Origin of the sequence: Xanthomonas citri pv. citri (genome assembly GCF_000961215.1) — a bacterium.
Lineage (GTDB): Bacteria > Pseudomonadota > Gammaproteobacteria > Xanthomonadales > Xanthomonadaceae > Xanthomonas > Xanthomonas cissicola.
Window position 1 is genome coordinate 3,857,351 of the sequence record NZ_CP008998.1, and the last position, 461,373, is coordinate 4,318,723.

The 461,373-nt window shown below is 64.8% G+C and carries 339 protein-coding genes, 3 other RNA genes, 15 pseudogenes and 1 riboswitch (2 of these 358 only partly in view); of the genes and pseudogenes, 160 read left to right on the forward strand and 197 right to left on the reverse strand.

Going from position 1 to position 461,373, the window contains the following annotated elements; all coding sequences use genetic code 11:
• The 3 genes from AMD14_RS17125 to AMD14_RS17135 all read left to right on the forward strand — a co-directional run.
• Window positions 1-185, forward strand: the 3' portion of a protein-coding gene (locus AMD14_RS17125) for a thiazole synthase (RefSeq protein WP_003487184.1). It extends 610 nt beyond the left edge of the window; only the last 185 of its 795 coding nucleotides appear in the window; its start codon lies off the left edge, out of view; the stop codon is at window positions 183-185.
• Window positions 186-423: 238 nt separating this feature from the next.
• Complete coding sequence (gene trmB / locus AMD14_RS17130; RefSeq protein ID WP_011052179.1) at window positions 424-1,209, forward strand: tRNA (guanosine(46)-N7)-methyltransferase TrmB; 786 nt, start codon at window positions 424-426, stop codon at window positions 1,207-1,209.
• Window positions 1,210-1,277: 68 nt separating this feature from the next.
• Window positions 1,278-3,140 (forward strand): SLC13 family permease, encoded by a 1,863-nt coding sequence (locus tag AMD14_RS17135; protein ID WP_005914542.1) that lies wholly within the window; start codon window positions 1,278-1,280, stop codon window positions 3,138-3,140.
• A gap of 60 nt (window positions 3,141-3,200) precedes the next feature.
• Here the strand turns inward: AMD14_RS17135 and AMD14_RS17140 are convergent, their stop codons facing one another.
• Complete coding sequence (locus AMD14_RS17140; RefSeq protein ID WP_005929932.1) at window positions 3,201-3,542, reverse strand: Rieske (2Fe-2S) protein; 342 nt, start codon at window positions 3,540-3,542, stop codon at window positions 3,201-3,203.
• A gap of 265 nt (window positions 3,543-3,807) precedes the next feature.
• Here AMD14_RS17140 and AMD14_RS17145 point away from each other — a divergent pair, with 265 nt between their 5' ends.
• From AMD14_RS17145 to AMD14_RS17170, 6 genes and pseudogenes are all read left to right on the forward strand, one after another.
• Window positions 3,808-4,083, forward strand: coding sequence for a hypothetical protein (locus AMD14_RS17145; protein WP_011052180.1), 276 nt, complete (start codon window positions 3,808-3,810; stop codon window positions 4,081-4,083).
• Between the two features lie 155 nt (window positions 4,084-4,238).
• Window positions 4,239-4,517 (forward strand): annotated as a pseudogene (locus tag AMD14_RS25715) (hypothetical protein).
• A gap of 31 nt (window positions 4,518-4,548) precedes the next feature.
• Entirely contained in the window at window positions 4,549-5,262 is a 714-nt protein-coding gene (locus AMD14_RS17150) for a fumarylacetoacetate hydrolase family protein (protein ID WP_011052181.1), read from the forward strand.
• Window positions 5,263-5,322: 60 nt separating this feature from the next.
• Window positions 5,323-5,754, forward strand: coding sequence for a large-conductance mechanosensitive channel protein MscL (gene mscL / locus AMD14_RS17155; RefSeq protein ID WP_003487203.1), 432 nt, complete (start codon window positions 5,323-5,325; stop codon window positions 5,752-5,754).
• 123 nt (window positions 5,755-5,877) lie between these two features.
• Complete coding sequence (locus tag AMD14_RS17160; RefSeq protein ID WP_011052182.1) at window positions 5,878-7,296, forward strand: M20/M25/M40 family metallo-hydrolase; 1,419 nt, start codon at window positions 5,878-5,880, stop codon at window positions 7,294-7,296.
• Window positions 7,297-7,648: 352 nt separating this feature from the next.
• A complete protein-coding gene (locus AMD14_RS17170; protein ID WP_011052183.1) occupies window positions 7,649-8,701 on the forward strand; it encodes a LacI family DNA-binding transcriptional regulator in 1,053 nt (350 codons plus the stop codon).
• 369 nt (window positions 8,702-9,070) lie between these two features.
• Here AMD14_RS17170 and AMD14_RS17175 read toward each other — a convergent pair whose 3' ends face one another.
• Together AMD14_RS17175 and AMD14_RS17180 are read right to left on the reverse strand one after the other, a co-directional pair.
• Window positions 9,071-12,007 (reverse strand): TonB-dependent receptor, encoded by a 2,937-nt coding sequence (locus AMD14_RS17175; RefSeq protein ID WP_011052184.1) that lies wholly within the window; start codon window positions 12,005-12,007, stop codon window positions 9,071-9,073.
• A 139-nt stretch (window positions 12,008-12,146) separates the two neighbouring features.
• Window positions 12,147-15,614, reverse strand: a complete 3,468-nt coding sequence (locus AMD14_RS17180; RefSeq protein WP_015471689.1) for a glycosyl hydrolase 2 galactose-binding domain-containing protein — start codon at window positions 15,612-15,614, stop codon at window positions 12,147-12,149.
• 217 nt (window positions 15,615-15,831) lie between these two features.
• Between AMD14_RS17180 and AMD14_RS17185 the strand changes: the two genes are divergently transcribed.
• Together AMD14_RS17185 and AMD14_RS17190 are read left to right on the forward strand one after the other, a co-directional pair.
• Window positions 15,832-17,796 (forward strand): glycoside hydrolase family 97 protein, encoded by a 1,965-nt coding sequence (locus AMD14_RS17185; RefSeq protein ID WP_011052186.1) that lies wholly within the window; start codon window positions 15,832-15,834, stop codon window positions 17,794-17,796.
• A 301-nt stretch (window positions 17,797-18,097) separates the two neighbouring features.
• Window positions 18,098-19,585, forward strand: a complete 1,488-nt coding sequence (locus tag AMD14_RS17190) for a neprosin family prolyl endopeptidase (protein ID WP_174577919.1) — start codon at window positions 18,098-18,100, stop codon at window positions 19,583-19,585.
• 50 nt (window positions 19,586-19,635) lie between these two features.
• Here AMD14_RS17190 and AMD14_RS17195 read toward each other — a convergent pair whose 3' ends face one another.
• The 4 genes from AMD14_RS17195 to AMD14_RS17210 form a co-directional block, all read right to left on the reverse strand.
• Entirely contained in the window at window positions 19,636-21,141 is a 1,506-nt protein-coding gene (locus tag AMD14_RS17195; protein ID WP_011052187.1) for a carboxylesterase/lipase family protein, read from the reverse strand.
• Window positions 21,141-22,058: a TrmH family RNA methyltransferase gene (locus tag AMD14_RS17200; RefSeq protein ID WP_011052188.1), complete on the reverse strand. Its 918-nt coding sequence runs from the start codon at window positions 22,056-22,058 to the stop codon at window positions 21,141-21,143. Before AMD14_RS17200 ends, AMD14_RS17195 begins: the two co-directional genes overlap by 1 nt.
• A 290-nt stretch (window positions 22,059-22,348) precedes the next feature.
• Window positions 22,349-22,918 (reverse strand): GNAT family N-acetyltransferase, encoded by a 570-nt coding sequence (locus AMD14_RS17205; protein WP_015471687.1) that lies wholly within the window; start codon window positions 22,916-22,918, stop codon window positions 22,349-22,351.
• Between the two features lie 67 nt (window positions 22,919-22,985).
• Window positions 22,986-25,667 (reverse strand): M1 family metallopeptidase, encoded by a 2,682-nt coding sequence (locus tag AMD14_RS17210; protein ID WP_015463553.1) that lies wholly within the window; start codon window positions 25,665-25,667, stop codon window positions 22,986-22,988.
• Window positions 25,668-25,828: 161 nt separating this feature from the next.
• Between AMD14_RS17210 and AMD14_RS17215 the strand changes: the two are divergent.
• A pseudogene (locus AMD14_RS17215) lies at window positions 25,829-26,203 on the forward strand (DUF1629 domain-containing protein); the annotation flags it as partial.
• 25 nt (window positions 26,204-26,228) lie between these two features.
• Here AMD14_RS17215 and AMD14_RS23900 read toward each other — a convergent pair.
• Window positions 26,229-27,396, reverse strand: a pseudogene (locus AMD14_RS23900) (IS3 family transposase).
• Between the two features lie 176 nt (window positions 27,397-27,572).
• Between AMD14_RS23900 and AMD14_RS17235 the strand changes: the two are divergent.
• The 4 genes from AMD14_RS17235 to AMD14_RS17255 all read left to right on the forward strand — a co-directional run bounded on the left by AMD14_RS17235 (window position 27,573) and on the right by AMD14_RS17255 (window position 34,481).
• Window positions 27,573-28,211 (forward strand): DUF1629 domain-containing protein, encoded by a 639-nt coding sequence (locus AMD14_RS17235; RefSeq protein WP_014090882.1) that lies wholly within the window; start codon window positions 27,573-27,575, stop codon window positions 28,209-28,211.
• A 37-nt stretch (window positions 28,212-28,248) separates the two neighbouring features.
• Window positions 28,249-32,253: a hypothetical protein gene (locus AMD14_RS17245; RefSeq protein WP_011052193.1), complete on the forward strand. Its 4,005-nt coding sequence runs from the start codon at window positions 28,249-28,251 to the stop codon at window positions 32,251-32,253.
• Window positions 32,254-32,292: 39 nt separating this feature from the next.
• Complete coding sequence (locus AMD14_RS17250; RefSeq protein ID WP_011052194.1) at window positions 32,293-32,943, forward strand: hypothetical protein; 651 nt, start codon at window positions 32,293-32,295, stop codon at window positions 32,941-32,943.
• Window positions 32,944-33,167: 224 nt separating this feature from the next.
• Entirely contained in the window at window positions 33,168-34,481 is a 1,314-nt protein-coding gene (locus AMD14_RS17255; protein WP_011052195.1) for a hypothetical protein, read from the forward strand.
• A 166-nt stretch (window positions 34,482-34,647) separates the two neighbouring features.
• Here AMD14_RS17255 and AMD14_RS17260 read toward each other — a convergent pair whose 3' ends face one another.
• Together AMD14_RS17260 and AMD14_RS17265 are read right to left on the reverse strand one after the other, a co-directional pair.
• Entirely contained in the window at window positions 34,648-37,773 is a 3,126-nt protein-coding gene (locus tag AMD14_RS17260; protein WP_003487222.1) for an efflux RND transporter permease subunit, read from the reverse strand.
• On the reverse strand, window positions 37,770-38,840 hold the full coding sequence (locus AMD14_RS17265; RefSeq protein ID WP_011052196.1) for an efflux RND transporter periplasmic adaptor subunit: 1,071 nt from the start codon (window positions 38,838-38,840) through the stop codon (window positions 37,770-37,772). Before AMD14_RS17265 ends, AMD14_RS17260 begins: the two co-directional genes overlap by 4 nt.
• A gap of 78 nt (window positions 38,841-38,918) precedes the next feature.
• Between AMD14_RS17265 and AMD14_RS25105 the strand changes: the two genes are divergently transcribed.
• Window positions 38,919-39,071 carry a hypothetical protein gene (locus AMD14_RS25105; protein ID WP_003487226.1) on the forward strand — a complete coding sequence of 51 codons (153 nt, stop codon included), beginning with the start codon at window positions 38,919-38,921 and terminating at the stop codon, window positions 39,069-39,071.
• Between the two features lie 30 nt (window positions 39,072-39,101).
• On the opposite strand, the gene cysN is transcribed toward AMD14_RS25105, so the two are convergent.
• Both cysN and cysD read right to left on the reverse strand, forming a co-directional pair.
• Window positions 39,102-41,078: a sulfate adenylyltransferase subunit CysN gene (gene cysN, locus AMD14_RS17270; RefSeq protein WP_011052197.1), complete on the reverse strand. Its 1,977-nt coding sequence runs from the start codon at window positions 41,076-41,078 to the stop codon at window positions 39,102-39,104.
• Window positions 41,078-41,986: a sulfate adenylyltransferase subunit CysD gene (cysD, locus tag AMD14_RS17275; RefSeq protein WP_011052198.1), complete on the reverse strand. Its 909-nt coding sequence runs from the start codon at window positions 41,984-41,986 to the stop codon at window positions 41,078-41,080. The genes cysN and cysD overlap by 1 nt, the downstream gene beginning before the upstream one ends.
• Before the next feature lie 180 nt (window positions 41,987-42,166).
• Here cysD and AMD14_RS17280 point away from each other — a divergent pair, with 180 nt between their 5' ends.
• The 3 genes from AMD14_RS17280 (at window position 42,167) to AMD14_RS17290 (ending at window position 46,551) form a co-directional block, all read left to right on the forward strand.
• Window positions 42,167-44,014 (forward strand): assimilatory sulfite reductase (NADPH) flavoprotein subunit, encoded by a 1,848-nt coding sequence (locus AMD14_RS17280; RefSeq protein WP_011052199.1) that lies wholly within the window; start codon window positions 42,167-42,169, stop codon window positions 44,012-44,014.
• Between the two features lie 108 nt (window positions 44,015-44,122).
• Complete coding sequence (cysI, locus tag AMD14_RS17285) at window positions 44,123-45,829, forward strand: assimilatory sulfite reductase (NADPH) hemoprotein subunit (RefSeq protein ID WP_011052200.1); 1,707 nt, start codon at window positions 44,123-44,125, stop codon at window positions 45,827-45,829.
• Window positions 45,826-46,551, forward strand: a complete 726-nt coding sequence (locus tag AMD14_RS17290; RefSeq protein ID WP_011052201.1) for a phosphoadenylyl-sulfate reductase — start codon at window positions 45,826-45,828, stop codon at window positions 46,549-46,551. The genes cysI and AMD14_RS17290 overlap by 4 nt, the downstream gene beginning before the upstream one ends.
• 133 nt (window positions 46,552-46,684) lie before the next feature.
• On the opposite strand, the gene AMD14_RS17295 is transcribed toward AMD14_RS17290, so the two are convergent.
• From AMD14_RS17295 to AMD14_RS17305, 3 genes are all read right to left on the reverse strand, one after another.
• Entirely contained in the window at window positions 46,685-48,283 is a 1,599-nt protein-coding gene (locus AMD14_RS17295; RefSeq protein ID WP_011052202.1) for a PepSY-associated TM helix domain-containing protein, read from the reverse strand.
• Entirely contained in the window at window positions 48,283-50,286 is a 2,004-nt protein-coding gene (locus tag AMD14_RS17300) for a TonB-dependent receptor (protein ID WP_015472635.1), read from the reverse strand. The genes AMD14_RS17295 and AMD14_RS17300 overlap by 1 nt, the downstream gene beginning before the upstream one ends.
• Window positions 50,287-50,481: 195 nt before the next feature.
• The gene (locus tag AMD14_RS17305) at window positions 50,482-50,919 is read right to left on the reverse strand and encodes a DUF2946 family protein (RefSeq protein WP_015472636.1); all 438 of its coding nucleotides are present in this window, start codon (window positions 50,917-50,919) and stop codon (window positions 50,482-50,484) included.
• Window positions 50,920-51,222: 303 nt separating this feature from the next.
• On the opposite strand from AMD14_RS17305, the gene AMD14_RS17310 reads away from it, so the two are divergent.
• A complete protein-coding gene (locus AMD14_RS17310; RefSeq protein ID WP_005922378.1) occupies window positions 51,223-52,419 on the forward strand; it encodes a sensor histidine kinase in 1,197 nt (398 codons plus the stop codon).
• A gap of 843 nt (window positions 52,420-53,262) precedes the next feature.
• On the opposite strand, the gene AMD14_RS17320 is transcribed toward AMD14_RS17310, so the two are convergent.
• The gene (locus AMD14_RS17320) at window positions 53,263-53,544 is read right to left on the reverse strand and encodes a hypothetical protein (protein WP_003487247.1); all 282 of its coding nucleotides are present in this window, start codon (window positions 53,542-53,544) and stop codon (window positions 53,263-53,265) included.
• 8 nt (window positions 53,545-53,552) lie between these two features.
• Window positions 53,553-54,536 carry a LysR family transcriptional regulator gene (locus AMD14_RS17325; RefSeq protein ID WP_003487249.1) on the reverse strand — a complete coding sequence of 328 codons (984 nt, stop codon included), beginning with the start codon at window positions 54,534-54,536 and terminating at the stop codon, window positions 53,553-53,555.
• Window positions 54,537-54,700: 164 nt separating this feature from the next.
• Here AMD14_RS17325 and cobA point away from each other — a divergent pair, with 164 nt between their 5' ends.
• The 4 genes from cobA to AMD14_RS17345 all read left to right on the forward strand — a co-directional run bounded on the left by cobA (window position 54,701) and on the right by AMD14_RS17345 (window position 58,418).
• The gene (cobA, locus tag AMD14_RS17330; protein ID WP_015463560.1) at window positions 54,701-55,903 is read left to right on the forward strand and encodes a uroporphyrinogen-III C-methyltransferase; all 1,203 of its coding nucleotides are present in this window, start codon (window positions 54,701-54,703) and stop codon (window positions 55,901-55,903) included.
• A gap of 16 nt (window positions 55,904-55,919) precedes the next feature.
• On the forward strand, window positions 55,920-56,879 hold the full coding sequence (gene cysK / locus AMD14_RS17335) for a cysteine synthase A (protein WP_005914507.1): 960 nt from the start codon (window positions 55,920-55,922) through the stop codon (window positions 56,877-56,879).
• A gap of 296 nt (window positions 56,880-57,175) precedes the next feature.
• A complete protein-coding gene (locus AMD14_RS17340; protein WP_005922383.1) occupies window positions 57,176-57,682 on the forward strand; it encodes a methyltransferase family protein in 507 nt (168 codons plus the stop codon).
• A gap of 196 nt (window positions 57,683-57,878) precedes the next feature.
• Window positions 57,879-58,418, forward strand: coding sequence for an O-acetyl-ADP-ribose deacetylase (locus AMD14_RS17345; RefSeq protein ID WP_005930441.1), 540 nt, complete (start codon window positions 57,879-57,881; stop codon window positions 58,416-58,418).
• Between the two features lie 205 nt (window positions 58,419-58,623).
• On the opposite strand, the gene AMD14_RS17350 is transcribed toward AMD14_RS17345, so the two are convergent.
• The 8 genes and pseudogenes from AMD14_RS17350 to gap all read right to left on the reverse strand — a co-directional run bounded on the left by AMD14_RS17350 (window position 58,624) and on the right by gap (window position 70,160).
• Window positions 58,624-59,628, reverse strand: a complete 1,005-nt coding sequence (locus AMD14_RS17350) for a class I fructose-bisphosphate aldolase (RefSeq protein ID WP_003487259.1) — start codon at window positions 59,626-59,628, stop codon at window positions 58,624-58,626.
• A 616-nt stretch (window positions 59,629-60,244) separates the two neighbouring features.
• Window positions 60,245-61,711, reverse strand: a complete 1,467-nt coding sequence (gene pyk / locus AMD14_RS17355) for a pyruvate kinase (RefSeq protein ID WP_003487265.1) — start codon at window positions 61,709-61,711, stop codon at window positions 60,245-60,247.
• Window positions 61,712-61,969: 258 nt separating this feature from the next.
• A complete protein-coding gene (locus AMD14_RS17360) occupies window positions 61,970-62,614 on the reverse strand; it encodes an HAD family hydrolase (protein ID WP_011052210.1) in 645 nt (214 codons plus the stop codon).
• A complete protein-coding gene (locus AMD14_RS17365; protein ID WP_005922388.1) occupies window positions 62,611-63,786 on the reverse strand; it encodes a phosphoglycerate kinase in 1,176 nt (391 codons plus the stop codon). The genes AMD14_RS17360 and AMD14_RS17365 overlap by 4 nt, the downstream gene beginning before the upstream one ends.
• 316 nt (window positions 63,787-64,102) lie before the next feature.
• Window positions 64,103-65,457: pseudogene (locus AMD14_RS17370) on the reverse strand (DUF3999 domain-containing protein).
• Window positions 65,454-68,300, reverse strand: a complete 2,847-nt coding sequence (locus tag AMD14_RS17375) for a DUF2339 domain-containing protein (RefSeq protein ID WP_011052213.1) — start codon at window positions 68,298-68,300, stop codon at window positions 65,454-65,456. The pseudogene AMD14_RS17370 and the gene AMD14_RS17375 overlap by 4 nt, the downstream one beginning before the upstream one ends.
• A 179-nt stretch (window positions 68,301-68,479) precedes the next feature.
• Window positions 68,480-68,950, reverse strand: a complete 471-nt coding sequence (locus AMD14_RS17380) for a hypothetical protein (RefSeq protein WP_015463563.1) — start codon at window positions 68,948-68,950, stop codon at window positions 68,480-68,482.
• A gap of 208 nt (window positions 68,951-69,158) precedes the next feature.
• Window positions 69,159-70,160: a type I glyceraldehyde-3-phosphate dehydrogenase gene (gap, locus tag AMD14_RS17385; protein ID WP_003490161.1), complete on the reverse strand. Its 1,002-nt coding sequence runs from the start codon at window positions 70,158-70,160 to the stop codon at window positions 69,159-69,161.
• A 449-nt stretch (window positions 70,161-70,609) separates the two neighbouring features.
• On the opposite strand from gap, the gene AMD14_RS17390 reads away from it, so the two are divergent.
• The 8 genes from AMD14_RS17390 to modC all read left to right on the forward strand — a co-directional run bounded on the left by AMD14_RS17390 (window position 70,610) and on the right by modC (window position 76,813).
• Window positions 70,610-71,122 (forward strand): SgcJ/EcaC family oxidoreductase, encoded by a 513-nt coding sequence (locus tag AMD14_RS17390; RefSeq protein WP_011052215.1) that lies wholly within the window; start codon window positions 70,610-70,612, stop codon window positions 71,120-71,122.
• Between the two features lie 286 nt (window positions 71,123-71,408).
• On the forward strand, window positions 71,409-72,029 hold the full coding sequence (locus tag AMD14_RS17395) for an OmpW/AlkL family protein (protein ID WP_015463564.1): 621 nt from the start codon (window positions 71,409-71,411) through the stop codon (window positions 72,027-72,029).
• Window positions 72,030-72,145: 116 nt separating this feature from the next.
• A complete protein-coding gene (locus tag AMD14_RS17400; RefSeq protein WP_011052217.1) occupies window positions 72,146-72,760 on the forward strand; it encodes an OmpW/AlkL family protein in 615 nt (204 codons plus the stop codon).
• Between the two features lie 272 nt (window positions 72,761-73,032).
• Window positions 73,033-73,806, forward strand: a complete 774-nt coding sequence (locus tag AMD14_RS17405; RefSeq protein ID WP_003490168.1) for a S1/P1 nuclease — start codon at window positions 73,033-73,035, stop codon at window positions 73,804-73,806.
• 13 nt (window positions 73,807-73,819) lie between these two features.
• Complete coding sequence (locus tag AMD14_RS17410) at window positions 73,820-74,644, forward strand: MBL fold metallo-hydrolase (RefSeq protein ID WP_003490170.1); 825 nt, start codon at window positions 73,820-73,822, stop codon at window positions 74,642-74,644.
• A 75-nt stretch (window positions 74,645-74,719) separates the two neighbouring features.
• Window positions 74,720-75,496 carry a molybdate ABC transporter substrate-binding protein gene (modA, locus tag AMD14_RS17415; RefSeq protein ID WP_011052220.1) on the forward strand — a complete coding sequence of 259 codons (777 nt, stop codon included), beginning with the start codon at window positions 74,720-74,722 and terminating at the stop codon, window positions 75,494-75,496.
• Window positions 75,497-75,512: 16 nt separating this feature from the next.
• Window positions 75,513-76,199, forward strand: coding sequence for a molybdate ABC transporter permease subunit (gene modB, locus AMD14_RS17420; protein ID WP_015472643.1), 687 nt, complete (start codon window positions 75,513-75,515; stop codon window positions 76,197-76,199).
• Window positions 76,199-76,813, forward strand: coding sequence for a molybdenum ABC transporter ATP-binding protein (gene modC, locus AMD14_RS17425; protein ID WP_011052222.1), 615 nt, complete (start codon window positions 76,199-76,201; stop codon window positions 76,811-76,813). Before modB ends, modC begins: the two co-directional genes overlap by 1 nt.
• A gap of 97 nt (window positions 76,814-76,910) precedes the next feature.
• On the opposite strand, the gene AMD14_RS17430 is transcribed toward modC, so the two are convergent.
• The 3 genes from AMD14_RS17430 to AMD14_RS17440 are packed head-to-tail and all read right to left on the reverse strand — an operon-like array spanning window position 76,911 to window position 79,142.
• Window positions 76,911-77,492 carry a hypothetical protein gene (locus tag AMD14_RS17430; protein WP_005917492.1) on the reverse strand — a complete coding sequence of 194 codons (582 nt, stop codon included), beginning with the start codon at window positions 77,490-77,492 and terminating at the stop codon, window positions 76,911-76,913.
• Window positions 77,489-78,787 (reverse strand): TonB family protein, encoded by a 1,299-nt coding sequence (locus AMD14_RS17435; RefSeq protein ID WP_011052224.1) that lies wholly within the window; start codon window positions 78,785-78,787, stop codon window positions 77,489-77,491. The genes AMD14_RS17430 and AMD14_RS17435 overlap by 4 nt, the downstream gene beginning before the upstream one ends.
• Window positions 78,777-79,142: a BlaI/MecI/CopY family transcriptional regulator gene (locus tag AMD14_RS17440; protein ID WP_005933045.1), complete on the reverse strand. Its 366-nt coding sequence runs from the start codon at window positions 79,140-79,142 to the stop codon at window positions 78,777-78,779. The genes AMD14_RS17435 and AMD14_RS17440 overlap by 11 nt, the downstream gene beginning before the upstream one ends.
• Before the next feature lie 163 nt (window positions 79,143-79,305).
• Between AMD14_RS17440 and AMD14_RS17445 the strand changes: the two genes are divergently transcribed.
• The 5 genes from AMD14_RS17445 (at window position 79,306) to AMD14_RS17465 (ending at window position 87,475) form a co-directional block, all read left to right on the forward strand.
• Window positions 79,306-81,264, forward strand: a complete 1,959-nt coding sequence (locus AMD14_RS17445) for an acetyl-CoA hydrolase/transferase C-terminal domain-containing protein (RefSeq protein ID WP_040107796.1) — start codon at window positions 79,306-79,308, stop codon at window positions 81,262-81,264.
• A gap of 132 nt (window positions 81,265-81,396) precedes the next feature.
• Window positions 81,397-82,572, forward strand: coding sequence for a phosphatidylinositol-specific phospholipase C1-like protein (locus AMD14_RS17450; RefSeq protein ID WP_011052226.1), 1,176 nt, complete (start codon window positions 81,397-81,399; stop codon window positions 82,570-82,572).
• Window positions 82,573-82,699: 127 nt separating this feature from the next.
• Window positions 82,700-85,414, forward strand: coding sequence for a TonB-dependent receptor (locus AMD14_RS17455; RefSeq protein WP_011052227.1), 2,715 nt, complete (start codon window positions 82,700-82,702; stop codon window positions 85,412-85,414).
• 409 nt (window positions 85,415-85,823) lie between these two features.
• Window positions 85,824-86,753 (forward strand): L,D-transpeptidase family protein, encoded by a 930-nt coding sequence (locus AMD14_RS17460; protein WP_040107797.1) that lies wholly within the window; start codon window positions 85,824-85,826, stop codon window positions 86,751-86,753.
• 2 nt (window positions 86,754-86,755) lie between these two features.
• Window positions 86,756-87,475 (forward strand): M23 family metallopeptidase, encoded by a 720-nt coding sequence (locus AMD14_RS17465; protein WP_011052229.1) that lies wholly within the window; start codon window positions 86,756-86,758, stop codon window positions 87,473-87,475.
• A 168-nt stretch (window positions 87,476-87,643) separates the two neighbouring features.
• Here AMD14_RS17465 and AMD14_RS17470 read toward each other — a convergent pair whose 3' ends face one another.
• Together AMD14_RS17470 and fhuE are read right to left on the reverse strand one after the other, a co-directional pair.
• The gene (locus tag AMD14_RS17470) at window positions 87,644-88,129 is read right to left on the reverse strand and encodes a hypothetical protein (RefSeq protein WP_011052230.1); all 486 of its coding nucleotides are present in this window, start codon (window positions 88,127-88,129) and stop codon (window positions 87,644-87,646) included.
• Window positions 88,130-88,596: 467 nt separating this feature from the next.
• Window positions 88,597-90,783: a ferric-rhodotorulic acid/ferric-coprogen receptor FhuE gene (gene fhuE / locus AMD14_RS17475; RefSeq protein WP_011052231.1), complete on the reverse strand. Its 2,187-nt coding sequence runs from the start codon at window positions 90,781-90,783 to the stop codon at window positions 88,597-88,599.
• A gap of 315 nt (window positions 90,784-91,098) precedes the next feature.
• On the opposite strand from fhuE, the pseudogene AMD14_RS23925 reads away from it, so the two are divergent.
• A pseudogene (locus AMD14_RS23925) lies at window positions 91,099-92,031 on the forward strand (alpha/beta fold hydrolase); the annotation flags it as partial.
• Window positions 92,032-92,278: 247 nt separating this feature from the next.
• Here AMD14_RS23925 and tkt read toward each other — a convergent pair.
• From tkt to AMD14_RS17555, 14 genes are all read right to left on the reverse strand, one after another.
• Complete coding sequence (tkt, locus tag AMD14_RS17495) at window positions 92,279-94,279, reverse strand: transketolase (RefSeq protein ID WP_011052233.1); 2,001 nt, start codon at window positions 94,277-94,279, stop codon at window positions 92,279-92,281.
• Between the two features lie 218 nt (window positions 94,280-94,497).
• Window positions 94,498-95,778, reverse strand: coding sequence for a dicarboxylate/amino acid:cation symporter (locus AMD14_RS17500; RefSeq protein ID WP_075150063.1), 1,281 nt, complete (start codon window positions 95,776-95,778; stop codon window positions 94,498-94,500).
• Between the two features lie 882 nt (window positions 95,779-96,660).
• On the reverse strand, window positions 96,661-98,409 hold the full coding sequence (locus tag AMD14_RS17505) for a BatD family protein (protein WP_003486198.1): 1,749 nt from the start codon (window positions 98,407-98,409) through the stop codon (window positions 96,661-96,663).
• Window positions 98,406-100,211, reverse strand: a complete 1,806-nt coding sequence (locus AMD14_RS17510) for a VWA domain-containing protein (protein ID WP_011052235.1) — start codon at window positions 100,209-100,211, stop codon at window positions 98,406-98,408. Before AMD14_RS17510 ends, AMD14_RS17505 begins: the two co-directional genes overlap by 4 nt.
• The gene (locus AMD14_RS17515; protein WP_015463569.1) at window positions 100,208-101,215 is read right to left on the reverse strand and encodes a vWA domain-containing protein; all 1,008 of its coding nucleotides are present in this window, start codon (window positions 101,213-101,215) and stop codon (window positions 100,208-100,210) included. The genes AMD14_RS17510 and AMD14_RS17515 overlap by 4 nt, the downstream gene beginning before the upstream one ends.
• Window positions 101,212-101,673: a DUF4381 domain-containing protein gene (locus AMD14_RS17520; protein WP_011052237.1), complete on the reverse strand. Its 462-nt coding sequence runs from the start codon at window positions 101,671-101,673 to the stop codon at window positions 101,212-101,214. The genes AMD14_RS17515 and AMD14_RS17520 overlap by 4 nt, the downstream gene beginning before the upstream one ends.
• Window positions 101,674-101,675: 2 nt before the next feature.
• Window positions 101,676-102,638 (reverse strand): DUF58 domain-containing protein, encoded by a 963-nt coding sequence (locus tag AMD14_RS17525; RefSeq protein WP_040107665.1) that lies wholly within the window; start codon window positions 102,636-102,638, stop codon window positions 101,676-101,678.
• Between the two features lie 20 nt (window positions 102,639-102,658).
• The gene (locus tag AMD14_RS17530; RefSeq protein ID WP_003486186.1) at window positions 102,659-103,678 is read right to left on the reverse strand and encodes an AAA family ATPase; all 1,020 of its coding nucleotides are present in this window, start codon (window positions 103,676-103,678) and stop codon (window positions 102,659-102,661) included.
• Window positions 103,679-103,831: 153 nt separating this feature from the next.
• The gene (locus AMD14_RS23935) at window positions 103,832-104,608 is read right to left on the reverse strand and encodes a hypothetical protein (protein ID WP_011052239.1); all 777 of its coding nucleotides are present in this window, start codon (window positions 104,606-104,608) and stop codon (window positions 103,832-103,834) included.
• 61 nt (window positions 104,609-104,669) lie between these two features.
• Window positions 104,670-106,571 carry a type IV pilus secretin PilQ gene (locus AMD14_RS17535; RefSeq protein ID WP_005911884.1) on the reverse strand — a complete coding sequence of 634 codons (1,902 nt, stop codon included), beginning with the start codon at window positions 106,569-106,571 and terminating at the stop codon, window positions 104,670-104,672.
• Window positions 106,572-106,590: 19 nt separating this feature from the next.
• Window positions 106,591-107,124 carry a pilus assembly protein PilP gene (locus AMD14_RS17540; protein ID WP_003486179.1) on the reverse strand — a complete coding sequence of 178 codons (534 nt, stop codon included), beginning with the start codon at window positions 107,122-107,124 and terminating at the stop codon, window positions 106,591-106,593.
• Window positions 107,121-107,786, reverse strand: coding sequence for a type IV pilus inner membrane component PilO (locus tag AMD14_RS17545; RefSeq protein WP_003486177.1), 666 nt, complete (start codon window positions 107,784-107,786; stop codon window positions 107,121-107,123). Before AMD14_RS17545 ends, AMD14_RS17540 begins: the two co-directional genes overlap by 4 nt.
• The gene (locus AMD14_RS17550) at window positions 107,783-108,565 is read right to left on the reverse strand and encodes a PilN domain-containing protein (RefSeq protein ID WP_011052240.1); all 783 of its coding nucleotides are present in this window, start codon (window positions 108,563-108,565) and stop codon (window positions 107,783-107,785) included. Before AMD14_RS17550 ends, AMD14_RS17545 begins: the two co-directional genes overlap by 4 nt.
• On the reverse strand, window positions 108,565-109,623 hold the full coding sequence (locus AMD14_RS17555) for a pilus assembly protein PilM (RefSeq protein ID WP_005911892.1): 1,059 nt from the start codon (window positions 109,621-109,623) through the stop codon (window positions 108,565-108,567). Before AMD14_RS17555 ends, AMD14_RS17550 begins: the two co-directional genes overlap by 1 nt.
• Window positions 109,624-109,835: 212 nt before the next feature.
• Here AMD14_RS17555 and AMD14_RS17560 point away from each other — a divergent pair, with 212 nt between their 5' ends.
• Both AMD14_RS17560 and AMD14_RS17565 read left to right on the forward strand, forming a co-directional pair.
• Window positions 109,836-112,262, forward strand: a complete 2,427-nt coding sequence (locus AMD14_RS17560; protein WP_015463570.1) for a penicillin-binding protein 1A — start codon at window positions 109,836-109,838, stop codon at window positions 112,260-112,262.
• Window positions 112,263-112,631: 369 nt separating this feature from the next.
• On the forward strand, window positions 112,632-113,282 hold the full coding sequence (locus tag AMD14_RS17565; RefSeq protein WP_011052243.1) for a hypothetical protein: 651 nt from the start codon (window positions 112,632-112,634) through the stop codon (window positions 113,280-113,282).
• 256 nt (window positions 113,283-113,538) lie between these two features.
• Here AMD14_RS17565 and AMD14_RS17570 read toward each other — a convergent pair whose 3' ends face one another.
• The 9 genes from AMD14_RS17570 to AMD14_RS17610 form a co-directional block, all read right to left on the reverse strand.
• Window positions 113,539-114,828, reverse strand: a complete 1,290-nt coding sequence (locus tag AMD14_RS17570) for a citrate synthase (protein ID WP_003486167.1) — start codon at window positions 114,826-114,828, stop codon at window positions 113,539-113,541.
• Between the two features lie 227 nt (window positions 114,829-115,055).
• A complete protein-coding gene (locus AMD14_RS17575) occupies window positions 115,056-115,298 on the reverse strand; it encodes a type B 50S ribosomal protein L31 (protein WP_005911911.1) in 243 nt (80 codons plus the stop codon).
• Window positions 115,299-115,369: 71 nt separating this feature from the next.
• Entirely contained in the window at window positions 115,370-116,308 is a 939-nt protein-coding gene (locus AMD14_RS17580) for a nucleoside hydrolase (protein ID WP_011052244.1), read from the reverse strand.
• A gap of 129 nt (window positions 116,309-116,437) precedes the next feature.
• Window positions 116,438-118,591 carry an ATP-dependent DNA helicase RecG gene (gene recG / locus AMD14_RS17585; protein ID WP_003486161.1) on the reverse strand — a complete coding sequence of 718 codons (2,154 nt, stop codon included), beginning with the start codon at window positions 118,589-118,591 and terminating at the stop codon, window positions 116,438-116,440.
• Window positions 118,592-118,611: 20 nt separating this feature from the next.
• Window positions 118,612-118,992, reverse strand: coding sequence for a RidA family protein (locus AMD14_RS17590; RefSeq protein WP_003486159.1), 381 nt, complete (start codon window positions 118,990-118,992; stop codon window positions 118,612-118,614).
• Window positions 118,993-119,071: 79 nt separating this feature from the next.
• Complete coding sequence (locus tag AMD14_RS17595) at window positions 119,072-121,243, reverse strand: RelA/SpoT family protein (protein ID WP_011052245.1); 2,172 nt, start codon at window positions 121,241-121,243, stop codon at window positions 119,072-119,074.
• Window positions 121,244-121,371: 128 nt separating this feature from the next.
• The gene (rpoZ, locus tag AMD14_RS17600; RefSeq protein WP_002812428.1) at window positions 121,372-121,671 is read right to left on the reverse strand and encodes a DNA-directed RNA polymerase subunit omega; all 300 of its coding nucleotides are present in this window, start codon (window positions 121,669-121,671) and stop codon (window positions 121,372-121,374) included.
• 260 nt (window positions 121,672-121,931) lie between these two features.
• A complete protein-coding gene (gene gmk / locus AMD14_RS17605) occupies window positions 121,932-122,543 on the reverse strand; it encodes a guanylate kinase (RefSeq protein ID WP_005911919.1) in 612 nt (203 codons plus the stop codon).
• A 115-nt stretch (window positions 122,544-122,658) separates the two neighbouring features.
• Window positions 122,659-123,519, reverse strand: a complete 861-nt coding sequence (locus tag AMD14_RS17610; protein WP_003486147.1) for a YicC/YloC family endoribonuclease — start codon at window positions 123,517-123,519, stop codon at window positions 122,659-122,661.
• Between the two features lie 109 nt (window positions 123,520-123,628).
• Here AMD14_RS17610 and rph point away from each other — a divergent pair, with 109 nt between their 5' ends.
• The 8 genes from rph (at window position 123,629) to AMD14_RS17650 (ending at window position 131,653) form a co-directional block, all read left to right on the forward strand.
• A complete protein-coding gene (gene rph, locus AMD14_RS17615; protein WP_005926909.1) occupies window positions 123,629-124,354 on the forward strand; it encodes a ribonuclease PH in 726 nt (241 codons plus the stop codon).
• Window positions 124,351-124,743 carry a VOC family protein gene (locus tag AMD14_RS17620; RefSeq protein ID WP_011052246.1) on the forward strand — a complete coding sequence of 131 codons (393 nt, stop codon included), beginning with the start codon at window positions 124,351-124,353 and terminating at the stop codon, window positions 124,741-124,743. Before rph ends, AMD14_RS17620 begins: the two co-directional genes overlap by 4 nt.
• Window positions 124,740-125,339 (forward strand): RdgB/HAM1 family non-canonical purine NTP pyrophosphatase, encoded by a 600-nt coding sequence (gene rdgB, locus AMD14_RS17625; RefSeq protein ID WP_003486138.1) that lies wholly within the window; start codon window positions 124,740-124,742, stop codon window positions 125,337-125,339. Before AMD14_RS17620 ends, rdgB begins: the two co-directional genes overlap by 4 nt.
• A gap of 15 nt (window positions 125,340-125,354) precedes the next feature.
• The gene (gene hemW / locus AMD14_RS17630; RefSeq protein WP_011052248.1) at window positions 125,355-126,512 is read left to right on the forward strand and encodes a radical SAM family heme chaperone HemW; all 1,158 of its coding nucleotides are present in this window, start codon (window positions 125,355-125,357) and stop codon (window positions 126,510-126,512) included.
• Between the two features lie 306 nt (window positions 126,513-126,818).
• Window positions 126,819-129,242: a DUF1631 domain-containing protein gene (locus AMD14_RS17635; RefSeq protein ID WP_011052249.1), complete on the forward strand. Its 2,424-nt coding sequence runs from the start codon at window positions 126,819-126,821 to the stop codon at window positions 129,240-129,242.
• Window positions 129,239-129,586: a PilZ domain-containing protein gene (locus AMD14_RS17640; protein WP_011052250.1), complete on the forward strand. Its 348-nt coding sequence runs from the start codon at window positions 129,239-129,241 to the stop codon at window positions 129,584-129,586. Before AMD14_RS17635 ends, AMD14_RS17640 begins: the two co-directional genes overlap by 4 nt.
• A gap of 206 nt (window positions 129,587-129,792) precedes the next feature.
• The gene (gene pepQ / locus AMD14_RS17645; RefSeq protein ID WP_003486129.1) at window positions 129,793-131,118 is read left to right on the forward strand and encodes a Xaa-Pro dipeptidase; all 1,326 of its coding nucleotides are present in this window, start codon (window positions 129,793-129,795) and stop codon (window positions 131,116-131,118) included.
• Window positions 131,119-131,254: 136 nt separating this feature from the next.
• Window positions 131,255-131,653, forward strand: coding sequence for an XVIPCD domain-containing protein (locus AMD14_RS17650; RefSeq protein ID WP_011052251.1), 399 nt, complete (start codon window positions 131,255-131,257; stop codon window positions 131,651-131,653).
• A 160-nt stretch (window positions 131,654-131,813) separates the two neighbouring features.
• Here AMD14_RS17650 and AMD14_RS17655 read toward each other — a convergent pair.
• Together AMD14_RS17655 and AMD14_RS17660 are read right to left on the reverse strand one after the other, a co-directional pair.
• Window positions 131,814-133,142: pseudogene (locus tag AMD14_RS17655) on the reverse strand (aminopeptidase P N-terminal domain-containing protein).
• 8 nt (window positions 133,143-133,150) lie between these two features.
• Window positions 133,151-133,693 carry a YecA/YgfB family protein gene (locus AMD14_RS17660; protein WP_007967665.1) on the reverse strand — a complete coding sequence of 181 codons (543 nt, stop codon included), beginning with the start codon at window positions 133,691-133,693 and terminating at the stop codon, window positions 133,151-133,153.
• Window positions 133,694-133,928: 235 nt separating this feature from the next.
• On the opposite strand from AMD14_RS17660, the gene AMD14_RS17665 reads away from it, so the two are divergent.
• From AMD14_RS17665 to AMD14_RS17695, 8 genes are all read left to right on the forward strand, one after another.
• Window positions 133,929-134,150, forward strand: coding sequence for a TIGR02449 family protein (locus AMD14_RS17665; protein WP_003486122.1), 222 nt, complete (start codon window positions 133,929-133,931; stop codon window positions 134,148-134,150).
• On the forward strand, window positions 134,147-134,446 hold the full coding sequence (locus AMD14_RS17670) for a cell division protein ZapA (RefSeq protein ID WP_003486119.1): 300 nt from the start codon (window positions 134,147-134,149) through the stop codon (window positions 134,444-134,446). Before AMD14_RS17665 ends, AMD14_RS17670 begins: the two co-directional genes overlap by 4 nt.
• Window positions 134,447-134,541: 95 nt before the next feature.
• Window positions 134,542-134,725: non-coding RNA, 6S RNA (gene ssrS / locus AMD14_RS23940), on the forward strand.
• Between the two features lie 331 nt (window positions 134,726-135,056).
• Complete coding sequence (locus AMD14_RS17675; protein ID WP_005911939.1) at window positions 135,057-135,647, forward strand: 5-formyltetrahydrofolate cyclo-ligase; 591 nt, start codon at window positions 135,057-135,059, stop codon at window positions 135,645-135,647.
• Complete coding sequence (locus tag AMD14_RS17680) at window positions 135,644-136,114, forward strand: EVE domain-containing protein (RefSeq protein ID WP_005911942.1); 471 nt, start codon at window positions 135,644-135,646, stop codon at window positions 136,112-136,114. Before AMD14_RS17675 ends, AMD14_RS17680 begins: the two co-directional genes overlap by 4 nt.
• A gap of 102 nt (window positions 136,115-136,216) precedes the next feature.
• Window positions 136,217-136,864, forward strand: coding sequence for a ribose-5-phosphate isomerase RpiA (gene rpiA, locus AMD14_RS17685; protein WP_011052255.1), 648 nt, complete (start codon window positions 136,217-136,219; stop codon window positions 136,862-136,864).
• A gap of 162 nt (window positions 136,865-137,026) precedes the next feature.
• Window positions 137,027-137,476: a DUF192 domain-containing protein gene (locus tag AMD14_RS17690; protein WP_011052256.1), complete on the forward strand. Its 450-nt coding sequence runs from the start codon at window positions 137,027-137,029 to the stop codon at window positions 137,474-137,476.
• A gap of 169 nt (window positions 137,477-137,645) precedes the next feature.
• On the forward strand, window positions 137,646-138,527 hold the full coding sequence (locus AMD14_RS17695) for a SirB1 family protein (protein ID WP_011052257.1): 882 nt from the start codon (window positions 137,646-137,648) through the stop codon (window positions 138,525-138,527).
• A gap of 145 nt (window positions 138,528-138,672) precedes the next feature.
• On the opposite strand, the gene AMD14_RS17700 is transcribed toward AMD14_RS17695, so the two are convergent.
• A complete protein-coding gene (locus AMD14_RS17700; protein ID WP_015472658.1) occupies window positions 138,673-138,912 on the reverse strand; it encodes a rubredoxin in 240 nt (79 codons plus the stop codon).
• Window positions 138,913-138,935: 23 nt separating this feature from the next.
• Between AMD14_RS17700 and thiE the strand changes: the two genes are divergently transcribed.
• Entirely contained in the window at window positions 138,936-139,574 is a 639-nt protein-coding gene (gene thiE, locus AMD14_RS17705; RefSeq protein WP_011052259.1) for a thiamine phosphate synthase, read from the forward strand.
• Between the two features lie 832 nt (window positions 139,575-140,406).
• Here the strand turns inward: thiE and AMD14_RS24905 are convergent.
• Window positions 140,407-143,586: pseudogene (locus AMD14_RS24905) on the reverse strand (TonB-dependent receptor domain-containing protein).
• Window positions 143,587-143,887: 301 nt separating this feature from the next.
• On the opposite strand from AMD14_RS24905, the gene hemL reads away from it, so the two are divergent.
• Both hemL and AMD14_RS17725 read left to right on the forward strand, forming a co-directional pair.
• On the forward strand, window positions 143,888-145,177 hold the full coding sequence (hemL, locus tag AMD14_RS17720; protein ID WP_011052264.1) for a glutamate-1-semialdehyde 2,1-aminomutase: 1,290 nt from the start codon (window positions 143,888-143,890) through the stop codon (window positions 145,175-145,177).
• Window positions 145,178-145,708: 531 nt separating this feature from the next.
• Window positions 145,709-148,480 carry a winged helix-turn-helix domain-containing protein gene (locus AMD14_RS17725; protein ID WP_011052265.1) on the forward strand — a complete coding sequence of 924 codons (2,772 nt, stop codon included), beginning with the start codon at window positions 145,709-145,711 and terminating at the stop codon, window positions 148,478-148,480.
• A gap of 83 nt (window positions 148,481-148,563) precedes the next feature.
• Here AMD14_RS17725 and azu read toward each other — a convergent pair whose 3' ends face one another.
• The 6 genes from azu to AMD14_RS17755 all read right to left on the reverse strand — a co-directional run bounded on the left by azu (window position 148,564) and on the right by AMD14_RS17755 (window position 155,426).
• Window positions 148,564-149,013 (reverse strand): azurin, encoded by a 450-nt coding sequence (gene azu, locus AMD14_RS17730; protein WP_011052266.1) that lies wholly within the window; start codon window positions 149,011-149,013, stop codon window positions 148,564-148,566.
• A 270-nt stretch (window positions 149,014-149,283) separates the two neighbouring features.
• On the reverse strand, window positions 149,284-150,486 hold the full coding sequence (locus AMD14_RS17735; protein ID WP_011052267.1) for a pyridoxal phosphate-dependent aminotransferase: 1,203 nt from the start codon (window positions 150,484-150,486) through the stop codon (window positions 149,284-149,286).
• A 30-nt stretch (window positions 150,487-150,516) separates the two neighbouring features.
• Window positions 150,517-151,020, reverse strand: a complete 504-nt coding sequence (locus AMD14_RS17740; RefSeq protein WP_005911968.1) for a RidA family protein — start codon at window positions 151,018-151,020, stop codon at window positions 150,517-150,519.
• Window positions 151,021-151,044: 24 nt separating this feature from the next.
• Window positions 151,045-151,470 (reverse strand): c-type cytochrome, encoded by a 426-nt coding sequence (locus tag AMD14_RS17745; RefSeq protein WP_003486090.1) that lies wholly within the window; start codon window positions 151,468-151,470, stop codon window positions 151,045-151,047.
• Entirely contained in the window at window positions 151,467-153,074 is a 1,608-nt protein-coding gene (locus tag AMD14_RS17750) for a flavin monoamine oxidase family protein (RefSeq protein WP_040107666.1), read from the reverse strand. Before AMD14_RS17750 ends, AMD14_RS17745 begins: the two co-directional genes overlap by 4 nt.
• A gap of 69 nt (window positions 153,075-153,143) precedes the next feature.
• Window positions 153,144-155,426 (reverse strand): TonB-dependent receptor, encoded by a 2,283-nt coding sequence (locus tag AMD14_RS17755; RefSeq protein ID WP_015463573.1) that lies wholly within the window; start codon window positions 155,424-155,426, stop codon window positions 153,144-153,146.
• A 297-nt stretch (window positions 155,427-155,723) separates the two neighbouring features.
• Here AMD14_RS17755 and AMD14_RS17760 point away from each other — a divergent pair, with 297 nt between their 5' ends.
• Window positions 155,724-156,341, forward strand: a complete 618-nt coding sequence (locus AMD14_RS17760) for an HAD-IA family hydrolase (protein WP_011052270.1) — start codon at window positions 155,724-155,726, stop codon at window positions 156,339-156,341.
• 183 nt (window positions 156,342-156,524) lie between these two features.
• Here the strand turns inward: AMD14_RS17760 and AMD14_RS17765 are convergent, their stop codons facing one another.
• Window positions 156,525-157,751, reverse strand: coding sequence for an acetylornithine transaminase (locus tag AMD14_RS17765; RefSeq protein ID WP_011052271.1), 1,227 nt, complete (start codon window positions 157,749-157,751; stop codon window positions 156,525-156,527).
• A gap of 72 nt (window positions 157,752-157,823) precedes the next feature.
• On the opposite strand from AMD14_RS17765, the gene AMD14_RS17770 reads away from it, so the two are divergent.
• Complete coding sequence (locus tag AMD14_RS17770; protein ID WP_011052272.1) at window positions 157,824-158,696, forward strand: ion transporter; 873 nt, start codon at window positions 157,824-157,826, stop codon at window positions 158,694-158,696.
• 64 nt (window positions 158,697-158,760) lie between these two features.
• Window positions 158,761-158,832: non-coding RNA, sX9 sRNA (locus AMD14_RS23955), on the forward strand.
• Window positions 158,833-158,836: 4 nt separating this feature from the next.
• Here the strand turns inward: AMD14_RS23955 and AMD14_RS17775 are convergent.
• Both AMD14_RS17775 and AMD14_RS17780 read right to left on the reverse strand, forming a co-directional pair.
• The gene (locus AMD14_RS17775; protein WP_011052273.1) at window positions 158,837-159,652 is read right to left on the reverse strand and encodes an SDR family oxidoreductase; all 816 of its coding nucleotides are present in this window, start codon (window positions 159,650-159,652) and stop codon (window positions 158,837-158,839) included.
• Window positions 159,653-159,779: 127 nt separating this feature from the next.
• Window positions 159,780-160,439: a serine/threonine-protein kinase gene (locus AMD14_RS17780; protein WP_003486076.1), complete on the reverse strand. Its 660-nt coding sequence runs from the start codon at window positions 160,437-160,439 to the stop codon at window positions 159,780-159,782.
• Window positions 160,440-160,590: 151 nt separating this feature from the next.
• Here AMD14_RS17780 and AMD14_RS17785 point away from each other — a divergent pair, with 151 nt between their 5' ends.
• Entirely contained in the window at window positions 160,591-162,678 is a 2,088-nt protein-coding gene (locus AMD14_RS17785; RefSeq protein ID WP_015463574.1) for a bifunctional DedA family/phosphatase PAP2 family protein, read from the forward strand.
• Between the two features lie 583 nt (window positions 162,679-163,261).
• On the opposite strand, the gene AMD14_RS17790 is transcribed toward AMD14_RS17785, so the two are convergent.
• The 4 genes from AMD14_RS17790 to AMD14_RS17805 form a co-directional block, all read right to left on the reverse strand.
• Entirely contained in the window at window positions 163,262-164,146 is an 885-nt protein-coding gene (locus AMD14_RS17790; RefSeq protein WP_015463575.1) for a bestrophin family protein, read from the reverse strand.
• A 288-nt stretch (window positions 164,147-164,434) separates the two neighbouring features.
• Window positions 164,435-165,031 carry an LON peptidase substrate-binding domain-containing protein gene (locus AMD14_RS17795; protein ID WP_015463576.1) on the reverse strand — a complete coding sequence of 199 codons (597 nt, stop codon included), beginning with the start codon at window positions 165,029-165,031 and terminating at the stop codon, window positions 164,435-164,437.
• Entirely contained in the window at window positions 165,031-166,398 is a 1,368-nt protein-coding gene (gene mpl / locus AMD14_RS17800) for a UDP-N-acetylmuramate:L-alanyl-gamma-D-glutamyl-meso-diaminopimelate ligase (RefSeq protein ID WP_171843863.1), read from the reverse strand. Before mpl ends, AMD14_RS17795 begins: the two co-directional genes overlap by 1 nt.
• 359 nt (window positions 166,399-166,757) lie before the next feature.
• The gene (locus AMD14_RS17805; protein WP_003483308.1) at window positions 166,758-167,321 is read right to left on the reverse strand and encodes an adenylate kinase; all 564 of its coding nucleotides are present in this window, start codon (window positions 167,319-167,321) and stop codon (window positions 166,758-166,760) included.
• Between the two features lie 160 nt (window positions 167,322-167,481).
• Between AMD14_RS17805 and AMD14_RS17810 the strand changes: the two genes are divergently transcribed.
• Window positions 167,482-168,738 (forward strand): 6-phosphofructokinase, encoded by a 1,257-nt coding sequence (locus tag AMD14_RS17810; protein WP_011052278.1) that lies wholly within the window; start codon window positions 167,482-167,484, stop codon window positions 168,736-168,738.
• Between the two features lie 248 nt (window positions 168,739-168,986).
• Here AMD14_RS17810 and AMD14_RS17815 read toward each other — a convergent pair whose 3' ends face one another.
• A complete protein-coding gene (locus AMD14_RS17815; RefSeq protein ID WP_005921697.1) occupies window positions 168,987-169,511 on the reverse strand; it encodes a hypothetical protein in 525 nt (174 codons plus the stop codon).
• 250 nt (window positions 169,512-169,761) lie between these two features.
• Here AMD14_RS17815 and AMD14_RS17820 point away from each other — a divergent pair, with 250 nt between their 5' ends.
• Entirely contained in the window at window positions 169,762-171,789 is a 2,028-nt protein-coding gene (locus AMD14_RS17820; protein WP_011052280.1) for a sodium-translocating pyrophosphatase, read from the forward strand.
• A 280-nt stretch (window positions 171,790-172,069) separates the two neighbouring features.
• On the opposite strand, the gene AMD14_RS17825 is transcribed toward AMD14_RS17820, so the two are convergent.
• Window positions 172,070-172,549 carry a hypothetical protein gene (locus AMD14_RS17825; RefSeq protein ID WP_011052281.1) on the reverse strand — a complete coding sequence of 160 codons (480 nt, stop codon included), beginning with the start codon at window positions 172,547-172,549 and terminating at the stop codon, window positions 172,070-172,072.
• 197 nt (window positions 172,550-172,746) lie between these two features.
• Between AMD14_RS17825 and ppa the strand changes: the two genes are divergently transcribed.
• Both ppa and AMD14_RS17835 read left to right on the forward strand, forming a co-directional pair.
• The gene (gene ppa, locus AMD14_RS17830; RefSeq protein WP_005911986.1) at window positions 172,747-173,283 is read left to right on the forward strand and encodes an inorganic diphosphatase; all 537 of its coding nucleotides are present in this window, start codon (window positions 172,747-172,749) and stop codon (window positions 173,281-173,283) included.
• A 115-nt stretch (window positions 173,284-173,398) separates the two neighbouring features.
• Window positions 173,399-174,547, forward strand: a complete 1,149-nt coding sequence (locus AMD14_RS17835; RefSeq protein ID WP_011052282.1) for an HDOD domain-containing protein — start codon at window positions 173,399-173,401, stop codon at window positions 174,545-174,547.
• Between the two features lie 417 nt (window positions 174,548-174,964).
• Here the strand turns inward: AMD14_RS17835 and AMD14_RS17840 are convergent, their stop codons facing one another.
• From AMD14_RS17840 to thiC, 4 genes are all read right to left on the reverse strand, one after another.
• The gene (locus AMD14_RS17840) at window positions 174,965-177,808 is read right to left on the reverse strand and encodes a TonB-dependent receptor plug domain-containing protein (protein ID WP_003483322.1); all 2,844 of its coding nucleotides are present in this window, start codon (window positions 177,806-177,808) and stop codon (window positions 174,965-174,967) included.
• Window positions 177,809-177,856: 48 nt separating this feature from the next.
• A complete protein-coding gene (locus AMD14_RS17845) occupies window positions 177,857-178,750 on the reverse strand; it encodes a helix-turn-helix domain-containing protein (RefSeq protein WP_003483324.1) in 894 nt (297 codons plus the stop codon).
• Between the two features lie 110 nt (window positions 178,751-178,860).
• Window positions 178,861-181,215: a winged helix-turn-helix transcriptional regulator gene (locus AMD14_RS17850; protein ID WP_011052284.1), complete on the reverse strand. Its 2,355-nt coding sequence runs from the start codon at window positions 181,213-181,215 to the stop codon at window positions 178,861-178,863.
• Window positions 181,216-181,638: 423 nt separating this feature from the next.
• Window positions 181,639-183,516, reverse strand: a complete 1,878-nt coding sequence (thiC, locus tag AMD14_RS17855) for a phosphomethylpyrimidine synthase ThiC (RefSeq protein ID WP_011052285.1) — start codon at window positions 183,514-183,516, stop codon at window positions 181,639-181,641.
• A 91-nt stretch (window positions 183,517-183,607) separates the two neighbouring features.
• A riboswitch (TPP riboswitch) is annotated at window positions 183,608-183,705 on the reverse strand.
• A gap of 431 nt (window positions 183,706-184,136) precedes the next feature.
• Here thiC and AMD14_RS17860 point away from each other — a divergent pair.
• Entirely contained in the window at window positions 184,137-186,908 is a 2,772-nt protein-coding gene (locus AMD14_RS17860; RefSeq protein ID WP_015463577.1) for a TonB-dependent receptor, read from the forward strand.
• Between the two features lie 258 nt (window positions 186,909-187,166).
• Here the strand turns inward: AMD14_RS17860 and AMD14_RS17865 are convergent, their stop codons facing one another.
• The gene (locus AMD14_RS17865) at window positions 187,167-189,023 is read right to left on the reverse strand and encodes a methyl-accepting chemotaxis protein (protein ID WP_170912701.1); all 1,857 of its coding nucleotides are present in this window, start codon (window positions 189,021-189,023) and stop codon (window positions 187,167-187,169) included.
• Between the two features lie 59 nt (window positions 189,024-189,082).
• Window positions 189,083-190,792 (reverse strand): gamma-glutamyltransferase, encoded by a 1,710-nt coding sequence (gene ggt / locus AMD14_RS17870; RefSeq protein WP_011052288.1) that lies wholly within the window; start codon window positions 190,790-190,792, stop codon window positions 189,083-189,085.
• A gap of 652 nt (window positions 190,793-191,444) precedes the next feature.
• Here ggt and ilvC point away from each other — a divergent pair.
• The 5 genes from ilvC (at window position 191,445) to AMD14_RS17895 (ending at window position 197,202) form a co-directional block, all read left to right on the forward strand.
• Window positions 191,445-192,446 carry a ketol-acid reductoisomerase gene (ilvC, locus tag AMD14_RS17875; protein ID WP_003483339.1) on the forward strand — a complete coding sequence of 334 codons (1,002 nt, stop codon included), beginning with the start codon at window positions 191,445-191,447 and terminating at the stop codon, window positions 192,444-192,446.
• Between the two features lie 40 nt (window positions 192,447-192,486).
• Complete coding sequence (gene ilvG, locus AMD14_RS17880) at window positions 192,487-194,208, forward strand: acetolactate synthase 2 catalytic subunit (protein WP_011052289.1); 1,722 nt, start codon at window positions 192,487-192,489, stop codon at window positions 194,206-194,208.
• Window positions 194,192-194,449, forward strand: a complete 258-nt coding sequence (locus AMD14_RS17885) for an ACT domain-containing protein (RefSeq protein ID WP_003483347.1) — start codon at window positions 194,192-194,194, stop codon at window positions 194,447-194,449. The genes ilvG and AMD14_RS17885 overlap by 17 nt, the downstream gene beginning before the upstream one ends.
• 123 nt (window positions 194,450-194,572) lie before the next feature.
• The gene (locus AMD14_RS17890) at window positions 194,573-195,643 is read left to right on the forward strand and encodes a threonine dehydratase (RefSeq protein WP_015463579.1); all 1,071 of its coding nucleotides are present in this window, start codon (window positions 194,573-194,575) and stop codon (window positions 195,641-195,643) included.
• Window positions 195,640-197,202, forward strand: a complete 1,563-nt coding sequence (locus tag AMD14_RS17895) for a 2-isopropylmalate synthase (RefSeq protein WP_005912016.1) — start codon at window positions 195,640-195,642, stop codon at window positions 197,200-197,202. The genes AMD14_RS17890 and AMD14_RS17895 overlap by 4 nt, the downstream gene beginning before the upstream one ends.
• Window positions 197,203-197,559: 357 nt before the next feature.
• On the opposite strand, the gene leuB is transcribed toward AMD14_RS17895, so the two are convergent.
• From leuB to leuC, 3 genes are all read right to left on the reverse strand, one after another.
• Window positions 197,560-198,633, reverse strand: coding sequence for a 3-isopropylmalate dehydrogenase (leuB, locus tag AMD14_RS17900; RefSeq protein WP_011052291.1), 1,074 nt, complete (start codon window positions 198,631-198,633; stop codon window positions 197,560-197,562).
• A 93-nt stretch (window positions 198,634-198,726) separates the two neighbouring features.
• Window positions 198,727-199,374: a 3-isopropylmalate dehydratase small subunit gene (gene leuD / locus AMD14_RS17905; protein ID WP_011052292.1), complete on the reverse strand. Its 648-nt coding sequence runs from the start codon at window positions 199,372-199,374 to the stop codon at window positions 198,727-198,729.
• A 71-nt stretch (window positions 199,375-199,445) separates the two neighbouring features.
• Window positions 199,446-200,885, reverse strand: a complete 1,440-nt coding sequence (leuC, locus tag AMD14_RS17910; protein WP_011052293.1) for a 3-isopropylmalate dehydratase large subunit — start codon at window positions 200,883-200,885, stop codon at window positions 199,446-199,448.
• Window positions 200,886-201,005: 120 nt separating this feature from the next.
• Between leuC and AMD14_RS17915 the strand changes: the two genes are divergently transcribed.
• Window positions 201,006-201,890, forward strand: coding sequence for a LysR family transcriptional regulator (locus tag AMD14_RS17915; protein ID WP_015463581.1), 885 nt, complete (start codon window positions 201,006-201,008; stop codon window positions 201,888-201,890).
• A gap of 241 nt (window positions 201,891-202,131) precedes the next feature.
• On the opposite strand, the gene AMD14_RS17920 is transcribed toward AMD14_RS17915, so the two are convergent.
• Window positions 202,132-205,134, reverse strand: coding sequence for a ligand-binding sensor domain-containing diguanylate cyclase (locus tag AMD14_RS17920; protein ID WP_011052295.1), 3,003 nt, complete (start codon window positions 205,132-205,134; stop codon window positions 202,132-202,134).
• 216 nt (window positions 205,135-205,350) lie between these two features.
• On the opposite strand from AMD14_RS17920, the gene AMD14_RS17925 reads away from it, so the two are divergent.
• The 3 genes from AMD14_RS17925 (at window position 205,351) to AMD14_RS17935 (ending at window position 208,192) form a co-directional block, all read left to right on the forward strand.
• Window positions 205,351-206,004 (forward strand): TetR/AcrR family transcriptional regulator, encoded by a 654-nt coding sequence (locus AMD14_RS17925; RefSeq protein WP_003483364.1) that lies wholly within the window; start codon window positions 205,351-205,353, stop codon window positions 206,002-206,004.
• Between the two features lie 128 nt (window positions 206,005-206,132).
• Window positions 206,133-206,789, forward strand: coding sequence for a protein-L-isoaspartate O-methyltransferase family protein (locus AMD14_RS17930; protein ID WP_003483366.1), 657 nt, complete (start codon window positions 206,133-206,135; stop codon window positions 206,787-206,789).
• Window positions 206,790-206,809: 20 nt separating this feature from the next.
• Entirely contained in the window at window positions 206,810-208,192 is a 1,383-nt protein-coding gene (locus tag AMD14_RS17935; RefSeq protein WP_007967744.1) for a TolC family outer membrane protein, read from the forward strand.
• 267 nt (window positions 208,193-208,459) lie between these two features.
• Here the strand turns inward: AMD14_RS17935 and waaA are convergent, their stop codons facing one another.
• Window positions 208,460-209,776 (reverse strand): lipid IV(A) 3-deoxy-D-manno-octulosonic acid transferase, encoded by a 1,317-nt coding sequence (waaA, locus tag AMD14_RS17940; protein WP_003483369.1) that lies wholly within the window; start codon window positions 209,774-209,776, stop codon window positions 208,460-208,462.
• A 292-nt stretch (window positions 209,777-210,068) separates the two neighbouring features.
• Between waaA and AMD14_RS17945 the strand changes: the two genes are divergently transcribed.
• Window positions 210,069-210,989, forward strand: a complete 921-nt coding sequence (locus tag AMD14_RS17945) for an LpxL/LpxP family Kdo(2)-lipid IV(A) lauroyl/palmitoleoyl acyltransferase (protein WP_011052296.1) — start codon at window positions 210,069-210,071, stop codon at window positions 210,987-210,989.
• Window positions 210,990-211,079: 90 nt separating this feature from the next.
• Here AMD14_RS17945 and AMD14_RS17950 read toward each other — a convergent pair whose 3' ends face one another.
• The 3 genes from AMD14_RS17950 to AMD14_RS17960 are packed head-to-tail and all read right to left on the reverse strand — an operon-like array spanning window position 211,080 to window position 213,712.
• A complete protein-coding gene (locus AMD14_RS17950) occupies window positions 211,080-212,411 on the reverse strand; it encodes an O-antigen ligase family protein (protein WP_011052297.1) in 1,332 nt (443 codons plus the stop codon).
• A complete protein-coding gene (locus AMD14_RS17955; protein WP_011052298.1) occupies window positions 212,392-213,504 on the reverse strand; it encodes a glycosyltransferase in 1,113 nt (370 codons plus the stop codon). Before AMD14_RS17955 ends, AMD14_RS17950 begins: the two co-directional genes overlap by 20 nt.
• 10 nt (window positions 213,505-213,514) lie before the next feature.
• Window positions 213,515-213,712 carry a zinc-finger domain-containing protein gene (locus tag AMD14_RS17960; protein WP_003483377.1) on the reverse strand — a complete coding sequence of 66 codons (198 nt, stop codon included), beginning with the start codon at window positions 213,710-213,712 and terminating at the stop codon, window positions 213,515-213,517.
• Between the two features lie 310 nt (window positions 213,713-214,022).
• On the opposite strand from AMD14_RS17960, the gene AMD14_RS17965 reads away from it, so the two are divergent.
• Window positions 214,023-217,370: a GH92 family glycosyl hydrolase gene (locus AMD14_RS17965; RefSeq protein ID WP_045714611.1), complete on the forward strand. Its 3,348-nt coding sequence runs from the start codon at window positions 214,023-214,025 to the stop codon at window positions 217,368-217,370.
• Between the two features lie 337 nt (window positions 217,371-217,707).
• Here AMD14_RS17965 and AMD14_RS17970 read toward each other — a convergent pair whose 3' ends face one another.
• Together AMD14_RS17970 and AMD14_RS17975 are read right to left on the reverse strand one after the other, a co-directional pair.
• The gene (locus AMD14_RS17970) at window positions 217,708-220,017 is read right to left on the reverse strand and encodes an NADP-dependent malic enzyme (RefSeq protein WP_003483381.1); all 2,310 of its coding nucleotides are present in this window, start codon (window positions 220,015-220,017) and stop codon (window positions 217,708-217,710) included.
• 196 nt (window positions 220,018-220,213) lie between these two features.
• On the reverse strand, window positions 220,214-221,587 hold the full coding sequence (locus tag AMD14_RS17975; protein WP_003483384.1) for a dicarboxylate/amino acid:cation symporter: 1,374 nt from the start codon (window positions 221,585-221,587) through the stop codon (window positions 220,214-220,216).
• Window positions 221,588-221,870: 283 nt separating this feature from the next.
• Here AMD14_RS17975 and AMD14_RS17980 point away from each other — a divergent pair, with 283 nt between their 5' ends.
• From AMD14_RS17980 to AMD14_RS17995, 4 genes are all read left to right on the forward strand, one after another.
• Window positions 221,871-223,043, forward strand: coding sequence for an OprO/OprP family phosphate-selective porin (locus AMD14_RS17980; RefSeq protein ID WP_003483386.1), 1,173 nt, complete (start codon window positions 221,871-221,873; stop codon window positions 223,041-223,043).
• A gap of 385 nt (window positions 223,044-223,428) precedes the next feature.
• Window positions 223,429-226,074, forward strand: coding sequence for a hybrid sensor histidine kinase/response regulator (locus tag AMD14_RS17985; protein WP_015463583.1), 2,646 nt, complete (start codon window positions 223,429-223,431; stop codon window positions 226,072-226,074).
• Window positions 226,075-226,367: 293 nt separating this feature from the next.
• Entirely contained in the window at window positions 226,368-227,717 is a 1,350-nt protein-coding gene (gene tcuC, locus AMD14_RS17990) for an MFS transporter (protein ID WP_011052301.1), read from the forward strand.
• A gap of 8 nt (window positions 227,718-227,725) precedes the next feature.
• Complete coding sequence (locus AMD14_RS17995) at window positions 227,726-228,493, forward strand: substrate-binding domain-containing protein (RefSeq protein ID WP_033482323.1); 768 nt, start codon at window positions 227,726-227,728, stop codon at window positions 228,491-228,493.
• Here the strand turns inward: AMD14_RS17995 and AMD14_RS18000 are convergent.
• Window positions 228,485-229,387: a LysR family transcriptional regulator gene (locus tag AMD14_RS18000; RefSeq protein ID WP_011052303.1), complete on the reverse strand. Its 903-nt coding sequence runs from the start codon at window positions 229,385-229,387 to the stop codon at window positions 228,485-228,487. The two genes, AMD14_RS17995 and AMD14_RS18000, sit on opposite strands and share 9 nt — an antisense overlap.
• Window positions 229,388-229,702: 315 nt before the next feature.
• On the opposite strand from AMD14_RS18000, the gene AMD14_RS18005 reads away from it, so the two are divergent.
• The 3 genes from AMD14_RS18005 to AMD14_RS18015 are packed head-to-tail and all read left to right on the forward strand — an operon-like array spanning window position 229,703 to window position 231,715.
• Window positions 229,703-230,773, forward strand: coding sequence for an aldo/keto reductase (locus AMD14_RS18005; protein WP_011052304.1), 1,071 nt, complete (start codon window positions 229,703-229,705; stop codon window positions 230,771-230,773).
• 16 nt (window positions 230,774-230,789) lie between these two features.
• Window positions 230,790-231,335 (forward strand): nuclear transport factor 2 family protein, encoded by a 546-nt coding sequence (locus tag AMD14_RS18010; RefSeq protein WP_005921661.1) that lies wholly within the window; start codon window positions 230,790-230,792, stop codon window positions 231,333-231,335.
• Window positions 231,336-231,346: 11 nt separating this feature from the next.
• Complete coding sequence (locus AMD14_RS18015; RefSeq protein ID WP_015463585.1) at window positions 231,347-231,715, forward strand: Atu4866 domain-containing protein; 369 nt, start codon at window positions 231,347-231,349, stop codon at window positions 231,713-231,715.
• 127 nt (window positions 231,716-231,842) lie between these two features.
• Here the strand turns inward: AMD14_RS18015 and AMD14_RS18020 are convergent, their stop codons facing one another.
• The 4 genes from AMD14_RS18020 to AMD14_RS18035 all read right to left on the reverse strand — a co-directional run bounded on the left by AMD14_RS18020 (window position 231,843) and on the right by AMD14_RS18035 (window position 235,919).
• Complete coding sequence (locus AMD14_RS18020) at window positions 231,843-232,481, reverse strand: response regulator (RefSeq protein ID WP_003483405.1); 639 nt, start codon at window positions 232,479-232,481, stop codon at window positions 231,843-231,845.
• 309 nt (window positions 232,482-232,790) lie between these two features.
• A complete protein-coding gene (locus AMD14_RS18025; protein WP_005920681.1) occupies window positions 232,791-233,840 on the reverse strand; it encodes an ABC transporter substrate-binding protein in 1,050 nt (349 codons plus the stop codon).
• Window positions 233,840-235,225 carry a sensor histidine kinase gene (locus tag AMD14_RS18030; RefSeq protein ID WP_003483410.1) on the reverse strand — a complete coding sequence of 462 codons (1,386 nt, stop codon included), beginning with the start codon at window positions 235,223-235,225 and terminating at the stop codon, window positions 233,840-233,842. Before AMD14_RS18030 ends, AMD14_RS18025 begins: the two co-directional genes overlap by 1 nt.
• The gene (locus AMD14_RS18035) at window positions 235,218-235,919 is read right to left on the reverse strand and encodes a response regulator transcription factor (protein ID WP_003483413.1); all 702 of its coding nucleotides are present in this window, start codon (window positions 235,917-235,919) and stop codon (window positions 235,218-235,220) included. The genes AMD14_RS18030 and AMD14_RS18035 overlap by 8 nt, the downstream gene beginning before the upstream one ends.
• Window positions 235,920-236,182: 263 nt before the next feature.
• Between AMD14_RS18035 and AMD14_RS18040 the strand changes: the two genes are divergently transcribed.
• The 4 genes from AMD14_RS18040 (at window position 236,183) to AMD14_RS18055 (ending at window position 241,115) form a co-directional block, all read left to right on the forward strand.
• Window positions 236,183-237,376, forward strand: coding sequence for an OprO/OprP family phosphate-selective porin (locus AMD14_RS18040; protein ID WP_011052306.1), 1,194 nt, complete (start codon window positions 236,183-236,185; stop codon window positions 237,374-237,376).
• A 226-nt stretch (window positions 237,377-237,602) separates the two neighbouring features.
• Complete coding sequence (locus AMD14_RS18045) at window positions 237,603-238,931, forward strand: CitMHS family transporter (protein WP_011052307.1); 1,329 nt, start codon at window positions 237,603-237,605, stop codon at window positions 238,929-238,931.
• A gap of 171 nt (window positions 238,932-239,102) precedes the next feature.
• Window positions 239,103-239,843 (forward strand): acetoacetyl-CoA reductase, encoded by a 741-nt coding sequence (gene phbB / locus AMD14_RS18050; RefSeq protein ID WP_005920685.1) that lies wholly within the window; start codon window positions 239,103-239,105, stop codon window positions 239,841-239,843.
• Window positions 239,844-240,083: 240 nt separating this feature from the next.
• Window positions 240,084-241,115, forward strand: coding sequence for a LacI family DNA-binding transcriptional regulator (locus tag AMD14_RS18055; RefSeq protein ID WP_011052308.1), 1,032 nt, complete (start codon window positions 240,084-240,086; stop codon window positions 241,113-241,115).
• 153 nt (window positions 241,116-241,268) lie between these two features.
• On the opposite strand, the gene AMD14_RS18060 is transcribed toward AMD14_RS18055, so the two are convergent.
• Complete coding sequence (locus tag AMD14_RS18060; RefSeq protein ID WP_011052309.1) at window positions 241,269-242,588, reverse strand: MFS transporter; 1,320 nt, start codon at window positions 242,586-242,588, stop codon at window positions 241,269-241,271.
• Between the two features lie 266 nt (window positions 242,589-242,854).
• On the opposite strand from AMD14_RS18060, the gene AMD14_RS18065 reads away from it, so the two are divergent.
• Window positions 242,855-245,311 (forward strand): TonB-dependent receptor, encoded by a 2,457-nt coding sequence (locus tag AMD14_RS18065; protein WP_015463587.1) that lies wholly within the window; start codon window positions 242,855-242,857, stop codon window positions 245,309-245,311.
• A 34-nt stretch (window positions 245,312-245,345) separates the two neighbouring features.
• Entirely contained in the window at window positions 245,346-247,280 is a 1,935-nt protein-coding gene (locus tag AMD14_RS18070; RefSeq protein ID WP_011052311.1) for an amylosucrase, read from the forward strand.
• 173 nt (window positions 247,281-247,453) lie between these two features.
• Here the strand turns inward: AMD14_RS18070 and AMD14_RS18075 are convergent, their stop codons facing one another.
• The 3 genes from AMD14_RS18075 to rsgA form a co-directional block, all read right to left on the reverse strand.
• The gene (locus tag AMD14_RS18075; protein ID WP_003483431.1) at window positions 247,454-248,134 is read right to left on the reverse strand and encodes a type 1 glutamine amidotransferase domain-containing protein; all 681 of its coding nucleotides are present in this window, start codon (window positions 248,132-248,134) and stop codon (window positions 247,454-247,456) included.
• A gap of 288 nt (window positions 248,135-248,422) precedes the next feature.
• Window positions 248,423-249,685 carry a flavohemoglobin expression-modulating QEGLA motif protein gene (locus AMD14_RS18080; RefSeq protein ID WP_003483433.1) on the reverse strand — a complete coding sequence of 421 codons (1,263 nt, stop codon included), beginning with the start codon at window positions 249,683-249,685 and terminating at the stop codon, window positions 248,423-248,425.
• Window positions 249,685-250,776, reverse strand: a complete 1,092-nt coding sequence (rsgA, locus tag AMD14_RS18085; protein WP_011052312.1) for a ribosome small subunit-dependent GTPase A — start codon at window positions 250,774-250,776, stop codon at window positions 249,685-249,687. Before rsgA ends, AMD14_RS18080 begins: the two co-directional genes overlap by 1 nt.
• Before the next feature lie 152 nt (window positions 250,777-250,928).
• Between rsgA and AMD14_RS18090 the strand changes: the two genes are divergently transcribed.
• The 3 genes from AMD14_RS18090 (at window position 250,929) to AMD14_RS18100 (ending at window position 253,621) form a co-directional block, all read left to right on the forward strand.
• Window positions 250,929-252,200: a pyridoxal phosphate-dependent aminotransferase gene (locus tag AMD14_RS18090; RefSeq protein WP_011052313.1), complete on the forward strand. Its 1,272-nt coding sequence runs from the start codon at window positions 250,929-250,931 to the stop codon at window positions 252,198-252,200.
• Complete coding sequence (locus tag AMD14_RS18095) at window positions 252,200-252,877, forward strand: SGNH/GDSL hydrolase family protein (RefSeq protein ID WP_005934136.1); 678 nt, start codon at window positions 252,200-252,202, stop codon at window positions 252,875-252,877. Before AMD14_RS18090 ends, AMD14_RS18095 begins: the two co-directional genes overlap by 1 nt.
• A gap of 72 nt (window positions 252,878-252,949) precedes the next feature.
• On the forward strand, window positions 252,950-253,621 hold the full coding sequence (locus AMD14_RS18100) for a methyltransferase (RefSeq protein WP_003483442.1): 672 nt from the start codon (window positions 252,950-252,952) through the stop codon (window positions 253,619-253,621).
• Window positions 253,622-254,855: 1,234 nt separating this feature from the next.
• Here the strand turns inward: AMD14_RS18100 and AMD14_RS18105 are convergent.
• Both AMD14_RS18105 and AMD14_RS18110 read right to left on the reverse strand, forming a co-directional pair.
• The gene (locus tag AMD14_RS18105) at window positions 254,856-257,051 is read right to left on the reverse strand and encodes a TonB-dependent siderophore receptor (RefSeq protein WP_011052315.1); all 2,196 of its coding nucleotides are present in this window, start codon (window positions 257,049-257,051) and stop codon (window positions 254,856-254,858) included.
• Between the two features lie 290 nt (window positions 257,052-257,341).
• Window positions 257,342-258,133, reverse strand: a complete 792-nt coding sequence (locus tag AMD14_RS18110; RefSeq protein ID WP_016849114.1) for a polysaccharide deacetylase family protein — start codon at window positions 258,131-258,133, stop codon at window positions 257,342-257,344.
• Between the two features lie 45 nt (window positions 258,134-258,178).
• On the opposite strand from AMD14_RS18110, the gene grxD reads away from it, so the two are divergent.
• Both grxD and AMD14_RS18120 read left to right on the forward strand, forming a co-directional pair.
• Window positions 258,179-259,105: a Grx4 family monothiol glutaredoxin gene (grxD, locus tag AMD14_RS18115; protein ID WP_005913558.1), complete on the forward strand. Its 927-nt coding sequence runs from the start codon at window positions 258,179-258,181 to the stop codon at window positions 259,103-259,105.
• A gap of 197 nt (window positions 259,106-259,302) precedes the next feature.
• The gene (locus tag AMD14_RS18120; protein WP_011052316.1) at window positions 259,303-260,172 is read left to right on the forward strand and encodes a hypothetical protein; all 870 of its coding nucleotides are present in this window, start codon (window positions 259,303-259,305) and stop codon (window positions 260,170-260,172) included.
• A gap of 153 nt (window positions 260,173-260,325) precedes the next feature.
• Here AMD14_RS18120 and AMD14_RS18125 read toward each other — a convergent pair whose 3' ends face one another.
• Entirely contained in the window at window positions 260,326-260,892 is a 567-nt protein-coding gene (locus AMD14_RS18125; RefSeq protein WP_170912702.1) for a DUF924 family protein, read from the reverse strand.
• Window positions 260,893-260,989: 97 nt separating this feature from the next.
• On the opposite strand from AMD14_RS18125, the gene AMD14_RS23990 reads away from it, so the two are divergent.
• Window positions 260,990-262,122, forward strand: a protein-coding gene (locus AMD14_RS23990; protein WP_223293138.1) for an IS3 family transposase whose coding sequence is annotated in 2 segments (ribosomal slippage) — window positions 260,990-261,269 and window positions 261,269-262,122 — 1,134 coding nt in all. Because the reading frame shifts where the segments join, the coding sequence is not laid out codon by codon here.
• 847 nt (window positions 262,123-262,969) lie between these two features.
• Window positions 262,970-264,598, forward strand: a complete 1,629-nt coding sequence (locus AMD14_RS18140) for a rhamnogalacturonan lyase B N-terminal domain-containing protein (protein ID WP_040107667.1) — start codon at window positions 262,970-262,972, stop codon at window positions 264,596-264,598.
• A gap of 391 nt (window positions 264,599-264,989) precedes the next feature.
• Here AMD14_RS18140 and AMD14_RS18145 read toward each other — a convergent pair.
• A pseudogene (locus AMD14_RS18145) lies at window positions 264,990-265,805 on the reverse strand (GH12 family glycosyl hydrolase domain-containing protein).
• Between the two features lie 481 nt (window positions 265,806-266,286).
• Here AMD14_RS18145 and AMD14_RS18150 point away from each other — a divergent pair.
• A complete protein-coding gene (locus tag AMD14_RS18150) occupies window positions 266,287-267,231 on the forward strand; it encodes a DegV family protein (protein WP_003483469.1) in 945 nt (314 codons plus the stop codon).
• Window positions 267,232-267,445: 214 nt separating this feature from the next.
• Here AMD14_RS18150 and def read toward each other — a convergent pair whose 3' ends face one another.
• Together def and arsC are read right to left on the reverse strand one after the other, a co-directional pair.
• Entirely contained in the window at window positions 267,446-267,961 is a 516-nt protein-coding gene (gene def, locus AMD14_RS18155; protein ID WP_003483472.1) for a peptide deformylase, read from the reverse strand.
• A 335-nt stretch (window positions 267,962-268,296) separates the two neighbouring features.
• On the reverse strand, window positions 268,297-268,719 hold the full coding sequence (gene arsC / locus AMD14_RS18160) for an arsenate reductase (glutaredoxin) (protein WP_011052324.1): 423 nt from the start codon (window positions 268,717-268,719) through the stop codon (window positions 268,297-268,299).
• Window positions 268,720-269,066: 347 nt separating this feature from the next.
• On the opposite strand from arsC, the gene AMD14_RS18165 reads away from it, so the two are divergent.
• On the forward strand, window positions 269,067-269,492 hold the full coding sequence (locus AMD14_RS18165; RefSeq protein WP_015472679.1) for a post-PEP-CTERM-1 domain-containing protein: 426 nt from the start codon (window positions 269,067-269,069) through the stop codon (window positions 269,490-269,492).
• Window positions 269,485-271,143, forward strand: a complete 1,659-nt coding sequence (locus AMD14_RS18170; RefSeq protein ID WP_015463589.1) for a PA domain-containing protein — start codon at window positions 269,485-269,487, stop codon at window positions 271,141-271,143. Before AMD14_RS18165 ends, AMD14_RS18170 begins: the two co-directional genes overlap by 8 nt.
• A 233-nt stretch (window positions 271,144-271,376) precedes the next feature.
• Here the strand turns inward: AMD14_RS18170 and AMD14_RS18175 are convergent, their stop codons facing one another.
• The 12 genes from AMD14_RS18175 to AMD14_RS18235 form a co-directional block, all read right to left on the reverse strand.
• Window positions 271,377-275,903 carry a cellulose biosynthesis protein BcsC gene (locus AMD14_RS18175; protein WP_011052327.1) on the reverse strand — a complete coding sequence of 1,509 codons (4,527 nt, stop codon included), beginning with the start codon at window positions 275,901-275,903 and terminating at the stop codon, window positions 271,377-271,379.
• Complete coding sequence (bcsZ, locus tag AMD14_RS18180; RefSeq protein WP_011052328.1) at window positions 275,885-277,066, reverse strand: cellulose synthase complex periplasmic endoglucanase BcsZ; 1,182 nt, start codon at window positions 277,064-277,066, stop codon at window positions 275,885-275,887. The genes AMD14_RS18175 and bcsZ overlap by 19 nt, the downstream gene beginning before the upstream one ends.
• Window positions 277,063-279,390, reverse strand: coding sequence for a cellulose biosynthesis cyclic di-GMP-binding regulatory protein BcsB (gene bcsB / locus AMD14_RS18185; RefSeq protein ID WP_015472682.1), 2,328 nt, complete (start codon window positions 279,388-279,390; stop codon window positions 277,063-277,065). Before bcsB ends, bcsZ begins: the two co-directional genes overlap by 4 nt.
• A gap of 44 nt (window positions 279,391-279,434) precedes the next feature.
• A complete protein-coding gene (bcsA, locus tag AMD14_RS18190; protein ID WP_015463592.1) occupies window positions 279,435-281,579 on the reverse strand; it encodes a UDP-forming cellulose synthase catalytic subunit in 2,145 nt (714 codons plus the stop codon).
• A gap of 84 nt (window positions 281,580-281,663) precedes the next feature.
• Window positions 281,664-282,140, reverse strand: coding sequence for a hypothetical protein (locus tag AMD14_RS18195; protein ID WP_005920716.1), 477 nt, complete (start codon window positions 282,138-282,140; stop codon window positions 281,664-281,666).
• Between the two features lie 28 nt (window positions 282,141-282,168).
• Window positions 282,169-282,624 carry a cellulose biosynthesis protein BcsD gene (gene bcsD, locus AMD14_RS18200; RefSeq protein ID WP_015463593.1) on the reverse strand — a complete coding sequence of 152 codons (456 nt, stop codon included), beginning with the start codon at window positions 282,622-282,624 and terminating at the stop codon, window positions 282,169-282,171.
• Between the two features lie 200 nt (window positions 282,625-282,824).
• Window positions 282,825-284,003 (reverse strand): nicotinate phosphoribosyltransferase, encoded by a 1,179-nt coding sequence (pncB, locus tag AMD14_RS18205; protein WP_003490746.1) that lies wholly within the window; start codon window positions 284,001-284,003, stop codon window positions 282,825-282,827.
• 381 nt (window positions 284,004-284,384) lie between these two features.
• Window positions 284,385-285,353 (reverse strand): glycoside hydrolase family 113, encoded by a 969-nt coding sequence (locus tag AMD14_RS18215; RefSeq protein ID WP_015472685.1) that lies wholly within the window; start codon window positions 285,351-285,353, stop codon window positions 284,385-284,387.
• Window positions 285,335-286,630: a hypothetical protein gene (locus AMD14_RS18220; protein WP_029829415.1), complete on the reverse strand. Its 1,296-nt coding sequence runs from the start codon at window positions 286,628-286,630 to the stop codon at window positions 285,335-285,337. Before AMD14_RS18220 ends, AMD14_RS18215 begins: the two co-directional genes overlap by 19 nt.
• Before the next feature lie 49 nt (window positions 286,631-286,679).
• Window positions 286,680-288,587 carry a glycosyltransferase family 2 protein gene (locus AMD14_RS18225; protein WP_005920720.1) on the reverse strand — a complete coding sequence of 636 codons (1,908 nt, stop codon included), beginning with the start codon at window positions 288,585-288,587 and terminating at the stop codon, window positions 286,680-286,682.
• Window positions 288,588-288,597: 10 nt separating this feature from the next.
• On the reverse strand, window positions 288,598-289,632 hold the full coding sequence (locus tag AMD14_RS18230; protein ID WP_015472686.1) for a hypothetical protein: 1,035 nt from the start codon (window positions 289,630-289,632) through the stop codon (window positions 288,598-288,600).
• Between the two features lie 128 nt (window positions 289,633-289,760).
• The gene (locus AMD14_RS18235) at window positions 289,761-290,600 is read right to left on the reverse strand and encodes a glycosyltransferase family 2 protein (protein WP_011052336.1); all 840 of its coding nucleotides are present in this window, start codon (window positions 290,598-290,600) and stop codon (window positions 289,761-289,763) included.
• A gap of 602 nt (window positions 290,601-291,202) precedes the next feature.
• Here AMD14_RS18235 and AMD14_RS18245 point away from each other — a divergent pair.
• From AMD14_RS18245 to AMD14_RS18260, 4 genes are all read left to right on the forward strand, one after another.
• On the forward strand, window positions 291,203-292,360 hold the full coding sequence (locus AMD14_RS18245; RefSeq protein ID WP_015463596.1) for a phosphotransferase enzyme family protein: 1,158 nt from the start codon (window positions 291,203-291,205) through the stop codon (window positions 292,358-292,360).
• Between the two features lie 31 nt (window positions 292,361-292,391).
• On the forward strand, window positions 292,392-294,554 hold the full coding sequence (locus AMD14_RS18250) for a TonB-dependent receptor (RefSeq protein ID WP_015463597.1): 2,163 nt from the start codon (window positions 292,392-292,394) through the stop codon (window positions 294,552-294,554).
• Between the two features lie 225 nt (window positions 294,555-294,779).
• A complete protein-coding gene (gene pnuC, locus AMD14_RS18255) occupies window positions 294,780-295,355 on the forward strand; it encodes a nicotinamide riboside transporter PnuC (RefSeq protein WP_004429152.1) in 576 nt (191 codons plus the stop codon).
• A 105-nt stretch (window positions 295,356-295,460) separates the two neighbouring features.
• Window positions 295,461-296,189: a UTRA domain-containing protein gene (locus AMD14_RS18260; RefSeq protein WP_005933565.1), complete on the forward strand. Its 729-nt coding sequence runs from the start codon at window positions 295,461-295,463 to the stop codon at window positions 296,187-296,189.
• 406 nt (window positions 296,190-296,595) lie between these two features.
• Here AMD14_RS18260 and AMD14_RS18265 read toward each other — a convergent pair whose 3' ends face one another.
• The 20 genes from AMD14_RS18265 to xerD all read right to left on the reverse strand — a co-directional run bounded on the left by AMD14_RS18265 (window position 296,596) and on the right by xerD (window position 330,878).
• Window positions 296,596-297,426, reverse strand: a complete 831-nt coding sequence (locus tag AMD14_RS18265) for a glycosyltransferase family 2 protein (protein WP_015463598.1) — start codon at window positions 297,424-297,426, stop codon at window positions 296,596-296,598.
• A gap of 53 nt (window positions 297,427-297,479) precedes the next feature.
• Window positions 297,480-297,830 carry a hypothetical protein gene (locus AMD14_RS24760; protein WP_015472687.1) on the reverse strand — a complete coding sequence of 117 codons (351 nt, stop codon included), beginning with the start codon at window positions 297,828-297,830 and terminating at the stop codon, window positions 297,480-297,482.
• The gene (gene gspD, locus AMD14_RS18270) at window positions 297,820-300,111 is read right to left on the reverse strand and encodes a type II secretion system secretin GspD (protein ID WP_011052342.1); all 2,292 of its coding nucleotides are present in this window, start codon (window positions 300,109-300,111) and stop codon (window positions 297,820-297,822) included. Before gspD ends, AMD14_RS24760 begins: the two co-directional genes overlap by 11 nt.
• Window positions 300,108-300,899, reverse strand: a complete 792-nt coding sequence (gene xpsN, locus AMD14_RS18275) for a type II secretion system protein XpsN (protein ID WP_011052343.1) — start codon at window positions 300,897-300,899, stop codon at window positions 300,108-300,110. Before xpsN ends, gspD begins: the two co-directional genes overlap by 4 nt.
• Window positions 300,889-301,542, reverse strand: coding sequence for a type II secretion system protein GspM (gene gspM, locus AMD14_RS18280; protein ID WP_015463600.1), 654 nt, complete (start codon window positions 301,540-301,542; stop codon window positions 300,889-300,891). The genes xpsN and gspM overlap by 11 nt, the downstream gene beginning before the upstream one ends.
• A complete protein-coding gene (locus AMD14_RS18285; protein WP_003490492.1) occupies window positions 301,526-302,647 on the reverse strand; it encodes a PilN domain-containing protein in 1,122 nt (373 codons plus the stop codon). Before AMD14_RS18285 ends, gspM begins: the two co-directional genes overlap by 17 nt.
• A complete protein-coding gene (locus AMD14_RS18290; RefSeq protein ID WP_003490495.1) occupies window positions 302,644-303,495 on the reverse strand; it encodes a type II secretion system minor pseudopilin in 852 nt (283 codons plus the stop codon). The genes AMD14_RS18285 and AMD14_RS18290 overlap by 4 nt, the downstream gene beginning before the upstream one ends.
• Entirely contained in the window at window positions 303,492-304,127 is a 636-nt protein-coding gene (locus tag AMD14_RS18295) for a type II secretion system protein J (protein ID WP_011052345.1), read from the reverse strand. The genes AMD14_RS18290 and AMD14_RS18295 overlap by 4 nt, the downstream gene beginning before the upstream one ends.
• Window positions 304,124-304,540: a type II secretion system protein XpsI gene (gene xpsI, locus AMD14_RS18300; protein ID WP_003490498.1), complete on the reverse strand. Its 417-nt coding sequence runs from the start codon at window positions 304,538-304,540 to the stop codon at window positions 304,124-304,126. Before xpsI ends, AMD14_RS18295 begins: the two co-directional genes overlap by 4 nt.
• Window positions 304,537-305,046 (reverse strand): type II secretion system protein XpsH, encoded by a 510-nt coding sequence (xpsH, locus tag AMD14_RS18305; RefSeq protein WP_005920744.1) that lies wholly within the window; start codon window positions 305,044-305,046, stop codon window positions 304,537-304,539. The genes xpsI and xpsH overlap by 4 nt, the downstream gene beginning before the upstream one ends.
• Before the next feature lie 9 nt (window positions 305,047-305,055).
• A complete protein-coding gene (gene gspG, locus AMD14_RS18310) occupies window positions 305,056-305,487 on the reverse strand; it encodes a type II secretion system major pseudopilin GspG (protein ID WP_011052346.1) in 432 nt (143 codons plus the stop codon).
• Between the two features lie 249 nt (window positions 305,488-305,736).
• Window positions 305,737-306,954, reverse strand: coding sequence for a type II secretion system protein XpsF (gene xpsF / locus AMD14_RS18315; protein WP_003490504.1), 1,218 nt, complete (start codon window positions 306,952-306,954; stop codon window positions 305,737-305,739).
• A 175-nt stretch (window positions 306,955-307,129) separates the two neighbouring features.
• Complete coding sequence (gspE, locus tag AMD14_RS18320; RefSeq protein WP_040107669.1) at window positions 307,130-308,857, reverse strand: type II secretion system ATPase GspE; 1,728 nt, start codon at window positions 308,855-308,857, stop codon at window positions 307,130-307,132.
• Between the two features lie 129 nt (window positions 308,858-308,986).
• Window positions 308,987-310,870 carry a diffusible signal factor-regulated S8 family serine peptidase gene (locus AMD14_RS18325; protein WP_011052349.1) on the reverse strand — a complete coding sequence of 628 codons (1,884 nt, stop codon included), beginning with the start codon at window positions 310,868-310,870 and terminating at the stop codon, window positions 308,987-308,989.
• Window positions 310,871-311,093: 223 nt separating this feature from the next.
• The gene (locus tag AMD14_RS18330) at window positions 311,094-317,666 is read right to left on the reverse strand and encodes an ESPR-type extended signal peptide-containing protein (RefSeq protein WP_011052350.1); all 6,573 of its coding nucleotides are present in this window, start codon (window positions 317,664-317,666) and stop codon (window positions 311,094-311,096) included.
• A gap of 538 nt (window positions 317,667-318,204) precedes the next feature.
• A complete protein-coding gene (locus AMD14_RS18335) occupies window positions 318,205-320,076 on the reverse strand; it encodes a S8 family peptidase (protein ID WP_040148448.1) in 1,872 nt (623 codons plus the stop codon).
• Window positions 320,077-320,178: 102 nt separating this feature from the next.
• Window positions 320,179-323,376, reverse strand: a complete 3,198-nt coding sequence (locus AMD14_RS18340; RefSeq protein WP_040107670.1) for a YadA-like family protein — start codon at window positions 323,374-323,376, stop codon at window positions 320,179-320,181.
• A gap of 660 nt (window positions 323,377-324,036) precedes the next feature.
• On the reverse strand, window positions 324,037-328,083 hold the full coding sequence (purL, locus tag AMD14_RS18350; protein WP_011052353.1) for a phosphoribosylformylglycinamidine synthase: 4,047 nt from the start codon (window positions 328,081-328,083) through the stop codon (window positions 324,037-324,039).
• A gap of 539 nt (window positions 328,084-328,622) precedes the next feature.
• On the reverse strand, window positions 328,623-329,426 hold the full coding sequence (locus AMD14_RS18355) for a DsbC family protein (protein ID WP_011052354.1): 804 nt from the start codon (window positions 329,424-329,426) through the stop codon (window positions 328,623-328,625).
• 480 nt (window positions 329,427-329,906) lie between these two features.
• Complete coding sequence (gene xerD, locus AMD14_RS18360; RefSeq protein ID WP_003490213.1) at window positions 329,907-330,878, reverse strand: site-specific tyrosine recombinase XerD; 972 nt, start codon at window positions 330,876-330,878, stop codon at window positions 329,907-329,909.
• A gap of 357 nt (window positions 330,879-331,235) precedes the next feature.
• On the opposite strand from xerD, the gene AMD14_RS18365 reads away from it, so the two are divergent.
• Window positions 331,236-331,703, forward strand: coding sequence for an RDD family protein (locus tag AMD14_RS18365; RefSeq protein ID WP_005913488.1), 468 nt, complete (start codon window positions 331,236-331,238; stop codon window positions 331,701-331,703).
• Between the two features lie 109 nt (window positions 331,704-331,812).
• Here AMD14_RS18365 and AMD14_RS18370 read toward each other — a convergent pair whose 3' ends face one another.
• The 3 genes from AMD14_RS18370 to lptF are packed head-to-tail and all read right to left on the reverse strand — an operon-like array spanning window position 331,813 to window position 334,302.
• A complete protein-coding gene (locus AMD14_RS18370) occupies window positions 331,813-332,112 on the reverse strand; it encodes a hypothetical protein (protein WP_005920760.1) in 300 nt (99 codons plus the stop codon).
• A 4-nt stretch (window positions 332,113-332,116) separates the two neighbouring features.
• Window positions 332,117-333,271, reverse strand: coding sequence for an LPS export ABC transporter permease LptG (gene lptG, locus AMD14_RS18375; protein ID WP_171843864.1), 1,155 nt, complete (start codon window positions 333,269-333,271; stop codon window positions 332,117-332,119).
• Window positions 333,220-334,302 (reverse strand): LPS export ABC transporter permease LptF, encoded by a 1,083-nt coding sequence (gene lptF, locus AMD14_RS18380; protein WP_011052356.1) that lies wholly within the window; start codon window positions 334,300-334,302, stop codon window positions 333,220-333,222. Before lptF ends, lptG begins: the two co-directional genes overlap by 52 nt.
• Before the next feature lie 107 nt (window positions 334,303-334,409).
• On the opposite strand from lptF, the gene AMD14_RS18385 reads away from it, so the two are divergent.
• The 4 genes from AMD14_RS18385 to AMD14_RS18400 all read left to right on the forward strand — a co-directional run bounded on the left by AMD14_RS18385 (window position 334,410) and on the right by AMD14_RS18400 (window position 339,638).
• On the forward strand, window positions 334,410-335,882 hold the full coding sequence (locus tag AMD14_RS18385; protein ID WP_003490206.1) for a leucyl aminopeptidase: 1,473 nt from the start codon (window positions 334,410-334,412) through the stop codon (window positions 335,880-335,882).
• Entirely contained in the window at window positions 335,882-336,244 is a 363-nt protein-coding gene (locus tag AMD14_RS18390; RefSeq protein WP_003490204.1) for a hypothetical protein, read from the forward strand. The genes AMD14_RS18385 and AMD14_RS18390 overlap by 1 nt, the downstream gene beginning before the upstream one ends.
• A 7-nt stretch (window positions 336,245-336,251) precedes the next feature.
• Window positions 336,252-336,677 (forward strand): DNA polymerase III subunit chi, encoded by a 426-nt coding sequence (locus tag AMD14_RS18395; protein ID WP_003490202.1) that lies wholly within the window; start codon window positions 336,252-336,254, stop codon window positions 336,675-336,677.
• Between the two features lie 126 nt (window positions 336,678-336,803).
• A complete protein-coding gene (locus tag AMD14_RS18400; RefSeq protein ID WP_011052357.1) occupies window positions 336,804-339,638 on the forward strand; it encodes a valine--tRNA ligase in 2,835 nt (944 codons plus the stop codon).
• A 255-nt stretch (window positions 339,639-339,893) separates the two neighbouring features.
• Here the strand turns inward: AMD14_RS18400 and AMD14_RS18405 are convergent, their stop codons facing one another.
• Window positions 339,894-342,773 (reverse strand): TonB-dependent receptor, encoded by a 2,880-nt coding sequence (locus tag AMD14_RS18405; protein WP_011052358.1) that lies wholly within the window; start codon window positions 342,771-342,773, stop codon window positions 339,894-339,896.
• Window positions 342,774-343,033: 260 nt separating this feature from the next.
• On the opposite strand from AMD14_RS18405, the gene AMD14_RS18410 reads away from it, so the two are divergent.
• Window positions 343,034-345,007: a transglycosylase SLT domain-containing protein gene (locus AMD14_RS18410; protein ID WP_015463604.1), complete on the forward strand. Its 1,974-nt coding sequence runs from the start codon at window positions 343,034-343,036 to the stop codon at window positions 345,005-345,007.
• Between the two features lie 300 nt (window positions 345,008-345,307).
• On the opposite strand, the gene AMD14_RS18415 is transcribed toward AMD14_RS18410, so the two are convergent.
• The 5 genes from AMD14_RS18415 to pssA all read right to left on the reverse strand — a co-directional run bounded on the left by AMD14_RS18415 (window position 345,308) and on the right by pssA (window position 348,976).
• Window positions 345,308-346,441 (reverse strand): pectate lyase family protein, encoded by a 1,134-nt coding sequence (locus tag AMD14_RS18415; protein WP_011052360.1) that lies wholly within the window; start codon window positions 346,439-346,441, stop codon window positions 345,308-345,310.
• Window positions 346,442-347,069: 628 nt separating this feature from the next.
• Window positions 347,070-347,213, reverse strand: coding sequence for a hypothetical protein (locus AMD14_RS24765; RefSeq protein ID WP_155400525.1), 144 nt, complete (start codon window positions 347,211-347,213; stop codon window positions 347,070-347,072).
• 32 nt (window positions 347,214-347,245) lie between these two features.
• Window positions 347,246-347,728 (reverse strand): ribosomal protein S18-alanine N-acetyltransferase, encoded by a 483-nt coding sequence (rimI, locus tag AMD14_RS18420; protein WP_003491004.1) that lies wholly within the window; start codon window positions 347,726-347,728, stop codon window positions 347,246-347,248.
• The gene (locus AMD14_RS18425) at window positions 347,725-348,180 is read right to left on the reverse strand and encodes a hypothetical protein (protein WP_015463605.1); all 456 of its coding nucleotides are present in this window, start codon (window positions 348,178-348,180) and stop codon (window positions 347,725-347,727) included. Before AMD14_RS18425 ends, rimI begins: the two co-directional genes overlap by 4 nt.
• Before the next feature lie 22 nt (window positions 348,181-348,202).
• A complete protein-coding gene (gene pssA / locus AMD14_RS18430) occupies window positions 348,203-348,976 on the reverse strand; it encodes a CDP-diacylglycerol--serine O-phosphatidyltransferase (RefSeq protein WP_005913472.1) in 774 nt (257 codons plus the stop codon).
• 131 nt (window positions 348,977-349,107) lie between these two features.
• Here pssA and AMD14_RS18435 point away from each other — a divergent pair, with 131 nt between their 5' ends.
• The 3 genes from AMD14_RS18435 (at window position 349,108) to AMD14_RS18445 (ending at window position 352,149) form a co-directional block, all read left to right on the forward strand.
• Entirely contained in the window at window positions 349,108-349,506 is a 399-nt protein-coding gene (locus tag AMD14_RS18435) for a DUF4124 domain-containing protein (RefSeq protein ID WP_005913471.1), read from the forward strand.
• Window positions 349,507-349,849: 343 nt separating this feature from the next.
• Window positions 349,850-351,544 (forward strand): proline--tRNA ligase, encoded by a 1,695-nt coding sequence (locus AMD14_RS18440; protein ID WP_003491014.1) that lies wholly within the window; start codon window positions 349,850-349,852, stop codon window positions 351,542-351,544.
• Between the two features lie 143 nt (window positions 351,545-351,687).
• Window positions 351,688-352,149: an H-NS histone family protein gene (locus AMD14_RS18445; protein WP_003491017.1), complete on the forward strand. Its 462-nt coding sequence runs from the start codon at window positions 351,688-351,690 to the stop codon at window positions 352,147-352,149.
• 56 nt (window positions 352,150-352,205) lie between these two features.
• Here AMD14_RS18445 and AMD14_RS18450 read toward each other — a convergent pair whose 3' ends face one another.
• On the reverse strand, window positions 352,206-353,465 hold the full coding sequence (locus tag AMD14_RS18450; protein ID WP_011052364.1) for a threonine/serine exporter family protein: 1,260 nt from the start codon (window positions 353,463-353,465) through the stop codon (window positions 352,206-352,208).
• 51 nt (window positions 353,466-353,516) lie between these two features.
• Here AMD14_RS18450 and AMD14_RS18455 point away from each other — a divergent pair, with 51 nt between their 5' ends.
• From AMD14_RS18455 to AMD14_RS18470, 4 genes are all read left to right on the forward strand, one after another.
• Window positions 353,517-354,746, forward strand: coding sequence for an MlaE family ABC transporter permease (locus AMD14_RS18455; protein WP_016850205.1), 1,230 nt, complete (start codon window positions 353,517-353,519; stop codon window positions 354,744-354,746).
• Between the two features lie 85 nt (window positions 354,747-354,831).
• A complete protein-coding gene (locus AMD14_RS18460; RefSeq protein ID WP_005920778.1) occupies window positions 354,832-355,674 on the forward strand; it encodes an ABC transporter ATP-binding protein in 843 nt (280 codons plus the stop codon).
• 2 nt (window positions 355,675-355,676) lie between these two features.
• Window positions 355,677-356,603, forward strand: coding sequence for an MlaD family protein (locus AMD14_RS18465; RefSeq protein WP_003484185.1), 927 nt, complete (start codon window positions 355,677-355,679; stop codon window positions 356,601-356,603).
• Complete coding sequence (locus AMD14_RS18470) at window positions 356,600-357,244, forward strand: ABC-type transport auxiliary lipoprotein family protein (protein WP_015463607.1); 645 nt, start codon at window positions 356,600-356,602, stop codon at window positions 357,242-357,244. The genes AMD14_RS18465 and AMD14_RS18470 overlap by 4 nt, the downstream gene beginning before the upstream one ends.
• A 207-nt stretch (window positions 357,245-357,451) precedes the next feature.
• Here AMD14_RS18470 and AMD14_RS18475 read toward each other — a convergent pair whose 3' ends face one another.
• The gene (locus AMD14_RS18475; protein ID WP_015472701.1) at window positions 357,452-358,054 is read right to left on the reverse strand and encodes an alpha-ketoglutarate-dependent dioxygenase AlkB family protein; all 603 of its coding nucleotides are present in this window, start codon (window positions 358,052-358,054) and stop codon (window positions 357,452-357,454) included.
• A gap of 115 nt (window positions 358,055-358,169) precedes the next feature.
• On the opposite strand from AMD14_RS18475, the gene AMD14_RS18480 reads away from it, so the two are divergent.
• Both AMD14_RS18480 and AMD14_RS18485 read left to right on the forward strand, forming a co-directional pair.
• Window positions 358,170-359,819 (forward strand): electron transfer flavoprotein-ubiquinone oxidoreductase, encoded by a 1,650-nt coding sequence (locus AMD14_RS18480; RefSeq protein ID WP_005913458.1) that lies wholly within the window; start codon window positions 358,170-358,172, stop codon window positions 359,817-359,819.
• Entirely contained in the window at window positions 359,816-361,903 is a 2,088-nt protein-coding gene (locus tag AMD14_RS18485; RefSeq protein ID WP_015463609.1) for a glycoside hydrolase family 99-like domain-containing protein, read from the forward strand. The genes AMD14_RS18480 and AMD14_RS18485 overlap by 4 nt, the downstream gene beginning before the upstream one ends.
• A gap of 57 nt (window positions 361,904-361,960) precedes the next feature.
• Here the strand turns inward: AMD14_RS18485 and AMD14_RS18490 are convergent, their stop codons facing one another.
• Both AMD14_RS18490 and AMD14_RS18495 read right to left on the reverse strand, forming a co-directional pair.
• Window positions 361,961-362,590: a CoA transferase subunit B gene (locus AMD14_RS18490; protein WP_015463610.1), complete on the reverse strand. Its 630-nt coding sequence runs from the start codon at window positions 362,588-362,590 to the stop codon at window positions 361,961-361,963.
• Window positions 362,590-363,321: a CoA transferase subunit A gene (locus tag AMD14_RS18495; protein WP_003484175.1), complete on the reverse strand. Its 732-nt coding sequence runs from the start codon at window positions 363,319-363,321 to the stop codon at window positions 362,590-362,592. The genes AMD14_RS18490 and AMD14_RS18495 overlap by 1 nt, the downstream gene beginning before the upstream one ends.
• A gap of 134 nt (window positions 363,322-363,455) precedes the next feature.
• Here AMD14_RS18495 and AMD14_RS18500 point away from each other — a divergent pair, with 134 nt between their 5' ends.
• Both AMD14_RS18500 and AMD14_RS18505 read left to right on the forward strand, forming a co-directional pair.
• Window positions 363,456-364,802, forward strand: coding sequence for a phosphohexomutase domain-containing protein (locus AMD14_RS18500; protein ID WP_005913455.1), 1,347 nt, complete (start codon window positions 363,456-363,458; stop codon window positions 364,800-364,802).
• Window positions 364,803-364,849: 47 nt separating this feature from the next.
• The gene (locus AMD14_RS18505; RefSeq protein WP_011052370.1) at window positions 364,850-366,253 is read left to right on the forward strand and encodes a mannose-1-phosphate guanylyltransferase/mannose-6-phosphate isomerase; all 1,404 of its coding nucleotides are present in this window, start codon (window positions 364,850-364,852) and stop codon (window positions 366,251-366,253) included.
• Window positions 366,254-366,530: 277 nt separating this feature from the next.
• Here the strand turns inward: AMD14_RS18505 and AMD14_RS18510 are convergent, their stop codons facing one another.
• The 5 genes from AMD14_RS18510 to rfbB form a co-directional block, all read right to left on the reverse strand.
• Window positions 366,531-367,697: a nucleotide sugar dehydrogenase gene (locus AMD14_RS18510; RefSeq protein WP_011052371.1), complete on the reverse strand. Its 1,167-nt coding sequence runs from the start codon at window positions 367,695-367,697 to the stop codon at window positions 366,531-366,533.
• Between the two features lie 339 nt (window positions 367,698-368,036).
• The gene (rfbD, locus tag AMD14_RS18515) at window positions 368,037-368,936 is read right to left on the reverse strand and encodes a dTDP-4-dehydrorhamnose reductase (protein ID WP_005929612.1); all 900 of its coding nucleotides are present in this window, start codon (window positions 368,934-368,936) and stop codon (window positions 368,037-368,039) included.
• Window positions 368,933-369,490: a dTDP-4-dehydrorhamnose 3,5-epimerase gene (gene rfbC, locus AMD14_RS18520; protein WP_011052372.1), complete on the reverse strand. Its 558-nt coding sequence runs from the start codon at window positions 369,488-369,490 to the stop codon at window positions 368,933-368,935. The genes rfbD and rfbC overlap by 4 nt, the downstream gene beginning before the upstream one ends.
• Complete coding sequence (rfbA, locus tag AMD14_RS18525; protein ID WP_005929617.1) at window positions 369,487-370,374, reverse strand: glucose-1-phosphate thymidylyltransferase RfbA; 888 nt, start codon at window positions 370,372-370,374, stop codon at window positions 369,487-369,489. Before rfbA ends, rfbC begins: the two co-directional genes overlap by 4 nt.
• 63 nt (window positions 370,375-370,437) lie before the next feature.
• Window positions 370,438-371,493 (reverse strand): dTDP-glucose 4,6-dehydratase, encoded by a 1,056-nt coding sequence (rfbB, locus tag AMD14_RS18530; protein ID WP_011052374.1) that lies wholly within the window; start codon window positions 371,491-371,493, stop codon window positions 370,438-370,440.
• A 228-nt stretch (window positions 371,494-371,721) separates the two neighbouring features.
• Between rfbB and AMD14_RS18535 the strand changes: the two genes are divergently transcribed.
• The 11 genes from AMD14_RS18535 (at window position 371,722) to AMD14_RS18585 (ending at window position 384,875) form a co-directional block, all read left to right on the forward strand.
• The gene (locus tag AMD14_RS18535; protein WP_011052375.1) at window positions 371,722-372,468 is read left to right on the forward strand and encodes an electron transfer flavoprotein subunit beta/FixA family protein; all 747 of its coding nucleotides are present in this window, start codon (window positions 371,722-371,724) and stop codon (window positions 372,466-372,468) included.
• Entirely contained in the window at window positions 372,468-373,412 is a 945-nt protein-coding gene (locus tag AMD14_RS18540) for an electron transfer flavoprotein subunit alpha/FixB family protein (protein WP_011052376.1), read from the forward strand. Before AMD14_RS18535 ends, AMD14_RS18540 begins: the two co-directional genes overlap by 1 nt.
• Window positions 373,413-373,427: 15 nt before the next feature.
• Entirely contained in the window at window positions 373,428-374,414 is a 987-nt protein-coding gene (locus AMD14_RS18545; protein ID WP_015472704.1) for a lysylphosphatidylglycerol synthase transmembrane domain-containing protein, read from the forward strand.
• A gap of 102 nt (window positions 374,415-374,516) precedes the next feature.
• Complete coding sequence (locus AMD14_RS18550; RefSeq protein WP_011052378.1) at window positions 374,517-375,905, forward strand: UbiA family prenyltransferase; 1,389 nt, start codon at window positions 374,517-374,519, stop codon at window positions 375,903-375,905.
• Window positions 375,905-377,206 (forward strand): FAD-binding oxidoreductase, encoded by a 1,302-nt coding sequence (locus tag AMD14_RS18555; RefSeq protein ID WP_011052379.1) that lies wholly within the window; start codon window positions 375,905-375,907, stop codon window positions 377,204-377,206. The genes AMD14_RS18550 and AMD14_RS18555 overlap by 1 nt, the downstream gene beginning before the upstream one ends.
• Window positions 377,207-377,208: 2 nt before the next feature.
• Window positions 377,209-377,937 carry an SDR family oxidoreductase gene (locus AMD14_RS18560; protein WP_011052380.1) on the forward strand — a complete coding sequence of 243 codons (729 nt, stop codon included), beginning with the start codon at window positions 377,209-377,211 and terminating at the stop codon, window positions 377,935-377,937.
• Between the two features lie 115 nt (window positions 377,938-378,052).
• Entirely contained in the window at window positions 378,053-380,293 is a 2,241-nt protein-coding gene (locus AMD14_RS18565) for a glycosyltransferase family protein (RefSeq protein WP_011052381.1), read from the forward strand.
• Between the two features lie 191 nt (window positions 380,294-380,484).
• Complete coding sequence (locus tag AMD14_RS18570) at window positions 380,485-381,429, forward strand: NAD-dependent epimerase/dehydratase family protein (RefSeq protein ID WP_011052382.1); 945 nt, start codon at window positions 380,485-380,487, stop codon at window positions 381,427-381,429.
• 22 nt (window positions 381,430-381,451) lie between these two features.
• Window positions 381,452-382,738, forward strand: a complete 1,287-nt coding sequence (locus AMD14_RS18575) for an NAD(P)/FAD-dependent oxidoreductase (RefSeq protein WP_011052383.1) — start codon at window positions 381,452-381,454, stop codon at window positions 382,736-382,738.
• Window positions 382,735-383,133: a GtrA family protein gene (locus AMD14_RS18580; RefSeq protein WP_011052384.1), complete on the forward strand. Its 399-nt coding sequence runs from the start codon at window positions 382,735-382,737 to the stop codon at window positions 383,131-383,133. Before AMD14_RS18575 ends, AMD14_RS18580 begins: the two co-directional genes overlap by 4 nt.
• A 65-nt stretch (window positions 383,134-383,198) precedes the next feature.
• A complete protein-coding gene (locus tag AMD14_RS18585; RefSeq protein WP_171843865.1) occupies window positions 383,199-384,875 on the forward strand; it encodes a hypothetical protein in 1,677 nt (558 codons plus the stop codon).
• A 311-nt stretch (window positions 384,876-385,186) separates the two neighbouring features.
• Here the strand turns inward: AMD14_RS18585 and AMD14_RS18590 are convergent, their stop codons facing one another.
• The 12 genes and pseudogenes from AMD14_RS18590 to AMD14_RS18640 all read right to left on the reverse strand — a co-directional run bounded on the left by AMD14_RS18590 (window position 385,187) and on the right by AMD14_RS18640 (window position 397,680).
• Complete coding sequence (locus AMD14_RS18590; RefSeq protein ID WP_040107799.1) at window positions 385,187-386,038, reverse strand: phytanoyl-CoA dioxygenase family protein; 852 nt, start codon at window positions 386,036-386,038, stop codon at window positions 385,187-385,189.
• Between the two features lie 60 nt (window positions 386,039-386,098).
• Window positions 386,099-387,292 carry a rhamnosyltransferase WsaF family glycosyltransferase gene (locus AMD14_RS18595; RefSeq protein ID WP_015463614.1) on the reverse strand — a complete coding sequence of 398 codons (1,194 nt, stop codon included), beginning with the start codon at window positions 387,290-387,292 and terminating at the stop codon, window positions 386,099-386,101.
• A gap of 58 nt (window positions 387,293-387,350) precedes the next feature.
• Complete coding sequence (locus tag AMD14_RS18600) at window positions 387,351-389,003, reverse strand: glycosyltransferase family 2 protein (protein WP_040107671.1); 1,653 nt, start codon at window positions 389,001-389,003, stop codon at window positions 387,351-387,353.
• 311 nt (window positions 389,004-389,314) lie between these two features.
• A complete protein-coding gene (locus tag AMD14_RS18605; RefSeq protein ID WP_015463616.1) occupies window positions 389,315-390,937 on the reverse strand; it encodes a class I SAM-dependent methyltransferase in 1,623 nt (540 codons plus the stop codon).
• Window positions 390,927-391,304 (reverse strand): annotated as a pseudogene (locus AMD14_RS25730) (Wzt carbohydrate-binding domain-containing protein); the annotation flags it as partial. The pseudogene AMD14_RS25730 and the gene AMD14_RS18605, both read right to left, overlap by 11 nt.
• 86 nt (window positions 391,305-391,390) lie before the next feature.
• Window positions 391,391-392,156, reverse strand: a pseudogene (locus AMD14_RS25735) (ABC transporter ATP-binding protein); the annotation flags it as partial.
• Window positions 392,153-392,935: an ABC transporter permease gene (locus AMD14_RS18615; RefSeq protein ID WP_010377747.1), complete on the reverse strand. Its 783-nt coding sequence runs from the start codon at window positions 392,933-392,935 to the stop codon at window positions 392,153-392,155. The pseudogene AMD14_RS25735 and the gene AMD14_RS18615, both read right to left, overlap by 4 nt.
• A complete protein-coding gene (locus AMD14_RS18620; protein WP_011052390.1) occupies window positions 392,935-394,131 on the reverse strand; it encodes a cystathionine gamma-synthase in 1,197 nt (398 codons plus the stop codon). Before AMD14_RS18620 ends, AMD14_RS18615 begins: the two co-directional genes overlap by 1 nt.
• A 99-nt stretch (window positions 394,132-394,230) precedes the next feature.
• The gene (locus AMD14_RS18625) at window positions 394,231-395,601 is read right to left on the reverse strand and encodes a pyridoxal-phosphate dependent enzyme (RefSeq protein ID WP_011052391.1); all 1,371 of its coding nucleotides are present in this window, start codon (window positions 395,599-395,601) and stop codon (window positions 394,231-394,233) included.
• Between the two features lie 238 nt (window positions 395,602-395,839).
• Window positions 395,840-396,058, reverse strand: a complete 219-nt coding sequence (locus AMD14_RS18630) for an HP1242/YdcH family protein (RefSeq protein ID WP_003484103.1) — start codon at window positions 396,056-396,058, stop codon at window positions 395,840-395,842.
• 351 nt (window positions 396,059-396,409) lie between these two features.
• Window positions 396,410-397,300 carry an OmpA family protein gene (locus AMD14_RS18635; RefSeq protein WP_011052392.1) on the reverse strand — a complete coding sequence of 297 codons (891 nt, stop codon included), beginning with the start codon at window positions 397,298-397,300 and terminating at the stop codon, window positions 396,410-396,412.
• Window positions 397,297-397,680: a DUF4398 domain-containing protein gene (locus tag AMD14_RS18640; protein WP_005914753.1), complete on the reverse strand. Its 384-nt coding sequence runs from the start codon at window positions 397,678-397,680 to the stop codon at window positions 397,297-397,299. The genes AMD14_RS18635 and AMD14_RS18640 overlap by 4 nt, the downstream gene beginning before the upstream one ends.
• 98 nt (window positions 397,681-397,778) lie before the next feature.
• On the opposite strand from AMD14_RS18640, the gene AMD14_RS18645 reads away from it, so the two are divergent.
• Entirely contained in the window at window positions 397,779-398,912 is a 1,134-nt protein-coding gene (locus tag AMD14_RS18645) for a PilT/PilU family type 4a pilus ATPase (RefSeq protein WP_003484093.1), read from the forward strand.
• A 365-nt stretch (window positions 398,913-399,277) separates the two neighbouring features.
• Here the strand turns inward: AMD14_RS18645 and maiA are convergent, their stop codons facing one another.
• Together maiA and AMD14_RS18660 are read right to left on the reverse strand one after the other, a co-directional pair.
• Entirely contained in the window at window positions 399,278-399,940 is a 663-nt protein-coding gene (gene maiA, locus AMD14_RS18655) for a maleylacetoacetate isomerase (RefSeq protein ID WP_011052393.1), read from the reverse strand.
• 31 nt (window positions 399,941-399,971) lie between these two features.
• Entirely contained in the window at window positions 399,972-400,961 is a 990-nt protein-coding gene (locus tag AMD14_RS18660; RefSeq protein ID WP_005920827.1) for a fumarylacetoacetate hydrolase family protein, read from the reverse strand.
• Between the two features lie 382 nt (window positions 400,962-401,343).
• Here AMD14_RS18660 and AMD14_RS18665 point away from each other — a divergent pair, with 382 nt between their 5' ends.
• The gene (locus AMD14_RS18665; protein ID WP_011052394.1) at window positions 401,344-402,726 is read left to right on the forward strand and encodes a DEAD/DEAH box helicase; all 1,383 of its coding nucleotides are present in this window, start codon (window positions 401,344-401,346) and stop codon (window positions 402,724-402,726) included.
• 201 nt (window positions 402,727-402,927) lie between these two features.
• On the opposite strand, the pseudogene AMD14_RS25590 reads toward AMD14_RS18665, so the two are convergent.
• Both AMD14_RS25590 and AMD14_RS18675 read right to left on the reverse strand, forming a co-directional pair.
• Window positions 402,928-405,223, reverse strand: a pseudogene (locus AMD14_RS25590) (transferrin receptor-like dimerization domain-containing protein).
• A 174-nt stretch (window positions 405,224-405,397) separates the two neighbouring features.
• On the reverse strand, window positions 405,398-408,019 hold the full coding sequence (locus tag AMD14_RS18675) for a TonB-dependent receptor (protein ID WP_015463620.1): 2,622 nt from the start codon (window positions 408,017-408,019) through the stop codon (window positions 405,398-405,400).
• Between the two features lie 268 nt (window positions 408,020-408,287).
• Between AMD14_RS18675 and queD the strand changes: the two genes are divergently transcribed.
• Both queD and AMD14_RS18685 read left to right on the forward strand, forming a co-directional pair.
• Window positions 408,288-408,641, forward strand: coding sequence for a 6-carboxytetrahydropterin synthase QueD (queD, locus tag AMD14_RS18680; RefSeq protein ID WP_003484074.1), 354 nt, complete (start codon window positions 408,288-408,290; stop codon window positions 408,639-408,641).
• A 193-nt stretch (window positions 408,642-408,834) separates the two neighbouring features.
• Complete coding sequence (locus AMD14_RS18685) at window positions 408,835-409,170, forward strand: phasin family protein (protein WP_011052398.1); 336 nt, start codon at window positions 408,835-408,837, stop codon at window positions 409,168-409,170.
• A gap of 113 nt (window positions 409,171-409,283) precedes the next feature.
• Here the strand turns inward: AMD14_RS18685 and bioD are convergent, their stop codons facing one another.
• Window positions 409,284-409,958, reverse strand: a complete 675-nt coding sequence (bioD, locus tag AMD14_RS18690; protein ID WP_005926566.1) for a dethiobiotin synthase — start codon at window positions 409,956-409,958, stop codon at window positions 409,284-409,286.
• Window positions 409,959-410,025: 67 nt separating this feature from the next.
• Here bioD and AMD14_RS25380 point away from each other — a divergent pair.
• The 3 genes and pseudogenes from AMD14_RS25380 to AMD14_RS18705 form a co-directional block, all read left to right on the forward strand.
• Window positions 410,026-410,308, forward strand: a pseudogene (locus tag AMD14_RS25380) (hypothetical protein).
• Between the two features lie 9 nt (window positions 410,309-410,317).
• The gene (locus AMD14_RS18700; protein WP_003484068.1) at window positions 410,318-410,800 is read left to right on the forward strand and encodes a free L-methionine (R)-S-oxide reductase MsrC; all 483 of its coding nucleotides are present in this window, start codon (window positions 410,318-410,320) and stop codon (window positions 410,798-410,800) included.
• Window positions 410,797-411,162: pseudogene (locus AMD14_RS18705) on the forward strand (TfoX/Sxy family protein); the annotation flags it as partial. The gene AMD14_RS18700 and the pseudogene AMD14_RS18705, both read left to right, overlap by 4 nt.
• Before the next feature lie 56 nt (window positions 411,163-411,218).
• Here AMD14_RS18705 and AMD14_RS18710 read toward each other — a convergent pair.
• From AMD14_RS18710 to dinB, 4 genes are all read right to left on the reverse strand, one after another.
• Window positions 411,219-412,181, reverse strand: a complete 963-nt coding sequence (locus AMD14_RS18710; protein ID WP_011052401.1) for an alpha/beta hydrolase — start codon at window positions 412,179-412,181, stop codon at window positions 411,219-411,221.
• A gap of 59 nt (window positions 412,182-412,240) precedes the next feature.
• Complete coding sequence (locus tag AMD14_RS18715) at window positions 412,241-414,457, reverse strand: TonB-dependent siderophore receptor (protein ID WP_157860653.1); 2,217 nt, start codon at window positions 414,455-414,457, stop codon at window positions 412,241-412,243.
• A gap of 432 nt (window positions 414,458-414,889) precedes the next feature.
• On the reverse strand, window positions 414,890-415,540 hold the full coding sequence (gph, locus tag AMD14_RS18720) for a phosphoglycolate phosphatase (RefSeq protein ID WP_015463621.1): 651 nt from the start codon (window positions 415,538-415,540) through the stop codon (window positions 414,890-414,892).
• 142 nt (window positions 415,541-415,682) lie between these two features.
• A complete protein-coding gene (gene dinB / locus AMD14_RS18725; protein WP_011052404.1) occupies window positions 415,683-416,762 on the reverse strand; it encodes a DNA polymerase IV in 1,080 nt (359 codons plus the stop codon).
• A 346-nt stretch (window positions 416,763-417,108) separates the two neighbouring features.
• On the opposite strand from dinB, the gene fabA reads away from it, so the two are divergent.
• A complete protein-coding gene (gene fabA / locus AMD14_RS18730) occupies window positions 417,109-417,624 on the forward strand; it encodes a 3-hydroxyacyl-[acyl-carrier-protein] dehydratase FabA (protein WP_011052406.1) in 516 nt (171 codons plus the stop codon).
• A complete protein-coding gene (fabB, locus tag AMD14_RS18735; protein ID WP_011052407.1) occupies window positions 417,624-418,832 on the forward strand; it encodes a beta-ketoacyl-ACP synthase I in 1,209 nt (402 codons plus the stop codon). Before fabA ends, fabB begins: the two co-directional genes overlap by 1 nt.
• Window positions 418,833-418,921: 89 nt before the next feature.
• Here the strand turns inward: fabB and AMD14_RS18740 are convergent.
• The 3 genes and pseudogenes from AMD14_RS18740 to AMD14_RS18750 form a co-directional block, all read right to left on the reverse strand.
• Window positions 418,922-419,747, reverse strand: a pseudogene (locus AMD14_RS18740) (hypothetical protein).
• 159 nt (window positions 419,748-419,906) lie between these two features.
• The gene (locus AMD14_RS18745; RefSeq protein WP_045714614.1) at window positions 419,907-421,931 is read right to left on the reverse strand and encodes a M3 family metallopeptidase; all 2,025 of its coding nucleotides are present in this window, start codon (window positions 421,929-421,931) and stop codon (window positions 419,907-419,909) included.
• 199 nt (window positions 421,932-422,130) lie between these two features.
• Window positions 422,131-423,234, reverse strand: a complete 1,104-nt coding sequence (locus AMD14_RS18750; RefSeq protein ID WP_003484047.1) for a PLP-dependent cysteine synthase family protein — start codon at window positions 423,232-423,234, stop codon at window positions 422,131-422,133.
• A 90-nt stretch (window positions 423,235-423,324) separates the two neighbouring features.
• Here AMD14_RS18750 and AMD14_RS18755 point away from each other — a divergent pair, with 90 nt between their 5' ends.
• The 6 genes from AMD14_RS18755 to AMD14_RS24770 all read left to right on the forward strand — a co-directional run bounded on the left by AMD14_RS18755 (window position 423,325) and on the right by AMD14_RS24770 (window position 430,511).
• Window positions 423,325-423,780, forward strand: coding sequence for a CopL family metal-binding regulatory protein (locus AMD14_RS18755; RefSeq protein WP_015463624.1), 456 nt, complete (start codon window positions 423,325-423,327; stop codon window positions 423,778-423,780).
• An 87-nt stretch (window positions 423,781-423,867) separates the two neighbouring features.
• Window positions 423,868-425,670, forward strand: coding sequence for a copper resistance system multicopper oxidase (locus tag AMD14_RS18760; RefSeq protein WP_040107673.1), 1,803 nt, complete (start codon window positions 423,868-423,870; stop codon window positions 425,668-425,670).
• Entirely contained in the window at window positions 425,667-426,761 is a 1,095-nt protein-coding gene (locus tag AMD14_RS18765) for a copper resistance protein B (RefSeq protein WP_011052413.1), read from the forward strand. The genes AMD14_RS18760 and AMD14_RS18765 overlap by 4 nt, the downstream gene beginning before the upstream one ends.
• 150 nt (window positions 426,762-426,911) lie before the next feature.
• Entirely contained in the window at window positions 426,912-427,436 is a 525-nt protein-coding gene (gene gloA, locus AMD14_RS18770; protein WP_011052414.1) for a lactoylglutathione lyase, read from the forward strand.
• A gap of 344 nt (window positions 427,437-427,780) precedes the next feature.
• Window positions 427,781-428,539 carry a hypothetical protein gene (locus AMD14_RS18775; RefSeq protein WP_005926598.1) on the forward strand — a complete coding sequence of 253 codons (759 nt, stop codon included), beginning with the start codon at window positions 427,781-427,783 and terminating at the stop codon, window positions 428,537-428,539.
• Between the two features lie 106 nt (window positions 428,540-428,645).
• On the forward strand, window positions 428,646-430,511 hold the full coding sequence (locus tag AMD14_RS24770) for an XVIPCD domain-containing protein (protein WP_015463625.1): 1,866 nt from the start codon (window positions 428,646-428,648) through the stop codon (window positions 430,509-430,511).
• 127 nt (window positions 430,512-430,638) lie between these two features.
• Here the strand turns inward: AMD14_RS24770 and AMD14_RS18785 are convergent, their stop codons facing one another.
• A complete protein-coding gene (locus AMD14_RS18785) occupies window positions 430,639-431,778 on the reverse strand; it encodes a hypothetical protein (protein ID WP_011052417.1) in 1,140 nt (379 codons plus the stop codon).
• 282 nt (window positions 431,779-432,060) lie between these two features.
• Between AMD14_RS18785 and AMD14_RS24070 the strand changes: the two genes are divergently transcribed.
• A non-coding RNA gene (locus AMD14_RS24070) (sX9 sRNA) lies at window positions 432,061-432,137 on the forward strand.
• 19 nt (window positions 432,138-432,156) lie between these two features.
• Here AMD14_RS24070 and AMD14_RS18790 read toward each other — a convergent pair.
• A complete protein-coding gene (locus tag AMD14_RS18790; protein ID WP_003484033.1) occupies window positions 432,157-432,630 on the reverse strand; it encodes a hypothetical protein in 474 nt (157 codons plus the stop codon).
• 336 nt (window positions 432,631-432,966) lie between these two features.
• Window positions 432,967-434,796, reverse strand: a complete 1,830-nt coding sequence (gene glmS / locus AMD14_RS18795) for a glutamine--fructose-6-phosphate transaminase (isomerizing) (RefSeq protein WP_011052419.1) — start codon at window positions 434,794-434,796, stop codon at window positions 432,967-432,969.
• 205 nt (window positions 434,797-435,001) lie between these two features.
• Here glmS and AMD14_RS18800 point away from each other — a divergent pair, with 205 nt between their 5' ends.
• The 7 genes and pseudogenes from AMD14_RS18800 (at window position 435,002) to AMD14_RS18830 (ending at window position 443,030) form a co-directional block, all read left to right on the forward strand.
• Window positions 435,002-436,273 (forward strand): efflux RND transporter periplasmic adaptor subunit, encoded by a 1,272-nt coding sequence (locus tag AMD14_RS18800; RefSeq protein ID WP_005920864.1) that lies wholly within the window; start codon window positions 435,002-435,004, stop codon window positions 436,271-436,273.
• 48 nt (window positions 436,274-436,321) lie between these two features.
• A complete protein-coding gene (locus AMD14_RS18805) occupies window positions 436,322-437,041 on the forward strand; it encodes an ABC transporter ATP-binding protein (RefSeq protein ID WP_005920866.1) in 720 nt (239 codons plus the stop codon).
• Between the two features lie 11 nt (window positions 437,042-437,052).
• Complete coding sequence (locus AMD14_RS18810) at window positions 437,053-438,354, forward strand: ABC transporter permease (RefSeq protein ID WP_040259873.1); 1,302 nt, start codon at window positions 437,053-437,055, stop codon at window positions 438,352-438,354.
• 55 nt (window positions 438,355-438,409) lie between these two features.
• Window positions 438,410-439,636, forward strand: coding sequence for an ABC transporter permease (locus AMD14_RS18815; RefSeq protein WP_011052420.1), 1,227 nt, complete (start codon window positions 438,410-438,412; stop codon window positions 439,634-439,636).
• A 216-nt stretch (window positions 439,637-439,852) separates the two neighbouring features.
• A complete protein-coding gene (locus tag AMD14_RS18820; RefSeq protein WP_015463627.1) occupies window positions 439,853-440,167 on the forward strand; it encodes a hypothetical protein in 315 nt (104 codons plus the stop codon).
• A 163-nt stretch (window positions 440,168-440,330) separates the two neighbouring features.
• Window positions 440,331-441,675 (forward strand): annotated as a pseudogene (locus AMD14_RS18825) (sigma-54-dependent transcriptional regulator).
• A gap of 8 nt (window positions 441,676-441,683) precedes the next feature.
• Window positions 441,684-443,030, forward strand: coding sequence for a sensor histidine kinase (locus AMD14_RS18830; protein ID WP_040107674.1), 1,347 nt, complete (start codon window positions 441,684-441,686; stop codon window positions 443,028-443,030).
• A 102-nt stretch (window positions 443,031-443,132) separates the two neighbouring features.
• On the opposite strand, the gene glmU is transcribed toward AMD14_RS18830, so the two are convergent.
• Complete coding sequence (gene glmU / locus AMD14_RS18835; RefSeq protein ID WP_015463628.1) at window positions 443,133-444,503, reverse strand: bifunctional UDP-N-acetylglucosamine diphosphorylase/glucosamine-1-phosphate N-acetyltransferase GlmU; 1,371 nt, start codon at window positions 444,501-444,503, stop codon at window positions 443,133-443,135.
• 144 nt (window positions 444,504-444,647) lie between these two features.
• Here glmU and AMD14_RS18840 point away from each other — a divergent pair, with 144 nt between their 5' ends.
• Window positions 444,648-445,031 carry a GtrA family protein gene (locus tag AMD14_RS18840; RefSeq protein ID WP_003484015.1) on the forward strand — a complete coding sequence of 128 codons (384 nt, stop codon included), beginning with the start codon at window positions 444,648-444,650 and terminating at the stop codon, window positions 445,029-445,031.
• A 519-nt stretch (window positions 445,032-445,550) separates the two neighbouring features.
• On the opposite strand, the gene AMD14_RS18845 is transcribed toward AMD14_RS18840, so the two are convergent.
• The 10 genes from AMD14_RS18845 to AMD14_RS18890 form a co-directional block, all read right to left on the reverse strand.
• The gene (locus AMD14_RS18845; RefSeq protein ID WP_003484013.1) at window positions 445,551-446,120 is read right to left on the reverse strand and encodes a chorismate mutase; all 570 of its coding nucleotides are present in this window, start codon (window positions 446,118-446,120) and stop codon (window positions 445,551-445,553) included.
• A gap of 231 nt (window positions 446,121-446,351) precedes the next feature.
• Window positions 446,352-446,774 (reverse strand): F0F1 ATP synthase subunit epsilon, encoded by a 423-nt coding sequence (locus tag AMD14_RS18850; RefSeq protein ID WP_003484011.1) that lies wholly within the window; start codon window positions 446,772-446,774, stop codon window positions 446,352-446,354.
• A gap of 143 nt (window positions 446,775-446,917) precedes the next feature.
• Window positions 446,918-448,324, reverse strand: coding sequence for a F0F1 ATP synthase subunit beta (gene atpD, locus AMD14_RS18855; protein WP_003484008.1), 1,407 nt, complete (start codon window positions 448,322-448,324; stop codon window positions 446,918-446,920).
• A gap of 144 nt (window positions 448,325-448,468) precedes the next feature.
• A complete protein-coding gene (gene atpG, locus AMD14_RS18860; RefSeq protein ID WP_011052425.1) occupies window positions 448,469-449,332 on the reverse strand; it encodes a F0F1 ATP synthase subunit gamma in 864 nt (287 codons plus the stop codon).
• Window positions 449,333-449,445: 113 nt separating this feature from the next.
• The gene (gene atpA / locus AMD14_RS18865; RefSeq protein ID WP_003484004.1) at window positions 449,446-450,993 is read right to left on the reverse strand and encodes a F0F1 ATP synthase subunit alpha; all 1,548 of its coding nucleotides are present in this window, start codon (window positions 450,991-450,993) and stop codon (window positions 449,446-449,448) included.
• Between the two features lie 47 nt (window positions 450,994-451,040).
• Window positions 451,041-451,568: a F0F1 ATP synthase subunit delta gene (locus AMD14_RS18870; protein ID WP_003484001.1), complete on the reverse strand. Its 528-nt coding sequence runs from the start codon at window positions 451,566-451,568 to the stop codon at window positions 451,041-451,043.
• A gap of 3 nt (window positions 451,569-451,571) precedes the next feature.
• Window positions 451,572-452,042 carry a F0F1 ATP synthase subunit B gene (locus AMD14_RS18875; protein WP_003483999.1) on the reverse strand — a complete coding sequence of 157 codons (471 nt, stop codon included), beginning with the start codon at window positions 452,040-452,042 and terminating at the stop codon, window positions 451,572-451,574.
• Between the two features lie 113 nt (window positions 452,043-452,155).
• Complete coding sequence (gene atpE, locus AMD14_RS18880) at window positions 452,156-452,458, reverse strand: F0F1 ATP synthase subunit C (protein ID WP_002814105.1); 303 nt, start codon at window positions 452,456-452,458, stop codon at window positions 452,156-452,158.
• Between the two features lie 72 nt (window positions 452,459-452,530).
• Window positions 452,531-453,331: a F0F1 ATP synthase subunit A gene (gene atpB / locus AMD14_RS18885; RefSeq protein WP_005914709.1), complete on the reverse strand. Its 801-nt coding sequence runs from the start codon at window positions 453,329-453,331 to the stop codon at window positions 452,531-452,533.
• Window positions 453,332-453,356: 25 nt separating this feature from the next.
• Entirely contained in the window at window positions 453,357-453,722 is a 366-nt protein-coding gene (locus AMD14_RS18890) for a hypothetical protein (protein WP_005920882.1), read from the reverse strand.
• A 522-nt stretch (window positions 453,723-454,244) separates the two neighbouring features.
• On the opposite strand from AMD14_RS18890, the gene AMD14_RS18895 reads away from it, so the two are divergent.
• The gene (locus AMD14_RS18895; RefSeq protein WP_011052426.1) at window positions 454,245-455,057 is read left to right on the forward strand and encodes a hypothetical protein; all 813 of its coding nucleotides are present in this window, start codon (window positions 454,245-454,247) and stop codon (window positions 455,055-455,057) included.
• Between the two features lie 136 nt (window positions 455,058-455,193).
• Here AMD14_RS18895 and AMD14_RS18900 read toward each other — a convergent pair whose 3' ends face one another.
• From AMD14_RS18900 to AMD14_RS18925, 6 genes are all read right to left on the reverse strand, one after another.
• Window positions 455,194-455,481: a hypothetical protein gene (locus tag AMD14_RS18900; RefSeq protein ID WP_015463629.1), complete on the reverse strand. Its 288-nt coding sequence runs from the start codon at window positions 455,479-455,481 to the stop codon at window positions 455,194-455,196.
• A 61-nt stretch (window positions 455,482-455,542) separates the two neighbouring features.
• Complete coding sequence (gene lpdA, locus AMD14_RS18905) at window positions 455,543-457,366, reverse strand: dihydrolipoyl dehydrogenase (RefSeq protein WP_003483969.1); 1,824 nt, start codon at window positions 457,364-457,366, stop codon at window positions 455,543-455,545.
• A gap of 16 nt (window positions 457,367-457,382) precedes the next feature.
• Window positions 457,383-458,030, reverse strand: coding sequence for a hypothetical protein (locus tag AMD14_RS18910; protein ID WP_003483967.1), 648 nt, complete (start codon window positions 458,028-458,030; stop codon window positions 457,383-457,385).
• Window positions 458,027-459,805 carry a dihydrolipoyllysine-residue acetyltransferase gene (locus tag AMD14_RS18915; RefSeq protein ID WP_011052428.1) on the reverse strand — a complete coding sequence of 593 codons (1,779 nt, stop codon included), beginning with the start codon at window positions 459,803-459,805 and terminating at the stop codon, window positions 458,027-458,029. The genes AMD14_RS18910 and AMD14_RS18915 overlap by 4 nt, the downstream gene beginning before the upstream one ends.
• Window positions 459,806-459,934: 129 nt before the next feature.
• Window positions 459,935-460,699 (reverse strand): DUF2884 family protein, encoded by a 765-nt coding sequence (locus AMD14_RS18920; protein WP_011052429.1) that lies wholly within the window; start codon window positions 460,697-460,699, stop codon window positions 459,935-459,937.
• A 224-nt stretch (window positions 460,700-460,923) separates the two neighbouring features.
• Window positions 460,924-461,373: the 3' portion of a DNA-deoxyinosine glycosylase gene (locus AMD14_RS18925; protein ID WP_015463631.1), read on the reverse strand. 111 nt of this gene lie beyond the right edge of the window; only the last 450 of its 561 coding nucleotides appear in the window; its start codon lies off the right edge, out of view; its stop codon occupies window positions 460,924-460,926.

Sequence of the window (461,373 nt, forward strand, 5' to 3'; positions counted from 1 at the left end):
CCATGGAGCTGGGCTGCGATGGCGTGCTGATGAATACCGCCATTGCCGGTGCGCGCGACCCGATCCTGATGGCCAGCGCGATGCGCAAGGCGATCGAGGCCGGACGCGAGGCGTTCCTGGCCGGGCGGATTCCACGCAAGCGCTATGCATCGGCGTCGAGCCCGGTGGATGGTGTGATTGGATGATGGGGCGGTCTGCGTTGACATTGCGGCCGAGGCGCAATGATTGGCAGTGCGGCGTGCGGAATATGACCGCTGCCAGATCGCGCGTTGCTACGAGCGCCCCCTCACGCCATACCCTCACCCCAACCCCCAGCCCGCGCCTGCGTCGCGGGCGCTCCCAGGCACGCGCGCCCATGGCGCGCAAACCGTGCCTCCTCGCCCCGGTCGGAGAGGGGCTTTCGTTTCGCTGATGACCTAATTCATGACTGATCCTTTCACAAGCGACGGCGCCAAGATGCCGCCCAAGCCCTTCACCATCGAAGAGGGGCGCCGGCAGGTGCGCAGCTTCGTGCTGCGCCAGGGCCGCTTCACGCCGGCGCAGCAACGTACGTTCGATGCGCTATGGCCACGTTTCGGGCTGGATTACCTCGGTGCGCCACGCGATCTGGCTGCCACCTTCGGACGCGATGCGCACAAGGTGCTGGAAATCGGCTTCGGCAATGGCGCTGCGTTGCGCTTTGCCGCGCAGCAGGACCCAAGCCGCGATTACATCGGCATCGAGGTGCATGCCCCCGGCGTAGGCCGCCTGCTCAACGCGCTGGAGGAAGACGGCAGCACCCATGTGCGCCTGTATCACCACGATGCGGTGGAAGTGCTGGAACACGAGATCGCCGACGGTGCGCTGGACGAAGTGCGTATCTATTTCCCCGATCCATGGCACAAGAAGCGGCACAACAAGCGCCGCCTGATCCAGCCGGCGTTCGCGCAGTTGCTGGTACGCAAGCTGCGCGAGGGCGGCCGCTTGCATGCGGCCACCGACTGGGCCGATTACGCCGAACAGATGTGGGACGTGCTCGATGCCACCCCGGGCCTGGTCAATCGCGCCGGCCCCCGCGGCCACGTCGAACGCCCCACCTGGCGCCCGCAAACCCACTTCGAGACGCGCGGCCAGAAACTCGGCCACGGCGTGTGGGATCTGCTGTACGACCGGGATTCGGGAATCGGGAATCGGGAATCGCAAGAGCAACTGCCTTCGGCATCCGGATAGCGTCTCCTTGCGTCGGCATTACCCGCTTTTCCCATTCTCCATTCCCGACTCCCTATTCCCGGCCCCCAATGGACACCGCGCTGACGCTGACCAACGATATGAAGCTCGTCCTCGGGCTGGTCGGTTTCACGATGGCGATGTTCCTGTTCGAGCGCATTCGCGCCGACGTGGTGGCGTTGATCGTGCTGGTGGTCTTGGGCGTCACCGGGCTGGTGGCGCCGGAAGAACTGTTCGGTGGTTTCTCCGGTAATGCGGTGATGAGCATCATCGCCACCACCATTCTGGGCGCGGGGCTGGAGCGCACCGGCGCGTTGAACCGGTTGGCCACCTGGTTGTTGCGGCGTTCGCACGGCAGCGAGCAGCGCCTGATGATGATGACGCTGGCCATCTCCGGCTTGAACTCGTCGTTCATGCAGAACCCGTCGGTGATGGCCTTGTACCTGCCGGTCGCCTCGCGCCTGGCCGCACGCACCGGGCTCACCTTGCAGCGCATGCTGCTGCCGATCGCCGCTGCCATCGTGATGGGCGGCGCGCTCACCATGGTGGGCAATTCGCCGCTGATCCTGCTCAACGACCTGCTGGTCTCGGCCAACAACAACCTGCCCTCGGGTATGGCCAGCATCGAGCCGTTGACGATGTTCGCGCCGCTGCCGATCGGCGTGGCGCTGCTGATCGCCGCACTGCTGTACTTCCGCTTTTACGGCGACCGCAAGCTGATCGAAGAAGAACGCCTGATCAACGAAGGCGTGACGCCCTCCCGCACCGAAAGCTATTTCGCCAAGACCTATGGCATCGACGGCGATGTGTTCGAGCTGACCGTCACCGCCGAAAGCCCGCTGGTGGGCATGACCCTGGGCGAGGCCGAAGCCTTGCACGATGCGCCGTTGCTGCTGGCGCTCAAGACCGGTAACGACACCCGCCTGGCACCGCCGGCCGATATGCGCATCTGGGTCGGCAGCGTGCTCGGCGCGATGGGCCCGCGCCAGGAAGTGGCCGACTTTGCGCAAAACCAGTTCCTGCGCATGTCCTCGCGCCTGCGCAACCTGGGCGATTTGTTCAATCCCAGCCTGGCCGGTATTTCCGAAGCGTTGATTCCGCCGAACTCACGGTTGATCGGCAAGAGCGCCGGCGAATTGCGCCTGCGCAAGCAGGCAGGCATCAGCCTGCTGGCGATCAACCGCGACAAGCAGGTCATCCGCGAAGACGTGCGCAACGTGCCGCTGCGCGCCGGCGACATGCTGGTCTTCCACAGCATCTGGCAGGACTTGGTGCAGGCGGCGGAAAGCCGCGATTTCGTGCCGGTGACCGACTTCCCCAAAGGCGAGCAGCGCCCGCACAAGTTCAAGATCGCGATGGCGATCTTCGCCTTCACCATCCTGATTGCGCTGACCTCGCGCCTGCCGGTGGCCCTGACGCTGATGACCGGCGTGGCCTGCATGCTGGTCAGCGGCGTGCTGCGCATGGACGAGGCCTACGCGTCGATCAACTGGAAGACCATCTTCATGATGGCCGGGCTGATTCCGCTGGGCTGGGCAATGGACAGCAGCGGCACCGCGGCCTGGGTGGCCGGCCACACCATCGACCGCCTGCCCGAAGGCATCCCGGTGTGGGCGCTGGAAATCAGCCTGGCCTTGTTGACCACCGCCTTCTCGCTGGTGATCAGCCACGTCGGCGCCACCATCGTGATGGTGCCGATCGCGGTCAATCTGGCGTTGGCGGCCAACGGCAACCCGACCGCGTTCGCGCTGATCGTGGCGTTGTCGGCGTCCAACAATCTGATGACCGCGTCCAATCCGGTCATCTCGATGGTGGCCGGCCCCGCCAATTATCAACCGCGCGAATTGTGGCGCGTGGGCGCGCCACTGTCGCTGATCTACATCGTGGTGATGGTGTCGATGATCAACCTGATGTTCTGGTGGGCGGCGCGCTGATTCGGCGTTGCGCTTTTTTCGAGCGGCTGACAAAGCGCCATCAGCAATCGTTCCTGGCGCTTACCCCAGCAGCACCTGCTCATCTTCAACCCGAACCGGCACCGCAAACAGCGATTGACCACGACACGGGCCGCTGACGCATTCGCCACCGCTCAATTCGAATGCCGCACCGTGCGCGGCGCAGACCAACTGCCCTTCCTTGGTCTTGAGGAATTGCCCCGGCGCCCAATCCAGCCGGCGGCCGGCATGCGGGCAGATGTTCAACCAGGCACGGACCTGGGCGCCTTCGCGATACAGCACCAGCGATTCGGTACCGCTCTCCAGGAGTGCTTCGACTTCCAGAAACCCGGCATCGGGAATCTGCGTCAACGTGGCAAGCGTGGTGGGCGATGGCAACGACATGCAGGCGACCGGAAACGATGGGCGATGGGGCCTGGATTGTGGCATGCGGGCCTTGCAGCACTGGCAGCCTTAGGCAGCCCCGGGGTGAGCGCGGACAACGCGATTCCTCGGACAACAGGCCACAACCGGCCGTATGAGCTCCCATCCGCGCATGCCGCACGTGATCCTCTTCGCAAATTGCAGCACCGATTAACGAACTTTTCACTCAATGACATGAAACCGCAACGATACTGCGCGCTCGTTTCCTGCCCGGCAGCCCACCGCCATGCCCGCACGCATCTTCCAATTCGGCAACTTCCACCACCTGTTTGCGCCGCGCAAGCCGCGTCACCCGTTGGTGCGCGTTGCCGCCGGCCTGGCTGGTCTGGCGATCCTTGCGGTGCTGATCTTCTTCAGCGTGTTCGTTGGCGCAGCGATGATCCTGGGTGGCATCGCCTGGAAGCTGTTGAGCAAGTCGAACCGCCGCACGCCGCAGCAGGCACGCGTGGTCGACGTCGAGTACCACGTGGTGCGCAAGCCGGCGTTGCCGTTGTCGCACTGACACCTGGCTGCCTGCATTGCTGCGCCGCCGTCTAGGCCTGCGCAGCAGGTGCCGGGGTTTGCTCGATGCCTGCATCGATGATGATGTGATTCCAGCAAGCCACACGTGGCGTCTGATGGCTTGCCACGCGTTGAGCAGTGCCATGTCGCCGGGTGATGCGCTGCGCTGATGGCCAGACGCGCATTTGGTGCTGCATCGAGCACCAGTTCATCGATCTGCGCGCACTGCTTCTCAATGCCGCATCAATGCGCACCGCGCCCGCATCGGACGCCAGCGGCGCGCTGCCAGCCCTGTAGTGGGTTCGCAATCGTCTGGTACGCGTTGTCATCACGCGTCGATACGGCTGTCTGCCGTCTTGCACGCGCTGCCAGCCCGGCCGTGTCGTGCGCTGGATGCACGCGTCATGGTTCCGTCGTACACAGGCGAACCGCTAGACTCACCTGCCCGTATGTTGAGGATGCGCGCATGACCCACGATGTGATTCCCGCCGCCGATGTTCCGCGCATTCCTGTGGTGGGTGGTGGCAGTTTTCCGGTGCATCGCATCTACTGCGTGGGGCGCAACTTTGCCGACCATGCGCGCGAGATGGGCGCCACCGCACCAGCCTCCAAGGCCGAGCGTGGCCAGCCGACTTTTTTCATGAAGCCTGCCGATGCCATCGTGGTCGGCCACGGCGACCACATCCCCTACCCGCCTGGCACCAAGGAACTGCACCATGAAGTGGAACTGGTGGTGGCGCTGGGCAGCGATGCGCCGGCCGGCGAGTTGCCGGTGGCACAGGCCGAACGCCTGATCTACGGCTACGGCGTGGGCCTGGATCTGACCCGTCGCGACTTGCAGGCCGCTGCCAAGGCCAAGGGCTTGCCGTGGGATATCGCGAAGGGCTTCGATCACTCCGCACCGATCAGCGAGCTGGTGCATGCCGGCGAAGTCGGCGCGCTGGAGGCGCTGAATCTGTCGCTGGAGGTCAACGGCCAGGTCCGTCAGCAGTCGTTGCTGGATCAAATGATCTGGAACGTGCCGGAGATCCTGCACGAGCTTTCCAAACTGTATGCACTGCGCGCAGGCGATCTGATTTTCATGGGCACGCCGGCCGGCGTCGGCCCGTTGCTGCCAGGCGACCAGTTCAGTGCGCGCCTGGAGAACGTCGCCGAGCGCCACGGCATCATCGCGGGCTGACATCGCACCGGCTACGATCGGGCTGCGGCAGTTGGTCCGCGACCGCAGTTGGAGTGCACTATGGGAATGGTCAGCGAATTCAAGCAATTCGCAATGCGCGGCAATGTCATCGACCTGGCGGTCGGTGTGGTCATTGGTGCGGCGTTCGGCAAGATCGTCACCGCGCTGGTGGAGAAAATCATCATGCCGCCGATCGGTTGGGCCATCGGCAATGTGGATTTTTCGCGCCTGGCGTGGGTGCTCAAGCCGGCCGGCGTCGATGCCACCGGCAAGGAGATCCCAGCCGTTGCCATTGGCTACGGCGATTTCATCAACACCGTCGTGCAGTTCCTGATCATCGCCTTCGCAATCTTTCTGGTGGTCAAGTTGATCAACCGCGTGACCCATCGCAAGCCGGACGCGCCGAAAGGCCCGAGCGAAGAAGTGCTGTTGCTGCGCGAGATTCGCGACGCGCTCAAGAACGACACGCTCAAGCCGCCGGGCGCGCTATAAGCGGGCACAACCAACTGGCGCATCCTGTGGCGCTTCTTCGCGCAGAACAATGACCTTTCGCACGCAGACGAGGGACCTCGCGCTGATAAGCTCGGGGTCCCCTTGTCGCTGGAGCCGCCCTGCATGCGTCGTCTCGCTGTTGCCATCTCTGCCCTACTCGCCTGCTCCTGCGCACTCGCCGCGCAGACAAGCATCCCCGACAGCGCATTGCGTACCGCAGCGCAGTTGCGCGAGCAGGCGCTGGCCGACGACACCGGCTTTGCGGTGGTCCAATCGTTGACCACCGAAGTGGGCCCGCGCATTGCCGGCGGCGAAGCAGACCCGCGTGCGGTAGCCTGGGCCAAGGCGAAATTCGCTTCACTGGGTTTCGACAAGGTATGGACCGAGCCGGTGACCTTTCCGAAATGGGAGCGTCGCAGCGAACACGCTGCCGTGATCGGCGCGCATGCGCAGCCGCTGACCATCACCGCATTGGGCGGCAGCCCGGGCGGAACCGTCGAGGGCGAAGTGGTGCGTTTCGAAACGTTGGCTGCGTTGCAGGCCGCGCCAGCCGGCTCGCTGGCCGGCAAGATCGCCTTCGTCGATTACCAGATGGTCAAGGCGCGCGACGGCAAGGACTACGGCAATGGCGGCGCTGTGCGCAGCAAGGGACCGTCCGAAGCGATACGCAAGGGGGCCATTGGATTTGTGATGCGCTCGGCCGGCACCGATTCGCACCGCGTGCCGCATACCGGCATCACCCGTTTCGACGAGGGCCTGACGCCGGTGCCGGCTGCAGCGCTGTCGGTACCCGATGCCAACCAGCTCGCGCGGCTCACCGCACTGGGCAGCGCGCGCGTGCGTCTGGCGCTGGATTGCGGCTGGGACGGTACGGCCACCTCCTACAACGTGATCGGCGAAATCACCGGGCGCAGCAAGCCCAAGGAAGTGGTGGTGATCGGCGGGCATCTGGATTCGTGGGATCTGGGCACCGGCGCCATCGACGACGGCGCTGGCGTGGCGATCACGATGGCTGCCGGCCACCTGATCGGCCAACTCAAGCAACCACCCAAGCGCACCATCCGCGTGGTGGCCTTCGCCAACGAGGAGCAGGGTCTGCACGGCGGCAAGGCGTATGCCGCCGCGCACGGCAACGATGCCAAGGACATGGCGCTGCATCAGATTGGCGCGGAAAGCGACTTCGGCGCCGGGCGCATCTATGCGTTCAACACCGGCGCGGCGGCGCCGGACGACTCGCGCGCGGCGACCAAGCAGATTGCCGAGGTGCTGGCACCGCTGGGCATCGCGTATGAACCGAGCAAGGGCGGCCCCGGCCCGGATGTCGGGCCGATTTCCGCCAAGGGTGGAGCCTGGGGGTGGCTGGCGCAGGATGGCACCGACTACTTCGACCTGCACCACACCGCCGACGACACGCTGGACAAGATCGACCCGAAGGCGCTCGCGCAGAACGTGGCCGCCTACACCGTGTTCGCATATCTGGCCGCAGAAGCAGACGGCGATTTCGGCAGCCGCGCCAAGAGCGTGCAACCGCCGAACGAGTGATTGCGAGGACGATGTGGTGCATGCGCCGAACGCTGGATGCGGCAGTGATTTGCTCATTTTCAGGCGGGAGGCGCATGCAGGAATCGCACGATGCCTGGCGCTGCTGCTTGCGTAGATCGGCGCGTTCGTCTGGCGAGTGCGCAGTTGCGATGAAGCGGCTGCCGCTGACCGCGCGTTGTGCCGGGTAGACCCACATCACTTGCTCGGCAGCGGTGCGTACGCGTTGTATTCAGTGGTGACCTGCAGCTGCCGCTGGTACTGCGTGATGTGATTGGTCGGTTGCTTTTCGTTGTCGCTTCACACCTCGAACCTATAGCGCGCATTCGCTCTTACCCCAGGATGAGCACACACAATGGTGGCCAAGCGGCAACGCAGTGCGAACAATGCGGCGACGTTGTTGGATGTCGCCAAACATGCCGGCGTCTCGCCGATGACCGCTTCGCGTGTGATCAACCGTCACCCGCATGTGGGCGAAGCGATGCGCGCGCGCGTGGAGGCCTCGGTACAGGCATTGGGCTACCGGCCCAATCTCGCCGGCCGTTCGTTGCGGACCAGCGGGCTGCTGCGTATCGGCGTGCTGTACAGCAACCCGAGCGCCGCGTACCTCAATCAATTCATGCTCGGCCTGCTCGAGCAGAGCAGCCTCACCGGCAGCCAGGTCATGGTGGAGAAGTGCGGCGCCATCCGCAGCCAGCGAGCAGCCACCGAGCGCCTGCTCGCTGCCGGCGTCGACGGGGTGATCCTGCCACCGCCGTTATGCGACTCGCGTCAGACCATCACCGAACTCGATGCGCGCGGCATTCCGGTCGTGGCGGTGGCCAGTGGCGCACCGATGGCGCAAATCAGCTCGGTGCGGATCGACGACTACCAGGCTGCGCGCGCCATCGTCGACCACCTGATCGAGCTCGGGCATCGCCGTATTGCGTTGATCAAGGGCGACCCGAAACACACCCCGAGCGTACTGCGCGCAAATGGCTATCTCGACAGCCTGCGCGCTGCCGGCTTATCGGTCGCAGATGGCTTGATCGCCGAGGGCTTGTTCACCTATCACTCCGGGCTCCTCGCCGCGCGCAGCCTGTTGACGCAGCCGCAGCCAGCCACTGCGATCTTCTGCAGCAACGACGACATGGCGGCCGCAGCGGTCGCGGTCGCGCATGGATTGGGCTTGCGCGTGCCCGAAGATGTCTCCATCGCCGGCTTCGACGATACGCCGGTGGCCACCACCATCTGGCCCGAGCTCACCACCGTGCATCAACCGGTCACCGCCATGGGGCGCGCTGCTGTGTCACTGCTGGCCGACGCGGTGCGTCAACGCCGCAAGGGCGACACCGCACCCGGCGTGCATCAGGTGATGAAATACACGCTGGTCAAGCGTGGCTCGACGGCAGGGCCGTCGAAGACATAGCGCGACAGCGCACCATCGCCATCCCGGTTCGGCACAGGCGCACCATCTCCATCTGCGCGCACGCTGCGCCGTCGCAGCCAACCGCCGCCCTTTCAACAGCAATCAGACCGACAGTTGCAGCATTCCATTGCCGGCATGAAGCACAGACGCCCACGCAATCACGCAAAAAAACGGCCACATCGCTTCCCGACGATGTAGCCGAATGGGAGGGTATTCGACGTCACCGCCGAACGTACTGCAGCGCCGTATAGAACGGCGACGGGAAGAACGCGCAATGACCGCTTGGAGAGGAACGAGGAGAACCCCAGTTGCGGCACCGTGCGGGGATGCGCCGTGCCGCACATCAGTGTCTTGCATCAGCGCATGGCATCAGAAGCGCAAACGCAGACCCGCGTAGTAGCGACGCTCGAAGATGTTCTGGTCGAAATAATGATTGGTCCACTGCGCATAACGGCGCTCGCTTTCGCCGGTGAGGTTGGTGGCTTGGGCGTACAAGGTCAGGTGGTCGTTGACGTCATAGCTCAACGACGCGTCCAGATAGCCGACGTCGTCGTTCCAGATCGCCAGCTCGTCGCCCCATGCGGAACTGTTGACCTGACTGAAGCGCTTGCTGCGCCAGTTGTAGGCAACGCGTGCCTGCAGCTTGTCCTTCTGATACCACAGCACCGCGTTGGCCTGATGCTTGGAGTTGTCGCCGATCGGCAGCGTGTTGCCGTCGATATCGGTGTTATCGGTATCGGCATCGGAGAAGGTGTAGTTGATGTTGGTCCCGAAGCCGCTTAGCCAGCCCGGCAGGAAATCGAAAGCCTGCTGGTAGCCGATTTCGAAGCCCTTGATCTTGCCGCCGCCGCCATTGACGATGCGCTCCACCGGGCCGCCCGCACGCACGACGCCATCGGCATCGGGCAAGGGCTCGATGTTGGTAACGGTGGTGGGGAACGACTTCACGTCGATCAGGAACGCACCCACGCTGATCAACGAGGCGTCGGCGAAATACCATTCCCACGAGGCGTTGTAGTTGGTGGCGCGATACGGATCCAGATCCGGATTGCCCGAACGGCCATTGAGGAACAGCACCGCATCCGATGGCAGCGACGGATTACGCGGCGGCGTGCCATTCACGGCGTAGAAGCTCACCAGACCACGGCCCAGATCGGGTAGATCCTGACGCGCAACCGCCTTGTTGTAGGCGAAACGCAGCTTCTGCGCATCGGTGATGTCCAGCGACAGGTTCGCGCTAGGCAGCACATCGGTGTACTGGCGATTGAGACGGTTGGTGCCGATCGCAGGACTGACGCCATTCCACTCGACATTGCCGATATAGACATTGCCGCTGCTCAAATACTGGTCGATCGCCAGCTTGGTCTGAACGATGCGTGCACCGATGTTGGCCGTCCACGGCACGCGCGTGCCGGTGCCGCCCTCCAGGTTGGCCATAAAATAGGCCGAGCTGGTTTTTTCGGTGACTTGGTAGGAATCGGCTGCCTGCTGATACGCCACGTTGCCCGGATACAGGCTATTGAGATAAGCAACCGGGTCCTTCATCGCCTGCGGGTTGATGGCAGGCAGCCCCTGGCTGCTAAGGCCGGTGACCTTGAGCGGATCGAAGTCGTTGAAATACGCCCAATAGCCGGGAATCGAATTGAATGGCAGCAATCGCGCCTCGGACACGCCGCTGCAGGTATCCACGATCAGCGGATCCTTGTAGTAGTACAGCGAACGGTTCGGGTCGGCACAGCTGGACGACACCGGCGACAGATAACGATAGGTATCGAGCTTGAAATCGCGCTCGCCATAGCGAATGCCGAACTGGAAGCCGCGCACCACGCCCTCGTCGAACTCGAAGGTGCCATCGGCGCGGAATGCGTCCATCTTGGCCTCGATCTTGTTGCCCTGCGCCCAGGTGGACATCAGCTGCCAATTGTCTGGATTGGACACATCGGTCGCGAGGTTGACCGCCGGGTAGGTGCCGCGGAAATCCACCGATGCATCCACGGTGGGCAGGCCATTGACGTTGGCCCACTGGGTCACGCCGCCGGCCCGTGGAATCTGGTCGCCGCGCGTCACCGCTGCATCGGCACGCGCTTCGTCGTAGGTGCGCTGCGCATCGCCGTGCACCCAGCGGAACGAGGCACGGAATGGACCACCATCGTCGTAACGCAATTCCAGATTGGTGTTGAGCGCATCCGAATCCGCCACCCCGGCCATCGAATGCGCCTGAAAGCGGTTGTAACGGAAATTGCCGTACTCCAATACGCCGTTGGGATCGACCACCGACCCCGGCTGCAACTGGTTGGTCGCCCAACCGGTATGCAATTGTGCGGCCACCGAGGTGTCATGGTCTTCGAGCTTGGTGTAGGCGGCGTCCGCCAGCACCGTCCACGAATCGTTGATGTTGAACTGGAACGAGCCGTTGACGCCGGTGCGCTGGCGATCGGTGCTGCGGTTATCCAGTTCGGTGGCCACCCAATTGTAGAAGTAGTCGCGTGGCAGATTGCCTGGGTCGGTATTGCTGCCGATACGTCCATCGCCGTTGAAGTCGAAGCCGACGTTCTGTTCGGTGGATTTCTGTGCGCCGTTGGAATACACGCTGGGATGCTTGTTTTCCAGCGTGGCATCCGAATACGACACCGCCAGCAACGCGCCCCAACGCGCGGTGCGAAAGCTGGCCAGCCCCGAGTACAGCTCGTTGGCCTTCTGCACGCGATCGCCGTACGAGCCTTCGGCCTGGCCGCTGAAGGTCCAGCCTTCCGGCAGGTCGAACGGGCGCCGCGTCTTCAGCGAGACCGTGCCGCTGATGCCGCCATCCAGATCGGCGGCAGTGGGCGACTTGATCACATCCACGCCACTGAACAGCGTGGGCGGGATATCCACGAAATCCGGCTGCGCGCGGCCGATGTTCGGCTGACCATATTGATCGCCGCCGCCGGCACTCAAGTACAACTCGCCGTTCATGGTGGTCTGCACCTGCGGCATGCCACGGATATTGAGCTGCGAACCTTCGCCGGCCGAGCGCCGGATCTGCACCCCAGGCACGCGCTGCAGCGAATCGGTGATGGTGACGTCGGGCAATTTGCCGATGTCTTCGGCAGAGATCGAATCGATGATCTGCGCGGCGCTGCGCTTGTTTTCGATGGCTTCGGCCTGCGCGCCTCGCACGCCCTTGACCATCACCTTGTCCAGTTCGGTGACGCCTGGAGTGGTGGCGGTGTCCTGCGCGCTTGCGCCGCCGGCAAGCAGGGTGAGCGCAGCCGCAAGCGCGGCCGCCAATGGGGTGCGACGGGTGTTCGAATGCAGCTTGTTCATGGTCCCCTCCCAGGGATGACAAATCCACGACCGTTTCGACTGGCATTACCGGCACGGCAACGCAGTATTGGCTGACGCACCAGGCGGTGCGTCAGTGAGAGCGTCGTGCACGGCACGGCGCGGCAACACGCAGACGTCGCTACGGAGCCCCGTTGGCGACGCCTGTCGATGGTTCGGCATTCCAGCCACGCAGTTGCAGCGTGGCGTTGCGCAAGGTGGCTGCGGACGGGCCGCGAATGTCCACCACGCGCTCTTCGCCTGGTACCAGGCTCAGATAGTTGTCGCTGTAATAGGCCGGCAGGATGCGTTGGCCTTGCGCATCCACCAGGGTCAACTTGGTGTTGAGGGCCACCTGCTGCGACGGGTTGCGGACAGTGGCGCGCAGCACGGCCTCGTTGCCCTGCTGCAATTGCGTGGTGAGCTGCAGCGGCACTTTTGCGAGCGCATCCAGCCCGCGCATCGCCACCGCATCGCGCGCTACCCAATAGAAGTTGCGCGAACGCACTATCGCGTCGCGATCGAGCAACTGCAGCCGCACAAAGCCCAACCCGTTGGTGTCCTTCAGCGATGGTGCCAACTGCAGCACTGGCGCCGACACTGCCACCGCAGCGGCGTCCAGCGCCTGTTCACGCTGTTGCAGCAGCTTGCCGTCACTGGCGTACACCTGCGCACGCACGCGCAATCCACGCGCCGGCGTGGCAGCGTTGTTGACCACGACCACTTCGTACCCCGGCAGATTCATCTGCACATGCAGGATCTCGGCTGCATTGCGCACGCCGTAATACGCGGCGTGGGTGTCGTAATCGTGGCTATACACCTGCCACATGTTGCTCGGCCACGCCGGGTGGCTCATCCACAGCAGGCGACCGCTGTTCTTGCTCCACAGTTGCGCGTTGAAGCCTTCGAAGATGGCGCGATGGGTTTCGTAATTGAGCAGCTGCGCCTTGCGCTCGAAATCGGCCAGGCCGGTCGGTGCGCCCAGCTTGTCGGTCAGCGTGCGCATGAAACTATTGGTATCGCCATTCCCGGACTGGTGCCAATCGTGGTAGGCCCAGGCGTCGCTGATTGGCCATTGGTCGCCAACCGCCGGCACCGAGGCCGTGAACGACTCCAGCGTGGAGAACGATGGCGTGCCCACTTCCACCGAGAAGCCCTGCGCCAGCTTGTTGAAGTAGGCCGCCGGCTCGCGATAGTTGTACGGCCCACTGCCCTGCAAATTGATCTCGTTGGAACTGCCGGTGTACCAGCGCGTGCCGTCGAGTTCGGCGACCAGCTTGTCCAGGCCTTCGTTGAGGATGGGGGCCGGCACGCCTTCGTTGCGCCCGAACCACAATACGATGGACGGATGATTGCGGAAGCGTTTGATCACCTCGGCCGCGTTGTCCAGGAACAACGCCGCGTCTGCCGGTTCCATGTTGTAGTTCTGCGTGGACTGCCAGAAATCGTTGAGCACCAACATGCCGTATTCGTCGGCCAGCTCGAAGAAGCTTGCTTCGGTGTTCTGCCCGACCCAGTTGCGCACCACATTGAAGTGCGCCTCGCGTTGCAGGCGGAAGTACGGCTCCAGCCGCTCACGCGACACGCGCTTGCGCCAATCGTCCATGCCCCAGTTACCGCCCTTCACCGCAACGCGTACACCGTTGATGCGGATGACCAGATGCGGGGCCAGCGTGGAATCGTCCAGCTGCTGAACTGCCGGCGAGCCCAGCGCACCGGGATACAGCGACTGCGCGTTGCCGCCGGGTACCGGCCGGATCGCGGCATGGCGTACATCGACGATACGTTCGCCACGCTGGCGGGCCTGGTTGAGATCGACCAGCACACGGCGCAATGCGCCATCGTCGTCGAATAACGACAGCTCGTAGGTCACCTCGCGAATACCGAAGCGCAGCTGCTGCGCATCCGAGCGCGCGCCTGCCACATCGACACTGGTGTGCAATGTATACAGCGCAGGCTCGCCGTAGCCGTTGGGCCACCACAGCCGCGGGTTGACGAGGCGCAACTGTGGCGTATCGCCCGCAGTGAACTTCAGCGTACTGCCGCCGGCCGGCACCGTGACCTGGCGCTGGATGGTCACATCGCCGAAGGCCAACTGCACGCTGCCCTGCACTGCGGCCGGCGTGTCATTGCGCAGCGGCACGTTGATTTCCAGTTCGGCACGTTGATGATCCGGCGCCAAGCGCGCGGTCAGCACCTGGATGTCGCCAAGCGCGAGCGGGCCGCTGGCGTGCAACTGCACGTCCTGCCACAGACCGGCATTACGGTCGCGTACCGCGGGAATCCAGTCCCAACCCTCGCTGGCGATGAAGGTCGGCCCATCCAGGGCCTGCATGCCGCCGTTTTCGCCGACGCCTGCGCTCATCGATTGTTCGTGCGCAATGCCCGGATGCGGTGGCGGCGACACCCGTACCGCAATGACGTTGCGACCTGGCTTGAGCTGCGTGCTGACATCGAAACGACCGCGTGCGAATGCGCCGCGCGTGCGCCCGACCTGCACGCCGTTGACCCAGACTTCGCCGGCATAGTTGATGCCGTTGAACAGCAGTTCCAGACGCTTGCCTTGCGCGGCGGCAGGCAGATCGAAGCTGCTGCGGTACCACCAGTCCTGACGGCTCAGCGCTTCGGGTATGGCCATGTTGTTCAGACCGATATCCGGATCCGGATACACGCCACGGTCGACCAGCGTGGTGAGCACGGTGCCGGGCACGGTCGCCGCACGCCATGACGCACTGCCGGTGGTGTCATCGCGGCGCGACAGCGTGGCGCCGGTCGCTTGACCAAGCTCCGGTGCTGCGGCCAGTTGCCACGCACCCACACGCCAGGATGCGGCATCCAGCGATTGCAGCGCAGGCGCATCCGGTACTGGCTGTGCGACCGGCGCCGGGAACGCTGCGCTGCTGCGCGGCAACGTTGCAGCCGGCTGCGGCGCAAGCTGGCCGGCCATCTGCTTGACCTGCACGCGCCAGCCTGGCGATGCGTCTTCGAAGCGTTGCAGTGCCGGATCCGGCGCGTTTGCGGCAAGCCGTGCAATGGCCTGTGCATCCAGCGCGCCCGCCTGTGCGGTAAAGCCCGCGATATCGCCGCCGAAGTGTTGCGTATACGCCGCCGGCTGCTGGCGTGGACCGAAGACGAGCGTCGGCGCGATGGCGTTCCGCTGCACACGACCGCTGGCGACCTTGCGGCCATTGGCGTACAGGGTCAGGCGAGCGCCTTGGGCAACTGCGGCCACTTGCGTCCAGCTGTCTGCACGCAGGGTTTGCGTACTGCGCAGCACATTGTCGGCGCCCTGCGCAAAGCCGAGTGTGCCGCCATCGATCACGAAGTAGCGGCCTGTGCCTTGCGGATCGCCGATGCCTGCAATCAATGCAGGACCTGTGATCGACCGTGATGGGCGTACCCATCCAGAGACGCTCCAGTCCGCATCCGCGGACAACCACGGCGTCTGGGCGGGGAGCTTCTTGGTCAGCGCAACGCCACCGGCAAGTACGCGCACGTCATACGGACCGGGCGGATCGTCGGCAGGCGCTGCCTCCACTGCAGTCCAACCCATGCAAGCACACAACACCCACAGCGCTCCGCGGCGGAACGCCCTGCGAACCATCAGCATTAGAGGCCTCTCCCAAGCTCTACTGCCACACAACGGTGCACATCGCTTCGATGCAATCGGCAACCCGTCGTGCAGACGTCTGCGTCATGACCTCCGTGATGCCGCCCGTGGCTGCCGCCCCTGTTTCAGCGGCCATGGTGCGAGGTAACGTTACCCCAGCTGGATATCGACAACAACCTTTCTGCGCTAGGGTTGGCAATCCCAGGAGGAGGGAATCATGCGAAACCTGATCCAGTCCGCAGTCCCCACGGCATGCGCGTTGTTGTGTTTGATCGCTGCACCCGCTGCAGCACAGAGCTTGCGCGTGCAATCGCCCGATGCACGCACGCAGGTGGAATTCACGCTACGCGCCGGTGGCGTGCCCAGCTATCGCGTGCTGTATCGCAACACGTTGGTGCTCGACGATGCGTCGCTCGGGCTGGATCTGGGCCGAGGCAACAAGCTCGGCCGTGACATGACGCTACAAAGCAGCACGACCGGACTGCACGACAGCCGCTTCACCTTGGCGGTCGGAAAGACGCGACAGGCACGCGACCATTATCGAGAACTGCGCGTGCAACTGGCCGATACGCAACATCGCAAGCTCAGCATCGAACTGCGTGCGTATGACGACGGCGTTGCGTTTCGTTACGTCCTGCCGGATGCGGGCCAGGTGCGCATTCGCGATGAACTCACCAGCTTCGCGTTTCCGCACGATTACCGCTGCTGGAACTTGAATCTGGGCCGTTTCGGAACCAGCCACGAGGGCGAATACGATGCAATCGCTGCATCCAGATTGCGCGCGCATCATTTGATCGAGTTACCGCTGGTGTGCCAGACCGACGCCAACGGCACCACGCTTGCGATCGGCGAGGCGAACCTGCGCGATTACGCCGGGTTGTATCTCACCGGTCGTTCCGATGGCGGTCTGGGCGTGTCGGCAAAACTGTCGCCGCGCCTGGACGACCCCACGGTGGCGGTCAACATCGATGCCAAGGGCCGCGATTTCGCCACGCCATGGCGGGTGATCATGCTGGCCGACAACCCCGCGAGCCTGATCGAATCCAACCTGATTTCCGCGCTGAATCCGCCGCCCGCCTTCGATGCGAGTTGGGTGCGCTCGGGCAAGTCGGCGTGGGATTGGTGGTCGGGCAGCCTGGCCGGCGGGGTAGCCAACCCGGGCATGAATACCGCCACCATCCAGCGCTATATCGATCACGCGCAGCAGTTGAAACTGCAATACATGCTGATCGACGACGGCTGGTACTACGGCAGCACCGGCGATGGCCAGTACAACGCCGATGCGGATATTCGCCGGCCCGTCGCGCAACTCGACCTGCCCGGCCTGGTGAACTACGCACGCAAGCGCGACGTAGGGCTATGGCTCTGGGCGCACTGGCGCGCGCTCGATGCGCACATGGACGAAGCGCTCACCTGGTATCAGCAACTGGGCATCAAGGGCATCAAGGTCGATTTCATGGACCGCGACGATCAGCAGATGGTGGACTTCTATCACCGCCTGCTGAGCAAGGCTGCCGAGCACAAGTTGTTGGTGGATCTGCACGGTGCGTATCACCCGACCGGGCTGACCCGCACTTATCCGAACTATCTCACCCAAGAGGGCGTGCTCGGCGCCGAGTACAACAAGTGGAGCGCACGCATCACCGCGACCCACAACCTCACCTTGCCGTTTACGCGCATGTTGCTTGGGCCGATGGATTACACCCCTGGCGGCTTCCGCAATGTCCGCCCGGCCGACTTCAAGCCACAGCACTTCGGGCCGCAGGTGATGACCACGCGCGCGCAGCAATTGGCGATGTACGTGGTCTACGAGAGTCCGTTTGCGGTGGTTGCCGACAGTCCCGAGCAATACGAAAACGTGCCTGCCGCGCAGTTCCTGCGTGATGTACCTGCAAGCTGGGACCAGACGCGTGCGCTGGATGGCGCCATCGGAGAGCACATCGCGCTGGCGCGGCGTAGCGGCAAGGACTGGTATGTGGGTGCGATGACCAACGAGCAGGCGCGCACGCTGACCCTGCCGCTCTCCTTCCTGGGCAAAGGCAGCTGGACCGCCACCATTTATACCGATGGAGAGACCCCGAGCGACGTACGCATCGACACACGCAGGCTCACACGTAACGACACGTTGCAGCTTGCGCTTGCTGCAGGCGGCGGCGCTGCAGTGAGGCTGCAAAAAAAGTAAGAGCAGCCATGCTGATAGTGAAGTGAACTGGCACACCTTTGCGCAATAGCAAGACGCCGTACGCAAAGGTGTGCATGACCATTGACATGGCATCCGCTTAGCGCATCGCGCTTGCTTCGTGCCTGATGTCGCGCAATGCATCGTTGCCCATCCAGTTGTTTCTTGCACAGCTAGACTGCGCACGCCTTCAACGCAGGCATGCGCCCCGAACGGACCTCGGAATGCACCTGCGGACTGAAGCTGCTGTCCTGCATGGTACGCCGCGTGCAGGCAGTTTCATTCCGGCGCCAAGGGACAACACATGACCTTCCGTTCTCATCGGCCGATATCGATCAGCCACGCGATTGCTGCGCTTTGCGTTTTTGCACTGGCTCCCACAGCCGGCGCCGCCACGCTGCTATCGCCATCGATCTCGACGACCAGCGACCGCAGCATCGATACACTGATGCCACCCTTGCTTCGCACACCGGCCACCGTAAGCGTCGCACCCACCCAACGCGACGCGCTTGGCGCGTCGCTGGCTGCATCGCGGGCATTCCCGCAGGTCACGCGCGACTTCAAGGCGTTTCTGGATGCGCAGGCGCAGCTCAGTTACGCCACACGTGGTGCTGCGGCCAAGGTCAGCGACCCCACCGCCTTCGCCGAAATGCAGCGTTATCTGTTCAATCGTTACAACGGTCTGACCGTGCTGCGCAGCGTGCAACAGGACGGCAAGGTGTTCGATTGCATTCCAAGTGCGCAGCAACCTGCCTTGCGCGATGGCAGCACGCCGGCGGCACCACCCTCCCTCTCAAGTAACAAGGGTACGGTGGCGCCGGTCAACCTGGGTCAACGTTGCGACACCGGCAGCGTGCCGTTCGAACGCATCGGCTTGGCCGAGATGAGCAAGCATGCGAATCTGCGTAGCTTTCTACGCGGCACGACCCCGCGCGCGATCGCTCCCAGGCAGGCTGACGCCGTGCCGGCGGTGCAGGAAGCAGCGCCGGTAACGCATTACTACTCCAGCGTCTTTCTGGATACCGCCGGCACATCGGTCACAGGCGCCGGAGCCGACATCAATCTTTGGGCACCCACGTTACGCTCCACCAACGAGAAACAAACCATCAGTCAGATATGGATCGTTGGTGAAAGCGCAAGCGAGCAAGTGCAAACACTTGAAGTGGGCTGGGAGATCCAGCCAGACGCAGGCTGGGGCAACAAGCCCATCGTTTTCATTTATTCCACCCAGGACGGTTACGTCACTACAGGTTGTCATAATCTGGATTGCAGCGATTTCGTGCAGACCAGCACGCGACATGTCCTGGGCGCTCAGCCGGCCGCAGGATTCAGTATTGCAGGCGGCAAGCAGACCATGCTGGGTGTCGAATTCCAGAAGAATACCGACGGCAACTGGTGGCTGCGCCTGGACGGCGAATGGATCGGTTACTACAAGGCATCACTGTATTCGGGCGATCTCGCCAATGGACGCGTTGCGTACGTGAGCGCGGGCGGCGAAGTCTCGACCAACAGCGGTGTAGCCAGCACACGCATGGGGAGCGGTCAGTTCGCAGCGGCCGGCTATCGCCAGGCCGCATTCCAGGCCAACCACTTCTACCGCGATGCGGCGATGGTCACCCACCCCGTGCAGCGCCTGTCGTCGCTGAGCGTGGAGCATCCGTCCTGCTACACGCTGGCGATGGCCGGTTACAGCTATCCGTATGCCTTGGATGCCGGCGTCACCCGCACCGGCTTGTCGCCAGAAATGCAGAATGGTGGTTTCTATTTCGGTGGGCCAGGCTGCGAACGCTGAATCGAGTTGCGTTGGGTCGATCGCGCGCACCGTTGCGCGCGCGCGATCGATTAGGGCAACTCCACGCCTGCACACACCGCCGGGCGCGCATCCCTGATGGGTTGCACGCCACGTGCATCGAACTGCAGCCCTGCATGCGCCGGCGTGAATGCCGGCCAGGCCGGCAGGCCCTTGGCATTCGGATTGCCACGCTGCACGAACGCAGCCCAATAGCGCTGCAGGGACACCGGCGGTTGGCCAATCGGCAGGTTCTTGAACAGGAACGGCAATTCTGCGCTATGCGTCACCTGCCCACCGGGCACGGCGGTATCGAACACGTAATGCCATACCGGCACGCCCAGCGCAGCCTGGCGTTGCGCCACGGTCACCGCCGGGCAGCGGAAGGTGAGATCGGTGGACAATTGCATGGATGCATTGCCTTGCCGTTCGGCGCGCTGCGCGACAACGGCGCGATGCGTTTGCAGGATGGCGCCCGCGTGGTCGGGATAGTCGCGGCGCACCCGCTTCTCGGCGCCTTCCTCGCCGCCATAGCGCAGTTCCTGCACCACGTAACCGATCAACAGCGGCACCTTTGCCTGCGCGCCGGCAGCGAGCATCTGCGCCGGCGCACGCGGCAGCACACGCCCGTCGACCACCGCCTGCAACCAGATATAGCCGTCGTCATCCAAGGCCGGCACATCCACGCCCTGCGCGGCCTTGAGCAGTTGGTCGACCGGCAACGCGCGTAGTTGCGTCAGGCGCGTGGCCGAATCATCGATGCCGGCACGTTTGGCAATGCTCACGCCCAGCGCGCGATTGTCTTCCAGGCTGCGCGCCGGCAGGCCGAAGCCGGCAGTGCCGCTCTGTTCGATGGCTGCCGAGAACAGGCCGCGTGCGAGCGGGCTGAGCATCAGCAAGCCCACGTCCTGGCCGCCGGCCGACTGCCCGGCAATCGTGACTCGCGCGGGGTCGCCGCCGAACTGCGCGATGTTGTCGCGCACCCATTGCAGCGCGGCGATCTGATCGAGCAAGGCGTAATTGCCGGCAGCGTCGTTGTCGCCATCGGCCAGCTCCGGCAACGACAGGAACCCCAGCGCGCCCAGCCGGTATTGCAGCGTCACCACCAGCATGCCCTGCGCCACCAGGTTGGTGGGCAGATGTCCATCGGCGCCGCCCGCCACGTTCGCGCCACCGTGGATCCACACGAACACCGGCAGCGGCTTGGACGGATGCAGCTGCGGTGTCTGCACTTCGACATAGAGGCAATCTTCGGTGCCGCGCCTGGCCATGGCGTTGTTCCAGCCCAGCGCCGGCTGCACGCACGGCGTGGCGGCCTGAGTGGCGTCGCGCACCTGGGTCCATGCGGCGACCGGTTGCGGCGGGCGCCAGCGCAGCGCACCCAATGGCGGCGCAGCGAAGGGGATCGCGCGAAAGACCGCACTGCCATCGTCCTGCCATTGGCCACGCACCGCACCATGATCGGTACGCACCTCGGGTGGTGCCGCCGTCGTGGTGGCAGACGCGTTTGCACTGAAGAAGCAACCGGTCGCAAGCAACAACGCAGAAAAACGCAACATCAGTGTTCTCCGGTGAGCATGCGCGCGTGCCAGGCGGCCTGGAAGACCGCGGTGGCCGAGGCAACGTTGAGACTTTCCACCTTGCCGCTGCCGCGGATCGACAACTGCAGATCGCAATCGCGCGCAAATGCGCGGTCCATACCGTCGCTTTCTGCGCCCATCACGTATACCAGGCGTTGCGGCAACGCGGCGGCGAAGACATCCTGGCCACCGTCGACCAGTGTGGCAGCAATCGCAAAACCGGCCTGACGCAGCTGCGCCAACGCCGTTGCGGTGTCGGGCAATTGCACCAGCGGTACCGCTTCGGCGCCGCCTTCGGCCACGCGTGCGGCCGCGCCCGACAGGCCCAGCGTGGAGCCGGCCGGCAGCAACAGACCGGCCACGCCGAAGTGCGCCGACGAGCGCAAGATCGCCCCGAAGTTATGCGGGTTGCCCACCCCGTCCAGCCATAGCGCCAGCACCGGGCCCTGCGGCAACGCGGCCAGCCATTCCTGCAAGGGGTGCGGGGTGACGCGCAGCACCTCGGCCACCACTCCCTCATGGTGCGCACTGGCAGCGAGCTTGCTCAGATCGGCCTCTTCCACCACGCGATAACCGATGCGCTGGGTCACGCACCAGGCCAGCAGCGCCTTGAATTGCGGAATGCGCGCCTCGCTCAGGTACAGCTTGCGCAGCGCCTCCGGGCGCGTCTTGAACACGGCCTGGACGGCATTGATGCCGTACAGCCGCACCTCACGCGCGTTGCCGCTCGCTGCAGCGGCAGATGGCGTGGCGGCTGGAGCGTGCTGCGCTGGAGCACGGGGTGCGGCGCTGCGCGGCGCCGGTGTGCGCGGCGCAGCGCGGCCCCACGGATTGTGCGAGGGGCCGGAGCCGCCATCGCGTGGCGGCCGTCCGCCGCGTCCATCATGCTGTGTCATTGTCGGATCCAGAAGCTCGTGTTGCTTGCAGTGCCAAACGGCTGTTTCCGGCCGTTTCGCCGTATGCGTGTCGATCGTGTTGCAGCACCCGCAGGGCCGCCGCCGCACAAGCAGTGACGACGATGGTAAGCCACTGGCGCGATGGTCCGTCTACGGCGGCCGGGCCGAAGCCTGTCGAACCTCGTGCCGCCCTGCCGGGGCGAGGTTGAAGTGACCGACTGCGCGCAGCATCTGCGAGACTCCTGCGGCGGCTATTTCACGTTCCGCAGCTCGCACTCATGGGCGTGCAATCACGCAGGGGCGGATGCGCAGACGGGCACGCAAACCGCAGCGGGTGGATTCACCCGCGCGAACACACGCAGATCGTGCAGCCCATCCGGCTTGAGCAGCGCACAGCGGCTGACGCCCTCTTCGACGAAGCCATTGCGCAGCAACACCGTGGCCGATGCAGGATTGGTATCGAGCACGGTGGCCTGCACGCGATATAGCGGCAGGGTCTGCATCGCCCAGGCGACATACGTGCCCACGATGCGTGTCATCCAGCCGCGGCCCCAGTACGTGCGACCGATCCAATACCCCAGTTCGGCCGAGTAGCGCCGTTCGCCCTGCCCTGGGCGTACGGCGATCGAGCCGCAGGCCTGGCCATCGATCTCGATGGCCAGCACCGGGTCCCGCACATCGACAACCCTGCCCTCCAGGAACGCTTCGCCGTCGGCACGGGTATATGGGTGAGGGAATCGCTCGCTCAATCCGCGCGGCACCAGCGGGTCGTTGGCATGCCGCAGCAAGGCACCCAGGTCGTCCGGGCGCCAGCGGCGCAGCACGAAGCCTTCCCCGTGCACGATCAGCGACTCGTCCATTGCGGTGGTCATGGCATGCGTAGCAGCGACTCCCGCGATACTGCGCACACTGGCCGCACGCAGCAACTCAGCGCTGGGCGGTTTGCGCCTGTTCCAACGCAGCGCACAGGCGGATGGTCTCGCCGGTCTGGGCCAGGCCACGGTCGGCGCCACTGAGCTTGGCCAGGCGCGGCTTGAAGAACGCATCCAGGCGGTCGGCCTCCTCCACGCTGCAGCCACCGGATGCACCCAGCGCCGGCAACCCGCCGCCATCGAACGAGCCACTGCGTTGCACGATGCGGTCGAAGTTGGCGGTGAACCAGGCCCACATCGAATCATGCGAACGCTCGTCGCTGTGCCCGCGCATCAGCAGGCTCTTCATCTCGCCCACCTTGATCGCATCGGTCAACGCAAAATCGCGCACCTGCTTCAGCAGCGCCGGGTCCTGCACTGCACCCAGTGCGGCGATCATGGCGTTGCGCTGGGCCGGGTCGGCATGCGTGCGCAGTGCATCGATCAGCGCCTGCACTGCCGGCGCGCCGCGTTCCTGGGCAGTGACGGCCAGTACGGTGCCGAGCAGGTCCGGGTTGGCGGCGGAGAAATCCAGCGCACCCTTGCCGCCGGCCAGCACCGCATCGCCTTGCGCCAGCAGGGCCTTGCGTACCTCAGCGTTCTGCAGACGCAAGGCGAACACACTGGCCAGCGACGTGCGCAGCGCAGTGTCGTCGATCGACTCACCGCTGCGCCGTGCGTAACCCAGCGCACGCAGACGCGGCAGATACGCCTGTTCGGCAGCCTTGCGCAATGCGCCGCGCTGCGCCTCGGTGGTGGCCTGGTAACGCCAGATCCACCCGAAACGGTCCAGCAGCGCGGTGGACACATCTGCCGATGCCGACGGCGCCAGCTGCGCGAGCGCCGCCAGCACGGCCGCGTTGTCGGCATCGCCGTGACGGTACGCCGCATTGATCGCATCGGCGTAGGCGAGCTGCTCGTTATCGTCCAGCTGGCCGACCTGCTTGCCCAGCGCCGCCAATTGCTTCTTGGGCAGCGAGAAGCGGTAATAGCCGGCGCCACGCGCATTCGGGAACACCCAGGTGTTCTTGCCGGCGCCTTCCAGCACGATGCTGCCGCTGCCGTCTTCAAGCAACTGGCAGGCGGTACCGACCTGGTTCTTGCCCTTGCCGTACTTCACGCACACCGGCACGCCCCATTGCTGCGCGGCAGACCCGGTGGACCCCAGCGGCAGGTAGCGCTGCTGCTGCAGTTTGACCACGGTCTTGCCGCCTTCGCGCGCCACCTGGGTCTGCAGATACGGCACGCCCGGCTGGTTGAGGAAGCTGCGGAATGCGGCCTTGAAATCATCGCCCTTGCCGGCCGCTTGTGCGACCGCATCGACCAGGTCGTCGGCAGTCGCGTTCCCGAACTTGTGCTTGGCGATATAGGCGCGCATGCCCTCGCGGAACACGTCTTCGCCGACGAAGGCTTCGAACATCGCCAGCACCGCCGCGCCCTTCTGGTAGGTGATGCCATCGAAGGCGGTTTCGATATCGCCATTGCCGGTGATCGGCTGGCGAATCTTGCGTGCGCTCACCAGGCTGTCGTTCTCCATCGCATGCTGTGCACCGCCGATACGGTCCAGATTGGCGTGGTATTCCGGATGCAGTTGCATGGTGATCTTCTGCTGCATCCAGGTGGCGAACGCTTCGTTGAGCCACAGGTCGTCCCACCACGCCATGGTCACGGTGTCGCCGGTCCACTGATGCGCCAGTTCGTGCGCATTGACGTTGAAGGAGCGCTGCACGTTCTCGGCCGGCGAATCCTTGTCCAGCAACAGCAGCCAATCGCGGAAGGTCACAAACCCAGGGTTTTCCATCGCGCCGGCGCTGAAGTCCGGCGCAGCGACCAGATCGAGCTTGTCGAACGGGTAGCCGAAGGCGTAGTAGTCCTCCAGCGCGGCGATGATGGCCGGGGTCTGGTCCAGCGCAGGGGTGATGCGCGGGCCCTGGCCCTTGGCGGCAATGCCGCGCAATGGCGTGGCGTTCGGACGCTGCGGGGTGGCCGGCATCGGTGCCACATCCACCACGTCCCATGGGCCGGCGGCGTAGGCGACCAGGTAGGTCGGCAGCGGCACGGTCGGGGCGAAGGTCACCGTCTTCCAGCCCTTGCCGGCCGGCTTGGTCGAGGTCGCGATGGTGTTGGCCAGCGCCTGGTCATTGCTGGGCACGGTCAGGCTGATGTCGAACGGCGTCTTGAACGCCGGCTCGTCGAAGCCCGGGAACGCGTAGCGCGCACTGATCGGCTCCATCTGCGTCATCGCATACGCCTTGCCCTGGTATTTCACCTGGTACAGGCCCTGCAGCTGTTGGTTGAGCGGCGCGCTGTAGGCGATCTCCACGGTAAGCGTCTGCGGCGAGAGCGTGCGGCCGAAATCCAGCCTTGCCACGCCGGTTTGCGCATCGGCTTCCACGTAGCGTGCAGTCAGCGCCTTGCCCTTGCCCTTACCGGGCTTGACGGTGACCTTGCTGACCTTCAATGCCTTGCCATGCAGCCAGAGATGGTCGGACGCCTGCTTGAGCTGCACGCGAATGGTGGTGCGGCCGCTGAATTGCGTTTGCTCCGGGTCGATCTTGAGCGCGAGGCTGTAGCGCTCCGGTACTGCCCAGGTCGGCAGACGACCATTGGGAACCGGCTCGCCGGACGACTGTGCCAGGGCAGTACCACAGCACAGCGCAAGAAGAGAGGGAGCAATCAGGCAGGTGAGACGACGCATTGGCAATTCCGGTCAAGGTAACCGCCGAAGTCCACCACAGCAGGGCATGACTGTCATGTGACCTTCGTCATTGCCCGGACTGGCTGGGTACGAAAGCGTCGACTAAACGGCGGCAGCAGAGGGGTATGCTCTGGGGCAAACCCGCGCTAGGCGCCTACTACATGTTCGAGCCGGACGTGGAGAGCAACCGCTCGGCCTGCGGGGTGCAGTTCACCAACAAGCGCCAGCTTCTTTCACCGCCACGGTTGATCTTGCGCCCGGACGAAGGTGGCTTCCCGCCGTTGCGAGAACTCCCGCTGCTAACTCTTGAGCCCAGCGCAGGCCCCGAGCCACGAGACCTGGAGGCAGGGTTCAGTGGCTATTGGCTGATATCCGCGCGCCTCCATGACGTGCGGGCGTCGGTGGATCCCGAGGCGTTTGCCTTTGCGGAGGTGGATTACCGCATGGCCGATGGAACTCCAGGTGCACGCCACTACCTTTGCGACGTGGTGTGCGAGCGAGATGCGCTCGATGAGGCTGGATCGCGGTTGAAGATTGATACGCCCAGGGTTCCGTAGACACTCAAGACCCTCGTTGCGCGTAGCGCCGTTCAAACTCTACAGGGGACAGGTCGCCAGTTGAACCATGACGGCGTTGTGGGTTGTAGAACATCTCGATGTAGTCGAACACCTCGGCGCGTGCGGCGTCCTTGGTGGGGTAGATCCGCCGCCTGATCCGCTCGCGTTTGAGCAGACCAAAGAAGCTCTCCACCGGTGCGTTGTGCCCCAAGGGCAGGCTTCGCGCTCGTGGCAGTTGCCACGCCGACTCATGCTGCACACCAAGCCATGGGACGCCAGGAAACTGCGCCAGTCATCGCTGGTGTAGACAGACCCCTGGTCCGAATGAACCAGGCAACCAGCGCTGGGTTTGCGCCGCCACACCGCCGACAGCAAGGCCTGCACGACCAACTCGGTATCGGCTCGATCGCGCATCGCCCAGCCGACGACCTGCCTGGAAAACAGATCGATCACCACAGCCAGGTACATCCAGCCTTCATGCGTACGGATGAAGGTGAAGTCGCTCGCCCAGGCCGTGTCCGGCTCGGTCACGTCGAACTGTCGATCCAGCAGGTTGGCTGCCGCCTTGCACGGCGTTCCGCCATGGAAGCGCGGCTTGCGGCCATAGCCCACCTGGGCACGCAGTCCCTCGGTGCGCATCAATCGATGCACCCGATGGCGACTGCAACGCTCACCCAGATCGCGTAGATCCTTGGCAATCTTGCGATGCCCATAGACACTGCCGCTGGCCAACCAGTGGTGCTTGATCAGCCCCAGCAGGCGTTCGTCTTCCTTGGCGCGTTCACTGTCGGGCGACTTTAGCCACGCGTAGTATCCAGCCCGGTTCACCCGCAAAACCCGGCACATCGCGCACACCCTGAATTCTTCGCGGTGGACTTGCATGAAGAGGTACTTTGCCTTTACCCCTTGGCAAAGTACGCGGCGGCCTTTTTTAGGATGTCGCGCTCCTCCGTCACCCGGCGCAACTCGATCTTCAGCCGCCGGACTTCGGCGCTCTGGTCCGCCTCAGCGCGCTGTACTACGCCGGGCTTGCCGAACTTGCGCAGCCAAGCGTACAGGCTGTGCGTGGTGACACCCAGTCGCTCGGCGACCTCTGCCACCTTGAACCCACGATCGGTCACTTGCCGGACCGCCTCGATCTTGAACTCATCCGTATACCGCTTACTGCTCATGGACACCTCCGAATCAGCCATTTTCCATGGCCTTGAGATGTCTAGGAAATCCTGGGCGTATCACCCTTAGCATCTGCGAACATCAGCCGGAGCTTTCAGCTAAAGTCCAGATTGGCTGACAGGAGTGATTGAAGGTAAGCTTTTCAGCCAGCCGAGAGGCGGATGGAATGTTTCGTATGGAATCGACAAACGCCGGTCAGCCCAAGCCTGGGGAGTTTTTCATCCTTGAGGCGGGCAAGATAAACGGGCCGACCAACGGCGTGGTCTTCGAAAATTTAGACCGGCTGCTTTCGCCACCGCGGTTGATTCTGCTCCCCGAAGGCGGCGGCTTCCCACCCCTTCGCGAGACCCCGCGCTTGGTCTACAACCCCAGCAAAGGCCCGCCACCTTTGGACCTAGAACCTGGGTTCAGCGGCTACTGGCTGGTGTCTGAGCGGCTCCAGCAAGTCATGGCAACGGTCGATCCCCACGCGTTTGCATTCGCAGAAGTGGACTACCGCCTTGCCGACGGTAGTGCTGGTCCGCGACATTTCCTTTGCGACGTGGTCCAACAAATCGACGCGTTGGATGAGGTGGCCTCACAACTCTTTGTTGACACCACAGAGCCGTTCGTTAACGGCAAGTTCTACGATCTGACGGGCGGGGCCAGCGTTACCTTTGACCGCCAGCGTTTGGGCGACGCTCACGTGTTCAAGACCCCTTACACCGGTGCAGTCTTCTGCGATCGGGTGTTCAAGGACGCCGTGACGGCGGCCGGAATGGCGACCGATACTGACGCCGACGGCCTTTGGCTGATCGACGCTTCGGACATCTAGTCGCGCAAGCCCGACGGTTTAGGAAGGAACCCGACCCATGCCTCGCAGCAGGCCTGTTTTCCAAGACCACCACGCCATCGAGCAACAGACGCTGGATCGAAGCCCCTTGCTCAAAGCGTTGTCGAACGCGGGGCATTTTGATATTCACGCGCCGGAGAACCGACTGTTCCTGCCATCGAACCCCGCGTTTGCGCAGACCCTGGGCATCACCCCGCATAGCGGGGGGCCTATCGCTGACTACCAAGTCGGGCTACGGCAGAGGTTATGGCGCTTGGAGCAGACCCCAGACGGAGTGGGAGCGCTAGCGGGCGATGCGGATGCTCTGGAGCGCATCGCCGGGCGTGTGGAAACGCTGCGCGATACCGTCCGTGTGGGCCTCATTCGAGGCGACCTGCACACCAACGCTCCATTGGGGTTGAGGCCTGACGACATCCGTCCAGGCGTGCAGAACTTCTTTCGCAACGAAGTCGCTTATGGGCAAGCCCATGCCGTGCAACTTCATAGTCTGAAGGGCTATGCGGCGGTGGATAACGGCTGGGCGGCGGTGACGCATACCGAAGCCCGTGTGGCGAGCACGCTCCAGCATATCCAGAGTGTCCCCAACCCTCTGACCCGTGGTGGCGCGGCCGAGCTTCAGCGACATGGTCTGTCTCAAGCCATCTCAAACGCTTACCACGGCGGACGCTTGACCATATCGCCGGGGGGCGTGGCCCTGGTTGAGAACACCTTGGGCGAGGAAGCCGCCAGACCTTTGCGAGTTCCTCGCGGTCAAAGCGGCGCGGCGTCCATGGAAGTATTGCTGGGTAACGCGTCGGCCAGCACTTTGGTGCGTTCGGGCGGCTTGCTGGCCACCGGCGCAGACGCAGTGCTGACTGCTCGCCGTTCCGCCGAGTTGCTAGAACAGGGCAATGCCACGGCCGCGCAGTCCGAGGTCACCCATGCCTTGGCCCGTAATGTCGGCGGCTGGGCTGGAGGTGCATCCACGGCCGCCGCGCTGGGCGGCAGCGGCTTCGTGCCCGCGGCGTTGGTGGTCGGCGATGCGCTGTTGATGAGCAAGGCGTTCGACAAAGGCGCCGATCTGCTGGACAACCGCGCCATCTACCACCAGACCGACAAGGCTGGCGTGGAGTGGCAGTTCAACGGCCGCGACTGGCAGCGCGAAGCGGCCATCGAGCTCGCCCAGGATGGTGGCCGCACATCGGGCGAGCAGCCCGTGGTGGCGAGCTATGAGAAATCACAGGAACTGGGCGCGCTGGCCAACGCCAAGGCAGCGGAGCTGGCATTGAGCAAGGTGCCTGCGCCCCAAGACCCGTTCAACCTCCCGGCCCAAGCAAGCGACCAAGTGGGATTGGACAACCAGAACTGGCACCGCAATCCCGAGAGCCAGGCATGGGAGCGCCAAGTCAAAACCGCCGTGTCCGGTGCCAACGACCGGGGCAGCTACGAGCACCAGACCGCCTCCCCGGAACGCGCTCAGCAGCTCAACCAGGAAGCCCTTGGCCGCATCGAAAGCAACATTGCCACCGGGCGCGAAGCCATCGCCGCCGCTTACCTGGAAAACCATGCTGCCCAGCGCGCCCAGGCCTATGGAGTGGAGGTGCCGGCAGCCGTGGAAAGCGCCCTCGCCAAGCAAGGTCTCGTGCTGGGACACGACGGGCAGGTCTACCAGCGGAACGAGGCTGGGCAGTGGGCCGGCAGGGATGGGGAGGCCACTGGCAACCTGGCGGTCGAACTGGAACTGACGAATCAAATGCGCCAGCCGTCGTTGGAGCGTGCCCAGGAGACCCTGGCAGCGCTCCAGGCGCTTCCCGCGCCCACGGCGGCGCAGATGGAGCAGAACGAGCTGCTGCACCGTTATCGGGCCGCAGGCGTCGATTTGAACGTCAACCCTCAGACCCAGCAGGCCGTGGAGCTGGCCGCGCAGCGGACTAGGGACGCCAATGGCATCACTGGGCCGACCATGCAGCAGCTACAACGCAATGTGTTGGGGCAATACGGGTATGACAGCCCCATCGCGCACCTTCAGCGCGGCAGCGATGGGGTGACTCGCGTGGTGGCCGTCACCAGCAGCGAAGACATCCGGCAGGCGTTGAGTGAGGTGCAAGGCAGTCGGCGTGAGGTGCCAAGCCTTGGAGGGGCGCCCGAAGCGAAAGGGGAAACAGATAGCTCTACTTCTGACTCTTCCAATCCGCAGCAGGTGCTGGATATCCAGGCGCGCATGCAAGCCTCTGTCGCGGCGCAGGCGCGGCAAGAACGCGAACAGCAAGATCGTCTTGCGCAAGAGCAACACGCTGCGCAGGTGCGCGAGCATCTCCAGCAGGCACAGCCTGAGCGCGAAGATCATTCGCAGAGCGAACAAGCAGTCCAGGCGCACGCGCTATTGGAAGGTCAACGCCAAGCCGCGCAGCAGCGCGAACAGGAAGAGCGCCAACTACAGGACCGGCAAGCACAGACCAGCCAGCAACGCGAGCTGCAGGAGCGTGAGGAAAGGGATGTCCAGGAACGTCAGGCGCAGGAGCGCCAAGCCCAAGACAACCAGCAGCGGGAGCAGCAAGAGCGCCAGGCTCAAGAAGCCACGCGGGGTGAAGTCCAGGAACGTCAGGCTCAGCAAGCGCAGCAGCAAGACCCCAGCCAGCACGCCTCGGAGCAAGCCGACCCTCAGCCGCACGCTCCGACTGCGGCGCTGGCTCAGCAAACGCCGCAGCCCGAGTTGCAGCAGCCAGACGCCTACCAGCAGTTCGAGACGAATAACCAACCGGTAGGCGAACGCGCGGCTCACACTACGCTTGAGCCACGGACGCCGGCGCCTGGTCCAGGCGACGCGCAGCCGCATCAAGCAAGAGAAGCGGGACGCGCGCTGGAAATGCAGGCAGTGGAAAGCCGCGATGCCTCGCGCCTGCCGATTCCTGCACCCGAGGGCCAGGAATCCGGCAACCAACCTTCGCAAAGCGCGGAGGCCGATGCGGTGCCGCCAGCACTGCATCCCCAGGTGCAAACGCAGCAAGCAGAGATGGAGCCAGCGTCGGTCCGTGAGCAAGACGTGGCACGTGAGCGGGAGGTGGAGCCGGTTCGCGTCATATCCGCAACAACGCCTGCGTCAGAACCGATGATTGCATCGCAGTCCGCGCGGTCTTCCACTTCTGAACGAGATGCGGGGGCAGATCAGCCCCGTCCTTCAGACGCGCCGCATGCCTATAAGGAAGCGGCTTTGCTGCCAGCAGCGCACCTCGCGCAAGCACACGAGCAGTCCCTGGAAGCCAGTGCGGTGAGCCGCTCTTCCGTGAGTGCACAAGACGCGGAAAACCAACGCACTCAATCGACCCCAGCACAGGAACGCAGCGCCGCAGACCCGGGTGGTGCCCTGTTCCTGGAAGAGACCATGTGCTCGCTGCGCCAGCTGCAACAGGAAATCGAGGCGGCGGATCGGGAGGACGAACGCTTCCACCAGGAATGGAGGGAGTATCGCGAGCGAGGAGAACCTTATCCCTTCGCTCAAAAGAGGGCGCTAGACCAGGAGGGTGGCAGCATGGATGCATTCAGCGCGCACCAACCAAGTCGCCGCTCGCCCAGTGAAGTGGCTGAGCAAGCCGATGCCGTCCCATCTCCAGTTCAGCGCTTTGCCGGTCCAGGGGAAGGGAATGCGCCAAACGACTCGTCGAAAGCTGAGCGCAAATCCATCACGGGCGACCCTGACGTGGACGAAGTGCTCTACGCGCTCGACAGCAAGAACGAGTTGGCGATCGAGCAAGCGCTGAACCGGGTCGCCAACAGCGCAGCAACGCAGGCGCTCATCAAAAGAGGCAACGAGTTCCTGGAGGCGCAGGCCCAGCAGGAGGCCCAGGAGCTCGCCGCCACACGCCAGGCGCTGGGGATGGATGTCTCAGCGGAGATCAACACCAGCCGCGGGCCGGTCATGGTGATGACGCTGCCGGAGTTCGCCAAGGGACCGATGCAGAGCGGTCCCCAAGGGGACGGCGGTGGAGGTGGAGACGGCGGTGGCGGCGGGGGAGGAGGCGGTGGTGGTGGAGGGGGCGGAGGTTAGTCAAAATCGCTCCCTGACCAGCCGAGCTCAGGAAACCTCATGGACAGGCAAGACGCCGCCGCAATGGCGGAAATGATGGCGATTTTGAACGCGTCGAACGCCTCGCTGCAGGAAACGGTCAAAGTGCTGACGACGCTGGTGGCATCCATGCAGCAGCGCGAACAACGGTTGCGCGATGTGGTCGCCGAGCAACTTCAGGTAGTCCAACACGCGGCCAGCAGCGCCGATGCCAAGGTCAATCGGGTGCTGGAGAATGCGTTGCCGCGGTTGACGCAGCTGACCAATCAAGCGTTGACGCAGACGTTGGAGCCGGCCGCCAAGCGGTTCAACAAAGAGATGGCCACTGCGGATGAGACATTGCAGCAAGCCACTCGCCGTTACGCGCAGGCCCAGCAGTCCTTGGAAACAAAGATCACGCGACGCATGGGCATTGCATCCGCCACGATGCTCGTGGCCGGCGTGTTGGGCCTGGGTGCGGTGGCCTACTCGGTTGGCATGATCACCGAAAAGCGAACCGAACTCGCACAGCTTCGGGCGTCCATCGACTACCTGGATCGCGTGTCCCGTGCCGACCTAGCTCCCTGTGGCGAAGACCGGCTCTGCGCCACCCTCGAAAAAAACGGGCCGCGTTACGGCAACCAGAGGCAGTACAGAGCGATCAACCTGCGCACTGCACCTGCTGCGCACTGATCCCCTTGGCCCCGCTGATTTTCGCTAGGTCATAAACGTCGGCTCGGTTAGCGGTCGGCAACCGAGGTCTGCTTAATCTACTTCGCAACGTTCTTCTGAGTGTGTCGTAGCCCTTGGCATAGCACTCTTGAGTTCTCGTGACTACGTTATCGCTCGACGGATCGCTACCTTCGTAGGAAACTCATGTACCGAACCTAGCCCATAGTGCGTCCTTCCATTCGAGGATGAAGAGTACGCGATCAAACCTGGGATCAAATATTCAAGGGTCTCAACGGGAAGCGGTTTTACAATCAGGCCAGACATTTCTCGCAGCGGTAAATCAATCAATTCAAAAGGCCCATATGACAGATCTGGAAGAAAAATTGTCGGAGCAGAGCCATTTCGGATCGCGGCTAAGGCAAGGTGAGCCTATCCTGCTGGCGGGGGATTACACTTCCCGACTTGTCGGATTCTCAATGAATAGCGTGTCCGAAGGTGAGATAGCACATGTCCGCGCAAGAGCGGCGCTGACCTCAGATGCGCAGCTCTTTCATAAGGTTGTTGAAAGTCTGGAGGGAGTGATCACGCATGCAGCAAGCAAGCAGGGCGTCGCGATCAATCTTCGGCAAGCGAGTACGATTCTTATGATCGTCAAACCAGATAACTCTTTTGAGCTCTGGGTTGACGCAGCAGCCGTTGCACTTAACTGCAGAATAAAGCGCTCCCTGGCGGCGGAGTCTGCAGTCTTCGAGCAGGATATCGCCGACATCACTCATATGCAGTTCCCGCTTGTGGAGATTGGTGAGAGGGACGGAGTTCTTTGCTTGTTTAGAGAGGCATGGGCCTTTGGACTTGCGTTTGACTTCAACGTTGGGGGCGCATTGGACCGCGAGCAGTTCGAGCGCGACCTGGGAAGTCTATATCGCGTGCTGCGGTATCGACATATATACGAGGTCATGGACAACCCGGCCACCATGGCTGCCCTTAGATCCAAGGGCTGGTTTCCGTTCGCTGAGATCATCACCTCTGAGTTCCGACAACTTGCGTCGTACGTCGCATCGGGATTTGATATTACGAAAATTGAAGCCGATATCGTGGAGGCGTTCGATGATGAACGCCTGAACTGGCTGCTTGAGCGCTGGAACGCCAAGCCGCACTTCGTTGCCAAGCAGGCGTTGCTGGAAGAAGCAATTCAAGCATTCAAGCAACGAAGGCCTGTAGCCGTGATCAAGATCCTTCTGACTGAAATTGAAGGTATTTTGCGGGATGCCTACCGCGCGAAAAATGAAGGGAAAAATGCCAAAGTGAATACTCTGCTGGAGTTCGCACGAGAAGCGGGCGAGAGGAGCGCAGGGGCACCTGACACGCTACTTTTTGCCCATGCCTTCCGTGAGTACATGCACGAATACATCTTTGCGAACTTCGATCCCATGGAGCAGTCAGGAGAGGCTGGCTCACGTCATGCAGTGGGACATGGAGCAGCAACGCAAGAGAGCTACACCATGACTCGAGCTCTGCAGGCTATTTTGACTTTGGATCAGCTGGCCTTCTACACCTGAGTCTTTCAGGCTTAGCAAAACGTGGCGTAGATATCCTAAGCGGTACAATATGCTGTGTTTGAGGTTCAACCTGCTGTAAAGACTTACGTTGATGGGGATTCGGAAGCTCTCCAACATGCTGTGGGCTCTTGGGGAATAAGCTAAGCCGTTGCGCCACCGACCGCGTTCACGCATGCCCACCCACCGACGGCGTCTGCGCTTCCAGGGTTTCCAGCTGGCGTGCCACCGCTTCGGGCGACTTGGTAAACGGCGCGATCAGGCTATAGAACGCCGGCACCACGTACAGCGACAACAACGTGGACAGCGAGACGCCGAAGATCACCACAACGCCGATGGTGGCGCGGCTGGCCGAGCCGGGTCCGCCGGCCACCACCAGCGGAATCGCGCCGACCACCGTCGCAATCGAGGTCATCAGGATCGGGCGCAAACGCACCGATGCCGATTCCACGATGGCCGCATGCACACTGCGCCCCTCATCGCGCAACTGGTTGGCGAATTCCACGATCAGGATGCCGTTCTTGGCCGCCAGGCCCACCAGCATCACGATGCCGATCTGACTGAACAGGTTGAGCGTGCCGCCGGTCAGCCACAGCCCCACCAGCGCGCCCAGCACCGCCAATGGCACCGTCAGCATGATCACCAACGGGTGCGCGAAGCTTTCGAACTGCGCGGCCAGCACCAGATACACCACCAGCAGCGCCATGCCGAAGGTCAGCAACACCGCACTGCCCGATTGCTGGTACTCGCGCGACTCGCCTTTCCAGTCCACCTGCGCATATTCGGGAAGCTCTTCCTGCGCGGCCTGCTGCGCCCAGGCAATGGCATCGCCAAGCGGATAACCCGGCGCCAGGCCGGCGGTGATCGTGATCGCGCGCAGGCGATTGAAGCGGTTCAAGGTGCCGGCTTCGGCCACTTCGCTCAAGGTCACCAGGTTGGAGAGCGGGATCAGCTCGCCACGGTTGGAACGCACGCGAATGGCAGTGAGGTCTTCCGGCGACATGCGGCCCTCGCGCCCAGCCTGCAGCATCACGTCGTATTCCTCGCCGTTGTCGACGAAGGTGGTGACGCGGCGCGAGCCCATCAGCGCTTCCAGCGCGCCGCCGATGGCAGTGACCGGCACGCCCAGATCGGCTGCGCGCAGGCGGTCGATATTGACGCGCATCTGCGGGCGGGTTTCCTTGTAATCCGAGTCCGGGCCGACCAAGCCGGGGTTGGCTTCCATGCGCTGCAGGATGCGATCGCGCCACTGCGCGATCTCCGCGTAATCCGGCCCGCCCAGCACCAACTGAAACGGCTGGCCGCGGCTACGCACCAACCCGCCGCTCACCTGCGTGCGCGCACGCACGCCGCTGAGCACGTTGAGTTTCTGCTGCACCTCATCGGCCACTTCGGTGGTCGGGCGGGTGCGCTTTTCCCAATCCTGCAAGAACACGCTGACCCGGCCGGTGTGCATTTCCTCGCTGCTGCCAAAGCCACCGGGCACGCGCGGGTTGGCGCGCACGATGGGTTTGTCCGGCCCCACGTAGGGGCGCAGGATGTCTTCCACCTGATGCATCTGCCCCACCGTGTAATCGAAGCCGGCACCTTCCGGTCCGTCGATCATGATCTGGAAATTGCCGCGGTCTTCGGCCGGCGCCAGTTCGGAGGGAATGCGGCCCATCAGCCATGCGCTGGCGCCCAGCGCCAACAGCATCAGCAGCGCAAAGATCCAGGTGCGGTGCACATGCCGCTCCAGCGAGCGCCCATACGCACCGGACACCGCCTGCATGCGCCCATCGAACCAGTGGTGGAAGCGATTGGGCTTGGCCTGCCCATGCGCGCGCAACAACTTGGACGACATCATCGGCGTCAGCGTCAGCGCCACGAAGGCCGAGATCGCCACTGCCGCCGCCAGCGCCACCGCCAACTCGCGGAACAGCCGCCCGGTATTGCCTTCCAGAAAACCGACCGGCAGAAACACCGCCACCAGCACGGCCGTGGTCGCAATCACGGCGAACGCCACCTGCCCGGTGCCGCGCTTGGCGGCTACCAGCGGCGGTTCGCCCAGATCGATCCGGCGCTGGATGTTTTCCACCACCACGATGGCGTCGTCCACCACCAAGCCGATACACAACACCAAGGCCAGCAGGGTGAGCAGGTTGATCGAAAAATCGAAGGCGTATAGCGCAATGAACGCGGCAATCAAACACACCGGCACCGTCACCGCAGGAATCAGCGCGGCGCGCGCGCTGCCCAGAAACACCCAGATCACCACCAGCACCAGCACCACCGCTTCCACCAGCGTGTGATACACGCGCTCCACCGCCGCATCGATGAAGGTGGTGGTATCGAAGGCAACGAAGATGTTGGTGCCCTTCGGTAGCGACTTCTGCACTTCTTCGGCTTGCGCGCGCGCTTCGCGCGCCACGTCCAGCGCATTGGCGGTGGAGTTGCGCACGATGCCCAGCCCCACGTTGGGCACGCCATTGCTCTGGAAATAGGCGCGCCGCTCGGCCGAGGTCAGCTCCACCCTGGCCACATCGCCCAGCCGTACCACGTAACCGCCCTCGCCCTTGTTCAACGGCAACTTGGCGAAGTCTTCGGGCTTGAGATAACTGCGCTCCACGCGCAAGGTGAAATCGCGCTGCGCCGATTCGATGCTGCCGGCCGGCAACTCCACGTTTTCATTTTGCAGCGCCGCTTCCACATCGGCCACGGTGAGCTCGCGTGCGGCCAGCTGGTCGCGGTCCAGCCAGATGCGCATCGCATAGCGCTGGCGCCCGCCGATCCGTACCTGCGCCACGCCGTCCAGGCTGGAAAAACGATCCACCACGTAGCGCTCGGCGTAGTCGGACAGCTGCAGCGTGTCCATCGTGCTGGAGCTCATGTTGAGCCACAGGATGGGGTCGGCGTCGGCTTCGACCTTGGAAATCTCCGGTGGGCGCGCCTGGTCGGGCATGCGGTCGGACACGCGGCTGACCGCGTCGCGCACATCGTTGGCGGCCGCCTCCACATCGCGCGATTGCACGAATTCGATGCTGATATCGGACGAGCCATTGCGGCTGCGCGCCTCGATGGTGGAGATGCCCTCGATGCCGGCCAGCGCGTCTTCCAGCACCTGGGTGATGCGGCTTTCCACCACTGCCGCCGAGGCGCCGGTGTATTCCACATCCACCGACACGATGGGCGGATCGATGGCCGGCAATTCGCGCAGCGTAAGGCGGGTGAACGACATCACCCCCAACACGATCAGCAGCAAACTCATCACCACCGCCATCACCGGGCGGGTGATCGACAGGTCGGAGAGTTTCATTGTGCGGCCGCCTGCGGGCGGGGTGCTGCGGGTGGCGCCTGATCGGCAACCTTCACGCCCGGGCGCAGCTTGCCGGTGCCATCCACCACGATGCGCTCACCGGCCCTGACGCCTTCGAGAATTTCCACCTTGCCATCGCGGCGCTCGCCCAGCCGTACATCGGCGCGCTCCACGGTGCTGTCGGGCTTGACCCGGAACACATACGATTCGCGCCCCACCTGCACCACCGCAATTTCCGGGATCACCACCGCCTGCCGCGCCGGCTGGAACAACCGCACATCCAGCAACATGCCCGGGCGCAGCCGGCGATCGTCGTTGGGAAAGTCAGCACGCACCGTCACCGAGCGCGTGGTTTCGTCGATCCGCGAATCGATGGTCACCACTTCGCCCTGGAACTGCGCGCCCGGATACGCCGCCGCGCTACCGCTCACGGCATTACCGAGTTGCACCAGGCCGAACTGCGATTCCGGCACCTGGAAATCCACGTACATACGCGCCACATCGTCCAGCGTGGCGATCACCGTGCTGGAGGTGATCAGCGAACCAGGACTGATCTGGCGGATGCCCAGCACGCCGGAAAACGGCGCACGCACTTCGCGGTCGGTGATTTCCGCGCGCATCTGCTGCACGCGCGCATGCGCGGCATCGCGTAAGGCGCGTTGCGTGTCCACGGTGGATTTGGCCACCAATTGCTGGCCAACCAGACTCAACTGGCGGCGGTACAGCTGGTCGGTTTCTTCGAAGGTGGCCTGTGCGGCAGTCAACGCCGCCTGCTGCGAATTGCCGCGCAGACGCAGCAGCAATTGCCCGGCCTTGACCTCGTCGCCGCTGTCGAAATACACCTGTTCCACCACATCGCTGACTGCAGCGGTGAGCGCCACCGATTCGCGCGCGCGCACGGTAGCGATCGACTGCACGGTCGAGTTCCAGGGTTGGGTGGCCACCGCCTGCACAGAGACCGGAATGGGTTTGGCAGCGGCCGGCGTGCTGGCCTGACGGCTACAACCGACCAGCACAACGGCCAACAAGAGCGCGGCGCAAACGCGCGCGCTGGGCAGAACAAGCATCAGGACATCCTGGCGGGGTACGTCGAAAGTTTACCGACCTAGCCGCCATGAATTGACAGAAAGGGCGCGCTTTGCACCATGACCAAAGACCCTTGCCGTCCTTGGCACGATGCGCTGGTCAGCGCGACCAAGACCCGGCTGCGCATTCGCCAGACGGGCGCAACCGGTCTGCAGCAACGGCATGTATGGGGTCATACACCGCCGCTGCGCACACTTACCGCGCTTGCCTGAGGACCGCCTGCCCTGCGGTGTTAGCCGTGCTTAGCGTTCCAGCCCCAGATATTCGAGCACATGGTGCGCCAGCGCCTCTACATTCTCACCATCGGCGTGAAGATGGATCTCCGGCGTCTGGGGTGCCTCGTACGGCGAGTCGATCCCGGTGAAATTGGGAATCTGGCCGGCACGCGCCTTGCGGTACAGCCCTTTCACGTCGCGCGCCTCGGCGACCGCCAGCGGCACGTCCACGAAGACCTCGATAAACTCGCCCTGGTCGAAGCGCTCGCGTGCCAGTTGCCGCTCGGCGCGGAACGGCGAAATGAAACTCACCAGCACGATCAGGCCGGCATCGGCCATCAGGCGGGCCACTTCGGCCACGCGACGGATGTTTTCCACGCGGTCTTCGTCGGTGAAGCCCAGATCGCGGTTGAGCCCGTGGCGCACGTTGTCGCCGTCCAGGATGAAGGTGTGATAGCCCAGCGCGTGCAGGCGCTTGTCCACCAGGTTGGCGACAGTGGACTTGCCGGCACCCGACAGCCCGGTAAACCACAACACGCGTGGCGCCTGGCCCTTGATGCGCGCACGCGCGCCGCGATCCACGTCCAGATGCTGCCAGTGCACGTTGCCGGCGCGGCGCAACGCGAATTCCAGCGTGCCGGCGGCCACCGTGGCATTGCTCTGCCGGTCGATCAGGATGAAACCGCCGAGCACGCGGTTGCGCGCATAGGGCGAGAACGCGATGGGCTCGTCCAGCGCCAGGTTGCAGTAGCCCACTTCGTTGAGCTCCAGCCGTTTGGCGGCCAGCCGCTCCTGCGTGTTCACATCGACCTTGTGCTTGATGTCGCTGACGCTTACGGCGACCGTGCGGGTGCCGATCTTGAGCCAGTACGGACGGCCGGGCAGCGACGCAGCATCGTCCATCCACAGCAGATGCGCGGCGAACTGGTCGGCCACTTCCGGCGGGTCGTCGATGGCGGCAATGATGTCGCCACGGCTGATGTCGATCTCATCGCGCAAGGTCAGCGTCACCGCCTGCCCGGCGCGCGCGCTGTCGACCTCGCCATTGGCATCGCGCACGCTTGCCACCTGCGTGCGGCGTCCGGACGGCACCACCACCACCGCATCGCCCGCACGCACCTGGCCGGCGGCAATCGTGCCCGCATAGCCACGGAACTGCGCGTTGGGGCGGTTGACCCATTGCACCGGCAGGCGCAGGCCGCTGGCGGCGTCCGGCGGCTCCAACTGCACGGTGTCCAGGTGCTGCAGCAGATGCGGGCCGCTGTACCACGGCATCCGCATCGAAGCGCTGGACAGATTTTCGCCCGCCAGCGCCGACAGCGGAATGCACTGCACCTGGCCGATGCCCAGCTGCGCGGCGAGCGCGGCGTAGCCTTCTGCGATGTCGGCGAACACCTGCGCGTCGTAGTCCACCAGGTCCATCTTGTTGACCGCCAGCACCACATGCCCGATGCCCAGCAACGACACGATGTAGCTATGCCTGCGGGTCTGCGTCAGCAGGCCCTTGCGCGCATCCACCAGCACCACCGCCACATCGGCAGTCGACGCGCCGGTGGCCATGTTGCGCGTGTACTGCTCGTGCCCGGGGCAATCGGCCACGATGAATTTCCGCCGGTCTGTATCGAAATAGCGGTAGGCCACATCGATGGTGATGCCCTGCTCGCGTTCGGCCGCCAGCCCATCCATCAGCAGTGCATAGTCGATGCGCCCGCCCTGGGTGCCATGCCGTCGGCTGTCGCTTTCCAGCGCGGCAAGTTGATCGTCGAACAGGCGCTTGCTGTCGTACAGCAACCGCCCGATCAGCGTGCTCTTGCCGTCGTCCACACTGCCGCAGGTGATGAAGCGCAGCAGCGGCTTGGATTCGTGTTGATGGAGGTAGGCACCGATGGTGCCGGGAATCGGGAATCGGGAATCGGGAATCGCAACGGTGGTGCCCTCCCTCACTGCATCCGCGGCAATCTGCTGTTCCGATTCTCCATTCCCGATTCCCCATTCGCTGCCCATCAGAAATACCCCTCAAGCTTCTTCTGTTCCATCGAGGCGCCCGGGGCGTGGTCGATCATGCGGCCCTGGCGCTCGGAGCTGGTGTTGACCAGCATTTCGGCGATGACCGCTTCCAGCGTGTCGGCGTTGGAGTCGATGGCGCCGGTGAGCGGGTAGCAGCCCAGCGTGCGGAAGCGCACCGAGCGCAGTTGCGGGGTTTCGCCCGGGTGCAGCGGCAGGCGCGCGTCGTCGACCATGATCCAGGCACCATCGCGCTCCACCACCGGGCGCGGGGCGGCGAAGTACAGCGGCACCACCGGAATCTTCTCGCGGTAGATGTACAGCCAGATGTCCAGCTCGGTCCAGTTGGAGAGCGGAAACACACGCACGCTTTCGCCCGGACCGGTGCGCGCGTTGTACAGATTCCACAACTCCGGGCGCTGGTTCTTCGGATCCCAGCGGTGGCGCGCAGTGCGAAACGAAAAGACGCGCTCCTTGGCGCGCGATTTCTCTTCGTCGCGGCGTGCCCCGCCGATCGCCGCATCGAAGCCGCCGTGCTCCAGGGCCTGCTTCAGGCCCTGGGTTTTCATGATGTCGGTGTGCACGGCGGCACCGTGGCTGATCGGGCCAACGTCCTGCATAACGCCGTCGGGGTTGATGTGCACGCGCAGGTCCACCCCGGTCTCGGCCGCGCGGCGGTCGCGGAAGGCGATCATCTCGCGGAACTTCCAGCGTGTGTCGATATGCAGCAGCGGGATCGGCGGCCGCGACGGCGCGAACGCCTTGAGCAGCAGGTGCAGCAGCACCGAGCTGTCCTTGCCCACCGAATACAGCATGACCGGAACCCGGAACTCGGCGGCGACTTCGCGCAGGATGTGGATGCTTTCGGCTTCGAGCCGGTCGAGATGGGACAGCGGCGGCAGAGTCATCGGGATATCGTGGATGTCGGCGGGCAGACCAGCCGATGGTAGGGCAAGGCGCCGCAGTGTGTGCCGCCCTGATGACTGCACGAAATAAGCGCCCGGCATAACGCGATAACGGCAATTCCTTTCTGGTGGGCGCAACGCTTCCCTAACATCGTCACTCTCATCACCCCCCCCCGGATCCGAATGACCGCCGCCAGTTCCGCGCTACCGCCCAGCCCCTTGCCCGACGAGCGCAAGGTGCTGCTGGACCGGTTGGTCGACGGCCTGGACACCGCATCGCTGTGGTGGCTGTCCGGCTACGCTGCCGGGCTGGCGCAGGGCCATCCGCCGCGCTCGCTGGCGGTGTTGCCGGGCGGACAGGCGCACCCACTCGCCCAGGAAGGCCAACGCCTGACCGTGGTGTACGGCAGCCAGACCGGCAATGCCCGTCGCGAGGCAGAGCACCTAGCCGCCGAGGCCGAAGCCGCGGGTCTGAGCGTGCGCCTGGTGCGCGCCGACGCCTACCCCACCCGCGAGCTGGCCAGTGAGCGGCTGTTGTATGTGGTGATCAGCACCCAGGGCGAAGGTGACCCGCCAGACGATGCGATCGGCCTGGTGGAATTCCTGAGCAGCCGGCGCGCGCCTAAGGTGCCCGAGCTCAAGTACGCGGTCCTGGGCCTGGGCGATTCCAGTTATGCCGATTTCTGCGGTATTGCCCGGCGCATCGACGAGCGCCTGGCCGAACTGGGCGGCAGCCGCGTGCAGCCGCGCGGCGAAGCCGATCTGGACATCGACAGCGTTGCCCTGCCGTGGCGCGCACAGGCGCTCACGCATGCGCGCGAGCAGCTCAAGGGCGGCCTGCACTCGGCCACGGTCACGCCGCTGCGCAGCAGCCCGGCCACGCCGGTGTGGTCGCACCAGCAGCCGTTCGCCGCCGAGTTGTTGTCCAATCAGATCATCAGCGGACGCGACTTCAAGGGCCCGGGATTTCGCGTCTATGCGGCGCCCGGCAAGCGCGTGCGGCATCTGGAATTTTCGCTGCAAGGCAGCGGCCTGAGCTATGAGCCGGGCGACGCGCTGGGCATCCGCCACCGCAATCCGCCCGCATTGGTCGATGCGGTGCTGCAGACCTTGCGGTTGGACGGCGATGCCGCGGTCACCATCGGCGAGCAGACATTGGAATTGCATGCATGGCTCGCCACCCAGCGCGAACTGACCAAGCTGTCGCGGCCGTTCCTCACCGCACATGCCGAGCGCGCAGGCGCGCAAGAACTGCAAGCGCTGCTCGCCCCCACCCAGACTGCCGGCCTGGCGTCGCTGCTCGCCGATCATCAAGTGATCGACGTGCTGCGCCGCTGGCCGGCGGATTGGGACCACGCCGGCCTGCTCGCCGCGCTGCGTCCCCTCACCCCGCGGCTGTACTCCGTCGCCTCCAGCCGCAAGCGCGTGGGCGATGAAGTGCATCTGACCGTGGACGAGGTCACCTACCAGGCGCATGGGCATGCGCATCTGGGTGCGGCCAGCGGCTTTCTGGCCGCGCTTGGCGAAGGCGACACCGCGCCGGTCTACATCGAACCGAACGAGCGCTTCCGGGTACCGGCCGATGCCGATCGCGACATCCTGATGATCGGCCCGGGCACCGGCGTGGCGCCGTTCCGCGGCTTCGTGCAGGAGCGCGCGGAAACCGGCGCCAAGGGCCGTAACTGGCTGTTCTTCGGCGCCCAGCATTTCAATACCGATTTCCTGTACCAGGCCGAATGGCAGCTGGCCCTGCGACGCGGCGAGTTGCACGCGCTGGATCTGGCGTTCTCGCGCGACCAGGCCGAAAAGCTCTACGTGCAACATCGCCTGCGCGCGCGTGGCGCCGAGGTCTATGCCTGGCTGCAGGGCGGCGCGCACGTGTATGTGTGCGGCGCCACCAGCATGGGCAAGGACGTGCATGCGGCCCTGCTCGACATCGTCGCCACCCACGGCGCCCAGGATGCCGAGGCCGCCGCCGCGTATCTCACCCAACTGCAGGTGGAGGGACGCTATGCACGGGATGTCTATTAGTGCCGGGAATCGCGAGTGGGGAATCGGGAATGGGAAGAGCCCATGTCCGAGTTCTTCCGACCAACTGCGCCGCTTTTCACGATTCCCCATTCCCGATTCTCGATTCTCATGAGCCACTCCGTCGAAGACATCAAATCCGAGAGCCGCCGTCTGCGTGGGTCGCTGGAACAGAGCCTGGCCGATGCGGTGACCGGTGCGTTGCGTGAGGACGATCAGACCTTGATCAAGTACCACGGCAGCTACCAGCAGGACGACCGCGATATTCGCGACGAGCGGCGGCGGCAGAAGCTGGAGCCGGCGTACCAGTTCATGATCCGCACGCGCACGCCGGGCGGGGTGATCACGCCCACGCAATGGCTGGCACTGGATGGCATCGCCACCCGCTACGCCAATCATTCGCTACGCATCACCACGCGCCAGGCATTCCAGTTTCATGGCGTGATCAAGCGCGAATTGAAGGCCACCATGCAGGCCATCAATGCCACTCTGATCGATACGCTGGCCGCCTGCGGCGATGTGAATCGCAACGTGCAGGTGGCCGCGAATCCGCTGCTGTCGCAGGCGCATGCCACGCTGTATGCCGATGCCGCGCGCGTTTCCGAACACCTGTTGCCCAACACGCGGGCGTACTACGAAATCTGGCTGGACGAAGAGCGCGTGTCCGGCTCCGGCAGCGAGGACGAGCCGATCTATGGCGAGCGCTATCTACCGCGCAAATTCAAGATCGGTTTCGCCGCACCGCCGCTCAACGATGTGGACGTGTTCGCCAACGATCTGGGCTTTATCGCTATCCTGCGCGATGGGCAGTTGCTGGGCTACAACGTCAGCATCGGTGGCGGCATGGGCGCCTCGCACGGCGATGCCGAGACCTGGCCGCGCGTGGCCAACGTGATCGGCTTCGTGACCCGCGAACAGTTGCTGGATATCGCCACTGCGGTGGTCACCACGCAACGCGACTTCGGCAACCGTGCGGTGCGCAAGCGCGCACGCTTCAAGTACACCATCGACGACCACGGGCTGGACACCATCGTGGCCGAGATCGCACGCCGCGCCGGCTTCGCACTGCAACCGGCGCAGCCGTTCGCGTTCGACCACAACGGCGACCGCTATGGCTGGGTCGAAGGCGAAGACGGGCTATGGCATCTGACCCTGTCGCTGCCGGCCGGCCGCATTGCCGACACCGATACCGCAGCGCATCTGAGTGGGTTGCGCGCAATCGCGCAGTTGAACGTTGGCGAGTTCCGCATGACGCCCAACCAGAACCTGGTGATCGCCGGCGTACTGGCCAGCGAGCGCGCACGCGTCGATGCGCTGGTGGCGCACTACGGGCTGGACGCCGGCAACCAGTCCGCCACTGCCTTGGCGCGCGGCGCAATGGCCTGCGTGGCACTGCCGACCTGTGGCCTGGCAATGGCCGAGGCCGAGCGCTATCTGCCCGATTTCGGCGCGGCGCTGCAGCCGCTGCTGCAACAGCACGGCCTGGCCGAGACGCCGATCGTGCTGCGCTTGTCCGGCTGCCCGAACGGCTGCTCGCGCCCGTATCTTGCCGAGATTGCGCTGGTCGGCAAGGCGCCCGGGCGCTACAACCTGATGCTGGGTGGCGACCGTCGCGGGCAGCGGCTCAATACGCTGTATCGCGAAAACATCACCGAGCCGGAGATCCTGGCCGCGTTGGAACCGCTGTTGGCGCGCTATGCCGCCGAACGCGACCACGCCAACGATGAAGGCTTCGGCGATTTCCTGCATCGCGCCGGGGTGATCGCATTGCCGCCCTACCCCACGCACCGTCGCCTCGACCTGGAATTGCTCGCATGACCGCGCTGCCTGCTGCATCGATCACTTCTTCCGCGTTCGACGATCTGGACGCGCTCAATGCGCAGCTGGAAGGGCTGCGTGCCGATCAACGCGTGGCCTGGGCGCTGCAGCACGGCCCGCAGAACGCGGCCTTGTCGTCCAGCTTCGGCGCGCAATCGGCGGTTACCTTGCATCTGCTCAGTCAGCAACGTCCGGACATCCCGGTAATCCTGATCGACACCGGTTATCTGTTTCCGGAAACCTACCGTTTTGCCGATGCCTTGACCGAGCGACTCAAGCTCAATCTCAAGGTCTATCGCCCGCTGGTCAGCCGCGCCTGGATGGAAGCGCGCCACGGCCGCCTGTGGGAGCAAGGCATGGTCGGCATCGATCAATACAACAATCTGCGCAAGGTCGAACCGATGCGCCGGGCCTTGAACGAACTCGACGTGGGCACCTGGTTTACCGGCCTGCGCCGCAGCCAGTCCGGCGGCCGCGCGCAGACGCCGATCATGCAGAAGCGCGGCGAGCGTTACAAAATCAGCCCGATCGCCGACTGGACCGATCGCGATGTGTGGCAATACCTGCAAGCGCACGACCTGCCGTATCACCCGCTCTGGGAACAAGGCTACGTGTCCATCGGCGATTTCCACACCACGCGTCGCTGGGAGCCCGGCATGCGCGAAGAAGACACGCGCTTTTACGGTCTCAAGCGCGAGTGCGGCATCCACGAAGATATCTAGCGTCAGCGGTCCATTGCCAGTTGCGCTTGTACGAGTGACGCTTCACCCGCATGTGCGGCAGCTGCATGCGCATGCTGCATCCAGGATGCAACGGCAGTGCGCTGCGAGCTGCACTCATGCACCGGCGCACGCATCACCCCGCCGACGCATCGGCGTGAGCGCGCCGCATCCAGTAACGATCGAACGCCCACATCAGCAACAACGACAGGCCGACCAGCGGGAAGATCAGCCCGCACAGCACCAGCAACGCCATCAGGCCGCGTAGCGTGCGCGGGTCGGCAGGCAACGGCGGTACGCCCAAGCCACCGCTGGGGCAGCGCTTCCACCACATCACCGCCGCGCTGACGCACAACAGCACGATGGCGATGCAGACGAACAACAGGATCAACTGATTGGCAGTGCCGTATTGCTGCCCCAGGTGCACGTTGATGCCCCATTCCAACAGCTTGGCCAGCGGCCCGTAGTCGCGATAGCGCATGTCCAGCAGTACCGCACCGCTGTACTGATCCAAATGGATCACCCGCTGCCGCTGCAGATCGGCCGGGTACACCGACGCGGTATAGACCCCGGTCGCACCACGCGGCGGCGCCACGCTATATCCCGGCAGGATGCCGCGTGCCTCGAAACGCGCCATCGCTGCGTCCAGACCGATCGCGCCGCGTCCCGGCGCAGCGAATCCAGCGGAATCGCCGTGATCGGCATGTGCGTTGTCTGCCGAGTGCGCGTGCTCCGACTGGCCAGGGTGCGCTGCGTGTTCTTCGTGGCCTGCATGCGCTGCGTTCGCTGGGAGCGCTCCGTGCCCGGAGTGCCCGGAGTGCTCAAAATGCTCGTCGCCCATCTGCAACGCACGTGCTTGCTGACCATGCGCGTGCTCATCCACCGCGCCAGTTCGCTGTGCAGGCACCACAGATTCCGGCAGGCGCGCCTGCCGCAACGACCACGCTGGCTCGCCACTGTCGGCCAAGCGCTGCTGCGACATCGGCTGCTGCACGCGCAGCCCGGCCGGATAGCCGAAATCATGCCCATTGGCCCAGCGATTGACCTGCGCGCCCCATAGCCACGACCACGGCATGCCGGTCAGCGCCAGAAACAGCAGGATCGCACCGACCCCGGCACCGGTCACTGCGTGCAGGTCGCGCCAGAACAGCCGCTGTTTCGGTTTGCCACGCACACTGATCACGCCGCCGCGTCGCCCGCGCGGCCACCACAGATACACCCCCGTGAGCACCAGCACGATGGCCCATCCGCCGGCCATTTCGATCAGGCCGCGGGCATATGGCCCCACCAGCGCAAGACTATGCAGCCGGCGGATCGTCCAGCTGAGCGTGCCGTGCTCGGGCAGGGCGCCCAACACCCGCGCACGGTACGGATCGACATACGCCACCCGCCGCATGCCGTGCGCATCCACCAGCCCGATCTCGGCGCTCGCATCGGCGCGTTTGGGCGTGGTGTACACAAACAAGCTGCCGCCGTAGCGCCCTTGTGCAGCGGCAACCAACTGCTGTGCGGGCAGGCGCGCATCGCCTATCGGCACCACCTTCAACCCGTGGTGCACGCTGCGGTCGATGGCGTCCTGGTACAGGAACGCAGCCCCGGTCACCGCCAGCCAGATGATGAAAGGCAGCACGAGCAGCCCGGCATAAAAATGCCAGCGCCACACCGCGCGATAGAAGCGCCAGCGGCTACCCTGGCGTGCCTCGGCGACGCCTCCCCGATCGTTGATTGCAGACATCAGAAGCTCCAATCCCACGACACCGACAACGCACGCCCATCGCCGGGTGAGTAACCGGAGCTGCCACTGTCGTACCAGGCGTACACATACGCACGATCGGTGACGTTGCGTAGCTGCAGGCTGAGCGCATTGCGCGCATCCACGGCCCAGCGCGCGCCCAGATTGAGCAAGGCGTAGCCACCGGTGCGGCCCAGCGTGTTGGTGCGTTCCAGGTAGTAATCGCCTTGCGCATTGCCCCAGGCGCTCACCTGCACCGATGAACCGACCTGCCACTCCAGCCCGGCGGTGGCCAACCAGTGCGGCACGTTTTCGATTTCCTTGCCGCGCGTGGCCGGGGCGCTCGGATCGGGCGTGGCGATGCTGGCCTTCTGCCGCGAATACGAGACCCACGCGCGCCAATGCTCAGCCGGCTGCACGTTGAGCTGGGCATCCCACCCGCGCCGCAGCGTACGGCCGACATTGGCCACATCGCCGATGCCTACCACGCCATTGACACCGAAAACAGTCGCCACCTCCCCGGATGCGCGCTGCTCCCAATACGCCAGGCGCCCGTCCACCAGGGCCGACGGCGCGAACTTGAAGCCGGTCTCCCAACCGTCGTTGATCGAGGGCCCCAGGTTGCCGGGCTGGCGACGGTAGGCGCCATCGCCGCTGCCGATCTGGAACGTACGTCCCCAGTTCGCATACACGCTGCTCTGCTCGCCCACGCGGTAGCTCGCACTGAACTTGGGTTGCTTGATGGTGCCGTAGTCGTAGGTTGGCGCAATGCTGCCGGCCAGCACGTCATGCAGGTGTCCATCGACACGATCGATGCGATACCCCGGCACCAGCTGCAAGCGCGCAATGGGGGTCAGCACGGCCTGCACATACGCGCCACGCGTGCGCAGATCGTAGTCCCAATCGCGCAGCTTTGCCCCGCGCACACGGGCCACGGTGCGATACCGCTGCGACTGGTTGTCCTGCCACTGCGCATCCACCCCGGCTTCCAGGTTGGCCTGCAGCGCGCCCCAGTCCGGCTGCCAGTTGCTACGCAGCAACAGCCCGCGATGGGTTTCGTCGGTATCGCGTTCCTGCTGCAGCCCGGCCGCAGAAAACCGCACCCAGCGTTGGTTGCGGTAGTCGTTCTGGTAGGCCTTGGCGCTCCATTGCGCCTGCTCGCCGAGCGCACCGTCCGCATGCAACGCAGTCTGGCGCACACGACGCTCGCTGCGGTCGTTCTGCGCATAGTCCGGCGAGCTGCGCGGCGCCGCACGCGCGGTGGCGGCGTCCAGATAGCCGGCTTCCAATGCGTGGTTGTCGTAGTACCGCGTGGTGAGCCCTGCGCGGAATGCACCGTCCGGGTCGGTGTAGAACCACTTGCCCGCCACGCTGCGTTTGCGTGCGTCGGCATGATCGCGATACCCGTCCGAGTCGCGCCAGGCCAGCACATAGTTCTGGCTCCAGGCGCCCTGTTCGAACCCTTTGCTGAGTTGCACCTCGCGCGCATCGAAGCTGCCGGCCGTCACGCTCAAGCGGCCGTCGTTGCCGCCGGTACGGGTGAGCACGTCCACGCTGCCGGCAATGGCATTCAAGCCATAGCGCGCGTCGTTGGTGCCGCGCACGATCTCGATGGCGCTGATGTCCTGCGCAAACACCGCGTCCAGGTACGGCATGGCGCCGGCATTGTCGTTGCTGGGGATGCCGTCGATCAGCAGTTTCACCGCATTGATGCGTCCCTCGCCATTGAATCCGCGGAACGAAAAGCGCCCCGCATCGGTGCCCATGCGGAACTGGGTGACCTGCACCCCGGGCGCGCGCATCAGCAGTTCCCAGCTGTAGTCCACATGTTGATCGTGCAGCAGCTCGCCGCCGATCACATCCACCGAGCTCAGCACGCGCGCCGTGCTCGGGCTGCGCTGCGCGTGTTCGCTCACCTGCACCTTGCCCAGCGTGAGTGCCGCGTCTTGCGCCTGCACATCGCATGCAGGCCCCCACACCAGCGCCAACGACGGCGCATACCACATCGTTTTCAACAACCGCAGACGCATGACCAACCCTTCGCCGTGACTGCACGGCCGCACAGCCGTACGCTGCCACCGTCGCGGCGCGCATCGGCATCATTCGATAAGACGCGAGTCGCCCGCACTGCCCGGCAGGGACGCCGAACACCTCAGGCGCGCACGGGGCATCGCTGCGTGGACGCCCGCACAGGGGCCACCTTATGCGGCCAGCGGTGGTCCACGTGCGCCGAGTGCGGCCCATCGAAAGACCGAGCGTGCGCCTGCCTGGGTGAGCACCGGAGCCGGCGCCGGCCGCGGTTGCAGCAGGCACAGCAACGCCACGATCAGCAATGGCAGCAACCGTGCGGCCAAGACGCAGTAATCGCAGGCGTGCCCATGCGTCGCTGCGTCGTGGGTGCGGGCGTGCTGCATGTTCGCTACGGCGCCGGAGTGCGCGTCCGCAGCCAGACCGGCCGGCTGGGTTCGATGACCGGCATGCAGCGCGCGCGCTGCAGACAACGCTGGAACACCCATGCACATCGGCTCGATCGGCTGCGCCTGGCTCCAGCGGCTGATCAGCGGTGCGACCAGCATTAGCGCCACCGCCAGACAGGCAAGCAGGGGCAACAACCGATGGCGACGGGACAAACGCAGCATGCGTCGAAGTGTAAGCCGCCACGCAAGCCGGGGCGATGGTCGCGGCCGATGCGCGACCGCATGTCGCACCCGGCTGGCCCGGTCACACCCGGATGACCCGCGCCCAGGCATGCGCCGGAGCCGGCACGCCAGAACCGGATGGGCCAGCCGCTGCAGCCCCAAGCCCGTTTACCGCACGCCGGCCTCGTCCACGCGCCGCCGTCCTGGTCGGCAGTCACAGTTTCGTCCGACCTCTGTGACCGCAGACACATGAAGGGCCTTGGCATGCCCTATGCTTGCCGCTTCCACCCTGTAGCTACGCGCATGAGTACCGTCCTGTCCGATCGAGCGGCCGAGCCGCTTCCCTGCGCACCCAAGCCCCCCAGCGAAGCATTGCGTCTGCAGGCGCTGCGCAGCTACGGCATTCTCGACACCCCGCGCGAAGCGGCCTTCGAAGACATCACCCGGCTTGCCTCGATCATTTGCCAGACGCCGATCGCGCTGATCAGCCTGGTCGATGCGGACCGCCAGTGGTTCAAGAGCGAGCTGGGGATGGGCGAGCGCGAGACCCCGCTGTTCAAGTCGATGTGCGCGCATGCGCTGCTCGACAACGATGTGCTGGTGGTGCCCGACACGCGCGAAGACATCCGCTTTGCGCGCAACCCACTGGTCACCGGCGAGGCGCCGCTGCATTTCTATGCAGGTGCCTTGTTGAAGACACCAGACGGCCTGCCGCTTGGCACGGTCTGCGTGCTCGACCGGAAACCGCGCCAGCTCACCGACGAGCAGGTGGAAGCCCTGCGCGCATTGGCACGCCAGACCATGGCGCAGCTGGAATTTCGGCGCGCACTGGCAATCGCAGAGGAATCCGATCGCTACCGCAGCCGCCTGATGGCCATCGCCGGGCACGATCTGAAGACCCCATTGCGCACTGCCGCCTACGCCATCGACAAGATGCGCCGGCACGCCGACGTCGACGCCGTTCCCAACCTGGTCGCTGCGCGCGATGCGATCAGCCTGGTCGGCCGCAGCCTGGACGAGCTGGCCACGCTGGCGGCCGCGAGCAAGGCCGCCATGCCGGACCTGCAGCCACTGCAGCTGGAAGACGTGCTGCATTCGATCCTCGGCGTGTGGCGTCAACCAGCCATCGACAAGTACCTGGCCCTTCGCTATGTGCACACCTCGCTGCGCGTGCGCAGCCACCCCACGCTGCTGACCACCTTGATCGGCAACCTGGTCGGCAATGCCATCAAGTACACCGAACGCGGCCGCGTGCTGGTCGGCACCCGCCGCCGTCCCGGTTTTGCGGAAGTGAACATCATCGACAGCGGCATCGGCTTGAACATGGACCAACCCGAGCAGGTCTTCCAGGCGTTCCGCCAGGCCGACCCGCGCAGCGACGGTTTGGGCATCGGCCTGTGGATCGTGCATCGCACTGCCGAGACATTGGGCTGCGAAGTGGACGTGCGTCCGCGCCCGCAGGGCGGCACCTGTTTTTCGGTGCGGATTCCATTGGCCTAAAGATGTGTGGCCCGCAGCGTGTTCGGGCTGCGCGGCGAACGCCTGGGGTTTACCGGTTGGGGCAGCGGTCTGCGGCCAGACCAGAACGCGCGGCCACTCCATCCCGTCGCGCCGACGTCGCAGCAGCCGACACCACATGCCACGCGAAAGCCCGCGTCAGCGGCGATCGCGGAGACCCGGCGGCTCGCCGCAGGCATGGAAACCAGCGCCGGCCCGGATCGCGCACTGTCTGCAGTGGCATGGCACGTCTGAGCGGTGTTCCATCTTCAACCGAGGTGCCGCTGCGGTACAAAAAAGGCGGACCCGGGCTCCCGACCCGGGTCCGCCGCCAAGCACGCCAGGCCTCTCCCCAGGGACCCGGATGCGCCAGCCGCTCTGTGCACAGCCTCGCGCAACAGCGATGCGACAGCGCTAGCAACCTTCGACGACACCGCGAAACACACCGGCGATGCGATCACCTGCATCGCCAGCTCTGCGCCGTCCACCCCTAGACGTCCGAGAGTGTCGCGTCATGGTTGCTATAAGGGTTTTCGACAACGCAGCACGCAACTTGATGCGCCCGGTAGACGCCAACTGCATCGCCCTGACACGGGTAGGGAAAATCACCCACAGCACACGCTGCGGCGCAGTTGGGCACATGCGCATCGCCTTGATCCTATAGACATTTTTTCGGGGCAGTTGCGCTGCAGCCCAGCACCGGCGTCATCGCGAACGCACCGATCGCACCGCCAGGCAGCCAGTACCTGGAACGGATATGCACACACGTCCAGTCCCACTCCTGTGCGCTGTCTACACCGCCTGACGACTGCTCGCGAGAGTGTGCTAGCCGCCCATATCGCAGCGTCAGACGTCGGACGCAGCCGCATCCTGGCGCGCGAACCACTCCGCCGAATGCACATCCTCGGCCGCAACGTCCAGCGCCTTGCGCAGCACCGCCAGCGGGATCTGCACACGCGTGCTGCCCGCCTGCACGGCCACCCATAACGCTTCGTCGCGCGGGTCGGCCAGCACCGTCAGTACCTCATGCTCGCGGCCCTCGATGCTGGCCGATAGTTGCAGCGACATGCCGCCGTCCGGCTCGGACGACCACAGTCTGCTCAGTGCCGGACGCAGTGGCTCGGTCATCGTGCCGCTCAGCTGGTGATGGTCTGGGTCAGCGATTCCCAGGTCGGCGGCAGGGGCCAGTTCGGTGCCTGATTGCCGTCCAGCACCCGGCGCAGATCGCGCTTGTCGATTTGCGGCGCGAGCACATGCACCAGATCCAGGGCGTAGTCGCGCAGGACGCGGTCGCGCGGCAGCACCGCCCAGGCGATGCACTCGGCAATCGGCGCGGGCGCCGGCCAGGCGCGCAGATCCTCGTCGAAGGCGTTGACCGCCATTTCCGCGACCAATCCCACGCCAAGCCCTGCGCGCACATAGGTCTTGATCAGGTCGGCATCCAGCGCGGTCAGCGCGATGCTCGGCTCCAGTCCCACCTGCGCAAACGCGCGCTGCAGCGAGGAGCCCGGCCGGGTGGAGGATTCGTAACTGATCAGCGGATGTTCGGCCAGCGCATGCATGTCCGGCGCCGTGCGTGGGTGATCCAATGCATGCCCCCGCGGCACCACCACCAGCCGCCGCCAGCGGTATAGCGGCACTGCGATGCCGGCGCTCGGCTCGCCACCGGCGGTGCTGACCACCGCGATGTCCGCATCGCCCTGGCTCAGCAGATCCAGGGCCGCACTTTCGGCGGCCTGCTGCAGATGCACGCTCACTTGCGGGTAGGCATTCTTGATCTGCGCCACCGCCGGCGGCAGCACGAAGCGGGCCTGGGTATGGGTGGTGGTCAGGGTCAGCTGGCCCTGGCTTTCGCGGCGCTGGTTGGCGGCATAGGTGCGGATGTTGTTGGCCTCCGACAGCACTGCACGCGCGCGCTCGATCACTTCCACACCGGCCGGCGTCACGGCATCCAGGCTGCGCCCCTTGCGCACGAACAGCAGAAAGCCGAGTTCGTCCTCCAACTGCTTGAGCTGCTTGGACAGGCCAGGCTGGGTCGCATGCACGCGCGCGGCGGCCAGGGTGATGTTCAGCTCGGCATCGGCGATGGCCACCAGATAGCGAAGTTGGGTCAGCGTCATGGCTTATATCCAAAAAAGCGCGAGGCGCTACAAGGGATTCGACTGTAGAGGAGTTCTGCGGGCCAGCTTATAACCGAACGCTATTTTTAGGATGTATGAAGTCATTTCCGACGGCTATAAGCCGGCGTTACGGTCTGGCCCTCCCCCAACGATGCTGCCGAACCGTGACTCCTGCGTTCCCGCTGCTTGCCGACCTGCGTGGCCGTGCCGTCCTGGTGGTCGGCGGCGGCGCCGACGCCGAGCGCGCCACTGGCCAGTTGCTGCAGGCCGGTGCGCTGCCGCTGGTCGGCGCGCCCGAGCTCACGGCGCAGTTGCGGCACTGGGCGCAGGCAGGCCGGCTGCGCTGGTTGGCCGGTCGGTTCGACCCGGCATGGCTGGCGCAGTCCGACCAACCGCTATGGCTCACCATCGCCGCCAGCGAATCGGCAGCGCTCAACGACGCCCTGCGCCAAGCAGCAAGTGCCCATCGGCTGCTGACCCACGCCGCAGCGCCTGCGGCGTCCGCAACGGTTCCTGCGCGCTCCACAGGACCGCGCAGCGCGATCGGCACGCTGGCGCCCGGCAACGTGAGCCTGGTCGGCGCCGGCCCCGGCGATCCGGGCCTGCTCACCCGGCATGCGCTGCGCGCACTGCGTCAGGCCGAGGTGGTGCTGCACGACCGCCTGGTCAGCCCGCAGATCCTGCGCCTGGCTCGGCACGGCGCGCACCTCATCGAGGTCGGCAAGTCGGCGCAAGGCCATAGCACCCGGCAGGAACAGATTCACGGCCTGATGCTGGAACACGCCCGGGCCGGTCGCCGCGTGGTACGGCTGAAGGGCGGCGACCCATTCGTGTTCGGCCGCGGCGGCGAAGAGCTGGAATTCCTGCGCGCGCACGGCATCGGCTTCCAGGTGATTCCCGGCATCACCGCCGCCATCGCCTGCGCCGCCTATGCCGGCATTCCGCTCACCCACCGCGACCATGCGCAATCGCTGCGGCTGATCACCGCGCACTGCAAGGATTCGCTGGACACGCTGGATTGGCAGGCGCTTGGCCAGGAACGCCAGACCCTGGCGTTCTACATGGGCGTGGCCGGTCTGGACGCCATCCAGCAACGTCTGCTGCAGGCCGGCCGCGCACCCACCACCCCGTTCGCGCTGGTCGAAAACGGCTCGCGCCCGCAGCAACGGGTAATCACCGGTACGCTCGCCAGCCTGGCCGCCAGCGCCCGGCAGCACGCCGTGACCGCACCGGCGCTGCTGATCCTGGGCGAGGTAACGGCACTGGCGCAGACGCTGCATTGGTTCGGCAGCGCGCCGCTGAGCGCCTCGCCGCCGCACTCACCCGGCGCAACGCCCCACACGCCCACACTGGCCCACGCAGCCTGATTCCGACGGAGACCCCATGGCCCTGTACGACAACATTCTCGACACCATCGGCCGCACCCCGGTGGTCAAGCTCCAACGCCTCGCCCCGGATAACGTGACCTTGTACGTCAAGGTCGAATCGTTCAATCCCGGCGGCTCGGTCAAGGACCGGCTGGCGCTGGCGATCATCCTGGACGCCGAACAGCGCGGCCTGCTCAAGCCCGGCGACACCATCGTCGAAGCCACCTCCGGCAACACCGGCGTGGCACTGGCCATGGTGGCCGCAGCACGCGGCTACAAGTTCGTCGCCACCATGGTGGAAACCTTCTCCATCGAACGCCGCAAGCTGATGCGTGCCTATGGCGCCAAGGTCATCCTGACGCCGGCTGCCGAGCGCGGCAGCGGCATGGTGCGCAAAGCGAAGGAGCTGGCCGAACAGCACGGCTGGTTCCTGGCCAGCCAGTTCGCCAATCCGGCCAACCCGGCCTACCACCGCAACACCACCGCTGCCGAGATCCTGCGCGATTTCGCCGGCCACCGGCTGGACCATTTCGTCACCGGCTGGGGCACCGGCGGCACCCTCACCGGCGTGGGCGAGGTCCTGAGCGTTGCGCGCCCGGAAGTGCGCATCACCGCCTCGGAGCCGGCTGGCGCCGCCTTGCTGCAAGGCCAGGACTGGAAACCGCACAAGATCCAGGGCTGGACCCCGGACTTCATACCCGAGGTGCTCAACCGCGAGGTCGCCCATGAGGTGCTGAGCGTGGAAGACACCGACGCCATCACCGTGGCGCGGCGCCTGGCCGCCGAAGAAGGCATCTTCACCGGCATCTCCGGCGGTGCCACCGTCGCCACCGCGCTGCGCGTGGCAGAAGGCGCGGTGCCTGGCGCCGTCATCCTGGCGATGCTGCCCGACACTGGCGAGCGCTACTTCTCGACCCCGCTCTTCGCCGACATCAACGAAGGCTCCGACGACGACTGGCTGGCCGGGCTGCCCTGATCGGGCGCAGTTGATGACCAGACCTGAAGCCGCGCAATGCGCGGCTTTTTGGCCACGGCTGAACAGTGTATTTGCGCCGGAAGACGCCGCGTCGCGGCGGGCACCTCATGCTCGCGATCCGTGACCGCCTCGAGGCGAAAGCGCACGCGGTATTGCCGAAACCAAGGACGTGGCAGCGCGCCCGGCACGCCTTGCGCTAGGCGCAGCTCCGTTCTGTTTCCAGCTACAGACACGCCCGCACTCCCGCCCATGTCAAGGAAACGTTAGGATGGCGGCCGCGATGTAGGGAGAGATGTGTGAGCAACCAGCCGTATGGACACAGCGAGACCCGCGCCGCGCGGGCGCCATGGCTGGTAAAAATGACCTCCCCGGTCCACTTCGCGCTCGCCCTGGGGCTGGGCGCATGGCTGCAAGAGGCGCTGGATCTGCCGCTCCCCCCTCCCACGCCACTGGCCTGGATCGAAGTGGCTGGCGGCGGCATCGCCTGTCTCGGCCTGGCGCTGGCGGTGAGCTGCTTCATCCTGTTTGCGCGTCGGCGCACCACCATCATGCCCAGCGGTCATCCCTCGCGCCTGGTGCTGGACGGCCCGTATCGCGTCACCCGCAACCCGATGTACCTGGCCTTGGTGCTGAGCTACGTCGGCCTATGCCTGCAACTTGGCCTGCTGTGGGCGGTTGTGTTGGTGCCGCTGCCGTGGCTTGCGCTGCAGCGCTATGTCATCCCGTTCGAAGAGGCGCGTCTACGCGCCGAATTCGGCCGCCACTACAACGACTACTGCGTAAGCGTCCGCCGCTGGTTGTAGCCGCAACACGCATCACCTCGCGCGTGACAATGATTGCTGCCGATCGCTCCAAGAGAGCGCCCGGCCCGACACGGGACGGCATGCATTCACCCCGTCAGACAGTCGCAGCAGGTGAGATGAATGGCCGATAGCGTGCCGATTCCGCAGCGTGCTCCCCATCACGCGCCCATCATGCAATTCGCATAATTATCGCGCTATGAGAATCGAAGTCTGGCAAGGCGACATCACCGAACTCGACGTCGACGTCATCGTCAACGCCGCCAACGAATCCCTGCTCGGCGGTGGTGGCGTCGATGGCGCCATCCACCGTGCCGCCGGCCCGCGCTTGCTGGAAGCCTGCGAAGCACTGCCGCAAGTGCGTCCAGGCGTGCGTTGTCCCACCGGCGAAATCCGCATCACCGACGGCTTCGATCTGAAGGCACGCCACATCTTTCATACCGTTGGCCCGGTGTGGCGCGACGGCAGGCATAACGAGCCCGAACAGCTGGCCAATTGCTATTGGCAATCGCTGAAACTCGCCGAACAGATGATGCTGCACTCGATTGCGTTCCCGGCGATCAGCTGCGGGATTTACGGCTACCCGCTGCATCAGGCGGCCCGCATCGCCGTGACCGAAACGCGCGATTGGCAGCGCTCGCACAAGGTGCCCAAGCACATCGTCTTGGTGGCCTATAACGAGGCGACCTATAAGGCCTACCAGCAAGCGTTGGCGACGCAGGAAACTGCGGCGGCCTGAGATTGGATTGACGTGGGCAGCATGTCGCATCGACCGGCTGGATGAGCAATCCATGGAGCGATGTTGATTGAGCAAAGGGCGCCGAGCGGCGCCCTTTGCGTTTTCGCGCGGCATCGAACCCGTGGATGCAGCAAACAAAAACGCCGGCATGCTGCCGGCGTTTTTGTTCTATCGATGCGGCGGCCTTGCAGCCCTCATCAATCGATCAACCCTTCCACTTACCCAGCGCGGCCAGGCCGTTTTCCTTCGCGCGCTCGTAGATGACCTGCTGCGCCTTGGCGAAGTTGCCGGTCATGTCCTTGGCCCACAGCTTCAGCGCGGCCTGCTGCATGGCGCGGCCGTAGGAGAAGCTCAGCGGCCAGGGCAGATTGCCGAGCTGGTGCATTTCGTTGAGGTGGGCGGTGGACTGCTCGTCGGTCTGGCCGCCGGACAGGAACACGATGCCCGGCAGGATCGCCGGCACGGTGGACTTCAGGCACATCACGGTGGATTCGGCCACCTCTTCGATACTGGCCTGCTCTTCGCAGCTCTTGCCGGAGATCACCATCGAGGCCTTCAGGATGGTGCCCTCGAGCACGACGTTCTGCTCATACAGCGCACCGAACAGCGAGCGCAGCGTGGCTTCGGTCACTTCGTAGCAGGTTTCGATGTCGTGGCTGCCGTCCATGATCACTTCCGGCTCGACCATCGGCACCAAGCCTTGTTCCTGGCACAGCGCAGCGTAACGCGCCAGCGCATGCGAGTTGGCCTCGATGCAGGTGCCGGACGGAATGTCTTCGCCGATATTGATGACCGCACGCCACTTGGCGAAGCGCGCACCCAGCGTGTAGTACTCCTCCAGACGCGCACGCAGGCCGTCCAGGCCTTCGGTCACCAGCTCGCCCGGCATGCCGGCCAGCGGCTGCGCGCCCTTGTCGACCTTGATGCCCGGGATGATGCCGTGGGCGGTCATGTACTCGGCGAACGGCACGCCATCCTTGGTCTTCTGACGGATGGTCTCGTCGAACAGGATGGCGCCGGAGATGTAGTCGCTCAGCTTGGGCGTGGTCAGCAACAGTTCGCGATAGGCGCGACGGTTCTCTTCGATGTTCTCGATGCCGACGCTGGCAAAACGCTTGGCGATCGTGCTGGTCGATTCGTCGATGGCGATGATGCCCTTACCCGGGGCGACCATCGCCTGGGCGGTTTCGGCAAGCTGTTCGATGCTCATGTAGTTCCTGTGGCAGCTGCGGGGGAGAACGAAAGTATAGCGACGAAAGTCGTACACATTCCTTCACGGAATGCCTGCAACCGATTACACGTGCGTGCGTGACAGGATGTGTGGTGCTGCTCGCACGCGGGAATCGGGAATCGGCAAAGCCGAGCATGGTGCGCGGCGTGGCGCGTGCGCTGCTGGGATGCACATGGCTGCAGTGACTGCGCTGGCGCGTTGATACCGAGCCATGCGTGAGTTAGCTGGCACCTTGAGGGTTGGCCGCGTTGCTGCTTCGTCTGTCGCCACAGAGCTGCGCCTGCGGCATGACTTACATCGTGGACAGCGTCTTGTTCCGCCATCACCAGCACCGTTGCAACAGCGCGCGTGTGAGGTGGTGGGCATTGGGTACTCGCCGGATCCGGCCGTTGACCAACGATCCGGCGACGCCCGGGCGCACCCGGGCGCGACGGGCATGCCCGATACAGCCCGTCGCGCCCGGGTGCGCTCCTACGTGTTGCTGGCGCGCGCCCAGCGGCCAGGTCGCCACATCGCACGACGGCGGCCCTGGGGCCGCCGTCGTGTGGCGCGTCTGTTCCGGCTCAGGTCATGCGCCGGATGCGGTCGACAGGCGTTACAGCTCGCCCAGACCGGTGGCGCGGCCGTCTTCGCCCACTTCCAGCAGGCGCAGCGTGTTGGTGGCGCCGTGGGTTTCCATGTGCTCGCCACTGGTAAAGACCACGCGGTCGCCAGGCCCCATGCGCTCGTTCTCCACCAGCAGGCGGATCGCCGCACGTGCGGCCTCGCGCGGGGTCAGGCCGCGGCTGTCGAAGCTGATCGGGAACACGCCACGCATCATCGCCATCTGGCGGCGTGCGCCATCGTGACGGGTGAAGGCGTAGATCGGCATATTGGAGCGGAAGCGCGACAGGAAGCGCGGCGTGCCGCCGGATTCGGTCAACGCCACCACGCCGCCCAGGCCGATGTGCTCGGACAGGAACATGGTCGCCATCGCAATCGCCTGGTCGGCGCGCTGCAGATTGCGTTGCGCCGCTTCGAAGTCGGTATCGAACTCGAACTGGTGTTCGGCCCCCAGACAGATGCGCGCCATCGCTTCCACCGCACGCACCGGGTAGGCGCCGGCGGCGGTCTCGGCCGAGAGCATCACCGCGTCGGTGCCGTCGATGACCGCGTTGGCCACGTCCAGCACTTCGGCGCGGGTGGGGATCGGGCTTTCGACCATCGACTGCAGCATCTGCGTGGCGGTGATCACCACCTTGTTCTGCGCCAGCGATTCGCGAATGATCTTCTTCTGCAGGCCCGGCAATTCGGCGTCGCCGATTTCAACGCCCAGGTCGCCACGCGCCACCATCACCACATCGGAGGCTTCGACGATCTCGACCAGGTTTTCGATCGCCTCGGTGCGCTCGATCTTGGACACCAGTTGCGCATCGCAGCCATGCTGCTGGGCGATCTGACGTGCGTCGTGCATGTCCTGCGCGTTACGACAGAACGACACCGCGATGAAGTCCACGCCGATCTTGGCAACGATGCCGATCAGTTCCTTGTCGCGTTCGGTCAACGCGCCCAGCGACAGACCACCGCCCTGCTTGTTGAGGCCCTTGCGGTCGGACAGCACGCCATCGTTCAACACCTTGGTGACGATGCGCGCGCCCTGCACATCGGTGACCTGCAACTGCATCAGGCCATCGTCGAGCAGCAGGACGTCGCCGGCGGTCACGTCCTGCGGCAGACCCAGATAGCTGACGCCAACCTGTGTCTGGTCGCCAGCCGGCGCGTTGGCATCGGCCACCAGGTCGAAGCGATCGCCCATGGTCAGCTTGATCTTGCCTTCGGCAAAACGTTCGATACGGATCTTCGGGCCCGGCAAGTCGGCCAGGATGCCGACTTCGGCACCGACGCGGGCCGCAGCGGCACGCACTTCGGCGGCACGCTTGGCCTGGCCGGAGGGGTCGCCATGGCTGAAGTTGAGGCGCACCACGTTGACGCCCGCCTTGAACAGCGTATCCAGCACACCGGGCGCATCCGTTGCCGGTCCGAGGGTGGCGAGGATCTTGGTGCGGCGTTGACGTTCTTTCATGATGGCCTCCCTGTAAAAGCCGCGAAACTTAACACACACGTCACGTACCGAGGATGGCATTGCGGCATAGCCTTCCTCCGATTCCGGCATGTCTTACAGACAGTGCGGGACAGTACGTACGCCTGCGCCCGCGCTGCCATGAGCAAGGCGAACGGTCGCCACCCTAACCCGGCAGCGGTGAAGCGTGTTCTGCGCGCTGCGAACCGCATTTGCAGGCGCGTCGACCAAGCGAACGCAACGGCCGACGCGCACTGCTCATCACTGAAGCAACGCCGCCAGTTCAGCCGGCGTGCGTGCCAGCGCACCGGCGCCGGCGGTGCGCAGTTCGCCCTCGTCGCCAAAGCCCCACAACACGCCGATGCTGTGGATGCCGTGGTGCTTGGCGCCATCGATATCCATGCGCCGGTCGCCGATCATCACGCAGCCGGTCTTGTCGATCTGCAAACGGCGCAGCGCTTCGGCAATGAGGTCCGGCTTGAAGCGACGTTCGCCGTCTTCGCTGGCACCGATCACCTCCTCGAAGCACGCGCCGAAGGGCAGATGCTCGACGATGCGCCGCGCATAGCGCTCATTCTTCGAGGTCACCACGGCCAGGCGATGACCGGCGCGCTGCAGGCCGGTGACAACCTCGCCGATGCCGTCGAACACGCTGAGTTCTGTCCAGCCCACCGCGTCGTAGCGTGCGCGGTAGAGCCCGAGCGCGCGCTGCACCAACTCCGGGTCGTCCGTAAAACACTCGGTGAAGCTATCGCGCAACGGCGGGCCGATCCAGGCGCGCAAGGTCTGCGCCGACGGCCGCGGCTGGCCGAGTTCGTCGAAGGCATGCACGATGCTGGCAACGATGCCCGGCTCAGAATCGACCAGCGTGCCGTCCAGATCGAAAAACAGCGTGGCTGCACTCACTGACCGCGGGCCTGGAGTGCGGCCACCGCCGGCAAGGTCTTGCCTTCCAGAAACTCCAGGAACGCACCGCCGCCCGTGGAAATGTAGGTGACGTCCTGGGCGATGTCGTATTTGTCCACTGCGGCCAGGGTGTCGCCACCGCCAGCGATCGAGAACGCCTTGGAGCTGGCGATCGCGCGCGCCAGGGTTTCGGTGCCGTGGCTGAAGGACTCGAATTCGAACACGCCCACCGGACCGTTCCACACCACGGTACCGGCACTGGCGATCAGTTCGGCGTAGCGCTGCGCGGTTTGCGGGCCGATATCCAGGATCAGATCGTCCGCGTCGACCGCGTCCAACGACTTCACGCTGGCTTGCGCATCGGGCAGGAACTGCTTGGCAACGACCACATCGGTGGGCAGCGGGATCTCGGCGCCACGCGCCTTGGCATCGGCCACGATCCGGTTGGCGGTCGGGATCAAATCCGGCTCGTTCAACGACTTGCCCACGGCATGCCCGGCCGCGGCGATGAAGGTGTTGGCGATGCCGCCGCCGACGATCAGCTGGTCGACCTTGTTGACCAGGTTGGACAGCAGCTCCAGCTTGGTGGACACCTTGCTGCCGGCCACGATCGCCAGCAAGGGCTTGGCGGGGTTGTCCAGCGCCTTGGCCAGGGCGTCGAGTTCGGCCATCAACAGCGGGCCGCCTGCGGCGACCGGCGCGAAACGGATCACGCCATGCGTGGAGGCCTGCGCGCGGTGCGCGGTGCCGAAGGCATCCATCACGAACACGTCGCACAACGCGGCGTACTTGCGCGCCAGCGTCTCATCGTCCTTGCCCTCGCCGACATTCATGCGGCAGTTTTCCAGCAGCACCACCTGGCCCGGCGCGACCTCCACGCCATCGACCCAGTCGCGCACCAGCGGCACGTCCACGCCCAGCAATGCGGCCAGACGCGTGGCAACCGGCGCCAGCGAATCTTCTTCGGTCCAGCTGCCTTCCTTGGGGCGGCCCAGGTGCGAGGTCACCATGACGGCCGCACCTTTTTCCAGCGCTAGCTTGATGGTGGGCACCGAGGCGGTGATGCGCTGTTCGGAGGTGATCTGGCCGTTGTCGATCGGCACGTTGAGATCCTGGCGGATCAGCACGCGCTTGCCGGAGAGATCGAGGTCGGTCATGCGGACAATGGACATGGGCTCAGCTCGTTCGGTCTAGGAAGGGGGAGTGGGGAATGGTCATGCAGAAGCACCCAGCAGACGCGCCGGTGCAAACATGTGAGCGCTTTGCCTCAGCGGCAACTGGCTGTGGATGGCCATCGCGATGTCGTTGCGCCAGCGGGCGGATCGCGTGGCGCCCTTTACCCACCATGCGCGGGGCCGCCAAGGCGGTTGGCGAGGCGCGGGATGCTTGGTCGAACACGACGGGCAAGACGGCTGCCTTGGTCACGGGGGACGCCCATTGTCCGACCTTCGCGCCGCAGCGGCAAACCGCCGTGCGAAGCGGTCGCAGTCAGCCGTTGCGATCGGCCGACGCACTACGCAATAGGCTCACCGCGAAACCGCCTACCAGCAAGGCGCCACCGACCAACAGCCCCCACAGCAGCCAACGCTTCCAGTCGCGCGGCGTGGCAGCCGGCTGCAGCGCGGCCTCGCCTGCCAGCGGCTGTGCCTGCGCAGCCAGACGGGCCTGCGCCGGCTGCCACTGTGCGCCGCGTTCGCGCCGCAGTGCCTGCAGCATTGCGCCCAATGGTGCGTCGGTGCGCTGCGCACGCGCACTGCCGGCCACCAGCGCATACGGCGGCTGGCCCTGCGCAAGAAACATCAGCCGCTCCGGCTGGTACCCGACGCGCAGCATCGGCACGGCGGTGCTGCGCCCCTGCGCGGCGACCAACCGCCATTGGCGATCGCGCACGGGCGCAGACAGCAGTTGCGGCGGCGACGCGGCGGCCGTGCCCTGGCCCAGCGATACGCCAACCATGGGCCGGCACGCTGCAGCCACGGCGCATCGTCGGTATCGCGACTTGCCACGATCCACTCGACCGCCTCGGCCTGACTGCCGCCGACATCCAGTTGGCTGATCGGAAAACGACCGGGCAAGGCATACACCAGCGCTGCATCTTTTGCGGTGCCTGGCAAGTCCAGCCACTGTTGCGGCGTGGACATGGCGATGCCATCCAGCTCCGCCTCGACCACGCGCAATGCCGGCAGCTCGCCCGATGCAGTGACCAGGCGCAAGTAACGCGCACCATCGTCCAGGGCGATACGACGCTGCTGCAGTCGCTGCGCCTGATTGTCCAGCGCCATGACCGTGGCGTTGGAGGCGAGCACGCGCCAGTCGCGCAGATCGTCGCTGCCTTCCACGCGCACCTGGGCCTGCACCGGCATGTCGCCCTCCCAATCCAGCAACAGGGCACGCGGGCGATCGCGCAGCGCGCTGGCATCGATCAACCAGCTGACACCGTGGCCCGCCGCGACAGCCCCGGTCGCAAAGCGGCCTTCCAGGCGGCGCACCGCACCACTGGCATCGCGCTCGGCAATCAACTGCAGGTCGCCACTGGCCGGCGCCGCACCAGCCGGTAGCGCAAACAGGGGCAGGCGCTGACGGCGTACCGCAGCAGCCGGCGCTGCATCCATCGGCAGCCAGGCGGTGGGCAGCTCTTGTCCATGCGCGTCGATCACCGTGACATCGCGCAGCGCCGCGTCGTGCGCGGCGCGATACACCGCCGCATTCAAGGTCACCTGATAGAGGCCGGCATCCGAGCCGGTCATCTGCAGCGGCCACTGCTGGCGGTAGTCCTGCCGCACATCGCTGGCCTGCGCCAACATCGGCACCATCAGCAGCAGCGCCCATCGCATCGCTTTCATTCCCGATCCTTTTCGACGCCGTTCTCTTGGACAGCATGACCTTCGGTCGCAACCGCACGCGGCGGTGCCGGCGCCAGATAGCCCACCACGGTGCACAACAGGCCATAGGCCATGAACGAGCCGATGCCGAGTAAGTTGCCCAGATGCTGGCGGTCGACCAACACCACCTTCGCCAGGACCAGTCCCATCAGCAACGCGCCGCCCAGCCACAGCCCGCGTTGCCCACGACGCGAGCCGATCACCCAGCCCAGCACGCCGAGCACGCTCCAGACGATGGTGAGGCTGGTCTGCGACAAGGTGGCGCCGATCAGCGCCGAATCCCACGGCACACCGCCCCAGTGATGCACGCTGTGCAAGGTACTGCCGGTGCTCAACGCCCAACCCAGCACACCCAGCGCACTTACGCGCCAATGCTGCAGCAATGTCGGCGCGGGTGCCGACCAGGCCCAGCGCGCAAGCAAGGCCAGGACCGCCAATTGCGCCAGCTCGGCGGGATTGAGCAACGGCAGCCATGGCAACGGTGCAGCGCTCACCGGATCCAGCAATGCGAGCAGCCAGCCGAGCCCCAATACCGCGAACACGCAACTCAGCAACGCGTTGCGTGCAGGATCGAAGCCGGTTCCCTGCGGCCAGGCCAGCCATGGCCAACGCAACAGCCCCAGCGTCGCCACCAGCAACCACGGCGCCGCCAGCAAGGCGCAACGCCAGCCATTGGCCAACAAGAACGCATCGGCCAGCCAGGCCGCGCCCAACGAGACGACCAACGGCCACAGCAGCCACCAGATGAACTGCGCCGCCATCGCGCCAGCGCCTTGCTGCGTGCGCAAGCACCACAACGCGCGCGCGCCCGCCACCGCAAACACACCCCATGCCAACGCGCCCCAATGCGCGAATGGCTGGGTGTGCGCTGCGCCTTGCCACAGCGCCAATGGCGCCGCCAGCGCCAGACCGGACATCGCCGTCCATACCAGCGCCCCAGCAGGACGGCGCCGATGCACTTCGGCCGCCAGCCATACACTGAGTGCGACCAAGCCCAGCAGCAGATCCGGCTCGCTGCGCAGATCGGCAAAACGCAGGATCTCGTGCACGCCGCACAGCGTCCACCAGCCCAGTCCCCACAGATATGCCAGCAGCGCACGCCGCCGATGTCCTGCATCGCGCAGGAACCAGGCACTGGCCCAGCCGGCCAGCGCCAGCAGTACGGTACTCATGCAGGTTGCGTTGGCCACCGCGACCGCATCGTGGCGCCAGGCATCCACACCGAACGCGACACCCACCGCCGCAAACACCTGCAGCGCGACACCGCTGACCTGCGAGATCCACCGTTGTTGGCGAAGCGCCAGCCACAGCAAACCGACGCCTTCCAGCGCAAACACGCTCGCAGTGGCACGTGCCGACAACGCCAGCGGTACGGCCAGGGTTGCGAACCCGACCGCCAGCATCGCGTGCGCCTGGCCCAGCAAGCGCGTGGATGCGCGGCGCAGCAGCCAACTGCCCAGGCCCGCGTACAACGCGGCCACCGCCACCGCGCACAACGCCAGTGGCAGCCGATCGCCCTCGAGCAGGCGCGCCTGTAACGCGAAGGCCACCAGCGGCGTTCCGAACAACAGGCTGCCATCGATGAGCCTGCCGGCACTAACGTCGCCGCGGCGCGCATGCAGGACCGGAATCGCCACGTACATGGCGAAGAACAGCAACAGGAACGGCTCGGTCGTGGCGAATTTTGCCGGGGAGTACTGCAGCGCTCCCCACGCGGTGCCGATGCCGAAGGTGAAAGCAAACCCCAGCAGGTTCAGCACGCGCCACGGGCGTGTCCATGCAATCGCCACGATACCGGCGTTGAGTACGGCGTAGTACGAGAACAGCGCGACATGGTTGCCGCTGCCGGTAGACAACCAGATCGGCGCAAGAAAACCGGCCAGCACGCCCAGCACCGCCAATGTGCGCGAATCCTGCAGCACCGCCAGCACGCACATACCTGCGATCAGCACCACGCTGATGCCCAGCGCCGTTCCGGCATCGAGCAAGCCGTACAACTTGAAGGCCGCGAACACCGTCAACAACAGGCCACCGATGGCGCCGCCCTGCAACGCCAACGCAAACCCCGGCCGCTGCGCGCGCTGCGTCCAACCGAAGATCAGACCGGCCAATGCCAGAACGCTGATGCCGGCCAAGCGCAGCTCGGTCGGCATGCGCATCCAGCCCTGATCGCTGGCGTACTTCAACAGCGACGCCACGCCCGCCAACAAGACCAGCATGCCGACCTTGACCGGCACATTGCCCTCGGTGAACCAACGCTTCAAGGCGCTGGCCGCGCGCGCGATGGCGCTGGGCGCGGCCGGAAGCCGAGGCGGTTGCGGTTGTGCGGATTGCAGTTGCGCCGACTGGGCGCGCGTCGCCTGCGCTTGCGCGCTGGGACGTTCCGACGTCGCGCTTGCACTGCCCGCCATCGCATCTGCAGGTGCCTGCGCCGGCAATGGCGGCGGCACCGCCGAGGCAGACCCACCAACCGCCTGGTGATCCGCAGCCGGCGCATGCGAGCCAACGTCCTGACCCGCTGCAACGGACGTGCGGTACCCAGGTAGATCGCTGTCGGCGACGGCGCCCGGACCAGCGCCTACATCGGACGCCACGTCCGGTTGCTCCCACGCCCTGCCCTGCGCGTCCGTGGGTGCTTGCGCCGGCGCATCCGCAGGCCCGGCACCACTGCTCTGCCACTGCGCAAGCCGCTGCTCCAGCGCCGCCACCCGTCGCCGCAGCCCGGCAATCCACACCAGCGCGATCACCACACCCACCGGCACGGCGAGTAGCACCAGGGCCACCAACACGATTATCGTTTCCAACGCAGCAATCCCCGAGCCGGCGTCCAGCCGAATGCGCGCACCATACAGCCTCGGGCTGCGGCTGGGCAGACAGTCTCTCGCTCAGACGATGGATGAAGCGTCGGGAAGCTGCAGTCGCATGCGTGCTTGCGCCATGCCTCACACAAGAAAACGCCCGGAGAACCGGGCGCTTTGAACGGTTATTCGCGGTAACCGCTATCGTTCTTGTTATGGATGATCCAGATCAGGTTGCCGCCGGTCCCCATCGACTTGCCAGCGAACACCAGACGTCCCTGGCCCTTGTAGGCCATTTCGTAACGGTAGCGGTCGCCACCGAAGAAGAACGGGATAAATGCCTTGCCGGTCACGTAAGCACCCTGGTCGTCCGGCTGACCAATCAGGTCGGTGACCTGCTTCATCGGCATGCCGATTTTCAGCTGGGTGAACTTGCTGCCAGGCGCTGGCTTGCCGGTGATTTCGCCTTCGTAATCGTTGATTCCCTTGACGGTCTCGCCGTAGCCCGCCTCGACATCGGACGACTTGATCACCTCACCATCGGCATTCATCCAGGCCGGCGTACCGGTCTGCTTTGTTGCAGCCCAACTGTTGGACGGCACGGAAAACGCAACAACCACACTCAGCGCCAAGGCGCCTGCCAAAAACTTATTCATCACTCTTCTCTCGATCCATGGAGTTCCCCGATCCTTCGTACACGACACGGGAACGGCCGCCGTGCGCGCGAATTAGCGCACGTGAGTCCAGCAAAGTCCACTTCCGGGCAGCCACCGAAGGCGCCGCAGTGCAAGAAACGCAACATCCATTGCCGACAAATGAAAAGCCCCGGCATGCCGGGGCCTGTTTCATCACTGCGCCAGAAACTTACTTGGCGACAACCCGCACCATCTCCAGGCACTTGTTGGAATAGCCCCACTCGTTGTCGTACCAGGACACCAGCTTGACGAAGGTGGAGTCCAGCGCGATGCCGGCGTCGGCGTCGAACACCGAGGTGCAGGTTTCGCCGCGGAAATCGGTGGCCACCACCTTGTCTTCGGTATACCCCAGCACACCCTTCAGTGCGCCTTCGCTCTGTGCCTTCACTTCGGCGCAGATTTCGGCGTAGGTGGCCGGCTTTTCCAGCTCGACAGTGAGGTCGACCACCGACACGTCGGAGGTCGGCACGCGGAAGCTCATGCCGGTGAGCTTTTTGTTGAGCTCGGGGATCACCACGCCCACGGCTTTGGCGGCGCCGGTGGAGGACGGGATGATGTTCTCCAGGATGCCGCGGCCGCCGCGCCAATCCTTGTTGGACGGGCCGTCCACGGTCTTCTGCGTCGCAGTGGCCGCATGCACGGTGGTCATCAGGCCGCGCTTGATGCCCCACTTGTCGTTGATCACCTTGGCCAACGGCGCCAGGCAGTTGGTGGTGCACGAGGCGTTGGAGATGATCGCTTCGCCCTTGTAGGTCTTGTCGTTGACGCCGTAGACGAACATCGGGGTGTCGTCCTTGGACGGCGCCGACAGGATCACTTTCTTGGCACCTGCATCGATGTGCTTCTGTGCGGTTTCCTTGGTCAGGAACAGGCCGGTGGACTCGATCACCACGTCGGCGCCGACGGCATCCCACTTGAGGTTGGCCGGGTCGCGTTCCTGGGTCAGGCGGATCTTCTTGCCGTTGACGATCAGCGTGTTGCCGTCGACCGAGACGTCGGCCTTGAAGCGGCCATGCACCGAGTCGTACTGCAGCATGTAGGCCAGGTAATCGGGCTCGAGCAGGTCATTGATGGCCACGATCTCGATGTCATTGGCGAAGTTCTGCACCGCAGAGCGCAGCACATTGCGTCCGATGCGACCGAATCCGTTGATGCCAACCTTGATTGCCATGTTCACTAGCTCCTGCGACCGCGACAGCGCGGCGGATGGAAAGGGGCTGTCATTCTAGCAGCGTCACTTGTTCGCAGCCGTGTTGCGGGCGGCGCGGATTCGGGATTCGGGATTCGGTAGCGGGTAGCGGGGCTCTGCGCCACGCTCTACGAGGAACCAACCCGCAGATGCGTTCGGTCCATCGGAGTGAGCGCGCATGAACGGTCACCGCGCACGTTACAGCATCGATGGTCGATCAATCACCGAGGACCTCATGCCTGATCGCATGCAGCGCCGTCATCCAACACACTGAAAGCCACCACACTCTATATATTTCAGCCACTTAAATTAAAGCAGATACGCTGAAAGGCATATTCAGCGCTATGCCGGACAGCAGCATTTCGGCATCCCGTGGATTTCGATACTGGCCCTGCCTGCTGAGGCCCCCATCGATCACACGGAGATTCCCCATGCGTCGCACACTCTTCTCTCTGGTTCTGGCTCTGGCTGCCACCCCGGCGCTGGCTGGAGGCGTGATGCATTACACCGACAAGGCCAAGCTGCCGGCCGGCGGCGAAGAGCGCGAAGTCGCTGCGCTGTTCGACACCTGGAATGCGGCGCTGGCCACCGGCAACCCGCACAAGGTGGCCGATCTGTACGCACCGGACGGCGTGTTGCTGCCGACGGTCTCCAACGAAGTGCGCGCCTCGCGCGAACAGATCGAAAACTACTTCGAGATGTTCCTGACCAAGAAGCCGCAGGGCGTGGTCAATTACCGCACCGTGCGCGTGCTCGATGACGACAGCGCCGTGGATGCCGGCGTGTACACCTTCACGCTGACCGACAAGGCCGGCAACAAGAGCAACGTGCAGGCCCGCTACACCTTCGTGTACGAAAAGCGCGACGGCAAGTGGCTGATCATCAACCACCACAGCTCGGCGATGCCGGAAGTGGATGCACCCAAGGTCGCCAAGGTCAAGTAAGCGGTACATCGCACCGGCGAGCGATCGCTGTCGACGCCACTACGCACGCAACCGTCGGCGCCCCTCCCACGCCGACGGCTGTGCCAAGCGCATCGCACGATGCCACGCGCACGATGCGCCGCTACGAGCACCCGCACGGCGCGCAACGCCGCCGTCTGCGCGGAGTGTGACTGCAGCCATTGCAGGCACGCACATCTGAGCGCACGGCCGAATTGATCAGGATCAAGGCAGCGGCGACGCCAAGCGCCAAGACTTCCCACATCCATTGCACCCCACGAGACTTCCCATGCGTATGCACTCTACCCTCTTGTTCGCCGTCCTGGCTCCTTTCGTCAGCCTCCCCGCACTGGCGCAATCCAAAGGCGACTGGACCGTTGCCGTCGGCGCCCATCAGGTCGCTCCCAAATCCGACAACGGCAGCCTGGTCGGCGGCACGCTCGACGTGGACGTGGGTAAAGACATCAAACCCACGTTTACAGCCGAATATTTCGTCGCAGACAACCTGGGCATCGAGGTGCTGGCTGCGCTGCCGTTCGAGCACGACATTGCGATACGCGGCCTGGGCCGGGTGGGCAGCACCAAGCATCTGCCGCCGGTGATCTCACTGCAGTACCACTTCAATGCCCAAGGCACGTTCTCGCCGTTCGTTGGCGCCGGTATCAACTACACGCGCTTCTTCGGCACCGACACCCGCGGTGACCTGGCCGGCAGCAAGCTGGAGCTGGACGATTCCTGGGGCCTGGCACTGCATGCAGGCGTGGACTACACGCTCAGCGACCGCGGCGCACTGCGGGTCAACCTGCGCTGGATCGATATCGATCCCCAAGCGCGCCTGGACGGCAACCATATCGGCACGGTCAATATCGACCCGCTGGTCTACGGCGTGGCCTACGTGCACCGGTTCTGATCCCCCGCGGCGTGGGCGCATCTCTGGCACACTTGCCGCCCAGGGACGTGCATCCACCGCCGGAGTTGCGGACAGGTCGGTCACGTCGCCCGTCTGTCCGACCTACCGGGGATTCCATGAACACGCTGACTCGCACCGCCCTCGCCATCGCACTGGCCGCCTCGGCCGCACCCGCCCTTGCACAGTCGGCCGGTCATTGGACGACCGGTTACGGTGCCGGCTATGTCTCGCCCAAGTCCAATAGCGGCACCGTCGGCGGCACCCAGGCCGAGATCAAGGGCGCGCCGGCACTGTCGTTCACCTACGAATACTTCCTGCGCAACAACCTGGGTGTCGAAGTGCATGCGGCAGTTGCAGGCAAGCACGACCTCGAACTGCAGGGCATCGGCAAGGTGGGCAGCTATTGGTCGGTGCCACCGAGCGTGTTGTTGCAGTACCACATCAACGGCTATGGCACGGTGTCGCCTTTCGTGGGAGTGGGCATCAACTACACCACCTTCCTGGGCGAAGACACCGAGCCGACGATCGGCAGTGGCGATCTGCGCTTCGACGATTCGATCGGCGCCACCGCGCATGTCGGCGTGGACTTCATCTTCAACGACCGCAGCGGTCTGCGCGTGGATGCGCGTTGGACCGATTCGCGCAGCAACGTCGACCTCAATGGCACGCGACTGGGCAAGGCGCGGATCGATCCGTTGACCTTCGGTGTGTCGTACCTGGTGTATTACTAAGAGCGCCTGGCAACGCGACTGCGCTCACCGCCAGATGGGCACGGCCACTGCCCGGTGCGGCATGACCCCACGCGGATGCTGCGGTTGCCGCATTTCGCGCAAACCCGCCCGACAATTGCTTGCCACATCCGGGCGTGCTCCAGGCACGTGTCGGCACCATGCTGAGGCGTGCCTGTCGCAGCTCCGGGATGGCCATCAAACCGTCCCGGAGCGATGCGTACAATCGCCGGATGAAGACACTTTCCCTCTCTGCATTCGTTGCTGCGACGGCAATGGCCGCCGCGATCCACCCCACCACCGCCCTGGCCTGGGGCCCGCAAGGCCACCGCCTGGTGGCGCGCATCGCCGAAACCGAACTGAGCACGCAGGCACGCACGCAAGTAGCGCAATTGCTGGCCGGCGAGCCGGACCCGACACTGCACGGCGTGGCCACGTGGGCCGATGAGTTGCGCGAGCACGACCCCGACCTTGGCAAACGCTCCGGGCCGTGGCACTACGTCAACCTGGGCGAACACGACTGCGCGTACTCGCCGCCGCGCGACTGCCCGGACGGCAACTGCGTGATCGCCGCGCTCGACCAGCAAGCCGCCCTGCTCGCAGATCGCACCCAGCCGTTGGACGTACGCCGCCAGGCCTTGAAGTTCGTGGTGCATTTCGTCGGCGACATCCATCAGCCGATGCACGCCGGCTATGCGCACGACAAGGGCGGCAACGACTTCCAGCTGCAGATCGACGGCAAGGGCAGCAACCTGCATGCGCTGTGGGACAGCGGCATGCTCAACGACCGCCATCTGAGCGACGATGCGTACCTGCAACGCTTGCTGGCATTGCCGGCCGCCACTGCGGTGTCTGCGGCCCTGCCACCACCGGCTGCGGCATGGGCGCAGGCGTCGTGCAAGATCGCCGTCACGCCGCGCGTCTATCCGAGCGCGCACGTGCTACCCGCCACCTACATCGCCACCTATCGCCCGATCGCCGAAACCCAGCTACGCATCGCAGGTGACCGGCTAGCCGCCATCCTCAACGCGGCACTGGCCAGCCCCTGACGTGGAGACGCCGATGCAGCCCCAGGTACTTGCCTTCTTTCATGCCGACAGCAACACCTTCACCTATGTGGTCGCCGATGCGGCCACCGGTGCGGCGGCGGTGATCGACCCGGCGCTGGACTACGCGGCCGAGAGCGGCATCATCGGCAGCCAGGCGGCGCAGGGCATCCTTACCGCCATCGAGCAACACGGATGGCAGTTGCAGTGGCTGCTGGAAACCCATGCGCATGCCGATCACCTGTCTGCGGCGCAGTGGCTGAAGCAGCACTGGCCGCAGGCGCGCATCGGCATCGGCGAGGGAATTTGCCAAGTGCAACGAACCCTTGCCCCGCAGTACGCATTGCCGGACGACTTCCGTGCCGATGGCTCGCAATTCGATCATCTGTTCGCCGATGACGAGCGCTTCAAGCTTGGCGGTATCGAAGCACGCGTCATCGCGGTGCCCGGCCACACCAGCGACAGCATTGCGTATCTGATCGGCGATGCGCTGTTTCCTGGCGACTCGTTGTTCATGCCGGATGCGGGCACGGCGCGTTGCGATTTCCCGGGCGGCAATGCCCGCCAGCTGTTTGCGTCGATCCAGCGCCTGTACGCGCTGCCGGAGAGCACCCGCGTGTTCGTCTGCCACGACTATGGCCCGGGCGGGCGCGCGGTGGCGCATCAAACCAGTATCGGCGCGCAGCGGCGAAGCAACATCCACGTACGCGACGGCGTGGACGTGGAGACCTTCGTGGCGCAGCGGCAGGCGCGCGATGCCACCTTGCCCGAACCCAAGTTGATCCGCCCGGCCCTGCAAACCAATCTTCAGGCCGGGCGCTGGGCCGGAGTGGTCCTGTAGCGCGCGCCGGCTCGCCACGCGGTGCGCATCGCGTAGCCGCTATGATCGGGGCCCTGTCCTGGTGAGGAGCCTTCGATGCGCATGATCGGTTTCTGGCAGCGCGCCTTGTGCGTGCTGATGCTGACGTTGCCTGTGCTGGCGAGTGCGCAGACCGCCCCGGTGACGGTGTTTGCGGCCGCAAGCCTGAAAGAATCGATGGACGAAGCCGCCACCGCGTACGAAAAAGCGACCGGCACGCCGGTACGGGTGTCGTATGCAGCGAGTTCTGCGCTGGCACGCCAGATCGAACAAGGCGCACCGGCGGACGTGTTCTTTTCGGCCGACCTGGAGTGGATGGACTATCTGCAACAGCACGGCCTGGTACTGCCCGCGCAGCGCCACAACCTGCTCGGCAATACGCTGGTGTTGGTTGCGCCGGCGAGCAGCAAGCTGCGCGTGGATCCACGCGCGCCCGGCGCCATCGCCAAGGCGCTTGGCGAGAACGGGCGCCTGGCCGTTGGTCAGACCGCCAGCGTGCCGGCCGGTAAATACGCCGCCGCTGCGCTGCGCAAGCTCGGCCAATGGGATAGCGTCAGCAACCGTCTTGCCGAATCGGAAAGTGTGCGCGCGGCATTGATGCTGGTCTCGCGTGGCGAAGCGCCGCTGGGCATCGTGTATGGCTCGGACGCGCGCGCCGATGCCAAGGTGCGCGTGGTCGCCACCTTCCCCGACGACAGCCATGACGCCATCGTGTATCCGGTCGCTGCATTGAAGAACAGCAACAACCCCGCCACCGCCGCATTCGTGAGCTGGCTGGGAAGCAAGCCGGCCAAGGCGATCTTTGCGCGCCGTGGTTTTTCGCTGAAGGATTGAGGCGCACCGTTTGTCGATGTTCACCCCGGAAGAGCTGACCGCGATCGGCTTGAGTCTCAAGGTCGCGATCGTGGCAGCGCTCGCCAGCCTGCCGCCGGGCATTGCCTGCGGCTGGCTGCTGGCGCGGCGCCGCTTCCCCGGCAAGGCCCTGCTGGACGCGCTGCTGCATCTGCCCTTGGTGATGCCGCCGGTGGTCACCGGCTATGCGCTCTTGGTGGTATTGGGCACGCAGGGCCCGGTGGGCAGCTGGTTGCTGGAACACCTCGGGATCCAGTTCGCCTTCCGCTGGACCGGCGCGGCGCTGGCGTGCGCGGTCATGGGATTTCCGTTGATGGTGCGCGCGATTCGTCTGTCCATCGAAGCCACCGATCGTCGCCTGGAAGCGGCCGCCGCCACGCTGGGCGCCGGGCCGTGGCGGGTGTTTTTCAGCATCACCTTGCCGCTGGCCTGGCCAGGCCTGGTCGCCGGCGTGGTGCTCGCGTTCGCCAAGGCGCTCGGCGAGTTCGGCGCCACCATCACCTTCGTGTCGAATATCCCCGGCGAAACGCAAACCTTGTCGTCGGCCATCTACGGGCTGATGCAGGTCCCGGGGATGGAATCGGGCATCTGGCGGCTGGCCGGGGTGGCGCTGGCGATTTCGCTGGCCGCGTTGCTGCTGTCCGAATGGCTGGTGCGCAGGCCGCATCCGCGCGAGGAGGACTGATGCTGGATATCGATCTGCAGCTGCACCGCGGTACATTCGAGCGCCGCATCCGCATCCGGGACGACGCGCGCGTCGTGGCGCTGGTGGGCCCCTCCGGCGCGGGCAAGACCACGGTGCTCAACGCAATCGCCGGCCTGGTGCGCCCGCAGGCCGGACATATCCGTATCGATGGGCGCTGCCTGTACGACGCCGGGCAAGGCATCGATCTGCCCACGCACCAGCGCCGGATCGGTTATGTGTTCCAGGATGCGCGGCTGTTCCCGCATCTGGATGTGCGGCGCAACCTGCGCTACGGCCGGCATGCGCGCAGCACGGCGCTCTTCGGCTTCGACGATGTGGTGGCCTTGCTCGGCATTGCACCGCTGCTGCAACGCCGGCCACGCAACCTCTCAGGCGGCGAAGCGCAGCGCGTGGCGATTGGCCGCGCGTTGCTGGCGCAACCGGCGATTCTGCTGTTCGACGAACCGCTGTCGGCCCTGGATCAGGCGCGCCGCGAAGAATTGATTCCCTACCTGCAGCGCATGCGCGACGAGATTCGCCTGCCGATGCTCTACATCAGCCACAACCCCGATGAAGTACAGCGCATTGCCGACAGCGTGCATGTGCTGGATTGACGGTGGTGTGGGCGTGGATAGGGCGCTTGCGTCGACGCGTTGCAAGACGGCCCAGCGTTGGTTGTGACTGGGACACGCTGCGCAACGGCTGCAGCAGCTATCGCACCACCTTCCCGGTCCGCACACTCACCCTGCCTTGCCGCACCTCGAAGGTGAACGCGAACGACAGCGTCACCGGTACCGGCTCGATCTGGGTGGCGTCGGTGCAGTCGTCCGGTGCTGCCGGCTGGGTAACCCCTGGTGCATAGGTGCATATCGTGGCTGGAACGAACTGCCATCGCAGCGCGGTAGTACGCACCGCTTGCATGAGGTCGGCGTTGTCCGGCAGCAACCCGGCGGCGCATTCGTCGCGGTCGGACATCGGATCCACGCGCTGCACCGTACCCTCTGCGCTCAGAATGAGATGCGCGCAGACGGTGGTGGGCGCCAGGCTCTGGCGCGGCGAATCGGCAGGTAGCACCGGGGCCTCGCTGCGCACCGCGCGTGGCATGCGAAAGCGTTGCGTCGGCGCCAGTGTGTAGGGTTGGACACCCGTAGCGCCGCCGTCCGGCTGTGAAGGCAACATGCGTTGATCCACCGAATCCTCGCGCTGGCTGCGTTGCCGTTCCGCGAGCTGGCGCGTGGCGCAACTACTCATGGCCAGCATCAGGGCGAGGCTGCCGATCAGGCAGCGGTTCATTGCAACCCTCCGCGTGGGGCGCATCCCGCAGGCGCACAGCGGGCAACACGTTCGGACCGGTCGGCAGCGTGTGGGCGTGCAGCAGCTTCGGTACCGGAATGGATATCCGCAACCGCCGGTGCCGCATCTGGTGGATCCAGTTCGAATCTCACCGGCACGCGTACCTCGGACGCGACCGCCTTGCCATCCTCCAGCGCAGGTGTGAAGCGCCAGTGGCGTGCTGCGTCGAGCACGGTCTGATCGAACACGCCCGCCGGCGTGCTGCGCACGATGGCGATATGCTCGGGTGTTCCAGTCGGGCTCACTGCGATCTGCAGTTCGACAAATCCCGCCAGGCCTGCAGCGACCGCGTCAGGCGGATACCTGGGCGGCTGCATGGTGCGGAAATCCAGCGCATTGCCGGGTACGCGCATACCCTGCAATCGTGCAGGTTGGAACGCCCAGCAGGCGCCATTGAGCATCACCGCCATCGCCACCACGACGCGCAGGTTCCATCGCGCGCGGCGCATCTCCACCGCAGGCTTCAGCAATGCAGCCACGCGTTGGGTGAGCGCGTGCGGCGCATTCCAACGGCAGGCCGTCGGCGTCCAGCCGGCACCACCGTGGGTCTTGAGCATCGCGGTGGCGTAACTGCGGCGCTTGCCTGGGTAACGCGTCAGCACCTCTGCGTCGCAGGCCAGTTCCTGATCCAGCCGAAACGCGCGCCATGCCAGGTGCATCAACGGATTGCACCAGCCGATGCACAGCAACAGTGCCGCCAGCAGATTGGCATACAGATCGCCGCGCCGCAGATGCAGGCGCTCGTGGGCCAGGATCAAGGTACGTTCGGCGGCGCTGTAGCGCGTATCGAAATCCATCGGCAGCACGATGCGTGGGCGCCAGAGACCCACAGACACCGGCAGGCCGACATCGCGCGTTGCCGCCCATATTTCGCGGTCGAGCGCATGCAATACACCCAGGCGGCGCACGAAACGGTGCTGTCGCCACCAGAGCGCACCGGCCATCGCGACCGCACCGGTTACCCACACAGCGAGCAGTTGTCCCGCCCATGCATATTCGCTGCTTTGCAGGTTGAGCGGCATCGCGACCATCGCCGGCATCTTCGGCAACGCTGCCGATATCGGCGGCCCCGGTATTGCAGCTGCCAATACGGCGAGCGGCACAGCGGCCCAGATCGCATACGCCGCTGTTGCGCCCAGCCAGCCACGCAGTGCGCGCCGCAGCACCAGACAGGCCAGCACTGCGGCGCTGCCATACAGCGTGATGCGCAACAGCAAAGGCAAGTCAAGGTGCATCGTCCAACTCCTGGAGCAGGCGCTTCAGTTCGGCTATGTCGGACGCGCTGAGTTTCCCGCGTTCGCTGAAATGCGCCACCAGTGGCGCAACGCGCCCGCCGAATAGCCGCTGCAGCAAGCCCTCGCTCTGCTGCTGCACCCACTGTTCGCGCGCCATCAGGGGCGCGTAGTGATATTTGCGGCCGTGTTTTTCTGCCGCGACCGCGCCCTTGGTGAGCAGCCGATTCAGCAAGGTCTTGATGGTGGGTTCGGCCCAGCCGGTATGCGCCAACGCGGCGATCACCTCTTCTGCCGTGCGCGGCGCATCCTCCCAGAGCACGTGCATCACTACCGCTTCTGCGTCGCTGATCGGCATGCGATTACACCCGTAATTTTTACCGATTACGCGCGTAAACGGATTGATTGTCAAGCACGTGATCGAACGGGCTCCCAACACCTGCCCGCATTGATGGCGGCCAAGCATGGCGCACGAGTATGAGATGCAGGCAGCACGCGACCGGCTCGGCTACTCTGCGCGGATGACCGAGCATCTCACCGATCTAAGCGCCGCCGTGGAGCGGATCCTGCAACGCATCGACGGCCCGCTGCGCGTGGGCGCGCCGCTGGGCATCGGCAAGCCGCACCGCCTGTTGAACGCGCTCTACGCACAGCTCAAGGACACGCCGTCGCGGCCACTGGCAATTTACACGGCGCTCTCGCTCAATCCCCCCAGGCCGGATGCCGGACTCCAGGCGCGCTTTGCCGCACCGTTCATCGCGCGCCATTTTGGCGAGGATTTCCCTCGCCTTGCCTATGTCGACGCCATGCTGCGCGATGCCTTGCCCACGCATGTGCAGGTGGAAGAGTTCTACATGCAGTCCGGCGGGCTATTGCATTCCGCCCAGGCCCAGGCCGACTACACGAGCCTCAACTACACGCATGCCGCCGCAGCGGTGGCGCAACGCGCGCCCAACCTGATCGTGCAAAAAGTGGCGCGCGAACCGGGCGGCACGCGGCTGTCGTTGTCGTGCAACAACGACATCACCCAGGACACGCTGGATGCGGTGCAGGCACTCGGCTTGCCGCGCCCGATGCTGGTGGCGGAAGTCGATCCGCAGTTGCCATGGATGGGAGGCGCCGCAGCGGTAGATGCCGCGTTCTTCGATCTGATCATCGATTTGCCAGGCCCGTTTCCACAGCTGTTCGGCTTGCCGCGGCAAGCGGTGAACAGCGTCGACTACGCCATCGGCTTGTATGCCAGTGCCCTGGTGCGCGATGGCGGCACCTTGCAGATTGGCATCGGCACGCTGGCCGATGCGCTGAGCCATGCGCTGGTGCTGCGGCATACCGACAACGCGACCTATCGCCGCGTGCTGCATGCGCTGGATCCGGCACTGGAGCAGCACCCGGCCGTGCAGTCCAGCGGCGGCCTGGAACCGTTCGCCATCGGCTTGTACGGCTGCAGCGAAATGCTCAACGAAGGCTTCAAGCAATTGGTGGACAGCGGCGTGATCCGTCGCAAGGTGCATGACGACCTGCCGCTGATGCAGCGCATTGCCGATGGCAGCGCCGACGCCGCCGACCACGCACGGCTTGCTGCCGAAGGCGAGTTCCTGCATGGCGCCTTCTACCTCGGCTCGCCCGCGTTCTATCAATGGTTGCGCGATCTGGATGCATCGACACGCGCGGCGATCGGCATGCGCCGCATCAGCGAGATCAATCAGCTCTATGGCGGCAACGAGACGTTAAACCGGTTGAAACGCAAGGATGCACGCTTCTTCAACTCCTGCATGATGGCGACCGCGCTGGGTGCGGCAGTCTCCGACGGGCTGGAAGATGGCCGCATCGTGTCCGGGGTTGGCGGGCAGTACAACTTCGTGGCGATGGCGCATGCACTGCCGCAGGCACGTAGCGCCCTGATGCTGCGCGCCACCCGCGAGGCTGGCGCACACACCGCCAGCAACCTGCGCTGGAACTACGGCCACACTACCATTCCACGCCATCTGCGCGATCTCTACATCACCGAATACGGCATCGCCGACCTGCGCCACAAGACCGATCAGGACTGTGTATTGGAAATGGCCGCCATCTGCGACGCCCGCTTCCAGGATGAACTGCTTGCCCAGGCGGAACGGTCTCGCAAGCTGCGTATCGCACCGGAATTGCCGCCACGCGCGCAGCGCAACACACCACGGGCACTGGAACAGGCGCTGGCGCCATTTCGACGCGACGGCAGCTTGCCCGATTACCCGCTTGGCAGCGACTTCACCAAGATCGAACAGCGTCTGCTGCCCGCATTGGGCTGGCTCAAAGGCGCAACCGCCAGCACTGGCGGAAAGATCGCCACGGTGGCCCGCGCACTGCTCACGCGCGAAGCGTCGGACGCTAACGAGATCGACTGCCTTCAACGCATGGCGCTGGATGCGCCAAACAGTCTTGGCGATCGCCTGCAGGCGCGGCTGCTGACCTATGCATTGCGGCGGACTGCCACTTCTTAAAAAAATGTCGCGATTTACAAACGGCACGAGCACACGGTAACAAGCACTGACGCATCACGGACACACAGCGGAAAGATATGCGTCAAACTGGGCCGTGATGATGGCGACCTCGTCGCTTTCCGGCTGTGCTGCATGCACCTTTTTCACGCATTTACTGCTTTTACCTCAGGCATCGATCGCAAAACGAAGTTGATGCGCCAAAAGCGAAGAACAACTTCGCGAGCCGCCATTTTTACCGCCTTGTTGCTGAGCAGTCTTGTCGCGCAAGCCGCGCCGCGCTTGACCGACCTGCAGTACATCGGCAGCCACAACAGCTACCACGCAGGCTTTGCGCCCAGCGAAGCGGCGTTATTGAAGCAACTGGACCCGGCGCTGTTTACCGCGCTGGATTACCGCCATCCCGCATTGACGCAGCAACTTAACGATGGCGTGCGCCAACTCGAACTGGACGTCTTCGCCGATGCACAGGGCGGGCGCTACGCACACCCGGCCATCGTTGCGCAGATCGCCAAGGCCGGTCTGCCGACCGCACCGGCAAGCGCACCCACTGGGGTGATGGACCGACCCGGATTCAAGGTCATGCACGTGCAGGACCTGGACCAGCGCAGCAACTGCCAACCCTTGATTGCCTGCCTGCAGGAAATCCGCGCATGGTCGAAGCAGCATCCGGACCACGTCCCCATCTTCATCCTGCTCGAAACCAAGCAGGCGCCGATCCAATTGGCGTTTCCCAGCGTGCAACCCGAACCCTTCGATGCAAAAGCGATGGATGCGCTGGATGCCGAAGTGCGTTCGGTCTTCCAAGCCGGCGAATACATCAGTCCCGATCAGGTACGCGGCCGCGCGCCCACGCTCAACGCGGCGGTGCTCGCGCACGGCTGGCCATCGTTGGCCCAGGCGCGCGGCAAGGTGGTGTTTCTGCTCGACCAACGCGTTGCCGGCGCCAGCTACCTGCCCGGACACCCGTCGCTGCGCGGCCGGGTCTGTTTCACCAATGCGGTGCCGGGCGAAGACGATGCAGCCTTCGTCGAGCTCAACGACGGACCTGCCGATGACATCAAGAAGCTGGTCAAGGCCGGCTATCTGGTGCGTACGCGTACCGATGCGGACTTGAAAGAAGCGCAGCACAACGACACCGCGCGGCGCGACGCCATGCTGGCCAGCGGCGCGCAATTGCTCAGCACCGACTTCCCGATCAACGAGCCGGCCGATAACGGCTACGTGGTTCGCTTCGACGGCGACGCCGTGGCGCGTTGCAATCCGCAGCGAACAAGTGCGCATTGCGACGGCACCGACCTGCATCACTGAGCGCACCACCGCGCGCAGGCGCAAGCCACCCACGCAGCAGACCTCTCGCAATGGAGGGCGTCGGCAATCTATCACCGCACCCGTTTATCGGACGCGGGTTTCCCCTTCTAATCACGCGAGCCCCAACATGCAGTCTTTCCGGCCCTTCCATCGTTTGAGCTGCGCCATTGCCGCGGTGCTTTGCGCACCGTCGCTTGCGTACGCTGCAGAGATGACCACCACCACGTTGGACTCGGTCAACGTGCAAGCCACCCACGCCGCGGCGCCAGGCTCGCTCAACGAACAGCGCCTGTCCAATAGCGTCAACAGCGTGATGAGCAAGCAGCAGATCGATGCGATTCCTTCCGGCGGCATTGCCGATGTGGTGGCGCACATGCCGGGGTTGTCGTCCTACAGCGACATGCATCTTGGCCAGGCCACCACCGGCGAGAACGCTTACGTCAGCATCCGCGGCATGGACGCCAGCTATAACGCATACACGCTCAACGGGTTCGGCATGCCGGAAACCGACTCCTCGACGCGCGCCATCTCCTTGAACATGCTGGCGCCGTTCGGCATCCAGTCGGTGCAGGTCTCCAAATCGCCCACGCCCGACATGCCCGGCGATTCGATCGGCGGTGCGATCGACATGCGCACTCCCAGTGCGTTTGATTTCGACCAGGACGTCTATGCCAAGAGCACCGCGCAAGGCCAGTTCAACGCATTGGCCAACCACCTGGGCGGCAAGGACAGCGGCGGCACCTTCCAGCAGGAGCTGGCCTGGAAGTTCGGGCAAGGCGATGCCTTCGGCATCTACGCATCGGCCTACTACGGCAAGAACAACAACATGGCGCAGGCACCGGCGCCCAACAGCAAATACGTGCCCGCCGACCCTGCGCTCGCCGCGGCCACCGATTTGCGCGATGTTGGCCCGTTGATCAGCACCCGCTACAAATACAGCCTGTACGCCAGCCAGATCGAACGCTATGGCGGCAACCTGTCGCTGGATTGGCAGGGCGACACCAGCGCGCTGTATGCACATGCCATCTACGGCAGCTACGGCGTGACCGGCACGCAGGACCAGTCCAGTGCGCGCCTGGAGACCTATCGCAACCAGCCCACGGCGGTGCGCGGCGGGTACTTCAATACGCACGATATCGACGAGACCCTGGCCACCTTGCAACTGGGCGGGCAGACCACGCTCGATCGGTTGCACGTCGACTACGGCACCTCGTTCGGCCGCGGCACCCGCAGCCGGCCGGATTATGTGTCGGCCAGCTTGTACGGGTTTACTCCGGGCAGCTTCGCCTTCGACCTCAGCGACCCCACCTACCCGAGCATCGGCCCGAGCTCGCCGGCGCTGAAGGACTTCTTCTACAACCTGGATTCTTCGCTGTTGTGGAAGGTGCAGGGCCACGACGCCGGCAGCCACGATAACCGTTTCAACGCGCATACCGATATCGCGTATCAGGTCGATGGCGCTGTGCTGGACAGCGTCAAACTTGGCCTGTCGGCCGATCACTCCGAGCGCGATGCCTATGACCACCCGTTCTTCCACAAGGATGGCAACTTCGTCACCAACGGCCCGTACTTTGGCGGCCCCAATTATGCGTTTCCCACCGCCGGCGGCCCGCCGCTGAGCGCGATTCCCGGCCGCATCACTTACAACGCATTCGACGGTCATTACGCGGGGCCGTTCAAACTGCTGGATCGCGGCTGGATGCGCGCGCAGGCGCTGCCTTACAAATACGTCGACGACCCGAACGGCGCAGGCATCTATACCGCCAACGACTACAACGCCAACACCACCTCCAGCACCGAGGCGCTCTATTCTGGCTATGCGATGGCCGCGCTGCATCTCGGCAAGGTGAGCATCCTGCCCGGCGTGCGTTACGAACTGACCCAGTATTCGGCCGACTCCTGGCAATCCAGCGGCGATGGCAGCACCGGCCGTTTCGTCGGCAGCGGCAGTACCTACGGTAAGGTCTTGCCGGGCATCAGCGTCAACTATCGGCCGGACGATCTCACCGTGTATCGCGCGTCGTTGCGCCGCAGTTTCAGCCGCCCGGCGTTCGGGCTGGTTTCCGGCGAGACGGTGTATTCGATCGACGACACCCAAAAGGTGGTCGGCATCTCCAAGCCCAACCCCAACCTGCAGGCGAGCACCGCCGACAACGCCGACCTGTCTGCCGAATTCTACGACCACGAGGGCGGTGTGCTCAGCGCCTCGACGTACTACAAGCGCATCAATGGCTTCATCTATACCTCGCAATCGGCCACCAGCAACGACAGCACTCTGGGCGGCCTGGTGCCAACCGGCACCACCTTCGAAAATGGCGTGCCTGTGACCATGCCGCAGAATGGCGGCACCGCAAAGCTCTATGGGCTGGAGCTGGCAGCGAGCAAGCGGCTGCAACAGCTGCCCGGCCTCTGGAGCAATTTCGGTGTTACCGCCAACCTCACGCTGCAGCACAGCCAGGCAGATAGCAAACGCAGCGACCAGCCGGAAAAGACCTGGCTGCCGCGTGCGCCGGAGCGCATCTACAACCTGGACCTGTTCTACGACGACACCCATCTGCGCACGGACCTGAGCTACAACTACACCGGCCTGCAACTGCTGGGGCTCACCACCGACCGCCTCAATTACTACCTGCAGCCGGTGAAGTCGCTGGATTTCAACGCGACCTATCACTTGCCACACCATATCGATGTCGGCGTGTCGGCAAAGAACCTGCTCAATGCCGCCACGTTCTACGAAACGCAGGGCAAGTCCAAGCGCTACATGGCCTACGATCCCGGCGCCGACGGTGCCTATGTGCAAACCGGGCGCACCTACATGCTGACCTTGGGCTACACGTACTGATCCAAAGACCGGCACGCTGCAGCGGCGATCTTTCAACGCAAAGGACGCCGCTGCGGCGATTGCCACGTGCTATTTAGCGGCTGGCGCAGCGCCATTGCTCGACACGCGAGTGCGCTGCGGCCGCATCATCGCACCGCGGTATCGGCATCGGCATCGGCATCGGCATCGGCATCGGCATCGGCTGGTGAGGCTCCATCACAACGGTGTGCTGCGTCCGTCGATTGCGCCGGCGGCAATGCCCACCGCAATGCCGCATCTCACCGCTTGGCCAGTCAGTACCGGTGCAGCGATTTCACGCAGAAAACGCAGGCGGCTGCGGCAAGGTGCGCGCATGCCTCTTTCGGACCTGCACATGCCACCACGCTCCTACGCTCGCGCCTGCTTGCTTGCCCTTGCACTGGGCACCTCCCTGTCTGCGCTGGCGCAAGCGCAGCAGTCTGCGCCTGCCGCTGCGCCTGCATCGGCCGCGACTCCCGCGGCCAAGGATGTCGCCACCGGCGCGCGCTCGGATCTGCACGCGCAGGTGTTGCTGGATCGCGCGCATTTTTCGCCGGGCCAGATCGACGGCGAGCGCGGCTCCAATCAAAAGCGCGCAGTGTCCGGGTTCCAGGCCGCCCACAACATCAAGGCCACCGGCGAGCTGGATGACGCTACCTGGCAGGCCTTGCAGGCCGATACCACGCCGGTCCTGGTGCAGTACACGCTTACCGACGCCGATGTCGCCGGCCCGTTCCAGCCCATTCCCAAAGGGCCTGCCGAACAGGCCAAGCTGACTGCGCTTGGCTACGCCTCCGTCGACGAAGCGCTGGGCGAACGTTTCCACGCAGACCCCGCGCTGCTGCGCCAACTCAATCCTGGCGTGGATCTGAGCAAGGCCGGCAGCGTGATTGAAGTACCCAACATCGACGGCGTGCCGCCGCTGGCCAAACCGGCCAAGCTGGTAGTGGACAAATCCGATTCCACGCTGCGGCTATTCGACGCCGACGGCAAGGTCTATGCGCAATTCCCGGTGTCTTCCGGCAGCAAGCACGACCCGCTGCCGATTGGCCGCTGGAAAATTCTCGGCATCTCGCGCGACCCGGTGTTCAAGTACAACCCCAAACTGTTCTGGGACGCGAAGAAGGGCGAGCAGAAAGCCACCTTGCCGGCGGGTCCGAACAATCCGGTTGGCCGCGTCTGGATCGATCTGTCCAAGCCGCATTACGGTTTGCATGGCACGCCGGAGCCCGGCCATGTCGGCAAGACCGAATCGCATGGCTGCGTGCGGCTGACCAACTGGGACGTGGTCGCCCTCGCCAGCGTGGTCGGCCCGTCGGTGCCGGTGGTGATGCAGGAGTAAACATGAAACTGCTGATGACTTTGGTGGTGGGCGTCGTGTTGGGTGCGGCCGGCTATTGGTGGCTGGAACGCACCGCGCCGGAAGCAAAAGTAGAGCCGTCATCCAGCGCTGCTCCCGTCGCAACAGACCGCAGCTCAGCGAGTGCCGCGCCGATGGCAGCCCCTGCAGCGACCGCCGCGGCAGCACCGATGGCTGCCTCGGCACCACTGGCCGATGCCGCGCCCGCCGGCATGCCCGTAGCAACGACGCCAGCGCAGTCGCCTGCCGCTGCGGCACCGGGCAGCGGCTTGCTGATCCCGGTACAGGGCATCAGCGCCAGCCAGTTGCAAGACACCTTCACCGATGCGCGCAGCGAAGGCCGCGTGCACGATGCCATCGACATCCTCGCTCCCACCGGCACACCGGTCGTGGCAGTTGCCGACGGCACGGTGGAGAAACTGTTCACCAGCGACCGGGGCGGCCTGACCGTCTACCAGTTCGAGCCCAGCGGCAAATACTGCTATTACTACGCGCACCTGGAGCGCTATGCCGACGGCTTGGCGGAGAAACAATCGATCAAGCGCGGCCAGGTCATTGGCTATGTCGGCAGCACCGGCAACGCCAATCCCGCCGCACCGCATCTGCATTTCGAGATCCACCGCCTGGGACCTGAAAAACAATGGTGGAAGGGGGACGCATTGAATCCTTACCCCGTCTTGCACGGCGATCAGATGTTGCAGTGACAGCGAGGCAAGTTCCGCACCAACATCTCTTCTTTCAGCAGATCTGGCAGCCCGATACAGACTTATTCAGCACCTCGCCTCAACACTAAAGCGCCCGGATTTACCGGGCGTTTGAAAGAAAAATCATCACATCGATACAAGTTTGATCGACGCTTATAAGCCACGCCTTCATTTTTCATGAGTCGTTTGCTTATTGATGGTCACGATCTGAATATATTCGCCGTTCGCTCCATAAATGACCACGATACGGACATAGGGATCATCATAGACGACCTGACTGCTCCAGGGGCACGTTGCGGCTGCCGTCACCATGCCGAGCGGCTTGGCATTCTCATCATTGACAATTGCCATGGGGACTTGTGCGGCAGACCCAACCGGCAGTTGTTGCTGCGCGCCCGGAGTCACGATCATGACCGTCAAGACTTCGTCCCTTAACGAATTGATCTGGACATACTTCAGTCCATCTTTCTCGAAAGAGTAAACCTTGAACAACCGTGACAGGCTGATATTTTTTGCACCGGCCGGAACACTTTCGCCCAGGCCACGGATCACATTGGCAGAAGTAGGCTTCTGCTCGGCGCCACTGACATAGCCTGAGGCTCCGATCATCGCGAATAACGTAATGCTCAGCAGAGATTTTGGCTGGATCGACATTGCGTATCCTTACTGAAGGCCGAGCTAGTCAGCAGAATCTACTCTTGCAATTGGGATGGTACAAGAGTGCAAAGCCCTCCTTCGAGACGCATGACATCAGGTACCATCCAGAATTTCCAAGCGTATCTCCCTTTACTTTCTGGCATGGCAATACTGATTTCTTGAAGATACATCTACGATACCCACAGTCCGCCAAAGCTCCCTGATCCCCTGCACATAGATCCAACCAGTGCCGCGCATCGGCAGCGTGTCACCAAGCGGGCGGCATCGCCGGACAAACCGTGAACGGTGCAGTGTATTGATCGAGGATCACCAGCGCGTAACCCTCTTAGTCAGACAACCGGACCAAACTTGCAAGTTGCCAGAAATCCAGCCGCTACAAAAAACACAGGCGCCTTTCGCAAGGTGCCTGTGCGGTTTGACGGCAACGATCCGGGCACTGAGATCGTGCCCGGCGCCGCCTGTGATCAGAACGTGTAATTGAAAGTCAGCATGCCGTTACGCGATGCGCCCCATGCGCCATAACCGCCGTTGAACTGCGCGTAATAGCGCTTGTCGAGCAAGTTGTCCACGTTGAGCTGCACCGAGAACTGCGGCGACAGGCGATAGCGCGCGAACGCGCTGACCAGGGCGTAGGCACTCTGCTGGAAGTTGCCGTACACCGGGTCCACGTAGTACGAACGGTTCTGCCAGTTGACGCCACCGCCTACGGTCAGATCGCTCCATGCGCCCTGCGGGGTGTAGCTGCTGAACAACTTGATGGTGGTGCGTGGCAGGTGCGTATTGATCGAGGTGCCGCTGTCGTCGCGCGCAGTGTAGTGGGAAGCGCCGAAGGTGGCATTCCAGCCCTGGGTGAGGCGGCCGGACAGCTCGAAATCGAAGCCTTCGCTGACGACGCCGTTGGCCGCTTCGTACGCCGATTCGCTGCTGCCCGGAACGAAGCCGCCGGTCGTCACCCCGAGGTTGTCCTGCTCGATACGGAACAACGCAAGCGAAGCGTTGAGCTGATCGTCGAACCACGCTGCCTTGACGCCGGCTTCGTAGCCCTTGCCGCTCAGCGGATCCAGGTAGCCGCCGTTGGCATCGCGCAAGGTCTGCGGGTTGAAGATCTCGGTGTAGCTGACGTAGGTCGACCACACATCGTCGATGTCGTACACCAGTCCGGCGTACGGAGTGACTTCGGTCTGGGTGTCGGCGAACGGCAGCAGCTGCTGGGTGGTGAAATCAAAGTTGCGGCCATCGATCTGCCAGTCGGTATAGCGGGCCCCCACCAGCAGGGTCAGCGGCTCGGCCAGCGAGAAACGCGCAGCCACATAGGCGGCTTTCTGCGTGATGGTGCCTTCGCTCTGTACCGTGCGCGGGCTCCAATTGGGCTCCGGATACGCGCCGTTCCAGCCGAGGTAGCTGTCCAGCGGCGCGGGGAAATCGTAGGTGCCGTTGTTGACGTACTCGCGTCGGTTGTAGCTGGCGCCGGCGACCAACTGATGTTCGCGACCGAACAGCCGGAACGGGCCCTCCGCATAGACGTCGGCGCCATCGGCCTTGCGCTCTGTCTGGTAGTTGCCCGAATACGGCACCACGCCGGCACCGGTACTGCGATCGAATCCGAAAATGGTGTAGTACGGATAAAACAGATGATTCGCCGCTTCGGTCTTTTCGTGGCTCACATTGGCCTTGAGGGTCCAACCGTTGTCGAAGCTCTGCTGCAGGCTGGCGAAGGTGCGCTGCAGACGCGTGTCCCAGAACGTCCAGTCGGCCGCCGGATTGAACGAACGCTTGTAGTCGGTACGCGTGCCGTCGCTGTAGAACAGCGGGAAGCCACCCCAGGTGACATCATCCGATTCCTTCTTCTGGTATTCGTAGCCCACGCTCAGCAACGTGCTGTCGGTGAGGTCGGCATCGATGATCGCCGAGCCGATCTTCTTGCGCAGGCTGTAGCGGTCCATGTCCGATTCGCCGTCCTGGTATACGCCCACCACACGCGCGCGCACGGTACCTTCAGGGCTCAACGGCACCGTGACGTCGGCCACGCTGCGGGTCTTGTTGAAGTCGCCGCCGCCCACCGATACGGTGCCGGTGAAATCGCGGCTGACCGCATGCTTGCGCACCAGGTTGATCGAGGCCGACGGATTACCCGAACCGGTCAACAGGCCGGTCGCGCCGCGCACCACTTCCACGCGGTCGTACAGCGCCACGTCCAGCGCCGAATCGCCGTAGCTCCAGGCCTGCTCCATGTAGGCCGGAATGCCGTCGAACTGGTAATTGTCGATGTAGAACCCGCGCGCATAGAACTCAAGCCGCTCGCTATCGCTCTGCGCAACCGAAATGCCGGTAACGTTGTTGAGCACATCGGTGATGCTCTGCAGGTTCTGGTCGTCCATGCGATCGCGCGTGACCACCGTGACCGACTGCGGAATCTCGCGCAGCGACAGGTTCATCCGAGTGCCGGCGGTGGTCTTTTCCACCGTGTAGCCCTTGACCTGCTCGCCCTGCACATTGAGCCGATCCAGGGTGGTGACCTCCGCGTCGCCGGCCGGCGTTTCGGCCAACGCCTGCCCTGCCGACAGGGTGCACAGCGCGGCAAACACCGCATGCGACAGCGCGCGCGGGCGCAGCGCAATGGGAAGGAGACGCATTACGGTAGGACGATTCATCACAGCTCCGGCACAGACAGTCGAGGGCACCCATCACGGCAGTGCCGGACGGCGAACAAAGGGGAGGACGCGCCGCGCAGCCGCGGCAGCGCGCCATTTTAATGGGAATGATTCACATTTTAAATAGCCGGATTGGCATTTATTTGGTACCCCTCGATCCAAGCGAGCGCTACCTCAGATGGAAGCGCATTTTTGCAACTCCCGGTCCAACCGCAGCCATTGCAGCCGAACTCGCATAGGCGCGACACTCGGAGCGGGAGCTGCTGCTGAACAGGCGGCTGATGCAATGACGGAACGCGCTACGACGCGAATCACATGACAAAATGCTGGGTAGCTATCGCTCTACTGCTGGTGTGCGCGCCGGCAGTGAGTGCTGCGGCGTCTGGAAAAACGCCCTTGAATGACGCTTGCCGGGTACCCGGCAGTGCCGTACACGAGGCAGGTCTTGTGCAGATCGGAGGCATCCAGCAATGGGTCACGATCGAGGGCCAGGACTGCCGCAATCCAGTGGTGCTGATCGTCCATGGCGGGCCGGGCAACCCCAACACGCCGTTCGCGCATCGCCTGTTCGGCAGCTGGACGCGCGATTTCACCATCGTGCAGTGGGACCAACGCGGCTCCGGCAAGACCTACGCGGCAAGCAAGCCTGCCGACGGAGAGCGGCTGACCATGCGGCGGCTGACCCTGGACGGCAGCGAGGTCGCACGCTATGCCTCGCAACGGCTGGGCAAACCCAAGCTCATCCTGATGGGCGGATCGTGGGGCTCGGCACTGTCCGTCACTATCGCCAAGGCAAATCCGAACCTGTTCCACGCTTATGTCGGCACGGCGCAACTGGTCAATTACCAGGACGACATGGCGTCGAGCTACGCCAAGACGCTGAGCCTGGCCCGCGCAGCCAGCGATGCGGATGCGCTCGGCAAGCTGGAGAAGATCGGCCCGCCGCCATGGACAAACCCACGCAACTTCGGAGTCCTGAGACGCCTGACGCGCAAATACGAAGCCTTGAGTACCGACCCGGCGCCGGAAGACTGGTTTACCTTCGCGGCGGAGTACGACACGCCCGACTACCGCGCAGCCTATGAAGCCGGGGAAGACTATTCCTTCCTGCAGTTCGTCGGGCTGGCAGGCGACGGCATGGGCCCGCAGATCGATCTGCGCACACTCGGGCCGCAGTTCGCCATGCCGGTCTATCTGATTCAGGGCGAACAGGATCTGGTGACTCCGGCGCAAATCAGCAAAGCCTATTTCGATGGTCTTTCTGCACGGAGCAAGGAATTTCTCCTGCTGCCACGCACAGGACACGATCCCAATCCGCCAATGATGGCCGCACAGCTGAAGGTGCTGACCAGGATCCGTGCGGCGGCGCTGGCCAACGACGCGCACTGAAACACGCAAGGCGTCCGTTGAACGATGACGGACCGCGCATCGCTCACGAAATCCAACAAAAAAGCCGGCTTTCGCCGGCTTTTTCTTTCAAGCACCACGCAAGGCGTTACAGCGCCTTGGCTGCGGCCACCACGTGCTCTGCGGTGATCTTGAAGTACGCATACAACTGGTCGGCCGGCGCCGAGGCACCGAAGGTGTCCATGCCGACGACATCGCCATCCAGGCCCACGTACTTGCGCCAGAAGCCGGTCACCCCCGCTTCCACCGCCACGCGCTTGCGCACGGCGTTCGGCAGCACCGACTCACGGTACGCCGCGTCCTGGCGATCGAACACATCGGTCGACGGCATCGACACCACGCGCGTCTTGAGGCCGGCCGCATCCAGCGTCTTTTTGGCTTCCACTGCCAGACCGACTTCCGAACCGGTGGCGATCAGGATCACGTCCGGCGTACCGCCTTCGGCGTCGGCCAGCACGTAGCCACCGCGCTCGATCAGCTTGAGCTGCTCGGCGCTGCGCGGCTGATGCTGCAGGTTCTGGCGGCTGAAGATCAGGCAGCTTGGGCCGTCCTTGCGGGTAATGGCCGCCTTCCAGCTCACTGCCGATTCCACCGCATCGCCCGGGCGCCACACATCGTTGTTGGGGATGTAGCGCAGCGAGGCCAGGTGTTCCACCGGCTGATGGGTCGGGCCGTCTTCGCCCAGGCCGATCGAGTCATGCGTGTACACATGAATCGCATGCGCCGGGTTCAACGCGCTCATGCGCACGCCGTTGCGTGCGTAGTCGCTGAACACCAGGAAGGTGGCGTCGAACGGAATGAACCCGCCATGCAGCGCCAGACCGTTGGCAATGGCGGTCATGCCGAACTCGCGCACGCCGTAATACACGTAGTTGGCGTCCGGGTCGTCGGTGGCGACCGACTTGCTGGCCTTCCACAAGGTCAGGTTGGAGTGCGCCAGGTCGGCCGAGCCACCGATCAATTCCGGCAACAGCGGCGCGAACGCTTCGATCGCCAGCTGCGAGGCCTTGCGCGAGGCAATGGTCTGGCCCTCTTCCTGCGCCTTGGCGATGTAGGCATCGGCCTTGGCGATGAAGTCGGCCGGCAGTTCGCCATGCGAACGACGGGTCAGCTCGTCGGCCTGCGCGCCGTACTGCTTGGCGTACTTGTCGAACAGCTGTTCCCATTCGGCCTGACGCAAGGTACCGGTGCCGCCGGCACGCCAGCCGGCGTAGATCTCTTCGGGAATTTCGAACGGGCCGTACGGCCACTCCAACGCCTTGCGCGCGCCTTCCAGCTCGTCCTTGCCCAACGGAGCGCCATGCGAGGACTCCTTGCCGGCCTTGGTCGGCGCACCGAAACCGATCTTGGTACGGCAGCAGATCAGCGTGGGCTTGTCGGTGTTTTCCAGCGCTGTCTCGATGGCGGCCTTGATCTTGTCGGCGTCATGCCCGTCCACATCGCGGATCACGTGCCAGCCATAGGCCTCGAAACGCGCCGGGGTGTCGTCGCTGAACCAGCCGGCCGTATTGCCGTCGATGGAAATCTGGTTGTTGTCCCAGAACGCCACCAGCTTGCCCAGGCCCCAGGTACCGGCCAGCGACGCCGCTTCGTGCGAAATGCCTTCCATCAGGCAGCCGTCGCCCATGAACACCCAGGTGCGGTGATCGACGATTTCCAGCTCCGGGCGGTTGTAGCGCTGCGCCAGCAACTTCTCGGCCAGTGCAAAGCCCACCGCATTGGCAAAGCCCTGCCCGAGGGGGCCGGTGGTGGTCTCAACGCCGGGAGTTTCGCTGCGCTCGGGGTGACCGGCGGTCTTGCTGTGCAGCTGGCGGAACTGCTTGAGCTGTTCGATCGGCAGGTCGTAGCCGGACAGGTGCAGCAGGGCGTACTGCAACATCGATCCATGCCCGTTGGACAGCACGAAACGGTCGCGGTTGAACCACTGCGGATTGTTCGGGTTGTGCCGGTAGAAGTCGTTCCACAGCACTTCGGCGATATCGGCCATGCCCATCGGCATGCCGGGATGACCGGACTTGGCGGCTTCGACCGCATCTGCGGCAAGAAAACGGATGGCGTTGGCCAGCTGGCGGCGGGTGGGCTGGGTCATGGGCGTCTATGGAAGCGGAGGGGAACACCGCTGGAAGCGGAGACCCCTATTCTCCCACACAGCGCGTTAGGGGAATCGGGAATGGAGAGTCGGATGCAGCGTTGCCGATTGGTCGATGCAATCACCCGAGCGCCTAATCACCGTCGCCAGACGTGAAGCTCACCGTCACACCCCAGGCTCGCACCAGCCCGCTTCACCCATTCCCTATTCACTAGTCCCTATTCCTCGCCCTTGGCCACCAAGGTCGTCAGAGCCAAATCCCCGGTCACGTTCAGCGCCGTGCGGCACATGTCCAGGAAGTGGTTGACGCCCAGGATCATGCCGATACCCACCGGGTTGACCCCGACCATCGCGCAGATCAGCGCCACCACCGGCAGCGAGCCGGACGGCACGCCGGCCGTGCCGATCCCGCCCAGGATGCAGACCAGCATCACCATGAACTGCTGGCCCAGGCTCAGGTCCACGTTGAAGAACTGCGCCAGAAAGATCACCGTGACGCCTTCGAAGAGTGCGGTGCCGTTCTGGTTGGCGGTGGCGCCCACGGTCAGCACGAAACGCGACACGCGCGGCGGCAGGCCCATCTCGTCGGCCACGCGTAGCGCCGTTGGCAGGGTCGCGTTGCTGGAGGCGGTCGAGAACGCCATCACCGTCGCTTCCTGGGTCTGGCGGAAAAAGCTCAGCGGCGAGCGTCCGGCGAATTTCACCGCAATGCCGTAACTGACCACCATGTGCAGGCCCAGCGCCAGCACCACCACGCCCACATAGGCGCCCAGACGGATCAGCAGATCGAAGCCGAACAGCGCGGCCAGGTTGAACATGAAACACGCCACCGCATACGGCGCCAGACGGATCACCAGCCCGATCAAGGTCATCGAAATCTCGAAGACCCCCTCGATGCCGCGCCGCAACGTGGCGACCTTTTCGTCTTCGGTCAGCACCATGCCCACGCCGAACATCACCGCAAAAAACATCAGCGACAGAATCGCGCCGTTGCTCGACGCCGCGGCGATCACGTTGCTGGGCACGATCGACAGCAGCATGTCCAAGCCCTGCGGCTGCGTGCCGGAGCTGGAAATGATCTCGCGGGTGCGCTCGGCGTTTTCCTGGATCAGCTGATTGGCCAGTTGCGGGTCCACGCCCGCGCCGGGCTTGAGCACGTTGACCAGCACCAACCCCAGCAACACCGCCACACCGGACAGCACCACGGTATAGCCCAGGGTGCGCCACCCCACCCGCCCCAGCGCGCGGATGTCGCCCATTTCGGAAATGCCCATGACCAGCGCCGAGAACAGCAGCGGCACGATCAGCATGAAGATCAGATTGAGGAAGACCTGCGAAAACGGCGTGGTGACGTACTTGGTCGCCAGACGCACCCACTCGGCGTCGCTGCCGGCCAGGTAGTAGACAGCCAGACCCAACAACAGGCCAACGGCAAAGCCAATGCCCATCTTCCAATGCAGGGGCAGGACCGGGCGGCGCGTGGCTGGGGATGCTGTCATCTGGTCAGGCCTTGGTGGACACAAAGACCGGAGCTTAACAAACGCCATGGATGCGGCCACCTACCCGGGAGTCGCCTAGGCATCTGCCTGCGGGTAGGGGTCTTTCGATGTTGGGTGATGCAGGCGTTGGAACTGACAATCCGCCTGGCTGTTCGGCACCTGCGTGCGGCAACGGAATCTCGTAGCGGCGCTTATACGTCCTCAGATGCTCCAGGTCGAAAGCCTGGCGCGGCGGGTGCGCGGTGCCTCGCCGCTCGCGGGACACGCCGTGAAGCCGTCCCTGGGGGACCGTTGGCGGCATCCATGTCGCCAACGGTCCCGCAAGCGGCGAGGACGCCGCACCAGCACGCTGTTCGCTGACTCAATAGAAGGCCTAGCATCTGGTAAGCGCAGGGCTTAGTGGTGCGGGTCGCAGAAGGGCATGCGCACTAGCGAACCAGCAACACGTAATGCAGTGCTTGCACCATACATACCGACTACCGCGACTGTTCCTTGCCCGCTCACCGTCGCGGGACCCTTGGCGACATGGATGCCGCCAAGGAGCTTACAAGGACGTACTTGCAGCGTGTCCTGCGAGGGTGGGCGAGCAAGGGCCCTGCAGCAACGCCGAAGCGCCAACGCTCTTCGCTCTCTTCCGCACAGTCGGCAGATCACGCGCATCCAGAATCAATGCCTTATCAGCGCTGCAAGGCAGCGTCGCCGCTCAAAGCGAGTAATAGCGGCCAACGAAATCTAACGAGCCACTGTTGCGTGAGCGCAGATTCCCCACCAGGAATCGAAGCACCGTTGTTGCAGACCATCCTCGCACCGACTGCAACCGCGCGGAAACTGCGCAGCCAGTATCTCAGTCGTTCCAAGCCGCCACCAATGCAACGCCGTCGATCAAGGCGCAGGCGGATACAACGGCGCCAGCACCTCCGGTTCGGCTGCGCTTGCATGGTGCCACCGTGGCCCCTTGGCGAATGCCTCGCGCAAGGCGGCGCGCGCGCCGGTCACATCGCCATCGCCGCCCCAGCGTGCGCGCTGCATGCGCGCCACCGCTGCCTGCTGCGCCGGGTCTGCCAACGCCGCCACCACTGCGTCGATATCGGCAACGCCAGCCATGCCGCAGAGCACCGCCGCCACATCGTCCATGCCGCCGGTGTCGAGCGCGCGGCGCAACTCGGCCACGCCGTGGGTCGCGCGCCCAACCTCAGCTGGTCCATTGCTGCCGTCACCACCAGTGCCGCCTGATGCACCGCGCTGAGCACCGCGCCGACGCACTAACGCCCACACCAGCGTGGCGATCCACAAAAGCGCAAATCCGATCGCCGCCGCGATCCACCCCCACGGCGGTTGCGCGGGCGATGGTGCTTGCAGGGTGAGCGTGCGATCGGGTGTCGACGCCGATTGATCGGGTGTCGGATGCGGCGTGGGTGCCGGCGCAGGTGTCGCAAACGCGCCGCTACCTGCCGCGACATCGAGCGTCAGATCGGGCAGTGAAGCCGTCTTGGCTGCCCCTGGCCCCACATCCCACCACGCCATCTGCAGCCCAGGCACCACCAACGGACCGGCGCGGTTGGGCACGATCGAATAGCGCCGGGTCAGTCGCAGTTGCGGCGAGCCGTCCACGAAGCGCTCCTCGAATTGCGGCGGCTCGGCGAACACCTGCGCGTCGGGCACGCTGGGCGTCGGCAATTCGGGAAACTGCGCCTGGGTCGCACCGCGCGCACTGGCTTCCACCACGAATTGGGCCGCCTCACCGGCGGTCGCCCGCTGTGGCGTGGTCGTGTAGCGCAACTGCAGGCTGCGCAACGGCAACCACGGCTGCGGCGCATTGGCCGGCTGCGCGCGCACCTGCAACGGAATGCTCGCACTGCGCGCACTCAGCTCACCGTTTCCGCGCCCGAAGTAGTCGTCGAAAAACCCGCCCACCGAACGCCCGTTGAAACGTGCCGGCGGCAGCAGCAGGCGACCGCTGCGCTCGGGGACCAGCAGGTAGCGCCGCTCCACCACGTTGTATTGGCGTCCGTTGACGACCTTGACCGAGCTGACGTCGTCGCCGACGCGCTGCATCGATGCCCCATCCGGGGCCTCAAGATCCAACTCGCCCGATGCCAGCTGGGTGGCGAAGTACAACCGCACCACCACGCCCACGCTTTGCTGCACGTAGGGTTGCGGGTCGTCCACCTGGGTTTGGACGAAGGCTTCTTCATTGCCCTGCGCTGCACTCGGCACGCCGGCAGCGTTGCCGGAGCTGCTTGCGGGATCGTTCGCCGCCCCAACCACCTGCAGGCGCAGCGGTTCGGTGCGTTCATTGCCCACGCGTATCGCCGGCACGATCAGTTCGCCGCTCTTGCGCGGCGTCAGCACCACACCGAACAAGGCACGCACCGTCACCGAACCATTGGCCACCTGCATCTGCTGATTGGCGCTCTTGGCGCCCAGCAAGAAGTCGGTGCGCAGTGGCGTGTAATCCGGGTCGACGCCGCGTTGGTCGGTTTCGATATTCAACATCGCCACATCGCCGGCATTGACGCTGTCGCGGTCCAGCCACGCGCGCGTGACTGCACCCACCGGCGCGCACGCCAACAGTGCCACGCTGGCCAGCATGCCGATTGCCGCGCGACGTAAGTGCTGTCTGCCGATCATCGTCCGTCCCGTTGCCTGCGTTCGTATTCCAGCCTGAATTTGGTACGCAGCAGGCTGCCCGGATCGTCCGGCACCCGCCGCAGCCATGCGTCCACCGCCTGACGTTGCTCGCGTTTTTCCGGCGTCTCGCCGGCGACGGCGGCCTCCTGCTTGCCGCTGGCATCGGCCTGCTTGTCGCCCGCCTGCGCCATGGCCTGCTGCATCTTGCGACGCTGTGCCTCATCGGCCTGCTGCTGCGCCTTGGCATCGGCAGATTGGGGCGGGGTGTCTGGCTTGCGTTGCTCGCCCTGCCCGTCCTTGGCCTGCGCATCTTGCGACTTGCCGTCCTGTGGCGGCTGCGCCTGGGAGGGCTGGTTCTTGCTGTCCTGCTGGTTCTGCCCATCCTGGCCGGCCTGCTGTTGCCCCTTCCCATCCTGACCGGATGGCTTCTGGTCCTTGGACTGGCCTTTGCCGTCCTGGCCCTTGCCATCCTTGTTGTTCTGCTGCTGACGCTTGCGCGCCGCATCGACCGCCGCGCGATTAGCGATGGCATCCTGCTGATTCGGGTGTTGCTTGAGCGCACGGTCGTAGGCCGCGATCGCGGCGTCGTACTGGCCTTGTCGCGCCAGCGCATTGCCGAGGTTGTACAGCCCCTCATCGGTTGGCACCGCTTCGAACGCCTTCTGTGCCGCTGCGAAATCGCCCTTGCGATATGCCTGCACGCCGGCGTCCAGGCGCTGTTGTTGCACCTGATCGGCCCGCTGCCACAAGGTGCCATCGGCCGCGTGCGCGGGCTGCGCCAGCGGCAGCACGCAGACCATCGCCAGTACGGCCACCACCGCGCGGCGGCGAAACGCCAGCAGGGACAGCAGCATCACCGGCAGCACCAGCCAATAGCCTTCATCGAGCCAGGTCTTGCCGCCATCGGACTCGGCGGTTTCATCGGCCAACGGCTGTTGCGACGGATCGAGCACGCCCAAGGCGCGCAGGTCCACATCGTCCGGCGCGATGCGTGCATACCGCCCGCCGCCCTGCGCAGTCAGGGTGCGCAGACTGCCTTCGTCGAGCTTGGCCTGCGCAATCTCGCCGCTGGCCATGCGATACGCTGCGCCGCGTTCGCTGCCCACGCCAAGCGCAGAGACACTGAAACCGCGCGAACGTGCCACCCGTGCCGAACTCTCGGCGGAGCTATCTGCGCCATCGCTGACAAGCAGGATCTCGCCTTGCTTGAAGCCGGCCTGCTGCAACAGCTGCGCGGCCGCATCGATCGCCCGGTCTGCACGCTTGCCATCGACCGGCATCACCGACGGCGACAGCGCATCCAGAAACAAGGCCACGTTGGCGCTGTCCTCGGTCAATGGCGCAACCGTGAAACTCTCGCCTGCATAGACCAGCAATGCCACCTCGCCACCGGCACGTTTGCGCAGCAGCGTCGCCAGCTTGGCGCGCGCCTGCAGCAGGCGCGAAGGCGGCAGGTCGGTTGCATTGGCACTGGACGACAGATCCAGCACCACCACCAGCGGCATGCTCGATTGAAACACCGGACGCTCGGTCTGCCGCCAACTCGGCCCGCTCATCGCAATCACTGCCAACGCATAGGTCAGCGCAGCCAGCACGAATCCCAGCCATCCGCGCCGACCGCCGGCGGCCAATAGCTCCGGCAACAGATGCGCATCCACACTCTGCCGCCAGACATCGGCATCGCGGCGACGCCAGTGCCACAGCGCTGCCGCCGGTACGATCGCCAGTAGCGCCCACAACACCATCGGGCGCAACAGATGTAGCGACTGCAGCGGCTCTGCCAGTTCGGCCAGCGCGTTCATCGCCACCTCCGCGGCAGTACATAGGCCAGCAGGGCAATGACGATTGCCGCACCCAATGGCCAGTAGTAACGCTCCACGCGCGGCTGCACCGAAGGCCCGAGCCCCTTGACTGGCTCCAGCCGATCCAGCTCGGCATAGATGCCGGCAAGCTCGTCGGTATCGCGGGCGCGGAAGAAGCGTCCGCCGGTCTGCTGGGCAATCTTGCGCAGCCCGTCTTCGTCGATGTCGTCGTCGCCGCCGGCCGGAATCGGCACCCCGAACAAGGAATAGCCGCCACTGCCGCCGAACGCAATGGTGTGCACGCGCACGCCTTCGGCCTTGGCCAGTTCCGCAGCCTTCAACGGATTGAGCACGCCAGCGGTGTTGACGCCATCGGTAAGCAACACCACCACGCGCTGGCCCTGCTTCTGTTCGCGCAGGCGTTTGACCGACAAGGCGATCGCATCGCCAATCGCGGTTTCGCGCCCGGCCAAGCCCACCACGCTATCGCGCAACTGATCGCGCACGGAAGTCAGATCCGCGGTCAACGGTGTCAGCGCATACGCGCGTTGGCCGAACACCAGCAAGCCGACGCGGTCGCCGTCGCGCCGATCCAGAAAGTCCGACAGCACGGCCTTGGCGGCGGTGAGCCGGTCCACCACCTTGCCGCCGAGCACCATGTCGGGTTCGCTCATGCTGCCCGAAAGATCCACCGCCAACATCATCTGGCGCGCCTCGCGCGGCGGTTGAATCACCTCGCCCAGTTGCTGCGGACGTGCCAGCGCGGCGCACAGCAAAAACCAAGCCAGCCACGCCAGCCAACGCGGCATCCGCAGCACCGGCGCGCTTGTCGCCTGTGCCACTGCCTGCAACTGCTCCGCGTAAGGCACACGGAGCGCGACCGTATCGGCGCGGCGTTGCGGCCAGAACCACATCAGCAACGGCAAGGGCATCAACCACCACGCCCATGGCCAGGCGCAGTGCGCCAACGCATCCTGCCATTGCGACCACTGCAACCAGTTCATCGCCGGCCCCGCATCAGCGCCACAAAGCGCTGCCGCGCCAAGGCTTCTAACGCCGGCAGATCGCTGACTGTGGGTGCGCGCTGGAAACCGCCTTCCAGCACAGCCCTGCCCGGCCCCTGCGAAAACACGGGGTCCTTGCGCTTGCGCCCGTCCAGGAACTGCAACCACGCCTCGCCCTGCAAGCGGTCGGCCTGCGGATCGACGCGCCGCGCCGCACGTCGCAGCAGCACCGACACGGCCGCCAGGCGCTGCGCAGGCGTCGTGGCGCGCGCCAGTTCCGCATCGAAAGCAGCCAGCCAGCGGCGCTGACGCCAGCGCCGGCGCCACCACCAGACCCATGCGCTCCCCACCACCAGCACGACCACCGCGATCACCAGCCACCAGCCCGGTGCCAGCGGCCACCACGACGGCGGCGGCGGCAGATGCACATCACGCAGCGGCAGCGACTGCGGGGACATTCTCAGCGACTCCGCGCGGCGGGGCTGCCGCCCAGCCAGGCATCGCTGGCATCGTCGGTGGACAGGCGATGCAAGCGCACGCCGCGTGCCTGCAGGAGCGAGCCCAAGTGCTCCAGCGGCGCGACGAATTCGGCCTGCCAGCGCGCACGCCCGGCCTGCGTAGACAGATCGATCGCGATGCGCTCGCCACGCACGTCGAAGGTGACTGCACGTGCCGGTGGCGCCAATTCCAGCGGATCGACCAGCACGATCACCACCACCTCGTGATGCAAGGCCAAGCCCGACCAGCGCGTGGCAGAAATCCGGCCGGCGCCGCGCGCATCGGCCAGCACGGTCAGGCGCGCGCCAGGGCGCAACAGGCGCGCCGCATGATCCAGCGCCACCTCCAGCCCCGCGTCGCCGGGCGGCGGCTGGGCATACCAACGCGCCAAGGCATCCAGCACCGGCAGCACACCACGCTGGCCGGACCGCGGCGCAATCGGCGCCTCGCTCGCGGTGCCGCGCAATGCTGCAATTCGGTCGCCCTGGCGCTGCGCCAGCCATGCGGCAACGGCGCCGGCGCGTGCGGCCTGCACCGATTTGTAGCGCACGCGCGTACCGAAGAAGAGCGCAGGCGAGGTATCGGCCACGATCAGACTCAAACGCTCGCGCTCAGCCTGAAACAACTTGGTGTGCGCCCGTCCGGTTCGCGCGGTGACGCGCCAGTCGATATGCCGCGCATCGTCGCCAGCCACGTACTCGCGCGACTCGGCATATTCCATGCCGCGCCCGCGCGTGGCGGCAGGCACCGGCCCCACCACCCCATACCGGCCACGTCCTGGTTGACCGCGATGGATCGCGGTACCGCGCAGCGCGATCAGTTCTGCCAGCGTTGGGCACACCCCATCGCCAGCGACTGGCGAGGGGATGGTTGCAGGGGACGAGAACGGCATCGAAGACATGGGCGTCTGGCGAGAGTGCGGCATACCTCAGCGACGCTGCCCGATCAGGGCAGCGGAATCTTTTCGAGCAACGCAGCGACCAGGCGTTCGCCGTCCCAGCCTTCGGCGGTGGCCTCGTAGCTGGGCAGCACGCGATGCCGCAACACGTCCGGGGCAATGGCGCGGATATCGTCCGGCGTCACGTAGTCGCGCCCGGCCAGCCACGCGCGTGCGCGTGCGCACCGTTCCAGCGCAATCGAGCCACGCGGGCTGGCGCCCCAGGCGATCCGTCGCGCCAATGCCGGGTCGTAACGCTTGGCATCGCGCGAGGCCAGCACGATTTCGATCAGATAGCGTTCCAGCTGCGGCGCCAGATGCACATCCAGCACCACACGGCGCGCGGCGAAGACATCTTCCAACGGAATCTTGTCGGGCACGGTCTCGTGCTTTTCCAGCGTATCGCGGGCGGCCTCGCGTGCCAGGCGCAGGATTTCCGCCTCGGCGTCCGCCTGCGGATAGCCGATGCGCACATGCATCAGGAAACGGTCCAGCTGGGCTTCGGGCAGCGGGAACGTGCCCTCCTGCTCGATCGGGTTCTGCGTCGCCATCACAAGGAACAACTCCGGCAGCGCATAGGTGTGCCGGCCAACCGTCACCTGCCGCTCGCCCATCGCCTCCAGCAGCGCGGATTGCACCTTGGCGGGTGCGCGGTTGATTTCATCGGCCAGCAGGATCGGGTGGAAGATCGGCCCGGGCATGAACTCGAACCGGCTGTCCTGCGGGCGCCAGATCTCGGTACCGGTCAGGTCGGCAGGCAGCAGGTCCGGGGTGAACTGCACCCGTGCAAAATCCGCTTCCAGCCGCGAAGCCAGCGCACGGATGGCGGTGGTCTTGGCCAACCCGGGGGCGCCCTCGACCAGCAGATGACCATCGGCCAGCAAGGCAATCAACAGTCGCTCCACGAGCGCTGCCTGGCCAACGATGCGCTGCGCAAGCGATTCGCGCAGCGAGGTGAATTGACGGTGCAGCCGGTCCTCGGCGGGCGCGGCAACGGCTTCGGGGGGGAGCAGTGGCGGTGCGTTCATAGGTCCAGTGTGACCGATTCGAACGCGATTGGTTCATTCGCCGGCGGCTGGTGTTCAGTCCGGGATACAAAATCTCAAATGCAATACGTCTAAGATGGATTTCATGCTTCACGTACAAAGACCGAGGCCAACTTCGGCCTCGGTCGCAAAAAGTTAGTTGCGAGTAAGGATCAATGCCTGTGGAAAATTGTTTCCGCAAGAATTCGTGCTTACCGAACCACTACTACGCCATCCTGCTGGAATTGGGGAAATTGGGCAAACAGCGATTGCCTGTGTGGGGAGTTGAATGTAACGCTGACCAAAAGTACACGTCTGCCCATTGTTATCATAGGCTTGCGTTACTACATAACCGTCAGGAATAGATGAATCGGCACAAACTAACATGCCATTGCGAGCGATTTCGAAACGGCGTTGTCCATAAGTATTTCCGCACACGGAAGATTGGCCGTTCCATGTAAAGACATAACCCGGGGGCACTGGGCTATTACCGCACGCCAATATGCCGTTAGTTGCTTGCCTTATGTAGTACTGCCCAACCAAGCACCCCCGGGGAGTTGAATCTATATTAGTTATGACATAGCCGCTGGGGATAGGCGATCCAGCACATATTTGAAGATTTTCGCGAGCATTGCCGATCCGCAACCTAACCTCGCCGCAGGCGGTTGTGTTGTTATCACCAAAAGGGACCACGACATACGGAGATGGCACAGGAGAGCTTCTACATACAAGTTGGTTTTCATACGGCAACTCAATCTGCCAACCTTGCCCGCTATTACAAGCAGGCCGATTAGTCAAAGCCGTCTTAACGTATCCGGCAGGTATAGCGTCATTACTGCAAACAACAGTCTGTGCAAAAACGCCAAATGCAGAAAACGCACTTAAAACTATTGCTGCACCTAAATAATTTTTTACACTAAATAATGCTTTCACAAAAATTCCCTCTTTGATGAAATATGAATCAAGTTACTACCCATCAAAAATTCAGGACTATTTATTTAGTAGCACCAGCAACACGCAACACCTTCGGCGTCACGAAGACCAGCAATTCAGCCTTCTCCTTGCTGCGCCCACGCTTTTTGAACAGATTGCCAAGGAAAGGAATGTCGCCCAAGAACGGAACCTTGGCCACGCTCTCGCGATCGTTGAATTCGTAGACACCGCCGATCACCACCGTCTCGCCATCACCGACAAGCACAGCGGTATTGACTTCGCGGCGATTGATTTCAGGCACCGTTCCATACAGTGGCAAATTAATAAATCGTGCAACCTCGTCCTTCTTTACATTCATGTTCAAGAAAACACGATTGTCATTTGTAATAGTGGGCGTAACCTTAAGTTCCAAGAGCACTTCCTTGAACTGTACGTTCGCCTGCGATTGGCCACCAGTACCACCGCCACTTATCGTCACATATCCAATCTCACGACCCTGCTTGATCACGCCTTCGCGCTGGTTGGCAGTAACGATGCGCGGGTTGGAGACGACCTCACCACGTCCCTCTTCCTGCATTGCCGATAGTTCCATGTCCAACGCGAAATTGCGTCCAAGCAGTGTATAAGCAATCGAGCCTGCCGTATTGGTGGTGAATGTTCCGGCAGGAAGATTGAAGTTCAGTCCGGACGGGACGTTATGCAAGCCATCGTTTATGACAGAAACATTGTTGGTGGAACTACCGCTGATCACCGCCGTGTTGTCGCCGTACTGCCGCCGACCTGCGATACCGAAGCGCGCACCCAAGTCGCGGGCAAACGTATCGGTCGCAATCACGATACGGCTCTCGATCAACACCTGATCCACCGGGCGGTCGATATGCGAGATCAGTTCGCGCATCTGCGCGACCTTCTTCGGGATATCGCTGATCATCAAGGTGTTGGTGCGTTCGTCAGCCACCAGGCGACCGCGCGGCGACAGGAACCCGTTGTCCTGCTGCCCTGCGCCACCTTGACCACCGCCCTGACCGCCACCACCACCGCCGATGCCTTTCGCTTCGGTCAACGCTTTGAAGATCACCGCAGCGTTGTGGTAGTTGATCTGCACATAATCGGTGATCAAGTCCTCGCGGTTCTCGATCGCGATGCGGGCGTCTTCCTTGTCCTGCTCGAACTTGGCCAGCTCCGGTTGCGGGGCGACCCACACCACGCCGCCATCGCGTCGCTTGTCCAGGCCCTTGGCACGCAGCACGATGTCCAACGCCTGGTCCCACGGCACATTCATCAGGCGCAGCGTGACATTGCCCTGCACGGTGTCGGACGCGACGATGTTGAGGTTGGACTCTTCGGCGATCAGCTGCAGCACGGTGCGCACCGGCACGTCCTGGAAGTTGAACGTCACCGGGCGGCCGCTATAGCCGCGCGCGGCGATCTGCGCGGCAGCCTGCGTGACCGCCGCCGGGCTCACACCGCCAACCGCCGGCTGGCCCTTGCGCGGGGTGATTTCCACCACGTATTCGTTGCCGGTCTGGTAGGCCAGCGAATCGAAGGCACCCTTGGTCGATAGCACCAGCTGCGAACCGGAACCGGACGGCTTCACTTCAACGCGCTGCACCGGCGTGGCGAAGTCGGTGACATTGAGCGGGCGTTGCAGCTCGGCAGGTAGCTTGGCATTGCTGATGTCCACCAGCACGTTGTCGCCCTGCGTCCGCAGGTCCGGGCTGGCGCCCTGGCCGTCGAACTGCAGGATCAGACGGCCAGCGCCGTCTTCGCCGCGCTTGAAATCGATTTTGGACACCGCCAGGCTGGCCGGAGCGACCTTGGCCGGATCCTGCGCGGGCTGAGTCAGCGCCGCGGCGGCGAATGCGCTGCCGCTCGCCAGCGCCAGCGCGAACCCCAACGCGCAGGCCTGGAAGATCGCGTGGCGTCGTACCGGACGCAGCCGCTGGGCATTGGAAAACGTCATCGTGCTATCCCCTATCACTTTATTGATCATCCAATGCGAGTGCGGCCGGCCGTTCAAGCCATCCACCCGCACCGTCCGGCACAAGTTCAATCAGCTCGATGCGGTCTTCGTAGACCCCGGTCACCCGGCCATCGCTCTGTCCCAGATACACACCAGGCCGCACCCGGTAGGTCACCTTGTCAGGCGCCATCACCAGAGCGATCAGGCCCGAACCGCCGCCAATGGTCCCCACCATGTCGAGGGCGTCGAGCGGAAAGGCTTCCAACGGCTCCTTACGCCGGTTCGGATCCGGACGCGTGCCGTTGCCACCTTCCGCGCTGACCCAGGCATCGCTGAACGGGTCGCGCATCGCCTGCGCTGCATATTCGAAGGTCTCGAATTGCTGCATCACCGGCAACGGCTCCAGCGGCGGCGCAGGACGCGCGCGCACCTCGGCAACCCAGGCTTCCAGATTCGGCGCATCGCCCGGTGTGCTGGTCACACCGCGCGTGCACGCCGGCAATACTGCAATTAACGCCGCACAGGACAGGATCTTGAGCAATTTCATGGTCATTGGCCGCCCTTCTTCGCAGCGTTGGCCGCAGCCTTTTCCTGTTCGGCCATTTCCTCATCGTCCAGATAACGATAGGTCTTGACCGTCCCGGACAGCTCAAGCGCACCGCGCGGGCCAATGCCGGCCTTGGGATCCTTGGGCTTGAGGTTGATGTCGTGCATGGTCAGGATCACCACGCGCGGCAGCGAGGCCACACCGCTGACGAAGGCACCGAACTGGTGGTAGCTACCCACCATGCGCAGAGCGATTGGCTTTTCGGCGTAGAACTCCTTCGGCGATTCCGGACCGGGCTGGAACAGCTCGTTGGACAAGCCGCTGGACAACGCGGTCTGCGAGATGTCGATGATCAGATCCGGCATTTCGGTCTTGCTGGGCAGCTGACGCAGCATCTGCTGCAGCACCTGTTCCATCTGCGCGAGCTGCTGCTTAAGCGGCTCCAGGTTCACCGCGCGGCCCTGTTGGGTCTCGAACTCGGTGCGCAGCTGCGATTCGGTGCTTTCCAGGCCTTCCAGTTCTTCGCGCTTGCTGCTGATCAACAGGAACCAGGCCAGCACCATGATGAACAAGCCGACCACCACGCAGAACACAATGCGTGCTTGCTGCGGCCAACCGCCGATATTGTTGAAATCCAGATCGCTGAGCTTGAATGATTTCTTACTCATGACGCCGCCCCCTCCTGCGGCCGATTGGCTGGCGCCGGTGCTGCCTGCGTCGGTGCAGGAGCAGCGGCCGGCGGCGTTGCCGGCGCGGGCGCCGCTGCCGGAGCAGCAGGCGTCGCATCGGCAGGCGCTGCACCCGGTGCTGCGGTGCCCGGCGCGACCGGATCCACTGCGCCCGGCGCAATGCCGTTCTTGTCAGCCTCGTTCGGATTGGCCAGCTTGACCTTGAGCGTGAACACGTATGGCAGCGTCTTGGTGTCCATCGACGACCCGGCAGGTTGCCCCGCCTTGTCCTGACTCTTGGCCTCGATGATCGACAGGTCCGGATTGGTCATCCAGCCCGAGCTTTCAAGGTTGCGCATGTACGCACTGACGCGCGCATTCGATTGCGAGCGACCTTCCAGCGTGAGGATGTCGCCATCCTGCTTGATGTTGGTCAGCGCCACACCATCGGGAATGGTGCGCACCAGCGAATCGAACAGGTGCACCATCTGCGAGCGATTGGCTTGCAGCTCCTCGATCACCTTCTTGCGCGCAAGCAGGCGGTCCTTCTTCTTGTCGAGTTCCTTGATCTCCTCGTTCTGCGCCTTGACCTTGTCGATCTCGGTGGTCAGAAACGCATTGCGCTCGGTCTGGCCGCTGATCTGCGCGTCGTAATAGAACCAGATCAGTGCCGACAACAGCACGCCGCCCAATGCGGCGAAGCCCAGCATCGAGTAGAACTCGCGCTCGCGCGCCTTTCGGCGCTCCGCGCGCCAGGGCAATAGATTGATTCTTGCCATCAGTCGAAGCTCCTCAGGGCCAGGCCGGTGGCGATCATCAGTGCAGGCGCATCCAGCGCCAGCGCATGGGCCTGAACCTTCGGGCCAAGCGTCATCTGGGCAAGCGGATTTGCAACGACCGTGGTCACACCGAGCTGCTCTTCGACCATCTCCGGCAGGCGCGCCAGCGCGGCGCAACCGCCGGCCAGCACGATGCAGTCGACGCGATTGAACTCACTGCCCGCATAGAAGAACTGCAGCAGACGGCTGATCTGCTGCACCGTGGCTTCCTTGAACGGCTCCAGCACTTCGACCTCGTAGCTTTCCGGCAGGCCGCCCTGACGCTTGGCAAGGCCAGCCTCTTCATAGGTCAGCCCGTAACGGCGCATCACTTCGTCAGTGAGCTGCTTGCCGCCGAACACCTGCTCGCGGCTATACAGACTGCGACCGGAGCGCAGCACGCTCAGCGTGGTCATGGTCGCGCCGATATCCACCAGCGCCACCACCGCATCGGCGGCTACCGGCAATTCGCTGGCAACCAGGGCGAAGGCGTTTTCGACCGCAAAGGCCTCCACGTCCATTACCTTGGCGGTCAGGCCGCCGAGTTCCAGCGCCGACTGGCGCAGTTCCACATTCTCCGAACGCGAGGCGGCCAGCAGCACCTGCACCATGTCCGGGCTATTGGGCATCGGGCCCAGCACCTCGAAATCGAGATTCACTTCCTCGATCGGGTACGGAATGTAATTGGTGGCTTCCAGTTCGACCTGGGCTTCCAGGTCGCTATCGTCCAGATCAGCCGGCATCGGGATCAACTTGGTGATCACCGCCGACCCTGCCACGGCAGCTGCCGCGTTCTTGGCCTTGCTGCCGGAACGGTTGATGGCGCGGCGAATGGCTTCGCCCACCGCTTCCACTTCGACGATGTTCTTTTCCACGACCGCATTCGGCGGCAATGGTTCCACCGCGTAATGTTCCACGCGGAAACGGCTCCCGCTGCGCGATAGCTGCAAGAGCTTCACGGCAGTCGAACTAATGTCGACACCAATCAGTGGCGACTGACTCTTGGGTAAAAGCCCCACGGTAACTCCCCTGCCGACGGGCACTTGGACGCATGTGCGCCCTCGTATTAATAATCAAATTTTAACAGTTGACAAGCCCTTCACGCGCCAGGCAATGACCCGGCGACGCTACCCCAGTGCCGTCTTCTGCGATCCCCAGAGTTCGGCCCCAGCCAAACTCGGCGTCATCTATACTCTGTGACCAAGAAATCTGCAATCGGAATCTCTCTTACATGCCCCGTATTCGCCGTTGGCTGGGCTGGATCCTGGCCACGACCGTCGTGCTCGCACTGCTTGGCGCTATTGCTGCCGGCGGCCTGTATTACGCCATTTCCTCGAAGTTGCCAGACGTTCAATCGCTCAAGCAGGTAGAGCTGCAGGAGCCGATGTACGTCTATTCCAGCGATGGCCGGCTCATGGCCGTCTATGGCGAGACGCGGCGCTATCCCATCCAGATGAAGGACGTGCCGCTGCGCCTGAAGCAGGCCTTCCTGGCCACCGAGGACGCGCGCTTCTACGAGCACGGCGGCGTGGACTACAAGGGCATTGCCCGCGCGGTATGGTTGCTCACAACCACCGATGCCAAGCGCGTGCCGGGTGGTTCGACCATCACCCAGCAGGTGGCGCGGCAGTTCTTCCTGAGTTCGGAATACAGCTACACCCGCAAGCTGGCGGAGATCCTGCTGGCGCGCAAGATTGAAAGTGAGCTGAGCAAGGACGAGATCTTCGAGCTGTATCTCAACAAGAGTTTCTTCGGCAACCGCGCCTACGGCGTCGGGGCCGCTGCCGAGTACTACTACGGCAAGAAGATGAGCGAATTGAGCCTGGACGAGATGGCCTCGCTGGCCGGCATCCCCAAGTTCCCATCCAGCGGCAACCCGATCAGCAACCCTGAGCGTGCGCAGGAGCGTCGCGACTATTACGTCCTGCAGCGCATGGCCGACCTGGGCTTTGTCAGCCAGGCCGAAGCCGACGCCGCCAAGGCCGTGCCGATGCACGCCAAGCCGCATGAGCCGCCGGTGGAGGTGTACGCCCCTTACGTGGCCGAGCTGGTGCGTCAGGAAATGATCGCCAAGTACGGCGGCGATGTGCTCAACAAGGGCTACCACGTCACCACGACCATCGATGCGACCCTGCAGACCGGTGCGGATGTGGCGGTCGCCGACGGCTTGCGGGTCTACGATCATCGCCATGGCTGGCACGGCGTAGAGCAGCACTTCGACGTGGCCGCCGATGCGGACGCGCCCGCACTGGCCAAGCACCTGGCAGGCGCATTCACCCAGGGCGGACTGCGTGCGGTGATCGTGGCGCGCACCAATCCCGATGGCGGGGTCACGGTCGTGCAGAGCGACAAGACCGAACTGACCCTGCCCGCCACTGCCAGCCGCTGGACCGGCAAGACCCCGGCCAAGCTGCTGACCCGCGGCGACCTGACCCGCATCCGCACCGGCGAGAAGGACGGCGAGTGGCTCATCGACCAGTTGCCGCGTGGCCAGGCGGCGTTGGTCTCGCTGGACGCCAATAGCGGCGCGCTGCGTGCGCTGGTCGGCGGCTTCAGCTTTGCGGGGAACAAGTTCAACCGCGCCACCCAGGCACGGCGCCAGCCAGGATCGAGCTTCAAGCCGTTCGTCTACGCGGCCGCGTTCGAAAAGGGCTTCAACCCGGCCTCGATCGTGCTGGACGCGCCGGTGGTGTTCCGCGACCGGCGCGGCAAGACCTGGTCGCCGCAGAACGACGGCGGCGGCTTCCGCGGGCCGATGCGCCTGCGCGAAGCGCTGGTGCAGTCGCGCAACCTGGTGTCGGTGCGCCTGCTGGACGCGATCAGCGTCGATTTCGCACGCAAATACATCAGCCAGTTCGGTTTCCAGGAGGCCGAGTTGCCGCCTAACCTGTCGATGTCGCTGGGCACCGCTTCGCTGACGCCGCTGTCTGTGGCACGCGGTTATGCGGTGTTCGCCAATGGCGGCTCACGGGTGGACACCTGGATCGTGGACGAGGTCAAAGACCGCGAGGGCAATGTCATCTTCAAAGAAGTGCCGGCCGTGGCCTGCCGCACCTGCGCCCTGCAGGGCGGCACCGCCGCGCCCGTGAGCCAGGTCGTGGATGGCTTCAACTTCGGCGCCCAGGCACCTGAAACCCCGCCCGCTGCGCCTGCCACGGCCACGCCGGTGCCGGCACAGACCGCCCCTGCGGCAACCGCAGAGACCAAAATCGCGCCACGCGCGATCGACGAGCGCACCGCCTACCAGCTGGTGTCGATGATGCGCGACGTGGTCCAGCGCGGCACCGGCACCGCGGCCAAGGTACTCGGCCGCGAGGACGTGGGCGGCAAGACCGGCTCCACCAACGAGCACCGCGACGCCTGGTTCTCCGGCTTTGGCGGCCCCTACGTCACCACCGTATGGGTGGGCCGCGACGACTTCCGCTCGCTCGGCTATCGCGAATACGGCGGCAAGGCGGCGCTGCCGATCTGGATCGACTACATGCGCGTAGCGCTCAAGGACAAGCCGATCGCCGCCAACGACCCGCCCGATGGCATGACCCAGGCCACCATCAATGGCGCCGTCGAATGGGTAAAGAACGAAGATCTGGACCGCCTGCAGGATTACGACTACGGCCTGCAGGAACAGCAGGACGAGAAGGCGTTCGATATTTTCTGAGGAGCTGGGATTCGGGAATCGGGATTGGGGAATCGAACGCGGCGTGGCTGTTCGGTTCCCCAATTTCTTGGCCCCCGATTGGATAAGCGCAGGCCGTTGCCAGCCTGGTGGATCGCTGGCGGGGGGGATCGCTGGCGGGATCGCTGGCGGGATCGCTGGCGGGATCGTTGCCGGTTCGGCGCAGCGCTCGCCTGCCCGCCACTGATATTGCACGCGCATTGCGCATTGCGCCTTGCCCGTGCATAGCCGTACCCGGACCATCGCCAGGTCACCGCTGCGTGATCGTCTTTTGCCATGGCATGACGCATTCGCCATGTCTTCATGCAGCTGTTGTAGAGTCCAGATCAGGTTCATTAGGGGAGCCCGGTCATGCATCACGCACGCGCGCACGCCGATACACGAACCCGGGAACGTCGCCATCGCCTGGCACACGAAGCCGCACGCCTGATGGCCGAAGGCGGCATCCGCGATTTCCATCAAGCCAAGCTCAAGGCTGCCAGCCGGCTCGGCATTCATGACGATGCTTCGCTGCCACGCAATCGCGAGATCGAAGATGCGTTGCGCGAGTACCAGCGCCTGTTCGCCGGACCTGCGCACGGTGCGCGTCTGCGCCAACGTCGCGAAGCCGCGTTGCGGGCGCTTGAATTTCTCAGCCCCTTCCAGCCACGGTTGACCGGCCCGGTGCTGGACGGCACCGCCGATGCCAACGCGCCGGTGCAATTGCAGCTGCACAGCGACGATGCCGATGCCGTGCGGCGGTTTCTGGAAGAACACCGCATTCCGGCCGAGTCGCGCACGCGCCGGCTGCGCCTGGATCGCGAGCGCAACGGCGAGTTTCCCGTCTGGCTGTTCAGCGCCGAAGACCTGACCTTCGATCTCACCGTGCTGCCCTACGACGCACTGCGGCAGGCGCCACTCTCGCAGCTGGACGAAAAGCCGATGCCGCGTGCATCGGCCGCGCAGGTGCGACAGTTACTGACGGACGGCGACGGTTCCGGCGGCTCACCACTGCTGCGCTGAGGTCGACCATATGATGCGGCTTGCCGATGTGGACGAGCTCCGCACCTCTCTAAGCCGGCGTCGCAACGCCACTGCGGCAATGCTCGTTTTATTCGGCCCAGCACTACTGGACGAACCGTCGTGCCATGCGCCGCCGGTCGCCGGTTTGCACTCGCCACGACAGCGTCCCGCTTTGTTGGAAGATCGACTGCCACGCAACCGTCCAAATGCAAACGCCCCGCAATGCGGGGCGTTCTTTTAGGTACGCGTGGACCGATCAGCGCTTGGCGCTGTCGGTGTAATCGCGCTTGTCGTAGCCGGTGTAGATCTGGCGCGGACGGCCGATCTTCATTTCCGGGTCGACCTGCTGTTCCAGCCAATGCGACACCCAGCCTGCGGTGCGTGCGATGGCGAACATCACGGTGAACATTTCCACCGGGATATTGAGCGCCTTGTAGATGATGCCCGAGTAGAAGTCGACGTTCGGGTACAGCTTGCGCTGCACGAAGTAGTCGTCCTTCAGCGCGGCCTCTTCCAGCTTCAGCGCCACTTCCAGCAGCGGGTCGTTGACGCCCAGCTCGCCCAGCACCTTGTGGGTCATCTCACGGATGATCTTGGCGCGCGGGTCGAAGTTCTTGTAGACGCGGTGACCGAAGCCCATCAGACGGAACGAGGAATTCTTGTCCTTGGCCTTGGCCACGGCGGATTCGACGTTGTCGGCGGTGCCGATCTCTTCCAACATCTTCAGCACGGCTTCGTTGGCGCCACCATGTGCCGGGCCCCACAGCGCGGTGATGCCCGCTGCGACCGAGGCGTACGGGTTGGCACCGGTCGAACCGACCAGACGCACGGTCGAGGTCGAGGCGTTCTGCTCGTGGTCGGCGTGCAGGATGAACAGCAGATCCAGGGCCTTGGCAACGACCGGATTGATCTCCAGCGGCTCGCTCGGCACTTCGAACATCATGTGCAGGAAGCGATCGACGTAGTTCAGGTTGTTGCGCGGGTAGCGGATCGGCCAGCCGATCGAATAACGGTACGCGGCAGCCGCCAGGGTCGGCACCTTGGCGATCAGACGGATGGCGGCCTGACGACGCTGCTCCGGATCGTTGAGGTCCAGGGTGTCATGGTAGAACGCAGACAGCGAGGCGACCGAGCCGGCCAGCATGGCCATCGGGTGTGCGTCATGACGGAAACCACCGAGGAAGTTCTTCAGCGACTCGTGCATCATGGTGTGATGCGTCACTTCGTGGTCGAACTTCTTGAATTCGTCCGCCGTCGGCAGTTCGCCGTTCATCAGCAGGTACGAGACCTCGAGGAAGCTGGACTTTTCGGCCAGCTGTTCGATCGGGTAGCCGCGATACAGCAACACGCCATTGTCGCCATCGATGTAGGTGATGGCCGACTTGCAGCTGGCGGTGGCGGTGAAGCCCGAATCGTAGGTGAACAGACCGGTTTCTTTGGTCAGCTTGGAGATATCGACGCAATCATTGCCAAGCGTGGGCTTGAGAACCGGCAGAACGACCGACTTGTCGCCGGCGTTGAGCGTGACCTGATCAAGATCGGACACTGTGTACGCTCCTTCAGTGGAAGGCGCCTGATCCCACATGGGCAGGCACGTGATGGAAGTCCAAGGCATCGCCTCGGATCAGGCCATTATCGCACAGCAGCATTTTGGCCGTCGCTTGGACAGAAGTCGTAGACGCGTCGCGCCAGGCATAGGCGAAGCGTTCAGTGCCGTAAAAAGCAACGGCCGCGCAATGCGCGGCCGCTGCCGGTACAGCCCGTCCTGCAAGTTCAGCGCGCGTAGCGCTTCTGGAACTTGTCGATACGGCCGCCGGTGTCGATCACCTTGTGCTTGCCGGTATAGAACGGGTGCGAGGACGAGGAAATTTCCACCTTGATTAGCGGATATTCCTGGCCGTCTTCCCACTTCACGGTCTCTTTCGAGGTCATGGTGGAACGGGTCAGAATCTTGAAATCGGACGTCACGTCGTGAAAGACGACGTCTTTGTAGTTGGGATGAACGTTATCTTTCATGGACTTGGCGCCGGGCTGCCTGGATAAGCCGAGCATTATAGCTGCGCCCAGGCAGCCGGTGCAAGATCGCCTCAGTTCGCCGCCAGGGCCGCCCCTACCAGCCGGTAGAACTGCTGGATGTCATAGGCCAGCAGCAGATTGGCATTGTCGGGCGCCCCGCCCTGCCGGTTCCAGTCCACCAGGGTCATGCCACGGGTATGCGCACCGGACAGTTCGATGTGTACCGGGCGCTGCTCCAGCCGCTGCGCGCCTTCCGGGTGCAAGGCGAAAGCCATCGCCAGCGCGTCGGCGGCATACCAGTACTCGCCGCGGCTGTCTTCGGACCACAGCCGGGTCTTGCGCGAGATATCCTCGTAGAACCGGGCGCGGGCAGAATCGGCCGCCAGCCAGTGCTCCACGTCCCGGTGCAGTAGCCCGTGCGCAATGGTGGCTTCCCAATCGGCCACGTCGAACTGCGGAAAACCTCGGAACACGATATGCGCCGCTTCCGGGTCGAACCCGATGTTGAACTCGGCCGCGGCGGTGATATTGCCGTGCCCGGTCAACGCCCCGCCCATCACCACCAGCCGCGCCACGCGTTGCGGGAGGGTCGGGTCCAGAGTGAGTGCCAGGGCAAGATTGGTCAGTGGACCGAGCGCCACCAGCAGCAGCTTGCCGGCGTGTTCGTGCGACAGACGCAGGATGGCGAGCGCGGCGTGTTCGGCCTCGGCGGTGCGCTTGGCCGGTGCCAGGCCCACATCGCCGAATCCGTCGAGACCGTGCACGTGTGCCGCATCCACCGACGGGTGCAGCAATGGCTGCGGGCAGCCGGCGTAGACCGGCACATCGGGACGGCCAGCGATCTCGCAGACCTTCAAGGCGTTGCGCACGGTGTGCTCCAAGCCCACGTTGCCGGCGGCGATGGTCAGGCCGACGACCTCATGGCGGTTGTCGTTGAAGGCCATCAGCAGCGCCAAGGCGTCGTCCACGCCGGGGTCCGTGTCGATCAGCAGCGGTATCTTTTTTGTCATGGGATTCGGGAACGGGCATTCGGGATTCGTTGCCGCATCTTCGCAAGGATCGGCCGGTCACGCGAACGCCCAGGTTGCACAGGGGCAGCAGCCTTTGCTTTTAAGATTCCCCAATCCGATTCCCGCCGCTCACGCGGCCGCGTAACGCACCGCGCCGCCGATCCAGCGTTCGACCACGCGGTCGGCAATGTCTGGCGCTTCGTCCAGCAGCCGCTCGGCCAGTAACTGCACGCGCGGCAACAGCCCTGCATCGCGCGCCAGATCGGCGATGCGGAAACTGGCCAGACCGGTTTGCCGGGTGCCCAGCAATTCGCCCGGGCCACGCAATTGGAGATCCTTCTCCGCGATCACGAAACCGTCGTTGGTCTGGCGCATGGTCTCCAGACGCTGACGCGCCATCATCGACAACGGCGCCTGGTACAGCAACACGCAACTGGAAGCGGCCGCACCGCGACCGACCCGGCCGCGCAACTGGTGCAACTGGGCCAGGCCAAGCCGCTCGGCATTTTCGATGATCATCAACGATGCATTGGGCACGTCCACGCCGACTTCGATCACGGTGGTGGCCACCAACAGGTCGCTACGGCCTTGCTTGAAATCCAGCATGGCCTTCTGCTTCTCGGCCGGCTTCATGCGGCCGTGCACCAGCGCCACCCGCACGCCCGGCAACTGCGCCGACAAGGTCTCGAAGGTGACTTCGGCCGCCTGCGCTTCGATGCGTGGCGGGCCGCCTTGCTGGCCTTGCGCGCCTTTCCCGGGCTCTTCGCTTTCTTCGATCAGCGTGCACACCCAATACGCCTGCCGCCCTTCGGCACAGGCGGCGCGGATACGTTCGACCAACTCGGGCCGGCGCTCCGCGCTCAGCACGATCGTCTGCACCGGCGTGCGGCCAGGCGGCAATTCGTCGATGGCCGAAACATCCAGATCTGCGTAAGCAGACATCGCCAATGTGCGCGGGATGGGCGTGGCGGTCATCACCAGTTGATGCGGCACGCTGCCCGCCGCCGCCCCCTTGTCGCGCAGCGCAAGGCGCTGATGCACGCCGAAGCGGTGTTGCTCGTCGATGATGGCCAACGCCAGATCGTGGAAGACCACTGCTTCCTGCATCAACGCATGCGTGCCGACCACGACCTGCGCCTGACCGGAGGCGACCTCGGCCATCGCTGCAGCGCGCGCCTTGCCGGTGACCTTGCCAGCCAGCCAGACGATGCGGATGCCCAAGGGTTCCAACCAGCCACGCAGATTGGTGAGGTGCTGCTCGGCCAGCAATTCGGTGGGCGCGGCAAGTGCGACCTGTTTGCCCTGCTCCACCGCCAACATTGCCGCCAGTGCGGCCACCACGGTCTTGCCGCTGCCGACATCGCCCTGTACCAGCCGAAGCATCGGCGAGGGCTGCGCAAGGTCATGCGCAATCTGCTCGAACACCCGTTGTTGCGCACCGGTCAGCTGGAACGGCAGCGCCTTGCGCAATTGCTGCACCAATGTGCCGTTGCCGGGCAGGCTGGGCGCGTGCAGACGTTGCAATGCGATGCGTTGCCGGCGCAGGCTGAGTTGGTGTGCCAGCAATTCCTCGATCGCCAGGCGCTGCTGGGCCGGGTGGCCTCCGGCGAGCAGTTGCTGTGGATCAGTACCGACCGGCGGGCGATGCATGGTGAGCAACGCCGCGCGCAATGAGGGCAGTCGCTCGTCCTGCAGCCAATGCGGTGGCAACAATTCCAGCGCACTTTCGGGCGGCAGACGCTCCAGCGCCTGACCGATGAGCTTGCGCAACGTCGCCGGGCCAACGCCTTCGAGCACCGGATACACCGGATCCAGACTGTCGCCCAACCCGGCATCTTCGTCCGGCGCGAGCACGCGGTAACTGGGGTGCACGATCTCCCAGCCGTGCTGGCCGGGCTTGGGTGTGCCGAACACCCGCACACGTGTGCCGACGGCGAACTGCGCCACCTGTGCGGCGCGGAAATGAAAGAAGCGCAGCACCAGCGTGCCATACGACGCGTCGGACACTGCCACGCGCAGCACCGGCCGGAAACGGAAGCCACGTTCCACCGCGTCCACACGCCCTTCGATCTGGGCCGGCACGCCACCTTGCAGCTGCGCGATGGTGGTCAAGCGCGTGCGGTCTTCGTAACGCAGCGGCAGATGCAGCCACAGGTCCTGCACGCTCAGGATGCCGCGCGCAGCGAACCTGTCGGCCACTTTCGGGCCGACACCGGGCAGGCTGGACAGCCGAGCCTGGCCGGCGACGGCCAGGCTCGGTGTGACGACGCGCGTGCGCGACACGGCCGATCAGCGGTGCAGGATCACTCGATCACCATCACTGCATCGACCTCGAAGCCGGCACCCTTGGGCAGGCCGGAGACTTCTATGGTCGAACGCGCCGGGAACGGCGCCTGGAAATACTCCTGCATCACCGCGTTGACGGCAGCGAACTGCCCCAGGTCGGTGATATACAGGCCCAGGCGCACGATCTTGTCGAGCGAGCCGCCGGCCGCTTCGGCCACTGCCTTGAGGTTGTCGAACGCACGCCGCGCCTGCGCACCGATGTCGCCTGGCACGATCTCGCCGGTGGCGGGATCCAACGGGATCTGGCCGGAGAAATACACGGTGTTGCCGGCACGCACGGCCTGCGAATACGGGCCGATGGCGGCAGGCGCCTGGTCGGTATGGATGATCTGGGACATGGCAACTCCACTGCAAAGGGTTGCCGCAGTTTAGGCCTTTGTGCGGATTTGCTCGACTGTTGCGCGAGCGCGCCAGGCGCTACTGGCGCCCGACGCTCTGCACCACGTGCAGGCGCCGCAGCCGGCGCATCACTTCAGCCAGGTGGCGGCGGTCGCGCACCTGGATGTTGAAGCGCAGCACGGCTGCGTTGAAGTCGCGGTCCAGGTAGTCCACGCGCTCGATATTGGACTGACTCTGCGCGATGGCTGCCGCCAACTGCGCCAGCACGCCGGTGCGGTTTTCCACTTCGACCACCAGCGCGGTGTCGTAATCGCCGGTCACGTTGGAGTCCCAGTCGATCGGCACCCAACGCTCGGGCGATTTGCGCAGTTCCGCCAGGTTCGGGCAGTCCAGGCGGTGCACCACGATGCCCTTGCCGGCGGTGTGGTAGCCCATGATCTCATCGCCGGGAATCGGCTGGCAGCAATTGGCGAAACTGATCACGCCGCGCTCGCTGCCGTCGATCAGGATCTTTTCGTGCGAATGCTTGGACAGGCCGCCGCCACGCAATTCCGCGTAAGCCATCAGCGCCTGCGCGGCCTGATTGGGCATCCAGTTGCCAAGCGCCACATCGGCCAGCAGCGCTTCCAGACGCGGGTAGCGGTGCTCGCTGAGGAAGGCGTCCAGGCGCCCCTTGGGCAGCCGCTCCAGCGAGGAGTCCATCGCTTCCAGCGCGCGGTCCAGCATGCGGTGGCCCAACTGCACGGCATCTTCGTGCTCGAGTTGCTTGAGCTGGTGACGAATCGCCGTGCGCGCCTTGCTGCTGACCACGAATTCCAGCCACTGCGGTTTGGGCGTGGCCGAGCGTGCGGTGATGATCTCCACCGCCTGACCGCTGACCAGCTTGGTGCGCAACGGCACCAGCTTCTTGTCCACGCGCGAGGCCACGGCGCGATTGCCCACGTCGGTATGCACCGCGTAGGCAAAATCCAGTGCGGTGGAATTGCGCGGCAACGCCAGGATCTTGCCCTTGGGCGTGAACAGATAGACCTCGTCCGGAAACAGGTCGACCTTGACGTTGTCCAGGAATTCCAGCGACGAGCCGGCGGCGCGCTGCGAATCGATCAGTTCCACGATCCAGTCGTGCGCGCGACTCTGCGCGCTGTTGGGCGAAGCCGAGCCGACCTTGTATGTCCAGTGCGCCGCCACGCCACGTTCGGCGATCAGGTCCATCTCTTCGGTGCGGATCTGTACTTCGATCGGCGAGCCGTACGGTCCGAACAACACGGTGTGCAGCGACTGGTAGCCATTGGCCTTAGGGATTGCGATGAAATCGCGGAAGCGCCCATCCAGCGGCTTGAAGCTGGCATGCACTGCGCCCAGCGCGTGATAGCAATCGGCCACCGAACGCACTACCAGCCGGAAACCGAACACGTCCATCACCTGGTCGAAGGATTTGTTCTCTTCGTGCATCTTGGAATAGATGCTCCACGGCGTCTTGATGCGGCTGACCAGCCGATGCTCCAGCCCTTCCTTGGCCAGCCGCTGCGACAGCTGCACTTCCACCTGCGCCATCGATTCGCGCCGCACCACCGGCTGGCTGCGGATGTGCTTTTCGATGATGGCGTGGCGCCAGGGATACAACGCGCGAAAGCCCAGATTCTGCAATTCGGACTTGATCAGGCTCATGCCCAAGCGCTGCGCGATGGGTGCGTAGATCTCCAGCGTCTCGCGTGCGATGCGGCCGCGCGCCTCGGTGCTCTGCGCGCCGAGCGTGCGCATGTTGTGCAGGCGGTCGGCCAGCTTGATCATGATCACGCGCAGATCGCGCGACATCGCCAGCAGCATCTTGCGGAAACTTTCCGCCGCCGCTTCCTGACGGTCGCGGAACTTGAGCTTGTCCAGCTTGGTGACGCCATCGACCAGCTCGGCCACTGCTTCGCCGAACTCGGACGCCAGTTCTTCGCGCGTCAGCGGCGTATCTTCAATGGTGTCGTGCAGGATCGCGGCGATCAGCGATTCCATGTCCAGGCCCAGCTCGGCCAGCACGCCAGCCACCGCCACCGGGTGGGTGATGTACGGCTCGCCCGACTTGCGGGTCTGCCCGGCATGCGCGGTGGCACCCACTTCCCAGGCACGCCGCAGGATCGGCAGCTGCTCCTTGGGCAGGTAGCTGGCCGCGCGTTCGAGATGCAGGACGTAGTCGGGGATGGCCTGGTCGGAAGACGGAGACGTCACGACGGTCGCCTGGGCAGTGGGGCCTGGGTTCATGCCGGAAGACTATGCCAGCCGTGCAGTCTCGGCAAACATTTGCACACGCAGGCGTATTGCCGGGACCGAAAACGAAAACAGCCCGCGTCGAGGCGGGCTGTTCTGATCGATCGCAGCGATGCCGGAAATCAATCGTCGTTCTTGGACATGTCTTCGTCGGCGACCACTTCGGCGGCGGCCCATTCCAGCGCTTCGCGTTCGGCACGCTCGCGTTCGGCCTTCTCGACTTCATCGATCAGCGCGTTGTCGATCCGGCGTGCGGCGATCTCGCGCAGTGCCATCACGGTGGGCTTGTCGCTGGCGTCGGCATTCTCGATCAGCGGCTGCACGCCGTTGGCGAGCTGACGGGCGCGCTTGGAGGCCATCATGACCAGCTCAAAACGGTTGTTCACGACTTCCAGGCAATCTTCTACGGTAATGCGGGCCATGCGGGCTCCCGGCGACCAGCGACGGCCGCGCATCGAATGAGGGAAAGGGGGCGGAGTGTACGCTCCGGCCGGCGTCGCAGCAACCGCCACCCATTCAGTTTCCTTTGGAATCAGCAGTTTGAGCCGTTTGGAGCCACGAGGAAACCGTCCTGAGCCGTCGCTGTGCGGCGGGCGCGTTCTGAACGCAGTGCAAGCGCATAGATGTCGCCTCGCGCGGCGGCTGCGCCCGTCGGTGATCAGCGCAGCCTTGCCAGCGGCGCTTAATCCAGCAGCGCCCGGATCAATCCGGCGTGCCGCTGCTGTTGCGCCTGCCGACGCAGCCGGCTGGCGGTGAAGATCGCGCACATCTCCGAAACCGCCGTATCGAAGGTCTCGTTGATGATCACGTAATCGAACTCTTCGAAATGCAGCATCTCTTCGCGGGCGGCGGCCAGGCGTTGCGCCATGACGACCTCGCTGTCCTGCCCGCGCTTGCGCATGCGCTCGTCCAGCGCCTGGCGCGAGGGCGGCAGGATGAAGACGCTGACCGCATCGGGCACCTTCTGGCGCACCTGGCGTGCGCCCTGCCAGTCGATTTCCAGCAAGACGTCGTGGCCGGCGGCCAGCTGCGGCTCCACCGACTGCCGCGCAGTGCCCTTCCAGTCGCCATGCACCAGCGCGTATTCGAAGAAATCGCCCGCTTCGATCATGCCCTGGAACTCGTCGGCGGAGACGAAATGGTAGTGCTCGGCATGGCGTTCGCCCGGCCGCGGCGCGCGCGAGGTGAACGAGATCGACAGGGCGATCTTCGGGTCGCGTGCCAGGGTGGCGTTGACGATGCTGCTCTTGCCGGCGCCCGAGGGGGCCGCAACGATATAGAGAGTGCCGCGCATTTTTAGGGAATAGAGAGTCGGGAATAGGGAATGTGGCACCGCGCCAAGCAAGCAGGCCGAGGGGATGCATCGTACCCGCTTTGACGATTCCCCATTCCCGATTGCCTATTCCCGGCTATTCGATGTTCTGCACCTGCTCGCGGATCTGGTCGATCAACACCTTCAGATCCACGGCGGCATTGGAGGTGCGGCTGTCCACCGACTTGGAGCCCAACGTATTGGCCTCGCGGTTGAACTCCTGCAGCAGGAAGTCCAGGCGGCGACCGACCGGCTCGCGCTGCTTGAGCACCCGGCGGATTTCGGCGATGTGGCTGGACAGGCGGTCCAGCTCCTCGTCCACATCGAGCTTCTGCAGCCACAGCACCAATTCCTGCTCGGCACGGCCCGGGTCGACCGGATGCGGCAGGTCGGCCAGGCGGGCGGCCAGCTTGGCGCGCTGACCTTCGCGAATCACCGGAATCAGGATGCGCACCTCCGCTGCGATGCGTTCGATGGCATCCACCCGTTCGCTGATCGCCTCGGCCAGCTTGGCGCCTTCGCGCTCGCGCGCGATCACGAAGCTGCCCACCACTTCCTCCAGCAACGCCACCGCCTGCGCCTGCAACGCGGGGGCGTCCACGTCCTGCACCTGCAGCACGCCGGGCAGCTGCAGCAGGTCGGTGAAGCCGACCTGCAATTTGGGGAACACGCCATCCAGCCGCGTGGCCAGCGCACCCAGTTGCTGTAGCAGCGATTCGTTGACCGCCAGCGTCTGCGCATTGTCGGGCGCGCGCAGGCGCAGGGTCAGATCCAGCTTGCCACGGCTGTTTTTTGCCGCCACGCGCTCGCGCAGCAGCGGTTCCAGCGCACGCAATTCCTCGGGCAGACGCACACCCACTTCCAGAAAGCGGTGGTTGACCGAGCGCAGCTCGCAACCGAGCGTGCCCCAGGGTGTGATGCGTTCGCTGCCAGCAAACGCAGTCATGCTTCGGATCATCGTCAATCCCGTGCCGTCAAAGCGCGAATGGTACCCTAGCCGCCCTCGCCGGCTGCCTGCACGCTGCGCAGTGGCGCCAGACCCACCTCCCGACTTCCGGACTCATCGCATGACCTTTTCCCGTCCCAGCGGCCGCACGGCCGACCAGCTGCGCCCGGTGCGCATCGAACGCTCCTTCACCCGCCATGCCGAAGGCTCGGTGCTGGTCAGCTTCGGCGACACCCGCGTGCTGTGCACCGCCAGCGTGGAAAACCGCGTGCCGGGTTTCCTGCGCGGCAAGGGCGAAGGCTGGGTCACCGCCGAATACGGCATGTTGCCGCGCTCCACCCACACCCGTTCCGACCGCGAGGCCGCGCGCGGCAAGCAGGGCGGCCGCACGCTGGAAATCCAGCGTCTGATCGGCCGCGCGCTGCGCGCCTGCGTGGACCGCAATGCACTTGGCGAGCGCACCATCACCCTGGACTGCGACGTGCTGCAGGCCGATGGCGGCACCCGCACCGCGGCCATCACCGGCGCGTACGTGGCGCTGGCCGATGCGGTGAACCTGCTGATCAAGCGCGGCGACATCAAGAAGCACCCGCTGATCGGCGCGGTGGCTGCGGTGTCGGTCGGCATCTATCGTGGTGAGCCGGTGCTGGATCTGGATTACCCGGAAGACAGCGACTGCGATACCGACATGAATGTGGTGATGAACGACGGCGGCGGCTTCATCGAACTGCAGGGCACGGCCGAAGGCCACGCCTTCCGTCGCGACGAACTCAACGCGCTGCTCGCCCTGGCCGAAAAAGGCATGGGCGAGTTGTTCGCACTGCAACGCGCTGCGCTGGCCGGATGAGCCGTCGTATCGCCCTGACCACCTTGCTGGTTGCCGATTACGATGCGGCCATTGCCTGGTACACCGGCGCGCTGGGTTTCGGCGTGCTGCAGGATCGCCCGCTCGATGACGGCAAGCGCTGGGTCGTGATCGGACCGGGCGGCGCAGACGATGCTGCCTTGCTGCTGGCGCAGCCGGCCAATGCCGCGCAACGCTCGCGCATCGGCGACCAGACCGGTGGACGGGTGGATCATTTCCTCTACACCGATAACTTCTGGCGCGACCACGCGGCCATGCAGGCGTTCGGCGTGGAATTTCTGGAAACCCCGCGCGAAGAGCCGTACGGCACGGTCGTGGTCTTCCGCGATCTGTACGGCACCAAGTGGGATCTACTGGAGCCAAAGCAATGAAACAACTGGTCCTGGCCAGCGGCAACGCCGGCAAGCTGGAAGAACTGCGCGCCATGCTGGCCGGCCTGCCGCTGCGCGTCGTCGCGCAAGGCGAGCTCGGCGTGGAAGATGTTCCGGAAACCGGCCTGACCTTCGTCGAGAACGCCCTGATCAAGGCGCGCCATGCCAGCGCAGTGACCGGCTTGCCGGCGCTGGCCGATGATTCGGGGCTGATCGTGGATGCATTGGATGGCGCACCCGGTCTGTACAGCGCGCGCTATGCCGGCAGCCCGACCAACGCGTTGGCCAACAACGCCAAGTTGCTCGACGCGATGCGCGAGGTTCCGAGCGATCGCCGCAGCGCGCGGTTTTATGCGGTGATCGTGTTGCTGCGGCATCCGGAAGATCCGCAGCCGCTGATCGCCGAAGGCAGCTGGGAAGGGGTGATCACCACGCAACCGCGCGGCGATGGCGGCTTCGGCTACAACCCGGTGTTTCTGGATCCGGTGTATGGCCTGACCGCGGCGGAGATGGACACCGCGTTGAAGAACCGCCTGAGCCATCGTGCGGTCGCCCTGGCCACGCTGCAGCACAAGCTGCATGCGATGTCGCTGTAAGGCACGCCTCGCGCAATGCCCCAGCTGATTCCACCGCCGCTGTCGCTCTACGTGCACCTGCCCTGGTGCGTGCGCAAATGCCCGTACTGCGATTTCAACTCGCATGCGGCAAAGGGCGCATTGCCGTTCGAGGCGTACGTGGACGCGCTGATCCGCGACCTGGATGCGGACCTGCCGTTGGTCTGGGGCCGCGTGGTGCATTCGGTGTTCTTCGGCGGCGGCACGCCCAGCCTGTTTCCGCCGCAGGCGATCGACCGCTTTCTGCAGGCAGCAGCGGCGCGGCTGCGTTTTGCCCCGAATCTTGAGATCACCCTGGAAACCAATCCCGGTACCGCCGAGCATGGCCGTTTCGAGCATTACCGCGCTGCTGGCGTGAATCGCCTGAGCTTCGGTGTGCAGACCTTCGACGATGTGGCGCTGCAGCGACTCGGCCGTATTCACGACAGCGCCGAAGCCGAGCGCGCGATCAAACTGGCGCAGGACGCCGGCTACGATAATTTCAACATCGACCTGATGTACGCACTGCCCGAGCAGACGCTGATGCAGGCCGAGCACGATCTGGAGCGCGCCTTCGCGCTGCAGCCGGCGCACCTGTCGCATTACCAGCTCACGCTGGAGCCGAACACGGTGTTCTTCGCGCGGCCGCCCAAGGGCATTCCCGACGACGATGCCGCCTGGGATATCCAGGAACACTGCCAAGGCCTGCTGGCCGACGCCGGCTACGCCCAGTACGAAGTCAGCGCATATGCCAAGCCGGGGCGGCAGTGCGCGCACAACCTCAACTACTGGCGGTTCGGCGATTACCTGGGCATCGGCGCGGGCGCGCACGGCAAGATCAGCTCCGGTGCCGAAGCGCACGTGCTGCGGCGCTGGAAGCACAAGCATCCGCAGAGCTATCTGGCCAGCGCCGGCACTGCTGCATCCATCGGCGGCGATGAAATCGTACCGGGCGAACGGCTGCCGTTCGAATACATGCTCAATCTGCTGCGCCTGCATGAGGGCTTCCGGCTAAGCGATTTCGAGGCGTCGACTGGCCTTGCGGCCTGCGCCATCGAGGCGCCGCTGGCGCGCGCAGTGGCAAAGGGCTGGATGAGGCAGCAAGACGGGCGCGTGGTGCCGACCGAGCTGGGACGGCGTTTCACCAATGATGTGGTCGAGTTGTTCCTGGTCTAGGCGCAGCGAGCGACTGCGCTCACTGCCAGGTCGGCGTGGCCGGGCGCTTGGCATCGGCATGTACCGCCTGCGCACAGTGCGTCCAGTGCGCCATCCACGCCTGGCTGACGACCGTGCGCGACGTGCGAGCGGTCTGGGCGCCCCGGCATCGCCGGTGGATCGGCCGTACGGCCGGGGCGCATACCCGCATGACCGCCGGCTGAGACAGCGCGGGCAGGATGCGCCGGCGCGCGCCGGTGCCGCGCGGTCAGCGAAAAAACATGCTACATAGCTCACGCTTTGAACCGAGCCAGCCTCCCCCCCCGGATGTCCATGCACGTGTCTCCCATACAACCTGCAGTTAGCGGCCCGATTGCCGATGCGCCGGTGTCCGCGCGCGGCCGGCGATTGCTCGGCATGCTGCACGCGCAGTGCGTGCAGGCGCTGGGCGGACCGCTGCGGCTGACCGTGGTCGAGCTGGAACGCGAGCTATTGCATCAGGCCGAGCATGCGCGCAATAGCCAGATCCAGGCTGAAACCTACGCGCAGATGCGCGGCCTGCGCGATCACATCGATCGCTTCCCGCAGGCATTCCTGCAGGAATTGGCGCAAGCGCTGGCCAGCCTGCGTGAACGCCCGGTACTGACACCATCGACCGATACGTCTGCGCAAACACAGATGCTGACCCTGGTCGAAGACACCGATATCGACCGCGACATCGTGCTGAGCGACATCGCACGTCGCGAGACATCGCGGCGCGCCAATGCACTGCTCTTGCTGGCGCAGCGCCTGGCGGTGATCGGTACGGTACCCGAATTCGAACTGGAAGAATTGCCGCTTGGCCCGTACGCGCTATGCCGCATCGTGCGTCGGTGCGGGGAAACGCTGGGGCTGAGCCTGGATGGACAGCTGACCCTGTACAAGGTGTTCGAGCGCCAGGTGATGGACCGACTGGGCGACCTGTTCGAAAGTGCAAACAGCGCGCTGGCCCAGGAAGGCATCCTGCCGGGGCTGGTCTATCACCCGTATCTGGTCAAGCCCACGCAGGTGCAGACGCGGCGTGCGCCGCCGGCAGCGGCGCCTGGGTCGAAAGACGCTGCCGCAATGAACAAGCCCGGTGCGGGCCCGCGCATGCCGCGGCCGGCCACCGGCTGGGCAGGCCAAGCCGCACCGACGGCGTGGCAGAGCGCCTTGCTGGATCCCGCTGCCGCGCCACCAGCACTGGCAATCGCCCCACCCGCGCTGTCGCCGGCGCTCAGCGATGCAGTGCAGGCGCTGGGCGGCTTGATGGCATCGGCACGGCAATCGCAGGCAGCGGTGCACGCAAGCCACGCAGGCGCGGGGGCGCTCGCCCATCACGAGGTCACGGCGCCCTCTCCCACCTCGCTTGCCGCTGTCGCCCAGGCATCGCAGCACAGCGCCGCCGCTGCGGTACCCAAGGCGGCGCTTGGCGATGCCTTGGCCAGCCTGCAAGGTGCGCTGGCCACGCAGGCGGCAGCAACGCCACAGGCATCCGGCATCGATGCGGTGCAGCGGCAGGTGCTGGAGGTGCTGCGCCGCCAGCACGGCCCCGATGCCGCGCTATCGCCGCAGGACAACGACACCTTCGACCTGCTCGGCCTGCTCTATGCGCAAATGCAGCGCGAAGTGCGCGAGCAAGCTCCCGCCCAGGCGTTGCTGGCCAAGTTGCAGGTGCCGGTGGTGCGCGCGGCGCTAGCCGACGCGCACTTTTTCGTGCGCGACCAGCACCCGGTGCGCGAATTGCTCAACACCGTGGCCGAGTCCGGTGCCGTGTGGCTGGGCGAGGACGATGCCGACCCGCACCTGCTGCACAAGCTGGGCAGCGCGGTCGACAAGATCGTCAACGACTATCAAGGCGACGAGGCTGTTTTCGCCGCGGCCAATGACGATATTCAGGCGCATCTGCGCACCCTCGCGCGCAAGGCCGAGGTGGCCGAGCGACGGCATGTGGATGCTGCGCGCGGAAAGGAGCGGCTGGAATCTGCCAAGCAGCAGGCCGAATCGCGCATCGAGCAGCTGTGCGAACAAAGCGCGCCGCCGCGCTTCGTGCAATCGCTGCTGCGCCAGGCCTGGTCGGACGTGCTCACGCTGACCTTGCTGCGGCAGGGCGAGCAGTCGCCCGAATGGGACGAACGCCAGGCGCTGACCGCACGCATTGGCGAGGTCACCTGTCGCAGCAAGGGCCAGCCCATCGACATCGCGCTGGGCACCGAGGTGGAAACCGCGTTGCTGCAGGTGGGGTATCACCACGATGAAGCAGCGGCGATCGCACGGCGCTTGTCCACGCCCGGTGGCGAGGACGAGGTGACCTCGCGCACCGAGCTCGCCGCCAAACTCAAGGCACGCGCGCGGCTTGGCGACCAGGGCGACAGCGCTCCGCGCAAGCAGGCGGCCACGCCGCGCACGCCTGCCGAAGAGGAGTGCTACCTGCAGGTGCGCAGCTTGCCGTTCGGCACCTGGTTCGAATTCGTGGTCAACCAGCAAGGTGACCTGCGCCGGCAACGCCTGTCCTGGTACAGCCCGATGACCGGCAACGCGCTGTTCGTGAATCAGCGTGGGCAGAAGGTGGGCGAGCACTCGCTGGACAGCCTGGCACGGCTGATGGCCGGTGGGCAGGCACGTTTGGTGGTGGAAGAAAAATCGCGTCTGATCGATCGCGCCTGGCATGCCACCGTGCGCACGCTGCGCAGCCTGGCCGGCCAGTCGCCTGTCGCCGAGGCCCAGCCATGATCCAGGACACCCGCCGCGCACCGCGCCGCCAGCCGACCGACCTGCTGCCGGTCATCGACACGCTCAGCGAGGTGCAGATCGGCCGGGTCGGCAATGTGTCCGAAACCGGCATGCTGTTGTTGGCCTCGGTGCCCCTGCACGACGATGCCTTGTACCAGTTGCGCTTTTCGCTGCCCGAGCGGGTCGGCCGCGCGACCGAGATCGATGTCGGCGTGCATCTGCTGTGGTCCGAAGCCGCACACGCCCCCGGACAGGCCTGGGCGGGCTTCCGCTTCCTGACCATGTCCGAGCCGCACCGGCAGCGTCTGCGCGCCTGGATCGCCGAAGAACATCTGGCCGGGTAAGCGCGGCCGGCACACGGCTGCGCAATGGCCAAGCGGGCGCTGCCGATACGTGGCGCAGCAGGCACGATGCGCCCACCGTTGTGCCTTCGGGCCAGCCGCCGCCCTTTGACGATTGCACCTTGGTTGTCGGCCATGCAAGGACACAGCGCCATTGCAGGGATTGCGGCAAACTGCGCATCGCCTTTGCATTGCCGATCGAGCCCCGCATGCCCCAGCCCTCCCTGAGCAGCCTGTACTCCGACCACCTGCGCACCCTCACCGCGCGCGCCGACGAAGCGCTGCAACGCGGCGGTTTCGAGCATCTGGTGGTTCCCAGCGGCAGCACGCATTACCAGCTGTTCGACGACCGCGATTACCCCTACGCGGTGAACCCGCAGTTCAAGGCCTGGGTACCGCTGACACGGGTCCCCGACAGCTGGCTGGTCTACACGCCGGGCAAGCGCCCGACGGTGATCTTCTATCAGCCGTTCGACTACTGGCATGTGGTGCCCGACGCGCCCAGCGGCTGGTGGGTCGATCACTGCGACATCCACATCATCCGCACCCCGGACCAGGCGCTGGCGCTGCTGCCCAAACACGCTGAGCGCTGCGCGATTCTCGGCGAGCCACACAGCACGCTCGGTGCGTATGTGCCGAACAACCCGCAGCCGGTGCTCGATTACCTGGAATACCAGCGCGCGTTCAAGACGCCCTACGAGCTGGCATTGCTGCGCATCGCCCAGCAACTGGCGGTGCGCGGCCATCGCGCTGCGGAAGCAGCGTTCCGCGCCGGACAGAGCGAATTCGGCATCCACATGGCGTATTGCGCGGCAGTGGGCCAGGACGCCAATGACTTGCCGTACGGCAACATCATCGCGCTCAACGAACACGGCGCGGTGCTGCACTACACCGAACTGGGCCAGCAGCCGCCGCAACCGCTGCGTAGCTTCCTGATCGACGCCGGCGCTTCCGCATACGGCTACGCCAGCGACATCACCCGCACCTACGCGGCCGACCCCGACAGCGACTTTCAGGCGCTGATCGATGCAGTGGATGCCGCCCAGCTGCGCATGGGCCAGAACGTGCGCGCCGGCGTGGACTACAAGCAGCTGCACATCGACGCGCATCTGGCGTTGATGGGCATCCTCAAGGAGTTCGGCATCCTGACCGTCTCGCCGGAAGCGGCCTTGGCCACCGGCGTCAGCGCTGCGTTCTTCCCGCACGGCCTGGGCCATCTGATCGGCCTGCAAGTGCACGATGTGGCCGGTTTTGCCGCCAGCGACCGCGGCGGCCGCATCGAACGCCCGCCCGGCCACCCGTATTTGCGCCTGACCCGCGTGCTGGAGCCCGGCATGGTGGTCACGATCGAGCCTGGCGTGTACTTCATCGACATGCTGCTGGACGAAGTGAAGAAGAACGGCCACGCCGCCAGCGTCGACTGGCAGCGCGTGGAAGCGTTCAAGCCATACGGCGGCATTCGCATCGAAGATGAGGTGGTGTGCACCGACGGCAGCGCGGAAAATCTGACCCGCCCGGTCTTCGCCGCCGCATGAGCATCAGGCGCGCCTGACCACGCCACGGTTGGAGTCCCGGGCCGGCATGGCCAACGCCTGAAGGGGCTATCAGCCGCGCCATCCACCACCCGATCACGCCCCGCAACGTTCGGACACCACCACACGGAACACCGCCATGAACGACCCCCGCCAGAGCTCGCACCCGGACCACCCGATGTATCAACAGATCCAACGCGGCGTGCATGCGATCGATGCGGCGCACGGCCGCGCCCCCGACCAGACCAGCGCACGCCTCACCGCCGCCTTGTTGCCACTGGCCAAGGAAGGTGGGCTGTCGCGCGTGGATCATGTACTGATGAGCGAAGCGAACAATCGCGGCGTGCACGGCGGCGAGAACGTGTTCGTGGTGCAGGGCGATCCGGCCAACCCGGCGCATCTGCGCGCGCACATGAAAACCGAACAGGCGCTGGCCACGCCGGAAGAGCAATCGTTCGAGCGCGCGCGTCAACTCGGCGGGCCGAGCGAGCCAGTGCGACAGCCCGAACGCACGCAGGCGCCGCAGCTGGGCCAATAACTGCAGCCAACATAGGCCTGCGCAGCCGCCAGGCACGTGCAGCCGATGCCGGGAATCGGCGTGCACCACGGCACGACTGCCGCAATTGCGCTGCGCCTGCGGCTTACGTCATGACGCCCGCCACGTCGTGTCGGTCCTTGCCACCTACCCGCGCCGGCGCTCACGCGCCGCCGGCCATCTCCGCTTCGATCTCGTCGGCACTGCGCGCCAGCGCATCGGTCAGTACGCGATGGCCATCGGCAGTGATCAGCACATTGTCTTCGGTGCGAATGCCGATGCCGCGCCACTTGGCCTCTACCGAAGTGTCGTCGGCCGATACGTAAAGCCCCGGCTCGATGGTGAACACCATGCCGGGCTCGAGCAGCCGCGAATCGCCGGCCAGCCGGTAGTCGCCCACATCGTGCACATCCAGGCCCAGCCAGTGGCCGGTCTTGTGCCGATAAAAGCGCCTCTAGTGTCCATCGTCGATGTTGCGCTCGAGCTTGCCCTTGAGCAGCCCCAGGCGCAGCAGGCCTTCGGTCAGCGTTTCCACCGCCGCCAGATGCCCGGCTTCGTACGCCACGCCGGGGCGCGCCTGTGCAAGCGCAGCCGCCTGCGCAGCACCGACCAGATCGTGCAGTGCACGCTGCGCTGGCGTGAAGCGGCCGTTGACCGGAAAGGTGCGGGTGATATCGGCCGCATAGCCGCGATATTCGGCACCGGCATCGATCAGCACCAGCTCGCCATCGCGGCTGCGCGCATTGTTGGCGCGGTAGTGCAGCACGCAGGCGTTGCTGCCGGTGCCGACGATGCTGCCGTATGCCGGCCATGCATCGGCAGCGCGGAATTCGCGCTCGACCTCGGCCTGCAGCTCGTATTCATGCACACCCGGCCGCGCCAGCCGCATCGCTGCACGGTGCGCGCGCACGCTGATGTCGGCAGCCTGCTGCATCAGCGCAATTTCGTCGCGTGATTTGAACAGGCGCTGCTCGTGCAATAGATGCCCGAGCTCGAGGAATTCGTGCGGCGGCTGCGCCCCGTGGCGCACCTGCTCGCGCACGCGTTTGAGCCAGCCGATCAATTTCAGATCGAAATCGACATCGCGCCCGAAGTGGTAGTACACGCGGCTACGCCCTTCCAGCAGGCCGGGCAGGATCTCGTCGACATCGTCGATGGGGTACGCATCGTCCATGCCGAAGCGCTCCACCGCACCTTCCTGACCTTCGCGCGGGCCATCCCAGGCTTCGCGCCCGGCATCGCGTTCGCGGCAGAACAGAATCGCTTCGCCATGCTTGCGGCCGGGCACCAGCACCAGCACCGCTTCGGGCTCCGGAAACCCGCTCAGATACCAGAAATCCGAATCTTGTCGATACGGGTAATGCGTGTCGTGGCTACGCACGCGCTCAGGCGCGGCCGGCAAGATCAGAATCGCCTGCTCGCCCGCCATTTGCATCAGCTGCTTGCGCCGGCGCGCGTACTCGGCCGCGCCAATCCCGGTGAGCTTCTTCATGCCGGCAGTCAGTTCAGACGCTGGCGAAAGCGCGGCCCCATCACGCAGTCGCCATGCAGCAACAGCACCGCCACGCGCACGAATTCTTCGATCTCGGCCAATGCGGTGTCGTCCTCGTCGGCCGTATCGAAGTCGTCGCTGGAGGCCTGCGCCAGACGCGCCAGATCCTGCAGCGCTTCCTCGCCTTCTTCGCTCAGCGCCGGACGCTGCTGCGCAGCCAGGCCGAAGCCGCCCAGAAAGGCGCGGCACCAGTCGAACAACGCATCGGTGCGCGCCGGCAACGGGGCGCCGTCTTCGACCAGCAGCAACTCGAAGGCGAAATCGCGGTCTTCCAGTTGCGCCACGGTGGCCTGCCGCAGCTGATCCAGCGCCCCACCCTGCCTGGGTGCCACCTGACCGCTGTCGGCCAGAATGCGCGCCAGCCAGTCGGCACTGTCGGCGCCGCCGCCGGAGAGCCACCCGCACAGCCCGCCATGCAACTCCGCTGCAGAGGACGCCAGCGCGAGCTGGCGGCTTTCGTGTTGCACAGCGGTTACGTCGGGCAGATCCATTGGGTCATCCAGGCTGAAGAGCGAAAGGTGCCGGCGCACGGCCGGCGATGTGACTTCCCAGTGTACCAAGGCGGCCTGCGTGGGCCGCGATCTGCGCATGTCAGTGCGCATCCACGCCTGCGATGCCGGCTTGCCTGGATCCTGTGCCAGGCCTTGCAGGGCTTGTGCTGACGCTGGGAATCGGGGCAGGCGTGGGCGCTTGACCACCCCGCGCACGCGCCCCTATCGTGAGCGCATGGACAACGCTGCCGCCCTCGCTCAGATCCGCGCACTCGCCGCCCGCGTGGAGGCGTTGGTGGAGCGTACCCAACGGCTCACCGACGAGAATCGCAGCTTGCGTCATCAACAGGAGCAACTCATCGGCGAGCGCTCGCAACTGTTGACCAAGAACGAGCAGGCGCGCTCGCGGGTGGAAGCGATGATCGCCCGCCTGAAGTCATTGGAGCAGCACACGTGAGCAACAACGAACCGGTCAGCGTGCGTATTCTGGATCGTGAATACACGGTGGGCGTGACGGCAGACGAGCGCGAAAGTCTCACCGCTGCCGCGCGGCTGCTGGATCTACGCATGCGTGAGATCCGCGGCAGCAATCGCATGGCGGCAGTGGATCGTGTCGCGGTGCTGGCTGCGCTCAATCTGGCGCATGAGTTGCAGCAATTGCGCGAACAGCAGGCGCTCTACGATCGCGAGCTGGCCAATACGCTGGACACCTTGAATCGCCGGCTCGACAGCGTTGCCGACACACCGCGCTGAGTGGAATTCGCACTGCCATCGCAAATATGAATCCTCAAGCCCGCTGACCGACGAGTGGGCTAGCCATCGCGGCACAGAGGTCTATAATTCCCCTGCGTTCTCTGCGGTAAACGACAGCGTGCAAAACATTCGCCTTGTCCCTTAATTACGACCACGGGGGCGCGACGAAGCCGGGTGTGCAAGTCCGCCTTGTAGCGGGAAGCCCGATGGCCTCACAACGTCCCCACTTGAACCCCGGGTTCAAGGTCGTTTCGCCCGCATCGTCACGGCGGAGAATGCAAATCTGAAACGACGCCTTCGGGCGTCGTTTCTTTTTGCGCGTCTGATGGTCTGACGTGCGCTGGCTGAAGCTGCACTGCCGGTGTGTTGCGGTCGCGGTCGCGGCGCTGGTGCTGTGTCGGTGGCGTTGCCGCGTGTGGCGACGCGCACGCTGCATCGCCCCTGCATGTGCAGATGCAGATGCAGGGGACATGTCCCGGCAGTGCGCGCACCGTACGGCTCTATCGGCACGCCCGCAGCGCAGGCGCAGCTGCGGCCCGCATCGCACGCACGCTAGGCAGGCGCGTGCGCGCATTCGACAATGCGACACCGATTGCGCTGCGAGACACCGATGACCGAGGACCGAGATACGTTGCGCCAGCAGTTGCGCGCACACCGCCGCAGCCTGCCGGCGGCGCAGCGCCTGGCCGCAGCCGATGCGTTGGCGGAGCGTTTGCTGGCGCTGCCGTTCGCACCGCATGGCGGCGCCGTGGCCGGCTACTGGGCGATGGATGGGGAAATTGGGTTGCATCGCTGGCAGCTGGCCCTGCCGGCGGGGTTGCGCTACTGCCTGCCGGTACTGGATGGGCGCGTGCTGCGCTTTGCGCCATGGCGGCCGGGCCAGCCGCTGGTCAGCAATCGCTACGGCATTCCGGAGCCGGACGTGGCACGCGCCGACACGCTGGCACCGGAGGAGATGGCACTGGTGGTCACGCCGCTGACCGGTTTCGATGCGGCGTGCCGTCGGCTGGGGATGGGAGGCGGCTGGTATGATCGCAGCTTCGCGTTCCGGCATCGCCAGGCGCCGCCTCCCTGGCTGGTCGGTGTTGGCTTCGCTGCGCAGCAGGTGCCCGCCCTGCCCTCCGAAGCATGGGATGTGGCGGTCGACGCCATTTGTACCGAACACGCCACCTTCCTGAAAGACGACACCGTTTCCGAATGACTGCCCGCAAGCGCTACTGGTTGATGAAGTCCGAACCGGACACGTTCTCCATCGATGATCTGGAACGTGTCGGCACCGAGCCGTGGAACGGCGTGCGTAATTACCAGGCGCGCAACTTCATGCGCGATGGCATGCACGTGGGCGACGGCGTGTTTTTCTATCATTCCAACTGCAAGGTGCCCGGCATCGTCGGCATCGCCAAGGTGGCGAGCGCGGCGTATCCGGACGACACCCAGTTCGACCCGTCCTCCGACTACCACGATCCCAAGTCCACGCGCGAAGACCCGCGCTGGATGCTGGTGGACGTGGCGTTCGAGCGCAAACTCACACGCACGATTTCGCTGGACGAAATCAAGCAACAGGCCGATGCGCTTGGCGAAGGCTTCCCGCTGATCGCGCGCGGCAACCGCCTGTCGATCCTGCCGGTCACCGCCGCGCAGTGGAAAGTGTTGCTGGCGATGGAATAGCCGTGATCGGGATTGGGCATTGGAGATTGACCCACTGCCCGCCCGCGTTGCACCGCCTTGACGAATCTCGACTCCCCAATCACGAATCCCGAGCTCTTACCCATGTCCGAAGCAAAACGCCTGGCCGCCGAGAAAGCGATCGATTACGTGGAAGACGGCATGATCGTCGGAGTGGGCACCGGTTCGACGGTGGCTTACTTCATCGACGCGCTGGGCCGCATCGGCCATCGCATCAAGGGCGCCGTGTCCAGCTCCGAACAGAGCACCGCGCGCCTGCGCCAGCATGGCATCGAGGTGCTGGACCTCAATCACACCGGCAATCTGTCGCTGTACGTGGACGGTGCCGACGAGTGCGACCCGAACCGCTGCCTGATCAAGGGAGGCGGCGCAGCGCTGACGCGCGAAAAGATCATCGCCGAAGCCAGCGAGCGCTTCATCTGCATCGTCGACCCGAGCAAGCAGGTGCCGGTGCTGGGCAAGTTCCCGCTGCCGGTGGAAGTGATTCCGATGGCGCGCAGCCTGGTCGCCCGGCAGATCCTGGCGCTGACCGGCGGCCAGCCGGTGTGGCGCGATGGCGTGGTGACCGACAACGGCAACGTGGTGCTGGACGTGCATCACCTGCAAGTCACCGACCCGGTGGGCCTGGAGCGCAGCTTGAACCAGATTCCCGGCGTGGTCTGCGTGGGTTTGTTCGCGCGGCGCCCGGCCGACGTGGTGATCGTGGGCGGCGAGCCACCGCAGGTGATCTGAGGATCGCGTGCGGGCCTTCGCATGCGCAGTGACGGCCCGCATTGCGAAGCGATGGCGGGTCGCACACATCGCGCTTGCAGCAACCGCACAACGCACCGCAGCAGCTTGACGCACACGGCCGCTTGGCAGATCGTGCGGCATCCTTGCCAGTTGGTATGCCGCATGCGTTGTGTTCGTTTTATGATCCTTGCGCTTCTGGTCCTGCTTGGCGGCTGCGCCAGCAGCGGCGACAGCTGGGTGGAACTGGCAGGCACGCGCTACAAGGTAGAACTGGCGCGCAACGATGCCGATCGCGCCAAGGGGCTGATGTTTCGCGATGCCATGGACCAGGACCGCGGCATGCTGTTCATCCACGACCGCCAGGAGCCGATGGCGTACTGGATGAAGAACACCAAAATCGCGCTGGATATCCTGTATTTCGATGAGCAGCGCCGGCTGGTTTCCCAGCAGCGCGATGTGCCGCCGTGTTCGGCCGGCGACGCCTGTCCGCCCTACCCCAGCAAGCAGCCCGCGCGCTACGTGCTGGAGCTAAATGCCGGCCAGGCCGCCAAGCTCGGCCTCAAGGATGGCGCCACGCTGCGCTTCAGCCCGGACATCCCGACGCTCAAGTAAGCGGCTGCGCGCAGGCTCTAGGGCCATGCCAGCCAGGGGCATGGCGGCCTGCCGATGGGTGAGACCTGCGCGTCACCTTCCCGAACGGCGCCTGCGGCCGTCGGACGCAGCGCCGCCTGTCGGCGTTACGCATGCATGCGGCCCGTGTCCCTGTCAGGAAGTACCGGACTTGAACCCTGCGCCGCTTGCCGACACTCTTGGCAGCATGGTCGACATGCTCCCACTTCCCCATTGGACCGCGCTCGCCAGCCTGGACGACGATGCGGTGCCGTTGATGTCCACCGCGCTGCTGATCGCGCGCGACGAGTATCCGCAGCTGGATGCCGGGCTGTACGACACGCTGGTGCAGAGCCACGTCGAGCATCTGCGCCGGGAAGTGGAGGCAATCGATCTTTGGCCGCTGAAGATGGCGGCGGTCAATCGCTACCTGTTCGACGAGCTGGGCTATTCGGGCAATCACGACGAGTATTACGACCCGCGCAACAGCTACCTCAACCAGGTGTTCGAGCGCCGGCTGGGCAATCCGATTTCGCTGGCGATGGTGCAGATCGAAGTGGCGCGCCGGCTGGGCATCCCGTTGGCGGGAGTGTCGTTTCCCGGCCATTTCCTGGTGCGTCTGCCGGTGGATGACGGCGTGCTGGTGATGGACCCGTTCAATGGCGGCCGTCCGCTGGGCGTGGATGAGCTGCGCGAGCGTGCGCGCCCGCATCTGGGCGGCGAAATTCCCGACGACCGCGCGCTGGCGCAGATTCTCGACCCCGCCCCGCACCGCGCGATCTTGATCCGCATCCTGCGCAACCTGCACGGCGTCTATGCCGATGCCGAGCAATGGGACCGCGCCGCCCGCAGCGCCGACCGCATCCTGAAGCTGGTGCCCGACCAACCCGAGGCCCTGCGCGACCGCGGCATGGCCTATCTGCATCTGGGCCACCGCAACGGCGCACGCCACGATCTCTCGCGCTACCTGGTGCTCAACCCGGGCGCGCAGGACGCGGCTAATCTGCATGAACACCTGGTGGAATTGAACAGCCAGCGCGCGCGGGCGCATTGAGCCGGTCTACGCGCTGGCTGGGTAGGCCAGGCTACCCAGATAGGGCATCGCCGTGTGGTTCTCGGCAACGCACGCATTCTCGTGCCCCCATCGCAACAGCATCACGGTAGAGAACACCGCCTGATTGCACGCCGTTGGCGGCAGCTCAGTCGAGCTCCACCATTTCGAAGTCTTCCTTGGTCACGCCGCAATCGGGGCAGGTCCAGGTGTCGGGGACGTCCTGCCAGCGGGTACCCGGGGCGATGCCTTCTTCGGGGATGCCGTCGGCCTCGTGGTAGAGAAACCCGCAGACGACGCACATCCAGGTGCGGTAGGTGGTCGTGGCTGTCTCGCTCATCGGATAATCGCGGCCATGCAACAGTGGGCCTGCATTGTCCCATCCCATCCACCGCTTTCGGAAGCGTTGCCATGCCCAACCGTCCTAACGTTCGCGGCGTCTACCTGATCACCCCCGACGAGCCCAACACGCAGCGCTTGCTCCTGCGCACGGCCCCGTTGCTGGGGTCGATCACTTGGCTGCAATACCGCAACAAGCAGGCGGATGCGGCGCTGCGGCTGCGCCAGGCCGGCGCCTTGCGCGAGGCATGCGCGGCCCATGGCGTGCCGTTGATCATCAACGACGATGCGCAGCTGGCGGCGCAGGTCGGTGCGCAAGGCGTGCATCTGGGCGAAGACGATGGCGACGTGGCGGCAGCGCGCGCGCTGCTGGGCGAGCAGGCCATCATCGGGGTGTCGTGCTACGACGATATCGAGCGCGGGCGCGCAGCGGCGGCGTCCGGGGCGAGCTATGTCGCGTTCGGTGCGTTCTTCCCCACCACCACCAAGCAGACCACGCGGCGCGCAACGCCTGCGCTGCTACAGCAAGCGGCCGAGCTTGACGTGCCGCGCGTGGCGATCGGCGGCATCGCACCAGCGCAGGTGCCTGCGCTGGTGACTGCGGGTGCCGATCTCATTGCGGTGGTCAGTGGCGTGTACGCGGCGCCGGATCCGGTCGCAGCGGTACAGGGGTATCGCGCAGGGTTTGCGGCTCAGCGCGGCAAGCTTTGAAAGTTGTTCATCCAAGCGCTTCAATCGATTTAAAGACAGCGTGTTTTTCATTTCGCTGCATCGCTTGGGTGAACAGCCGGGTGCGTCGCGCGCGCGGTGCCCTCGCCGCTCGCGGGACACGCCTTAAATCCGTCCTTGGAGGCTCGATGACGGCATCCATGCCGCCAACGGTCCCGCAAGTGGCGAGGACACCGCACCAGAAAGTTGGCTGGCGGCCAACCGAGAGCGGGTCATTGCATGGGCGGCCACGCTGCTGCCGATTGCTTCGTTATGGCACTTGCCAGGCACGACGAGAGAATGACAAGAGAAGCTGGTGATTGACCGATGTGGAAAGCGCCTCAAGCGCTGCTCTCACATGCACACCAACCAACGCGACAGGCCCTTGCCCGCCTACCGGCGCGGGACCTTACGCGGCATGGATGCCGCGTAAGAGCTTACAGGGACGTACTTGCAGCGTGTCCCGCGATGGTAGGCGGGCAAGGGCCCTGCAGCCAAGAAGCAGATCTAAGGCTCCTAGGCTTGGTCATACAAACCGTCCAATCCACTTCAAGACCGCGACATGTATTTCACTGCATCGCGTCGCCTCGAACGTCGCGTGCGCGGTGCCTTCGCCAGACAGTTTGCTGGCAGTTTTATTGAAAGCGATGCATACAGGCGATCATGACGTACCCCTGCTAGCCGAACGCCGAGATCAAGTGCACTGCGCTCAGCAAGCCGGCTGTCTGTCTTCACTCAGCAGAGCCGCCCCAATTCGACCGCCATCCCCGAAACAAAAAACAGCGACGCGTGCCACCACGCGTCGCTGCCGGGACTGCAGTATCAAATGACGCGATTAGAAATCGTAGCTCAACGTCACCCGGCCCGAGCGCGGCGCCTGATAGGCGACGACCTGGTCCCATAGCGGGTTGGTGGTGTTGTCGGGCAGCTGCGAGAACGGGTAGATGTTGGTCGCGGTCTGCTCGTTGGTGATGTTGAACACGTCAAAGCGCACTGCAAGCTTGCCGTCGGCAAAGGCCGGCTTGTAGGTCACGCCCATATCCAGCTGCGCGATCCAGCCCAGGCGCCCCTGCGAGCCGGGAGGCGATGCCACGCCGGTGCCGGTCTGCGGGTTGTAGCAGTAGTGGTAAGGGCCGCCGGTAATTGCACTGCCGCCATAGCCGGCCGGATCGCGGCCGCTGTATTCGGTCCCGTAGTAGTTGCCCAGGCAGTTGTGCGGAGCGCCGGAGATCAGGCTGAAATTGGCCGAGGCGCCCCATTGCGGGGTGAACTGGTAGAAGCCGAACAACTTGAGCTGATGGCGATGATCGTTGGATTGATCGCCGTTGAAGTGTTCCATCAACGCCGCGTGGTCCCAGCTCTGCGTGGTCGAGACCGAGGCCTGGCCCTGATAGCTACCGAGCGCGCCGCCGGTGCGCCATAGATCCGAACGCACCTGGCCTTCGGTGGTGCCGTAGCTATGCGACCAGACGTAGTTGACCTTGGCATACCACTTGCCGTCGAACGGACGCTCCAGATTGAATTCCACCGCCGAATAATTGCGCTTGAACTTCGGGAAACCTGCCGCCTCACGGCTCACCGATACTTCGTGGAACTGGCCATCGGTGCCAATCACCCCCCAGGTATTGGTCTGGCCCGGATTGATCAACGATGCGCCCGCCACCTTGGAAAAATCGATGGTCACGCCTTGCGCCGCTGCCGCATCGATCAACGCGGTATTGGAGACATCGTAGTTCTGGTCGTCGATGCCGGCATTGAGGCGGCGATGCGTGCCGCGCACGCCCAGCACCCAGCCGCTATCGAGTTGCTTGGTAAACCCGAGGATGAGTTCGTCCTGGTTTTCGCCTTCGATGTCCTTGGCCACCGCGGTGCGTACGTCGGCAATGCGACCGAAGCGCGAATTGGCCGACACCGCCGAACCCAGCTGCTGCGCCAGGATCGGCGTGCCGTCGGCATTGATGCCGCTGTAGGTGTAGTAGGTATCGGTGATGGTGGCCGGGGTGAACAGACTCACCGCCGATAGCGGCAGACCGAGGTAGTAACGGCCAAGGTTACCGAACACCTTCAAGCTGGAATCGCCATTGACGTCCCAGCTAAAGCCCAGGCGCGGCGCCCACGCGTTGTCGATTTCGATGTAGGGATCGCCGAACGGGGTGTAGTTGGTGAACTCGTCCTTGCGCAAGCCCAGGCTCAGCAGCAGATTGTCGGTGACCTGCCACTTGTCTTCGATGTAGTAGGCGCGTTGCTTGGCCTCGTACGAATACAGGCTGGTGTTGATGTTGCGCACCACGTAGTAGCCACTGGATCCGTTGACCGGATCCACCAAACCCGGGCTTGGCGCACCGATGCCGCCGGCTTCATTGGCCGATTGGCTGACCAGACCGCCGGTGGCCAGCCCGTACGGGTCGTTGGTCTGTCCGTAGGTCCAGGCAAAGCCGGGGCCAGAGAGGATCGAGCCGACATCGATACCTTCGGACTTCTGGTTATCGATACCGAAGTTGAGCGTGTGGTGGCCGATGCGCCATTCCAGATTCAGGCGCTGGTTGTCTTTTTTGTACTCGCGGTCCGGCGAGCTGACCGAAGTGACCAGCTGGTTGCCGATGCGCGGTGTGCCGCCGGTGTAGGCAGGATTCTGCAATGCGGCGCTATTGATCACCGGGCCATTGGCGGCGTTGTAGTTGAACGGCGTCAGTTCGTCCGGCGTTCTCATCTTGCCGTACAGGGCGGTCACGGTGAGGTTGTCGCCCAGATAGCCGGTGTACTTGCCGGTGAACAGCGTCGGCCCGGTTTTCCAGGTGGATTCGTCGGTGAAGTAGGCGCCACGCTCACGCGCAACATAATCGTAGCGATAGATCGAGCCATTGGTTTCGGCGACGTCGCTGGCACCGGTCACCTCGATCAGATGGTTGTCGGTGATGTTCCAGTCCACCTTGGCGTACCAGCGTTTCTGCTTGTAGTCGTAGTCGGTGAGGCCGCCGGTGCGGCCGTTGTCGGTGTCGCGATTGGTGCCTACGCGCACGCCGTCAGAATTCACCTGCTCGGCGGCCAGGAAGAAGAACAGCTTGTCCTGGATGATGGGTCCGCCGACATAGGCGCTGTAGGTGGTCTGGTTGGCTTCGGCCTCACTGGCGGGCTGATACAGGCCATTGGCCGCACGCGCATAGCGATAGGCAGCGTTGTTGATGGTGCTGCCCTGGCTGTCCGGGCGCCAATAGATGTCGCGCTGATTGGCCCTTAGGCCGTTCGGCTCCCAGATCACTGCAGCGCCGAACTTCCACTCATTGGTGCCGCGCTTGCCGATCTGGTTGATCACGCCGCCGTTGGCGCGGCCGTACTGCGCGCCGTAGCCGCCGGTAAAGATTTCCTGCTGGTCGATGGCGCCGTACGGCAGGGTGAGGCCGCCCAGGTTGTTGCTGATGGTGGTGGTGTTAAAACCGTTCAGGTAGTACGCGTTCTCGCTGGCGGCCGAGCCGCCGAAGCTGGGGAGCGAGCCGCCAAGCGGGCCGTTGTCGAAACCGCCGCTGTTGACCACCACCCCCGGTGCCAGCAGCGCGATCGCTTCGGCGGTACGGCCCAGCGGCAGTTGCTGCAACTGTTCGGCGGTGACGACGGTGCGCGTATCGACGCTGCTGACATCGATGGTGGTGAGGCTGGCGGCGCTGACGGTGACGCTGTCCAGGGTCTGCACGCCGCTCCCCGCGGCGCTGGCAGCAAACGACACGTCGGTATTGGCCCCGACGGTGATGGCGACGTTCTCGCGCGTTTCCACCACCGCGCCTTCGCGCTTGACCGTCACTTTTTAGGTGCCCAGCGGCAGATTGCCGGCGGTGTAGCGACCGCGCGCGTCCACCGGCACCTCGCGGCTGAAGCCGCTGTTGTTTTCCACCAGCACGCTCGTGCCACTGCCCTGCCCCACGCTACCGACGATGCTGCCGGTGGTGGACTGCGCGTGGACGCTGCCCATGGCCACGACCAAGGCCAATGCCAAGGCACGCTTCTGGATACTACGGTTCATGCTCTCTCCCCAGGTCTTGAACTGTCGGCAAGCGACAAATGAACGGTGCCATCGGCTACCGAAATCACACTTTCTGAACATCTACAGCCGGATGCCAATGACGGGGCGCCATCAGCTCATTCCAAACTGTCGATCCCGTCGCGTTCGATCATAGGCAGCCGAGTTCCCCCACCCGCCCACTCCGACGGGTAGGCGGGCTCCCTGCGGGTAGGCGCGCGAGGCCGCAGGCCTGACAATGGCGGACGCGATGCCCGCTGCCGGGCGTCGATGCCCCCAATCGGTACTCCTCAAGGATCTGCGCATGAACCATTCCCGCTCCCACGCCCTGTTCGCCCAGGCGCAGACCTTGCTACCCGGCGGCGTCAACTCGCCGGTACGGGCGTTCAAGTCGGTCGGCGGCGAGCCATTCTTCGTGGCGCGCGCCGATGGCCCATATCTGTTCGATGTCGACGACAACCGCTACATCGACTACGTGGGCTCGTGGGGGCCGATGATTGCCGGGCACAACCACCCCGCCGTGCGCGAAGCGGTCGAGCAGTCGATCCGCAACGGGCTCTCGTTCGGTGCACCGTGCGCAGCCGAAGTAGCGATGGCGCAGACCATCACCCGGCTGGTGCCCTCCTGCGAGATGGTGCGCATGGTCAACTCCGGCACCGAAGCGACGCTGTCGGCGGTACGCCTGGCGCGTGGCGCCACCGGGCGCAATCGCATCATCAAGTTCGAAGGCTGTTATCACGGCCATGGCGACTCGTTTCTGGTCAAGGCCGGCAGCGGCATGCTGACCCTGGGCGTACCGACCTCGCCCGGCGTACCCGCAGGGCTGAGCGAGCTGACCGCCACGCTGAGCTTCAACGACTTCGAGGGCGCCACCGCGCTGTTCGACGAGATTGGTGCGGAGGTGGCGGCGGTGATCATCGAGCCGGTGGTCGGCAACGCCAACTGCATTCCGCCGCAGGCCGGCTATCTGCAGCATCTGCGCACGCTGTGCACGCGGCACGGCGCGTTGCTGATCTTCGACGAAGTGATGACCGGCTTCCGCGTCGCGCTCGGTGGTGCGCAGGCGCATTACGGCGTCACCCCGGACCTGACCACCTTCGGCAAGATCATCGGCGGCGGCATGCCGGTGGGCGCCTACGGCGGCCGCCGCGACTTGATGGAGCAGGTTGCTCCGGCCGGGCCGATCTACCAGGCCGGCACCTTGTCGGGCAACCCGGTGGCCATGGCTGCAGGCCTGGCGATGCTGGAGCTGGTGCAGGAGCCGGGCTTCCACACGCGCTTGAGCGAGGCCACCAGCATGCTGTGCGAAGGCCTGGAAGATGCTGCGCGCGCAGCCGGCATCGCCGTCACCACCAACCAGGTTGGCGGCATGTTCGGGCTGTTCTTCACCGACGACATCGTGGAGAGCTACGCACAGGCCACGGCGTGCGACATCACCACCTTCAACCGATTCTTTCACGCGATGCTGCAGCAGGGCGTGTACCTGGCGCCCTCGGCGTACGAAGCCGGCTTCATGTCCAGTGCGCACGACGAGGCGGTGATCGACGCCACGCTGGCGGCAGCGCGCGAGGCATTTGCGGAAGTGGCGCGCTGATCGGCTGGGAATCGGGAATGGGGAGTTGGGAATCGGTGAGCAGTTAGCGCGCGGCCTTGAGGGTTTGCGGTGCGCGTGATCGTGCCGCACTTGCGGTTGCTCAGAATGTTGGCGAGGTTCGCTTCACCGGAGTTGCATGTAAGTCTGGCTGTGCGGGTAGCGCATTTCGTTTGCGCCAGCAGCACCTGCAAGGCGGTACGCGTGACCGCGTGCCCTAAGGCTGTGTGGCGGTGCCTCCGAACGCGCACCACCGGCACCAGGCGACCTCTAGCGTTCCTTCACCTGCGCACAAGCAGGCGCATCTGCCGCGGTGAAGTCCTCAACTCGGCGCAGCACACTTTGCTTTTGTCCTGTCGCTGTCATATGTTTCTGAAAGGTGCTCAGGGACGGGCATGGGTGGGGACCCTCGAAGCAGCCGCTGCACCGTCGTCGCCGAATCAGGTGATTACGCTGCATTGCCGCTGTTTCACCCCGATCTGCAGCGTGCCGAGCCGGCACGCTGTCGACGCTCGATACGGCCGCTCTCGCCTCATGCTCAAGCCTGTTGCGCTGCTCACCCCGCGCCCGTCACCCTCGCGCGACCCCGCGATTCCCGATTGGCTGCTTGCCGGCAAGCTGGAGCCTGCGTTGCCGCGCCCCGCCGCGGTGGTGCGCGGCGCGCTACTGGCTGCGCTGGATCAGGCGCAGGCACGCCCGCTGACGCTATTGCTCGCCCCACCCGGATTCGGCAAGACCACGCTGCTGGCGCAGTGGCATGCGCACCTGAGTACGCGCGAGCAGGGCCCGGTGGCATGGCTGTCGCTGGACGAAGAAGATGCCGACGCTGCGCGTTTTCTCGGCCATCTTGCGCTGGCGCTGCAGAACGCAGGCGCCGATCACGCGCTGTGCGCCACCGTGCTGCACAACCGCGATCACGACCCGCGCGACGCGACGGCATTGCTGATTCGCGCGCTGCGCGCGGCGCCCCGCCGCATCAGCGTGATTCTCGACGACTACGACCGACTCGGCAGCAGCCCTGTCGATGAACTGGTGCTACGCCTGATCGAACACAGTGGTGGGCGTCTGCATCTGGTGCTTGCGACCCGCCGCGTGCCCAATCTGCCGCTGGCGCGGCTGGATCTGCACGCGCAGCTCAGCCGCATCGGCAGCACGCAGCTGGCGCTCGACAACACCGAAGCGCAGGCGTTGCTAGGCCCGCACGTGCCAACACCTGTGGTGGACGAACTACGCAACTACACAGAAGGCTGGCCAGTGGCGCTGCAACTGGCGCGGCTGTGGCTGCAAGGCGATACCCAACGTCAGCAGGAAGTCGCCGCACGTTTCTCAGGGCGCAGCGCGCAGATTGCCGCGTATCTGGCCGAACAGGTGGTCAACGATCTGGACCCGGACACCCGCGAGCTCCTGCTACGCACCAGCCCGCTGGAACGCTTCAACGCCGCGCTCGCCGATGCAGTGCGCCAGCGCGAGGACAGCGGCCGCTTGCTGGCACGGCTGGAGCATTTTCATGGCCTGCTGGTGCCGCTGGATGGCGAGCGCGAATGGTTCCGCTATCACCCGCTGTTTGCCGACTTCTTGCAGCAACTGCTCGACCGCGAACATCCAGGGCAGAGCGTGCAGCTGCATCAACGCGCAGCGCGCTGGTTCGGTGATCACCAGCATCTTGCCGAAGCGGTGCGGCATGCGTGGCGCGGCAACTGCGGCGAACTTGCCGCCAGCTACATCGCACGCGCCGGCACCTGGCAGCTGCTGCTGACTCACGGCACGCATGAAGTGCGCGCACTACTGCGCCATTTCGACCACCGCACCATTCGCGACACGCCCGCGCTCAATCTCACCCAGGCGCATCTGCACATCAGGCTTGGCGAGTTCAGCCACGCACGCCTGTTGCTGGAGCGCTTCCGCGATTTTCCGGCTGCGCTACGCGAGCCGCTCCAGCGCGATTACACCGTGGTTGTGGCGCTATTGCGCGACCGTCTGGATGAAATCTGCGGCAACCCGCATGGCCTGACCCAGATCGCCGCCCAGGCCGGCGCACTGGATGAAGACGACCATCTCGGCCGCGGCATGTTGCTCTGCATCTGCGCCACCACCGCGATTGCGCAAGGCGCGTTCGCGGTTGCCGAGCGCTACGCGCGCAACGCGCGCGACACCATGCAGCGCGGCGGTAGCGACGTCGGTGCCAGCCAGGCAATGTTGTCGCTGGGGCAGAGCCTGTTCTATCGCGGCCGGCTCAGCGATGCGGAAGCCTGCTATCAACAAGCACTGAGCTGGTGCGCACGTACCCCGCAACTGGATCGGGTGCTGGAGGCCGCCGCTCAGTGCCTGCTTGCGCAGTCGCACTACGAACGCGGCCACCACGACGATGCAGCCGACCTGCTGCACCCGGCGCTGGAATTGCTGGAGCAACACGATGGGGGCATGGACGTGCTGGCCGCCGGATACGGCACCGCGCTGGGGTTGGAACGCGTGCGCGACCACAGCGGACGCAGTGCGTTGCTGTTGCTGGAGCATATCGAACAGATTGCGCACGGACGCAAGCTGGCGCGCTTGTCGGAACTGGCTGCAGCATGGCGGCTGATGCTGTTGCTGGAACATCCAGGCAACGCTGCCATCGATGTGCTGATCGCACGTACCGGCGGCGAATCGGGCCTGGCGCACACCTTGCGCTCGCCGCACCGCTGGCACGATCGGGCGGCGATGGGTTTCGCACTGGCCCGCTGGCATCGCCTGGCCGGGCGCAGCAGCGCAGCGCTGAGCATCCTCGGGCAGATCGAGCAGGCCTGCCTGGCCAACGACAATGTCTGCCATCTGGCGCGCACCCGTGCACGCATCGCGCTGGTACTGCAGCAACGCGGCGAACTGGTCGCCGCCCTGCCGTATCTGTACAGCGCGCTGGACCATGTCGCGCTCACGCAAAGCTGGCAGGCCATCGTGGAACTGGGCTTGCCGGCCAAGGCGATGCTGCGCTCGCTCCGCCAGCACGACCCGCAGACCGTGGGCGGCACCACGCGTGCGTTGACCATCCAGGCGTTGCTCGAACGCCTCAGCGGCGACGACGATCCGGCCGGCGACATCTTCAGCGAGCGTGAACTGGAAGTGCTGGCGCAACTGGCGCGCGGCTATTCCAACAAGCAGATCGCACGCTGCCTGCACCTGTCGGAAAACACGGTCAAATTCCATCTGAAAAACCTGTACCGCAAGCTCGACGCGCGCAGCCGCGAAGGCGCGCTTGCGCAGGCATTGCAGCGCGGGTTGTTGCGTGGAAGCAACCAGCATGCAGATCAGCCGCTACAACCTGACTGACCCAGATCCGCATGTATCCTGCGTTCAACGCAGGTTTGCACGTGTGGCGGCCAGGCCTGACAGCGTTGGCCGCCCCGCACGCATCACCCGAACGTCAGCGTGCCCTTCATCATCGCCCAGTGCCCGGGGAACGAGCAGAAGAACGTGTAGTCTGCGCCCTTGCTCAGCTTGCTGGTGGGGAAACTCACCGTGGTGCTGTCGCCGCCGCCAATGACCTTGGTGTGCGCGATCACGCGCGCGTCGGCCTTGGGCAGATAGCTGTCGGCGATGGTCGAACGTACGCCGGCATTGGCCACCGCCTGGAAATCGGCAGACTTGGTCAACACCCAGTTGTGCCCCATCACGGTGGCGGCCATCTTGCCGGAATGCTTGAGCGTGAGCTCCACCTGCGTGCACTCGGGGGCTAGCTTGATCGTGCTCTGGTCGAACTTCATTTGATCGTTGCCGGTGATGGTCACCGCGCACGTCCGTGCCCATGCCGCCGGCGCCATCAGCGCCAGCGCACACAAGGCAATCGTGGAAAACAGCTTCAAGAGGACACTCCTGCGTTGGGAAGTTGCAGCACAGCGGATGCGGCGGTGAGGGCGATAGGCCGACAGTGCCAGAGTAGCCGATGCACAATCAGCAGCGCATCACGCCCGCATCGGCTGCGCAGCGGGCGCATCGACCAAGGAGGTGCGTGCGAAGCGTTTTGTGGCGCGCCGATACCGCGTTGCGCGCCTTGCCTCGGCGCGCCACAGGGCGCTTCCCGGAGGGTTGGCCGTCAGCGGCCAACACTCTCACCTCCAAGTGCATAACACGCTCTAGGCGTAACGGAAAAATGCATCCATCGGATCGGCCGCTGCAGTCGCCACGCCCGGCGCCGGCAGCGGGCCGCGGTTACCGGCAACCACCTGCACGAACGCGTGTTTGAAGCGCGCCATCTCCGCGTCGGTGCCCACGGTAATGCGCGACCAGGTGGGCCACACCGGCCAGCTGCGACCGATGAACACGCCATGGGTGGCCATATCGTCCTTGAAGCCAGCCGCGGGGCGCTTCACATCGACCATAAAGCAATTGCTCTCCGAGGCAGTGCACGCATAGCCCTGACGCGCGAGAAAGTCCATCACATCCGTGCGGGTAGCGGCGGTACGCGCGCGCCGTTGCGGCACCAGTGCAGGATCGCGCAGGCTGGCCAGCCCGGCAGCGGCGGCGGTGACCGGCAAGCTGTTGACGCTGTAGAACTTCAGCTTGGCCAGCAGGTCCGGGCGCGCGGCCGCATAGCCCAGGCGGATGCCGGCCATGCCATAGAGTTTGGAAAACGTGCGCAACACCACCACGTCTTCGCCTGCGGCAACCATGTCGACCATGCTGCGCGTGCTTTGCGCGAAGTGGATATACGCCTCATCCACCACCAACACGCTGCCTTTGGGCTTGTGCGCCAATGCGTAGTCCAAGTCCTTGCGTGCGGTGACCGAGCCGGTGGGATTGTTGGGGTTGCAGATGTAGATGACGCCCGCGTTGGCATCGGCCGCGCACATGGCCTGTACATCGTGCGAAAAATCCTTGCGCAGCGGCACCTTGATCAAGCGCGCGCCATTGCGGGTTGCCGCACGCCAGCCGGATTCGTAGGTGGGGTCGGCAGTGACCAACGCGGCGCTGGGCGAAGTGAATGCCAGCATCGTGTAGTCGAGCGGTTCGGTGGACCCGGCGTACGCCATCAGATGATCCACCGGCAGCTTGAGCTCGGCAGCCAGGGTGGTCATCAATTCCATCTGTACCTGGCGCAGATACCTCCCGCCTTGCGGTGCGATCTGCGCGATGGCCCTTACTGCGGCAGCCGACGGTCCCTCCGGAAATTCATTGGAGTCGATCATTACCGGTGTCAGCGCCGTTGCCGGCGTGGGCGCAATGGCAGTGGAGCGTTCGATGGCGCTGGCCAGCAGCGGCAAGCTGGCGGCACCGGCGGCGCCGGCAAACAGCGCGGAGTCGCGTAGAAACGTGCGGCGCGAAAGAGCAGTGTTCATGACAAACTCCAGCAGGATGAAGACGCGGACTCAGGGACGCACGGCAACAACTTCGATCTCGACCCGGTACAGCGGGTTACCCAATGCCGCGATCTGGAATGCCGAGCGCGCTGGCAGATTGGGTTGCTCCTTGGTGCCGAAGAACTGGCGATACCCTTCCATGAAGCCGTTGAAATCCATCTTGCCGCCCATCGCCGGATCGCCGACCAGAAACACCTGCATCTTCACCACATCGCCCATGCCCAACCCCAGCGTGGTTAGCTGCTGCTTGATCTGGTTCAACACGCTCACCGTTTGCGCCTTGGTATCGCCATAGGCAGCAGCGGAATCCTTGGGCGCATTGGTATCGATCACCGCCGGCACCTTGCCGCTGACATACACCGTGGCCTTGCCGGCGGGAATTTCCACCGCAGCAGCAATTGGGAAATCGCTGTTGGGAATCTTGTGGCGGATCACCTCGGCAGCGTGCGCGGCACCGAGACCGGCAGCCCACACTACTGCGGCGCTAAGAACGGTCGTGATGGAACGTGGCATGGCAATTCCTTGTAGGAGAGAAGATCAGCGGCGGAGCGATTTGACGTCGTCGATGGTCACGCGCTCGGCATAGTCGTTACCGAAGTGCGTGCGCACATAACTCACCACTTCGGCCACCTGGCGGTCGTCGAGCATGTCGGCGAAACCCGGCATCCCCGCGTGGCCGTCGAGCACCATCATGGTCACGTACGGGCCGGCAGCCAGCTTGGGGTTGCCGGCAAGCGCAGGATAGTCGCCGGCACCTTGCGCGCCACGGCCGGCCGGCATATGGCAGCCCTGGCAGATGGCCTGGTAAACGTCCTGACCGGAGGCCTTGGCGAAGCCTTGCTGCGGAAACAACTGCGTGGCATCGGAACTCTGCGCCTGCGCATCGCGCACGTTGGGCGGCAGCAACAAGGCGAGAATGGCGAGCGCAACCGTGGCGCCGCACGCTCTTGGCAGCAGACTCATGCGCGCGCTCCCTGGGCAATGACCTTGCGATGCAGGCGGCCAACCACATCGTGTGCCGACAGGATGGCACCCTCCTGCCAGGCCGGGATGTACGACACGTGCTCGCCGGCCAGCGCCAGGCGGCCGTCGATCTGGCACAGCGGTTCGTAATGCTCGGCGCGCGCCTGCTCGCTCCACATGCCGAAGCAGCCATGCGTGAACGGCACGCGGTGCCAGCCGACCGCAATGCCGTTTTCGAATTCGCGCGGATACTGCCGATGCAGCTGGGTGCCGTACTCCACCGCTTTACGCACGCGCTGCTCCGGGGGCATCGCGGTGAACTGGTAGGCGTCCAGCCCCCATACATAGGCACCGAGCAGCACGCCTTTGCCCGGGCTGTGGTAGTCGGTGCTGGGATAACTGATCAAGGTGATCGGCAGATCGGTGTAACTGATGCCGCCGTAGATCGCTTCGTCTTCTTCCCAGAAACGGCGCTTGAATTGCAGGCCCACTTTCACCGATGCCGCGTACGGTACCTTGCCGATCGCCGTGGTCATCGCATCGCTGGCAGTGACCGGTATGCGGCTGAGCACCGACAACGGAATGGTGCAGATGCACCAATCCGCACTGGCGAGGCGTTCTTCGCCGCCACGGGCCGCATCCTGCCAGGACACGCGCACGCCGCTGCCGTCCTGATCGATCTTAGTGACCTTGGCGTTATAGGTGATGGCATTCCCCAGTTGATGCGCGAATGCCTTGCCGATCTGGTCCATGCCTCCCACCGGCTGGAACATGGTGGTCTGCATTTCGTAGTTGTTGCCAGCCGCCAGTGTGGTCCACAGGCGTGAGCGCAGCACGTCCTGCACGCTGAAAGGATCGGAGAATTCCGGCCTGCCCGACAAGCCGCCACCGGGATAGCGCGCAAACCCGCGCCGCTCGCTGCTGTCCTTGCCTTTGACGTACCCGAACTTCTGGTCGAGCGCGCCCCAGGTGCGCAGAGATTCCAGCAGCAGCTCCTGATCCTCGCGGCTGACGGCCGCGTCCAGGGCGTGTTGCTGCGTGCACTTGGCCAGCAACTCGGACACATGGCCCTTGTAATCGGCGTCGATGGCGCGAAAGCGCTGCGGTTTGCCGCCGAAGCCTTTCTGGCTGTGCAGCAGCGCGTTGTAATTGACCTGATTGAACGCTTCCAGCGCCACGCCGAACTGCTTGCAGTAGCTCAACACCGCCTTGTGGTGATGCGGAATGCGCCATGGCCCTGGATTGAGGTACAGCCCGTCGTCGAACTGGCAATGCTGCGTGGCCCCGCCTAGCTCGGCATAGCGGTCGCCACCGCGCAGGGTCCACTTACGGCCACCGGGGCGGTCGTTGTATTCGAGCAGTTGCACGCGGTAACCGGCCTTGCGCAACTCGAACGCCGCGCTCATCCCGGCCAGCCCGGCACCGAGGATCAAGACCGACGTCCCCTTGGGGTCGCCATCCAGTTGCAGCGGCCCTTTGAAGGTGGACTCGGCCGCCATGCCCAGGCTGCTCATCGCCTGATACATCATTGCGCCGCCGGCGGTCATGCCGATGCGCGCCAGCAATTGCCGCCGCGTCATCGCTCCCGTGTGATTGCCTTGCATCAACGCACGTCCCCTGCATGTCATGGACCAACGCACGCGGCCGGCAACCTTGCCGGCCGCGGCTGCACCTCAGAACGTGTACGCCAGACTGGCGAACAGCTGGCGCGGTGCGATCAACTGATACGAACCGGAGCTTTCGTTGGGAAACACCGCACCGATCGCATCGTCCTTGTCGAACAGGTTGTAGACCGACAGCTGCAACCGGCCACCGGCAAGAAACCCGCTGTCCCCGCCCTGATACCCGACGCTGCCGTTGACGATGAAGGTGGCATCCACCCGATCGGTATTGAGCGTGTCGCCATAGCGCTTGCCGGTGTATTTGGTATCGAGGTTGGCGAAGAAATGCGCGCCTTCCCAACCGCCGTTGACGCTGAACATGACCTTCGGCGCATCCGGCACCTCGTTGCCTTCCACCTGCACCAGGTTGCCGCTGACCGGGCCGAAATAGTTGTCCTGGAATTCGGACTTGTTCCAGGTCAGCGATGCGCCCAACCGCCAGCCCGGGGCCGGCTTCCACATGCCGGAGACTTCCGTGCCGTAGGTCTGCACGTCGCCGACGTTGGCGTAGACAGTGGGCGCGACCACCAGCGGGTCCGGGTCGGTGAGCGCGATGATGCGGTTTTCGTAATCGATCTTGTAGGCGGCGAGATAGCCGCTCCACTGCGTGGATTCGGCACGGATGCCGATATCGATGTTGGTGGATTCTTCCGGTGCGATATCCGGGTTGAATGCACCCGAGGTCAGCGCCAGCCGCGGCGCCGAGCTGAAGTTTTCCGCGTAGTTGGCGAACACCTGCACACCCTCGGCGAGCTGGAAGCTGGCGCCGACCTGCGGCTGGAACCAATCGCTGTTCTTGATGGTGACATCGCGGCGTATGCCGACATTGAAGTCGTCGAGATTGGCGATGCCGTTGTAGTCGCGTTTGACATCCAGCCCCTTGGCGCCGAATTCCATCGTGAGCCGGTCGTCGAGCAGGCGCAGCGTGTCCTTGATGTAGAGCTGCTTCACTTCGGTGGAGAAGTGGTTGTCGTAGTAGATCACGATCGGCAGCGCGCTTTTGAGCAATGCGCCGGTGGCCGGATCCAGGTTGTACAGCGGGCGCACCTGATCGAAATCGTAGTTTTCGTACCACGCACCGACTTCGAGTTTGTTGTGCTCGGTCTCCCACGATACCGACGTTGTGAGGCCATAGCGATCGCCGCCCATGATTTCCTCGCGCCGCGTCATCGCACCGACGTGGGTGACATTGCCGTTGGCATCGACGATCTGCGGATCGTTGATGGCGATATCGGTGCGCCCCGGCGTGCCGGCGATGGCATCGTTGTACAAGCCCGTCGCCGTGCTCGGCGGCGTGCCGCCGACGCCATACCCATGCTTGTTTTCGTAATAGCCGGTAAAGGTGAAGCCGATCGCATCGTTGAACAGAAAATCGCCGTGCAGGCTGAGCAAGGAATCGCGTCGCCCGTTCTGCCATTCGCTGTAGTGCTCGGCATCCACTTCCGGGTTGCCGGTGATGCGCTCATGCAGATCCCAGGACACCGAACCGTCGGAGTTGTACGACTGCACGTCGTAGTCTTTGCGGTTGTTGTAGATCCAGCCCAATGTCAGGCTGCCTGCATCCCAGGCCTGGCGAATCTTGGCTTCGAAGTGGTCGCTCTTTTGCGTGGCCGGCTCCATGTCCCACACCCCGCCTTGCGTGCGCGAGGCGGACAGATACGCGCTGGGGCCGCCCTCCCACCAGTCCGGGGTGTCCAGGCGCACGAAGCTGCGTACCAGATCGTCCGACCCAATGGTCTGGGTGAGATTGCCGCTCCAGCTGTCGCCGCCCTTCGGTGGCAGGCTGGTGTAACGGATCGCACCGCCCAACGCGTGATACGACGGCTGGGTGACGTCACCCGAACCAGCCGACACCGTGACATCGAGCAGATTCTCGCTGGACACGTAACGGGTGATCGGCCCGCCTTCGCGGGTGTCGAAGGTTTCGATCGGAATGCCGTCCAACGTCACGCCGATCTGGTTGGCGGAAAACCCGCGGATCGTCATCGAATCACCGAACTCATACAGCCCGAACGGGTCGGTGGTCTGCACGTTCACGCCGGGCAGGCTGGCCAACAGCTGCTGTGGCGCTACCCCGGGCACCTGCGCCTGGATCTCGTCCACCGAGATGGACGCGGTGGTGCGCGTGGAGCCGGTGCCCACCACGCTGACCGCATCCAGCGTGCGTGCGTCTTGCGCCAGCGCAGGCAAGCTCTGCGCGCCGGCCAGCAGCAGGGTCATGGACGCCAGCGCGTGGCGCGGGCGGGTGGTGGCGAGGATATAGGCGACCGAGGTCGCCAATTGATCGGTATTCAAGCACTTTGGCATGCAATCAACCCCTGGAGACGTGTGGCGTGCTGAGTGACCGGGCGCTCCCCCGAGACCGGCTGATACCGCGGATGCGGCGTGCAGTGACCATAACCAGCGCGAATGCTCCGCAACTTTGGTACGGCGGGTGGGGTCGGCGCAGGCGGGTAGGTCGCTGCCGAATTCAAAACTCTGAATAGGTAGCGACACCACCTACCTGCGCGAATGTCCTGCATTGCAGGTCTTGCGCGCTTGCCATGCCGCGCCGAATCGATAACGCTGCGCAGCCACCGCACGAGCACGCACATGTCGCCCTCACCTCCATCGCTGCTGTTGCTGGATTTCGACGGCGTACTTGCTCACTACGCGCGGCCACGGCGCATGGCCGCTCTTGCAGCAGCGGCGAGTTGCTCACCGCAGCGCGTGCATGAGGTGTTGTTCGCGCAGGGTCTGGAGCGCGCCTACGATGCTGGTGCGATCGACACGCAGGCGTATCTGGCGCAGTTGAGCGAAGGGCTGGGGCAGCCGATCGATCGCGCTACCTGGGTCGATGCGCGCGTGGCGGCCTGCCGCGCCGACCCGTCGGTGGTGACACAGGTGCTGGCGGTATCGACGACTACGGCGGTGGCGGTGCTCACCAATAATGGCCCGCTGATGGCAGAAGCGATCGAGCGGATCGTGCCATCGCTATTTCCGTTGTTGCGGGGCCGCGTGCTGTGCAGCGGTGCACTGGGCGGCCGCAAACCGGATGTGCCGGTCTATCAGCGCGCGCTTGCGCAACTTGAGCAACGCGCCGAGCGCACGTTGTTTGTCGACGACCTGTTCGTCAACGTGCGTGGCGCACGCGCGGCCGGCCTGCACGCCGACACCGTGCGCGACGCCCGCGCGTTGCGGCGAGTGCTGAAGCGATACGGACTTGCATGAAACCAGGCCCCTCTCCCGTCGGGAGAGGGGTTGGGGGTGAGGGTACGGCGGAAGACAGCCATCCCATCCAGGCAATTAAAAGACCGGGCACTGCGTCAGCGCGCTACATGCCGCACACCACGCATCTCCCCCCCTTCTAGCCAGCATAGTGCCGGCCAGAGGGCGCGCAAGCACCGCCGGACATCACGGCTGCGCGACATACTCGGCAGTGGCCAGACGCAAGCGCGCCAGACCATCGGCCAGTTCGGCATCGGTCAGATTCAGTGCCGGCACGAAGCGCAACACATCCGGGCCGGCCTGCAGCAGCAGCAGGCCATGCTTGGCCGCCAGATCCAGGATCGCCCCCGCCTGCCCGGCGTGTTCCGGGGCCAGCACCGCGCCCAGCATCAAGCCACGCCCACGAATCTGCGCAAACAGGCCGAACTCGGCGTTGAGCGCCTCCAGACCTGCGCGCAATGCCGCAGATTGCCGCACCACGTTGTCGGCGATCTGCGGCGAGGCCAGCTTGCGCAGCGCCACGCGCGCCACTGCCGCGGCCAGCGGGTTGCCGCCGAAGGTGGTGCCGTGCGCGCCGAACTGCATGGTCTGCGCCACCTTGGGCCCGGCCAGCATCGCACCGATCGGGAAACCGCCGCCCAAGGCCTTGGCCAGGGTCACGATGTCCGGCGTCACCTGTTCCTGCCAATGCGCGAACAGCGTGCCGGTGCGGCCCATGCCGCATTGGATTTCGTCCAGCACCAGCAACGCATCGTGCTGGTCGCACAGCGCGCGCACGCGGCTCAGGAAACCCGGCGCGGCCGGCATCACGCCACCCTCGCCCTGGATCGGCTCGACCATCACTGCGGCCACATCGCCGCCGGCCATCGCCGCTTCCAGCGCCGCGACGTCGTTGAAATCCACATAGCGAAATCCACCCGGCAGCGGCTCGTAGCCTTCCTGGTACTTGGGCTGCGCGGTGGCGGTGACCGATGCCAGCGTGCGGCCATGGAAACTGCCGCGGAAGGTGACGATGACGCGCTTGTCGGCCGGACGGCCCTGGCTGCTGGCCCACTTGCGCACCAGCTTGATCGCCGCCTCGTTGGCCTCGGTGCCGGAATTGCACAGGAACACCTTGTGCGCGAAACGCGAGGCGCTCACCAATTCTTCGGCCAGTTTCAGCGGCGGCGCGCTGAAAAACACGTTACTGGTGTGCCACAGCTTGCCGGCCTGCTCGGTGAGCGCAGCCACCAGATCGGGATCGTTATGGCCGAGCCCGCTCACCGCGATGCCCGACGACAGATCCAGATACTCACGCCCCGCATCGTCCCACACGCGGCTGCCCTGGCCGCGCTCCAGCACCACCTGGCGCGGGCGATACACCGGCAGGTAGTAGTGCGCGAGTGACAGGGGCGAATCGGCAGCGGTGCTCATGAGGATGGGTCGCAGAAGCGGAGGGAGAAGCGGCATTCTCGCGCATTCGCCGGCCTGCGGCACAATGCGCGCATGCGCCCCTTCTCCGATCCGCAACTCACTGCCGCCACCGACGATGGCTGGCGCCGGCAGTGGTTCGACATCATCTACCGCCACGACACCCGCCCCTCGCGCAATTTCGACCTGATGCTGGTGGTCGCGATCCTGGCGAGCGTGGTGGTGATCATGATCGACAGCGTGCCGCGCATCCATTCGCATGCCGCGGACTGGCTGGTGCCGCTGGAATGGGCGTTCACGGTGATCTTCACCATCGAATACGCGCTGCGTCTGTCCGTGGTGCGGCGCCCGCTGCATTACGCGCTCAGCGTGTGGGGCGTGATCGATTTGCTGTCGATCCTGCCCAGCTATCTCTCGTTCTTCGTGCCCGGCGCGCAGACGCTGTTGGTGGTGCGCGTACTGCGCATCCTGCGGCTGTTCCGCATTCTCAAGCTCACCCGCTACATCGAAGAAAGCGGGCAATTGCTGGATGCGCTGTGGCGTAGCCGTCGCAAGGTATTGGTGTTCCTGTTCACCGTGCTCACCATCACCGTGATCGCCGGCGCCACGATGTACATCATCGAAGGCCCGCAGCACGGCTTCACCAGCATCCCCACCAGCATGTACTGGGCGATCGTCACCATGGCCACGGTGGGCTTCGGCGATCTGGTGCCGCAGACCACACTTGGGCGCTTCGTCACCTCGGCACTGATCCTGATCGGCTACAGCATCATCGCCGTGCCCACCGGCATCTATACCGCCGAACTGGCCAGCTCATTGCGCGAAGGTGGCCACACCGGCAAACGCGATGCGCGCAACTGCGCGCGCTGCGGGCTGGAAGGCCACGCGGTCGACGCACGTTATTGCCGGCAATGCGCCGAGCCACTGCCGGAGCTAGGTAACGGCTGAGGCACTGGAGCAGCCAACACCACGGCGCCGCCGCCAGGCGGACGCGGCCGTTGCTCGGTAGCGCGTGTGCCACGCGTACACTGCGGTTCCAGCATGCCGTCCACGCTCACGACAACTGTTCGCCTTGTGGTTAACCGCTCTCAGTCCAGAAACAGATCCGGCAACAGCGCGCGCGATGGATCCATCGCATAGCCGCGCAAATCGGTGACGCCGGCCTGGGCCAAGACCTCATCATCGATCAGGAACTGCCCGTAAAACCCGGCCGCGGCGCGCGTCAGCACCGCATGCGCGGCGTCGGCCATGATCTCCGGCCGACGGCAGGCCGCGGCGTCCACGCCGGCAAGCATGTTGATGGCGTCAGTGGCAATGACGGTACGCGGCCACAATGCATTGATCGCTACGCCTTGCGGGCCGAATTCCGCCGCCAGCCCCAGGGTGACCAGACTCATGCCCATCTTGGCCAGCGTGTAGCCGGTGTGCGCGCCCCACCAAGCGGGGTTCAACGACGGCGGCGGGGCCAAGGTGAGAATGTGCGGATTGGCCGCCTGCAGCAGATGCGGCAGGCACGCCTGCGCGCACAGAAAACTGCCGCGCGCGTTGACCTGCTGCATCAGATCGAAGCGCTTCATCGGTGTGTCGAGCGCGCCGCGCAACCAGATCGCACTGGCGTTGTTGACCAGAATGTCGATCCCGCCGAACGCATCGACCGTTGCCGCCACTGCCGCACGCACCTGATCTTCTTCGCGGATGTCGCACTTGAGCGCCAGCGCCTGCCCACCGGCCGCAGTCACCGCCGTGGCCGCGCTATGGATGGTGCCAGGCAATTTGGGATTGGCCACCGCCGACTTGGCCGCAATCGCCACATTCGCCCCATCGCACGCCGCCCGCAGCGCAATCGCCAAGCCAATCCCGCGCGAGGCACCGGTGATGAACAGGGTTTTGCCGGATAACGTCATGGGAATCGGGAATCGGGAATCGGGAATGGCAAAAGCTTAGCGCCTCAACCGTTCCGCAGGCGCCGAACGAACAGCTCGCACGGTGCGCTCTTCGATTCCCCATTCCCGATTCCCAATTCCCGGCCTTTCAGGGCTTCGGCCCCTGCCCTTCGTTGTCTTCCCAGTGCAGCACGCGGCGGGTCACGAAGCGGTAGACCGGTTTGCCGGTGGCAAACCACAGCTCGCGGACCCAGGAGGTGCGCTTGAGCACGCGGCGTTCCACCGGGGTCAGTGCGGCCGGGCAGTACATGCGCTTGTGCTTGAGCAGGTGGCGCAGATCCTCGCGGGCAAGCAGACGCATCCAGCGCGCGCGCGGGTTGCCGCGCACCGCCAGCTGGAAATCGATCACCGCCGGGCTGCCGTCCTCCTGCACCAGCCAGTTGGCTTCCTTGGCCAGATCGTTGTGCGCCACGCCGCGGCGATGCAGCTGCTGCAGCAGCCTGCGCGCGCTGCGGAAGTAGGCCAGATCACCGCGCGGCGGACGCTGGTACATCGCAGCGCCGTCCAGATAGCTGCGATCCAGGTGCCGCCCGTCCCAGTGCAGCAGGCGCGGTGTGCGCGGCACGTCATCCAGTTGGCGCAAGGCCAGCGCCTCGCGCCGTGCCAGCCACCAGGCCACGCCGCGCAACAGCCACGGCGCCACGCCAACATCGCGACGCACGAACAAGCGTTCGCCATCGCGGACCAACAGAATGCGCCCGAACGTATCGGACTTCAGCGGCAGATTGGCTGCAGGGTCGTGACTCATCCCCCATTGTAGGCGGCAGGCCTGTCTCGCTGCGCGCATCTGTGGCATTAGCGCGTGCGGCAGCTGCATGGCCGCAACCTCAGGTGAAGCCAATCCCCCGATGTGAGGACGATGCAGGTCAGGCGCCGCCGCGCCCACCTATAATTCAGGTATGAACTCATGGATCGACGCCACGCTGGAGTGGATCGGACACCACCCCACCTTGGCTGGCGTGGTGATCTTTGGCATCGCATTTTGTGATGCGGTCATCGTGCTGGGCGCCATCGTGCCTGCGTTGCCGTTGCTGTTCGCCATTGGCGTGCTCATCGGGCTCGGGCAGATCAACGGCCCCTATGCGGTGGCGTGCGCCACCCTGGGCGCCTTCGTTGGCGATGCGTTGAGCTTCTGGGTCGGCCATCGCTGGGGCCATCAGCTGCACACCTACTGGCCATTCCGGCGTTACCCGCAACTGCTGGAGCGCGGCGAGCTGCTGTTCCGACGCAATGCCTTCAAAAGCATCCTGATTGCGCGCTACGTGGGTGCAGTGCGCCCGTTCGTACCGGCGATTGCCGGCATGTCGCGCATGCCGTTCAAACGGTATCTGGTCGCCAGCGGCCTGGCCTGCGTGTCGTGGGCGTTGTTGTTCCTGGTGCCCGGCTGGGTGCTGGGCACGGCCTACGACGCAGTGGCCGCGGTGGCCGGGCGGCTATTTGTGGTGGTTGCATTGCTGGCGGCCGTGATCGGGCTTGCCTGGGCGGTCGTGCTGTATTCGTACCGCTGGTCGGCCGGCCATCTGGATGCCTTGCTGGCACGTCTGCTGGAGTGGTCGCACCGGCACCCGGTCCTGGGGAATTGGTCGGTCGGCGTATTCGACCCGCGCCGTCGCGAATCGGTGCCGCTGGCCATGATGGCCTTGATGCTCTTGCTGCTCGGCTGGGGCTGGTTCGTGCTGCTGATGGTGGTGCTGGCGCACGGCGAGCCATTGCGCGTGGACCTGGCCGTGCACGACCTGATGCTGGCGCTGCGTAACCCATTGGCCGACTACCCGATGGTGGCGCTGGCCTCATTGGGCGACTGGCAGGTGCTGTTGCCGGCCATCGCCGCCGCGATGGGCTATCTGGCCTGGCGTCGCCGCTGGATGGCCGTGGCCCATTGGGTGATCGCGCTGGCCTTCGGCCTGGCGCTCACCCAGCTGCTTGGCGCCACCGTGCAGGTGGTGCGCCCGCCTGCGGCCAGCAGCGGTTTCGGCTTTCCATCGGTTGCGGTCACCATGGCCACGATCGCCTTCGGCTTTTTCGCGCTGTTGATCGCGCGCGAGTTGCCTGGCCGCCGCCGCGTGTGGCCGTATCTGGTCAGCGGCGCCATCGTCTCGCTGATCGGTTTTGCACGTTTGTATCTCGGTGCGCACTGGCTCAGCGACGTCGTCGGCGGCATGTTGTTCGGCATCTTCTGGCTGCTGGTGCTGGGCATTGCCTACCGCCGCCGTGCCACCCGCGCGTTCTGGGTCAAGCCGGTGTCGTGGATCTTCTATGGGGTGTTCGTGAGTTGTGCCATTTATTTTGCGCCGCGCAACCTCGACATCAAGCTGGCCAAGTTCGAACCGCCTCCGCCGGCATTGATGAAGTTGCCCGCACACGAGTGGTGGGAAGAGCAATGGCGCCTGCTGCCGGCACGCCGTAACGAATTCGACGACGATCAGCGTTGGCCGCTGGACGTCCAGTTGGCCGGCCCGCTCGCCCCGTTGCAGCGCCAGCTCCAGGCGCGCGGCTGGCGGGTCCAGCCCCAGGCGGGCTGGGAACAGGCGCTGCACCTGCTCGATGTCAGCGGCCGCCCCGACGAAGTACCGATTCTGCCGGCCACGCTGGAGACGCAGGTCGAAGCCCTGTTGATGGTGCGCCACGCCGCGCCTGGCCACGTGCATGTGCTGCGCCTGTGGCCGGCGGCTGCGCGCCTGCAGCCGGATGCACAACCGCTGTGGGTGGGCAGCACCCAGACCTTGCGCTACAGCCGCCACTTCAGCCTGATCGGCCTGTGGTACCCGCTGCGCGGCGTCGATCCTGCACTGAGCGCATTGCGCGAGGCACTCGGCCCGCTGCCCCATCGCATGGAACAGCGTCGTCGCTCGCAGGTGCCGGTGATCCTGATCGACAGCACCTCGGGCAGTGCGGTGCGTGGCGAGGACAAACACAACGCTGTGCCGCGGACGGACACCGCTGCGTTCGATCCTGCTGCATCGGGTCCGCCGCAACAACGCCGTTGATCGATCGGGCAATAGGCGATTGGCCGGCGATCGCGCGATGGGTCGAGATGGGGTGTCAGCAACAGCTATTGAACCCTGTCTCGATGGTGACGTGCTGGCGCCGTCCAGAGGCTGCTGAATTGACAGGGTGAACGCTTCGTTGGTCGAGCGCGCGGCGCCCTCGCCGCTTGCGGGACCGTTGGCGGCATGGATGCAGCCATCGAGCCCCATGGACGGGTTCACGGCGTGTCCCGCAAGCGGCGAGGGCATCGCACCAACTTTTGTCGGTGATCTACCGACGAGCAGAGAACACTGCGTCGCCTGGTTACTTGCGTCGCATGGTTTGCTATCGCTTGAACACTCTGCGCACCGACCAACTGGACTGGTCCTTGCCGCTCACCGTCGCGGGACCTTGTAAGAGCTTACAAGGACGTACTTGCAGCGTGTCCCGCGATGGTGGGTGGGCAAGGGCCCTGCAGAAAACTCGCAGTTGGCCGCGCCACAACTGCTTGCACCGTTCAATCGCCTCTCAAGGCGAACGATAAGAATGCGAATCAGCGCAGTTCGGCGATGCAAAGGCCGCATTGGCCTAGCACGCGATACCTCACCACAACACGCCATCCACCGGCTGCATCGGCTCCGGCGCTTGCTCACCAATGGCCTGCAGCGCATCGATCTCCACCGTGCGGCACATCGTGTCCAGCGGCAGGTCGTGGATGGTGTTGGCGAATGGGTCCACTAGCTCATCGCCGATCTTCAACACCGCCAGAAACATCAACCCGGCCAAGGTCGAACCGACCGGTGTGGCGTATTGCAGCGTCTCCACCAGACCGATCGGCAACAGCACGCAGAACAGCCGCGTAAACAGGTTCGGATAGAAGCGGTATTGGTACGGCAACGGCGTATTCTTCAGGCGTTCCATGCCGCCCTGTGCGTTGGCGATATCCACCAGGATGCGTTCCACGCTGGCCTGCTGGATGCTGTCGATCCAGCCAGCGCGCCGCGCCTGCTCCACGCTGCGTCCGGTGATGTCGAGCAAGCCGTTGGCCACATTGGTGCGCACCACCACCGCCGCCGCTTCGTCGGCGTCCACATGCGGGGACAACGCCATCGCCACCGGCAACCGGCGCAGTTGGCAGCGCAGCGCGTTGACGTAGGCAATCTGGCGCAGCGCAATGGTGCGCCCAAGATCGCCGGCCTCCGGTGCAGACAGGATACTGACGCTCAAGCGCACCAGATTACGCGAGGCATTGATCATCTGGCCCCACAGCACCCGCCCCTCCCACCAGCGTTGGTAGGTTGAATTGGCGCGAAAGCCTAGGAACAACGCCAGCGCAGAACCAAAGATGGTCAGCGGCAATGCCGGCGCACGGAACGGCAGCACGTAGTAAATGATGGTGATCAACACATCCCATACGAACAACACCGCCAGGGTCCGCCAGACCTGGCTGATCACATCTGCCACACGCGGCTTTACATCGACAATCAAAGGCACACCCCATCAAAAGAAACGAGTGACGCCATCGCGCGCATCCAGTGCATGGATGCGGTCGGTAGCGCACTCAAGCGTGCGCAGTGTGCCGTTGCCACGGTGCAAGCACGGTGATGGGGCCGATCGAAACCATTGCCCTACGCGACCGGAGTGATGGAAAGGGCGTAGCGAGCGGCCATCAGTGGGTGTGCAAGGCGTGCGGGAACACAGTGCACACGCGGCACATGAAAGTTCGGAGCGTTGCCCGCACCCGTGTAGCGGGCGCAGCCGGTTTATCTGCAGCTCTTAAGGCATCCAGGCCAGCAATTGATCCAGCCGCCGATGCGGATCGTCCTGCTGCAGCAGCGACAGCCGTTGCTGCTCGGTCAGCGGCAACAGCTCGGCCAACCGCCAGCCCACCCAGGCGGCTTGATCCAGCAAACCCGGCCCCACCGAAGCGAATTCGCCCCCCACCTGTTCGAGCATCCGCTCGAGCACCGTGGCCAGCAGACTGTGTTCGGGGCGCAATTCGTCGTCGCTGTCGGGCTCGCACCAGCTCACCTGGCCGACGACCAGACCGTTGTCGCGGATACGCGAACGCTGCACATGGAAGCGGCGCGTACCGCGCAAGCGCAGCACCAGCACGCCGTCGGCCCCGACATCGAAATCTTCGATACGCACCTCGGTGCCGAAGGCAGCCGGTGTCGCCGGCGCGCCTACCTCGGCGCCATCCAGGATCAGGCACACGCCAAAGCTGCTACCGGTGCGGCCGCTCTCGCGCACCAGGTCCAGATAGCGGCGCTCGAACACGCGCAAGCCCATTGCCGCACCGGGCAGCAACACGCTGTGCAACGGAAACAGCGGCAAGGTGCTGGTCTCGCCGGTAGCCATGAGCGGCACCATCAGGACAACTGCGCCAGGAAGCGACGCGGCGCACCATCGAAGCCGCCATTGGACATGAACACCACATGGTCGCCGGGCCGGGCAATCTCGCCCAGCGTGTGCAGCAAGGCATCCACGTCCTGCACCACGCGTGCCTCGCCGCGCACCTGCGCAATGATGGGTGCGGCGTCCCAGGCCAGTTCCGGCCGATGTAAAAACACCACTGCATCGGCATCGTGCAACGACGGCGCCAGTGCCTGCGCATGCGCGCCCAGCCGCATCGAATTGCTGCGCGGCTCCATTGCCACCACAACACGCGCCGCCCCGACCTTCGCACGCAAGCCCTGCAACGTGGTCGCGATGGCGGTGGGATGGTGCGCGAAGTCGTCGTACACGGTGATGTCGCGCGCGTTGCCAATGACTTCCAGCCGCCGCTTGACGCTCTGGAACTGCGCCAGTGCCGGCATCACCGTCGCCGGATCCACACCCACCGCCTGCACCGCCGCCAGCGCCGCCAACCCGTTCAGGACGTTGTGCCGCCCAACCAGCGGCCACTGCACCTGGCCAATTTCCACGCCACGATGCAGCACCGCAAATGCGCTGCCATCGGCCGCGATCAAACGCGCACTCCAGTCCAGCGACGCCTCGAAGCCGAACCGCTCCACCGGCGTCCAGCATCCCATCGCCAGCACCTCGGCCAGGTGCGCGTCTTCGCCGTTGACGATCAGGCGACCGCGCGCGGGCACCGTGCGCACCAGATGGTGAAACTGGCGCTGGATGGCGGCCACGTCCGGGAAGATGTCGGCGTGGTCGTATTCCAGGTTATTGAGGATCGCCACCAATGGCCGGTAGTGCACGAACTTGCTGCGCTTGTCGAAAAACGCGGTGTCGTATTCGTCGGCTTCCACCACGAATTCGCGCCCCTGGCCCAGTCGCGCCGACACGCCGAAATCTTCGGCCACGCCACCGATCAGAAACCCCGGCGCGCGCCCGGCCGCCTCCAGCAGGTAGCTCAGGATGGTGGTGGTGGTGGTCTTGCCATGGGTGCCGGCGACCGCCAGCGTGTCGCGGCCCGGCAGCACCTGCTCGGCCAGCCACTGCGCGCCGGAGGTGTACCGGCGGCCGGCATCCAGCACCGCCTCCACCGCCGGATTGCGGCGCGACAGGGCATTACCGACAACCACCTCGGTCGCGTCCAGAGAAATATTGGACGGCGCGTATCCCTGTGCCAGCGCAATGCCCAGCGTTTCCAGTTGTGTGGACATCGGCGGATAGATGGCCTGGTCGCTGCCTTCCACCTGCCAGCCCAGCTCACGCGCCAGGGCGGCCACACCGCCCATGAAAGTTCCGGCGATGCCGAGAATGTGGAGTTTGCTCATGCCGCCTATTGTCGCCGATCGCCGCAGTTGCCGGACATTCCGATCCAACGCAAGCCCAGGTGTCGGGGATTTCCTACCGTACTGTCGGGAATTTCCCGATGTGCGAACCCGGTCACATCGCTCACTATGCTGAACGCCAGTCGCAGTATCCCTTTGGTCCTACTCCCCAAGAGGCCAAATCCCCAGGGAGCTCATGCTGTCGGGGCTCTGAGCAAGCCTACTACTGGCGTTATTCTGCCCCGGGCGTCTTGTACGTCCGGGGTTTTTCTTTTGGGTAACGTTGTCCGGGCGATCACGGCGAGAAAGCAGCGCGACCAGAGGCCGCGCATGGCCGAGACCGTGCCTTGCGCCGGGCGTCCCCTACCGACTCAGCGCCCGAGCGCCTTGCTGATGCGCTCCAGCACTTCGTCCAGCGAACCCACGCCATCCACGCGCGCCAACTTGCCGCGCTGCTCGTAGAAGCCGATCACCGGTGCAGTTGAATCGGTGTAGACCTGCAGACGCTTGCGGACCGATTCCGGGTTGTCGTCTTCGCGGCCTTCGGCCTTGGCACGACCGGCGATGCGCTCGACCAGCAACTCGCTGGCCACATCCAGCTGCACCACGGCATCCAGCGGCTGACCGATCTTGCCGAGCAGTTCGTCCAGCGCATTGGCCTGGGCCACGTTGCGCGGGTAGCCATCCAGGATGAAACCCTTGGCCACATCGGCCTGGCCAAGGCGCGCCTCGAGCATGCCGAGCAGGATGTCGTCGGACACCAGGTCGCCGCGTGCCATCACTTCCTTGGCCTTCAATCCCAGCGGCGAGCCAGCGGCCACTTCGGCGCGCAACAGGTCGCCGGTGGAAATATGCGGAATATCAAACGTGTCTTTGAGACGTGTCGCCTGGGTGCCCTTGCCCGAACCGGGCGGTCCCAACAGAACCAATCGCATCAGTGGACTCCACTTTCGAATAAAAACGCGTTGCGGTGGGCGGCGTTAGACTCACGTCTTCGCCGGCGCTGACCGTATGGCCGTGCAGCTTACCGCATCCGGGGAATGTCCCGGCACTGTCCCCCTGCGCCATGTTCCCATGTGAGGAGTCTGTCCCCCTATGACCACTGGCAACCTGCTCTATGCCCAATCCGGCGGCGTCACCGCCGTCATCAATGCCACTGCCGCCGGCGTCATCGCCGAAGCGCGCGCACGCAAGATCAAGGTACTGGCTGCGCGCAATGGCATCCTGGGCGCCTTGCGCGAGGAGTTGATCGATACCTCCAAGGAATCCGCTGCAGCCATTGCCGCATTGGCGCAGACCCCCGGCGGCGCTTTCGGCTCGTGCCGCTACAAGCTCAAATCGCTGGAGGAAGACAGCGCCAAGTACGAACGTCTGCTCGACGTGCTGCGCGCGCACGACGTGCGCTGGTTCCTCTACAACGGCGGCAACGACTCGGCCGACACCGCGTGGAAGGTCTCGCAACTCGCAAAGGCCTATGGTTACCCGCTGCACTGCATCGGCGTGCCAAAGACCATCGACAACGATCTGGCGGCGACCGACACCTGCCCTGGCTTCGGCTCGGCGGCCAAGTACACCGTCGTCTCGGTACGCGAGGCCGCACTGGATGTCGCCGCCATGGCCGACACCTCCACCAAGGTCTTCATCTATGAGGCGATGGGCCGCCATGCCGGTTGGCTGGCCGCAGCGGCAGGCCTGGCCGGGCAAGGCCCGGACGACGCCCCGCAGATCATCCTGCTACCCGAACGCGCCTACGACCAGGCTGCATTCCTGGCCAAGGTGAAACAGGTGGTGGAGAAGGTCGGCTGGTGCGTGGTGGTGGCCAGCGAGGGCATCCAGGACGCACACGGCAAGTTCGTCGCCGATGCCGGTGGCGCGGCCGACTCGTTCGGCCATGCACAGCTCGGCGGCGTGGCCTCGTTCCTGGCCGCACAGGTCAAGCAGGAACTCGGCTACAAGGTGCACTGGACGTTGCCGGATTACCTGCAGCGCTCCGCACGCCACCTCGCATCCAAGACGGACTGGGAACAGGCGCAAGCGGTCGGCAAGGCCGCCGTGCAATACGCGATCAAAGGCATGAACGCGGTGATCCCGGTGATCGAACGCGTCAGCGACGCACCCTACCGCTGGAAGATCGTGCCCGCCCCCCTGCACAAGGTGGCCAATCACGAAAAGAAGATGCCGCCCAGCTTCCTGCGCAAGGACGGCTTCGGCATCACCGAACGCGCCCGCCGCTACTTCGCCCCGTTGATCAAGGGCGAAGCCGCGCTGGCCTACGGCAGCGATGGCTTGCCGAAGTATGTGAGTTTGAAGAATGTCGCGGTGGCGAAGAAATTGCCAGCTTGGGAGGGGTGAGATCGGCGCCGCGTGGGATGCACAGCGATGTTCAACTCTCCGCTGAGGCGGCGGCACATCGGGCGACTCATGCGCGTGGGTTGCGCCCTAACGAAAGGTGGCGCTGAGGGCGTAGGTCAATACGACAGGTTTATGAAAGCGCGTTGTCTTGGCGACTGTCGAAGCAATTGATACACCGGTGCATGCACTGAAAGCGAACCCCGGCCTGGCCGGGGTTCGTCGTTACGGATGCAGAGCAAAGTCTCGACTTACTGACACGCCTTGCCTTCCATCGTCATCTGCGCAGCGAACATCGGTACTTGCGGAATCTTGCCGGCAGCGGCTTGCTGCTTGGCGTCTTCCAGATAGATGCGCGACTGGCCCTGGCCATCGAGTTGTGGCTTTGCGTCGGCCGGCTTGCGCCACACGCGCACGACCGCTTGCTGTGACGGGCACGCTGCGCTTGGTACACGGATCACATCGTTGAAGATCCAGCCCGAGGCGACACTGGGCGCGGCCTTGGCGAAATCCACGAAGCGTGCACGTGGCTGGCAGGTGGGGCTGCTGCGGACCACCGACAATGTATACGGCTGTGCAGCATTTCCGGTAAACACGCCTTCCAGTCGTACGCAGGCTTCCGGGATCTGACGCAAGGTGTGCACGGCACCGACCGCTTGCGCGGTGCCGGGTGCGCGTGGCTTGAGTTCGGGCGTGGGATCGGCCGCAAACGCTTGGCTCGTCAGCAACAGCGTCGCGAGCATCGCGGCATATTTTTGCGCGGTATGGTGTGGCATTTACACTCCTGGTCGACCGAATCACGTTGGCCGCAGGCTGTCACGCCGCAACTGAACGACGCGCCAAAGCCGTCACGCTGGTCGCCACGCAAGCCGCGGCGCATACTCGGTCGCGATCCGGCCACCTGAACATTCGCGACGCGCATTACGGCCCAGGCGGCCGTCGAGTCCGTATTCGTCAGTCCACTCGTTGTGTGCATCGCCCTTGGTTCGTCCCGACCGGACGACATCCATTCTCTTGGGAGGGGTCATGCTGGAACACTACGGGTTGTGGCTTGCGCTGGGTTGTGCGGTCTTGGCAATCGTCTATGGAATCGTGTCGGCGCGCTGGGTGGTCGCGCAGCCGAGCGGCAATGCACGCATGCAGGAGATCGCCGCCGCGATCCAGGAAGGCGCGCGTGCCTATCTCAACCGGCAATACCTCACCATTTCGGTTGCTGGGGCGGTGCTGTTCGTGTTGGTCGGGCTGTTCCTGAGTTGGTACACCGCGATCGGGTTTGCACTGGGTGCGGTGTTGTCCGGGTTAGCCGGCTATATCGGCATGAACGTGTCGGTGCGCGCCAATGTCCGCACCGCCGAAGCGGCGCGGCATGGCATTGGCAAGGCGATGGATGTGGCGTTCCGTGGCGGGGCGATCACCGGCATGCTGGTGGTCGGCCTGGGGCTGCTCGGCGTGGCGGGCTACTTTGCTGTGCTGCAAGGCATGGGGCTGCCACTGGAGCAGAACCTGCATGCATTGGTCGGGTTGGCCTTCGGGTCGTCGTTGATCTCGATCTTCGCGCGCCTGGGTGGCGGAATTTTCACCAAGGGCGCAGATGTGGGCGCCGATCTTGTCGGCAAGGTCGAGGCCGGCATTCCCGAGGACGATCCACGCAACCCGGCGGTGATTGCGGACAATGTCGGCGACAACGTGGGCGACTGCGCCGGCATGGCGGCCGATCTGTTCGAAACCTACGCAGTCACCGTGATCGCCACCATGCTGCTCGGCAGTCTGACGTTGGCCGACACCGGTTCGCATGCCGTGCTCTATCCATTGGTGCTCGGCGGGGTATCGATCATCGCCTCGATCGTGGGCGCGGCCTTCGTCAAGGTCAAAGACGGCGGTTCGATCATGGGTGCGCTTTACAAAGGCGTCATCGTATCGGGCGTACTGGCGGCGTTGGCTTACTGGCCCATCACCCAATCGCTGATGCGCGACAACATCCACGGCGCCACGGCGTTGTACGCCTGCGCACTGATCGGCCTGGTGCTCACCGGCCTGATCGTGTGGATCACCGAGTACTACACCGGCACGCAGTACACCCCGGTGCAGCATGTTGCATCGGCCAGCACCACCGGGCACGGCACCAACATCATCGCAGGGCTCGGTATTTCGATGAAATCTACCGCGCTGCCGGTGATCGCGGTCTGTGCAGCAATCTGGGGGGCGTTCCATTTCGGCGGCTTGTACGGCATTGCGATTGCAGCGACGGCCATGTTGTCGATGGCCGGCATGATCGTTGCCCTGGATGCGTATGGGCCGATTACCGATAACGCCGGCGGCATCGCCGAGATGGCCGAGCTCCCCCCTGAGGTCCGCAACATCACCGACCCGCTGGACGCGGTGGGCAACACCACCAAGGCAGTGACCAAGGGCTACGCGATCGGATCGGCGGCGCTGGCTGCGTTGGTGCTGTTTGCCGACTACACGCACAACCTGCAGGCGGCCAATCCCGACCAGGTGTACGCCTTCGATCTATCCGACCACACGGTGATCATCGGGCTGCTGATTGGCGGGCTGATTCCGTATCTGTTCGGCGCGATGGCGATGGAAGCGGTCGGCCGCGCCGCGGGCGCCGTGGTGGAAGAAGTGCGCCGCCAGTTCCGCGAGCTTCCCGGCATCATGGCCGGCACCGCCAAGCCGCAGTACGACCGCGCGGTCGATATGCTGACCCGTTCGGCGATTGGCGAAATGATCGTGCCTTCGCTGCTGCCGGTGGTGGTTCCGATCATCGTCGGGTTGCTACTGGGGCCGCGTGCACTGGGTGGCTTGTTGATCGGCACGATTGTCACTGGCTTGTTCCTGGCGATTTCGATGACCACTGGCGGCGGCGCCTGGGACAACGCCAAGAAATACATCGAGGACGGCCACTTCGGCGGGAAAGGCAGCGAGGCGCACAAGGCTGCGATTACCGGCGACACAGTCGGTGACCCATACAAAGACACCGCGGGGCCGGCGATCAACCCGTTGATCAAGATCATCAACATCGTGGCCTTATTGCTCGTGCCACTGCTGTAACGCTGCGACGACCGCAGGTCGCGTGACCTGCGGTCGCGACGACGGGAGCAGCCGACCAACCAAACCAGTCGCGGCAGGTCAAGCGGAAAGTGGCAACGCTGCGGCCCAGGGACCAGGCCAATAAGGGCGCGGTCGGACCCGGTCATTTGCGCTGACCAGCTCAGGATCGGCATCACGCCGGCGCCCGCTGGCGGCGACCATCGTCGATACGAAGATGCCGCCCCCAGGTGGAAGGGGCTGGCCCATGTTGGCAAGCCCCCCGTCCCGCCCGGACCAATGATCACAGGCAGCCGATCAAGCCGTCATAGATCGGCGGTGCGCCGCCCGGCAGTGGCTCGAACAGCGGATTGGCCACCGCAAGCGTGCGATACATCTCATCCAGGCGGGTACCGGCCTTCAACGGTGCCGTGCAGCGCCACACCCGGCTGTCCGACCGCAGGTAACCGCTGCGCGGGTCGACGCTGACCTCACTGGCGCCGAAGGTCCAGATGCAGCTCCGCACCACCCCGGTGACGCGATGCACCGAGCAGCGTAAGCGTAGCGGCTGGTAGTCGCTGAAGTCGCCACCGCAAAAGGTATCGCCGCAAATATTGTCGAAGTCGCGGTCCAGCCGCTGCTCCAGGTCGATAAACGCCTCCCAACCCTCGCCATTGGCGGGCCAGTCCACCGCATCCACGAAAGTGGGTGGAGGCGTGGCGGCGGCGATCTGGGCGGTAAGGGACAGCAGCAGGAGAACGAGCAAACGCGCAAGCCTGGACATGGGCAATTCCTATGCGGTGGATGAGTCTGCAGGGTGCGCCGCCGGCCGGGCCGCAACGATCAGGCGGCCACCCGTGATGAACGCGGGCTATGCCGCATGCAGCGGTCAGGACATTGCCCATTCAGTGTCGCTGCAGCGCAACAGCCGAACGCGTAGAATCGCGCTCCACATACTGCTGACGCCTCGGAGCTACCCGCATGGGCCTTGAACTGGTCACCTCTGGCAAGAATCTGCCGGAAGAAATCAACGTCGTCATCGAGATCCCCAAGGATTCCGAGCCGGTCAAGTACGAAGTCGACAAGGCCAGCGGGGCGATCTTCGTGGACCGCATTCTGTCGACCCCGATGCGTTACCCCTGCAACTATGGCTACGTGCCCAACACCCTGTGCGGCGATGGCGACCCGGCCGACGTGCTGGTGGTGCTGCCGTTGCCATTGGTGCCGGGCTCGGTGGTGCGCTGCCGTCCGGTGGGCGTGCTGCGCATGAGCGACGAAGCCGGCAGCGACGAAAAGATCCTGGCCGTGCCGATCGAGAAGATCTTCTCCGGTTACGCGCACATCGAAGACATCAACCAGGTGTCCAGCCACTGGATGGAGCGTATCGGCCACTTCTTCGAGCACTACAAGGACTTGGAGAAGGGCAAGTGGGTCAAGCTGGATGGCTGGGGCGGCGCGGCCGAGGCCAAGCGCATCCTGACCGAGTCGGTGGAACGCTACAATTCCGACGCACCCTGATCCATCGATCGTGATGCTGCCCTGCGTGTAGGGCGGGCGACCGGGATCACGCTTCTGGCGTGATCCCGGTGACCGCAGTCGGCAGATTGGGTACATTGCCGAAAGCGTTTGGCCGGTGTCTGTCACCGGTGACTTCTGGGGAAGTGTCTTGCGTATTCTGTTTGTTGGGGACGAAGCCAGTCTTCCGTCCGACCTTGTCGACTATGTCGCCGACCTGGGCGACCAGTGGCAGGCGCAGCAGGTGGCCGATGGCAATTCGGCGATCGAAGCTGCCGCGCTGTCGCCGTTCGACGCCGTCATCGTTGCCCCGGTGCTGCCGGACCTGACTGCCGCCACCTTGCTGGGGCAAATCCGCACGCTGCGCCCGGACACCATTCGTATTGCGTTGATCGATGCGCAAGGCGGCCAGCGCACGCCGCCGGCCCGCATCATCGGCGTGGCGCATCGCTTCTTGCCGATGCCGCTGGCACCCGAAGTGCTGCTCGAAGCGGTCACCAGCCTGGAAGAACTGCGCGAGCTGCTCAGCAATCCGCGCCTGCGCGCGGCGATCGGGCGGATCGAAAAGCTGCCCTCGCCTCCGCATTTGTACCTGAGCCTGATGCATGCGCTGGAAGAGGACGACGGCGCCGATGCGGCCGATATCGCCAAGCTGATCGCCGGCGACCCGGCGATCGCGGCGAAAGTGCTGCAATTGTGCAATTCGGCGTTCTTTTCCGGTGGCCGCAGCATTACCGATCTGCGCACGGCGGTGACCCGCCTGGGCGTGGCGACGCTGCGCGATCTGGTACTGGCCAGCGAAGTGTTTTCGGTCCAGACGCTCACACCGGCCGAGCGCAACGCGATGCAGCGCCGCGCCCTGCTCTCCTCGCGCCTGGCGGCCAAGGTGCTTCCGCCGACCAGCGCAGAACTCGGTTCCACCGCCGCATTGCTGGCCGACATCGGCCTGCTGCTGCCGGGCGTGCGCGACGAGCGCGAAGCCCCGGCCGAAGCCGGCGACGAACGCCTGGGTCACACCGAAGCCGGCGCCTACCTGCTCGGCCTGTGGGGCTTGCCGATGCCCATCATCGAAGCGGTGGCCTTCCATCGCCATCCGCTGCGTTCCAGCATGCGCAGCTTCTGGGTCACCGGCGCAGTGCATGTCGCCACGGCATTGGCCAGCGGCGAAAGCGTGGACGAAGAGTACCTGACCAAGGTCGGCGTCATCGCGCGCCTGCCAAGCTGGCGCGAACAGGCCGACACGTTGCTGGGGCTTACCGAGGCGTAGGTTAGTCGCATGCGGCGTGCCTGAAAAAAACGCGGCCAGGGCCGCGTTTTTTATGCCGCTTCTTCCACCGCCCCCCCTGCATGGAGCCGTTGCGCCAGGGCCGCGCATTGCAAGCCTTGGTCTGGGTGATGACGACCCTCACCCGAAGCGCACCGCACTACGGGCAGGACAGTGCGCTCATGCGCTGTGGAGGCTGCACGAGAATAAGGACGGCAGTTCTCTCGAGCCGCATCACTCGACGACTTCCACCTCCTGCGCGCGCTCTTCGCGGAGTGCCGCAGCGCTTGAGTAGCGCAGCGATTACCCTGCATCTAAATCACCGCGTCGCACGCGCAGCTCCCTCATCGCATCAGCAAATTGCAAATAAAAAAGACGGGCCTTGCGGCCCGTCTTTTATTTACCACGCGCGTCGATGGATCAGAAGCGCTGGGTGTACTTCATGTACACGAAACGACCGATTTCGAAGCCGCCGTAGTAGGCGAAGCTGCTGTTCGGTGCCGAGTACTGCAGCGGACCGCGGTGATCGAACACATTGTTCGCGCCAAGTGCGATCGTTGCGTCCCACGGCGCCTTCCAGTTGACCTGCAGGTCGTGGAAGGTATTGGCGCCGGTGTGACGCAGCGGGTCGGACTCGCCATTGGCGACATGGTCCGGCGCATCGCAATAGCCTTCGGCCAGCGTGATGCAGCTTTCCTTCATGCCCGAGTAGTAACGCAGGGTGTAGTTGACGCCGAAATCACCCAGCGACCAGTTCACGCCAACGTTCGAACGCACGCGGAAGATGCCCGGCTCGCCGACGCGACCAATCATGATGGCGTTGCCTGCGCTGTCCTGGCCGGCTTCGTCGTATTTGCTGACGTAGCTGGTCTGCCAGTCGAAGGTGAAGGAACCGATGGCCGTTTCCGGCAGGCGGTACTTCACACCCAGGTCGTAGCCTTCGGTTTCCATCTGACCGAGGTTGGCCACGCCGTAGCTCATCGCCGAGATATGACCATCGGCTGCGCGTGTGACATTTGCGCAACGTTCTGCATTGCCGAGCACATAGCAGTCGCGCAGGATGCGGTCGACGCTATCGGCGATGATCATGTCGTTGATCTCGTAGCGGTACCAATCCAGCGAGATGTCCAGACCCTGCACCCAACGCGGGCTCCAGACCAGACCGGCGGTCTTGCTCGTGGAGGTTTCCGGCTTCAGGTTCGGGTTGGCGCCGCTGATGAATTCATCAGGCGTCTGGCACGGATAGGTCGTGCAAGGCACGAAGCCCTGGCCGAGCTGGGTATAGCCGAGCGGAACATTGGCATTGTTGCAAGCTGCGTTGCCGTTGACGCTGTTCGGGGCGCCGACGCCGCAAGGATCGATGTAAGACTCGAAGCTGCTGCTGAGGCCACCATACAGGTCGCTGATGGTCGGCGCACGGAAACCTTCCGCATACGTCGCACGCACCAGCAGGTCTTCCAGCGGACGCCAGGTCAGGCCGAACTTCGAGTTCAGCGTGTTACCGAAGTTGCTGTAGTCCGAATAACGCGTTGCGGCGTTGAAGGTCAGTTCCTTGGCGAAAGCGACATCGCTCAGGAGCGGAACATTCAATTCGAGGTAGACCTCGTCCAGCGAGTACTGGCCCTGCGTGGTCTTGGCACCCAGGCCGGTGCTTTCGCCCGACTGCGCAAACGCATCCGGAGAGAAGCGACCTTCTTCCTTGCGGTGTTCATAGCCCACCGCAACGCCCAGATCGCCAGCCGGCAGCTCAACCACCGAACCGGACAGGTTTGCGGTGAAGCTGGTGGTCTTGGTCAGGCCGGTATCGGTGAAGGTCGGGAACAGGAATTCCTGCAGCGCCGGGTCGGCAAGCGAGCCCTGACCTGCAACGTTGTACGGCAGCAGCGGATTCCACGGACGGCAGGCCGACAGCGAGATCGGGTCTGCGGCGGTCCCGCACTGCGCAACGCCCTGGCCGTTGATGAAGGACGGGCCCAGTGCCTGACGCGACGCGATGAGGCTCATGTCGCCACGGCTGCGCTTGGTGTTCTCGTTGCGGTTCCACAACGCACCCACGTCCCAGTCCCAGGTCTTGCCGCCGATGTCGAAGTAGCCACTCAAGGTCGGCGCGAAGCGCAGGGTCTTGAGCTGGTTTTCGCTGGCGCGCGGCACTTCCCACAGACGACGACGGAAGTCGACATCCTGACCAATCGGATTGAACGCGCTGCTGCCTTCCAGCGGAGTGCCGAACGAACCGGACTGATACGGGTAGCCCGCGATCTGTCCATCGGTCGTGCGCTCGTTGTAGGCAATATCGGCGTTGAAGGTGATGGCATCGGCAACGTCGTAGTTGACGTTGGCGAACACCGACTTCCGCTCGATACCGGTCTGCACCATCATCTGCTGGTTCGAGTTGGCGTACTCGGCCGGCGTGATGCGGTGATAGTCGGCCGGGTTGTTCGGGTTGCCGCCGGCGTTGAGCGTCTGCCACACCGCGGTGTCCGGATCATCGCAGTCGACCTGCAGCGGATTGCACCACGAACCGTTCTGGCTGATCGGGCTCCAGCTGTTCGGGGTCGAGTTGGGACCACGCGAACCATCGCGGCTGAACCAACGGTTCTTGGCGAACACCGGGTCCTGCTTGGAATATTCGGCAGACAGCGTCACGCCACCGCGCTCGCCCTGCGAGCCAACAGTGAAGGAGTACTGCGTGGTGTCGCCGTCGCCCTGGCCGAACTGGCCGAACTGCACGCTGGCTTCAGCGCCGTCGAAACGCTTACGCGTGATGACGTTGACCACACCGGCGATCGCGTCGGAGCCGTAGATGGACGAGGCGCCGTCCTTCAGCACTTCAATACGCTCGATTGCCGACATCGGAATCTGGCTGAGATCCTGCAGACCGGAGGTCGACGCACCCAGACGCTTACCGTTCACCAGCACCAACGTACGCTGCGCGCCGAGATTGCGCAGATCGACGTAGTAACCGCCAACGTCTTCGCCGGACGACAGCGCGTCAGCGCGCGAGATAGCCGGGGAACCGGCGGAGGTCAGGTTCTGCAGCACGTCGGCAACAGACGTCAGGCCCTGCTTTTCCAACGCTTGACGGTCAAGCGTCAAGATCGGCTGCTGCGTCTCGACGTCCGCGCTACGGATGCGCGAGCCGGTGATCTCGATACGGTCAAGCGTGGTGGTCGACTCTTGTGCGGCGGCAAAAGCCGGCGTCAACGCGATCGCAATACCGGCGGGCAACAGGCCCAGCCGCACTGCGGAAGTGCGAAGGTTCATCAATCTCTCCAGGGTTCGTTAGTGGCGCGTTAAGCGCCCCTGTGCAAATTACGATTGCGTGAACGCCGTCGCTTTGCGCGTCACGCTACGTGGCTTTGCCGAATCTGGCGGATTTGCCGTTTGGTCGCGGTAGTGCGATGCGGAGACACCGAAGCGCGCACGAAACGCACGCGCGAAGCTGCAGCAATTGTCGAAGCCGCTTGCCGCTGCAACCTCGCCGATCATCATCGAGGTATCGCGCAACAAATCGGAGGCACGCTCCAGACGCAAGCGTGCCGACAGCGCTTGCGGGCTTTCTTCGTACAAGCTCTGAAACGTCTTGGAGACGTACCAGCTGGAAAAATTGGTCAGCTGCGCCAGTTCGCTGATGCGCACCACGCGGTCGCTGTTGCCTTCCAGGTACAGCCGCGCACGCTGCATGCGCCCGAACACCTGACGCCGACGGCTGCGCGAGCGGCCCGGGCAACGCTGTTCCTGCGCAATGAAATCGCGCTGCATCGCGGCCAGGTGCAACAGCAACGGCCGCGCGGACGCACTGCCGCTTTGTGCGGCAGCATTGCGCCACAAGCGCAAGGCGATGCGCAGATCGCCGCGCGACAACTGGGCACGGCCGGGATACAGCGTGGCGTCGGTCAGTTCAGCGAGCGACTGCAGGCTCTCGCCATCCAGACCGACGCCTACGCATAGCGCGCTGCGGTCTGCCTGCACGGTGGGATGGGAATCCTTGTCGAAGGCGATCCAGTCGCCGGCGCGCAGACGAAAGCGGCCTTCCTTGGATTCCACCCATGCGCGTCCACGCAGTTGAATCCACAACGTGAATGTCGCCGCGCTGGTGCGGATGCTGCCGAGCCGCGAGACCGCCAGACAAGTGGTCGATGTCGACTCGCTGGCGCTATCCAGCGCGAGCGCGAGCCCACGATCTGCAGTGATGACCTGTTGCATGTTGGCAGCCCCCTGTACAAAAGAGGGCGTAGTGTTTTGCCGAATGTGGCGTCGGTCAGGAAGTTTTGACGAAACTGTGCCGAAATTGCCACGAAGCCTTTCCGAAGAACTTACGAGGTAATTTTTCTCAATACCGACAATAAGTTAGCAATGACGCCAACAGGCGCCACGGAATGCTGCGGCAGCGCCATGTACGCAATAGCGCTGCCATCTTCTTCGGCCAGCGACACATACAGCGTCCCGTCATGCTGGTTCAGGCTGAAACCGTTGATGGTGGTGAACTTGACCGCATCCAGACACTGGCCGCGACCGCTGCGCAGCTCGCTATCGTAGGCAGCGCAACTGTCGGTCGACGACAGGTAATGCAGCTGGCCATTCACGCCCGGCGCCCAACTGCGATACCGCCAGCGCGACGGCTGCTGCGGATCGACGGCATGCAAGGTATCGGCCGCCAGCGACGGAGCGACCTGCCAGACACCGCCGCCGCTGAGACGAGTCAGCAACACCTGTCCGCTGACGCGGTCCAGGCGTAGTTGCGAAACGTCCTGCAGCGTTGCCAGCGCGCGCCATGGGCTGCTGCGCCGGTCGTACAGCGTTGCGAAGGTATGCCCGTCGTCGGCAGCAGCAAGCACCAGCAACCGGTGGGGGTCGGGAAGATGGATCGCCTGCAGCGGGCGCGGCTGCGGCACAGGCAGTCGCACCACCTGGCCGCTACCGGGGGTCACTTCGAACAACGCGGCATGCCCGGCTGCATCGCTGCCGCTGACCAGCACGCGTTGCGAATCGGCTGACCAGTCGGCGGCCTGGCGAGAATCCGGGCGCAGCCCTTCGATCAAGCGCACCGAGCCGGGCTTGCTGACATCGCCCCACCACAGCCCGTACGCACCGGATCGATTGGATGCAAAGATCAGCTGGCGCCCGTCCGGCGCGATCATCGGCTGATCGTCGCGCCCGCTGGATGGAAACAGGCGGCGTCGAATGTAGCCGCCGTTCATCGTGTCGCCAATGACCTGGTAGACGCCGAATTGCGGCTTGCGTTGCACGAACACCAGATGGCCGTGCGCCACGTCCGGTGCCTGCGCATCGTCCACGCCCACATCGTGCAAGCTGTGGTCTCGCAGATCGAGGCGATACAGCCGCGCCTCGCTGTCCACGCGACGCCCGAAGATCAAACCGCTGCCGTCGGGCAGCCAACTCCATCCACGGATATCGGCGTTGTCATGGGTGAGCCGTTCGGCAACGCCGCCTTCGGCCGGAATCCGCCACAGGTCCCCGAGCTGCGGATTACGTAGAAAGACAATCCAATTCCCATCGGGCGAATACCGCGGCGCGTAATCGAAATCACCCGCCTGCGCCGGGTAGTCCAGCGCCTGCCACTGCCTGGTTGCCAGATCCAGGCGACGCATGCGGACCGCGCCGCGCGTGCCGGTCATGCTGCCAAATACCAGCGCGCGCCCATCCGGCGACCAGCTGAAACTCAGCATGTCGGCACCATCGCACCGCACGAGCTCGCGCGAGGCCGCCGGCCCGGTGGCCGCAGCGATCATGATCCGGCAGCTCCCATCGGGCGCCTGCCTGGAAAACGCGATCTGGCGGCCATCCGGCGACCACGCCGGCAAACGATCGGAGACGCCGGGTCCAGGCGTCTCCAGTACCCGCGGATAGGCGTTGTCGGTGGTCTTGACCAGGATCGAGGTGCCGGCACGATCGCCGGTCAATGAGGCGTACGCCACCATCGCGCCATCGGGCGACAGGCTTGGCGTGAGATCGAAGCCACCGCCTGCGGTAATCACCTGATACGGCCGCTTGGGGCTGCCCAAGACCGCAGGCGCTTGCGCGGCCTCAGGCGCCGGGGCACGTCGCCATGAGGTCCATGCCGCAAGCCCCAGCACGACCAGCAACGCCACGCAGGCGACTGCCAGCGCCATCGAGCGCCGTTGCCGCGGCGCGGCCGGCGTCGAAGCGGCCGGTTCCGCAGCGACGGGCGCCACAGGCTGACCACGCGCGGCGCGGATGGGTGGTGCAACAGTATCGGACTGCGCGGGGACCGACGCCACGCCTGCGTGTGGCTGAGCCGGCTCGAACGCATCCGAATCAGGTGCCTCATCCGGCAGCGTTGCCGATGCAGGTGCATGCGCTTCCCACACAACCGCCGCCATCAAGCGATACCCGGTCTTGGCGATGGTCTCGATGTGCTCCGAGCGCTGCCCGCCGTGGCTGGCAAACGCCTTGCGCAGCTGCGTGACCGCCTGGGTCACCACATCGTTGGTCGGCAATGTATCGGGCCAAACCTCGGCCAGCAGTTGCTCGCGCGTGACCACCTGGCCCGGCTGCCGCGCCAGGGTCAGCAACACTGCCAGGGATTTGGGCGCCAGCCGCAGCGGACGCTTTGCGCCAGGTGCGTGCACCTCGCGCGAGGCAACGTCGACCACGCACTGGCCGACCCGTAGCCGGCCCGATGGCATTGCAATGACGGGAGGAACACTCATCGGCAAAAAACACGCGTCGGCATGCAAGAACAACAAAGAGCGCCCCGCGCTTTTCGCGAAACGCCAAATTCGGCAAAGGACGACGACCAACTGTGTCATGCATCCATTTGGTGCAAATTTTACGCTATGCCCCGTTGCTTCCTACGACAGGCGGCAGCGTCAGGCTCTCTCTCTCTCGCCGACGAATTCGAATAATGACGACGTACCCTTCGCGCCTTCTGGCGCGATTTTTTTATCTGCGATTCAGCTAAATCAGCCGAAACCCTTATCTATTGGAATCGCTTGCAACCCGGTCGTAGCGCGGCACTTGCGAACCGCGCTGCAATCTGTTCAATATAAAACTGAATTTTTCCTAAGCAGGCGCTACATACGATCTGTGAAGCGCTGCCATGTCACGCGTCAGGTGGCGCGATAGACCTGTGCACCCTGCGCGACAAATTGCGCGGACTTTTCCTGCATGCCTGTCGATAGCGCTTGCGCCTCGCTCACGCCGTGCTCGTTCGCGTAATCACGCACGTCCTGGGTAATCTTCATCGAACAGAAGTGCGGCCCGCACATCGAGCAGAAGTGCGCCAGCTTGTGCGCGTCCTTGGGCAGGGTCTCATCGTGGAACTCCTTGGCCTTTTCAGGATCCAGGCCAAGATGGAACTGGTCGTCCCAACGAAACTCGAAACGCGCCTTGCTCAAGGCGTTGTCGCGCACCTGCGCGCCCGGATGCCCCTTGGCGAGGTCGGCCGCATGCGCGGCGATCTTGTAGGCCATGATGCCGTCGCGCACGTCCTGCCGGTTGGGCAGGCCCAGGTGTTCTTTCGGAGTGACGTAGCAGAGCATGGCGGTGCCGAACCAGCCGATCATTGCCGCGCCGATCGCGCTGGTGATGTGGTCGTAGCCCGGCGCGATGTCGGTGGTCAGCGGGCCCAGGGTGTAGAACGGCGCCTCGCCGCATTCGCGCAGCTGCTTGTCCATGTTTTCCTTGATCAATTGCATCGGCACATGGCCGGGACCTTCGATCATGGTCTGCACATCGTGCTGCCAGGCGAGCTTGGTCAGCTCGCCCAGCGTTTCCAGCTCGCCGAATTGCGCCGCGTCGTTGGCATCGGCAATGCAGCCGGGGCGTAGGCCATCGCCCAACGAAAACGCCACGTCGTAGGCCTTCATGATCTGGCAGATGTCTTCGAAGTGCGTGTAGAGAAAGTTCTCTTTGTGATGCGCCAGGCACCACTTGGCCATGATCGAACCGCCACGCGACACGATGCCGGTCACGCGCTTTGCGGTCAGGGGCACGTAGCGCAGCAGCACGCCAGCGTGGATGGTGAAGTAATCCACGCCCTGTTCGGCCTGTTCGATCAAGGTGTCGCGGAAGATGTCCCAGGTGAGTTCTTCGGCGCGCCCATCGACCTTTTCCAATGCCTGATAGATCGGCACCGTGCCGATCGGCACCGGCGAGTTGCGGATGATCCACTCGCGCGTCTCATGGATGTGCTTGCCGGTGGACAGATCCATGACCGTGTCCCCGCCCCAGCGGATCGACCACACCAGCTTCTCGACTTCTTCGGCAATGCCTGAGGACACCGCGCTGTTGCCGATGTTGGCATTGATCTTGGTCAGGAAATTGCGGCCGATGATCATCGGCTCGCTTTCGGGGTGATTGATGTTGTTGGGCAAGATCGCACGGCCGCGTGCGATCTCTTCGCGCACGAACTCCGGTGTAATGCGTTGCTGGATCGAGGCGCCGAACGCCTGGCCCGGATGCTGCTTGCGCAAGCTTGCATCGGTCACCGCTTCCAGGCGCTGATTTTCGCGGATCGCCACGTACTCCATTTCCGGCGTGATGATGCCGCGGCGCGCGTAATGCATCTGGGTGACGTTGGCGCCCTGGCGCGCGACCCGCGGCAGACGCCGCGCCGGAAAGCGCACTGCATCCAGACGCGCATCGTGCTCGCGGCCACGCCCGAAGCTGGAGCTCAGGCCGTCCAGGGCGAGCGTGTCGCCACGCTCGGCAATCCACTGCGCACGCAGCGGTGCCAGACCGGCTGCCAGATCGATCGCCACCCGCGGATCGGTGTAAGGCCCGGACGTGTCGTAGACGCTGAGCGGCGGATTCTCTTCGCCACCGAACAAGGTGGGCGTACGCGTCAACGCGATCTCGCGCATCGGCACTTGCAGATCCGCGCGCGAGCCTCGCACGAAGATCTTGCGTGAACCGGGAATCGGCTGGGTGACAGCCTCCGACAACGACTGGGCTTGTTGCTGCAAAACGGTGGGCGCGGCATTCATGGCATTCGTCCTGTGTGCTGGCCCTGCGAAGGAGTCGCAGTGCGGACGAAGCGGCGGCGCTCGATACCGATCGCCCGTGCACACACGGACCATCGCATCTGACGAAGCTTCCCTACGCCGGTATCAGCCGGATCAGGTTCGAAGGGACTATCTCAACCGCAGCACGCTGCGGTACCCCCACTTCGGCGGCGATTAAACCACATCGCACCCAGCGCAGCTAAACAAACGTCGCGAGATACCGCAGCGCGCACGGCGTCGAGCTAAACCCCCTGGGCATACCGCACTGATGCAGCGGCCGCACTGGCCCGATGTTGCGTGCAGCAAGGTGGTCGCGCTCGGCGGCGACATATGTCCGCGCAGGTCATCTCACGTCGCTGCAGCACACGTCCAGCGCTGCCCAGGCATTGCATGGCGCGCCGATGCATTGCGCGCGTCGCGATGCAACAAGGCGCGGATTGGCGAAAAACGGCGGCGAAACCCGCTCGTTAAATTCCCGCTAAGCCTGCGTGGCGTGCCGAAGACACCGCACGCATGCAGGTGTCATTCACGGGGATCGCGCTGTCGCTCCTCCTCTACCGGGAACCGCCGTACATATGACTATGACAACGCTCCACCCGACGATGCGTCGGGGTTCGCTCGCGATCGCCATCAGCCTGTGCGTCAGCACGAGCGCCATCGCCCAGGAACAGACCGAGAAGAATCCGACCAACCTGGACAAGATCGAAGTCACCGGTTCGCGCATCCGCTCGGTCGATGTTGAAAATTCGCAACCGGTGCTGGTACTCACGCGCCAGGACATCGAAAAGCAGGGCCTGACCTCGGTTGCCGATGTCCTCAAGCGCATCCCCTCCAACGGTGCGACGATGAACACCACCGTCAACAACGGCGGCGACGGCTCGGCCACGGTGAGCCTGCGCAACCTGGGCGCCTCACGCACCCTGGTGCTGGTCAATGGCCGGCGGTGGGTCTCGGGCCTGTCCGGCTCGGTGGACCTGAACACCATTCCCTCGGCCATCGTGGAGCGCGTGGAAGTCCTCAAGGATGGCGCCTCGTCGATCTATGGCTCCGATGCCATCGCGGGCGTGGTCAACATCATTACCCGCACCAATTTCGATGGGGCCGAAGTCAACGCCTACGTTGGCCAGTACGGCCAGGGCGACGGTCAGCGCACCTCCTTCGACGCCACCGTGGGCGCCACCAGCGAGCGCGGCAATCTGGTCATCGGCTTGTCCAGCGTCAAGGAAGATGCGGTGATGGCGGGCGACCGGGAGATCTCGGCCGAGCCAGTGTACGGCGCGGGCTCGTCGGCCTATAGCAGCTACTCGGCAAGCGGCCGCCTCCGTGCAAATGGCACCAGCGGCGCCTGGACGGTGTTGCCCGACAGCGCTACCGCGAGCGGCGACAGCAGGTATCCGCGCTACGCCCTGGACCAGTACACCGCCTTCAACACATCCGAATATGGCTACAACTACGCCAAGGACAATTACCTGGTCACGCCACAGAAGCGCGACGCGTTGTACGTGCAGGGCAATTACGCACTCACCGACAACGTGCGCTTCAAGTTCGATGGACTGTATAACCGCCGCCAGTCGTCGCAGCAACTGGCCGGCTTTCCGCTGGCTTCCGTCAACACCGGCATCCTGTTGAGCGGCGACAGCTACTACAACCCGTACAACGCCGCCTACGGCGGCGACGGGCGCGATGTGGGCTGGTCGCACCGCCTGACCGAATTCGCACGCACCTACCAGCAGGACGTCAAGACCTCGCACGTGTACACCGGGCTGGAAGGCGACTTCCAGTTCGCCGACCGGCAGTTCAGTTGGGATGTGGGCTTTGCGCACAACCAGACCGACCAGACCGAAACCCAGTATGGCGATGTCAATCTGCTCAACCTGAGCAACGCGCTCGGTGCATCCGGCATCGTCAATGGCACCCTGGCGTGCCTGGACAGCGGCGGCGCCGTCATTGCCGGCTGCGTACCGTTCAACCCCTTGTCGCCGGCCGGTGGCGTGACCCAGGAAATGCTGGACTACATCCTGTTCACTGCGCACAACACATATCAATACAAAAACAGCAGCTTCACCGCCAATCTCACCGGCGATCTGTTCGAGCTGCCCGCCGGCTGGATGAGTTTTGCTGCCGGTGTCGAACACCGCGAGGAAAGCGGATTCTCCTCGCCGGACGCCTTGATCTCGGCCGGCTATACCTCGGGCAATTCGTTCACGCCCACCTCTGGCTCGTACACGCTCAACGACTACTACACCGAAGTGGCCATCCCACTGCTGAAGGATGTGCCCGGTGCGCAGTTGCTGGAATTGAGCGCAGCAGTGCGTTATTCGGACTACAACACCTTCGGCAGCACCACCAATAGCAAGTTCGGCTTCAAGTGGAAGCCGGTCGCCGACCTATTGATTCGCGGCAATTACGCGACCGGTTTCCGCGCGCCATCGATCGAAGATCTGTATCTGGGCGCATCGGACAGCTTCGATACCTATTCCGATCCCTGCTCGACCAATAGCACCTCCTACACCAGCGCGATCGCGGCCACATGCGCAGCCCGCGGCGTGCCTGCCAATTACGTTGCCGAATACAACAGCGCCAGCGGCAACTCCGGCCAGACCATCTATCCGTTCACCTACACCAGCAACGCCAATCTGCAACCGGAAAAATCCAAGAACACCACGCTTGGTTTTGTCTACAGCCCGGCCTCGGTGCAAGGCCTGGACGTGTCGCTGGACTGGTGGAAGATCGAAATCACCGACGCCATCACCGAATTCAGCGCCAATCAGATCCTGTCGCAGTGTTACCAGTTCAACGTCTCGGCGTTCTGCGATCTGGTGACCCGCGATGCGACGGGCGCCATCACCGGCCTGGTGATCCAGCCGGTGAATGTCGGCGAGCAACGCATGCAAGGCTACGATTTCACTGCGCGTTACAAACTGCCGCAGACCGCAATCGGCCAGTTCATGCTCACGCTGGATTCGACCTACGTGGCGGTCAACGAGCAGAAGCAGGACGACAATTCCGCGTGGGAAAGCTACAACGGCATCTACCACACCAATAACCCGAACTGGCGCACCCGCGGCACGCTGACCCTGGACTGGAGCTACGGCAATCTGGCCGCCAACTGGGCCGTGCGTTACTACTCGGGCATGAAGGACTACGATTCGGAACTGGACGACAACGGAAACTATCGCCACGTTGCGGCGACCGCGTTCAACGACATGCAGGTGTCTTACCAACTTCCATGGAATGCGACCGTGCGGTTGGGTCTGAACAACGTCTTCGACCGCGACCCGCCGGTCGCGCTCAGCGCCTCGGCCAACTCGTTCGATTCGGCCTATGCCATCCCGGGACGCTACAGCTACCTGCAATACACGCAGCGCTTCTGAGCGCGCTGTCCTGATACACGTGTTGTCACGACGGCCTCCTTCGGGAGGCCGTTGTCTGTGTGGCACGGCTAACACGCAATCGGGCGACTGGCACACGGCAGGGCGAAGGCGACATGCACAGACATTTCCACGGCACATCGCACCGCTAGCCTGCAGTCACTACAACAAGAAACCTGCTCTCTCTCCCTGCCGCCGATCTTCGGCGGCTTTTTTTGTCCGGGTTGACGCACAGCAGCCAGGCCCCCGGCCGGGTAACCATCACTCCAGCGTATAACCCACCCGCAAGCCGCCCCAGTGCTTGCCGCCGACGAAGATCGGCGTGGACAGGTCGAACATGATCTGACCGGTATCGCGACGATAGACCTGCAGGCGGTAAGGGTCGGTATGCGCGCCCACGCTGCGCCCAACACGGTCGGTGAACTTGCGCTTGGTGCGGTTGCCGACCAGATCGCGCTTGGCATCGCCGGTCAACGGCTGGGTGAAGCGCAGATTGTGCGTGGGCACATAACCGTCGGGATTGGCGCAGATCGCGAAGACGATCCACGGGTGCGCCTCCAGCAGCGGCTCTTGCAAAGCGGGCAGCAACTGGTCGCAGAGCGCATCGAAGTCGGTACTGAACTTGGGCGGCTCCACGCCGGCGATCGGCGTATAGGTGCGCGCAAACAATGCGGCTTGCCCGATCTGCCCGCGCGCGATGGCCTGCGCCAGGGCACTGCCGATCTTGCCGGACGTGGCAACGGCCAGCTGCTTGACCAGCGCGTGCCTGGGCACTTGCAGTGGGTCCGGCGGCAACCGGAACAAGCCCACGCAATCGCGCAGGGTTTCGGTGCCGCGCTCCAGCGCTTCGCTGCGTTCGGCCACGTGCGCGGCGTGCTGCAGATTGCTGCGGCCCAACGCCACCACGCCATCTACCGCACGCTCGATCCCGCGAATTTCGCCGTCCTGCGCGTGGATGCGCCCGGCCACCGTGGTCATCGCGCTGCTGGCCTGCCCGAGCACGCGAGTGATGCCATCGAGCACCGCTTCGGTGCCACGTGCAGAAGCTGCGCCCTCCCCCACTGCAGCGCTGGTTTCGGCCAGGATCGCGCGCACGTCGCGTGCGGCAGCGGCGGCGCGCTCGGCCAGCCGCCGGATCTCGGTAGCCACCACCGCAAACCCGCGTCCGGCATCGCCGGCATGCGCGGCTTCGATGCTGGCGTTGATCGACAGGATATTGGTCTGGAACGCCACCGAGTCGATGACTTCGATGACTTCGCCCGCGCGTGCCGCGCGACGTTCCACTTCGTGCATGGCCTGGCCCAGCGCATGTGCCGCAGCGACACCTTGCCGCGCGCTGTCATCGGCGCTGGCGGCCAACGCGATGACCTGCGCCAGTTCGGCATTGACGTCCTGCAGGCTCGACGACAGCCGCTCCACCGCGGCGCGCGCGCCGTCCAGCGCCTCGTTCTGGGCTTGCGACTGGCGCACCATTTCATCGTTTTCGGCCACCAGCGGTGGCACTCCGGCGGCGATCTGCACCGACAAGGCCACTGCCTGGCGGATGGCCTCGGCCAGATTGCCGAACCCGGCTTGCAGCCGCCGGCCCATCTCGGTTTCTGCCAGTCCCGGCGGCAACAGGAGTTCGAGTTCGCAACCGGCCAACGCCTGGGCAGTGCGCTCGAGCACCGTGCGGTCTTCGTGCTCGGCTTGCAGGCGCGCAACCAGCGGCTGCAGCAAGGGCGAGATCGGCACCGGCCGGCTGCCGTCGGCCAGACGCGTGGCCTCGCGCAGCAGGATCGCGGTTTCCACATGCGGCAGCGACAGCATCCAGCCGCCATGTTCGCGATCGCGTACATAGCGCACGCGCTGCGCCGGGTCGTCGCCCGGGGCAGCCCAGACGCCGTCTTCGCCAACCAGGTCGGCGGCGCTCAACCCCCACACCACCGAGGCCGGCGCCCCCTGCAGCTCGACCGCCGTTTTGCCCAGCACATCCAGGCCGACGCGGTTGCAGGCCACCACACACGCCTCCGCAGACAACCGCAGCAAGGCGACCGGCGCATCCGGGAGCACGGCCATCTGGGCCTGCGACGGCGGATCGGGCTGTTGCATCGAATTCATGAGGGGCTCCTGCTCCATCCGGTGATTATCGGCGCGCTGCGCGGGGAATTGAGGCGCGGGCCGGCGCGCCGGCGCGCTCAGTATCCGGCCGCCTGGCCGTCCTTGCGGCTTTCCGAAGCACCGTAGTACACGCCGCTGACCGGGTCGCGGGCGATGGCCTGATACCCACCGTACGGGCCGTCGGCAAAGATCACCCGATGGCCTTTGCGCATCAGCGCGCGGATGGTGTCGTAGGAGAAGCCGGTTTCCAGATTGACCTCGCCGCCATCGCTCATCGCGGTGGCCTGCCCGGTCGGTTCGGTGGACCCTTCATGCTGGATGCGCGGCGCGTCGCCGGCTTCCTGCAGGTTCATGTGGAAGTCCACCAGGTTCATCACGATCTGCACATGCCCCTGCGGCTGCATCGCCCCGCCCATCACGCCGAAGCTCAGCCAGGGCTTGCCGTCCTTGGTGACGAAGGCCGGGATGATGGTCTGAAACGGCCGCTTGCCCGGCGCATAGCCGTTAAGATGATCCTTCTTCAGCACGAACATCTCGCCGCGGTCCTGCAGGATGAAACCCAGCCCCGGCGGCGCCATGCCACTGCCCATGCCGCGATAGTTGGACTGGATCAGCGAGACCATCATGCCGTCGGCATCGGCCACGGTCATGTAGATGGTGTCGCCTTCTTCCAGCTGCTTGGGTGTCCCCGGCTGTACTTCCTTGAGTGCCTTGTCCATCGAAATCAGCGCGCGCCGCCGGTTGGCGTAGTCCTTGGAGATCAACTTGGCCAGCGGTGCCGGCTGAAACGCCGGGTCGGCGTAGAAGCGCGCGCGGTCGGCGAACGCCAGCTTCTTGGCCTCGGTGAACAAGTGCACGTGCTCAGCCGAGCCGAACGGAATCTTGGAGAAGTCGTAGCCTTCGAGGATGTTGAGCATCTGCAACGCGGCGATGCCCTGGCTGTTGGGCGGCAGCTCCCACACATCAACGCCACGGTAGTTGGTGGACACCGGTTCGACCCACTCGCCCGTATGACTGGCCAGGTCCTCATAGCTGAGGTAGCCGCCATTGGCCTTGAAGTAGGCACCGATGGTACGGGCGATGTCGCCCTTGTAGAACGCATCGCGACCGCCGTCGGCAATCTGCTGCAGCGTGTTGGCCAGGTTCGGGTTCTTCCACAGCTCGCCCTTGCGCGGGGCGTGGCCGTCGATGGTGAATTGCTCCTTGAAACCGGGGTATTGCGACAAGCGCGGCACCGAACGGTCCCAGTAATAGGCGATGGTCTCGGCGACCGGATGGCCTTCGCGCGCGTAGCGGATCGCTGGCGCCAGGTTCTGTGCCATCGGCTTGCGCCCGAAGCGCGCGTGCAGCGCGAACCAGCCGTCCACCGCACCCGGCACCGATACCGGCAACGGGCCGGTCGGCGGAATGTCCTTCAAGCCACGGCGCTGGAACTCGGCCAGGGTCAGCGATTTGGGCGAGCGGCCGGAGCCGTTGTAACCGTAGAGCTTGTGGGTCTTGGGGTCCCAGACGATCGCAAACAGGTCCCCTCCCACGCCATTGCCGGTCGGCTCCATCAGGCCCAGCGCCGCATTGGCCGCGATCGCTGCATCCACCGCCGAGCCGCCGTCCTTCATCACATCCAGCGCGATCTGGGTGGCCAGCGGTTGCGAAGTCGCGGCCATGGCATGCGGCGCAATGACTTCCGAGCGGGTGGCAAACGGCTGCCCGGTGACGCGGTCGGCAGCGCCGAGAGGCGGCGCGAGCAGCGCCAGAGCAGACACCAACAACACAGGTACGCGACGCATCACCGATGGCCCCTAAGACACTGAGAATGAGGTGCCAACCATACCAGCGGGCTGTGCCCTGCCGTCCAATCGACACTTGCCAGCGCGCTCAATACCGCGCAGATGGTGATCCTCGTCAGCGCTTCTTGTGCTGTATCGATCATGTTTCATCAGTAACCATGCAGCTGCCATGGGGCTTTGCAGGCGACTCGGCGCATCGATGCGGATGTTTCATGCGCAAGGGTTGACACCCTGGTTGCCGCGGTGGTTATCTCAGGCCCATGCCGCACCATTCCACCACCTCGAACGCCCCGATGTCCGCGCCCTCCGGCGCGTTGGCTGCGTCGCTTCTCGTGCTCGTACTTATTACCTCGCCAACCGGTGCGGGACGAGACTTCGTGTAGGCAACAGACACACAAGGCTTCGATCAGACCCCGCACCGGCAACGGCGCGGGGTTTCGCGTTTCAGGGATCACCAAAAGTTTCGAATGACATGAACGACATCGCTGCCACATCCGCAACATCGCCATGCGCCCAGCCGCGCATGGGCGCCTGTGGTTGCCTGCGCAGTGCCATCGCTCGTCCCCGCTTTGCTCAGCCGGCCAGTGCACGCACTGCCGGCTGATCCATTTATCCACTGCCCATCTCCACTGCCAACCCGCAAGGACATTCCATGAGCAACCACACCCAACCGAAAATCGCGATCATCGGCTACGGCAGCCAGGGCCGCGCACATGCGCTGAACCTGCGCGATTCCGGCTTCGACGTCACCGTCGGCCTGCGTCCCGGTGGCCCGACCGAGGCCAAGGCGCAGGCCGATGGCTTCACCGTCGTGGCGCCGTCCGAGGCGGTCAAGAGTGCTGACCTGGTCGCCATCCTGACCCCGGACATGGTGCAGAAGAAGCTCTACGAAGAGGTCATCGCCCCGAACATGAAGCAGGGCGCCTGCCTGCTGTTCGCGCATGGCCTGAACGTGCATTTCGACATGATCACCCCGCGCGCCGATCTGGACGTGGTGCTGGTCGCGCCCAAGGGCCCGGGCGCATTGGTACGTCGCGAATATGAAATCGGCCGCGGCGTGCCGTGCATCTATGCGGTCTACCAGGACACCAGCGGCAAGGCCGAGCAGTTCGCGTTGACCTATGCCGGCGGCCTGGGCGGCGCGCGCGCCAACATCATCAAGACCACGTTCAAGGAAGAAACCGAAACCGATCTGTTCGGCGAGCAGGCCGTGCTGTGCGGCGGCGCCTCCTCGCTGGTGCAGGCCGGTTTCGAAGTGCTGGTCGAGGCCGGCTATCAGCCGGAAATCGCATACTACGAAGTGCTGCACGAATTGAAGTTGATCGTGGACCTGTTCTACGAAGGCGGCATCACCCGTATGCTGGAATTCGTTTCCGAAACCGCGCAATACGGCGATTATGTCAGCGGCCCGCGCGTGATCGATGCCGGCACCAAGGCGCGCATGAAGGATGTGCTGACCGACATCCAGAACGGCACCTTCACCAAGAACTGGGTGGCCGAATACGACGCCGGCCTGCCGAACTACAACAAGTTCAAGCAGGCCGATCTGGAGCACCCGATCGAGGAAGTGGGCAAGAAGCTGCGCGCCAAGATGGTGTGGCTCAACGGGCAACAGCAAGCCGCTGCCGCACCTGCGAATCAACAGGCGGCATAACGCCGCCTCCCCCACCGCTTAAACCGAAGGTCCGCAACGCATGAACACCTCCGCACACAGCACGCCCCGCAATGGCGCGCGCTGGCTGACGCAGGCCCTGGAAGCCGAAGGCGTGGAAACGCTGTTCGGCTATCCGGGCGGCACCATCATGCCGTTCTACGACGCCCTGGTGGATTCCAGGCTCAAGCACATCCTGGTTCGTCACGAACAGGGCGCTGCACTGGCTGCCAACGGCTATGCCCGTGCCAGCGGCCGGGTCGGCGTGTGCGTGGCCACCTCCGGCCCGGGCGCATCCAACCTGGTCACCGGCATCGCCGATGCGATGCTGGACTCGGTGCCGATGATCTGCCTGACCGGCCAGGTCGCCACGCCGCTGCTGGGCACCGACGCATTCCAGGAGCTGGACGTGTTCGGCATGACCATGCCGATCGTCAAGCACAGCTTCCTGGTGCGGCGTGTGGAGGAGCTTCCGGAGATGGTGCGCGAGGCGTTTCGCATTGCGCGCGAAGGGCGCCCTGGGCCGGTGCTGATCGACCTGCCCAAGGACGTGCAGGTGGCCGACGCCTCGCATCTGCCCCTGCATGTTCCGGCAGCGGTGTCGCCGCCGCCGGCGCCGGCGGACGCGAAACTGGCCGACGCGTTGGCAGCAATCGCCAGCGCCGAACGCCCGGTGGTGTACGGCGGGGGCGGGATCGCGCTGGCCGGCGCGGTGGAAGCCTTCCGGCGTTTCGTCGAGGCCACCGGCATCCCGACCGCGCTGACCTTGCGCGGCCTGGGGGCATTACCGCATGCGCATCCGGACTATCTGGGCATGTTGGGCATGCACGGCACCCGTGCGGCCAATATGGCCATCCAGGAATGCGATCTGCTGGTGGTGGTCGGTGCGCGTTTCGACGACCGTGCCACCGGCAAACTGAGCGAGTTCGCACCGTTCGCACGCGTCATCCATCTGGATGCCGACGCATATGAGATCTCCAAGCTGCGCACCGCCGATATCGCGGTGCCCGGCGACGTGGCAGTGAGTCTGAAAGCCTTGAGTGCGGCGCGCGGCAACTGCCAGGCCTGGCGCACGCGCTGTTTCGCCAACCGCGAAAAGTTCGGCGCGCGTTACGACGCGCCCGGCACCGACATCTACGCACCGGCGCTATTGAAGCGCCTGAGCGAAGTGGCTCCGGCCGACACCATCATCGCCTGCGATGTGGGTCAGCATCAGATGTGGGTGGCGCAGCATTGCCGCTTCAACGACCCGCGCAATCACCTCACCAGCGGCGCGCTGGGCACCATGGGCTTCGGCCTGCCGGCCGCGATGGGCGCACAGTTCGCCTGCCCTGACCGCACCGTGGTGCTAGTCTCCGGCGACGGCAGTTTCATGATGAACGTGCAGGAGCTGGTGACGATTGCACGCTGCAAGCTGCCGGTGAAGATCGTGCTGCTGGACAACAGCTCGCTAGGCATGGTGCGGCAGTGGCAGGAACTGTTCTTCGCCGAGCGTTACAGCGAAATCGACCTGTCCGACAACCCGGATTTTGCGGCGTTGGCGCACGTGTTCGGCATTCCGGCCAAGCGCATCATCGCCCGCGGCGATGTGGACACGGCACTGGCCGACTTGCTGGCGCAGCCCGGTCCCGGCCTGCTGCATGTCGCGATCGACGCGCGTGCCAATGTGTGGCCGCTGGTGCCGCCCAACAACGCCAACAGCACCATGCTGGACAGCAATCCCGCACATGCGGCCAAGGAGACATCGCATGCGTTACCGGCTTGATCTGGTGCTGAAGCCGGCAGAAGGCGCATTGGTGCGGGTGATCGGCATGACCGAACGCCGCGGCTTCCGCCCATGCGCGATCCAGGGCGCAGCAGCGCCAGACGATGCCGGACGCTGGCATCTGCTGCTGGACGTGGACAGCAACCGTCCGCCGGAAACGCTGCGTCTGCAGCTGGAAAAGGTCTACGACTGCGAATCGGTGGTGATCACCGCACTGGAATCGGTCGAGGCTGCGGCATGAGCATGCAGACCTCGCGCGACCATCAGACTGCTGTCCGGAGGTGTCTTCTTCCGGATCGCCCGCGCGCGTGCCGCAATGCCTGATTCCGGCCGCCCTTCCGCACAGGAGCCAGAGGTAGGCGACGTGGCCGTGAGCGTGGCCGACGTGCTGGCCGCACAGGCACGCCTGCGCAAGTACCTGTCGCCCACGCCGCTGCACTACGCCGAACGCTTCGGTGTGTGGTTGAAGCTGGAGAATTTGCAGCGCACCGGCTCCTACAAGGTGCGCGGCGCATTGAATGCGTTGCTGGCCGGGCTGGAACGCGGCGATGAGCGCCCGGTGATCTGCGCCTCGGCCGGCAACCACGCGCAAGGTGTGGCGTGGTCGGCGTACCGGCTGGGTGTGCAGGCCATCACGGTAATGCCCTATGGCGCGCCGCAGACCAAGATTGCCGGTGTCGCGCATTGGGGTGCCACGGTGCGCCAACATGGCAACAGCTACGACGAAGCGTTCGCGTTTGCGCGCGAGCTGGCCGACCAGAACGGCTATCGCTTCCTGTCCGCCTTCGACGACCCGGACGTGATCGCCGGCCAGGGCACGGTGGGCATCGAGCTGGCGGCGCATGCGCCGGACGTGGTGATCGTGCCGATCGGCGGCGGTGGCCTGGCCTCCGGCGTGGCGCTGGCATTGAAGTCGCAAGGCGTGCGCGTGGTCGGGGCGCAGGTGGAAGGCGTGGATTCGATGGCGCGCGCCGTCCGCGGCGATCTGCGCGAAATCGCTCCGGTCCCAACGCTGGCCGATGGCGTGAAGGTCAAGATTCCAGGCCTGCTCACGCGCCGCCTGTGCTCGAGCCTGCTCGATGATGTCGTGATCGTGCGCGAGGCCGAATTGCGCGAAACATTGGTGCGCCTGGCACTGGACGAACACGTCATTGCCGAGGGCGCTGGCGCCCTCGCCCTGGCCGCCGGTCGCCGCGTTTCCGGCAAACGCAAATGTGCGGTGGTCTCTGGCGGTAATATCGACGCAACCGTGCTGGCCACACTCTTGTCCGAGGTGCGGCCGCGTCCGCCACGCAAGCCGCGCCGCCGCAATACCGAGCGACTCCGCAACGAACGCAGCGCCAATCCGCCACCCGCCACACACGTTCTTTCCCGCCCATCCGCAGTCGCTTCAACGCCTGTCACCGCCATCGCCGTAGAGGAGTCTTCCTGGTGAACACGACCGTATCCAACCAGACCCCGCGTATCCGAATTTTCGACACCACCCTGCGCGACGGCGAGCAATCCCCCGGCTGCAGCATGACGCCCCAGCAGAAGCTGGTCATGGCGCGCGCGCTGGACGAACTCGGCGTGGACATCATCGAAACCGGTTTTCCTGCCAGCTCGCATTCGGACCGCGAAGCGGTGGCGATGATGGGCCGGGAACTGCGCCGCCCCACCCTGGCGGTGTTGTCGCGCTGCCTGCAGGCCGATATCGAAACCTCGGCCAAGGCGCTGGAGACAGCCGCAAACCCGCGCCTGCATGTGTTCCTGTCCACCAGCCCGCTGCACCGCGAGCACAAGCTGCGCATGAGCCGCGAGCAGGTGCTGGAATCGGTGCACCGACACGTGACGCTGGCGCGCGGCTATGTCGACGATGTGGAATTTTCTGCCGAGGATGCAACCCGCACCGAAGAAGATTTCCTGGCCGAGGTCACCCGCGTGGCGATCGCCGCCGGCGCCACCACGATCAATTTGCCCGACACGGTCGGCTTCACCACGCCGGAAGAAATCCGTGGCATGTTCTCGCGCCTGATCGCCAGCGTGGAAGGTGCCGACAAGGTCATCTTCAGCGCGCACTGCCACAACGATCTGGGCCTGGCGGTGGCCAACTCGCTGGCGGCCATCGAAGGCGGTGCGCGCCAGGTGGAATGCACCATCAATGGCATCGGTGAGCGCGCGGGCAATTGCGCGCTGGAAGAAATCACCATGGCGCTGAAGGTGCGCGGTGCCTTCTACAACATCGATTCGGCGATCAATACGCCGCGTATCGTGTCTACCTCGCAATTGTTGCAACGCCTGGTCGGCATGCCGGTGCAGCGCAACAAGGCAGTCGTGGGCGGCAACGCCTTCGCGCACGAATCGGGCATTCATCAGCACGGCATGCTGCGCCATCGCGGCACCTACGAAATCATGCGCCCGGAAGATGTAGGCTGGGAATCCTCGCAAATGGTACTGGGCCGCCACAGCGGCCGCGCCGCGGTCGAGCAGCGGCTGCGCGCGCTGGGTTATCTGCTGGAGGAGGAAGAGGTCAAGCTGGTGTTCGAACAGTTCAAGGCGCTGTGCGAGAAGCAGCGCGTGGTGACCGATGCCGATCTGCAGGCATTGATGCAGGACGCCACGGTGCAGGAAGGCTATCGCCTGGCGTCGATGACCATCAGCGACGTGGGCAGCCGCGCCAACGCGTTGGTGGAGTTGTCCGACCCAGAAGGCAACCGTGTGGCCGAAACCGCGCAGGGCAACGGGCCGGTGGATGCGCTCTTCGGCGCACTGGCCTCGGCCACCGGCGTGAAGCTGGAGCTGGACAGCTACCAGGTGCACAGCGTGGGCATCGGTGCGGACGCGCGCGGCGAAGCCAGCCTGAGCGTGCGCCACGACGGCGTGGAATACGAAGGCACCGGCACCAGCAAGGACATCATCGAAGCCAGCGCGCTTGCGTGGCTGGATGTGGCCAACCGCTTGTTGCGTCAGCGCGAGCGTGGCGTGGTCGCCGGCAAGACCGCTGCGGTGGCGTAACCCTGCTCATTTCATTGGGTAGATGACGCAAGCCTTACGGCCAGCAGAGTGATCTGCTGGCCGTTCCGGTTTTTGCGTGCGAACTTTTTACAAGTGTGTCGGCTGGCTGCTTACGCGCTTGCCGACGTGGCAAAGCTCCGGCCTACTGCAGGCACTTGCACGCATACCGGCCTGGGACACGCCGCGAGTACGTCCATGTAGGCTCTGGCGCGGCATCCATGCCGCTCAAGGTGCCATACCGGTCCGCGAGCAAGCCACCGGCTGCTGCCGGCTGCTGTCGGCAGCTGAGGACACGGATGCGCTATCGCGCTGGCGACCGTTCCTGCGTACTACAACGCTTTGGGACTGCGAGCGCGTTTACAGCGCGGCCACCACCGCATCGCCCATCGCCACGGTACCGACCTTGGTAGTGCCTTCCGACCAGATGTCGGCAGTGCGCAGGCCTTGATCGAGCACCTTGCCAACCGCATGTTCGATGGCATCTGCTGCAGTGGCCCGCGCGAAGGTGTAGCGCAACATCATCGCCACCGACAGGATCGTGGCTAATGGATTGGCGATGCCCTTGCCGGCGATATCCGGTGCCGAGCCATGGCAGGGTTCGTACATACCCTTGCTATTGGCATCCAGCGAGGCCGAAGGCAGCATGCCGATGGAACCGGTGAGCATGGATGCCTGGTCGGACAGGATGTCGCCGAACATGTTGTCGGTCACGATCACGTCGAACTGCTTGGGAGCACGCACCAACTGCATCGCTGCGTTGTCCACGTACATATGCGACAGCGCGATATCCGGGTAGTCCTTGGCCACTTCTTCGACCACTGCACGCCATAGCTGGCTCGATGCCAGCACGTTGGCCTTGTCGACCGAACACAGCTTCTTGCCGCGCAGGCGTGCCATGTCGAAGCCGGCCTTGGCGATGCGACGAATCTCGCTCTCGCTGTATGGCAAGGTGTCGTACGCCTGGCGTTCGCCGTTGTCCAAGGTGCGGTTACCACGCGGCTGGCCGAAATAGATGCCGCCCGTGAGTTCGCGCAGGATCAGCAGATCCAGCCCGGCCACGACCTCCGGCTTGAGCGTGGACGCATCGGCCAGCTGCGGATACAGCAATGCCGGCCGCAGATTGGCGAACAAGCCCAGCTGCGAGCGGATCTTGAGCAACCCACGCTCCGGCCGCAGCGCCGGGTCGATAGTGTCCCACTGCGGGCCACCCACCGCACCCAGCAGCACCGCATCGGCGCCACGCGCGCGCTCCAGTGTTTCATCGGCCAATGGGCTGCCGTATTTGTCGTACGCAGTGCCGCCCAGCTCGTCATACACCAGCTGAAAACCCAGACCGTGTTGCGCGTCAATGCGCTTCAACACCTTGACCGCTTCGGCCATGATCTCCGGCCCGATCCCGTCGCCGGGAAGAATCAGAATCTGCTTGCTCATGCCACCCTCGTGAAGTGACGCCGCAGCGTCATTGACATCAATCCAATGCAGTCCGCACGCAGCGCGGTGAGCGCGCGCATCTGCGGCTCGACATTACTGCAACGCGCCAAACAACCACGGTTGGCGCGCGCGATGGCCTTGCTCGAAGCGCCCGATGGCATCGGCGTCCTGCAAGGTGAGGCCGATATCGTCCAGGCCATTGAGCAGGCAGTGTTTGCGGAAGGCATCGATGTCGAAGCCGTACTCCACGCCATCGGGGCGGCGTACGCGTTGCGCGGCCAGATCTACGGTGAGCTGGTAGCCCTCGGTCGTCAGGCATTGTTCGAACAATGCATCGACCTGCGCTTCGGCCAGCACGATCGGCAGCAGGCCGTTCTTGAAACTGTTGTTGTAGAAAATGTCGGCAAAGCTCGGCGCGATCACGGTGCGAAAGCCGTATTCGTCCAGCGCCCACGGCGCATGCTCGCGCGAGGAACCACAGCCGAAGTTTTCCCGGGCCAGCAAGACGCTGGCGCCCTGATAGCGCGGGAAATTGAGCACGAATTCCGGATTGAGCGGGCGCGTGCTGTTGTCGCGACCAGGCTCGCCGATATCCAGATAGCGCCACTCGTCGAACAGGTTCGGACCGAAACCGGTGCGCTTGATCGACTTGAGGAACTGCTTGGGAATGATCTGGTCGGTATCGACATTGGCGCGATCCAGCGGCGCGACCAATCCGGTGTGTCGGGTGAAGGGAGTCATTGGAATGCCGGGAATTGGGAGTGGAGAATGGGGAATTGGCAGGGCGGAGACGGGACGGACGTTGCCATTCTCTATTCCCGACTCTCGATTCCCTGCAATTCACGTACATCGACAAAATGACCGCTCACCGCCGCAGCCGCCGCCATCGCCGGGCTGACCAGATGCGTGCGGCCGCCGGCGCCTTGGCGGCCTTCGAAGTTGCGGTTGGAGGTCGAAGCGCAATGTTCGCCGCTGCCCAGCTTGTCCGGGTTCATGGCCAGACACATCGAGCAGCCTGGCTCGCGCCATTCGAAGCCGGCATCCAGAAACACCTTGTCCAGGCCTTCGGCTTCGGCCTGCGCCTTCACCAGCCCCGAGCCCGGCACCACCAAGGCCTGCTTGATGGTGGAGGCGACCTTGCGGCCCTTGGCCACTGCGGCAGCGGCACGCAGGTCTTCGATGCGCGAATTGGTGCACGAGCCGATGAACACGCGATCCAGGCGGATGGCGGTGATCGGCTGGTTGGCCTTCAGCCCCATGTATTTCAGCGCGCGCTCGATCGAATCGCGCTTGGTCGGGTCCTGCTCGATGGCCGGATCGGGCACGTGCTGATCGATGGCCAGCACCATTTCCGGCGAAGTGCCCCAGCTGACCTGCGGCTTGATGTCTTCGGCACGCAACTCCACCACGGTGTCGAAGTGCGCGTCCGGGTCGGAGACCAGCGTGCTCCAGAGCGCCACCGCCGCATCCCAGTGGGCGCCCTTGGGGGCGAACGGGCGCCCTCTGACGTAGGCAATGGTCTTCTCGTCCACCGCCACCATGCCCACGCGGGCACCGGCTTCGATGGCCATGTTGCAGATGGTCATGCGGCCTTCCATCGACAGAGTCCGAATGGCGCTGCCGGCAAATTCCAGCGCATGCCCGTTGCCGCCGGCGGTGCCGATCTTGCCGATCACCGCCAGCACGATGTCCTTGGCGGTCACCCCGAACGGCAGCGTGCCTTCCACACGCACCTGCATGTTCTTCATTTTCTTGGCGATCAGGCATTGGGTGGCCAGCACGTGCTCGACCTCGGAGGTGCCGATGCCGTGCGCCAGCGCGCCGAACGCGCCATGCGTGGAGGTATGCGAATCGCCGCAGACCACGGTCATGCCCGGCAAGGTGGCGCCCTGCTCCGGGCCGACCACATGCACGATGCCCTGCCGCGCATCGTTCATCTTGAACTCGAGGATGCCGAAGTCGTCGCAGTTTTCGTCCAGCGTCTGCACCTGCAGGCGCGAGACCTCGTCGGAAATCGACTCCAGCCCGCCCTGGCGTTCGGCGCGCGTGGTCGGCACGTTGTGATCGGGCGTGGCGATATTGGCGTCGATGCGCCACGGCTTGCGCCCGGCCAGGCGCAGGCCTTCGAAGGCCTGCGGCGAGGTCACTTCGTGCAGGATGTGGCGGTCGATGTAGATCAGCGACGAGCCATCGTCACGGCGTGTGACCTCGTGCAGTTCCCACAGCTTGTCGTACAGGGTCCTGGCAGTCATCGCGGCAATCCGAGTGGCGGATGGTAGGTGCGCCCACCTGGCTGAGATCGATGCTAGGAGCTTGCCTTGGATTACGCAAATTCATATTGTTTATTCAAGAAATGAATTTTAGGAATAGCAATGGACCTGGCGAGCCTCAATGCCTTCGTGGCGATCGCCGAGAGCGGCAGCTTTTCGGCAGCCGGCGAGGCCTTGCACCTGACCCAGCCAGCGGTGAGCAAACGCATCGCCCTCCTGGAAGCGCAATTGTCGGCGCGGCTGTTCGATCGCCTGGGCCGGCAGGTGGTGCTGACCGAAGCCGGACAGGCGTTGCTGCCGCGCGCGCAACGCATCCTGGCCGAGCTGCAGGACACCCGCCGCGTGCTGGAACATTTGGGCGCAGCCGTTGGCGGCCGCTTGAGTCTGGCCACCAGCCACCATGTGGGTCTGCACCGCCTGCCGGCCTTGTTGCGCGGTTTTGCCACGCGACATCCGCAGGCGGCGTTGGACATCCAGTTCCTGGATTCGGAGTTGGCGTACGCCGCGGTGCTGCGCGGGGAGGTGGAACTGGCAGTGACAACCCTGGCACCGGACACGCGCGCTCCGCTGCGCGCGCAGCCGATCTGGCATGACCGCTTGCAGTTCGTGGTTGCACCCGACCACCCGTTGGCAGCACTGCCTGCGGTGTCGCTGGACGATGTGGTGACGCACCCGGCGGTATTGCCCGATCCGGGCACCTTCACCCATCGCATCGTTGCCAACCTGTTCGCCGAGCGCGGTCTGGTGCCGAGTCTGCGCATGACCACCAATTACCTGGAAACGATCAAGATGCTGGTGTCGGTGGGCCTGGCGTGGAGCGTGCTGCCCGAGCGCATGATCGACCATCAGATCGTGGCGCTGCCGCTGGCCGATGTCGCGTTATCCCGCGAGCTGGGTTGCGTCACCCATGGCGGGCGCACCTTGTCGCGTGCTGCGCAGGCATTTGTGGCGTTGTTGCACGGGCAGGCGGATCTGGCGCAGGCGTAGGCTGCGGGCGATATGTCTGCAGCGTGCCGCACGCGTCGGCGAAAGATGACGTCAGCCGGTCGATCTCGGCACGACCGCATGGGAAGTGCGATGCGTCATGCATACGCGGCTTGCTGACTCGGCGATGCCGCGGCCCGGCCGGCAATGCTGCGATTGTTCTTCGCCACACCCCCCCCTGCGCCGTAACAACACGTGTGCTGCATCGATCCAGCATCCAGCAGTTCACGGCCTAAGCAACGTCTTACGGCCCGATCAAGCGATCCCGCCCCTGCCGCTTGGCTTCGTACAGACGACGGTCGGCCAACGCCAGCAATTCGCGCCGGCTGGGCGCCTCCTCGCTCATCGCCATGCCCATGCTGGCGGTACAACGCACCGTCATGCCTTGCGCATCGACTTCGATGTCGGCCAGTCGCTGCCGCATGCGCTCGAACAGCGCGCGCGCCTGTACCGCATCCAGCCCGGTGGCCGCCAGCAGGAACTCTTCGCCGCCGTGACGCGCGGCGAAGCAGTGCGCCTGATCCTGCTCGCTCAACACCTCGCCGATGGCAGACAGCACCGCATCGCCAACCTCATGGCCGTAGTCGTCGTTGATGCGCTTGAAGTGATCGATATCCATCAACGCCAGCGCCAACGCCGCGCCACCGGCGTGCGCCTCGTCGAACCATTGCTGCAACACGCGCTCGGCTTCGCGCCGGTTCGGCAGCGCGGTCAGCACATCGTGGCTGGCGCGGTATTCGAGCTGGCGCATCAACGCTTCGCGCTCCTGGCTGGCCTGCTGCAGCGCCAGGTTCTTGTCGCTCAGTTCGCGCGTGCGCCGGTCGATGACGGTATTGAGCTGGCGCTGACGCAGGCGATAGCTGGCGGTCCGCCATAGGTAGAACCCGTAGATCACGCTGGCCAGGGCGAGGATGCCCAGGCCGATCACTTCGCCCCGGCGCCACCACGGCGGCGCCAGTTCGATGACCAGGCTGGCTTCGCCCAGCAGGTCGTTTTGCCGCCAGTCCACCGGTAGCGACATCGCTTGCACGCGGAAGCGGAAACGGCCCGGCGGCAAATTGGTGTAGACCGCTTCGCTGGCATTGTCGGCATCCACCCAGTCCGGGTCGAAGCCTTCCAGCCGATAGCGATACCGCACCTTGTCCGGGCCGCGGAAATTCAGCCCGGCGTACGCGATCGCGATACGCCGCGTCTCGGCACCGAGCCGGTGCGGGCCACTGAGCGGCTGCATCATGCCATCGACCAGCAGACGCTCGAAGACGATCGGCACCCGATGGCCTTGCAAGGTGCCCACGCGGGCCGGGTCGATCACGCCCAGGCCCGCGGCGGTGGGGAACAGCAACTGTCCGGACCGGGTCAGCCAGCCGGCCGGCGCGCTGCTGCCGTTGCCCTGGTTGCTGGGCATGCCGTCGCTGCGGTCGACCACTTCCACGCTCAATTGCTCGCGCGTGCCCGCATCGAGCTGGTCGAAGTTATCGCGTGCGATGCGGAACACCCCGTGGTTGCTCGACAACCAGAAATAGCCACGGCCGTCGTCGATCACCCGAAACACCTTGTCGCGCGGTAGCCCCACCCGGTGGTCGTAGACGCGGAAGCTGTCGCCGCGCAACCGCAGCAGGCCGCGATCGCTGGCGATCCACACATCGCCAGCGGCATCGCGCAGGAAGTCGAAGGCGTTCTGCCCCGGGAAATCCTGCTCGCCCAGCCAGGCGCGGGTGCTGCCGTCCGGCGACAGCGCGGTCACACCGCGATCGGTGCCGATCCAGACGATGCCCTGCGCATCGCGGTACAACACCTGCACCGAGCCATCGGGTACGCCATCGGCTGCGGTGTAGCGACGCGCCTTGCCATTGCGCCAGCGCACCAACCCGGCGGTGGTGCCGATCCACAGATCGTCGCCGTCCGGCAACACCGCACGCACCGACATGGAGGGCAGGCCATCGGCCGCGCCGATGCGCACCAGCACGTGGCCTTGCGCGTCCAGACGCACCACGCCCTCGCTATAGGTACCGGCCCAGACGCCGCCATCGCCAGCATCGGCCAGCGCCAGCACCGATTGCTCGAGCACGCGCCCACCTTCGCTGGGCGACAGCGACACGCGGCTGATGGTGCCGTCGCGCCAACGATCCAGGCCGACGGCGTTACCCACCCATACCGTGCCCTGGCCGGTCTGCAGCACGCAGCGCACGTAGTCCGAACTCAGGCCTTCGTCGTGGGTGACACCATGCGCGGCGCCCTCGGCAATACGGAACAGCCCGTGGGTGCTGCCGACCCAGATCAGGCCTTCGGCGTCTTCCAGCAGCGCCGGGCTGGCGACACCGGAGATGGCGATCTGCTCGTCCGGGTCGTTCGGGCCGCTGTGCACCACCAGCATTCCCGAAGACAGGCTCATCCACAGGTGCCCACGGCGGTCCAGCAACACCGAATCGACGCGTTGGCCCTGGCGGAAACGCTGCAGGCCACCGCCGCGGCTCCACCACCACACGCCGTCGTTGCCAGCGACCAACAGGCCCCCCTGCCGGTCGCTGGCCAACCGCCGCACCGGCGCATCGCGCATCCCGTGCACCCTGCCCCAGGCCGCAGCCTGGCCGCCATCGCGCGGCAGGCGATACAGGCCGACCTCGGTGCCAACCCACAGGTCGCCGCTTTCGTCTGCAGACAGGGCCGTGACGCGCGCACGCGGCAAGCCGGTCTGGCGGCCGACGTCGACCACCCGCCCGTCGCCCTCGATGCGGTACAGCGTCTGCGGCGTGCCCACCCACAGCGCGCCATCGGCACGCCGCAGCAGGGCACTGACCGCAAGATGCCGCGCCGACGCATCGCCCAGCTGCTGCCAGTGACCATCCTGATAGTGGTAGACACCGTCGAACGCCGTACCGAACAGCATGCCGCCCGTGCTGTCGCGAACCACCACGAATACCCCGCCCAGCTCGATGCCGGGAGTGTTCTGGCGGTCGTACACGGTGAAGTCGCGCCCATTGAAGCGCGCCACGCCTTCCCAGGTACCCAGCCAGAGCAGCCCGTCTTCGCCCTGGGCCACCGCGTGCACCAGGTTGTGCGGCAGGCCGTCGTCCATGTTCCAGCGCGTGACGGTGTGGTAGGCGGTGTGTTTGAGCACCTGCGCGCCGGCCGGCCAGGCGTTGAGCACTGCGCAGCACCACAGCAGCCACAGCCACGCCTGCCCGATCCGCCGCACGCACGTGCTGCGAACGCAGCTTGTGTGCGCCTGCGTACCGCCCCTTCCCACGCTCCCGGTCCCCTCGTCCGTGCCTGCTGGAGATACCTGCCGTATGCACCGGCAGGCCTACGGCAAATTTATCACCGGGGTTTCTGCGCTGCCTTCGGTGGATCCCTGACAGCTGCCGGGAGCGGCACGACACCGGGAACCGGGCAGACGGAACCGTTAACGTACCGGTTCGGCGCCGAGTATAAATATAGAACCCGATGGTCTAGTATTGACGGCATGTCCAGCTCGTCCCCTCTCAATTCCAAGACCAAGAGCAACGGCCCTGGTCGTCCCAAGGATCTTGGAAAGCGTGCCGCCATCCTCGGTGCCGCCCGCACCATGTTCATGGAGCAGGGCTATGCAGGGGTCAGCATGGATGGGATCGCCGCACAGGCCGGCGTCTCCAAACTGACCGTGTACAGCCACTTCGGCGACAAGGAGAGCCTGTTTTCCGAGGCGATCCGCGCACAGTGCCAGCACATGATGCCGGACGACCTGTTCGATCACGCGCCCAAGGGCGCATTGCGCGACCAGCTCACCGAGATCGCCCATGCGTTCTTCGCCATGGTCAGCACCGAATCGGCCATCTCCACCCACCGCATGATGATGGCGCCGGGGACCGGCGACGTGCATATCCGCGAGATGTTCTGGGATGCAGGCCCCAAGCGCACGCAGCGGGCGCTGGCGGATTTCCTGTCTGCACGGGTGGCCGACGGCCAGCTGGAGATCCCGGACGTCGCACGCGCCGCCTCGCAATTCTTCTGCCTGCTCAAGGGCGAGCTCTACGCCTTGATGATGTGCGGCCTGCACGGCCAGCCCACCCGCGCCCAGGTCAATGAGCACATCGACACCAGCGTGGACTTCTTTTTGAGGGCCTATGCGCCGCGCTGAGCGCCCCCGGCCTTTGGTGGCGATGACTTCCGGCACTGCGCCGGATGCCAGCGCGCGGCGATGCTAGATGCGCCAGGTGCCTCGCGCACCGGTAAAATGTTCGCCCCACCGCGTTGGATACCCGCACCATGACGATCGATTTCACCCAGGCCCGCGAAAAGATGGTCGAGCAGCAGATCCGGCCGTGGGACGTGCTGGACCTGCGCGTACTCGACGTGCTGGCGCGCATGCCGCGCGAAGCCTTCGTGCCGGAGGCGTACAGGACGCTGGCCTATGTCGACGTGGAAATTCCGCTGTCGGCCGGCCACAAGATGATGAAGCCGGTGGTCGAAGGCCGCATGTTGCAGGCACTGGATCTGCAACCAGGCGAGGACGTCCTGGAAGTCGGCACCGGCAGCGGCTTTGCCACCGCCTGCCTGGCCGCACTGGCACGCGAAGTCCTCAGCCTGGAGATCGACCCGGCGCTGGCCGCGGCCGCACGCGCCAATCTGGACCGCACCGGCCTGGGCAGCAACGTCCGCATCGAAACCGCCGACGTCTTCGGCTGGCAGAGCGAGCGTCGCTTCGACGCCATCTGCGTGACCGGTGCGGTCGACACGCTGCCCGTCCAGTGGCTGCAGTGGTTGCGCCCGAACGGCCGGCTGTTCGTCGTGCGCGGTCACGATCCGGTGATGGAAGCGGTCCTGGTCCGTGGCGACGTCAACGCCCCGCGCATCGAATCGTTGTTCGAAACCGACCTCGCCTATCTCCAGGGCGCCGCACCGACGCCCCGATTCCAATTCTGATTCCCAAGGAAGCTTCCCCGATGATCCGCCGATCCCTCGTTCTGGCCCTGGCCGCCGCCCTGTCCCCCATGGCTGCGCACGCCACCGACCTGCTGCAGGTCTACGAAATGGCCCGCAACGGCGATCCGCAGCTGGCCGTGGCCGAGTCCACGCGTCTGGTCAATCGGGAAGGTCAGGTGCAGGCGCGTGCGGCGTTGTTGCCGCAGCTGGACGGTAGCGCCGGCTACACCCAGTCGCATCGCGAGCTGGAGGGCGTCGATGGCCGCTCCACGACCAAGCAGCGCCAGTACGCGATTCAGGGCAGCCAGACCATTTTCAACTGGGCGCAGTTTTCCAACCTGCGTGCGCAGCGCGAAGTGGCCAAGGCTGCGGATTTCACCCTGGCATCGGCCAACAACGACCTGATCACCCGCACCTCGGCGGCGTATTTCCAGGTGCTGGTGGGGATCGAGTCGCTGGCGGCAGCCGAGACCAACGAAGCGGCCGCAAAGAAGCAGTTCGACTATGCCGACAAGCGTCTGGAAGTGGGTCTTGCGCCGATCACCGACGTGCACGAAGCCCGCGCCCAGTACGACCAGGCGCGTGCAGACACCATCACCGCGCGCAATACGCTCAAGGACTACTACCAGGCGCTGACCGAGCTGACCGGCCAGCCCGTGGTCGGCTTGCGCGCATTGCCGGATGAGTTCCGCCCCGAAGTACCGGCCGCCTACAGCAACGTGGATCAGCTGGTTGCCACCGCGATCGCCGACAATCCCGCGCTGAAGGCGCAGCAGTTGCAGGTCAGCGCTGCCGAGGCGCAGGTCAGTGCTGCGCGTGCCGGCCATCTGCCCACGCTGAGCCTGGGTGCCAATGTCGGCCGCAGCAATAGCTGGGGTGGCCAGGGAACGGTCGACGAGGCGGCGGGCAACTTCACCACCGCAGGCCGCAATATCGATACCGATTCGGTCGGCATCACGCTGACGATTCCGATCTTTGCCGGCGGTGCGACCCAGTCGGCCGTGCGCCAGGCATTGTCGCAACGCGACATCCAGCAGGACACCTACGAGCAGCAGAAGCGCGCGCTGGATCGCAACACCCGCAATGCCTACCAGACCGTCGTTGCCGGCATCAGCGAAGTGGAAGCCCGCCGTCTGGCCGTGGTGTCGGCGCAAGCCGCCTACGACGCCTCGCAGGTGGGCCTGGAAGTCGGCACGCGCACCGTGCTGGACGTGGTGCAGAACCAGCGCACGCTGTTCCAGGCGCAGCTGAACTACGCACAGTCGCGTTACAACTTCCTGCAGAACCGCCTGCTGCTGGGCCAGGCCATCGGCAAGCTCGACATCACCGACCTGCAGGATGTGAATCGCCTGCTGTCGCAGGACGCCGAATCCAAGCTGCAGGGCAGTGGTTCGTTGCAGTAAGACCCACGGGATGCACGAGAAAGCGGGCCCAGGCCCGCTTTTTTTGTGCGCGATGCAACTGCGTGCGCACCTGTTGTGAGGTCTGTTGCAGGTGCGGTGAACCGGCAACTCCGGCGTGCAGCATCCGACCCGAGCGATCCAACCACGCGCGTCTCACCCCCTGGCGCACGCTCTCGCCACTGAACGCAACGAAGGCGGCAATCCGGCGGCGGGCCTCGGTGGAGTGCGGCACGTCCATGCACGCAGCCACGCACCGAGCGACAAACCTCACGCCGCAACGCCCTCGTTCGCCAGCGGCGGCAGATCGGGAGCGATCCGCACCAATGTGCGGGTCACGGCGCCCTTGCCATTGGCGACCAGCGCCAGGCCCGCAGCGGCCATCGCCTCGCGTTGTGCGGGGTCGGCGAGCAGGCGCGCCAACGCCTGGTAGACGCACTCGGCATCCTCGCAGATGGCAACGGCATCGGCTTGGCGCATGCGCCGCGAAATCTCCGAGAAGTTATGCAGATGCGGGCCAGTGATTGCCGGCGTGCCGACGGCGGCCGGCTCGAGCAGGTTGTGTCCGCCAATTGGCTGCAAGCTGCCACCGACGAAAGCCACCTGCGCGCACGCATAGAAGCTCATCAGCTCGCCCAGGGTGTCGATGACGAATACCTTGTCGCCTGCCTGCGGCCATTGCTGGGTCTTGCGCGTGGCAACGCGCCAACCGCGCTCGCGTGCCAATGTCTCGACCTTGGGAAAGCGCTCGGGATGGCGCGGCGCCCACAACAGCAGCAAGTCCGGAAATTGCAGCAGCACACGTGCGTGGATATCGGCGACGGCCGCCTCTTCGCCTTCGTGCGTGCTGGCGGCGATCCACACCGGGCGCGTGGCCGGCACGTGCATGCGGAACTGCGCGACCAACGCCTGCAATTGCGCCGGCGCGGCGATATCGAACTTGAGATTGCCCAACGCGATCACCTGATCCGGGCGCGCGCCCAGGGTGACGAACCGCTCGGCATCGTCCTGCGACTGCGCCGCCACGCAGGTGACGGTGCGCAGCGCACGACTGATCAACGGTGCCAGCAACCGATAGCCGCGCAACGAACGCGCCGACAACCGCGCATTGAGGATGTACACCGGAATCTGGCGATCGCGGCAGCCGAACAACATGTTCGGCCACAGCTCGGTTTCCAGGATCAACGCAAGGCGCGGGCGGAAGTGTTCGAGAAACCGCCCCACGCTGCCGGGTACGTCGTAGGGCAGGTACACATGGTCCACCGCATCGCCCCACAGCGCGCGCACGCGCTCGGAGCCGGTAGGGGTGATGGTGGTGATGACCCAACGGATATCCGGGCGCTGCGCACGTAGCGCGTTGACCAGCGGCGCGGCCGCGTTGACCTCGCCCACCGACACCGCGTGCACCCATACCCGTGGCCGCCCGCAGGCATGCGTGTAGGACGCATAGCGCTCGTTCCAGCGATTGAAGTATTCGCGCACGCGAAAGCCACGCCATACCAGGTGGTACACCGTGACCGGCAACAACAAGTAGAGCAGCGCCGAGTACAGCCCGCGCAACAGCCATTCGATCGGATCTTTCCGCATCGGTGCAGGATACGGGAGCGTCCGTGCGTGCGCATGTGCACGCTGCCCGCTGGCTGCAATCCCTTAGAGCGTGTTATGTACGTTGAGGTGAGTGCGAAGCGCCCTTTGGCGCGTCGAGACGAGGCGTGCGCTGCGGCCCAGGCTGGCCGCCTGGGCAAGGCGCGCAACGCAGTATCGGTGCGCCACAGGGCGCTTCCGGAGGGTTGGCCGCCAGCGGCGCGGAGCGGGCGCCGCGCCGCTGGCGGCCAACGCATCTCATCTCAACGTGCATAACACGCTCTAGAATTGGCGCATGTCCGAGTCCGCCAACGTCGCCGTCCGCCCTTCCCTGCGCAACCCCAAGCATTGGCCGATGTATCTGGGCCTGGCGGTGATGGTGGTGGCGGGGCGCCTGCCCTGGACGCTGCAACGTGCAGTAGGCCGCGGCGTGGGCTGGATTGCGATGCGCCTGGCGGGCACACGTCGGCGCGCGGCCGAGGTCAACCTCAAACTGTGTTTCCCCGAGCAGGACGATGCCTGGCGAGCGCGGCTGTTGCGCGACAGTTTCGACGCGCTCGGCGTGGGCCTGTTCGAGTTCGCGCGCGCCTGGTGGGGCAGCATCGGTGCCATTCGACCTGGCGTGCAGATCGAGGGCCTGGAGCATCTGCGGCAACTGCAACAGCAAAAGCGCGGCGTGTTGCTGGTGTCCGGCCACTTCATGACGCTGGAAATGTGCGGGCGCCTGCTTTGCGACCACGTGCCGCTGGCCGGCATGTACCGCCGGCATCGCAACCCGGTGTTCGAGTGGGCGGTCAAGCGTGGGCGCTTGCGCTATGCCACGCACATGTTCGCCAACGAAGACCTGCGCGCCACCATCAAGCATCTCAAGCGCGGCGGTTTTCTGTGGTATGCGCCCGACCAGGACATGCGCGGCAAGGACACCGTGTTCGTGCCGTTCTTCGGACATCCGGCCTCCACCATCACCGCCACCCATCAGCTGGCGCGGTTGACCGGCTGCGCGGTAGTGCCCTACTTCCATCGTCGCGAAGGTGGCCGTTACATCCTCAAGATCGCGCCACCGTTGGCCGACATTCCGTCCGATGACGTCATCGCCGATACCACGCAGGTCAATGCCGCGATCGAAGACATGGTGCGCGAAGCGCCGGACCAGTACCTGTGGATCCATCGGCGCTTCAAGCGCCAGCCGGGTGGACGTAGCGCGTTCTATCGCTGACGCCGACCCGGCACGCCTGCAAAGCAGGTGTGGGCGTTGCCGCTGCAAGCTCGCACATCGACGCGGTGCCGATCACCCGTACGCACCGCGTTACTGCGGCGCGCGGTCCGCATCGTCGTTGAGCAAGGCGCCGGCATACAGCCCGGCCAGCATCAGGCTCAGCCCGCCCCAGAAGCTGGAATAGAACGCCAGATGGGTGTTGAACGGAAAGACCGTGGCCACCAGCGCGATCATTGCCGGCCGCGCCTGCTCGCGCGCCACCACGCTTGAGTAGCGCCACGCGCGCCACGCCTGCGCCGCTCCGGCCAGCCACAGCAGCAAGCCGATCACGCCGGTTTCGGCCAGGATTTCGAGCACGATCTGATGCGCATGAAAGGCCGGCCCGTCGCCCCATGCCGGCGCTTGGCCAGGTGCCGGATTGCAGGCCGGATAGGCCTGCCGGAACCCGCGCGCACCCACGCCGTCGAGCGGATGCTTGCGGATCATGCACAGCGCCGCGCCCCAGATCTGGGCGCGCCCGGACAAAGCCTGGTCCACGCCCTGTTCGCCATTGCCGAACGCCAGCGTGGTGCGCTGGATGCGCTCGCGCGCTTGTGGTGCCACCGCCACCACCGCCACGGCCAACAGTGCGCCGGCCACCGCCACAGCCAGCAAACGACGCCCGCCCAGCAGCTGCCAACCCGACAGCAGCATGATCACGCCATAGGTGATCCACGACGCGCGCGAGCCAGCCAACACCAACACGATGCCAACCGCCGCCGCACCGACAAGCCAGGCCAAGACATGACGCCGCCCCAACGCCAGCAACAGGAACGGCGACAGGCTGGCCAGGGTCTGCCCGAACTTCAGATTGCAGGGGCCCAACACGCCGCTCAACCGGTCCACCAGCGCCAGCTCCTGGGCCGTGCACAGGCCATGGCCGCTGATCAGCTGCTTGATCTGATCGATGCCAAAGAACAACGGGCTGGTGCCGAAGGCGGCCTGCAGCAGCGCGTCCAGCGTCCACACTCCACCGATGACCGCCAGCCCGGTAAAGGTGCGACGCCGACGCTGCGCATTGGCCACGGCGATGGCGCATAACCACATGAACGGCAGGTAGCGCAGATCGGTGGCCGACTTGCGCAGCGCGCGGCCGGCATCCACCGCGTCGAACGCCGACAGCATCTGCGGCAACCAGTACGCCAGGAACAACACGCTGGTCAGCGCCCAGGCCGCGCCGCTGAGCAGGCGCGTGCCGCCGCGAAAACGCGCGTGCAACAGGCGGTATGCCGCGAACAACGCACCCAGCGACAACACCGTTTCGGCCAGGCCGGGCGTAGGCCACAGCGCCACGAACACGATCACCCACAGCGGCGCCCAGCGGCCGGCATCGGGCGTCAACACGGGCGCCCGCGGGAGGGCCTCAGCGGCGGAGTTCGTCATAGACCTTCAGAGTGGCCGTTTGCATGGCCTGCAATGTGTAGGGGATCACGGCCGGCGCTGCCGGGGCGCGCTGCAGCAACTGCAGCGCCTGCGTGCATAAGGCCTGGGCATCGAAGGCGGCAACCGCACCCCCGGGTTGCAACTCGGCCAGCAGTTCGCCCACGCCGCCATGCGCCCAGCCCAGTACCGGACGGCCGACCGACAGCGCCTCCACCACGGTGCGGCCGAAGGCTTCCGGCTTGCGCGAAAGCTGCAGCACCAGATCGCTGGCCGCATAGGCCTCGGCGATGCGGGCGGTGGGCTCGGTCAGGGCGACGGCCTCGGCAACGCCCAGCCTGGCGGCTTCTGTCTCCAGCTCCCGCACATACGCCTCGCGCCCGGGCTCGCGTGCGCCTGGCAACCACAGGAAGGCCGGCACGCCGGCTGCACGGATGTCGGCGAGCAGCTGCAGACCGTCGGCATGCCCCTTCAGGCGCGTGCCGCGGCCCGGCAGCAATAGCAGCGGTGCATCGGCCGGCAGACCGGGCAGCAGCGTCTGTGCCCATGCACGTGCGCGGCGGTCCGGCTGCAGCCGGCGCGGGAACTGTGCGATATCCACCCCACGCGGGATGGTGCGCAGGCGCGCCGGATCGGTCTGTGGGTAGTGCATGCACACGTACGCGCGCACCGTCTTGGACACGCAGATTACGCGCTCGCCGTAGGTCATCACCGCGCTGTAGCGGCTGGGCGAATTAAGCCCGTGCACGGTGGTCACCAGGCGCGGCCGCGCCGCCTCGGGCATCCCACGCAGCGCGTACCAGCCCAGCCAGGCCGGCAGCCGCGAACGCGCGTGGACGATGTCGGCCCCGAGTTCGGCGAACAGGCGACGCAGGCCGGCCACATGCCGCAGCGTCAGCAGCGATTTGCGCCCGATCTCCAGCGTGAGATGCTCGCCGCCAGCGTCCAGCAACGGCTGGACCAGGCGACCGCCCGCCGACACGACGACGGCGCGATGACCGGCGCGCACCAGCGCGGCAGCGATTTCCAGGGTGGAGCGCTCGACGCCGCCGGACTGCAGTGCCGGCAGCAGTTGCACCACGGTCAGGCGGTGCATCCGGCCAGTATCAGTCGGCGAGAACGAACAGCGCGCCGCAATACGGGCACTTGGCTTCGCCGTTGGGCTCGTCTTCGATCGGCAGGTACACGCGCGGATGCGAGTTCCACAGCGCCATCGCAGGGGTCGGGCAGCTCAGCGGCAGGTCGCCGCGGTGCACGGTGTAACGCTTTTCGGCATTGGCGGGCGCGGTGGCGGTCTGGCTCATGGCGGTGCGATCGGAAGGCAAAGGCAGAGCGCGGATTCTAGCAGCCTGCGTGGTGATCGGCCCATCGACCGGGCGGTGCAGGTCCGCGCGGAGTCAATTGCAGGAGTTGCCAATGCAATCGCCGAGGCCGCTGCGGACGCCGCGATATGCAGCGCATGCCAATGGGCAGCGCTGCGGCGCAACGACACCGCACCGCGCATGCCGCCTATCATCGGGAGTCAGCGTTTAGCCAACCGGCGACGTGAACCGTAACGGGCGCAACATCGGCCCAACGTACGTGCCGCTACATGCCCCAAGGAGACACTGCCCCGTGACCTTGCCTGTTGTCCTGCTGCATCCGCGTGGTCTGCCGCGCGCCATCGCCATTGCCCTGCTCTGTCTCGCCGCGCTGCCGGCGATGGGCGCCACGCACTTCGCAAGCGCGTTCGAGGACGGCGCGCCCTTAGCGATGCCGGCGACCGACACTCCCGTGCAGGTTGCCATCGGCGCCGGCCCGGCAGCGCCCTACGCCGCCAAGCCAGACGCCGGCTACAGCGGAGCGCATGCGTTGCATTACGCGAGCAACGGCGCAGGTGGGCGGCGTGCGTTGTTCACCACCGATCTGCTGATCCAGACGCAAACCACGTTGTCATGGATGGTCTTGCCGGAAAGTGTCGGCAACGACCATGTGGCATCCACGTATGTCTCGTTGGACCTGGTGCTGGACGACGGCACACGCGTTTCTGCCAGCGCAGCGCGCGATCAACACGGCGTGGCATTGGGTGCGCAGGCGCAAGGCGAGTCGAAGACGCTGTACCCGCAGCAGTGGGCGCGCAAGCAGGTGCGGTTGGGAGATGTGCCAGGGCTGCGCAGGCGTCGTGTCGTGGCTATCGAACTGGAAGTGGCGCCGCCTGCGGGCGCGCGCGCTGCCGGGTGGATCGACGATATCGCCATTGCCGAGGTGCCGCTGGCAACGCCAGGGCGGCCCTCGGACCGGGTGCTGACCACGCGCGGCACGCAATCCAATGGCACGTTTTCGCGCGGCAATAATTTTCCTGCGACGGCCGTGCCGCACGGTTTCAACTTCTGGACGCCGGTCACCGATGCGGGAACGCTGACCTGGCTATATCGCTGGAACGAACACAACGGTGCAGACAATCGTCCGCGTCTGCAGGCGCTGTCGCTCAGCCATCAACCGAGCCCGTGGATGGGCGACCGGCAGACGTTTCAGGTGATGCCCTCGCTCACTGCCGGCGTGCCGGACGCCGATCGCAGCAAGCGTGCACTGGGGTTTTCGCATGACGACGAACAGGCCCGCCCCTATCGCTACGCCGTTCGGCTGGACAACGGCATCCATGCCGAGATCGCGCCGACCGACCACGCGGCGCTGTTTCGTTTTCGCTTCCCGGCGCGGGGCGATGCCAATCTGCTGTTCGACAACGTGGATGCGCGCGCCGGGCTGAAGCTGGATGCGGCGACCCAGACACTCTCCGGTTACACCGACGTGCGCAGCGGTCTGTCGACGGGCGCAACCCGCATGTACGTCTATGCCAGCTTCGATAGGCCCTGGCACAGCAGCGGCCTGCTCGACACCGGCCGCCCGACCGGCTGGATCAAGTTCGATGCCGGCAGCGCGCGACAGGTGCAGATGCGCATTGCCACTTCGCTGATTTCGGTGGAGCAGGCCAAGCACAATGCGGAACTGGAGATTGCCGCAGACGCAAGCTTCGAGCAGGTCGCCGCGCGCGCGCAGGATGCCTGGGATGCATTGCTGGGGCGCTTCGACGTGCCCGATGCCACTGCCGACCAGGCAACCACGCTGTATTCCAGCCTGTACCGGTTGTACCTGTATCCGAACTCGGCGCATGAAAACGTGGGCACTGCGACTGCGCCGGATTGGCGCTACGCCAGCCAGGACAGCTGGTCGGACGACAATATCGACGGCAGCGCGGTGCGCAGCTTCGCACCGATCCGCGACGGCCGGGTGTACGTCAACAACGGGCTATGGGATACGTTTCGCACGGCGTGGCCTGCGTATGCGCTCTTTGCGCCCGATGATGCCGGCGCCCTGGTGCAGGGGTTCGTCGAGCAATCGCGGGCCGGCGGCTGGATCGCGCGCTGGTCGTCGCCCGGTTATGCAGACCTGATGGTGGGCACCAGTTCGGATGTGGCGTTTGCTGATGCATGGCGAAAAGGCGTGCAAGGCTTCGACCCGGCCGAGGCCTACGCCGCTGCACTGAAAAACGCCACGGTCGTTGCGCCGGACCGGCATGTCGGTCGCAAGGGCATGGCGCGTTCGACCTTCCGCGGCTACACCGATACCGACACGCACGAAGGCATGTCGTGGTCGATGGAGGGCGCCCTCAACGACTTCGGCATCGCCAACATGGCCGATGCATTGTCCCGCCAGGCCAGCACCGCGCAAGCGCGTGAGCGCTATGCGACCGAGGCGCTCTATTTTCGTCGCCGCGCAGCCGGGTATGCGGCATTGTTCGATCCGGCGGTCGGCTTCTTCCAGGGGCGCAAACCCGACGGCACGTGGCGCGTGGATGCGGCGCAGTACGACCCACGCGTGTGGGGCAACGATTACACCGAATCCAGCGGCTGGACGTTTGCATTCACCGCGCCGCACGATGGCGAAGGCCTGGCTGCGCTCTACGGTGGCCGCGCGGCATTGGCCGCCAAGCTGGACATGTTTTTTTCCACGCCCGAGACTGCCCAAACGCAGTTTGCAGGCTCGTATGGCAACACCATTCACGAGATGACCGAAGCGCGCGATGTGCGCATGGGCATGTACGCGCACAGCAACCAGACCGCGCACCACATTCCATGGATGTATCTGTATGCCGGACAGCCGTGGAAAACACAGCGCATTACCCGCGAGATCCTGGCGCGCCTGTACCTGGGTAGCGAGATCGGCCAGGGTTACGCCGGCGACGAAGACAATGGCGAGATGTCGGCGTGGTATCTGTTCGCCGCGCTGGGGTTGTATCCGTTGCGGATGGGAGCGCCGGAGTATGTGATCGGCTCGCCGCTATTCAAGCAGGCGCGCGTGCGCTTGCCGGGCGGCGGGACGCTGACGGTCAATGCGCCGCAGAATTCGCCGGAAAATGTGTATGTGCAATCGCTCAGGCTCAACGGCAAGCCGTGGCGCAAGACGTGGTTGCCGCATGCGGCGATCGCCAAGGGTGCGACGCTGGACTTCGAGATGGGGCCCACGCCCTCGCGCTGGGGGAGCGCACCGGACGATGCGCCGCCGTCGTTGACCGCGCCAGGCAAGCGCCCTGCCCCGTTGGCCGATCTGCTGGGCACCGATGCACACGTTGCGTTGGCCGACGGTGGCGAGGCGACCGCATTGCACGACGACGATGCGGGCACGGTGGTAGCGGTGTCGCGTGCGCCCACCATCACCTTGAGTGGACTGCAGCGCGGCACGCCGATGCTGTACACCTTGACCAGCGGCAATGCGGCAATCGGCGCCAGTGCGTGGACGCTGGAAGGGCGCAAGACAGGCGGTGCATGGAAGATCGTCGATCAACGCAGCGACGAGCGGTTTGCCTGGCCGCTGCAGACACGTCCGTTTCGGATGACGACGCCCGGTGCATATGCGGAATATCGGCTGCGGCTGAAGATGCCTGCCCGCGCCGAACTGGCGGAAATCGAGTTGCTGGGGGATTGAGCGCAGACGCAATGAAGTTGGACGTCGTTGGCGCGAGTGGTGTTGGTGAAACTAGAAGCGGCACGCGTTTTTACTCGCGCCTGGATTGGGGTTTCGGCGTTCGAGGTCGATTCGGTGCCGAGGGCAGGCCTTACCCTCACCCCAACTCCCGCTCCATGCCCCGGCCCGCGCTAGGCGCGGGCGCCCCAATGCACGCGCGCCATTGGCGCGCAAGCCGTACCTTCTTGCCCCAGGGGAGAGGGGCCTTCAAGCGCCGTCGTACGGCGCTCAGTGCTGCGATCGCGACTAACGGCTTGGAGGCGCGTCCGTCATCGGCTGCTTCCGGCAACCAGCGACCTCAGTCGTTGCCCTTGTCGGCGGCCGCTTTTTCCGCATCGCGCTGTCTGCGGATCTGTGCGTCCACCGCGGCGATGGCGGTCATGTTCATCACCCGGCGCGAGGTGGCGCTGGTGGTGAGGATATGCACCGGCTTGGAGATACCCATCAGGATCGGGCCGATCGCCACGCCGTCGGTGAACACGCGCACCAGGTTATAGGCGATGTTGGCCGCTTCCAGGTTCGGCAACACGAACAGGTTGGCACGACCCTTCAAGGTGCTGTTGGGCATGATCTGCTTGCGTAGCGCTTCGTCCCAGGCGGTGTCGCCCTGCATTTCGCCGTCGATGTTGAGCTCGGGCTTGCGCTTGAGCAGCGCTTCGCGCACCTGGCGCATCTTCAGCGCGTCACGCGAGTCGTGGCTGCCGAAGTTGGAATGCGACAACAAGGCGATGTTCGGCTCGATGCCGAACAGCTTGAGGCGATACGCCGCCTGCAACGTCGCTTCCACCACCTGCTCGACGGTGGGGTCTTCCTGCACATGGGTATCCAGGAAGAAGAACACGCCAAGCTGGTTGATCACACCGGTCATCGCCGAGGTGGAGCTCACGCGCGGTTCCAGCGGGATCACGCTGCGCGCATAACCGAGCTTCTTGTGGAAGCGGCCGACCACGCCGGACAGCATCGCGTCGGCTTCGCCGCGCGCCACCATCACCGCCGCGATCAAGGTCGGGCGCGAGCGCATCAGCTCCTTGGCCGCGGTGACGGTCACGCCACGACGCTCGGTGAGTGCGTGGTAGTACTGCCAGTAATCGTTGAAGCGAGGGTCGTCGAGGATGTTGGTGATTTCGAAATCCACGCCGGCGGTCAGGCGCAGGCCCATGCGTTCGATACGCGCTTCGATCACGTCCGGGCGGCCGATCAGGATCGGGAAGGCCAGGCCTTCGTCGACCACGTTCTGCACCGCGCGTAGCACCACTTCTTCTTCGCCCTCGGCATACACCACGCGCTGCTTGTCGGCACGCGCGCGGTCGTAGACCGGCTTCATCATCAGGCTGGTGCGGTAGACGAACTGGCCGAGCTTGTCGCGGTAGGCCTCCATGTCGGTGATCGGGCGCGTGGCCACGCCCGAATCCATGGCCGCCTGCGCAACCGCAGACGACAGCTCCACCAGCAGGCGCGGGTCCAGCGGCCGCGGAATCAGATATTCGGGGCCGAAGCTCGGGGTCTCGCCGCCATAGGCCGCGCCCAGGTCGGAGGCCTCGCGCCGCGCCATTGCCGCGATCGCCTTGACGCAGGCGATCTTCATTTCTTCGTTGATGCCAGTGGCGCCCACGTCCAACGCGCCGCGGAACAGGTAAGGAAAGCACAGCACGTTGTTGATCTGGTTCGGATAGTCCGACCGACCGGTGCCGATGATGCAATCCGGGCGCACGGCCTTGGCCGCTTCCGGGGTGATTTCCGGATTGGGGTTGGCCAGCGCGAAGATCACCGGCTGGCGCGCCATGCTGGCGACCATCTCCGGCTTGAGGATGCCGGCGGCCGACAGGCCGAGGAAAATATCCGCGCCTTCGACGATTTCGGCCAGGGTGCGCTTGTCGGTATCGCGGGCGTAGCGCTGCTTGTCCGGATCCAGATCGGTGCGGCCGGTGTGGATCACGCCATCGCGGTCCAGCGCCAGGATGTTCTCCGGCTTCAGGCCCAGCGACACCAGCATGTTGACGCAGGAAATGCCGGCCGCGCCCATGCCGGTGGTGGCCAGCTTGACCTCTTCGATCTTCTTGCCGGTCACCACCAGCGCGTTGAGCACGGCGGCGCCGACGATGATCGCGGTGCCGTGCTGGTCGTCATGGAATACCGGGATGTTCATGCGCTCGCGCAGCTTGCGCTCGACGATGAAGCATTCCGGCGCCTTGATGTCTTCCAGGTTGATGCCGCCGAAGGTGGGCTCCAGGCTGGCGATGATGTCCACCAGCTTGTCCGGGTCGTTCTCGTTGATTTCGATATCGAACACGTCGATGCCGGCGAACTTCTGGAACAACACGCCCTTGCCTTCCATCACCGGCTTGGAGGCCAGCGGGCCGATGTTGCCCAGGCCCAGCACCGCCGTGCCATTGGTGATGACCGCCACCAGATTGCCGCGCGCGGTGAGCTCGCTGGCCTGGGTGGCATCTTCGACGATGGCCTCGCAGGCGAACGCCACGCCCGGCGAATACGCCAGCGACAGATCGCGCTGGGTCAGCATCGGCTTGGTCGCGGTGACCTTGATCTTGCCGGCCGGCTGCTGGCGGTGGTAGTCGAGGGCGGCCTGTTTGAAGTCGTCGGTGGACATCGGTGGTGTGGTTCTCGAAGGCGCAGGAGGCTGAATTCTACCCTCCTGCCTGAACAAGGGCCTGTCGCGCAGCTGTCAGCGCGGCAGGGAAATCACGGATGCGGCGTGGCGGGCGGCGCAGCCGGCGTGGCGGCCAAACAAGAACGGCCCTGCATCCCGTCGTTAACACCGACGGAAGACAGGGCCGTAGGAAGCATCAACGCAGGCTGGCAGGTGCCACGCCGGGTTGGCCGACCGGGGCCAGCAGCGGTGGTTCGCCGCCGTCCAGCACCAGCTTGAGCCGGTCGCGGTCCAGGGCGTTTTCCCAGCGCGAGACCACCACGGTGGCCACTGCGTTGCCGATGAAGTTGGTCAGCGAGCGGCATTCGCTCATGAAACGGTCCACGCCCAGAATCAGCGCCATGCCGGCCACCGGCACTTCGGGCACCACCGCCAGCGTGGCGGCCAGGGTGATGAAGCCGGCACCGGTGACGCCGGCCGCGCCCTTGGAGCTGAGCATCGCCACGGCCAGCAGTGCGATCTGGTGGCCCAGGGTCAGTTCGGTATTGGTGGCCTGGGCGATGAACAGCGCCGCCAGCGTCATGTAGATGTTGGTGCCGTCCAGATTGAACGAGTACCCGGTCGGCACCACCAGGCCCACCACCGACTTCTCGCAACCGGCCTTTTCCATCTTCTCCATCAGCGACGGCAACGCCGACTCCGACGAGGACGTGCCCAGCACCAGCAGCAGCTCGGCCTTCAGGTAGCGGATCAGCTTGAGTACCGAAAACCCGCATAGCCGGCTCACCAGCCCCAGAATCACCAGCACGAACAACAGGGATGTCAGATAAAACGAGCCCACCAGCCAGGCCAGGTTGACCAGCGACTCCACGCCGTACTTGCCGATGGTGAAGGCGATGGCGCCGAAGGCACCGATCGGGGCGGCACGCATCAGGATGTGCACCAGCTTGAACACCGGCGCGATCAGCGCTTCCAGCAGGTTCAGCACCGGCTTGCCGCGCTCTCCCACCAACGCCAGCGACACCCCGAACAGCACCGCCACGAACAGCACCTGCAGGATGTTCGGCCCGGTCAGCTTGCCGTTGACGACCTGATCGCCGGTGAATGCGCCGATCAGCGAGTTGGGGATGATGTCCATCAGGAAGCCGACCAGGGTCAGGTCATGCGACTTCTCGACATAGCTCTTGACCGCACTCTGGTCCAGATCGGCCGGATTGATGTTCATGCCGGCGCCGGGCTGCACCACGTGGGCAACGACCAGACCGACCACCAGGGCCAACGTGGAAAAGAACAGGAAGTAGGCCATCGCCTTGCCGAACACCCGGCCCACCGTCTTGAGATGGGTCATGCCGGCGATGCCGGTGACGATGGTCAGGAAGATCACCGGCGCGATGATCATCTTCACCAGCTTGATGAAGGCGTCGCCCAGCGGCTTGAGGCTTTCGGCGAAGGCGGGCTCGAAATGGCCCAGCAGGGCACCGAGGACGATCGCCACCACCACCTGAAAATACAGTTGGCGATAGAAGGGGACGGACGCCGGCAGGGGGCCGGCAGGCTTGCTGATGTGCATGGCACCACTCCGAGAGACGAGAGAGGGTGCCGAGCAGGCACCCGTTGCACGCATTCTGGCCGCACGTCACAGCCCCGGCCGATAGCCCATTGGTACTACCCCATGTCCAGCGGCTGAACGTGGGCTTACACTTCAGCCGCGCCGCCGCCGGCCGTTAATTCCGTTTAACGCAGACACGGTTTCTGTGCTGCCGTCGTCCGGATCCTGCGCGCTTGCTGAAGACATTCATTGCGACCGCCATGGCAGGACGCCCGGCCCCTTCTCATTGCCGAAGACCATACCTATGCGCCTCAATCTGCTTGTCCTGGCGTTGGCTGCTGCCATCGTCCCCGCCGCTGCCAATGCAGCCACCTCGATCGAAAACTGGCCGACCAAGTACACCTTCGGTGACGGCACCGAGCTGGGCCTGACCGGCAACTACGCCTACGACGACAACAACTTCTCCGGCGACGACCGCCTGGAAGACCGCAACGATTTCCGCCGCAAGGAATTCGGCGCCACCATCAAGAAGAAGGGCGTCTACGACGCCATGGTGTACTACGACTTCGAGTCCAAGCTGTGGCTGGACGTGTTCTACCGGTTCGAGACCAAGGCCCTGTTCGGCCAGGATTACGGCCGCGTGCGCCTGGGCTACATGAAGGTGCCGGTGGGCCTGGAAGCGGTGCAGAGCTCGCGTGCGGGCAGCTTCATGGAACTGGGCCTGCCGATCCAGGCGGTGTTCCAGGGGCGCCGTACCGGCGCGGAATGGACGCTGGAACGTCAGCAGTACCTGCTGCAGGCCGGCGCTTACGGCGGCAAGGATCTGCAGGGTGACAACCCGGGCACCACCCAGGCCGTGCACGCGGCATGGACCCCGTTGAAGGCCGAAGGCGACGTGCTGCACCTGGGCATCGCCGGTTCGATCGAAAACCCGCGCGGTTACAGCGACGGCCGCGGCGTGTCGTTCAGCCCGCGTGTGCGCCTGCGTGCGCGCCCGGAAGCCGGCCTGACCGATGTGCGCCTGATCGACACCGGCACCATCCTCGATGTGGACCATGTGATCCGCACCGGCCTGGAAGCGGTCTGGATCCATGGCCCGTTCTCGCTGCAGAGCGAAGCCCTGCGCGCCGAAGTGGCACGCAACGCGAACCAGCCGCACTTCATCGCCCAGGGCCAGTACGTCTACGGCACCTGGACGCTGACAGGCGAATCGCGCAGCTATGCCGGCGGCGTGCCGGGCAACATCAAGCCGTCGCACGACTACGGCGCGGTCGAGCTGACCGCCCGCTACAGCCGCCTCAACCTGGAAGACAACAATGTGCATGGCGGCCGCCAGCACGACACCACCATCGGCGCCAACTGGTACCTCACCAGCCACTTCAAGTTCCAGGCCAACTACAGCTGGGTGGATTCCTCGCGCAATGGCGTGCATGAAACCCCGCACGTGATGGAACTGCGTGCGCAGGTGCAGTTCTAAGCCGCGCTGAGCAAGGGCAGCGCGCCGGCGATTCGCTCCGGCGCGCTGCCGCGCGTCATGGCCACGCGCCGGTTAGACGACGCGCCGTCGGCATCGCATCGCATCGCATCGCATCGCAACAGGCATTCGACACGGCCGCATCCATCACGGGTGCGGCCGTTGTCGTATTCGGCGCTTGCCCCGCGTGCGATGAGAGCGGCTGACACATGCCGCGAGCGGTCGCCGGGCAAATGCGGGCGGAGCGCCCGGAACCGTCGTCACGCGTGGCACACGCGATGGCACCGTCTGCCGGCCGCGCCCATCTGGCGATGAGCGCAACCGTTTTTGTCAGCCATTGCAGGCTGATGGCTGCGCGATCCGGCGACAGACCGCCATACTTGCGGCCATGTATGCATCGCAACGCCGCCGCCTGCTGCTCACCTTGTTCATCGTGCTGGGCGGGATGGTGGTGGCCATGGTCGCGGCCGGGCACTTCGTCGAACAGAGCGCGCTGCACGATGAAAGCGCCACCGTGCGCCGCCAGCTGCGGCTCTACGCGCAGGCGCTGCAGCAGCGCGTGGACCGCTATCGCACGTTGCCGCAGATTCTGGCGCTGGACCCGGAACTGCGCGCGGCCGTGTCCGGCCCGCTGTCGCCGGCCCAGGTGGATGCACTCAACCGCAAGCTCGAACGCGCCAACAATGTCACCCAGTCGTCCACGCTGACGTTGATCAGCCACGACGGCGTGGCACTGGCCGCCAGCAACTGGCGGGCGCCACGTAGCAACGTGGGCGTGGATTACGCCTTCCGTCCGTATTACCAGCAGGCGCTGGCCACCGGCAGCGGCAGCTTCTACGGCATCGGCATGACCACCAGCGAGCCGGGCTATTTCCTGTCGCAGGCCATTGTCGATGGCGCCGGCCAGGTGCAGGGCGTGGTGGTGATCAAGATCGCCCTGGCTGCACTGGAGCGTGAGTGGCTGCAGACCCCGGATATCGTGCTGGCGTCGGACGCGCACGAGGTGGTGTTTCTTGCCAGCCAGCCGGAATGGCGCTACCGCGTGCTGGCCCCGCTCAGCGACCGCGATCGCCGCGAACTGCAGAGCACCCGCCAGTACGCCGACCAGGAATTGCTGCCGCTGCGGCGCCGGCTGATCGAGCAGACCGGGTACGGCGGTGTGCTGGCCGACGTTCGCGACCCGCCGCTCGGCGCGCAGGTGCTGTGGCAGACCCTGGACGTGCCCGAAAGCGGCTGGCGCCTGCATCTGCTGCACGACACCCGCGCCAGTGCCGCTGCCGGCCGCGCCGCGGCGATTGCCGCCGCCGGCGCGTGGCTGGCCTTGGCCCTGCTGTGGTTGTTCGTACAGCAACGGCGGCGGCTGTCGGCGTTGCGCCAGCGCAGCCGGCACGAACTGGAAACCTTGCTGCAGCAACACGCCGAAGAACTGCGCACCGCACAGGACGGCGTGGTCACCGCCGCGCAGCAGGCCAATGCCGGCCTGAGCCGCAGCCTGGAACATCTGCCGCAAGGCGTGGTGGTGATCGACGAGGCGCTCAATCTGGTGGCGTGGAATTCGCGCTATGTGGAGCTGTTCCGGTTTCCGCCGGAACTGCTCAAGATCGGCCGACCGATCGAAGACCTGTTTCGGTTCAATGCACGCCGCGGCCTGCTGGGGCCAGGGCCGATCGAGGCGGCGATCGAGCGGCGCCTGAACCACTTGCGCAGCGGCAAGCCGCATATGCGCGAGAGCGAAAAAGAAGACGGCACCGTGCTGGAAATCCGCGGCAACCCGCTACCCGATGGCGGCTTTGTCACCAGTTACGCCGACATCACCAGCTACAAGAACGCCGCACGCGAACTGCGCTCGCTGGCCGACGCGCTGGAACACCGCGTGGCCGAGCGCACCCGCGACCTGGCAGCGGCCAAGCGCGAAGCCGAAAGCGCCAACCGCTACAAGACCCGCTTCGTCGCCTCGGCGGTGCACGACCTGCTGCAGCCGCTCAACGCCGCACGCATGTTCGTCTCGGTGTTGCGTGGGCAAGTACGCGAGGCTGGCAGCGCGCGCGTGGTCGACAACATCGACGGTGCGCTGGCTGCGCAGGACGCCATCCTCAACAGCCTGCTCGACATCTCGCGCCTGGAAGCCGGCAGCCTGAAGACCCAGGTGCGCGACTTTGCGCTTGCGCCCTTGCTGGACACCCTGGCGCGCGACTTCGGCATCCTGGCCGAAGACCGCGGGCTGGTGCTGGAATCGGTGCCGACCTCGGCGGTGGTGTTGAGCGATGAAAACCTGCTGCGCCGCATCCTGCAGAACTTTCTCTCCAACGCCATCCGCTACACGCCGCGCGGACGCGTGCTGATCGGCTGCCGTCGCCGCGGCGGCTGGCTGCGTATCGAAGTGCACGACCAGGGCCCCGGCATTCCCGAAGCCCTGCAACACGAAATCTTCGAAGAATTCCGCCGCCTGGACGACGGTGTGGCCAACGATCGCGGCGCAGGCCTGGGCCTGGCCATCGTCGAGCGCATCGGCCGTCTGCTCGGCCATCGCATCGGGCTGCGTTCCAGCCTTGGCGCAGGCAGCGTGTTTTCGGTGACTGTCCCGCTGGGCGATCGCACCGCCATCGCGCGGCGACCGCCAGCGCCGGCCAGCACTGCCGAACACGGCAACGACCCCATCCTGCATGGCTGCCGGGTGTGGTGCGTGGACGATGAGCCATTGGTGTGCGAGGCCACCCGCACGCTGCTGGAGCGCTGGGAATGCCGCGTGGATTTCGCCGGCGGCCCGGATGAGGCATTGAGCGCTGCCAATGCCGAGGAGGTGCCGGAATTGCTGCTGCTGGATGTGCGCATGGGCGCGTACCATGGCCCCATGCTGCTGTCGCAGTTGGTGGAACGTTGGCAACGCGAGCCACGGGTGATCCTGGTCACCGCAGAACCCGACCCTGTCCTGCGCGAGCATGCGCTGGATCTGGGCTGGGGATTTTTGTCCAAGCCGGTCCGCCCGCCTGCCCTGCGCGCGCTGGTGACGCAGATGTTGATGCGGCGCGGGTAGCGCGCTGCCAGCGTCCTCTCGCGTGCTCACCGGCAGCGCACGCACCGATCCGATCGGCGCATCGGCAGGCCACTAGAGCACTGCGGCGACGGCATAGACGGATCGACCTAACGCCAGGCGGCCATGCCAGCCGCCGTTGGCGAATGCGGCGTGCGCGTCGTGGCGAGGTCACTGCGCGTCGCGCACTGCAGCCGCGCGGACCGATGTTCAACGCGCATCAATCGATGAGAAAGCAGCAATTATCAACGTCGACCATCTCGACCAGAATCGAGTGCCTCAGATGTCATACGTCCATGCATACCTATCGTGGAGGGCGATTTATGCAGAGTTCCAGCAGTGAGGCAACGCGCCAGTCGAAACTCGGGATGGTGCTGAGGGTGACCTCGGGCAACTTCCTCGAGCAGTTCGACTTCTTCCTGTTCGGCTTTTACGCAACGCAGATCGCCGCGACCTTCTTCCCTGCGAGCAACGAATTCGCGTCCCTGATGATGACCTTCGCCGTGTTTGGCGCGGGCTTTCTGATGCGGCCGCTGGGTGCGGTGATCCTGGGTGCCTACATCGACGATGTCGGGCGCCGCAAGGGCTTGATCGTCACCTTGGCGATCATGGCCAGCGGTACGGTGCTGATCGTGCTGGTGCCAGGCTACGCCAGCATCGGCTTGTGGGCACCGGCCCTGGTGCTGCTTGGCCGCCTGCTGCAGGGCTTTTCGGCCGGCGCCGAAATGGGCGGCGTGTCGGTGTATCTGGCCGAGATGGCCACACCCGGTCGGCGCGGCTTCTACGCCAGTTGGCAATCGGCCAGCCAGCAGCTTGCCATCGTCGCTGCGGCCGCAATCGGGTATGCGCTCAACCAGCTGATGGCGCCGCAGGACCTGGCGCAGTGGGGCTGGCGAATTCCGTTCGGCATCGGCTGCGTCATCATTCCTTTCATCTTCTTGCTGCGGCGAAGCCTGGAAGAGACTGCAGAATTTGCCCAGCGCCGGCAGCCGGTCACGATGAAGCAAGTGATGCGCGGGCTTGCGAACAATGCCGGCATCGTGATCGCCGGCGGCTTGATGGTCGCGCTGACGACGACCGCGTTCTATCTGATCACCGTCTACGCCCCCACCTTCGGCAAGAGCGTACTCAAACTCAGCACCGGCGATGCGTTGATCGTCACGCTGTTGGTAGGCGTCTCCAATTTCATCTGGTTGCCGATCGGTGGCGCGCTCAGCGACCGCTTCGGCCGCAAGCCGCTGCTGGTGAGCATGGCGGTGGTATGCATGGTAACGGCCTATCCGGTGCTTGCGTTTCTCGCGGCCGCACCGAGCTTTACGCATATGTTGCAGGCGCTGCTGTGGCTGTCCTTCATCTACGGCCTCTACAACGGCGCCATGATTCCGGCGCTCACCGAACTCATGCCGGCGCATGTGCGGGTCGCCGGATTCTCGCTTGCCTACAGCCTGGCGACCGCGGTGTTTGGCGGCTTTACGCCGGTGATGTCCACCTGGCTGATCCATGTCACCGGCGACAAGGCCGCGCCTGGCTACTGGCTGGTCTTCGCGTCGGCGTGCGCGCTGGGGGCCACGCTGTTTCTGTATCGCCGCCAGAGCAATCCCGCGACGGCGACCGGCCTGGATACCGCGGCAGGAGCGACGAAATGATGCGGACCATGTGGAAAAAGTGGCTGGGTGCGATCGTTGCAACGGCTCTGCTGTCGACAGCGGCAGGCGCGCAGGAATTGACCGTGATGACCTCCGGCGGTTTCACGGCCGCCTTCGATCGCCTGGCCCCGCGATACACCAAGCAGACCGGGGTGAAGGTCACCACCCTGCTTGGCCCTTCCATGGGCGAAACGCCACAAGCCATTCCCAACCGGCTCGCACGCGGCGAGCATGCCGATGTGGTGATCATGGTCGGTAGCGCGCTGCAGAAGCTGGTCGACGCCGGCGTGGTCGACCCGGCATCGCGGGTGGAGCTGGCCGATTCCAGGATCGGCATGGTGGTGCGCAGCGGTGCACCCAAACCCAAGATCGACAGCGTCGAGCACTTCAAACAGACGCTGCTGCACGCCGATTCGGTGGCCTATTCGGACAGCGCCAGCGGCGTCTATATCGAGACCACGCTGTTCAAGCAGTTGCAGATCCAGGGCCCGATGATGGCCAAGAGCAAGAAGATTCCGCGTCTCCCGGTGGGCACGGTGGTGGCCGATGGCAGCTATCAGCTCGGCTTTCAGCAGGTGGCCGAGCTGCTTCCGGTGGCAGGCGTGGCGTTTGTCGGCAAGATCCCCGAACCGTTGCAGTCGATCACGCGCTACGCCGCCGGTGTTCCGGTCAACGCGCAGCACCCCGAAGCGGCCAGGCGCCTGCTTACGTACCTGCAGTCGGGCGAGGCGCAGGCGGTTGCGCGCGCGACCGGCCTGGATCCGGTGTCACCTTGAACGTGCGGGCATCCGTCGCACCAGTTCCGCCAGTTCCAGCGCGGTCGGTGTCAGCGTGCGTCCGCGACGTTTGAGAAGTCCCACGTTGCGCGATACCTCCGGTTCGACCAGCGGCACCGCCGCCAGCACCGGATGCGGGCCGGAGGGCATGGCAATGGAAGGCACGGCGGCAATACCGACGCCGGCCTCCACCAACCCCAGCAACGTGGTGACATGGCGGGTCTCGCAGATGCTGGGCTTGTCCGGCGTGAATGCAGCCAGCGCCCGATCCAGCACCAGCCGGTTGCCCGATGTCTTGTCCAACGTGATGTAGTCGTAACCGTAGGCCTCCTGCCAGCTGACCTGTGCGCGCCCGGACAGCGGATGGTCCTGGCGGCAGGCAATCACATAGCGCTCCTGCAACAACGGCTCGAACTCCACCTCCGGCGCCAGGTTACCGCTGAAGCTGACCCCGAAATCCGCTTCGCCGGAGGCCACTGCCGCACTGACATGACTGGCGCTGCCGTCGAACAGCCGGATGCGGATCTTCGGAAACAGCTGATGCAGCCCGTGGATTGCCTGCGGCATGAAGTAGTACGCCGCAGACGGCACGCAGGCCACGGTCACCGTGCCCATCCTGCTGGACCCTGCATCGCCGATGTTCATCAGCGCCATATCCAGATCGTCGAGCATGCGCTCGACCTGCGGCATGAACGCCTGGCCGACGGTGGTGAGCGCAACCTTGCGCGTGGTGCGCTCGAACAGCTTGACGTTCAACGCCGACTCGAGCTTGTCGATCCTGCGGCTGAGCGCCGGCTGCGTGATGCGGATGCGTTCGGCAGCGCGGCGAAAGCTGCCGTTCTCGGCGACGGCACGGAATGCCTGCAGATCGTTGAGGTCGAATTTGATGGTCACGGTGCCGCAGCTTCAGTGTTCGATGGCGGTCGCCATAGCATAGACGCTTGCCTGCGGTGCTGCGTCTGACGCCGACAAGTCGCTGCATTCGGATGCATTGCCTGCGTTGGAATTGGCAAAAGCCAGCACTTGCATCGAATTCGACGTGACGCGACGCGACACCACGCCTCACCAGACACTGCCTGTGCGATGGCGCTGCATCGGCCATTCGGACGATCAGGCAAGGATGCCGGATAACCAGGCTCACGCTCGACCCCCGCGCCGCGGCACAGTGGCTGGCAACACGCACCACGTCACTCCCGGGAGACATCACGCATGCATCAGCCACGCTCACTGGACCACTACCGCCTGCTCGGCCGCTCCGGCCTGCGCGTCTCGCCATTGTCGCTGGGCACCATGACCTTCGGCGAAGCCTGGGGCTGGGGCGCAGATGCAGTCGAAGCCAAGCGCATCTTCGACGCCTATGCCGACCGCGGCGGCAACTTCATCGACACCGCGGTGAACTACACCAACGGCGGCTCCGAACGCATCCTCGGCGAGTTGATCAAGGACCGACGCGAACGCTTCGTGCTGGCCACCAAATTCACCATGGCACGCGATGCGGACAACATCAATTCCGGCGGCAATCATCGCCTGAACCTGATTCGCTCGGTCGAAACCAGCCTGCGCCAACTTGCCACCGACCGGATCGACCTGCTGTACCTGCACGCCTGGGATTTCACCACCGCACCGGACGAAGTGATGCGCGGGCTGGAGCATCTGGTGCAATCGGGCAAGGTGCTCTATCTGGGCATCTGCAATACGCCGGCCTGGCGCGTGGCGCAACTGCAGACCCTGGCCGACCTGCGCGGCTGGTCGCCGCTGGTGGCGTTGCAGATCGAGTACAGCCTGGTCGAACGCAGCGTCGAACATGAGCTGCTGCCAATGGCGCGCGAACTCGGCCTGGGCGTGTTGCCGTGGTCGCCGCTGGGCGGTGGCATCCTCACCGGCAAATACAGCCGCGCCGATCTGACCGACGACAATGCGGCAGAGGTCTCGAGCAGCCGTAAGGGGGTGATCGCCTCGACAGGGCATCTCAATGCGCGTTCGCTGGAGATTGCGGATGTGGTCGGTGCGGTCGCCGATGAACTGGGCGCATCGCGCTCGCAGGTGGCGCTGGCCTGGACCTTGCGCAACCCGGCCGTCGTGTCGCCGGTGATGGGCGCACGTACCTTGCAGCAGGCCGAAGACAACTTCGGCGCGCTGGAGATCGTGCTTGCCGACGAGCAACTCGCGCGCCTGGACGCGGTCAGCGCAGTGCCGCCGATCTTCCCCGAACGCTTCATCGGCAGGCCGATGGCGCAGCAGTTGATCTACGGCAGCCATCACGTGCAGCTGCGCACCTGATCACCACGGAGCAGCCATGACCCGACCCTCCACCCTCGCGGCGGCAGCGCTGCTCGTCGCCGCAGCGTTCGCAGGCAACGCCGGCGCCACATCCAAGGACGCTGCATCCACAGACACCTGTGCAGAGCAACCGGTGCCCGCCTGCAACAAGCGCATCGTCGAAGCGGCCTTTGCGCAGTGGCAAAACGGGGGTAGCGGCATCTTCGAGACGCTGCTGTCGCCCGAGGTGGTGTGGACCATCGAAGGCTCCGGCCCGAGCGCCGGCACCTTGCGTGGTCGCGAGGTGTTGGTCGAGGCCGCGGTGCGCCCGCTGAGCGAGCGTCTGGCCTCGCCGCTGCGGCCGGTGCAGCAACGCATCTGGGCCGATGGGGAGCACGTCATCGTGCAGTGGGAAGGCGTGGCCACGCTGCGTGATGGCGGAAGCTATCGCAATCGCTACGCATGGATCATGCGGATGGCCGATGGCAAGGCGGTCGAGGTCAACGCCTTTCTCGACCTGCCCGCCTACGACGCGGTGCTGCAGCGCGGCCATCGCCAACTGCAACGCAGGGCCAGCCCATGAGCGACAGACCCATGAAGGCCGCCATCGCGGTGGCGCTGGGCGCCGGCTCGGCGCTCGCCTGCCCGTTCGCGGCAGCTGCGCAACCGCCCACCGCGCCCACCGCTATCGCGACCCAACAACCAGGACATCCGATGCAAGCACCCCCCTATCTCGGCATGTGGGTCACCGGCGACGGACGGATCCGGCAGCAACTCCTGCCGAACGGCCGCTACGACGAGGCTCGCGACACACGCCAAAGCGCCTACCAGGGCCGCTACGAAATCACCGGCAATCACATCGACTACTGGGACGACACCGGCTTCACTGCCGATGGGCGTTTCGTCAACGAAGATGAGCTGCATCATGGCGGCATGGTGTTCCATCGGCAGCCGCCAGCCTAGAGCGACTGAAAAAAGGACTGCTCGCCATGCTTGATCGCCGGGCCTCGCGCGGCCGCACTGGCTGGCTCCGCGATGCGTTGCGCGTGCTGCAGACCGCAATACGCAGCAACCCATGCCGCACGCGGGATCAGCCCTCGCCTTCCGGCTCCAGCGCCTTGACCAACACCGCGGCCTGGGTGCGGCTGTAGCAGTCGAGTTTTTTCAGGATCGCGGTGACGTGCACCTTGACGGTGTTCTCGGCCAGGCCCAGTTCGTGCGCGATCTGCTTGTTGAGCAGGCCATCGGCCAGGCTCAGCAGCACACGGAACTGTTGCGGCGTGAGCTGGGCGAGTTTGGAGGCCAGTTGTGCGTCGGCCTCCGAGCGCTCGGCCGTCATCGGCGGGAACCAGGTGCCGCCTTCCAGCACGCTGGCCACCGCGGTGCCGATCGATTCGGCCGGCGTGGATTTGGGAATGAACCCGGCCGCGCCGAACTGCTGCGCACGCCGGATCACACGCGGATGATCGTTGGAGGAGATCACCACCACCGGAATGTCCGGGTGCTCGCCACGCACATGCAACAGCGCCGAAAAACCGCGTGCACCGGGCATGGCCAGATCCAGCAGCACCAGCTCGGCCTGCGGATGCGAACGCAGCATGGCACTCAAGGTGGCGGCGCTGGAGGCTTCCACCACGTTGGCCTGCGGCAGGGTCTGCTGGAGCACGTGGATGACGGCGGCGCGGAACAGCGGGTGGTCGTCGGCGACGAGAATAGTGAGATCGGCCATGGCGCCAAGTCTGGCACAGGGCCGCCGCCGATGCCTTTGCCCTAGAGCGTGTCATGTGCTTTGAGGTGAGTGCGAAGGGTCCTGTGGCGCGCCCAGACAAGGCGTGCGCTGCGGCCCAGGCTGGCCGCCTGGGCAAGGTGCGCAACGCGGTCTCGGCGCGCCACAGGGCGGTTCCCGGAGGGTTGGCCGTCAGCGGTGCGGCGCGGGCGCCGCGCGGCTTGCCTTGGCGCCAGCCACGCCGGCGCCACGCAGCACCCGCGCCGCACCGCTGACGGCCAACGCATCTCATCTCAACCTGCATAACACGCTCTAGCGCGGCGGCTGCGTGCTCGCCCGCCAGGCATCCAGAAACTGGCGGCGTTTGAGCTTGTCCAGGTATACCAGCAGGCCGGGGCCGAGCGGGATCGGGCGGAATGGTGGCTGCGCCGAACCGCCGCGACCGCCGGCGGCCGGCAGGATCGGCATCAGCCGCGCCTCGCGCGACAGCACCTGCTGACCGCGCGGCGAGAGCAGATAGTCGAGAAACCGGCGCGCCTCCGGCGCATGCGGCGCCGTCTTGGGGATCACTGCCGTGCGCAACGCCACCAGCGTGTAGTCCTGCGGCTGCACGATGCCCAGCGGCGCCCCCGCATCGATGCGGGCCTGTGCGTAGGAGCCAAGCACGTTGTAGGCCAGCAACAGCTCGCCACGGCTGACGCGGTCGAGCAAGCTGCCGGTGCGCTCTTCCAACACCACCCGGTTGGCCCCCAGCGCAGCGAGCAGCGCACCGGCGATACTGCCCACCTGGCCGTCCTGGGTAGCGAACAGATACCCCACGCCGCTGCGTTCGACATCGTAGGTGCCGACCTTGCCGCGCAGCGGTGCATCGGGCATGCGCAACAACGCCAGCAATTGCCGGCGCGTGCGCGGCACGCGGGCGGCATCCAGCTTGCGCGTGTTGTAGACGATGGCCACCGGCTCGTAGCTGATGCCGAACACTTCATGGCGCCATTGCGCCCATGCCGGCAAGGCTTCGGTCTGTGCGGAGCGATGCGTCAACGCGTGGCCGTCGTTTACCAGTTTGGTCTGCAGATCCATGCTGGCGCTGATCAGCATGTCTGCAGCAGGTGCGCCATGGCCTGGGTGCAGATAACGGTCATAGATGTCCCAGGCGATCACGTCTTCGTAGATCACCTCGGTGCCCGGATGCAACCGTTGGTAGTCCCGGATGACTGCACCGAACACTTCCAGGTCGGTGGAGCCCTGCACGCGCAGCTGCACACGCACCGGGCCCTGTGCGGGAAAGCGACGCACATCGCCTGGCGCCGCGCAGGCGATGCCATGGACCAGCAGCAACACCAGCATCCACATCGGCCGCATCACGCCCCTCCTCCCGGAAAATGCATCGAGGCGATCAAGCCGCCACCGATGCGGTTGGCCAGATCGATGCGCCCGCCATGCGCTTCCACCACGCGCTTGACGATGGCCAACCCCAGACCGGCGCCGCCGACCGGCGCATCCGCCCCACGTACGAAACGCTCGAACACACGCTCGGCTTCGGCTGCGGGAATGCCGGGGCCATGATCGGCAATGGTCAGTACGTGATGGTTGCCGTCGCTGGTGAGCGCCACCTGCAGCGAGGCACCGGCACCGTATTTGCATGCGTTGTCGATCAGGTTTTTCAGCGCCTCGCGTAGCAGCAAGGCATCGCCACGCAGCAGCGCCGGTTGCGGGTCGATCGCCAGCTGCACGCGCGGTGCGCCTGGGCTGCGCGGCAGCGCTTCGTGCAAGGCCTGATGCAACACCTCGGCCAGATCCACGGTGGCAAAGCGCTGCAGGTTGGCACGATGGATCACGCTGGCATCGCTGAGCAACTGATTGAGCAACCGGCTCATGTGGCTGGCGTTGCGCTCGATCGCCACCAGGCTGCGTTGCATCTCGCGCGGGTCGTCGTCGTCCATCGCCAGCTGCGCCTGCGCGCGCAAGGCCGCCAGCGGCGTGCGCATCTGGTGCGCGGCCTCGGCCATGAAGGCGCGCAAGGTTTCGTTGCTGGACGAAAGCCGCGCCATGAACCGGTTGAGCGCGGTCACCATCAACTGCATTTCCTGCGGCGCCGGCACGTTCAGCGGCTTGAGGTCGGAGGGCTCGCGCCGCGACAGATCGCCCTCGATGCGCTGCAGCGGCCGCAACGCGCGATAGACGCCCAGCCACACCAGGCCCAGCGCCAGCAGCGACAGCACGCCGATCGCGACCAAGGCGTTGAGCACCACATCGCGCGCCACCGCATCGCGTGCGCGCCGGGTCTGGCCCACCTGCACGCGCACCTCGCCCTGCCCAGACGCCGACGCCACCCGATGCATCACCACCGCAAAGCGCACCGGCTCGCCGCTGTACTGCGCATCGAACAACAGCGGCCGCTCGTCGCGCGGCGCACGCGGCGGCAGCGGCAGCGTGTCTTCGCCAGTGATGGTGCGGCCCTGCGCATCGAACACGCGATAGAACACGCGGTCCTCCGGCGCCATGCCGAGCAGATCCAGCGAGGCGTACGGCAGATCCACCTGCCAGTCGCCGCCGACCAACGCCACGCTGTCGATGATCGACAGGGCCGAGGACACCAGCAGGTGATCGTAGGACCGATTGGCCGCACGCTGGCCGTAATCGCGTGCGGCAAAGAACAGCACCACCGCACCCAGCAGCGACAGGCTGCCCAGATACAGCAGCAAGGTGCGCCGGATCGACGGTGCCACCGTCAGCGGCTCAGCCATCGACGCCCGGCTCCATCGGCGCATGCGGGTCGGCTTCTTCGAGTTTGTAACCGGCACCGCGCACGGTGACGATACGCAACGGCGCGGCGGCCAGTTTGCGCCGCAGCCGGCCGACATACAGCTCGATCGCGTTGGGCCCGGCGTCGTCGTCGAAGCCGAACAACCCGTTGCCGATCTCGTCCTTGCCAACCACCTGCCCGAGCCGTCCGATCAGGATTTCAAACAGGCGATATTCGCGATTGGGCAACTCGATCGGCACGCCATCCAGCAGCAGCGTGTGCGCGGCATTGTCGAAGACGAATCCACCGATCTGCACCACCTCGCTGGCCTGGCCCCGATTACGCCGCAGCAATACGCGGCAACGCGCTTCGAACTCCCGGAAGTCGAACGGCTTGCCCAGGTAATCGTCCGCACCGACATCCAACGCCTGCACGCGGTCTTCGATGCCATCGCGCGCGGTCAGCATCAGCACCGGCGTGGCATCGCCCCGCTCGCGCATGCCGGCCAGCACCCGCAGTCCATCGAGTTTGGGCAAACCGATATCCAGCACCACCAGATCGAAGCTCTGATACCGCAACACACTCGCCGCCGCCAACCCATCGGCCTGCCAATCCACCGCATGCCCGCTACGGCGCATGCGCCGCACGATGGCATCGGCGAGGTCGGCATTGTCTTCGACTAGCAGAAGGCGCATTGGGTGGGGAATCGTGAATAGGGAATGGGGAATCGCAACGGCGCTGGGCCGCGGCCGGAAGGTAACAGGCCCAGAGAACAAAAGCTTCTACACCTCGGCACCCGCTGCCGCGATCCCGCTGTTGCGATTCCCCATTCCCGATTCTCCTTCCCTCGCACTGACAGGTCCATGACAGCTTCGCCGGACTAGGCTGCTGCCAACGCGCCGCGGCGGTTGTGCGGTGCATCGTCAAACGTGATTCACACATGTACCTGGGAGGGTCTGTGAGCAACGACACTTTGCGTTTGCGTGCCTTGGGCGCCTGCGCGGCGATCTGCCTGGCACCGGCGGCACATGCAGCCGACGAGGCCGGCCCGGTCACTGCCGAACTGGGCGGACGGGTGCATTGGGACTTCACCGTGTTCGACAACGACGACCGTGGTGCACGCGAGCACAACGACACCCAGTTCCGCCGCGTGTGGCTGGACGTGTCCGGCAAGTTCTACGGGTTCAATTACAAGGCCGAGGCGGATTTCGCCGGCCTGCAATACGAAGCAGGCAGCCGCGGCATCCTGGCGCGCGATGTCTATGTCGCCAAGAAGTTTTCGGCCGGTACGTTGACCGTCGGCCAGTTCAAGCAGTACTTCTCGCTCGACGATCGCACCGGCTCCAACTACGGCCCGTTCCTGGAACGCGGCTATGCCTCGACCACGCTGGCGCCGATCTACCGCAAGGCCATTTCCTGGCAGACCAATCGCCCGGATGCGACTTGGTCCACGTCTGCCTACAGCCTGGAAAGCATCGATAATTCTTCGACCAAGGGCGGTGCGCTCGGCACGCGCCTGACCTACGCGCCGGAGATGGGCGAGGCACGCCTGCGCCACCTGGGTATCTCGCTGGCGCACGAGCGCTATTCGCATCCGGGCAGTGGTGGCGCTTCGTCGCTGCTGATCCGCCCACGTCCGGAAAACGATCTGGCCAACAATAGCCGCATCACCCTGGCGCGCTTTGCCGATGGGCGCGATACCGATTTCGATAAATGGTCGCTGGAATATGCCGAAGTGCTCGGGCCGTGGTCGTGGCAGAGCGAATTCAGCGGCGGCCTGCTCGACGATGGCGCGCAGCACGCCGAGGTGTTGGCCAGCTATGGGCTGGTCAGCTGGTTCGTCACTGGCGAATCGCGCGGGTACGACCGCAAGACCGGCCGCTTCAGCCGCATCGCCACGCCCAACCGCCCCTCCGGTGCGTTCGAGCTGGCATTGCGCTACGACTACATGCGTGGCGACCAGCATCTGGACGGGCAACCGGACTTCATCAATGCCAGCACGCAGTCGTGGACGCTGGGCGGCAACTGGTATTTCAAGCCGAACCTGCGCGTGATGCTCAACGTGATCGATAGCCGCAACCGCAACCGCATCGCCAACGCAGTGGTCGACCACACGCTGGCGGTGACCGGCCGCTTTCAGTACGACTTCTGATGCGCAACTGCATCGTGTCGGCAATCGGAAAGACCGACGTGCGCACGCTGTTCGCGCATATCTGCGCAACGCGCCGCTACGTCGATACGCCCGCGCGCAACGCCGCGCTTGCGCCACCTCGCGTGCGTCCAGCAGCAACCGCGCACCTGCATCGTCGGCGCTGCGCACCTTGCGCAACGCTGAGCTCCACTCTCCCCCTGCTGTACGCCTCAAAGGATTCGCCCGCATGCTGACCGCGCTCGGTTTCGGAATGGTGATCACCTTCATGTACCTGATCATGAGCAAGCGGCTATCGCCGTTGGTGGCTTTGATCACGGTACCGATCGTGTTCGCGTTGCTGGGCGGCTTCGGCACCGGCATCAACGAGATGATGCTCGAAGGCATCAAGAAGATCGCGCCCACCGGCGTGATGCTGATGTTCGCCATCCTGTATTTCGGGGTGATGATCGATGCCGGGCTGTTCGACCCGCTGGTCGGCCGCATCCTGCGCCTGGTCAAGGGCGACCCGCTGAAGATCGTGATGGGCACGGCGATCCTGGCGATGCTGATCTCGCTCGACGGCGACGGCTCCACCACCTACATGATCACCGTCTCGGCCATGTTGCCGCTGTACCAGCGCCTGGGCATGAACGCGCTCAACCTCACCTGCGTCACCATCCTTGCCAGCGGCGTGATGAACCTGACTCCGTGGGGCGGCCCCACCGCGCGTGCGGCCACCGCGCTGCATGTGGAACCGGGCGATGTGTTCGTGCCGCTGGTGCCGGCCATGCTGCTGGCGATCGCCGGCATCCTTGCGCTGGCGTGGTATCTGGGCATGCGCGAACGCCGCCGCCTGGGCGTGGTGCGCCTGCCGGCGGACGGCAACTGGCTGGACACCAGCATCCCCGAAGACAACGACGCCCTGCCGCGCGTGGAAGACACCGAGGACATGAAGCGGCCCAAGCTGCTGTGGGTGAATCTGCTGTTGACGTTGGTCTTGATGGGCGCGCTGGTGAAGGGCGTGCTGCCGATGCCGGTGCTGTTCATGATCGGCTTCGCGCTGGCGCTGATGATCAACTACCCCAATCTGGCCGAACAGCGCCGCCGCCTGGTCAACCACGCCGGCAACGTGCTGTCGGTGGTGTCGCTGATTTTCGCTGCCGGCATCTTCACCGGCATCCTGTCCAACACCGGCATGGTCGAAGCGATGTCGCGCAGTTCTCTGGCCGTCATTCCCGATAGCTGGGGTCCGTACCTGGCGGTGATCACCGCCATCGTCAGCATGCCGTTTACGTTCTTCATGTCCAACGACGCGTTCTATTTCGGCGTGCTGCCGATCCTGTCGGAAGCCGCAGGCCATTACGGCATCACCCCGGTGGAAATGGCCCGCGCTTCGCTCGCCGGCCAGCCGGTGCACCTGCTCAGCCCCCTGGTGCCATCGACCTATCTTTTGGTCGGGTTGGCCAAGGTCGACTTCGCCGACCATCAACGCTTCACGCTCAAGTGGGCGGTGTTGATTTCGCTGTTGATGCTGGGCGGCGGGTTGTTGTTTGGTCTCTTTCCACTCGCGCGTTGACTGCCGCCGGGAATGGGGAATCGGGAGTGGGGAATCGGTAGGGCGGCGCTATGCAGTCGTTTCGATTCCTGACGTCCAAATACGAAAACAGATACCGAAAAGCGGCTCTTGTCTCTACCGATTCCCCAGTCCCGATTCCCCATTCCCAAACTCCGAAGGAGTTAAACACCAATGACTCTCCGCATCGCATACGTCACCAGTGGCATGGGTAGTGTCGGTACCGCGATCTGCCAGAAGCTGGCGCGCAGCGGGCATACCGTGGTTGCCGGTTGCGGGCCTAATTCGCCACGCAAGGCGTCGTGGTTGCGCGAGCAGCGCGAGTTGGGCTTCGATTTCGTGGCATCCGAAGGCAATGCCGCCGATTGGGAGTCCACCGTGGCTGCGTTCGCCAAGGTCAAGGCTGAAGTCGGCGAGATCGATGTGCTGGTCAACAATGCCGGCGGCAGCCGCGACACCTTGTTCCGGCAGATGACGCGCGACGACTGGAATGCGGTGATCGCCAGCAACCTGCATTCGCTGTTCAACATCACCAAGCAGGTGGTCGACGGCATGACCTCGCGCGGCTGGGGGCGCATCGTCAACATCGGCTCGGTCAGCGCACACAAGGGCCAGATCGGGCAGATCAATTTCGCCACTGCCAAGGCGGCAATGCATGGCTTCAGTCGCGCGTTGGCGCAAGAGGTCGCCTCGCGCGGGGTCACCGTCAACACCATCTCGCCCGGCTATATCGCCAGCGCCTCGATCAGCAGCTTTCCACCGGATGTGCTCGATCGCCTGGCCACCTCGGTGCCGGTGCGCCGGCTCGGCAAACCGGCCGAAGTTGCCGGACTGTGCGCCTGGCTCGCCTCCGATGAGGCCGCCTATGTCACCGGTGCCGATTACGCGGTGAATGGCGGGCTCTACATGGGCTAAGCGAGCGCACGACCGACGGCCGTTGCGCTGTACGCACAACACGCTCTCGCCGCGCACCTCTGCATGTCCCGCTGCCCACCTGCCCCGCACGTCCGCCGCCCGATCTGCGGGAGCGCCCACCAGGCCAGCAGATCCGTGCGCGTGTGCGCCCCGCCCGCGTGCACAAGCAGCCGCCACCGTGCGGACGACCCGCCTCTAGTGCGAACTGATTACACTCTGGCTTTTCCGCAGCGCGCTGCCATGGCCAAACCTTCAGACCGCACAACGCTCACTGCCCGTCCGCAGATGGCCGACATCGCGCGCATGGCGGGCGTGTCCGAATCCACTGTGTCGCGTGCCCTGGCCGGCAGCCCGGTCGTGGCCGAACGCACCCGCGCCTACATCAAGCAGATTGCGGCCGATGCCGGCTACCAGGTCGACCCGGTGGCACGCAGCCTGCGCGCCAAACGCTCCAACACCGTGAGCGTGGCAGTGCCGATGATGCATGCGCTGGATCAGCCGCTCTCGGACCCGTTCCTGATGACCATGCTGGCGCTGCTGGCCGAAGAGCTCACCGGACGCGGTTACAGCATGCTGCTCTCCAAACTGGACCGGCATCAGGATGGCTGGGTGGAACAACTTGCGCGCGGCAGCCGCTCCGACGGCGTCATCGTGCTGGGGCAAAGTTCCGAACACGCCGCGCTGGATGCAGCCGCACGCGACGGCCTGCCGATGGCGGTCTGGGGCAGCCGCATCGATGGGCAGTCGTACATCAGCGTGGGCAGCGACAATTTCCAGGGCGGCGTACTCGCCACCGAACATCTCATCGCCAGCGGCCGCCAACGCATCGCCTTCTTGGGCGATGACCAATTACCAGAGGTGGCGCCGCGATTTGCCGGCTATCGCCACACGCTGGAACGGCACGGGCTGGAATTCGATACGCGGCTGCACGCGCGCAGCCATTTCGTCAGCGAAGATGCTTACCGCCTCACCCGCGCGATGCTCAAGAAAACCGACCCACCCGATGGCTTGTTCGCCGCTTCCGATGTGATCGCCGTGGGCGCAATCCGCGCCCTGGTCGAGGCCGGCCACCGCGTGCCGCAAGACATCTCGCTGGTGGGCTTCGACAATATCCCGCTGGCTGCCTATAGCCAACCGCCGTTGACCACCGTGCAGCAGGATCTGGGCTTGGCGGCGCGGCTGTTGGTCGATCGGCTGCTGGCGTTGATTGCAGGCGAGCAAGTGCAATCGGTTGAAATGCCGGTGAAGCTGGTGGTGCGCGAGTCGGCGTGAGGCCGGGAATCGGGAATCGGGAATCGGGAATCGGGAATCGGGAATCGGGAATCGGGAATCGCAAGAGCGTGCTTGACCGCGAGCCGAGCGCAACTGCGCGTGGTCGCTAGGGCATTGAACGGCGGCCGTTATGCAGCAACGCAGGCGGGGTGACTACGCCGCCACCGCCTTCGGCTTACGCAAGCGCACGCACAGCATCGCCGCTGCCGCTGCCAGCATCAGCGCGCCGGCCAGGCGGACCACGTTGCGCGGGTCGCCGTGCAGCACATGCTCGTAATACAGCGGCAAGGTGACGATCTGGATCAGCATCGGCAGCACGATGAACAGGTTGAACAAGCCCATGTACACACCGGTGCGCTCGGGCGGGATGCTGTCGGCCAGCATCAGATACGGGTTGCCCATCATGCTGGCCCAAGCCAGGCCAATGCCGATCATCGGCAGCAACATCAGCCAGCGATTTTCGATGCCAGGCAGTAGCCACATGCCGATACCGGCGGCGACCAGGCAGGCCGCATGCGTGTACTTGGGACCGAAGCGACGCACCACCGGCACCATCGCGAACGCCGCCAGAAACGCGACGAAATTGTAAAACCCGCCAATCTGCCCATTGACCAGGCCGGCCTCGCGGAAACCATGCGAGGTGGGGTCGGTGGTGCCGAACAACGTGGTCGACAGCGACAGCACGATGTATTGCCAGTAGCAAAAGATCGCGTACCACTGAAACAGCATGACCGGCGCCAACTGGCGCATGGTGGGCGGCATCTCGCGCAGCGCGCTGCCGATTTCGCGCACGGTCGCCCCCAGCCCGGCGCCGCTCTGGCGGATGCGTGCGATCTCTGCCGGCGCGATCGCCGGTTCGCGCACGCTGCGTGCCGTGAGCAGGATCGAGCCCGCTGAAAAGCCCGCGCCGATCACGAACGCAGCGATGGTGACGTAAGGGATGTGGTGTGCGTTGGCAGCGTCCTGGTTCATGCCCATCCCCACCAGCAACGGCGGCGTGAGATAGGCCAGCGTCTGCGCAAGGCCGGTAAATGCGCTCTGGGTGAGATACCCCAGCGGTCGCTGGGGCGGCGTCAGTACGTCGCTCACCAGCGCACGGTAAGGCTCCATTGCCACGTTGTTGGCCGCATCCAGCACCCACAGCAGGCACACCGCCATCCACAGCGCGGTACTGAATGGCATCGCCAGCAAGCACAGGCTGCACACCAACGCCCCCAGCACCATGTACGGCATGCGCCGGCCCCACCGCGTCACCGAGCGGTCGCTCCAGGCCCCTACGAACGGCTGCAGCACCAGGCCGGTGATCGGCCCGGCCAGCCACAGGTACGGCAGGTTGGCGTGGTCGGCGCCCAGATAGTTGTAGATCGGACTCATGTTGCTCTGCTGCAGCCCGAAGCTGTATTGCACGCCAAAAAAACCGGCGTTGAGCGCCAGGATGCGCGCGAAGGAGAGCGGAGGAACGGTCGACGACATGCAAAGCCCTGGGCATCGGTGCGGCTCCCAGCGGCCGCAGCGCACTGTACCTTGCCGCCGTTGCAATCGATTGTAACGCTGCGTCGCAGCACGTTTTCCTGCCCGGAATAAATCAGATTTAACTTGGAATTTATGTTGCGCCGCAAGATTGCAATCGATTGTATTGCGGCGTATTACTGCGCTCGCACTGCAGGCCACATGGCCGCTCCCTGGGAGGGGACGATGCAGGCGTCGGCACACCACCATCTGTGAGAGAGAGAATCGCAATGTCCACCTTGCACACCATGCGCCTGCACGCCCTGGCCTGCGCGGTCGTGTCCTGCCTGTGCGCGCCCGCTGCGCTGGCCCAGGACACCGCCGCTGCTGCGCCGGCCACGCCGCCGGCTGCCGACAGCGCCGCGGTCAATCTGGATTCGGTGTTCGTCACCGGTACGTCCACCGCCACCACCAAACTCAAATCCAGCGTCTCGGTCAGCACCGTCGGTGCCGAGGCCGTCGAACAATCGGCGCCGCGCAGCACCGCAGAAATCTTCCGCAATATCCCCGGCATCCGCTCCGAATCCAGCGGTGGCGAAGGCAATGCCAACATCGCCGTGCGTGGGTTGCCGGTGGCCTCCGGCGGCGCGAAATTCCTGCAGCTGCAGGAAGACGGCCTGCCAGTGATGGAGTTCGGCGATATCGCCTTCGGCAACTCGGACATCTTCCTGCGTTCGGATTTCACCCTGGACCGCATCGAAGCCATCCGCGGCGGTTCGGCGTCGACCTTCACCAGCAACGCGCCCGGCGGCATCATCAACTTCATCAGCAAGACCGGCGACACCGCCGGCGGCAGCGTCGGCGTCAGCCGCGGCCTGGACTACGACAACACCCGCATCGATTTCAATTACGGCGCACCGTTCGCCGAGCAGTGGCAGTTCAACATCGGCGGTTTCTTCCGACAGGGCGATGGCGTGCGCGATGCCGGTTACACCACCGACAAGGGTGGCCAACTCAAGGCCAACCTCACCCGCCTGTTCCACAATGGCTATGTGCGCGTGTATGGCAAATACCTCAACGACCGCGCCGCCGGCTACCTGCCGGTGCCCACCTCGGTGCGCGGCCGCGATGGCTCGCCAGACCTGGGCGGCTTTCCCGGTTTCGATCCCGGCAACGACACCTTGTACAGCCGCAACTTCCGCACCGACGTGGGCCTGGACGGCAACAACCAGCCGCGCCGCACCGATCTGGGCGACGGCATGCACCCCATCTCGCGCACCATCGGTGCCGAGGCCTGGTTCGACTTGGGCAATGGCTGGAATCTGAGCGAGAAGTTCCGCGTCGCCGACAACAGCGGCCGCTTCGTCAGCCCGTTCCCGGTCGAAGTCACCGACGCCGCGTCGCTGGCCGCATCCATCGGCGGTGCCGGTGCGCAGCTGGTGCAGGCCAGCGGCCCCGACGCCGGCCAGGCCTATACCGGTAACGCAATCCGCACCCACCTGTTCAACGTGGCCATCAACGACCTGGGCAACGTCACCAACGACCTCAGCGTCTCGCGCGAGTTCGGCGGCGACGGGCGTACGCTGAACCTGCGCATGGGCTATTACAGCTCGCGCCAGACCATCGACATGGACTGGACCTGGAATTCCTACGTGCAGAGCCTGGGCCGCAATTCGCGCTTGCTCAACGTGGTGGACGCGGCCGGCGTCTCACGCTCGCAGAACGGCCTGTACGCATACGGCACGCCGTTCTGGGGCGACTGCTGCGTCACCCGCAGCTACGATGTGCGTTACGACGTCAACGCGCCCTACGTTGCGCTGACCTTCGACAGCGGCAAGTTCAGCATTGATGGCAGCCTGCGCTACGACATGGGCGATGCGCGCGGCAGCTACAACGGCACCGCCATCGCACAGAACCTGGATGTCAACGGCGATGGCGTGATCCAACCGGTGGAACAGCGCGTGGCCACGGTGGACACCGCCAATTCGCGGCCGGTGGACTACGATTGGAATTACCTGTCGTACTCGCTGGGCGGCAACTATCTGATCACCGACGACCTGGGCGCGTTTGCGCGCATCAGCCGCGGCGCACGCGCCAACGCAGACCGGTTGTTGTTCGGCGTCGTGCGCGACGACGGCTCGGTGTCTTCCGAGGAAGGCGTCAATGTGGTGCGCCAGGCCGAAGCCGGCCTGAAGTGGCGCCGCGACGGGCTGAGCCTGTTCGCCACCGCGTTCTCTGCGCGTACCCAGGAGCAGAACTTCGAAATCACCAGCCAGCGCTTCTTCAATCGCAGCTATGAAGCGCACGGCGTGGAACTGGAAGCCAGCTACCGCTATGAAGGGTTTACCCTCAACGGCGGCCTGACCTGGACCGATGCAGAAATCTCGCGCGATCAGATCACCCCGGAAAATGCCGGCAACGTGCCGCGCCGCCAGGCCGATGTGGTGTGGCAGCTCACGCCCAGCTACCGCGGCGACAACTACCAGTTCGGCGTGAACCTGATCGGCACTACCGACGCCTATACGCAGGACGCCAATCAGTTGAAGATGCCCGGCTACACGCAGGTGAACCTGTTCGGCGACTACCGCGTCACCGATGCGCTCACCGTGGCGCTCAACGTCAACAACCTGTTCAACACCTTCGGCCTGACCGAAGCCGAAGAGGCGACCATCCCGGCCAATGGCATCATTCGCGCGCGTTCGATTGCCGGCCGTACCACCAGCATCAGCTTGCGTTACGACTTTTAAGGACCCCGCGCCGGGTCCTGCCCGGCGGCTTCCAATGAGCACCTGCCCGATCGATTCCCCCGCACTGCGCGCGGCTTTTGCCGCGCCGCTGGACCCGCAACACGCCGAGGTGCTGTTGTCGCGCTACGACCAGCACGCATCGCGTTTGCTGGATGCCTTGCATGCGCTCTACGGCCAGCGTGCCGACTATGCGTCGTGGTTGGCGCAATGGCTGGGCGAGGTGGGCGACATCGCCCGGCAACGCCCGCAAGCCTTGCAAACGCTAGACAGCACGCGGCACGCCGGCTGGTTCGGCCAACAGCACATGCTCGGCTACAGCGCCTACGCAGACCGCTTTGCCGGCACGCTGCAAGGCGTGGCCGAGCGCGTGCCGTATCTGCAGGAACTGGGCGTGCGCTACCTGCATCTGCTGCCATTCCTGCGCGCACGCGCCGGCGACAACGACGGCGGCTTTGCGGTCAGCGATTACGGCCAGGTGGAACCAAGCCTGGGCAGCAACGACGACTTGGTCGCGCTTACCAGCCGCCTGCGCGAAGCCGGCATCAGCCTGTGCGCTGACTTCGTGCTCAATCACACCGCCGACGATCACGCCTGGGCACAGGCGGCCCGCGCCGGCGATGCACGTTATCTCGACTACTACCATCACTTTGCCGACCGCACCCTGCCCGACCGGTACGAAGCCACGCTGGGGCAGGTGTTTCCGCATACAGCGCCCGGCAACTTCACCTGGGTGGACGACACCGCGCAGTGGATGTGGACCACGTTCTATCCGTATCAATGGGATTTGAACTGGAGCAACCCGGCCGTGTTCGGCGACATGGCCCTGGCGATGCTGCGGCTGGCCAACCTGGGCGTGGAAACATTCCGCCTGGATTCCACGGCCTATCTGTGGAAACGCATCGGCACCGATTGCATGAATCAACCCGAGGCGCACACCCTGCTGGTGGCGCTGCGCGCGGTAACCGATATCGTGGCGCCGGCGGTGGTGATGAAGGCCGAAGCCATCGTGCCGATGACGCAACTGCCGCCGTACTTCGGCAGCGGCGTGGATGAGGGCCACGAATGTCATCTGGCCTACCACAGCACGCTGATGGCAGCCGGCTGGTCGGCACTGGCGTTGCAACGCGGCGACATCCTGCACAACGTGATCGCGCACAGCCCACCATTGCCGCGCCACTGTGCATGGTTGAGCTATGTGCGTTGCCATGACGATATCGGCTGGAATGTGCTGCAGCACGAAGCCTGCGGCAATGCCGCGCAACCGCCGTTTTCGCTCCGCGATGTGGCGCGCTTCTATGCCAACGCGGTACCGGGCAGTTACGCACGCGGCGAGAGTTTCCAGAGCAGCGGCGACGGCGTGCATGGCACCAACGGCATGGCTGCTGCACTCGCGGGCATCCAGGCCGCGCAGGAGGCAGGCGATGCGGCGGCGTTGGCGGTTGCAGTGGACCGGCTGGTGTTGCTGTATGCCATTGCGCTTGCCATGCCGGGCGTTCCGCTGATCTACATGGGCGACGAATTGGCGATGGTCAATGACCCCGGCTATCGCCACGACCCGCACCGCCAGCATGAAGGCCGTTGGCTGCATCGGCCGGCGATGGATTGGCAGCTTGCCGCGCAGCGTCACGATGCCAACAGCCTGAGTGGCACGGTGTACCGACGCTTGCGTGGATTGATCCGGCAACGTGCCGCGTTAGGCGCGTTGGCAGCAGATCAAGCACTGGCAAGCATTGCGCTGAATGATCCTCGCGTGTTCGTGCTGACGCGTGGCGACAGTTTCATCGCCTTGCATAACTTCAGCGACCAGCCGCTCGACGTGGAGCTTGCAGCGATCGGCATCGATGGATGGACGCTGCTTGCCATCGATGACGCGATTGGTGGCGCCGCCGCAAGGGGCGATGGATCGATCGTGCTTCCGCCTTACGGCGTGCGTTGGCTGCAGCGTGGGACTGAGCATGCGCCTGAATGAGCGTGAGTAGTGATGTGCCGCGCGTTTAGTGAGCCGCACCTTCGTCTGCGCCCCGCTCCGCGTACCCACTTAGCTAGTGCAAGCGCAGCATGGCCCGCGCACCAGGAGCGCGCGGGCCATGCCTTGAGTCCCGAAGGGAACGGGGCTTTTTCAAGACCCGTCGATTGCAAAGATCAGCGCTTTGCCAGCGCCAGCAGCGTTTCTGCGGTTTTCTCCGAAGACGCCGGGTTCTGACCGGTGACCAGGGTGCCGTCGGTGACCACGTACACGCCCCAATCGGCGCCCTTTTCGTATTTGCCGCCGAGTTCGGTCAGCACGTCTTCGACCAGGAACGGCACGATCTTGGTCAGGCCCACGCCCTCTTCTTCGCTATTGGTGAAGCCGGTGACGCGGCGGCCATTGATCAGCGGCGTGCCGTCGCTGCCCTTGACCCGACGCAGCGCGCCTGGTGCGTGGCACACAAGACCGTGCGGCTTGTCGGCCTCGGCAAACGCTTCGATCAGCGCGATCGAATCGGCGTCTTCGGCCAGATCCCAGAGCGGGCCGTGGCCGCCCGGGTAGAACAGCACATCGAAGTCCTCGGCCTTGACGTCGGCCAGACGGTGCGTGCTTGCCAGGGCTTGTTGCGCCTCGGGATCCTGCTTGAAGCGCTTGGTGGCGTCGGTTTGTGCGTCGGGCTCGTCGCTCTTGGGATCCAGCGGCGGCTGGCCACCCTTGGGCGAAACCAGGGTGATGTCCGCGCCTGCATCCTTGAACACGTAATACGGCGCGGCGAATTCTTCCAGCCAAAACCCGGTTTTCTTGCCGGTGTCGCCGAGCTGGTCGTGGGACGTCAGCACCATCAAGACTTTCATCGCATCGCCTCATGTCATGGCCCAACTGGGCAAGGCGGCCAGTGTGCAGTTCAGCCCGTTGCAGCCTCGTGTAGAGCGCGTGGTACCCGCTGCATGTTCATAGATGTAGCGATTGCGTCCAACAGACCAATGCGGCCGACAGGAGCGCGGGGGCTCGGAACGCCGCATGTGCACTTGATCGACACCGGGCTCCTGCGCGCCATCCACGCCCACCCAACAATTTCTCGCCAGCTGTGTTAGCAACTGTCGAGCGCCGCGATGCGCCGCAACTGCAGCGAACGCCTTGCCTCACACATTCATTGCCGGCGGCTGCAGCTGATCCATGCGGATGCGGTTGGCGAACAACGAGAACGCCAACATGCCAGCCAGCCCGCTGACACGGCTCACCCACGGCGGCAGCCAACGTGGGGCGACCAGTACGCCGCTTTCGAACAACGGCGCAAAGCGCGCTACATCGCCCAACGCCATCTTGCCGGCGAACAGGCAACGGCACAGCTGCAGCTGGTCGCGCTGCAACGAATGGCGGAAGAAAGTGTGCACCGCGACCAACCCACGCAGATACACGGTGTCCTTGGTGAATGCCCCACCGCCACTGGTCGGCACGCCACGGAACACGCGCTGGGCCGACGAAAAACTTTCTGCAGCGCTCTGGCCGCCTGCGGTGAAATAGCGAAATACCTCGATGAAATCCGCACCCGAGCGCGCCATCGCAATCGCTTCGATGCGCAGGCTGATGCGCTTCATGCGCTCGATATCGATGCTGCCGGTGATCTGCTCGGCAAACGTGGCCAAGCCTTCCTGCGTTGCGGTCGTGCGCGGGGAAGAAATGCCCAGGCTGGGCAAATGCACCTGCGCGCGCCCGTTGAGCGCCGTCAGCGAATGCACCAGCGCCTCGTGATGGAACAGCTGCGCGCGGTCGTAATCGCTGAACGTGGCACCGGTACGCAAGCGAATGCGATGCGCGCCGGCAGCCGCCTTGGCGAGCAGATCCGGATCGAGCGTGACGGTGATGATGCGCCCCTCGAAAAACCCATCCAGATCGTTCTGCAACTGCATGCGCAACGCCGTCGCCGAGACCGGCACTTGCTCTTCCGGCGCCATCAGCTCGCGATCCAGTTCCTGCGCGATCTGGATGAAATGCTGCGCCGCTTCGCGGGTGCTCGGCCCGTTGCCCGGCATTGGGTCCTCCGGCACGCCGAACAATTGCGCCGAGTAATCGCTCACCGCCGCGGTGCCCAACGACTCCAGCAACCCTGCGGCAAGACTCCAGCTATGCGCCGAATCGATGAGGTATTCGCCCAGCGGATGATGCGGGTCGGCGTCCTTGGCGATGGCGGCCAGTTCGCGCCGTGTATCGCCGAAATCCAGCGTTGGATACTCGACCTGCGGCAATTCCGGCTGCCCGCGCGCCACGCTCTGCAGAAACGGCTCCTGCAGCGAGCGCGGCCAGCTGGCCAAGGCCAGCAGACGCACACCGCGCACGGCCTTGACCAGGCGCGCATCCAATGCCGCGTGATGGACGATGTCCGGCGGCCGCTTGCGCGATGGCATCAGTGCCGTCCGGGACGATCGACGCTGGCCGGCCGCTTGCCCGAGCCCTTGCCGCGATTGTTCTGCGCAACACGCGTGGCGAGCTTTTCGGCCGCGCTGGCCACTTCCATGCGCAGCTTCATGTAGTTGGCAACGCGCTCCGGGTCCAGCTCGCCGGCGTCGATCGCCGCACGCACCGCACAGCCCGGCTCGGCGATGTGCGCGCAATCGTTGAAGCGGCACTGCGCCGCCAGCGCCTCCACGTCCGAAAAACCACCTTCGGCCAGATCCTCTTCGCCGGTCGGCTTGAGCTCGCGCATGCCGGGCGTGTCGATCAGACACGCCCCGGACGGCAACGGAATCAACGCACGGTGCGTGGTGGTATGCCGGCCGCGCGAATCGTTTTCGCGCACGGCATTGGTCTTCATCTTCTGCGTGCCGAGCAGCGTATTGGTCAGGGTCGATTTGCCCGCACCGGACGAGCCCACCAGCACCGCAGTGCGGCCGTCGCCCAGCCACGGCCGCAACGCGGCCACGCTATCCGGATCCTTGGCGTTGACCGCGCGCAACGGAATGTTCTGCGCCTCCAGCTCTTCCAGCACCGCCAGCGCGTCTTCGGCGTATTCGGTCTGATCGGCCTTGGTCAGCACCACCACCGGCTGCGCACCGCCACCGCCCACCAGCAACAGATAGCGCTCGATGCGACGCGGGTTGAAGTCCGCATCCAGCCCACACACGATGAACACCGTATCGATATTGGCCGCGATCACCTGCTGGTGGTAATGCTCGCCGGCCGCTCCGCGCTTGATCGAGGTGCGCCGCGGCAGCAGCGCCACGATGCGCTTGCCCTCCATCAACACCCAATCGCCCACCGCCGCCCGCTCATGGCTGGGAAAGCGCGGCCGCTGCCACTCCGGCAACGACTCGGCCTTGACGCTGGCCTCCGGCGTATCGGCCACCACATAACCGGTGCGATGCTGCTCCACCACCCGCGCCGGCAGCGCCTGCGGATGCGCGGCGAACACCGCCTGCCAGGCCGCTTCTTCAGGCGGCCCCAGCCAGGGCCAGCCGATGGATTGGAGGGTGGGGTAATCGGGGGATGTGTCGCTCATTGGGCGATTCTAGCTGGCTGGCCACAGCGGCTTGTGCAAGCGTGTGCTGCCCGGAGCGTGACGCCCCCTTGACATCGTTGCCGATGCAAGCATGTCCGCCTGTCATATTTCCGCTACCATGCCAAGCCTCACGCCTACAACCGGCCCGTCGCATGTCCACTGCCCCGCAAAAGCCGCTCGCCATCCGCGAGCGTCTGTCCGAAGTCCGCTACGAAATCCGGGGCGAGCTGGCGCGACGAGCGCGGGAGCTGGAGGCGCAGGGCCGCAAGCTGATCAAGCTCAATATCGGTAACCCGGGTGCGTTCGGCTTCCGTGCGCCGGAGCATCTGCAGCGCGCCATCGCCGACGACATGGGCCGCACCGATCCGTACACCCATCAGCAAGGCCTGCCGGAAGCGCGCGAGGCGATCGCCACCGCATATGCGCGGCGCCAGCATCCGGATGCGCATCCGGACCGCATCTTCGTTGGCAACGGCGTCAGCGAACTGATCGATCTGTCGCTGCGTGCGCTGCTCAATCCCGGCGACGAAGTGCTGGTGCCCTCGCCCGACTATCCGCTGTGGTCGGCCGCGACCATCCTCAACGATGGTCGTCCCGTGTATTACCGCTGCGCCCCGGAAAACGGCTTCCAGCCGGACCCAGTGGAGATCGAGACGCTGGTGTCCTCGCGCACCCGCGCCATCGTGCTGATCAATCCAAACAATCCCAGCGGCGCCAGTTATTCGCGCGAACTGCTGGAGCGCATCGTGGCGATCGCCACCAAGCACAATCTGCTCTTGATGGTCGATGAGATCTACGACCAGGTGCTGTACGACGACGCGGCCTTCGTGCCGGTCGCGCCGCTGGCCGGCGCGCACCCGTGCATCACTTTCAGCGGCCTGAGCAAGGTGCATCGCGCCTGCGGTTGGCGCGTGGGCTGGGCACTGCTGTCGGGCGACCAAGCGCGCATCAACGACTTGCGCAATGCGATGGACCTGCTCGGCGCCTTGCGCCTGTGCGCCAATGTACCAGGCCAGTACGCCATCGATGCGGCCGTGAACGGGCCGGACACCATCTCGGCATTGTGCGCACCCGGCGGACGGCTGTACGAAACCCGCCGCGCGGTGATCGAGGCCTGCGCGGCCAGCGAGCATCTGTCGCTGGTGGCACCGGCCGGTGCGCTGTATGCGTTCCCGGCAGTGGTGGGCGCGGCGGCGCGCAACTTCGACGATCATGCGTTCGCCCTCGATCTGATGAACGAGGAAGGCGTGCTGGTGGTTCCCGGCTCCAGCTTCAACGTGCCGTATCGCCATCATTTCCGCGTGACATTGATGCCGGAAGCCGGTGTGATGCGCGATGTGTTCGCGCGCATCGACCGTGCACTGGCACGCCGCGCCGAAGCGGTCACCAAGGTGGTTCCACTCAAGCCACGCAGCGTGGCCTGATGGCGGCGCCTGGCACGCCGCTGCGCTATTTGGCGCTCGGCGATTCGTACACCATCGGCGAAGGCGTTGCGCCTGCCCAGCGTTGGCCATCGCAACTGGTCGATGGTTTACGGGCATACGGTTGGAACGTGGCGCCGCCGCAGATCATCGCCACCACCGGCTGGACCACCGACGAGTTGCAGGCCGGGATCGACGCTGCTGCACCGCAGGCGCCGTTCGAACTGGTGAGCTTGCTGATCGGCGTCAACAACCAGTACCGCGGGCGCTCGCTGGACGCGTACCGCAGCCAGTTCGATGCGTTGTTGCAGCGCGCGATCGGGTTCGCCGGTGGGCTTGCGGCACGCGTGTTCGTGCTGTCGATTCCCGATTGGGGGCTGACTCCGTTTGCGCATGCGCAAGGCGGCGATGCGGCACTGATCGGCGCACAGATCGATGCCTTCAACAACGTGGCCGCCGAACGCTGCGCCGCGCGCTCGGTGCGCTTTGTCGACATCACCGCCACCAGCCGCGATGGCGGCGACGCTGCCGACATGCTGGTCGACGATGGCCTGCATCCCTCCGGCGCCATGTATGCGCGCTGGACCGCATTGGCACTGCCAGCAGCGCGCGATGCGATAGCGGCTGCCAACGCGATCGGGATGGAGCATGCCATGCGTGGGCAGCCCCCATCGCGTTAGCAGGGCCCAAGCTCGCCGCGCACCAAGCCTCATTGCCAGGGAACGACATTGCACAGCACCGCCACCCAACCCATGAGCCGCGCGCAGGCGCTGGCGATCGCGCGCGCGTTTTTGCCGCCGCATCCGTTGGGCAATCGCTACGACTATTACTACACCCAGGCCAAGCTGCGCACCGATCCGCTGTATCCGGGCGTGCTTGCCGAGTTGCGCAGCACCACCGCGCCCGTGCTGGATCTGGGCTGCGGGCTGGGCCTGCTCGCGCATGCATTGCGTGCCGATGGCCAGGCACTGGCGTATCACGGGGTGGATGTGGATGCGTCCAAGATTCGCCGCGCGCAACACATCGCGCAGCGCTCGGCATTGGGCAATACGCAGTTTGCCGTGGTCGATCTGAGCGTGGCCTGGCCGCAGCACCGCGGCAGCGTGACCATTCTGGACGTGCTGCAGTATCTGCAGGCCGACATGCAGGCCAGCCTGCTGCGCAGCGTGGCGCAGATGCTGACGCCGGGCGCGAAGCTGGTGATCCGCAGCGCATTGGGCGATGCCAGCAGCCGTGGCCGCACCAGCCGCGTGACCGACGTGCTAGCGCATCTGAGCGGCTGGATGCAGCGCATGCCGCGCAGCTATCCCACCCGCGACAGCCTGCAAGCGCAGCTGGACGCTGCTGGTCTGCGCGCGACATTTGCGCCGTTGTACGGCAACACGCCATTCAACAACTGGTTGATCGTGGCCGAGCCGCGCTGAGGCCGTGCACAACATGCCTGGCTCGCTTTAGAACGGCTGATGAGACGTAACGCGCGGTCGCCGGACGGATGTGGACGGCACGCAGAAACCGGGGTGTACGCGTAGCGAAGCCGCACCGGGCACCGGCCGCGCAGTCGTTTTTGGCAGCCGCTGTTGACGCCATGCGGATGATCCCGGGCCACGTTTTCAAGGGGTGGTGCCCCACGCCCCAGAGAGTCCGCTGGTTGCCTTGTTGAAAACCATGTACACCGACCATCTGGACTGGTCCTTGCCCGCCTACCGTCGCGGGACCTTACGCGGAATGGATGCCGCGTAAGCGCCTACAGGGACGTACTTGCGGCGCGTCCCGCGACGGTGGGCGGACAAGGGCCCTGCAGCCAAGCAGCCGATATACCGCTCTACCGCTGATCTATCGCACCTTACAAGCCCCCAATACACAACGCAGCAAGCAATCAAGACTTAGAGCGATGGCGTCGTTTAGGCGCGATCAGCAGCTTGAATCAAAAGCTCGGTGGGTCGAGGGCGCGATGCCCTCACCACTTCCGGGACACGCCGTGAATCCATCCATGGAGGCTCCTTGGCGGCATCCATGCCGCCAAGGGTCCCGGAACCGGTAAGGACATCACGCCTCCAAAGTTGGTCGTGCGCTGATGCAACCGCAAAACCGAGATGATCTATGCGAGGTGACTTAACGCAGCGGCTTGGTCGCTTGCATGCATGGGTGCATGGCTATTTAGCGATAGGGGCAAACCCAATCAACTTGCTGCCCGCCTTCGACGGAACGTGTTGTTCGGAAATTAGACCACGTCGTCCAGATCGCACAAGGTCCATGCAACCACCGCTGCATCTGACCCGCCGGCCGCCGTTCCTGCTCTTGCCATGCATACCGACGCTCTCGACTGGTCCTTGTCCGCCCACCGTCGCGGGACCTTACGCGGCATGGATGACGCGTAAGAGCCTACACGGACGTACTTGCGGCGTGTCCTGCGATGGTGGGCGGGCAAGGACCCTGCAGCGAAGTCGCAGAGCAGCCGCTCTACAACTGACCCCTCCGCGATGACCAATCACTTCGGGACAACCAAGTGATCGAGTCGCCGCGCCGTTTGGATGCAGGCAAAGGCCTGGTTTGCCAAGTGCGCGCCGCCCTCACCGCTAGCGGGACATGCCGTAAGTCCGTCGGTGGAGGCTCGGTAGCGGCATGAATGCCGCCAAAGCCTGTCGTCTGGAGCAAGGTTCAGAACTTCCAGGACAGCGTCAGCTCCACATCGCGCGGGTCGCCGTAGATCAACTGGCTTTGATAGACGATGTTGGCGTAGTACTTGCGGTCGAACAGGTTGCGCACGTTGAGCTGCGCCGACCATGCCTGGTTGATGTCGTAGCGTGCCATGGCGTTGGCCAACACCACGCTGCCCTGAGTCAGCCGCTGCGTGCTGCCCAGTGGCCCGGACATCAATTCGTGGATGGCCGACTGCCAGCTCAGGCCACCGCCCACGCGCCATGGGCCGGTCTGCCAACTGGCGAACAGGGTAGCCTCGCGACGCGGGCTGGTCGGATTGACGTCGACGCCGCTGGCATCGTTGGCATCGAACTGGGCAAAGCCGAACGCGATCCGCCACTGCTCGGAAAGCTGCCCATCGAGCTGGAATTCCACCCCCTGGCTGACCGTGCCCTTCGCGGCCAGGAAGGCCTGATTGGTGGTGCCGGGCACGAGTTGTCCGGGGTCGTTGACCGCCAGGTTGTCCTGCTCGATACGGAACAACGCCAGCGCCGCGTTGAGCTGGCCGCCGAGGTACTCGCCCTTGGCACCGACCTCGTAGCTGTTGCCTTCCAGCGGTGCCAGATAGCGCCCGCTGCGGTCGCGATTGTTTTGCGGCTTGAAGATGCCGGTGTAGCTGGCGTAGAGCGAATGGTGGTCGTCCACGTCCAGGATCAGGCCGGCGTACGGCGTGGTGCGACCACGGCGCTCGTAGGTGTTGGCCGGCACCAGCTGATCGGTGTTCTTCCAGTCGGTGACGCGTGCGCCGACGATGGCCGTGAGCGCGTCGGTCAGGCTGAAGCGGCCGGCAGCGTAGGCGGCCACCTGGCGCACGTCGCGTTCTTCGCCCTTCACCAGCGGCGTCCATTGCGGCTGCGCCATGCTGCCGGTCCAGGCGTAGACGCTTTCGGCCGTCAGCACCTGCGGCGGCTGCGGCCCGTTGGACCAGCTGCGCACGTTGCGGTTCATCCAGGTGGCACCGGCGACCAGTTCGTGATTGCGGCCCCACCAGGTCAACGGCACGCTGAGGTAGGCATCCAGGCTGTTTTGCGCAGTGATTGCGGGATAGCGCCCGCCAAAAGTGTTGGAAAGGCCCAGGCCGGTCTCGCGGTCCGGGTAATCGAAGTAGCCGAACAGCACCGACTTCCAATCGGCTTCGAACCGCTGATGCGAATATTCCACGTGCAGCTGCGCACCGTTGTCGAAGCGATGGGTCAGGCCGGCAAACGCATTGGTGGTGTCGGCCACGCCGCGCGCCCAGCGCGGCGTGAACGAATCCGATCGCGCAAAATCGGTGCGGCTACCGTCGCTGAAATACGCCGGCACGCCGCCCCAGGTGGTGCCGCGGCCGTCGTTGCGCTGCTTGTTGACGCCGATGTAGCCGCGGGTGGCATCGCTGAAATCCGCATCGACGATGCCGTAGAACAGCGACGATTGCTTGCTGTAGTAATCGCGGAACGACTGCTTGTCCTCGTCACTGGCAACCACCCGTCCACGCACGTTGCCGGCGGCGTTCAAGGGCGATTGCAGGTCGACGGTGCCGCGATAGCGGTCCCAACGCCCTGCCGACAGATCGACCCGACCGGTGAACACATCGCTGTCGGCATGCTTGCGCACCAGGTCGATCGACGCGGCCGGACTGCCCGCGCCGGTGGTCAGGCCGTTGGCGCCGCGGATGATTTCCACCCGGTCGTAGATCGCCATGTTCTGCTGCACGTCGCCGGTGTAGTCGGTGGGAATGCCGTCGATGCGGTAGTAGTCCACTTCGAAGCCGCGCGCAGTGATGTAGGTGCGCTCGGTGTCCCAGGTCGGCGAGTTGAAGCCGGCCACGGTGTCGGTGACGTCCTGCAGCGATTGCAGGTTACGGTCGACGATCTGCTGGCGGGTCACCACCACCACCGACTGCGGCGTCTCGCGCAGCGACAGCTCCAGCTTGGTCGAACTGCGCGCCACATCGGCGGTGTAGGAGTCGCTGCCTTCGGTCGCGGCGCCGCGGTGTGCCTCGATCTGCAGGCGGTCCAGATCGACCGGGTCGCGCGTGCTCGATTGCGCCGCAGCCGCCAATGGCCATGCGCAGGCCAGCGCAAGCGCAAGCAGGGAGTACGCCAGCGGGAGCTGCGGCGAACGGATATCCGCACGCGTCAGCGCGCGCGCAGGGACGATACGATGGGACATGGGGTCAGCCTCAAGAGCGAGTATGGCCGTCGATGACGGCTATTGAGGCTGGCGTCGGCAGCGCCATCGGAAGGCGCGTACCGTTTGCTGGCTGGGGGCGCATGTTCGATCCGCGTCGAATCGCTGTCAATCCATGCGCGGGTCGATGCCGGGGCTCAGGAGCGCCAGCTCCGGGCAATCCGGCGAACAAGAAATGTCGCGTCGCACCGAAGCATGCCTGCCGACAGTGAAGATGGATCCGGCAACATACGCTCTGCTTCCACGCCATCGGCCACGCCGTGCGCAGGACCTCAGAGCGGTCGCCGCCCCGCCAGGCCGCGCGCGCGCATCGCCTCCAGTACGCCGCGCAGGATGGTGAGGTTGTGGCCGTGTGCAGCGCCTTCATGCAGCAGCACGATGGCGCCGGGTTGCAGGTCGCGCACGATGCGGGCGATGGTGGTGTCCGGCTCGCAGCGCACGCCGTCGAAACCGCGCGCGCTCCAGGCCACCCGGGTCAGGCCGTGCGCGCGCAGCGGCGAGGCGACGAAGGGGTTGGTCATGCCGACCACCGAACGGTACAGCCGTGGCGCCTGGCCGGTGATGCACGCCAGCACGCGCTGCGCCTGGCCGATTTCCTGTGCCATCCGGCGCGGTCCCAGCGCCCAGAACCAGGCTTGCGGATGGGTGTGGCTGTGGTTGCCGATGCCGTGCCCGCGCCGCACCATGTCGCGCACCAGCTCGGGCCGCTGCTCGGCACGCGCGCCGACCACGAAGAACGTTGCCTTGGCGTCGTAGGCATCCAGCAGGTCGAGGATGGCCGGGGTGTCGTCGGACGGGCCATCGTCGATGGTCAGCCACACCTGCGGCACGCGACCGGATAACCGCGCCAGCACCGGCGCGTACAGCCGCGCGCGCGGCAGGAACACCGGCACCACGAACAGCGCATGCGACAGCAGCAGCGCAGGCAGCCCCCACGCCCAGCCCAGATGCCACCACAGCAGTGCCACCGCTACCTGCGAGAGGGCCAACAGGCCTACCCAGCGGTAGGGGCGCGAAGGGGTGCGATACAGCGTTTCCGGCGTGGTCATGCCCAATGATGCCATGCGGCGTAGAATGCCCGGTCTCCACGCTGCCACCGAAGTGCTGCCATGTCTCTCGATCCCGCCCTGCGTTCCCGTATCGATACGCTGCTGCAGTCCAGCCGCGTGGTGCTCTTCATGAAAGGCCAGCCCGGCATGCCGCAATGCGGTTTTTCGGCCAAGGCGGTCGGCGTGCTGGACGGCCTGGGCATCGACTATGCCCACGTCAACGTGCTGGCCGACCAGGAAATCCGCGAGGGCATCAAGGCCTACGGCGACTGGCCGACCATCCCGCAGCTGTACGTGGACGGCGAGCTGATCGGCGGCAGCGACATCATCGTGCAGATGGCCGATAGCGGCGAGCTGAGCAGCATGCTCGGCCTGCAGGCGCCCGACCGCAGCCCGCCCAAGATCACCATCACCCCCGCCGCGGTCGAGATGCTCAAGGGCGCGCTGGCCGATGCGCCGGATGCCTCGCTGACGCTGGCCATCGATGCCAATTTCCAGCCCAATTTCCAGCTGGCGCCGACCAACCCGAACGCCATTGCGGCTGAATCCAACGGACTGCGCGTGCAGTTCGACCTGGCCAGCGCGCGTCGTGCCGACGGCATCACCATCGACTGGGTGGACGACATCCGCGGCCGTGGCCTGGCCATCGACAACCCCAATGCGCCCAAGCCGGTGCAGGAGCTGTCGGTGCGCGACGCCGACGACCGTCTCAAGGCCGGCAGCCTGACCCTGGTGGACGTGCGCCCGGCCGACGAGCGCGCGCTGGCCACGGTGGCCGCACCGTTCCGCACGCTGGATGCGCACGAGCGCGCCGCCATCGAACAGTTGCCCAAGGACACCCCGCTGGCGTTCCTGTGCCACCGCGGCGGCCGCAGCCTGCAGGCCGCAGAACATTTCCGTGGCCTGGGCTTCACCAACGTCTACAACGTCACCGGCGGCATCGATGCGTGGTCGGACGAGGTGGACAACGGCGTGGCGAAATACTGAGCAAGACATCAGCGGTAGTCGCACGGTCGCGGCTGCCGCTCACCGGTCATGCCCCCTCTGCAGACTGCCGCACTTGCGACAACCGCGTGAGCGCAGCTTGCTCGGAAGCAGGCTAGGCCGGCACACCGCATACCGAAACGGGCGCTCCCTGAGCGTCCGTTTTTTCATGGATCGACCTGCACAAGGACATCGCTGCAATGCATACCCGCCTGCTCTCTGTCGCCCTGGCCGCGCTGCTGCCGTTGGCCACCCACGCTGCCGAACCGTCGCGCGCGGTGCTATTGGTCCAGACCTACGACAACCAACCGATCGACGATCCGCTGGAATACATCCCGCTCTGGCTCGGCAAGGACGTCGCCAAGGAATCGACCCTGCCCAAGGCGCTGCTGGGCCAGCCTTTGCAGGTCTTCAACGCGGGCGTTTCCACGGGCAACGTGCGGCTTGCGGCACTGACGGTGGACGACAACAGCATGTGCGGCGGCACCGCGAAGCTGCGCATCAAGGGCAACCCCACGCTGTCCGATTCGCCGCTGCTGTCGACCGTGGATGTGAATCCCGGCAAGCGCTTTGCCGGCCGCGCCGCCACCACCAGCGAACAGGCCGAGCTGTTCGCCCAGGTGAACAACACCGCGCAGCTGCGCAAGCGCGTCAAGCCGGCAGCCCTGGCGCAGGCGCTGGCCGCGTTCAATGCCGATCGCGCGCAGGATCTGGCGGCGCTGCAGATCGTCACCGATACGCAGCAACCGCAGCGACGCGTGGCGATCCTGACCTCCAACCATCCGATCGAGACCGGCAACCCGGACAACCCGACCGGCGTGCTCGTCGTCCTTGCGATCTTCGAGCATGACGGCAGCCGTTGGCAGTTCCGCAAGGGTCACGCTGCCAGCGGCTGCGACGATTGCGAAGACCTGCCGCTGCGCACGCATCTGCTGCAATTCGGCGATATCGACGGCAACGGCACGCTCGATTTCGTGCTGGCCGAAAGCGGCTACGAAAGTTACGGGTTTTATCTGCTGCTCGGCGAAGGCCCCAGCTGGCGTTCGGAAGCATTGCCGGGCGGCTGCTGATCGCCTTGACTGCTGGCGCACTGCCTGGTGCGGCATGGGCATGGCGAAATCTTCTGCGTTGCGATGCCCGCTTCTGCCCGGCGGTCACACTGTGGTTACCCACGCTGCGCAGCAGACTTCGAGCATCGGCATGCAGATGGCCGATGCCGGTCTTCAACCGGCAAATCCCCCGTCGTCCAGAAACTGCTGCTCTTCTGCGGTGGTCTCACGTCCCAGCACCGCATTGCGGTGCGGGAAGCGGCCAAAGCGCTCAATGATGCGCTGATGCTCCAACGCCCAATGGGTGGTCTGCGCATCGCCCAGTGCAGTGATCAGCTGCACCGCGCGCGCCTGCTCATCGGCGTCTTCGGCATGCTCGAAGGGCAGATAGAAAAACAGGCGCAGTTGCGCCGACACCTGTTGATCGAAGCCGCTGGCGAGCGCCTGTTTGGCGTGCCGCAGTGCCAGGCCATCGGTGGCATAGGCATGCGCGCTGCCGCGGAACGCATTGCGTGGAAATTGATCCAGCAGGATCAGCAAGGCCAGTGCGTCTTCGGCGCGCGCCATCCACTGCGCGTACTCGCCCCGTGCGGCGGCGAAATGCTGCTCGCTGAAGTGCTGCCGAAAATTGGCATCGAAGGCATCGTTGTGCGTGAACCAGCGGGCCGCACCGGCCAGCTCCCAGAAAGCCAACACCACATCGGCCTGCTTGTTGCGCTCTGTTTTGGCAATCATCGGCACACCCCCTGACGAATTCGGCATAGCATGCACGGGTGCATGTGATGAGCCCGCCGCTCTCGACCTCCAGCACTTGGCAAGCACGCCGCCGACGACTAGGTTGGCGGCTGACGTTTTCGTTTTACCGGGGAAGTTCACCGAGACGCGGATCATCGCGGCGCTCAAGCAGGCCGACGCCGGCGTGCCCGTCAAGGACATCTGTCGCCAGGTTGGTATCAGTACAGCGACGTACTACCAGTGGAAGAGCAAGTACGCAGGCCTGAAGGCTTCGGAGCTGCGGCGGGTCAAGGAGATTGAGTCCGAGAACGCCAAGCTCAAGCGGATGTACGCCGACTTGGCGCTCGACAACGCGGCCATGAAGGATCTCATCGCAAAGAAACTCTAGGGCCGGCGCGCGAGCGCGAGGCCATGCGGTACCTGATCGAGGTACACGCGCGGCCGCTGCGTCGGTCCTGTGCATGCGTCGGGCTTGCACGTGCGGCGTGGTATGCGCCGCCGCTCGACTGGACAGTGTGCGATGCCGGGTTGATCTCGGCGATCGCACGTGTTGTCGAAGATCGGCCGAGTCGCGGCTTTTGGAAATGCAGCGACGTGCTGCGCAGGACGCGTCCTGACTGGAACCCGAAGAGAATCTATCGCGTGTACAAGGCCATGCGGCTCAACCTGCGCCGCGCTGCGAAGCGGCGTCTTCCCAAGCGCGAGCGTGTCGCGCTGTATGTCCCAAGGTTGCCTGATACCGTCTGGTCGGTCGACTTCATGAGCGACGCTTTGGCGTGCGGCCGACGCTTCCGCACCTTCAACGTGGTCGACGACTCCAACCGCGAGGTACTTCACATCGAGGTTGATACGTCGATCAACTCGCATCGTCTGGTGCGCGTGTTCGAGCAGATCAAGCACGATCATGGCCTGCCGCAGATTGTGCGTTCCGACAACGGGCCAGAGTTTCTGGGCGAAGCATTTACCAGCTGGCTGAAGGTCAATGGCGTGGCGATCAAGTACATCCAACCCGGCAAACCGAACCAGAACGCCTTCATCGAACGCTTCAACCGCACCTTCCGGGAAGAAGTGCTCGACCAGCACCTTTTCACCTGCCTCGACGATATCCGCCAAGCCATCCATTGGCGGATGATCGATTACAACGAAGAGCGACCCCATGACTCGCTCAGCGGCCTAACGCCCACCGAGTACCGCAACCAACACGCCAGAAGGGCCACTTTTGGAGTGTCTGCTTGACGAGGGAGCTTATGAGGCTAGAGCTGGTATGACAGAACTTTCAACGGTTCCAGTGTAGAATCACTGATACTGGCAATTCGGGTTGTAATTTCTCACTTCACCATGTCGTAATCCATCATTTAATAAATTAATTAAATAGGATCAATATGTTAAAAAATCAACAAATTCCTTCATGATATCATCCTTGCTCGCTGCAACAGCATTCGGAATCTTTTTTCTATCGATATCAGCCCCAAGTCAGGCAGACGATTCTTTAGGGGCAGTTTCTGTGCTTGGCGATGTGAGACCCGCAAATCCTACAAGTAAACAGGTGTGGAGCGCGCATTGGCAGCAAGCTTTTAATAAGTGCAGAAACCGGTTTGGAAATACTTCCCGCTCTGTAAATTTAGAGAGTTGGGATGTTACTGCAGGTGGGCGATATAATGATCACTGGGTGATTAATAGCGTCTGGAGTTGCAGAAATCGCTGATGATGAGTTACCCGTCTTCTCGGAACACCACGGAATCCCGTAAAGCGCTACCAGGCGGCATGCCGCAAGATCGGGGCACAAGGCCATGAAGAGGGTCGGCAGGAAGTTGTGAAAAATTTCTGTGGTGACAGCGAGTTAGATCACTTTTTGCTGTTTTTTTGCACGAATCCCTGCCGGCCCTCGACAAGGGTTCCCGAGGTTTTGGTAGCCTCTCCAATGGCGTGCGCCAGGCCAGCTCATTGCAGTTACCCACTGTGGCGACAGTCAGCGATGCCCGCAGGCAACCAACGACTCCACCCTTGATCGCTGGAATTTCGAACAGTGCGCACAGTCTCCGTCTTCAGCACTCGCCTGGCATCGCGCGCACGCATCGCGACCATGCCTTGCTTCCGGACACTCACCCGCGTGCCTCGCAATCGTCCACATACCTTCGCCTGCGCGCTGCTGCTCTATGCCGGCGTCAGCGCACCTGCGCTGGCCGACTTCGGGATCAGCCGCAGCGGCGACCGCGTGATCGTCGACAGCGGCGCCGAGCTGGTGTTTGCGGTCGATGCCCGGAATGGCGACATCGTCTCGATGCGCTATCGCGACAACGAACTGCAGACCACCGAATCGAAGGGCTCGCACATCGCTTCGGGGCTGGGCAGTGCCAGTGTGGATGCACGCATCGTTGGCGGGACGATCGTGGTGTCGGCCAAGGCCGGCGACTTGGTCCAGTACTACATCGCGCGCAAGGGCCGCAACGCGATCTACATGGCCACCGATGCGCCAAGCTTGATGCCGGTGGGCGAATTGCGCTTCGTCGCCCGCTTGAACGTGTCCACGTTGCCGAATGCGCAGCAGGAGCCCGATTCCAATGTCGGCAAAGCGATCGAAGGCAACGATGTCTTTCTATTGCCGGATGGGCGCACCAGTTCCAAGTTCTATTCCGCCCGTCGAATGATGGACGACCAGGTGCATGGCGTCAGCGGCTCTGGCGTTGCCGTGTTCATGCTGACGGGCAACCGCGAGCGCAGCGCGGGCGGCCCGTTCTTCAAGGACATCGCGACACAGAAAACCAGCGTGACGCATGAGCTCTATCACTACATGTATTCCGATCACACCCAGACCGAAGCGTTTCGCGGCGGCCTGCACGGTGTGTACGGGCTGCTGTTCACCGATGGGAGCTCGCCGTCGAGTGCGCAACTGGACACCGCCTTCGTCGATGCCACGCTGGGCCTGAGCGGTTATTTGCCGGCAAGCGGGCGCGGCACCGTGAGCGGGCACGTCGGCGGCGTGTTGCCGGGCCAGCCGGCCGTCATCGGTCTGCGCAATGCGCAGGCGCAGTACTGGGCCACTGCCGACGGCAGCGGCGACTACCGGGTGACGGGTGTTCGCCCGGGCAGCTATCGCATGACGCTCTACCAGAACGAACTAGACGTCGCACAACGCAACATCGAGGTTTCCGCCGGCGCCACTGCGCACGCCGCACTGCAGGCAGTCGTTTTGCCGGGCACGGTGAAGTGGCAGATCGGCATTCCCGATGGCACGCCGGCAGGGTTCAGATATGCGGACCTGTTACCGCGGGCGCACCCTTCCGATGCGCGCATGCACTGGTCTGCGGTGACCTACACCGTGGGATCGAGCAGCCTGAGCAGCTTTCCGGCGGTGCAGTGGCGCGGCATCAACACCCCGAGCCGGATCGACTTCACCCTGCCCGCCAACGAGGTGCGCGGCTATCGCCTGCGTATCTTCGTGCCGTTGGCACAGGGCAGCGCACGTCCGCAGATCAGCGTGAATGCACGCTGGAACGGCTCGGTGCCTGCCGCGCCCACGCAGCCAAAGACACGCGGCATCACGCGCGGCACTGCGCGTGGCAACAACACCCTGTACGAAGTGGACATCCCCGCCTCTGCCTTGCATGCCGGCAACAACCGCATCGAGATCGGCATTGCCTCCGGCTCCCCGGACAACGGTTACCTCAGCCCGGCAATCGTGTTCGACAGCATCCAGCTGGTAGCGTTATAGCAGCGTCCGAACACACGATCCGCGCAGCTGCCAGGCATGCGCGGCTGGTGCGTGGCGTCGGCATGCAGCGCTCAGCCGTTCCGATGTTCTTGGCACCCGCACCGCCCGTTTAGCGGCACAGTGTTAGCCGCTCCAGATCTGCGCGCCAGCACGTACGCGACCACATGCCGCGCAGATGCAGTCATCCATGCACATCGCTCACCGTGAGCTCATTCGAAATCCGATGCCGAAGCGACAGGCGCCACACACGCCACGTCGCTGTCATGTGCGCAACGAGCTGCGCCGACAGTCGCCAGCGAACAACGCACAGGCGGCGACTTGTCCACTTTGACAAAAACCGTGTGCGTGCCGACCGGTACCGCCGACACGCACAACACCGCTGCGGCTGCGCTTACTTCGCATCCAAGGTCGCGCTGACCTTGGCCCATCCGTTGCCGCGTACCACTTCAAAGCCCGCTTCGGCCGCATGCAGATACATGCTGTTGCTGTAGCGGCCATCCTTGGAGCGGTTGTTCTGCAGCCAGGTCAGAAACGGCTTGGCATCCACGTTGAGGCTGCCGCTGGTCTTGAGCGTCGGCTGGCCGGCGGTCCCGGTCGGGATGAAGGTTTAGACGTAATAGCCGGCGCCGGAATTGAAGCCTTCCCACAGGTCGAAGGTACGCCCGCCCGCGGTGATGACCTTGGTCGCGGTCACGGTGCCGACCGGCCAGGAGTTGTGGTCGCCCCAGATCATCACTTCCAGCTGCGGATTGCCCTTTGCGGTGTCCCAGCGAAAGAAGATGTCGTAGGCGAAATCACCGGCCAAATTGGTGCCGCCTGCGCTGTAATTGAATTTGAATGGCAGCGAGCCGATCGAGGAGATCTGCTTGGGGAACAGCGTGTCGGTGGTCGGATTCCAGTCGTAATGCCAGCCGCGCACGATCGCGGGATAGCCGTAGAGGTTGTAGTCGGCGAAGTTGAAGGTGACCGTCAACTCCGGCGTACTGCCGGTGCCGAACGTGCCCTGGATGATGTTGTTGGGATCGTTGAAATTGTTCACCCACGCATAGTGGTTGCCAAAGATCTTGTACGGGCCGGCGAGCGCCACCGGGGTGAGCGCGACCAGACCGAAGGCGAGCGCCGCGGTCCACCAGCGCGCGGCGCGCCGCCGCGGGGCCGGCGCCTGGGCGCGCGTCTGGACAAGGGAGCTGGATGGGCAGTTGTGCATAGTGACTCTCCGTATGATTCAACGCGGCGGCGCTGGTGCAGCGCTGTCGGGACCTGCCGTGCGGCAGTCGGGGTTGGACCCTAGCAGCGGCACCGCGCGGGGAGCTATAACGATTCCGGCGGCGCCACCCGGCCAAGCGCGATAGCGGGTGCCACCTTGCACTTGGAGCGTGCGCTGGCTAGCACTTAGGTCACAGGACGAGGGCGCAGCGGCAGGTTTCGCGCGAAGACGCCCGGGCGTGGGGGCGGCGAATGGTGCATAGCCACATACCCATCGTCCGTCTTCCCACGTGCCGGGCGGCGTCGCTTGCGCGTGCAATGTCGTTCAACGCAGTGCGGCGTCGCTGCCAACGGTCTGGATCAGTCCGGCCGCCATCCGGGCGATCGGTGCCCGGAACAAGCTCCACCTCGGGCCTACGCGGCGGCGCCGTTTTGCGATAGCGTTCGCACGACAGACAACGCAACAGCCGGAGGGGGCGACGATGCGTATCGGAATCGTGGTGGACAGCGCGTGCGATCTGCCGCAGGACTTCATCCAACGTCACAACATCGTTGTATTGCCGATCAGCGTGCGCATCGGCGAGGCGGTGCTGGCCGATCACCGCGACGAGGAAGCCACGCTGAGCTTTCTGCAGGCGCACGTGGCCGAGCGCGGGCACGAAGCGGAAACCACGCCGTTTTCGGTCAACCAGATCCGCGATCTGTTCCTGCAACAACTGGTCATCGACTACGACCATGTGTTCTGCCTGACCATTTCCAAACTCCGCAGCCAGATCTTCGACAACGCGATGCAGGCCAGCTTCGCGATCCTCAACGACTACAAGCCGATTCGGCAGGCCGCAGGCCACACCTCGCCGTTCGCGCTACGGGTGATCGACACGCTCAACCTGTTCGCCGGCCAGGGCATCACCGCCGTGGAGGCGGCCCGCCTGCGCGACCAGGGCCAGAGCGTGGCGGTCATCCGTACCCGTCTGGAACAGCTGGCCGAGCACACCTATGGCTACATGATTCCACGCGATCTCTATTACCTGCGCGCACGTGCACGCACCAAGGGCGATCGCAGCGTCGGCCTGATCGGCGCCGCGCTCGGCAGCGCGCTGGACATCAAACCGGTGCTGCGCGCCTACCGCGGCGTCACCGAGCCGGTGGCCAAGCTGAAGGGTTTCGAACCTTCGGCCGAAAAGCTGTTCGGCTTTACCGTGCGCAAGATTCGCGACGGTCTGATGACGCCAACGGTGTGCGTGGGCTACGGCGGCGAGCTGGCCGAGCTGCATGCCCTGCCCGGCTACGCCGCACTGCAGGGCGCCTGCCAAACCCACGGCGTGGAACTCCTGGAAAGCGTGATGAGCCTGACCGGCATGGTCAACGTCGGCAAGGGCGCCTTGGCGGTCGGATTTGCCGCCGAGCCACACGCGTTTTCGGCCTGAGGCATGGCCGCGGGTGCGCTGCCCTCGCCGCTCGCCAGACACGCCGTCAATCCACCGAGTCGCCGCTGCGTTCATGCCGCCAACGCTGACGCTAGCGACGAGGGCACCGCGCCAGGCAGCTTGCTGATGGCCGTCTTGAATGAGGCGAAATCCAGCACAGATGGCTGCCGTCCATGGCGGCAGCCACGCCGCAATGGACACAGCGAACGACCTGCTAGAGATCGTAGGACAGCACGTCTTCGAAACCGAACGTGTCGAAATTCTCGATGCGCGAGGGATACAGGCGACCGACCAGATGATCGTATTCGTGCTGCACCACGCGTGCGTGGAAGCCTTCGGCGTCGCGCTCGATCGGGCTGCCGTCGGGTGCGAAGCCGCGGTAGCGAATGAAGCGATAGCGCGGAATCACTGCGCGCAGGCCGGGAATCGACAGACAGCCTTCCCAGCCGTTTTCCATGTCTTCCGACAGCGGCTCGATCTGCGCATTGGCCAGGGCCGTGCGCGGCACTGCGGGCGCTTCCGGATAGCGCTCGCTGGCGTCGAAACCGAACACCATCAATTGCAGATCCACCGCGATCTGCGGTGCTGCCAGACCGACGCCACGCGCCGCGTCCATGGTTTCGAACATATCGGCCACCAGCGTGTGCAACTCGGCGCTTCCCAGGTTGGTGACCGGCGGTGCCACGCGTAGCAGACGCTTGTCGCCCATGCGGATAATTTCGCGAATCATGCGGGTGCTCCTGACGATCGTGGCGTGGATTCTAGAGCGGCTGACGACCGGTAGCGAACAGGTGCAGGCGGTGCAACGGCACGCAGACGCTGCAGTGAACGGATGGTAGTTGCCGCGGGTTGTGCATGCCCGGCGCCGGGCGCCGCTCGCGCCAGCGCACGGTGCCGACAGTCGCCTTGTCTTGCCGCACTCAGCAGGTGTAGTGCATGCGCAAGCGGGCGTGTAACAGGCTTGTTCATCGCCCTGTGAATAAGCGTACTGCGCCTATCGTCAGCGCTGCGGCCAGCGTGAAGGTGCAACACCCGCTTCGCACCGGTTGAACCGGCTCGAACATGTCAGCGGCCAATGCGTTGACCGGCCTCGTCCAGCACGCGTTCGCCGTCTTCCTTGATGAAGCCGTGCGTGGCTGGCGGCAACAGGTCCAGTACCAATTCGGAGGGGCGGCACAGGCGCGTGCCGCGCGCGGTCTGGACGAATGGGCGGTTGATCAGGATCGGATGGGCGAGCATTGCGCTCAACAGTGTCGCATCGTCCAGGGTGGGATCGTCCAGTCCCAGTTCCAGATAGGGCGTGCCTTTCTGGCGGATGGCCTCGCGGACCGTGATGCCGGCAGCGGCGATGAGCGACTGCAGCGTCTGGCGGCTCGGCGGATGCTGCAGGTAGTCGACGATCTGCGGTTCGACGCCGGTGTGGCGGATCAGGGCAAGGGTGTTGCGTGAGGTCCCGCAACCGGGATTGTGGTAGATGACGGCGTGCATGGTGGCCTGGCGCTGGGTTGGCTGATGGAAGGCGGCGCCGGCAACGGATGTCCGAACGACGACCAGACCGGCCAGTGTACGAGTGGCGTCCGGGGATGCCGAGCGCCGGCCACGGCGTGCGCTGGCGCCTTGATGGCGGTGCTGGGAGAAGTGAATTCCCAGACTGCAAACCCTGCCGATGACTTTTTCAGGTTGCCGCTTCGCATTCGACGGCGAATGTGTCAAAAGATTGACACGAATCACGGATTCATGATTCAGTCATGAACAGACTGAAACGGAAGGATTCTCCCGAGCGCCGGTGTCAGCACGGCGTTTTTTCCCCTGTTGGACCCAAGGAAACCCCAACGATGATGAGCTTTCGCAAGCCCGGATGGATGCTGTCCGGTGTGTTGTGTGTCGCATGCCTGCCGGCGATCGCTGCAGCGCAGGAAGCTGCTACTGGCAGTTCCAAGGTCGGTATCGACCCCACCACCGGCAAATTGCGCCCGCTGACCGACGCCGAGAGCGCGGCGCTGGATCAGCAGGCGGCTGCAGCCGCCTCCGCAGCACGCAGCAGCGCCGCACGTAGCTCGGTTCCGCAGACCGAAGCGGCCGCACGCGCGACCGAGCGGCGCCTGCCCAGTGGCACCGTGGCGCGCAAGTTGCCGGCCACCCAGATGAGCTCGTTGACGGCAACCCGTCAGGCCGATGGACGCATCGTCATCGAACACAGCGACGAGGCCGGCACCACCCAACCCACCCACGCCGAGCATGGAGCGCTGCCGCATGAATAAGCCCTTGTTGCTGTTGTCCCTGGCCGTGGCGGCCGCCCTGGCACCGCTGCATGCACGGGCCGCCAATGTCACGCTGATCAATGGCGATGCCGGCACCGTGGTCGGTTTGAACGACCCGACCGCTGCCGCACCGCTGGGCGGCAACCCGGGCCGCACGATCGGCGAGCAACGCCGCATCGCATACCAGTACGCCATGGACCTGTGGGGCGCGGTGCTGCAGAGCAACGTCGAGATCAAGGTGTATGCCTCGTTCGCGCGGCTGACCTGTACCGCCACCGGCGGCACGCTGGGCCAGGCCGGGCCGAACTGGATCGTCAACAACTTCCCCGGTGCCAAGGCCAATACGCTGTATCCGTCCGCGCTGGGCGATGCGATCGCCGGGCAGGACCTGGTGCCGGATCCGTCCGATCCGGCCGACGTGTTTTCGCAGTTCAACGGCGACCTGGGCAAGGACGATTGCCTGGCCGGTTCCGGCTGGTATCTGGGTCTGGACGGCAAGACGCCCGAAGGCCAGATCAACTTCCTCAACGTGGTGATGCATGAGATCGGCCACGGTCTGGGCGCGGCCGGCTTCCTCAACAAGACCACCGGCGTGCTGGGTTCGGGCAGCGGCCTGACCGACGTCTACACCTCGCAGGCCTACGACAACGTCCAGAACAAGCGCTTCGACGACCCGACCATGACCAACGCCCTGCGCGCCGAAGCGATGCGCACGCCCGGCCGTACGGTATGGGCCGGGACGCGCGTGAATCGCGAGGCGGCGTTGATCCTGGATCCGCGTACGCTGCTGCGCGTCACCGCACCGGCCAGCGCTGCGGGCAAGTTCGAAGTGGGCTTTGCCAGCTTCGGTCCGCTGGCCACCGCGGCCAATTTCCCGGCCCGTTCGGTGGTGACGGTCAACGACGGCGTGGCGGCCGCATCGGCCAGCGATGGCTGCGAAACCCCGTTCGTCAATGCGGCCGATGTGGCCGGCAAGGTGGCGCTGATCGACCGCGGCACCTGCGCGTTCGCGATCAAGGTGAAGAACGCGCAGCTCAACGGCGCGGTGGGCGTCATCGTCGCCAACAACGCGGCCGGTGTGCAGACGATGGGCAACGCATCACCGCCGATCACCGACATCACCATCCCCGCCATCATGGTCTCGCAGGCCGATGGCGCGCGCCTGAAGGGCAGCACTGCGGTGGTCGCGGCGCTGTACGAAGATCCGCAGCTGCTGCAGGGCACCGACAGCGCAGGCCGCACGCGGCTGTACTCGCCCAGCGTGGTGGCCGGCGGTTCGACGTTCTCGCACTTCGATACCGATCTGCAGCCCAATGCCTTGATGGAACCGTTCGACACGCCGGAAGTGCAGGCGCACGTCAACATCGACCTGACCCCGGCGCTGTTTGCCGACATCGGTTGGACCTTGAACACCGGGCCGGCCAAGTTGGGCACCTGCAACACCTCGGTCCCGACGCTGGAGACCGGCGGCCTGATTCCGGGCGCGAACGTGTCTGCCGAAAGCAGCCTGTGCAAGACGCAGAACGTCGGCAACCGCCTGGGTTACCTGACCTGCATGGACGAACACGCGCGCGAGCTGCAGAGCCAGGGCGTGATCAGCCGCGTGCAACAGGCAGTGGTCTTCGTCTGCGCCACCAAGGTGCGCCCATAAGCACCGAACGCGTGATGTGAAGCGATGCGAACGGCGCCGGAAGGCGCCGTTCGTTTGTCTGCTGCCGCGTTGTTGCGTGCAGGCCACGCGGTCCATGCAGCGTGGCGACGATGCACACCACGGCGCAGGCGAGGATGCGGACCCCATGCACGCGCGGCATCACGCCGCCTGCGTGCATTGGCTACAAACCCTGCTGCGCGTCTTCGGAGCGAGGCGCCAGGCTTGCCGGCGCATCAATGCTCCGCCGCATATGGCGAGGCCAGCACCTGCGGCGCACGCCCCAGCGCAGCGCCCAGGCGATCCATCACGAAACGCAGGTAGAGGTTGCTGCTGAACTGGTTGTAGTCGCGTGCATTGTTGAAGGTCAGCCGCCCGCCCAGAAACAGCTGCGGCGCCACCTGCCATTCGGCCGCGCCACTGAGGTTGTAGGACACGCCGGTGCGGCTTTCGCTCGCATACACCGGGTCGGTGTAGCGATCGACCAGGCCAAGCAGCGCGGCCAGCGATGCGGCGTCGTAGGCCGCCTGTTGCAGGGTCGGGTCGGTGGGGAAATATGGCGAGGCCTCGGTGCTGAAGTGCTGCACACCGACGCTGGCGTCGACCTTCCAGTTCACCGTCTGCCCGGCCGTGCGCCCGCTCCAATGCACCGGGAACCCCAGGTCCACATAGTCCTGCGGGCTGAAGTAGCCACCGTGCCCGTAAGTGAAACCGCTGAGATTCTTGTCGTACTGCATGGTGGTCAGATTGACGCCGGCGGTGAGCGATTGATGCTCGGTCTCCAGCGCGTGCACGTAGAAGCCCAGGTCGACCTGGCGATGGTCGTTGTCGGCCACGTTGTTGCCCTGCAGGCGGTGCGCGGCAAGGTTGGCGTAGCCGCCGAGCAGGCCGTTGTCGGCAGTGGCCGACAGCGACAGCCCGGTGCTGGTCACACCGCCCCATTGGCGCCCGCTGCGTGCGTCCTGCGCACCGGCAAACGACAGCACGCTATCGGTCACCGCACGCCGCGAGGCCTCGGCCGACCAGCTGACGGTGTCGCCGAGCTCGCCGCGATAGCCCACGCCACCGATGAGGTTCTGCTCCTGGAACCCGATCGGGGTGCTGCCCAGTTCGGCACTGAAACCGCCATTGCGATACCGCACGCCGACGCCCACGCCGGTGTCGTCCTGGCTGAGCCGGCGGCTGCCGTTGCCGCTGGCGGCCATCGCATTGAGCGTGTCGGCCAGGCCGGTCGGCGTCTGCTGCGCGGCGGCCGTGCTGCCGGCCAGCGCGCGCAATGCGGCCGCATCGCCTGCACCCAGCTGTTCGCTGAGCGCGGCATTGCCCAGGATGTCGCGTGCCAGCTGCCCAATCGGCGTGTTGGAGGCGTTGATGCTGAGCAGGTAGGCCGGCAGCGGCTCGTTGGCCAATGCAGCCAGCGCAGCGGCAGTGCTGTTGTTGTTCTCCACCAGCAGTGCATTGAACAGGCCGGTATTCAAGGCGTAGCGGCGCAGGCGTTCGCGCGTGGCGGCGGTATCGCCTTCGGTGGCGAGCAACTGATACACCGGCGAATCGACCAGCGTGTCGATCGGGCCACGGTTGGCGGCCAGCGCATCGCCGATGGCGCTCTGCGGGCCGGTGCCGAAGCGGCTGGCGGTGGCGTAGTCGGTGCCGAGCGTGCCGGCATCCACCACGGTCGGTGTCAGCGTGACGCCGAGCTTGCCCTCGCCGACTGCGAATTCGGCCTGCACCGGCATTTCGATGTCGTCCAGACGGCCCAGGCCGTCTTCGCCGTCGCGCGCGCGATACAGCGCGCCGCCGGCAAGGCCGTCGCTGTTTTCCGCCTGCACGGCGCGCAATTCGTCGAGCACGCTATTGCCGCTGCTGCGCGCGGACAGTGCTTGCGCGGCGATGTTGCGCGGCTGCAGATCGCTGCCCGACACAGCCGGCAGCGCGCCATGCGTGGAAGCGCGCAAGCGGCTGGGCGCAGGCAACGTGGAAGGCACGGTGCTGGCGCGTACCGGTTGCGGCAACGCGTCGCTGCTGAGATCGGCGGCGGCATTGACGGGTGCGGCAGTCGCGACACGTGCGGCGCCGGGCTGCATGGCGAGCGGCGCGATGTATGCGACAGGTGCGGTTGCGACGTCGTTGTAGGCGCTGCCGGCGGCCATGCGTTCGGACAGCATCGCCGGCGAACGCGGCATGGCGCCGGTCATGCCGGAGAATGGGTTGAGCGGCCGACCGGATGCGGCGACGGCAGCCAGGCCACGTGCAGAAGCCAGGCCATTGTCGAGCTGCCCGGCCTGACGCTGCTGCGCCGCCAGCGCTGCACGGAAATACTGCTCGGCCTTGCGGTTCTTGCCGGCACTGCGATAGACGCGACCGGCGGCCGCGAGCACGTCCGGCGACTCCGGTGCCTGCGCCAACGCGCGTTGCAGATAGCGCTCTGCATCGCGCAGGTCCGATTGCGCGGCGGCGCTGTTGGCGGCGGCGGTGAGCGTGTCCAGATCGCTGGGCTGACGTTGCAGGATCTGCTGGTAGATCGCCAGCGCCTGGCGGTGCTCGCCGGCGGCCGCGTACAACCGCGCGAGCGCGGCCTGCGCATCGCGGTTGCCCGGCTGCTGCGCCAGCACCGGCGACAACGCGTCGTAGGCGCCTTCCAGATTGCCGAGCTCACGCAATGCATCCACCTGCCGCAGCGTGTAGGCGCTGCGCAGGCCTTGGTAGCGGCGCAGCTGCTCCGGGGTCATGGTGGTGGCCTGCAGCTGTCGCAACACCGCCGAAAGCTCGGCGTCCTGATGCGCGCGCAGCAGCACGCTGGCGTATTGCAGGCGGTCTTCGATGCGCGGGCTGGCGCCAGTGACCAGCCGCTGTGCCAGCACCAGCGCGCGCTGGGTGTTGCCGGCGTCGGCATGCGCGCCAGCCAGGGCGGCCAGCAGTTGCGGATCGTCGAGCTGATTGCCCAGCGCCGTATCGGTACGCGCCAGCAACTGCTGCGCCTCGCCCACCCTGCCCTGCGCGACCAGCTGCCGCGCCTGACGCGCCTGCAGTTCGATCCATGCGGTGGCGCGCAGCTGGGTCATCGCCGGCGTGCGTGCCGCGGCTGGAATGCGATCCAGACTGTCGTAGGCGCCCTGCCAGTCGCCGCTTTCCTGCGCCAGCAGCGCATTGGCGTGCAACGCCTCGGGTTGGTCGCCGTGGACCGCGAGCAGGCCGTCCATCACGCTGCGCGCCTGATCCGGGCGGCCAGCCTGCTGGTACAGGCGCGCCAGATCGAGACGGATCCAGGCATCACCCGGACGCTCGACCATGGCCGCTTCCAGCTCGGTCTGCGCGCTGACCGCATCGCCGGCGTCCAGAAACTGACGCGCACGGGCGCGCTGCACGTTGGAGCGCAGCAAGGCTTGGCCACCGGATTTGGCGCGCTCGGCCGCCGGCAGCCGGTCGAACAAGGCGCTGGCTTCCTGCAGGCGGCCCTGGCGGCTGTACAGCCCGACCAGGCCCTGCAACGCGCCGGCATTGTCGGCATCGCGCGCCAAGGCTTTGCGATAGCTGGCTTCGGCCGCGACCGGGTCGCCGGCGGCCTGCAGGTCACCCAGCGCCACGTGTCCGGCCGGCTCGTTGGGCAGCAGCTGCACCGCCTGCTCTATCAGCTGGCGCGCCTGCGCCAGATCGCCGCGCGCGCGCGCCGTTTCGGCCTGCTGCAGTTGCTGCCAGTAGCGGGCGCTCTCCAGTGCGTTTCTCCATTTGCCGTTGCCGGCCGCGGCCGGTCGCAGCAGTTCCTGCGCCTCGGCAAAACGCTGCTGACGCAGACGTACCGAGCCCAGGCCGCCGAGCGCTTCGGGGTCGCGCGCACGTGCACGCAAGACCTGGGTGAAGCGTTGTTCGGCTGCGCTCAGATTGTTGGCGCTCAACGCGCGGAAGCCTTCGCCCAGCAACACGCCGTTGGGATCGGCCGGCGTGGTGGCCGTCGTGCGTTGCGCGCGCAGCTGGCCAAGTTTGGCGGTCACTTCGGCATCGTTCGGGGTACCGGCAAGAAACGCTTGGTACAGCGGCGCATCGGCCATGCCGGCGTTGAGCCACAGCAGCGCCTGGCGCCAGCTGCTGCGTGCCGGCCCACCCACGTCCGCGCGCTGGGCAAGCGTGCGCAATTGCGCGATGCCATCGCGGCGGGTAGGTTCGCGGTAACTGAGCACCTGCGCCAGCGCCAGCTGCACGGACGGATTGTCCGGGTCGCTGGATTGCAGGCGTCGCAGGCCATCGCGGGCGCGCTCCCAACCGGTGGGCGTGCCAGCCAGCGATTGGTAATACTCCAGCGCCAGGTTCGGCGGCGGCGGCTTGCCGGCGAAGGCGGCTTCGTAACTGCGCGCCGCTTCCACATAGCGCCCGGCAGAGGCAGCACGACGTGCATTGCGCAGATTGGAATCTTCGCCCGCGCTGCTGCTACCGCGCGCGCCGATCGCCACGCGCAGGCGCTGCGCCTGCGGCGACTGCGGATGCGCGCCTTCCAGTTGCTGCAGGCGCTTGCGCGCCTCGGACTGGCGCCCCTGCGCCAGATCGATCTGCGCCAGGCCGAGCAATGCGTCGGGTTGGTCCGGGTCGATACCGAGCAGCTTCTTCCAGGTATCGGCGGCCAGATCGTCGCGACCCTGGTCGTGCCAGTAGTTGCCCTGTTCCACCAGCTGCCGGGTGGCGCTGGTCTGCGCATGCGCTGCCGGTGCGGCGAGCAGGCACAGCTCCAGCATGCCGGCGAGGTAGAACGGCTTCAGGTCGTTGCGGCGCATGCAGGGGTTCTCCAGGCGGGCAACAGGCGCCCGTCTGCGGCGAAGCGGTAGCGGTTCTCAAGCCATCCCTGTCCGAACAGGGCCAGCGTGCGTTCGAAATACGGCAAGGCAGCGGCGGCCGGCTGCGTGGCGGCGGGCACCCGCTGCGCCTGCGCCTTGAGCAGCGCGGGCTTGCCCAGCGCGCTCAGGTACGGCAACAACGCCGCAGAAAATCCCACCGGCAGCGCGCCGGTGCCCACACCGCGCGCGGTGTCGATCTTTTCGGCCGGCGTCTGCTGCGCGGCGAGCAGGTCGGCCGGTCCGGACAGGTCCTGCAGCAACCGCGCGCGCAGCGGCTCGCCAGCGTCCAGCATGCCGGCCCACAGGTACACGCGGATGGCGTCGTAACTGCCCACATTGCCGCGCTTGGGATCGGCATTGAAGGTCTTGCCGTCCCACACCGTCCAATCCGGGGCAAACCCCACCGGCGCACTGTCGCGCAGCACGCGCGCGCTGTTGGCGGCGATGGCGGCCCATGGGCCCTTGGGGTCGGCGTTGGCGCAACGACGCAGCACCTGGATGGGTAGATAGCTGGGATTGAGCGTCCAGCGCCCGTTGTCGACGAAGCCGGTGCGGCCCGGCAGCAGCATCGGGCCCAACCCGGGCAGCGTGGCCACTTCCTGCGTGCGGATCAGCTGCAGCATCTGCTGGCCGGCCTTGAGAAAGCCCGGGCGGCTCCACAACCTGCCGGCTTCCAGCAGCGCATAGGCAATCCACAACTCGCCATCGCTGGCGGTGTTGGCGTCCAGCACGCGCCAGGCGCCGCTGCCATCGCGGCCCCACAGCCATGCCGGCAGGTTGAGATCCGGGCGGCCGCCGCACAGGTTGTGGCGGGTCCAGCTCAGCACCTTGTCGAACAGCACCTGATCGTTGTTGACCAGGGCGAAGAACAGCGCATACGACTGCCCTTCCGAGGTGGAGCGTTGATCGGGATTGAGAAAATCCACCACCCGCCCATCGCGCTGGATGTGCTTGTCGACGAAGGCGCTCCACAGCGGCCACGGCCCGCACTGGCTGGGCGCCGCCAGCGCGGCTGCCGGCAGCAGCGCGGCCACGCCCGCCAATGTGCCTGCATGCAGCAGGCGACGGCGCGTCATGCCACCGGTATGTGCGTGCGCGCTCATGCGCCGCCACCGTCGTTGAGCCGCTCGGCGGTGCGCCTGCGCAGCAGCACGCGTGCAGCCAAGGCCAGCAACAGCGCCAGCAGCACCACGGTGAAGGCCAGCCACACCGGGTGATGCGAGAAATACCAGCGCAGCCAGGTCGGCAGCGGCAGGTGCCCCACGTAATAGGTCTGGTTGCCGACCAGGCTGGTGACGTTGTTCTGCTGCAGCAACACCACGCTGCCTTGGAAATCCTTGAGCAGGGTCGGGTCGAACCAGGCATCGAACAGGCGGCTCATGTTGGCCGGGTCTTCGGTCTGGAAGGCGACCACGCTGCGGCCGGATTTCAGCGGCGATTCGAAGCCCATCAGCAGTACGTCGTCCGGCTGCGGCTGCAGGGCGATCTCGGCGGTGGTGGGCAGGTCGGTGCGGCGCGCATCGAAGGATAAAAATCGCGGCAGTCGTTCGAACAGCCAGTCGGTCAGCGCAAAGCGGGTCGCCTGCCCGTCCTGACCGATCGGCAGATGCGCGCGCCATTGCTTGAACAACGGTTGCGATTCGGCGCTACCGAGCAGCAACAGATCGCGGCCGGCATGCTGCTGCACCGCGCCGGCGCCAATGATCTGCGCATGCAGCGCCGGGTAACCGGTGGAAGCACCGAAATGCCCGAGCAGGGTCAGCACGTTGCTCAGGTCCTGATCGCCGGGATTGTCGGGCAGCACGATGGTGGATTCGGACAGGTCCGCCAGGCGCGTGAACGGATAGCCGGCATTGGCGAACGCCGCCAGGTTGGGCATCGCCATGTAGTGGTGGAAGCCGCTCAGGTCGATGGTGGAATCGGCATCGATGGCACCCGACACATCCGGGAAGGTGTTCTTGCACGCTTCGCCTTGCGGGCGATCGAAGAAGAAATGGAAGCGCAGCTGGCTGTTGGCCGAAAACGCTCCCACCGGCAGCGTCAGGTCCTGATGCACCGGCATGCTGCCGCGCGTCCCCAGGCTGTTCCACCAGCGCATCGGCGTGGATTGAGCGAACGGGCGACCGGTCAGCGGCAGCGTGGTCAAGAACGATTCGTTGATGCTGACATTGAGCGCGGATTTGTTGTCCTGCTCCGGCAGCGTGTAGCGGTAGTTCAACGCAACCGGGATGCCGTCGCGTTTCCACACGAACAGGTCCGGCGGCAGCTGCAGGCCTATCCGGATCAGGTCGGGATGATAGCCGGCGACGTTGAGCTGGCTGGGCTGGGTAACCAGATCGCCGAAGCGTACCGGACGCTCGCTCGACACCCAGCTGGGCGCGTCGTAAGGCCGCCGCGGCGCAGGCGCGCTGATGTCGCCGATGCGGGCCACTGCGCCGGTCAACGGCGCACGCAAGGCCAGCGCGGTGGCGGCACGCTGCAGGTCTTCGCTGTTGCGGCCGAGCACCAGCAGCAGCTTGCCGTTGCGATCGTTGGGGTTGGCCAGCACGGCCACGGTGGGGCCGCGGATGTCGGCCACGCCGCTGTCGGCGGTCGCAAATTGCGCTGGCAAGGTGCCGGGCGTCGCGAAGACGACCGCGTTCCCGGACGCCGGCAAGGCCTCGGTGGATGCCGGGAACACCGCGCCACGGTAGCCGGCCAGGCTACCGAACCACGAGGCCACCGTGCCGGCCGCCTGCAACGTGGCGGTGTCCGGGCGCTGCGGGAAATAGAACGGCAATTCCAGCCGGCGCGTGTCGCGCATATCGAAGAACGGCACCGGCAGCAACGCCAGGTTGTTGGCCAAGGCCAGCGGCGTGGTGGTCAGCGACAGGCTGGTGGCCGCATCCACATTCGCCCACAGACTGCTGTGGTCGGGGTCTTCGCAATCGCGCGTGTAGTGGCCGATCAACTGCAGATTGAGCTGGTTGTAATCGGTGACCAGGCGCGGATCGATCGGCAGATCGGCCGAGAGCAACTTGCCGGCGTTGGCCTTGTCGGTGGGCAGCGTGGCCACGGTGACGCCGTTGATGGTGACCTTGAGATGCGACAGGTCGGGCAACAGCGAGGGCGAGTAGCTGTATTTGAGATTCAACGTGGCCGCGGTGACGATCTCGTCGCTGCGCACGCTGAAGGGCACGCCGGCGCTGCCCTGCACCCCGCGCAAGGTGATTTCGTAGTCGATACCCAGTTCGCGCAGCGTTGCCGCACGCGTGCTGCCGCCTGGCAACGGCGCCGCTGCGAAGGCGACGGGCACCTGCGATGGCGTGGCTGCCTGCATCTGGCTGCCTGCCTGCGCAGATGGCGTTGCAGGCATGGGCTGTTGCGCCTGCGCCAGGCCTGCCAGCAAGGTCAACGCACAGCTCAACACAGCCGGGAACATCCGCATCAGCTGCGTCCTGGTAAAGCAAACAGAAACACCACGCATCACACTCACGACTCCAGATCCACCGCGCGCCTCGGACGAAAGCCCTGCCGCGCGCTGTCCACGATATGCCCGCCCAGTCGCCCGAATCCGCGTGCACTGGCTTCCAACACCTGCCCCATCGAGCGCCAGAACGCATCGCGGTCGTGCTGGCCCCACTGCGACAGCCAGATGTCGGCGCGCGCGAAGGTCGACGCCACCAGCCAGCGCTCCTGTTCCATCGACATCTGCGTGAACTGGATGCTGACCTGTCCATCGCGATCCTGGCGCACCACCGCCGGCAAGGTCTGCTCCACGCCGCGATGGCTCAGGCCGATCTGCACCGGCAAGCCAGGCTCGATCGGCTGCGGCTGCGCGAGCATGATCGCCATGCCGCCCGTGGAAAAATTCACCGAGCGACTCGGCAGCACATCGCCATCGGGCAGATACAGGGTGACCGGCACATCCAGCGGCACACGGTGGGCGCTGCGCACCTGGCGCGTTTCGCTGGCGGTGGCAATCGTGGCGCCCAGCAGCACCATGTTGTAGAGCGTCCAGGCCAGGTTGAACCAGATGGTCTGCTGCTCGCCGCTGCCACCCACATAGATCAGCCGCAGCACACCGGCCACCATGCCCACCACGTTGAGCAACAACAGGAACAGATAGGGTTTGGCGATCTGCGCGTCGAAATAGCTGCGCGCCACCAGCCCCCCCTTGGGCGTGACGTTGAACTTGCCGAGTTTGGGATTGAGCAAGGCCACCAGAGTGGGACGGAAGATGTACCAGGCCAGCGTGGTTTCGTAGACCTCGTTCCACAGCAGATGGCGGAAGCGGCTCTGCACGCGCAGGTTGGTCAGGTTGGCCTGCAAAATATGCGGCAAGGCGTAGGCCAGGATCATCAACGCCGAGGCCTGGATCACGTGCGCGCCGAAGAACAGATAGGCCAGCGGCGCAGTGAGATAGATGATGCGCGGCACGCCGTAGAAGAAGTGCAGCATCGCGTTGAGGTAGCACAGCCGCTGCGACAGTTTGAGCCCGCGACCCAGCAAGGGGTTGTCGATGCGTGCGATCTGCGCCATGCCGCGCGCCCAGCGGATGCGCTGCGCCACGTGGCCGGACAGGCTTTCGGTGGCCAGGCCCGCGGCCTGCGGCACGGCCAGGTAGGCGGTGCGGTAACCGCGGCGCTGCAGCTTGAGCGCGGTGTGCGCATCTTCGGTGACCGTTTCCACCGCCACGCCGCCCACTTCTTCCAGCGCGGTGCGCTTGATGACCGCACACGAACCACAGAAGAACGTGGCATTCCACTGGTCGTTGCCATCCTGCAGCAGGCCGTAGAACAACTCGCCTTCGTTGGGCACCTTGCCATGCGTGTCCAGGTTGCGTTCGAACGGGTCCGGCGAAAAGAAATAGTGCGGCATCTGCACCAGTGCCAGCTTGGTGTCGTGCAGGAACCAGCCCATCGCCACCTGCAGAAAACTGCGGGTGGGAATGTGGTCGCAATCGAAGATGGCCACATAATCGCCGCTGCACTTCTTCAACGCGGCATTGATGTTGCCGGCCTTGGCATGCGCGTTATTGGTGCGGGTGACGTAGTTGATGCCGACCTCGGCGCAGAACGCGCGAAACTCGTCGCGACGGCCGTCGTCCAGCAAATGGATGGTGATCTTGCCGGCCGGCCAATCGATCACGCTGGCCGCCAGCACGGTGGTGCGCACCACCGACAGCGGCTCGTTGTAGGTCGGGATGAACACGTCCACGCTGGGCCACAGGCGCTGGTCGGCCGGCAGCGGCACCGGCTTGCGGTTGAGCGGCCACAGCACCTGGAAATAGCCCAGCACCAGGATCACGAAGGCATACAGCTCGGCGCCAAGCAGGCCCAGGCCGAGGATGAAATCCACCGCGCTGCCCACGCCCATGGTCTGGGTCATGCGCCACCAGATGTAACGGCACGACACCGCTAGCGACATCCCCATCATCATCAGGATGACCACCCGCCCGCCGCGGTTGCGCACCGCCAACGCCACCGCGAACAACACGCCGGAAAACACCAGCTGCTGCGTCACATCCATCGGCACGGCCACCACGAACACCAGCAGCAACGCACCCAGCAACCACAGCGCCCAGGTCGCCAGCGTGGGCAGCGGTGATGCGGAACGGCGGCTGGCAGCGGTCATCAATCGTCCTTCAGGCATGGCGGCGTGCGGCACAACAAGCGGCAAGCGCATGGGCGCCTGCGGCGGGGAACAATGGGCAGCAGGTCAACGCGAACGCAGGCGCTTGAGCGGGCTTTGCGCGCAGCTGCGCGCATCGGCCTGCAACAGGCGCTGGAACAAGCGCTCCAACGGCGTCTGCGCGGGCCGATCGGCCGGCTGCACGCCGCGCGGCGCCGGTTCGTCGAGCTGACGCAACTTGCGCAGCGGGGCGAGCGCATCCGGCACCTGATCTGCTGCGGTCACGACGGGTTGCAAGGCATGCTCTGGCACCGGGACGGTGGCCGGCATTCCCAAGCTCGGCGTCGGCGCTGCCCCCCCCACCGGCGGCTGCACGGCATCGGGCGCAACGGTGATCGGTTCGACCGCTGCCGGCGCATGGGCCTGCGTCAGGCCGCAGGTGCGCGGCGACAGCTGGGTGTAGGCGAAATCGTGGTACCCCTGGCTCGCCGGCGTCCCCAGACGCGCGAACAGGCCCGACACATCGTCATGTTGGATTGCGTCCTTGCCCTTCTTCGCTGTCATCACACTCTCCTTGCCCGATCAGACATGCTCATGCCGTGCGCGCCAACACCAGGCGGCGCAGATCGACGGTGTCGCTCGGCACGCTCTGCACCGCCAGGCCTGCCAGCATCCCCAGTTGCTGAAACCACCCCTCGTACACCCCCTGCAGGAACCCATCGCTCCACGCGGCGCCATTCAGCGCGACGCTCAACGGCGCCCCCGCGTGCCGGATCTGCGCATGGTCGGTGTACTCCTCCAACGCGCACTGGCCCCAATCGCAGCGGCCCCACACCGCATTGGCCGCGTGCTGCGCGTCATCCAGCGTGGCGCAAGGCGCCAGCCGCTGTTCGCGTGCGAAACGGCGGCCGATTCGCGCCATCAACAGGGCCAGATCGTCCTCGGACAACTCGGCGCCGAACTCCTCGGCCATCGCGCGCACAAACCCCAGCCATTGCCGTGAGCAACTGCGCGTGCGGTATAGCGGCAGCGGGTCGAGTGCGCTCATTCAACAGACTTCGCAAGGAAAAGGGCCGTCACATGCGACGCATGCACCCGATGTGATGCACGTGTGATGATGTTAACGGCCGCCACCCCCGAATCGAGAGCTACGTCTCACTTTTTCCGGCATTCCCTGACAGTGTGTAGGGAATTTACTGAGCGGGTGGTCACCCTGCAGTCACTCTTCTGCGGTGTCGCCCCGATCGATCATGTCTCTGCCATCGGCGGCAACCCGAACACGTCGCGCAGATAGCGCAGATATCCGATGTCCTCGCACATGCTCTTGCCGGGCGAGTCGCTGAGCTTGGCCACCGGCTGGCCATTGCAGCGGACCATCTTGATCACGATCTGCAGCGGCGTCGGCCCCAGATCGTTGGTGAGGCTGGTGCCCACCCCGAAGGCCAGCCGGCAGCGCGTGTGGAAGTGCTGGTACAGCCGCATCACCTTGTCGATATTGAGGCCGTCGCTGAATACCAGCACCTTGGTCCGGGGATCGACGCGGTGCGCTTCCAGATGCGCGATGACGCGCTCGCCCCATTCGAACGGGTCGCCCGAATCGTGGCGCATGCCATCGAACAACTTGCAGAAATACAGATCGAAATCGCGCAGGAACGCATCCAGCCCGACCACGTCCGACAACGCGATACCCAGATCGCCACGGTATTCGCGCGCCCACGATTCCAGCGCCGCCACCTGCGAATCGCGCAGCCGCGGCCCCAACGCCTGGAACGCCTGCAGATACTCGTGCGCCATGGTTCCCAGCGGGGTCAGCCCGTACTGCTTGGCGAAGTACACGTTGCTGGTGCCGACGAACTGCTCGCCCAGGCCATCGCGCAGCAGCGGCAGCAACTCGCCATGCCATTGCCGCGAGTAGCGCCGCCGGGTGCCGTAATCGGCGATCTTGCAGCCGGCCGGCATGCTGCGCAGGCTGGCTACCTTTTCGCGCAGGCGGCTGCGGCCCTCTTCGAAATCCGGCTCGGAGGTATTGCGGAACCAGACCTCGTTGATGATCGCCAGCAGCGGCACCTCGAACAGGATGGTGTGCAACCACGGCCCGCGGATGGTCAGCTCGATCTCGCCCGGATGGGTGGCCGATGCGGTCAGGCTCAGATACTTGCGATCCAGATGGAACAGCGCCAGGAAGTCGGCGAAGTCCGGCTTGATGAAGCGCAGGCTGCGCAGGTAATCCACTTCGTCCTCGCGCAACCGCAACCGGCACAGCGCATCGATCTCGCGCGAGATCTCATCGATGAACTGCGCCAGGTCCACGCCGGGAGTGCGGCATTTGAAGCGGTAATCCACCTGCGCTGCCGGGTGCTGGTGCAGCACCGCCTGCATCATGGTGAATTTGTACAGATCGGTGTCGAGCAGCGAATGGATGATCATGCCGCCGGATTATGCCCTTAGCGGCGATGGCAGCGCGTGCACTGCGCACGCCCCGCGCGACGGCGCAGCGCACCTGTGTCGTCAGGCGCGGACCGGCGATTGCCAGGTTCGGCAAGCGAGTTTCAACCAGTCCTGCGCAGCGCAGCTGCTGGCAGAAGGCAGGCAAAATAACGCCAGCGCGCGCAGCCGCGCCCGCCTGAGGCGCATCACAGGTGCATACCATGCCTGTGCAGCCGCGATTTAGCGCGACTGACCACCAGAGCGAGCGCGTATCACGTGGCGTAGCCGGCGCCTGAAGCCCAAGCATGCGAGCGGTATCTGGCGATCCGTTCACCGACCGCGCCCGCCTTGCGGCAAGCGCAGCCGTTTGGCGAGTCGCCCTCAGCGCGCCAGCACCTGCTGCGCCGGCTTGCCCTGCACGGTGAAGTCGCTGTCGCCCGGGCCGCCGGCCTTGGGGTCGGTATACCAGCACCACAGCCCGATGCCTTCCACACCATGCGCCTGCAGCACCTTGCGCCACTGCTGCAACACCTGCAGCTGCAAGCGCGTATCGACGGCGGCCGTGCGCTGCTCGGGGCTTTCCCACGGCGCTGCCAGACTACCGCGCGCCGAACGCAATCCCAGCTCGGCCACCCATATCGGCTTGCCCACGCGCTGACCCAACTGCTGCAGGCGTTGCGCCGCAGCGGTCATTTCAGCGCTGCGCGCATCGGCAGCTTCGGACAGGCGCGGATACAGGCTGGTGCCCACCGCATCGAACAACGACCAGTAACGGAAGCTCTCGGCATGCTCCATGCCGTCTGCCACATACAGCAGTTTTCCGTGATAGACCTTGCGCACCGCCGCGACCAACGCCGGCCATTGCGGCGCGTCCTGCAACTTGCGCAACTCGGTGCCGATCACCAGCGCTTCGGCGTGTTCGTCCTGGGCCAACCTGGCCAACGGCAGCAACGCATTCTGGTAGGCCGCAAACCAGGCCGCCGGGTCGGTGGGTGCGGCATCGCCGGCCCAGTGCCCCGGAATCCAGACATGCACCTTGAGCGTCGGCTGCAATCCAGCCTGCAGGCTTTGCCGCAATGCAGCGCGCATGGCGTCGACACTGCTGTCGCTGCCCAGCACCGGATCGTTGGACTGCGGGCTGGCCTGCCACACGAACGCCACCAGCAACGCCTTGCTTGCACCTGTCTTGGCCAATGCGTCCAACGACTGCGCTGCAGCCTGGCTTTCCCACGGGGCGTTGGCGGAGACCTTGACATTGGCGCCCATCCAGGTCGGCGCGGCCGCATTGCAGCCGTTTGCCAGCAGACACACGCCGATCAACATTGCGACGCTTAGAACGCGCTTGAACATGCAGCAGACACCTCGGCATTCGGCGGCGCCGCGTGCCGGGAGCACGCCGTCGCACGCAACGATGCATTGTTCTTGTCCTGCGGCGCCACCGTGGCCACCGACGGGTTGGCCGGCTCGGCAGTGTGGTCAGTTGCCGTTGCAGCCGGGGCCACCGCAGCGCTCTCGGCCATCGCCGACTGCCCTACATCAACATCCTGCGTCGCGGGAGCGTCCGATGCACGCAGCGGCAACGATACCGGCGTCGTCATGACAACGGCCTCGCCCTGCATCAAGGCCTGTTCGTCGGGCGCTGCGGCACGCATCCAGCTGCCCCAACCCTGCGGCTGTGCCCAGATCGCACCCGCCAGGCCCAGCACCAGCAATCCGGCCGCCTGGCCGCGTTGGTCGGCGTGCAGCGCACGCAGCAACAGCGCCGCCGGCACCCACAACAACAGCAGGGCATCGAAGCCAGCCCAGCCGAACGCGAACGACAACGCAGCCGCGCAGATCACGGTGCCGGCACTGGCCACCACGCCACGCGCCAACGCACCGCTGCGCGCACGCGCCACCAGCGCAAGCACCGGGAAGCACACCGCGGCCGCCACACCCCAGCGGACCGCCGGCAACCAGCCGTCGGCATGGCCGGCCAGTGGCAGCGGCAACGGATGCGACGCCTGGGCGATGCTGGACAGCGTCGGCCACGGCGCATTGAACACGACCAGATTGACGTAGGCCCACATGCCGACCAGGAACGCGAACGGCAGATAGCACACCAGGTAGAACGAGCCCGGTGCCTTGCGCAGCATCTGTGGCGGCATGACCAGCAGCAGCCATGGCGCGACCATTGTCGACAGCGCCAGCGTCTGCAGATCCAGGCACAGCAAAATGCACAACCAACCGGCAATGCGCAGATAGGTGAAGGCTTCCACCGGCGCCTGCAAGCGGCGCAAGGTGCGGCACAAACCGTAGAAGGCCAGCAACCCCACTGCCTGGCTGCCGCCGGCGGCGATCGGCAGCAGGAACAGCGGGTTGCAGCCCACCAGCAGCGTCAGAGCGCTGGCCCAGCCGCGCCCGAACACGCCAGCCAGATCGCGCCACAGCAGCGACAGGAACAGCGCGTTGGCAGCCACCGCAACGCATGGCCAGACCTGGAACGGCAGATTCCAGCGGTGCAGGGTGAGATCGACCGCCCACGCCAACAAGCCGGTCGCCGGCACGCCGATGTCCGGCACAAGCGCGGGCACCGTGGCCACCGACTGCACCAGCAACGGCTGGCTCAGCAGCGACAGCGCCACCACGGCGATGAGGAACGCCGGCAGCCCGCTCTCGCGACGCTGCGCAACCGGCTCACTCTTCGAGTGCGGCGCGGCGCTCGTTTTCCGAATGCTTGCTGATGCCATGCGTGGTCTTCTCCCAATAGAACGGATTGTGGATCAGCTGCCAGAGACCCTTGTAGGCGGCGATCGACTGCAACGCCCAGTAGAACGGCACCGTCAGTGCGTACGGCGCCAGCTTGAAGTAGTCGCGTTTGAACGCTGCAACCAGCGTGATGTAGATGAAGAACGCATTGGCCAGCAGCAGATTGACCAGCGAGACCGCCGCCAGCCACGGCGGGAAGAAGCGCTCGAACATCGAGGTGCCGGTCAGCGCCCACGCCGCGTACAACGCCCACAGCACCGGCACGCCCAATGCGGTGAAAAAACCGCCGCCGATGAAGAACTGAAACCCCCAAAATCCCTTGAAGCCGGTACTGCGATACAGATGCACCGGGTCGCGCATATGCACCAGCCAGGTCTGCATATAGCCCTTGAGCCAGCGCGACCGCTGCCGGATCCAGTTGGGAATGCTGACGTTGGCTTCTTCGAAGGTGGTGGAATTGACGACGTTGACGCGATACCCGTTCTGGATCAGCCGCACGCCCAGATCGGCGTCTTCGGTAACGTTGTACGGGTCCCACGCGCGCACCTGGCGCAACACGTCCAGACGGAAGTGATTGGAGGTGCCACCCAACGGGATCGGAATACGCAGGTATTCCAGCGCCGGCAGGTAGAAGTCGAACCAGAGCGTGTACTCCAGCGTGAACATCCGCGTCAGCCAGTTTTCGTCGGCGTTGTAGTAGTTCAACCGCGCCTGGATGCACACCACATCCTTCTCAGCCTTGCGGAAGGCCGCAACCACGCGCTTGAGCTGGTCCGGCTCGGGCTTGTCTTCGGCGTCGTAGATGGTGAGCAGCTCGCCACGCGCAAAATGCAATGCGTAGTTGCAGGCCTTGGGCTTGGTCTTGGGCTGCGACGGCGGCACCCGGATGATTTCGAAGAACGCTTCCAGGCCGAGTTTCTTGGCCGCTTCGATGGTGTCCAGGTCGTCCGCTTCCAGCACCAGCTTTACGTCCAGCTTGCTGATCGGGTAATCCAGCTTGCGCAGCGCGTTGGCCAGAATCGGCAGGACTTCCGGCTCCTTGTACATCGGCACCAGCACGGTATAGACCGGCAGGTCGTCGTCGCGCAGCGCGGCCACTTCGTCTTCGGTGACCTTGATGTCGATGCGATGGCGCGAGCCGAACCACACCAGCAGCAACTTCAACCCGAAGGTGGCCAGAAAACCCAGCGCCACCAGCACGTTGACGGCGATCAAGGCCGGCACCGGGAACAGCACCAACGTCGCCAGCATCACCGCCGCCAGCGCCCATAACGCGAACTTCTGCCCGCGCGTGATGACCTGGCGTGCCGAATACGTCGGCGCATGCGCCGCAAGCAGATTCAGCGCGTTGTCGGTGAGCTGCTCGTCGGCGTAGCGCTGCAGGCTCCAGATGATGTCGAACTTGGCGGTACCGACAAAGCGCACGTCTTCGCCGTAATGGGCGCGTGCCCAGGCGAACAGGGCCGGGTCCGGATCGGCCACCGCCAGCACCAGCACACCGTCCTCGCGCCGCCACGGCAACACCAGACGTTGCGCGTAGCTATCCAGATCGCCTGGGGTGAGCAGCGCAGGATCCGGCGGCTGCTGCACCAGATCGATGAATTGCAGCCCGAAGTGCGCGGCAACGATGGCGTAGAACCGCTGCGCCGGCACGCCGCGCTGGGCCAGGATCACGTCGCCGAGGCGCGAATTCCAGCGTTGCTGCAAGGCCAGCGCCGAGCGCAGCTGTTCGTCGGTGATGACGCCTGCCGACACCAGCGCACGACCTAGCAGGCCGCGTTCGCGGCCGATGTCCGGCGCTCGTCCCAGCGCGTCCGTTTCGCAGGTCACCGTCATGTGCGGCCCCTTAGAAACGCCACCAGGCGGCCACGAATGGCCCGCCCGCCGCACCGGTGTTGCGGCCCATCACCGGCTGCTGATACCCCACCTGCCACTGGCTGCCACCCGGCGCCGTATACAGCGTGGACAACTGCAACTTGGTGAGATCGTAGTTGGTGCCCGTGGCGACGAAGCCCACGCCGCCACCGCTACCGGCAACATCGAAGTTGCCACGCCCGTTGCCCAACCCCTGGATCACGTTGAGTTCGCCCAACAGCAGCCAACTCGGGGTCAGACTCAGACCTGTGGACGCGTCCACCCGCAGTTCGTCGGACGCCGCGCTTCCGCGCAGGCGGACCGCGCCTCCCAGATCGACGTAGCCGTTGCGGCCGCCCAGCGTGTAACCGCGGCCGCGGCTGTAGCGCAGCTCGAGGCCATAGTCGCCGAGGCCGAGCGCAGGGTCGGAATTGGCGGAAGGATTGTTCGGGTGGTAGGTCTTGCTACGCCCATACGCGGGGATGCTCACCAAGGCCTGCACGGCACTGCGCCAGACATCGTTCTGCGCGCTCGGCAGCGCATAGCGCAAGCCAATTTCCTGATCGGCAAAACCGGTCGTCGTGGTTTGCTGACGGCCATTGACGGCATCGTGGTTGCTGAAACCCACGTCGTTGAAATAGAAGTTGCCGATGAAGCTGAGCTTTTCGGTCAAACCATGCTCGACGTAGACGTTGAGCTGGTCCTGACGGCTGCGGCCGTTTCCGTCGAATTGCTGGCCGTCGCCAAAGGTGCTGCGGTGGTGGCTGTCGTCGAACCACCCACGGCCATCGCTATGCAGCGCCTTGACGATTACCAGGGTGTCGCCTTGCGGCTGGGTCCACGCGCCGGCCAATGCGGTGCCCGGCGATGCGGCCAGCACACAGCCCAGCGCAAGCACCGATGCCAGGACCGACAGCGCACGCGGTTGCGTTGGATTTGAATGAGAAAACGGGGCAACCGAGCTGGACTGCAGCGGGGTAGCGCACGACCGACGTACCCGCCGTTGCGGGTCGTTCCGTAAAGACATTGCACGATTCCTGATGGGGGACCCGGAAGGGACAGGAAGCTAGGGTTGATCACACTTCGGGGCGAAACGTATCACAGTTGCAGCCGACGACCCATCACCGATTTATCACAAATTTAACGCGATCCAACTCATTTGTTTTGCAACAAACGCGGCACCTGTGCGGCTGCGTGACTCCAGATCGCAAGCCACACCCCAAGCCGCGTCAGCAGCCCGCGCCGATCAGCCTCGAATTTACGAAAATAGCGCCACAATCCACGATGTTTGTGCCATTCCACGAAGAACGGCCGCGCGCGGCTGGAGACCCCGCGTACGTGTAGCACATGCAGATCATTGGCCACCGCCACCAGCGCACCAGCCTGGCGGGCGCGCCGGCACAGATCCAGGTCTTCAGCATGCAGCCGGTAACTGCCGTCCCAGCCGTCCAGCCGGTCGAACAGGCTGCGCTGCATCAGCATCAACGCCCCGGAGATCGCATCCACCGGCTGCAAGGCCCGCGACGGATCGGCCGGCACCGCCAGATTGGCGGCGGCGCGCGGCGCGCGCAGCATCGCGGCAAAGTCCGGGTCGCGGCGGCGCACAGCCGCATCAGGGCGCCCCTGCTCATCCACCTGCTCCACCCCCAACAGCACCGCCGGATGCCCCGCTGCCCGGTGGTACAGCTGCAGCAAGGTATCGCGCGCGATCATCAGGTCCGGGTTGATGAAGACCAGCCAGGGCGCCTGCGAATCGCGCGCGCCCTGGTTGCAGGCAGTCGCAAAACCAGGGTTATCGGGATTGGCGATGAAATGCAGCCGCGCATCGGCCAAGGCATGACGCTGCACCACTTCCAGGGTGTCGTCGCTGGAAGCGTTGTCGACCACCCGGATCTCGCTGATGCCCTCGGCCGCGCGCAATCGCGACAGGCACGCATCGATGGTGCTGCTGCTTTCATAGGTGACGACGACGGCGGCGATCTGGACGGGAGTCATCCGGCCATTATCCGGTGCCGGAGCGGCGCAGCGCCATCGTGGGTTCGCAATGCACGCTGCGCGACAGGCGCTGCCGCGACTGCATTGCGTCGAGGGCCGGACGCGGGTTGACGTGCGCCACGCTCCCGCTTGCAAGCGGTGCCTGGCGCAAACGCGCGTTGCAGCATGGCGACCCATCGCCGCAAGGCGCATACTGCGCGCCCGGAGCCGCACGCGGTCTCCGTTGCCACACTTTTGTGCGACCGGCAAACCGACTGCGCAGCCAGGCAAGCGCGGGCAGCACTCGATGCATGTACCAGGCGTACATCCGCATCAGAGCGCGTCGCCCGTACGCACCTGATCGCCAGCCGTCTTGCAGGTTTTTTTTGGTGCACTCCCACACCTGATTGTTGAGATGACGGTTAGCGACCTTGCGGTTTCGCGCTGCCTCTTCATTGCCTGCATCGCCGCGCCCTGATGGCCGATGCGATGCGGCAACGGCCCGGCAGCGCCGTTCTTGTCCTCGACGGCGCGCGCGCCGCGTCCGCCGCCGTACTCCTGATCAATTGGTCTATACCACCTACCGACGCAGCACGGTCGCTGCGCCTGTCGGGCGTCGGCCCATGAACGTCCCTCACCAGGTGCATGGCATGAGCCTGGAACTGGCATTGCCGGACTGGCCAGTACTGACCACCGATGAAATCCATCGCGTGCTGCAGCGGTTTGCGGCGGTGGGCCACCTCACTGCGTTGCGCTGGCATAGCGCGCGCCCGTTCTCTGCAGCGGCCTGCGTGGACACGGCAAGTGGCCCGGTCATCGTCAAACGCCACCACCGCAGTGTGCGCAGCGTGGCCGCGCTGCGCGAGGAACACAGCTTCATGGCCCATCTGCGCTGGGCCGGCGCGCCGGTGGTGGAGGTGCTGCACGACGCCCAGGGCCGCACTGCGCTGGCGCACGCCGATTGGGTGTACGAAGTGCAGCGGGTCGGCGCAGGACGCGACCTCTACCGCGATGCGTTGTCGTGGACACCGTTCACCGATGTTGCGCATGCGCGGGCGGCCGGTGCTGCGTTGGCGCAACTGCATCGCGCGGCCCAGGGCTTCGATGCGCCGGCACGCTCCACCAGCATGCTGGTCGCCAATCTGCGATTGTTTGCGCAGGCAGACCCGGTGCAGGCGTTGCACGATGCCTTGCCAACGCGACCGCACCTGGCAACGGCCCTGCAGGACCGCCCCTGGCAACACGATCTGGCCACCCACCTGCTGCCCTGGCATGCGCAGGCATGGCCGCTGCTGTCCGCGCCGGGCGCGCTACCGTCGCTGTGGACCCATGGCGACTGGCATGCGTCCAACCTGCTGTGGGACACCAACGACGGAGCGACCCGCGTCAGCGCCATCTTCGATTTCGGATTGAGCGACTGCAGCAGCGCGCTGTTCGATCTGGCCACCGCGATCGAACGCAACCTCATCCCCTGGTTGCGGCTGGACACCGGCGCACGCGCGCAGGCCGAGCTCGACCAGCTCGACGCGCTGCTGGAGGGCTACGCGCAGCATCGCCCACTGGACGCAAACCACTTGCGCCGCCTGGCCGCATTGCTGCCGATCGTGCATGCCGACTTCGCTTTGAGCGAAATGGAATATTTCGCCGGCATCACGCGTTCGCCCGCCAATGTCGATATCGCCTATCACCGCTATCTGCTCGGCCACGCGGACTGGTTCGCCAGCGCCGATGGTCGGCACCTGCTCGAACACCTGCACGCACGTGCGCGCCGACTGCCGTGAGCACCTTCCCTTCTCTGTCGAGTCTTGCCCAATGTCCGTTGCCCTCCCCCTGCTCTCCCGCTGCCCGCTTGCGCTTACACTGGCGTTTTGCTGCGCCCCTGCACTGGCGCAGCAGCAACCCGGCGCCGATGCAGTCGAACTGGACGCGGTCAACGTGCGTGGCGAAGGTGTGGAGACCAGTACGGCTTTAAGTGGATTTGGCGCCACCCGACTACTGGACGCGCCCGCCTCGATCGCGGTCATCGATCGTGCGCAATTGCTCGATCGTCAGGCGCGCGTACTCAGTGAGGTATTGCGCGCCGATGCCTCCGCCGGCGATGCGTACGCGCCGATCGGCTATTACGAAAACTTCGTGGTGCGCGGCTATTCGCTCAATGCCGCCAACAGCTACCGCATCAACGGCATGAGCGCGGTAGGCGAACAATCGATCGCACTGGAAAACAAGCAGCAGGTGCAATTGCTCAAAGGCCTGGCCGGGCTGCAATCGGGCGTCAACGAACCGGCCGGGCTGATCGACTACCGCACCAAGCGGCCCGAGCACGTGCGCAGCGTCACCCTGGGCACCGACGAACAGGGCTCGCGCTATGTCGCCGCCGATCTGGGCGACTGGTTCGGTGCCGAACGCACGCTGGGGTTACGCGTCAACGCCGCACGCGAAGACATCGACAGCTATGTCGATCATGCCGACGGCTACCGCAATTTCCTGTCGCTGGCCGGCGACTGGAAGATCTCCCCGCAGGCGCTGCTGCAGCTGGACGTGGAATATCAGCACCGGCAACAGCGCTCGGTGCCAGGCTATCAACTGCTGGGCGGCACGCAGGTACCGCGCGATATCGATGTGCACCGCCTGCTCGGCTACCAGCCGTGGGCGCGGCCAGTGGAAATGGATTCGCTCGACGCGCAGCTGCGTTACGCCTACCAGTTCAACGACGACTGGCGCGCCACTACCGAAGCATCGCGCAGTCGTTCGAAGATCAACGATTTCTCCGCATTCGCCTGGGGCTGTTATGGCGCGGCAAGCTGCGCCGACATCGCCACCCCGAACGTCTTCAGCGCGCAGGGCGAGTACGACATCTACGATTACCGTAGCCCCGACGACACCCGCGTGCACGATCAGCTGCGTGCCACGCTCGAAGGCCATGTCGCGACCGGCGCGCTGGAGCATCACCTGAGCATCGGCGGCGAATGGCTGCGCCGCACCATCGACCGTTTTGGTTCGGTCAACGAATTCGTCGGCAGCGGCAGCATCGATCGCGACCCGGACGTGTTCGCGCAGACGGATGTTGCGCTGGATCCCAAGCAGCGTCGTCTGGACAGCCGCCAGCGTGCGCTGCTCATGGCCGACCGGATCGGCCTGGGTGCGCAGTGGGAACTGTCGCTTGGCGCGCGCTATGTGCAACTGGACGAACGCAGCTTCGATCGCGACGGCCAGCTGGAACGACGCACGCGCAAAGACACGGTGCTGCCGCAGGCAGCGCTGTTGTTCAAGCCGCAGCAGAACATGTCGCTGTATGCCAGCTACGCCAAGAGCCTGGCGGCCGGCGGCACGGCGCCGTGGTTTGCCGATAACGCCGACGAGATCCTGCCGCCCACCGATGCGTACCAGCTGGAAACCGGCGCAAAGATCGACCTGCAGGGCCTGCGCCTGGGCGCGGCACTGTTCGACATCCGCCAGGCTTACCAGTTCACCCAACCGCAGGCCGATGGCGGTCTGCTCTACGTGCAGCAGGGTCGCCTGCATAACCGCGGCCTGGAGCTGTCTGCCGACGGCGCAGCGACCCGGCAGCTGCGTCTGTTCGCCAGCGTCGCGGCAATCCGCGCGCGCGCGGAGGACACCGGCATTGGCGAGTACGAAGGCCATCAGGCGATCAACGTGCCCAGGCTGCGCGCCAGCGTGCAGGCCGATTACAGCGTGCCAGGTATCGATGGTCTGGCACTGCTGGGCGGCGTGCAATACAGCGGGCGCAAGTTTGCCGACCGTCTCGGCAACGCCAGCGTGCCGGCCTACACCGTCGCCAACCTGGGTGCCCGCTACGCCACGGCGCTGGGCGGGCTGGCGACTACCTGGCGCTTGAACGTGGACAACGCGTTCGACAAGCGCTATTGGCGCGATTCCGGCGAATATCAGGGCGATGCGTATCTGTTCCCCGGCGCACCACGCACTGCACGGCTGACGGTGCAGGTGGATTTCTAACCTGCACTGTGGGCACACATTGCGCGCCCTGCCGTGCATGCACAGCAATGACGCCCGATGCGCTATTGAGCAGCGTCCAACGCCCACCCAGCAGCGGTGCGAGGTCGCCTGCGGCCTGTGCTCGTGGACGACGATGCGTCGTGTCCTACGTCTGAACTGTATGTCCTTCCCCCCCTCACGCGTCTTACCCCGCACCACGTTGATCCGCACCGCACCAGGTACCGCATGTCGCTGCTCGAATCCATCGCCGTTGTGATCAACCTGCTGGGCGTGTGGCTCACCGCGCGGCGCATCCGCTGGTGCTGGCCGGTGGGCATCGTGGCGGTGGCGTTGTATGCGTGGCTGTTCTACCAGTGGAAGCTGTACTCGGACATGCTGCTGCAAGGAGTCTATGTACTGACCCAGCTCTACGGATGGTGGCACTGGCAACCCGGAACCGCAGCAGACACACGAATACGCCCGCTGCCGATGCCGTCCGCCGAACGCTGGCTCTCGCTGGGCATCGGCGCGGCGTTCGCTGCGACACTCGGCGCCTACATGCATTACCGCACCGATGCGGTGCTGCCGTGGCTGGACGCGGCGCTGGCCAGTTTCAGCCTGGTGGCCAGCGTGTGGGCAGCACGCAAGCGCATCGCCAACTGGGTGTTGTGGATCGTGCTCGACTGCGTCTATGTCGGCGTCTTCATCAGCAAGGGGCTGTACCCCACTGCCGTGCTCTACGCAGGCTTCGTGGCGCTTGCGGTGTACGGCTGGCACAGCTGGAAAACCCAACAGAACCAGAACCTGGCTGTCGCACGCTAAGCCGGTCGCGGTTTGCGAGCGCGTTCTTCTTTACCATCGCAACATGCATGCCTTCCACCTCATTGCCTTGCTCACGCCCTGCGTCTTCCGTCTGCGGTTCGCCGCATGAGCGTGTCGCGCCAACACACCATCACCGAAGCGATCTCCGCGCAAATTTCAGCCGGCGAATGGGGACCGGATCAACGCCTGCCGGTGGAACGCGCATTGGCCGAGCGATTCGCCTGCACCCGCATCACGCTGCGCGAAGCGCTGCAGCAGCTTGAAGCCGAAGGCCGCATCTACCGCGAAAACCGCCGCGGCTGGTTCGTCAGCGCGCCGCGCGTGCGCTACGACCCTACCAGCATCGCCGGTTTCATGCAGTACGTGGCGGCGCAAGGACGCAAGCCGCGCACCGAATTATTGAGCGCCACCCGGCAGGTTGCAGGCACGGCTTACGCCGCGGCGTTGCGACTGGACAGCCCGTACGACGAGGTGTTCGTCCTGCAGCGTCGGCGCTGGATCGACCGCCGCGCAGTCCTGCTGGAAACCAATGTGGTGCTCGCGGCCTGGGCGCCGGGCCTGCTCGAACACGATCTGGCCGGATCGCTGTCGAGCGTGTTCAACCAGCGGCTGGGCCTGTTCCTGAGCCGCGCACAGCTGTCGATGCATCCGGCCGGATTGGACGCGACACAGGCGCTGCTGCTGCAGTCCACTCCCGGCACACCGTGCTTTCGGCTGCAGCGGATCAGCTTTGCCGAAGACGGCCGCGCGGTAGAGCTGGATATCGAATCCTGGCGCCACGACGCATTGGATGTGGTGGTGCGGACCGAGGCGCCGACGCGGTCTGCTTTTTAGGGTCGGGAATCGGGAATCGTTGAGGAGCCTGCCGCATTGCTGCGTTCGTGGTACGCGCGGCTTTGCTGCCGCCTCGGTGTCATCAACAGCGGATTCGAAACTGCTCGATAGCCGGATGAGGTGTTCGGCCAGAACGCATCGGTGAGGTGCTGCGGCGGGCATCGACGAGGCGCGACCGTCGAGCGAGCGGTGGTTGCGTCTTTTGCTCGATGGCAGACATCACGACATCGATCCGGTAACGCGACAAGCGCGATCGCGAGACGAGGCAAGTGCGGCAGCGGAGTGGAACCTGCAGTTGCCAGGTGGGCATGGTCGGATGACAAACGCCTTCGTGCATGCGTGATCCATGTCAATCCCGGACGATAGCCGCGCGCCTGGCGGCGCGCAGGTCTCGTCGGCGGCGACGCTAGGCCTCGAACAAGGCGCGTTGCAGGTCCGGTGGCGGCAGGTGCGCCAGGAGGCGAGTCAGCTGGTCGCGCTGCGCGCGCAACGGGTCGTGCATGAGGAAGTTGGCCAGGCGCGCATGCCAGGCCGGCCAGCGTGTGGCCAGCGCGTCCATGTCGCCTTCGGCCGGGCGGCCTTCGTGCGGGGAGGCAACGAAGGCGGTCTCGCACAACACGTTACGCCAGCCCAGCCCAGCCATGCGCAGGCTCAAGTCCACCAGTGCCGCGTACCACGAGCCGTAACTGCTGGCGTCAAGGCCACCGGCCTTGCGCCGCGCGGTTCCGCGCAACAGCACCGCGTGCCCGATCGCCGACGGCAGTTCCGGGTGCAGCGGCGGCATCGCAGCACAGGCAGCCGCAAGCCGCTCGGGCGCATCCGGCATCGGGTTGAGTTCGCCCAGCCGCGGCCAGCTGCAGGCCTCGCCCACATTGCTCCATGGCGTGGCGGTGGCGATCGCGGCATCGCGTGCAAAACACGCGGTCAGCTGCCGCAACCATCCGGGCAACGGGCAGGCATCCAAGCCCAGCACCACCACGTCGGCATCGCCGCAGGCGCTGAGCATTTCGTCCAGATGCGCTACCTCGCCCAGCATGCGCTGGCGACGGGTGTGATGGGCCTGCAACTGCGTGCGCGCCAGCCAATGTTCGATCACTGCGCGCCCACGCGGGCCGGCCTGCGCATCATCGGCCAGCCAGACGCGTGTTCCTGCGGGCGTGGCCGCATCCAATGCGCCCAGGCACGCATCCAGCGCCTCGTCGTCGGTGCCGACTGAGAGCAAGACGATTGGGGGCATCCACGCTCCACGCGGACTGAAAACTATAAAGATTTTTTTGCAGGAATTACATTCTACGGGTAAGGAACCCACTTTTGACAAGTGTAGGCCGCAGTAACCTCATACCAATTTGGGTCGTAAAAATTTGGCCGCTTGGATTGATACCCAACAAACACACACTTGCTATAAAGCAAGCGAGTAGCCTCATTCAATGCATTTGCTTGCGCCATTTTTAAAGCCGATTCGATCGTAGAATATCTCGCGGTACCGTAAAAGTCAGCATATACTATCGACTCACCTGATGCAGCACCACTAAAAGCACACATTCCAACAAAAATCGCGAGAAATTTCTTTTTACTTCCATTAATATTCTTCACAAAGATCCTTTTTATTAGTATTACACGACGGTCAATGTTATTTTCCATCCCGACTTATCGGTTGCATTGCCCTGAATTTCTTGGCGTATTCATCCGTCAAATCGCGACTCTCCTTTGGATTACGCACAATTGAAGGTGTGATAAGGACAATAACCTCACGACGATCCGTATTCTGTGTCTTACGTCCAAAAAGAGCACCTACGATGGGCAACTTACTGAGGAATGGTACTCCCACGCTACCATTCGTCGTGCTGTCATCAATCAGGCCGGCTAGCATCATAGTGTCGCCGCTCTGTACCGCAGCTTCGGTTTTGACACGGCGCGTGTTGATATCGACGTTACAAGCAGCGCTGTTGACGGTCGTAGTGGTTGCCGCCGTACACGCTGCTGGTCGTGCTCCGGGCGTACTTATTTCCTGCACGATGTCCAGAAATACCATGCCGTCCTTGGTGACGCGCGGACGCACCTTCAGAATCACACCTGTATCGATGTATTGCACCGACGAGTAACTGCTATCGCTGCCCAGCCCTGTGTTGATTGAGGTGGAATTGATCGGGATACGCGAGCCCACGTTGAGCGTGGCTTCTGCGTTGTTTCGCACGAATACCGAGGGCGTCTGCAGCAGACGTACGTTGCTCACGGTATCCAGCGCACTGATGATTGCCGCTGCATTCTTGCCAAGGAACGTCCAGGCAACGCCGCCATCGGTTACGCGACCGGCGATATCACCCCAGATATTGCGGCCCGCAGCCGATGGCAGGGCAGGTCCGCCACTGCCATCGGCATTGAACGGTGTTGTCACAGCATTCTCGAAATACCAATTGACGCCGTAACTCAGCGCGCCAGTCAGATTGACCTCGGCCACCTGCGCTTCGATATGCACCTGCATCGGCATCACGTCGAGCTTCTCGATCACGTCGCGGATCGAGCTCCACGCCTGCGGCGTGGAGCGCACCAGCAGGGTATTGGTCTCGGCCACCGCCGAGACACCCACCTTGTCGCCGGCCACTTCCAGCGTCACCGCGCCGTTGCCATTGCTGCGCGGCGACAGCTGCAGGCTGCCGTTACCCAGACCACCACTGCTGCTGCCACTTCCGCTGCTGCCGAAACTGCTGCCCGACGAACTGCCATCGCCGCTGTCGCCGATGCTGCCGCCGGTCATGCCGGAGCTGCTGCCCAGGCTGCTGTCGCGATTGCCGAGCGTGCCGCCAAGCACGCTGGTTTCCGACCCCGGCGCCAGCGACGCATTGGAATCGCCACCGTTGCTGCGGCCGCCGAACACTTCAGAAAGACGATCGGCCAGATCCTTGGCCTTGATGTACTTCAGCTCGTAGGAGAACAGCCGCACGCCGCCACCGGCACTGTCGATACGGTCCAGCCACTGCTGGATCTGATCCAGATAACGCGGCTGCGGGGTGATCACCAGCACCGCGTTGGCGTTTTCCAGCGGCATGAAACGGAACATGCCGGCGCTGGGGGTCTTGCTCTGCTCGCCGAAGACCTTTTCCAGATCGGCAGAGACTTTTTCGGCCTTGCCGGACTGGATCGGAAACACGCCCACCGACATGCCCGACAACCAGTCCACGTCGAAGATCTGCACGGTGCGCAGATAGTTTTCCAGCTCGGCGCGGGTGCCGCCCAGGGTGATCACATTGCGCGCCGGATCGGTGCCGACGATGGCATTCGGGCGTGCGTACGGCTCCAGCACCTTCTTCATCTCGCTGGCGGAAATGAACTTCAACGGCACCACGCGCACCTCGAAACCGCGTGCGGCCGATGGCGATGCGGTGCTGGGCGCCACGGTGCCGGCCAGCGCCTGGTCGGCCGGCACGATGTTGTAGCGGCCACCGCTGAACACCATGCGGGCGTTGTTCCAGCCCAGCACCATTTCCAACAGATTCAGGGCCTGCGCCGGCGACACCGGATTGGGCGTGGCCAAGGTCACGGTGCCCTGCACGCCCGGCGCGATGACGTAGTTCTGGCCGAGCATGTCGCCCAGGATCGCCTTGACCACCGCCTGCAGCGATTCGCCTTCGAAATTGAAGGTGGCGCTGCCGCTGCTGGCCATGCCCAGCGTGGGCGCCGGCGCGGACGCGGCGCCCTGGTTGATCATGGTGCCGCTGCCGCGCCGGATCACCGGACTGGGCTTGGCGTTGGCATCGCCGTCGGCGCGCTGCTCGGCGGGGGTCCGGGTGGCGCCGGCAGCACCGACTTGCGGATCCAGGCGCGCGTTGCGGCGCACGTCCGGCGGCGGAGTGGTGGCGCAACCGGCCAGCAGGCCAATCAGCAGGGACACGGGAAACAGGCGCGGCGTCATGCGTTCACTCATTGGGTCTGACCGGGGGTAGAGCCGCTCTGGCGCTGCTGTTGCAGCTGGCGGCGTCGGGCTTCGATGCGTTCGCGGATGGCACGCATCTGATCGTCGGAGGGGCGTGGTGCTTCCTGCGCGCCATCGCTGCGCTGCGGCGGCACGGTTGGCGGTGCCTGCCCGCCGGGCTGTTGTACCGGCGCGACAGGTTGCGGTTGCGGCGGCTGCGGCGGGGCAAGTGCGGCAGCGTCGGGGGACGGTACCGGCGGGGCGGCAGGGGCGGCACCCCGTGCGGCGGCATTGGCGGTGGGCGGCTGCCCGCCCTGGCCGTTGAACACGTGCAATTCCAGGGTTTGCGTGCCGCTGGGGCCTTCGACGGTTGCGCTACGCGGCTGCAGGGCGAGCAGGCGCCAGCCCTTCACCGCCTCGCCGCCCAGCTGCACGCGCACCGAATCCTGCGGGTCCAGGGTCAACGTCGCCATCTTGAAGTTGTCCGTCAGCAGCACGCCGGTCAGGCGCACTGTCGAAGCGGCATTGCCGCCATCGTTGCCGGACAGGAAGAACGGATGCGGCAGGCGGTCCTCGGCAAACGCGGGATGCGCGGCGATTTCCGAATATTTCTCGAATGCGCCCAGGCGCTCCGGCGCCGGTGCCGGCAACGTGGGCAGACGCTGCACCAGCGCCGGGTCGTCGGGCAGCAGCTCCACGCGCTTGCCCAGGCCAGCGACGGCCAGCACGCAGACCAGCAGTGCCCAACCGACCACGGTGGCCAGCAGCCAGGTGCGCAGGCCGATCATGTCAAGGCGCATTGCTGGCCTCCGCGGCGTTGGGGGCAGCAGGCGCGGCCTCGTTGTTCAGCGGCGCGGCGCTGGCGCCCGGGCGCAGATAGCCGGCCAGTTCGAAAGCGATATCCAGCCCGTTGCCGCTTTCATTGGGCGAGAGCTGGTAGCGCTGCGCCATCACGTTGAGGTTGTCCACGAACAAGCGCGGCGTGCCGTTTTCCAGGCTGTACAGCACCGAGGCCAGTTCTGGGGTGCCGCAGCGTAAACGCACCTGCACCGCCACGCGGGTGAAGCGGTTCTTGCTCTCCGGCTGCAACGGCGAGCGGTTGCTGATGGCGCAGCTGCGGTTGCCAGGACTGGCCTCCACCACCGCCCGTTCCAGCCGCTGCACCAGCCCCGCGGAGGCGAGTTCGGCCGAGGTTTCCGGCAGGAAGCCCGGGCGGCTTTCCAGCGTCTGGCGCGCCTGCCGCAGCCGCTTGCTGACTTCCGGCGCCTGCTGCAATTGCACGCGCACGCGCAGTTCGCGTTCGCGCAGCGCTTGCAGGTCGTCCTGCACCGCGATCATCGGTTGGGTGAACCACGGGTGCACCAGCACCAGGTAGGCCACGCCGATCACCAGCAGCAGCAGGCCCAAAGCGATCCAGCGATCGCGCTTAACGCTGCGTGGCATCGGCCGCCTCCTTCGCATCGGGGCCGGCAAGCTCGGCGGTGATGGTGAAGCGGTCGACATTCCGGCCGGCATCGCTCTGCAGCACGCCGGTCAGCGACGGCGTACGCCACAACGGCGAGCCTTCCAGACGACGCACCAGCGAAGAGGCTTCGTTGCTCAATCCGATCAACTGCAGTTGCCCGCCTTCGACCGAAAATTTTTCCAGATACGTACCACCAGGCAGGCGCCGGCTCAGTTCGTCCCAGATTTCGACCGAGGTGGGGCGGGTGGCGCGTTGCTGCTGGAAGAAGCGCGCGCCTTCGACCAGGTCCAGCAATTGCTGCCGTTCGGCAGCGACCTGCCGCGCGCGCGCGGCATTGGCCTGCACCCTGGCGCGCAGATCGTCGGCGGCCTGGCGGCGGTTGTCGAGCAGCAGCCAGCCGGCAACTGCCAGCAGCACCAGCGCAGAGGCGGCCAGCAACAGATTCCAGCGCTGCATCGGGTCGCTGCGACGCAGGCGGCGCGCAGGCGGCAGCAGGTTCACGCCCAACGGAAGGCCGCTGGCGTCGGTCACGTCGATGCCCGACAGCGCACTGTTCCATGCGTCCGGCACGCCGGCCGGGCCATCGATCATGCGTCGCGGCACCACCACCAGTTCGGCATCGAGCTGGCCGTCTTCGCGCACATCGAGCACGCGCGCATCGAAATACACCTGGTCGGCGGTGAACGGAGTTTGCCGATCGATCTCGAAACGCGCCACGTCCTGCAGGCGCGCCGCTGCCGCTGCGGGCAGCCGCAATGGCCGGCGCAACGCATGCGCGGCCGGCAACAGCCAATGCCGCGGCAGGGCTTCAAGCGCGGTCGGCAGCACGTCGTTGACTTCCTGCGGATGCACCGGCCACGGCAGGCTGGCGACGGTATCGCAGCTGTGATCGCGCTGGCGCAGCAACTGCAGCGTGTTGCCGTCCTGTTGCAACAACAGGCGTGCCTGCGACAGACCCAACTGCCACTGCCACCGCTGCGGCAGCCAGGCCAGCAGCGATTGTTGCCACCAACGCCAGAAACCTCCGGCCCCCGGCATGGCGCGTACGCCGATACGCCCCAAGGTATCCCGCCATGCGGTCATTGCACTGCTGCTCCCTCTTCCCAACGCAACACGGTATAGGCCGACCCTGGTAATGCAGACGCGCTGGTCGACACCACCGCCCGCAACACGGCCTCGCGTCCCTGACTCAGTCGCGCCCGGCTCTCGATACTATAAGTGCCCGAGCCACCGACCGTCGCCTCGCTGCCCGGCAAACCCAGCGGCGCGTCACGCTGGGCCAGCAGTTGCTGCGCGTCCAGCCCCATCGCGGTGAGCACCGGGGCGGGCGCAAACCGCGCTTCAGGCCGCGAACGACCGCTGTACAGCGTGACGTTGGGCAACAGCTTGCGATACAGCTCGCCATCGATGCCCAGCACCAGGCGCAGTTCGCCCAGGGTTTCGAATGGACTGTCTTTTGCGCCATACGGTAGCCCGGCATCGGCGTAGTCGCGATCTTCCGCGCCACCGCCGGGCTGGCTCAATGAATCGCCATCGCGCCAATCGGCGATGGCACCGGCGATGCGCCCGGCACTGGCCTGCTCGCCGCCCACCGCGCGCACCAGACCGGCCAGCAAGGTGGGCTCGGCCATGTTCAGATCCACCTTGCCGCTTTCATCGGTGATACGAATCTCCACGCTGGCATCGTCCATCTGCCAGCGATAGCGCCGGCCGTCCGGGCGCCAGCGTGCCTGGGTGTCGGCATCTTGCAAGCGAAACAACGCGTATTCCAGGCCAGAGCGCGCGTACTCCTGCGCCTGCGCACCGTTGCGCAGCATGCTGCCCTGCAGCGCTTCAACACGTGCGGTGAGCGCAAACGCACCGATCATCGCGGTGAGCAACGCAATCAACCACAACACCAGCACCAGCGCGGCACCGCGCGCGCGACTCATTGCCCTGCCCCCGGGTTGCTGGATTGCGGCAACGCCACCACCATCGGCGGCCATGCGGCGCCGTCACTGCGGATGTCGATGCGCACCATCAGCGGTAGACGGTCGTGCCATTCCCACTGCGGCAGCCACGCGCTCAGGCGCCCGCTTTGCGGATCCATGCCGCGATACCGAAAACTCGCCTGCTGCACGCCTTGAGCGAGTGTCTCCGGCGGCAGCGGGCTGCTTTCTTCGATCGGCTTGCCGGACTGCAGCATGGTCAACGCAATCAGCAGGTTGCGCCGATCGCCATCGCCGGCCACCGACACGTCGTGCAGGTACGGCCCGCCGCGGCCCAGGTAATCGGGCACGTCTGCGGCAAAGCGCAGGCGTTGCGGCTCGCCGATGAACAGGATCGGCTGCTGACTTTGCGTATCGATGCCCATGGCGATCGGCAATGCTGCGGCCAGGCGCCGTCGCAGGAATTCTTCCACCGCACGCACGCGCTCGCTGCGCTGTGCGATCGCTTCGCCGCGCTGACTCACCGCACTGGCCGAGCGCAAGGTGGCAAACGCCAACGCCAACCCACCGACCAGCAACATCGTGGCCAGCAGCACTTCGATCAAGGTGAAGCCTGCGCTGCGCGAACGGCTCATGGCGCGCTGCCCTGCATGTTGGCCGCCACCAGCCGCAACGTGCGCCATTGCAGCATCTGATTGGGCTGCTCGCCCCAACGTACCACCAAGGTCAATTGCAGCAGACGGTGCGCGCCGGGCGACATCGGCGCCTGCGGGTTGCGCCGCGGTTCGTCGTAGGGGCGCACTTCCATCGACCAGCGAAAGTGGCCGTTTTCGAACGTGCCGTGTTGCTGCCCGGGCTCCAGCTGCTTGTCGATGCCCTGCACGGCCAGCAGCGATTGCGCGTGCAAGGTGGCGCGCGTGCTTTCATCGGCCGCGCGCACCTGGCGTGCAGCACCGGACAACGACCCGAGCAACAGGCTCAACGCCAACGCCAGCAATGCGAAGGCAACGATCACTTCGATCAGGGTGTAACCGCGCTGACGCTTCATGGCGCCGGCGTCCGCAATGGGCCCGAGCGCACCTCGCCGGTGATCCAACCCACGTCCACGCGCCATCTGGCGTCCTTGACCTGCAGATCGATACGCCCGCCGGTAGAAGCGCCATCCGGAAAGAACTGGATCGCGCCCTGATCCTGCCGCGATTGCACCTGGCGCGCGCCGGTGAAGCGCACTTCCAGCGACGGCGGCAGATCGCCATGATGGCCGCCGGGTGCTTCCCAGCGCCGCTGCTGCGGGTCGATCAGAAACCGCTGCGGCGTGCCGGTGGCAATCGCCTGGGTGCGCGTGTAGCGCAGCTGCGAGGCGATCGCCTTGCCGGCAGTGCGCAAGCGCATGCCGTCGATGCCGCCGTTCAATGCGGCAGCGGCAAGTACGCCGGCCAGTGCGATCAACGCGATCACCAGCAGCATCTCCAGCAACGAGGTGCCACGCGCGCGTGCCCGACCAGGGCCGACCACTCCATGCCGATGACGCAACGGCTGACGCGCAACGCGCATGGCGAGCGCTTATTGGTACTTGATGTCCGCGTCGTAACTGCTGCCGCCGGGCTTGCCGTCCTTGCCCAGGCTGATCAGATCGAACGGCTGACCGTCGCCGGGCGCACGGTATTCGATGGCGTGGCCCCATGGGTCGTTGAGTTCGGCCGGCTTGACGTACGGGCCCAGCCAACCGCTGCTGTCGCCGGGCTGGGTGACCAGGTCATCGAGTTTGCTCGGCAACTTGCCGGTGTCGAGCTGGAAATTCTCGATCTTGCCGGCCAGCGTCTGGATCTGCGACTTGGCCAGATTGGCCTTGCCGCGATCGGCACCGCCAAGCACGCGACTGCCGACCAGCGTGAGCACCGCACCGATCAGCACGATGACGATGATGATTTCCAGCAAGCTCATGCCGGCCTGGCCTGCGCGCGACGGACTGCGGGTGATGGAACGCTTGATCATGAACGATTTCCTTGCACGTCGATGAGGGATGCTGCCGCCAACAGATGACACGGCGGGCATTGCAATGGTTCCCGCTTGGGTGTCGTGCGGTCACCGGAACGTTGTGATGAATACGCTACCCGGCCAAGCGCGCGGTTGGCCGTTGGACGCCGCACGCGCGCGGGATGTGCAGTGTACGAGCGCTCCACGCCGATTCGGACCACAGGCTGTTCTCGCCCGACGCCTGCACCGTTGCACTGACCTGCACTCTCAGCCGATTGCATTGGTAAGGTCATACAGCGGGACGAGGACCGAAATGATGACAAGCCCCACCACCGAGGCCAGCACCAGCGTGATGAACGGCACCAGCGCGGCCAGTGCGCGGTCGATGGCCTGCGCGGTTTCCAGCTCGAAGGTGTCGGCGGTCTTGAGCAGCATCGTGTCCAGTGCGCCGGACTCTTCGCCCACCTGGATCATCTGCAGCGCCAGCCGCGGAAAGCGCTTGCCGCGTGCCAGCGACATCGACAGGCCATGGCCGTTCTTGACGTCGTCGGCCGCATTGGCAACATCCTCCACCAAGGCCAGATTGGACATCACGTTGCGCGCGATGCCGATCGCCGCCAGCAGCGGCACGCCATTGCGCAGCAAGGTGCCCAAGGTGCGCGTCAGGCGTGCGGTTTCCAGCCGGGCGATCAGGCTGCCGACCACCTTCTGGCGCAGCAGCCATTGGTCCAGCGATGCACGGAATGCGGCATTGCGACGCTTGCGATCCAGCCATAGCCCCAGCACGCCCGGCACGACGATCAGCACGATCCACCAGTCGCGCACCAGCAGGCCCACGCTCAACACCGCCTGGGTAAACCACGGCAGCGCCACATCCAGGCTTTCGTACATCTGCGCAAATTGCGGCACCACATAACCGAGCAGGAACAGCAACGCACAGCCCACCACCGCCAGCAGGATCGCCGGGTAGATCAGCGCGTTGATCACCTTGCCCCTCAGCGCGCGGCTGCGCTCCAGATAATCGGCCAGCCGCTGCAGCGTGTCCTGCATGCTGCCGCCGGCTTCGCCCGCGCGCACCATGTTGATGTACAGCTTGGAAAACAGCCCATGCTGGCGCTCGAGTGCGGACGACAATGGCGCACCACCGCGCACGGTATCGCGCACATCGCCGATCACCCGCCGGCTTTTTTCGTCTTCGGGCAGATCCATCAGAATCGACAGCGCACGGTCCAGCGGTTGTCCCGCGCCGATCAACGTCGCCAGTTGCTGGGTGAATTGCACCAGCGCCGCATTGTCGAACGGCTTCTTGCGCAGCAGCATGCGCAGCGACGGCGAATCGTTTTCGCCGGTGGCCAGGCGCGTTTCCACCGGCAGATGGCCCTGTTCCTGCAGACGCAACGCCACCTCGGCATCGCTGGCCGCTTCCATCTGGCCGTCGAGCATTTCGCCGTGGGCGTCGAGCGCTTTGTAGCGGTAGAGGGGCATCAGGCTGGGAGCCCGGGATTGGGGAATCGGGAATCGGGAATCGGGAAAAGCACACCGCTGCGCACTAGCGGCACTGCGCACGTATCATTTTCCACGCACAGCGGGGCCGGCGGGTTGCTGTGCTGGCGGGTCGTTGGTCGAGTGCCTGCTAAGCGCGTTACTGCAACCTTACCGATCACGCATCCTCCGTGACGCGCAGGACTTCTTCGATGGTGGTTTCGCCACGCAGGGCCTTGGACAGCCCGTCCTCGTACATGGTGCGCATGCCGGCCTGGCGGGCCAGTTGTTCGATTTCGCCCATGCCGGCACGGCGCATCACCGCACGGCGCAGTTCGTCGTTCATCACCAGGAATTCGACGATGGTGGTGCGTCCAAGATACCCGGTAGGTGCGGTGGCCGAGGGACGCGGGCGATACAGAAAGATGTCGCCCTCCGGTTGCAGGCGGCGCAGATCGAACTTGGCGATTTCTTCCGGCGAAGCCGCATAGCGCTCGGCATTGGCCAGGTCGAGTTTGCGCACCAGACGCTGCGCCAGGATGCCGTTGATGGTGGAGGTGAGCAGATAATCCTCCACGCCCATGTCGAGCAGACGGGTGATGCCGCCGGCCGCGTTATTGGTGTGCAGCGTGGACAGCACCAGGTGGCCGGTGAGCGCGGACTGGATCGCGATGCGTGCGGTTTCCAGATCGCGCATTTCGCCGATCATGATGATGTCCGGATCCTGACGCACGATGCTGCGCAATGCGTTGGCGAAATCCAGCCCGATCTGCGGCTTGGCCTGGATCTGGTTGATGCCTTCGATCTGGTATTCCACCGGGTCTTCGACGGTGATGATTTTCACATCCGAGGTGTTGAGCTGGCTCAACGCGGTGTACAGCGTGGTGGTCTTGCCCGAACCGGTGGGCCCGGTCACCAGCATGGTGCCGTGCGGTTGCTCCAGCACCTTGCGGAACTGCGGCAAGAAGTCTTCGGTGAAGCCGAGCTTGTAGAAGTCGAACACCACCGTCTCGCGATCGAGCAGGCGCATGACCACGCTTTCGCCATGCGCAGTGGGCACGGTGCTGACGCGCAGATCCAGCTCCTTGCCCTGCACGCGCAGCATGATGCGGCCGTCTTGCGGCAGGCGGCGCTCGGCGATGTTGAGCTTGGCCATGATCTTGATGCGGCTGATGACCGCAGCAGTGAGCTTGGCCGGCGGGCTTTCGCCTTCCACCAGCACGCCGTCCACGCGGTAACGCACCTTGAGGCGGCTTTCGAACGGTTCGATATGGATGTCGGAGGCGCGCAGTTCCACCGCGTGCTGGATCACCAGGTTCACCAGCCGGATCACCGGCGCTTCGGAGGCCAGATCGCGCAGCGCTTCGATGTCGTCGCTACTGTTGGCATCGCCATCGGCGGTTTCGACGATGGTGCCCATCGCACTGCGGCCCTGGCCGTACCAGCGCTCGATCAGGTCATCGATTTCCGAACGCAGGCCCACCTGCAACAGCAACGTGCAGCCGGTGGCAAGACGCACTGCATCGATGGCGTAATCGTCGTAAGGATCGGCGATCCACAGCTCCAGCCGGCCATCGCGCTCGCCGACCGGACACAGATGAAATTGTTTGAGAAAACGCAGCGACAACCCCTGCACTTCGGGCAGCATTTCCGGCGGCGTATCGCCGAGCTGGCGTGCGTCCACCAACGGCAAGCCAAGGACGTCGGCGCAGGTTTCTGCATGATCGCGTTCGGACACCAGACCCAAACGGCCGAGCAAGGCGAGCAACCCCATGCCGGATTCGGCCTGCAATTGGCGCGCGCGCAGCAGATCGGTGTCTTTCAGACGACGGCGTTCAAGCAGCGCATCGACGATGCGCGTCTCCGCACTTCGATGCTCGATTGGATCGACGGCAACCGCGTTCACACTCGTCTCCACTGGTCCGGCGCCGACTGTAGCAGTTTGCCGCGACGATCAACCGCACGCATCTGAATCGCCCTGAAAAACAATGCCCCCGGCGATTGGCCGGGGGCATCGGTCACACTATTTCGCTACTCACTGTCGTGCAACGAGCGTCAGCTTCGCGTAGCTCGCCGCGCCGACCAACTTGATGTAGTAGGTGCCGGCCTTGGGGGCAGTGAAACGCACGGTTTCGCTGTTGCCCGGACGGGTCGACTTGGCGTCGTAGCTGGTTGCGCTGGGCTCGGCCTCAAAGCTGACGTACATCGACACATCGCCGGTGCCGCCGTAGGTCATGAAGCTGAGCACGGCGCCGGCCTTGGCCTCGAAGCTGTATAGCGTGGAGCCGCCGGCGGCACCGCTCAAGCCAGCAACAGGTGCCTTGTTGGTGAGCTCGATGGCGCTCGGCGCGCAGCTCTCGGTGGCCGGGTCGCACGGCTCCTCAAGCACGGCTTCCAGCGCGGCCTTGGCGTCGACGATGCCGCTGCCGATCGGGGTGCTGGCCGGCGGGGTCACCGGGAAGCGGCGGCTGGTCTGCTTGAGCAGGGCTTCGACCGCGGCCGGGGTCAGCGGGCCATCGCCCAGCCCGATGGCTGCGCTCTGCACCAGCGCCACGACGCCAGCCACGTGCGGCGAGGCCATCGAGGTGCCGCCTAGCCCCATATAGGTATAGCTACCCGAGGTCGGCGTGGTCGCACCGGTGTAGCCGGCCTGCCAGATGTAACCGCCCGGGTTGCCGTCCACGCTACCGCCGCCGCCCGGTCCAGAGAGGTCGACCTTGCTGCCGTAGTTGGAGTAGTAGGCGATGCCGCCGGTGATGCGCGTGGCGCCAACGGTGATGGTGTTGTTGCAGCTGGCCGGCGAATGGTTGGCTGCATCTTCGCTGCTGTTGCCGGCTGCAACCACCACGGTGGTGCCGCGCGACACCGCGCTGTTGATCGCCAGCTGGGTGGCCGAATCGCAGGGTTCGCCGCCACCGAGGCTCATGTTGATCACTTCGGCCGGATTGCTGTTGGCCGGCACGCCGTCGACGCTGCCGCCGGAGGCCCACACGATCGCATCGGCGATGTCGGAGGTGTAGCCGCCGCAACGACCGAGCACGCGCACCGGCAGGATGGTCGCCTTCGGCGCGACGCCTGCCATGCCCACGCCGTTATTGGTCGCCTCGGCCACGGTGCCCGAGACATGGGTGCCGTGCCAGGAACTTTCCTGCGCCTGTGAGCCCGCGTAGCAGACGTTGTCGGCCTCTTCCCAGTCGCCATAATCGAGTGCGCCCGGCACGCGCGCATCGGTGGGACGACGCGAGACTTCGGCGTCGGTGATGAAGTCGTAGCCCTGCAGGATGTTGCCGGCGAAATCCGGATGGCCCGGCAGGATGCCGGTATCCAGTACCGCGACCACCACGCCTGCGCCCTGCGACAGATCCCATGCAGCCGGTGCATTGATGCCGCCATTGGGGTTGCTCAGGTGCCACTGGTACTGGGCGTACAGCGGGTCGTTGGGAACCAGCTGCGGGCTCACGTCGGTGGCAGGAACGCTCTTGCTGATGTCGATCGGGCGCAGCATGCGGTCGATCTGCACGTCGGCCACGGATGGGTCGTTCTTGAGCTCGACCACCACCTTGTCCACCTGCGCGGCGGTCAGCGTGCTCGACAGCTTGATCAGGTCCGAGCCGATGCCCAGCTTGCGCACATACGTGGCCTTGGCGGCGGCAGCGCTGCTGCGCGCGCCAGTACCGACGCCAACGCGGCCCACCGCGGCCTGCACGGCGCTCAGCTTGCTGCTGCGATCGGTCGCAGCGGCGGTGCTGTCCTTGTAGCGCACGATCAACCGGCTACCGAACGCTGCGCCGGCCGGGGCTGCCTGGGTCGGTTCCTTGACCAGCAGTTTGGGGGCGGCAGCCAACGTGCCAGACGCACCGAGGGCCATCATCAGGATGGCGCCGGTCAGCGGGTTGAGACGGAAATTCTTGTCGATCACGGTGAAGTCCTCTTCGTATTTTTCGTGAATCAGGCTTGGCGCAGCCGGCGCAATCGCTGCGTAGCCGCGGTGCGGTGCGCTGCGTCCTTGCCGGCTACCCCTGGTACGGCCATCACTCCATGCGAATCCGTTGGCCGGCCCAGCCACGGTCCTTGCCCGCCCCCTCGGGCCTTGCAGATCGCGACGGCGCACCTGGCGCCGCCGCGCTTGATGCGATAACGCCTTACCAGCCGAAACCGGCACCCACGCCGATCGAGCTGTCGTCGCCGCTGAGCGCGCCGCCCACGGTGACGGTGGCGCGCGGGCTGATCGCACGCTGGTAGCCCACCGACAACGCCGACTCGCCGTTCTGGAAACCGACGCCGGCACCGATGCGGTTCTGCGAGGCGATACCGGCCACGCTGGCGGACATGTTCAACATCGCCGAGCTCATCGCACCCTGACGGTCCAGGCGACGGTTCTGCCGGCGCAGGCGGTCTTCGATATCGCCCTGGTAGCTTTCGAAGCTGTCGGCCATCGCGTTGTAGCGGCTGTCGGTGTAGCTGTTGGCGGCGGCAACGCCGCTGTCCAACTGGCCCTTGTTGACCGCATCGGTGGCACGCGTACCGGCAGCCACGTTGGCCACCTGACGCTCACCGCCCACGCTGCCCACCGACACCGTGTTGGCACGATCGGCAACCGCGCCCTGACCCAGTGCCACCGCGCCTTGTGCCGTGGCACGTGCGCCCTGGCCGATCGCGGTGCCGGACGCGGCCGTCACCTGCGCGCCCTCACCCATCGCCACGGCATTGGTCGCCACCGCCGCGATCTGCGTGTTGGCGCCCACCGCCGTACTGCCATCGGCATTGACGCGCGCATTGCTGCCGATGGCGGTGTCGTTGGGGCCATGCGCATACGCGCTGCCGCCAATCGCCGTGCCGGTGATGTGGTTGGCCACTGCTGTCGTACCGACTGCCGTGGACGTGGCCGCCGGCGTGATGCTGCCGTCCATTGCGGCGGTGGGCGTGCCCTGCACAGAGGCCGTTACATCGCTCGCAGTGCTTGCGACATTGCTGGACACATCGCTGACCGCAGTTGCCGCCACTGCCGGCACCGTTGCGGTGCGCAGCGATGCGGTGCGTGCGGCGGTGCTGGCGGCAGTGCCGCCACTGCGTGCATCCAGCTCGCTGACCTTGCTGTCCAACGCCGTCAGTGCCGCACCGACGTTGTTGTAGCTGGCGCCCTGGATCACATAGGTCGGCGCCACGAACACGCCTTGCGCACCGATCGCCGCACCGCCGCCAAGGAAGCTGGCCGCATTGCTCAGCGACTGGAACAACTGGCCGCCATTGATCGCATCCGTGCTGGCACTGGCAATCGTGCCAGCGCCTACGTTGACGATACGGCGCGTGGCCGGGCCGCCGCGACCGTTGCCGCTGCCCACCGACACCGTATTGGCATCGTAGGTGCGCGAGCCCGAGCCCAGGGCCACCGAATCGGCACCGCTGGCACCGGCATTCGCACCCAATGCCACGGCATTGCTGCCGCTTTCGCGCACGAAGGAGTTGTAGCCCAGCGCAACGCCGTTTTCGCCGATGGAATTGGTCTGCCGGCCCATCGCGGTGCTGTTCACGCCGCTGGCGCTGCTGTCCACACCCATCGCGCTGGCGCCGGTGGCCGAGGCACGGCTGCCGGAGGCAACCGCCACGCTGCGTGCACCGCTGGCGGTGGCGCCGGCACCTGCCGCCGTGGCGCGATCGCCGGTGGCCGAGGCCACGCCGTCGCCGGTGGTTTTCAGCATGCCGCTGGTGGTCTGCACATCGGCCGCCAGGGCATCGAGTTGCCCCTTGTTGACCGCGTCGGTGGCCGCCTGGCCGTCGCTGACGTTGACGATGCGGCGCGTGGCCGGACCGCCGCGGCCATTGCCGCTACCGATCGACACCGTGTCGGCTTCGTAGGTGCGCGAGCCAGACCCCAATGCCACCGAATCGGCACCGGTCGCACCAGCATTGGCACCCAGTGCCACGCCGTTGACCGCGCTCTGGCGCACGAACGAGTTGTAGCCCACCGACACCGCATTTTCGCCGATGGCATTCACCTGACGACCGACGCCGGTGCTGTTGATGCCGGTGGCCGAGGCATCCACACCGACCACACTGGCACCGACTGCATCAGCGCGGCTGCCGCCACCCAACGCCAGGGTGTTGTCGGCAAGCGCCGCTGCGCTCTGGCCCAACGCGCTGGCATTGACGCCGTCGGCATAGGAATTCCAGCCGATGGCAGTGGTGTAGTCCGCCGTGGCCCAGGCACCGGCACCGAATGCCGCTGCGCCCGTGCCGGAGGCCCGTGCCGGGATGAACCCGAAGAACGTGCTGCCGCCGACGGCCACGCTCTCATCGCCAGTGGCTTCGCTGAATTCGCCAACGGCGACCGCGCTGGCACCGGAGGCCAACGCAACGGCACCGACGGCAGTGCTGTAATCGCTCGACGCGACCGCGCCATAGCCCAGTGCAGACGACAGGCGGCCGGTCGATTCGCTGTAGCCACCGAAGGCAGCGCTACCGACATTGGACGCGGTACTGCGGAAACCCGCAGCGATGGCCTGATTGTCGGACGCCACCGCTTCGCTGCCCAGTGCAGTGGTGTAGGTCGAAATCGCCTGCGCGCCGGCACCATTCGCCGTGGCGCCGATCTCGCTGGCCAACGCGTTACTGCCGACCGCACTGCTGTTTTCGCCCACCGCCTGGGCATTGTTACCCAGCGCTGCCGCGCCGGTGCCGCCAGCCAATGCGCCCACGCCTACGGCTGTGGCGTTGTCCACCACTGCCTGCGCACCCGCACCCAATGCGGTGGTGCCGGTACCGGTGGCATTGGCACCCTCGCCTGCCGCCAGCGCGTTTTCGCCCTCGACGTAGGCACCTGCATCGCTATCGGCGCTGCCGCTGGCCTGGAAGTATTTGCTCGTGGCTGCACCGGCTTCGGCAACGGCGTTGAGCTGATCCAGGTTCACCGCATCGGTGCCCTGCGTGCCGGCCGCCACGTTGGTGATCTGACGCTCGTTGCCGGCACTGCCCACCGACACCGCGAAGTCGCGATCGGCCACCGAGTCGGCGCCCAAGGCCACGCTGCTTTCGCCGGTGGACTCGGCGAAATTGCCCAGCGCCGTGCTGTTGAGACCCGGTGCCCATGCCGCGCCGCCCACTGCGGTGGAGTAATCGCCGGAGGCTTCGGTCGGCAACAGGCCGAGCAAGGCACCACCAACCGACACGCTGTTGTAGCCGCTGGCCACACTGCCCTGGCCCGCGGCGATGCTGTAGGCACCCGTGGCGGCGGCATCACCACCCACGGCCACCGTGTTCGAACCGCTGGCGGTGCTGAAGTTACCCAGCGCGGTGCTGTTGAAACCGCTGGCGCTGGAATATCCACCTAACGCGGTGGAGTAGTTGGACGTCGCCTCGGCACCGAAGCCGAACGCCGCGGCGCTGGTGCCGTTGGCAACGCTCTCCGCGCCGACGGCGGTGGCCGATTCGCCGCTGGCGCTGGCGAAATAGCCCATGGCAGTGGATTCGCTGCCCTGCGCTTGGCTCAGCGCACCGACCGCCAGCGAGCCATCGCCATACGCACCGGCGGCGGCACCAAGCGCGGTGCTCTGCGCACCGGCCGCTTCGCTTTCGCCACCCACGGCCACGGCATAGTCGCCGCTGGCCTGGCTGAAGGCGCCATTGGACACGCTGCCAAAGCCGCTGGCCGCTGCGTTGTAACCGGCCGCATCGGCGTATTGCGCGGTGGCGCTGGCGCCGCTGCCGATCGCCACCGCACCGATGGCGGTGGCCTGGCTACTGGACCCGAACGCGCTGCCGTAATCGCCATCGGCCGTGGCATTGGAGCCAGCGGCGGTCGCGTCTTCGCCCTGCGCATCGGCTGTGCCGGTGCCGGTGCCGGCGAACAGGCGCGCGGTGTTTTCAGCGGCGCCAGCCACGGCGTTGAGCTGGTCCAGGTTCACCGCATCGGTGCCCTCCGTGCCCGCAGCAACATTGGCAATCTGCCGCTCGGTGCCGGCTGCACCCACCGACACCGTGTTGGCGCGATCGGCGATCGAACCTGCACCCAGCGCGACACTGTTGTCGGCAGATGCCACCGCACCGCCGCCCAGGCTGACGCTGTGCGTACCGAATGCGCTGGCTTCCCAACCCAGTGCGATGCTTTCATCGCCGGTCGCCCTGGATTGGCCGCCGAGCGAAATGGCACGCGGACCAAATGCATTTGCGTAGGTGCCCACCGCAATCGATCCGGTATCGGCCGCAGCCGCATTCGCGCCCACTGCCGTGCTGTCGTCACCGTAGGCAAGACTTTCGGTACCGATGGCGGTGCCGCCGTCACCCCACGCCACACTGGCAAAACCCAGCGCGGTCGATGCAGTTCCATTGCCGATGCTTTCGTAGCCGATCGCCGTTGCACCACGCCCATTGGCGATGCTGGTGCCGCCCACGGCGGTGCTGAAATATCCCGATGCGTTGCTGTCGCCGCCGAGTGCGGTGGCGTAGTCATCGCCGGCACTGCTGTTGAAACCGACCGCAGTGGCATTGGCAATGCTGGCGTTGGCATTGCTGCCGACGGCCGTGGTGCCTAGCGCAGAGGCCTGACTGCTTGCACCGAGCGCAATGCTGTCATCGCCCGACGCGTTGCTGGCGCCGCCCAGCGCAACGGTGCGCTCGCCGAAGGCGCTGCTGTTTGCGCCGATCGCGGTGGATGCAGTGCCACCGGCCGCGGCATTGGCGCCGAAGGCCGCGCTATCGGCACCGAAGGCCACGCTTGCACCACCCACGGCGGTGCTGGTGTCGCCGAATGCCACGCTACCCGCACCCACTGCCGTGGAGTCTGCGCCATTGGCGATGCTCTCGTAGCCCAGCGCCGTCGCGCCGCTGGCGGTGGCCTGGCTTGCGCCGCCGACCGCGGTGCTGCCATCGCCAGAGGCACTGCTGTTGCCGCCAAGCGCCGTGGTGTTTTCCGCGACCGCGGTGCTGTTGAAGCCGACTGCCGTGGCGTTGTCGGTGGTGGCATTGGCGCCACTGCCAACGGCAGTTGCACCCTGCGCAGATGCCGCGCTGCTGGAACCCAGCGCGGTGCTGTAGTCGCTGTAGGCCGATGCATTGGAACCGGCCGCGACGCTGTCGACGCCTTGGGCAAGCGCAGCGCCCTCGCCGGTGGCGACGAACGAGCGCGCGGTGGTGGAGGCAACCTCGGACACTGCGGTGAGCTGGTCGAGATTCACCGCATCGGTGCCTTCGGTGCCGGCGGCGACGTTGGTGACCTGACGCTCATCGCCGGCTGCGCCCACCGACACGGTGTTGGCGCGCGTGGCGACCGAGTTGGCACCCAACGCAACCGAATTGGCGCCGCGGGCAGTGCTGTAATACCCCAGCGCCGTGCTCAGTTCGCCGCTGGCCCATGATTCCGGGCCCACGGCCGTTGCGCCTTCGCCGGGCGCATAGGCGAAGTAACCCACCGCGGTGGCTTCGGTGCCGGAGGCTTCGCTCAGCGTGCCGACCGCAGTGGTGTACGTGCCCGACGCAATCGCGCCGGCGCCGAGCGCGGTGGAGGCTTCGCCACTGGCCTGGGTCTGCACGAAGAAGCCCAGACCGGGGATGAGGTCCACCGGGCCGCCGACTGCAGTGCTGCTGGTGCCGCTGGCGCTGGTCTGGGTGCCAACCGCAGTGGCGTAATCGCCCCCCGCATTGGCGACCGCACCGAACGCAGATGCCTGCGCGCCTGCGGCGTATGCACCCACGCCGAACGACGAGGCCGCAAAGCCATCGGCATTGGCGCTGGCGCCGACTGCGGTTCCGCCGACGCCGGCACTGGTGGCGCCGGTGGTGACCGGCACGCCGCCTTTGGTGACCAACGGCTCGCCGTCTTCGTCCACTGCAGCGCCGCCCACGGCCACGCTCGCCGGACCATTGGCCTGTGCGTTGTGGCCGAATGCTGCGCTGTTCTGGCCCGAGGCCAGCGCATTGGCGCCGACCGCGGTGGCATTGGCGGCCACCGCATTGGCGCCGGTTCCCAGCGCGGTGGTCGCCGTGCCCACGGCATTGGCGGCATCGCCGGCGGCCAGCGCGCTGTCGCCTTCGACATAGGCGCCGACGCTGTCTTCGCCCGGGGTCGCCTTGAAGAATGTGGCCGTGTCTTCGGCCACATCGGCCACGTCGCGCAACTGCGCAACGTTGACCGCATCGGTGGCATTGACGCCGGCAGTGACGTTGGTGATGCGGCGCGTGGCCGGGCCACCGCGGCCATTGCCGCTGCCCACCGACACCACGTCGTCTTCGTGGGTGCGCGAGCCTGCGCCCAGCGCCACCGAATTTGCGCCGGTCACCCCCGCATTGGCGCCGAGCGCCACGCCGTTTTCGCCGCTTTGGCGCACGAAACTGTTGTAGCCGATGGCCACGGCGTTTTCGCCGATCGCATTGGTCTGGCGACCGATCGCGCTGCTGTTGACGCCACTGGCGCTGCTGTCGGCGCCGGTGGCCACGGCACCGGTGGCGCTGGCGTGGCTATTGGCGCCGATGGCGGTGGCCCTGCTGGCCGGCGCCGCTGCGCCGCGGCCCACTTCGACCGATTGCGCATTGGCAGGAAGCGGCGTTGCCAATCCGGCGCCACCTAGCGCCAGAGCGATGGCGGCCGCGAGTGCCAGGCTCTGACGGCGATCGATGAACGCGGCTGAGGCAACCGCTCCGGGGCTGTCGCCGCTGGCCAATTCCGAGGCTACGGCCCACACACCAAGCGATTTGTTCCAGACCTTGCGATAAATCCGATTCATCGACGCACGACTCCTGAGTTGTTGGACTGGTTTTTTGGCGAACGCCCAGCGGCGGAAGGCGTTCCAGCCTGCAATTCACCGCAGTTGTTCGCGCTATGGGCCTTGCGGCGGGCGGCTTGCGCCTGCTTCCTGGATAGTCAAAAAGTGAACGCTACCCAACCATAGAACTGAGCGGAGTGTTAACAGTCGTCATTTCAGGCGTCAAGTTTTTGACAGAAAGCGAAGAGAAGTGCGCGTTTGATCGCACTTATGCTTGCTTTTATTAGATTTTTGATAAATCTTTGGAAAACAGCGACCTAGATCATGTCCTTCGAGACATTTCGGAGCTGAATAGGCGGAACTGGAAAGGACAAAAAAGCCCGCTGGCCGGACGCCAGCGGGCTTGGTTGCGCAAAATGCAGGAGGTAGCGGGTCAGATCTGCGGCCAACTCGCCCCGCAGCCCGCATGCGCCGTCCATCGGCGCGCGGAGCAGCCGTGTTTCAGGCGTTCACCGCCAAGGAAATGACGATCCTGCCGAACCGACGACTGCGTGTCGGATCATTGGCGCGCCAGCAGGTTCACCGCGTCGAAACCGCTGCCTTCCAGCTTGAGGATGTAGGTGCCGGCACGCGGCGCGGTGAAGCGCACCGTCTGGCTGGTGCCGCGACGCGTGGACGCGCCGTCGTTGTCGGTGGCAGTGGGCTCGCGTCCGAATGCCACGTACAACTCCGCCTGGCCGCTGCCGCCGAAGCTGATGAAACTCAGCACCGCACCCGCCTGCGCTTGGAACGTGAACACGCCCGCATCGCCCGACAGATTGGAGATGCCGCTCTGGACCACGCCATTACGCAGTGGCTGCGCATCCACCTGGCACCCCACATCGCCCCGATCGCAGCGACGTAACGCGCGGGCAACCGCGGCTCCGGCATCCACGATGCCGGAGCCGGCCGGCGTTGCCACCGGAATCGACACCGGGAATGCGCGCGCAGTGCGCTTGAGCAAATTTTCCATCGCGGCCGGCGACAACGGCGGTTTGCCGTCGGCGATCAATGCGCTCTGCACCAATGCGGCGGTGCCGGCCACATGCGGCGATGCCATCGAGGTGCCTGCGAAGTCGCTGCCGCCATAGGTGAACTGCCCGGAGGTCGGCGTGGTTTTGCCGGTGTAGAGGGTTTGCCAAACGAAGCTGCGAATCGGGCCGTCGTTGGTGGCGAAGAACATCGAACTGCCACCCGGGCCGGCCAGATCGATCTGACGGCCGAAATTGCTGTAATCGGCGAGCGCACCGGTGGCGCGCGTGGCGGCAACGGCAATCACATTGGCGCAGTTGGCGGGAGCAGTCGTCGATACATCGGCAGTTGAATTACCCGCCGCCACCACCACGGTGGTGCCGCGCGCCACTGCACCATTGATCGCGGCCTGCATCGCCGAACCGCATGCGCCGCCACCGCCCAGGCTCAGGTTGATCACTTCGGCCGGATCGCGGTTGTCCGGTACGCCATCGACGTGACCGCCGGACGCCCAGACGATGGCATCGGAGATGTCGGAGAGTTGCCCGCCGCAGTGCCCGAGCACGCGCACCGGCAGCACTTTCGCCCTGTAGGCGACGCCTGCCCCGCCAATGCCGTTGTTGGTGGCTTCGGCAACCGTGCCGGCCACGTGCGTGCCGTGCCAGCTGCTGTCGCTGGCCACCGAGAACAGCCCGCAGTCGCCGTCTTCGGCAATCCAATCGCCGAGGTCCAGTGCGCCGGGCACACGCTCGGCCGTGGCGCGACGCGAGAAGAACGGATCGGTGATGAAGTCGTAGCCGGTGAGCAGATTGCCGGCCAGATCCGGGTGATCGGGCAGGATGCCGGTATCCAGTACCGCCACTACGACGCCTTCGCCCTGCGTTGTTTTCCAGGCTTGCGCGACGTCGATGCCACCCACCGGGTCGATGAGATGCCATTGATTGGTTTGCAGCAGCGGATCGTTCGGCAATGCGCCGCTGGTTTGCAGCGGATACATGCGCAGATCCACCTGCGCCGATTCGACGTCTGGGTCTGCGCTCAATTCCTGCACAAGACGGTCGGCATCGGCGCGACTGAGCTGGGCCGGCAATTTGATCAATTCGCCGCCCGCGGCAAGCGTGCGCAGATAGGTTGGCGCTGCGGTGGCACCGGTGCGTGCGGCAGGCGCAAGACGGACGGATGCGCGCGAAGCGGCCGCACCGACTGTCGCCGAGGCAGTGCGGCCGATATCGCGCGCGGTGCCGACCTGCCCGCTGCGGTAGCGGACGATGATTCTGTCGACCGGCGCATTGGCCATGGCCTGTTGGCGTTGGGCACTGGCCGCTGCCGCATCGGCGTTGGCGGCCAACGCTGTACTGCACGACGCAGCCAGGACACAGCAGGCAAGCACAAGGACCTGCGTAGAAGAGCTCTGGATCACGATGGGATTCCTTCGAGGTGAGTGCGAAAGGGCATGACGAAGAAAGCGCGCCGCCCGGCAATGGGCGGCGGGAATGCATGCAACCGCGTGGTCGTGCTGCGGCTACCAGCCGAAACCGGCACCCACGCCGATCGAGCTGTCGTCGCCGCTGAGTGCGCCGCCCACGGTGACGGTGGCGCGCGGGCTGATCGCACGCTGGTAGCCCACCGACAACGCCGACTCGCCGTTCTGGAAACCGACACCGGCACCGATGCGGTTCTGCGAGGCGATACCGGCCACGCTGGCGGACATGTTCAACATCGCCGAGCTCATCGCACCCTGACGGTCCAGGCGACGGTTCTGCCGGCGCAGGCGGTCTTCGATATCGCCCTGGTAGCTTTCGAAGCTGTCGGCCATCGCGTTGTAGCGGCTGTCGGTGTAGCTGTTGGCGGCGGCAACGCCGCTGTCCAACTGGCCCTTGTTGACCGCATCGGTGGCACGCGTACCGGCAGCCACGTTGGCCACCTGACGCTCACCGCCCACGCTGCCCACCGACACCGTGTTGGCACGATCGGCAACCGCGCCCTGACCCAGCGCCACCGCGCCTTGTGCCGTGGCACGTGCGCCCTGGCCGATCGCGGTGCCGGACGCGGCCGTCACCTGCGCGCCCTCACCCATCGCCACGGCATTGGTCGCCACCGCCGCGATCTGCGTGTTGGCGCCCACCGCCGTACTGCCATCGGCATTGACGCGCGCATTGCTGCCGATGGCGGTGTCGTTGGGGCCATGCGCATACGCGCTGCCGCCAATCGCCGTGCCGGTGATGTGGTTGGCCACTGCTGCCGTACCGACTGCCGTGGACGTGGCCGCCGGCGTGATGCTGCCGTCCATTGCGGCGGTGGGCGTGCCTTGGACCGCAGTGCTTGCGGAAAGCCCAATTGCAGTGGCCGTCGCTGCAGACGACAGGGCACTGTCGGCTGTTGCGTCGGTTGCCAGCGCTGCCGACTGCAAGCCATCGGCTGTTGCGTCAACCCCTGCAGTGCGCGCTGTTGCCAGGCGTGCGACAGATGCACGTGACGCAGCTGGTGCCGCGCCGCCTCGTGCATCCAGTTCGCTCACCTTGCTGTCCAACGCCGTCAGTGCCGCACCGACGTTGTTGTAGCTGGCGCCCTGGATCACATAGGTCGGCGCCACGAACACGCCTTGCGCACCGATCGCCGCACCGCCGCCAAGGAAGCTGGCCGCATTGCTCAGCGACTGGAACAACTGGCCGCCATTGATCGCATCCGTGCTGGCACTGGCAATCGTGCCAGCGCCTACGTTGACGATACGGCGCGTGGCCGGGCCGCCGCGACCGTTGCCGCTGCCCACCGACACCGTATTGGCATCGTAGGTGCGCGAGCCCGAGCCCAGGGCCACCGAATCGGCACCGCTGGCACCGGCATTCGCACCCAATGCCACGGCATTGCTGCCGCTTTCGCGCACGAAGGAGTTGTAGCCCAGCGCAACGCCGTTTTCGCCGATGGAATTGGTCTGCCGGCCCATCGCAGTGCTGTTCACGCCGCTGGCGCTGCTGTCCGCCCCCAGCGCGCTGGCACCGGTGGCCGCGGCACGGCTGCCGGAGGCAACCGCCACGCTGCGCTCGCCGGCAGCAACCGCAAGGCTACCCAACGCAGAACTGCTCTGGCCAACGCTGGAGGCATTGAAGCCCACCGCGGTGGCAGATGCGCCGAGTGCGCTGCTCGCGCCACCCAGCGCCATGGCGCCCTGCCCCTGCGCAGATGCCGCCGTGGCGTCCGTGGTGGCCGGCGTCACTGCCAGATAGCCATCGATGCGTGAGGTGGCGGCGCGCACCGTGTCGAGCTGGGCCACATTCACCGCATCGGTGGCTTCGGTACCGGCGGCAACGCTGGTGATCTGGCGCGTCAAGCCGGCTTGCACGTCGCCGACCGATACCGTGTTGCTGCGAAACGCATAGGAGTGCGCACCCAGCGCAACCGCGCTGGATGCCGAACGATTCCAGGCATCGTCGACCCAGGATCCCACCTTTGCGCCGTAACCGATCGCCACTGCGTCCACGCCGTTGGCCTGCGCGTCCGCGCCAACGACCGTGCTGTCACCATTGAACCGCGAGGTCGTGGCACGCGCGCCCAGCGCCACGCTATTTTCGTTGTAAGCGGTGCTGTCATGGCCGATCGAGATGCCGCCATCGCCCGACGCCAAGGCAAAGCCGCCCAACGACACGGTGCGTGGTGCGAACGAACCGGCGCTGTGCCCGATCGCCACCGCATCGGTATTGCCGGGCGCGTTCGGAAACACGTTGGAATCGTAGCCAATGGCAATCGCATAATCGGATTGGCTCTGCGCACCCGAGCCCAGCGCAATGCCGCCAAGACCGGTCGCCGCGGTAATCGAGCCGAAGTTGCTGACGCCGCCGACGACAACGCTCTGCGCTCCGCTGGCCAACGAGGTGTCGCCAACTGCGACGCTACTGGCTCCGTCGCTTCGCGCCCTGTAACCGAACGCGGTCGAGGTGTCTGCGCTGGCGCGCGAGGAATAACCGCCAGCAGTGGAAAGAAAGCCGCTGGCGCTGGAAAGCCCGCCCACGGCGGTGGCGCCGTCGCTGGAGGTCTGTGCGCGGTACCCCAGCGCCGTGCTCTGCACGCCACTGGCGCTGGCGCCGCTGCCGATGGCGCTGGCATACGGCGTGCCCGCTAGCGCACCACCGCCCACTGCTGTGGCGCCCACGCCTGACGCCTGCGTGGCCTGTTCGCGTTGGCCGACGACGAAGCCGTTGGCATCGTAATCGAACACGGTCGCAACGCCGCCGAGGGCAATCGACGATTCTCCCGCGGCCGCAGCGTTATGACCGATCGCGGTCGCGTCGCGGTCCAACGCCAGGCTTCCGCCGCCCAATGCCATGGTCCCATCGCCGAGCGCATTGCTCGCATTGCCCAGCGCCAGCGCATCCTCACCGTCCGCGAATGCCGGGATCTCTGCATCGGCGGCGGGTATCGCAGCCGCTTGCGTCGGGCTACCGTTCGATCCTGCAGTAGCGCTCTGAGCTACCGTGTCCGCCTCGCCCGGGCAATGTCGCCTGCCATCGATCGCCTGGCACTGCGTGATCGCTGCAGCCGGTGTGGTCGCGGCACCGGCCGCCCCGGCCATGCCGAGCAATACGATCGCCACTGCCGTGGCCAGCACTCCGCCGGCATGGTCGCGCGGCAGTCTCCCCTGCGTGTTTCCCACCGCGCAAGCACGCGGCACCGTTTGGTCGCGAGCACAAGACTCGCGACCAGCCTCCAGATAAATTCGCTTCATTAACGCCTGACTCCCCATTTTGGTCTGGTGTGTAAAAAACCGACCACCGCACGAACAGATCGCACGGTCCCCCTGAGGTTTTATAATCGCGCGCACTTGCTTCAGCGATGGAGTTTTCCACCGCAAAATGTTCGAAACAGTAAACAAGAAGATGCAGCGATCGAAAGATCGATAACGCCAGATGAATTTATTGAAAAACCCAATCCTCAGATGCGATTGCCGTCACACATAGCGCGCAATCGGTCATACGGAATAAATAACTAATACTTTTTTTAGTTATTTAAAGATTACCAAGTTCCGATTAATTATTTAGTCCCATTCGCTGCCACCGCGAAAATGAGTCTCGAAAAGAATTACGACGCGCACTTGGCTGATCGAGCGACCATCGCCATCGAGCCGCTCCGTCGCCTGATTCGAGCGCGCCACAAACGCTACCGGTCGCGTGCGCCCGATGCTGGCGAGGTCGGCAAACCCGCATGGCTATGCAACGGAGACCGGTCATCGCGTCGCGCGCATGTAGTGGTAGCGGCAGCACGCGACGAATCTGCAACCGATTTCGATTGCAGATTCAGCGCGCCGGCCTAAACGACAACGGCCGTGTGCATCGCTGCACACGGCCGTCGGGTCATGCGTCAGCGGCTGCCGATCAGCCGCACGGCATCAACCGCACCACACCCGCGCGTTGCGGAACATCCGCAGCCACGGCGAGTCGTCGCCCCAGTCGACCGGGTACCAGCTCAGGTTTGCGCTGCGTGGCGTGCGCTCCGGATGCGGCATCAGGATGGTGACGCGGCCGTCGCTGCTGGTCAGCCCGGTGATGCCGTCGGGGGAACCGTTCGGATTGAGCGGATACTGCGACGCCACCGCGCCGTCGCCATCGATGTAACGCAATGCCACGCGTGCGGCGGCCTGGTCCACGGCGCTATCGAACTCTGCGCGGCCTTCGCCATGCGCAACCGCCACCGGAATCCGCGAGCCGGCCATGCCGCGCAGGAAGATCGACGGCGACTCCACCACTTCCAGCAGCGCGGTGCGCGCTTCGAACTGCTCGCTGCGATTACGCAGGAAGCGCGGCCAATGCTCGGCACCGGGAATGATGTCCTTGAGCTGGCTGAGCATCTGGCATCCGTTGCACACGCCCAGCGCGAACGTATCGCTGCGTGCGAAGAACGCGGCGAACGCGTCGCGCAGCGCCGAGCGCTCCAGGATGGATGTCGCCCAGCCGCGGCCTGCACCCAGCACGTCGCCGTAGCTGAAACCGCCGCACGCCGCAAAGCCCACGAACGCGCTCAGGTCCACGCGGCCCTCGATCAGGTCGCTCATGTGCACGTCGTAGGGACGGAAACCGGCACGCTCGAAGTTGTAGGCCATTTCGATCTGCCCGTTGACGCCCTGCTCGCGCAGGATCGCCACCTTGGGCCGCGTGCCGGTGGCCACGAATGGCGCCGCGACATCGTCGGAAGGGTCGAACACCAGCTTCGGGCGCAGGCCTGACGCCTTGAAATCACGCGCCAGGGCGCGTTCTTCATCGGCGCTGTCCGGGTTGTCGCGCAGCTTCTGCATCGCATGGGTCACCGACCACCACGCATCGAACAGCTCTTCCCAGCGCCATTCGGCCAGCACGCGGCCCTGCCCGCTCACGCGGATGCGCGGCGTGCCGGTGGGGCGTGCAATGCGCTGCGCGCATTCGGTCAATGCGTGGCGCTCGACCAGGTCGGCGAACGCGGCGCGGTCTTCGCTGGCGATCTGCACCACTGCGCCCAATTCTTCGTTGAACAGGCTGCGGAACGCATCGTCGCCCCATGCATCCAGCGTGATATCCAGGCCCTGCCGCGACGCAAACGCCATCTCGCACAGCGCAGCAAACGCACCGCCATCGCTGCGATCGTGATACGCCAGCAACAGCCCGCTGTCGCGCGCGTCGCGAATCAATTCGAAGAAGCTGCGCAGCCGCTGCGCATCGTCCAGATCCGGCACCTCGCCGCCGAACGCCGGCAGCGCGGTGTCGTCGGCATACACCTGCGCCAGCACCGACCCGCCCAGCCGCTGCTTGCCGCCTCCCAGCCCGATCAACCACAACTCGCTCTCTTCACCGCTGCGCAGCAACGGCGTCAGCTGCGTGCGCACATCGCCAACCGGGGCGAACGCACTGATGATCAACGAGACCGGCGAAACGCTTTTCAGCGTTTCACCGGGAATAGGGAATGGAGAATCGGGAATGGTGGAAGCGGAGGGCTGAGGCGTTTCACCATTCCCGATTCCCGATTCCCGATTCCCGACCTGCCACTGCGCCTGCATCGACAGCGAATCCTTGCCCACCGGCACGCTCAGTTCGAGTGCCGGGCACAGCTCCATGCCGATCGCGCGCACGGCGTCGTACAGCAACGCGTCTTCGCCGCTATGGCCGGCGGCGGCCATCCAGTTGGCCGAGAGCTTGATGCTGTCCAGCGTCTGCACCGGTGCGGCGCACAGGTTGGTGATCGCTTCGCCCACGGCCATGCGCGCAGATGCGGCGGCATTCAACAGCGCCAGCGGCGTGCGCTCGCCGATCGACATCGCTTCGCCTTCGAAGGTATCGAAACCGGCCAGCGTGATCGCGCAATCGGCCAGCGGCAGCTGCCACGGACCGATCATCTGTTCGCGTGCGGTCAGACCGCCAACGCTGCGATCGCCGATGGTGACCAGAAAGCTCTTGGACGCCACGGTGGGATGCGCCAACACGCGCAGGCCCGCCTGCTGCAGGTCCAGCGACGCGGTCTGCAGCACCGGCCATTGCGGCGCACCCGGATGCGCCGCATCGCGATGCATCTTCGGCGCCTTGCCGAACAGCACGTCCATGGGCAGATCGATCGGGAGCTGGGAATCGCGAGTCGGGAATGGGGAATGGTGTGAAGCGGTGTCGGCAGCCACAAGCGTGCCGTTACGATTCCCGACTCCCGATTCCCGATTCCCGGCGTCCAGGACGCCATAGCCCACCACCAGCCGCTCCTCGGCCGTCGCCACGCCGACGGCGGCGAACGGGCAGCGTTCGCGGGCGCAGATGGCGGCGAATTCTTCAAGGCGCGCCTGCGGCACGCCGAGCACGTAGCGCTCCTGCGATTCGTTGCACCACAGTTCCAGCGGCGACAGCGACGGGTCGTCGGTGAGCACGCGGCCCAGGTCGATGATGCCGCCCACGCCCGAATCGTGCAGCAGCTCGGGGATGGCGTTGGACAAACCACCCGCGCCCACGTCGTGGAACCAGCGGATCGGGTTGTCCACGCCCAGCGCCACGCAGCGGTCGATGACCTCCTGGCAGCGACGTTCCATTTCCGGGTTTTCGCGTTGCACGCTGGCGAAATCCAGTGCCTCGGCGCTGTCGCCGGCCGCCACCGAACTGGCCGCACCGCCGCCCAGGCCGATCAGCATCGCCGGGCCGCCGAGCACGATCACCGCATCGCCCGGCTGCAGGCGCAGCTTTTCCACCTGGTTGCGGTCGATCGCGCCCAGGCCACCGGCCAGCATGATCGGCTTGTCGTAGGCGCGGGTCAGGCCCGGGCCTTCGGCAAGCTCGAAGCTGCGGAAATAGCCGAGCAGGTTCGGCCGGCCGAATTCGTTGTTGAACGCTGCGCCGCCGAGAGGGCCGTCGAGCATGATGTCCAGCGCCGGCGCCATGCGCGGGTTCAGCGCGCGCGGCGCTTCCCAGGGCTGCGGCAGGGTCGGAATGCGCAGGTGCGAGACCGAAAACCCGGTCAGGCCGGCCTTGGGCTTGCCGCCGCGCCCAGTGGCGCCTTCGTCGCGAATTTCGCCGCCCGCACCGGTGGCCGCGCCGGGGAACGGTGCGATCGCGGTCGGGTGGTTATGCGTTTCCACCTTGATCGCAAACGCCGACGGCAGCACCGCTTCGCTGCGGTATTGGCCGGTGGCCGGATCCGGGCGATAGCGCGCAGCCGGCACGCCTTCCACCACCGCCGCGTTGTCGCTGTAGGCCGACAAGGTGTGCTGCGGGGTCTGCTGGTGGGTGTGCTTGATCATGCGGAACAGCGAGCGCTCCTGCGGCTTGCCGTCGATGGTCCAGGTGGCATTGAAGATCTTGTGCCGGCAATGCTCGGAGTTGGCCTGGGCGAACATCATCAGCTCGACGTCGGCCGGGTCGCGGCCCAGCGCGCCGAAACGTTCGCGCAGGTAGTCGATCTCGTCCTGCGCCAGGGCCAGGCCCAGGTCGCGGTTGGCCTGCTCCAGCCCATCCAGCGGCACGCGCCGCAGCTGGCCCGGGTCGGGCACGTTGAACAGCGCTTCGGCAGCGGCGGCCGAACCGAGCAGCGATTGCGTCATCGGGTCGTGCAGCAACTTGGCCACGGCGGCCTGGGCGGACGCGTCGTCCGGCCAGCCGGCCAGATCGATGCGGGTGCCGCGCTCCACGCGCTGGATCGGCTGCCCAGCCCCGCGCACCAGTTCGGTGGCCTTGCTCGACCACGGCGACAAGGTGCCCAGGCGCGGCACCACGTAGCGCGAGGAGGCATCGGCATCGCGCTCGGCGGGCGCGGCGTTGGCCTGCAGGATCCGCTGCAAGGTGGCCTGGTCGGGCGATTGCCCGGCCTCGGGACGGATGAAGTACACGTGCCAGGCGCCAGTGATACGCAGCGCGGGAACGAGGGTTTGCAGGCGGGTTTCGAGCCGAGCGCGGCGGAACGGCGAAAGGGCGGAAGCGCCCTCGAGGACCATCATGTCCGGGGAACCGTGTCAGAAACGGGGCTGCAGATTGTAACGGAGCTGATGAATCGACGCCGGACTGCGCGTGCGATGGCGGGACTCGGGAATGGGAATCGTCAGGCGGGACCCTTGTCGCCGCCCCATGCGCGCACGTTGCACCGGCCAGCATGAAGGACGCGACTAGAGCGTGTTATGGACGTTGAGGCGCGTGTGAAGCGTTCCGTGGCGCGTCGAGACAAGCCGTGCGCTGCGGGCCCAGGCTGGCCGCCTGGGCAAGGCGCGCAACGCGGTATCGGCGCGCCACAGGGCGCCCCCGGAGGGTTGGCCGTCAGCGGCACGAAGCGCACGCCGAGCCGGCGCCACGCAGGACCCGCGCCGCACCGCTGGCAGCCAACGCATTTCATCTCAACGTGCATGACACGCTCTAGATGGCGGCTAACCCCCAGAAACAGCAAAGGCCCGGATGCAGTCGGACCCGGGCCTTGTCGTTGCGCAGACGATCAACGCAACGGCGCTATCGGCGACGCGCCACGATGATCAGAGCCGAGACGGCCTCAGCGGCTGCCGCCCGCCGTGCTCACGGCACGCTTTTCCAGCGCCTCACGCAACTGGGCTGGCGGCAGGTAGCCACCGAGCTGGGTGCCGTCGGGGGCGAAGATCGCCGGCGTTCCGTTGACGCCCAGGCGCTGGCCCAGGTTGTATTCCATCGACACCGGGTTCTTGCAGTCCTTGGAGGCGACCGGCTGACCCGACTTGGCGGCCGTGAGCGCCTGCTTGCGATCGGCAGCGCACCACACCGCAATCATTTCCTTATGGTCCTGGCTGCCCAGGCCCATGCGCGGGAACGCCAGGTATTCCACCGCGATGCCCTGCTTGTTGAGCTCGCCGATCTCGCTATGCAACTTACGGCAGTAACCGCACTCCACATCGGTGAAGACGGTGACGGTGTACTTCGGGTTGGCCGGCGCGAACACGATGCGGTCGGCCTTGGGCACGGTGTCCAGCTGCTTGCGGCGGTAGGCCAGCAAGCCCGGGCTGGCGGCGAACTGCTTGTTCTGGATGTCGAACGGCTGCGCCTGGATCAGGTAACGACCGTCGTCGCTGACGTACAGCACCTGCCCGCCGACGACCACTTCGCGAAAGCCGGGGAACGGCGCAGCGCCGATGTAATCGGGTTTGAAATCCGGGTCCAGCGCCTTGAGCGCCGTGCTCACGCGCTGGTCCACGGTGCCGGTGCCGGTGGCGGCGGGCGCAGCGGCTGGCTTGGCGCCGGCAGTGCTTGCCGCAGGCTGCGAGGATTGTGCGCAGGCGGTAAGGCTGATCGCGCCCAGCAGCGCGGCGATGGCAAGACGATACATTCACGCATCCAGATGGAATGAGGTGCCGGGATTCTCGCACAGCGCAGATGAAGCCTGGCCGCGGCCGCGACAGTTTGTGAGCGCTGCAGGCACCCCGTTGCTGCACCTGTTGGACAGACGCAGTGCAGAGCGTGGTCTGCCGCGTCTGGCGATGGGCTCGGCGTTTTCGCCGTCGCAAGGCCCCCTGAAGGTGCCCCCCAAGCGTCGTCCCCCGCTCTCTTTGTTTCCTGGAGTACAGCGCCGCATGGCGCCCGGCGCTGCCCGTCAGCACGAGGTATGACAACGAGGAGGCCACACCGGCCGGCGCCACCCTGACCGGCAGGGCCGCCACGGCCGCCGAGCGGGTCTGGCGAGGTACCAACAACGTCAGCTGGCGGTGTTGGTGCGGCCGCGGGCAGGCGATTGGCCTGGTCGCAGCTCTACCGCAACCGCGACCGGCGCGTCGCCAGCGCGCACGCCCATGGCGAGGCGCCGCGCGGACTAACCACGCGGATGATGACTGGCGTGCAGTTTCTGCAGATGCTGGCGCGCCACCAGCGTATAGATCTGGGTGGTCGACAACGAGCTGTGGCCCAGCAGCATCTGCAACGCGCGCAGATCGGCGCCGTGGTTGAGCAGATGGGTGGCAAAGCTGTGGCGCAGCCCGTGCGGGCTGACCGTGGCCGGGTCGATGCCGGCCACCGCTGCGTAGCGTTTGACCAGCGCCCAGAATTGTTGACGACTGAGCGGTTGGCGGGAGACATCGATGAACAACGGCACCTGCCCGTCCACCGCTGCCACCGGCTTGTTCGCGGCCAGCAGCGGGCGCGCCTCGCGCAGGTAACGCTCCAACCAATGCTGGGATTCCTCGCCCAGCGGCACCAGCCGGTCCTTGCTGCCCTTGCCGGTCACCCGCAACACGCCCTGGCGCAGGTTCACCCCCACTGCCGGCAGGTTGACCAGCTCGCTCACACGCAGGCCCGCGGCGTACATCAGTTCCAGCATGGCGCGATCGCGCAGGCCCGCAGGTGTGTCAAGGTCCGGCGCAGCCAGCAGGGCCTCGATCTGACTTTCGGTCAAGGCCTTTGGCAGCGAGCGTGGCAGGTGCGGCGGGTCGATCAAGGCGGTGGGGTCGTCGCTGCGCGCGCCATCGCGCAGGCACAGTCCGTAGAACGCACGCAAGGTCGACAACAGCCGCGCCGTGCTGCGCGGAGAATAATTCGCCCGGGTGCGCCAGCGCAGATAGTCGAACAGGGCGGCACGGTCGATGCCCAGCAAGCCGCCACCAGCGCCATCGCGCCAACGCGCCAGCCCTTCCAGATCGCGCCGATAACTCTCCAGGGTCTGCCGCGCCACGCCCTGCTCGGCCCAGAACCGGTCGAGAAACCGTTCGATGACGCTGGCATCAGCCGGCTGCACCGGCGGCAGGTGGCGGGCTAGTTGGCGGCGTTCGGCGGGGCTGCTGGCAGACATCGCCACAGCATAAAACGCGGCGCGCGTTTTGAGAGCGGACGCAGTGCGGGTTGCCGGTAGGTGCCTTGCCTGCGCGCGCGGGCTAGGACCTGTGCGCGTCATTGTTATGCGTGATCAGCACGCGTCGTCCGCAGGCGGGCAGGCAATCCGGATCGCGACGCCAGAGCTGCCATGGCCGGTAGGTCCCCGGCATGGGCATGCGCCCAATTGAACATGCCGCGTCTGCGCATCAGCCTTCGCGCCAGGATGCGATTGATCGCAGTTCGATGTATCGCGTGCGTCAGCGCGTGCAGGCACCAGAGCGCGGCTACTGCAGCGCGGCGTTGCGCAGTGCTGGGCGACCGTTATGCTCGCGCCATGACCTCAATTCCTTCGCCTCGCGTTGCACGCGCGCCTGCCCTGGTGGGCTGGCGGCTGCTGGCGTTGTGCTACGACGCCTGGCCGGTGCTGGCGCTGTCGATGCTGATCTCCACCGTCTTCACGCTGGGCTTTACGCTCGCCGGGCACCCCGCGCGCGAAAACATCGCGCCTTTCAGCGGCTGGCAATGGCTGTTGTGGCTGTGCTGCTGGATCGCCGCAGGCATCTACGCCACCGTGAGCTGGCGGCGCGGCGGGCAGACGCTGGGCATGCGCCCCTGGCGGCTGCGCTTGATCGACCCACAGGTGTCCTGGCGTGCGCTGTGGATCCGCTATGCCGTCGGCAGCTTGTCGCTGGCGCTGGGCGGACTGGGATTCTGGTGGGCGTGGCTGGATCGCGACCGGCTAACCTGGCATGACCGTGCGAGTAAGACGCGGCTGGAGCGTATTGCCAGGAAATTGCAGTAATCGGGCCGGCAGTCCACAACTTTCCTATCGAAGCTCCCGCATCTTCGATGCATGCGACTGCACCTGGAATGCTCTAGGGCTAGCGGCAGCGACCAAACCGGGCTGCGGCTTATTTGGCACCCAAGAAGGCGCGCGCAATCAACCACTGAAATGCATGCCCAAACGCATACAGCACCGCTAAAAATGGCGGAACCAACAACGCATAACTTGCCGTCCAACGCATGTTGGTCAACCAGGCATCCGCGTGGAGGGCGTTCAGTGCGATCAGCTGAGGCGTCAACGGCAATTGCAGCAGAACGAAGTGGCCCTTGGGATCGCCCTGAGCGCTGAGCGCACCCCACACGCAAAAAGCAGTTGCCGCCAGGTATAGCAGGCAGAGCGCCACACCCACCACGCTCACCCGCCGCATGCGCTCAGCTACTACGCCTGCGGAACAACCACGCCGACACACCCAGCATCACCATGGGCGGCAGCGCATAGGCAATGCGGTAATCGAGCTTGAGGGCGCCGGCCATGCGGCCGAAGAACAGCTGCAGCAGCCAGAAACCCAGCGCAAACAGAATGCCCAGGAACAGGCGCTTGCCCAAGCCACCGCTGCGCAGCGAGCCGAACGAGAACGGGATTGCCGCCATGCACAGCGCCAGCACGTTTAGCGGATAGAACCACCGGCTCCAGTACTGATCCTCGTAATCGCGCGCGTCCAATCCATTGCGGCGACGGTATTCGATGCTCTGCTCCAGATCGTGCGCGGAGAGATTGCGCGGCTTGGCCAGGCCAGCGGCCAGCGCAGCAGGATTCAGTTGCGATTGCCACGGCAATTCGGGAAAGGTTTCGCGCTGCACCGAGCGTTCCTGGAAGGTGTCGCGACGGACCTGACGCAGGGTCCAACGGCCGTCGCGGTGTTCGGCCACCGAGGCGTAGGTCAATTGCTGCATCCTGCCACTGGAATCAAGGTGGTAGAGCCGCACATCGTGCAGATCCAGTGCGGTGCCACCGCCATCGAGCAGCTTCTCTTCACCACTCAAGGCGTTGAGGAAGGTGTCGCCCTCTCGCGCCCACAGCCCGGCGTAGCGCGAAGACGCCATATCGCTGTTGTAGCGGGCACTGGCCTTGAGCGTGTCGGCCTGGTTCTGTGCCCATGGCCCGATGGTTTCACCACTGATCACCATGCTGGCGGTCAGCAGCGCCATCGCTGCGACGACCGAGGCGGACATGCGTTTGCGCGACACACCCAGCGCGCGCAGCGCCGTCAGCTCGGAGGTGGCGGCCAACTGGCCCAGTCCCATCAGCGCGCCAATCACCGCGGCCGTCGGGAACAAGGTATAGGCCCGGCGCGGCACGGTGTAGGCCACGTAAGCCACCGCGTGCCCGAAGGTGTAGCTGCCCTGCCCGATGTTCTTGGCTTCGCTGGCTAAGGCGTTGACCAGATCCAGCCCCAGCAGCACCGCCCAGGTCAGCAGCACGGTAAACAGCACCACCCGACCGACATACCAATCGTGGACCCGCGGCGTCAGCCTCATGCGCGCGCCCTCGGCCGACGCACGCGGCCGTCGCGCGCATACGCCCATACCGCCACGGCCAGCAGCGGCAGCGTCAACCACCATAGGCCCAGCGCCGCCGGGGTCTTGCCGTTGGCGATCCACTGGGTGCCGACGATCATCAGATTGGTGCCCACCATGTAGGCCAGAAACGCCAGCATGATCCGGCCATAACGCTGTTGCCGCGGTGCGCTGCGCGACAGCGGCAAGGTGAGCAAGGCGAACGCCAGTGCCAGCAATGGCGGCGCCAGGCGCTCATGCAGCTGGGCGCGCGCGGCAGGGCGTTCGTCCGACAGCAGTTGGGTGGTCCACATCACTTCCGGGTCGTTGGCATCGTGCACGCGGGTGCGGTCGGGCAAGGCGATATCGCTGCTGGCGAACTTCATCAATCGGTAGTCCAGGGTCGCGCCGCTCGCCGGACCTTCCGTGCGGTAGCCATCGTCCAGGCGCAGGTAACGGTCGGTTTTGCCTTCGAAGAACATCGCGCCGCGGTCGGCGGTGACCACATCGATGCGATCGTTCTGCTGGCGCTGCATGAAGACCTTGCCCAGGCCCTTGCCGTCGGCAGAGATCGTCTGCAGGTACACCACCCCACCACCGGACAGCGGCGTGAACTGGCCCGACTCCAGGCCGGCCATCAGCACGCTGCGATTGGCGTCCTCCAGCATCGCCTTGGCGGTGCGGCTCGCCCAGGGGCCCAGCCACAGCGAGCACAACCCGATGACCACCACCACCGGCACCACCAGCATCAGCATCGGCCGCAGCATGCGCCTGGGACCCACGCCAATGGCGGTAATGACGGCCATTTCTGAATCGCGGTACAGCCGCGCCAGTGCCAGTAGCAGGCCCAGCATCAAGGCCAGCGGCAGGATGATGGGCAGATACGCCACGAATTGCAGCCCCACCTGCGACAGCAGCAAGCGCGCCGGGATGCGGCCGTCGGCGATATTGCCGAGGATATCCACCAGCACGCCGCCGACGCTGACGACCAGCAGCACGATCAAGGTGGCCAGGAAGCTCTGGGTGAAATCGCTGAGCAGGTATCGATCGAGCTTCGGCATGGGGTGGGCTTGTTTTAAACTCTCGGATTCGTTCGCGGCGCCGCCAGCCTAGTCCGGTTGGCGTAAACAGCCCGCGATTGTACGGATTTGCCTACGGAATCTGATCAATGGCCCTGCAATTCACCCTGAACCAAGACGCGCCGGCAAGCGCTGCCGTCGACTGCATCGTGGTTGGCGTGTTCGCCGACAAGACCCTTTCGCCCGCTGCCCAGGCGCTGGACAGCGCCAGCCAGGGCCGTTTGACGGCCTTGGTCGCGCGCGGCGACGTGGCCAGCAAGACCGGCAGCACCACACTGCTGCACGACCTGCCCGGCGTCACCGCGCCGCGCGTGCTGGTGGTCGGCCTGGGCGAAGCCGGCAAGTTCGGCGTGGCGCCTTACCTCAAGGCCGTCGGCGATGCGACCCGGGCGCTGAAGACCGGCGCGGTCGGCACCGCCCTGCTCACCCTGACCGAACTCACCGTCAAGGCCCGCGATGCAGCCTGGAACATCCGCCAGGCGGTGACCGTCAGCGACCACGCGGCCTATCGCTACACCGCCACGCTGGGCAAGAAGAAGGTGGATGAAACCGGCTTGACCACCCTGGCGATTGCCGGCGACGACGCCCGCGCGCTCGCCGTGGGCGTGGCCACCGCCGAAGGCGTGGAATTCGCCCGCGAGCTGGGCAACCTGCCGCCGAACTACTGCACCCCGGCCTACCTGGCCGACACCGCGGCCGCGTTTGCCGGCAAGTTCCGCGGCGCCGAGGCCGAGATCCTGGACGAGGCGCAGATGGAAGCGCTCGGCATGGGTTCGCTGTTGTCGGTGGCACGTGGCTCGGCCAACCGCCCGCGCCTGATCGTGCTGAAGTGGAATGGCGGCGGCGACGCGCGCCCCTACGTGCTGGTCGGCAAGGGCATCACCTTCGACACCGGTGGCGTCAACCTCAAGACGCAGGGCGGCATCGAGGAAATGAAGTACGACATGTGCGGTGGCGCCAACGTCATCGGCACCTTCGTGGCCACGGTCAAGGCCGAGCTGCCGATCAATCTGGTGGTGGTGGTGCCGGCGGTCGAGAACGCCATCGACGGCAACGCCTACCGCCCCTCCGACGTGATCACCAGCATGTCCGGCAAGACCATCGAAGTCGGCAATACCGACGCCGAAGGCCGCCTGATCCTGTGCGATGCGCTGACCTACGCCGAACGCTTCAACCCCGAGGCACTGGTGGACGTGGCCACGCTGACCGGCGCCTGCATGGTGGCGCTGGGCCACCAGACCGCCGGCCTGATGAGCAAGCACGACGACCTGGCTAACGAATTGCTGGCCGCCGGCGAGCACGTGTTCGACCGCGCCTGGCGCCTGCCGCTGTGGGACGAATATCAGGGGCTGCTGGATTCCACCTTCGCCGATGTCTACAACATCGGCGGCCGCTGGGGTGGTGCCATCACCGCCGGTTGCTTCCTGTCGCGCTTCACCGAAAACCAGCGCTGGGCGCATCTGGACATCGCTGGCGTCGCCAGCGACGAAGGCAAGCGCGGCATGGCCACCGGCCGCCCGGTGGGCCTGCTGACGCAGTGGTTGCTGGACCGCGCCGCCTGATGTCGCCGCGCGCTGCACTGGCCCTGATCGCCGGATTCGTGCTGGCGGACGGGGTCACCAGCACGCTGCCCAACTGGAACGGGCTTGCCAGCGACCTGGTGCGGTTTGCGCTGTTGCTGGCGCTGATTTTCGTCTGGCTGGCGGCCGACAGCCGCCAGTACGGCGTTCGCCGCCCCATGTGGCTCAACATCGGGATGGTGCTGGCCTGGCTGGTATTCATCCCCATCTATCTGTATCGCGCGCGGCCTGCCGGTCGGCGCTTACGGGCGATGGGCGGGTTCGTGCTGGTGATCCTGGCGTCCGGCCTGCTGTTCACGCTCGGCAGCATCATTGCCGAATCCGTTTTTCCTTCCGTTTCGTGATCTGACCATGCCCCGTGCCGATTTTTATCTGATCGCCAAGCCGCGCTTCCTCAACGAACCGCTGCGGCTGGTCTGCGAGCTGGCGCGCAAGGCCAACGACGCCAACCTGTCCACGCTGATCCTGGCCCGCGATGCGGAGCAGGCCGAAGCGCTGGACGATCTGCTGTGGGCGTTCGACGACGAGGCCTACGTGCCGCACCAGATCGCCGGCACCGACGAGGAAGACGAACTGGCACCGGTGCTGATCGCCGCACCGGAATTCGCCGCCCCCTCGCGCCCGCTGGTGATCAACCTGCGCGACGACCCGTACCTGGGCGCCTGCGACCGCGTGCTCGAAGTCGTCCCCGCCGACCCCGCTGCCCGCGAACCGCTGCGCGAACGCTGGAAACAATACAAGGCCCTGGGCCTGGAACTGACCAAGTACGACATGTGAATCGGGAATGGGGAATGGGGAATCGAAACTTGGCTCCGTCCCATTAGACCGTCACCGATCAGCACCTCCCGCTTTACCCATTCCCTATTCCCTATTCCCTATTCCCGACTCCCCATTCCCTGCCTTATGACCACCCTCGCCTCCAGCTACGATCCCTCTTCCTTCGAATCGCGCCTGTATGCGCAGTGGGAGGCGGCCGGTTATTTCGTGCCGTCCGGCAAGGGTGAGCCCTACACCGTGCTGTTGCCGCCGCCCAATGTCACCGGCACGCTGCACATGGGCCATGCATTTCAGCAGACGCTGATGGATGCGTTGGTGCGCTATCACCGCATGCGTGGTTACGACACCTTGTGGCAGGTGGGCACCGACCATGCCGGGATCGCCACCGAGATGGTGGTCTCGCGCAATCTGGCGCTGGAAGGCAAGGGACAAACGCGCGATTCGCTGGGGCGCGAGGGCTTCATCGCCAAGGTGTGGGAATGGAAAGCCGAATCCGGCGACACCATCGAGCGCCAGATGCGCCGCCTGGGCACCTCCAGCGATTGGTCGCGCAGCACCTTCACCATGGACCCGCAGCCGTCGGCCGCGGTCAACGAAGCGTTCGTGCGCTGGTACGAGCAAGGTCTGATCTACCGTGGCCAGCGCCTGGTCAACTGGGATCCGGTGCTGAAGACCGCGATCTCCGACCTGGAAGTGGAAAACGTCGAAGAAGACGGCTTCCTGTGGTCGATCCGTTACCCGCTGGCCGATGACGTCAGCTACGAACACGTCGAGCACGATGCCGACGGCAATGAGACGCTGCGCGAGACCCGCGATTATCTGGTGGTGGCCACTACGCGCCCGGAAACCATGCTCGGCGACACCGCAGTGATGCTGCACCCTGAAGATGCGCGTTATCTCACGCTGCATAACGCCCGCATCGTGTTGCCGCTGACCGGCCGGCACGTGCCAGTGATCACCGACGATTACGTCGACCGCGCCTTCGGCACCGGCGTGGTCAAGGTCACGCCTGCGCACGATTTCAACGATTATCAGGTGGGTGTGCGGCATGACCTGCCGCTGATCAACCTGTTCACTGTCACCGCCACCATCAACGAGAATGCGCCGGAGCGTTATCGCGGCCTGGATCGTTATGACGCACGCAAGCTGGTGCTGTCGGAACTGGAAGACCTGGGCGTATTGGTCGAAACCAAGCCGCACAAGCTGCAGGTGCCGCGCGGCGATCGTACCGGCCAGGTGATCGAGCCCTACCTCACGGATCAGTGGTTCGTGAAAATGGATGCACTGGCAAAGCGCGGGCTGGAGCTGGTCGAAAGCGGCCAGATCAAATTCGTGCCGCCGAACTGGATCAACACCTATCGTCACTGGATGGAGAATATCCAGGATTGGTGCATCAGCCGTCAGCTGTGGTGGGGCCATCGCATTCCGGCGTGGTTCGACGATGCAGGCAAGTGCTACGTGGGCCATGACGAAGCCGAGGTGCGCGCCAAACATGGCCTGGGTGCGGAGATTGCGCTGCATCAGGACAGCGACGTGCTCGAAACCTGGTTCTCTTCGCAGCTGTGGCCGTTCTCCACGCTGGGCTGGCCGGATGCGCAGGCGATGGCCGAGCGCGGCTTCGGGCGCTATCTGCCGTCGTCGGTGCTGGTCACCGGCTTCGACATCATCTTCTTCTGGGTGGCGCGCATGATCATGGCCACCGACAGCTTCACCGGCCAGGTGCCGTTCCGCGATGTCTACATCACCGGCCTGATTCGCGATGCGCAGGGCCAGAAGATGTCCAAGTCCAAGGGCAACGTGCTCGATCCGCTGGACATCATCGACGGCATCAGCATCGAAGACCTGGTGGCCAAGCGCACCAGCGGGCTGATGAAGCCGAAGGATGCGCCCAAGATCGAAAAAGCCACACGCAAGGAATTCCCGGACGGCATCATCGCCCACGGTGCCGACGCGCTGCGCTTCACCATCGCCGCGCTCGCCACGCATGGCCGCGACATCAAGTTCGATCTGGGCCGCGCCGAGGGCTACAAGAACTTCTGCAACAAGCTGTGGAACGCCACGCGCTTCGTGTTGATGAACAGCGAAGGCGCACGCTTTACCGGCGTGCCGCAGCCGCGCACCGAAGCGGAAAAGTGGATCCTGGCGCGCCTGGACAAGGTCACCGCGGAAACCCACGCGCATTACGCCAACTATCGCTTCGACCTGCTCGCGCAATCGCTGTACGAATTCGCCTGGAATGCGTTCTGCGACTGGTTCGTGGAGCTGGCCAAGCCGGCGCTCAACCATCAGGACGCCGACGCGGCCGCCAGCACGCGCCACACGCTGCTGTTTGTGCTGGAGTCGTTGCTGCGCCTGTTGCACCCGCTCACCCCGTTCGTCACCGAAGAATTGTGGCAGCAGGTCGCACCGCGCCTAGGCATTACCACCGCCACAATCTCGTTGCAGAGCTTCCCGCAGCCCGGCGATGTCGATACCGGCAGCTATGCCAGCGCTGAAGCCGATGTCGAATGGCTCAAGTCGATGGTGTCGGCGCTGCGCCGCGTGCGCAGCGAATTGAACGTGCCGCCGTCCAAGCAGGTGCGCCTGCTGCTGCAGGCCGGCACTGCCGACGACCGCCCGCGCGTTGCCCGCTTCGCCTCGCAGTTGTCGTTCCTGCTCAAGCTGGAAAGCATCGACTGGCTGGACGCTGGCCAGGACACCCCGCCGTCGGCCGCCGCCATCGTCGGCGAACTCACGTTGCTGGTGCCACTGGAAGGCCTGGTCGACATGGATGCAGAGCGCACCCGCCTGGACAAGGAAATCAGGCGCGTGGAAGGCGAGATCGGCAAGTGCAACGGCAAACTCGGCAGCGCGACGTTCGTGCAGAATGCGCCAGCTGCAGTGGTCGAACAGGAGCGCGCGCGCTTGAACGACTGGACCACGCAACTGACCGGCCTGCGCGAGCAGCGCGCGAAGATCTGAGCAAGTCGGTCAGTCGAGCGCGCCGCAGTCGTGCGGTCGCGCTCAGGGTCGGAGCAGCGTGTCGAGTGCGCGGTGCCCTCACCGCTCGCGGAACACGCCATAAACCCATGGCGGCATGGATGCCGCCACGGAGCTTACAGGGACGTATTTGCAGCGTGTCCCGCGATGGTGGGCGGGCAAGGCCCTGCAGTAAATCGCAACTCCACTGCCCGGCGCATAATTCATCGCATCTGTCCGCGATGTAAGCGCTGTGGACTAGAACTTCAAATCCACACGCGCATACCAGAAACGTCCACCGGGGATATCGTAAGTGGATGCGTCGTAGCCGTTGAGGGAGCAGGACAGGCAGATCGGCGGATCCTTGTCGAATACGTTGTTCAAGCCGGCCGTGAGTTGCAGGCCCTTGAGCCAATCCACACGATAGCCCACCTGCGCATCGTGATAGGTAATCGCATCCAGCCGGTTGGTTCCCACCGTCGGATCAGAACACACCGCAAACTCCACCGCGTCACCGCATTGCTCGGTGAGTTTGGAAATGTGCCGCGCAGTCCACGAAGCCGTCCAGTTGCCCAGCGACCAATCCAGTACTGCGTTGCTGGTCCACTCCGGAATTGCGCTGTCGACCACCTCGATACCCGGCCCTTGCGGCTGCCGCTGACCTGCCGCGCCCAGCGCCTCGTAACGGCCTACCAAGGTGTTCTGCCACGAGAGTTTGAAGCGCCCGAACGCGGCTTCCGGCAGCGTCCAGAACAGATCCACGTCCCAGCCGTCGGTCTTGATCGAGCCCAGGTTGGTCAGCCGGTTGTTGAAGGCATTGATGCCGCCGGTGGACGCCCGCGCGATGCCATCGCAGTACAACGCATCCAGCGTATCCACGCACAAATCCAGCTGCGTCTGCGCATTGATCGCCTGGATCGCACCATCCACATGATGGCGATAGAAGGTCACCTCCAGATCGAGGCGGTCGGACCAGCTGGCATCGCTCGCAAATCCAGGGCTGAAGACAAAACCCGCGCTGAAACTGCGCGAATGCTCCGGGTCCAGTTGTTCATTGCCGCCGGTGGTGACCGAGATCTGCTGGTTGGCCTGCTGGTAGCCCGTCGGCACGCCGAGCGCTGCGCAGTTGGCCGCGCTGCCACGCGGCGCGGTGCCGCCCAGACCGATCGAGCACGGGTCCGACAATTGCAGATCCGCACGTGCCGCCGAACCGAACAACTCGCCGATGGTCGGCGCACGGAAGCCTTCCGCATAACTGGTGCGCAACACGAACTCATCGGTGACCTGCCAACGCAGACCGTACTTCGGCGTGAACTCGCCACCGAATGTCGAATAGTCCGAATAGCGTCCGGCGATATTCAGATCCAGTTTGTCGCCCAATGCGGAGTTGGCGAAGATCGGAATATTGAGTTCGAGATAGGCTTCGTTGACGTCGTAGCTGCCCGCCGTGGGCAACGAGGGCACGCCGTTGTAACGCCCGGCCACGGTGAGCGGATCGGGCTGATAGGAGCCCTCGTACTTGCGGTATTCGTAACCGCTGGCGAACGACACCGCACCGCCGGGCAACTGGAACAACTCGCTGCTGAGGTTGGCGGTGAACAGGCTCAATTCGTTCTGGCTGCGGTCGCGCACCACCGGCTGAATCCAGCGCAACATCTCCGGCGTGATGCTGCCGGCACCGCTGAAGATATCCAGTGGCACGCAGCCAGCCACGGCCGCGCAGCCAGCCGGGTCGCCCAGCGCCAGGTTGATGTTGTAGAGGTTGTAGCTGCCGTAGTTGGTCTGCTCGGCCTTGTTCTTGCTGTAGATGCCGTTGACGTCCCAGAACCAGGTCCGCCCTGCGCCTTCGAACGTGCCGACCAGGCCGGTGCCGAAATATTGGGTGTCGACCTGCTGCTCGTAACGCCGCGGCCCGCCTTCCACCGGCCTGCGACCGATCTGGATCAGATTGGTGGCCGAATCCAGATCGAATCCGAACGGGTTGAACGGGTTGAGCGCGGAGATCACGATGTTGTCCGCCAGCGGGTTGCCGGTGCCGGCGTCGGGCCCGAGGAAGATAGGCTCCGGCGCGGCCTGGTTGGTCGATTCGCGCCGGTTGCCCAACGCCTTGACGTACCACTGCACGTCGTCGTTGAAGTAATAGCGGAACTGCGCAAATACGCCCTTGCGCTCGGACGGTGTCAGCAACAGATTCTGCTCGGCGAAGTTGTAGCGGTCTGCGGTGCCGAAGCAGTGATAGTCGTCGCTGCGCGTGCAACCGCCGCTGCCATCGTATTGCGGTGTGCCGACGCCGGCATTGGGCGTGAGGTTCTGGCGCACGCCGGTGTTGGGATCGACGAACTGGAAGCGGCCATCCGGCGTCGCCGAGCTGGCGAAGGTCAGCCCGGTGCCAGGAATCGGGAAGCGGGCCTGCGCACGATCGCGCGCATAGATCGGATCCTGTTTGACATAGCTTGCGCCCAGAAACAGGCTGAAATTCTCTCCGCTGGTGCCCCACGCCAGGTCCATGCCCTGGTTGGTGCCATCGCCCTTGCCGTACTGCCCGTAGTTGAGCGTGACCTGCGCACCGTCGAAACTGCGACGGGTGATGATGTTGACCACACCGGCAATCGCATCCGAGCCGTACAACGACGAGGCGCCGTCTTCGAGCACTTCGATGCGCTCGACGATCGCCAGCGGAATGGTGTTGAGATCGGTCGACGAGCCCACGCCGGACGCGGAGGATTCATTGACCCAGCGAATGCCATCCACCAGCACCAGCACGCGCTTGGAACCGAGATGGCGCAGATCCACCTGCGCCGAGCCGGCACCCACGCCACTGCCATCGGGCGGAAAGCCGAAGTTGCCCGACGAATTGAACTTGGCATTGAGCGCCGAACCGGACGCGGTGAGCTCCTGCAGCACTTCGCCGATGGAGGTCAGGCCGGTGCGTTCGATGTCGGCGCGATTGAGCGTCTGGATCGGTACCTGCCCCTGCAACTCGGCGGTTTTGATGCGCGTGCCGGTGACCTGCACGCTGTCGAGCGTGCGCGTGCTCGGTGCGGCCTCGGGCTGTTGCGCCCAGGCGAGCGTGGGGATCAGACACAATGACAACTGCACGGCCAGGCATGACCGATGGGGGCCAATCAGACGCTTCATCCTTTCTCTCTCCAGAAGGATTCTTGAGTGTCCGCACGCCCCCGTGCCCTGCGGTCCTTCCCAATTCTTAAACGAAAAATTAACGCGCCGCAACTGGCGGTGCAGCAACGCACGGTGCCGCAGCGATCGTGACGAGGTGTCATCTGCACGCACGTGCGTGCTCGACCCATTGCGCATGCAAGCGAAGACGGCCATCTCCATCACGCGCGAAGGACGCGTATTCACTCAGGCGCTCAGGCGTGCTTGGGTATCATCGCGCCATGACTTATGCCCCCCGCCTTGCCACTGTTTTCATCTGTCTGCTGTGCCTTGGCAGCACCGCATTGCACGCGCAAACCCTCGACCCACAGCTGACTGCCATGCGCGATGCCATCGCGGCCGCAGAGCGCGGCCAGACCGATGCCGGCCAGCTCGCTGCATTGAGCCGCCATCCGCTGTATGGATGGCTGGAATTTGCCGCGCTCAAGCGCAGTATCGACACCGTCTCCAATGCGCAGGCGCAAGCATTTTTGCAGCGTTATGCCGGCCAGCCCGTGGCTGAGAGCTTCCGCAACACGTGGCTGCCGGCGGTGGCGCGGCGGCAAGACTGGAACACGCTGCTGGCCAACTGGAAGTCCACCGACAACGCCGGCCTGCGCTGCGCGCAACTGACCGCGCGCCTGGCCACCGGCAAGGCCGATGCACAGTGGAGCCGCGATGCGCTGACGCTGTGGCGCAACGGCAAGGCGCTGCCCGATGCCTGCGATGCAGTGGTTGCCGGGCTGGAATCGCGCGGTGAACTTACGCCGGCGCTGCGCTGGGAACGTGTGGAAGCCGCTGCCGATGCACAGCAGCCTGCGGTGATGCGCACCGCCGCGCGTGGTCTGCCGGCGGCCGATCTGACGCTGGCCATCGATTACGCTGCCTTTCTCGACAAGATCCACCCGCGCGCACTAGGTTGGCCCAAGACCGAGCGCAGCCGCCGCATCGCGGTCGACGGGCTGGCCAAGTTGGCCAAGAGCGATCCCGACGCTGCCGAGCAGCAGCTACCGCAACTTGCCAGTGCGCTCGGCTTCAGCCAGGCGCAGCGTGGGCAGGTGCTGTATCAGATCGCATTGTGGACCGTCGCCTCGTATCTGCCGGATTCGGCGCATCGGCTCAATGCCGTACCGGACGCGTCCTACGACGAACGCCTGCACGAATGGCGTGCACGTGAGGCGATGTCGCGCGGCGACTGGCCGGCGGCGTTGGCCGCGATTCGCAAGATGCCGACGAGCCAGCGCAGCGACTCGCGCTGGCAGTACTTCGAAGCCCGCCTGGCCGAAAAGACCGGCGCTGCGGCGGCGGCCCAGCCGCTGTATCGCGCCGCCGCGCAATCGCCGACCTTCCACGGCTTCCTGGCCGCAGACCGCCTGCAGCAACCTTACCGGCTTTGCCCCTGGGAGCCCAACGACAGCGCGCAGGCAAAGGCCGCCGTTGCGCGCGACCCGGCCCTGGTCCGCGCAATCGCGTTATTTCAGATCGATCGCCCCGGTTGGGCCGTGGCCGAGTGGAACGATGCCGCCACCCGCTTCGACGACACCCAGCGCCGGCTGGCAGTGGAAGTTGCCAGCGACAACGGCTGGTTCGACCGTGCGGTGTTCGCGCTCGGCAAGCAGCCGGACGAACAACGGCTCTATGCGTTGCGTTTCCCCCTGCACCACGACGACAGCATTCGTCGCGAGGCCGCCAAGAATGCGATCGACCCAGCCTGGGTGGCTGCGGAAATCCGTGCCGAAAGCATCTTCAATCCACGCGCGCGCTCGCCGGCCAACGCAATGGGCCTGATGCAGGTATTGCCGGGCACTGGCGCGGCCGTCGCCAAGGGGATCGCCCTGCCCGGCTATGCGGGTGCAAGCAGCCTCTATGAGCCGGACACCAACATCGCCATCGGCACGGCGTATCTGCGCCAGCTGCTCAACACCTACGGGCTGCCCTACCTCACCATTGCCGCCTACAATGCGGGGCCCGGCCCCACCGGACGCTGGCAGTCGCAGCGGCCGAATTTCGAGCCGGACTTCTGGATCGAAACCATCAGCTACAAGGAAACCCGCGACTATGTCGCGCGCGTGTTGGCTTTCAGCGTGATCTACGACTGGCGCCTCAACGGCGACATGCTGCCGTTGAGCGACCGGCTCATGGGCAAGCTGGTGGACAAACGTCTGAAACCGGTATGTACCCCGGGCCAGGCTGCCAATAACGCCGCGCAGGATTGAGCGACGCCGGGCGCCCTGCACGGTTGCGGGGCCCTGGCGCGTGCGCGGCACCGCCATTGCGCACGGCACTGACGCAACATGGACGCCACGCAGGGAGCGGCAAGGACGTACCTGCAGCGTGTCCAGCGGTCATGGATCGGCATGGAAAGGCAAGGGTGCTGCAAGCATTTCCCAGCTCCACGATGCAATGCCCCCCCCAGACCACATCCATCACCACGCCAAACGCATAACGCCCGCATCACTGCGGGCGTTGTGCAGCTGGGTGCTGCACCGCGTTTGCAGCCCTGCAGCCAGCGGCAGTTACAGCTTGCCGGCGCCTGCTTTCGCCTTGACGTCTGCAGCGACCTTGTCTGCCGATAGCAGATTGTAGGTATAGGGCGGTGTCCAGCCGATGTTGGTATTCCACGAGCACGACAGCGCCTTGCCGTTGAGCAGCGAACCCTGATCGCGATACACGCTGCCACCGTAGTCGGCGGCGATCTTGTCGCAGCTGCTGACACCGCTGATCTCGAACACGTTGCGCTCGGAGAAGATCTTCGACTCCTTGCCCACGCCATGCGCGTAGGAGAACGGATACACCGCATTGCTGGTGCTGCCGACGTGGTAGTTGTTGTACAGGTGCACCTGACCGAAGCGCACGCGCGGGGCGCGCGCAGAAATGTTTTCGAACAGGGTGTTGTGAATGGTGACCTTGAGCTTGCCGCTGTCGGTACTGGACGCGCTGTCGCTGGAGCCGATCAGGTTGTTCTTTTCGTGCGACTTGAAGGCCGAGTACGAGACGGTGACGAAATTGGCGCCTTTCTTGATGTCCATCGCGCCATCGTGGTGCTGTTTCGGACGACCATTTGCAGTGCCATTCTGATCGTCGGTACGGCGGCCATCGGTGAAGGTGACATGGTCCACCCACACGTTGCTGGCGCCTTCCACGGTCAGGCCGTCGTACTCCGCATTCCAGTTGCCGGCGCTGCCATCATCCGGGTCCCAGACCGGCTCCGGGTCCCATGGATTTTCGATGGTGATATTGCGGATGATGACGTCGTTGGCCTTGACGTAAAAATAGCCTTCGCGAATTTCAGCGTTGCTGGTGATGCCGATCAGCGTGGTCTTGGTGGGCACGTCCAGACGCGCGCGCGTCTTCATGTCCGAGGTTTTGGTGTAAGGCTTTCCTTCGCTGATATCGATGATGCCGCTGACCTTGATGATGCGCCCGTTGCTCCCGACGCTTGCGCTCAATGCTGCTTTCAACTCGGCGGCGTTCTTGACGACGTAGATATTGGCGGCAGCTGCTTTGGAGCCGCCCTTGGTGCCGCCGTTCTGGGTCGCCCAACCCGTGGTTGCAACCTCCAACGCCGCATCGGCATAGGCAACGCCGGTGAGCAGCAACGACCCAACGAACAGCGACGCGGCGGCCGCCGTCGAAAATTTCGGCTTCATCTTGATCTCTCCCTCGAATGGGTTCGATGCGCCGCGCTGCGGCGCACCCCTGGTCCAGCGGACTCGGAACGTATTATTCAGATATGGAATATTCCATTCCGCGGAGCCGATACTAGGAGCATTGCAACCGCTTGTATCTAGACGTTTTTCGGATATGCATGCGCAATCACGCAAACGCTTGCGAGACACAAAAGAAGAGACAAAACGCTGCGATCAGGACACGCAGAGACAGCGCAAGGACACTGCAACGCAGCAAGATTGCGGGTCACGCCATGGGGCGTGCCACGCGAGAATGCACGCCACCATTCAAATACATCTGTTTTTCGGCGTACCAGTCGTTGCAATGCATTGCCGCGCCGCGGCATTCAACACGAAAGCGCCGCCCGCCTACGACTGGGAGCAACGCAAAAGCGCCTATCGGTCCATGGCGAAACATTCGCCACCTCGCAGACCGGCGCGTCGGCCCATGTTGTACGCAAGGCGCACGCCCCTCGCTCCAATGTGGCCAGCATGCCGCATGACCACGGTCAGATCGATTGCACGGGCGCAGCATCATTTGACGCCACGCGTCTGATGCGCATGGGTCCGCGCCGCCATCGACCGCTCCGGCGACCGGTTCGCTGCGACCTCACCAAGCCATTCGGTAGGGCAAGGCGAGCTCGTTGCGCAAGCGAGATACCAAACGCTCCATGCGCAGGTGCATCCTGCAATCGCTCAGCACAAGCATCGAATCGAAGACCATCAGCGCCGGCATCCGGCGCAACAACGCCAACTGGCCGCTCCCTCAACGACGAATGCGTGCGCTCAGGAAAATCCTTCGAAGAACAACTCGATCGCCATCACCAACGCGTCTTCGCGTCCGGTGTGGGATGGGTAGTAGCGCGGGCGCCGGCCGATTTCGTTGAAGCCTTCGGAGTGGTACAGCGCGATGGCCGAGGGGTTGGACGGGCGCACTTCCAGAAACGCGCGCCGCGCACCGCGATCGCAGGCGCCCTTGATCAGCGCGCGCAGTAGCACGCGACCGTGGCCTTGCGATTGCGCCTCCGGTGCGATGCAGACGTTGAGCACGTGCGCCTCGTCGGCGGCGATGCTGATCACGCCATAGCCGATGACCCGGCCGCCCTGCTCCATCACCCAGCCGGGATATCCGGCCTGCAGGCAGTCGCGAAAGATGTTGCGCGTCCACGGAAACGGATAGGCGCGCAGCTCGATCTCCATCACCGCATCTAGGTCGCTCTCGCGCATTGCGCGCAGCGAGCTGGGTTGCGGCGCATTCAATGCGCTCACGCCGGGTCCCGGCGCCGACGCAGCGCACGCAGCTGCGGCCACAGTGCACGCTTGGCGGCCGGGTTGCCGCGCAGTTCCGCCAGCGGCCAGGATGCCATCAAGGCCTGGGTCGCAGGATCGCCCGGATTGCAGCCGGATGCGCGCAGCAAGGCCATCTGCAGGCGATCCGGCATGCCGACCCGGCTGCGCCGTTGCGGCACCGACGCTGGCGCAGTGCTGGGCGCACGTGGCGCTTCGGCCGGTGCCGCCGGTGCATTCCGCCGCGCGACGGGCGCATTGGCCGTTGCAGGTTGCAGCGCACGCTCCACACGCGCCGGCGCGGCCATCGGTGCGCGCTCGGCAATCTCGACAGGCGCGGGCAACGCATCGACCGCATCGCGATCCAGGTACACGGTATGCCCCAATGCCTGCAGATACGACACCTGCAAATCGGACCAGATCGGCTCGCTCATTGAGTCGCTCACAAAAACTGGCTCATGGCAGCTCGGGCACGCGCCGCCAGCGTCGCCACAGCCACATCAACGGACCCGACAAGGCGTACAGCACGCCGATCACCAGCAACGAGCGCGCCAGATCGATCACCAACAGCGCAATCACCACCGTGGCGATCGCCAGCGCCAGGAACGGCACGCGGTCGGCACGCGGGCCGCGCGCGCCGCCCTTGAAGCTCCAGAAGCGGATTCGGCTGACCATCAGCAACGCCGACACCACCGTGACCGCCAGCGCCACATAGCGCAGCTGCTCGCCATCGAAGCCCAGGCTGTCGTCGGCGAAGGCCCAAACGAAGGACATCATCAATCCAGCCGCCGCCGGGCTGGCCAGGCCGATGAACCAGCGTTTGTCGACCACGCCGACCTGGGTGTTGAAGCGCGCCAGCCGCAGCGCCGCGCAGGCCGCATACAAAAAGGCAGCCGACCAACCGACCCGGCCCATCACGCTACTGTCGTACTTCAGCGCCGACAGCGACCAGTGGTACATCACCAGCGCGGGCGCCATGCCGAAGCTGACCAGATCGGCCAGCGAGTCGTACTGCACACCGAATTCGCTGCTGGTATTGGTCAGACGCGCCACCCTGCCATCCAGCCCGTCCATCACCGCGGCCACGAACACCGCCATGGCGGCCTGGACGAACTGCCCATTGGCGGCGGCGATGATGGCGTAGAAACCGGAAAACAGCCCGGCAGTGGTGAACAGGTTCGGCAGCAGGTAAATCGTGCGCGAGCGCGGGGGCGGTCTCATCTCATCCATCCGCCAAGTGTAGGGCCTGAGGTCTGTCCGGCGGTAGCGCGCCTGCCGGTTCAGCACCTTGCGCGCCCATCACTTGCCAGCGCCCGCTGCGGATGCTGCAATCGCGACGGGAATCATCCAGGGGAAGCCACATGCAGCTGTCGTCCGGGCTTTGCGCCCTGTTGATGCTGGTCAGCGCCGCCGCCGGCGCGACCGATCTTTATAAGTGGAAGGACGCCAAGGGCGTGACCCACTACACCGAAACCCCGCCACCGACCGGCCAGCGCTATGAAGCGCGCCGAATCGACGCGCGCAGCGGCACCGCCGCCATTGCTGCAGAGACGGCCGCGCCCGAATCGGCCGACTGCCTCACCGCGCGCCGCAATCTGGAACTGCTCAGCGGCAAGGGAGAGGTTTCCATGGCGGCCGGCGCCGACGGCAAGCCTGGCGCCGTCTTGGACCAGGATGCCCGTGCGACCCAGAGGAACCTGGCCGACGCCGCCGTCAAGGCCTATTGCAAGCCGGCAGCCCCAGGCGGCCCGGCCACCTGAGCCGGGAAGAGGTACCAGGACGGGATTGCCGTCCCGCCGCCGGGCTGGAGCCAAGCACCTTGGTGCCGCGAGCACCGGCCGAGCCAGCGCACCCGACCTGATGGCCGCACCTGCGTAGGTCGTAGACGAAGCGCGGCCCCAACAGCTGCACGATCGCCGGGCACCGGTGACGGATGTATGCGGACGACCGCGCAGCCTATGGCGCACGTGTGCCGGCAAGCCAGCCACTTGAGCCGCCCGCACCGGTCCGCCCTGGCCAGCGACAATCCGCAACGCGCGCCCGGCGATGACCGGCAGGGCCCGAGACTGGCAAACTAGCGGCTTTCCGCCCAAGCGAAGCCCGATGCGTCTTTCCCAGTTCCACCTGCACACCACCAAGGAAACCCCGGCCGACGCCGAGCTGGTCAGCCACCGCCTGATGCTGCGCGCGGGCATGATCCGCAAGCTGGCCTCCGGGCTGTACACCTGGTCGCCGCTGGGCTTGCGCGTGTTGCGCAAGGTCGAGGCCATCGTGCGCGAGGAGATGAACCGCGCCGGTGCAGTGGAAGTGCTGTTTCCCACCATCCAGCCACGCGAGCTGTGGGACGCCACCGGGCGTTGGGAAAAGTTCGGCGGGCAGCTGCTCAAGATCAAGGACCGCAAGGAACAGGAGTTCTGCTACAGCCCCACCGCCGAAGAGGCCGCTGCCGAATTCGCGCGCCAGGAGATCAACAGCTACAAGCAGCTGCCGCTGAATTTCTATCAGATCCAGACCAAATTCCGCGATGAGATCCGCCCGCGCTTCGGCGTGATGCGTGCGCGCGAGTTCCTGATGAAGGACGCGTATTCGTTCCACCTCACCGACGAGGACATGGCGCGCGAATACGACAACATGCGCGCCGCCTATACGCGCATCTTCACCCGCCTGGGACTGGACTTCCGCGCCGTGCAGGCAGATTCCGGCGCCATCGGCGGCGATGCATCGCAGGAATTCCACGTCATCGCCGACTCCGGCGAAGACTCGCTGGCGTTCTCCACTGGCTCCGATTACGCCGCCAATGTGGAAGCCGCCAGTGCGGCACCGCCTGCCCCGCGCGCCGCGGCCAGCGAAGCGATGCAGCAGGTGGCAACGCCCACCCAGAAGACCTGTGAAGACGTGGCCCAGTTGCTCGGCATCGCGCTGCAGCGCACGGTCAAGTCGGTGGCGGTGATGACGCAGGCCGGCTTCGTGCTGGTGCTGGTGCGTGGCGATCACGCGGTCAACGAGATCAAGCTGGCCAAGGTGCCCGGACTGGCCGATTACCGCCTGGCCAACGAAAGCGAGATCCGCGAACACCTCGGCTGCGAGCCGGGCTTCCTGGGTCCGGTCAACACCGCGCGCCCGGTGCGCGTAGTGGCCGACCGCGATGTCGCCGCACTGGCCGATTTTGTGGTCGGCGCGAATGTGTCCGGCGCCCACCTGGTCGGCGTCAATTGGGGCCGCGATCTGCCCGAACCGGAGACCGTGGCCGATGTGCGCAACGTGGTCGAAGGCGAACGCGCGGCCGATGGCGGCGAACTGCGCCTGGCTCGCGGCATCGAGGTGGGCCATGTATTCCAGCTTGGCAGCCAGTACGCGCAGGCGCTGCAAGCCACCGTCATCGACGAAGGTGGCAAGGCGGCGGTGATGAAGATGGGCTGCTACGGCATCGGCATTTCGCGCATCGTGGCCGCGGCGATCGAACAGAACCATGACGACGCCGGCATCATCTGGCCCGCGCCGATGGCGCCGTGGCAGGTGGTGGTCTGCGTGATCAATCCCAAGCAGGACCCGCAGGTGCTCGCCGCCGCCCAGGCCTTGCTGGACCAATTGCTTGCCGCCGGCCTGGATGCTGCCCTGGACGACCGCGGACTGCGCCCGGGCGCGATGTTCGCCGATATGGAATTGCTGGGCATTCCGCATCGGGTAGTGGTCTCGGAACGTGGATTGGCGGCCGGCACTTTTGAATATCGCGCCCGTACCGCCGATGCAGCGGAAAGCCTGGATAAAGCCGGGTTATTCTCCCGCCTGGGGCATTGATCAAACCCCGGGCATCGGCTCCAAATGGATGAACACAAAGCGCCGAATTATTTCGGCGCATTTGTCATACCGGTTTTCTCACTTTATGATGGCCACCGCTGCCATGGACCGGCATTCTTTTTCTCTCATCTTCCGGAGCAGTGATGTCGATCGATCTTAGTGGCCTGTCGGCCAAGCAGTTGAGCGCCCTGATCAAAAATGCAAAGAAGCAGCAGACCGTGGTTGCCAAGCGCGCGCCGATCGCCAAGGTCCGCACGCAGCTGGTCCGCGCTGCAAAAGCCCAGGGTTATTCCATCGAAGAATTGTTTGGTGCTTCTGCCAGTGCCGGCCCGGGCCGTCCGGCGGGTGCCGGCAAGCCGGGTCCGCGTGCCGGCCGCAAGCTGGGCAAGGTGCCGCCGAAGTATCGCAACCCCGGCAACGCCCAGGAAACCTGGACCGGCCGTGGCAAGCAGCCGCGCTGGCTGGCCGAGTTGACCGCCGCCGGCAAGAAGGTAGAAGACTTCCTGATCAGCAAGGTCGGCGGCGCGAAAAAAGCAACCGCAAAGAAGGCCTCGCCGCGCAAAGCCGTGACCAAGCGCGCCGCCAAGAAGTCCAAGGCCGCTTGATTCAAACCAATAAGAGCGCCGGCCATGCCGGCGTTTTTATTGCAGGGTGTTTCCCCTTATAAATTCTTGCGGGCAGGAATGAGCAGATTGCCAAACAGCAATCCGGCCATCAATGCCATCACGATATTGGTCACTGCCAAGAGTGCGGCTTGTCCGACGCTGACATCCTGTTGCTGCACCAGGGTCAAAAAGCCACGCAAACTGACGCTCCCGGGAACCAGCATGATGATGCCGGGCAATCGGATCAACGCACCGGGCTTGTGCACCACGCGCCCGAATAAATTTCCCGCAGCGGTCAATGCCATTGCCGAGGCGAATACACCGGCCGGGCCGCCCCAGGCATGTCCTGCATAACGCGCAATGACATAACCTGACATAGCCGCCGCCATGATCCATAAATAGTCACGTCGATTGGCTTTGAACAGCACCGCAAACGCATAAGCGGCCACCACCAACGAGGCCCATTCCACCCAACCGGCCTGCGGCCGCAACGCGGCCACCTGGGGATGCAGGCCAACCAGCTGGGTCAGCGTCACCGCAATGACCGCACCCACGGTCAGCTTGAGCACCGTGGTGACCGCACCGGCCAGACGCACCGTGCCGGAGACCCAGTGCTGGCTGGCCAGCTCGTTGAACGCATTGGTCAATGACATGCCTGGCAACAGCACCACCAGCGAGGCGATGATCACCGTATTGAGGTTCAACGGCCCCAGCAGGGAGGCCACCAGCGCCGCCACCACCCCGGCCAGCAGGCCGGCCAGCGCCTCGCCGGCTTCTTTGCTGGCAGCGCGCTTGTCGGTGTACTGGGTGAGCAGGCCGATCGACATGCCGATCGCCCCGGCCGTGGCGATATCCAGCCACGGCAGCTTCCACAGCCCGGCCACGCCGGCGGCGGCCAGCCCGAACGCCAGCACCTGCAGGGTCTTGCCGCGCCGGTCCACCTCGCGGTCCAGCCGGCGCAAGGCGGTGTGTCCCTGCGCGATGCTCATGCGGCCGTTGGCCACGCTGTCGGCCACATAGTCGGCCACGCTCAGCTTGTACAGATCGTTCTCGCCCGGGGCCAGGCGGATCACCCGGGTGATGTCGCTGGAGCCGATCGCCTTGGTCGGGTCGCTGAAGCTCAGGATGATGCCAGTGGGGTTGGACCAGGGCTCGCAGTCCAGGCCCAGCTTCTGCGACAACCCCACCACCGCTGCTTCCAGCCGTTGCGCGGTGGTGCCATAGGAATGCAGGCGCCCGGCGATTTCGGACACGAAGGCGACGCGCTGGGCGTAGGTGGCGCTGGCGGACGGGAGGACAACGGTGGCAGCGGACATGCGTGGCGGGTCGGATCGGAGAAACGCCGTGTCCGGCGAGGCCGCCAGTGTATGCCGCAGCACGTGCGGCCGGCGCCCTCATCGACGGCCGTCGGCACGCCGCTGCGGTTGCGTCCCCATCCGTCGCTCACATTGGCCCTGTATGCTGGCGCCACGGACAGGCCACCCATGATCAAACCGCAACCTCCACGCATCGAACAAGACTCGCAGGATCAGGCACAGGTCCGCCTCGCTGGCAGTTGGGTCCTGGCGACCGCCCTGCCCCAGGCAGAACTGCTGCAGGCCGTGCCCGACGGGGTGCGCCGCATCGACGCGCGCGGCATCCAGCAGCTGGATTCGGCCGGCGTACTGCAGCTGCTGCGCTTTGCCGGCCGCATGGGCCTGAAGGAAGACGCGATCGATTTTCGCGATGAGCACCAGGCACTGGTGTGCACCATCGAGGAACTCAACGACGAGCGCCCCAAGCCCAAACGCGATTACGGCTTCGTCGCCGCGCTCGACCGCCTGGGCCGGGCCACCCACCGCGTCGGCCAGGACATCCTGGAGTTGAACAGTTTTCTGGGCGAAAACCTGGTCAAGATCATGCGGCTGATCCACGAGCCGCGGCGCTTCCGGCTGACCTCCACCGTGCATCACATGGAGCAGGTGGGCCTGGACGCGGTGCCGCTGGTGGTGCTGCTGTCGTATCTGGTGGGCGCGGTGATCGCCTTCCTGGGCTCGACCATCCTGCGCGACTTCGGTGCGGAAATTTATGTGGTGGAGTTGGTGTCCATCGCCTTCCTGCGCGAATTCGCGGTGCTGCTGACGGCAATTGTTCTGGCAGGCCGCACCGCCAGCGCCTTCACCGCGCAGATCGGTGCGATGAAATCGCGCGAGGAAGTGGACGCGATCCGTACGCTGGGCCTGGACCCGATCGACCTGCTGGTGATCCCGCGCCTGCTCGCGCTGATCTTCACCCTGCCGCTGCTGACCTTCATCGCGATGATCGCCGGCCTGGCCGGTGGCGTCACCGTGGGCGCGTTCGACCTGGATATTCCGCCGCAGATGTATCTGGCGCGCATGCACGACACCATCCAGTTGCGGCATTTCCTGGTCGGGCTCTCGAAGGCGCCGCTGTTTGCGCTGGTGATCGGCCTGATCGGCTGCCTGGAAGGGCTGAAGGTCAGCGGAACCGCGCAATCGGTGGGCGAACGCACCACCTCCTCGGTGGTGCAGACGATTTCCTTGGTCATCATTCTCGACGCGATTGCGGCGTTGTGGTTCATGAAGATGGGGTGGTGATGGAGCCGGGATTCGACATTCGGGATTCGGGATTTGCACAAAGCCGCAGCGCGGCGCTTGCATTGGTATCGGAGAGGAAGGTGCCGTGACCAATCCCGAATCCCCACGCCCCGATCCCGGCCCACAGGCCGATGTCGACGACGAACAGCTGGCGATTTCCGTGCGCGGGCTCACCAACCGTTTCGGTAGCCAGACCGTGCACGAAGACCTGGATCTGGATGTACGGCGCGGCGAAATCCTCGGCGTGGTCGGCGGTTCGGGCACCGGCAAGTCGGTGCTGATGCGCAGCATCCTGGGCCTGCGCGAACCCGACGCCGGCAGCATCCAGGTGCTGGGCGCGGACGCGCGCTCGGGCCGGTTCGCCGACCGCCAGCACATCACCCGCAACACCGGCGTGTTGTTTCAGGACGGGGCGCTGTTTTCGTCGATGACCGTGGGCGAAAACGTCCAGGTGCCGCTGAAGGAACACCACGGCGAGTTTCCCGAGCGCTGGTATTTCGAACTGGCGCTGCTGAAGATCAAGCTCGCCGGCCTGCCCGCCGATGCGCTGGACAAGCTGCCTTCGCAATTGTCCGGCGGCATGCGCAAGCGCGCCGGCCTGGCCCGCGCGCTTGCGCTGGATCCGCCGCTGCTGTTCCTGGACGAACCCACCGCCGGACTGGACCCGATCGGTGCGGCCGCCTTCGACCGTTTGATCCGCACCTTGCAGCAGGCCCTGGGCCTGACCGTGTTCCTGATCACCCACGACCTGGATACGCTGTACGCCATCTGCGACCGCATCGCGGTGTTGGCCGATCGCAAGGTGATCGCCAATGCGCCGCTGGCCGAGGTCGAGCAGATCGATCACCCCTGGATCCAGGACTATTTTCACGGTCCGCGCGCCCGCGCTGCGCGCGCGGCCAAGACCGATTCCACCGAGACCGCCTGAGCATGGAAACCAAAGCCAATTACGTCCTGATCGGCGCCTTCACCATCGTGGCCGGCCTGGCCCTGCTGCTGTTCGGGCTCTGGGCCGCCAAATATTCCTCCGACCGCACCTGGCAGCAGTACCGGGTGGTGTTCCGCGAGGCGGTGACCGGCCTGTCGGTCGGCAGCCCGGTGCAGTACAACGGCATCGCGGTCGGCTCGATCACCGAGTTGACCCTGGCGCCGAACGACCCGCGGCAGGTGGTCGCGCATGTGCGCGTCAATTCGACCACGCCGATCAAGAGCGACACCCGCGCCAAGCTGGCGATCACCAGCCTGACCGGGCCGTCGATCATCCAGCTCTCCGGCGGCACCCCCGAAGCGCCGGCGCTGACCACCATCGACAAGAGCGATGCGCCGATCATCCAGACCACGCCATCGGCGCTGCAGAACATCACCGACACCGCCAACCGCATCGTCGAGCGCATGGACCAGATGCTCTCGGACAAGAACGTGGCCAGCATTTCGGCCACCTTGCAGAACCTGGAAAAGATCAGCGGCGGCATTGCCGATCGCGACGAAGGCATGCAGGCGCTGATCGTCAGCGCGCGCGACGCCGCGCGCAATCTGGACACCACGCTGACCACCACCAACGGCACCATCAAGCGGCTGGATCAGAACCTGGTGCAGCAGCTGCCGGGCATCCTGGAAAAGCTCGATGCCACCCTGGTCAAGCTGGATTCGGCGGCCGGCAACGCCGACAACATCCTTGGCGAGAACCGCGCGGCCATCAATAGTTTTGCCAATGATGGGCTGGGCCAGCTCGGCCCCACACTGACCGAATTGCGTGGCCTGATCCGCGATCTGCGCCGGGTCAGCGACAAACTGGACAACAACCCTGCGCGCTACCTGCTCGGCCGCGACGCACCCAAGGAGTTCGAACCGAAATGACTGCCATGCGCGTGTTGCGTCTCTTGCTGTGCGTCTCGTTGCTGGCGCTGGGCGGCTGCTCGGTCCTGACCGGCGGCGACCAGAAACCGGCCACCATCTATGCGCCCACCGTGCGGATGACCCCGAACCCGGCGTGGCCACAGGTGACCTGGCAGCTGGTGGTGGCCAAGCCCAGCGCCGCACGCGTCATCGACAGCCCGCGCATCAATGTGCGCCCGACCCCTGGCGAACTGCAGGTCTACCACGGCGCTGGCTGGGCACAGCCCGCCACCGACATGCTGGAAGACAGCGTGGTGCGCGCGTTCGAAGACTCCGGCAAGATTGCCGCGGTGGCCCATATCGGCACCGGCATCCGCTCCGACTACAAGCTGGCGATCGACCTGCGCCGCTTCGAATCCGATTACGCCGGCCAGTCGCTGCCCTCGGCCACGATCGAACTCAACGCCAAACTGCTGCATTCGGCCGATCAACGCGTGGTCGCCTCGCGCACCTTCCTGGTCGCACGCCCATCCACCGGCACCGATACCGCCGCAGTGGCAATGGCGTTCGAGCAGGCGCTGACCCAGCTCACCACCGAGCTGGTCGGCTGGACGCTGACCACCGGGCAGCAGGACAGCAGCGCGTTGCCGCGTACACCCTGAGAGCGGCTAAAAAAACGCGCCCGCCTAGCGGCTGCGCAGGAGTTTTGTTAGCTGCTCTGAGCCGACGCGTCGCCTGTAGCCGGAACTCATCCCACCCGGCACTGGCACCCAGATACGTCGCCCTGCCTTCTCCCGCACGCGGGAGAAGGTGACGCGCAGCGCCGGATGAGTCGCATACACCATCCCTCGGCAAGCGTCCCGCAGGCGCTAGCCTGAACCTGCTTCAGCCGGCGCAATCTGCCGAAAGGTCAGATTGATCCGTTCCCCCATCGGCCGCGCCGTGCGCGGCAACGCGTGTTTGTAGTGGCGCTGGGTATCACCGCCCATCAACAACAGGTCGCCGTGGCCTAGCTCCAGCGTTTGCTTCACCGCCGCATCGTCGCGGTGCTTGAACGCAAAGCGCCGCGTGGCACCCAGGCTCACAGAGGCAATCAACGGCTGCGCGCCCAGCTCAGGCTCGTCGTCGCTGTGCCAGCCCATCGCATCACTGCCACTTCGGTAGCGATTGACCAGCACGCTGTTGAACCGGTGACCGGTCTCGTCCTCCAGCCGTATGCGCACTGGCTGCAGCACGTCCAGCCAAGGCTGTGGCGAGAACCGCGTGCCCGAGTAGCGATAGCTCGCCTCCGGATCGCCGATCCAGCTGCTCAGGCGTGGCGAATCCACCATGCGCCCGAACATCCGGATGCGGTGCACCTCCCACTGCGCCTGCGCCAGCAGCGCCTGCATCAGCGCATCGGCCTGCGCAGGCTGCAGCCAACCCCGCCACCAGTTGATCTCCGCTCCCGGCAATGCCACCCGAATCCTCATGCCGGACACGCTAGCACGCAGGCCTGCGCACTGCGGATGAATCGGCACGATTTGCCGCCGTCACATGCAATCCCGGAAAATGCGCGACAGCCATCGAGCCAACGGGAGCGGAGCAATGTCGGAAGCGGGAGTGGGCGCACACGCGTCAGAGGCGGTCGAGCGTGACGTCATGGAATACGACGTCGTCACCGTCGGTGCCGGTCCGGCCGGGCTGTCGTTCGCGATCCGGCTCAAGCAGCTCGATCCGAACATCAGCGTCTGCGTGATCGAAAAATCCAGCACCATCGGCGCGCATATCCTGTCCGGTGCGGTGATCGAGCCCGGCCCGCTGGATGCACTGCTGCCAGGCTGGCGCGACAATCCGCCGCCGATCTGCGTGGCGGCCACCGACGACGAATTCTGGTTTCTCGGCAAGGACAGCGCGCGCAAGTTCCCGGTGGTGCCACCGGGCATGCGCAACCATGGCAACTTCATCGTCAGCCTGGGCGCGATGTGCGCCTGGCTGGCGCCGCAGGCCGAAGCGCTGGGCGTGGAGATCTACCCCGGGTTCGCCGCCGCCGAGACGCTACACGACGACAGCGGCCAGGTGGTGGGCGTGCGCATTGGCGACATGGGCATTGCAAAAGACGGCTCGCACAAGTCCGGCTACACCGCCGGCATCGACATCCGCGCCAAGGTGACCGTGCTTGCCGAAGGCGCGCGTGGTCACCTGACCAAGCGATTGTTGAAGCGCTTCGACCTCACCGCCGACAGCGACCCGCAAGGCTATTCGATCGGCATCAAGGAGCTGTGGCAGGTCCCGGAAGGCCGCGTCACGCCCGGTAAGATCGTGCACACCATTGGCTGGCCAGCCGACAACCGTACCTACGGCGGCAGCTTTGTGTATCACCTGGACAACAACCAGATTGCGCTCGGCTATGTGAGCGGGCTGGACTACAGCGACCCGACCTACCAGCCGTGGGAAGCCTTCCAGCAATGGAAGAACCACCCCATGATCAAGCCGCTGCTGGAAGGTGGCAGCATCTTGTCTGCCGGTGCCCGCGCACTGGTCAGTGGCGGTTGGCAATCGCTGCCGAAAGTGGACATGCCCGGCGCCTTGCTCATTGGCGACACCGCCGGCCTGCTCAACGTGCCCAAGATCAAGGGCACCCACCAGGCGATCCGCAGCGGCATGCTGGCCGCCGAACACCTGGTGCAATCGCAGCTGGCGCCGCAGGGTTTCGATGCCACATTGCGCGCCTCCGACGTCATGGCCGAGCTGAAGCAAGTCCGCAACATCAAACCCGGTTTCAAGAAAGGCCTGTGGTTCGGCCTGCTCAACGCGGCCTGGGAAACCGCGCTCAAGGGCGCTTCGCCGTGGACGCTGAAGAACAAACCCGACTGGTCGGCGTTGCACAAGCTCGGCGAGTACGAGCGACCCAAGCGCGACTACGTCACCCGCGACCTGGCCCCCCGCGACCGCCTGCAAGCCGTTTATTTCGCCGCCACCGAGCACGATGAAGACCAGCCGGTGCATCTGAAGGTGCTGGACACCGATGTATGCGCCACCCGCTGCGTGACGGAATACGACAACCCCTGCACGCGCTTTTGCCCGGCCAACGTCTACGAAATGGTCGCAGACACCGCCAGCCCCTCCGGCAAGCGCCTGCAGATCAACGCGGCCAACTGCGTGCACTGCAAGACCTGCGACATCAAGGATCCGTACGAAATCATCACCTGGGTCACACCGGAGGGTGGTTCGGGCCCGAACTACCAGAATCTGTGAGCGCAACCGGTCGCTCGCTGCAGTCGCGTCTGCGCACATCCGTGTTCGGCCTCTTGCGCGCAGGATTTCGTGCGATACCGCTGAGCGACGCAACACGCGACCGCTGGCGCGGCTGGTTTCTGGATCGACATGCCGACTGGGTTCCGGAACCGGCACGCGGCCGGGTGCGCCATGGCAGCTCGCGCCGGCCAGCAGTACGCAGCGACGAAGCAGCGATTGGATATGTCCCATACAGTGCGGCCACGCTGCCTGAAACGCTTCCTGCGAAGCTGATCGCGTTTTATCTGCCGCAATTTCATCCGATCCCTGAAAACGATGCATGGTGGGGCAAGGGATTCACCGAATGGCGCAATGTCAGCCGTGCGCTTCCCCAGTTCGAAGGCCACCAACAGCCCAGACTCCCCGCGGATCTGGGCTTCTATGACCTTCGCAATCCCCATGTCATGCGCGAGCAAGCACGCCTAGCGCAAGAGTATGGCCTTGGCGCCTTCTGTTTTTACTTCTATTGGTTTGCCGGCAAGACCTTGCTGGAAATGCCGATTACCCAATGGCACCAAGATGACACGATCACCCTGCCGTTCTGTCTTTGCTGGGCCAATGAGAAATGGGCACGCCGCTGGGATGGCCGCGGCGACGATATCCTGATCGATCAGGCGCATGATGCGGACGACGACCTGGCCTTTATTGCGCATGTCGCAACTTACATGCGAAATCCCAAGTACCTGCGCGTCGAAGGACGACCGGTGCTGTTGGTATATCGACCACATTTGCTGCCTGAGCCCACACAGACAGCCGATCGCTGGCGGGGCTGGTGCCGCGACCACGGAATCGGCGAGATTCACCTTGCGTATGTGCAGGGTTTCGAACGGCCTGACCCGCGCGATATCGGATTCGATGCTGCCGTCGAATTCCCGCCGAACATGAGCACGCCGCCTTCGGTGGCTGCCCGGCAGCGCTTGATCAATCCAGAATTCAATGGCGATGTACTCGACTGGCGAGAACTTGCCCGCGACATGGAGCAGCGACCGCTGCGCGAATACACGTTGTACCCAGGCGTAAACCCTGGCTGGGACAATGAGCCGCGGCGCTCGGGAAAGGGGCGCATTTATCTGCATGCATCACCTCGCCGTTATCGCGATTGGCTGATGCGCACCGTACGGGATCGTCTAACGAATACGCCGCCCGCGCATCGCTTGGTGTTCATCAACGCCTGGAACGAGTGGGCCGAGGGCGCTGTACTCGAACCCGATACCCGCCTTGGGTACGCATGGCTGCACGCGACACGGCAAGCGCTGTTGCACACGGCAGGAGCCGCCACCGGATCTGATCTGCGCGATGCGTGCGTGGTGTTGCACGCCTGGTACCTCGACGTACTGGACGAAGCGCTAGACGCAATTGCCGACTGCGGACTGTCGCTGCGGCTTGTCGTCACTACCGATATCACGATGGTCGAGCAGGTTCGCCAGCGCCTGCAGCAGCGTGGCGTCCAGGCGCAGGTGGACGGCTTCGAAAATCGAGGCCGCGATATTCTTCCTTTCCTGCGGGTTGCCAATCGATTGCTCGACGAAGGCGAGCAGGTGGTTTTGAAACTGCATACGAAAAAATCGACCCACCGCGAGGACGGAGACGCGTGGAGGCGCGAAATGTTCTCTGCATTGCTTACGCCACAGCACGCCGATGCAATCATGCGCGGATTCACCGATGACCCGCTGCTCGGCCTTGCGGCGCCCGCGCAGCACTTATTACCCGTCACCGACTTTATCGGCGGCAATGCCGATGCACTCGATTACCTCGCTGTCCGCACAGGCACGGACGCGATAGACGAACATAGCGTGTTCGCGTCCGGCAGTATGTTCTGGGTCAAGCTGGAAGCGCTACGCCCGTTACTGGATGCGAACTTGCATCCCAGTGAATTTGAAAACGAGCAAGGTCAGATCGATGGAACATTGGCCCATGCGATCGAGCGCTTTCTGGCTGTTGCGGTAAGCCACTGCGGACATCATGTCGCAACAATCGACCAGCTGTTGGGAATCCCTCAACCTACCGCCAGCGGACCTTACCGCTACGCACGTAAGGCGCCCTGAGGCGCCGTGCGTGTCGCTAGGTGCTCATGAGCTCGCCGCTGCGTAGATCGCCTTCGGTCAAGTAGCGAATTCAACACCCGTCTTATGGCGCAACTCATCCAGCGCCACACCCTCGGCCGCCTCCACCAGCACCAAGCCATCCGTTGTGACATCGAACACCGCCAGATCGGTAATGATGCGGTCCACCACGCCGACGCCGGTCAGCGGCAGGTCGCATTCGCGCAAGATCTTGTGGCTTCCATCCTTGGCGACGTGCCCCATCAACACCACCACGCGCTTGACGCCGGCCACCAGATCCATTGCGCCGCCCATGCCCTTGACCATCTTGCCGGGCACCATCCAGTTGGCCAGGTCGCCACGCTCGGTGACCTGCATCGCGCCGAGAATCGCCAGGTCGATGTGGCCGCCACGGATCATCGCGAACGAATCGTGGCTCCCGAAATAGCTGGCACCGGCGCGGGCGGTCACGGTCTGCTTGCCTGCATTGATCAGGTCCGCGTCCACTTCGTCTTCGGTCGGAAACGGGCCGATGCCAAGCAGGCCATTTTCCGACTGCAGCCACACATCGACGCCGTCGGGGATGTGGTTGGCGACCAGCGTCGGCAAGCCGATGCCCAGGTTGACGTAGGCGCCATCGGTCAGTTCGCGTGCCGCGCGTGCGGCCATCTGGTCTCTGGTCCAGGCCATCACTGCTGTCCTTCGCGCACGGTGCGCTGTTCGATGCGTTTTTCCGGCGTGGCGTTGAGCACCAGGCGGTCCACGTAAATGCCGGGCAGATGCACCTGATCCGGATCGATGACGCCCAGCTCCACGATGTCCTCGACCTCGGCGATGCACACGCGTCCGGCCATGGCGCAGGCGGGATTGAAATTGCGCGCGGTCTTGCGGAATACCAGGTTGCCAGCGGTATCGGCGCGCCATGCCTTGACCAGCGCCACGTCGGCCTGCAACGCGGTTTCCAGCACGTAATGCTTGCCGTCGAATTCGCGCGTTTCCTTGCCCTCGGCCACGATCGTGCCGTAGCCGGTGGCGGTGTAAAACGCAGGAATGCCCGCGCCACCGGCGCGCAAACGCTCGGCCAGGGTGCCTTGCGGATTGAACTCCAGCTCGAGTTCGCCCGCCAGGTATTGGCGTTCGAATTCCTTGTTTTCGCCCACGTAGGACGAAATCATCTTGCGGATCTGCCGGGTGGCCAATAATTGACCAAGCCCGAATCCGTCGACGCCAGCGTTGTTGGAGATCACGGTCAACCCGCCGACCCCACTGTCGCGCACGGCTGCAATCAATGCCTCCGGGATTCCACACAACCCAAAGCCGCCCACCGCCAGGGTCTGACCATTGGCCAGTACCCCGCCCAGTGCTGCCTTGGCATCGGCATAGCGTTTGCCGCTTGCCGCACCACGTCCTTCGCTGCGCATCACCGCCCTCACCTCGCTGATGTGAAGCGCCCATTCTATCCGCTGACTGTTCCCTGTCCCCGGTCGCAATTCCGCCACACCCAAGACACAGCGCAGCCGCTAAACTCGGGCGTCCCCCACTTCAGGATTTGCCCATGACGCTACCCGCCTTCAAGGCCTACGACATTCGCGGCCGTGTGCCGGATGAACTCAACGAGGACTTGGCCCGCCGCATCGGCGTGGCGCTGGCGGCGCAGCTGGATCAAGGGCCGGTGGTCCTGGGCCATGACGTGCGCCTGGCCAGCCCGGCGCTGCAGGAAGCGCTGTCGGCCGGCCTGCGCGCCAGTGGCCGTGACGTGATCGACATCGGCCTGTGCGGCACCGAGGAAGTCTATTTCCAGACCGATTACCTCAAGGCCGCCGGCGGCGTGATGGTGACCGCCAGTCACAACCCGATGGACTACAACGGGATGAAGCTGGTCCGCGAGCAAGCGCGACCGATCAGCTCGGACACCGGACTATTCGCCATCCGCGACACGGTCGCGGCCGATACCGCAGCGCCAGGCGAGCCCACCGCCAGTGAGCAGAGCCGCACCGACAAGACCGCGTATCTGGAGCACCTGCTCAGCTACGTGGACCGCAGCACGCTCAAGCCGCTCAAGCTGGTGGTCAATGCCGGCAACGGCGGCGCCGGTCTGATCGTCGACCTGCTTGCGCCGCATCTGCCTTTCGAGTTCGTGCGCGTGTTTCATGAGCCCGATGGCAATTTCCCCAACGGCATCCCCAACCCGTTGCTGCCGGAAAACCGCGACGCCACCGCCAAGGCCGTCAAGGACAATGGCGCCGATTTCGGTATTGCGTGGGACGGCGACTTCGATCGCTGTTTCTTCTTCGATCACACCGGCCGCTTCATCGAAGGCTATTACCTGGTTGGCCTTCTGGCACAAGCCATCCTTGCCAAACAGCCGGGCGGCAAGGTCGTACACGACCCGCGCCTGACCTGGAACACGGTCGAGCAGGTCGAAGAAGCCGGCGGCATTCCGGTGCTGTGCAAGAGCGGCCACGCCTTCATCAAGGAAAAGATGCGCAGCGAAAATGCCGTCTACGGCGGCGAGATGAGCGCACACCACTATTTCCGCGAGTTCGCCTATGCAGACTCCGGCATGATTCCGTGGCTGCTGATCGCCGAGCTGGTGTCGCAGTCGGGCCGTTCGCTGGCCGATCTGGTCGAAGCGCGCATGCAGAAATTCCCCTGCAGCGGCGAGATCAACTTCAAGGTGGCCGATGCCAAGGCCTCCGTTGCCCGCGTGATGGAGCACTACGCCTCGCTGTCGCCGGAGTTGGACTACACCGACGGCATCAGCGCCGATTTTGGCCAATGGCGTTTCAACCTGCGTAGCTCCAACACCGAGCCGCTGCTGCGCCTGAACGTGGAAACGCGCGGCGATGCCGCACTGCTGGAAACGCGTACGCAGGAAATTTCTAACCTGCTGCGCGGCTGATTGACCCCTCTCCCACCCATAGACGCACTTTGGAGTTTCCCCCGCCCATGAGCGACGTCCTACCCATTATCTTGTCCGGCGGCTCCGGCACGCGCCTGTGGCCGCTGTCGCGCGAGTCCTATCCCAAGCAGTTCCTGCCGCTGGTCGGCGACAAGAGCATGCTGCAGTCCACCTGGCTGCGCGCGGCTCCCGTCGCGGGCCACGCCCCCATCGTGGTCGCCAACGAAGAACACCGGTTCATGGCCGCCGAGCAACTGCAACAGTTAGGAGTGAAGCCCTCGGCCATCCTGCTGGAGCCCAAGGGACGCAACACGGCGCCGGCAATTGCCGTTGCAGCACTGGAAGCGACCCGCGATGGCGCCGATCCGCTCTTGCTGGTGCTGCCTTCCGATCACGTCATTCAAAACGAGGCTGCGTTTCAGGCAGCAGTGACCTTGGCAGCGACTGCTGCCGAACAAGGCAAGCTGGTCACCTTCGGCATCAAGCCGACTGCGCCCGAAACCGGCTATGGCTATATCAAGGCAAGCGCCGGCGCTGGTGCGAGCGCGGTCGAGCGCTTCGTCGAGAAGCCCGATCTCGCGACCGCGCAAAGCTACCTGGCAAGCGGCGAGTACTACTGGAACAGCGGCATGTTCCTGTTCCGTGCGTCGCGTTACCTGGAAGAATTGCGCAAGTTCCATCCGGCCATCGCCGATGCGTGCCAAAAGGCGTGGGAAAACGGCAAGCGCGACGCCGATTTCACTCGTCTGGACAAGGACGCCTTCGCCGCCAGCCCGTCGGATTCGATCGACTATGCCGTGATGGAAAAGACCGCCGATGCGGTCGTGGTGCCATTGGACGCGGGCTGGAACGACGTCGGTTCGTGGTCTTCGCTGCTGGATGTTTCCAACCAGGATGCGCAAGGCAACGCGCACCATGGCGACGTGATCCAGCTCGATTGCCAGAACACCTACGCGTACGGCTCGCGCCTGATCGCCATGGTGGGGCTTGAGGATGTGGTGGTCGTTGAAACGCCGGACGCCGTGCTGGTCGGCCACCGCGACCGCATTCAGGAGGTCAAGGACGTCGTCAGCCAGATCAAGACCGCTGGCCGTTCCGAGGCCACCTGGCATCGCAAGGTCTATCGTCCATGGGGCGCTTACGATTCCATCGACATGGGCCAGCGGCACCAGGTCAAGCGCATCACCGTCAAACCGGGTGCGGTGCTGAGCCTGCAGATGCATCACCACCGCGCCGAACACTGGATCGTGGTGAGTGGCACTGCCGAAGTAACGCGTGGCGAAGAAGTCCTGCTGCTGACCGAAAACCAGAGCACCTACATCCCGCTGGGCGTCACCCATCGCCTGCGCAATCCGGGCAAGCTGCCGCTGGAACTGATCGAAGTGCAGTCCGGCAGCTATCTGGGCGAAGACGATATCGTGCGCTTCGAAGACACCTACGGCCGCGCCTAATCGCGCGTCTCAACGTAGACTGCAATATCGACGGCGGCCTATGGCCGCCGTCCTGCGTTATCCATGGCCCACTTTATGGCGGCACGCTGCGCGCGCAGATCAGAGGTCGCATGCCCCCGTTGGCGATGTCGCACACAGGTGCGTGCTGGCAACGCAGCTGCATCGCTCGCAGTTCGACACCGCTGTAGCTGCGTGAGGCGGCAAATAGCGCCGCAGCGCCGTGAGCTGGGTGACCTGGCGGGTGGCACCACCCGCCAGGACTGAGCGCCGGTCTGGCTCAGTTGTCGCCGAACAGGTCGCGCGTATACACCTTGTCCTGCACGTCCTGCAGCGCCTCGGCCATGCGGTTGCTGATGATGACGTCGGCCTCGCGCTTGAAGGCCTGCAGGTCGTTGACCACGCGCGAGCGGAAGAACTCAGGATCTTTCAAGGTCGGCTCGTACACGATGACGTCCACGCCCTTGGCCTTGAGGCGCTTCATCACCCCCTGGATGCTGGACGAACGGAAATTGTCGGACCCGGCCTTCATGATCAGCCGATAGATGCCGACCACCTTGGGATTGCGTCGCAGCACGTCGGCGGCGATGAAGTCCTTGCGGGTCGTGTTGGAATCGACGATCGCCCGGATGATGGTCTGCGGCACGCTCTGGTAGTTGGCCAACAGCTGCTTGGTGTCCTTAGGCAGGCAGTAACCGCCATAGCCGAAGGACGGGTTGTTGTAGTGGCTGCCGATACGCGGATCCAGGCAAATGCCCTCGATGATCTGGCGGCTGTCCAACCCATGGGTGAGCGCGTAGGTGTCCAGTTCGTTGAAGTAGGACACGCGCATCGCCAGGTAGGTATTGGCGAACAGCTTGATCGCCTCGGCCTCGGTCGGCTCGGTGAACAACACCGGCACGTCGGGCTTGAGCGCGCCTTGCTGCAACAGCCGCGCGAAGGTCTCCGCGCGCGCCGAACGTTCGCCGACGATGATCCGGGACGGGTACAGGTTGTCGTACAACGCCCGGCCTTCGCGCAGGAATTCCGGCGAGAAGATGATGTTGTCGGTCCCGAACTGCGCGCGCACCTTGGCGACGTAGCCGACCGGAATGGTGGATTTGATCACCATGGTCGCCTGCGGATTGATCTCCAGCACCTTGGCGATCACGACCTCGATCGACCCGGTGTTGAAATAGTTGGTGTCCGGATCGTAGTCAGTGGGTGTGGCGATGATCACGAACTCCGCGCCGGCAAACGCCTCGTTGGCGTCCAGGGTGGCCTTGAAGTTCAGGCCACCCTGGGCCAGCGCGGCCTCGAGTTCCTTGTCGACGATCGGCGAGCGGCCTTCGTTGAGCAACTTGACCTTGGACTCGACGATGTCCAGCGCCACCACTTCATGGTGCCTGGCGAGCAACACGCCATTGGACAGACCGACATAGCCGGTACCCGCGACAGCGATCTTCATTGGAATTCCTTGCGACATTGGATGGGGGAGGATGTAGCGCGCTGCATGCAGGCCATGGCGTGATGACGGTGCGGCCGAGCCCGCAATGGGGCTGGCGCGCCCGCTGGGGGACACGCGAAAACCTGCACGGTGCCGACCGATGCGATACAGCGCACACCTGCATGCATCCAGCGGATGCGTCGTGCGTTGCATCCGCTTCAGCGGCACATCCACGTCGGCCGCGACCTGCGCGAGCAGCTCGCCGGTACGGCGCGGATCAGCCCTGATGGTAGCCGAAGCGAAGTGCAAGCTATGAGTCGGTGCTGAAGCCGCACCGATCGATGGCAGCACCGACAAGGCTCACCGTTGGGCGAGCGTGTCCAGCACCTGGCTCAGTCCATCCTGCCAGTCCGGCAGGCGGACGCCGAAGGTGTCCTGCAGGCTGTGGGTATCCAGTCGCGAATAGGCCGGGCGCGTGGCCGGCGTGGGATAGTCGGCGGTGCCGATCGCCTCCACGCGCGGCGTGCGGGCGAGCAGGCCGCGCGCGCGCGCCTGCGCGAAGATGGCTTCGGCGAAACCGTGCCAGGTGGTCTGCCCGGCGGCAGTCAGATGCCACAAGCCGGAGGGTTCGCCCGGCTGGCGGAGCGCGTGCGCCGTGATGTCGGCGATTAACGCCGCTGGCGTTGGCGTGCCGATCTGGTCGGCGACCACGCGCAGCACATCGCGCTCGGCGCCCACGCGCAGCATCGTGCGCAGGAAATTGTGTCCATGCGCCGCGTAGACCCAGGCAGTGCGGAAGATCAGATGACGGCCGCCGGCCGCCTGCACTGCCTGCTCGCCCGCCAGTTTGCTTTGCCCGTACACGCCGAGCGGCGCGGTGGCATCGTCCGGCCGATAGGGGCGCGTGCCCTGCCCATCGAAGACATAGTCGGTCGAGTAATGGACCAGGGGCACATCGGCGCGCGCGCACCATTGCGCTATCACGCCAGGCGCTTCGGCATTGGCGCGGAAGGCCGCATCACGCTCCTGCTCGGCACGATCGACGGCCGTGTAGGCGGCTGCGTTGACGACGCAACTTGGCTGCAAGCGATCCAGCAATTCGCTCAGGCGATGCGGTGCGTCAAAGTCGGCTACCTCACACGCTGCACCATCCGGCAACCGACCACTGCGGGTGCTACCCAGGATCGGGCCATTGGCTGCCAATGCCCGCAGCAATTCCGTGCCGACCTGTCCATTGGCTCCCAGTACCAGCGTGGTCATGGCGTATACACCGGCAGGCGTTCGGCCGGCACATCGCCCAGGAACGGCGCGGCGGAGTCCTTTGCAGACAACAACGGGTTGCTGATCGGCCAATCGATGCCAATTGCCGCATCATCCCAGCGCACGCCGGCATCGGCCTCCTTCACGTAAACGTCGGTGCATAGGTAGCTGAACACTGCTCGCTCCGACAGCACTGCAAAGCCGTGCGCAAATCCTTCTGGAATCCAGAATTGCTTTTTGTTTTCCGCGCTCAACACCACGGCTGCCCATTGCCCGAAGTTGGGCGAGCCATGGCGGACATCGACAGCCACATCGTAGACCTCACCCTCAAGCACGCTGACCAGCTTGCCCTGGGGACGCGGCCACTGGTAATGCAAACCGCGCAGCACGCCCTTGGCCGACGTGGACACGTTGCTTTGCACGAATTTCGTCGGCAGACCATGCTGGCCGAAGCGCTCCGCATTCCACGTTTCAAAGAAATATCCGCGCTCATCGCCGAACACTGCCGGCTCGATGACCACACAACCTGGTAAACGGGTTTCGACGATTTTCACGGTACTACTCCTCGCACAGCCAATTCGTGCAGATACTTGCCATAGTCGTTTTTCAGCAATGGGGCGGCCAGCCGTTCCAGTTGTTCCGCATCGATCCAGCCCTGACCGAACGCAATTTCTTCGGGGCAGCACACCTGCAGGCCCTGACGCATCTGGATGGTCTCGATGAAATTGGCCGCTTCATGCAACGACTGGTGCGTTCCGGTATCCAGCCATGCATACCCGCGCCCCAGCGGCTCAAGATGCAGCTCACCAGCATCGAGATAGCAGCGATTGAGATCGGTAATCTCCAGCTCGCCACGCGGAGAAGGTTTCAAGGCAGCCGCATAATCGCTGGCTTTTCCATCGTAGAAGTACAGGCCGGTGACCGCATAGTTGGAGCGGGGCTTTGCAGGCTTTTCGGCAATATCGATGACCTTGCCCTGCTGATCGAATTCGGCCACGCCATAGCGCTCAGGATCGTTGACCCAGTAACCGAAGACGGTGGCGCCCTGCTCACGCGCATCGGCGCGCCGCAAGGTGTCGGTCAGGCCATGCCCATGGAAAATATTGTCGCCCAACACCAGGCAACTCGGCTTGCCGTCGACGAACTCGCGCCCGATCAGATAGGCCTGCGCCAACCCATCCGGGCTGGGCTGCACGGCGTATTGAATGTTGACTCCCCACTGCGAGCCATCGCCCAACAGCGACTGGAACAGCGCCTGCTCGTGCGGCGTGTTGATGATCAGGATGTCGCGAATCCCCGCGAGCATCAGCACGCTCAGCGGATAATAGATCATCGGCTTGTCGTACACCGGCAGCAGCTGCTTGCTGACGCCCTTGGTGATCGGGTACAGGCGCGTGCCCGAGCCGCCCGCCAGAATGATGCCTTTACGTTGTGTCATCAGGTATGTCCTGTTGGAGGCCCGCACACGCATGCATGCGCGGGCTCTTGCTAATGGCTCGCGTTAGGCCGCGGCGCCGATCCGTTCCAGCCGATAGCTGCCATCCAGCACGCCCTGCACCCAGGCCTGGTTGGTCAGGTACCACTCCACCGTCTGCGCGATACCTTGCTCGAAGGTATACGCCGGCTCCCAGCCCAGGTCGTTCTTCAACTTGGAGGCATCGATCGCGTAGCGACGGTCGTGTCCGGGGCGGTCGGTGACATGGGTGATCTGGCTCGCGCGCGGCTTGCCGTCTTCACGCGGGCGATGCTGATCCAGCAGCGCACAGATCGCCTGCACGACCTCGATGTTCTGGCGCTCGGAGTTGCCGCCCACGTTGTAGGTCTCGCCGACCTTGCCCTTGGCCAGCACGGTGCGGATCGCTTCGCAGTGATCGCTGACGAACAGCCAGTCGCGTACCTGCTTGCCATCGCCGTAGACCGGCAGTGGCTCGCCAGCGAGCGCTTTGGCGATTACCAGCGGAATGAGCTTTTCTGGAAAGTGGTACGGGCCATAATTGTTCGAACAATTGGTGGTCAGCACCGGCAGACCGTAGGTGTGGTGGAACGCACGTACCAGGTGATCGGAAGCGGCTTTCGACGCGGAGTACGGCGAGTTGGGCGCGTACGGCGTGGTTTCGGTGAACTTGCCGGTCTCGCCCAACGTGCCGTAGACCTCATCGGTGGACACGTGCAGAAACCGGAACGCATCCTGGCGCTCCTTCGGCAGCGCCTTCCAGTGGTCACGGACCGCTTCAAGCAGGGCCAGGGTCCCGACCACATTGGTCTGGATGAACGCGCCCGGGCCTTCGATCGAGCGATCCACATGGCTCTCGGCTGCGAAATTCAGCACTGCATCGGGCTGGTGTTCGTGCAGCAGACTGGCGACTAACGCGCGGTCGCCAATGTCGCCCTTGACGAAGACATGGTCCGGGTTGCCCTCCAGGGGAGCCAATGTGTTCAGATTTCCCGCATAGGTCAGCGCGTCAAGATTGACCACACGCACTCCGCGAGCCACTGCTTCAAGAACAAAGTTGCCACCGATGAAGCCGGCACCGCCGGTTACTAGCCAAATTGCCACTGCCGATCTCCTTGTCGCGCGCGAACCGCGCTGCGTGTTCAAACGACACAGGATATACGGTCCAGACAGGTATGGAGGCTAAGTGGTCGCAGCAACCCGTACTTAAGTGCTGCACCGCATCATCCATACGCCATCGCATGGTTCGCTTCACCCGGTTAGAATGACTCCACTCCCGTGCCTGCCGCCGCGGCCGGGCCTTCCCGCAATCGCTGAAGGATCTCGTACACGATGAAAATCCTCGTCGCCTACAAGCGCGTGGTGGACTACAACGTCCGCATTCAGGTCAAGCCGGATGGCTCCGGCGTGGTGACCGAGGGCGTCAAGCTCTCGCCCAACCCGTTCGACGAAATCGCCCTGGAAGAAGCATTGCGCCTGCGCGATGCCGGCATCGCCACGGAAGTCGTGGTCGCCACCCTGGCGCCGGCCGATGCGGCTGCGCACTTGCGCAACGGCCTGGCCATGGGCGCCAATCGCGCAATCCATGTGGTGACCGATGCGGCTGTTCAGCCCCTGACCGCCGCACGCGCGCTGCTCAAATTGGTCGAGAAGGAACAGCCGGATCTGGTCATCCTCGGCAAGCAGGCGATCGACGACGACGCCAATCAGACCGGCCAGATGCTCGCCACACTCTGGGGCCGCCCGCAGGCCACCTTCGCCGGCAAGCTCGTCGTTGCCGATGGCAAAGCCACGGTCACGCGCGAGGTCGACGCCGGCCTGGAGACGCTGGAAGTGGACCTGCCGGCGGTGATCACCACCGATCTGCGCCTGAACGAGCCGCGCTTCATCAAGCTGCCGGACATCATGAAGGCCAAGAGCAAGCCATTGGAAACGCTGGCGTTTGCCGACCTGGGTATCGACGCGCATGACAGCCTGACCACCACCCACTACGCCGCGCCGTCCAAGCGCAGCCGCGGCGTGATGGTCAAGGACGCCGCCGAGCTGGTGGCCGCACTCAAGCAGAAGGGGTTGCTGTAATGGCCAAGGTTCTCGTTGTTGCCGAACATCTCGACGGTCAGCTCAATGCGGCCACCGCCAAGACGCTGAGCGCTGCGCTGGCGATCTCGGCCGAATCCATCGATGTGGTTGTGCTGGCAGCGGACCCGGCAGCGGTTGCAGCGCAGGCCGCGCAATTGGCCGGCGTTGCCCGAGTGCTGACGGTGGCGAACCCCGCAAACGAACATGCCATCGCGCAGGTGCTGGGGCCGCAGATCGCCCAGCTTGCCGGCCAGGGCTATACGCATGTCTTCGGCCCCTCCACCACCTTCGGCAAGGACCTGATGCCGGTCGTGGCTGCGCTGCTGGGCGTCAACCAGATCTCCGATCTGATGTCGGTCGAAGACGCTTACACTTTCAAGCGTCCGATCTACGCAGGCAACGCCATCATCACCGTCAAGGCGCCGGCCGACCAGATCGTGGTCGCGACGGTGCGCAGCGCCTCGTGGCCGGAAGCGGCGGCCGGCGGAAGCGCCGCTGTCGAGTCCGTGACCGTCGATGCGACGCTGCCGACCCATACCCGCTTCATCGGGCTGGCCGCAGGCACCTCTGATCGCCCCGACTTGCAGAGCGCCAAACGCGTGGTCTCCGGTGGTCGCGGCGTCGGCTCGGCCGAGAACTTCCAGCACATCTACAGCCTGGCCGACAAACTCGGTGCCGCCGTGGGCGCCTCGCGCGCGGCAGTGGATGCCGGTTACGTGCCCAACGAGCTGCAGGTCGGCCAGACCGGCAAGATCATCGCCCCGGAGCTTTACGTGGCCATCGGCATCAGCGGCGCCATCCAGCATCTGACCGGCATCAAGGACGCCGGCACGATTGTGGCGATCAACAAGGACCCGGAGTCGCCGATCTTCGAGATTGCCGATATCGGGCTGGTGGGGGATTTGTTTGCGCTGCTGCCGGAGTTGGAGGCTGCGTTGGGCTGAGGCCCTTCTGCTGCAATGGATTCGCCTTCGTCTTCTCGGATTGACGGTGCCGCAACATCGCGGCACCGTCTGGATTATCTGGTCGGCTTCGTTGTGCTGCTATGCGGCGGCTATATCGCCGCATTGGTCTGGGTAGACCACGGGAACGGGACGTTTTCGCGGCTGAGTGACGTCTGGCACCTGATGTTGCTCGCAATCGTGCCCGTGTCGCTGACGTACCTGTCGCGGTACTGGCGATGGCAATGGCTGCTCCGTCGCAAAGGACATCGCGTACCAATGGGGCTTGGCCTGGCTGGCTATTTGGCGGGCTTCGCACTGACCGCTACGCCCGGCAAGGCAGGCGAACTGATGCGGATTCGCTACTTCGCGCGGATGGGCATTCCGGCCGAGCGCACAGTGGGCGTCTTCGTCTTCGAGCGCGCATCCGACCTGCTGGTCATCCTGTCGCTGTCCCTGCTGGCCGCATCGGTATTCCCCACCTTGGGTGCGCTAGCTGCAGTCGTGCTGGGATTTGTCTGCGCGCTGTTCGGCGCAGCCGCCTGGCCGGCGTTGTTGGACAACCTGAAAGGCGTGACCGCGCGCCTTCCCGGCCGCTGGCTGCGGCGACTGACGCATTTTTTTCTTGCGGCAGCGCTGGAATTGCGTAGCTGCCTGGATCTGCCTGCGTTCGGGCAAAGCATGCTTGCCGGGTTCATCGCCTGGGGATTGACATCGGCGGTGTTCGTGAGCCTTTGCGTCGGCATGGGCCTGCAACTGGAGCCTATTGTCGCGCTCGGTATTTACCCGCTTGCGATGCTGATCGGCGCACTGTCGTTTGTCCCCGGTGGCGTCGGCTCGACCGAACTGGCCATCGTATTGATGCTCAATCGACTCGGAATTTCTACTGCAGACGCCATTGCGGTCGCTGTCGCGGCACGCCTGGTGACGCTTTGGTACGCCATTCTCGTCGGTGCAGTGTCCATGCTTGCTGCAGAATTCGCCGTCCGCAAGAGCTCGCGGTGAACGACAGGTATAATCGGCGCCCCGCAATGGATCGCCAGGCAGTCGATGTCCGCCCCTACCAACAGCACCACCCGTCCAGTTGTGTCGGGACGCGCCTTGTGCGTGGATCTGGATGGCACGCTTTTGAATTCGGACATTCTCTATGAGTCGGTGCTGGCGTTGCTGGCGCGAAACCCACTGTACGTGTTCTTGCTGCCACTGTGGCTGTTGCGTGGCAAGGCCGCGCTGAAGCGCGAACTTGCGTCCCGCGTCGTCCTGCCTGCAGAGACCTTGCCCTACAACCACCAGGTGCTAGAGCTGTTGCGCACCACGACGCAACGCCCGCGCGCGTTGTGCACCGCCTCCGACGCACTCCTGGTGCAGCCTATTGCAGAGCACCTGGGCCTCTTCGAGCAGGTCATTGCCAGCGATGGCAAGCGCAATCTGTCCGGTCGCAACAAGGCAGAGGTGCTGGTCGACGCGTTTGGTCAGGGCAATTTCGATTACGCGGGCAACGGCAGCGTGGATTTGCACGTCTGGGACAAGGCCGGGGGCGCCTGGGTCGTCAACAACGGCACCGCACTGGCAAAGGCAGCGGCGCAACGGACGACCGTGCATGCGCATTGGCCTGCCCCGTCGCGCGCCCGCGCCTGGCTGAAGGCGTTGCGCCTGCATCAGTGGCTGAAGAATCTGCTCGTGTTCGTTCCGCTGCTGACCGCGCACCGATTCCTGGATCTGGAATCGGTCCTGCAATCCACGATTGCGCTGGTCGCATTCGGGTTATGCGCTTCCGGCGTCTATGTGCTCAATGATCTGCTGGACTTGACGCCTGACCGTCAGCATCCGCGCAAGCGCAAGCGCCCGTTTGCGGCAGGTCGCCTCCCGCTTTTGCATGGCCTGCTGGTTGCCCCTGCACTGACAGTGGCAGGTCTCCTGCTGTCGCTGGCATGCAACATTGAATTCACCCTGGTGTTGCTTGCTTACTACGTCATGACCTTGGCGTATTCGCTACGCTTGAAGCGCATTGTGATGATCGACGTGGTGCTGCTCGCAGCGCTCTACACCGTACGCATCATCGGTGGCGCCGTGGCGATCGATATCGAGCTGTCGTTCTGGCTGTTGGCATTTTCGATGTTCATGTTCCTGTCGCTCGCGCTGCTCAAGCGCTACACGGAGCTGCATGCCATGCTGAGCAGCGGCAAGACCAGGGCCAGTGGCCGAGCCTATTCGGTGGAGGACCTCTCGCTGTTGCAATCCATGGGTGCTGCCGCCGGCTACATCGCGGTGATGGTGATGGCGCTTTACATCAACAGTCCCGAGAGCGTGGAGCTATACCGCAATCCCAAGCTGCTCTGGCTGGTGTGCCCGGTGTTGCTGTATTGGGTGAGCAGGGTCTGGATCATTGCTCATCGTGGAGAAATGCATGACGACCCGATCGTATTCGCTGCCACCGACCGCGTCAGTCAGATCGTGGTGGTGCTGTGCGGGTTATTCGCCCTGAGCGCCATCTGATGGCGCCGGGGCAATCCTGGGGGCGGTATCCCAGCGCGCAGCAGACGCTGCTACCGATCAACGATCGAGCGGCGAATCTGCCCGCATTCGACGGCTTCGCGCTGCCTCGTGGTAACGGACGCAGTTATGGCGATAGTTGCCTGAATCCGGATGGCGCACTGCTGTGCGCACGCGGGCTTGATCGATTCATTACCTTTGATCCCGCCAATGGGGTCCTTCGCTGCGAAGCGGGGGTCACCCTTGCCGAGATCATCGAGCTGGTGTTGCCGCAGGGCTGGTTTCTGCCGGTGACGCCCGGCACCCGCTACGTCACCGTTGCCGGCGCCATTGCCAACGACGTGCATGGCAAGAACCACCATCGGACCGGCAATTTTGGTCACCATGTGCGCGCATTCGAGCTGCTGCGTAGCGACGGCGAGCGCAGACTGTGCACGCCGGACGACGCCGATCGCTGGTTCGCAGCTACAGTGGGGGGACTTGGGCTGACCGGCCTGATCACCTGGGCTGAAATTCAGCTGCGTCGCGTCGCCAGCTCCACGCTGGAAGCGGAAAACATCCGCTTCGGCTCGCTCGATGAGTTTTTTGCGTTGTCGGCGGCCGCGGCCGAAAGCCACGAGTACAGCGTGGCGTGGATCGATTGTCTGGCAAGCGGCAAGGCGCGCGGGCGCGGGCACTTTACCCGTGCAGATCACTGCACCGGGCTTGCGCATGAGCGACCGAAATCGCCAGGTACAGGCTTATCCATGCCTGTCACCCCGCCGATTTCGTTGGTGAACACGTTCTCCCTGCGGCCTTTCAACGCGCTTTACTACTGGCGCCAGCCGGCGCCGCGCAAACGCTTCGTCAGCCACCTTTTGCCGTTCTTTTACCCGCTGGACGGAATTCGTGACTGGAACCGCATGTACGGTCCTTCGGGCTTTCTGCAGTATCAATGCGTCTTGCCGCCCGCAACCGCGCGAGACGGAGTGGACGCACTGCTTGCAGAGATCGCGCGCAGCGGCAGCGGCTCCTTCTTGGCCGTGTTGAAGGAATTCGGCAACACACCTTCCATTGGCATGCTGTCTTTCCCGAGGCCAGGCACGACCTTGGCATTGGACTTTCCCAATACCGGTCCTGGCGTCTTCCGCCTGCTTGAGCGACTGGACCGCATCGTCGACGAGGCAGGCGGTGCTCTGTACCCTGCCAAGGACGCGCGTATGACAGCGCAGTCGTTTCAGCGTGCCTATGGCCGCTGGCGCGAGTTCGGCAGCTATCTCGATCCACGTTTTTCTTCCGGCTTCTGGCGCCGGGTCACGGAGTAGACATGCAACGCGTCCTTATTATCGGGGCCACCTCGGCCATCGCCGAAGCAACCGCCCGACGCTACGCCGCACGCGGTGCGGCCATCCACCTGCTCGGGCGCCAAGCCCCGCGCCTTGACACAATTTCGGCCGACCTCACGACCCGCGGCGCGCGAAGCAGCTTTGGCGTGCTGGATGTCAACGACAATGCACGTCATGGCGAGGTCCTGGATGCAGCCTGGGCTGCATTGGGCGGTGTCGACGTCGTATTGATCGCACATGGCACGCTGCCGGATCAGGCTGCGTGTGACGCATCGGTCGAACTGTCGCTGCGCGAATTCGCCACCAACGGCACCTCCACGATTGCCCTGTGCGCAGCGATTGTGCCGCGACTGACGTCGGGCGCCACGCTAGCAGGCATTTCTTCTGTGGCAGGAGACCGCGGCCGAGCCAGCAACTACCTTTATGGAAGCGCCAAGGCCGCTGTGACCGCTTACCTGAGCGGCCTGGGACAGCGCCTGCGCCCACAAGGCATCAACGTCCTCACGATCAAGCCGGGCTTCGTCGACACCCCCATGACCGCGGCGTTCAAAAAGGGCGCTCTGTGGGCAAAGCCGGACCAGATTGCCAAGGGAATCCTCAGTGCAGTGGACAAGCGCCGCTCTGTGGCTTACCTGCCTGGTTTCTGGTGGGCAATCATGCTTGTGATCAAATCCATTCCCGAAGTCGTTTTCCGCAAAGTCAAGCTCTGACATGATCGGTCGACATGCCATGTTCTGCATCGCGGCACCCTTGTCCGAGCAGAACAACCTAGCAGGAATTTTTGACAGGTCCCATAGGACCAGAGTCTCTGCGGGACATCGCGTCATGAACGTGGCACTGCTCATCTGCTTGTCGCTTCTTGGAGGCTGCGGCTTCTATCCGGACCCTGCGTTGGGAATCGATGGCGGTTGCGCCCCGACCAACTCGCCGTTCCTGAAGCAGGATGACACCGTCGCGGGCCGTATCAGCTTCTGCGAAGGCGCCGACGCCTGGATCGGAACGCTGGAGTCGCGCCCTTATCCTCCTGGCACAAAGCACATCGAGGTCATGCTTACCGGTTATCCGGGAAATCCCGGTGTGAGCCTCAATGCGGTCACCCGCATGGGGAAGACAGCACGGATCGCGATTCCCGAGCAACCCCGCGAGCATTGGGAACGCTTCATGCTTGTGGTTCCCGATGACATCGCGCAGGAGGGCTACCGCATCCGGATCGACGATCAGTCCCGCTCTTCTTTCGGCTGGGCCGGCCTCGGCGATTCAATCACGCGTTCCGCCGTGGACTTGGCCGGAGGCATGCTGCCGATGCTGGCCGCCGTGCTGCTGGGGAATGTCTGGTTGCTTGCCGTTTGCTTGTGCCTGCCCGCAGGTGCACCTCCGCGTGAGCGTCTGCTCCAGGGCCTGCTTGCCGCGGGCTGCGGCTGGTTTGCGATCTTCCTGGGCTATGTGCTCTCTGCCAAGTTAGGCAGTGCGCTGGCCTTGCTGATTCTGATACTCCCCTTCCCGCTCGCGCTGATGATCGGAAGGCGACGACACATCTCGCTCGCCGACATCGCCGACTTGCAGAAGGGCCTGCTCCCCGCACTCCTGCTTGTCTGCCTGATCCTGTGGATCGGATTGTTCCCGTTCCATTGGGAGGGGCAACTGGATGATGGCCCGGCATTGCGCTGGCGGCATTTCCCGACCGACGCCTGGCTGCCGATGCTGTTCGGCGACATGCTTGCACGCGGCAGGCTGGACATCCCGATGGTTGGCGATTGGCTGAGCAGCGACCGTCCTCCCCTGCAGGTTGGACTGTACCTCATGCTGTACAAGCTGCTGCCGCACAACCACGTATTGGTGTACCAGGGAATTTGCAGCTGGGCGCAGGCGCTGGTTCTGCTGCCGCTGGCTTCTCTGCTCGCGCGGTTCATGAGTAAGCGGGCGCAAGCGATGGCATTGCTCGTGCTCAGCCTGTCGGCCTTGATGCTGCTCAGCACCCTTTTCGTCTGGCCCAAGCTGCTGGCCGCGGCCTTTTCGCTCATCTACTACCTGGCGCTGTTTCCGGCCGAGGGTACACCCAGGCGCTGGGGGCAGGCGGGCGTCGCCGCAGCGCTGGCCATGCTGTCGCATGGCGGCGCGCTGTTCTTCATCGTCGGCGTCGCCCTCGTACACCTGTGCTGGTACAAACGCCAAGGCCTGGCAATGCTGCTGCGGACCGGGCCGCTCGCCGCCGCGCTCTACCTTCCATGGGTGGCCTATCAGCGGCTTGTCGATCCTCCAGGCGACCGGCTTATCAAGTGGCACTTTGCCGACGAGATCGACTTCAGCGACGAGAGCGCCGCGCAGGCGATTCTCCATGCCTATTCCCAGATCACGCCCGGCGAATGGCTGACCGCACGCCTGCAGAATCTCGGCGTGGTCGTTAAAGGCACACTCTCGGCACCGTATGACGCGTGTAGGATGGCGACGCGACAGGATCCCGCATTCCTTTCCCGTTTTATCGAGGACGACTTCTACCACATGTTCCATTCGATGTGGTTTGCCTCGCCCCTGTTGCTGCTCCCTTGCATTGCCGTGATGTATTTGCGCGACCGCCGTCGAGACAATCAACCGCTCAAGAAGCTGTTGCAGGCACTGACGTCTTTTGCCGTGGTCACCCTGGTGTGGGTGATCGCCATCTTCAAGGGAGGGGTAACGACGACGCACATCGGCGCCTACGCGTCTGTACTGCTGCTGCAGCTCGCCATCCTGGCCGCCGTATGGCGCACCAGTGCTCCTCTTTTCTATGCGATCTGCTTGGCCAACGTCACCGTGTCCTTGTCAGCCTATGTGTTTGATCGGCAGTTCCTCCCCGGCTTGCAGTCGGCCTACGTACTGGTGAGCGCCTTGCTGTGCGGCGGGCTGGCATTGGCCACCCTGATCGCCACGGAGAGTTGCTTCGCAAGGGCGGCACACCTGCCATCGGGAGCGCATTCCGATGGCGAGGAAGCAGCCGAGGCTTTTACGCAGAGTTCGGTCGTCGGCGCCTCCCTCCTTGAGGTCCAGGAGCCCTCCGATTACTCGGGCAAAGAGCAGGTTTCTGTATGATTCTGAACGTACCCGTCCTGCAATTGCGCCGAGCTCCTGCACTGTTGCGATCAGAATGTCGCTGATGACCCTCAGCGATCGGCGAAAATTCGTCGCTTTCTTTCACAAACAAGCACCGACGGCGGCTCGACTAGCCACTTGCATTGCGCCGACGCACCTTGACTCCATTCATCCGCTTTCGAGTTTGATTCATGGCACAGAAGAATGACAAGATTGTCCTGACCGGCGCTGCAGGGCTGGTGGGGCAGAACCTGATCGTCGAACTGAAGCGACAGGGCTATACCCGGCTGGTAGCCATCGATAAGCACGCGCACAATCTCGACATCCTGCGAGGCTTGCATGCGGATGTGGAGACGATCCTTGCGGATCTGGCTGAGCCGGGCGAATGGAGCAAGGCGTTTAAAGGCGCTCAGCTCGTCGTGCAGTTGCACGCGCAGATCACCGGCAAGACCACCGACCTGTTCACCCGCAACAACCTGACCGCGACGGCGAACGTGCTCGACGCCTGCCGCGCGGCAAACGTGCCTTACATGGTGCACATCAGCTCCTCGGTGGTGAACTCGGTGGCCAAGGACGACTACACCAACACCAAGCGCGCACAGGAAGAGATGGTGGTCGCCAGCGGCCTGCGCCACTGCGTGCTGCGTCCGACCCTGATGTTCGGCTGGTTCGACCCCAAGCACCTGGGCTGGCTGTCGCGCTTCATGGCCAAAACGCCGGTGTTCCCGATCCCGGGCGATGGCCGCTTCATGCGCCAGCCGCTGTACGAGCGCGACTTCTGCCGCTGCATCGCCAAGTGCATCGAACGCGAGCCCGACGGCGAGGTTTACGACATCGTCGGCGATACGCGCGTGGACTACGTCGACATCATCAAGACGATCAAGCGGGTCAAGAAACTGCACACCCTGATCGTGCACATCCCGATCGGCTTCTTCGCCTTCCTTCTGCGCGTGTATTCGCTCTTCAGTTCCAAGCCGCCGTTCACCGCCGACCAGTTGAAGGCGCTGAGCGCCGGCGACGACTTCAAGGGCGTCGATACCGAAGCGGTGTTCGGCGTACGCCAGACGCCGTTCGAAGACGCCATCCGCGAAAGCTATACCGACCCGCGCTACAGCCACATCGTGCTCAAGCGCTGAACCGTCATACGAGACCAGAACCATGAGTACATTCGCGATCGTCGGCAGCGGCCCCATGGGCCTGATGGCTGCCATGGAACTGTTGAAGAAGGGCCACCAGGTCGACGTCTACGAACGCGACGACCGCATCGGCGGCATGTCCGCGGACTTCGATTTCGACGGCCTGCGCATCGAGCGCTATTACCACTTCATCTGCAAGACCGATTTCCCGCTGTTCAAGCTGCTCGAGGACCTGAAGCTGTCGAACCGCCTGCACTGGACGGATACCAAGATGGGGTATTACTACCAGGGCAAGCTGCACAAGTGGGGAACGCCGTTCGCCCTGCTCGGCTTCCCGCACCTGGGACTGGTCGACAAGATCCGCTACGCCCTGCACGTCATGCACACCAAGGGCATCAGCGACTGGACCGCGCTGGACAAGGAAAACGCGCGCGACTGGATCACCCGCTGGATCGGCCCCAAGGCCTACAAGGTGATGTGGGAGAAGGCCTTCGCACTGAAGTTCTTCGAATACCAGAACGACCTGTCCGCCTCGTGGATCGGCACCCGCATCAAGCGCGTGGCCCTATCGCGGCGCAATCTGTTCAACGAAAGCATGGGCTATCTGGAGGGCGGCTCGGCCGTGCTGCTGGAACGCATGGCCGCGGAAGTCACGCGCCTCGGTGGACGCATCCTGCTGTCGCAGCCGATCGAGGAAGTCGCCTCGGTCGACGGCAAGGTCACCGGCATCCGCACCCGCGACGGCCATCATGCCTACGACGGCGTGGTGTCGACGGCCCCGATCCAGTACGTGCCCGGCATGGTGCCCGGCCTGCCCACGACCTTCGCCGACCAGGTCGCCGCGATCGAGAACATCCCCGTCGCCTGCGTGATCCTGAAGCTGTCCAAGCCGGTCAGCGAGAACTTCTGGATGAACATCAGCGACGACCGGATCGCCATCCCCGGCCTGATCGAGTACAGCAACCTCAATCCCGGCAAGGGCCCCGGCGAGCACATCGTGTATGCGCCGTACTACATGCCCAAGACCCATCCGAAGTGGCAGTGGAGCAACCAGCAACTGATCGACGAAGTCATCAGTTACCTGCCGATGATCAATCCGGACTTCAAGCCGGAGTGGATCCGCGCGACCCATTGCCATCGCTACGAGTACGCGCAGACCATCTGTCCGCCGGGGTTCCAGGACATGCTGCCGCCGATGAAGACGCCGCTGCAAGGGTTCTACATGGCCGATACGGCGTATTACTACCCGGAGGATCGCTCGATCAACGAGAGCATCGCTGTCGGAGCCAAGCTGGTGGCTGATCTGTGATTGATCAGAAGTTCTTCAAGTTCCTGGTGGCGGGCGGTCTTGCGGCGCTCGTCAATTTTGGATCGAGAATCCTGCTGAACAATTTTATGCCGTATGCGCAGGCCATCATCATTGCCTACTGCATCGGCATGCTGACTGCCTTTTTGCTGAACCGACTTTTCGTATTCAAGGAATCCAGCAACCACATCCATCAGCAGGCAGCTTGGTTCATCCTCATCAACGTGGCGGCAGCACTGCAGACGCTGCTAATCAGTTTGCTTTTCGCCAAGATTATCTTCCCGAAAATGCAGATGAACTTTTATCCTCAGGCCGTTGCTCATGCGATAGGCGTCATTGCCCCGGTTGCAATCAGCTATCTGGGCCACAAGCATTTCACTTTTCGGGGGCATCGATGAATCAGGCAGCTCAACAGAGCGCGCCATCACGGCTGCGCGACAGGACGCTGGCTGCGTTCACATTGATGGTGTCGCAGCCCGCGCTTGCGGCGATCGCCGCATTGGCCGCTCTTTATGCGCTCTTGGCCGTAGTGGGTGGAATTCTCACGTTCAGCCCCGTCCCGTTCTGGGACATGTGGGATGGCGGACTGGGATTTTATGTCCGCCAGATGACCGATGTCTCGCAGTGGTGGGCGCAGCACAACGAACATCGCATCGTGCTGTCCAGGATCCTTTTCTTCCTCGACTATCGCTATTTCGATAGCAATGGCGCCGTGCTGGTTGTTATCAACTACCTGCTTGCGTGCTCGACCTTTGGGCTACTCGCTTGGTGCGCCCTGCAACGCGACGCAAGCCGGAGACGGGATGGGCGCATGATCGCAGCCTTCATCTTGTGCTGCGCACTGCTGTGGACCCAAAGCAACAACCTGACATGGGCATTCCAGAGTCAGTTCTTCCTCGCGAATCTACTCCCCCTGCTCGCCCTGGTGTTGCTGCATGCCTCATGCCGCACGCGCATTCGCGGAAATGCCATCGTGTTCCTGGCAGCCCTGACCGTGGCCGCAATGGCAGCCGTCAGCATGGCAAATGGTGTGTTGGCGGGGGGCGTCGTCGCTGCCGCCTGCCTGCTGGGGCGCCAAAGCTGGCGTCGCAATCTGCTGGCCTGGGCGGTGGCGATTGCCGTTCCGGCATTGTACTTCCACCACTACACGGCACCCGCCGGACATGGCTCGATCCTCGCATCGCTTCGGACTGAGCCGCTCGAAGTCATCAAGTTCTTCTTCGCGTACATCGGCAGCCCGTTCGCCCACTTGGACGCGAGTGGCCCGCTCCATCTCGGCTGGGCCATCCTCGCCGGTGTGGTGCTATTAACTGCAGGAGCGATCCTGGCCTGGCGCACGATATTCAAGCGCCATGACACGGTTGATGTCGATCTTGTCGTCACCCTTTTCCTTGGGTACCTCGTCGCCTCCGCATTTGCGACGGCGGGTAGCCGAGCGCTGTTTGGCCTCGATGCCGCCGTGGCGAGTCGCTACACGACACCTGGCCTATTGGTGCTTGGTTGCGTCCTGATCTTGGCATCACGAAACTTCTTTCGCGATCGCGCGCTGACCATGCCTTATCAGATCGGCCTGGCGCTGATGGCGCTCGCCTTCCTGCCTTCGCAGTTGACAGCGACGCGTCCGCAACCTTATCTGGACTTCGAGTGGCGTTTCGCCGCCCTGGCGCTCGAATTGGGAGTCAAGGATGACAAGCAGATCGGGTGGATTTTCCCCGACGCAGCTTGGGCACAGAAAATCGCCGAGCCTGCCGCGAACATGGGTCTCGGCATATTCGCGAAGCCCGGGATTTACGATGCGAAACTTACCTTGGGCGGCAGCTATCCCACGTCATCACTGCAGACCTGTAGCTTGGCCGGGCTGGAAAACGAGGCTGTCGATGCGTCGACGAACGACTGGATCCGCTTGAAGGGCGGACTGATGAATTCCATCCTGCCTCGGAAGATATCCACCGTATTGCTGGTGGACGCAAACAACACCATCGTGGGTCGAGGCCTGCTGGCCGAGCCCAAACAGGATAGCCCGGGCGCGCCCTTCGGCGCTCCCTTCAAGGCCTACCTGATGGGACGCGCACAACCAGCCGTTTACAAGATCGTAATACCGGGATTTTGCACGACCACGGTCGCCCCCAAGAGCCAATAGGATTCGAGGATTGGAACTCGCGTGGGCACAGGATCACTACACTGGCCCGCGCCATTTCCACAGGTGCTCCAGGGTCTAGGCTCCGACATCGACACGCCATCGTTGGCCCAGGTTCGCCGCTGTCTGTAGTCGAGCGCTACCAATCGGCGTGGGGCCAGCTGCCACATTGGAATTGCAGCATTCAGCAGCTACAGCCCATCAGTGAGCAAAGGCAATCACCATCCAAGATGTAACCCTTGCAGCAGCCAGTGAGCCACCTGTGTCGCTCACTGGCTTCAGCACGCGAGCCACTTACCACCTGGGTGCTCGCGCTAGCTATTTGGTGCGAACATCGGACGCTCCAGCTGGAGCATGAACCGATTACCGATCATCGGCACCTTACGGATGTCCTTCGGCACGAAAGGGCGTACGCCAAAAAACTCTTCGATGCCATACATGGTCTCTCGTTCGGGCGCACAGTGGAACACCATGCTCTTACGGGTCATACCAGCCGAAAGAATGGGGGTACCCCCATGGGGAAGCTCGGGATGCCAAATGAAACAATCGCCCTTCTTGATCAGCGCAATTTCCGGCTTGATGCCACGCTTGTGCACTTCCTCAGCCACGCGTCCAATATAATGGTTGAACGCCTCGCCCAATTGTTCGGCGCCAGTGGCCTGAATGGACTCAATCTCGATCAGATGGCCGCCGGGATAGTATTTGAGAGGCCCTGCTTCAGCATGAACATCCTCTAGCGCAAACCAGATGCCAGCAAAAATGTTATTGGGACGCGTATGGAAAAATGGCGTATCGCGGTGCAGTGCCTGTTCGCTAGACTGTTCGAAAAAGAGAGAAGTTGCGACAAACGCTCGGTCGCCGAAGAACGCGTCGAGGGCTTTCATCACCACGGGCTTCGCAATCGCCGCGCGCGCTCTGTTGCTTACTAGGTGCATGTTGGTCAGCCGCGAATGACGCCCCGTCCCCAAGACATGCTTATCTGCCTCCATGCGATTTCTCGCGACATAGCGCATGAAGTCAGCACAAATCGCATCGCATTCCTTGGCAGACAATACCCCCGGCAAATGCGCATAACCATGCTCTTGCAGAGAGCTGACTGCGGAAACTGCGGCGGCGTCGCTTTCAGATGACCCGCGCGCGCCATGGAACATCTTCAAAATCTTCATCATCAATCCCCTGTAACGCAATAAAACCACTCAATCCCTAACAACAAGGACTACAGCTGGTCAAACTGATTTGCATCCCCACAGCATCGCCGCATCATCTACCATCCCCGAAAATGCATCGTGCCCCTGGCAAACGTAGGCATCGTCTAAGGCCACCAACGTACCCGAGAGCATATGCCTTGATTCGCAGACATCGATCTGGCGAGTCAGTTCGGCAGCAATCGCGTCAGGCGTCATCGCCTCCAACGACACGATGTTTGCATGGCTTTCTGAAAGATCCTTGTTGGCGAACCGATTGGTAATCACCGACATGCCGAACGCATCCATCTCCAGCGGCGGATAGCTGGGATGGGGGGAAACCATCAATGAGATTCCGAGCGACGACGTGGAAAGCAACTCGGCATACTGATCGATCGAAAGTTTGCCCAGCGCCTGCAGGACGAACGGCCCGAGATCGACATCTGAATCCAGCTCGCCGACCGCAAGAACACGCCAGTCGGCACAGCGTGAGTCTGCCCAACCCCACTTCCTCAAGCCCTCGCACAGGAGCTCAAACGCATTACGAGGCGTACCCGGACGCGCGTACGTGAGGATCACGCGCTGGCGTGGCGTCTGCTGCGTCGAACGCACACGCTCCAGCGCCGCTTTCAGTCCATCATGAAGCACTGGTTCGAACGTCACCGCGCGCTGATAATCGAATCCTTGGCGCGCGAAATAGTCCCGCAGAAGCGACGTATTGAAAATCGCGATATCGCGATCTTTGCGGTACGTGCTCATCGCGAGCGCCGACTGGCTGGACCATGCATAGAATCCCGGCTCATAGTCCTGGATCAGGTACATCACAGGACGGTCACTTGCCTGCATCGCCGATTGCCAGGTCGCAAGACGTTGAGCCGAATAAGCGGTCCACCACGCCGTCGCCAACCAATAATCGCCCGCAGCGACCGGCAACGTCTGCCCATACCTATCATTGAATGCAACGATCTGACGCGGCGCCTCGCTTTCCTCCCCGCAGTTGACGAGTTGGTGATCCCCGAACCTCGCCAGCGCCTCGTCGTCGGGTGCCGAATCGACAAGGATGATCCGCGACTCATCGAAGTAGCGGCAGAGCTCGCGATAGATGAGGACCGCGGTGTGGATGCCACCAAAGTAATGTTGCTTGTTGATGGAAGGCAGTATCAAATTAAGCCTACGGCCCTGCCGCTCTTCCGCCCTGGGTTCACAGGGCGTGATCTCCCCGACGCTCGTGCGCACTGGGTCGGATGCGACGACTGCTGTCCTCAACCCACGTGCGGCGCGCCTTAGCAAACGATCAAGCATCTGCCTGCGCTCCTCGCAAGGCCGGCGACGGCGACATGTAATCCAGGTTCGGGCTGTAGAACGGATCTCCGGATTCACGATATGGCGAATAGGCCTGCGCCGATCGCACGAAATCACTCTCTGGAATTACGCGCGGATCTCGCGTCTTGGATTCGTGGTGGATAAGGATCGCCTCCGGCACATACACGGTGCGCTTGCCATTCGCCATGGCACGCAGGCACAGTTCCACGTCGCTGCCGCAGACGACGAAGGACTCGTCGAATCCGCCAATGGCATCGAAGTTGGCGCGCGAGATGGCGACACACGCCCCTGTCACCGCCAGCACTTCGCGGCGCAGAATCGGCGATACGAACAGGTGCTGGTGATGGATCGGCTGCTGCCCCTTGAACACGTGATCGGCCCAGCCCCCCATGCCGACAACCACGCCCGCATGCTGGATGCTGCCATCTGCATACAGGAGCAATGCGCCACATGCGCCGACATCCGGCCTGAGCGCGTTTTCCACCAATCGTTGCAGCCAGTCCGCTGAAGCGACTTCGGTGTCATTGTTCAGGAATACGAGTACTTCGCCCTCGGCGCTCGCCGCGGCAAGGTTATTGAGCGCAGACCAGTTGAACGGCACATCCGCCTGCAGCACGCGAAACCACGGTTCGTTGGACATCGCATCAAGCCATTCGAGCGTGGCAGGATCCTTGGACCCGTTATCGACAACGATGATTTCGAAATTCGTGTAATCGGTCCTTCCCTGGATCGACTCGATGCATGGCCGCAACAGATCGAGCCCATCCCGGGTCGGGATGATGATGCTCGCCTTTGGCGCATGCTGTGCGTAGGGGTAGCGCACGTCATAACAGAACAAGTGCGGACCGTCCTCCACCTGGGCGCCGGGATAGACCGCATCCACGTGGTACTGGATCGCACGCTTGCCCGAATCATGCGCATACGGCTTTGAATCGGCGTTCGCGGCGGTGGAGCCTGCGTGCATGCGCCAGTGATACAGCACGCGCGGAACATGCCCCACCTTGGCGCCTGCCGCCACGCAACGCAGCACCAAATCGTAGTCCTGCGAACCGTCGCACTCGCTACGCGTCAAGCCCACTCGCTTGATCAGATCGTGTTCGAAACTGACCAGGTGTCCCAGGTACATCTGCGCCAGGAACAAGTCGTAGTTCCAATCCGGCTTGAAGTACGGATTACGCAACCGGCCATCCTCACCCAACATGTCGTGGTCGGTATAGACGACAGCGCTTCCTGTCTTGATATGGCAATCCACTACCGCCGCCAACGCGTTGCGGTCGAGCACGTCGTCGTGATCGAGGAACGTCACCCACCGTCCGCGCGCTGACGCAAGCGCTGCATTGGTGGTGGCCGCGATGCCGGAGCGCGTTTCCGACCGAGTGACACGCAGGTTGGGAATGCGCTTCTTGAACTCGGCCAGTATCCGGCCCACGTGGGGCTCATTGGACGCGTCGTCATGGATGCAAATTTCCCAGTTCTGGTAGGTTTGCGTGCGCACGCTCTCGATCGCTTCCCTGAGGAATAGCTCAGGCGTATTGCAGACCGGGATGATGACACTGATCATCCCACTGTCAGCGGGAACTTCCAGCTGCGGCAATGCGGAGTGCCAGCTTTCGTAGGCATCCAAAGATACCGGTGGTGGAGAGGCCGATCCACCAGAAGCATATGCAGCCATCCGCCTCGCGAAGTGTCGAGGCCCCTTGGCACCTTCACGAAGACAGGCGCGCACAAGCTGAAAAGCAGACCTCCCTTGCAGACGAGCACGACGCCACGCCCAGAGCAACGAGCTAAGCAGGGCGCGAATTTGCCGAACTACCATGAAACCCCCATTTCAACACCTCAAATCAGTTTGATGCTTCCCTCAGCCAATGAACGGCCAGGTCTGAGCACCACGGTCGTTGCCACACACACCACCAGGTCGCATGATCGCTATCGATTTCAGCTTGAACCTTGTTGCTGCTGCTGTGTGCTACCGAGATTGTTGCTGCCACGCGAGAACGCCGCCATCAGCTTGATCTCCAGGCGCGCCTGCAGATCGCGCATCTCTTTTTCCAAGGCTTCGCGGAGCGAACCTGAAGTATCGCGCGCAGGCAATGCCGCCCCGATCTCTTCATCCTTGCTACGAATGGCATCCATTGATGCACTAAGCGCGTCTCTACTCTCCATCAACTCACGGCGAAGCTCATAGACGAACTCCAGGGCAGCTGCATGCTCGCGCTCCGGCTGAGAAGATTCATCGCTCATCTCCGCGCCAGCAACACTCCCCTCTTCCGCCGCGGCACTCAATGGACGATCGGCTACGAAACTTTCTCGCCCTGTTTGTTCCAGTTGATCTGCCAACGCGACCCGGTCCCGCTCAGCCTCCGCCGCTTTCTGTTCCGTCAATCTCAGCAACTCGGCCGTTGACTGCCACTCACCCAAAGCGACCCGCAGGTCCTCATCCTTTTGGCGGCAGGCGTCGACGGCCTGCTTCCATCCTTCAGACGCGTTCAGCGCGTCTTGCTGTGCCTGCTTGAATAGAGCGGCAGTTTGCTCCCATTCGCGAGTAATCTCTTTGATCTGGGCCTGTAGATCCGCATGGGCTTCGGCCGTGGATTTCCATCCCGCCGTGGCTTTCGCCACATCAGCCTCTGCGGCCTCCAGACGCTGGATCGTCGCGCTCCACTCCCGTGTCGCCACCTCCAGATCCTTCGCATGGCTCTTGGCAACTTCGGCGGTAGCGGCCCATTCCAGTTCTGAATTGAGCGTGCGGAGCGCGAGCTCTCTCAGGCCAGACGCCAACTGTTCCAGCAAACCTACGGCTTGATCATCCGAGGCGCCACGTGAGACCCACCAATCGCGCAGTTCCTGGGCCTTTTCCGCATTGCGAAGCCCGACGAAGTAGGTTCGGTAACAGGGTCCAACGCAATCGCCAGCGAACACCCGCGTGTTGTAGAGCCTGTCTGCAGCTGTTGAAAGGCCTTCCAGTTCGGGAAACTTCACCTTCATGAAGTGAACGCCCATTAGGCTTTCCCACAACGTCGCGCATCCCTGCGTCAGCACGACTACGTGCAATCCCTGACTTTCCAGGATCGAAACCACTTCTGCGGAATTCACGAGCCCGTAATCACGATGCTCCTGCAGCCACTCGTAGTCGTCGCCAAAAAGCTCTTTCCAACGATCATTGGCGGCCGCGTCGGCCTGAACCACCCACTCTTCTTCCGTAGGACAGCCAATGACCACGGCATCCCCGGCGACGCGCCCCATTTCCGACACGGCCGCAGCCCGAAGTTCGCGAGGGATATGTTCAAGCACATCAAGTGAGACAACGGCGCCATATTCACCTGATTGGAAAGGCAGCGCAGTGGCGTCGGCTACTACGAAATCCTGCTCATCCCCTTCCACACGTATGTCGGTATACAGCAGGCTTGCTTTCGGCAGAAATTCACCCAGCAACCGCTGCCTGTTCGCACCGACTTCGAGTATCCAGCAATCGCCGCAGCCCAGCGTGCTCAATATCGCAGAAGCCGCGCCGTAGCGCTGGTAATGATCAAACGCGATGGCTTGGAGATCAACGCCCATGGACACGCCACTCATGAGAAATATAGACCAGCCCCTCGCTGAAGTACGGCGCAGCGACGGTGAACTCATTTACCGAAGACAGGTAATCCAAGCACACCAGGCCCTTATCGGTAAAAAGACCGACATCGATGCGATATGTGCCTGTTAACAACGGCATGGAAGGAATGTGGTACGTAATACCGTGAGTTCCACGGCTAGCAGGAATATCGATCTGCTCAAGATGCGTATTCGGGCCAAAGATGTGCTGACCATCCAGGCCTTTTATTGCAACGCCCAAGAGCAAGCCATCGATCATGTCGTCATTGACCGCGTATTCGATCTCGACTGTCAAAGGTTCAAAGGGCGCCAACATGTCGGTAGACATCGTCGTACGCTCGATGTGAGCGGGGACCGAATCTCTTTTTGCAGGAGACTTTTCCGCAACTAGATTCGCTTCGCCTGACGGGGGCGCCAGTCGTCCCAGTTCGTAGTCCCGAAACCGGTCCGCGACAAAACTCGCCTCGCCATGCAATTTCACCTGCCCCTGCTCGAGCCAGATCGCGGTTTGGCAGAACCGCTTCACCTGCTCCAGCGAATGCGAGACAAACAGGACGGTGGCTCCACGCGCGCGGATCTGCTCGATTCGCGCCAGACACTTTATCTGAAAGCGGATATCACCCACAGACAGTGCCTCGTCGATGATCAGCACGTCAGGCTCTGTGTGAATGGCGACGGAAAAAGCCAGCCGCACGTACATGCCGCTGGAATAGGTCTTGACCGGGCGGTCGATGAATTCACCGATATCGGCGAACTCAATGATCTTGTCCAGGCTTTGATCGACTTCCGCATGAGTCAGGCCAAGCAGAGACGCGCTGAGATAGACGTTCTCACGGCCGCTGAAGTCAGGGTTGAAGCCGGCCCCCAACTCCAGCAGTGCCGCAAAACGCCCCCGTATGCGGACAGTGCCCTTGGTCGGCGAAAGCGTGCCGCACAGGATCTGTAGAAGGGTCGATTTTCCGGCACCGTTCCGACCGATGATGCCGACGGTTTCGCCCCTTGGTACAAGGAGGGTTATATCCTCCAGCGCGCGAAAGTTGTGGGATGCACGATCACCCGATGGGCGCAACAACGAGAATAGACGCTTGAGAGGATGCCCATAGACTGGGTAGTCCTTGGTAACTCCACGCATCTCAAGCGCAAGCTTGTTATCTGGAATTTGGGGAAGCGCAGTGCTAGTCATAGGACGTCCGCAAAACCTCGTGATAGACGCTTGAAAAGCGCGTACGCCAGCAGCGCAGCGATGATGGAAATTACGAAATGATTTCCAAGCGACACCAAGTCCAGCGCTTCATGGCCCAATGTTGCTGCACGCAACTGACTGATCGGGGTGACCAAGGGATTGAACGCTATAAGACCGGAGACAGACGCCGGCATGGCGCTGGGCGGGAAGAAAATCGGGCTCAAGAAAAGCAGAACGCTGCTCAGAATGCCGACGAACTGACCTACGTCACGCAGATAGACGCCGAGCGCTGACAGTATCCAGCCGATCGCAAGCAGCATCGGGACCATTTCAAGCAGGATGACAGGCGCCAACAGCGCCTTTGCAGAAGGCGCCTCGGAAAGAAATGCCTGAGCCATCAACAGGATAAGTAGGCTGATCGCCGCCGTGACCAAGCCCCCCGCCACCTTGACGACCACGAGCATGGGAAGCGGGAAGACCACCTTTTTCACGAAGTTCGGCTGCCCAACCACCAGCGTTGGCGACGTGATCAGCACTTCGGAAAGAAACGAAAACGGAATCAGCCCCGCGAAGAGCATCAAGGCAAAATCGCCCGAATTCTGCGCACCAGCCCATCGGGCCTTGAAAATTCCGCTGAACACCAGCGTGTAGACGCACAGCATCAGGATTGGCAGAAGAACCAGCCAAAGCGCGCCGAGAACCGTCGTTTTATACTTTAATGCAAGTTCGCGCGCGAGCAATTGGCGAAACAAGAAAATCAGATTTGCATGGCTCTGCATTACCCTTCATCTCCCGCCAAAGCAGCCTGCAAATCCCCACGCAAATCCTCCACATCCTCGATCCCCACACTCAACCGCACCAGCGCATCGCTGATACCGAGCTGGTCGCGGCGGGCCACCGGAATGGAGGCGTGCGTCATGACGGCGGGATGATTCACCAGGCTTTCCACACCACCGAGCGATTCGGCCAGGGTGAACAATTCGGTCTTTTCGCAGAAACGCTTGGCTGCGTCGAAGCCGCCCTTGAGGACGATGGAGACGATGCCGCCGAAGCCGGACATCTGGCTCTTCGCGAGCGCATGTTGCGGGTGCGAGGCAAGGCCGGGGTAAATGACCTTTTCGATCGCAGGGTGGGTTTCCAGCCATTGCGCAAGCGCCAGTGCGTTTTCGCAGTGCGCCCGCATGCGCAGCGGGAGGGTCTTGAGGCCGCGCAAGGCGAGGAAGCTGTCGAACGGGCCCTGGACGCCGCCGATGGAGTTCTGCAGGAACGCCATCTGCTCGGCGAGCTCGGCGTTGTCGCCAACGACCGCGATACCGCCCACCATGTCCGAGTGGCCGTTGAGATACTTGGTGGCCGAGTGCACGACGATGTCCGCACCCAGGCTGAGCGGGCGCTGCAGCATCGGGGAAGCAAAGGTGTTGTCGACCACGATCAGCAGGCCGCGCTTGCGCGCGATCTCGGCAATGGCAGCGATATCGACCAGCTTGAGCATCGGGTTGGTCGGGGTCTCGATCCACACCATCTTGGTATCGGGGCGAATCGCCGCCTCGAACGCAGCCGGGTCGGTCAGGTCGACGAAGCTGAAATCCAGGCCGGCAGTGCGGCGACGCACGCGCTCGAACAAGCGAAAGGTGCCGCCGTACAGGTCGTCCATCGCCACCACGTGGCTGCCGGCATCCAGCAACTCCATCACCGTCGAGGTGGCGGCCATGCCGGAGGCGAACGCATATGCGCGCGTGCCTCCTTCCAGCGCGGCGACGCAACGCTCGTAGGCGAAGCGCGTGGGGTTATGGGTACGCGAATACTCGAAACCCTGATGCTCGCCGGGGCTGGACTGCGCATAGGTGGACGTCGCGTAGATCGGCGGCATCACCGCGCCGGTGCTCGGATCTGGCGACTGCCCTCCATGGATCGCCAGCGTTGCGAGCGACAGCGCGCGCTCGCCGTCATGGCTATGAGTGGTGCGATTGGACATGGAGGTTCCCGAAAAAGTGGGCGATTGTAACAAGCAGGTCTGAATGGCCCGTGCCGCGCGTCGCATCCGAGCGCGCGGCGGTGCCGGATTACTGCACGATCACTGCACGCGGCGGCGCAGGTAGTTGAGCAGGTCGATGCGGGTGATCAGGCCAAGGAATTGCGTGCCGTCCATGACGATGGCGACCTGGCCACGGTCGAACACCGGCAGCAGCGCTTCGATCGGCGAAGCCACGTCCAGACGATCCAGCTTGCTGACCATGGCCGTGGAAATCGGGTCGCGGAAGCGGGCTTCGTCGCCATACACATGCAGCAACACGTCGCTTTCGTCCACGATGCCCACCAGTTCGCCGTCGTCGATCACCGGCAACTGCGACACGTCGTACAACTTCATGCGCTGGTAGGCAGTAGTCAGCAGATCCTTCGAGCCCACCACCACGGTGTCGCGCTTGTTGTACGGGCGCAGGATCAGGTCGCGCAGATCGCCGTGTTGCGGGCGCTCCAGGAAGCCGTTGTCGAGCATCCAGTAGTCGTTGTACATCTTCGACAGGTACTTGTTGCCGGTATCGCAGACGAACACCAGCACGCGCTTGGGCGTGGTTTGTTCGCGGCAATACTTCAATGCGGCGGCCAGCAGGGTGCCGGTGGACGAGCCGCCGAGGATGCCCTCCTTGGCCAGCAGCTCGCGCGCGGTATGGAAGCTTTCCGCGTCGCTGATGGAGTAGGCCTTCTTGACCCGCGAAAAGTCGGAGATATCCGGGAGGAAATCCTCGCCGATGCCTTCGACCAACCAGCTGCCGGACTTTTCGCTGACCGTGCCTTCTTCGATGTACTGGGTCAGGATCGAGCCGACCGGGTCGGCCAATACCAGTTCGGTGTGCGGCGAGGCGCTGGCGAAGGCGCGCGACAGGCCGGTCATGGTGCCGGAGCTGCCGCAGCCGAACACGATGGCGTCCAGCTGGCCGTCCATCTGCGCCAGGATTTCCGGGCCGGTGCCGAATTCGTGCGCGGCCGGGTTGTCCGGGTTGCCGAACTGGTTGATGAAGTAGGCGCCAGGAGTCTCGGCTGCGATCCTGGCAGCCAGGTCCTGGTAGTACTCGGGATGGCCCTTGGCTACATCCGAGCGGGTCAGCACCACGTTGGCGCCCATGGCCTTGAGATTGAAGATCTTCTCGCGACTCATCTTGTCCGGCACCACCAGGATCAACTGGTAGCCCTTCTGCTGCGCCACCAGGGCCAAGCCCAGGCCGGTGTTGCCGGCAGTTCCCTCGACCAGGGTAGCGCCGGGCTTGAGATCGCCGCGCCGCTCGGCCGCTTCGATCATCGACAGACCGATGCGGTCCTTGATCGATCCACCGGGATTATTCGCCTCCAGCTTGAGGAACAGCTCGCAGACGCCGGTGTCCAGGCGCTGGGCCTTGACGATCGGCGTGTTGCCAATCAGCTCGAGTACGGAGGAATGAATCGCCATCGGAGTATCGTCGCTGCGCCACGCGGGCTAGACCGGTCATTATCCGACGAACCGCGGGGGAATGCTCATTCAGCATCGAACCGACTGCGCAGGCCGATGAACAAACAGGCTCAACCGGCCGCCGATGCGCCCTTCGCCAGGAAACATAGCGCTCCACATAAAGACGCGGACGGTGGCAAGCCGACGAGGAGGCCGCCACCGCCCGCGACGGTGAACTTGTTCTAACGGTGGGGAAGGATCAGTGGGTGAGCTGGTCGTACATGCGGGTGAGCTTTTCTTTGGCTTGCAACTTCTCGCGCTTCATCTGGCCCAAGGTCACGTCGTCGATCGGGAGCACCCCGAGTTCGGCATCCATGCATTTCTTGTTCAATAGCTTGTGGCGTTGGTAGAGCTGCTTGAACTGGGGATCGGACTTCATCAATGCGTCGATTTCGGTCTGCGGTTGCCCTTCGAACATGGCGTTACCTCCTTCACTTAAAACAAGAACGCCCCGGCCAGCGAAGGCACGGGGCGCAGCTTGGGGATGGAAGACCAACGCGTTGCAAAGGCCGACACATGGGCGGAACCACCAACTACTACTCCACCATCTTGTCTCGTTGCGTGCCTCTGCATCACTGACCCGGCCCTCCGTACTTCCCGGGCGGCGAAGTTGCTGCCCGGATGTACGACCCTACGCCGGTCGCGAAGGGGGTTCAAGACCGAAACGGCCGCATTTGCCGTTCCCTGCCTCAATCAGTGACCGCGGTTCAACCAGGCGTCATGCCCGGATTAAAAGACCTTAACTTCCAATCACTTGCAACAATCGACATCAGGGCGCGACAACGACCTCGGCCGCGCGGGCCTTGCTGGCCGCGCCCTTGGTGCCGCTAACCTGCAGCCGCGACGCCGACACCCCGCCTGCCACCAAGGCATCGCGCAGCGCTTCGGCACGCTTCTTGGCAATGGCCGCATCGGTGTCGAAGCCGACGATGCTGACCCGTCCCTTCTTGCCGATGTTCAGATATTCGGCCAATGCCTTGGCCTGCCCGGCGGCATCCCCGGACAACGCCGCCTTGCCACCGAAGGCGCCACTGCCCAGGGAAAACACTTCGCCGCGGCTGTCGAACTTGGCCGCCGGCAGCTTGGCCCCGGCCACCAGCTCGGCCTCCTCATGCGCCAGCTGCACCGCCTTCTGCTGGGCCGCGTTGAGCTTGGCGGTTTGCTTGCCGGCCACGCTGGTCAACGCCAGCTCGGCGTCCTGGCGGGCGAGCGCTTCCTGTTCGGCGGCCTGACGTGCCTGCTCGGCAGCCTCGGTCTGGATCTGCGCCTGCACGCGCAAGCGTTCGGCTTCCTGGCGCGCCCGTGCCGCGTCGCGGCGGCTGGCTTCGATCAGCAAGTCGTTGCGCGTGCCTTCCAGGCGGTCCAACTCGCGCCGCGCCAGCGCGGTACGGGCGGTGAGTTCGGCGATTTCGACCCGGCGGTCGGCCAGAAACACCAGCTCGTCGCGGTCGCGCCGCTTGGCTTCGGCCAGCGCAGCCACGCTTTGCTGTGCTTGCAGCCGCTCGAAGCGCGCCAGATCATTGGTCTGCGGGTCGTTCTGTAGCGCGGCCAGGCGCCGGTTGAGCGCGTCGGCCTGCAGGTCGTCCTTGGCCGCCATCGCCAGCGGCGGCAACGTGACCAGGCTCAACACACCGAGATACAGCAAGGGGCGCAGTTTCATCGGCCGCCCTCCCCGGTATTGAGGGTGTTCTGCAACTGCGCCACTTCCTTCCTGCGCTGTTCCAGTTGCGCGGTGACCACCGCTTCTTCGCTGCGGGCCTTGGCCAGGTCGGCGTCGGCAGCTGCGCGCAAGGCGATCTGGGGCACCTGCTTGCGCTGGCGCTTGTCCAGTTGCGCCTGCTGGGCCTGCATCAATTCCTGGCGCGCCAGGTTGACCAGATCCGGAGCGTATTGGTCGGCATCGGCCTGGGTGGCGCGTTGCACGGCCTGTTCGGCGGCGGTGAGCTCCGGTGCCACCTGGGCGGCGGCCGGAGAGGAAAGAACCATGAAACAGGCGATGCCATACAGGGATCGCCGCAAGTATGCGAAGCTAGCCGTCATTAGGGGAGCCGTAGCGAGAAGTCTCGAGCACGGCCATTGTCGGAAGCCTGCGGCGGACTTGCAACGAGACGCTGCTGTTTGTTGGGGAACCATTGCGCATGGATATCGGCTACTTCCTGAAGCTGATGACCGAAAAGAATGCCTCGGACATGTTCTTGACCACCGGCGCGCCGGTGTACATCAAGATCGAAGGCAAGCTTTACCCGCTCGGCAATACGGGGTTGCCGCCGGGGATGGTCAAGAAAATCGCTTACTCGTTGATGGACGAAGGCCAGGTACCGCAGTTCGAGCGCGAGCTCGAGCTCAACATGGCCATCGCCCTGCCGGACGCCGGCCGCTTCCGCGTGAACGTATTCAAGCAGCGCGGCGAGGTGGGCATGGTGATTCGCGCCATTCGCAGCCGGATTCCCAGCATCGAAGAGCTCAACCTGCCGCAGGTGCTCAAGGACGTCATCATGACCCCGCGCGGGCTGGTGCTGGTGGTGGGTTCGACCGGCTCGGGCAAGTCGACCTCGCTGGCGTCGATGATCGACCACCGCAACAGCACCACCACCGGGCACATCCTCACCATCGAGGACCCGATCGAATATCTGCACAAACACAAGATGTCGATCGTGAACCAGCGCGAGGTGGGCCTGGACACCCACGCCTTCCAGAGCGCGCTGAAGAACGCCATGCGCGAGGCGCCGGACGTGATTCTGATCGGCGAGATCCTGGACGCCGAAACCATGGAGGCGGCGATCGCCTTCGCCGAAACCGGCCACCTGTGCCTGGCCACGCTGCACTCCAACAATGCCGACCAGACCATCGAGCGCATCCTCAATTTCTTCCCGGAAAGCGCGCACAAGAACGTGTTGATGAACCTGGCGCTGAACCTGCGCGCGGTCATTTCCCAGCGTTTGGTCAAGGGCGTGGACGGCCGTCGTCGACCGGCCACCGAAGTGCTGCTCAACACGCCGATGATCCGCGACCTGCTGCGCCGCGGCCAAGTGCACGAGGTCAAGCAGGCGATGGAAGAGTCGCTGGAAGAAGGCATGCAGACCTTCGACCAATGCCTGTTCCGGATGGTGAAGTCGGGCGAAATCGAGCAGGAAGAAGCGCTGCGCGCTGCCGACTCGCGCGACGGCCTGGCCCTGAAGTTCCGTCTTTCCGAAGGCGGCTCCGGCGAGCACGACCCGTACGCGGACTACGAAGCGGCCGCGGCACCGAAGATCAGCCACGGGTTCATCTAATCGGTTCGGCGGCGGTGATCGGCGATCTCGCGGCGCCGGGGCTGCTGGCCCTGGTCTTTCAGGGCGACTCTGCGACGGGCCCCTCGTTCGCGATGCCGATGCGACAAGCGCCCTCATCCGGCGCTGGGCGCCACCTTCTCCCGCTTGCGGGAGAAGGGAAGATCGGCAGCCTCCCGCTTGCGGGAGAAGGGAAGATCGGCGGCCCGTAGTGCTTTTGGGCGTCGGTTTCGAAGCCTTCGAACATACGTTCCGACGTCGGCCTGGCGTGGCGCCAACAGCCCGAACCGGATGAGTGCCCGCCTGCCCTTCTCCCGTGTGACGGGAGAAGGTGCCCGAAGGGCGGATGAGGGCTGTGACAGCGTCCCTCAGGCCACCGCGTCGGCCTGCATCTCCGGGCGCGCCGCATCGAAGGCCGGCAACTGCAGGCAGGCCTGCTCGATGCGCCGCAGGGTCGGATATGGCGCCAGATCCACCTCGAACCGGCGCGCGTTGTAGAGCTGCGGAATCAGCACGCAATCGGCCAGGCCCGGTGCATCGCCGTGGCAGAAGCGCCCGGTCTGCGCATCGCGCGCCAGCTGCGTTTCCAGTGCCGCAAAGCCACGCTCCATCCAGCGCCGTGTCCACTGCTGGCGTCGTGCGCCATCCAGCGCGAACTCGCGCTCCAGCACCTGCATGACGCGCAGGTTGTTGAGCGGGTGCACATCGCAGGCGATGAGCTGCGCCAGTGCGCGCACCCGGGCGCGTTCGGCAGGCGCGCGCGGCAGCAGCGCCGCGGTGTCCGCGAATGCCTCTTCCAGATACTCCAGAATCGCTAGCGACTGTGCGATCACCACATCGCCATGCCGCAACGTCGGCACCAGTTCCTGCGGATTGAGTTGCGCATAGGCCGGCGCGTGCTGCTCGCCCCCGTCACGCACCAGATGCACCGGCTGGGCGATGTAGTCCAGCGCCTTCAGCCCCAGACCGATGCGCACGCGATAGGCCGCGCTCGAACGCCAGTACGAAAACAGCTCCAGGGCCGCGCTCATGCGCGACCGCCCGCCGTCGCTGCACCGCAGGTCATGGCAGCGGCTGCCGCTCGACGCGCTGTTCGATCGCACCGAAGATGCTGGCGCCGCTGGCATCGAACATCTCGATCCGCACCACGTCGCCGAACGCCATGAACGGCGTGCTGGGCTTGCCGTCGCGCAGCGTCTCGACCACGCGTTGCTCGGCAAAACACGAGGCGCCCAAGGTGGTGTCCTGGTTGGCGATGGTGCCCGAGCCCACAATCGTGCCGGCCGACAGCGGACGGGTCTTGGCGGCGTGGGCGATCAACTGGGCGAAGTCGAACTGCATGTCGTTGCCGGCTTCGGGAGCGCCGAACCAGGCGCCGTTGACGTGCGTCACCAGCGGCAGATGCAGCTTGCTGTCGCGCCAGGCATCGTCCAGCTCGTCGGGGGTGACGAACACCGGCGACAGCGCCGAACGCGGCTTGGATTGCACGAAACCAAAGCCCTTGGCGAGCTCGGCCGGAATCAGGTTGCGCAGCGAGACATCGTTGACCAGCCCGACCAACTGGATGTGCGCTGCTGCCTGCTCGGGCGAAGCGCCCATCGGCACATCGTCGGTGACGACCACAATCTCCGCTTCCAGGTCGATGCCGTAGTCCTCGCTGATCACCTTGATGGCATCGCGCGGGCCATAGAAGCCGGCGCTGGTGGCCTGGTACATCAGTGGGTCGGTGTAGAAGCTTTCCGGCACTTCGGCATTGCGCGCGCGGCGCACCCGCTCCACATGCGGCAGGTAGGCGCTGCCGTCGACGAACTCGTAGGCGCGCGGTAACGGGGCGGCCAAGGCCTGCACATCCAGATCGAACACACCATCGGCGCTGCCGTCGTTGAGCGAGGCCGACAAGGCATTCAGGCGCGGCGCCACATTGCTCCAGTCCTCCAGCGCACGCTGCAGGGTGGGCGCGATGCCAGTGGCGCGCACGGCGGTGCGCAGGTCGCGCGCGACCACGACCAGGCAGCCGTCGCGACCGCCTTCCTTCAGGGAACCTAGCTTCATGACCATCCTGTGCTGTGCTGTGGCTGATCAGACGATTGTACGGCCTGCCGCAACAGTGGTTGCAACTGAAACAACTGACTGTGACCACAACCGCGAAACCGCGGTTTTGTGCAGCGCGCCAAACGCGAGTACACTTGCCGGGTCTGCATGCGGCCGTCCGTTTCCCTTAGGGACAGCCGGCGAGGCCAGGATCGATCGATCCGCTCGCCCGCCCCACCCGATGCCTTTCGTGGTGCCGACAAACCCATCGCTTCTTGATCGGGTTGATCCGCCATCTCGCAGCGCGGTTCACGGGAACGCTCCGAGCCTCACTTTCTTGCATCTGCAATGCGTTTGCGCTCCGGGCTTGGCTTGGCGGCGACGCTTTACTTGGAGCTTCCTGATGTCTTTTGAATCCCTGGGCCTTGCGCCCTTCCTGTTGCGCGCGCTGGCCGAGCAGGGCTACGAAACCCCCACCCCGATCCAGCAGCAGGCGATCCCGCTGGTCCTGGCCGGTCACGACCTGCTGGCCGGCGCGCAGACCGGCACCGGCAAGACCGCTGCCTTCGGCCTGCCGCTGTTGCAGCACCTGGGCACCGCGCCGCAGACCGTCAACGGCCCGCGCAAGCCGCGCGCGCTGATCCTGACCCCCACCCGCGAACTGGCCACCCAGGTGCACGACAGCCTGCGCGGCTACAGCAAGTACCTGCGCATCCCCAGCGCGGTGATCTATGGCGGCGTGGGCATGGGCAACCAGCTCGATGCGCTGCGTCGTGGCGTGGACCTGCTGATCGCCTGCCCGGGCCGCCTGATCGACCATATCGAACGTCGCAGCGTGGACCTGTCCGGCATCGAAGTGCTGATCCTGGACGAAGCCGACCGCATGCTCGACATGGGCTTCTTGCCCTCCATCAAGCGCATCCTGACTAAGTTGCCGCGCCAGGATCGTCAAACGCTGCTGTTCTCGGCGACCTTCGAAGAGAACATCAAGCAGCTGGCGCTGGAGTTCATGCGCAACCCGGTGCAGATCCAGGTCACCCCGAGCAATACCGTGGCCGAGAGCATCACCCACCGCGTGCACCCGGTCGACGGCGCGCGCAAGCGCGATCTGCTGCTGCATCTGCTGGCGCAGGACAGCCGCGAGCAGACCCTGGTCTTCGCCCGTACCAAGCACGGCAGCGACAAGCTGGCGCTGTTCCTGGAGAAGTCCGGCATCAAGACCGCGGCGATCCACGGCAACAAAAGCCAGGGGCAGCGCATGCGTGCGCTGAGCGACTTCAAGGCCGGCCGCGTGACCGTGCTGGTGGCCACCGATATCGCCGCGCGCGGGATCGATATCGATCAACTGCCGAAGGTCATCAACTACGATCTGCCGATGGTGGCCGAGGACTACGTGCACCGCATCGGCCGCACCGGCCGTAATGGCTCAACCGGCGAGGCGATTTCGCTGGTGGCGCAGGACGAAGCCAAGCTGCTGCGCCAGATCGTGCGCATGCTGGGCCGCGATGTGGAAATCCGCGACGTGCCGGGCTACGAGCCGCAGACCCCGATCCGCTGGGGCAACAGCGCGCCGGGTCGTGCCGAGCAGCCGGGTGGCGATCGCGCGCCGCGCAAGAGCCATGCCCGTCGTCCGCACGGCGATGCACCACGTCAGGCGCACGCGCATGCCGGCCCGAAGAAGCCGGGTGGCCAGCGCAGCAACGGGCCGCGTCAGGCCAACACTGGCGCGGGTGCAGGCCGGCGCGATGGTGGTCGTGGTGGTCAGCGTCCGAGCGGTACGCGCTGAATCCTGCGCGCCGGCACGTCCGGCGCCAGGTTGGCGTTGAACTGAAAAGCCGCCCTTCGGGGCGGCTTTTTTCGTGGGCGCACTGCAGCAACCGCGCTGTGGCGAACCGGGCCGCGTGCAACACGCATCGTCCACGCCTGGCGGCCGTGGCGTCATCGCTGCCATGCAGTGCTGCCAGTCGTGCTGTGCAGCAGCGCCAAGTTAGCCTTCGATCAGCGCAGTATTGCGATCGATCGCCTCGCGGTAGCGGTCCAGCACTGCGGCGGTCTGCACGATGTACCGGCTCAGGTCCTCCCATCGGCGGTCTTCCAGCGCTTCGCGGATACCGGGCAAGGTCTTGACCTCGTAACCGGTGGCCAGACCGGGGGCGTAGATCAGGTTGCGGTACCACGGCCGGCCGGGCAGACCAGCCTCGGCCAGCAGGGTTTGATCGATGCGCTGCAGCGAGGCGTTGAGCTTGCTGCGTACGTGCGCATCCAGATTGCCTCCGCGTGCGGCCAATGCCATGTCGTAACGCTTGGCACTGTCCTGCAGGCGCGTGATCGCCTGATCCAGTGCAGCGAAATCGATCTGCGGCACCGCCGCTTTCGGCTCGGGCGCACGCTGCGGCCGGTTCGGGTTATCCACCGCCGCGTAGGCGCCGGCCTGCAGCAACTCGGCCTGCGTGCGCGCCGCAGTGCGGTCGCTGTCTGCCTGTTGTTTGAGCTCCTGCGCATAACCGGCCACCGCATCGGCGAAGTCGCCGAAACGCTGCGGCAACACCGGTGCGTTGGCGACGCGCAGGACCGTACGGCCCACGGTTTGCGACAACAGCGGCAGATAGGCGAACTGCGGATCGATGAAGCGTGCGAAATAATCGTAGGAGTCGTACAGCGAGTGATAGACACCACTGCCTCCGCCCTGCCCGCCATAGCCCAGATCCAGCGTGGCCAGGCCCAGATGCTGCAGGAAGGGGCTGTAGTCGCTGCCCGAACCGAGCGCCTTGAGCGGAATGTCGCCGCCGCCCGCAGCGGTTTTTGCGATGTCCTTCTGCGCCGGCTTGGCGGCGGGTGCCAGTGCGTCGATGCGCGCACGCGCGCGCTGACGTTCGAGCACGCTCACGCCGCTGTCCGGGTCCTGCACGTCGGCCGCCACGCTGTTGACCAGGCGTTGCAACGCGTGACTGCCACCGGCGTTGAGAAAGCCGCGTCCATTGCCGTCGGTGTTGACGTACAGCACCGCTTTGCGTCGCAGCTCGTCGGCGTGTTGCTCGGCCCACTCGGTGGAGCCGAGCAGGCCGGCCTCTTCGCCATCCCAGCTGGCGTACACCAGCGTGCGCTTGGGACGCTGGCCCTGTTTGGCCAGCTCGCCAATCGCCTTGGCTTCGGCCAGCAGCGCGGTGGTGCCCGATAGCGGGTCGGCCGCACCGAATACCCAGCCGTCGCGGTGATTGCCGCGCACCACCCATTGGTCTGGATATTCACTGCCGCGCAAGGTGGCGATGACGTTGTAGATGGTCTGGCTGCCCCAGTCGGCATCCACCTTCAGATGCACGCGTGCCTTTGCATCGCCGCCGATGCGGTAGGTGATCGGCAAGGCGCCGCGCCAGTCTTCCGGTGCTACCGGGCCGCCCAACGCGGCCAGCAGCGGCTGTGCGTCGCCCCAGCTGATCGGCAGGGTCGGGATCTTCAACACGCTGCCGGCCTGTTCGATCTTCAGGCGCTTGGCGCCCTTGCTTGCGCCCACGCCCGGCGTCAGCGGATCGCCTGGGTAGATGGCGAAGTTGGCAACCGAGCCGCGTTGCACGCTCCACTGATTGCGCCGGTCCATCGGGATAGGCCTGATCCTGAAAATAGCCGTCGTCGCGCGGATCGGAATAGATGATCGCTCCGATCGCGCCATGCTCCTGCGCCAGCCGCGGCTTGAGCCCGCGCCAACCCTTGCCGTAGCGCGCAATGACGATCTTGCCGCGCACATCCACGCCGTTGCGCGCCAGCGCTTCGTAGTCTTCGGCAATGCCGTAGTTGACGTAGACCAGGTCGCCGGTGACATCGCCGTTGCCGCCATAGATCACGTACGGCGGCAGCACGTGTTCGGTCTGCGTGGAGGTGTTGTCGCCTGCCAGCGGCGGCTCTTTCAAGCGCGCGATATAGGGCTTGGGGCCAAGCAATTCCAGCTGCGAGCTCCTGGGCGACGGCCACAGCACCTCGAAGGTTTCGATCCGCGCATCCCAGCCGTAGTCGCGCAGGCGCGTTTGCAGATCGCGGGCGTTTACCAGGTTGTGCGGTGCGCCGACCTGATTGGGCGCCGACGACCATTGCTTCAACCAGCCACGATAATCGGCGTCCTTCAGCCCGTCGTCGAAGCGTGCCTCCAGCGCGCGTTGCGCCTGGGCGGCCGCGGCGTCGTAACCGGGCAGCGCGCCCGCGTGAGCTGCAGGTTGTGCGGCCGATTGCGCGGCTACAGAAGGTGCGGCCAGGGCCATGGCGATCAGCCAGGCATGCTGCGAAGAAGTCATTGTGAGTCCTTGAAGAAAGGGTTCGAGGCGAAGCGCGATTAGTCGTTCAAAGCGATGGCAGGCAGGCCACCATCGCACGAACGAGGTCGCGAACCTGACGGTGCAGCGGGCGGTGGCGCGATGGCGGTGTTAGTGGCAACTCTCCACCACGCGCATCGGCGCTGCGTGCGCGAATCAGAACCGGTAATCCACCCCCACCGTGAAATAGCGGCCGCGCAAGTCGTATTGGGTGAAGTCGTAAGGCGCGCGAATCCCGGGGAACGACGCATCGACCGGCGGCTGCTTGTCGGCCAGATTTTCGATCTTGGCGTACAGCGTGAGCGCGTCGATGCCGGTGTAGCCCAGATACAGATCGAACTGGTTGTAGTCGCCCACGCGCGACTGCACGGCACTCGCTGCCGCGCTGGCCTTCTGGTCGTAGCCGCCGGTGTAGTACCAGGTCAACGCGGCACTGATGGTGCCCAGATTCCAGTCCAGCGTGGTGGTGGCCTTGTTGCGGGGCAGCGACGGGCCGAGATTGCTGCCGGCGTAATCCTGCAGCGGGCCACCGACCACGGTGGGCCGACGGTAATCGCGGACATGCGTGTAAGCCGTGTTGAGCCCGAAGTTGCCGGCCGCCTCGGTGCGCCAACGCTGGCGCAGTTCGACATCGATTCCGGAGGTGCTGAGCTCGCTGAGATTCTGATAGCGGTTGTACACCGCCACCAGGGTGCCGCGCTCGTTGCGCACGACATCGGCCGGATTATTGTTCTGCACGATGGTGGCGTTGTTGCCGGTGCCGACCAGGTTGTCCAGTTCGATCTTGTACCAGTCCACGCTCAGGCTGGTCTCCGCCCACGGCGACAACACCACCCCCAGGTTGTAGCTGCGGGTGCGCTCGGGGTCGAGCGCGGTGTTGCCGACAGTGAAAAAAGTCGGGTTCTGGCGCGAGCCCGGCACATCCGGATCGTAGGGATCCACCACCGAGCCGTAGGAAATATTGGTGCTGGCCGCATTCTCCGACAGCGACGGCGCACGAAAACCGCGCGAGGCCGCCGCGCGCACCAGCACCGCATCGAGCGGTTGCCAGCGCAAGCTGGCCTTGGGCGAAAATGCATCGCCGAAATCGCTGTAGTGATCGCCACGCCCGGCCAGTTGCAGCTCCAGCGATGGCAGCAGCGGTACGTTGACTTCGGCATACAGCGCAGACACCTTGCGCTCGCCGTCCACCGCAGCAATTGCCGGGCGGATCTGCAGGCCTTGATCGATCTGCAGCGGATTACGCGACACCAGTTCTTCCTGCCGCCACTCGGCACCGGCGGCGAATCCGACGCTACCGGCCGGCAGCTCGAACAGATTGCCCGACACCTTGGCATCGACACCGCGCAAGGTCGATTGCGCAGGCCGCAAGGTGCTGAGGTTGATGCCATCGATCACCGCCTGCGGTGTCGCCGCTGGATCAAGCAGGTTGTAACTGCCGTCGGCCAACGCCTGCGCCAAGGTGAAGCGATTGGCAAAACCGCCGGACACGGTTTCGTGCTCGGTGCTGCGTGCGGCGAACGCCGCCGCCTCCCAGTCCCAGCGTTCGGTGGTGCCGCGCACGCCACCGAGAAAGCGGTAGGACTGCGAGCGATTGGTTTTGACCGTCTGGCCCAGGTCGAAGAAGGTGTATTCGATCGGCACCGCCGTGCCGTACGGGTTGTAGGGGCTGGAAGCCGGCAGCAGGTTGGAGACCGGCTCGGCCAGACCAGTGCTGGCGTTCAACGCAAAGCGGCCGCCTTCCAAGGTGAAGTACGGGCTGGAGCCGAAGATCGACACGCCCTTGACCTCGCTGTAGAGCGCCTCGCCGAACGCTTCGACAGAATCGCTGAGCCGGAAGGTGGCGTTGGTGTAGGCCTGATAGCGCTTGGTAGAGGGAATCAACGTGGTGAACGGCGCCTGGTTGAAGCCGCAGGTGTCGCCGGCCAGCCCGTCGATCGGCGCGCTGGCGGTCAGCACCGTGCCGGCGGGGCAGTTGCCCTGCGCATCGAGCATCGGCACCGAGCGGCCGCCGACCAGGTAACGTGCGCCCTTGGCCGACCAGCCATTCCAGCGCCCGCCCGGCAGATCGCTATAGATGCCCGAGCGGGTCAGTGCGCGCTGGTCCTGATCGAGACGGTCGCGGTTGTAGGCGTCGAAGCTGAAAAGGATGTTGTAACCGTCGCTGTCCAGATCGCCGATCCCGCCGACGAATTTGGCACGCTGCGTGTCCATGCCGCCCTGATCGGAGGTACCGCCGCTGAGGCCCAGTTCGGCGCCCTGAAAATCCTGCCGGGTGATGATATTGACCACGCCAGCCACCGCGTCGGAGCCGTACACCGCCGAGGCGCCATCCTTGAGCACTTCGATGCGCTCCACTGCCACCAGCGGCAGCGCGTTGAGATTGACGAAGGTGTCGCCCAGGCCATTGGCGGGAAAGCCGTAATTGGCCAGGCGGCGACCGTTGAGCAGGACCAGCGTGTTCTTCTGCGACAGTCCGCGCAGGCCGATGCCCGCCGAGCCGGACGCCCAGCCGTTGTTGGTGGTTTCATTGGTGGCGTTGCCGGTGTTGGCCGAGATGGAACGCAGCGCGTCGGCCACGGTGACCTTGCCGGACTGCTCCAGTTGCTGGCGGTCGATCACCTGCACCGGGTTTGGGCCTTCGCTGTCGCTGCGCTTGATGTTGGAACCGGTGACGCTGACGGTAGCCAGGGTCTTGCCGGTGGCGGGTGTTGCCTCGTCGGCATGTGCAAGCGGGATCAGCACCGACAACACGGCAAGAGACAGCAGATAAGGCATAGGGCGCTTCACGCACGGCATCCATGAACAGGGGGCCGTGCAGTGGGCCATGTACGCTTTACTAACAAAAATTACATATCTGCATACAGATATGCGTCACGGTGACACACGCTGACACACCAGGACGTTGCCAGCGCATCGGACCTGGCCCGGTGCTGCCCTGACCTATCGCGTGCAAGCGGTCGCCATCGCCTGGAAATGCGAAAAGTACTGCAGCGTTGCGCGTGCCGTGGGCTCCATACGGCCCGGCGCACTTACAATGCCGCGCATGGATATCTTCAAAGTCTTTACCCTCGAAGCCGCGCACCGGCTTCCCAACGTGCCCCCTGGGCATAAATGCGCGCGCCTGCACGGCCATTCGTTTCGCGTCGAGCTGCATGTCAGCGGCGAACCCGGCGCCGAGACCGGCTGGATCATGGATTTCGGCGACATCAAGGCCGCTTTCCAGCCGATCTACGACCGCCTGGACCACCATTACCTCAACGAAATCGAGGGACTGGAAAACCCCACCAGCGAGCGCCTGGCGATCTGGATCTGGCAGCAGCTCAAGCCGGCGCTGCCGCAGCTGAGCGAGATCGTGGTGCATGAAACCTGCACCTCCGGCTGCCGCTACCGCGGCTGAGCGCACAGCGCACTAGTGTGACCTGACGCCGCCCGCTTGGGCGGCTTCGTCGTTTCCGGAGCCAGCTAACCGGTTGATATGCAAGCACTTTGACAGCTGTTTCGAAAATCTTCAGCAAACGTGTTGCATCGCAACAATATGGGTGTATGCTGCAACGCAACAAACGGTCACGGCTTTCCCCAAGGGGTTCGCAATGTCGGCGCAGTTCGAAAACAGTTTCACCAGCCAGTTCGCTTCTGCCGCAGCACGTGCCAACCAGTTGGCATTGGAAACGCTGGAACGCAACGTCAACGCAACCAGCAGCTTTTTCGGCGAGTTTGCGCAGGCGCGCGATCTGGGCGCGTATCAGACGCTTTGGCCGAAAGGCCTGCAGGTAGCGCGCGACAACCTGGAACGCTTGGCCTCGGTCAACCAGGAAGTGGTCGGGCTGGGATTGAAGATGTCCAGCGAGCTTGGGCAGTTTGCCAAGCAACAGTTCGAAAACGGCAGCGATCAGGCCGGCGCATCAGGCAAGACCCGGCGTGAGTAAGCGCCAATAAAATTCAGCGTCTTTGCATGGGTCCCTCCCCCCGTGCAATCCGGCCCGACAGATCCCTCCCTCTGTCGGGCTTTTTTATTGCCTGCGCAAGCGCGCCGTGCCAGCTAGCGCGGCAACTGCAGCCCGTGCGCCTGGGTGGCAGCGTCGGCGCCCGGGCGCCACGGGATCCGGCCCCAGTACGGCATCGCCAGGCGCTGGCGCAGCATGCCGATGTTCTCTTCGATGCGCTCCATCTGCGGATCCACTTCATTGGCGATCCACCCGATGCACTGCAGCCCATCGGCAGCAATGGCAGCAGCAGTGAGGCGCGCGTGGTTGATGCAGCCCAGCCGCACGCCGACCACCAGCACCACCGGCAGCTGCAAGGCGCACACCAGATCGGCTTGATCCAGCGTCGCACTCAGCGGCGCGGCCCAGCCACCGACGCCTTCCACCACCACCACCTCGGCCTGCGTGCGCAATTGTGCGAAGGCCTGCACGATCGGCTCCAGCGCCAGCGTCACGCCGACCTCAGCTGCTGCCAGCTCCGGTGCCAGCGGCGCCGGCAAGGCGTAGGGATTGAGCACGGCGTAATCCGGCTGAGGATCGCTGGCCGCCTGCAGCGCGAGCGCGTCTTCGTTGCGCCAGCCGTGGGGCGTGTGTTCGCAGCCGCTGGCCACCGGCTTCATGCCGACGGCCCGATGGCCGCGTGCGCGCAACGCGTGCAACAGCGCGGTGCTGCCCATGGTCTTGCCGATGCCGGTATCGGTGCCGGTGACATAAAAAGCTGGATGCTGCATACGCCTGATCCTGCGGCCGCGCCGCCATTGCCGTGAGGGCGCGCAGCATAACGTGCACACCGGATCCATGGCTGAGGCCGGTTGTTTCTCGTTTGCCTGCGGGAGCACGCTGCCTACGTGCGCAGCCCTGGCTGCCTTGGCCGATGATGGCGAGTCAGCGGTGGGACCAGCTGGAGCAGATGCCGATGTCCGCGGTCGGGCACGCGAGATAAGAGCGCGGTGTCGAACATGCGTACCGCTTCGGCGCATTCTGCATGTTGTGATGCCCGCGGGTCGGAGCGCCCTGCGGATGGCAGCTCTTGCGCGTTCCCTGCCCGCTCGCAACCACGCTGCAAGACGGCCACTGCTAAACTTTGCCGATGTTCACCACCTCTTCGCTGACCGGCAGCAAGCCGGAACAATATGCCCAGCTCACCGCCCAGGCCCAGGCACTGGTGCACGGCGAGCCGGACCGGATTGCCAATGCCGCCAATCTGGCCGCGCTGATCTTCCATTCGTTGCCGTCGCTCAACTGGGCCGGCTTCTACTTCTACGACGGCCGCGAGCTGGTGGTGGGGCCGTTCCAGGGCCTGCCGGCATGCGTGCGCATTCCGCTGGACAAGGGCGTGTGCGGTGCGGCTGCCAGTACCCGGCAGAGCCAGCGCATTGCCGATGTGGACGCGTTCCCTGGGCATATTGCCTGCGATTCGGCATCGCGCTCGGAGCTGGTGATTCCACTGGTCAAGGGCGATGCGCTGATCGGCGTGCTGGACCTGGATAGCCCGGAGCTGGACCGCTTCGATGCCGACGACCAACGTGGCCTAGAAGCCATTGCGCAACTCTTCGTAGACGCGCTGGCGTGACCACCGAGCGGATGCGCAACATCGGCCCGAAGAGCGCGGCGTGGCTGCGCCAGGTCGGGCTGCGCACGCAGCAGGACCTGCAAGCGGCCGGTGCGGTGGGCGCATTCGTCAAGGTGCGCCGCGCGGGCTTCAAGCCCAGCCTCAATCTGCTGTATTCGCTGGAAGGTGCGTTGGCCGATTGCCATTGGCAGGACGTGCCGGAAGCGCGCCGGCACGCCTTGCTCGCCGAATACGAAGCGGCCAGCGCGCTGCTGCCGGTGCGCGGCCGCGCCATCGGCGGACCGGTGGAAACCGTGCATTACGCGCGTGCCGACGACGATATGCACGGCGATGCGGACACTGCAGCCGATGACGCCGCGGAGACGGCACACGACGACTGGGCGCGCGGCGTGCGGCACCGTGCATGCGGCGCGTGGCGTCAACGCGCGGCGGCGTCCCGCAGCGTGGGTGCGAGCGAGGCACCCAGCGTCTGTCCGTGCGTAAGACCGGGAAGCGGCCGATAGTCGGCCTTGATGCCCGGTAACGAGGACAACAGCGCGACGAGCTTGGGGACTGCGTGCGGATCTGCGCGTGGCCTTCCGGACCGCTCGGTTGGCATGGCGCGTGCTGCTGGGTTGCGTGTGGGAGGTTCGCCCTCGCCTGCCATCACCGTCACGCTCCGCAATACCTGCGGCGTGTATGCGTCTGTCGCTTGCGCAGCATCCACCAGGCGGTGCGCCTGATCGACGATGAAGCCATCGCCCCACCATAGCGACGGATCCACCGCGACGTAGTGTTGAAACAGCTGCGGCTGCGTCAGCAGCATGTGCAACACGAACAGCCCACCGTACGAGTGGCCCCACACGGTCTGCCGGCGAGTGTCCACCGCCACGCGCGCCTCCACCTGCGGGCGAATGCGCGTCGCGATCAGTTGCGCGAACGCGGCCGCGCCGCCGGTTCGACGTTGCGGATTCAACGGATCGGTCTCCACGCGGCCATCGCCGTAACGCGCGGGTGTGTAATCCAGGCTGCGGCCGATCGCATCGATGCGTAGCGCGCTGTCATCGGCAATGAACACCAATACCGGTGCATCGCCGTGCGTGGACAGGCTGTCGAGCAGATGCGCGTCCAGCTCCATCAATGCCGCGTTGCCATCCAGCAGATACACCACCGGATAACCGGCCGCCGGCGGTGGCGTTTTTGGCACGGCGATCCGTATGCGATACCGCCGTTGCCCATCGGCAGCCGTCAGTTGCAGCGCGCTGAACGCATAGGACGCACTGGCACGGTCGGCAACGGTGCTGCCGATCGTGCGAGACAGATCCGGCTGCGCGAGTGCCGGCGTGGCACACACAAGCCATAGCGACATGCAAACCCAAACGGTCCACCGATAGCGATGCATCGAAGCTCTCCTCACGCGCACCGCCCGCCCGGCAGCGGCAGTGTTGTGGTGGCCAAACATCAGAAACCAAAGCGCAACGTCGCCCAATACGCGCGCCCCGGTTCGTTATAGGTGGCGGCGCCTGCTGCACCACCGGTGTTGTTGGTGCCCTCGCGAAACAGCCGGGCGTCGAACAGGTTGTCCACGCCCACGCCGAGGCTGACCGTGCGGGTGACGCGGTAGCGCGCACTGATGCTCCATACATCGTAGGGCTCGCGCGTGTCGGAGGCGATGGCGCCGCCGCTGGTGCTCGACTGCGTGGCCGATTCCTGCTTGCCGTAGAACGTGCCGGCGAGCAGCAGCGACAACGCTTGCGTCGGCTGCCAATCCAGCGTGGTGTTGACCGTGTATTCCGGGATCACCGACAGCGGCTGACCGGTCGCGGTGTTCTTGTTCTCGATCATGTAGGTGATGTTGCTATTCCACTTCAACACGCGACCCTGCTCACCCAGCAACGGCAGGGTGAGATTGCCTTCCACGCCCTGCACGATCGCCTCCGATGCATTGGTCCACTGAAAGACCTGCCCGCGTCCATCGGCGGTGGTGCCGACCGGCACCAGACCGGCGACGATCTTGTCGTCGTACGCGTTATGGAAGTAAGTCAGCGAGGCATGGTAGCCGCTCTGCGGTGCCCACTCGATGCCGATCTCCTTATTGATGCTGGTTTCCGGATCGAGGGTGTCGTTGCCCTGGATATAGCAGCCCGAACCGAGGTTGGGGAACAGCACCGGGCAGCCATTGCCGCGCGTGTAATACAGATAATTGGTGTTGGACTGATACAGGTTGGGGGCCTTGAAGGCGCGCGCGATGCCGCCCTTGAGCAACCAGTCTTCGCTGAGCCTGTACTGCACGTTGAGACTGGGGCTGAGGTTGTTGCCGAACTGACTGTGGTGATCCAGGCGTACGCCTGGCGTCAGCGTCAGCCGCTCGCTGGCGTAGATGTTGTCTTCCAGATACACGGCACTGAGCGAGGCTTGGCTGCGTGGACTGCGCGTGCCTGCATCCAGACCGGGGAAGCCGCCACCGGCGCTCACCGTCTGCGACATCGAATACGCATCGTTGAGACGGCTCTGGCGGCGCTCGAAACCGAATGTCAGCACCTGTTCGGCCCATGCCTGCAGTGGCAGGTTGAACTCGCCGTCGATGTTGAGGTTATCGAGCGTGGCGGTGGAATCGAGCAGGTTGGTGGCGATGGAGCCTTCCGGGCCACCGGCCAGGCCTTCGTTGAGGCGGGTGTTGTCGGTGCCTTCGTAGGCAGCGGTGAGGCGCGAGGTTCCCAGCGCCCAGGTGCCGCGATGGGTGAGCGAGAACGTGCGGCGCAACATGGTGTTGGTTTCGCTGCCGAACAAGACAGTGAGATCTGCGCCGGCCAGACCATCGGCGCTGACCGCGCGATCGCCCGCATACAGATTGCCCTGGCGGCTGAAGCCGGCATCGAGTTCGATCACTTGCCCTTCCATCGGATCCCAGCGCAACAGGCCATTGATGTCCTTGTTGCGCACGCCCTCGCGTCCGGCCGGCGGCACTGCGGCGGCGTTACTCGCAAAGCGGCGATTGAGCTCCAGCGAATCCGGATCGGTCTTGTTGAGATTGCCGTACAGACGGAACGAAAACGTGTCCGACAGCGGGCCACTGAACTGGAATCCGGTGCGCTGACCACCGCCTTCGGCGCTGTGCTGCGGGACCAGACCGAACAGCGTCATCGCACCGGCCAGATCGCCGGTGGGTCTCTTGGTGATGATGTTGACCACGCCACCGGAGGCGCCCGAGCCGTACCGCGCTGCCGCCGGGCCGCGCAGCACCTCGATGCGCTCCACCGCATCGGCCGGCACCCAGTTGGTGTCGCCGCGTGTATTGCGCTCGCCACTACGCCCCATGCGCACCGCATCGCGCGATCCCACCGGCTTGCCATCGACCAGAATCAGCGTGTTTTCCGGCCCCATGCCGCGCAGATCGATCTGGCGGTTATTGCCGTACTGCCCGGAGGCACTGTTGCCGGTGAGATTGACGCCGGGCATGCTGCGCAGCAGCTGCGAAAGATCGTTGACCGGCGGGCGCCGTTCGATATCTTCGGCGGTGATGACCGAAGTACCCAGCGCCTGGCGCGCAATCTGCGCTGCAGTGACGTGCACGGTGTCCAGCGATTGCGGATCGGCGACGATGTCTTCGGCGGAAGCGCTGAAGATGCAGCTGCCGCAACCCACCGCAACGGCCAGCACCAGCTGACGATGGGACAAAATGGGACAACGTGCAGGCACAGACATCCATGGCCGGCGTGATGCGGACATTTTCAAACCTCTCGACAGGAGATAGACCTCTGGCGACGGCTTGAGGTGACACGGTGGGGGTGCTGCGTGCAGCAGGCTCACGACGCGTGTGCGAGGCAGTGCAGCAGTCAAGATTATCCGGGCATTCTACACAGATGCGATTCATTCTCAAATCGAATCGTGATGATGGCGCACCCGCATGCCGGCAGTGCAGTCCTGCGGCACCGCATACAGTCACGTCCGGCGCACGCATCGCGGGCATCTGCATCAACTGCGTATAGACGCGACGGTCGCGCAAATGGTGTCAATCAAACGCGCCGAACGCCGTGACGCAGAGCCGTGTTGCAGACACCGCCTTGATAAAGGCGGTGTCTGCAACACACGCCAATCGCGTAGCGCGCCTTACCTCAACGCAAGCAGCTCGCGCATGTCGTCGATGATGGCCACGGCACCGGCGGTCTGCACATCGAAGCGACGCAGGTAGCCGTAACGCACCATTGCCAACGGCATGTTCGCGGCGTTCGCAGCGGCGGCATCGGTGGCCGAATCGCCGACCATCAAACACTGTTGCGGGCGACGCTGAAAATGGTTGGCAAGCTGCAGCAGCGGCGCCGGGTCGGGCTTGCGCTGCGGCAACGAATCGCCACCGAGCACACGGCTGAAGTGCGCGGCGATGCCCAGATGCTCCAGCAACGGCGCGATAAAACGCGCAGGTTTGTTGGTGCACAAGGCCAGCGTGACGCCCGCATCGCGCAAGCCCGTCAGCGCCTCGGCAACGCCGGGATACAACTGCGGGTCGTGCAGCAGGCTCGCCTCGTAATGGCGCATCATCACCGGCATCGCCGCATCGGCATCGCAGGTGCTGCCGGCTTCGCGCAGTGCGATGGCAAGCAGGACATGCACACCTTCGCCGATCCAGCCGCGGATCGTTTCTTCGCTGAACTGCTGCAGCCCCAGCTCCTGCAAGGTGCCGTTGAGAGCCTCGGCAATATTGGGTGCGCTGTCCACCAGCGTGCCATCCAGATCGAAGATCACCAGCGAATACGGAAACATTCGGACGGCCTCGTGTGGGGGAGAGGCGCAGTGTACGCAGTGCAAGATTCAGCGCGCGTCACTGCGAAGCGCTGGGGATTGCTCGCCGCCTGCGTCAGATGCAGCCATCGCCGCATGCGACACGCAATGCGGCACGGACCGCTCACTCCAACGGCGGCATCTGGCCGAACAGCTGCCCCTGCACCGCGCCATTCTCGACATCGCTGAAACCGCCCAAGCCCACACCGACCAGGCGATAGCGCGTCTGCGCGGGCAGCTCCACGCGGCGGGTCAATGCCAGGGCGATCTGCGCCAGCGCCTCCTGCGAGGTAGGCGGCTGCTCGGGCGTGTACGAGCGCGTCAGGATGCGAAAATTCGAGGTCTTCAATTTCAGCACGACGGTGCGGCCGATGCGTTCGGTGCGGCGCGTGGCCAGCCAGGTTTTTTCGGCCAGGCGCAGGATGTGCGGGGCCAACGCATCAAGCGCCAGGTCTTCGCTGAAGGTGTCTTCCGAGGAGACCGATTGCACTTCCTGATCCGGCTCGACCGGGCGCTCGTCGATGCCGCGCGCGCGGCGATACAGACTCTGACCGAAACTGCCGAAATGCGCCTGCAGTTCTTCCAATGGCCGCTGGCGCAGATCGGCCACGGTGACGATGCCCAGCGCCGCCAACTTGCCATCCATCACCTTGCCCACGCCGGGAATGCGATTGACCTTGAGCGGCAGCAGAAATGCATCCACGCGGCTGGGCGCGATCACGAACTGGCCATCGGGCTTTCGCCAATCCGACGCGATCTTGGCCAGGAACTTGTTCGGCGCGATGCCGGCCGATGCCGTGAGCTGGGTTTCTTCGCGGATCTGCGTGCGGATCAACTGCGCGACCTCGGTGGCCAGCTGCATGCCGGTTTTGGCGTGCGTGACGTCCAGATATGCCTCGTCCAGCGACAACGGCTCCACCAAGTCGGTATGACGATGGAAAATTTCGCGCACTTGCCGCGACACCGCCTTGTAGCGCGTAAAATCCGGCGGCACGAAGATCGCATCCGGGCACAGGCGTTCGGCACGCACGGCCGGCATTGCCGAGCGAATGCCGAAGATCCGCGCTTCGTAGGAGGCCGCGCACACCACCGAACGCGCACCGCGCCAGGCCACCACCACCGGCTTGCCACGCAGGCTAGGGTCGTCACGCTGCTCCACGGACGCGTAGAACGCATCCATGTCCACGTGCACGATCTTGCGCATCAAGCGGATTCTCTGTCGCAGGTCTGCGCCCATGATAAGCCAGCGCCGTCTCACATCTTGCGTCGAGGGACATCACCGCGCATTCGTAAAGCGAGCACGAGCGCGCGCCGAACACCAACGGTTGCGCATCCGACGACAGCGCGTGCAAAGCCGACAACGCGGGCCTGCACGCACGCATCGACCGCAGGCCCGAGCGCTGTGATGTGGCATGCAGCAGCGTATCTGCGCGCTGCGCAGTCAGCGGAAAACAGCACGCATGCGTACGGATAAAACGTTTGATTGAACCGCGCGACCTCATGCACCCTTCCCGGCCTCGCCTTTCGCTCCTTTGCAGGAAACGTTCGTCATGACTCGTCAAAGTACGTACTCGCGTGACCAATTGCTGGCCAGCGCGCGTGGGGAATTGTTTGCGCCCGACAGTGGCCGTCTGCCCAATGATCCGATGCTGATGTTCGACCGCATTACCGAGATCAGCAACACCGGCGGCGCACATGGCAAGGGCGTGATTCGTGCCGAACTGGATATCCGCCCTGACCTATGGTTCTTCGGCTGCCACTTCATCGGCGACCCGGTGATGCCAGGCTGCCTGGGCCTGGATGCGATGTGGCAGCTCACCGGCTTTTTCCTCACCTGGATCGGCGCGCCGGGCCGTGGCCGCGCATTGGGCTGCGGCGAGGTCAAGTTCACCGGCCAGGTGCTGCCCAGCGCCAGGCTGGTGCGCTACGAGATCGATGTCAGCCGCGTCATCAACCGCAAGCTGGTGATGGCGCAGACCGATGCACGCATGCTGGTGGATGGGCGCGAGATCTACACCGCCAAGGATCTGCGTGTGGGCATGTTCACTTCAACGGAGAATTTCTGATGCGTCGCGTCGTCATTACCGGAATGGGCATCACCTCATGCCTGGGCAACGATCTGGACACCGTCTCCAGCGCATTGCGCGAGAGCCGCTCTGGCATCACCGCGCTGCCCGATCACGCCGAAGCAGGCCTGCGTAGCCAGGTCGGCGGTGCGGTGGCGCTGGATCTGGACAGCCTGATCGACCGTAAGCTCAAACGCTTCATGGGCGATGCCTCGGCCTACGCGTACTTGGCAATGCGCGACGCGATCGCCGATGCGGGCCTGGATGCCGAGCTGGTCAGCGGCCTGCGTACCGGCGTGATTGCCGGCTCCGGTGGCGGCTCCAGCCAATGGCAGGTGGAAACCGCCGATCTGCTGCGCAACCGTGGCGTGCGCAAGGTGGGCCCATACATGGTGCCGCGCACGATGTGTTCGTCAGTGTCCGCATCGCTAGCCACTGCGTTCAAAATACGCGGACTGAGCTACTCGCTGTCGGCCGCGTGCGCGACGTCTGCGCATTGCATCGGTGCGGCGGCAGATCTGATCCGGCATGGCGCACAGGACGTGATGTTCGCCGGTGGCGGCGAAGAACTGCACTGGACGATGAGCGTGATGTTCGATGCGATGGGCGCGCTGTCCACCGGTTCCAACGATCGCCCCGCCGTGGCCTCGCGCCCGTACGATGCGCAGCGCGATGGCTTCGTCATCGGCAGCGGCGGCGGCATGCTGGTGCTGGAAGACTACGATCACGCCATCGCACGCGGCGCACGCATCCATGCCGAACTGCTCGGCTATGGCGTGACCTCCGACGGTGCCGACATGGTCGCGCCCAGCGGCGAAGGCGCCGTGCGCTGCATGCGAATGGCCATGCAGGGGCTGCAGCGTCCCATCGATTACCTCAACACGCATGGCACGTCCACGCCGCTGGGCGATGTCACCGAACTGGGCGCGGTGCGCGAGGTATTCGGCGACAACGTGCCGCCGCTGTCTTCGACCAAGGGGCTCTCCGGGCACTCGCTGGGCGCGGCCAGCGTGCACGAGGCGATCTACAGCCTGCTGATGCTGCGCGATGGCTTCATGGCCGGCTCGGCGCATATCGACGACCTCGATCCGCGCGCCGAAGGCTTTCCCATCTTGCGGCAGACGCAGGACGCGACCTTGAACACGGTGATGTCCAACAGTTTCGGCTTTGGTGGCACCAACGCGGCACTGGTCTTCGGGCGAACCTAAACCATCTACCCGCATCGGTGCCGTCCAAGCCGATGCAGGCATTCACACGATGTCGTCTGTCGCGCTGCAGCGCCTACGTAAACCGCCGATCAAGAGTCCTGCCCGAGACTGCTGGGCCGACTGCGGTCATCAGACGATCCTGCGGCTGCAGAGGGGGTTTCATGCGGACGCGCCATCCAGGCCGATCCGAACGCGGCAGCCGCGCCGACGCCCCAGACCACGGATGAGGCGGTGCTAGAGTTTCACCGCCGTGAGCGGCGCGTCCTGCTGAGCGGCCGTAGTGGCGGCAGCGGCAAGCCCGGCAGCGGCGATGTTTGCTGCACCGCTGACGCCCTGCAGCACCCGGCTTGGAAGAACGGTGGCGGTATCGCTGGCAGCACGCACCAGGTTGGCCCCACCGTTCAATGCCCAGGCCGCCGCCGATGCATACGCCACACGGGTGCTGTCGTTTCCGTTCAGCGAAGGAGTCAGCGCACTGAGTACGCCAGCGGCAGCGCCTACCAGATTGGCGCTTGAAACCAATGCATTGGCGGGCACGTTGCCGGCCTGGTTGATGACCGCGCCACCAGCCCACAGGGCACCACTGACAATACTGGTGAGCTCGGCTGGCCGCTGCTGCGACGCAGACAGTCGTGCAGCGGCCACCGAGAGCCCCGACGCCGCTGCGTCCACTAATGGGCCGCCGTATGCGCCCACCTGCTGCAATAAGCCCGGCGCATCGGCATGCGAGGGCTCTGCAGAAACGTCGGTATTGGCCCGAATCGCCGCACGGGATGGTGCCCGTCCAAGCGAAGACAACGCATTTTCGCTGGAGGGTGTGGCAGGTACCGATGCAGTTTGACTATCGATACCCGCTTCCACATCAATGCCGGTCGCCGCATGCGACGTCATGGATGACACGTTGCCAATCACCATTTTTGACTCCTGGCCGCGTTGGACACGATCAGACTCTAGCAAGTGCCTAAATAAAAAAGCTGCAATCCAGTAGGAATGAAGCATAAATTTCGCATAACGCTTGCGTGGACTGCACCGTTCACCAATGCAATGCAGATGCCAATTGGCCGTACAGGCCTCTCAGCCCGCCATGCCGTTATGCCGTAGCAGCGCATCGATGGTCGGGGCCCGACCGCGGAAGGCGCGGAAGTTCTCTGCCGCCGGACGACTGCCGCCACGCGCAAGCACCTCGGCGCGGAACCGTGCGCCGGTCTGCTCCAGTTGATCTGGCGCTTCTTCGAATGCGGCATAGGCATCGGCGCTGAGCACTTCGGCCCATTTATAGCTGTAATAGCCGGCCGCATAGCCGCCGACAAAAATATGGCTGAACTGATGCGGAAAGCGATTCCATGCCGGCGGCCGATTGACCGCCACTTCGTCGCGCACGCGCTCGATCAATTGCAGCACGCTGTCCTGGGCCGGGTCGTAGCTGCCGTGCAGCTGCATGTCGAATAAGGCGAATTCCAGCTGACGCACGGTGAACATGCCGCTCTGGAAATTACGCGCCGCCAGCAGGCGATCGAACAGGTTACGCGGCAACGGCTCGCCGGTCTGCACGTGCGCGGTCATCGCCTGCACGCGCGCCCACTCCCAGCAGAAGTTTTCCATGAACTGGCTGGGCAACTCAACCGCGTCCCATTCCACGCCGTTGATGCCGGCCACGCCCAGCTCGCCAACGCGCGTGAGCAACTGATGCAGGCCGTGGCCCATTTCATGGAACAGCGTGGTGACTTCGCCGTGGCGAAAGGTGGCCGGCGCATCGCCGCTGCCGCGCCCGAAGTTGCACACCAGATACACCAGCGGCGTCTGCACGCCGTTGGCGGTGTTGCGGCGGTTGCGGCAATCGTCCATCCACGCGCCGCCACGTTTGCCTTCACGCGCGTACAGGTCCAGATAGAACTGGCCGACCAGGGCGCCGTGCGCATCTTCCAACCGGTAAAACCGCACATCCGGGTGCCAGACCGGTGCGCTGTCGGGTTTGACGGTGAGCCCATACAGGCTGTGGATCACATCGAACAGGCCGGCCAGCACCTTCGGCTCGGTGAAGTACTGCTTCACCTCCTGCTCGGAAAAGCTGTAACGCGCCTGCTTGAGTTTTTCCGAAGCGTAGGCCAGGTCCCAGGCCTGCAGTTCATCCAGACCCAACTCGTCGCGCGCAAAGGCTTCCAGTTCGGCGCGGTCGCGCTGTGCATGCGGCTTGGCGCGCGCAGCCAGATCGCGCAGGAAGCCCATCACCTCGTCGGGGCTCTGCGCCATTTTGGTAGCAACCGAATAGTCGGCGTAACTGGCAAAGCCGAGCAGCTGTGCCAACTCGGCGCGCAGGGCCAGGATGCGATCGATGTTGGCGCTGTTGTCCAGCGTGGCATCGCCGAATTCGGACGCGCGCTCGGCATTGGCGCGATACAGCCGCGCGCGCAGGTCGCGGCTGTCGGCATCGCTCTGCACCGGCAGATAGCACGGCATCTGCAAGGTGAATTTCCAGCCCGGCACGCCGTCCTTTTCGGCGGCCGCGCGTGCGGCGGCAATCACTTCGGCCGGCAGTCCCGACAGCTGGGTTTGGTCTTCGGTCAGGTACGACCACGCATCGGTGGCGTCGAGCACGTTCTGCGAAAACCTGGCTGCCAACGCCGAGAGTTCTTCCTGGATCTGCGCGAACCGCGCCTTGGCGGCATCATCGAGTTCGGCACCGCCCAAGCGGAAATCGCGTAGCGCATTGTCCAGCACCTTGCGACGCGCGTCATCGAAGTGTGCGGCTTCCGGCGATTGTGCCAGTGCCTTGTATTGCGCATACAACGCCAGGTTCTGCGCCAGCGCGCTGCCGAAGCGGCTCACCTTGGGCAGGTTGCTGTTGTAGGCCTCGCGCAGCTCGGGCGTGTTGACCACCGCCTGCAGATGCCCCACCTGCCCCCAGGCACGCCATAGCCGCTCGGTGGCATCGTCCAGCGGCGTGACGAAGCTGTCCCAGCGCACCGGGCTGACCTGCTCGGCTGCCTTCACCGCCGCCTCGGCCTCGGCGAGCAATTGGTCGATCGCCGGGCCCACGTGTTCGGGGCGGATCGCATCGAAGGACGGCAGTCCGGACAGATCGAGCAGCGGGTTGGTCATGGAGCGCTCCGGCAATGGACTGGATAAGTAGATTCAAAGATCGGCAAACGTGGCAGGCAAACCGTGGCGCACAACCGCCAGCAGGCTGAGCACGGCGCCAGGGGCACGGTGCCCGCCCGTACCTGCCGACTGCGGACACCGATCGCACCGGCGTGGCGGTGAGCGCAGCGCCTTGATGCTCACGTCCCGGATATGGCGGTCATTCCAGCGCCGCACAAGGCAAGGCAGGCAAATCGCCGCCGTTCACGGCCAGCGCAATGGCGGCATCGCTGTCGCTGACATCGATCGCGCGCGCCTCGTACCAGGCCGGGTCGTAATAACTGTGCGCGTAACGTTCGCCAGCATCGCACAGGATGGTGACGATGGAGCCCTGCCGGCCCTCGTCGCGCATGCGCCGGGCGGCGTGCAGCACGCCGACGAAGTTGGTGCCGGTGGAGCCGCCCACGCGGCGGCCCAGCGTGGCGCTGACGTGGCGCATCGCCGCCAGGCTCAGCGCATCGGGCACCTTGATCATCACATCCACGCAGCTGGCGATGAAGCTCGATTCCACCCGCGGGCGGCCGATGCCTTCGATGCGCGAGCCGCCGGTGATGGCCAGCTCCTTGGGGCATTGGCCGTCCACTGCGCGGCAATAGCCGTCGAAGAACACCGACACTTCCGGGTCGGCGCACAGGATGCGGGTGGCATGGCGCCGATAGCGCACGTAGCGGCCCAGGGTGGCGCTGGTACCGCCAGTGCCGGGGCTGCAGACGATCCAGTCCGGGATCGGGTGCGGCTCTTCGGCCAGTTGCTTGAAGATCGATTCGGCGATGTTGTTGTTGGCGCGCCAGTCGGTGGCGCGCTCGGCGTAGGTGAACTGGTCCATGAAGTGCCCGCCGGTCTCGCGTGCGAGCTGGTGCGAGGCGCTGTCCAGATCGCAGGCGCGCTCGACCAGGTGGCAGCGGCCGCCCTGGAACTCGATCGCGGCGATCTTCTCCGGCGAGGTCGAGGCCGGCATCACCGCGATGAAAGGCACGCCGAGCAGGCGCGCGAAATACGCTTCGGAAATGGCCGTGGAGCCGCTGGACGCCTCGATCACCGGGCGCCCGGCGCGCAGCCAGCCATTGGTGAGCGCGTACAGGAATAGCGAGCGCGCCAGGCGGTGCTTGAGGCTGCCGGTCGGGTGGCTGGACTCGTCCTTGAAGTACAGGTCGATGCCCGGATAGCCCGGCAGTTCCATCGGAATCAGGTGGGTGTCGGCCGACCGATTGAAATCGGCTTCGATCTTCTGGATGGCGGCGGCCACCCACTGGCGCTGCGACATGGCAGGACTTGGCTGCAAAAGTAGCGGTAATTCTACCGCCGTCGCCTGCCCGCCTACGCAGCCAGCGCATCGGGCGGACAGCTGGGGCCGATGCTATGCTCGCCGCACCTGTCACTGCCTCGACTGTCCGTGCTGCATCGCCTGCTCCGCCTGCTGCTGTGCCTGTGCCTGGTTGCCAACACGGCCACCGGCGCGTGGGCGTCGGTGGGCATGGCCATGCCGGCAATGGCGTCGGGCACGATGCCCGCCGCGCCCATGGCGGGCACTGCCGCGACCACGCAGACGGAGCAGCCGGCTGCCCTGCCGTGCCATGAGGCGATGCCCCCGCCGACTGCCATGCAGGTGCACGATAAGGCCACGCATGCGCACGCGCCCGACTGCTGCAAACTGGGCAGCTGCGATTGCCTGCAGCACTGCAGCCTCGCCTTGTTGACCTTGCCTGCCGTACCCGCGGGCCTGCTCGGCCACCCGGCGCTGCCGGACACCTTGACCGAGGGGCGCAGCAGCCCGCTGCCCGACCAACCGGTGCGACCTCCCATCGCCTGAGCGCCGGCGGCCCTGCCTTGGCCGTCCTCGGCCCCGCGCGTGCTTGCGCGGGTTCCCTCAGTTGTGCGCTGCGCCCATCTCTTGCCGATGGAGCGCGCAGGAGATGTCATGTCTTTCGATCCCCCGTTTTCCCACGGCTCAACCGCCAGCGGCCTGAGCCGGCGCCGCTTCGTCCAGGGCCTGGCCCTGGGCGGCATCGCCGCCAGCGGCCTGTGGCGCAACGATGCGCGCGCCGCGGCCCAGGCGAACACGCCCGTGCTGCGCGGAAGCAGCCAGTCGCTGCAGATCGGCCGCCTGCCGGTCAACTTCACCGGGCGCCCCCGCTCCGCAATCACCGTCAACCAGAGCCTGCCGGCACCCACCTTGCGCTGGCGCGAGGGCGACACGGTGAGCGTGCGCGTGCGCAACGCGCTGACCGACCAACCCACCTCGGTGCATTGGCATGGCCTGTTGCTGCCGGCCAACATGGACGGGGTGCCGGGCATGAGTTTCGACGGCATCGCGCCGGGCCAGGAGTATCACTACCGCTTTGCGCTGCGCCAGTCCGGCACCTACTGGTACCACAGCCATTCGATGTTTCAGGAGCAGTCAGGGCTGTATGGCGCCATCGTCATCGACCCGCTGGTGCCGCCGCCGTACCGGCACGATCGCGAACATGTGGTGCTGCTCTCGGACTGGACCGATCTGGACCCGGCCGCCCTGTTCCGTCGTTTGAAACAGATGCCGAGCCACGACAACTACGCGCAGCGCACCGTCGGCGATTTTCTACGCGATGCGCGCGACGACGGCCTGCGCGCCACGCTGGCCGACCGCGGCATGTGGGGGCGCATGCGCATGACGCCCACCGACCTGTCCGACGTCAACGCCAACACCTACACCTACCTGCTCAACGGCGTGGCACCGGCCGGCAATTGGACCGGCTTGTTCAAACCCGGCGAGAAGGTGCTGCTGCGTTTCATCAATGGCTCGTCGATGACCTACTTCGACATCCGTATCCCCGGCCTGCGCATGACCGTGGTGGCCGCCGACGGGCAATACGTGCATCCGGTCAGCGTGGACGAACTGCGCATCGCCGCGGCCGAAACCTTCGACGTGATTGTCGAACCGCTCGGCCAGGATGCGTTTACGTTATTCGCGCAGGACATGGGCCGCACCGGCTTCGCCTGCGGCACGCTGGCAGTGCAGCACGGCTTGCAGGCGCCGATTCCTGCGCTGGATCCGCGCGCCATCCTGACCATGCAGGACATGGGGCATGGCGATGGCATGGATCACGCGCTGCCCGCAATGCACGGCGCGCCCGGGATGCTGGCGGCGCATGGGATGCACACCATGCACTCGCATGACGATGCCAAGGCACACGACAAGGCGCCGCATCATTCCGCCAGCGAAACCGGCAACCCGCTGATCGACATGCGCAGCAATGCCACTGCACCGCGCCTGGACGACCCCGGCGTGGGCCTGCGCGACAACGGCCGCCGCGTGCTGTGCTACGCCGATCTGCATAGCGTGTTCGACGACCCGGATGGGCGCGAACCGGGCCGTGACATCGAGCTGCATCTGACCGGGCATATGGAAAAATTCGCATGGTCCTTCGATGGCATCGCGTTCGCTTCCGCGCAACCCTTGCAGCTGCAATACGGCGAGCGCCTGCGCATCGTGCTGGTCAACGACACCATGATGCAGCACCCCATCCATCTACATGGCATGTGGAGCGACCTGGAAGATGCGCACGGCAACTTCCAGGTACGCAAGCACACCATCGACATGCCGCCCGGCACCCGCCGCACCTACCGCGTGCGTGCCGATGCGCTCGGCCGCTGGGCGTATCACTGCCATCTGCTGTACCACATGGAAGCGGGCATGATGCGCGAAGTGCGGGTGGAAGCATGAGCCGCTTTCGCATGCAGGCCTGGTTCGCGGCTGCGTTCTTGGCGAGCGCATCTGCGGTTGCGCAGGAGCATCAGCACGATGCGATGGAGGAGGCACCGCAGGACATGCAGGAACAGGCGATGCAAATGGCCGATGGCGCACATGAGACCCCGGCATCATCTCAGGCCGCACCCATCGACCACACTCACATGTCGCACGCTGAGATGGGCAGCAATGCCATGGACCATGAATCGATGAAGCAGGGATCCATGGACGATGCAGCCATGCACCACCAAGCGATGGATCACGCTTCGATGGACCACTCGAAGATGCACCACACGCAGCCAACACACGCTGCGCAAGCTCCTGCATCACTCACCGAGACACGCACTAACCCGCTACCACGCGCCCCCATCCCCCCAACCACGGCGGACGACATCGCCGCTGCATTCGCACCATTGCGCACGCATACGATGCACTCGGCAGGTATCAATCATTATGTCCTGCTCGATCGGCTGGAGGCTTCCAACACTAACCGCGGTAGCGGCCAGGCCTGGGAATCACGCGCATGGATCGGTGGCGACGTCGACCGGCTCTGGCTGCGCAGCGAAGGCGAACGGCACGACGGGCGCACCGAATCCGCCTCGCTGGAAGCGTTCTATGGCCATGCCATTTCGCCGTGGTGGGATGTGCTTGTCGGCGCGCGCCAGGACATCGGCGCAGGAGAACATCGCAGCTGGGCGGCTTTCGGCGTGCAAGGACTGGCGCCCTACAAGTTCGAAACCGAAGCCACGCTATATGTGGGCACCGGCAGCCGCGCGGCGCTGCGGCTGGAAGGCGAATACGAGGTACTGCTGACCAACCGCCTGATCCTGCAGCCGCGTGTGGAAGCCGACATCGCGCTTACCGACGACAACCGCCGCGGTATTGGCAGCGGCCTGGAACAGGTCGAACTTGGCTTGCGCCTGCGCTACGAGATCACCCGCCGCTTCGCGCCGTACATCGGCTGGATGCACAGCCGCAGCTTCGGCGATAGCGCACAGCGCGCGGCGATGGACGATATCCGCGCGCGCGACAGCCGCTTTGTTGCCGGAGTGCGCGTTTGGTTTTGAGGCAGTGGTACCGCGGTTGGCCCTCTCCATCAACGCTCGCGCATCCCACCCGCTGCCAGTCGGCCATGACACGCCGACAACCCTGCCCTGGCTAACATCGCCCATTCGCGCAACACGCCGCACCCCCACAATCCACACCAGGAGACCGCCATGCCTTTGAACGATCTGCAACACGTGCCAGGCGCCAATGACGCGCCCGCCGAGACACACGGCTTCGTGTTCAACCACACCATGCTGCGCGTCAAGGATGCAACGCAGTCACTGGATTTCTATACGCGTGTCCTGGGCTTCCGCCTGCTCGACGCACGCGATTTTGCCGACGCAAAATTCAGCCTGTATTTTCTCGCGCTGCTACCCGAAGGCACCGCCATTCCCGATGACGACGCCCAGCGTCGGCTGTGGATGGCAGGTATCCCCGGCGTGCTCGAACTCACCCATAACCATGGCACCGAAACCCAGGATGGCCCGGTCTATCACGACGGCAACAGCGACCCGCGCGGCTTCGGCCATCTCTGTATCTCGGTGCCGGATATCCATGCCGCCTGCGCACGTTTCGACAGCCTCAACGTGCCATACCAAAAACGCCTGGAAGACGGCCGCATGAAGCACCTGGCCTTCATCAAGGACCCGGATGGTTACTGGGTGGAGATCATTTCCAATACGCCGTTGGCGTAAGTCCAACGCTCAGCGGCAAGCTGGCGCGTCAGCGGGGACGGGATGGCAACCAGCCGATACCAATGCCGAACGCGACGCGTCCCTTGCCTCGAAGCCCCGCGCCGCAACGACGCGCGGTAACCGCCAGGCCCGGTGCAGCGACTGGACACAACGGCGGGCTGGAGTAGACTTTCGCCGCCCTCCGCAATGGATGCACCCCAATGCTCGTCAGGAAGATTTCACTGGTCCTTGCGCTAGCAACGATCGCCGCCTGCACACAGGCGACACCGGACGCCACCGCTCCGAAGACCGCCGCAGCCGCGGCCGGCACCCCTACAAAACCGTCAGAAAAGGATGCATCTCCCATGCAGGACGCAACCCAGGGATCGACCCAGCAACTGCAGCCGCCGCGGACCGACAGCGTGCTGTATTTCATCAGCAACGTGGACGGCGATGGCGCAACCTCGTACGAGGTCGCCAATGGCAGCTGGATTCATTATTGGTACGGCTTCCAGTTCGAACTCGGTGGTACGCGGTATTACACCGGCTTCGCCTGGGAAACGCCCGAGCGCTTCGGCGCAGAAGGCGAAGACCACTCTCCTGCGCCCGGCACCAAGGTGACGTTGGCCCATGCCACTTTCGTGACCAGCGAACCGGGGAGCAAAACGCCGTGGAAGCTGCTTGGCGCAGAGCCCTACATCGGCGAATTCGGCGGCTTGGAACAAGGCAACACCGTCGACACCACGCGTCGACCACAGACCTTTGTCACCGATGACAGCCGGCTGGTGCTGGCCGTGCCGACGTGGAGCCTGCAGTCGGGCGTGCGCATCCTTTCCTACGACGCACTCGTGTTCAACCCGAAAGAAACCGATAACGTCAACGACAAGCATTGGACCTATATCGGCAACATTCCGGCTGGTGAGGACAACAGCGCCAATTGTGGCGAAGATGCGCCCGGGAAGATTGCCTGCGTCAAGAACAGCAGCACGCTGGCGTTCGTGAAGCAGCCCGGCCTGCCCGCGCTGCGGGTAACCGTCTCTGCCGATCCGCCGACGAGCGGGGGTGACGCGACGGTTGAATATCGCTACGATGCGGCCAGCAAATCGTATTTGCCGACCCCTTGATACAGGACCAAAGGAATTGGTTCGGGCGGCGTACCGCTGCAGCCGCGTGGCTGCAGCACTCAATCAAGGACCTTGAGCGATGCCGACGAACTATTCACGAGCCCAAGTGCTCGACATCATCGAACGCGAAGCGGCCGAGCGGAATATTCCGCGTGACGACTTCCTGCGTTTTGCCCACGTAGAGACTGGCGGCGCCTTCGACGAGTTGGCCAGCCGCGGCCCCGGTGGTGCGAAAGGACTGTTCCAGTTCACTCCGCCAACCGCCCAGCAGTACGGCATTGCCGGACGCGAACTGGACGCGGTGGTCAACACCGACGCAGCAGCGCGGCTGTATCTGGATAACCGGACGAGCCTGGTCAATCGGCACGAACGCGATGGGCGGCCCTACCTGTCGGGCAAGCCGGAGCCCGATGGCCTGGATATGTACCTGGCCCATCAGCAAGGCGCCGGTGGCTACCGCTCTCTGCAGACCGCGATCGCCACGGGATCTTTTGGCCTGGAAAGCACACGCGCCAATATTCTCAACAATGTCGGCGAGAAAGAGCTGAAGTCGTTGACCGGCGTGGATTCGGCAACGTTTCGGCGCATGTCCGACAAGGATATGGCACAGACGTTTGTGCAGTACTGGGATACGAAGATGGACCGTATCCGTATTCCCGAAAAAGGCATCGAGCCCATTTCGGCCACGCAGCAGGCACCGTCGCACGCTGCGCCAGCGCATTCCGCGCCTGCCCAGCCGGAGAAACCCGCAGCGCAAGGCATCGCGCTTCACGCGGCCTACGACCTCACCAATAAATACGACCACGTCAAATACGGCCTGGGCGCGAAAGATCCCGACAAAGGCAGGGTCGATTGTTCGGGCTGGGTGGTCGAGATGCAGAACGCGACCATGGATGAGATCAACAAGGGCGCCGGCAAGGCCATCTTCACCAAGGACGAAAAGTTCAGCCCTGGTTTCGACAGCGCGTCCGAACTGCTGCGCAAGGCCGAGCTGCGCTCCGGCGTGCTGATCCAAGGCAAGGACGTGACTGCCCAGAGCCTCAAAGAAGGCATGATCATCGGCGAGGACAATGGCCCGCAGAGTTGGGACAAGGGGCGTTACAAGGGCATCGACCACATCACGATGGTGGTGCGCGACCCCAAGGATGGCCAGCTCAAGATCAGCCAATCCCGTGGCGGCGAGGGTGTTGAGCTCAGCTCGCTGGATTCCTACCTTGAGCGCAAGCACGCCAAGGGCGTCAAGCTGTATGCAAGCGACCCGCTGTCTGAGGCGCGCGACCTGCTGCAGGAGCGCAGCCAGAACAAGCAGCAATCCCACCCAGCGTCCGAGCACAAACCCAGCCAGGCACACGCCGCCGCGGATGCGCCGAGTGTCCTGCGCGAAAATGCGCGTGGTGCAGAAGTGCGCACCTTGCAGCAGACGCTGCAGCAACTGGGCTACAAGGACGCAGCCGGCAACGAACTCAAGGCTGACGGTGCCTATGGCCAACGGACCAGCGACGCGGTCAAGGCATTCCAGCGTGCGCATGGGCTGCAGGACGATGGCGTGGTTGGCCGCGATACGCAGGCTGCGCTGAAGCAGGCGGAAAAGACGCCACTGCTCTCGGAGAAAACCAACCCCGACCACCCGCTGTTCAATCAGGCCCTCAACAAGCTGGAACAGCTCGGCCCCAATGCCTTCGCCAATCGGCAGCAGCTGGTAAATGCGGCCGGCCACATGACCTTCGGAGCCAAGGTCAGCGGCATGCAACGCATCGACATGGTGGCGCAAAGCAAGGATGGCAACGGACTGTTTGCCGTGCAGGGTCAGCCAACCGATCCGGCGCATCAGCGGATCTACACCGAAAAGGCAACCGCTGCGGAACGTCCGCTGGAGCAAAGCAGCAATGCGGTGCGGCAGGATGCGCAAACGCAAACGCAGGTCCAAGATCAGCACGAGCAACAACGTAGCCAGACGCGCAGCGTCGGTTGATTGGTGCAATAAAAACACAGAAGGGGCGCCGATCGATGGATCGGCGCCCCTTCGGGTTACGCCTGCATTGCTTGTTTTTTCGAATCACATCGAGCGCCGGATATCCGGCGTCAACAGGGGTGATCCGTCAGTTGGACGTCGCAACAGCCGCTCTGTCAGGGAACCACTGCGGCAACTGCTCGGCGAATTTCGCTGCACATTCGTCGCTATAGGCCTGTGCTGCTTGCTTGACCAATGCGTAATCGTTGGCTTCCCATTCTTCCAGCGAGGCAGTGCGCGGTGTCGGCGCACAGTCCAGACTGACCGGGCTCGCCTTGCGCTTCAAAAAGCCGCTGCGCTCCCCACCGATCGTCACTGCGTAGCGCAGCTCGTAAGGCGACTTGGTATCGGCCAGGCTCTGATAGACCAGCAGCCAGTCCGACATCAGCACCTGCAACGGGAACGGTTCTACCGGCACGGCCCCCGGATGCCCAGTGAAGTAGGTCTTCAAATGCGCGTTGACCGCATCGCGCTGCAATCGATAGCCAGGATTCCCCAGGCCTTCCATCTTTTCGCCTTTCAGCTGATCCTTTCCGAAGGCAGAGACCGCAACACCGCGCGCAAACAGGCTGGTAGCGATTTGCAAGCCGACGACCATCCCGGTATGTCCGCGGCGGACGACACGTAGCATCTCGTCGCCGTTGGGCAAGCCGTTCGAGCCCACGCGCATGCTGGAATGCAATGGGAGTTGCAAGGCCCAATCTGCCGAGGGCGTCATGACAGCCCCTGCATCGGACTGCGGATTTGGTTGCGCGTCTGTTGCGGCGACCGACACAGTGCCTGCAACTGCAGCAGCCGCATACGCAGTTGCCGCGGAGAAATCCCCGCTTGCAAACGCAGGCACCACCGCCGTGGCTTCGGTCATGCGCGCAGAGGTACAGAACGTGCCAGCCGCCCGCATCTGTGCTTCATGGAAGCCAATGCCGTTGATCTGGTGCACGACGGCATCCTTGCCGTACTGTTCCACCAGCTTGCCGATCAACGCATCGGAGGGCGATTGCTGTGCACAGACCTTGGCGGCTGCGATGCGCGACCAGGCGAACTGCAGCGCAGGATCCCAGCCCATCGCATCTTCGCCCACGAATCCGTGGTCGTAGTGATACGCATAAATGGCAGGGTCGATCTCCTGCAGCGTCATTCCGCCCTGGCCGGCATAGCCCAGCGGCACGTCTTGGGCAACAGCAAGCCCCGGCAATGCCAACAGCACCGCCGCGATACACGTCTTCATGAATCCCTGTCCCTATGGATAAGTACGCCGCGCTGCATGTCCCCCATGCAGCGCGACCGATGCGTCACCGCTCGCACACGACGGCTTCCAACCTGCAGGACTCTGATCGACGGGTAATGGCACAACGCACCCGGCCGATCGTCCTGCAGGGATAGTGTGCCCGCACACGGCAGCCATCGCAGTCGGGGCGGTCCCCACGCATGTGTGGGGACCGCCCCTTCGAGTAGCCAAAAAAACGACTGCGCAGCCGTCAGGCGGGCGCGGCGGGTGCTCGGAATCAGCATTTACCACTCCTACACTGCGATTCTGAGCGCGCCGTCCGCGCCCACCTGACGGCTGCTCGCTACGTTTTGTTAGCCGCTCTAAGATGCTCACTGCTTAGGCATGCAAGATTCCGCCTGGGCCTGGTTGCCAATCGCGTGGCGTGCGCAATGCGGCCAATACACGCACCAGCTCGCGATAGCTCTGGGCCAGTTGCGCGAACAGACCCGCATCGCTGCAGCGGGTATCGGCCACTTCGGAATACGCGCCCCTGCCCAGATCGATGAAGTAATCCACACTGAGGCGCCGGCGTTGCGCCACACCGGGAAACAGGCCTGCAATCAGCAGGCAGCCGTCGCCCACATCACGCAGTGCGTCGGCCCGCACGCTACCGATCTGGTCCTGCGCATGCAGCCATGCCAGCGCCTGCGTACGCGAAAGCAGATGCGCATCGCGCTGGAAGCGCAGCAACACGAACACCAGATAGTGCTCGCGCGATTCGTCCAGCGGACGCGCGATCCGCTGCCCCGCCTCGCGCACCAACGCCTGCCACAATTCGGCCGGCGCCCCCTGTTTGAAAGACTCGTGCATACGTCCTCCTGCGTGGTGTGGACCCTCGCCAGGAGCTTATGCATAACTTGGGCCACTGCGTTGGCAGAGGCTGTGGTGGAGCGCTAAGGACGGCCGCTGGCAGTGCTGCCGCGCCTTTGCCGGACGGAAAGGGCCACTCCTGGAAACGGCATGGCCACGTGCAAAGGCAAGATGTCGGCGACCGCTTTGCGAGGAACTGAACCTCGCGCGTTGCGCACTAGCGCGGCCAGCACGACGTCGCAAGCAATCGCCATCCGGGAACATGACAGCGACAGAGCCGACCATGCACTGACTGCACGCAGCTGGCAGTGCGCGCAGCCGCCACCGCGTCAGCGCTTATTCCACCGTCACCGACTTGGCCAGATTGCGCGGCTTGTCCACATCGGTGCCGCGCGCCAGGGCGGTGTGGTAGGCCAGCAATTGCACCGGGATGGTGTGGATCACCGGCGACAGCACGCCGGCATGGCGTGGGGTGCGGATGACATGCACGCCTTCGGAGTCGCTGAAGTGGCTGTCCTGGTCGGCGAACACGAACAGCTCGCCGCCGCGTGCGCGCACTTCCTGCATGTTGGACTTGACCTTCTCCAGCAGGCGGTCGTTCGGTGCGATCACCACCACCGGCATCGCCGCGTCCACCAGCGCCAGCGGGCCGTGCTTCAACTCGCCGGCCGGGTACGCTTCGGCGTGGATATAGGAGATTTCCTTGAGCTTGAGCGCGCCCTCCAATGCAATCGGGTAATGCAGGCCGCGACCGAGGAACAAAGCATTCTCCTTGGGCGAAAATCGTTCGGCCCAGGCCATGATCTGCGGTTCCAGATTCAACGCATGCTGCACGCTGCCGGGCAAAAAGCGCAGCTGCTCCAGATACTCGGCTTCTTCGGCGTCACTGATGCGGCCCTGCAACGTTCCCAGCACCATGGTGAGCTGGAACAACACCGCCAGCTGGGTGGTAAAGGCCTTGGTCGAGGCCACGCCGATCTCGGCGCCGGCACGTGTATAACAGACCAGTTCGCTGGCGCGCGGGATCGCACTTTCCGGCACGTTGCAGATCGACAGCGTGTGCAGATGCCCAAGCGATTTGGCGTATTTCAGCGCTTCCATCGTGTCCAGCGTTTCGCCGGACTGGGAGATGGTCACGATCAGATGCTTCGGGTTGGCATAGGCGGCGCGGTAGCGGTATTCGCTGGCGATCTCCACACTGCATGGCAGCCCGGCAATGGCTTCGATCCAGTAACGCGCGGTCATGCCGGCGTAGTAGCTGGTACCGCAGGCCAGGATCTGCACGCCTTCGATGTCGCGCAGCACCGCTTCTGCGTTGGCGCCGAACAGCGATGCAGGGAAACCCTTGGCATCGATCGCCGCCTCGATGGTGTCGGCCAAGGCGCGCGGCTGCTCGTGGATTTCCTTCTGCATGAAATGGCGGAACGGGCCCAGTTCCAGCGAGGCCAGCGACACGTCCGACAGGTGCAGCGGGCGCTCCACCGGCGCATCGTTACCGTCGAAGATGCGCACGCCATCGCGGCGCAGTTCGGCGGTATCGCCTTCTTCGAGGAAGATCACCTGGCGTGTGGCCTGCACGATCGCCGAGACATCGGAGGCGACGAAGTTCTCGCCCTCGCCTACCCCGATCAGCAACGGGCAGCCCATGCGCGCGCAGACGAAGCGTTCCGGTTCGGCCTGGCTCACCACCGCCAGCGCATAGGCACCGGTCAGTTCCTTGACGGTGTGCTGCAGCGCGGTGAGCAGGTCGCCGGCGCTGCCCAGATGGTGATGGATCAGATGCGCGATGACCTCGGTGTCGGTCTGCGACTCGAAGGTGTAGCCGAGCGCGCGCAGTTTTTCGCGCTGCGCTTCGTGGTTTTCGATGATGCCGTTATGCACCAGCGCCACGCCGGCGCTGATGTGCGGGTGCGCGTTGGCCTCGGTCACCCCGCCATGGGTGGCCCAGCGCGTATGGCCGATGCCCAGGGTGGCGCCGAGCTGTTCGGCCTGCGCGGCCTGCGCCATCTCGGCCACCCGCCCGGTGCGACGCACCCGGCGCACCTGCGCGCCGTCGAGCACTGCAATGCCGGAGGAATCGTAGCCGCGGTATTCCAGGCGCTTGAGTCCCTCGATCAGGACCGGGACCACATCGCGCCCGGCGATCGCTCCGACAATGCCGCACATAAGACAGCTCTCGCAAAAGAAGTCGCACATTTTAGCGTGTCCGCTCTTGTCCGCTGCATGACCGTGCCCGGACAGCGTGTCCGCCACCAGTGTCCGCGGACACTGCGGACACTGGTCATCACGCCATAAAATTCATCTATTTCAATGACCTAAGCGTTGGCACAGGTCCTGCTTTATTGCAGCGACGCCACCGAGCCAGCCGATCATGATTCGCGATACCTCCGCCCAGGACCAGGTTCTCCGTACACCCGCCCAGCGCGCGCCGTGGCGCCGTTGGCTGTGGCCCGGTATCGCCACGGTGGCGGTGCTGGCCGGCATCGGCTGGGCCGTGACTGCGTGGAGCGCCGGCAGCCGCTCGTTCGACGCCAGCCGCGTGCGCATCGCCACCGTCACCCAGGGCGACCTGGTGCGCGACATCGCCGCCGACGGCCGCGTGATCGCTGCCAACAGCCCGGTGCTGTACGCCATCTCGGCCGGCACGGTGACGCTGAGCGTGGTGGCCGGCGACGTGGTCAAGCAGGGCCAGGAACTGGCGCGCATCGACAGCCCCGAGTTGCGCAGCAAGCTCGCGCAGGAGCAGGCCACCCTGGCGGGCCTGGAGGCCGAATCCAGCCGCGCGGCCCTGGATGCCACCCTGGCGCGTGCCAACGCCAGCAAGCTCACCGACCAGGCCCAGATCGACAAGCAGGCCGCCGCGCGCGACCTGGAGCGCTACCAGCGCGGCTTTGACGGCGGCGCCGTGCCGCAGGTGGAACTGGCCAAGGCGCAGGACACCTTGAAGAAGACCGATATCGACCTGCAGCATGCCCAGCGCGATGCCGCGTTGAAGAGCCAGGGCGCGGACCTGGATTCGCGCAACAAGCGCCTGCTGGCGGACCGCCAACGCGCTGTGGTGGCCGAAGTGCAGCGCCAGGTGGACGCGCTCACGCTGCGCTCGCCCTTCGATGGTCAGGTCGGCCAGGTGCAGGCCGTGCAGCACACCCAGGTCGCTGCGAACGCGCCGATTCTGGGCGTGGTGGATCTGTCCAAGTTCGAAGTGGAGATCAAGGTGCCGGAGAGTTTCGCGCGCGATCTGGCGATCGGCATGCCGGCCCAGCTCACCAGCGGCAGCGGCGAACCGTTCGCGGGCGCCGTCTCGGCGGTGTCGCCGGAAGTGGTCAACGGCGAAGTCACCGCGCGCATCCGCTTCACCGACAAGCAGCCGCCGGGCCTGCGCCAGAGCCAGCGCATGAGCGCACGCGTGCTGATGGATACGCGCCGCAACGTGCTCAAGGTCGAACGCGGCCCGTTCCTCGAACAATCCGGCGGCAGCTATGCCTATGTGATGGATGGCAACACGGCGGTGCGCCGCCCCGTGCGCATGGGCGTCAGCAGCCTGGGCGAAGTGCAGGTGCTCTCCGGGCTACAGGTCGGCGACCGCGTGGTGGTCTCCGGCGCAGACAACTTTGGCGACGCGCCGCGCGTCACCGTCCACTGATTCGATCGTTCCCACTCGTCGCACACTCTCTTCGCAAAGGAATCGGCAATGCTCAAGATGCAAGCAGTCTCCAAGGTCTTCCGCACCGAACAGGTGGAAACGCATGCGCTGCGGTCGCTGGACCTGCATGTGCGCGAAGGCGAATTCGTCGCGGTCACCGGCCCCTCCGGCTCGGGCAAGACCACCTTCCTCAACCTGGCCGGGCTGCTGGAAACCTTCACCAGCGGGCAGTATGTGCTCGACGGCGAAGACGTCAGCCATCTGTCCGACGATGCGCGTTCGCGCCTGCGCAACCGGAAGATCGGTTTCATCTTCCAGGGCTTCAACCTGATTCCCGACCTCAACCTGTTCGACAACGTCGATGTGCCGCTGCGGTATCGCGGCATGCCAGCAGCCGAGCGCAAGCAGCGCATCGAAGAGGCACTGACCAAGGTCGGCCTGGGTTCGCGCCTGCGTCACTACCCCACCGAACTTTCCGGTGGCCAGCAGCAGCGTGCTGCGATTGCGCGCGCGCTGGCCGGTAGTCCACGTCTGCTGCTGGCCGACGAACCCACCGGCAACCTCGACTCGCAGATGGCGCGCGGGGTGATGGAACTGCTGGAAGAGATCAACAGCCAGGGCACCACCATCGTCATGGTCACCCACGACCCGGAACTGGCCGCACGCGCGCAGCGCAACGTGCATATCGTCGACGGCCAGGCCACCGACCTGGAACGCAATCCCAGCCTGATGCGCGCGCCTGCCGCCGTTGCAACCCTGGCCGACTAAGGAGCCCACCCATGTTCGGCTACTACTTTCATCTTGCCGTGCGCAGCTTCCGCCGCAACAAGGTGCTCACCGCATTGATGGTGCTGGCCATTGCGCTGGGCATCGGCGCCAGCATGACCACCTTGACGGTGTTCTATGTGTTGTCGGGCGACCCGATCCCGCAGAAGAGCGACCGGTTGTTCTATGTGCAGGTGGATGCGGAACCGAAGTCCGGCTATCAGCCGGGAGACGAGCCCGATTACCAGTCCACCCGCTTCGACGCCGAGGCGCTGCTGCGTGAGAAGCGTGCCATGCGTCAGGCGATGATGTCAGGCGGAAGTGTCGCGATCGAGCCACAGCGCAGCGGATTAAGTCCTTTCAAGCTGAACGCTCGTTTCACTTCGGCCGATTTCTTTGCGATGTTCGACGTGCCCTTGCTCTACGGCCAAGCGTGGTCCGGCACAAGCGACGAGCGGCACGAACGTGTTGCGGTGATCAGCAAGTCGCTGAACGAAAAGCTGTTCGACGGTGGCAACAGCGTCGGGCGCGAAGTGCGCGTGGACAAGAACACCTTCCGTATCGTCGGCGTCCTGGATACCTGGAAGATCGACCCACGCTTCTACGACATCACAGACACCTACGGCGCGAACGAACAACTGTACGTGCCGTTCAGTACGGCGATGGATCTGAAATTGAGCCATTCCGGCGGGACCAACTGCTCCGGCAAGGTCGAGGCGGGCGACACCACCGCGCTGAATGCACCCTGCAACTGGGTGCAGTACTGGGTGGAATTGGGAAATGCCAAGCAAGCGGGCGATTACAAGGTCTACCTCGAAAATTATTCCGATCAACAACGTGCCGCCGGGCGCTTTACCCGGCCCAACAATGTGCGCCTGCGCAACGTGATGCAGTGGCTGGACTACAACAAGGTGGTTCCCAGCGACGTCCGCCTGCAGCTGTGGTTGGCCATGGGCTTTCTGCTGGTGTGCCTGCTGAACACGGTCGGCCTGTTGCTGGCCAAATTCCTGCGCCGCAGCGGAGAGATTGGTGTGCGGCGCGCGCTTGGCGCGTCGCGCGGCGCAATCTTTGCGCAGTGTCTGGTGGAGGCAGGAACCATCGGCCTGGCCGGCGGCATCGGCGGACTTGTGCTGGCGTGGTTGGGGCTGTGGGCCGTACGTCAGCAACCGGTGGATTACGCCGCGCTGGCGCACCTGGATATCACGATGCTGCTGCTGACGTTCGCCATTGCGATCGCCGCGAGCCTGCTTGCCGGCATCCTGCCGTCCTGGCGCGCCATCCAGGTCGCACCGGCACTGCAATTGAAGTCGTCCTGAACCTCCTGCCCGCCGCACCGCGGCGAGCCATGCTTCCTATCTTCAAGGTCAGCCCATGGACATCCGACCCATCATCTCCACCTTGCGCCGCCATAAGACGGCCGCCGCACTGATCGTGCTCGAGATCGCACTGGCTTGCGCCATTATCTGCAATTCGCTGTTCCTGATCGGCAATCGCCTGGACACGCTCCAGACTCCCAGTGGCATCGCCGAGCAGGAGCTGCTCAGCATCCAGCTGGACGGCATCGGCCCGCAGGCCAATGCCGATGCACGTACCCGGGAGGATCTGGCAGCGCTACGCGCGGTGCCCGGCGTGCGCAATGCGGTCATCACCAATCAGATCCCCTTCGTCAATTACTCGTCCAACACGGGGCTGAGCCTGACCCCGGAGCAGGAACGCCCTACGCTCAATGCCGCGCAGTATCTGGTCAGCGAAGGCAGCCTGGATGCACTTGGCATGCAATTGGATGCCGGCCGCGACTTCAGCCCGGACGAATACATCAGCCAGGAAAAGGCTGATAACGACGATGAGGTCCGCAAGAAAGGTGCGGCGGTCATCCTGACGCAGGGGGCGGCGGACAAGATGTTCCCCGACCGCAGCGCGCTCGGCAAGACCATCTACTCTGGCGGTGTCCCGCTGCGTATCGTCGGAATCGTGCGCACCCTGGCGCGACCGAACAATGTCAATGGACTGTCGGCAAAGGACTATTCGATGCTGCTGCCTATCCGTCCTCCTTACACGGATGGGCAATACGTCGTACGTGTCACCGGCCCTTTGCGTCGGGCGGAAGTGCTGAAGGCGGCAGTGGCGGCTTTGATGAAAGTGGACAACAGCCGGCTGGTGCTGAAACAAGAGACCTACACCGAAATCCGCGACAAGTATTTCCGCAATGATCGCGCCATGATCTGGCTGCTTGGGGCGGTGTGCGTCGCCCTGCTGATTGTGACCGCCTTGGGTATCGTCGGCCTGGCGAGTTTCTGGGTGCAGCAACGCACCAAGCAGATCGGTATCCGCCGTGCGCTGGGTGCAACGCGCAGCCAGATCCTGCGCTACTTCCAGATCGAGAATTTCCTGCTTGCCTCGGTCGGCATCGTGCTCGGCATGCTGATGGCCTACTCGATCAACGTCTGGCTGATGGCACGCTATGAATTGCCGCGACTGCCGGCAATCTATCTGCCGATTGGCGCGTTGCTGCTATGGATGCTCGGCCAGCTGGCGGTGTTCTGGCCGGCCCGGCGCGCAGCCGCAGTGCCACCGGCTGTGGCCACCCGCAGTGCATGATGGCCGGCGTTCCTTCGCTGTCACTTGGCGGTGGGGAAGCGACCAGGCTCGCCATCCACCGTGCGTTTCTACCCTCGTTACGAACCGGATTCCCTCATGCCTTGCTCTCTTGCATCATCGGCATTGATCGCCTTGACGGCCTGCTGCCTCCTTCACCCCGGCCAAGCCGATGCGGCAACGCGGGCGCACGCGGCGTCGGCCTCGTCCAGCACTTCGATGCAAGAGGTGCTCGCCATCGACGACACCCGGCTGAACTGGCGCCATAACGATCAAATCCTGGAGCTCGTCGCCAGTAGCGACGGATTGCTGGTGACCCAGGCCAGCGCGTCGCTCAGCCTGCAGTTGCAACGCGGCGACCGCGTGCGCACGGCGGGCAGAACCGAGATCACCACAGTCGCAACACTGCTGGCCGCACTGCGGGCTGCTGCAGGCAACCCCGTCGCCGTGGATGTCATGCGCGATGGTGTGCAGGTGCATCTGATCTGGACAGCGGCCACGTACACACCGCTGTTGCCGCCCGCGGCTCCATAACCAGCATCGTGCCGGCACACGGTCGGTGCACCATGCGCCCGGCCGCTTGAGTCCGCCGACGTTGCCGCTCGACGATCTGCCGCCCCCCTGCCGAGCGGCGCGTTGTCGCTGCGTGTTGCCAGTATTCTGTGCCGATCACTCCCGCGCCTCCTTGAGCAATGCGATGCCGCACATCCTGATCATCGACGACAACACGGCCGTGGCCACTGCATTGGAGGTGCTGTTTTCGTTGCACGACATCGAGGCGCGGCACGCGCATTCGCCGCAGGCCGGGCTGGCGCTGCTGGACGAGCAGGCGTTCGATCTGGTGATCCAGGACATGAACTTCACCGCCGATACCACCTCCGGCGAAGAAGGCGAAGCGCTGTTTACCCAACTGCGTCAGCGTCATCCGGACCTGCCCGTGATCCTGCTCACCGCCTGGACGCATCTGGGCAGCGCGGTGGGCCTGGTCAAGGCCGGCGCGGCCGATTACATCGCCAAACCCTGGGACGACACCAAGCTGCTGACCACGGTCAACAACCTGCTGGAACTGTCCGAAGCACGCCGCGAGCTGGAAGGTCGGCGCGAACGCGAACGGCGCGGCCGCGAGCAGCTGACCCAGCGCTACGATCTGCGCGGCGCGGTGTTCGCCGATCCTGCCAGCGAGCGCGCCATCGCCCTCGCCTGTCAGGTCGCACGCTCGGACTTGCCGGTGCTGATCACCGGCCCCAACGGCAGCGGCAAGGAAAAGATTGCCGAGATCATCCAGGCCAATTCGGCCACCAGACACGGCCCGTTCATTGCACTCAACTGCGGCGCCTTGCCAGGCGAATTGATCGAAGCCGAATTATTCGGTGCCGAAGCCGGTGCCTACACCGGCGCCAACAAGGCGCGCGAAGGCAAGTTCGAAGCGGCCGATGGCGGCACGCTGTTTCTCGACGAGATCGGCAACCTGCCGCTGGCGGGGCAAATGAAGTTGCTGCGCGTGCTGGAAACCGGCCGTTACGAGCGGCTGGGCTCCAACCGTGAACGCCACGCCAAGGTGCGCGTGATCAGCGCCACCAATGCCGATCTGCCGGCGATGATCCGCGACGGCAGTTTTCGCGAGGATCTGTATTACCGGCTCAACACGGTGGAAATCGCACTGCCTGCACTGGCCGAACGCCCCGGCGATATCGGCCCGCTGGCCGAGCACTTCCTTGCCGGTGAAAAGCCGCTGTCCGCGCAGGCGCGCGATGCATTGCAACGGCATGGCTGGCCCGGCAACGTGCGCGAGCTGCGCAATGTGCTGCAACGCGCCGCCTTGCTCGCGCAGGGCGCGCGTATCGAAGCGGGCGATCTGAATCTGCCACGTGCACCCGCCCCCACGGCCGGCGGCGCCGGCTGCAGGCGAGCCGGATCGCGCGCGTATCGAACAGGCGCTGGCACGCGCGCAAGGTGTGATCGCACAAGCCGCCGCCGAGCTGGGGTTGAGCCGCCAGGCCCTCTATCGGCGCATGGACCGCTACGGCATCACCTCGGAATGAACTTTCGGATGCGGAACCGCTCTTTCACGTTTGCGCTGTTTTTACGCTTGCTGCCGGTGCTCGCGCTGGCAGCTGCATTGCCGTGGTTCATGGCGTACTGGCTGGACCGCGGCTGGCAGGTGGCGGCGATTTCGGTCCTCGTACTGCTGGCGGCGATGTGGTTCAGCCTCACCCGCGCCACCGCGCCGATGCGCTCGCTGTTTCGTGCGCTGGCGGGCACCACCAGCAGCTACCGCGATGGCGAGTACAACTTTGGCGTGTATTGGCGCGGCAACGACGAACTGGCGCAACTGGTGCAGGCGCATGCCGAGCTTGGCGATGTGCTGCGCGCGCAGCGTAGCCATCTGGTACAGCGCGAGCTGATGCTCGACACCATGCTGCAGAACACGCCGGTGGCCATGCTGCTGGTGGTCGCCGGCGGCGATGGCCTGCGGCGGATCGGGTTTTCCAACAACGCCGCACGCAAACTGCTGTATGAGGGGCGCAAGCTGGAAGGCCAGCATCTGGACGATGTGCTCGGCCGCATGCCGGCCGAATTGCGCGACGCATTGGCACGCGGCGGGGACTGCCTGTTCGCGGTACGCGAAGATGGCGACGACGAAGAAGACGAGCAGATCTATCACCTGTCGCGGCGTAGCTTTCACATCAACGGGCGCGGACACGAGCTGTTGTTGATCCGCACCTTGACCACCGAGTTGCGCCGCCAGGAAGTGCAGACCTGGAAGAAAGTCATCCGCGTGATCAGCCACGAATTGAACAATTCGCTGGCACCGATCGCCTCGCTGGCGCATTCGGGTGCCGAGCTCCTGCGCCGCGAACGCACCGATCGCCTGGGGACGGTGTTCGAGACCATCGAAGAGCGGGCGCGTCACCTGGAAGGCTTTATCCGCGGCTATGCGCGCTTTGCCAAATTGCCGCAACCGCAGCTGCAGACCATCGAATGGGCGCCGTTTCTGCAGCGCTTGCAGCAACAGATTCCGTTCCAGGTGCAGGGCACGCTCACCGATGTCTCCAGCCGGATCGATGCAGCGCAGATCGAGCAGGCGCTGCTCAATCTGCTGAAAAATGCCCACGAGGCCTGCAGCGAAGCGCAACCACCCAACAGCGACGTGGCGCTGCGGGTCACGCGCGTTCCCCAATGGCTACGCATCGAGGTGCTCGACCGCGGCAACGGCATGAACGAAGCGGTACTGCACAACGCACTGATGCCGTTCTATTCGACCAAGCGCAATGGCACAGGTCTTGGCCTTGCCCTCACCCGCGAGATCGCCGAAGCGCACGGCGGCCGCATCTCGCTGCATAACCGCGAACACGGCGGACTGTGCGTGACCTTGCTGTTGCCATTGGCGGCTTGAACACACCGCATTACTCAGGCAACACGCTCTGCGTATTCCTGCCGCTGGCTGCGATGCGCACGCACGGCGCAGACGGCCACCGCGCAGAGAACAGTCGCAGCGCTACGGCGATTTCTTGGTCGGCCGCTTCCAGCCTTCGACCACGGTCTGCCGCGCACGCGTCACACTGAGCTGACCCGCAGGCGCATCGCTCGTGATCACCGAGCCGGCACCGATGGTGGAATTGGCGCCAATCTGGATCGGTGCCACCAATGCGCTATTGGAGCCGATAAAGGCGCCATCGCCGATGGTGGTCTGTGACTTGTTCACCCCGTCGTAGTTGCAGGTGATGGTGCCGGCACCGATGTTGACCTTGCTGCCGATCACCGCATCGCCCAGATAGGTCAGATGGTTGGCCTTGCTGCCGACGCCCATGGTGACCTTTTTGGTTTCCACGAAATTGCCGATATGCACGCCATCGGCCAGCACGGTGCCGGGGCGCAGGCGCGCGAATGGGCCGATCTGCACCGCGCCCTCGGTGATCACGCCTTCCAGATCGCTGTGCGCACGCACCTGGGTGCCGGCACCGAGCGTGACGTCGCGCAAGCGCACGAACGGGCCGATCACCACGTCATCGCCCAGGGTCACATTGCCTTCCAGGATCACATCGATATCCAGCTGCACATCGCGGCCCACCTGCACGCTGCCACGCTGCTCCACACGCGCTGGGTCGGCCATGCGCACGCCCTGCAGGCAAAGCGTGCGCGCGGCGCGCAGCTGCCAGGCACGCTCAAGCTGGGCGAGTTGCCACGGGTCGTTGGCACCCTCCACGTCCTGCGGGTCGGCCACGTGCACCATGTCGGCCGGCGTGAAATCGGCAGCGGCGCTGGCGAACACGTCGGTGAGATAGAACTCGGCTTGCGCATTGTCGTTGGACAAGCCAGCCAGCCAACGGCGCAGTGCGGTGGATTCAGCGGTGAGGATGCCGGTATTGATGGTGCGAATGCGGCGCTGCTCGTCATTGGCATCCTTCTGCTCGACGATGGCGGCCACCTTGCCCTCCGCATCGCGCAGGATGCGTCCATAGCCGGTGGGATTGGCCAGTTCGGCGACCAGCACCGCCATGCGGCCCGGCGCATGCAGCAGCTGCAGCAGGCTCTCGCTGCGGATCAACGGCACATCGCCATACAACACCAGCACGGTTGCCGCATCGGGAATCGCGGGCATTGCCTGCTGCACGGCATGTCCGGTGCCCAACTGCTCGCGCTGTTCGGCCCACTGCAGATCGCCTTGATCGGCGAAGGCTGCCTGCACCTGATCGCCGCCATGCCCGTATACGATATGGATCGCCGCCGGCTGTAGCTGCCGCGCAGTGGCGATCACATGCGCCAGCATCGGCTGGCCCGCCAGCGGCTGCAGCACCTTGGGCAGCGAGGAGCGCATGCGCTTGCCTTCGCCCGCGGCCAGGATCAAAACGTGCAGGGGCAGGGTCATCAAGACATTCCAGGCATGGAGATGTCCAAATTCTAGTCGCTGCGCCCCGTCGCGTCGTTGCCCGAATGCAGCGTTCGCCCGCGCTAACAGCGTTTGCGCCGCGCTGCCGCTAGGATAGGCGCCCCTTTCCTCTGCCCCGCACGCATGAGTCTGTTCCGCCAAGGCAGCCAGTTCATGATCATTGGCGCCCTGCAGCTGGCCGTCGATTGCGGCATCTTCATCGCCGCCACCGCCGCGGGCATGCCTGCGGTGCCCGCCAATCTGCTTGGACGCATCGGCGGCGCCATGCTCGGCTTCTGGCTCAACGGCCGCTACACCTTCGCCCAGCAAGGCGACGCGCGGCTGGGTTGGCGACGCTTCCGCCGCTTCGCGGCGATGTGGCTGACGCTCACCCTGATCAGCACCTGGCTGCTCTCGACCACGGTGGACCTACTCGGGCTGCGTCAGGCATGGCTGGCGAAACCGCTGGTCGAAGGCGGCCTGGCGATCGTGTCGTTCTTCCTGGGCCGGCATGTGGTGTATCGCTGATCGATGCATGCGCAGGCGCTGCGTAATTGCTCGGCCGTGTGGCGATATGACGCAGAAGGGACACTGCTTGCCCACAGGCGTCCAGCAGCAGAATAGCTGCATCGTCTCACGTGATGCTCGACCGCACGTAGGTCTTTGTAAGCTCTTCCGCGGCATCCATGCCGCATCGGATCCGCACGGTGAGCGAGCATGGACCAGTCGCGTTGGCCGGTGTGCGTGGCGTTCGACCAGGCTGCCAGCAACCTTTCTAGTGCAGCGTCCTCGCCGATCGCGTGACAGTTGACGGCAGGGATGCCGCCATCGCTCCCTCAGACGGGTTGACGCCGCGTTCCGCGAGCGACCAGGGCACCACGCCTTGGACACGCCCAGCGTTCGATCTGGACCGCTGACTGCATCCACCCAGATGCGGCCGACAAACCCGCTGCACTCACCGTCAGGCGAACGCGCGCAGGGTTTGTCGGCCGCTCTGAAGCGCATGACAGCGAGTGGTTCATCGCAGACCGATTCCACCGCCTCAAATCAGTGGCAAAAATCGCCCAGGCCACGCACCAGTGCCGCGCGATGCAGCGCATCCAGCTGCCACTGCTCTGCGTAATGCGCAGCGGCGCGCGCGGTGCTGGCCGGGCAGTCGGGCGCGCTGCGCGCTGAGGCCACATCGGCCAGCGCATCGAGCAGTTCGCCCTGCAGTTGATCCAGGCGAGCGCGCAGCGCGGTGAGGTCCGGACGCGCAGTATTAGGCGCGCGTCCGCGCTCGCGCCAACGGTTCAGCAGCGCATACTGCACCGACTTGTTGGCCTCGATTTGCGCGCCAAAGAAACGCGCCGCGTCGTCGGCATCCAGCCCATGCGCCGGCGCCTGATCGCGCACGCTTTGCAACACAGCCGCCTCGCGCGCCTGATCCAACACCGGCTTGCCGCTGTCCCACTTGCTTAGCGCTACCGCGTCGCCAATGGCATTGCGCTGCACGATGCGGTCCATCAACAGATCCAGCGGCGGCTGGCTGCGCGCCGGCAATGCGCACCCCAGCAGTCCGGCGGCCAACAGGCCGCTCACCATGTACGCGCGAATGCCATCGATCGAACGGGTCATGCCACCTTCCTCAACGTGCCGGGATAACGTTGCCATGCACCGCTGCCGTGCCGCGGTGCGCTAAGGCACGCAGTGTGCCTGCCGCACGCTGTGGCGGATTCGCGCACCCGCACGCAGCGCTCCAAAAACGAAAACGCCGACACGATGGCCGGCGTTTCGAACTTCTGATCTGCAGATGAACTTGCAGCTGTCGGACGTGCACACCCACCCTGGAGGCGGGCAGGCCACCGCTCAGTGCTTGAGGTTGCGACGCAAGCGCTCCAGCGCCTGCAACTGCACTGTCGCTTCTGCCAGCTGACGCTGTGCCTCGGCCACGTCCACCGTGTTGCCACGATTGGCCAGCAGCCGCTCGGCCTCTTCCTTGACCTTGCGCACGGCCGCCTCGTCGATGTCCTGCGCACGCACCGCGGTGTCGACCAGAATGGTCACCACTTGCGGCTGCACTTCCAGGATGCCGCCGGAAATGGCGAAGTCCAGCTGTTCGCCATTGGCGGTGGTCACCACCACCTTGCCCGGCTTCAGGCGCGTGATCAGCGGCGCGTGCTTGGGCGCAATGCCCAGCTCGCCCAACTCGCCGGTGGCCACGACCAGCGTCGCCTCACCGTGGAAGATTTCCTTCTCGGCGCTGACGATGTCGCAACGGATAGTGCTCATGGTGCCTCACTCTGTCAGGCGGGGATTGGGGATTGGGGATTCGCGATTGGCGACCGCAGCTTTCACTGTGGCCACTCACCTCGTTTCCGCACCCCGCTCAACGCCGTAGCAAATCCCGAATCCCGAATGCCAAATCCCGGCTCTTACGCCTTGGCGCTCATCTTGTTGGCCTTCTCGACGGCTTCTTCGATGCTGCCGACCATGTAGAACGCCTGCTCCGGCAGGTGGTCGTATTCGCCGTCGCAGATTGCCTTGAAGCCGCGGATGGTGTCCTTCAACGACACGTACTTGCCCGGCGATCCGGTGAACACTTCGGCCACGTGGAAGGGCTGGCTGAAGAAGCGCTCGATCTTGCGTGCGCGCGACACCGACTGCTTGTCTTCTTCGCTCAGCTCGTCCATGCCCAGGATGGCGATGATGTCCTTCAGTTCCTTGTATTTCTGCAAGGTCTGCTGCACGCGCTGGGCGGTGTCGTAATGCTCGTGGCCGATCACCAGCGGGTCCATCTGGCGGCTGGTGGAGTCCAGCGGATCCACCGCCGGGTAGATACCCAGCGAGGCGATGTTACGGCTCAGCGTAACGGTCGAGTCCAAGTGGGCGAAGGTGGTCGCCGGCGACGGGTCGGTCAGGTCGTCCGCGGGCACGTACACGGCCTGGATCGAGGTGATCGAACCGCTCTTGGTCGAGGTGATGCGCTCCTGCAGCACGCCCATCTCTTCGGCCAGGGTCGGCTGGTAGCCCACGGCCGACGGCATACGGCCGAGCAGCGCGGACACTTCGGTACCGGCCAGCGTGTAGCGGTAGATGTTGTCGACGAACAGCAGCACGTCCTTGCCCTTACCGCTGGCGTCCTTCTCGTCGCGGAAGTACTCGGCCATGGTCAGGCCGGTCAACGCCACGCGCAGACGGTTGCCCGGCGGCTCGTTCATCTGGCCGTACACCATCGCCACCTTGTCCAGGACGTTGGAGTCCTTCATCTCGTGGTAGAAGTCGTTGCCCTCGCGGGTACGCTCGCCCACGCCGGCGAACACGGACAAGCCGCTGTGCGCCTTGGCGATGTTGTTGATCAGTTCCATCATGTTGACGGTCTTGCCGACGCCGGCACCGCCGAACAGGCCGACCTTGCCGCCCTTGGCGAACGGGCACATCAGGTCGATGACCTTGATGCCGGTTTCCAGCAATTCGGTGCTGGACGACTGGTCTTCATACGACGGTGCGCCGCGATGGATTTCCCAATGGTCCGAGGCCTGCACGTCGCCAGCTTCGTCGATCGGGCGACCCAGCACGTCCATGATGCGGCCCAGCGTACCGGCGCCGACCGGCACCGAGATGGCGCGTTCGGTGTTGGTGGCGACCAGGTTGCGCTTCAGGCCGTCGGTGGAGCCGAGCGCAATCGTGCGCACGACGCCGTCGCCGAGCTGCTGCTGCACTTCCAGGGTGATTTCGGTGCCGTCGACCTTCAGCGCGTGATACACCTTCGGCACTTCATTGCGCGGGAATTCGACGTCGACGACCGCGCCGATGATCTGAACGATCTTGCCCTGACTCATTTTGCTGCTCCGGTTAGCTTTGTTCTGTCCGAGTGGCCGATGCCATCTCGTGGAATTTTGTGATTTGGGATTCGTGATTGGGGATTCGCAAGGGCGCGATTCGCTGCGCTCCAACCAATCCCGAATTCCCAATCCCGGCGGTACTTATACGGCCGCTGCGCCGCTGACGATTTCCGAAATTTCCTGGGTGATCGCCGCCTGACGTGCCTTGTTGTAGACCAGTTGCAAGGTGCCGATCATCTTGTTGGCGTTGTCGCTGGCGGCCTTCATCGCCACCATGCGCGCGGCATGTTCGGAAGCCACGTTTTCCAGTACGGCCTGGTACACCAGCGACTCGATGTAACGCGTCATCACGTGCTCCAGCACGCTGGCGGCATCGGGTTCATACAGGTAATCCCAATCGTGATGCGCAACTTTGTGCTCGGCGGCCGGCAGCGGCAGCAGCTGATCGAAGCTGGCCTTCTGCGTCATGGTGTTCACGAAGCGGTTGTAGACCAGATACACGCGGTCCACCTTGCCTTCGATGAAGGCATCGATCATCACCTTGATCACGCCGATCAGCTGCTCCACCTGCGGGCTGTCGCCCAGATGGGTCACGCTGCCGACCATGTTGACCTTGACGCGGCGGAAGAAGGCCGAGGCCTTCTGGCCGATGGTCACCACGTCGATTTCGGCACCCTTGTCCTGCCAGGGGCGCACTTCGCCCAGCATCTTGCGGAACAGGTTGTTGTTCAGACCGCCGGCCAGACCGCGGTCGGACGAGATCACGATGTAACCGACCCGCTTGACCTGCTCGCGCTCGATCAGGAACGGATGCTGGAAATCAGTGCTGGCCTGCGCCAGATGCCCGATCACCTGCTTCATCGCCTGCGCATACGGACGCGAGGTCTTCATGCGCTCTTGCGCCTTGCGGATCTTGGAGGCCGAGACCATTTCGAGCGCGCGCGTCACCTTGCGGGTGTTCTGCACGCTCTTGATCTTGGTTTTGATTTCGCGTCCGCCTGCCATACTCGCTCGCTTCGCTCGCTTAGTGGGAATGGGGAATCGTGAATCGGGAATTGGCACAGCCAACCCCGCCTTGACGATTCCCTATTCTCTATTCCCGATTCCCGCAGCTGGATTTACCAGCTGCCCGTGGTCTTGAACTCTTCGATGCCCTTCTTGAAGCTGGCTTCGATGTCGTTGTCCCAACCGCCGGTGCTGTTGATCTTGGAGACCAGCTCGCCCTGGGTGTTGGCGAAGTGCGCGTGCAGGCCTTCTTCGAACGCCAGCAGCTTGTTGACCGGCACGTCATCGAGGTAACCCTCGTTGACGGCATAGATCGACAGCGCCTGGTTGGCGATGGACATCGGCGCGTACTGCTTCTGCTTCATCAGCTCGGTGACGCGCTGACCGCGCTCGAGCTGCTTGCGGGTGGCTTCATCCAGGTCCGAGGCGAACTGCGCGAACGCCGCCAGCTCGCGGTACTGCGCCAGCGAGATACGGATGCCGCCGGACAGCTTCTTGATGATCTTGGTCTGCGCTGCACCACCGACGCGCGACACCGAGATACCGGCGTTCACGGCCGGACGGATACCGGCATTGAACAGGTCGGTTTCCAGGAAGATCTGGCCGTCGGTGATCGAGATCACGTTGGTCGGCACGAACGCGGACACGTCGCCGGCCTGCGTTTCGATGATCGGCAGCGCGGTCAGCGAACCGGTCTTGCCGGTCACCGCACCGTTGGTGAACTTCTCCACGTACTCCTCGGACACGCGCGCAGCGCGCTCCAGCAAACGGGAGTGCAGATAGAACACGTCGCCCGGGTAGGCTTCGCGGCCCGGCGGGCGCTTGAGCAGCAGCGAGATCTGGCGATAGGCCACGGCCTGCTTGGACAGATCGTCGTACACGATCAGCGCATCTTCGCCGCGGTCCATGAAGTACTCGCCCATGGTGCAGCCGGCATACGGGCTGATGTACTGCATCGCGGCCGATTCGGACGCGGTCGCAGCCACCACTACGGTGTGCGCCAGCGCGCCGTTTTCTTCCAGCTTGCGCACGATGTTGGCAACGGTCGAGGCCTTCTGGCCGATCGCCACGTACACGCACTTGATGCCGGTGCCCTTCTGGTTGATCACCGCGTCGATCGCCAGCGCCGTCTTGCCGGTCTGACGGTCGCCAATGACCAGCTCGCGCTGGCCACGGCCGATCGGAATCATCGCGTCGACCGACTTGTAACCGGTCTGCACCGGCTGGTCGACCGACTTGCGCCAGATCACGCCGGGCGCAACGCGCTCCACCGGTGCGGTCTGGGTGGCGCCCAGCGGGCCCTTGCCGTCGATCGGCTCGCCCAGTGCGTTGACCACGCGACCCAGCAGCTCCGGGCCCACCGGCACTTCCAGGATGCGGCCGGTGGTCTTGGCCACGTCGCCTTCGCGCAGGCTTTCGTAGTCGCCCAGCACCACGGCGCCGACCGAATCGCGCTCCAGGTTCAGTGCCAGCGCGAAGGTGTTGTTCGGCAGTTCGATCATTTCGCCCTGCATCACGTCGGCCAGGCCGAAGATGCGCACGATGCCGTCGGACACGCTGGTCACGGAGCCTTCGTTGCGCGACTCTGCGGACAGCTTGACCGCTTCGATGCGGGTCTTGATCAGGTCGCTGATTTCGGAGGGGTTGAGCGTGGTTGCCATCGTTCAGTCCTAGGTGCCGGCCGCGAGGGCCATGCGTTTATGTGAATTCAGTGGGCGAGCGAGCTTTGCAGACGCGCAAGCTTGCCCTTCAGCGAGCCGTCGATGACCACGTCGCCGGTGTCGATCACCGCGCCGCCGATCAGCGACGCATCGACTGCGGTGGTGATGTCCACGTCGCGGCCAAAGCGCTTCTTCAGCGCAGCAGCGATCGTGTCGAGTTCGGTCTGGCTCATTGCAGCGGCCGAGGTCACCGTCGCCTTGACGACATGTTCGGCCTCGGCACGCAGGTGTTCGTACAAGCCTGCAACTTCCGGCAGCAGCGACAGCCGCTGCGCATCGGCCAGCACGCCGAGGAAACGCAGATAGTCCTCGCCCGCCTGCGGCGGGGCCAGCAGCGTCACTGCCTGTTCCTGGCCCAGGGCCGGGTTGAGCAGCAATGCGGCCACGCGCGGATCGCCGGCCACCTGCGCCGAAAACGCCAGCGCATCGGACCAGGGCGCGAAGTTGCCGCCCTCACGCGCGATCGCAAACGCGGCACGGCCGTAGGGACGGGCAAGGGTGAGGGCCTGACTCATCGCTTAAATCTCCGCCGCCAGCTCGTCGAGCAGCGCCTTGTGGGCGTTGGCATCGATTTCGCGCTTGAGCAGCTTTTCTGCACCGCTGACGGCCAGCACCGAGACCTGCTTGCGCAGCTCCTCGCGGGCACGCGTGGCGGATGCGTCGATTTCGGTCTGCGCCAGATCCTTCTGACGGTTGGCTTCGGCAATTGCCTCCAGCTTGGCCGCTTCGATGATCTGGTTGGCGCGCGCATGGGCCTGATCGATGATCTCGTTGGCCTTGGTGCGTGCGTCCTTCAGTGCTTCATTGACCTTTTCCTGCGCCTGCGCCAGATCCTTTTGACTACGGTCGGCCGCAGCCAGACCTTCAGCAATCTTTTGCTGACGCTCTTCGATCGCCTGCAGCAGCGGCGGCCAGATTTTGGTCGCGACGATCCAGATCAGACCGGCGAAGGCCAGCGCCTGGGCAAAGATGGTAAGGGTGATATCCATGGGTCGCTCAATCGCTGTTTAGGGGTGAAAGCGCCACCGCGCGGCGGCGCTTTCCGACCTTCATCCGCGGATGCAACCGCCAAGGGCGGCATCCACATCCTGCTACCGCTGGATCAGCCGGCAGCCTGCGACAGACGCTCGATGAACACCTGGGCCAGCGGGTTGGCGAAGGCGAACAGCAGGCCGACAGCGACGCTGATGATGAACGCGGCGTCGATCAGGCCGGCGGTGATGAACATACGAACCTGCAGCACCGGGATCAGCTCCGGCTGGCGCGCAGCCGATTCCAGGAACTTGCCAGCCATGATGGCCAGACCGAGGCCGGCACCCAGCGCGGCCAGGCCGATCATGATGCCGACGGCGAGGACGGTGGAGCTCTGGACTTGAGCGAGGTTGGTCAGGACGGCGAGGTACATGGTGATCTCCGAACGAAAGTTTCTAAGGGTGATGGATGAAGCGGACTGAAGCAGATGAAGGGTGACGCAAACTCAGTGACTGTCTTCGGCCAGGCTTAGATACACGATCGACAGCATCATGAAAATGAAGGCCTGCAGCGGAATCACCAGCAGGTGGAACAGCATCCAGCCCAGGCCGAATGCGCCGCCAGCGACCATGCCGGCGATGCCCGCACCGCCCAGCACCCAGATCAGCAGGAAGACGATCTCGCCACCGAACATGTTGCCGAACAGTCGCATCGCCAACGAAATCGGCTTGCTCAGCCACTCGACGATGTTCAAGAGCAGGTTGAACGGCATCATCCACTTGCCGAACGGCGCCGTCAGGAATTCCTTGGTCATGCCGCCTACGCCCTTGGAGCGCAGCGAGAACACGATCATCAGGAAGAACACGCTGATCGACATGCCCAAGGTGGCGTTGACGTCGGCGGTCGGCACCGGCTTCCAGGCGTGCACGCCGGCCCAGCCCAGCGGGATGGCGATGAAATCGGCAGGAATCATCTTGATGAGGTTCATCAACAGGATCCAGAAGAAGATGGTGATCGCGATCGGCGTCACCAGCTTGCTGCTGCCGTGGTAGGTGTCCTTGGCCTGGCGATCGACGAATTCCAGGCAGATTTCAACAAATGCCTGCCACTTGCCCGGCACGCCGGCCGTGGCATTGCGGGTCGCCGTCCAGAACGCCAGGACCATGACCAGACCCATCAACACCGCCATGATCAGGGTGTCGAGGTGGATGGTCCAAAACGTGCCGCCACCATCGCGAACCGGAACGATCAGGTTCTGCAAGTGATGCTGGATATAGGAGGTAGGTGTTGCTGCCTCGCCCGCCATGTGTCCGGAGCCCTTTAAGTTCGAATCAACGCCTGGCCAGAGCCAGAACCTGAAAAATCAGCCCGATGGCGATACCCGCCAACAAAGCCAGAGGAGGCAGCCGCCACAGGCCGAAGCCGAGCGCCAGCGCCACGAAAACCAACACCCACTTCAGCACCATCGCCAGAATCAGCCGCACCATGGCGATGCCCGCTGCCTGGATACCGCCACCTAGCGCGGTACGTGCCGCAACCCAACCGCCCAGCACTGTCGCAAATCCGGTCAATGCCAGACCTGCAGCGTAACGGGGACCGACCAACAGCAACCCCAGACTAGTTATAGCTACGGCAGCAAGCGGATATACCGCAGCGCGCAGCATCAACCGCCGACCCGCGTCAACGGAGTTCAGCACTACGGTTACCTTACGTGTGAATGAGTGGGAAGCGCAGTTGCGCCTCGTCGAGCCGCGAAAGTATAGCAATGGGACAAATTGCGAGACAACCGGCAGAGGTCATCGCTTGCTGCGATGCACCACATGGTGGCCGCCGCGGCGGGTGGGAACTTTGCCACAAACCGGCGGTCAGAACTTGCGAGGCCTGCACATCCTCGTCGAAAGGTACCGCCGCAGGCCGCGTCTAGGAGCCCTGGGAGACCGGGGCTCCTGCTTTGGTACGCATTTTGTCGCACCCTGCGACCTTCCCATCGACGGTCCAATCGAGTCCTTGGCTCGAACAGCCTGCAGACGACCGTGGCAGCGACGCTGTACGCATCCGTGACTCGACCAAAGCATTAGCGAAAGCGGACCGTTTTGTCCGATTGCTATGGCTGCCTTCACGCTGATTGGACAGCTTCTTCACTTTTGAAAGACGCGCACTTATCGACCATGCGCTGCACAGGCCGAACCGCCTGACCATTCTAAGAATTCGGAGCTCCCATGAAACACCTCCTCGCACTGGCGATCCCGTGCGTGCTGGCCGTCGCCTACGTCGCGCCCGCACACGCCGAAGACACCGATGACCGCTTCCAGCTCCGCCTCGGCGCGATGAATGTCGACAACGACAACACCCTGCGCGGCAACACGCTGCTGGCTGGCAACAACGTCTCGGTCAACGAAGACTTCAAGCTGGGCGGCAAGGAATGGGAACCGCGCGTGGATGGCGTGTTCCGCATCAGCACCCGTCAGCGCCTGATCTTCGACTACTTCAAGTACGACAAGGATCGCCGCGAGACGCTGAGCCAGGATCTGAGCGCCGGTGGCGTCACCGTGCCGTCCGGTAGCTTCATCAAGGGCGAGCTGAAGTACCAGGTCGCGACCCTGGTGTACGACTACTCGGTGATCGATTCTCCGGAATTCAGCCTGGGCCTGCAGATTGGCGCCGAGTACGCCAAGGTCGAAGCCAATGCCTACGCCGATCTGGGCACGCTGTTCAGTGGCGACGTCTTGAACGAAAGCGAAGACGGCGTTGCGCCGGTCGTCGGCATCCGCTTCACCGCACGTCCCAGCGAGCATTGGCTGTTCAATGTGCAGGGCCAGTACCTCAACACCAGCTGGGGCGACTTCGGCGACTACGACGGCGACCTGAGCCGCGCCAACGCGATTGCCGAATACCGCTTCACCAAGAACTTCGGCATCTTCGCCGGCTACGACTGGTTCAAGCTGGACGTGGACCGCGAGGGCAGCGACGGCCTGGTCGGCCTGAAGCAGGAGTTCAAGGGCCCGGTGGCGGGCGTGACGTTCGCGTTCTGATTCTTCGGGACCCGGAACCCGGGACCCGAAGACAGCTTCATGCAGAACCCCGCAGCGATGCGGGGTTCTGTCGTTTAACGGGTGCGCAACAAGTAACCGACGCGGCGGCAGCCACACGGCAGCAGCGGATACACGCTCAGGGCGGCTTGGTCGCACCCGCTACCAACAGATGCCGGTGCGTGGTGCAGTAGCATTCGTCGTGCCAACCGTAGTGCGGGTCGGTGCAGATCGCGTGCTGCACCGTCGCCGGCAGCGACGCCGCGTCGCTGCGCAGGTCGCGCTTCAGCGACACGAACACCGAGCCCGGATGCGGCCAGTCGGTCCGCTGCGGCGGCTCGGCCATGCGGTTGCCGCTGGCCAGTTCGCGCTGCAGCAGCGCCTGCAGTTCGGGACACAGATTGCCCTGCTCCACGGCGACCTCCACGCATCGAGTCACCACCGCGGCGACCGCGCCACGCGTGGCGGCACGGTCGTGCGGAGCGACGTCACTTCTTCTTGGGGATGTACAGATCGGTGATGGTGCCGTCGTAGACCTCGGCGGCCATGCCGACCGACTCGCTCAGGGTCGGATGCGCGTGGATGGTGTGGCCGATGTCTTCGGCCTCGGCCCCCATCTCGATCGCCAGGCCGATTTCGGCCAGCAGGTCGCCGGCATGCACGCCGACGATGGCGCCGCCGATCACGCGATGGGTCTGTTCATCGAAGATCAGCTTGGTGAAGCCCTCGGTGCGGCCGATGCCGATCGCGCGGCCGCTGGCGGCCCACGGGAACTTGGCCACGCCCACCTTCAGGCCCTTGGCCTTGGCTTCGGTTTCGGTGACGCCGACCCAGGCGATTTCCGGGTTGGTGTAAGCCACCGACGGGATCACCCGCGCCACCCATTCCTTTTTCTCGCCGGCAGCCACTTCGGCGGCCAGCTTGCCTTCGTGGGTGGCCTTGTGCGCCAGCATCGGGTTACCGACGATGTCGCCGATGGCGAAGATGTGCGGCACGTTGGTGCGCATCTGCCGATCGACCGGAATGAAGCCGCGCTCGGTGATGGTGACGCCGGCCTTTTCCGCACCGATCTTCTTGCCGTTCGGGCTACGGCCCACGGCGACCAGCACGCGGTCGTACGCGGTGGCCTGCAGACCGGGCTTTTCGCCTTCCACAGCCGCCTCGAAGGACACCGTGATGCCGCTCTTGTCGGCCTTGACGTCGGTGGCCTTGGTCTTGAGATGGACCTCGACGCCCTGCTTTTTCAGGCGGTCGGCCAGCGGCTTGACCAGGTCCTTGTCGGCGCCCGGCATCAGCTGGTCCATGAACTCGACCACGGTCACCTTGCTGCCGAGCGCGCTGTACACCGTGGCCATTTCCAGGCCGATGATGCCGCCGCCGACCACCAGGAGGGTCTTGGGAATGTCGTGCAGCTCCAGCGCGTCGGTGGAGTCCATCACGCGCTTGTCGTCCCACGGGAAGTTGGGCAGCTTCACTGCCTGCGAGCCGGCGGCGATGATGCAGTGCTCGAAGCGCAGCAGCTGGGTCTTGCCGTCGTCGCCGACGATTTCCAGCTCGTTGGGCGAGACGAAGCTGGCCACGCCGGTCACGGTGCGCACCTTGCGCTGCTTGGCCATGCTGGCCAGGCCGCCGGTGAGCTTGCCGACCACTTTTTCCTTGTACTCGCGCAGCTTGTCCAGGGTGATCTTGGGCTGACCGAAGTCCACGCCGAAGTCGCCGGCATGGGCCACTTCATCGATCACCGCGGCGGCATGCAGCAGCGCCTTGGACGGGATGCAGCCGACGTTGAGGCAGACACCGCCCAGGCTGGCGTAGCGCTCGATCAGCACAGTGTCCAGGCCCAGGTCGGCCGCGCGGAACGCAGCGGTGTAGCCGCCGGGGCCGGCGCCGAGCACCACCATCTTGCATTCGATGTCGGCCGGCTTGCCGCTGGCCAGCGCCGGTTTGGGCGCGGCCGGCTCTGCCGGGGCGCGGTGCGACGGCGTCACCGGCGGCTTGCTGCCCGGTGCGGCGGCAGGCGCTGCAGCGGCCGGGGCGGCCTTGGGTTCGGCCTTGGCCGGCGCGGCAGCCTCGCCTTCGGTTTCGAGCAGCAGCACGAGCGCGCCTTCGGACAGGGTGTCGCCGACCTTGACCTTGAGTTCCTTGACCACCCCGGCGGCCGAGGACGGCACTTCCAGCGTCGCCTTGTCCGATTCCAGCGTTACCAGTCCCTGGTCCTTGGCCACGCTGTCGCCAACGGCGACCAGCACTTCGATGACGGGGACATCGCTGTAATCGCCGATGTCGGGAACCTTGATTTCAATGACCGCCATTTGCTTCTCCTGTAGCTCAACCGGCCGTGCCGGCAAGCGTCTGCTGGAGTTCATCCAGCGACGATTCGATTTGGGTCCAGCGCTTGTCGCGCTTCTTTTCCTTGCCTTCGCTGGCTTCGATCAGCAGCGCGGCCTGTTTCAGCAGCAACTCGCCGGCGCCGCAGCTGGGGCGAGCGCCGCTGTAGCGCACGCCATCGACCTGGAACGAGAGCACTTCGCCCTCGCTCACCGGGGCGGTGCGTCCGTTCGGTGCGAGCTGGGTCAGCGTGTTGGTCCAGTTGCTGACCAAGCGCTTGGCCAGGGCCGCCGGAATCGGGATCTCGACCGTTTCCGGGGTCTGCTCGGTGCGGAACTGCACGCTGCCGCGGTCAGTCTGGCTGACCCAGCTGTAGACGCGCTCGTCGGCGCGGCTATGCCGCAGGGTCCAGTCGGCGCCCTCCTTGCCCGGCACCAACGACACCGCGCTCTCCACGCCACGTGTGGGCAGGGTCAGCAACGACAAGGCGGGCTTGGTGCCGCCATCCAGCAGCGTGGTGACGGCCGTGCCGTAGTTGCCCACGGCCGGCGGCCAGCCGCGGCCGAGCGTGCTCTCGCATTCGCGTGCGGCCGCGGTTGTCCACGGCAGCACGCCGAGCGCGGCGATGGTCAGCAGCGCGGCCCTCACAGCAGGACGCGACGCATGTCGGCCAGCACCTGGCTGAGATAGGTGGTGAAACGGGCTGCCAGGGCGCCGTCGATGACCCGGTGGTCGTAGCTCAGCGACAACGGCAGCATCAGCTTCGGCGCGAAATCCTTGCCGTTCCAGACCGGCTGCATCGCCGACTTGGACACGCCCAGGATCGCCACTTCCGGCGCATTGATGATCGGCGTGAACGCCGTGCCGCCGATGCCGCCGAGCGAGCTGATCGAGAAGCAGCCGCCGCTCATGTCGGCCGGGCCTAGCTTGCCGTCGCGCGCCTTCTTGGCCAGCTCGCCGCTTTCCTGCGCGATCTGCAACACGCCCTTCTTGTCGACATCGCGGATCACCGGCACGACCAGGCCATTCGGCGTATCGGCCGCAAACCCGATATGGAAGTACTTCTTCAGGGTAAGGTTGTCGCCGGCCGCATCCAGCGAGGCGTTGAACTCGGGGAACTTCTTCAGCGCCGCGGCGCTGGCCTTGACCAGGAAGGCGAGCATGGTGAGCTTGATGCCGGCCTTCTCGTTCTCTTTGTTGAGCGCCACGCGCAGGGCTTCCAGGTCGGTGATGTCGGCCGACTCGAACTGGGTGACGTGCGGAATCATTGCCCAGTTGCGCGCCAGGTTGGCACCGGAAACCTTCTTGATGCGCGACAGCGGCTGGGTCTCGGTCTCGCCGAACTTGCTGAAGTCCACCTTCGGCCACGCCAGCAGGTTCAGGCCATTGCCGCCACCGGCCGGCGCGGCACCGGCTGCGGCAGGTGCGCCGCCGCTGAGTGCGGCCTTGACGAAGCGCTGCACGTCTTCACGGGTGATGCGGCCGCCCTTTTCGCTGCCCTTGAGCTGATTCAGGTCCACGCCCAGTTCGCGTGCGAACACGCGCACCACCGGGCTGGCGTACGGCACCTTGGACGGCAGCACGCTGTCGGCATCGAAGGTCACCGGCGGGCTGCTCGGGTTGCCTGCGGACGGCTGGCCGCCCTGCGCTGCCGGCGTGCCGGTGCCGGAACGCGCGCCCTGCACCTGCGCGATTTCGCGCTGGGCCAGCTTGTCCGGCTCGGCCGGGACGGCAACCGGCTCGACCTTGCCCGCGGTTTCGGCGGTGTCGGTGGTGGGCTTGGCCGGCGACTGCGCCGCACCGGCGCCGCCGTCGGCGGCTGCAATGATCGCCACCACATTGCCCTGCGAGAGCGTGTCGCCGACCTTGACCTTGAGTTCCTTGACCACGCCGGCGGCCGAGGACGGGACTTCCATCGTGGCCTTGTCCGATTCCAGCGTGACCAGGCTCTGGTCCTTGGCGACGGTATCGCCCACGGCCACCAGCACTTCGATCACCGGGATGTCGGTGTAATCGCCGATATCGGGCACACGCGCTTCGATCAGGCCGCCGCCGTCCGAAGAGGCCGCAGGCGCAGCAGATTCGGCCCTGGCAGCCGGTGCCGGTGTGGCGGCGGGCGCAGCCTTGGCCGGTGCGGCGGGCGCAGCGGCAGCGGCGGGCTTGGCGGCATCGGCGCCGGCGTCGGCCACTTCGATCAATGCCACCAGCGCGCCCTGCGAGAGCGAATCGCCGACCTTGACCTTGATCTCCTTGACCACGCCAGCCACCGACGAAGGCACTTCCATGGTGGCCTTGTCCGATTCCAGCGTGACCAGGCTCTGGTCCTTGCTGACCGTATCGCCGACGGACACCAGCACCTCGATTACCGGGACGTCGCTGTAGTCACCGATATCGGGGACAAGTGCTTCCTTGATTTCGGCCATACGGGGAACTCCGGCAACAGAATGGGGAAACCCCTATTGTGGCCGGCTGCGGGCCGCAGCGCCAACCATTGCCGTGCAAAAAGTCGCGCGCCAGGCAGGATGCAGCGTGCGCATGCATGCGCACGCCGCTCATTTCGTCGCGTTTCGATCGACCCGCAACAGTTGCAGTGGCTCGCCCGACGGCAAACGATACGCCAGCGCATTGTCCAACCCATCGAGCGCTTCCAGGCGCTGGCACAACTGCTGCGCGCGCGGCCGCAATGCACGCGCCTGCGGCTCGACCAGGCGCTCGACGCGCGCCTCCATGCCATCGAGCGAACGCAGCTGCACGTCATTTCCGGTGATTGCGGACTGCACCGCACCGGCCACCACATCGCCGATCAGCTGCGGCAGCAGCTCGGCGACCAGCGCGCCGATGTCGTCGTCGATATCGATCGGGGTCAGCTGGCTTTTGCTGAAACTCTGCTTCAAGCGCACATCGATCTTCTCGCGCACGTTTGCCAGCTGCAGGCGCGTGGCGTCCGGGCTGCGACTGAAGCCGGCGGCCACCTCGCCCAATGCGGTGATTGCGATATCGGCCGCTTCGCGCCCGACTGCCTGCGCCAGTGGCACCGCATCGCGGGTCTGGCGCTCGAACTGGATCAGGCGGGCGCGATCGTCTGCGCTCAATGCCACCCAGCGGTCGTCGACGAATAGAGCGCCCTGCCGCATCACCAGCCGCTGCGGCGTGCCTGATCCGCGGATCAGGATCAGGCTGCGTGCGTTGAGCGTGAGGTCGTAATCGCTGTCGACCTCGCAGTGCAGGTCCTGGTCCTTGGCAGCGGCCACCCCTGCGCCGCTCAACAGCCCGAACAGCACAGCTGCTGCCATCGTGATTGCGTGTTTGATTGCCATCTGGCCACTCCGTTGTGGGCTGGCGGCAGCATGCCCGCACCTCTGGCACGCAGGCCTGTGCCGGAGGCTGGCATGACTTCTGGCCACTGGCCGCCACGCGCGCAGCGCAGGTGTCGACAGCAGGCGGGCGGCGTGCATCAACCATCAGTGCGCGGCACCGCGACGGCGGCGTGGTTCGCTGCGACGCTCGCATTCCACACCGACCTCGCGTCGTGTCACCTCGGCTAGCGCACCGCGTCGCACAGGGGTTGCCAGGCTGCCGCCAGCCGCGGCAGCGACCAGGCGGCATTGGCCGGGCTGGTGGATGGCAACGCGACGACTGGCAGCGCGCAACGCTGCGCCGATAGCAGCGGCTGGACGTGCCGGCGCCAGGCCTGTGCTGCCGCAGTGCCATTGCAGGCCACCATGCGCAGCTGCGGCAGCGTAGCCAGCAACGCGGGCAGCGGATTGACCACGATGCTCGCCGCCACAATGGACGTATCCAGACTGCCACGCCGCTCGCATTGGCCGATGACATCCCACAGGCCCACGCGATGGTCGAGCAATGCATGCAAGCGCAGTGCATAGCTTGCGGCTGTATCAATGCCCAAAAGGGCATGCATCAGCGGCCAGAAACGATTGCGTGGATGCGCGTAGTAACGCGCGGCTTCCAGTGATGCGACACCGGGCATCGA

Bases quoted from the DNA above. Each gene is read 5' to 3' on its own strand.
- trmB (WP_011052179.1), top strand. From the start codon at position 424: ATGACTGATCCTTTCACAAGCGACGGCGCCAAGATGCCGCCCAAGCCC.
- AMD14_RS17135 (WP_005914542.1), top strand. From the start codon at position 1,278: ATGGACACCGCGCTGACGCTGACCAACGATATGAAGCTCGTCCTCGGG.
- AMD14_RS17140 (WP_005929932.1), bottom strand. From the start codon at position 3,542: ATGTCGTTGCCATCGCCCACCACGCTTGCCACGTTGACGCAGATTCCC.
- AMD14_RS17145 (WP_011052180.1), top strand. From the start codon at position 3,808: ATGCCCGCACGCATCTTCCAATTCGGCAACTTCCACCACCTGTTTGCG.
- AMD14_RS17150 (WP_011052181.1), top strand. From the start codon at position 4,549: ATGACCCACGATGTGATTCCCGCCGCCGATGTTCCGCGCATTCCTGTG.
- mscL (WP_003487203.1), top strand. From the start codon at position 5,323: ATGGGAATGGTCAGCGAATTCAAGCAATTCGCAATGCGCGGCAATGTC.
- AMD14_RS17160 (WP_011052182.1), top strand. From the start codon at position 5,878: ATGCGTCGTCTCGCTGTTGCCATCTCTGCCCTACTCGCCTGCTCCTGC.
- AMD14_RS17170 (WP_011052183.1), top strand. From the start codon at position 7,649: ATGGTGGCCAAGCGGCAACGCAGTGCGAACAATGCGGCGACGTTGTTG.
- AMD14_RS17175 (WP_011052184.1), bottom strand. From the start codon at position 12,007: ATGAACAAGCTGCATTCGAACACCCGTCGCACCCCATTGGCGGCCGCG.
- AMD14_RS17180 (WP_015471689.1), bottom strand. From the start codon at position 15,614: ATGCTGATGGTTCGCAGGGCGTTCCGCCGCGGAGCGCTGTGGGTGTTG.
- AMD14_RS17185 (WP_011052186.1), top strand. From the start codon at position 15,832: ATGCGAAACCTGATCCAGTCCGCAGTCCCCACGGCATGCGCGTTGTTG.
- AMD14_RS17190 (WP_174577919.1), top strand. From the start codon at position 18,098: ATGACCTTCCGTTCTCATCGGCCGATATCGATCAGCCACGCGATTGCT.
- AMD14_RS17195 (WP_011052187.1), bottom strand. From the start codon at position 21,141: ATGTTGCGTTTTTCTGCGTTGTTGCTTGCGACCGGTTGCTTCTTCAGT.
- AMD14_RS17200 (WP_011052188.1), bottom strand. From the start codon at position 22,058: ATGACACAGCATGATGGACGCGGCGGACGGCCGCCACGCGATGGCGGC.
- AMD14_RS17205 (WP_015471687.1), bottom strand. From the start codon at position 22,918: ATGGACGAGTCGCTGATCGTGCACGGGGAAGGCTTCGTGCTGCGCCGC.
- AMD14_RS17210 (WP_015463553.1), bottom strand. From the start codon at position 25,667: ATGCGTCGTCTCACCTGCCTGATTGCTCCCTCTCTTCTTGCGCTGTGC.
- AMD14_RS17235 (WP_014090882.1), top strand. From the start codon at position 27,573: ATGGAATCGACAAACGCCGGTCAGCCCAAGCCTGGGGAGTTTTTCATC.
- AMD14_RS17245 (WP_011052193.1), top strand. From the start codon at position 28,249: ATGCCTCGCAGCAGGCCTGTTTTCCAAGACCACCACGCCATCGAGCAA.
- AMD14_RS17250 (WP_011052194.1), top strand. From the start codon at position 32,293: ATGGACAGGCAAGACGCCGCCGCAATGGCGGAAATGATGGCGATTTTG.
- AMD14_RS17255 (WP_011052195.1), top strand. From the start codon at position 33,168: ATGAAGAGTACGCGATCAAACCTGGGATCAAATATTCAAGGGTCTCAA.
- AMD14_RS17260 (WP_003487222.1), bottom strand. From the start codon at position 37,773: ATGAAACTCTCCGACCTGTCGATCACCCGCCCGGTGATGGCGGTGGTG.
- AMD14_RS17265 (WP_011052196.1), bottom strand. From the start codon at position 38,840: ATGCTTGTTCTGCCCAGCGCGCGCGTTTGCGCCGCGCTCTTGTTGGCC.
- AMD14_RS25105 (WP_003487226.1), top strand. From the start codon at position 38,919: ATGACCAAAGACCCTTGCCGTCCTTGGCACGATGCGCTGGTCAGCGCG.
- cysN (WP_011052197.1), bottom strand. From the start codon at position 41,078: ATGGGCAGCGAATGGGGAATCGGGAATGGAGAATCGGAACAGCAGATT.
- cysD (WP_011052198.1), bottom strand. From the start codon at position 41,986: ATGACTCTGCCGCCGCTGTCCCATCTCGACCGGCTCGAAGCCGAAAGC.
- AMD14_RS17280 (WP_011052199.1), top strand. From the start codon at position 42,167: ATGACCGCCGCCAGTTCCGCGCTACCGCCCAGCCCCTTGCCCGACGAG.
- cysI (WP_011052200.1), top strand. From the start codon at position 44,123: ATGAGCCACTCCGTCGAAGACATCAAATCCGAGAGCCGCCGTCTGCGT.
- AMD14_RS17290 (WP_011052201.1), top strand. From the start codon at position 45,826: ATGACCGCGCTGCCTGCTGCATCGATCACTTCTTCCGCGTTCGACGAT.
- AMD14_RS17295 (WP_011052202.1), bottom strand. From the start codon at position 48,283: ATGTCTGCAATCAACGATCGGGGAGGCGTCGCCGAGGCACGCCAGGGT.
- AMD14_RS17300 (WP_015472635.1), bottom strand. From the start codon at position 50,286: ATGTGGTATGCGCCGTCGTTGGCGCTGGTGTGGGGGCCTGCATGCGAT.
- AMD14_RS17305 (WP_015472636.1), bottom strand. From the start codon at position 50,919: ATGCTGCGTTTGTCCCGTCGCCATCGGTTGTTGCCCCTGCTTGCCTGT.
- AMD14_RS17310 (WP_005922378.1), top strand. From the start codon at position 51,223: ATGAGTACCGTCCTGTCCGATCGAGCGGCCGAGCCGCTTCCCTGCGCA.
- AMD14_RS17320 (WP_003487247.1), bottom strand. From the start codon at position 53,544: ATGACCGAGCCACTGCGTCCGGCACTGAGCAGACTGTGGTCGTCCGAG.
- AMD14_RS17325 (WP_003487249.1), bottom strand. From the start codon at position 54,536: ATGACGCTGACCCAACTTCGCTATCTGGTGGCCATCGCCGATGCCGAG.
- cysK (WP_005914507.1), top strand. From the start codon at position 55,920: ATGGCCCTGTACGACAACATTCTCGACACCATCGGCCGCACCCCGGTG.
- AMD14_RS17345 (WP_005930441.1), top strand. From the start codon at position 57,879: ATGAGAATCGAAGTCTGGCAAGGCGACATCACCGAACTCGACGTCGAC.
- AMD14_RS17350 (WP_003487259.1), bottom strand. From the start codon at position 59,628: ATGAGCATCGAACAGCTTGCCGAAACCGCCCAGGCGATGGTCGCCCCG.
- pyk (WP_003487265.1), bottom strand. From the start codon at position 61,711: ATGAAAGAACGTCAACGCCGCACCAAGATCCTCGCCACCCTCGGACCG.
- AMD14_RS17365 (WP_005922388.1), bottom strand. From the start codon at position 63,786: ATGTCCATTGTCCGCATGACCGACCTCGATCTCTCCGGCAAGCGCGTG.
- AMD14_RS17380 (WP_015463563.1), bottom strand. From the start codon at position 68,950: ATGAATAAGTTTTTGGCAGGCGCCTTGGCGCTGAGTGTGGTTGTTGCG.
- gap (WP_003490161.1), bottom strand. From the start codon at position 70,160: ATGGCAATCAAGGTTGGCATCAACGGATTCGGTCGCATCGGACGCAAT.
- AMD14_RS17390 (WP_011052215.1), top strand. From the start codon at position 70,610: ATGCGTCGCACACTCTTCTCTCTGGTTCTGGCTCTGGCTGCCACCCCG.
- AMD14_RS17395 (WP_015463564.1), top strand. From the start codon at position 71,409: ATGCGTATGCACTCTACCCTCTTGTTCGCCGTCCTGGCTCCTTTCGTC.
- AMD14_RS17400 (WP_011052217.1), top strand. From the start codon at position 72,146: ATGAACACGCTGACTCGCACCGCCCTCGCCATCGCACTGGCCGCCTCG.
- AMD14_RS17405 (WP_003490168.1), top strand. From the start codon at position 73,033: ATGGCCGCCGCGATCCACCCCACCACCGCCCTGGCCTGGGGCCCGCAA.
- AMD14_RS17410 (WP_003490170.1), top strand. From the start codon at position 73,820: ATGCAGCCCCAGGTACTTGCCTTCTTTCATGCCGACAGCAACACCTTC.
- modA (WP_011052220.1), top strand. From the start codon at position 74,720: ATGCGCATGATCGGTTTCTGGCAGCGCGCCTTGTGCGTGCTGATGCTG.
- modB (WP_015472643.1), top strand. From the start codon at position 75,513: ATGTTCACCCCGGAAGAGCTGACCGCGATCGGCTTGAGTCTCAAGGTC.
- modC (WP_011052222.1), top strand. From the start codon at position 76,199: ATGCTGGATATCGATCTGCAGCTGCACCGCGGTACATTCGAGCGCCGC.
- AMD14_RS17430 (WP_005917492.1), bottom strand. From the start codon at position 77,492: ATGAACCGCTGCCTGATCGGCAGCCTCGCCCTGATGCTGGCCATGAGT.
- AMD14_RS17435 (WP_011052224.1), bottom strand. From the start codon at position 78,787: ATGCACCTTGACTTGCCTTTGCTGTTGCGCATCACGCTGTATGGCAGC.
- AMD14_RS17440 (WP_005933045.1), bottom strand. From the start codon at position 79,142: ATGCCGATCAGCGACGCAGAAGCGGTAGTGATGCACGTGCTCTGGGAG.
- AMD14_RS17445 (WP_040107796.1), top strand. From the start codon at position 79,306: ATGACCGAGCATCTCACCGATCTAAGCGCCGCCGTGGAGCGGATCCTG.
- AMD14_RS17450 (WP_011052226.1), top strand. From the start codon at position 81,397: ATGCACCTTTTTCACGCATTTACTGCTTTTACCTCAGGCATCGATCGC.
- AMD14_RS17455 (WP_011052227.1), top strand. From the start codon at position 82,700: ATGCAGTCTTTCCGGCCCTTCCATCGTTTGAGCTGCGCCATTGCCGCG.
- AMD14_RS17465 (WP_011052229.1), top strand. From the start codon at position 86,756: ATGAAACTGCTGATGACTTTGGTGGTGGGCGTCGTGTTGGGTGCGGCC.
- AMD14_RS17470 (WP_011052230.1), bottom strand. From the start codon at position 88,129: ATGTCGATCCAGCCAAAATCTCTGCTGAGCATTACGTTATTCGCGATG.
- fhuE (WP_011052231.1), bottom strand. From the start codon at position 90,783: ATGAATCGTCCTACCGTAATGCGTCTCCTTCCCATTGCGCTGCGCCCG.
- tkt (WP_011052233.1), bottom strand. From the start codon at position 94,279: ATGACCCAGCCCACCCGCCGCCAGCTGGCCAACGCCATCCGTTTTCTT.
- AMD14_RS17500 (WP_075150063.1), bottom strand. From the start codon at position 95,778: ATGACAGCATCCCCAGCCACGCGCCGCCCGGTCCTGCCCCTGCATTGG.
- AMD14_RS17505 (WP_003486198.1), bottom strand. From the start codon at position 98,409: ATGATCGGCAGACAGCACTTACGTCGCGCGGCAATCGGCATGCTGGCC.
- AMD14_RS17510 (WP_011052235.1), bottom strand. From the start codon at position 100,211: ATGAACGCGCTGGCCGAACTGGCAGAGCCGCTGCAGTCGCTACATCTG.
- AMD14_RS17515 (WP_015463569.1), bottom strand. From the start codon at position 101,215: ATGAACTGGTTGCAGTGGTCGCAATGGCAGGATGCGTTGGCGCACTGC.
- AMD14_RS17520 (WP_011052237.1), bottom strand. From the start codon at position 101,673: ATGTCCCCGCAGTCGCTGCCGCTGCGTGATGTGCATCTGCCGCCGCCG.
- AMD14_RS17525 (WP_040107665.1), bottom strand. From the start codon at position 102,638: ATGCCGCACTCTCGCCAGACGCCCATGTCTTCGATGCCGTTCTCGTCC.
- AMD14_RS17530 (WP_003486186.1), bottom strand. From the start codon at position 103,678: ATGAACGCACCGCCACTGCTCCCCCCCGAAGCCGTTGCCGCGCCCGCC.
- AMD14_RS17535 (WP_005911884.1), bottom strand. From the start codon at position 106,571: ATGACGTTTTCCAATGCCCAGCGGCTGCGTCCGGTACGACGCCACGCG.
- AMD14_RS17540 (WP_003486179.1), bottom strand. From the start codon at position 107,124: ATGACCATGAAATTGCTCAAGATCCTGTCCTGTGCGGCGTTAATTGCA.
- AMD14_RS17545 (WP_003486177.1), bottom strand. From the start codon at position 107,786: ATGAGTAAGAAATCATTCAAGCTCAGCGATCTGGATTTCAACAATATC.
- AMD14_RS17550 (WP_011052240.1), bottom strand. From the start codon at position 108,565: ATGGCAAGAATCAATCTATTGCCCTGGCGCGCGGAGCGCCGAAAGGCG.
- AMD14_RS17560 (WP_015463570.1), top strand. From the start codon at position 109,836: ATGCCCCGTATTCGCCGTTGGCTGGGCTGGATCCTGGCCACGACCGTC.
- AMD14_RS17565 (WP_011052243.1), top strand. From the start codon at position 112,632: ATGCATCACGCACGCGCGCACGCCGATACACGAACCCGGGAACGTCGC.
- AMD14_RS17575 (WP_005911911.1), bottom strand. From the start codon at position 115,298: ATGAAAGATAACGTTCATCCCAACTACAAAGACGTCGTCTTTCACGAC.
- AMD14_RS17580 (WP_011052244.1), bottom strand. From the start codon at position 116,308: ATGACAAAAAAGATACCGCTGCTGATCGACACGGACCCCGGCGTGGAC.
- AMD14_RS17590 (WP_003486159.1), bottom strand. From the start codon at position 118,992: ATGTCCCAGATCATCCATACCGACCAGGCGCCTGCCGCCATCGGCCCG.
- AMD14_RS17595 (WP_011052245.1), bottom strand. From the start codon at position 121,243: ATGAACCCAGGCCCCACTGCCCAGGCGACCGTCGTGACGTCTCCGTCT.
- rpoZ (WP_002812428.1), bottom strand. From the start codon at position 121,671: ATGGCCCGCATTACCGTAGAAGATTGCCTGGAAGTCGTGAACAACCGT.
- gmk (WP_005911919.1), bottom strand. From the start codon at position 122,543: ATGCGCGGCACTCTCTATATCGTTGCGGCCCCCTCGGGCGCCGGCAAG.
- AMD14_RS17610 (WP_003486147.1), bottom strand. From the start codon at position 123,519: ATGATCCGAAGCATGACTGCGTTTGCTGGCAGCGAACGCATCACACCC.
- rph (WP_005926909.1), top strand. From the start codon at position 123,629: ATGACCTTTTCCCGTCCCAGCGGCCGCACGGCCGACCAGCTGCGCCCG.
- AMD14_RS17620 (WP_011052246.1), top strand. From the start codon at position 124,351: ATGAGCCGTCGTATCGCCCTGACCACCTTGCTGGTTGCCGATTACGAT.
- rdgB (WP_003486138.1), top strand. From the start codon at position 124,740: ATGAAACAACTGGTCCTGGCCAGCGGCAACGCCGGCAAGCTGGAAGAA.
- hemW (WP_011052248.1), top strand. From the start codon at position 125,355: ATGCCCCAGCTGATTCCACCGCCGCTGTCGCTCTACGTGCACCTGCCC.
- AMD14_RS17635 (WP_011052249.1), top strand. From the start codon at position 126,819: ATGTCCATGCACGTGTCTCCCATACAACCTGCAGTTAGCGGCCCGATT.
- AMD14_RS17640 (WP_011052250.1), top strand. From the start codon at position 129,239: ATGATCCAGGACACCCGCCGCGCACCGCGCCGCCAGCCGACCGACCTG.
- pepQ (WP_003486129.1), top strand. From the start codon at position 129,793: ATGCCCCAGCCCTCCCTGAGCAGCCTGTACTCCGACCACCTGCGCACC.
- AMD14_RS17650 (WP_011052251.1), top strand. From the start codon at position 131,255: ATGAACGACCCCCGCCAGAGCTCGCACCCGGACCACCCGATGTATCAA.
- AMD14_RS17660 (WP_007967665.1), bottom strand. From the start codon at position 133,693: ATGGATCTGCCCGACGTAACCGCTGTGCAACACGAAAGCCGCCAGCTC.
- AMD14_RS17665 (WP_003486122.1), top strand. From the start codon at position 133,929: ATGGACAACGCTGCCGCCCTCGCTCAGATCCGCGCACTCGCCGCCCGC.
- AMD14_RS17675 (WP_005911939.1), top strand. From the start codon at position 135,057: ATGACCGAGGACCGAGATACGTTGCGCCAGCAGTTGCGCGCACACCGC.
- AMD14_RS17680 (WP_005911942.1), top strand. From the start codon at position 135,644: ATGACTGCCCGCAAGCGCTACTGGTTGATGAAGTCCGAACCGGACACG.
- rpiA (WP_011052255.1), top strand. From the start codon at position 136,217: ATGTCCGAAGCAAAACGCCTGGCCGCCGAGAAAGCGATCGATTACGTG.
- AMD14_RS17690 (WP_011052256.1), top strand. From the start codon at position 137,027: ATGCGTTGTGTTCGTTTTATGATCCTTGCGCTTCTGGTCCTGCTTGGC.
- AMD14_RS17700 (WP_015472658.1), bottom strand. From the start codon at position 138,912: ATGGGATGGGACAATGCAGGCCCACTGTTGCATGGCCGCGATTATCCG.
- thiE (WP_011052259.1), top strand. From the start codon at position 138,936: ATGCCCAACCGTCCTAACGTTCGCGGCGTCTACCTGATCACCCCCGAC.
- hemL (WP_011052264.1), top strand. From the start codon at position 143,888: ATGAACCATTCCCGCTCCCACGCCCTGTTCGCCCAGGCGCAGACCTTG.
- AMD14_RS17725 (WP_011052265.1), top strand. From the start codon at position 145,709: ATGCTCAAGCCTGTTGCGCTGCTCACCCCGCGCCCGTCACCCTCGCGC.
- AMD14_RS17735 (WP_011052267.1), bottom strand. From the start codon at position 150,486: ATGAACACTGCTCTTTCGCGCCGCACGTTTCTACGCGACTCCGCGCTG.
- AMD14_RS17740 (WP_005911968.1), bottom strand. From the start codon at position 151,020: ATGCCACGTTCCATCACGACCGTTCTTAGCGCCGCAGTAGTGTGGGCT.
- AMD14_RS17745 (WP_003486090.1), bottom strand. From the start codon at position 151,470: ATGAGTCTGCTGCCAAGAGCGTGCGGCGCCACGGTTGCGCTCGCCATT.
- AMD14_RS17750 (WP_040107666.1), bottom strand. From the start codon at position 153,074: ATGCAAGGCAATCACACGGGAGCGATGACGCGGCGGCAATTGCTGGCG.
- AMD14_RS17760 (WP_011052270.1), top strand. From the start codon at position 155,724: ATGTCGCCCTCACCTCCATCGCTGCTGTTGCTGGATTTCGACGGCGTA.
- AMD14_RS17765 (WP_011052271.1), bottom strand. From the start codon at position 157,751: ATGAGCACCGCTGCCGATTCGCCCCTGTCACTCGCGCACTACTACCTG.
- AMD14_RS17770 (WP_011052272.1), top strand. From the start codon at position 157,824: ATGCGCCCCTTCTCCGATCCGCAACTCACTGCCGCCACCGACGATGGC.
- AMD14_RS17775 (WP_011052273.1), bottom strand. From the start codon at position 159,652: ATGACGTTATCCGGCAAAACCCTGTTCATCACCGGTGCCTCGCGCGGG.
- AMD14_RS17780 (WP_003486076.1), bottom strand. From the start codon at position 160,439: ATGAGTCACGACCCTGCAGCCAATCTGCCGCTGAAGTCCGATACGTTC.
- AMD14_RS17785 (WP_015463574.1), top strand. From the start codon at position 160,591: ATGAACTCATGGATCGACGCCACGCTGGAGTGGATCGGACACCACCCC.
- AMD14_RS17795 (WP_015463576.1), bottom strand. From the start codon at position 165,031: ATGGTGCCGCTCATGGCTACCGGCGAGACCAGCACCTTGCCGCTGTTT.
- AMD14_RS17805 (WP_003483308.1), bottom strand. From the start codon at position 167,321: ATGCGATTGGTTCTGTTGGGACCGCCCGGTTCGGGCAAGGGCACCCAG.
- AMD14_RS17810 (WP_011052278.1), top strand. From the start codon at position 167,482: ATGACCACTGGCAACCTGCTCTATGCCCAATCCGGCGGCGTCACCGCC.
- AMD14_RS17815 (WP_005921697.1), bottom strand. From the start codon at position 169,511: ATGCCACACCATACCGCGCAAAAATATGCCGCGATGCTCGCGACGCTG.
- AMD14_RS17820 (WP_011052280.1), top strand. From the start codon at position 169,762: ATGCTGGAACACTACGGGTTGTGGCTTGCGCTGGGTTGTGCGGTCTTG.
- AMD14_RS17825 (WP_011052281.1), bottom strand. From the start codon at position 172,549: ATGTCCAGGCTTGCGCGTTTGCTCGTTCTCCTGCTGCTGTCCCTTACC.
- ppa (WP_005911986.1), top strand. From the start codon at position 172,747: ATGGGCCTTGAACTGGTCACCTCTGGCAAGAATCTGCCGGAAGAAATC.
- AMD14_RS17840 (WP_003483322.1), bottom strand. From the start codon at position 177,808: ATGAACCTTCGCACTTCCGCAGTGCGGCTGGGCCTGTTGCCCGCCGGT.
- AMD14_RS17845 (WP_003483324.1), bottom strand. From the start codon at position 178,750: ATGCAACAGGTCATCACTGCAGATCGTGGGCTCGCGCTCGCGCTGGAT.
- AMD14_RS17850 (WP_011052284.1), bottom strand. From the start codon at position 181,215: ATGCCATCGGGCCGGCTACGGGTCGGCCAGTGCGTGGTCGACGTTGCC.
- thiC (WP_011052285.1), bottom strand. From the start codon at position 183,516: ATGAATGCCGCGCCCACCGTTTTGCAGCAACAAGCCCAGTCGTTGTCG.
- AMD14_RS17860 (WP_015463577.1), top strand. From the start codon at position 184,137: ATGCGTCGGGGTTCGCTCGCGATCGCCATCAGCCTGTGCGTCAGCACG.
- AMD14_RS17865 (WP_170912701.1), bottom strand. From the start codon at position 189,023: ATGGAGCAGGAGCCCCTCATGAATTCGATGCAACAGCCCGATCCGCCG.
- ggt (WP_011052288.1), bottom strand. From the start codon at position 190,792: ATGCGTCGCGTACCTGTGTTGTTGGTGTCTGCTCTGGCGCTGCTCGCG.
- ilvC (WP_003483339.1), top strand. From the start codon at position 191,445: ATGAGCAACCACACCCAACCGAAAATCGCGATCATCGGCTACGGCAGC.
- ilvG (WP_011052289.1), top strand. From the start codon at position 192,487: ATGAACACCTCCGCACACAGCACGCCCCGCAATGGCGCGCGCTGGCTG.
- AMD14_RS17885 (WP_003483347.1), top strand. From the start codon at position 194,192: ATGCGTTACCGGCTTGATCTGGTGCTGAAGCCGGCAGAAGGCGCATTG.
- leuB (WP_011052291.1), bottom strand. From the start codon at position 198,633: ATGAGCAAGCAGATTCTGATTCTTCCCGGCGACGGGATCGGGCCGGAG.
- leuD (WP_011052292.1), bottom strand. From the start codon at position 199,374: ATGACTCCCTTCACCCGACACACCGGATTGGTCGCGCCGCTGGATCGC.
- leuC (WP_011052293.1), bottom strand. From the start codon at position 200,885: ATGACTGCCAGGACCCTGTACGACAAGCTGTGGGAACTGCACGAGGTC.
- AMD14_RS17915 (WP_015463581.1), top strand. From the start codon at position 201,006: ATGGACCTGGCGAGCCTCAATGCCTTCGTGGCGATCGCCGAGAGCGGC.
- AMD14_RS17925 (WP_003483364.1), top strand. From the start codon at position 205,351: ATGTCCAGCTCGTCCCCTCTCAATTCCAAGACCAAGAGCAACGGCCCT.
- AMD14_RS17930 (WP_003483366.1), top strand. From the start codon at position 206,133: ATGACGATCGATTTCACCCAGGCCCGCGAAAAGATGGTCGAGCAGCAG.
- AMD14_RS17935 (WP_007967744.1), top strand. From the start codon at position 206,810: ATGATCCGCCGATCCCTCGTTCTGGCCCTGGCCGCCGCCCTGTCCCCC.
- waaA (WP_003483369.1), bottom strand. From the start codon at position 209,776: ATGCGGAAAGATCCGATCGAATGGCTGTTGCGCGGGCTGTACTCGGCG.
- AMD14_RS17945 (WP_011052296.1), top strand. From the start codon at position 210,069: ATGTCCGAGTCCGCCAACGTCGCCGTCCGCCCTTCCCTGCGCAACCCC.
- AMD14_RS17950 (WP_011052297.1), bottom strand. From the start codon at position 212,411: ATGACGAACTCCGCCGCTGAGGCCCTCCCGCGGGCGCCCGTGTTGACG.
- AMD14_RS17955 (WP_011052298.1), bottom strand. From the start codon at position 213,504: ATGCACCGCCTGACCGTGGTGCAACTGCTGCCGGCACTGCAGTCCGGC.
- AMD14_RS17960 (WP_003483377.1), bottom strand. From the start codon at position 213,712: ATGAGCCAGACCGCCACCGCGCCCGCCAATGCCGAAAAGCGTTACACC.
- AMD14_RS17970 (WP_003483381.1), bottom strand. From the start codon at position 220,017: ATGTCCACCGACGACTTCAAACAGGCCGCCCTCGACTACCACCGCCAG.
- AMD14_RS17975 (WP_003483384.1), bottom strand. From the start codon at position 221,587: ATGCACATCAGCAAGCCTGCCGGCCCCCTGCCGGCGTCCGTCCCCTTC.
- AMD14_RS17980 (WP_003483386.1), top strand. From the start codon at position 221,871: ATGCGCCTCAATCTGCTTGTCCTGGCGTTGGCTGCTGCCATCGTCCCC.
- AMD14_RS17985 (WP_015463583.1), top strand. From the start codon at position 223,429: ATGTATGCATCGCAACGCCGCCGCCTGCTGCTCACCTTGTTCATCGTG.
- tcuC (WP_011052301.1), top strand. From the start codon at position 226,368: ATGCATACCTATCGTGGAGGGCGATTTATGCAGAGTTCCAGCAGTGAG.
- AMD14_RS17995 (WP_033482323.1), top strand. From the start codon at position 227,726: ATGTGGAAAAAGTGGCTGGGTGCGATCGTTGCAACGGCTCTGCTGTCG.
- AMD14_RS18005 (WP_011052304.1), top strand. From the start codon at position 229,703: ATGCATCAGCCACGCTCACTGGACCACTACCGCCTGCTCGGCCGCTCC.
- AMD14_RS18010 (WP_005921661.1), top strand. From the start codon at position 230,790: ATGACCCGACCCTCCACCCTCGCGGCGGCAGCGCTGCTCGTCGCCGCA.
- AMD14_RS18015 (WP_015463585.1), top strand. From the start codon at position 231,347: ATGAAGGCCGCCATCGCGGTGGCGCTGGGCGCCGGCTCGGCGCTCGCC.
- AMD14_RS18020 (WP_003483405.1), bottom strand. From the start codon at position 232,481: ATGGCCGATCTCACTATTCTCGTCGCCGACGACCACCCGCTGTTCCGC.
- AMD14_RS18025 (WP_005920681.1), bottom strand. From the start codon at position 233,840: ATGCGGCCGATGTGGATGCTGGTGTTGCTGCTGGTCCATGGCATCGCC.
- AMD14_RS18030 (WP_003483410.1), bottom strand. From the start codon at position 235,225: ATGGCTGAGCCGCTGACGGTGGCACCGTCGATCCGGCGCACCTTGCTG.
- AMD14_RS18035 (WP_003483413.1), bottom strand. From the start codon at position 235,919: ATGCGCCTTCTGCTAGTCGAAGACAATGCCGACCTCGCCGATGCCATC.
- AMD14_RS18045 (WP_011052307.1), top strand. From the start codon at position 237,603: ATGCTGACCGCGCTCGGTTTCGGAATGGTGATCACCTTCATGTACCTG.
- phbB (WP_005920685.1), top strand. From the start codon at position 239,103: ATGACTCTCCGCATCGCATACGTCACCAGTGGCATGGGTAGTGTCGGT.
- AMD14_RS18055 (WP_011052308.1), top strand. From the start codon at position 240,084: ATGGCCAAACCTTCAGACCGCACAACGCTCACTGCCCGTCCGCAGATG.
- AMD14_RS18060 (WP_011052309.1), bottom strand. From the start codon at position 242,588: ATGTCGTCGACCGTTCCTCCGCTCTCCTTCGCGCGCATCCTGGCGCTC.
- AMD14_RS18065 (WP_015463587.1), top strand. From the start codon at position 242,855: ATGTCCACCTTGCACACCATGCGCCTGCACGCCCTGGCCTGCGCGGTC.
- AMD14_RS18070 (WP_011052311.1), top strand. From the start codon at position 245,346: ATGAGCACCTGCCCGATCGATTCCCCCGCACTGCGCGCGGCTTTTGCC.
- AMD14_RS18075 (WP_003483431.1), bottom strand. From the start codon at position 248,134: ATGAAAGTCTTGATGGTGCTGACGTCCCACGACCAGCTCGGCGACACC.
- AMD14_RS18080 (WP_003483433.1), bottom strand. From the start codon at position 249,685: ATGCCATCGCGCAAGCGGCCGCCGGACATCGTCCATCACGCGGCATTG.
- rsgA (WP_011052312.1), bottom strand. From the start codon at position 250,776: ATGAGCGACACATCCCCCGATTACCCCACCCTCCAATCCATCGGCTGG.
- AMD14_RS18090 (WP_011052313.1), top strand. From the start codon at position 250,929: ATGTCCACTGCCCCGCAAAAGCCGCTCGCCATCCGCGAGCGTCTGTCC.
- AMD14_RS18095 (WP_005934136.1), top strand. From the start codon at position 252,200: ATGGCGGCGCCTGGCACGCCGCTGCGCTATTTGGCGCTCGGCGATTCG.
- AMD14_RS18100 (WP_003483442.1), top strand. From the start codon at position 252,950: ATGAGCCGCGCGCAGGCGCTGGCGATCGCGCGCGCGTTTTTGCCGCCG.
- AMD14_RS18105 (WP_011052315.1), bottom strand. From the start codon at position 257,051: ATGTCCCATCGTATCGTCCCTGCGCGCGCGCTGACGCGTGCGGATATC.
- AMD14_RS18110 (WP_016849114.1), bottom strand. From the start codon at position 258,133: ATGGCATCATTGGGCATGACCACGCCGGAAACGCTGTATCGCACCCCT.
- grxD (WP_005913558.1), top strand. From the start codon at position 258,179: ATGTCTCTCGATCCCGCCCTGCGTTCCCGTATCGATACGCTGCTGCAG.
- AMD14_RS18120 (WP_011052316.1), top strand. From the start codon at position 259,303: ATGCATACCCGCCTGCTCTCTGTCGCCCTGGCCGCGCTGCTGCCGTTG.
- AMD14_RS18140 (WP_040107667.1), top strand. From the start codon at position 262,970: ATGCCTTGCTTCCGGACACTCACCCGCGTGCCTCGCAATCGTCCACAT.
- AMD14_RS18150 (WP_003483469.1), top strand. From the start codon at position 266,287: ATGCGTATCGGAATCGTGGTGGACAGCGCGTGCGATCTGCCGCAGGAC.
- def (WP_003483472.1), bottom strand. From the start codon at position 267,961: ATGATTCGCGAAATTATCCGCATGGGCGACAAGCGTCTGCTACGCGTG.
- arsC (WP_011052324.1), bottom strand. From the start codon at position 268,719: ATGCACGCCGTCATCTACCACAATCCCGGTTGCGGGACCTCACGCAAC.
- AMD14_RS18165 (WP_015472679.1), top strand. From the start codon at position 269,067: ATGATGAGCTTTCGCAAGCCCGGATGGATGCTGTCCGGTGTGTTGTGT.
- AMD14_RS18170 (WP_015463589.1), top strand. From the start codon at position 269,485: ATGAATAAGCCCTTGTTGCTGTTGTCCCTGGCCGTGGCGGCCGCCCTG.
- AMD14_RS18175 (WP_011052327.1), bottom strand. From the start codon at position 275,903: ATGCGCCGCAACGACCTGAAGCCGTTCTACCTCGCCGGCATGCTGGAG.
- bcsZ (WP_011052328.1), bottom strand. From the start codon at position 277,066: ATGAGCGCGCACGCACATACCGGTGGCATGACGCGCCGTCGCCTGCTG.
- bcsB (WP_015472682.1), bottom strand. From the start codon at position 279,390: ATGCGGATGTTCCCGGCTGTGTTGAGCTGTGCGTTGACCTTGCTGGCA.
- bcsA (WP_015463592.1), bottom strand. From the start codon at position 281,579: ATGACCGCTGCCAGCCGCCGTTCCGCATCACCGCTGCCCACGCTGGCG.
- AMD14_RS18195 (WP_005920716.1), bottom strand. From the start codon at position 282,140: ATGACAGCGAAGAAGGGCAAGGACGCAATCCAACATGACGATGTGTCG.
- bcsD (WP_015463593.1), bottom strand. From the start codon at position 282,624: ATGAGCGCACTCGACCCGCTGCCGCTATACCGCACGCGCAGTTGCTCA.
- pncB (WP_003490746.1), bottom strand. From the start codon at position 284,003: ATGATCATCCATTCGCTGCTCGACACCGATCTGTACAAATTCACCATG.
- AMD14_RS18215 (WP_015472685.1), bottom strand. From the start codon at position 285,353: ATGTTCAAGCGCGTTCTAAGCGTCGCAATGTTGATCGGCGTGTGTCTG.
- AMD14_RS18225 (WP_005920720.1), bottom strand. From the start codon at position 288,587: ATGACGGTGACCTGCGAAACGGACGCGCTGGGACGAGCGCCGGACATC.
- AMD14_RS18230 (WP_015472686.1), bottom strand. From the start codon at position 289,632: ATGTCTTTACGGAACGACCCGCAACGGCGGGTACGTCGGTCGTGCGCT.
- AMD14_RS18235 (WP_011052336.1), bottom strand. From the start codon at position 290,600: ATGACTCCCGTCCAGATCGCCGCCGTCGTCGTCACCTATGAAAGCAGC.
- AMD14_RS18245 (WP_015463596.1), top strand. From the start codon at position 291,203: ATGAACGTCCCTCACCAGGTGCATGGCATGAGCCTGGAACTGGCATTG.
- AMD14_RS18250 (WP_015463597.1), top strand. From the start codon at position 292,392: ATGTCCGTTGCCCTCCCCCTGCTCTCCCGCTGCCCGCTTGCGCTTACA.
- pnuC (WP_004429152.1), top strand. From the start codon at position 294,780: ATGTCGCTGCTCGAATCCATCGCCGTTGTGATCAACCTGCTGGGCGTG.
- AMD14_RS18260 (WP_005933565.1), top strand. From the start codon at position 295,461: ATGAGCGTGTCGCGCCAACACACCATCACCGAAGCGATCTCCGCGCAA.
- AMD14_RS18265 (WP_015463598.1), bottom strand. From the start codon at position 297,426: ATGCCCCCAATCGTCTTGCTCTCAGTCGGCACCGACGACGAGGCGCTG.
- AMD14_RS24760 (WP_015472687.1), bottom strand. From the start codon at position 297,830: ATGGAAAATAACATTGACCGTCGTGTAATACTAATAAAAAGGATCTTT.
- gspD (WP_011052342.1), bottom strand. From the start codon at position 300,111: ATGAGTGAACGCATGACGCCGCGCCTGTTTCCCGTGTCCCTGCTGATT.
- xpsN (WP_011052343.1), bottom strand. From the start codon at position 300,899: ATGCGCCTTGACATGATCGGCCTGCGCACCTGGCTGCTGGCCACCGTG.
- gspM (WP_015463600.1), bottom strand. From the start codon at position 301,542: ATGCCACGCAGCGTTAAGCGCGATCGCTGGATCGCTTTGGGCCTGCTG.
- AMD14_RS18285 (WP_003490492.1), bottom strand. From the start codon at position 302,647: ATGACCGCATGGCGGGATACCTTGGGGCGTATCGGCGTACGCGCCATG.
- AMD14_RS18290 (WP_003490495.1), bottom strand. From the start codon at position 303,495: ATGAGTCGCGCGCGCGGTGCCGCGCTGGTGCTGGTGTTGTGGTTGATT.
- AMD14_RS18295 (WP_011052345.1), bottom strand. From the start codon at position 304,127: ATGAGCCGTTCGCGCAGCGCAGGCTTCACCTTGATCGAAGTGCTGCTG.
- xpsI (WP_003490498.1), bottom strand. From the start codon at position 304,540: ATGAAGCGTCAGCGCGGTTACACCCTGATCGAAGTGATCGTTGCCTTC.
- xpsH (WP_005920744.1), bottom strand. From the start codon at position 305,046: ATGCGCGTTGCGCGTCAGCCGTTGCGTCATCGGCATGGAGTGGTCGGC.
- gspG (WP_011052346.1), bottom strand. From the start codon at position 305,487: ATGATCAAGCGTTCCATCACCCGCAGTCCGTCGCGCGCAGGCCAGGCC.
- xpsF (WP_003490504.1), bottom strand. From the start codon at position 306,954: ATGCCCCTCTACCGCTACAAAGCGCTCGACGCCCACGGCGAAATGCTC.
- AMD14_RS18330 (WP_011052350.1), bottom strand. From the start codon at position 317,666: ATGAATCGGATTTATCGCAAGGTCTGGAACAAATCGCTTGGTGTGTGG.
- AMD14_RS18340 (WP_040107670.1), bottom strand. From the start codon at position 323,376: ATGAAGCGAATTTATCTGGAGGCTGGTCGCGAGTCTTGTGCTCGCGAC.
- purL (WP_011052353.1), bottom strand. From the start codon at position 328,083: ATGATGGTCCTCGAGGGCGCTTCCGCCCTTTCGCCGTTCCGCCGCGCT.
- AMD14_RS18355 (WP_011052354.1), bottom strand. From the start codon at position 329,426: ATGTATCGTCTTGCCATCGCCGCGCTGCTGGGCGCGATCAGCCTTACC.
- xerD (WP_003490213.1), bottom strand. From the start codon at position 330,878: ATGTCTGCCAGCAGCCCCGCCGAACGCCGCCAACTAGCCCGCCACCTG.
- AMD14_RS18365 (WP_005913488.1), top strand. From the start codon at position 331,236: ATGACCTCAATTCCTTCGCCTCGCGTTGCACGCGCGCCTGCCCTGGTG.
- AMD14_RS18370 (WP_005920760.1), bottom strand. From the start codon at position 332,112: ATGCGGCGGGTGAGCGTGGTGGGTGTGGCGCTCTGCCTGCTATACCTG.
- lptG (WP_171843864.1), bottom strand. From the start codon at position 333,271: ATGGGCGTATGCGCGCGACGGCCGCGTGCGTCGGCCGAGGGCGCGCGC.
- lptF (WP_011052356.1), bottom strand. From the start codon at position 334,302: ATGCCGAAGCTCGATCGATACCTGCTCAGCGATTTCACCCAGAGCTTC.
- AMD14_RS18385 (WP_003490206.1), top strand. From the start codon at position 334,410: ATGGCCCTGCAATTCACCCTGAACCAAGACGCGCCGGCAAGCGCTGCC.
- AMD14_RS18390 (WP_003490204.1), top strand. From the start codon at position 335,882: ATGTCGCCGCGCGCTGCACTGGCCCTGATCGCCGGATTCGTGCTGGCG.
- AMD14_RS18395 (WP_003490202.1), top strand. From the start codon at position 336,252: ATGCCCCGTGCCGATTTTTATCTGATCGCCAAGCCGCGCTTCCTCAAC.
- AMD14_RS18400 (WP_011052357.1), top strand. From the start codon at position 336,804: ATGACCACCCTCGCCTCCAGCTACGATCCCTCTTCCTTCGAATCGCGC.
- AMD14_RS18405 (WP_011052358.1), bottom strand. From the start codon at position 342,773: ATGAAGCGTCTGATTGGCCCCCATCGGTCATGCCTGGCCGTGCAGTTG.
- AMD14_RS18410 (WP_015463604.1), top strand. From the start codon at position 343,034: ATGACTTATGCCCCCCGCCTTGCCACTGTTTTCATCTGTCTGCTGTGC.
- AMD14_RS18415 (WP_011052360.1), bottom strand. From the start codon at position 346,441: ATGAAGCCGAAATTTTCGACGGCGGCCGCCGCGTCGCTGTTCGTTGGG.
- AMD14_RS18425 (WP_015463605.1), bottom strand. From the start codon at position 348,180: ATGAGCGAGCCGATCTGGTCCGATTTGCAGGTGTCGTATCTGCAGGCA.
- pssA (WP_005913472.1), bottom strand. From the start codon at position 348,976: ATGGATGAGATGAGACCGCCCCCGCGCTCGCGCACGATTTACCTGCTG.
- AMD14_RS18435 (WP_005913471.1), top strand. From the start codon at position 349,108: ATGCAGCTGTCGTCCGGGCTTTGCGCCCTGTTGATGCTGGTCAGCGCC.
- AMD14_RS18440 (WP_003491014.1), top strand. From the start codon at position 349,850: ATGCGTCTTTCCCAGTTCCACCTGCACACCACCAAGGAAACCCCGGCC.
- AMD14_RS18445 (WP_003491017.1), top strand. From the start codon at position 351,688: ATGTCGATCGATCTTAGTGGCCTGTCGGCCAAGCAGTTGAGCGCCCTG.
- AMD14_RS18450 (WP_011052364.1), bottom strand. From the start codon at position 353,465: ATGTCCGCTGCCACCGTTGTCCTCCCGTCCGCCAGCGCCACCTACGCC.
- AMD14_RS18455 (WP_016850205.1), top strand. From the start codon at position 353,517: ATGCCGCAGCACGTGCGGCCGGCGCCCTCATCGACGGCCGTCGGCACG.
- AMD14_RS18465 (WP_003484185.1), top strand. From the start codon at position 355,677: ATGGAAACCAAAGCCAATTACGTCCTGATCGGCGCCTTCACCATCGTG.
- AMD14_RS18470 (WP_015463607.1), top strand. From the start codon at position 356,600: ATGACTGCCATGCGCGTGTTGCGTCTCTTGCTGTGCGTCTCGTTGCTG.
- AMD14_RS18475 (WP_015472701.1), bottom strand. From the start codon at position 358,054: ATGAGGATTCGGGTGGCATTGCCGGGAGCGGAGATCAACTGGTGGCGG.
- AMD14_RS18480 (WP_005913458.1), top strand. From the start codon at position 358,170: ATGTCGGAAGCGGGAGTGGGCGCACACGCGTCAGAGGCGGTCGAGCGT.
- AMD14_RS18490 (WP_015463610.1), bottom strand. From the start codon at position 362,590: ATGGCCTGGACCAGAGACCAGATGGCCGCACGCGCGGCACGCGAACTG.
- AMD14_RS18495 (WP_003484175.1), bottom strand. From the start codon at position 363,321: ATGCGCAGCGAAGGACGTGGTGCGGCAAGCGGCAAACGCTATGCCGAT.
- AMD14_RS18500 (WP_005913455.1), top strand. From the start codon at position 363,456: ATGACGCTACCCGCCTTCAAGGCCTACGACATTCGCGGCCGTGTGCCG.
- AMD14_RS18505 (WP_011052370.1), top strand. From the start codon at position 364,850: ATGAGCGACGTCCTACCCATTATCTTGTCCGGCGGCTCCGGCACGCGC.
- AMD14_RS18510 (WP_011052371.1), bottom strand. From the start codon at position 367,697: ATGAAGATCGCTGTCGCGGGTACCGGCTATGTCGGTCTGTCCAATGGC.
- rfbD (WP_005929612.1), bottom strand. From the start codon at position 368,936: ATGACCACGCTGGTACTGGGAGCCAATGGACAGGTCGGCACGGAATTG.
- rfbA (WP_005929617.1), bottom strand. From the start codon at position 370,374: ATGACACAACGTAAAGGCATCATTCTGGCGGGCGGCTCGGGCACGCGC.
- AMD14_RS18535 (WP_011052375.1), top strand. From the start codon at position 371,722: ATGAAAATCCTCGTCGCCTACAAGCGCGTGGTGGACTACAACGTCCGC.
- AMD14_RS18540 (WP_011052376.1), top strand. From the start codon at position 372,468: ATGGCCAAGGTTCTCGTTGTTGCCGAACATCTCGACGGTCAGCTCAAT.
- AMD14_RS18545 (WP_015472704.1), top strand. From the start codon at position 373,428: ATGGATTCGCCTTCGTCTTCTCGGATTGACGGTGCCGCAACATCGCGG.
- AMD14_RS18555 (WP_011052379.1), top strand. From the start codon at position 375,905: ATGGCGCCGGGGCAATCCTGGGGGCGGTATCCCAGCGCGCAGCAGACG.
- AMD14_RS18560 (WP_011052380.1), top strand. From the start codon at position 377,209: ATGCAACGCGTCCTTATTATCGGGGCCACCTCGGCCATCGCCGAAGCA.
- AMD14_RS18565 (WP_011052381.1), top strand. From the start codon at position 378,053: ATGAACGTGGCACTGCTCATCTGCTTGTCGCTTCTTGGAGGCTGCGGC.
- AMD14_RS18570 (WP_011052382.1), top strand. From the start codon at position 380,485: ATGGCACAGAAGAATGACAAGATTGTCCTGACCGGCGCTGCAGGGCTG.
- AMD14_RS18575 (WP_011052383.1), top strand. From the start codon at position 381,452: ATGAGTACATTCGCGATCGTCGGCAGCGGCCCCATGGGCCTGATGGCT.
- AMD14_RS18585 (WP_171843865.1), top strand. From the start codon at position 383,199: ATGGTGTCGCAGCCCGCGCTTGCGGCGATCGCCGCATTGGCCGCTCTT.
- AMD14_RS18590 (WP_040107799.1), bottom strand. From the start codon at position 386,038: ATGAAGATTTTGAAGATGTTCCATGGCGCGCGCGGGTCATCTGAAAGC.
- AMD14_RS18605 (WP_015463616.1), bottom strand. From the start codon at position 390,937: ATGGGCGTTGATCTCCAAGCCATCGCGTTTGATCATTACCAGCGCTAC.
- AMD14_RS18615 (WP_010377747.1), bottom strand. From the start codon at position 392,935: ATGCAGAGCCATGCAAATCTGATTTTCTTGTTTCGCCAATTGCTCGCG.
- AMD14_RS18620 (WP_011052390.1), bottom strand. From the start codon at position 394,131: ATGTCCAATCGCACCACTCATAGCCATGACGGCGAGCGCGCGCTGTCG.
- AMD14_RS18625 (WP_011052391.1), bottom strand. From the start codon at position 395,601: ATGGCGATTCATTCCTCCGTACTCGAGCTGATTGGCAACACGCCGATC.
- AMD14_RS18630 (WP_003484103.1), bottom strand. From the start codon at position 396,058: ATGTTCGAAGGGCAACCGCAGACCGAAATCGACGCATTGATGAAGTCC.
- AMD14_RS18635 (WP_011052392.1), bottom strand. From the start codon at position 397,300: ATGAAACTGCGCCCCTTGCTGTATCTCGGTGTGTTGAGCCTGGTCACG.
- AMD14_RS18640 (WP_005914753.1), bottom strand. From the start codon at position 397,680: ATGACGGCTAGCTTCGCATACTTGCGGCGATCCCTGTATGGCATCGCC.
- AMD14_RS18645 (WP_003484093.1), top strand. From the start codon at position 397,779: ATGGATATCGGCTACTTCCTGAAGCTGATGACCGAAAAGAATGCCTCG.
- maiA (WP_011052393.1), bottom strand. From the start codon at position 399,940: ATGAGCGCGGCCCTGGAGCTGTTTTCGTACTGGCGTTCGAGCGCGGCC.
- AMD14_RS18660 (WP_005920827.1), bottom strand. From the start codon at position 400,961: ATGAAGCTAGGTTCCCTGAAGGAAGGCGGTCGCGACGGCTGCCTGGTC.
- AMD14_RS18665 (WP_011052394.1), top strand. From the start codon at position 401,344: ATGTCTTTTGAATCCCTGGGCCTTGCGCCCTTCCTGTTGCGCGCGCTG.
- AMD14_RS18675 (WP_015463620.1), bottom strand. From the start codon at position 408,019: ATGCCTTATCTGCTGTCTCTTGCCGTGTTGTCGGTGCTGATCCCGCTT.
- queD (WP_003484074.1), top strand. From the start codon at position 408,288: ATGGATATCTTCAAAGTCTTTACCCTCGAAGCCGCGCACCGGCTTCCC.
- AMD14_RS18685 (WP_011052398.1), top strand. From the start codon at position 408,835: ATGTCGGCGCAGTTCGAAAACAGTTTCACCAGCCAGTTCGCTTCTGCC.
- bioD (WP_005926566.1), bottom strand. From the start codon at position 409,958: ATGCAGCATCCAGCTTTTTATGTCACCGGCACCGATACCGGCATCGGC.
- AMD14_RS18700 (WP_003484068.1), top strand. From the start codon at position 410,318: ATGTTCACCACCTCTTCGCTGACCGGCAGCAAGCCGGAACAATATGCC.
- AMD14_RS18710 (WP_011052401.1), bottom strand. From the start codon at position 412,181: ATGCATCGCTATCGGTGGACCGTTTGGGTTTGCATGTCGCTATGGCTT.
- gph (WP_015463621.1), bottom strand. From the start codon at position 415,540: ATGTTTCCGTATTCGCTGGTGATCTTCGATCTGGATGGCACGCTGGTG.
- dinB (WP_011052404.1), bottom strand. From the start codon at position 416,762: ATGCGCAAGATCGTGCACGTGGACATGGATGCGTTCTACGCGTCCGTG.
- fabA (WP_011052406.1), top strand. From the start codon at position 417,109: ATGACTCGTCAAAGTACGTACTCGCGTGACCAATTGCTGGCCAGCGCG.
- fabB (WP_011052407.1), top strand. From the start codon at position 417,624: ATGCGTCGCGTCGTCATTACCGGAATGGGCATCACCTCATGCCTGGGC.
- AMD14_RS18745 (WP_045714614.1), bottom strand. From the start codon at position 421,931: ATGACCAACCCGCTGCTCGATCTGTCCGGACTGCCGTCCTTCGATGCG.
- AMD14_RS18750 (WP_003484047.1), bottom strand. From the start codon at position 423,234: ATGTCGCAGCGCCAGTGGGTGGCCGCCGCCATCCAGAAGATCGAAGCC.
- AMD14_RS18755 (WP_015463624.1), top strand. From the start codon at position 423,325: ATGCTATGCTCGCCGCACCTGTCACTGCCTCGACTGTCCGTGCTGCAT.
- AMD14_RS18760 (WP_040107673.1), top strand. From the start codon at position 423,868: ATGGAGCGCGCAGGAGATGTCATGTCTTTCGATCCCCCGTTTTCCCAC.
- AMD14_RS18765 (WP_011052413.1), top strand. From the start codon at position 425,667: ATGAGCCGCTTTCGCATGCAGGCCTGGTTCGCGGCTGCGTTCTTGGCG.
- gloA (WP_011052414.1), top strand. From the start codon at position 426,912: ATGCCTTTGAACGATCTGCAACACGTGCCAGGCGCCAATGACGCGCCC.
- AMD14_RS18775 (WP_005926598.1), top strand. From the start codon at position 427,781: ATGCAGGACGCAACCCAGGGATCGACCCAGCAACTGCAGCCGCCGCGG.
- AMD14_RS18785 (WP_011052417.1), bottom strand. From the start codon at position 431,778: ATGAAGACGTGTATCGCGGCGGTGCTGTTGGCATTGCCGGGGCTTGCT.
- AMD14_RS18790 (WP_003484033.1), bottom strand. From the start codon at position 432,630: ATGCACGAGTCTTTCAAACAGGGGGCGCCGGCCGAATTGTGGCAGGCG.
- glmS (WP_011052419.1), bottom strand. From the start codon at position 434,796: ATGTGCGGCATTGTCGGAGCGATCGCCGGGCGCGATGTGGTCCCGGTC.
- AMD14_RS18800 (WP_005920864.1), top strand. From the start codon at position 435,002: ATGATTCGCGATACCTCCGCCCAGGACCAGGTTCTCCGTACACCCGCC.
- AMD14_RS18805 (WP_005920866.1), top strand. From the start codon at position 436,322: ATGCTCAAGATGCAAGCAGTCTCCAAGGTCTTCCGCACCGAACAGGTG.
- AMD14_RS18810 (WP_040259873.1), top strand. From the start codon at position 437,053: ATGTTCGGCTACTACTTTCATCTTGCCGTGCGCAGCTTCCGCCGCAAC.
- AMD14_RS18815 (WP_011052420.1), top strand. From the start codon at position 438,410: ATGGACATCCGACCCATCATCTCCACCTTGCGCCGCCATAAGACGGCC.
- AMD14_RS18820 (WP_015463627.1), top strand. From the start codon at position 439,853: ATGCAAGAGGTGCTCGCCATCGACGACACCCGGCTGAACTGGCGCCAT.
- AMD14_RS18830 (WP_040107674.1), top strand. From the start codon at position 441,684: ATGCGGAACCGCTCTTTCACGTTTGCGCTGTTTTTACGCTTGCTGCCG.
- glmU (WP_015463628.1), bottom strand. From the start codon at position 444,503: ATGACCCTGCCCCTGCACGTTTTGATCCTGGCCGCGGGCGAAGGCAAG.
- AMD14_RS18840 (WP_003484015.1), top strand. From the start codon at position 444,648: ATGAGTCTGTTCCGCCAAGGCAGCCAGTTCATGATCATTGGCGCCCTG.
- AMD14_RS18845 (WP_003484013.1), bottom strand. From the start codon at position 446,120: ATGACCCGTTCGATCGATGGCATTCGCGCGTACATGGTGAGCGGCCTG.
- AMD14_RS18850 (WP_003484011.1), bottom strand. From the start codon at position 446,774: ATGAGCACTATCCGTTGCGACATCGTCAGCGCCGAGAAGGAAATCTTC.
- atpD (WP_003484008.1), bottom strand. From the start codon at position 448,324: ATGAGTCAGGGCAAGATCGTTCAGATCATCGGCGCGGTCGTCGACGTC.
- atpG (WP_011052425.1), bottom strand. From the start codon at position 449,332: ATGGCAGGCGGACGCGAAATCAAAACCAAGATCAAGAGCGTGCAGAAC.
- atpA (WP_003484004.1), bottom strand. From the start codon at position 450,993: ATGGCAACCACGCTCAACCCCTCCGAAATCAGCGACCTGATCAAGACC.
- AMD14_RS18870 (WP_003484001.1), bottom strand. From the start codon at position 451,568: ATGAGTCAGGCCCTCACCCTTGCCCGTCCCTACGGCCGTGCCGCGTTT.
- AMD14_RS18875 (WP_003483999.1), bottom strand. From the start codon at position 452,042: ATGGATATCACCCTTACCATCTTTGCCCAGGCGCTGGCCTTCGCCGGT.
- atpE (WP_002814105.1), bottom strand. From the start codon at position 452,458: ATGTACCTCGCCGTCCTGACCAACCTCGCTCAAGTCCAGAGCTCCACC.
- atpB (WP_005914709.1), bottom strand. From the start codon at position 453,331: ATGGCGGGCGAGGCAGCAACACCTACCTCCTATATCCAGCATCACTTG.
- AMD14_RS18895 (WP_011052426.1), top strand. From the start codon at position 454,245: ATGAAACACCTCCTCGCACTGGCGATCCCGTGCGTGCTGGCCGTCGCC.
- lpdA (WP_003483969.1), bottom strand. From the start codon at position 457,366: ATGGCGGTCATTGAAATCAAGGTTCCCGACATCGGCGATTACAGCGAT.
- AMD14_RS18915 (WP_011052428.1), bottom strand. From the start codon at position 459,805: ATGGCCGAAATCAAGGAAGCACTTGTCCCCGATATCGGTGACTACAGC.
- AMD14_RS18920 (WP_011052429.1), bottom strand. From the start codon at position 460,699: ATGGCAATCAAACACGCAATCACGATGGCAGCAGCTGTGCTGTTCGGG.